The following is a 461,373-nucleotide window of genomic DNA, read 5'->3' as shown; positions in this document are numbered from 1 at the left end:
CATTGTAATTGTAAATCCTATAAGACTGACTATAAATGCAAGAATATATACAACCAGCATCATCCCCGTATAGCCGGATAAAATCCATACCGGTAAGTGCCAGAATGCCCACACAAGTCCTGTAAATATGCAGGATGTAAGAAGCGTATGTTTCTGACGATAGCCAACAAGCAAGAACCCCCTCCATCCGCTTTCTTCACCGGTCGCACCGGTGAACAGGCAGAAAAACGCCGTAGCAAGTATCCCTTCTGCGGGAATACCAAAGGCCTGCATCATTGAAGTATGTGTCTGCAAAGATACAATAAACGCACTTACTACACAAACGCCAACTTCTAATAAAAGAATCCTAAGAATAATTGTCCATTTAATCCGAATACTGAATTCTTTTTTATAAAATTCTTTTCTGGACATCGGGACATTAAGCCTTTTCCAGAAAATCAAAAGAACTATATTCGGCATCCAACAGTATATGACTGTCAGCAACGTCATATAAATACCGTCATCTTCAAGCAGAAATTTCATTCCTAATCCAAGAGCCAAAACTAATGCAAGCAGAAAAAGACTCCAGGAACATGCAAAATTTAATATCACATACTTCTTCGTATTATAATTCATTCGTTAATTCCTTCCATTCCCTTTCAAGTACGGTTTCATTCAGACCAAGTAATTTTGCTGCGGCCATAAATATACTTTGGAGCATGCGAAGCATATCACAATTTTCTTTTCCGATTACTTCTTCATCCATTAAAGTCTGTGCCGCAGATAAAATAATCATTATATTATCTTCCAGTACACCATTTTTCTGCTCATCATAATCATCTCTTAAAATATTCGCAAGTATCGGTGTAAGGATTTTCTGCAAAGCGATTCTGCTTTTATGATGCATAAGCGCATTTGCCGGTTTGTGCATATCCGACATGCCATTAGTTGCCCGGTTGTTCTTTTCCTCAATAAGCCCTGCTGCCTTATTCACTTGTAACAAAGTCATCAGAAATCTTTTTTCATTGCTAAACCCGGTTAGCATAGCTATTTTGCAGCATTCTCTTTCAATTTTTACAGACTTTCGGCTAATAATTTCGTTCAGCACATCTTCCTTTTCCGGAAAATAATAAAAAAAAGTTCCCTTTGCAATCCCTGCTTCCTTTACAATATCGCTGACAGAACAATTCTCGTACCCCTTTTCCATAAAAAAGCGCTCACTAATTTCTACTATCTGCGTTTTTCGCTCTTCGTGTTCTTTTACAATTCTCATATAATCACCATCTCGCGCCACTGACCATCGGTCAGTTAATGGTAATAATATACTAATATGTGAATCAAATGTCAATATTTTTCTTCAAAACAGCACATTATCATTCTTTAACCCCCAAGTCTACGACAGATATCGTAAGGCAATTCCATGTGCTGCCCCTTATTCTTTAGCTTAATGCCTGCGTTACTTCCTCTTCATATTGAAACAACGTACATCCGCCTTTATGGTTCACCGCTTCTGCTGCGCTTATTTCACGCACCCTTTCAAAGAATGGAGATTGAAGCACCGTCAAAAGTGACTGCTCCTTCAGGTTCATCTCCGAATAAGGGGAAAAAGGACAAGGCTCGGCTCCGCCCGTGGCGTTGATGTGAAAGAACCCTCGCCCTGCAGCCAGACACCCGCCCATTGCTTCCTCGTCACCGGGGAAAGACAGGAGAATCATCCCTTTGTTGTTCCCCTTCCCACGCAGTCCGTCAATACGGGCCGCAAGAATACGCAGGTTATCTTCATCCAAAATCAAATGATCCGTATTCTTTTCTACAGGGACATATTCCACATAAAAAACAAGCCCGCATCCGCTTTCCCGCAGGGATTGAACAAAAACCGGTTCCGTCACTCCATTTTGATTTTCGGTTGTTACCGTTATGGAAGCGCCGAACAAGATACCCCGCTCCTCGAGGCTCTTTATGGCCTGCTCGACCCTTTTTGACACACCATTCCCGCGCCGGGTATCCGTTTTTTCAGCATCGCCCTCGATACTGAGTACCGGAATCAGGTTGCGATGCTGATCAAACAAGTTCAGATAATCCTCATTTATCATAGTTCCGTTGGTAAAAACCGGAAAAATGATATTGTCAAACCCGGTTGCGGCTTCAATCACGTCACCGCGTAAAAGTGGTTCTCCGCCTGCGAGCAAAATAAAAGAGATACCAAGGTCCGACGCCTCCTGAAATATCCGCCGCCAATCGTCGGCGGTCAACTGCTCTTGCACCTGTCCATCGCTGCAACTGCCGTTTGCCCGTGCGTAACAGCCTGCACATCTTAAGTTACACTCTGTCGCAATACTGGCAATCAGAAAAGGCGGGATATGAGTTCCGTTCTGCTCTTGCTGTGCTCTTATCTTTGCGCTCCTACGCAAAGAGGATACCGTGTGCAGCATGAAGGACTGGCCCCGGCGATTACCGAGATAAAACCGTCCGGCAGTGTCGGAAATGTTTTTTATTCCATTGTTCATAAAATCATTTAAGTTTAACATGATATGTACTCCTCTTTATTTTCGTTAAATTGCCGTCTATGACTCAAACTACCCGCAAAACTTTCATTCAAATTTATCCTATGAGATTATGATATCATTATATTACAAGATAAGTTTTTTTCAATAACCTTGAAAACCAACTTAGCAGTAAGAAACACATTACTAAAATTCCGTTATTTTTACTTTCACACATGCGGCAGCTTGTCTGACATCACCATAGCGCTTGAGAAAAGATACCGTATTTGCTAAAACAAGCAATTAAAAAAATCCCTGATTTTTTCGCCGATCAAAAAAATAGAGATTTTCTATATAATGACTCAGGTGCACCTCTAAAGTCTCTCTTATCTAATTTCTCTGTTTACAAAACATTAACCGCATATATCTCTCTCGATTTTCCATTCATCCATTTCCTCGCTAATAGGAACAAACCCAAACTTTTCATACATTTTAACCGCTTTGCTATTGCACGCAGCAACCGTCAGAACAATCGGTGTACGGTTCGTTTGCTGAAGCTTCGCTACAATAAAATTCAATAACTTCGTTCCGTAACCTCTGCCCTGTGACTGCGGAGCGATCATCACTCTCTCGATTTCATAAACGTTTTCCTCTTCGTTATGATAAATCCGAATACTTCCGACAAGTTCATCGTTTTCGAACCAAAGATACGTTTCACGTTTCCGGACTTCATCAAGAGGAAAAAACTGACGTACGTTGCTATGCAATTTGTGCAGTAAATCAGCAAAAGTATCGTTTCCAACCTTTTGATATATATCGTAATATTTCTCTTCAAACAAAGTCAACTCAGGCTCTAAATCCGAAATAACAACCCCGCCTCTATACTCCATTTTGGTAAACCAGGCGTAAACCATGCCGTTTTCTTCGTCGATTTGATATGGATAATTCGCTTTCAAACCGTAATCCTCAGCAGTTCTAACGCACGTTTATAAAGCGGATCAAAGTCACAGCCACAGCTTCCGCACTCTTTGTCCGCTTGTTCAACTGCTTTCAACAATTCTGCCGCCGAATTCTCCGATCCATTATCTTCCAGCCATTTTTTCGAAGGCACATCAATCAGGTCCCATTCCGATTCTGCGAATTTTTTTACAATTTCTACCAATTCCGTATTCAACATTTTTCCTTCCTCCGTTTCTATAATGAATTCTAGCTGCCTAACCGTTTTATCAATGTATTAATCCTGTTTGTCTTCGTTTCTTCTTTCTTTGCAATCTCTATGTAATTTATCTGTTCGCGTTTCATATAATCCGGCTGCTTTTGAAACAATTCCAATACACCAGCATCCTTCAGAATATTTTCAATATAAGCCGGAATTACAAATTCCCGTTTTTTCGTGTCCTTTTCTAAAGTTACATGCACGCTGTCTCCAAGATCTTTTCCGACAGCCTGTTTGATAAATTCGTTGTATACTAAATAATGACCGTTTTTTGATGGCAGCAACATATGATCGAACTTATGGCCGTCCACCGTAATACAAACCGGTATATTACCTTTAGAACCAAAATGCTCCAACGTAGAATACGGGAAATAAAATACATTCCATTTAATCTTGCCTTCGAGCCGTTTTATTTCGCTCTCAAATTCAAATTGCATACAATAATTCTCCTATGCCAAAGATTTCAGATAAGCCGGGATAATACCGTTCTTATACAATATTATACTATATAGTACTATACTTCAAGTACGATTTTCAGGAGCAATACCAATAAATGCTACATCTCCGGCTCCATTTCATCCATCCTCTGTTGTTCCACATCTTTCGATGCCTTGTTAAGAGGAAAACGTTAATGTTTTGGTATAAAGCATTGAAACGGCGCATTCTGCCAAACCTGGTGGTCGGTGCGGCTTGCATTATTGACCATTGACAGGCTCTCATAAGTTTTGCCTAGTGGCCAATTTACCGGAATGCCTACATTTTTAAATTTCGAACAGCACGTCTAAAAAACTCCAATTCTTTCTCTCTATCCTGATCATTCATAAAATGATAAGAGACAGCCATTCCATCTTCCATGGTCGAAACGCCTATTATATGTTTTGCATAAGACACAACCGGTGGAATAAACAATCCATTCTTTAAACCATATATTCCATAAGTATTAGGAATATCAAGTTTCGTCAAATTCGTAATTCCAAGTTCTCTCGTTTTCCCTCCTGCATATCCCATGAGCCTCGCAAGTTTCTGCGTTGTTCTATTCTCATAAAGACCATAGGTATATAGTAAAACAGAATCAATCAGACTCGGAGTAAATAATGGTATAAATCGAAGAATAAAGTATTTCATAACCGGTTTCCTCAGTTTATAAAGCACTCTTTTATGAACAATCTGTGCATTTTCATCAAAGGTTATCTTATCAGAAAATAAATGATCCACGCTAATGCCGGTTGCTTGATTTGAAATGGATTTATTCTTATCCATCCTAATATTTACAGCCATCCCTATGGTTTCATTATTCCTGTCTGCTTCCAAAAATGCCGTTGCTATATAACTGTTAACAGAGACTCCTATCTTCTTTGCATAAGCATGAATCCTATTAATTTCCTCCGGTGAGAAACGCTCAAATACAATTTCCGAACTACGTTCCTTCCAATAAACTTCGTGTATCTTATAATAATCATCCCAATGAAAAGTATTACCGGTATATTTCCACTTTTTATTTAAAATATATACATATAGTTTTAAAAGTAAGGGTAATTCAGATTTCTCAGGCATGGATTTATTTGAAATAAGCTGCATGGGCTTATATCCCAACTGCCCACCGGAAAGGGCAGTCATTACATCCTCAATAAAATATGTAACCGCCTTACCGTCACCGGCCAAATGATGCGCCATAATGAGCAAGAAAATATCTTCTTCCGCAACATTCACAAATACTCTCATCAATTCGCCCTGGTCGATGGCAAAGGTCACTTTTTCATTTTCCCTGATAATATTTTTCCAATCGCCCTTAAGAATACTCACCTTACAGCCGCTTTCCGGCATCCGCTCATAATATGCATCACCGTTTTTATCATATACAATTCTGGACATGGTAGCTTCATTTGCAGAAAACACAGTTTTTATTGCAGATACCAATTCGTCCAAATCCGGATTCCCTGTGATTTGCACCAGAAACTGAATATAAATATTTGGCTCCAATAAATCTGTCCGTTCAGAATATATACAATGCTTCATTCTCTCCCACCTATCTAAATATATTCTTTTATTTTATGAACCCATGTATTCATAATCACCTTTTGAGGAAATAACTTTGCCAGCATATGCAAGTATTTCACATAAAGTGTACAAACGGACATATCTTTTCCCCGTTTGGCATCCTTCAGCGCTTTTATGGCAACCCTATCCGGCGCCACAATGCCGGGAAATTTAATATTTTTCCCATTAACTTCTGTCATCAGCAGCTCTGTATCAACCCAACTCGGGCAAACAGCAGTTGATGTAATCCCGGTTCCCCTCAGCTCCACATTTAATGACCTGGAAAAAGTTCTTTCAAAAACTTTTGTAGCTGCATATAGGTTAAGGTAAGGTAACGGCTGAAAAGAGGATGCGGACGAAATGTTCAGTATACGGCTTCCTTCTATCATATAAGGGATGCATACTGTACATAAAACAGCAAGCGCGCAGCAATTGATATTAATTGTATCCGTTATTTCTTCAACGGCAAAATCCTGATATGACCCCATCTTTGCAAGACCGGCATTATTAATCAAATACGCTATGACCGGTTTTTCATTTTCCAGCATTTTTCCTATAGAAAGTAGTTCTTCTGATTTGGATAAGTCCTTTGACACAATAATTATCTTATCCCCTAATTCATTCCTCAATGCTGTAAGCTTCTCTTGATTCCTGGCTATTGCCCAGATTTCATCCACTTCTTCCCGTAGCATCAGCTTCGTAAATTCTCTTCCTATCCCGCCGCTGGCTCCTGTTATAATTGCAATTCTTTTGCCCATACTCTTCCCCGCAATCTTATTGTTTCAATACAGTTCGTTCTAAATCTTCCGAATTAATTATTTCATACTTTGTTGTAAATAGCCTCTTCAAGGAGTAAAGATAAACAACACCCCAGTAGTAATCTGCCAGCTTTAAAGAATTTCCGGAAACAATACTGCCTTCCTTTTGCCCCTGTTCGATTATTTTAGTCATATATTTATATAGTTCCGACTGATAAGTCGTTCCATATGCAGAATTCCCCCCATTTTGTTCTAAAAGAATCTGTGTATTTAAAGCGATCATTCCGGCAAAAAGGTCATCTTCCTCCAACTGACGTAATACTTCTTTCGTCAGCTTGTGTATTTTCTGTTTGGCGGGTATCGGGAGATTCGCAAGAAGCTTTATCTGACTGATATCCTTTTCTCTATTGATCATCTGATGAATTTCTTGAAACAACTTATCCTTAGATTCAAAATAGACATATATCGTCCCTTGCCCAATTCCAATATACTTGGACAAGTCGCTGATTTTTGTTCCTGAAAATCCGTTCTTAGCAAAGTAAAGTATAGATTTGTGTAAGATTTTATTCCGCATGTCTGTTCTAATTTCTTCACAGCGTTCCGGCGATTTCGGCATGTCATCTCCTTTTATGAATGAATATTTGTTCATTGTTAGTTTATAGGAAAATACTGGTACCTGTCAAGTAAAACTTAGAAAAGTAAGTGTCGCTTTAATGCTATATATGTTTATAAATTGCTACCATACAAAAGGTAACAAACGATATGTATGCTTTTCGTAATCAATAAATTCTTCACCAAAATGTTCTATTAACGCTTTTTCTTCAACGTAGATTCTAGCGGAATAGCAAACTAAAGATAAAACAAGCACAATAAACAGCGCAATCACATTTCTTAAACAGATTACAGTACCCAATAAGCTGCATATACTACCCGTATACGCAGGATTTCTTACATTTCGATAGATTCCAGTGGTAATAAGGTGTTGTGTTGCCGCTGTCTGCACGGATAAGGTAAACGCTCTTTTTAATGTTAATACTGCCCATAAGCGAATCACTATTCCTGCCAATAATAATACAACTCCAAAATATGAAAATATAGCCGGTAATTTCAAATTGCGAAAACCGGCAGGAATATTATTTCCAACCATATAAAAGCTTATATAGATACATATATAAAAATTAAACATTAACATCCATTTGGTACCTTTATCTTTTTTATTAATTTTTTCTTTACCTGTACTTTTTTGGTATGTGTAAAGATTTATAAATAGTTCTGCCATTATCATCAGTAATAAAGCCGAATGAAATACATAAAATAAGCCTAAATCAGAAAACTTCGACGGATCACCCATTCTTATCTCTCCCTTCTTCCAGTAAACGGTTCATTTCTGCAACACTGCCTTTTTCTATACAATAGAAATAAAGATGAATTCCGACCATTACAGAAAAGTATGCAGCAGAACAGAATATTATATTGACAGCGCTCATCCCGATCCATCTGAACTTAATAGCAAAAAGCATAGTTATAGGATATATCAGAATGCTTTCTGTAATGAAATGACTAATATAGGTTTTAAAATTAATTCTTCCAATCAACTCATCCAGGATGCAGGTAAGAATTAAATATGCAACTACTTCAAAAGCAAACAAAGCAAAAATGTCTTGCTTTTCTTCTAAAATCCATTTTACAATTCCTGCCAATAGAATGATTACCGTAAAAGACATTGAAATTGCAGGAAGATATGTTTTTAATATCTTATGCACCATATTCTCTCCTAATCCTTTCTTTTAAGATTGCAATATATCTTCTCGATACAAGCAGATGTTCCCCATTTAGCAGTTCCACCTTAATCCTATGATTCGGATACGGTTTTAAACTTTTCAACATAGAGATATTTAATAATAACGATTTTCCAATTCTTATAATTGTCGTTCCTTCTAACGTGCTTTCAATGGTTTGAATAGTTTTCCGACTCTCATACACATCGTTACCCAAATATACAAATGTTTTTCTATCAGTTGTTTCAATATAATAAACTTGTTCTAAAGGGATCTTATATACTTTATCTTCTTTGAATCCTTCTATTACAAAATCATATTGCCTTATATATTGTATCATTTGCGTAATTCTTTCTGTCATCTCAGGATACTTTATTTCTATCTCTGTTTCCTGTAATTCCTTTTTATGTTGCAACATTAATTTCAAGGGGACACCTCCTTACATAATCAATATAAATCATTTCATTTTCCTGCTCAAGAGAATCTGCTTCAGATACCCTGAAAAATGTTCTAAATACCCATAGGTTACATAAGGTTCCCACTTGAATGTTACCTTTAACTCTCTCTCTACTTATATCGTCTCACATGATTCAGTGCTTGTCTTTACATTAAATAGATAATCTTTAAAATTTACAGCCAGATTTAACCTCAAATTTTTGATTTCATCTGCCTGCATATTCACCTTGTCAAATTGTGCAGCTTATTCTGCCTTATCAGGAATTTCAGCATTACTTTGAGCGCTGTGTCTATGAAATCTGCTTCTGAACCAATATTTTTGCTGAAATCAAAAGCAGTGCAGGCAAATTTTGCCCGCACTACTTTTCAAGTTCTTTTTTAAAATATTTCTTATATATTTTCCAATTGTACTCCTGTCGCGCTGAAATAATTCTGCCATTTTTTTGCGGGGAAGGAGCATAACTGTCTCAACCTCGAAGCCAGAAGGACCTTGGCGGCACTTATTTTCAACATAATATTAAACTTTATCAATACTATTAGATCCAACTTCTTTAACGATTTCCGAACCATCACTCCATTTCATTTGCTCAAGAAAATCTAAAATTGATTGCGAAAATACTTCCGTGGTATTCTTTTCAAATATGTCAATCTTCCCTAAGTCTATATCCGCAGGATTTCCGCAATAGCCTAATGGTGTTATTTTTTTAGCATATTCACCACCCTGAATCCATTGTCCAATATCTCTCGGGGTTGTATAAGATGGCTCTAATGTATGCGCTAGTGGAATATTTACTAATTCCTCAAAATTATGAATCATCCAGCTTGTCTCAAGTGCACCTGCATGGACATCAACGTATTTTGATTCCATAACATTTGTATCTGCTTTCATCATAACTTTTATAAGATAAGGCTGCTTTTCCATAAAGCCCAGTTGTGTAAAAAGATTTGTATCATTAACAAAATACACCCCTATGTTCTGTTCCGTATATGCTTTACCAACCGCCTCTATAATAGTTCTGATATGAATAAAATCCCCGTGAAAATTAAATAAAAATATCTTATTAAATCCCCACTTTTTTAAATTTCCTAATATCTCTAAAAGTAATGTGATCATTGTTTCCGGTTTGATTTCAAATGAACCGGTAAAGCCATTTGTTATGCTGTTTACCCCCCAATAGAATGGCGGTGCAATCACCGTTTCCACCCCCAGTTCTCTTAACTGCAAACTGATTTTTTCACAAATTGTCTGCGTGAGATAAATGTCTGTTCCCGTGCACAAATGAGGTCCGTGTTCTTCTACAACAGAAACAGGGAATAAAACACTTCCGTCTTTTGCAATTACTTTCTCAATTTCAGGGTAAGTCATATCCACCATTGTATGCTTAAAAATAGAATAGCTCATACCTATCACTCCTTAGTTTTTATTTTTATCATAAGGGGTGCCCTAAGGAGAGAGTCAATTCAAATTTAATTTTTTATTACCGGAAATTGTATTTCAGTTATAAAATTCTCGCTCTGGGGAGTAATAGCTTCGTTAATATAGTAATTTACTACACATGGTCCGGTTACTTTATATCCGCTTTTTTCAATATTGCTATATATCATTTCATATAAGTCATTCATTAGGCTCTCATAATTTCCTTCATGTATATAGCATGCGTACTCTCCTCCCGCAATATCCTCCTGGCAATATGTATTGGATATAAGGTCTGAATTTACCCCATACCCTATTTTCAATTCAATATTACTTGATGTTTTATCGGGCTTAAATATAGCCAGCGGCGACGAGTCTATACCTGAAATGCCAACGCCGTCCTGAATGAAATTATCTATGATTGATTTATAAAATTCTCTAAAAACATCCGGTTTATATTCGCCCCGGTATAATTTAAAAACAATCCGCCTCGTCTGTAATTTTTTTATGATTATTTGTGAATGTGCGTCAAATATTACTTTATCTTTTATACTTTCACATTGGCTTTGTAATAATTTTACTTTCTTAAGACTGCTTTGTAATTGTTGAATTTGTTCTTCAAGTTCATTTTCTTGCTCAGCGAGAATATTTTGCAAACTGTCAATTACATTTGCACTGCCGTCTTTTTGCAGAAAGCTTTTAATTTCTGTCAAAGAAACGCCTATCTCCTGTAATTGTTTTATAGTCATAATTCTTGTTATATGCCATTTTGAATAAAACCGGTAACCGTTGTCCTCATTTACCTTTGACGGCTTCAAAAGATCTAAATCATCATAATATCTCAACGTTTTATGCGAAATATTACATATTTTCGCTAACTGGCCAATACTTAATAGAATTCCATTGTCCATTTTCATATCATCTCTTCTCTACTGTTTTGACTCTATATTCCAAAGTAAGACCTGATGATACCTTGGAAGATATATCATTTTTTTAATCAATAGCATTCTTACTTTTAGTATCAACTGAATATTCACGCATGGCATTTGATGGTACCTCTGCAATTTGGACTACTGCTCTAATCCAACTTATTAAAAATCTAATGTCATCTGTTTTATCTCCTCAAAAGTTACTTTGCCGGCAGACCTTTAAAATCAATCAAAACTCTTATTTATCAATATTTATGTTCGTTCTAGCGGGCAAGCCGTTTCCACATGTGTCGGGTGTATGAAAAAGACCGCTCGCACTATTTTTTTGAGTACCGTGCCCTGCTTTTTTGCATGATAAGATTATAGCATAGGTTTGTGTTTTTGGCGATGCAATACATCCCCTTGGCGAAACGCCATGTCTTCTTTTGACGGGAATAATCGAAAGCAAACCGGCTGCCTCTTGAATGACATTCAGGCACTCTTTCGGAGCAGCTGCACAACAGCGTTTTCATCAAGGGAAATACTTTATTACGCTTTAATTTGTACACTTCTGCAATTAATTCATATCTTTCATTATATTTGTCGAAATATGTAACAAATTGGGCCTTTAAGAATATATTAAAGTGTAAATCGTTTTACAAATGAAATGGAAAGGGGAGCGGATAATGGCTACACAATTATTTAAGCTCGCAATCGATGCAACTACTACAACTGAAGTTGACGTTAAACCGGAAATAGATAGATATTTCTATCTGTTAAATGGTGATGATGTAACAGGCGGTGTTCTTACAATTGCGGCAACGAAATTTATAGACGATGCCGGCGATGTCATGACCGGTAATCTTACAACTGCTACTACAGACAATGGATATTATCTGCTATTTATAAATGGTGTATTACAGCAATCCAGCCTATACACCGTTAGCACTGATGGTTCCCAGGTTACTGTTAATGACGCAGCAACAATACCAGTTGGAGCTCCAATTACTCTAATTGTAACTAACTTTGTTCCAGAAGCTGATTCTGACACTACAGTAACCACTTGATTATTAAATTTGGGATGTGCTACCATTGCACATCCCTTTTCATCTATCACTTACTTTTTATACAATTAATCAGATAATAAAATATTTATTTACTTGAGGGTGGTCACTATGTTTGGAGATAACATGCTTTCTTTACATCGGGAAAAGAATCTATTAAATGCAGATGTATATCAATATAATACTTTGTCTGATGGAGTCAAAAGAATTTATACGAATGATGATGAATTAATTCAATATGGTGACAGAGGCATCCTCGATCCTAATGATGTCTCTTTTTTCGGCCTGTTTATTAATGGCGTATTGCAGCCAAAAGTTAATTATGAAATCCAAAAAGGCCTTCTCCTTCTTAAAACGGAGGATGTTCCTATAAAGAATTCTACCATTATTATCTCTTTTACTACTCTTGAAGATAAAAGTGCAAAAGCAACAAAGCTTAATTCTGCTCTGGTTGAAGGTATCCTTCCTTCAGGCGTAATCTCCAGCGGCCCTGCAACAGATATAGATATTTATGTACAGGATAACCTGAGCAACTGCCTTCATCTGGAAAGCACTCTTATGTGCGGCCCTGAATGTATTCCCTCAGGTTGTAACGGAACTTGGGAATTCACCTTAACAATAAGTAATATAAGCCATATACCCATCACAAATATTGTTATAGCAAATACGATTTTATTAGATTTAATCACTAATATTGAAAATACCTCTGTCTCCTGCGGAAGTATATTGATAAAAGATGGGGTAATTACCTGGGATATCGATACTCTGGACCTATGCGAATCCGCCACTGCTACTTTTAAAGCAGAGGGTTTCTTTCAAGTGGAGGGAATTCGTTGTATTGCCAGAAGCATGGCATATGGAAGTACCGTATCAGGTTCTGTAAACACTGATATTATTTGCATAAACCCTGTCAATGTCAGTCAAGGATTAGAACTCACTCAAGCCATTACCTCAGGTCCTGCAGAAATAACTGTTAATACAGCCAATACATGGAGGGTGGAAATAAAAATATCTAATCTTAGCGCTGATACTGTATCTGATATCCTAATAAGAGATATCTTGTTTGTTGATCATATCAAATGTGTAAAAGTCATCAGTATTTCTCATGGCACAGTAAATTTATCAGGCAATGAACTTCTTTGGAAAATTGATGTATTAAGAGAATTAGATACTTCAGTTCTTATAGTAGATATCGTGGGCTGCTTCTGCCTGAACGGGTCTAAAACTCTGGGTACCGCCTTAGGTGTAGGGCGTATGAATACCAGAAGGATTTTTTCTAACCTTTCTCAAGATTTTCAGATCGTAGTTTCTCCAAAGAGAAATATAGCAAAAAAGAAATTGTTATTACAAGCCCGTGTTTTTAATAAATCTATGAAGACATTCTTAGGCCATCCTAAAAAATGGACTTTCTCTCTCAATATTACTAACACAAACAATGAAATTATGAGAAATATCATTGTCATAGACTATATTCTTTTAGATGAATTTAAAAACATAACGATTAAATCTATAACATCGGGCAAAATATTGGTCTCTGATAACTCTATTATATGGAAGATCGAAAAACTTTTACCCTGTGAAACTTTGACTGCTATTATTGAAGTTGATGGTTTATTCAATACCATAGGATGCCGCTCACTAAGCAGAGCTATTGCCGGCGGCTCAGATTCAAATTCATGTATCATATCCAATATAACTTCGGGATGTCCCGTCAAAGTTTTTTCCCGATGCGAACATGCAGCGCCTTTTAGAATGAATCCCTGTTTTCCAGCGTATGCCTTTATGATTATCAGCGCCGTGAGCAGGGTTCAACAGCTCCTCTTTTGCTTGGACTATTTAGAAACTTTTGCCTGCAGCAATCCGGTTATCAACCCCGCATATGATATTTTCGAACTGAAAAAGTATCTCAATTTCCTGCTGCAGGAAGAATTATTATCTGTTCACGACAGGCCGGCCGGTATTCATAAGAATAATGATTGTCCTGATATCTTTGGTGATTTAACGATTGAGAAGTATATTGTATCAGGCCCCTTGGAAGTTAATGCAAATGAGATCAATACTTGGAGAGTTGAAATCAGGATATCCAATCATGGGTATGGTCCGGTTCACAATATTGTCATGACCGATACCTTACTATTAGATGATTTGACTTGTTTTAATCCCATAAGCTTTACCAAAGGTACTATATCTCAAGAAGGCAATATAATAACCTGGGATATCGGAACTTTAAATTCCAGGAATACAGTAGTATTACTGGCAGAAATCACCGGCTCTTTTCATAAGAAAAACAATAAAATTCTCAATGTTTCTGATTATCAATACAATACCGTTTCAGATGGCATTAAAAAAGAGTTTACGGATATCGATGAATTATTAATATATGGAGACTATGGTATCCCTGATCCAAAGGATGTATCCTTCTTTAACCTCTATATTAACGGAGTATTGCAGCCTGAAACTAATTATTCTGTCGAAGCCGGTCTTCTAACCCTGACCATAGCAGAACCACCGAAAAAAGATGTGCCCATTATTCTTGAATATTTAGTAATCAAAGATGATAACAATCAACTGCTCAAGGCGGAAACCTATCAGTATAATACCTTGTCAAACGGAGGAAAAACTTATACCGATGCAGACGAATTAACTGTTTATGGAGACCGGGGGATTCTGGATCCTAATCAAACTTCTTATAATAACCTTTTTGTGAATGGAGTCATTCAGCCAAGTATCAATTATACCATTGAGCGAGGAATCCTGACATTGACAGTCGCACATGCTCCTATGGAAGAATCTCCTATTCTGATAAGATTTGTTTCTCTATATCTATAAAAGATATTTATAAAAAAATTAAGTTATTATTTAGCCAAATATATACAGATAACATTTCTCAGAAAAATTCATATAATATAGAAGCAGTAAAGCTGCTTTCGATAAAAAGCGTTGTTTTTGCGCCGTCAATCTTGATTATAGGAACATGTTTCAGTTTTCTATAATATAGATTATATGGCCTTTAAAATATCTTGACAGGAGTTTATCCATGGGAAGTAATACAAAACTGATGAGTATCGTTTTTAATTTAGAAGATCCCATATTTACAAGAGAATATCCATCTGATATTGTCTTGTTTCGAACCTTTACCACACTTCAGACCAATACAACTATATGGACACCCGGTACCGGCAAAAGCATTTTCCTCACTGCATTGCAAGTTTCTGCTCCTGCCCCGCTGGTTGTCCAATTAAACAGAGGAAGTAATGCTGCCTTTATGTCAATAGCTCTTACCAGTACCCTTGCCACTTATGGTTTAAGCTTTCCTTCACCAATTGAATTTAATCCTAATGAGATAATCTCCATTACAACCAGCACGGCAGGAACAATCAATATTACTCTTTTAGGCTATGAGTTTTAATGCATTGACAGGAAATCCAAGGAGAGCTATATAATGAAACATAATATTCAAGTGAAGAACAGCATACAGGCATCAAACCAGCAAATACTATTAGCTATTAAAAAAAGTTCTGATATCATCAATTATTATAGCGTAGGTATACAGCCTTCAAAAACAATTCTTTGGACACCGGAACCACAAAAAAGTATTTATCTCACCTCTGTTCAAGTATCTGCTCCGTTAGCAGTATCAATTTTATTAAGTGATGATGATATCGATTTTTTATCTCTGAAAATAACACAACCTTTTAGTACTGTAAGCCAAGCCTTTCCTTCACCTTTCAAGCTTACAACCGGCAATTCTCTTATGTTGAGTACTTCTGACGAGGATATATCATGTAATATTAACGGTGCTGCAACCGCTACTCAAGTTGCCTACAATGGCAGAAGTGATTTCACTAATGTTAATAATGCAATAGGGCTTTCCAACGGGACACTGGCTTCTCTAAGCTCAGCCCTGCTCACTCAAGCCCGGGGGAGACTTGTCCTAGGATATAGTATATTACCAACACAATACCAGTATTTCGAGATTGAACAGGTTACAATAAAATATTATTGCCGCCTTAGTCTGACTCTTGCTGTAGGTGTCAGTTCCATGATTCTTTATTGGCGGCCAAATACCCAGGTGGATTGGACTCAATTGCAAGAAATAAGTCTGTCTATCATAGGATCTGTAAATTATTTGACCAACCCAATCCAATATGATATTACAGATACGGTACTGGGAGCCCCTGATCCTTGGGCGGTAATCAATAACTTACAAACATCTTTTGTAGGAACACATACCGGTCTTGGCATTGGAAATATTGTGCAGTTAGATGCCATAGAAATTCAAATCTGCATGTCAGGCAAGAATCAAATTACGGTTTTCGGATATGAAGCTTAGTTTTTCCTCAATACCTGATTATGATGCAAAATCAATCAGATTTTGATGTATCTAAGCCTTATTATTATCTTGAAACACCGATTTTCGGCATATAGCACTGCCATCTCCGCATGCCTTTTCACTGTAATTGTGATAGCCATAAAAATAAAAACTGCCAGCAATAAAATCCTCTTCATACAGAGTATTTTTACCTTAGCAGTTTTTTCAGCAGCGAAACTTCCTCCCTGCTTACATATATTAATATTATCTCAGATTCATCGCCAGAGTATTAGCTGCCAGCATACCGCTATATAAGGAGCCCTGCATCCAGCCATGCTTCACAGAAGTATGTTCACCGGCAAAAAAAACACGGTTATTATATTCCGGTTCAAGGATAGTATGAGCGAAATTTATTTTTTGACCGGGAAGGTCTACCGCAAATGCTCCCCGAAACCACTGCTGCTGGTTCCAATCTACCATTTTATTACATTTCACAATAGAATCCAGGAATTTTTCCGGCAGCCCATGTACCTCTTCCACATTTCTCTTAACCAGCGAGAACTTCCTGCTTTCGCTTTGATTCGCAACTCGTATGGAATCCTGGTTTACATTATAAGAGGAAACCAATACACCCGGTTCTAATGGTGAGCAGGAAGATGGCTCCGTACACTGGATATGATCGGAGGGATATATAATGGACTGAATCGGCAGATCAGTAAAAGAAATACCTCCATTCATCCTTCCATATGCCGTATTTTCTTCCCAAAAACGTCGATTACAGAAAAACGCCGCCTTAAAGGAATCGGAGTAAAATAATTCCCGGATAGCTTGCATTTTCTGATTTCTGAAAAATGGTTTTATATCTATTTCCCGTAAGGTGGAGAATGGGATGGCGCAGATAACATAATCAAATTCTTCATATATATTTGTCTTACAAGTGCTATTATACCTGAGAATAACTTTACTTCCAGAGGAATTCTGATAAATGCCGGTTATATTATGGCCGAAGTTGATATTAACATTCCCAAGCAAATCCGGTGCAATATCATATTCTCCCGGATCGCGGGAGATAAGCGAATTATAAAAGGCACAGGGAAGGTTAATCATACCTCCGGCTATCCGGTAAGTGTTCAGATAATCCATGGAATATAACTCCTGTAGGGGTTCACCGTAACTGGTATTAAGCAGTCCTCCGGTCAGAGAGTCCGTACTGGCTATTAAATTTATGGCATCCTGGCTTAAACCGAGCATCTCCAGTATCTCTCTTATACTGTTGTTTAAATAGAATGAATACTCCGGTGAATACGCCGGCAGAATCTGCAGCAATTCTCTCCGGATATCCGGAGTCAGACTTAGTAAAGCAGAATCAAAAGCATAGGCATTTAACTCTGACCATGGCAAAGACTTTTCATAATCAGTAAGATTAAATAAGGGATATAAATATTTTGTTATATTGTCTCCGTCCCGATCTCTCCGTATTCTGGTGTTATGAACGTATATAAAATTGTTGGGAAAAGGTGAAGTAATTGAAATGGTATTCAGATGCAGCAAATTTATATAATGCCAGGTTGTACCATGGGACAAGGGAATTCTCATAGGACCAAATTCTCCGTAATACCGCCTGTCCTGATCAAAATAGTAAGTGTACACCCTTCCGCCTATGCGGTCTTCCATGGCATCATACAGAGTAATCTCTGCTCCAATCTTTCTCAATTCAAAGGCCGCGGATAAACCTGCCAGACCTGCACCTATTATGCCAACTTTAAGGTTTTTATGTGATCCGGGAGCAGCATAGGAGGTAATATCAGGCGGGGGATTTAATAGTTCAACTACATTTTCAAAGTCTTCCGGCCGGCCGGCGTTTATAAAAGCATTTCTTAATATTTCATATCTTGTGGAATCGCTTGGATTCGTCAGATAATTCGCTGCTTGATCAGACATATAAGAATGCCTTTCATCAACTCTCTTGTTGTAAATGTATTATTTGAGCTTTGAAAATATACTTGTGGAAAACTAATTTAGTGGAAATTAACCTACTTAAACTTAAAAATAACTATAATCGTAATTTAAATTATATTTGATTAAAAATAAGTCATTAAACATTTGCATCTGTTGCAAAGGCCTCTGAACCCATTGGTGAAATTGTGACGTAAAGACGCAAGACATCTTCGCCAGTATTTATAACCTGCAGACTTTCCTGCCCATCAACCTGCATTAACTCGCCCACTTGCAACGAGGTTTCATTACCGTCCGTAACCACCTTGGCATTCCCTTCCATGACCTGCAGGAAAAGGGTTGATTCCAGATGTGTGTGTCCCGGCAGTATTTCCCCTTTTGCAATGTTTAGAACAAAAGCAATTACATTATCGCTTTTGAAAATCATCCGCTTGGCAATTTTCCCCTGAGGCTCATGAAAATAATCATTAAAAATAAACTTGTTCATAGATAAATACTCCTTTCATTTAATCTTACACTTTAATATGCCCCAATCGGGGCATATAATAACTAATTTCTTTTCTACAAAATGTTTAAATATTTTATAAGGAAATTATGTCATTGACATTTTCATTTTTTTGATAATTTCTTCTAATGTTTCCATCAAAACTTTTGCCTTTTCAAACTCATTCATTCGAAGCATATGTTGAATTCTGGTTTCTGTCTCTTTTTTCTCCTGCTCCAGCAGCAGATAATCTTTATCAAAATGATTAGCATAAATCATCTGTCGGAATTTACGGATGCTCATTCTGCGCACAGTATTATTTTCTACCCAAAGTACATAGTCCATGCAATTAGCCACCGTATAATAATCGTGAGACACCATAAGGATTGCTCCTTTATATTCTGAAACAGCCTGTTCCAATGCAATTTGCGCATAAATATCCAAATGCCCTGTCGGTTCATCCAACAGCAGGAAGTTAGCTTTTTCTAATGAGATTACAGCTAATTGAAACAAGTCTTTTTCTCCGCCAGATAATTCACTCACTTTCTGGCCAAGAGTCTCTCCTTCAAAACCATACTTTTTCAAATAGCCAGCTGCATCATTTTTCGTATCAAAACCTTTTTCCTGGAAAATTTCGAGCAAAGTTTTTGCATCATCATATAGTGAGCCTGTAATCTGGGAAAACATACTTATCTCTGCATCTTCGCTAATCTTAATAGTATCCTTCCTACTTTCAAAGATTTCACGAAGTAATGTTGTTTTCCCGGTTCCATTACTCCCAACAATCGCCACATGTTCTTTTGGCTTCATTTCAAAATCCACATGTTCTAAAAGTTGTTCCTCAAATGCGACACTATAGTCAGTCAATTCAAGAATATTGCCATTTTCTATTTCTCTTTCAAACTCAAATTGAATCTCCGGCTGCTTAATATCTACGAAAGGAACTTTTGTTTTTCTCGTTTTTAGTCGATCCAGCAAGGTCTGTCTTGCATGGACGGTTTTTCCAAGAGATGCGTTATCCATCGCTGTCGCTCTTGCCCTGGCTTTTTCCACGATCTTACTCTGACGTTCAATCTCTGCCTGGTCCGCTGCAGCCGCTTCTTCTAAATCGATTTTCATAGCAAGGAGTTCATAATTGTATTCTATATAGGTTCCTTCAAATTCCTGAACATCCATATTTTCCATGTGAAGTATCTTGTTAAAGCAGTGGTTTAACAAATACCGGTTATGCGTGATAATAAGAAGCGTTCCCTTATGGGCATTGATCAGATCTCTTAATGCATTCAGATGTTCAAAATCCAGGAACACATCAGGTTCGTCCATAATAAGAAATCTTGGACTCAGCATCATCTCTCTGATAACCTGAACCAGCTTAAATTCTCCACCGCTCAGGCTACTGATTTTCTGTTCTTCCAGCCTTTGCAAATTTGCTACCCTTAACTGCTTTTTAATGTTGCTTTCGTAATAATCTCCGTCAATCGCATTGAATTCATCTAATACTTTCTGATATTCCTCGAAGATTATTTCCAGCTCTGCCGCCGTCTCCATTTCCTTACAAAAATCAGCGATTTTCTGCTCAATCTTTACAAACTCCTCGCTGATATACTGAAAAACAGTCATATCTTTTTTTTGATCTGATTGCGAAAATTGGCTGACATAACCAATCCTGCCTGCGCCATCAATTTCTATTTTCCCATCATACAAATACTCTTCCGAATGCATCAGCAGCTCGATCAAAGTACTTTTCCCGGTACCGTTGGTGCCGATCAATGCACAATGCACATCCTCTTCTATTGTAAATGAAATATTTTTGTATAAATCCTTTTGCGGATACGAATAAGACAAGTTTTGAACCTTAATCACGATTATCTCCTATAACATTTCTGTTTTTATTTTTGTACAAGCTTTACCTTAAGTTATTATTATGGCGGAAAACCCTCATCTCAACCATTAAGTTCCAAACTGCATGTACTTTTATATTGTAGCATATTTGCTCACAAAATCGATATGTAAAAACAAAAAAATTCACGCCTATATTCCATATATATGGAATATAGACGTGGGATGTAAATTTTTGATATGGTTTTAATTTCCAGCAATTATTCGGCTGCTTTCAGGCTTACCTTTTTAATTGTTACAAGACCGAGCGGTGCTTCTACTCCATTGATATCATTTTTGCCCATTGAGATCACAAAGCTTGCCGCTTCATCCGTATCGTTATTCATGGTAAATGTACCATTAAGCGTTTGCTCTATTCCAGCCGTCAGAATGCCCCCGTCGCCTCCGTACCAGGTTCCGCCGCTCGATGAGCAGCCAAAGCCGACTTTTCTTTCTACTGTAGAATTAAACAGGATTTCTATATTATAGGTTTTGCCTTTCTCCAGCTTTAATCCGTCCTGTTTCAGCTGGACGTGCCACTCTTCTGTTCCTAAGCTTGTTACGTTTATCGCCGCCGTGTTTGCAGACCAATCTGCATCTGCTGCACCTGTGTCCGATAATGCCAGATACCAGGAAGCATTGCCTGCAGCAAAATCACTATTTTGAATCAGGTTGACTGCGGCTCCGGTTTCACTTCCGCCACCGATTTCACTTCCATCTCCGGTTCCAGTTCCGTCTCCGGTTCCAGTTCCAGTTCCGCTCCCATCAGCTACCTTTAAACTTACCTTTTTAACCGTTACCAGACCGAGCGGAGCTTCTACTCCACCGATATCATTTTTTCCCATTGAAATCACAAAGCTTGCCGCTTCATCCGTATCATGATTCATAGCAAGTGTGCCCTTAAGCGTTTTCTCTCCGCCGGCCGGCAAAACATCTCCGCCGCCTCCGTACCAGGTTCCGCTGCTTGACGAGCAACCAAAACCAACTTTTCTTTCTACTGTAGACTCAAACAGGATTTCTATATCATAGGTTTTTCCTTTTTCCAGTTTCAATCCGCTTTGCTTCAATTGAACATGCCACTCTTCTGTTCCCAAATTCGTTACGTTTATCGCCGCTGTTTTTGCAGACCAATCTACGGTTGCTGCTCCCGGTGCTGTTACTGCGAGATTCCAATTAAGTTCACCTGCGGAAAAATCACTATTTTGAATCAGATTGCCTGCGACCCCGGTTTCACTTCCGCCTCCGGTTTCCGTTCCTGTTGCTTCGGTTAGGCTTACACTCTTAATTATAACTTTTCCTGCCGGTGTACTATCTCCAATCTTGCCCATCGATATAACAAAAGACATCTCCGGATTTGTCGATTTGCTTACTGTAAAGCTCTTCTCGAATGTAAATTCTTCTCCGGCATTTAAATTAAATGCTTCTCCGCCATACCAATCGTATGATGCAGTAAGACAATCATATTTTATCGTACGGCTTACCGTAGATTCCGCCACAATCTTAACATTATATATTTTACCATTTTCAAGCTTGATGCCATTCTGTTTGAGCTGTACATTCCAGTCTTCCGTCCCCGGATTTTCTACATTTATTGCTGTCGCATTGGCATTCCAGCTTACGTCTGCTACGCCAGGAGTAGTAGACGCAAATATCCAATTACTATCGCCCTCTGCAAAATCAGCATTTTTGAGTAAATTGCCGGTTTCTTCATTTCCGCTTCCTGATGTACAGACTACACTTACATTTTTAATCGTAACCTTTCCTGTCGGTGTACTATCCCCTATTTTACCTAAAGATATCAGGAAGTCTATGGCTGAATCAGTTTCCTTTTCTACGGTAAAGCTATGCTCAACCAGAAGTTCTTCTCCTGCATTTAAGTCGAATGTTTTTCCGGCATACCAATCATACGATTTGGTAAGGAAATCGAATTTAACTGCACGGGCTACATCAGATTCCAGTAAAACCTTAACATCATATGTCTTACCTTTTTCAAGCTTTAAACCACTCTGCTTAAGCTGTACATTCCAGTCATTCGATCCTGCATTCGTTACATCAATTTCTGCCGCATTTTTCTGGAAGCTGTATGTCGCCTCCCCCGGTGCATTAACTGCTACTATCCAGTCTTCCGAGCCCTTCGCAAAGTCGCCGTTCTTAATCAGCTCCGCACCGTTATTTTCGCCCGTATTTTCGTCTGCCGGCTTTTCTACCTCTTCAATGTTAACTGCACCGATGAAGATATTATGTTCGCTGGCAATCTTTGCTCCGCCAATAGCACCCATAGAAAGAGTACATATTGTTTCCGGATCGGTGTCATTGGTCATCTCAAAGGTCTTGCTGAATGTCTGATACACATTTGTCAGCGTTTTAACATCTGTTGCATATCCGGTCCAGTCACCATTGTGGATATTTCCATCTCTCTGTAATGCAAACTGAAGAGCTCTATCCACATCCGCTCTCGCTTTAACGGAGAATTTGTACCATTTTCCTTTTTCTAATACGATATGACGCTGCATAAGCTGGATTTTCCACTCTGCGTCACCATTGTTCTGTATGTTTATCTTTGCTGCCGTTTCTCCATTATCGTCCACCGCAGAACTTTTCACTCCGGAAGCGATGGAAGAGTCAGCAAATGTTTCCCATCCGATCAGTCCGTTATCAAATTCACCATTTATGATCAGTCCCGCTTCTTTCAGCTCCACGTTGTCTATATAAGTAACCCCTGCCGCGCCGAGGAAGAGCTCCAGATCTTTTCCGTTCAATGGATTATTGGTATCAAACTTATAAGTATACGTCTTTGTTTCCGTCGTCAGATTCGCTTCAAAAACCTGTCCGTCAATCTTTGCCTGTATGGTCTTTGCCCGATCGCCGCGTGCATCAAAGGACAGCGCATATGTCTTACCCGGTAAAATTGCAAGCTTTGTCTGCCTAAGCACTAACCTGGAGAGATCTGCCCCTGACTCCGGCACGTTGACCTTAAGCTCACGAACAAGTTGTCCGGTTCCGTTCTGCTCATTGGTTACTTCAACCTTTGCTCCTGCAATCCCGTTGTCTATATTCCAGTAAGCAAGTCTTCCTTCGCCTATTTGGAATTCACCGTTGTATACATGATTTCCATCTGAAAGAATTGATTTTTCATTAGATATCTCAACGTCTCCTGTTTTTTCCAAACGCACATTTCTAATTTCTACTGCCGCAACGGAACCCTGTTTACCCAGGTTAAATTCAACTCGTCCGTTTGCGTCGCTTTCACTTACCACCGCGAAATCATAGGAATATGACTTCCAATCGGTTTCTAATGCAACCCTTGTATCTGCCAGATAACGGCTCCACCCTTTATCCGGCGCAGATATATCCGTTATCATATTACGAGGTTCATCTGCCTTTGCTTCAAACGAAAGCTTATAAGCTGTGCCCTTTTTCATCGGCAAACCCGCCTGTACCAGCTGTACAGAATACTCCTGCTCACCTTCGGATGTACTTTCTATTCTGATTTTTCCATCTTTAATGACCGCTGTTGCCATGCCGCCCAGTGCTGTCATGAACTTCCAGTCTTTTTCATCCCCAAGCGATTCCGCCGTTTTAAAGTCACCGTTGTTTATAAAGTTTCCGGTTTCATCTGCATCTCTAAGCACAACCTCTTCTTTTTCCGGTTTTGTTACATTCGTATCATAAGAATCGAGCTGGCTTATTTTTACCCAGTCAACCAATAACTCTATGTCGTCAAAATTCTGATCCGCGTTGGGACTTCCCGGCCAGTTTCCGCCTACTGCCAGATTAAGTATAACGCCGAACTCCTGATCAAAGGGCGCCGGATAGGTAAGCGGATCTTCTCCTTCCACTCTAGCCGTATACCAGTCATTTACCTTATGGAATACTTTTCCATCTACGCTGAATTCAAGACTGTCCGGTTTCCATTCTACCCCATAGATGTGGAAATCGTCCGTGTATTTTTCTCCGCCATCTAAATCCTTAAAGCCTTGGCTTTCTGCATGAGGCACACCATAATGAATCGTACTATATACTCTTCCCGGTTTATCCCCTACAACTTCCATAATATCGATTTCACCGCATCTGGGCCATTGTCCATAGAATTGTTCGTTGGTTGGCATCATCCAGAATGCGGGCAATAAGCCCTTTCCTTCCGGCGCTTTTATTCTCGCTTCTATTTTCCCATAAGTATATCCAACTTTGCCCAGCGTGCTTACCCTGCCCGATGTATAGTATGGTACTCCGTCCTTCATGGTTTTGATCGCCTTAAGAGCAAGACATTTGGTAGTTGTGCCGTCCTTTTCTTTCACTTCTTTTATGTAAACATTATCCGCTGAATTTACATATTCCTGAAGCTCAGCGTTTACCCAACCCGCCTGATGTTCTTCAATATTCCAAACACCGGCATCCAGAGTATCACCGGAAAAATCTTCCGTCCACTCTACTTTATATTCGTCCGGATTTTCATTGTTATTATTATTGTTGCCGTTATTATTGCTGTTATTGTTGTTATTATTGTTATTGCTGTTTTGGTTTCCGCCGCCGTTTCCATGGTTATTTCCATTTCCGCTGCCGCCTACACCATTACTTCCATTCTGATTCTGATTTTTATTTCCATTTTCCTGATTTACTTTTTTATTATTTTTATCAGCTTTATTGTCTTTGCCGGCATCGGCGCGGCCGCTTTTACCGACAGCGATTTTGCAGATTGCTTTCTTACCGCTTCCGTCTGCAGCCGTTGCTGTAATTACTGCATTTCCTGCTCCTTTTGCTGTTACAACACCCTTTGTCGAAACGGATGCTACTGCTGCATTAGAGGTTGTCCATACTACTTCTTTCACCTTCGCATTTGCGGGTTTTATCGATACAGTCAACGTAAAAGTTTCTCCTTTTGTCATTGCACGGCTGCTTTCGCTGATTATGACCTCGCTTACCGGAATATCAACATAAACCTGCAGCTTGGCACTTTTGCCGCTTCCGTCTTCCGCTTTTATCGTAATTGTTGCTTTTCCTTCTTTAACCGCTTTCACTTTTCCTTTTTCCGTAACCGTAACTATACTTTCATCGCTCGAAATATAAGATACGTTCTTATTGGAAGCATTTTTCGGAAGAACATCTGCCTTTAGGCTATATGTTTTTCCCTTTTTCAGCACCAATGTTTTGGTCGCCGGTTGAGTAAGGGTTATACTCTTTACCTTTGCGGACGACTTATCCGCCGTCTTACTCTTCGCAGACTTCTTGTCCACCGTTGTGTTCTTTTCCTTCTCCGACGTTTTGTCCGCCGCTGCACTCGCTGCCACTGTTGTCTTTTCTTTTGCCTGTACAACAATCAGATACACACCTGCGCCGGCAGCCACCAGCACCAGTGCAAGCAAGGATGCAATGAATCGCACTCTTACTTTTTCTATCTTCTTCATTTCGACTTCCTCCATCTTTTTTTATTTTACCTTGCGTAAACGGTTTTTATTACCAGCTTTCTAATGTCTTATTATAGTAAATATCCCTTACACTTATATCACTTTTCTTTGGATTGTATCATTTTTTTTAGGTGAATTGAAATTTTAAAGAAATAGAAAAAACAGACCTCTTGAGAGCTGTACAAAAATTAGTCAATTACGAACGTTTATGATAGAATAAGGGCAGATAAATTTGGGGGCAGAAGGAGGTTCTTATGAACACTGAGCGCAAGTTACTTCATACTGAATTTTTACAGCGTGAAAATGAACTTCATCACAAGCTTTACGGGACGGAAATAACTTTCTTTGAAGCGGTGAAAGCCGGGAATATAAAGCAGGTCCGCGAATGTATGTCGCCATTAGACGACAGGGAGCTTGGAGCGCTATCCGCAAATCCTCTGCGGAATATGCGCTATCATCTAATTATTACCATTGCTTTTATTACCCGTTTCTGCATAGAAGGCGACATGCCTACGGAAACAGCTTATAACCTGAGCGATTTATATATACAAAAAGCGGACCTCTGCGCCAGCAAGGCCGAGTTATCCGCTTTACATAAAAAAATGATTTTCGATTTTACAAAACGAATGAGCCGGCTGAAGAAAAAGAATGTTCATTCGCGTCCGATCAGCATGTGTCTGGACCAGATTCATGCGTCGCTTCATAATCCCATATCCATAGAATCCCTGGCTGCCGGTGTTAGCCTGAATCCTACCTATCTCTCAACTCTTTTCAAAAAAGAGATGGGGGTTACCATCAATGCCTATATCCGCAGCAAACGCATTGAAGTCGCCAAAAATATGTTGAGATTCTCTGAATATTCCTCAGTAGATATCGGCAATTATCTGGCGTTCAGCTCCCATAGTTATTTCATCCATGTATTCAAACGCGAAACCGGACTCACCCCGAAGGAATTCCGGGAGAAATCCTTTCGGAGCAGTTGGAACGATTAACTTTCGTCATAATATTCCCATCGGTGTCTTCGGTATGCCAATCAATATTCTTTGCATGCAATAACAAAAAGGTGTGCCCCAACGCTTTTATATCTTCCTCTGCTTCTCATATTCATTGATGCTGATTGACAACATCGACTATGTTAACATTGTTAACTGGGTTGATAATACTAACTATATTAACGATTCTATAAAAATTGACTGTAAAACTTCTAAGGGGATGGGCTGATTCAGATAAATCTGCAGCATTCCTTTAGGCGTAATTTTATATCGCTCTAACTGTGCTTTGTATTCAATAACCGCGGCAGCTTCAATGTTAATATGATCTTTAAAAGGAATAATCCTTACGAATTTATTTCCAACATAAAAGCTCGGCAACTTCGCCCACAATTTTTCTTCTACCTCGTCAGGGACACTCTTTATTATAAGTTCCCGTACTTCGGTAAAAAGAGCTTGCACTTCCTCACTATATTTTTCCATATAATCCTGAATCGCTTTATCCATATCCTGTTTCTCCAATCAAACTAAGTCCAGTTATTTTCTATATCTCCTTTTCGATTCTTACTCAAAATCAGAGAAATGATCCTCCGGTCAAATGCATGAAGCAGTATTGCCAATAAAATAGATAATACATATACCGCTATTATATAAATAAAATCATCCTTAATCCTAATCTGGTCTCTTAGATATATAATAAATACGTTTTGGATAATATAAAGTTCAAGTGTAATTTCTCCCAAGAAAGAAAGTATCTTGTTTTTAAATTGAAGTTTCATCGTAATTAAGAATAATGTAAGGACCATAACAATAATCATCGGAAGCTGGCAGGATAATGTCTGTATTTTTTCCAAATATCCGGGATGTCCGTCCCATTCTGCCCAATAACCTTTCGTTCTTAGCATATTCAATGTCAATGCATATAAAACTCCGCTTCCTATCAGGCCTGCAGGAAGACATATCCAATAAGCTTTTTTAATATTTGTAATCAGTACATCATAATACCTGGCAAATGTCATTCCGATAAAAAATACAAAAGTACTGTTATACCACCACTCGCCTCTTAACCATGCGCCGCCGCTTTTGGTCTGAACATCATGTCCGAGAAAGAAACTCAGCGTCATAAAAGCAATAATAAATACTCCCATAGAAATGTAAGCTGCCTTTTCATTTTTCAGAGTTTTAAACAAAACATAGAATACGATGTATAAAATGAAAATTTCCACAACAAACCAAAGCTGCGTATTTAATAAAACCCATCCCGTTAAAGCACTGATTAATTCTGTGCCTGTAAATGTCTCGCCAAATGACATAGCCGTCAGTATAAAAATTGTATTTCCCACATAGAAAGGCACTATAATTGTGGACATCCTTTTCCGAAGAAATCCCTTTAAATAATCCGGTTTTCTTTTCAGGCTCGTATACACTCCATAGCCCGAACAGAAGAAAAACATTCCGACAAAAAAGACGCCCACATCGCACATTATATTCAATATTCCCTTGTCAAATCTGCCATATTGGGTAATCGTCTGTGATAAATGATGCAGGATAATACCAACAGCGCAAAAGCCTTGCAGTCCTTTCATAACGGACAGCGAAAATGCGTCCTCATGAAATTCCCCTTTTCTTTTTCCTTTTACTCCGGCAAATAATACTGCCAAAAGCACAACTATAAATATTCCAAGCGGCACCTATATTTCCTCCTTCTGTTCTTTCGCAAATTCAGTATTGCGGATACGACCGGCAATAATAATTGCGATAACGAAAATAATAAATGTAAATGCAAACGACTGTCGGCAGTCTTGTTCTGTTATCTTCCAACTCATGCTCCGGCTGGGCATGAGGGACAAAAAATACTTTTAACGATGATTTTTCAATATTCTCTAATCCTTAGGTGACCTGCGTAACGGCTTTATTATGCTGATTTATATAAAGAACTGCGATTAATGCAAAAGCAAAAAGTTGCGCAATCAATGTTCTTGCAATCATCATCTCATCTATTCCCGAATCGGTTGAAATATGAAGCAGATTGATAACAGCATTGTTGAAGAAGTGATCGGCCAGGCCAATCCAAATAACGCCTGACATTTCAAACAGCATTCCCCACATCAGGGCGATGCTGCCGGAAAGAAAAATATAACCGACACTATATAGAATCATGGTTTGGAAAGTCATCGTTCCGTCAAGCCAGCTCCTTATTGGCATCACGATATGCCATATTCCAAAAAGTAAAGCTGCCGCTGTGTTACTAATGGCGAAACTATACTTCCTTTGGGCAAGCTTGATAAATAAACCGCGGAAAATACCTTCCTCCATAACCGCATTGATTAAGTTAAAAATACAAAACAGTATAATGCAATATGCCGGCAATGTTGTATTAACACCAGTAACCGAAAAGCTGCTAAGGAAAAAGGAGAAGGAAGGATTTGCGCCCTGAGCCGAAAGTATGGCGTACTCCACTCCATATCCGATTATAAAACGAACTGTACCCAACCCTAACCCCAATAAGATAGGTATGTAAAGTCTTTTAAAATCAAAGCCTATCTCTTTCCAGGTCAAATGAATTAACCGCAATACAATGGCCAAGGCTAGTATTCCGCTCAGTTTATGTACAAAATTTTCATTCAGAATGGTCTCATCAAACCGGAGCTGTAAAGCCTCAAAAAAGCGTATTACAAAGCAAAAAATAAAGGTTGCCATAATTATCACTTCAGGCTTGCGGTTCTTTTCCGTTTTCATATTTGTATTCATTCCTTCCCCTTCGTCCAAAGTACAAAGCATCATGAAAACCATTGATTATCTTGGACTCTTTTACAATTTTGTATAGAGAATCCGGTATACTGACCTCCATAATAAATTGTATATTATTATATCGATTATATCTTCGATGTTGCTCAAAAAAAGTTGCAGTAATATTTCATCCGTCACTTAAATGCAACTGGTCAAACCCTACTTTTCCTCTTTAGAAGCACAATACGTCATCATTATTATACACCCAACATGCCTTGAGAAGTCAATAAAGAGGCCACTTGAACCTGGTGGGGCTTGACGAAATGCCGCATTTAAGAAATCGTTGTCAGATCAGGCAACACTTTTCAATATCTATAATTTCAAATCAACCTTTTTCATTTACTTAATAAACTGCCTAACCCCAAAAAAATAATATATTATTATATAAAGTGTTCTCTGTTTTCTACAAGGCATCTGCTTAAGATAACTATAATATTGTAAAAAACATTATGCATTACAAACAATTGTTGTAAGCTGTATATAAAATTGTAACTAAATATACAACCTAAGGAAAGAATAAAAATACCATGGAGTATGCCGTTTTGCAAGTTACTTTAAAAGAAAAGTTTATTGGCACAGGTTCTGGTAATATTTGTTTGCAGAAATACTTAATTATCGAATCAAATAAGAGTTTTCCATATATTTACAAGACCTCTTTTCCATCAATCCACACTTTGCAGATATTCGAAATATCCTTTATATTTTTATCCGGACTGCCACTGATAAGAACAATATCTGCTCTTTGCCCCGGTAAAATCTTTCCGGTGTTTGGAATACGATATGCCCTTGCAGCCTGCACTGTGGCACTCTTAAGTACATCAAGCTGCGTCAGCCCCGCCTCACAGAGAAGTTCCATCTCTGTGTGCAAACCGGAGCCAAACTTTATCTTAGGCAAAAAGGGAACATTATTCGCATCTGTCCCCGCCGCAATCGGAACACCATGTTCATAAAGTCTTTTTACATTGTCCTTAGCATTGCTGTAATCCTGCCGTCTATAGCCATAAATAAGAGACCTTGAAAACCCCCGCATCATACCAAGTGTTGGAACAACATAAGCCCCTTTTTCGGCAATCTGTCCTATCAATCCTTGGGGTATTTTTTCTTTTAATGGTACATGGATGTGAATATCAACGCCTGCATCTGATGCCATCTGCAAAGTTGGTACTGTAACCGCATGGGCGGCTACCAATAATCCCATATCGTGTGCAGACTTTACAATCCGTTCCAGTGTCTTTTTACTCATAGCCTTCAGAGCCATCCTTGGTGTTTCTTCCAAAATCACCTTAATATAGTCCGCCCCGTTTTTCTTTTCCTTTGCAGCAAAATCTTCTGGGTACGGCACCTCTCCAACTGCCATCGTACAGCATGACCATGCCTTTACAGAATCAGCAAGCCGCAATGCTTTTACGGATTGATCTAAAGTACATGCAGTCGTAACACCATGTTCTACCAAAGCATTTACATTTGTCTTGGAATTTACATGTGCATGTGCATCAATAAGTCCCGAAATCAAAAAAGCACCCTTTCCATCAATGACAGTATCCGCTGATATTTTGTCGGAAATCAATCCATTTTCTATGACAACCCAGCTATTGTCATTCATTTTTTCACCATCAAAAATGCGTACATTTGTAATCGCCGTAGTCATTGAATTACCTCCTATATTCGAAATAATTTTTCAGCATTGATATGTGCTATTTTTTCTCTATCCTCACTGCTGATCGGGGCGTTTTCAATAAAAGGCCTAGCTTCTTCGTTGCCGATAAACGGGCAGTCAACAGAATGAATAATCCGGTCTGCGCCTAATACCTCCACACAAAACTTTAGTTGTAGATAATCAAATATTCCGCTTGGTGTTACATAAACATTCTGCCTGAAATACTCTGTAACCGTTTTCTGGAGTTTTGTAATTTGGGGCGGGATAGACTGGTCAAGCCGGGAAAGAAAAAACGGAACCATCTCACCCCAGTGTCCGGCAATCAATTGTTCATCACTTTGCTGTATTTCAGCACCACACCGAACTCCGAATGGCACTCCAGATAGTTACCCTGACAGATAATGGAGTCGCCCACCTTCACTGCTTCATAATCGGCATCAGCTTTGTTTGAATTGCTGCGGCAGACATCGGCTTCGACTCCGGACGGTTTTCAAACGCTTTTACATAAGGATATGCCATAACTCCCCCTCCTTTGTGAGTTACCTTTTAAAAATGATATTAAATACATATAAGCAAATAATTAAAAAATATCTTCATTAGCTCTTACCATATTCTTTCTATATTTTACCACAAAGTAAAATAATATGTCGCTACATCTATAATTGCCTTCAATCTAAAAAAACAGAGCCTCAGTGACTCCGCCTTTTGGTACTTTATAATCTGTTCCTATGTTCTACCGAGAATCACGATACGGTAGAGCCACTGCTAACTGTTATGGTTGTCAGTGCCCTATCTCTATCTATGTTCATTTTATCAGGGTTGTTTTGTGGACATAAAAGACGTCTCCCTTCGCATACTTTTCAATACAAAACGTTACAGGACGGATGTACATAAAGCTCTTTTCCGATGGCCTTTTTGCCGAATTGTATGGCTTTCGCAGGGCATCGATTCACGCAACCAAGGCAACCTACACAATCACTGCCCCCAACCCACTTTTCCGTAAAGGTGATATTCTTCAACGGACAAAACTTTGTGCATTTTCTACACTTTGTAGCCCTGCCCCATAGTTAACGGCATTCAGGCACCTGCTTTTTGATGCACACCCAAGTAAAATTGCAAGTAATAAAATCCTTTTTTAACCGTTCTATCTCTACCTCCTGCTTATCTACAGTCAGGTGTAATCTTTCCAATTCACTGAATTCTTTACAGAATTATTCATTTGCAGTTTAAATTCCCGGCTTCACTCATAGGTGAATTCAATTATCCAACTGCAGTTTTTTTGGTGCTGAGATAAACTACAAATATAGAAATCACGACCCTTACTACATGCTGGAGTATAACGATATTTCCTGTGTAGAAACTATTTAAAAAAGATGAAACGCATATCAATAATAACGCAAGGATTGTCAACAGTGTTCTGTTTTTGATTTTTCTTATATTAGTAAAAAGCAAAAGTATGCTGCCTAAAAACATTAATACTGTAATCCATACTGGATTTGAAGCATTAACAGACCAAATCACAGCGTCGTATATCGCAAAGGACGCACATACTATAGTCAAAATAGTGTAGAATCTTTTCATAATAACCCAGCACTCTTTTTCGAATCACGTGGTAGTTGGCTTTGCGAATGATACTTATCCATCGCTTCTTTTTGCAGTGTATCCCAAACTGGTCTTGCATATTGGGTCTGTGTTTTCATTTTATCAAACGCTTCATATAGACCGTTCATTTCGTCAAATGTTCCCTGCACAACCCTGCTCATTGGCAATTTGTGATAAATTTTCATTGCCAAATAATAGACACCCTTGTATTGCCGGAACAGCTTGGCTTGAGTAGCCGGAGTGATTGTATAACCCAATCCCTCCAGGATAGAGAAGCCTTCGTCCGTGGCCTCTATCATACGCTTCAGAGCATGTTTGTCTTTTGACACTTTTTTAAAATCATTGTTAAATAAATAGTAGATTGAGTTCATGGGTAAAATCATTATATAATGGGATTTTAACCAAGCATCTATATTCTTTTGATAAGTAACCTTATATTTTTCACCAAATGCTTTTTTAATGACAGGGAAGGTCTCCATAGTGCCTCCTAACTCACCGGCCAGAACATTACCGCCCCCATGGATAGAAATAACAGTTCCTGTATCTGTTCGCATACCGGCGCTTATTTGGAAACCAAAAGCAACCTTCTTCTTTATTGCACTGTTTTTGATTAGAAAGTCGCGCATTGATTCTGCGTCCGCATTGTTTCCAACAAGGGCAATGTTTTCACTGACATTAGCCGCTAACACGGGAAGAACAGATTGAAACTGATGATACTGCATGACAACAAATATGATGTCATAATAGTCAGATGCCTCTAAGGAGCGGACAACGTTTATTTTATCAATAGTTTTTTTCCTCTGAAAGTAGTGTTGAATCACCAGCCCGTCTTGAGCCAATTGCTCATAGCGTTCACCACGTGCTAGCATAAAAACCTCATTTCCCGCCTGCATTAATGTATGAGCGAGATAACTTCCCAAAACTCCAGCACCATATACCAATATTTTCATTTTACTTACGTCCTTTCGTTACACGGTTTTGAAATATTCAAATCAATATTACAAAACTTATTATATGGCAATAACTTCACCTTGTCAATAAGTTTTGAAATTCTTTATAATATATTTCAAAACTTTCAAAAATGTGCTATACTAAGAATATCTTATTTGATAGAGGTGACAGGATGAGTAAATATGAGATTCGCACACAAAAGAAAAAAGATGCAATTATAAAAGCGTCTTTAGAGCTGTTCCGCACAAAAGGATATACCAATACCAGCATCAATGAAATAGCGGCATGCGCCGAGGTATCTGCTGTTTCCATTTATAATTACTTTCAGAATAAAGAAAATCTGGTCAAAGAATGTGCATCTGCACTTCTAGGAGAAGTGCAAGAAATGGTATCCTCCTTATTGTATGAGGAAATGAGTTTTAAGGATAGATTGCTGCGTGCAGTAACCCTTTGTGCAGAGAAACCCCACGAACTTTTAGCTGAGAATTTTTCACAAGAAGCATTAGAAGATAAAGTTTTTGTTGAATTGCTGGGTAGAGAAATGAGTAAAATACGGCTGGATGTTATTTCTGTATTTATTGAATCTGGCAAATCAGAGGGTGTCATTAATCCTTCTATTGCCACGGATACCATTCTTCATTTTTTGCTTGCGGCTTCTCAAGTGCAGGCTGCATGGAAAACACAAGAGGAGTATAAAGCAAATTCCAGAGAATTGTATCACTTAATTTTGTATGGAATGATTGGTCAGTAAGACCATATTCTTGATTCTACCAAGGGAGTGTAAGCCGGAGTATGTGAGCCAAAACGAACCACACTTTCTCGCCTACACTCCCCATTTATCTTTACAAAGCCACTGTTTTTTAAATAAGCCATCAGAAGAATGCAGTATAATCAGCACAGCACAAACGGCAATATTGGAATGCATCTAACGGCATAACATTGAAAGAATTGGATAGTTATTAACCAGCCTTGCCGTTCCATTAATCCTCCAAAAGCTCCCAGTATCTAGGCCTTTCAGCCATCCTTCCTCGTCATCAACACGACACTCTCAACATGCACTGTCCCCCCAAACTGATCCACCGCTCTCCCCCTCACAATTTCATACCCACCATCACACAGCACCTTCAAGTCCCTGGCCAGTGTGGCGGAGTCGCAGCTCACATAGACAATGCGTTCCGGCTGCATCTTGAGCATCGTATCGAGGCAGGCCTGGTCACAGCCCTTCCTCGGAGGGTCAACGACGATGACATCCGCATGGATTCCTTCCTGTTCATACTTCTCGGGAAGTACCTCTTCCGCTTTGCCTGTAAAGAATTCCACATTTGTGATTTGGTTAAATTCGGCATTCTTTCTGGCATCTTCAATTGCCTGAGGCACTATTTCTACTCCGTAAACCCGCTTTGCCTTTCCTGCGAGAAACAGCGAAATCGTTCCAATGCCGCAGTATAAGTCCCACACAGTCTCCTGACCCGTAAGCCCCGCATATTCCAAGGCAAGGCTGTAAAGTTTCTCTGTCTGTACCGGATTTACCTGATAAAAAGATAACGGCGATATGTGAAAAGAAATCCCTTTATCCGTCAGAGAGAAATCCGAGGTATTCCTCACGTGGATCGTATCGGTTATCGTGTCCTCGCCCCATATGGTGCGCACTTCTTTTCCCATAATCACATTGGTACGTTCTGTGTTGATACTTACTGACACGCTTGTCATTCCCGGTATCTCTTGCAGAAGTCCAATCAGCTTTTCCTGAGCAGGAAGCGGTTTGGAAGTATTGATTACAAGGCACACCATGATCTCGCCGCTTGTAAATCCCTTGCGAATCAAAATGTGCCTTACGATTCCCTTTCCCGTCTTCTCATCATAAGCTGTTATACCGTTTTCCTTCATGTAGCGAAGAACTGTCTCCAAAATTTCCTTATTTTCCTTCACTCCGAGAGCGCAGTCGGTATTGGCAATAATATCATGGGTCCTTCCTGCATAGAATCCTGTGATCAAGTTTCCGTCTTTATCCGTTCCTACCGGAAACTGTGCCTTGTTTCGGTAATGATACGGATTCTCCATACCGACAACAGGCTCCATAATATGGTCTACAAATTCCTTGTCAAAACCGCCGATTCTTATAAGATTATTTCGCACCTTATTCTGCTTATATTTAAGCTGAGCTTCATAACTCATAGCTTGAAGCTGACAGCCGCCGCACTGCTTATGGTATTTGCAGACCGGCGCGGTACGAAGGGAGGAAGGCTCCATTACCTTTTCCAGCCGGGCATATGCATAGTTTTTCTTCGCTTTCATAATCTTACAGGTCACCACATCTCCGATAACCGCATCCTTAATAAAAAGGGTATAGCCGTCAACCTTACCTATACCCTCTCCATCGCTGCCCATATCTTCAATTGTCACCGTAAGAATGTCATTCTTTTTATATTCCATTCCGTTCTCCATATCTGGTTCTCGCTGTCCTTATTCCAGCCTGGTTCCTCTTAAATTAGATTCGAACAGCCGGTTATAACCTAGCCATCCTGTTTCGGCAGTACCATTCAGAATCTCCGTGAAGGTCTGTATTTTAGCGTCCGTATTGTCCGCGAAATTCAAGGCCACCGCCTCGATAATTGCAGGCTTCTTCGGGGAACCGAATTCATATTCGCCGTGATGAGCCAAAATACAGTGCTTTAGTTCTGCCGCCAAAAGTGCAGGGAATCCATCTATCTTTCTTATTTTTTCTCCGATCATCTCCGTTCCCATAACAATATGACCGAGAAATTGTCCGTCCTCTGTGTAATCATTTTCAGGAAAAAGAGATAACTCTTTCGTTTTTCCAATGTCATGGCAGATAGCTGCGCTGATAAGCAAGTCTTTCTTCAAAAGGGGATATGCCGTACAATAATAGTCACACAGTTTGGTCACTCCAAGCGTATGCTCGAGCAAGCCTCCTACAAAGCCGTGATGCACTGTTTTTGCCGCGGAAGACTGCTTGAAAGCCTTAATAAAGTCCGTATCATCCACGAAAAATGCTTCCATCAGTCTTTTTAAATGCTTATTTTCAATGGCATTTATGTACCCCAAAAGTTCTCTATACATTTCTTCAATGTTCTTACTGCTTACCGGAAGATAATCCGCGGGATCGTATTCACCCTCCTGGCACTTTCTGATGCGCTTCACATTGACCTGTAAAGCCCCCTGGAAGCTCGTTACGTCTCCGTATACCTCGATATAATCCAGCGTATCGAAGTCACCGATTCCCGGATTGTTAGGGTCCCATATTTTAGCATCCACCGTACCCGTTTTATCCTGTAAAATCACGTTATCATAGGACTTTCCGTTCTTCGTAACCGCCGACTGCCTGAATTTGCATAAATAAATGTCGAAGATTCTGTCGCCTTCATTATAATCTTTTAAATATTTCATATGAATTTCCTATTCCTTTATTTATTCTAATTTTCCTAATGTTACATCTACTTCCATCTGCATATATTCCTCCGGCCCCTGCCTCATCAAAGTAATAGCAGCGCTTTCATTCGGCTGCAATTCAATCATTGCTCCTACCAGGTCTCCATAGGTTTTAATTTCTTTTTCTCCTATTGCCGTTATAATATCACCGCTCTGTATCCCCGCTGCCATAGCCGGAGAATCTAGCTCTATTTCCGTAATATAAGCTCCGTATGGTACGCCCAGCCTTTCATTAGCGTCGATTGTCACGTCGGTTCCGTAAGTTCCGAGATATGCCTGCTCTTTCTCATTGCTCATTTTTTCTATTTTTCTGCGAAGCTCTGTAATGCCTATGGCCGACACGAGATTCTGCATATCCTCGCTGTTGTAGGTGTTGTCAATGATTCCTAACACCTGCCCGCTTAAGTTAACGAGCACGCCTGACGCCTCTCTGCTCCCGTAAATATCCGTTGTTATCACTTTATAACAAGAATCTATCATATTCAGAGTCGTATTATTAGAGGTAACAATTCCATAACAGACGGAATCACTAGTTCCCAGGGGACTTCCTACCGCAATCACCGGCCTTCCGACTATGGCGCTGTTACTGGAGCTCCCCGTCAGATCGGCAAGAACGATACCCTCCAGCGTCTCCTTATCCACATCGCTTTCCGCCACAGAAATGACCGCCAGCTTCGTATTGCTGTCCTTCAGCTTAAGCTGTGCCTGAACCTGCTCTCCGCTGCCGAAGGTCACCATGATCGTCTCCGCATCTTCCAGCTTCTCATAATTGACAAGGATGAATATTTCCTTTCCCTGATCCGCCACAATAATACCGGACGTCTGGTCCTTGCTCTCATAGGGGTCACCCCACCAGTCGAGATTTGAGACGGAGGCGGTAACGGTGACGACAGATTTCGCTGCCGACTTCGCTGCCGCTGCCAAATCGCTGTACATAGCAAGATAATCATCCACATCCAGGCTGATGTTGTCCAGAACCTGAGCAATCTGTTCATCCTGAAGCTTTACTTCCGCAGGCGACTCTTCCTGTACCATCTCGGAATCGTCTACAATCATATCCTCCGGGAGCATCTCCTCCGTTTCCGCCGGAAGCTCAATCGGTGCCGGCTCTTCCTCCGGATAGAGCCAATTGCTGAGTACCGGCTCCAGGATCAAGAAGGTAAGACAGGCTACCAGCGCAAATATCACCGCCATCGCCGCCGTTATCACTGTTCTGCGAAGAAGCTTTTTTTTATCGATCGGCCTCTGCTTTATCTTTTCCGTTATAAAATCGGAATCCGGCGTATTCACGCCATTTTCCTGCCTTGTCTCTTTGTTTTGTTCCATTTCAGTAATCATACCTTTTCATTTTCATGTGCAGGTTATCGTAACATCCATAAGTATATCTTGTTTTTAGGTTAAAGTAAAGTTACTGTTCACACAGCGGCTTAGCACTGTTACAGTTCAGCCCTCGGCTAAACTGCAACATATATGCACACAAAATGCGATAAAACTGCATTTTGGCGCTTACAGCCCTCGCAAAATTGCACAGAGATGCAATTTTGGCTTCGCGGTATTGGAGGCTGAACTGTTACTTAGCACTTGCTGCTAAGCTGCGTAAGAACGTGACACAAGAGATGATTTCTGCTTCGCGCAGCGAATTCAAATGCAGAAATCATGGTTGCTGTGAACGGAGTGAACAGTAACAATAAATCTTTGCCAAACTCCCCTCTTCGCCGATAGTAATTTTCTCTCTCCTATGATATACTAGATAAAAATCTCTTCTTCGGCTTTTTAACGCCGGACGCCGCCAAATACCGTGAAATAATCCAATAAAAATTATCAGTCAGGAAAAAGAAAAGGATCATATGAACGAGAAAGTATTACGAACATTAGAATATAACAAAATCATAGGCATGCTGGTGGAAAAGGCTTCCTCCGATTTGGGGCGCGGGCTGTGCCGTGATTTACAGCCTCTTACTGATTTAGATGCGATCAACGAAGCACAGAGGCAGACTTCGGACGCCCTGTCCCGCTTATTTAAGAAAGGCTCCACCTCCTTTGGAGGCAATAAGGATCTGGGATATACTCTGAAATCTCTCAGCATCGGAAGCTCCTTATCCACTGCCGAATTATTGAAAATTGCCGGCTTACTGGAAAATGTCAACCGAATTAAAGCCTACGGGCGAAGCGAACGGGATGGTGACTTTAAAGATTCTCTGGACGAGTTTTTTGAAGGCTTGGAGCCTTTGACTCCTCTTGCGAACGAAATCCGCCGCTGTATTCTTTCGGAAGAAGAAATCAGCGATGATGCCAGCTCCACCTTAAAGCACATTCGAAGAAGCATGATGCTTACCGGAGATAAAATCCATTCCCAGCTTAACGCTATGGTAAACGGTTCTTACCGTACTTACCTTCAGGACGCGGTAATTACGATGCGTAACAACCGTTATTGTATTCCCGTCAAAGTAGAACACAAGGGGCAGGTTCCCGGTATGATTCACGATCAGTCCTCTACCGGCTCCACTTTATTTATCGAGCCGGCCGCTATTGTAAGCCTGAATAACCAGCTAAAAGAGCTGGAGCTGAAGGAACAGGAAGAAATCGAAATTATTCTGGCAAATCTGAGCATTCAAGCTTCCGAGCATATTGAAGCGCTCTCTCAGAATCAGGAAATTATGACCTCACTCGATTTTATCTTTGCCAAGGCATCCCTCGCTATGGAACAGAATGCTACCGTCCCTATATTTAATAACAGCCGTTATATAAATATCCGCAAAGGCCGACATCCTCTTCTGAATAAGAAAAGGGTGGTTCCTATCGATATTTATCTAGGTAAGGATTTCGATTTGCTTATTATTACCGGACCGAACACCGGCGGCAAGACCGTTTCTCTAAAAACGGTCGGATTGTTTACCCTAATGGGACAGGCCGGGCTTCACATACCTGCCTTGGATCGCTCGGAGCTTTCTATTTTTACCGAGGTCTATGCGGATATCGGAGATGAGCAGAGCATCGAGCAGAACTTGAGTACCTTTTCCTCCCATATGACGAGTATCGTCTCTATACTGAAAAATGCGGATGAGAATTCCCTCTGCCTGTTCGACGAGCTCGGCGCGGGAACAGACCCTACGGAAGGCGCGGCCCTTGCCATCGCCATATTGGACAATCTTCATAAGAAGCAAATACGTACCATGGCTACCACTCATTACAGCGAAATAAAAGTATACGCACTTTCTACCCCGAACGTGGAAAATGCCTGCTGTGAATTCGATATCAATACGCTGCAGCCCACTTACCGTTTATTGATCGGCATCCCGGGCAAAAGCAACGCCTTCGCCATTTCCTCAAAGCTGGGGCTTCCCGATTATATTATCGACGCAGCCAGAGAACAGATCAGTCAGGAAAAGGAAAGCTTCGAGGATTTGATTTCCGGCTTGGAGAATAGCCGCATCACTATAGAGAAGGAGCAGCTTGAAATCGCCTCTTACAAGGAGGAGATCAAGAACCTCAAGGAGCAGCTAAAGTCCAAGCAGGAAAAAATAGATGAGACCAGAGAGCGAATTCTGCGCGAGGCGAATGAGAAGGCACGAGACATTTTGCAAGAGGCAAAGGATGTTGCCGACGAAACGATCCGTGTCTTCCAGAAAGCCGGACCGGGAGCTTCCATGAAGGATTTGGAGAAATCCCGGGAAAAGGTGCGGGACAAAATTTCCCAGAAAAATGATAAGCTCGCCTTAAAGTCCGCCCAACCTCAGAAAAAGCAGTTGACGCCGGATCAGCTTAAGCTGGGTGACGGTGTAAAGATTTTATCTATGGGCCTCAAAGGAACGGTAAGCTCTCTGCCTGATCATAAGGGGAACCTTTTCGTACAATGCGGTATCATACGTTCGGCAGTAAACATCAAGGATTTAGTTCTTTTTGATGACGAGGCGGTGTCTTCACCGGTCTTGCAGCGTTCCGGCGGCAGCAAGATAAAGATGTCTAAATCTTACCACATTTCTACGGAAATCAATTTATTGGGCAAGACAGTAGACGAAGCCTTGGCAGAACTGGACAAATATCTGGACGATGCCTATCTGGCCCATCTTCCCAGTGTGCGCATCGTACACGGAAAGGGCACCGGGGCATTGCGGAATGCCGTACAGAAACACTTGAAGAAGGCGAAATATGTAGAGTCTTATCGCTTGGGTGAATTTGGAGAAGGAGACGCAGGCGTTACCATTGCAACTTTTAAATCATAAGCTACGGCATTTTTCATATGCCGACCATCATTAAAATACCGGGAGGGTAATTACAATGGTTAATAAACAGAAAATTTTAATTGTAGATGACGACAACAACATAGCGGAGTTAATTGCCCTTTATCTTACAAAGGAATGCTTTGAGACAATGATTGTAAACGACGGGGAATCCGCACTTACGGCCGTAGATACCTTCAGTCCGAATCTGATTCTTTTGGATTTGATGCTTCCGGGTATCGATGGCTATCAGGTATGCCGGGAGGTACGTGCCAAATCTTCAATTCCGATTATTATGCTGTCGGCCAAGGGGGAAATTTTCGACAAGGTTCTCGGCTTGGAGCTGGGTGCTGACGACTACATGGAAAAGCCATTTGACTCCAAGGAATTGGTAGCAAGGGCTAAAGCGGTTCTTCGCCGCTACAAACCTATAACCTCAGTTTCCGAAGCCTCGGACGTAAAAAGTGTGGAATACCCCAATCTCATCATCAACCAAACCAATTATTCCGTTGTCTATATGGGAAATACAGTGGATATGCCTCCCAAAGAGTTGGAACTTTTGTATTTTCTCGCGGCTTCTCCTAACCACGTGTTCACCAGAGAGCAGTTGCTCGATCAAATCTGGGGGTACGAGTATATAGGAGATACGAGAACCGTAGACGTACATATCAAGCGACTTCGGGAAAAAATAAAAGACCATGATACGTGGCGCATTGCTACTATATGGGGCATCGGTTATAAATTCGAAGTAAAAATGTGAAAGGATAGCTGATAATTTTATGAGAAAGACTCTCTACTTGAAATTCGTCCTGGGATATATTATCTTCGGTTTTTTCGGCTTTATCGTAGTTGCTACCTTCGTCTCCAGTATGACATTGGAGCACATCAAGCGGGAAAAGGCGGATTCCCTCTATAAAGAAGCTACCTTGATTGCCAATACCTACGCTTCGGATTTATATAACAGTGAGACCTCGCTGGATACGGTAAAGAGTCAGTTGGACGCTCTGGACACTTATCTGTCCGCCACCATTTGGATCATCAATCCTTCCGGCCGTATGATTCTCGATTCCTCCGCTCCTGTGGACGTGGCAAATGAAGTAGTAATCAAGAACTTTGACGCTACTGTTACCGCCGCATCTTACTATACGGTAGGCACCTTCTTCGATACTTTCAATAACGAGACTTTGAGCGTATTCGCTCCGATTACCTCTAATTTTAAGGTAAAGGGATATGTAGTGATTCATATGCCCATGAGCTATATCCGTGCCTCCAGCGACAGCCTGCTGAATATTTCCTATATTATGCTGATTATCTTATTTTTGCTGTCCCTTATTATTTTGATATTCTTTACCGAGATGGTTTACCTGCCGCTTCGCAAAATCACAGAAGCCACCGAACAATATGCCAGCGGCAATATGCACTATGAGTTTCAAGTGGACAGCGAGGATGAAATCGGTTATCTCGCTGCCACACTTTCCTATATGGCCAGCGAAATTGCCCGTTCCGAGGATGACCAGAAAAAATTTGTGGCAAATGTATCCCACGACTTCCGTTCTCCTTTGACCTCTATCAAAGGATATTTGGAGGCGATGCTGGATGGGACGATTCCCCCTGAAATGCATGAAAAGTATTTAAATATTGTTTTAAATGAAACGGATAGGCTGCACAAGCTTACAAATGGGCTTTTGGCTCTAAATAACCTGAATACAAAGGGAATGTTACTCGACAGGACTAACTTCGAGCTGAACCGCATCATCCGCAATACGGCCGCTTCCTTTGAAGGGACCTGCCGCAGCAAGACAATCGCAATCGAGCTGGTGCTTACCGGCGATACCATGTATGTCAATGCTGATATGGGAAAGATTCAGCAGGTACTATACAATCTTTTGGATAACGCCATTAAATTCAGCCACCATGACTCTGTCATCAAGATTGAAACCAATATAAAAAATAATAAGGTATTTGTTTCCGTAAAGGACAGCGGTATCGGCATACCAAAAGAAGACTTGAAGTTAGTATGGGATCGTTTCTATAAATCGGATTCCTCCAGAGGAAAGGATAAAAAAGGCACCGGACTGGGGCTTTCCATAACAAAGGAAATTATTCATGCTCATGGCGAGCACATCAATGTTATAAGCACACAGGGCGTTGGCTCAGAATTTATCTTTTCGCTGGCGAAGACGAATGTTGATGACGAAGACTGACAGGCGAACTTTATTCCCGTGAGCGATGAGCCCAGCACAAGCTTGCTACGGGGTATTTGACTCTTTCCAGTTCAGCCTGTGAAGCTCTCCCGTCAGCTTCATGCTTTCAAAATCATTCTGCCTAAGCGCTTCATAGAGTACGACGGCCACGGAATTCGCCAGATTCAGCGAGCGGATTTTATCGAGCATCGGAATACGAATACAGGTTTCCTCATAATCTACCAGAATTTCCTCCGGAATGCCCGCACTTTCTTTCCCGAACATAATATAGTCATTTTCTTCAAATCGGACGTCTGTGTATACATGCTTCGCTTTGGTAGTCGCCATCCATATTCTGGCTCCCGGATTCTTTTCTATGAATTCCTCGAAGTTCATATATGTTCTTACATCCAGATGCTCCCAGTAATCCATCCCTGCGCGCCTGATTTCCTTTTCATTCAATTTAAAGCCTAAAGGCTCTATCAAATGCAGCGTAGCTCCCGTCGCCACACAGGTACGCCCTATATTCCCCGTATTCGCCGGAATCTCCGGCTGATGCAATACAATATTCATCTCTGATATCCTCCTGTTTCATTCTATCTTTAACAGCTTTATTTCTACTATTCTTTTAACATCCGCCTATTATATCATACTTTTCCTCCTACTTCCACGATGTTTATAAACCCTTAAGTTACTCTAATTTATAGATTTAACACAAGCAGATGCTCTTCCATCATAGGGTAGCACTCGGCCTCTATATTTCCACATCTCAAAGGTGAAAGGCAACAAGAAGAAATATATATACAACAAGCTGAAAGCTGCACAAAGGCTGAACGATTAGAAAATGCATGTCTCGAAGCTTTGGTTAATGGCTATTTAAAGTTAAAAATGAATATAATGTATTTATAAGGCAGCCGGTGGGCGGTTCATACCATCCGTTCCGAGTTCTGAGGAAAGGGGTGGTGATTATGTACGTGACATGGAGTGATTTAATTTCCTTTGTCGTTATGATTACTGGCATTATTGCTTTAACCATAAAGTTACATAAAAAATAGCCGTCCTGCCCTGACAAGCTAACGACTATTTTTTAGTATAAGTTTCGCCGGAGCGGATAGGTTTGCGCTATCGCATCGGCTGTTCTGTAAGTACATTATACCAAACTATGTATAATTGTCAAATATAGAAAATTGCTTCTGTATCATATCCCCATAGCTGCCACCGTACCTTCCCTTCTGAATAATACAGAATCTAACCCAATATGTATTGACAGGCTGATCAGTCACGCTGCAAAGATTATACTCATAATGATGCCGAAGAATTAAGACGGAACATATGCGTTTTTCTACATGCTTCCTTATCACAAATGGCACATTTATCGCATTTCTCTATCGTTAGATTTCCTGTAAACACACCATTCTTAATTTTCTTTTAAATAATGGCTTTATATCTGTTTTTTTACGAGAATTCAAGTATACTCTAGATAAGGTTCCTCCACATATACCAAACGATTTCTTAAGAAATACCCACGCAGGTATTTTCTCCTTCTATTATGAGAAAAACTTTACATACCATAAGGACAACAAAAATTTATTGGAAACATTGTGCTTGTTTGTTTCAGCTTGCAGGCCATGAGGAAAGGAATGATTATCTATATGAAAAGAAAAAGGATTATTGCAGCAGCGTTGTTTGCCGCCGGCACTTTGGGGCTGACCGCCTGCGGAAGCGCTTCAAGTGCTTCAAGTTCTGCCTCAGCAGCGCCCGCTCATGCTACTATGGAGGTTGTGGAAGAGGCTAACGCAGCTACTGCTGCTACTGTTCCGACCGCACCTGCTACCCCCTCGGTCAGTGTTGCTGCCTTCGGCTCGTCAGAAAATACCATTACCGTTAACAGTAATGAGAAAGTAACGGTCGTTCCCGATATTGCCCAAGTTGTGTATTCCGTTCAGACCCAGGCAAAGGATGCCGCAGGATGTCAGAGCAAAAATTCAGAGGATGTAAATAAGGTCATCGAACAACTGAAGGCTTTGGGCATTGCTGAAGCCTCTATTCAAACCTCGGATTACTACATGTATCCAATCTACGATTACAGCGGCAATACGCAAAAGATTACCGGTTATCAAGCTACAGCTACTTTAACAGTATCAGGTTTGCCGATTGATGATCTTGGTAACATCCTGACACAGTCCGTAAGCACGGGAATCAATAATATCCAGTCCATTACCTACCAGTCAAGCCGCTACGATTCTGCCTATCAGGAAGCCTTAAAGCTCGCCGTTGGCTCTGCAAAGACAAAAGCGTTGGCTCTTGCCGAAGCCGGAGAATGTACTATCGGCAGCGTTGCAAACATAGTGGAGAACAGCAATTACGGTGAAGCGCGCTACACGGATAATGCCCTCTCCTCTAAGATGAACGCTTCCGTCACTAAAGAAATGCTCGCCGATACCGGTGCAAATATTATGCCTGGCGAAATGGACGTTGAAGTAAATATAACTGTAGAATATTTTATTCAATAGATGCCCTTTTGCCTAAACGATAAATTTTATCCGAAGGAAGCTGCCGGAATATATTTTGCTCCTATCTACCGCTTTAGCGGGTTACGAATCAAGAAGGATGAAAGTGCACTTCTTTCAAACTTATATCCATATCCTCTCTGGTGGACAGGAAATCAATAGTTGAAAGTTTTTCTTTCAACCTTCATTCCTCTGCTCAGAAGAATATCAGCAACAAAGCATTATCTATAATACAAAAAAAGGGGGTTCCCAAGTCATGCAATGTCTTGAGGAATCCCTCTTTTTTATATTCATTCTTTTTTATACGCTGACTTTTTATACCCTATCTTTCTTTATACACTATCTCCCTTGCTCCTTACGCAACTTATCCACAAAATTCTTCAGTCTTCCGATAGCAACCTTCAAATTCTCCAATGAATACGCATACGAGATACGAAGGAAACCTTCCCCGCAATCGCCGAAGGCCGTTCCAGGCACTACTGCTACCTTTTCCTCCTGAAGAAAACGGTTGGCAAATTCCTCGCTTGTCATCCCAAATTCCTTAATACTGGGAAATACATAAAATGCGCCGAAGGGTTCGAAACATTCCACCCCCATTTCCTTAAAGCTATGCAGCAGGTAACGTCTCCTTTGATTGTATGCCTCTCTCATCTGAGCCACATCCGCATCCCCGTTCTTAAGTGCTTCCACGGCTGCATACTGGCTGGTGGTAGGGGCACACATAATGGCGAACTGATGGATTTTAATCATCTGCTCCATAATTTCTTTGGGTCCGCAGGCATAACCGAGCCTCCATCCCGTCATGGCATACGCTTTGGAAAAACCGTTGATCAATATAGTCCTTTCCTTCATTCCCGGAAGAGAAGCGATGGATATATGTTTTTCCTTATATGTAAGCTCTGCGTAAATTTCATCGGAAATAACGAAAAGATCTTTCTCGATTACAATCTTAGCAATTTTCTCCAAATCCTCCCTTTCCATAATCGCACCCGTCGGGTTATTGGGAAAAGGCAGAATCAGTATCTTCGTTTTCTCTGTAATGGCTTCCAGAAGCTCCTCAGGCATCAGGCGGAATTCATTTTCTGCTTTCAGCTCGATAATGACCGGAACTGCGTTTGCCAGTATCGTACATGGCTCATAGGATACATAGCTTGGCTGGGGAATCAGTACCTCCTCGCCGCCATCTATCATGGCGCGAAGCGCAATATCGATTGCCTCGGAGCCGCCTACCGTCACGATAACTTCGTTATTATAATGATAGTCGATGCCCTGACTCCTATTTAAATAGTTGCAAATTTCTATTTTTAAGTCTTTCAGCCCCGCATTCGAGGTGTAGAAGGTGCGTCCTTTTTCGAGGGAATAAATGCCCTCGTCCCGGATGTGCCAAGGCGTATCGAAATCGGGCTCTCCTACGCCGAGGGAAATCGCGTCTTGCATCTCGCTCACCACATCAAAAAACTTTCGGATGCCGGATGGCTTGATATTAACAACCTTGTCAGCTAGTGGATTTCTCATGGCGTAATTTTCTCCCTTTCATCTTCATATTTTTTGGTTAAAATTGTGCCATGGTCCTTGTACTTTTTAAGTATAAAGTGGGTCGCCGTACTAAGAACGGTATCTAAGGCGGAAAGCTTGTCGGATACAAAAGCAGACACTTCTTTCAAAGACTTTCCTTCCAGAGTAACGAGCAGGTCGAAACCACCAGAAATCAAATATACAGAATTTACCTCAGGGTACTTATAAATCCTCTCTGCAATATTATCAAAACCTTGACCTCGCTGAGGTGTAACACGAACCTCGATAAGGGCTGTTACCTTTTCGATGGATGTCTTTTCCCAATCGATCATCGTATGATAGCCGCATATAATGCCTTCTTTCTCCATAGCCGCCAGTTCGTTTACCACATCGATTTCTTCCGCCCCCAGTATGACTGCCAGCTCCTTCACATCTATACGGCTGTTCTTTTCTATTATCGATAAAATCTGCTCTCTCATACTTCCTCCATTCCGCCTCTATGAGGCAGCATCTTTTTACATTATACAATCATTATATGGCACATTTCACCTTTAAAGTACCCGAAACAGCTCATCCGATTTGGACGGCTCTAAGAATCTTCTCTCATCTCCATTTATGACAACTCTGTCATTACTGTCCGTGGTCTTCCCCACTACCGACGCAGGGATTCCCTCCTGTTCCAGCGCCTTTACCAAATCATGGCCGTTATCCGCCGCCATCAAGAGACATCCTCCCGATAGAAGCTCGTAAGGATTGATTTCAAAAAACTCACAGACCTCGATAGTCTCCTGCTTTACCGGCAGCTTTTTCAAATCAATTTCCAGTCCAACGCCTGCTCCTTCCGACATTTCCCAAAGGGCACCGAATATCCCGCCCTCCGTAACGCTGTGCATTGCACGAACGCCGGACTTAACGGCAGTAGCCGCCTCTGGAACAACCGACAGAAATCTATCCAATTCTTTCGCCTCTTCCACCAGACGGACCGGGTACCTCGTAAGGAGCGGTTCTTCCATTCTCCGCGCTATTACCGCGGTTCCTTCCAAGCCTATCCACTTGCTCACCACTACGTCCTGCCCGGGCTTTACATTCCTCACAGAGCTGTCATAAGCCTTCTTCGCTTTACCGATGCCGGACACGCTAAGAACAGGGCTTACTACTGCACCTGTTACTTCTACCGAGCTTTCCGCAATCTGCACCTTCAGCTTCCCGCATTCTTCTTCCATCCGAAGCATCATATTCTTAATATCGGACTCTTCCGCAGATTCAGGGAAAAAGCCGGATATCATTACTGCTACCGGCTCTGCTCCCGACGCCGCAAGCCGGTTCACGCACGAATATAGGGCAGACCGTTCACCTTCCGGACCATATCCCACCATTGGAGCGGAGGAAGCTACAGTAAGCTCCTCGCCTTTAAAAGAAAAAATGGCGCAGTCTTCCCCTATTCCTGCGCCAATCAATACTTCTTCTCTTTTCATTTTTATCTGTTTCAGGACCGAACGCTTATAGACGTTCTCCATTATCTTTCCTGCTTTCATCTATGGCTCCCGTCTGTGTGCTTTAGTACGCATATAAGCTTCTTATTCTGCCGGTTGTTCCGCTGGCTGCTCCGCCGGCTGTTCTGCCGCCTCTATCTGCTGTTGATCTACCGGAGCTGCATTGGGCGTAGCGAATTGTGCCAAAGAAGCTGCCACATTTTTCACATGGTCTATGCTATTCGTAGCCACTGCCGCCAGCATCTGATTATATGCGTTCACATCATTGGTAGACAAGCCTACGGTAGCCGTACGCGGCACCATCTTATAGCTGCTGCTGTTCACCTGTTCACGGCTCACTTCTACACCGTTCTCCGTTACCACCTTCCAAAGCTTCGCCTTATAACCGATATGCGCAGACTGCGTAATCACCTGACCGAGAGGTATTGCCGGATCTGTATAAATTACTTCCGTATCCGGATTGGTTACGGACAGCACTTCGCTCACATAGGAAACCTTGCGCTCCTGAGAGCGGGTTTCAACACCATATATCGTAAATGTGATAACTTTATTCGCAGTTTTCCCTTCTATATAAATAGGATATTCTGTATTGTTGATAAAGCGGAAATCCTTTCCTGACGACTCTGCAATCGCAGCATCTGCCGAAGGATCGACATAGCTGACTATCATAGAGTGATTGTGGCGCTCCGTCACCTCCAGCTCCGAAAGCAGCACTGCGTTATATAAGGTGGTAGACACCTGACAGATACCTCCGCCCAAACTATCCACTACCTGTCCGTTCAAATAAGAGCCTGCCATATAATAACCGTTGGCTTCCGTAAACGGGGATACCTCATTATACGTAGAAAATTCATCTCCCGGATACACCGTTGTTCCCGATATCAGATTACAACCATTCGTAACATTTTCGCTTCTGTCACGGCCAGAAGTAGAAAAACTGGTGCTGAAGGTTCCCAGCACATCCTTTACCTTGGCAAGTTCCTCCGCATTTCCTCTGGGCTCATCTACAATAACTGCCAGCGCAATACGTACCGGTTCAAAATTCCAATCGTTTAAAAAGTAATCGTATATCTGCTGTAAGGATGTTTCTTCATCCACCACATATCCGGTCTGACCCGGTATTACGGAAAATCCGCTGTCCGTCTTGGTAAGGACGGCATCTTGGGCTTCCACGTTATATTGTCCGCATTGTCCCTCGAGAAGGCTGCGAATCAACTCTTTATCCAAGTCATACTTTAACTCAAACACTTTATTTTCATGCAGCAAATCCTGTAACGCTTTATATCGCTGCACCACATTTCCCTTTTTGCCGAACGCGACAGCATCCTCAACAACTTCAGGATTCGCCCATGTAAGCCCCATCTCACCTGCGGTCACAATTATCTCATTGTTATTCACCGCCTGAAGCGTGACCGGAGTCTCCTTCAAGTTATTTATATATTCCTCAACCATTTGCTCAGCTTCCGCCGCCGTCTTCCCGGAAACATCTATCTGGCCCACATAAATGCCGCTTTCAATAGTATTCCCGGCCTTCGCCTGCACCGGATATCCCATCTGCATAAATGCAAATATGAAAAAAGCTGCTGCGATGGTCAGCTTCCTTCTCCATCTACTCATAACTTCTCCTCTTAATCTATCCTATCAACTGTATTTCCAGTTACTATTCAGCCTTCCATACCGCCAAGCCAAAATTGTGTCTCTATTCAATTTTGTGAAGGCTGCAAGCGCCAAAATGCAGTCTTATCGCATTTTTGTAATCTGCGCCGAAAATATTGTGCTAGGAAATAAAGTATGATAAAGTTGGTAATACCATAGCCAGCACTACTAATATAATAATGATGGATGAAATTATCTTCTTCGTCTTGTTACTGTTCATATTAAACATAGCAATTCCTCCTATCCACTGAAAGGATATTATATATGAAAATCCCTTTTTTTGCAAGTTTTATCATCTTCATCGTGTGGCTCGCCTACGAGCTTTCCAAGACACGCCGCCACTCCGAAAAAAATGAATCTTCCTTTTGGGAAAAAGAAGCACAAGCCAACCGGACAAGGCGCAAGCCCCTGGATAGCCTGAATTATATCACAATACCCTTCGATAGGCTTCCGATGGAACTTCTTACAGAAGATGAACGAATCTCCGAATGCCACCGAATCCTACAAGTTCTCAAGGATTCCCCTATCGTCAACTTCACGGGAATCAGCAATACCGAGTTAAAGCTGGAATACGGTGCTCCCAATCTCAACCTTCTCATGCGCTATGATGAAAATTATACCACACTGGCCGGCACTTTACAGAAGTGGGCCCTGCTGCTTTACGAAGCAGGTTATGCCGTGGAAGCAAAAAACATTCTGGAATTCGCCATTTCTACCGACACTGATGTCAGTGGAAGCTACCGTCTGTTATCCTCCATTTATACGGAAGAAGGACAGACCGAAAAAATTGCAGACCTTTTAAAACGGGCGGAAAATCTCAGGTCAGGTTCTAAGGACACTATCGTCCATATTTTGCAAGAATCTTATCGGTAATTCTGCTCGCCTCGTTTCTCGTAAGCTTGTCCACATCATAGTCAATATTAATTTTATGCTGGTCCAGCAATTTATATAACCGTTCTTTTTGAGGCTTCGTGATAGGAGTCTCTCTTTTCGCCTGATAAATCAGCTTTTGCGGTTTAAAGTCCTTTTCATTATAAAAAAGCTCCGATAATTTAAGGAACAAATCGGAAGCCGCCTGCGCATCTCCTAAGGCTCTATGGGCTTTATGCTCTATCTTGTAATAGCTGCATAAGTCTTCCAGCTTCCTGCTTTCCAAATCTGGCAAAAACTTTCTCGCCAGCTTCAGCGTATCGATTCCTTCCTTTTCAAATGTCATCTTTTGATTCACCGCAGTTCTCTTTAAGAAGGAATAATCGAATAAGATGCGGTGTCCCAGCAAAATATCTCCTCCGATGAATTCCAGAAGCTCAGGAAGAACACTTCCTATTTCCGGAGCGCTCTCAAGCATCTGCTCCGTAATACCTGTCAGAGTGCATACCGTTTCACTTAAGGCCCTTCCGGGGTTTACGAAGCGCTGGAAGGTATCTGTCACTTTTCCTTCCCTCACCCTTACCGCGCCAACTTCTATGATTCTGTCATGCTTCGTATTCAAGCCGGTAGTCTCCAGGTCCAGAGATACGTAATCATTTATCATTCTTCTTTTTCCTATCTTTATTCCGTTTCCGGTAATCGTCACACTGCTCCTGCAAAAAGCACTCCTCGCATTTTGGGGTAGGTGCCTTACATATTTCTCTTCCCAAGGTAATAATCTGAATATTCCAGAGAATCCAATGCTCTTTTGGCAGCGCCTTCATCAAATCCATTTCGACCTTCAGCGGGTCCTCTTCCTTTGTCAGTCCCAGCTTTTTGGAAATCCGTTTTACATGAGTATCCACCACGATGCTCGGCTCGTTGTAAATATTTCCTCTGATAACGTTCGCCGTCTTTCTCCCTACACCCGCAAGGGAAGTGAGGTTCTCCAGCGAGCGGGGTATTTCTCCGTCAAACCGTTCCATCAGCTCCTTGCAGCAGGCAATAATGTTCTTAGCCTTATTACGGTAGAATCCGGTGGAATGAATATCCTTTTCCAGCTCAGAAAGCTCCGCCTCCGCAAACGCTTCCACACCGGGATATTTACGGAACAAATCTGCCGTTACCACGTTCACTCTGGCATCTGTACACTGAGCGCTTAAAATCGTAGCAATCAGCAGCTGCCACGCATTTTCATGGTCCAGTGAACAACGATATTCTGTGCCGTATCTCTCATCCAATAGGTCTAGGATTTCTTTCGTTTTTTTCGTCATTTATCCTTCCTCCATAGGAACGAGCAGTATTCTCGCCTCGTTCGTAAGCGGACTCCTTTGTCTGTAATCGAATAGTACTGCCGTGGGCGACTTGGCTCTGCTCATACGTTTATCGAGATTGTCCTCCCATACGGCATAGGAAAATGCTTCTATATGTGTCATCTTTGCGATTTGCCTGGGCTGATATTCTGCATACAACGGAAGCTGTTCCCTCAATTTTTCTTCCTCTTTATAAAAATTCTGAAGCTGTTCTTTATAGACTGTCAGATCCTTGGAAAAACCGGGTCTGCTCTTCATATTCTCTCTCAAATATATATCGTAGGTCAGGAGCTCTTTGTAAAGCTCTTCTTTCTCCTTATCATAACGACAGGCGAATCGAAGGAGCACTTCATACCGGTACACTCTCGACGGACTGTTCAGGAAGTATCCGCTTTCCTCATAATATTCTGCAAGCCTTTCGTACATGGAGAATGCCCCCTCAAAAGCCCCTTCCAGCACCGGCAGCGTATGCGTGAACTGATTGCTGTTATAATACAGCTCTACCATTTCTTCTATCCGCTTTAAATCGCACAACTTATCATAGGGCATCCACTTGGAGTATAGCACTTCATAGGGAGGCTCGCTGGTGTAATTTATTCCATAGCTTCCAGCTTTTTCATGCATAGGCGATCCCTTTAACACTTTTAGGAAGCCCAGCTGCAACTGCTGGGGTCTCATGGCATACACTTCATTGAAGGATTGGCTGAAGCTATGGTAATCCTCATAAGGAAGGCCCGCTATCAAATCCAGATGTATATGCACGTTATTTCCGCTATGGATTCGTGTCACAATATACTTCAATTTATCCATATCCATGGAACGATTGATTTCTTTCAATGTCGTGGGGTTTGTGGACTGTACTCCTATTTCGAGCTGCACCAGTCCCGGGCGCATTTCGGATAAGATTTCGAGCTGTTCCTCACTTATTATTTCTGCGGCAATCTCGAAATGAAAGTTGGTCATTCCGTTGTCGTGCTCGTGAATGTATCGCCATATCTCCATGGCGTGCCGGTGACTGCAGTTGAAGGTCCTATCCACGAATTTTACTTGAGCCACGCGGTTATCCAGGAAAAATTGAAGTTCCTTTTTCACAATCTCCACGTCCCTCAGGCGTACCTTCTTATCGATGGAGGATAAGCAATAGCTGCAGCGATAGGGGCAGCCTCTGCTCGTTTCGTAGTATATGATCCTGTTTTGGAAGGGTTCAAGGTTCTCATACAAAAAGGGGAGCGTGCTGATATCGGTCAGTTCTTGCAATTTGGTCGTTATAATATTCTCTCCGGCACGAAATACAATGCCCGGAATTTCATTGAGAAATGATCCCTGTGAAAAGTCAGGAAAAGGCTTCGAGGAATCTTCATACAAGGAATCCTTTTCTAAGATCTGTAAGTAATATTGCAGTAAGCTGAGAAATGTCTTCTCACCTTCTCCTATCATTACTCCGGTAATCATAGGATATTCCTTCAATAGCTTTTCTGCATCGAAGGAAACCTCAGGGCCGCCCAGCCATATGGGGAGGGTTGGCATAATCTTATGAAGCTCTGTGATAATTTCACGTATCATGCGGAAATTCCAGATATAGCAGGAAAAGGCTATAACATCGGGACGGTGTTTGTAAATGTCGGACAATATGCTTTCTACCCTGTGATTGATCGTGTATTCAGCAATTGCAATATGAGGGACATACTCCTGTCCCGCGTAAGCACGAAGGCTGTACAACGCGGGATTGGAATGAATGTATTTTGCATTTAAAGCAGTCAGTAAGAATTTCACAGTTTCAGCTATATCCTTTCCTATTGAAAAGTGTTATGATGCAAATTATTTAATAAGAGAGTGTTTATAATTAACGTTTTCATTTATTTTTCCGATGGGAGTCCTCTTTGCAAATAAATGAAAGGCACAGGCCTTCCCCCTCCTGAAATCAAGAGGTTGCTTTTCTTATCTTCCCCATTTCCTTCCAAACATCATCCCCATAATTACTGACAATAACAGAAATTAAATTACTCTTAGGATTATACTCCGATATAAAGCTTACACCCGGATCGCATCCTTGGAAATATGCAATGTCGTCCGCTTCATCATTATCAATAATCCAAAAACCATATCCGTAATATCCTTCTTCACTATCCTGTCCGTCTCCGCTCTGCTTGCTCAGCATTTTAAGAGTCAGTTCTTTTGAAAGCAATTGATAGCTTATTATGCCCTTCCAGAAATTCACGATATCCGTTGCTGTTATATAGGCGCCGCCGGCGCCGGTTCCTTTGGCATCGACGCTGAATATATTCGTGCGATAGTTGTCTGTATCCTCGCAATATATGTAATTATTGGCGCATTTCGCAGGGAGTCTGTCCAACTCATAATACCCTGTCGATTTCATGCCGCATACATCAAATACATTGGTTTGTAAATACTTGTCAAACTCGATTCCTGTTACCTTCTCGATGATTAGCGCAAGCAATACATATCCTGTATTATTATATTGAAACTTCGCTCCCCGGGGATACATCATATCCTTATCGATAAATAAGGGCAGCAAGTCGGCGTTTCGCCTTATTTTATAGTTGGGGAAATCTTCCCACAGTTCTTCATATTCTTCCATAATACTTTCATCAAAATAATCCGGAACTCCCGAAGTATGTGTTAACAGCTGTTCGACTGTTACATCCGGATCTATATTATGCAAATCAATATCAAAAAGAGCGCCCAGGGTATCGCTAAAGTTCAATTCTTTACGCTCGATCAACTGTAAAATGCCCACAGCAACAAATGCTTTACCAGCAGACGCACTGGCAAATTTCGTATCTAAGGTATTGGAAACCTTATTGGGTAAGTCCGCATATCCGCTTTGGTGCTCGCAAATAATTTTATCATTTTTTATAGCAAGTGCGACACCTCTAAAATCGTTATCGATTAATTTTTTTACATCCATTTCAATTCCTCCACTATGAAAAAAACCGGTTTTATTGTTATCGTATTGCATCAATTTGCAAGCCCTCCCGTTTGCGTTCCTACCAGAAAATTATGCCATATATTCATGGTTAAGTCCACGTCATTTTGAAAACTTAAAATGCACCTTGAAAGTGATTTTCAAGGCGCATTCTATTTGTTAATATTTTTTATTAATTAATATATTGTGTTAATTAATATTTTCTATTTACTAATATTTCTGTTTATTAATACTTTCTGCCTATCAGCTCTTTTATAACGTACTGATAAATCTGTCAAATGCAAGCTTGCCTTCCGGCGTTCTCTTATAAACTCCGGCATCTTCAAGCACCTGCATAAATACATCGCCGATTTCTTTCTGCAATATTTCCATTAGTTTTTCTTTTGTGTCACGGCCGGCAGCTTCATATTTCGGAAGGAATTCTTCTACCCAGTCCGCATGTTTTTCCAGAACTTCGTCCTTACGAATATCTGCTTCCTCTAATATGGCCTTTGCCAGGTCGTCCATTTCATCCTTCAATCTGGCCGGCAGCACGGCGAGCCCCATAACCTCAATCAGGCCAATGTTTTCTTTCTTAATATGATGAAGCTTTGCATGGGGGTGATATACTCCCATAGGGTGTTCCCCGGTCGTAATATTGTTGCGAAGCACCAGATCCAGTTCGAAGTTATTTCCACGCTTCCTTGCGATTGGAGTAATGGTATTGTGGGGTTCTTCTCCTGTGTATGCATGGATAAAAGCCTGCTCATCGGTATAACCGCGCCATTTTTCCAAGATTATATCGGCAAGCGCAATAAGGCGGCCGCTGTCCTTAGAGGATATGCGAATAACGGACATGGGCCAATTCACGATGCCCGCCTCCACGTCTTCAAAGCCTTGCACTTGAAAGTTTCTCTCCACCGATGCTTTCGCCATGGCGAATTCATAATGACCGCCCTGAAAATGGTCATGGCTTAAAATGGAGCCTCCCACAATAGGCAGGTCGGCATTGGAGCCTACGAAATAGTGCGGGAACTGCTTTACGAAATCGAAAAGCTTGCAAAAAGCAGCATGGTCGATCTTCATCGGCACGTGGGCCGAGTTGAATACGATGCAATGCTCATTATAGTATACATATGGGGAGTATTGCAGTCCCCACTGGGAGCCGTTGATTTCCACAGGAATCACTCTGTGATTCTGTCTTGCCGGATGGCTTACGTGCCCTGCATAGCCTTCGTTCTCCCTGCAAAGCAGGCACTTCGGATAACCGTTTGGCTTGGCGTTTCTGGCTGCCGCTATAGCCTTGGGGTCTTTCTCCGGCTTGGAAAGGTTGATGGTAATATCCAAGTCGCCGTACTTTGTAGATGCCAGCCATTTCTTGTCCTTCTTAATGCGGTATCTTCTGATATAATCCGTATCCTGACTGAACTGATAATAAAAATCTGTCGCCTTCCCGGGACTTATCGCATATAACTCCTTGAATCTGCGAATCACCTCGCTTGGCCGGGGTACGAGCATTCCCATAATCTTTGTATCGAACAAGTCTCTGTATACAATTCCGTCCTCCGGCACAATGCCGGCTTCATAAGCATAATCCATCATTCTTTTCAGGATACTTTCCAAATCCTCTTCTGCCGATTCTTCTGCTTCTGCACTGCTGCCGCATTCTCCCGGGCTGTCGAGTTCAAATAGTTCAATCAATTTATTGATGGTATATATTTTGTCTTCTTCCTCAATCAGTCCCGTATGCAAGCCATACAGAACCAATTTCTCAATATCTTGCAGTATCATCTCATCGGCTCCTTCTTAATCACAAATTTCTGAAGGACCGTCTCCGATTTCTACCGCATAAAAATCAGCAGCATATCCGATTTTCTCTTTATATGCAGCGCCGACCTTTTCTATAAAAGTATCGATGGCCTCCGTCTTAACGATACTTACCGTACAGCCGCCGAAACCGGCGCCGGTCATTCGGGAACCGATGCAGCCGTCTATTTTCCAAGCTTCTTCTGCCAGAGTATCCAACTCTATGCCAGTGACTTCATAATCATCCCGAAGGGAGACATGAGATTCGTTCATAAGCTTTCCGAACAGCACTACATCGTTGTTCTTCAAGGCCTCTACTGCTTTTATCGTTCTCTGATTCTCATATACCGCATGTCTTGCACGCTGTATGCGAACCTCATCCTTAATCATAGATTTATAAAGCTCGAACTGCTCCTCGGTCAAATCTCCCAAACCATCGATTCCCACTGCCGCCTGAATCTCTGCAAGCGCCGTTTCACATTCGTTTCTTCTTTCGTTATATTTAGAATCGCCCAGACCACGTTTTTTATTGCTGCATGCGATGACGATCTTCGCGTTCTCCAGCTTAATAGGTGCGTATTCGAAGGAAAGGTCCGCGGTATCGAGGAAGATAGCATGTCCTTTTTTGCCCATGGCGATTGCGAATTGATCCATAATGCCGCAGTTAACCCCATTGAAGTTATTCTCGGAATACTGCCCTATCAGCGCCAAGTCCTGATTGCTCACATCGAAACCGTAGAATTCTCTCAGGATATAACCCGTAAGAACTTCCACCGATGCGGAAGAGGATAATCCTGAACCGTTAGGTATATTTCCATTTAAAAGCAAATCCATTCCGCAGGGAATCTCATATCCCTTCTTTTCGAAGGCCCACATAACGCCCTTCGGATAATTTGTCCAGTCAGCTTCCTTCTCCGGCTTCAAATCCTCCATATTAGATTCGATAATTCCCAGCGACTCGAAATTCATGGAATAAAAGCGAAGCTTCTTGTCCTCTCTTTTTATCGCTGCGCCATAGGTACCCATGGTAAGCGCGCAGGGAAAAACATGTCCTGCATTATAATCGGTATGCTCGCCTATCATGTTAACGCGTCCCGGCGCGAAGTAAACCTTCGCCTGAGCGCTGTTTCCAAACACTTCCTCAAACTTCTTCAACATCATTTCTTTCATATTCCCACCTATACCCGTCTCTTTCTGTTAAAATCATCCCTCGTATCACGTTCTTACGTAACTTAACAGCAAGTGTTAAGCTACTGAGTGAACAGTAACCATAATTTGCAGTAGTTATCTCTTTACTTAGAATTATAATAAACCGGCGTATAAATTCCATGATGCTTTGTTGCAATTACCTGTCAAAATGTTAACTGTTTAATTCTTTATCCGATTGATTTGATCAATAAATTCCTCCACCTGTTCCAGATGTTCTTTGTTTCTTCTCGTTTCTCCTTTTGCAATATCCTTCCGGTAAGCAGAGGGAGACATTTTTTTCATCTGTCTAAATGCTTTCGTGAATACAATCGGGTCCTGATAGCCGCAGGAAAGAGCGACGCTCTCCACAGAAAGTGTCGTAAGCTGCAAAAGCTCCGTCGCTTTGGCGATGCGGAAGGTCATCAGGAACTGCTGCGGCGATATTCCCAGTGAGTTTTGAAAAAGGGTGTATAAATAACTCCTATTAATACATACATAATCTGCTACATCCGTCACCTTTATGGGGTTGCAGTAATTTCCCTGAATGAACTCTACGGCCTTTCGCACATAAATATTCGCCCTGTCGCTTTCATTTTTGTCTGTAACCGGCACCCCCTCGGCGATGATGGAGAGAAAAATTCCAAGCTGTCCGTTCCTTCGAAGGTCATCGGCTATCCCGAAAGTATTGTGCTCCATCATATCCCTTACGATTTGATACAATTCATCGGAACGGTCCGATTTAAACACCGGATGCGTCACGGACAAACCGATGGACTTCACATATTCCTCCGCGCTTGTCCCGCTGAAGCCGACCCACACATAGGTCCATGGATTCTCTTCATCCGACTGATAAAAAGCCAATTCCTCCGGCGTAATCAAAAAGCCGTATCCTGCTTCCAGCGGATAAACCGTTTCTCCGATGGAAAGCTTACCCTTGCCGCTCAAAACATAATGAATCAAATAATGAGGCTTTAGGGCCGGCCCAAAGCTATGAAGCGGCTCGGTCTTCGAACAGCCGCAGCAATTCACATACAAGCTCCCCGTCTTCTCCCCCGCAAATTCCAACTTATAAGCCTTTTCCATCTTTTCAAGCTCCTCACGCCATTACATCTTTGCATTATTTCTTCCGTACGCTCTTCACTTTTTCCGCGGCCTCTGTGATTGCATCCACAACCGCATCGCACCACGCATCAAATTCAAGATCCTCTCTCTGGCATTCCGGGTGTGATAAAATATAGTCCACCGTCTGCCTGATTCCCTGATCGTATCTCACCTTTGCCGTGAAGCCCGGAACGAGACGCTTCAACTTCTGATTATCGAATACTACCGTATTCGCTTTATCTCCAATAAGTCCGCCCTTGAAATCATATTCATCGCTGCTCGCATCCAAAAATTCCGATGACACATGAATAGCTATCAAGGGTACGTCCAAAGCTCTGGCAATAGCTTCATATGCCTGATTCCATGTAAGACTTTCATCGCTGGTAATCTGCACTGCCTCGCCGATCGCATGGATATTATCCATAAGTCCTATAAATCCTCTGGCAAAATCGCTGTTGTGTGTCATCGTCCAAAGCGAAGTACCATCTCCGTGAATGATAACAGGTTTTCCTTCCATCATCCTCTTGATTACCTGATAGCTTCCCTTATCTCCATGCACGCCAAGAGGAACGGAACGTTCATCGTACGTATGGCTGGGCCTTACGATTGTAACGGGAAAACCCTCCTCCCTATACAGCTTCATAAGGTATTCTTCGCCTTCTATTTTGTTTCTGGAATATTCCCAATAGGGATTGGAAAGAGGAGTTCCCTCCGTAATGCGGTAATCTGACAACGGCTTCTGGTAGGCCGATGCCGAGCTGATGAATATGAACTGGGAACATCTTCCTTTGAACAGCCTATAGTCTCTTTCCAACTGCTTTTTTTGAAATGCGATGAAATCCGCTACCACATCGAATTTCATATCTCCAAGCAGCTCTTTTACCCTATCCTCATCCCCAATATCCGCAATGATGGAATGTACTCCTTCCGGCAGCGTTTCGCTGCGGTTTCCTCTGTTTATCAAATACAGCTCATGCCCTTCCTCCAGTAACTGCCTCGAGATAGCCGCACTGATCGTTCCGGTTCCTCCAATAAATAATGCTCGCATTTTTGTCCTTCCTCCTTTTTTATAATGGCTAAATCAAAAAAGCGCCCGATGCGAATTTTCTGATTATAATAAGGCCTCCGGTTCGCCAGCCTTCGCTAGTCTCAAAACCGGACGCCTTACTTCTTTTCATGATCCCAAAAACATTTATATATTTATCATTATTAATACGTCTTAAAAAACATATCCAGCTTGCTTTGCAAAGCCCTCTTCGCAATAGGCTTTACGATGTAATCCACCGGGCGGTAGGAAAGACACTCCCTGATCGTATCCTCATCCGTAACTCCCGTCAGAAAAATAACCGGAATATTCTTCGTCCTATCATGCTCCTTCATATACTGGAAGACCTCAGTCCCATTGCACTCCGGCATCAAATAATCCAGAAGCACCACATCAGGGATATAATCCGCCAAAAGCTCTATCGCCGCCTCGCCGGAATTAACTACAGACACATTATATTTATCCTGCAAATAAAAACGAAAGATTTTAAGCATCTCTAAATCATCATCAACAATTAATATATTCTCTCGTCCTAACCGCTCCTCCGCAACTTCGCAAAAGACAAATTCCTTCTCTCTCATGTACCTCGCCGCCTTTATCAATTTCTTTTGTATTACATGTGTTCCTGTGTGCATAAACATACATTCTTGTTATTGTTTTGACGATTTCATTATATCATCTTTCCTATGGATAAGCTATAACTTTGTACAGTGTTTTCAATATTTTAAATAGCTGCGGCTTTTCTTTTTGCAAAAGGAGCTGCGGCAATAAACAATAAGAGACTAACCCGGTATGGATTAGTCTCAATGCTGCTATTCAAAATAACAATGTTAAGTTGATTGAACCGCCGTTACCGGACAATACACACGGTAGTGTGGAGGCCGTTCTGTTTGATCGTTAATAATCAGGGGGACTTTCAGGATAAGGAATCCAGGTAATCTTTTACTTGTGCCAGATCCTTCTGTACCTGATTCTGTACTTGTTCAAGGTTATCAAACTTCTGTACGCCCCTGATAAATAAGTGAACCTCCAGAATCAGCTTCTTGCCGTATATATCCTTAGCGAAATCGAGCAGGAAGGTTTCTATGGTAATAATGGAAAGATCATCTACGGACGGCCTCGTGCCGATATTCGTAAGCCCCTGGTAACATTCGCCTTCTACCACGCTTCTTGTGGCATAGACACCATTTGGCGGTTTCAGCTTGGTATCTCCCACTCCCAGGTTGGCTGTAGGCATCCCCACCGTCCTTCCAAGCGCCTTGCCGTGTACGATTTCCCCAATCATAACGTAGGTATGTCCGCACATTTGCGTAACTTCTTCAAATCTACATTCCATAAAATATTTTCTGACAAGACTGCTGTTTATGATCTCGTCTTTATAAAGTACGGGCTCTATCGTACATACTTCGCATCCATATGGTTTAGCCGCTCTTTTTAATTCTTCCAGGCCGCTCTCGTGCTCCGCCGTCATAATGACTTTCGCTCCCAGCTTGCCTAGGATTACTTCTGTCAAAAACTTCTCCCGTAAAAGACCGTCTTCCTCCATGTTGCAGGAAATGAAGCAGTCGACTCCCGTATCCGCGATAAAATATTCTTTTTCCTCTTCTGTTGTAAGTACGCCCTCTTCCATGTCAGAAGGGGAATAGCAACTGACAACTACAGTCGTCTTTTGATCCTTCTTTCCTTTTTCGCTCAGTGCCTTTAACAGCGCAAGGTGCCCTTTATGAACTCCGTCAAAACTGCCAAACGCAACATACGTATCCCTCATAGCTTCTATATTCATTTGTTTCATGCTGTCACCTCATTCTGCCTTTTTATTTTTTCTGGAATAGTAGCTGTAAATGATAAACCCTAATAAATACCATGCAATGGTGTAAAGCCAAAGTACCCAGCCGCCGCCGATAATATCGGGGATGTAGCAGATAATAAGTATGATGAGGACAACAACAGGGAGTACGTTACCACCCGGTGCACGGAAGTTACCCGGCACATATGCATTTTTCTTTCTCGCTACAATCAGCGATACACAGTTGATACTGATGGTAATAGCAGCGAACAGTGCACCCAGACTGACGATTTCTGCCGTAAACTCAGGGAAGCACGATACGATGGCTCCGAGTGCAGCTACAAGTATTGTTGCGTAAATAGGTGTTCCTGTCTTGCCGTTTCTTCGTAATGCCTCCGGTAACAGGCCGCCTTCTGCCGTTGCTGCAATGGCTCTTGATGTAAGAGCGATAACAACAAGCATTGTGGTAAGCAGTGCCAATACCGCCGATATGGAAATGACCTTGGCGATCCATGGGTAAGCTGTCAATTTGGTGAAGCTTGCCGCATAAAGAGGAATAAACCGCATACCCGGATTTTCCGCCAAATAACCTGCTGTAATCAAACCGACCGTGGCCAGAATGATCAGCGAATACAAAGTAACTACAATGCCCATAGCAATGAGAATAGATTTAGGAACATTTTTGTTCGGATCCTTCACTTCGGAAACCATAAACGCAATGGCAACAATGGAGCCGTATCCGACCATCGCGGTAGGAACTACTGATAAAAAGCCTGTACTGCCTGACGCGCCCTGTGAGAAAAAGGGAACAAGCTGCGAAGAATCCCAGCTGCCTCCGAAAATTCCCACGCAGATGAAGATGAGCATTGTAAGAATCAAGATGCCTACGAGAATGTTATTAAGCCGTCCCGCCACGGCAAACTTCAGTGTATTTAAGATAAAGCAAAATGCGATAGCCCCTAAAGCGAGAGGAATCTGTAAATTGGCAAGAATCGGGAAACCGACTCCCAGATAAGTGCCCACATAGATAGCCGCAAATGCAATCGCCACGATATTAGCGTTAATGTACCCCCATGTGGATATCCAGCCCCAGAACTTTCCGGTTTTTTCGGTCTTTCCAAGTGCCTTGGACGGAAAAACAAATACGCCGCCCGATTTAGGAAAAATAGTGGATAATTCCGCTACGACAAGCCCGTAAATCAACATGATAGCAGCCGCTATAATCCATGAAAAAATAGCCGACGGCCCTGCAAGATAAACGGTAAGTCCTGAAAGTGAAAAGATAGCGCTTCCGATCATTCCCCCTGAGATCATGGTAACGCATGCTATTAACCCGAGTGATCCCCCTTGATTGTTTTGATTATTGTCTGACATATGCATATTATGGCGTAACAAAATAAACCCCCTTTGTTATACCTTCTCCTTTCCAATAAGCTTGTCATGGAGATAGCGTTGACAAAGGGGTCTCCGATATCCGTATCCGCCATGACTATGGTTTCTGTTTCAATATTTTTGCAGTTTCCAGATCCGTGACTAATACGTTGATATATCCGCCTTTCAGTGCTGCATAAATAGCATCTGCCTTTTCTGGTAATCCTGCAATTCCGATTCTGATCGGTATATTTAAATAGTCCTCCAGCGAAATTGCAATGATCCGGTTTCGGTAGGATGGTATGACAGGCCTTCCTTCGGCATCGAAAAAGTGTGTACCCACTTCTCCTACCGCCCGTTCCATTTTTTCTTTATCGTCTTCCGTCTCCTGTATGGCATTCAATGGTAAAAGATGCTCTGTCTGGCCGCTTGCGGTTCCGATACCAACAATCGCCACATTGCAATTCCTTACCGTATTATAAGCCTCCTGAAAAAACGGTTCTTTTATAATAGAATTCTGCAATTCACTGCTTTGAACAATAACTGGCGCATAAAGCATAACTGGTTTTGCCTGTAACTTTACTGCAAAGTTATGTACGATATCATCCACGGCAACGTGCTCTCTGTCATGATTCGCACTTCCCAGAAGTTGAGTTACCGTCAGGTTTTCCTTCCTCAGCAACGGCATATAATCTACCATGGCTGCGGTGGCGCGCCCTCTGGAAAAGCCTACTGTATCTCCTTCATTGATAAAATTACCGATATATCTTCCTGCTGCCATTCCCAAATCCACATAAATATTTTCCTTAATCAGATTGTTCATGACACAGGCGCCCTTTAAATTGAACTTCTTCTCCAGGCCTGCTTCTATATCCATATAGTTTTCATTTATATTGACTACATGTATCTGTACGATGCCAAGCGAGATGCATTCCGCCAGAATACGGTTTACCCGCTGTCTGGACATATTCATCTTATTTGCAATTTCTTCCTGAGTAAATCCTGCCTTATGATAGTAATACGCAATTTTCGTATACTCATTAATCATCGCTTCCGTTATATTACCCTTTTGCATAATTTATACCTACCTTGCATTGTATTTATACTTAGGTACATTTTACGCAATTTGACAAGATTTAGCAACTTCTTTGACTGCATTTTACTATAATACGGTATGTGGAAGGATCCACCGCTTTCTCAAACGCCTCTTCCATTCTGTCAAAAGGCACTTTGCCGGAAATCAGCTCCGTTACATCTATCATGCCGCCCGAAAGAAGCTTTGTCGCTATGAGGAAATCCTTGGTCTGCGGATTAACGGATCCTGTAATGATCTGCTCCGTGGAATGAATCTTATTCGGGCTGATTTCAATAGGGTTGTCCGGATGAAAAGAGGAATAAAATACAGTTTTCCCTACTTTTCCTGTCATCTGTACTGCCTGACTTCCGATTGCAGGAATCGCTACCGTACAGAATACCACGTCAGCACCTCTTCCCTCGGTAAGCTCTTTTACTCTGGCAACAACATCCTCTGCTTTCGAGTTAATCGTGACGTCCGCTCCCATTTTACGCGCTACCTCGAGCCTTGCCTCATCTACCTCACAAGCGATAACGCGTGCACCCTTTAATTTGGCGAGCTGGATATGAAGCGCCCCCATGATACCGACTCCGATTACCACAACATCATCCCCAAGCTGTATATCTCCATTTTGTATACTGTGCACGCAGCATGCAAGAGGCTCCGTCAATGCTGCATGTTCCAGATTGATGTCATCAGCCATCTTATAAACATTCTTAGCGTCTACCATCATGTACTCCGCCATTCCACCCGGCCCTGCGATTCCCTTATGAGTCTCCGCAATAAAGGAAATAACGCATTGGTTCTCATGACCGTTACGGCAATAATAGCATTCCCCGCAGGAAGTCAGCAGGCGGATACTTACTTTGTCTCCCTCCTTTACGTTCTTAACGCCCTCTCCCACTGCTTCGACAACACCGGCAACCTCATGTCCGCCGGCAAAAGGGTAGCGGTTCATGACTCCCGTATAAAATCTCTGCTCCAAGGTACAGATCGCACAGGAATCCACCTTTACCAATACCTGTTTTTTATCAGGTTCTCTCTTTTCCACATCCTTTACTTCTATTTTCTTCTTATCCGTCAAGATACCTAACTTATATGTGCTCACTTAAACTTCACTCCTTTATATTATTTTTAATGTATCCCCCTATATCGTTTTTGAATGTATCTCCTTTAATGCCGCATCCACGCTGCAGCCTTCATGTATCAGTTTTGCAATGGCTGATGCATATTTAGCGGGAGTCTCGTGTCCCCAAATATTTCTTCCCATTGCGATTCCTGCCGCTCCTGCATCGAGTGCATCCTTAATCTCCTGTAAAAGCTGTTCCTCCGGAACTTTCTTCGAACCGCCCAGAATGACTACCGGCGCATATACGCTTTCTACCAGCTCATGGAAGCTGTCCTGGTCTCCCGTATATTCCGTCTTAATAATATCTGCACCCAGCTCTACCCCCTGTCTGCATGCAAATGTGATATTTTCCGGCGTTCTCGAGTCATCCGCCTTTTCAAACCCTCTGGGCAATGTCTCCGCAGTTACCGGAATTCCCCACTTATGGCAGTCCAGTACAACCCTTGACAAATTGCTCAGCACCTCGTTTTCAAACCTGGAACCCGGAAATCCCATCGTAATAACAGAATCTGCCCCGAGCCTCAGCGCATCTTCCGCCGTAGCCACTATCTGCATCGGCTTGGAACGGTCTCCTAAATAGGAAACGCCTCCGTCAATCCTTAAAATAATTCCTTTTCCCAAAAAAGAATCCGCAAATTTATCTGCCATACCCACCGTAGATAAGAAAGCATCCGCTCCTGCTATTGCTACGTCACGTATTAAATTTTTCGGATCCTTCATCGCCGGAAGCACGTTAAAGTTCGCACCGTGATCCATTGCCATAATAAAAGTTTTTCCATCCGGTTGTAAAATATGATTCATTCTTTGTGTTACGTTTGCCATATCTATCTCCTTTTCAAACTTTGCCATTACATTTGTAACTTTATATTACTTTTGTAACTCCCCTGTCCATAGAATAGCACCACTGTGCAGTATAGTCAATTATATTTATTCAAACTCACCATCTTTGTTACTAATTCACAATAACCTTAAACTCTTTTTATTACATTTTCTCATATTGACGACATTTGTAACATTTGCTATGATGTTTTTATTTATATGATATTAGTATCCAGTGTACTGTCTCATTGACTTTCAGCAAAATAGCGCCGAATGAATTTTCAAACTGCAAGGTGGAGGAATGAGGCGCAGCGGTGGCTACGTCGATTGACGACAACGAGGCAGCCTAAAATTCAGGCAAGCTATTTTGCGAAATGTCAATGAGACAGTACACTAGTAACTGCGAAACACGTTAATCGGAACTATTTCATACACAATTCGTTAACCAGCAACACCTTTTTATGAAAGGAGACTTTACCATGTCCCACCCATATTCCATACTCTCAATGCCTCAATTTATTACCGGAAGAGGCTCCATTTCTTTTTTTGCCTCTCTCAGAAAAACAAAAATAGGCATTATACGAGGCGGCAAAAGCTACAATGCTTCTTTGAAGGATACGATAGAAAAGCTCGCAAAAGAATCAGGGGCAGAAATCCGCTATCTTGCACAGATCCGAAACGAACCCTATATAGAGGATATTTTTTCCTGCATGGAAGAAGTACGAAATTTTGAACCGGATATGATTCTCGCCATCGGCGGTGGCAGCGTACTGGATACAGCAAAAGCGATTCATCTTTTCTATGAAAATCCTGACATGACATTCGAAGATGCATTAATCCCCTTCACGCTTCCCGTGCTTGGCAAAAAGGCGGTGCACGTATCCGTTCCAACTACAAGCGGAACAGGCTCTGAAGCAACTTCCGTAGCTGTTTTCATAGACCCTGTGACGCAGGTAAAGCAATTGCTGTTGGACAATCACCTGATTCCCCACTATGCTGTGCTGGACGCAGACTTAACGGATTCCCTTCCAGATTCCATCCGTATCGCTACCGCTATGGACGCCCTTACACATGCCATTGAAGCGAGCACAGCCAAAAATGCTTCCGTCATGGCGCAGGCGATTGCTTTGGAGGCCGCTTTAGATATTTTGGAGTATCTAAAAGAGGCTCTGAACAGTTGTACCGATCAGGCAGCTCAAGCTTTGGCCCGGGAGAAGATACACATTGCATCCGCTATGGCCGGCACTGCTATCACCAATTCCTGCACCGGACTTGCGCATTCCTATGATCATCCGGGTCCTGCCTTCGGGAAGTCTCACGGCAGCGTATGCGGCCTGATGCTCCCTTACACTATGGCATTATGCGGCCCACATCCCAATTATGCCGCTTTGGCAAAGCGTCTGGGATACTCGGGAAATAAAAAAGAGCTGTCACAAGCTCTTGCAAATCATCTGCTTTTACTGAGGAAGGAGCTCTCTCTGGAAATCTCCTTTAAAGAAATGGGAATACCGGAAGCCGCATATTTTGAATGGGTGCCAAAATGGGCCGATTGTTCCCTCCCGGCTATGGCAACACAGATGTCCCCTGCAGTTATGGATTCAGAAAAGGGCTGCGCCTTATATAATGCCTGTTACTATGGAGAACCTCCGGTCCTTTGAGCCTCGGCCGCAGAAGGGTATTATCCTAGGCGCTTCTGCGGCATGTGGCGAAAAGGAGAATGGTTCGTGGAAGTGTACCGGATATGATATTGCAGATTATGTGGAAAATAATACCTGAAATTAAATTTGCAAACATAGAGAAGCCTGAAAAGTATATTGTGTATCATAGGCTAGAAGGTGTAATCTAATGTAATCAACTTTTGCATTGCGCTGTTTTTTGTTGCCTTTGCGCTATCCCATATAAATGCTTCGTTTGCGAGTTAGCTGTGATGGACTAAATTACTCAAATAAGGCGGATTATTCAGTAAACTTTGAGTTATGAAATAAAAACAGCCGCCTATTCTATAGCATATCAGTAATATAAAAGCCGGTAAGGAGTATTCCCTACCGGCTCTCTGGCGCTTTTACTTATTCTGTTTTAACCACTTTTGACTTTATTCACAATAGAACAACAATATATCGTATTCTATTCTGAGATTATTGTTTACATTTGGATTGACCGTTAAAATCCCGGTGCTGGCATTGTATGATAATGACGGAGAACATCTTGTTGTATCATTCTGTCCCTGCGGGCCTCCTTTTACTGCCGTTCCGCACGCAAATACAAAGTTTGCATTGCTTAATGTATTCCATTTTGCATACTTACTTTTGATATCAATCGTGCCACTATCTTGACCGGTTGTCCAAAGATTTCCTACACTGATTCTCTTTAGCGCTACAGAATCTCTACCTTCATTATATCTGTCGGTATTATCTGTACCCGTACCATCTATCTTCACTCCATTTACCCATGCAGTTTTGCCTGCACTTATATTGCCGGCTGCTGCCGTGGCAGGAGTCTGACTTGCTAATGAATTAGCAGAAATAGTTCCGGCTCCATTATGATATCCAATTGGAATAGTATAAGATTGCCCTGCGTTCAGCGAAGCGTTTACCGCTCCCTTGTTCGCCATTGCTCCGGATAGCCCCACGCCATTATTATTCGTAAAAGTATATCCGCTTAATACTTGGCTTGCCGTGGCCGTTCCGACTTTTGTGGCAGCTACGCCGTCATTGTATTTTTTATTTGCCACTATCTCAATATTTTGAGCGATGACATTGGGACCTGCATTACCGGCTGTAGCACATCCCAATTCCGTTACTTTGCCGGCAATTGTGTTACAGCCATTCTGAAAAGACGTTTTGAATCCTTCAAATTCAATATTCAAATCACTAATTTTATCATCAAGAGTCTTTCCCATCGTTGCGTCTAAAGCTTTACCGGCAACCGTTGTGGTTAAGTTTGCGGCCAATTCAGGCGTTTCACCTACCGGCCCCTGCAGACCAGCTTCTCCCTGCTCGCCCTTTTCACCCTTTGGTCCCTGAGGGCCTTCTGCTCCGGCATCACCTTTTAAGCCCTGAGGACCTTCCGGCCCAACGTCGCCCTGCTCACCTTTCGGTCCCTGAGGGCCAACCGGACCCATCTCGCCGTCTTTTCCATCAAATCCTTCTGCTTTTACGCCGGTATCGTCATTTCCAACATACCAATTTCCATTTTCTCCAATAACCGGTGTTGCAATAACGCCATCGCCACAACTATGAACGTACACCTTCTGAAATCCTTTTTGCATAATACTTTCCTTTCGTTTTAAATTTTGTCGGTTAATAGTTCTTCCACATGTGTTAATCATAATATAGAACATATGTTCGTATTTTTCAATAGTGAATATATACAAAATTATCCAGGGTAGAATGAAAACTTAATTTCTAGTTGGCAAGAGTAAATTCTACCCCTGTAGAAATTACCTCCGCACCACTTTTTCTGTATAATAAAGGAGCAGTTGATTGCCCTCCTGTGCAGAAAGAGAGGTCACCATGAACAACAGACCTACTGGCAATCATAAACACCTTACCTTATCCCAGCGTATATCTATAGAGCACGGTTTAGCTGAAGGAAAATCCTTCCGGGCAATCGCTGCATTAACCGGCAAAGATCCAAGTACCATCTCAAAAGAAATTCGCAAGCACACTCAAATAAAAGAACACAGCAAATCAAGAAGTTTTGCTAAAGTTCCCTGCAGCCACAACAGAGATGATACAAATCCCAGAGCCAATAAGTGCAAGATGCTACATGCTTGTGGTGATGAGGAATGTATAAAACTATGTCGGTCCTGTCACAAACACCAGTGTGAAAAAGTTTGCAAGGAATACAAGCCTAGGCAGTGTGCGAAACTTAATAAACCACCCTATGTATGCAATGGATGTCTGAAACGTGTGAATTGCTTACTGGAGCAGAAAATTTACTCTTCTAAATACGCCGACGATAATTATAGAGATGTTCTTATCTCAAGTCGGGAAGGGATTAATCAGACACCGGAGCGGATACAGGAAATGAATGATCTCCTGACTCCTTTGATTAAGAAAGGACAGTCTCTGGGGCATATTTATGCCACACATGCTCAGAAGTTAGGATGTTCCAGGCGTACTGCTTATACTTATATCGCAAGTGGTGTTTTTGATGTGAGAAACCTTGATCTAAGGCGTAAAGTCAAATATAAAAAGAGAAAGACATCCACCACTTGCAGTATGAATAACCGTACCTTCCGGATTGACCGGGCCTATAAAGATTTTCAAATGCTTTTAGCGAATGGTTTTACTGGCAGCATCGTAGAACTTGATACTGTGGAGGGGCGAGCAGGTACAAAGCCGTGCTTCATGACGATGCTATTTCGTAGCTGCAATCTGATGTTGATATTCCTTTTAAGAGAACAGACGCAGACAGAAATTAAGCGGATCTTTGATTCACTGACAGAAGCATTAGGCATAGAGGTGTTTCGGAAGCTGTTTGAAGTGATCCTTACTGACAACGGCCATGAGTTCCAAAATCCCGACGAATTGGAGACCTCCCTAACTGGAGAAAAACGAACTGCTGTATATTATTGCGATCCGTATCGCTCCAATCAAAAAGGAGCCTTAGAAAAGAATCATGAGTATATACGATATGTCAGACCAAAGGGGACTTCATTTGAAGATTTGGACGATCAGAGAGTCACCCTTCTTATGAATCATATCAATAGCGAAAAAAGAGACAGCCTAAACGGACATAGTCCATTTGAACTGTCTCAGCTGCTCCTGGATAATAGGCTCCATGACTGTTTGAACCTGAAAGAGATTAAACCAGATCATGTAAATCTGAAACCAGGATTACTAAAATAAATTAGAACTAGATAGCATAGGCGGATTCCACTGCATAGAACTTAGTCTTACATCACAGACATGTGGAATTTAGTCTCGCACACTAGTTCCAGATGTCCCATTCTCATGCAAAGAATCAACTGATTTCTGTGTTATTAGTTCTATTATAATAGAAAATCACCTCTTTGTTAAGGATAATCTGGAATTAAAGTCCGCATGAAATGCGGAGATATCAAAAGTAGAACTTAACTTTTCAATTAAGCCAAAATTATCCAGGGAATTTCTACATGCGTATTTTAATTACTATCCAGCCACTTTTCCGTTACTGCTTTCCACCGCTTAGGTACATCATCCATTGTAATCTCTTCATTCTTGATATGATCCCTATAAAATTCTTCCATAATCACGCTCCTTCCTAAGCTTCTTTCTGAGCCCCTGCCAGCGCGGATATGATAGCTCCCAAATCCTCAATAAAAAAAGTACGCATGCTTGTTTTCCTTTTTGCCAGCCACACTTATGAGCAGAATTAAACAATCAAAAATTGAGGTCAAGAAGAAATTGACATGAGCAGACGAGCAGATAGGCTTTTGGGGCTTGAGATGAGGTAAAAGAATCACATTATTAACTATGACACCGGGCTATGATAAATATAGTTATCTGTCCGATATGAAAACACCAGACCTGCCTCGGCCTACTGCTCTTAAAATTGTTATACAAAGCCATTGACAGTCATATTCTATGGAAAAAGAAATGCGACTGAAATACCCGAAATTTGCTGATAATAATTTTTTATTTGTTTCCGAGTTTGGATATTCCATCGCACCAGATGCATATTCCTATGCATTTAAAAGTTTCTCCGTCAATACAATGCCACACACAATATACCGCGGATACATTACACGAATACAAACATTCATTCGCCACCTATAATCTATTAAATGAAAATACATCCCCCAAATTGGTATCGTAAATTATCGGGAATAGCGTAAAACTATGCTTACAAATTACGGGAATGTTACACTTGTCATGTAACAAATAGTGGCGGATAACTATGCGGACAATATTGTTAACTACGGATAATAAAGACAAAATACAAGAACTTTAGAATAAAACCTTAGAAAAAACCATTTTAAACAAAAATAACGGCTCCCGAAAACCTCGGAAACCGCTAATATACTGCATTTACTAGAGAGCGCGAGACGGGACTCGAACCCGCGACCCCGACCTTGGCAAGGTCGTGCTCCACCAACTGAGCCACTCGCGCAAATGTAAAATAACCATGATGAACCATATTGCTGCACGCTTTCTTTCGGCGCGTCAACATTGATTATTTTACATATAACCGGTTGATTTGTCAACCACTAATTGTATTTTTTCTAATTATTTCTAAATTGTTTTATTTCTGATTATCAGCTTTGTTTTATTATTTTTATTTTATTAATTCTATTTTACTAACTTCATTTTATTAACTTCATTTTATTTCTATCTATTCGGTTATTCCGTCACCTTGCTGATGCTCACCGTTAAATTGCCATCCTCCACGATAGAATGGATACAAACCGGATAATCATAAGGATTTTTGAATTTCAGGTCTTTCGCGCCTTCTACGATTGCCGAATCGAGTCCCTGAGGTACATAATCCACCTCCAGGGAATGCGTGTAGCGCTCTGTCGCCGGAATGGAGGAAAGCAGCATCGCCACGTAGAGGGTTGAGGACACCTGACAGATTCCTCCGCCTATGCTCGTCACAACTCTCCCACTGGCAAAAGAAGGTGCCACCTTATAGCCGTTTTCCAAGGTTCTTGAGAGGATGGATTTGCTGAAAGAAAATGTCTCCTTCGGTTGGATCACCATACCGTCTATTCTTGCGGATGCAAGCTCTACATTTACCGCTCTGTCTTCGTCGATATTGTACTTTGTGGAATAGGAAGAAATCTCATTCACATCCGTCTGCGTGCCTGTTTGGGTAGCCACGCGCCCCTCCGCTTTGCCTGATTGGATATAATGATAATAATACGCGCTCAGATCCTTTATGCCCAAAACAGGAATTAAGTCGAGATTATTTCTCATATAAGCACGCACATCGAACTCTGCCTTGCCTATGCGCCCTTCCTTCATTCCAGAAGTTATGAAATGCATAAGGAGCTTATCCGCATCATGTTCCACCGCCTTCTGTACATCGGGATAGTTATTATAATAGTAATCCGCATCAAACACTGAAGTATAGTCGATTCCTCCTGTCGGAATCTCTCTCGCCTGCACCGCCATACCGGGCAATAAGCAAAGGCATAGCGTCAAAGCCACAAATTTTGTCCACTTATTCATTACGCTTTTATCTCCTTTTAAAAATCATGCTATTTAGCGATTAATACTCTCTAAATCGCTGACCTTTTTAAGCGTAACATAAATAACCTGCCTTTTCCAGCTTATAACTTCTTAAGATTATTTAATTTTTATTGATTAGAAATCAATAAAGTACTTTGTAATCTTTTGTAAAAGGTTATAGATTCTAAAGCAAATAATCTAAATCAAGTCTTTCACATATTCTCTTATTTTTCGCTATATTTTTTGTCAGCCATTGATTTCCATTTTCTGTAGATGCGACAATATACGGCGAGTGGATATTAGCTTTATCTTTTGTTATTTCTCAATAAATGCCTAACTATTCATTTTATTAGTTCTCTTCTTATCCTCAGCAAATACCATAACAGCAATTGCAACAACGAATAGGTCACCGACCAGTGACATGACTTCACTTAATTCTATTACGGATAGTCTGCTGATGTGTATCACTGCAGCAACCAGTAAAAATATAGCGCAGCTGAGAGCGGCTGCTTTCCTGTAACTATGCGAAAATATCGATATAATTCCCAAAACTCCGAATGAAAGATTGGCACCTCCCAGTTCTCGAATGATTATATAATTGTCCGTGCCTGTCTGTAAAAGCCATGCGGTATAAGCCGGATTCAATGTCTGCATAAGTCCTCCAGTTATCCCCCGTATACCAATCGCCCAGAACACAAACCATTTACAGAACAAAAAAAGAAGGTCCTCCTTTGGTTTTCTTGAATAATCAATAGCAACACATATTGCTGGAATAACGAGCATAACTCCAATAACATAAATCATATGCATTTTTTACCCCTCCTCTGTTTAGTTTCTAAACAGATAGTATCACAGCATTCTTTGAAGGTCAAGAAAAAATTCTTTTTTTCTTGACATAAAGGATGCCCTATGTTACACCATGTTTAAATACTAAACGGGGGAGGGAGTCATTTGAGAATAGAAGATGTAATCGAGTTGTTCTATAGCATAAATCATAAATTTACTGCCATAGAGAAAAAGTCTATGCATTTTACTTCCGGTATTTCACTCACTGTTCACGAAGTGCATACCATTGATCTCATTGGCAGAAACAATAATATTAATATTACAAAATTAGCAAAGTTACAAGGGATAACTAAGGGTGCCGTTTCACAAATGGTTACTAAATTGTGTGAGAAACAATTAGTCATCAAGAAACTTTCCCCGGAGACAGAAAATGAGGTTGTCTTACATTTATCTCCATTGGGACAATTACACTTTAAAGAGCACGATAATCATCATAAGGAGGAATATACCCTACTTTCAACTTATATGGAACAATTATCTCCAAAGGATACAGAAATTCTTATAAAAATGTTAAAAGCATTTGATAATTTTTTGGATAATAAATTGTAGAAACTTATGGGGAATTGCCAAAATAGGATTAAGATATTAATAATATAATTCGGCTTTTATATTTAGTCTGAGAAATGGGGACGCGGATTACAGATACGACAAGACAGAGCACTTACGCATTCCTGCACAGAATGCTGCACCATTCGAATATCATTTCCAATTTTAGGGCATCAAATAAGTAGAATAAAAGTGGGCTGCGCGCGCTCCCGCGGCCAAACTCTCCGACAGCACAGCTTTTATTCCGCGCGTATAGCTGCGCATTAATCCCCTCTGTAATAGGCATACTTTCCTATTACTTTTCTTTTACAAAGAAAGCTGAAAACTCGCAAAAATATCATTTTTATGTGAGTTTTCAGCTTTTTACTTATCGGTTTCCCGCTCAGAATTCTGCTGAACGAAAAAGGAAAAAATACTACTCTTTATAAATAGGCGTATAAAAACGAAGATGGAAATCGAACTTCATACAAAAAAGGGGCGTCTTTGCATTTCGCTTCGATTTGATATCTTCCTCTGGAATCTTGGCTCATCACCACGACTTGCTCGAGTTAATAAAGCTGCATAAAATAAAAACGAAAATATTTAGACAATATATTTACAAATTTATTATTTGTGTTATAATCTTATTTGACAATATGTTGTCTAATTATAGAGGAGGTGTTATTGATGGAATATACCCGCGAGATGTTCCTTTGGCAACAGACTTATGCGACCTTATTTTCAGTTTCAAATAAGCTACAGGTCAAAGGCGATAAAGCGTTGGAATCTCTGACTTCGCGACAGTTAATGGCGTTGATTGCAATTATTCATTTGCCGAAAGGGGAAGCGTCATTAAACAGCATTGCAAAGAAAATGGGAACTACAAAGCAGAATGTTAAACAGCTTGTAGACGCTATGGAGAAGAAAGGATTTGTTAAAATTATTCCGTCTGAAACGGATAAACGCGCTTACAACATTGAAATAAGCGAAGAAAGAAAAAATGATTTTATTGAATGTTATATGCGGGGTATGAATTTTTTCGCAGAAATATTTAAAGGATTTACTGAATCTGAGCTTGAAAGTTTTTGGGGTATGCTTAAAAAGCTCTATTGCTTTGACGGCGAAACACAGGACGGATTTGAAGAAACAGCCAACTTTGACATGAATTAAGGAGGAAGTTATTTTATTATGAATAGAAAAATTATAACACAATTTACCGCTCTGACCTTTGGTATAGCACTGATCTTATGGGGGATATGTATTCTTCTCGGGCAGTTCGGAATTACGATTGAAAATAATTATTGGATGTATATTCCGTATTTGCTCGGCGGCTTCTCGCCCACAATCGCGTCATATATAACGCTCAAGAAAAGCAATGAGATTACAGGCTTCAAAGAATGGATAAAAAATGTTTTTACTTTCAAAAGCCCTATACGCTTTTACTTGCTTGTTATCATATTGAACGCGGTGTACTTAATACCTCAAATTATCATAAACGGGACGGAAGGAATGAACCCTCTCTATCTGCTCATAATTTTACCTCCGCTTATGTTATTTGGCGGCGGAATGGAAGAAGCCGGTTGGAGATATATCTTACAGCCCGAATTGGATAAGAAATACGGCTATATTCTGTCCTCCTCCATCGTTGCGGTGATTTGGTCGGTATGGCACCTCCCTCTTTTCTTCATTCCGGGTACAGTCCAAAACAGATCGAATTTTTGGTTATTTGCGATTTGTGTCATAGGATTGGCATTTGCTCTCGGAGCAATCCGCAAAATATCGGACAACGTATTTTTATGTATTCTTTTTCATTGCCTAATCAACGCGGGCTCAGTTACATTCAATATTCCCGATACTTTATCCGGAAATCTTATAACAACCATATTATTGATAGTTTTTTCAGTAACAGCAGTTTCCATTCATGAAAAGAATAGAAGTTAAGAAAATCAGGGAAGCCTTTAAACAAAGGCTTCCCTTAATAATTCAAAAAGCGGGTGATGGGAATCGAACCCACGTATCTAGCTTGGAAGGCTAGTGTTCTACCATTGAACTACACCCGCATGTAATATCCGAAACCGGACTTATTTATTTTACCGACAGTTAGGATATTACCATATTTTGTTTCCATGCGCAAGACTTTTTATTAAAAACTTCTATTTACTTTCCTGCGCGTCCATCTCCAATATGCGATCGGTGATATATTCCTGCATCTGCTCCTTCGGTATCTCCAGCGAAACCGACAGCTCTGAATACAGATTATCTTCTGCCATCCTTAAATATTTTTCATCCATTACCGTTGTTTTCTTTCCTTGCGCAATTCTTCTCTGCTTGCGGACATACAACGTTTTTATGACCCTTATCCAGTCTCTGCACTCACCGCTGCGGATAGTTTCCTTATACTTCTCTTCCCTTTGCTTATCATCGCCCACCCAGAGCTCTTCAATGTCAGGAATATCATTAATTAACGCATCCGCTTCCGCCTTCGTCAGCACCGCTCTCATAACGGTTTTTTCGCTGTCCACCGGCGTAAATATCTTGCTTTCCCTTTGATGGCGGGGAATTAAAATATAGTATAGCCTGCTTCCCGACACATCTTTCATATCGAGTGTGGTAATATCCTCGATCCTGCACACTCCCGTGTTTCCATATACAACGTATTCTCCTTTCTCAAACATGTCATCCCTTCTTTTCTTCAATAAAATGTTTCATAGTGTCCTACTTATATTTTACCCGTAAATAAGGATTTTACTACCTTATTTTGCACTTTTCTTCCATCTTTGTCTTATTTGCCCTATTATGTCCCGTAGATTTTTGTGCATTTTTCTTGGATTTCTATTAAAAAGGCAATAAAAAAATGCCCAGAGCCGGAATCGAACCAGCGACACGAGGATTTTCAGTCCTCTGCTCTACCAACTGAGCTATCTGGGCATGTACGCCGAATATGTCCCTCGGCAACATTGGTATTTTATCGTGTATTATGTATGCTTGTCAAGAATATTTCGCTCCATTCGACAAGATTATGATTATTCTGTTACTGTTCACTCCGTTCTCAGTAACGCATGATTTCTGCATTTAAATTCGCTCCGCGAAGCAGAAATCACTCTTGAATCATATTCTTGCGCAGCTTAACAGCAAGTGTTAAGCTACTGTGTAAACAATAACATTATTCTGCCTTTGGCTTCATAGCAGCAATTAATACCCGGAAATACTGCTTAGCAGGATCTTGACATTTATTCCAGCTCTATCCAGCCTTCCATCGAATCAAAGCTGTATTCCATATTTATCGTTACCTCTTTATTCTGGTAACCGTCAAATCCTATATCCGCAGATTCTATAATTTTTCCGCCGGTATCAAGCGCTTCCAGATGCCATACCGTTTCTTCTCCTGTCATATAAATATTAACAATACTAAGAACGCCAAAGCCTCCCAGGCCACCGATATCCTCCGCCAGATTCACCTTCTCAGACTCTTCCGATGCCCTGTATAAATAGACCTCCTGCAAATCCACTCCCGTATTATTTCTAATCGTTACCGAAATACTTGACGCATTATCTGCCGGTTCTATTCCCCTCATCTGTCCGATAGATTCCAAAAGGCCGTCGTACATCGCTATATTCGCCTGCAGCTCTTCGATGGTGGCATCCAGTTCCTCCTCTGACATTTGTTCTACATCCTGCTGCCCGATAAGGTTGATTTTCTCCGCCATGCCGTCCAGCTCCCCGTCCAAAGAGTTGTCTTCCACATCAGCATATACCTCAATCACTTCATTATGCCTGTTTACCAGCTCCGAGTACACGCTTCTCGCCTTTTCTATTTTCTCCGCCGGTGGACCTCCACAGCCTGCCATCAGCAATACGGCAAGGCATATAGCCAATGTTTTTCCATACTTTATCATTTATTTATAGCTCCCTTTCATTCTTTCTGCCATATCATTTCGAATTCGGTACATCCGGCCAAATCCGACTTTATGTCGTCCGTTCGTGCTTCTGCATACCTCTTGTTTATCTGAAAACCTTCTCTCATATAAAAATTAACAGCCTTTTTGTTCTTACAATATACATGAAGGCTTATTTTAAAATACTTCGATTTGCATATGTCCATAAGGGCCTTTCCTACGCCCTTGGAACGCATCGAGCCTTTTACGAAAATACCTTCGAGGTAGCCCTTGTTTATTCCTGCAAAGCCCTGAATGCCCTCATGATCCTCATAAACGTAAGCTTCAGACTCGTATAGCTGATTTTTAACCGCTTCATAATTGCCGAGCCAATAGTCTTCAGAAATGAAGTCATGAGCTTCCATATTGGCCTCCAGCCATATCCGGGCAATCTCCTCCACATCCTGTTCCTTCATCCTTCGTACCATCAATATTTCTTTGGCATCTCCGGGAAGTTCATAGGTGCAGTCTAAAAACAGTCTGCTGTTATGCGCTTCTTTTTCATTATAGGCATATCCTAAACCACGTCCGACCTCCCGCGCCAGGGCATCAAAAAAGTCACACATTTCAAATAGCGACTGCCATACAGACTCCGGGTTCCCCGCCGGATATGTAAGCAGTATCCGCTCCATTTTATCCTGAGATAAAAACTTATAAAGATACTTTCCCGACTTTCCTATGCTGCTGGAAAAATAAGTATGTATGCCTACATACCAGGAAAGCATCTTAATGAATTCCGGCCTGACATAAAAATTCAGCATGTCCATGGCATAGGTTATCTCCCCGCGCCACAGGCCCTTTCCCATATTGTTGAGCAGCCACCAGAATTCGTTGCAGCTGCACAGATATTCCTCTTCCAAAGGCCTTTTCACCCAGTGGTCTTCATCGGTAGAAGGAGGAATCTGAGGGAATGCTTTATCCTTATCCAGAAGAACAATGCACAGCCTGTCCTGCTTCATATCCTTAACGCTGTATTCCAATGTCTGAAGGTGAAGGTCTAAACGGTTGCCATCGGCAAGCTGCATCAGATACCCGTAACAATTTTCGAAATCGCACTCATGTCCTAATATACCGTCCATTTTCTCAGGAAATTGCATGTACAGCCGCTCTCCGAAAACGTCGATCCAGCTTTCCTGTTCAATAAAAGATGCTGTCTCAGTTACCACATATACGATGTCATAATCCTGAAATATATCTTTTGGCGCATTCCTATTGGTCCTGGAACCGTTCATATAAACTCCCCGGATACGGTCTTCTCTTTCCGCTGTTCCGATGATAAGGTCCATCATTTCTCTTTCGCTTCTCATGAATATCTCCCCCCAATTCTTCGGCAATTGTGTTCTTGTCTTCCGAGATTACTTTATTCTTATTATAACAACAAATGCAGAATAAACAAACAGTATATTATCAAAAGAATAAAGGAAAAAGGACCCGGCAAAAAGCTGTGGGTCCTTTAATACATATGTAACTTTCTTTTTTTAATTCAGATTAATCCGTATTCTTATCTATCGTAAATATTCGAATTGCGGTTTTCAACTCCTTGGATACCTCTTGCAGATTTTCCGCACAATGAGACAGTTCTTCCACCTGCCTCTTCTGTTTGCCCACGTCTTGTCCCATGTGTACGGTGGCCGCTGCATTCTGCTCTATGATAGAGGAAATAGACTGCACCGCGCCCAGGGTGGTCTCCTTCTCCCGGTCTATGGCCTGCGTCTGCACCATGATTTCATCGATATTACCTGAAAGACGCTCCATATATGCGTCCATATCCTTAAAGGCTTCTACCGCCCGGTCCACCGCCTGCTCCTGCGACTTTAAGACATTTCCGGTCTGTCCCGCATGCTCGAGTATCTCGCCGCTTCGTTTCTGCACTTCTCCGATAATATCCTTTATTTGTTCCGCCGCCATTACCGACTGGGCCGCAAGGTTTTTTACCTCAGAAGCTACCACCGAAAATCCTTTTCCTGCTTCCCCGGCTCTGGCAGCTTCAATACTGGCATTTAAAGCCAGCAGGTTCGTCTGGTCTGCAACCTCCGTGATTACCTCGATAATCCGATTGATATTTGACACAGAATCACCCAGTTCCTCTAACTCCCCTACGATTTCCTGAAGGTTTCCCGTGGTCATCTCCGAAGTATTGTACAGCTTTTCCATGATACCGATACCGGAGCTGACCAAAGTCTTTCCGTCGTTGGAAATCTTTTGAATTTCTTTCGTATTGTTTTCTACGAGAGTGATTTTTTCCGCTAAATTGTCCATATTATTCAGGCAGTTTCTCGCACCTTCCTCTTGATACTCGGCACCGCTTTGAATCTGAGCTATGGAACAGGATAATCCTTCCGTAACCTCGTACACACCTGTGTTCATACCGCCGACTTTAGTTACCGCTTCATCCACTTGCAAAGCTCCTTCGGCAACTTTCGTAATCAGCTCCTTCATAGCGGCAATCATGTTGTTGACACTGGCGCACAGCACTGCGAACTCATCTTTGCGTTTCGTCTTAATCGCAATCGTCAAGTCGCCCTTCGCCGCTTCCTCAACCCCTGTTATGATATTCCTGATGTTCGTTCCAATACCTACGGCAATTAAGGAGGCGAGCAGAGACATAATAACAGAGAGAACAATCACTATCATAATGGTATTTAGCTTAATCCCGTTGGCCTGCTCCAGCATGGTGGCATTGGGTATCAAGCCCACTATGCTGTTACCGATATCGCCTATGTAATAGTAGCACATCCATGTTCCCTGACCCTTATAGGTAATATTGAAGGAACCCGATTTGTCCACGCTCTGCTGCATCTTTTCATATGCCTTCGTGGAAGTTATGAGCTTATCCTCCGGTGTTGCAGAATAGTTTTCCGGCGTTGTTATTTCAGTATTATCCTGTGCTGCTAAGAGAACCGTGCTGTTGTTGCCAAGGTTGATTTCTCCAAGAAGCTTTTCCATAACACTGTTTCTCACCTCTAGAATAAGAAAGCCAATGTCCTCTCCTGTGAGTACGTTATCCACACGAAATACTACCGTCATGCTTCGATTTTCATAAGCATTTTGAGGAACGGGCTTGTATCCTGACAGAAATCCGCTCTCCCCCAGCCAAACCTTCCTATTTCTTGACGTCACCTCCAAATAGTCCTTGGAAGCCATAAATTTGTCATAAGCATCCGAGCCAAAGGCGACCTCCGGGTTGGTGCTTATATGTTTTCCACCTTTTATTGCAATAAAATATCCATTTTCCACATACTCATCCGTACTCAGCAGCGATTTAAATTTTGTATCCACATAATCGAAATCCACTCCTTCCTCCGGCGTTCCGCTGAAATAAGAGACTAAATCTTTTTCCTGAGAAATAGAATATGCAGTGGCTTCCACCTTCAGCATGAGCACTTCCAGATAGTCCGCAGACTTCCCTAAGATTTGCATGGTGGACGTCTTATAGAGTTCCTGCAGAGAACTTGCAGTCTGCCTGTAAGAGATGATTCCAAGCAAAATAACAAAAACCACAGGAAGGGCAAAAGCCATTAGCAGCTTTGCCCTGATTCCCATGGTAAATCCTTTTTTACCGTGTTGATTTTTCTTCCCCGTATTCCCAATATATTTCTTCATTATATTCCGTATCTCCCTAATTACCTTTGAGCGATGCTATTCCTCATCTTCCTTTTGAACGGGTTCTTACGTCAAATGCAACTGCAATAATGAAAATAACGCCCTTTACAACGTATTGATAAGATATATCAACTCCCATTAAGTTCATACCGTTCGTCAATGACATAATAACGAGTGCACCGATAATCGTGTTGGTAACCTTTCCAATACCACCGCTTACCGCCGTACCTCCAATATAGGAAGATGCAATGGCATCGAGCTCAAAGCCAAGACCTGCGGTAGGGGTTGCGGACTGCAGTCTGGAAGTATATAAGATACCTGCAAGTGCCGCCAAAACACTCATGGAACAAAATGCGAATAATGTTACCTTCTTAACATCGATTCCGGAAAGCTCCGCCGCCTGATCGTTACCACCGATACCATAAATATAACGACCCAATCTCGTTTTATTCAGCATGTGGTTGTAAATGAGCAATACTATTGCTACGATAACCGCTGTCCAAGGCAGGCCACTATATTTTGCCAGTACCCATATAATAACCAAAATGATAGCCGATATGAAAATCAGTCCGCAGATAAATACCGGTGTAGAGGTTACCTTGAAATTATACTTCTGCCTGTTTTTCCTAGCCTTAATCTGAGTTGTTACTGTCAGTATGACCATGACAATTCCAATGAGCAAAGTAAGCAAATGAAAGCCTAAATCCAGTCCCGGAATATCCGGTATAAAGCCGTTAGAAAGTGCGTTAAATCCTTTGTTCGGCACGATGATGGTTCCCGTTTTCTGCAAGGTCAAGTTCAAAAGACCCCGGAACATAAACATGCCAGCCAGTGTGGTAACGAAAGCCGGAACCCCTACTCTGGTTACCAGAACTCCCTGATACAGACCAATTACCAATCCCAGTAGAAGTACAATAGGAATGGCAACCCATTCGTTTAAGCCTGCCTGTGTCATCAGAATCGCCGCCACAGCACCACAGAATCCCGCCACATAGCCTACGGAGAGGTCGATGTGCTTTAAGATAAGAATCAGCGTCATACCGATAGCCAACACCGCTACATATCCTGCCTGATTAATCAAGTTGGATATGTTTCTCGCCTGAATAAATCCACCGTTCGTCTTCCATGAAAAGAACACCATGATGATAATCAATGCTATGTACATCATGTAGTCCCTGATATTTGCTTTTACCAAACCGGTAAGCTCTTTTCCAAGACTTCTTTTTTCCGGTTCTTTTTTTATTGTCTTCTCCATTTTGCAACCTCCTATGATTTGATAGCCATTTCCATGACCTTGTTTTCATCCGCTTCCTCTGCAGACAGCTCGCCCGCTATGCTTCCTGCTGACATAACGTAAAGCCTGTCGCTCATGCCAAGTACTTCCGGAAGCTCCGATGATATCATAATAATGCTCATTCCCTCTTCTACCAGCTTATTCATAAGCGTGTAGATTTCGTATTTCGCTCCTACGTCGATACCTCTCGTAGGCTCATCCAGTATCAGTACCTTGGGCTTTACGAACAGCCATTTTGCAAGCTGTACCTTCTGTTGGTTACCTCCGCTCAAATTGCCGACCTTCTGCATAATCGAGGGTGTCTTAATATTGATGGAATTTTTGAATTCATTAGCTATGTTTATTTCTTCATTTTCATTAATTGAGATTCCCTCTTGTAATTCCTCGAGATTGGAAATCGTAATGTTATATTTTATATCTTGGATAAGAACGAGTCCGTTACCCTTTCTGTCCTCGGTAACGTACGCTACTCCGCTCTTAATCGCGTCCTTCGGCCTTTTAAAGACAACCTTCTCTCCCTCTAAAAAAGCCTCTCCATCAGTAATCTTATAACCCGCGGGATTACCGAACAGGCTAAGTGCGAATTCGGTTCTTCCTGCTCCCATCAGCCCCTGAAGTCCTACGATTTCTCCTTTTCGCACGTTCAGATTGATATTGTGGAGAATTTCTTTTCCTTTTACCGGATCTTCAACTGTCCAATTCTTTATTTCCAAACAAACATCCCCGATATTTTTCTTCTCACGCTTGGGATAAATGTTGTCAATTTCCCTTCCAACCATATGCTTAATGATTTCCGCCTCCGTTATCGCCTGCTTTGACGTGTCCATAGAGCAAATCGTAGAACCGTCGCGCAAAACGGTAATGGTATCCGCAATCGCTGTAATCTCTTTCAGCTTGTGGGAAATCATAATGCAGGTAACTCCCTGCTGTTTCAGTTCTTTTATGAGTTCCAATAAGTTTTTGCTATCATCTTCATTAAGCGCCGCCGTAGGCTCATCTAATATGAGCAGCTTTACGTCCTTGCTAAGTGCCTTCGCGATTTCTACGAGCTGCTGATTTCCTACGCCCAGGTTTTTTACCTTCATTGAAGGGTCTACGTCCAGACGTACCTTTTTCAACACCTCCGTCGCGCTTACAATCGTTTTATTCCAGTCAATATTTCTTCCGTTCATAATTTCATGTCCGAAATATATATTTTCATAAATACTAAGCTCAGGAACAAGTGCAAGTTCCTGATAAATGATTGCGATTCCTTTTCCTTCGCTATCGGCGATGGATTTAAACTGTTGTACTTCACCGTTATAAACAATATCTCCTGAATATGATCCGTGCTGGTGTACTCCGGACAATACTTTCATAAGGGTAGATTTCCCTGCTCCGTTTTCTCCTACCAGACAATGGATTTCCCCACGTTTTACTTCAAAATTTACATTGTCTAAGGCTTTTACTCCCGGGAACAGTTTTGTGATATTTCTCATTTCAAGTATATAATCACTCATGCCCTGCCTCCTTCCACATGCATAAAAGGGGTTTACACCCCATTCGTGTTTGAAAGGTCGGCTTTAAACTATTAATTATTTAAAGCCGACCCTTCTAAATTACTAATCGTTCATCTTTTATTAATTATTCTAATCCAGTGAATTCTGAAGCATCATAATATCCGGAATCGATAAGAGCTGCTTTTACGTTATCCTGAGATACTACTACGATAGCCGTCTGTTTAGCCGGAACGTCTTTTACTTCGTTGTTGTAAGTTGTATCTGTAGCAGGTGTTTCGCCGTTAAGTACGGAAACTGCCATTGCTACGGAGTCGGATGCCAATGTACGTGTATCCTTGAATACCGTCATGGACTGCTTGCCGTCGATTACGTACTGAACGGAAGCTTTCTCGGAGTCCTGACCAGTTACAACATAGCTTGTTACGTCTTTATCTGTTGCAAATACGTCTGCGATAGACCGAGCCGTACCATCGTTAGGAGCGAGTACAAGAACGTCACCCTTCATGTCTGCGCCTGCTGCTGTCAAATGTGCTTCTGCTTTGGATTTAGCAACGTTGAAATCCCAGTCAGTAGTAACCTGACCGATAATCTTGCCTTCTTCTTCACGGCTCAGCTCTGCTTTGTCCTGTAAAGCAACTGCTTCAGAAGAGTTAGCAATTACGAAAGTTCCGTCAGCAATCTTGGGCTGAAGAACACTCCAAGCGCCTTCGAAGAAGATAAATGCGTTGTTATCTGTTGCTGCGCCTGCATATAAGTAAAGCGGAACGCCCGTGCCTTCAGGTGCATTGTCAATCAGATATTGTCCCTGTGCTGCGCCTACTGCGAAGCTATCAAAGGTTACATAATAATCAACTGCATCTGTTCCGGTAATCAATCTGTCATATGCGATAACGGTGATTCCTGCATCTTTAGCCTCTTCTACTGCTGCCGCTGCTGCCGCACCATCCTGTGCACAGATGATAAGAACCTTGATACCCTGGGAAATCAGTGTTTCTACGTTAGTTTTTTCAGTTGCGGAAGAACCCTGGCTGAATAAAACCTGATTTGTGAATCCTGCGTCGCCTAAAATGGATTCAAACTGTGCCTGATCCTGTAACCATCTCGGCTCATCCTTCGTAGGAAGTACGATTCCGACCTGTACGCCGTCTGCTGCTTCTGTCTCTTCTGCAGGTGCCGCTTCTTCCTTTGTCTCTGCAGCTGGTGCCGTCTCTGTTGCTGCCGGTTCGCTTGTCGTTTTGCTGGTGCTTCCGCATCCTGCCAACAGGCTTGCTACCATAGTAGCTGCAAGAATAAGGCTAAGTAATTTTTTCTTCATTAAAATATCCTCCCTTAAATTGAATTATGACTACTTGTTACATTTATTACTCTAACATACATGTTGCTTCACATGTTTGTTATGTTCTTCATATTTTTATTCATTTCCATAAAAACTTAAGAAAGGCTAGCACATTTTTGCCTGTTTTTTTTAAATTAACAGAAAAATCCTATACCGCATGAAAAATACAGCCTAATGAAATGCAAAAGAAAACACCCGCTATAAAGCGGATGCTATTTTTTACATGATATTATGCAGCTCATATTTCTAATCCAGCAATTCAGGCCTGTTCAAATAAACATCTTCCTTTAAATGAAATCCGCTGTCTATAATAACTGCATTAATGTTGAGCGACGTCACTCCAATAGGTTCCATTTTAATGTAAAGTACCTCATTGCCGTCCTCTGTCGTATAAAAGTCACTTTTCAAGACCTCTCCGTTCACCAGTGAAACAGTTGCCTGCGCCGCTCTTACCGCCAGCTTTTCCACCTGCTTATAAACGGTCATATACTGTGTCCCTTCCACGATTCTCTGACAGGCGGACAAATCCGCATCCTGACCGGTCACATATATGTCTCCCGCAAGCCTTTGCTCCGCAAGTGCCACAACAGCTTGTCCGGCAAGGCTGTCGTTTCCGCACATAATTCCCTTTATCTGACTGATTAAATCACTGTGCTGCCTGACATAGGCGGAAGCATATTCCGGCTTCCACTCCTCCGCATAATAGGTATCCAAAATCTCTATATTCTTTTCCCGCATCACTTCCATAAAACCTTCGTTCACTTCTTCTACGTTATGGTCTGTTATCGGTCCGCTTATCATCAATACCTTATCCCCTACTCCCAGTCTGGCACTTAAGAGATTACCCATAATTGAGCCCACCATTTTATTATCAAAAGAAATATACAAATCCGGCTCTGCTCCCACAATTATTCTATCATAGCAAATGACTTTAATACCCGCATCCTGCGCCTTCTTAACAGAGCTTACTAGGGGTGCCGAATCAATAGGCACGATTACGATAGCATCCACCTTCTTCTTGATGAAATAATCCATCAGGTTCACCTGCTCCTCCACGCTGCTGTTGGCATTCTGGACATTGACCTCCGCTCCCAGCTCCTTCGCCGTGGAAACGAATACATCCCTATCTCTTTCCCAACGCTCCATAACGAAATTGTCGAAGATCATGCCTATCTGGATCAGTTCCTTTTCTTCCTCTTTCAAGTCCTGACGGGTATCAACCTTGCTTCCACAGCCTGAAAACATTGCAAGTATGATAGCCGTAAGGATTATTTTCCATAAAAAACGGTTTGATTTTATCAATTATTTCCCCTCCTTGTATTCGGTAGGAGTTACTCCAACATTCTTCTTAAAAGAACGGCTGAAATAATTGGGGTCGGAATAGCCTACTTCGCTGCATATTTCTTTCATACTCTTTTCAGTCCGCGCGAGCAGCTCCTTCGCCTTCTCCATGCGAATAGAGGTTACATATTCGATGAAATTCTCGCCCGTTTCTTCTTTGAACAGCTTACTGAAATAATAGGGACTGATATTTACCTCTCTGGATACGTCGTCTAAAGATATATCTTTAAAATAATGGCTCCTAATATATTCCTTCGCCTGCTCCACCAGACTGACAGAGGTCTTTTCTTTATTGTTCAACACATTGCCGGCAGCATCTCTGACTTTTGTTAAAAACCATGAACGGAGTTCTTCATAATTTTTAAATTCAAAAAGAGTAGGGAGATAATCATGCCTGGACTCAAACCGGTAAGTGCCTCCGCCGCTTTCATAGCATACCTTCTCAGCCCATAGCACGAATTCCATCGCTTTTAATTTAATATCCATAAAGGCATTGGCATATTGGCTTATCATCCAATCGAAAAAGCGGTTCGCCTCGGATACGGCACCCGGCACGTCTCCGCTCTGCACCTTTTCGAAGAGCTTTTTTTCCGTCTCGATCGGGTAATCTTCTTCATAGCTGCATTCCATCGGAAGGTCCTTAGCATGAGCCACGCTTCCCGTAGTATACCGGAAGGCATTCATTGCCTCCGTGTAGGAAGAACCCGCTTCATCCAACTTCTTAATGGAACCGATTCCTATTCTAAATTGGGCGTCGATGCTGTTTCTCAGCTTGCGCACCATTTTCCGCGCATTTTCTATTATTTTTACCCTTTCCTCATATTCGTTGTCGGCATCCTCATCCGTGCACGGCACAAATACAATGACCACATTTGCCATCATGGGGCCTACGATTCCGGCAAAGTATTCCTTCACAGTCTCCCGCAGTCTCATGTAGTTGGGATGAATCCTTACGCTGGCGCCTATGGCATTAGTCAAATGCACTCCATCCTGCGTATCACCGTATTCTATTACCATCATGTAACCGTAATCCTCTTCGATTCCAAGAAGGCGCTTGAAGTTCTCCGTTTCCTCCGCATAGTTTTCCTGAAAAAGGACGGAGTAAATCAGCCCACTTTCAATGATGGGTATGACCGTTTCCAGTTTCTCCTTCACGAGCAAATCGTTGCTTCGCTTTGTTCTGTCGTCATCAATCTTGAGCATGGCCTTCCGTAAAAGCGAAACGATGGTTTTCTGTTCTATGGGCTTGTTAATATAATCCATTACGCCCAAGCCTATGGCTTCCTTGGCATAGTCGAACTTATCATAAGCAGAAACCACAATAAAAATAATATTTTTATTGCTTTTCTGTATTTCCTTCATAGCCTCAATTCCGTTTATACCGGGCATCTGTATATCCATAAGCGCGATGTCCGGTCTGAAATTCTCCGCCAGTTCTATCACACTTCTTCCGGTCTTGGCCGAATCTATCACACATGAATCCCCGAAATTCCTCTCAATAATAAATTTTAAAGCGTCTATTACGATTCCTTCATCGTCAGCAATCATTATTTTATACATATTCTAAGCCTCCAAGGGAATATAAATCGCTATTTCCGTTCCCATATTTTCTCCCGCGCTGGTGATTTCCATAACGTCCTCTCTGTCATAGAAAAGGCGCAGTCTGCCTATAACGTTATCCAGTCCCACTCCGCTGGTGGCATCCTTCAGGTCAGCCGCGCTCAACTTACTGTGCATGATGCGCTCAATTTTCTCCGCGCTGATTCCCACCCCATTGTCTCGCACGCTAACACATATATTCCCACTCTCTCTGTATACGGACAGCTCGATGATATTTTCCCATTCGATTCCCCGCAGCCCGTGATTAATGCTGTTTTCCACCAAAGGCTGCAGAATCATGCTAGGCACCTGCACGTTAATTAGTTCCTTGTCAATGCTCTTTTTAAAATGGATTTCTCCCGAAAACCTTACATTAATAATATAAATATAATTATCAACCAGCTCAATTTCTTCCCTTATCGTAACCACATCGTTGTTCTTCTTCACATTATACCGGAAAAAGTCAGCAACACTTTGAACATATTGATAGGTTTTCTCCGCATCCTCCATCATGGCGAGCTGGGCGCCGGCATTTAACGTATTAAATAGGAAATGGGGATTAATTTGCGCTTGCAGATATTTGAGCTGGGCGTCCTTCAAATGGGTTTCCATCATCAATTGCTTTTCCTTCATGGCACTTTCCAGCTCCATGCTCTCCTTTAACTGTTCGATATGATTCTTTAAGCTTCCTACCATTTGATTGAATGCGTTCGTAACGATTCCCACCTCATCATGAGGACCCCCTTCCGAAAGCTCCACCTCCAGCGTTCCCTTTCCGACCTCGTCCGCCGCTTCCGCCAAAAGCTTCAAGGGGTTGATAATCTCTCTCGTCAGCAAAATGATCAGCGTTATGCTTAGAACGCTTGCCATACACAGAATAATCATATTGACTATCTCAGAGTATTTTAAGGAGGAAAACAAAATCTCGTATTTATTGGAATTATCTTCAAATTTCTGTTTATTTAAGCTGTAAATATATGAATTGATAAATCCGTAAAGCTCGCTGGCGTCTTCATAGTATTCCTTGTACTTAACCACATTGCGCCCGCGCTTGGCTTCAATCGCATTGTCGGTAATCTCCAGATAGCGCTTGGACATGTTGCGTATATTCTTCTCCACAATCATGCTCTCATCACCAAGAATATCCCCGTTCAGCTCTTCCAGTTTATTCTGATATTCCTGTCCGCCTCTTAAGTATCCTTCAATCGCATCGGTATCCTTCGTATCGAGAAAGCTTTCCATGTTGCGGTGAACCTGCGTGAGGTTGCTTTGCAGCTCATTCAGCAGGGCATTGCTTTCGTATACCTTGTCAATGTTCACGATGGTCTTGTTTATGTTAAAGTACATATATATATTGACACCGAAAATAATCATGGTAGTCATAAGAAATACCATCAATAATTTGGTCTGTATGCTTATATAGAAAGGTTCCTTTTTACTCATTATCCTCATTGGCCGCATTATGCAGGTACTCCTCTACGTTGTTGGACATGACCGTATTTACATCCATTGTTACAAAATCGCTCACGTGACCGGTTTCAATATATTCATCCAAGGCCTTCACGCTATGAACTCCCATCTGCTCGGTATCCACAGCAATCGTCGCCGAAATTACATTCCGGCTTATAGCGTTCAGAATCGTATCCGTAACATAGTAGCCCAAAATATCCACTTGTCCCACCAAGTTATAATCTATGACCGCTTGATATGCGCTGATTGTATTTTTCTCGCTCAAACATATGATGATATCCGGAAGCTCATCTTGATAGAGGAAAATATTTCGTATCGCTTCTTCTTCACTGTAGGGCGTGTCCTCGTTTACAGCCAGCGTATTCAACTGAAGGGTCAAATGATTTCCTTCATTTGCCAAAGTCTCCTTTATCCCATTAAATATGAGGTTCTGTCCGCTGTCCTCCGATACCGTATCCATCAGAATCAAAGCTTCCTTTGTCTCCTTTGTTGCAATTCGAACAATTTGCCTGCCGTATTCACGGCCAAGATTATAGCTTCCTATTCCTACGAAGCTCTGTCTCTTGCTATCATAGCTGTCCGTCAAAACCGTAACGACAGGAATTCCATCGGCCACCGCTTCGTCGATTAACAAGCGGATTTCCTTGCTTGCGTCACCCTCTAAAATAATTCCGTCCACCCTTGAAGCGATGGCTATTTTCAGCAATTCCTCCTTGGAATAATTGATGTCGAGCCCTTCCCCCATCCTCTCCAGATAAACGTCTTCACCTTCTCCGAATTCCTCGGCTCCGTCATATACTTCGCTCCAGAAATTGTCCTCCAAAGACTCCGTAATAAAGGCATAGTGCCTGATATACTCTTTATATTCCTCATCGCTTATCTGATTCGTCCTATCCACTTGCTTCCTTATATAAATTAAACTGATAATCATCATAATTACCAGAAGGAACACAATTACCGCCAAAACAATCAGTTGTTTGTTATTTATTTTCTGCCTCATATTCCATCCTATCCACTTTGCACACCATTTTATTATTCTTCTTTCAAATTAATCATTTATTTATCGTAATGTCAATATTTTTTAACTTTGCCGGAGCAAAAGTCCTCATTCCTCAACCCTCCATTTTACGACCTTTTCAACGTTAATAAATTAACGGGATTGACACTTTTTTATCAGTATGTTTTTTTTTAGATACTTTAGGAAAACTTACTTAAAAAGTGTTTCCAGAACAAAAAAAATCTGTTACATTCATAGTATAATTGGGGAACTGAGGTTATACAATACTATAATTTTACTTTATTCTACACAGGAGGTTTTATATATGAGGTATTTCTTTAACGGTAAGATTGAAAAGTTGGAGGATATTTATTGTATCCGCATTCCTTTTAATGTTTGGGAGGTGTGCCAGCAGAGAGGTTTTATCCATGCAGACATCACCTTGAACAATAAAGTGATAGAATGCGAACTTCTTCCCGAAGAAAAGGGCAGTTACAAGATTTACCTGAATGAGGAAGATGTATCTCATGTGGATATCGCCAAAGTTCATAAAATATTACTGCATATAAGCAACAGCTTAATTGAAATAGGCAAAGAAAGCCCTTATACTCTGGAGCATCCTATTCGCACGATAGACAGTATGAATATTCTTATCCAGCCGGATGACGGTCTCTGCGGACAGACCTGCGTAGCGATGTTAGCAGGCGTTACTATTCCTGAGGTTATAAGCAATATAGGTTTTCGCGAGTGGCAGGCTACCATAGGAAGAGTCATTCCCGCCCTTAACTATTACGGTCTCGGCCACACCGGCACTCTCATTTATCCGGGCGGCGGCGAAGAAGTTATCTTCCCCAAATGCTGTATCATCATCGAACGCATGGGAAGATTCGGCCACTATCTCGTGCACTATGACGGTAAGTTCTATGATCCCAGCCTGGGCATTATGGAATATTACGATACCAGTAAGTTGCTGGGGTATTTGGAAGTGAATTGCGCTTAACGGATTTGAAGTTACTGTTAAGCTACGTAAGAACGTGATGCAAAATCTTTAAATAGTTTGACACCGCCTTGAGAAAATATTATCATTAAGATATAAAATTACACATGGAAGAATGTCTCCCATGAGCCATTTTTCTTATATTAAGGAGGAAAAGGTATGGATATCAAGTTTTTAAGATGCAGTCATTGTGGAAATATCGTTTTATTTGTGGAAGACAAGGGAACAAACATAATGTGCTGCGGCGATAACATGAAAGAGCTGGTCGCAAATACTACTGATGCTGCACAGGAAAAACACGTTCCCGTATATTCCGTAGAAGGAACAGAGGTAACCGTTTCCGTTGGCTCCGTTCTCCATCCGATGCTGGCAGAGCATTACATTCAGTGGGTTGCCCTTCAGACAACACAGGGTTACCAGCTTAAATACTTAACCCCCGGCACAGAGCCGAAGGTAAGCTTCTCCATTACCGAAGACGATGAAGTGGAAGCTGTATATGAGTACTGCAACTTACATGGACTTTGGAAAGTATAAAAATATCACTATATAAGAAGAAACATGAGAGCCATTCTCTTTTCAGACTGCTGGAAGAGAATGGCTTTTTTCACCTCTCGCACCTCTCACATCAATCCCGCTGTCGGACCTCGATATCCCGACCGCACAGATAAGTGCCGATCCAGCGGCCACATTCACTGCAGCTTCCTGTAAAGTATCGAATCCCTCGTCCTTACCGCCTCTCCCTTTGCGGACAAAAACGCCCTGCCCGTCTTTCGCATAAGCATTGTGTATCAAATACTTATTATCTGTATCCTTCGTAATACAGACAGTATGAACAGCTTTCATTATATCCATTTTATCATTGTAGACAGTTGCAATAACTGTATCGCTGCTTTCTCCCAGTCTATTAACCACAGCCTCGTCTTTACTATATATTATTGCAGTGCCGTACCCCTTGTTTTCGAAATAATCGAATATGGCAGTGGGTGAGACGCCAAAGTCTCCATTCAATGCGGCACCATCCGCTTCGTAATGACTGATTAAGTTTACTATCGTCCGACCGGAAACTTTTTCTCCTAACGCCAGCAAGGCGTTGTATGTCGCAATGATTTCACAGCCGGAATATCGCATGTTATGTTTTTTCCAAGAACCAAACTTCACGTCATTCCATTCATGTTGATTCTCAATGTAACTGTCCGGCTTCAATATATGACATTCCTTACTGCATAGTGCGGTTCGATTGGCTTTTGCGTTGGCCCTGATTCTTTTGGGCGGAATAGAACTTTTGCTTCGTAAAAATTCATATATTTTTAACACTGTTTTATTTTTAATTCTCTGAGGAATAAATGCTCTCATAAATTCTGCAATGTTCTTGAACATATTTTTAAATTTTACTTTAAACTTCATTTCTGATTTCAGCTTAATCACCCGCTTAAAAACTCCTCTCATTCCTTCCCGTAAGAGTATGGTCTCACTGTTCTTCCAGCATCCACACTCTCATCTGGTTTTCTCCGCGATTCGCCCATGCATAATAAGGAATTGCCGTTAGTTCGGCATGCTTCTTTGCCGGACGTTCTTCTGAATACAGCTCATTATTTCCTTCCATGCAATATCCTTCCATCCTCAGACATACATTTCCTTTCAGGACACCCTCTTTCCACAGGAAAGGTTCTGCCTTCATCTCCTTGGGAATCCGAAGCGCCTGGATATTCTCTCCGTTATCCACACCTTCAAAGCAATATACGATGGGTCCTCTCATCAACGCGACGCAGCCTGCATTATCTCTCACACGTTGATTTGCAAATATCTTACGGCCAGGCATCGCAAATTGAATATCTACAATATCTCCGTCTTTCCATGTACGTGTTATATACAGATATCCGCTCTTTAGAGCTTTTCTGATTTCTACTGATCGTGCATTAACGGCGATTATTGTATTTTCATCTTCCGCATTTACAAATTCCGGAATATGGATTGCCAAAGTAAACTCGCTGTCTGACTTTGGTTTCACATGATAAGCAACTTTACCTTCCCACGGATAACTGCTCTCCACTTCCACGTTCGCTTTATGCATCTGAGCCTTCTGTCCGATAAACAAATGAGAATAAATAGTGGTATCGCTTTCACTCCATGCATACGCGCCGAGCGAAGCTATGAGCCTTACTAAATTGGTAGGACAGCAGGCACATTCATACCAGCCGGGACGTTCGGGAAGAGTATGTTTATAACCATAAATTTTGCCGGAAACTCCGGGATTTACTTCCAGTGGATTAACATAAAAATATTTCTTTCCATCCAGCTGTATCCCACTGATAATGCCGTTATAAAGCTCTCTCTCCATAATATCCGCAAATTTGCCATCGGGCTTTATCTCCAGCATTCGCTTTGCGAAAAATACCATGGCAATAGAAGCACAGGTCTCTGCATATGCCATATCATTGGGCAAATCATAATCTGCGGAAAATGCCTCTCCTTCCATAGTGGAGCCAATTCCTCCTGTTACATACATTCTCTGCTGCACAATGTTGTTCCAAAGTGTCAAACATGCATCGAAAAGCCTCTGATCTTTGTCCTCGCCGGCAAGATCAGCCATTGCCGTATACATATAAACTGCACGTACCGCATGGCCTACCGCTTCTTTCTGCTCATAAATAGTAGTATGCGCCTGATTGTAAGTACTATCCAACGGTTTCAGGCTGTATTGTCCCCAATGCTGCCACCCTCTTTTTATCTTTTCCTCATAAAAATAATTCGGATTTTTTCCCCGTTCTTCCAAAAAGAAACGTGCCATATCTTTATATTTTTTCTTTCCGGTTGCATGATACAGCTTCATCAAACCTATTTCGACTTCTTGATGGCCCGGTATTCCCCGTTCCTTATCTTCACCGAATCTGCCGATGATATGATCCGCCATACGCTCTGCAACATGAAGGAGCTTATCTTTTCCTGTCACCTGATAATAGGCGGCCGCCGCTTCCATCATATGTCCTGCACAGTAAAGCTCATGGCATTCCTGAAGGTTTTGCCAACGCTTCTCCGGTTCCTTGATAATAAAATAAGTATCAAGGTATCCGTCGGGCTGCTGTGCCTTCTCAATAATATCGATGATACCATCCGCTCTCTTTTCTAAATCCTCATCCGGTTTCACTGCCAGGGAATATGCCACTCCCTCCAACCATTTTGCCACATCGCTGTCCTGAAATACCATGCCATAGAATTCACCTTCACTGAGCCCGGCTGCAATGCGGAAGTTTTCGATTGCATGACTTTTAGCCACTCCAGGAATCTCATCATTTAGCACCTTTTCTTGAAACGGAATTACGATGTTGATAATACGCTCCTGTATGACAGACCAAAAATTATCCTTGATTTGTACTTGATTTACTTTAATTTCTTCTGCTGCCTTCATCTTAATAATCATACCTTTCTCATAGCCTGCAAACTTTGGACCATATCTTTTTCGCCGGAATCCTTACTATCACAAAAGAAAGCGGCGGCAGGGAATAGCTTCCCGTATTTAACTCCACTTGAGAGCTTACGGGCCGCACGTTTTCCTCTTCCAGGGAATTTACTGCCTCATTTCGATCTCCGCGAAGCACTATTTGCTCTGCAATCATCCCTTGCAGCTCCCAGTTTTCTTCCAGCTTCCACTTGATGTGTTTTTCTTCCTCATCCATATTGACAAGCTTCACAATCAACTGGCTGCTCTTTTCATCATAACTTACCTGACAGGGGATATCCTCCGTTTCATAAATTATATTATAATCCCCGGCATTTAAGGCGAACATCTGCTGTACATAATAGTTCGGAGTGGCATACACCGCCCTCCCGTCAAACCAGATTAAATCCGGATTCCACTGCGCATATCCGATACGGGCAAAAAGCGGTGCATAACTGGTCATCGCTACCACATCACTGTTTTTGGCTGCTCCCGTCAGGAATGCCGCCTCCGCCAGCGCAGCTTTCAGATTGTTCCCTTCGGGATGGTTCATAGGAAGCCAGCCCTGGGGATGGGCAGCATATTCTCCGAAAAATATCTTAATATCCCGAGGTACTTTATCAAAATAATCCGTATGGGTGCCGAACCATTCAGGCTCCTTATAATAGTGCTCGTCTACCGCATAAACAAAATTTTTATTCCCGGCATGTTCACGATAGAACTCCCAGGACTTTTCAAAGCGCACAGAGTCCAGCTCCGGGCCTGACGTTCCGACAAGCTTTATCTGGGGATATACCTTATGGATTTCTCGTTCGAACAGTATATATCGTTCGAAGAAACGGCTCTCGTCATCCTCCCATTGCTCGTTTCCTACTCCTATCATTTCCAATCCGAAGGGTTCTTCATGTCCCATCCCGATACGGAGTGACCCCCACTTCGTGTCCGCACCACCATTGGCAAATTCAATCAAGTCAAGGTAATCCTGTATATATTCCCAAATAGCTTCGCTATCCGGCTCCACCCTTTCATGAGACTGGAATTGACAGGCAAGTCCTACACCCAATATCGGCAGAGGGGCCGCTCCAATATACTCACAGAGCAGAAAATACTCATAGAAGCCAATCCCATAGGTCTGACCATAGTGCGAATATATGCTGTGATACTCGTTCTCCTCATTATTGCCATGCAGCGCCCAACGGTTCCAATTGTAACGTCGCTGCTCTTTCGCACCTAACGTGTCTTTAAATCTATAGCGATTGGAAAGTGTGGCACCCTCCACTACACATCCTCCCGGAAAACGCAGAAATCCAGGATTCATCCCTTTCAACATATCCGCCAGATCCCTGCGGAAGATACCATATACCGCATCCTCCGGTATCATAGAGAAGCAGTCAAATTCTATCGTTCCCGGATTTTCTAATACCACTGCAAACCGGGCTGCGCTGACCGCTTCCTCCACGGTCAGATCTGCCTTATATTTTTCCCACTTATGCCAACCGTGAGCATCCGCCCCGTGAATTTCTATATTCCGTTCTGCAACCGTCTTCTCATCTTTGATTACCGCTACTTTCACCATTCCGCTATATTGTGCAGCTCTGGCATAAAAAGATATATGATACGTCATTTTCTGTTTCATATGAAGCCCTTCATATGCCTTATTATAAAAACCACTGCCTCCTTCAGAAGCCATTACACGCAGATAATGCGGGTTATTTTCATGAACGGAGCTTCCTTGAACAATATCGAGCGAAAGTCCTGCCTCTTTATGTAATATACTCCATGCATACAATCCGTCTTGCTTTATAAAATAATCCCTGTCTTTACCTCCTCGTACATCCATGCTTTCGAAATTTCCATTCTCCAGCATCTCCGCATACAATCCACCGTCGATAGCATAATTGATATCTTCTATAAAAAGTCCTATAAATTCTCTCGGTATAGCCGGACCTTTTTTATTCGAAATCTTCAGTTCCATATGTTCTCTCCTTCATTGAAATAATCTTCTTTATCCGATAAAAGCCGACGTTCATCCTTTTCTCTCATCTGGCTATGATTGGCAGTATCTTCCCGTCTTCCCCGAACTCCAAAGGAGCGATGCACACCTCTCTGTGGTATCCCTTTCCTTCCGGATATTGAGCGAGGGGTGTTCCGAATCGATGATAGGCAATCAGGTAACTATCACTTTCCGGCATCTTGCATATACTGTGATGTCCTGTTCCCAATATACCGCGCCGCTCATCTTTTTTCAATATTATCTGTATGTTATTTACCGGGCCGTAGAGAGAACTTGCAACACCATATTTCACATGATAATCTTCGCTTCCGGTATCGTCGCAAGACCATGTAAAGTGATAAGTATCCCCTCTTTTTATTACAATTACAGATTCCCGGAAATCTATTAACCCATCTATATTCCTCAAAGTCTCCTTCTCAATGTAAAGCATATCCTCCGACAGTTTTGCCACTGCCGGTTCTCCGTTGCCGAACAGAAGATAATAATTATCTCCTTCCGCATATACGGCAGGGTCGATAGTCTGTGACATCCTGATATTGCACTCTCTCATCATATCCATAGTTACCATAGGCTCTTCCATTGCCCGAAAGGGCCCTGCAGGCGAATCTGCTACAGCCACACCGATGCAAGAACTTCCTCCTGTGTCCTTGGCACAGAAGTAGAAATAATATTGGCTTCCCTTTTTGGCAATACAGGGAGCCCACGCATGACCCGTTGCCCAAGGAACCTGTTCCGATGCCACATCCAGCAAATCAGCCGCTTTCTCAAAACATTTTCTGCCAACAGATGAAAATACGGAAAATATATGCCCCGACCAATGCGGGAATCCGTCTGTCGTAGGATAAATATAATAAATACCATCCTCATAGTACAAATCAGGATCCGCATAAAGCCCCTCTATCACAGGATTCTTCCCTTCATAATAGGCCATAAGCCGATCATATTCCTCATCCGTTACAGACAGGATACCTCCATGGCGCTTCTTTGCCTTCCCCATATCGAACTGGCCGGGTTCCGGAATCTGAAATCTGCCGGAAGATAAATCCTTGGTGAGCATCGGCAAATATCCTTCTCCTGCCGCAAACCGGTCAGCAATCAGACACCATGTCTTTCCGTCAGGAAGAAGATATCCCTCCGGCCCTTCCACGCCCTTCAGACTATCCAATGCAGCAGAAGGAATCTTTACGAATTCTCCCTGTAAGGTATCTGAGACCTCCAGAATCAATCTGCTTGCAGTTTCGTCCTTGGATATCCGGTAATAATGTCCCTCACTCTCTAAAATCGTGGTATCTATCACATGACTTTCCTTCTCCATATAACAGAAAGCATCTGAAAACCTTCGAAAGTCCGATGTATATGATGCATATATCCGGTGCTTTCCTTCTGCCTCCCCTTCTTTTCTGACCTTAGAGGCGAAAAACACAAGGAATTCCTGCCGCTCTCTATCAAATACGGCCTCCGGTGCCCATACACAACCGGCATCCGTGACTCCTACGGTACAAGCGCTCGGTCTGCTCCAGTGCACCAGATCTTCCGTCTCCCAGACAATCAAATCTCTGCTGCCTTCTTCCTGTGCCGCTTTCCAGCCATGTCCGGCTTCAATACGAAAATCCGTTGCTATCAAGTAGATTTTCCCATCTAACGGATTTCTCACCGGGAAAGGGTCCCTGACTCCGCAAGTTCCTATCTCAGAATAAAGTACAGGCCGCCCGCCATTTAAATCCTGCCAATGCAGCCCGTCCCTGCTCAGCGAAAAGTAAATCTGTTCTCCATCCTTTTCTTCACCGGTAAAATGTACAAATAGATATCCTGCCATCATTCTTCTCCTTAATAATCTTCTATACCTTCATCATCTTCCACTTTCCTGACCGGAATCTCCGGAAGAATAATAATCCCCGGAATATTTCATCCATCATAAATGCAATCCAACATCCTGCAAGTCCCAGTCCAAACCGGATACCCAGAATATAAGAAAATAAAATGCTGATCATCCAGCAGGAAATACTGGCAATCACCATAGGGAACATCACGTCTCCCGCTCCTCTTAAGGAATTATCCTCCACATGGTTAAAAGCTCTGCCTACTTCTACAAAAATGTCAATGAACAGTATGATTCCCGACATGGCGATAATCTCCGGATTATTGGTAAATAATCCTATCAGTGGTTTATGCAGCATAAACACTACCGTTGACAATATAAGGTTTGACGTAACCGATAGCTTCAGCACCTGTTGGTTCAGCCGGTATGCCTTGTCATATTCCTCAGCTCCTGCCATCCATCCCATCAGTATCGCTGTAGATAGTCCCAATGACATACCTATTACGTATACATAGAAAACGATAGAGGACACATATATTTTCGCCGACAACGCCACAGTACCGAGAATTGCCAATATAGAGGTAGAAATCACTTGGGAAAGAGAATAAGAAAGGGAACTGACCCCTCCCGGAACTCCTACCCTCAGTATGTTTTTAATGCAGCCCAGCGTCTTTAAGTTTTTCCGGTTAAACTGAAGATTCAATCCCGATCTCATCAACAGTATCATAATCAATATTAACCCTATAACATAGCTGACTACGTTAGAAATGGCAATTCCTTCCGCCCCATAGAAAGGCACTTCAAACGGACGATAAATTATAATAACATTAAATACAGCATTCAATCCATTCATAAACAGCGATACAGCTACTGCCGGCTTAGGCCTTCCATAACTCCTGAGTATAGCAGAAGCCGCCGCCTTGATTCCCTGTAAGAAAGAGGTGCCCATGCAGATACGAAAATATATCTCTGCCATATCGAGCACCTCTCCTTCTAAATTCATTGCTGCCATAATGGGCCTGCTCAAAGCTGCCAGCAGAAAGCTGAAAAAAAGACTGATGCCTCCCGCCGTAAAAAGAGAGGTAAATGCGGCATCACTAGCCTCCTTTTCCTGTCCTGCCCCCAGTCTGTGGCTTATTACGATAGAAGCACCGCCGCTCACTACAGCATAGAAGGTATACATCAACCCTATCACCTGACTGGCAGCGCCTACTGCCACCACCGCTTCGTCAGAATATTTTCCCATAATAATGGTATTTACCGTCCACATCATATTCATAAGAAGCTGTTCAATAAACATAGGTATAAATAAGTTCTTTAATGTTATTTTTCCTTCCGTTGTCTGTATTACAGTCACTTCAGGATCAATAAAATGCATGGTCTTGGCATATGATTTCATGCATGTTTTCCTCCGCATATCATTCATTTAATTTTAAGAAGACCGTTAAGAAATGTAAATGTACTATTTTTTCTATTTTAGTAATATTTTTTCCTCTGTTTTAGCATTTGAAATACTTTACTCCGCAGAAAGCAGGTGCTTTTAGCCAACATCGGGCTCATTTACCAGCGAAATTGTATTTCCTGTTATACCATCGGTTTCAAAAATCACAATCTCGTTCTTCCCCTTTTTTATAAGCGGCGCCGGTATGAAAAGCCTCTTTTGAGGTCCGATTTCCCAGAACCTTCCTAAATTAAATCCATTAATAAAGGCAGCCCCTTTCCCCCATCCCGCAAAATCAAGAAAAGTATCTCCCTCTTCTTCTGCCGAGAAGATAAAACGATAAAAGGCCGGAACACCCTCTTCATAGTCCTTGGAAAAATCTATTTTATCTATATGATCGAGCGGCAGACTATATTGCTTCCAATTATTATGTATATGTCCATTTATTTGTACGCACTGGCTAATTCCCTTCCGCTGCATCTCCATCCTTGGCCCGAAGTTCACACGCCCCATGTTCTCCACCAGAATATCCAGTGCCGCCCCTTTTTCGAAGGTCACTGAAACATCCTTTTCCTCCAGAAGCTCCCTATCATACAAAATGGTAACCAGCTTTTGATCCACTAAAATATTTGCCCGGTCATTTGCTCCCCAAAGCCTAATTTTTTCTATATTTTCTTCCGTATCCAATGTGGAATGATATAAGATATAGCCGTAATTTTGTCCAAGCTTTTCCATGCATTCCGTACACGGGCTGACTACGGGACTGCTCAAATCATCCAATGCCGAAAATAGGCTTACTTTATCTTGTACAGTAAGTGTACCGTAAGCTTTTCTCACAATTTTACTGCTGAGTGCAATCTTTGGAATCTCCCTATATTTAGAAATGACCTGCCGGTAAAGAAGATACTTTTCCGTAACCTGCCCGTCCTCAGTAAGCAAGGCATCGTAGTCATAGGAAGTAACATCAGGCGTCAGCCGGTCATAATAATTTGCCCCATTCATAAAACCAAAATTAGTGCCTCCTTCGAACATATAAATATTTACATGTCCAAGCTCCAGCATTTTATCAAGATCTTTGGCACTTTCTTCCGGCTCTCTCGTGATATGCCCTCCATTGCCCCAGTGATCGAACCAGCCTACCCAGAATTCTGTACACATTAACGGACCACCATCGGTATATCTTCGCAATACTTCAAATCGCTCTTCTGTCCTGGAACCAAAGTTCCCTGTGGGTAATATCCCTTCCATAGCCCCGGCGTTTAAATTCTCGGGAAAAGGTCCGTCAGAGGTTACCAAGGGCACCTTCACTCCGCCCTTTACCATGAGGTTCTTAATCGCTTCCATATATGCCTTATCATTTGCATAATAGCCATATTCATTCTCAATTTGCATAAGGATAACCGGACCGCCCTCCGTAATCTGCAGCGGAGTGATGAGCGGAAGGAGGACTTGGTAATACTCTTCCACATGCCGCAGAAAAGAGCCGCAGCTTGCCCGAAGTCTCATATCATCTTCTCTGATCAGCCATGCCGGAAGTCCGCCGAACTCCCACTCCGCGCATATATATGGCGATGGCCGGAGTATTACATACAGCTCCAGCTCTTCCGCTATTTTTACAAATTTTTGTATATCCCACATCCCTTCAAAATGGAATTCTCCTTTTTCGGGCTCATGGATATTCCATGGGATATAGGTTTCTACCGTATTACATCCCATAGCTTTCAGTTTTTCTAACCGGTCTCTCCAATACTCGGGAACAATTCGAAAATAGTGGATTGCTCCTGAAATAATCTGAAATGGCATACCGTCTAAATAGAAGTTTTCTCTGATTTCAAATTTTTTAAGTTTTTCAAATTGCCCCATTGCTGATATTCTCCTCTTTTTGTCTTTTTGGATTCATAGAACAAAAGTGTGCTGCGCATCTACTTTTATGTAATAGGAGTTCTTTCCTAATTATATAAAAATGCTGCTGCCTCTCAGGCAGCAGCACTCCTTTTACGCACTACAATCAATATATTATTTTTACTATTTATAAAGCTCATCAAACTGTCTTTGCAGTTCCGCCGTAACATCATTAATACCTGCCGCTTCTAAAGCTGCCTGATATTCAGCAACAATTTCCTCTGCTGTTCCTTTGTATTTGCCAAAAGAAATCTGCTTCATATAGTTCGTATGGATCTCATTGATATTATTAATCTGAGACTGAATCATATCTACATCCGCTACAAACTGTCCATATGGATATTCAATCTTTACCGAATCATAATGATCATATAATTTATCAATTTCACTCCAGTTTCTCGTAGCATCTCTGATTTCCAGATTGTCGTTGCGTCCCCACCAATAATTGGTCGTTCCGTTGATATTATCGGTATCCTGATTGTATCCTTCAGGGAGAATACGAAGTCCGCTTTCATCCATATCCCATGAAACACCCTGAATTCCGTAGCAGAGAAGCTTATAGCAATCAGGATCATTTCTCAGCAAATCATAGACCATAAGCGCTCTCTCAGGATTATTGCTGCCTGCGGAAACTGCCATAGCGCCATGGGTAATAGATAATGCCACTACATTATCGCGTTCCTCACCAAAGTAGAAGAAGCCTGATGCCGCATCCGGAGTATCCGCATAAATAGTATTTGCCGGAGTATGGCTTACCAAATCGGTCCAAGTCTGGGTATGATGCTGCTCTGCCGCAACACGTCCGATTCTGTAATCATCACGGTTAGTGGATGCGGTATTATTTAATACATCTGTCTTCCATACGCCAATCTGATCCCATTCTTTCATCATCTTCGCGTACTCAACCAATAAATCTGTCTCTGTCACATAAGGAGAGTATATGGTATAGAGGTCATCCTTTGTTCCTCCCCACATAGCACCGGAATTCAGTCCGTCAATCGACACATAATCCGTGTTGGACAGGATATAACCGCTTGCCAATTGTCCATATTGTGTACCGTCAGAGTCCCAGGGAATAATATCTGGATATGCCTGTTTTACATAACGGAAATATTCTGTCAAATCGGCCCAGCTATGTACGCCGTCTTCAAGTCCGGCTTCCTTTGCATAATCCAAACGATAAATAAATCCATGATTAACCCACTGAGCGTAATTATCTTCCGGCATTAAATAAATTTCGCCATTGTATTTGCATAAATCCCAGTTCGAAGCGGGTACGCTTTCCCAAGTCTGCGGAGCGTATGTTTTTAACATATCTTCCGATAATTCAAGAAACGCTCCGTTTTTGGCATTCGGCCATGCATCCAGCCAGTCGGAAGCCGTACCGACCAGGTCTACCGTGCCGTCCATAGATGCCAGCGTCAAGTTATAATTAGAAAGATAATCTGTCCATGGGATAAAGTATATCTGCAGTTCTGCATTTACCTTCTCTGTCAATATCTTATTGAGTTCCACCATCATCGCATCATATTTTTCCTTAGTACCGGTGGGAATCTCGCCTGTCGTCATGTAAGTAATTACCACATGCTCTGATGTGTCGATATCCGCAGCAGCCGTTTCTCCTTCTGTGCTTTCTTTCGTGTTTTCTTTCGTGCTTTCTTCTGCACTTTCTGAAGAACTGCTTGACGGATTTGAGGCTGTACTGCTGGAAGCAGAAGAGTTTCCACAACCCACAAGGCCGGTAACCATTGTAGCTGCAAGTAATAATGCAACAAGTTTCTTTTTCATGTTCTTTCCTCCTTTTTTTGGGAATGCAATCGCATCATCTATATTGTCTCTGGTCAACCAGAGCGACAATCTGTTAAGTACTATTCAGCCTCCGGCTCCCTGTCCATGTAACTCTATTCATAGTCTTTCATTCTCTAGCCCTTTACAGCTCCAACCGTAATACCGCTGATAAAGTACTTCTGAACAAAAGGGTATAATAATATGATCGGTCCGGTCGCCAGTACCGCATTGGCCATCTTAACACTTTCCTGCGGGATATCTGCCAGATTAATAAACTGTCCCGCTACTGAATTTTTCAGTGCATCTGTTTTGTTCACAATCTCATATAAAGTATACTGAAGCGGTTTCACTGCAACCTTCGAGCTGAGAAACAAAGAGGACTGATACCATTCATTCCAATACCCCAGTGCAAGGAACAATCCAATTGTCGCTAATGCAGGTTTTAACATAGGTAAAATCAATGCTGTGAAAATCTTAATATCTCCCGCACCGTCAATTTTTCCCGACTCCGTAATTTCATGCGGAATTGCTTTCACGAAGTTCTTCATTAAAATGATCAGCCAGGGACTCATCAAAAGCGGCAGTAAAACTGCCAGATAGCTGTCTTTTAATTTATAAGTCTGTGTCATCAGCAGATAATAAGGCGCAAGTCCTGCCGAAAACAAACTGGTAAAGTAGATATAAAAGGAGATTGCATTCCTGAATGGAAAATCCTTTCTTTGCAGTGCATAACCCGTCATCGAAATAATGAATAACCCGATTCCGGTACCAAATACCGTTATCAGAATGGTCAATATGTAAGATTTCCAAATACCGCCGCTTTTGGTAACCATAGCGTACGCTTCCAAGCTAATTGCCTTAGGAATAATCTGTACGCCTTCTGCACGAATCACTGCTTCGCTGGTGAAGGATGTACTTATAATAATGATGAATGGAATAATACAGCATAAAGCATAAAAGCTAATGAACACATACCCGAATCCTCTAATCGCCATGTCTGACTTACCAAGCTTCACCTTAGCGCCTGAGTCTATCAAATCTATATCTTGTTTTGCCATAATGTGCCTCCGTTTCCGCTTAGAACAAGGAATAATCCGGTTCTACCTTTCTTACAATCCAGTTGACTGTCACAACAATGATAAATCCAATGATAGACTGATATAATCCGACTGCAGAAGCCGTAGAGAAGTTGAAATCTGTCATAGTTGCACGATATACATAAGTTTCTATAATATCAGTAGTGCTATACAGCAATGGATTGGTACCTACCACGTTGTAGAATAGGCCGAAGTTACCTTTTACAATACCGCCAAGCGCAAACAGCAGCAAAATTACAATTGTTGGTTTTAGGTTTGGTAAGATAATATACCGGATTTTCTGAAAACCATTCGCTCCATCTACCTTCGCCGCTTCGATCATCTCCGAATCAATACCCATAATAGCCGCAAAATAAACGACTGAATTATATCCCGTCTGCTGCCATAAATAAATCAAGATCAATAGCGGAGGCCACGAGCCCGGCTCGGCATAAGGCTGCCACTTTTCTAATCCCATACTGCTAAGGATTCCATTTACAAAGCCGGTGTCATAATTCAATAAGTTAAATACTAAAATACCGATTAATACCTGCGAAATGAAATACGGAAGGAACATAATCGTCTGCGAAATCTTCTTAAACAATCTGCCCCTCATTTCGTTCAACAAAATTGCCACAAATACTGCCAGGGTATTACCCAGTAAAATAAATGCCAAATTATAAAGAACCGTATTCTTTGTCAGGTCAAACAGCTTCCCTGATGTAGCCAAAAATTCAAAATTCCGAAGTCCTATAAAAGCGCTTCCGAAAATACCGTCTCTGTAGTTGTACTTTACAAATGCTACCCATATGCCGGGCATCGGCATGTAACTAAAAAAGAAAAAGAATAATACTGCCGGCAAGCACATAAGAAGCAAGACCTTCGACTTCTTTACTTTTTTCCAGAAAGATATTTTAGGAGCGGGTATCTTGGTTACCGGCGCATCCTTTCCCGCATTTAATGCTTTATCCATTTTCTCCTCCCATACGACCATTTCAGTCCCATCTCACTGCGCACTTTTATTAGTCATTTTCACTATTCGAAATCGGTTTCATATTTTATTTATGTTCATATTTTACTATTATCTGCACAGTTCTGTCAATGCTTTTCTTGCAATCGGTTTCAATATGTCATTATCCATAAGTTTTAGGCTTGTATTTTGTTTATTTTTTATGCGAATATAAAAAAAGCAGTTATTTTTTTATCAAATAACTGCTTTTTATTGCTTTTTTTATTCTTTTTTAGGTTTTCTTATGAAACCGGAGTCAATCTTGTTATCCTATTATTTCCGGCACCTTTCCACTGCTCCCCCGAACAATCAGAGTCGGAGGTATGAGCTGAAGCTTAGGATTTTCCCCTCCTTCTATAGATGCAATAGCCGTTTCAATTAATTGTTCTCCAAAGCTCTCGTAATTATAATCGATTGTTGTAAGCTTCGGACTGACCAGTTCGGAAACATAAGTATTATCATAGCTTACCACGGAAATGTCCTGCGGAATACCTAAACCATGCTCCTGAATACTTCGGACAATACCCACTGCTGCAAAATCATTAATTGCTATTACCGCTGTCGGCCTTATGCCCTGATCGAGCATCTTGTTCATACGGGCATATCCGGTTTCATAATCATATCCACCATCCTCTACCGTCAGCGCTTCCTTAAAAGCTATTTTATACCTGCTTAGATTCTGCTTATATCTCTGAAACTTTTCAAAGGTAGAAAGAACATTCATCCGTCCTCCGATCAATGCTATCTCCCTATGTCCCAATTCTATCAAATGCTCCATTAAAAGATCTATACACTTCATGGCATCAATTCTAACCTGATAGCACTGAGTCCCATCCAGCTTCCCGGTTACTACCATAGGAATGTTATTCATTAGCTTATTAACCTTTTCTACATATGATGCGTCAGATACGAGGTCATCTACTCGTCCGCCCATCTGGATAACTACATCGACTCTCTGTTCCTGCAATTTCTCCAGCAGCTTTTCCTCTTGCATCCGCTCGCCCAGCGCATTGCAAAGCATAACCGTATACCCCGCCTTTTGTGCAGCCACCTCACAGGCTACAAACACATCCGCATAAAAAGGGTTCCTTATGTCCGCTGTAATAATTCCTATTACTTTACTTCTTGTATCGGAGAGTCCCCTTGCCATAGCATTCGGTTTGAAATCATACTTCTCAATTAATTCCAATACTCGCTGCTTTTTTTCATTGCGGACATGGGCATTGTTGGTCAGCACCCGAGATACCGTTGACGCGGATACTCCCGCTTCTTTTGCTATATCATAAATGGTAATTACCTTATTCTCACCACTTCTATATGCATCCATTCGTCTTTTCTCCTAGCAATTGTTTACTCTGTTTAAAAACTACTATTATTCTATCATATAGACTTCCTTGTCGTCCAATCCTTCAACAGTTACTTCAATTGTGATCTTGCCGGGTGCACCTCTTCTAATGTATGCCAGCAGTCTGCCATTTCTGGTAGCTCTCTCCGGCAATGCATATGAGGTATTATCACTCAGATCTCCATTCTCCATACCTGCCAGCGTTCCGGCCCCTTCTACCTGTATCCCTATCATCCGGTCGTCTGCCGTCACAAGCCTGCCTTCCTTATCCAGAAGACGAATCTCCATTTGATACAGGTAGCCCGAGCCTTTCGATACCTCTTCAAAGCTTTGCTCGCTCAGTATATCATCTTCTTTCCATAAGCTTGCCTGCACGCTTACCGTATTACCAACGGTACATAGAGACGCTGTTTTTACCTTTTGCCCTTCTTCGTTATAGCCTTCCGCCTCCAGCAATCCCATTTCAAAAGGAATGATAAACTGATATGCTCCATCGGGATTGTATTCTTTTGCACTGCCGACTTCTTTCCCATTAAGCAAAAGCCTGACCTCGCTCAGGTTAGAATAACACATTACCGATACATTCTGCCCATTCTTATAATTCCATCTCTGATTGTATGGAATCCACTCTGCATTACGGTCTGCCGCCTTATCTTCAATTCCGGTAGCAAGTTCTATGACCGCTTCCGTATCCCATAATGCCTTTCTGCGTAAAAATCGCGATTTCTCGAATCCAGCCATATCCAAAAGCCCGGCCGCAGACCCGTGGACAGGCCAGCCATGTGCTTCACCGAGATAATCGATTCCGGTCCAAAGGAATTGACCGCTGATATATGGTTTATCCGCTACAGCTCTCCATGCCTCATAGCTATGGCTATTTTCGCTCCCCAAAAAAGGCTTGTCGGGGAATTCCCTGTGGTCCTGCTCATAAAACTGTTCTTTATAATTGTAGCCGACCACATCCAAGGCTTCCAGAATCCCCAGCTTAGCTGAGAGCTCCGGAAATGCCAGAGCCATTGTCACCGGCCTTGTCGAATCTTCTTGTTTCACAATTTCCGCCAAATGCTTTGCCAAGGTTCCCAATCGTCTTGCATTAGGCTTGTAAGAATCATATATTCTCTCTGCGGCAGGTTTATCGGCATCATTATTTCCCGTCATAGTTTCAAACATCGGGTGGCAATAAGGATCGTTCGGATAATCTATTTCATTTCCAATGCTCCACAGAATAACACTGGGATGGTTCCTTGCCCTTCTTACCATGGCGCGCAGGTCTGCTTCGTGCCATTCATGGAAATCCTCAAAATATCCCTGATGCTTGGGAGGATATACATTGTGGCCGGTAGACCATTTATTCTTGGCATTTTCCCACTCATCAAAAGCTTCATCCATTACAAGAAATCCCATAGCATCACATAGCTCATACAGTTCCGGCATATGCGGATTATGGCTGCAACGGATTGCGTTACATCCACACTCTTTTAATTTGCTCAATCTTCTCTGCCAAACCTGTGCAGTCACTGCAGCTCCTAAGCAGCCTGCATCATGATGTACGCAGACCCCTTTGATCGTCACCGCATTTCCATTCAGGAAGAAACCCTTGTCAGGAGAAAAATGAATGCTCCTGATTCCTACCTTCTCTTCCCCTGCCAAATAGCGGTCCCCGGCATTTACCGTATAAAACGTTTTCATCTGATAAAGATTAGGACTATCTACCGACCAGAGCTTCGGATGATCGATAACTCCCTTCAATCGTATCTGAGAAGATTTCCCGGCTTCTACTTCGCAAGACTCTGTCAACTTTTGTATAAAGATTCCTTCCTCCGTACAAAAATCAACTTCTACAGCAACCCTTACACATACGTCCGTATCATTGTGGATTTCCTGATATACATCGATTTCAGCACTATCCTCATCGCATTTGCCCGTTTCAAATATAATACCATATTCCGAAGGATACACCAACTCTTCTACGACAAGTGTTACCTTTCTGGTAATTCCGCTCCCGGTAAACCATCTGGAATCCGCTAAATCTGTATGTGTAACTTTAACACAAATAACATTATCCGCACCATAATTAATAAAGTCAGTTAGTTTATGAGAAAAGGTAACATAGCCATTAGGGCGCTTCCCTAAATAATAGCTATTGCACCAAATTTGACTATTTTTATATATACCGTCAAAAACTACCCGGACATTTTTTCCTTCGTACTCCTCAGGCATATGAAAATGCAGCCGATACCAGCCGATTCCGCCTGACAGATAGCCCGTACCGCTGGAATAATCCTGTGAAAAGGGCTGCGTCACCGACCAGTCATGAGGAATAGAAATACTTTGCCATTCTTTATCATCAAAGCCTGCATACCAGGCATTCTCGCATTCTCCCAAATAAAACTTCCAATTCTCATTTAAGGTGATTTTTGTTGTATTCATTGACATATCCTCCCTTTGTATAAATATTTCCCCATCTATATTGTTTGCAATCGGTTTCAAATACATTATCCAAGATTTCTTTCAAAAAGTCAATCCTTACAAAATATAGAAAAATGGCAAAAGAAAAGGAAATCCTTATGATAATCATCATAAAAAGAAAGCTTATCCAAGATTCTCAATATAAGACGCCTGAACAAGCTCAAGATGATATTTTTAAATATATTAAATACTTTTACAATTGAAATGAACCCATGTTTTCTTCTAATACATCAGCAACAACTTTCAATTGCTGAGAATTGTCCTTAACTTCTTGTATTATATTTTTGAATTCACTGACAGATATTGATGTTTCCTCTGTATTCTTTTCATTTTTTCTGGCAATTGCTGTCAAGCTCCAAACGGCTTCCGTAATATATCCTCTCGCCTCATCAAGCTGTGATGAACTGGATGCAATTTGGTTGACTGCTGAAAATGAATGACCGATTCCATCGAGTATCTTTTCAAATGCTAATTCCGCTTTCGATACATTTTTATTTTGCCTCTCCATAACTTTATTCACTTCATTCATTGTAGAAACTGCTTTTTGAGAATTATTAATCAGAACTTTAATTATGTCTTCAATTTGATGAGCAGACGCATTGGATTGGTCCGCAAGTTTTTTTATCTGTGAAGCTACAACTGCGAAACCCCTGCCTGTTTCACCTGACCTTGCTGCCTCAATCGAGGCGTTTAATGATAATAGGTTTGTTTCTTCGGCGATAGCCGCAATTATTTTTGTTGCCTCCTGTATTTTTATTACAGAATCATTCGTTGTATTTGTCTGCTCATATATCACTCCAATAGAGCTGATTGCATGCCGGTTTATATCATTCAAATCATCCAAAGTTTTTGAAGCTTCATCTGCCGCTTCTTTCATCAAGTTCATTTTTTGTATTAACTGGCTTACTTCAGAATTGGTACCTTCAATTAACTTTCCAATATTAACGATATCCTCCGTTGCTTTTTCTGTTTTATCGGCCTGATTCGTTGTTTCCTGCACAATTTCATCTACCGCTTTTTCTACATTCTTTACTGAGGATACCGCAATATCCGCATTATGGTCCAAATTATAGGAGGCCTTGTATAGGATCATACTCTGCTGCTTAATCTGAGAAACAATATCGACCAGCCTTTCGCGAAGCTCATCAATTGTATTTGCAATTTGTCCCATTTCATCTTTACGGCTACTAATTTGCAAGCTATCTGCTTCTTCTGTAAAATCAAGCATAGCAAATCGTTTTATTACTAATATAAGCTTTAATAATGGCTGAATTATATGTGCTGATATGCCATAAGCAATAGTTCCGATAATGATAAAAGCAATAATCCCGCATAAAACAACGGAAGAAAAAATTTTATCCACCGAACTTAATATTTCTGACTTATCTGCAGTAATAACAAGCACAGCCGTAGCATTTCTAATTATGTAATAAGCTGCATACTTTTCTGCTCCCTCATCTTTTATCATAACCACACCATTTTCAGGAATATCATGATTTGCAATATCAGAAAGAAGGTTATCGGCCAAATCATTTTGTATTACTTTTCCGATTTTATCCGAATCAGGATGATACAGTATTGTTCCATCTGCCAAAAACACATAGGCATAACTGGAGTCCACAAGAAAGACCTTTTCTTGTGGTGTGTGATATTAACTCAGAAAAAGAGTGATTGCAAGTCATTTTTTGATTTTTAGAAACTGGAAGGAAAATTTGACAACTTTGGGGCAAAATTCACTTTATGCCAAAGGACAAAAACAGAGAAAAAACAAAAATATGCACAAAGAACAGTTTCCGTTACATAAATCGACTTTCTCTTACCCTCGTGTGAGCCTGTGTTACCCCTGTGTGCCATTTTCAGGGAAGAATCGAGGTAATTAACCATAACGAGAGTTTTTTACTTTGTTGGGGAAATGTGAAAGACATGATTTTCTTGGAATTCACAAGAATAGATAGGGTCGAAAATAGCGCAGGTTAAAGGAGTGGTGCCAAAAAGACGGCACCACTCTCGGAAACGCCCACCGGCAGAGCCGTTGGGCGATATGATTATGGCATAACTTTGCATACCCAAAGCAGACTTTTTATCTTTTTTGGTTCCTTTGTCTATTCTGCCTTATTTCTCCTGCTGATTTTTATTGGCTTCTGTGAATGGATGGATTCTAGTTTTTACGGTATCGTGTGTTGTCAGGAAGGAGGGCAATTTATGATGAATACAGATTTTTTCCAACTACTTTACGCTCATTTAGAAGAACGTTCTTTCAACAACATGTACGAACAGCTTAAACAAGAGGAAACAAGATGAGGAGTACCAAGAAGCTCTGCAAGCAGAAAATGTGCTTTTTGAACAGTATGAAGGCTTAGAATTATCGGAAGAACAACGCAAAGTCATTGAACAATGGACGGATGCTATCCATGCTAAAAACGCTACTTACTCCATGGTTATTTTCCGCATGGGAATGCAATGCTGTTTTTCCCTACTAATGGAACTGGCAGACCTGAGATAATAAACATAAAAATCGGAGATAATACCTGACTTAAGAAGTCACAGAATTATCTCCGATTTTGTATTTCTCTTAGTGTATAAAAGAGAATAATTTCCCCCTTATACCCCCTGGTTGCGCCATTGTAACATAGCCATTTTAGGATCGTCAAGGGAAAATATTATAAGTTTATTTTACTGGGTTATATAACTAAATTTTAAATTCTATCATTTAAATTTTTAATCATATATTCATAAATAGCATTCCCATCCTCCTGCTCTTGTAACTCCTTTGCTTCTCTTTCAGATAACTCCACTTTTTTTATTGTTGAAACCATTTCTCCACTATCATATTGCATAAAATACTTTTCATCTTGCTTCACAATAGTAATTCCAAAATTAGAATATATTTGTTCCATTTTGTTCTCCTTTAATTTTCCTTAAATATTGGTGTAGATATAAATTCCTTTGGCGATGGTGAATCAATTGTTGCTTCCGGTATTCCCCCGCCAGTACTTCCGCCTGGAATCCATTGTTCATTTGCTCCTAACTCATTTCCACTTGGCATCCTCAAATTATGTGGCTCTGGTATATCTAATCTAACTGGACTATTTCCCAACGTCCCTGGTTCTAAACTTAGTAATTGTTCCAATTTTGAAACATTACCGTTTGCTTCTTGGATAATTTCATCTGCTACAGATTTTGGCATTATAAATGTTCCACCAGGTGGTCCCGCCTGTCCAGTTGGTGTTGATACACTAATTTTTGTGACTCCATCAGAAAATAGGTCTAAATGAGCATCGATATACTCCTTGCTTAAATATGTTGCTGGGTCTGGGCGATATCCTTTATTGGTCAAAATAATGTCATTTATCTTTGATTGATCTAATCCAGCTTCTCTTAAATTTATCCACTTATTATATTTTGCGGCATCTTCCGGTGACATTAAATCAGCCCAATTTGCTGCACCTGAACCACCCTTAAATCTGACTCTTACTACTTATATTGAACCAGACCCTTTCACTTCTAGTGAAAAAGTGATGCGATTCTAAACAGTAATCTTTAGATTTTCAGATTTTACTGCTCTCATTTTACCATATCCAAATATTGAAAACTACTGATTTTCTCTATCTTGCCTGATTTCTTTCATTCGGTATTCCGTCTGGTTCTTTAGCATTCCATAAATGATATTTACCAATCTTCTTGAAATACAGATGAGTACTTGTTTCGGGTTCTTTCCCTCTGCAATCCTCTTCTCATAATACTCTCTGAAAACCGGATTTCTTGGTGTTCCCTTTGAAGATGTCTGAATCATCTGAATGGATAAGAAATACAAGGTCGCTTGTAAGCGACGGTTCCCCTGCTTGGATGCCTTATCTTTTCCTTTTCCTGCCGACGAGAGTCTAAGTGGTGCGATCCCTGCGAACTTTGCCAGCTTTGCCGCACTGCCAAAACGGTTGATGTCTCCGATTTCTGCCAGCAGCTTTACCGCGGTTGTCGTACTGACACCCGGAATTGTGGTGAGAGTACCGCCCAAGCTGTGATACATGTTTTCTAATTCTCTATCGATTTCTTTTAGCTGCCCCTTGTAATGCTGCAGGTCTTTTACAAGCCCTCTCGTGATTACATCCCTGCTGTCCTGATATTCTTTTTCTTCCGTCCGATCCATTTCCACTACCTCTAAAATCTTCTGACACCGGTTAGTGGAACACTGGTTATGACTGACAACAATCAGTTCCTCTTTCAAATCTTCTACGGTTCTTCCTCGCAAATATTTCTCTGAAGGATACTGATTCCAAAAATAAAGTGCGGTAGGGCTTCCAATGTCAGTGAAGAATTGTTTATAGCTTGGATAGGCAACACACACCTGCTCATGTAGTTGATTTCGTAGACGGATGATGTGACGCATGATATTATCCCTGCGGTTTACCAACTGCCCCAGTGACCAGTACGCATCATTTGGGCAGGCATCGGGTAATTCCTCCAACATATTTATGGTTGCAAGAGCGATTGCCTGTGCATCATCACTGTCACTTTTTTTATACATCGCTCTGCGTTTTGCCTGCCGATGTGACAAGGAAGTGTTAACATCCTTTACTATAAAATTTTTCTCTAACAGCCATACTGCAAGAGAACGACCGTAGCCATAAGCGTTTTCTAATCCATAAACAGCTTGTTTGTTCTCTGTACAATATTTCTTTACTTTTCTAATTAACTTTGGAAACTCAGCAGGAGTATTGGCAAACGTAATTTCTCCGAGCTTCGTGTTCCAACAGTCCAGAATGACTGCGGTGTGAGTTTCCTTATGCAGGTCGATTCCTACATAAATTAAATCTTCTTTCCTTACATTCATTCACTTTTCCTCCGTTTTCAAAACAGTGACAACCTCAACTGATAAGTCTCTCGCTTAGAATTACGTTCTTCACAACTAAGGGGACAAGGGTGGTTTAGTCTATCCATTTCTGGGAGCTTTCCGCTCCGTTCGTGGAGATTTCCCTGCAGAATTGCAGAGACACAAGAAAAGATATTTTTCTTGTGGTGAAACCCTCTTACGAGTGTCGTGATGTTAACTCTGGAAAGCATTGATTGCAAGTCATTTTTTCATTTTTAGAAATTAGGAAGAAAATTTGACCACGTTGGATCAAAGTTTGCTTTATGCCAAAAGGCAAAAACAGAGGAAAAAACAAAAATATGCACAAAGAACAGTTTCCGTTATATAAATCGACTTTCTTTTACCCTCATGTGAGCCTGTGTTACCCCTGTGTGCCATTTTCAGGGAAGAATCGAGGTAATTAACCATAACGAGAGTTTATTACTTTGTTGGGGAAATGTGAAAGACATGATTTTCTTAAAATCCCAGAAAATAGATAGGGTCGAAAATAGTGCGGGTTAAAGGGGTTATGCCAAAAAGACTGGCATAACCCCAAAGAACACCCACCGGCAGAGCCGTTGGGAAAACTTTCTATGGCATAACTTTTCCTATTTCCACCAGACTTCTTATGCCAAGCAATATGAAGATTTAGAATTATCGCAAGAACAGCACAAAATAATTGAACAATAGACAGATTGTATCTATACCAAAAATGCAGCGTACTCTATGGTTGTTTTTTTACATAAGGGATGCAATGTTGTTTTGCCTTACTGGGGCAACTAGCTGGTTTGAAATAATAAGTGCAAAATCGGAGATATTTCACAACTTGAAACAGCAAAATATCTCCGATATCGTAGTTTATATTTAGATACCCAGGGTCCCTTGTCCCCCCCTAGTTACGCCATTGTAATATAAAACTTTTTATGTATCTAAAGTGTATGGCTTCATTTCGCTTAACCCTTAGTCCACGGAAATTTAAATAATTTTTGAGGTTTATTATCATAAAATTCATCAGTTTTATAACTTTCCATCAGTTTGCAAAATAAATCAACATCCAATTCATTAGACCAGACATCCATATCGATATATATTGATTGTTTATATTCTATGTAAATATTATAGTCTTTGATTATAAATTTTCTGTTTTTACCATCTTTTATTAATTCAATATCTAAGGTTTTTTTAAGTGGATATTCTTGTCTATCGAAATAAATTATAGGTGAATTATTTTCCCAATATAATGCGAAAAAAAGTTCATTCTGTTTAAAATATAAACCATCTATTTTATTTGGTCTCTCATCTTTTTGATATTTTGCTGTTCCTTTAACTCTATCAAGCGTACAATATTCAAATATTTCTATATTGGAAAGATATAATATTTTATTTTTCATCTTATTTCTCCTTTAACCAATCTTCAAAACCAGATAACAACTTATCTACATCATTATTAGGTCGAGATGCTGACTCTATTATTTGCCCATAAGTTTTTGATTCATTTAATTTATCAAATGAAGGACCAAGAGGATCTTTATAACGACTTTGATTTATTTCGTAGATATACTCTCTTAATACTTCCGGTGTGGCATCCTTATATTTAATACCAAGATCACGTCTCATTTGATAAACTGTTCTTGCCACTTCTTCCGTCGATTTCCCTTGATCTAATAACTCTTTAGCCACGTTGGATAAATTTTTTACTTCCTGTTCATAAGCCTGTCTTAATGGATTACTCTTAATACTATCACCTTTAACTTCTTGAACTATTTTTTTAATTTCTATATCCGTATATTTTGCTACTTTAGAACCACCCTTTACAGCACCCTCAACCGCGTCCCCAGCTTCCTTTATCCCCTTATCTCCTCCTCCAGTAAAGAAGTTCTTGATTTTCTTGAAAGCATCCAGCTCCCCGATCTGTTTTACCTCTTTTCTTATTCCGTTCCAGGCTTCCCCTAAGTATTTTAATCCGCGCTTGCCTAATACAGCCAGTTCGTCCACATACTTGATTGCCCCCACTATCGGAACGAGACCTATAATGTCCACCAGCGTCCAGCCTGCATGACTCCAGCTGTTTTCCCATTTTACGAAATCCGCAGTGATATCACGGATATCCATGGGCAGGTCAAGGTCCGAAATACCAAGCAGGAGCTCTATGGTCGTTCCAAGAAGGGTGACCTCATCCGTGAATTTGCCATACGCTAACTGCCTGCTGACTCTATCCATATAGTTATCTCCGGTACATCCCCCTGCACTGACGGGCATCTGTCCCAGGTTTCCCTGCGCTGCAGCAGCATATGGTATTGAAGCAGAAGGCACCGCTTCTCCGGTCACATAGGGCGGCAGCACTGTCCGCACCGGGCTGAGTCCGTCCGGGTCGGTGTAGGTCAAAGGGTTGTTCCTCACGTACAGATACGGGTTCTGGCTTTGGCTCTCCCGAATGGTCCCGCCCAGCCTGTCCTTGCTGAGAAAACGGCCCAATCTCGGAACATAGTAGCGGCAACCTGCAAGAAAGGTTCCGTCCCCTTCCTCCTCATAGCCTCCATAGCCTATGGGCAGGCTGCTCCTCTCACTGCTCCTTCCGAACTCATCATAGGAGAAGCTCTCCTTCACCTCTCCTTTCTCCGTGAAAGAAAAGAGAGGGGTTCCGTTGGAATCGGTAATGTGGTGGAGGGTCTCTCCTTCCTCCTCCGTCCGCGTCAGGAATCCATCCGTTCCGTAGATGAGCCGCATCCGCTTCCCTTCCCGATGAACCTCCCGCAGCGAATGGATGCGCCGGGTAGGGTCATGACGGTAGTAGGTCACCCTGCTTTCGCCGTCCTGCGTGACGGACTTCTCTCTGCGCCGGTTCAGGGCATCATACCGGTAGCCGGTGATACACCCCTTCTCTTCCTTCCTTACCAGATTTCCCCTTCCGTCGTAGACGCAAGAGACTACCGTCTCCCCATCTTCTTTTACCCACAGCAAGCTGCCTCTCCTGTCGTATCCATAGGTACGGATTCCTTTACCGCTCCGCTCCTCGATAAGTCGGTCCAGACGGTCATAGGTATAAAAAGTTTCTTTTCCTCTGTCCCAGAAATATGTCCGGTTACCATAGGCATCGTAAGCATAGCGAGCCACCGTCTCTTCGTCAATCCGAGTCTCGGTAAGGCGGTCCAGGACATCGTAGGCATAGCTGGTGGTTCCGTTCTCTTCCGGCCTCAAGCGTCCCTCCCTCGTTACTGAGGTGCAGTTTCCTCTCCGGTCATAAGCATAGTGCCTGCGGTGGAGAAGTCCGTTTCCGTCCATGACGGTAAGGCGTTCTGTCATACCCTCCTCCGTATAGTCAATATGCCGGTGGATACCCCCGGGAAAACGGAGCACGGTGAGCCGTCCCTGCTCATCCCTTTCCTCCCGCGGCAGGGTTTCTTCTTCCCTGAGCCCCTGTTCCGGCAGGAGAATTCGCTCCCCGTCCTGCTCCACGCAAGACATCCGCCCGGAGCCGTCATAAGTATAATGGATTGGGGGAGTGCCTTCTTGGGAAGCTTTGATCAAACGGCCCAGAAGATCATAAGTATAACGGCTGGTATTTCCATCCTCATCGGTATGAACATCCAACAGTCCGTCCGCATCATAATGGTAGCTCCGCCGGTTCCCCTCCCCGTCGCATACCTCTGTCACCTGCCCCTTGGCGTTGTGCTTCACGCTCTGATGGACGCTTTCGCCCCGCAGTATCCGGTTTAGGTGTCCCATGGCATCATATTCATAGCGCAGGACGGTTCCCATAGCGTCCTCCACGCTCCTTATCTTTCCATTTGGATAGCGGGAGATGCAGGAGGAATCTTCCTCTTTTTTTTGTTTTTGCTGGTAGCGGCGTTCTTTCAGGAGGGCACCTGCCTCATCCCTCTCCTTTTCCCAGAGGAGCCGGCCGGCTTCATCATAACCGTAGGCAGTCTCCTTTCCTTCTTCTTTTTTCCGGATGCGCCAGCCCTCTTTATTATAGAAGTATTCCGTCTTTTTTCCAAATGTTTGCAGGGCGGATACCCGTCCGGAGGCATCATAGGTAAGCTCCATCACCGTCACATCCTCCTTGAGAATGCTTAAGAGGCGGCCGCAGGCATCATAGGTCAGGCCCATGGTCCTTCCGCCCGGGCTCTTTACCTCCACGGCGTTCCCGCCTGCATCATAGCGTATTCTGCTCCCGTCCGGTATTCTGGTCGGATGGAGTTCTCCTTTCTCATAGCTGTAGGCCAGTTCTTCTCCTTCCGGCAGCCGCACTCTGGTGATTCGACGTAGGCTGTCCTTGTCAAAGCATACCTCCCGGCCCATGGAATCTGTCTGCTTCAGGAGCTCTTCCATGGCACCATAGGTCCACAGGGTACTTCCATCTCTTGTGGTTTCTCTGGTCAGGGAGCCGCAGGCATTATAATCATAACTGCGTTCCTCCCCGTCCGGCAGGGTTACCCCGGTCAGACGATTCAGCTCGTCATAGGTCAGGCGGGTGCTCTTCCCTTCCTCATCCCATGTCTCCACCAACTGATTCAAGGCATCATAACGGTACCGGTACTCCACGCCATCCGGCAGCATTAGCTTTGTGATCCTTCCCCGATCATCATAGACAGCACTGCACTCCCCAAGGCCCGGATAACGCAGCGCGATGACACGGCCTTCTCCGTCATATGCGGCTTCCGTCTTTCGCCCCATGGGGCTGGTCACGCAGACCATCCTTCCCTCACCATCATAACCGTAGGTGGTCTCTCCTCCATCTTTATGGAGGAATGCGGATAGACTTCCGCTTTCGTCATAGACAGCCTGTTCCTCAGTACCGTCCCGGTCCTTCCGGTAGATCCACTCTCCTTCCTCCCGGTAGCGGTATTCCTCTTTCCCTCCTCTGGCATCGGTGTGGCAGTGAAGCTGCCCCTGAGGGGTATAGGAATATCCCTCCTCCTTCTCTCCCTGCCGCGCCTTCCGGTGACGCAGTTTGCTGTCATGTATATAGTCCGTAACAGTGCCGTCGCATTCGGTAAAGCGTACTTTGTTCTCTCTGTCCAGATAGAGGTAGCACTGCTCTCCCCCTCCCGGGTATTCCTGCCGGAGGATACGGCGGCGATTATCGTAATGATTCCTTACAATGACATTTCCTTCCTCGTTTTGGATGGTGCAAAGTTTTCCATTCTCTGCATAGGTATAGGCTTCCGTCCCTCCCATGGGATTGGTAATTCCCTTAAGCCGCCCGCTTCCATAGGAAAAACGGCTGCTCCTTCCGGTATGGTCGCTAACTATTTCCAGCGTCCCATCCCCGTGGTAGCGGAACGAAAGGCTGTTTCCCTGCTTGTCTTCCAGAAAGGACAGACGTTCCTCCTCATCCCAGCGCAGGTTCAGAATCCTCCCATTCCTTTCTTCCACACGAAGGAGGGTTCCCTCGCCGGAAAAGAGATAGTCCCTTTTCCCTTCTGCGTCCTTCCGGTGCAAACGGTATCCGTCCTCCTCCTTTACCAGTTCCATGGCTGCATACTGCTGGCACTGATACCGCTTTCCTTCCCGAAGCGTGAAACGGTATCTGGCTCCGTCCTCCCAGTCGATAACAGGCCCGCCCTTTTCTTCCCGCAGACGAATCTGCCAGCTATGGGTCCAGTTCCTTAACAGCGTCCCTTTCCTTCTGGAAATGGCATTATAATAGAGGGAAAGCTTCAGCGGGGGATCTCCTTCCACCCGAAGTGCTTCTTTTCCATAGTAGAGGTTCCCTGTTGCCAAATGTACGGGATCGCTGCTGTAGAGGGCGGCATAGGACTGCAGGCCGCCAAGGATGTCTTCCGCATACTTCATCTTCTCCTCGATATCCGGTACTGTTTCCTCCATCTCCCTCTTAAATTCTCCCAATGTCTCCTGAAAGTCCTCATAAGGAAGCTCCAAAAGCCCTGTCTCCAGCAAGCTGCCCAGTGTCTCGATCATTCCGCCTGCTCTGGCCGAGACATGTGTGGCTTCGGCCTGTGCTTCTGCAGCCTGTTTGTCGAAGGTGTAAACCGTGTCCCTGATGGTCCCCATTTCTTTTCGTATCCGTTCCCTTATGGTACTGTAGTCCTTCCCCGCAATCTCCCGCCCTGCCTGTGAAGCCAGTTCGGATAGGCCCGGTTCCCTTGCTTCTGATGGGACCGACTGGCACAGGCTCACGACGGTTCCCATATGGGAGGCCATTCGCACGCTGATATCCTCCGCTGACTGAAGCACGGAGTCGGCTCCCTGCTCAAACTCCTCCAGCGCTGACTGCTCAAATACTCTGTTTCTCTCTAATGTACTCATTCCCCATTCTCCCCTTTTTGTTAAATAAGTATTTTTTCGTTGTCTATCTTTTGGTGGCTGTGTGATACAAACTGTCCTGGAAACCTAAATTAAGATACGCTTAAAATCAAATACGTTTAAAAATAAGATGTATTCCATATAAATAGTTTTAAATATCATATTTTATAATTCATTTTCATTAGATGTCAAAGTCGCCTCCTTATTGGTGAAAATTTCTCCTCTTTCTCTTTGCTCACTCATTTGATATTAATAAAGTTTTATAACGAAAATGGAACCTGCTATCCGCAGGTCCCATCTTATCTTAACCCCTTTACATGAAAAAGACACTTGCCTATAAACTTACTATGCTTCTAAATCCTTGTTCATAAACTCTTTTTTAATACTATCGGGCATTTCTACTTCGTGGGCCAAAACCGGTATACTTTTTCCTACCGTATTTTTTACCGTATTGCATGCCAGGTCAACAACTTTTGATGCTATCATTTTTTCTGTTCTTTCTTTCATACTCATAGCCCCTTTCTCACACAATGAAGAATATGTTAACAACTATTGCTTATTATAATGAATTTTTACTTTTTTAGTTCATTTTCGCTACAAACGTTTGTTTTTTTGCATTTTACGTTAAAATATTCTTTTTTTTTATATATTTCATTTCAAGAAACATGAAATAATACAAGTATTTTATCTCGGATTTTTCATGTTGTTTAATTAATCTCCAAGCAATATACTTTATGTATCATCCTATCAAGGCAACATATACACAAGTTACTGTCAGCAAATACTTCATATTATTCTTTAACTGATTACGGTAAAATAAACATGGCAATTGCCTTGCATCACATTTTCCAGATATGATTTACTAGCACGAATAACTCCGTTTATTATTAGACTTTAGCATCTAATATATTTTGTATCCCCCCTTTTATCCATGTCGCCTGATTTATCCCGAATCCATTTTCTTGTCCGATGTCATATAGTCCGCTGCTGTCAAACCCGACAGCAATCGTCAAATCACACGCTTTATTCCATCCATTTTGAGCAAAATTTAAAAACCTTTTTGTATAAAGGTCTATCCCTTCTACATGCTTAGCATTCTTTTTATACAGCTCCAAAAGATCAGTTCCGTCTTCTGCTATGAAAGTACCATTTTGATACTTACTCTCTCGAATGTCATAACCAGTGGTTTGATAAAACTCATGCCAAAGTGATTGTTGCTCTGCTTTTCTATAGCTTCCCTGAGAATTTATAATCTCATTATCCCTATCATGCATGCATATCCATAGATGGTGCCAAAGATTCTTAGCATTATCTCCTTCATTCAATATTTGTTCTATCGCAGATAAAATATCCTTACTTGCATTGCCTGTCACTGTTAGCTTATAACTATATGGGTCTATCTGGAACTTCAGATTCATTTGATTTGTAACCTGAATCCCAGTCTTTGCAAGCAGACTATATATTTGCTGATTTATCACACTTCTAGCATACTGTTTTTCCCTGTCCGTATTCAAGCGAAATCCAGTGTTCTTCCCTCCGGTATAGATACCTTCATAATTTCTTAGGGAATAGTCATAGCTGGCATAACCACACATAGTCTTTCCGCCTGTTTCTATCATTGTTTTTTCGGTGCGGGCAGCAAAAACTCGTTGTTCCTCTGTCATGTATCCACAAAAATGTCTGGATGATTTGTCATAATATTTTTCGGTGATGTATGCCAGAGGATTGGAATGCTTTAAGTTCTCCTGATAAACCTTTTCATAATGTTCGCGCGTAACCTGAATTCCTATGCGCATTTCTTCCGTCATGTCTGTATACTGATAGCCTACAGAAGTATCAGAAGATGAATTCTTTGGCAATAAATTAATATCTCTATATTCTGGTATTTTATTATAATAATCAGTGTTTGATGTATACTGTATTCCCATAAATCACTCCTTAGAAACTTATTACTCTCTTATATCCCGTTTCACTTAAGTCATATTGGAACGTGATTCTCAAGGAAACACTTTTCATCGTGGACTTTGCTGTAGCCGGCGCATTATACCGGAAACTCCAAAGCTGTTTTACTGGTATGTTATTACTTATACTTATGGCATATGAACCGCTGGTTGCACTACTAACCGTTGATGTATACCATACATTATTGCTAGCCGGCATAATCATATGGCGCACATTTCCCTGATTGGGAGACTGTGTTCCAGAAGATTCAATTCTGGTCACTATAGCTCCATTTGGGAAACTGCTATTATTCGTAAGATTAACTGTAATAATAGAGGAATTACCACTACCAGGATTTGATGCAGTACCAGAAACAGAGCACTTACCTATTGCTGTTTCTATTCTGTTATATGCTGACACAGAAAAATAAATATCTGTGTCTGTAGGAACACTACCTCTATGTAAGATCAAATAATACGTTCTTGTTGATGTCGAATTATTATCGCAATTTAAAAATATATCCGGTGTCGCAGTACCTATATCATGGACATTCCCCGGCGTATATTGCGGTGCTCCAATAGTATTTCCAAGTCCATCCTGAATTTCATACCATTCACCTTCATACTCACTAGAATAAGAAGTTCTAATATATATATGTTCATTTGGATCTAAAGTAAACGCAAGCCAAGACTCTCTTTGATTTTTTTCCAAGATTACCGTGGCATAATTACTATTGATAGCTGACCAGCGGCCATAATTATATGCGGCTGTTCTTGAATTGTTTTTTGTTATAGTGTTTGCTGCATGAACTTTCATATCACCAATCCCTGTTATACAAAAACACAATGCAACTATTGATACTATACTAATTATTCTTTTAAAATTATGTTTCATCTCAGACCTCCACTCGTGAAAACTAATGTTTTTTTTATTTTAATACATGCAAAATTCATAGCTTTTGGTACCATTAATTATTCTTTTACTTCTTCTGTGTACATATCCCCCTTTTTACAATATAAAAAATATGTTAGCTAACTATTTTCTATTATAATTGACTTTTCTCTTTATAGGGCGATTTGGAAACAAATGTAGTGTTTCTTGTAATTTACGTCAAAATTATCCATGTTTTTCAAAATATCTTTACTCAATTATGTGAAAATGATATGATTACTATAATAAAATCTATTATATTTATTTTTTAGGGGAGACGTTACATGGGTGATAGTTTATCATTTATCTTAATTTCATTGGTCAATTCTTTACTATTTATGGCTGCAATGACCAATTTACTTTTATTTCCTCTTCGCCTGAACATAAAACTATTTATCTATTTATACATTTTATTATGCCAAATATTTTTTGCTCCTCAACTCGGACAATATATTATTTTCTTTACAATTGGGGGTGCAATTTTAATTATAGCTGCTTCCAACAAACATTACGTTATAAACTCGCTCTTTGCTCTAATGGGATATTTGATAGCTATATTTATTAATTATGTGTTGGTTACTTTTTTGAACTTGATAGGGATAACTGTTTTCGATGTTACGTCAAACAATAATTATTATTTTATCTTTGCTGTTGTTTATACTATTATAACATGTATTGTTTCTCAACTATTTGGCCGGTATTTAAGAGATTTATTTGCCCAACATAAACTTATATTTTCAAAAGAAATACTAACACTTTTTATATCCGAGATTATAGTTTGTACATCAATTTTTGCTTATAACATCATTCAAGGTGAACAAGAAGGTTATCCCACAGAAATTGTTTATTTTAATGCGATACTCTTTGGCACTTTCTTCATTATAACATTTATTATTTTCTTTTTTAGCCTTCGCATTATGTATAAGAACCAGGAGCTTGAATTTATCAAGCAGCAAAAACAATCTCTTGAGGAGTACGTAAAGAAAGTTGATGATTTATACCAAGACACCCGGATTTTCAAGCATGATTACATAAATATACTTTCCACCATGCAATATTATATCGATGACGATGATATCGATAATTTAAAAACATTTTTCAGAACGAAGATCCTTCCCAGCAGCGAAGCGCTGACGAACAAAGATTCCATTATCGGCAAGCTCAGTAACATTAAGGTTTTAGAGCTGAAAAGCATCCTATATGCCAAGCTGATTTCTGCCATGAATCAGAAGCTGAATATTACATTGGAAATTCAAGAAGAAATAAACTCCATATCCATGGATATGCTGGATTTATCTACTGTAATAGGTGCTTTCATGGATAATGCTATTGAGGCTGCGAAAGCATCCGAAGACAAGAAGCTGCTCATTCTTCTCATCTATAATAATGAATCCGTAACTATTGTCATTTCCAATTCTGCCCCAGTGATTGATATCAAGCTGGATGCCATTTATAATAAAGATGTCACATACAAAGAAGGGCATAGCGGACTCGGACTTTACAGCTCCAATAAAATTTTGGATAAGTACAGCAATGTCATCCACTCAACCAATTACAACTATAATATTTTTACGCAAACGCTGGAAATATGTACGCAGCACAATACTGAAGAGGTGTAATCAACTTGATTCCTATTTATTTATGTGAAGATGATAAATTCCAATTAGAGTTTTGGAAAAAAATAATAAATAATGCCATACTTATTAACGAATGGGATATGAAAATAAAGGCAGCAACTGATGCTCCCTCCGATTTAATAAGCCTGCTAAATAAGAGCAAACCGGAAAATGCCGTTTATTTTCTGGATATCGACTTAAAGAGCAGCATGAATGGAATTCAGTTGGCCGCTGAGATTAGAAAATATGATCCGAGAGGCTTTATCATCTTCATTACCACGCATGAAGAGATGGCGCTCAATACCTTTCAATACAAGGTAGAACCGCTGGGATATATTATAAAAGAAGCCCCTGATTTCAAGGATCAAATCAAGGACTGCCTTCAGAACGTTTATGAAAAGTATCTTGTACCCAACAATCCTGTAACAGATGTGTTGAACATCCGCATGGAATGTAAGCTGTTAATCATTCCTTACGATGAGATTTATTACATCGAGCCGTCCACCCAGTCACACCGGATACGGCTTCACAAGCACCATGAAATATTGGAATTCTCATCCTCTCTGACAGAGATTAAATCAAAGCTGGATAAACGGTTTATGATGTGCCACAAATCATTTATCGTAAACTGCAACCACATTGCCAGAGTAGACAAGAAAACATATACCGTTCACTTTAGGAACGGTCAGACATGTCCTTGTTCCGTCCGTTTGTGCAATCAATTGTGCGGTAAACTCGACGAGCTGACGAACTGAACTTCAGCTCTTTTTTATAAACTCCATACCGCACTTCGGGCAGCGAATCGCGATTTTTCCTTTGCCCTTGGGCACTCTGATTTTCTGCTTGCAACCGGGACATTTATAAATATGATGCGTCTTTCTCTGGCTCATCACATTTTTTTGTTTCGTAAAAAATCTCCGAATTCCCATCGTATATTTCAAAAATGCCTGGTTTTCCGCATAGCGCCGCGTATAATTTCTGGAAAGCATACGGAAATAAGAGTAAATCAGCGCGGCTAACGCTATTCCATATAGAATATTCCATTTTGTAAACAGCGACACTATCATTGCTACCAAGGCTCCGGTAAGTAAAAATCTGTTCAGGGAATCCGCACCATAGGAACCGTATCTACCCTGCATAAAACGCATTAATTTTTCTCTCACGATCGTTGCTCCAATCCATAATTTCCCGTTTTTTTGTAACCTTGATATTTATTCTAAAGATTATGCGCTAAAATGCAATAAAACGATTCACAAATTTTCATTAAAAAAAGCTAAACTTAAAACATCGCCACCTGACTTAGGCCAAGCGCACAGGCAATAAGGTACAGAATCAATATATGAACGGGATAAAAAGCGTAGAAGAGCCATTTAATATTCCAGCCTCTTTCTCCATTATATTTATGTATAGGAATCAATACTAAGAAAGCCGTAATCTCGGTAGGGGACATCACAGTAAGGGTAGTACATCCCAGACCTGCCGACAAAGTCTTCTTATTTCTAAAGAAGTACATAACCGCTACGGTAAGTACACCGAAGGCGCTGTAATCCGTCTGCATAGCTATTGCTGCACCCATTCCGGCAACAAGAACGAGCACGTTCGCGATGGCTTTAATAATCTTGTTCCATTCGGTTTTCTCTTCTATAAATCGCAATCCTATCATAACGAGAAGTCCAAACAGCAAGGTGAAGAATACATTCTGATATCCCCAATAGAAAAAGGCCCCTTTAAAGCCAAGGTCAAAGGGTATCTCGGAAATCAACGCGAACAGGAATAATCTGCTTGCATATTTTTTTACATTATGCGTATGCTCAAAGCCCTCTATCAGCAAGAAGCAGAAAATAGGAAATCCCAATCTGCCCACCAGCCGCAGTACGATATCAGAAATATAGAGAGCCATATTCTGCTGCATAAACATGGCGGCAGAGCTCACATCCATGATGGAGCCCATTCCCTCTTTTATCATCATTCTCTCCAATATAATGGCGCCTGTATGATCGATGAACATGACAATAATCGCAATCAGTTTGATCGTACTTCCTGTGACTCCCTTTTTCTTAGGCATAATCTCCGCCGCAGCTGCATTCTCCATAATAATCCTTCCTCTCCCTTAGTCCGTGTATTCACATATGATGCAGGACATTGCTATATATCAAATAATGATGTAAATAACAATATATAGCATATAAACATTCACTCGATTTGTCAATATTTTATCAAAGTTTCCGGGCTGTCTTCCGGTACTATACCCTTCCCTTTAAATATTGTCTGTCAAAAGGATATGAAAAACGTCGTAGTTGATTATATATCTGGTTTTATAGAAAAATTAAACGACTTTTTCAAGAAGAACCATAAATTTAATTTTACTGATATTACTTTAGGAGATAATCCAAACGCCTAATCATACAGATGACAGCATAACTCTAATTATTGATGGATATTGTGCATTTACAGGTGACCCTCAGGAACTTGATCTAATGGAAGCCTATAATGACCAAGTAATTAGAGATAGTTGGAAGTTAATAAAAGATTATAAAGTAACAAAAATTTATCCAGCCCATGGCAATTCATATACTATAATTTAATACACAATTTTCTTAAAATAAGACATAAGGGAACTTTTTAGGAGTTCCCTTAAAAAATAATATATTATTAACACTGTTCCTTAACATAGCATTAATTTATTATAACTATCCTTTGTCCCGCTACCTCCCTTTAGGATATTCGGTGCAAAGAAGCCTGTAAGGGGGCTCATCTTCTTCAATTGCGGGGAACCGTCCCATTTCTTCGTAAAAGCGGTTATCCGAGGTATCATCATTACACATGGAAACTTCTCCGATCAGTACATCTCCCGTTCCCTTTTTCACATCGAAATCATGATATTGATGGGGCCATAGAGTAATACTTTCTCCCGGGCGCAATTCAACTCCCGTTCCTGCCTTGACATAGTAAGACCTTCCGTCGGAGTTAACCAATACATCGCTGTCGTCAAAGGTTCCGTCTCCCTTGTCATTATATACATGTATAATCAGTGTTCCGCCGCCCCGGTTAATGATATCTTCACTTTTTGTCCAGTGGAAGTGCATGGGGGAATGCTGCCCCTCTTTCAGCATCAATAATTTTTCCGCATAGATCTTTTTATATTTTTTATTCTTTTGGTTCCCATTCCTTAAGGTAATGAGTGCAAATCCTACCTCTTCCCAGTTGCCCAATCCATAATCCGTAATATCCCATCCCAGCATATTATCTCTGATTTCATCGTACTGCTCCCCCTTATCCTCCCACTCCTCCGGTGTCCAGCCGCAAAAAGGAGGCAGTTCAAAGCCATGCTTCTTAATTAATTTTTCCATATATTTAATACTATTATTAATTTCAGACCGTTTCATTTTCTTTTTCCTCCATTGAATGGAAATATGATATGTTGTCAGAAAGCTGCTGGGAGAGCCCGAATATTTTCTTTGTCAGATCGACCATTTGATTTACCAAATTCTCCATATCGATAGACACCTTCAGCGTATGTTCCGAATATCCGGCATTTTTATCCGATTCCTGCAGTAAAAGGGTCATATCCCCGCCAAGACATTCTTTTTTACCATTTATCTCGTCTATATCCCTTACCAGCACCTTTGCATTTTGTTCCAATACCATGATATTCTTTTCCAGCTCTTCAAAAATAGCTTTGGTACTGTTTACACCTCTTACCTGATTCTCCATCGCACGGTTCACGTCTTCCATAACCTGAACCGAGGTCTGAGTCTCGTGAATCAAATTCATGACAATTTGCTCTATTTTTTTTGCAGAGACTGTGGACTGATCGGCTAAGGATTTAATTTGCGCCGCAACCACCGCGAAGCCCTTGCCCAATTCTCCCGCTCTCGCCGCTTCTATGCTGGCATTTAACGACAGCAGGTTTGTTTCTTCCGAAATATTTGCAATCAATGTCGTCGCTTCTTTAATTTCATGCGCGGATTGATTGGTAATATTCGTTTGGCTGGAAATAGTATTTATGGAGATCAAAGAGTCTTTTGTTATGGCTTCCAGTTGATTTAAGATAGCCCTCGTCTCTTTTCCCAGCTCGAAATTTTTTTCGGATAAAGTTCCGATAATCTCTATACTGCTCAGTGAACTGTCGATATGCCTGTTCATTTCACGCATACTTTCATCCGCATTCTGTATTGTATTTACCTGAGCGTCAGCCGACTTTTGTATATCCCGGCTGGAAGAGAGCATCTCGTTTGCCGTGCCTTTTGTGGCATCGGAGGCTTCCTGCATTTCGTCCGATACTTTATGCAGAATATTAGCTTTTTCCTTGATCGAGGAAATTACCCCCATCATTTTTTCCTGCAATTTTTGGGTATCCTTGGATAAATCACCGATTTCATCCTTTCGGTTTCTAATAAGTGTTGTTTTCAGCTCTAATTCTCCGTTGGACAAGCGATTGAGGCAATCTCTGGCTTTCGTCAAATCCTTCAGCGTAGACTTTACAAACACGATGGAAAGAAGACAGAAAAAGACGAGTATGGCAGCTATCATTCCCATGTTCGCATAGATTGCTGTCCGAACGAGAGCCTGCATGCGCTCCACACCGCGCACAGCAACCAATGCTCCTGCCACTTCTCCCGATTCCGGCTGCATGATCGGTATCGCGCAGGCATGATATTGCTTTCCTGCTATTTCCACTTTTTTTGCGAAGACTTCCTTCTCTCCCTCATATATGAGGCCGATCATCTGCTTTACATTCTCAAAATTATCCAGCCTGTTTCCCGCCTCGTCCTTCATGGACGTAACAATGGGGTCCTCACCAAAATAAAATATAATATCAATGCCCGTCCTATCCTTCAGGCTGTCTAGCAAAGCCGCAGAATCAGAGACGTTATAATTCATTCCCCTCCAGACATTTCCGTCCTCTTTCAAAGCATAGTCCCCATACCCCTGTGTGCTGTAAAGATTAGATGCAGAAACTGCAACCGTCCTCAGTCCCTCTTCGATTTCCTGATATAATCCTTTAGAAAATTGTATCTGGCTGATGAGCAATGAAAATATGCTCGTCACTACAATCGGCACTATAGATAATGTTAGAATTTTCCCTCTCATTTTCATTAGAAATCACCTTTTGTTTCTCTGATTGAAAATACGGGCTATCCCCATATGAGATAACCCGTATCCATTTCATTGCGCTTTTATATTGAAAAAATTACAGCCCCTCTTTTGTAATAACAGAAACTCCCGTATCCGTAACAGCTCCGCCGAAGCTCTCTCCGCCAAGAACTGCCACTGCTGCCTTCAAGCCTTCATATCCCATTACATCTGGATTCTGAGCCATAGTAGCCAGTAAGTAACCGTCTTTGATCAAGGATAAGATAGTATCGGATTTGTCGAAGCCTACACCGATTACATCGTCGCCCGCTTCCTGAATGGCATTGCCCACTCCGGTAGTGGAACCTTCATTTGCTCCGAAAATACCAACACATCCGCTTGTAATATAATTTGCCGCAATGTCTTTGGATTTGGCTGCATCACCTTCACTGTACTGGGTTTCGAGAATCTCGAAATCAGAGCCTTCAAAAGCGGAGCGGAATCCGGTTTCGCGAGCCACGCAGGATGCTGTAGCCGCATTTACATTAACAACGCCTATTTTACCGGAAGTGATCCCTTTATCCGTAAGCGCCTTTAACATTTCATCGCCTGCCGTCTTTCCTGCTGCCTGATTATCCGTTGCGAATGTCACTTCGCCTTCAAAATCAGCCGCTGAATCCACATAGATGATTTTTACTCCTGCTGCAACTGCTTCTTCCAAAGCTGCCGTAACCGCATCCGGTCCGTTCGCTGCCAAGAGAATCGCATCCGCATTGTCTGCTACTGCATTATTGATACACTCGATTTGTTTTGCGTCGTCCTTAACATCCGGAGCGAGCCACTTGTATTCAACGTTTCCAAGCTCTTCTGCCGCTTTCTTGCATCCTCCGTCTACATTCACCCAATGCTGGTCCATCTGATCCATCGTGATCAAATAAACTTTATAGCTTTCTGCTGCCGCTGTTTCCTCTGCCGCAGCCTCCTCAGCCGGTGCCTGGGCAGTTTCTTCAGCTGCCGGTGCCGTACTCGTCTCTGCCGCAGGGGCAGTTTCCTTGCTTCCGCAGCCAGCCAGCATGGATGCTGCAACAACAACGCTCAATAATACACTACATAATCTTCTCTTCATTTAATATCCTCCCTTATGAAATATTTGGTTTGTATGATAAAGCAAATGCTTTTATCCTTTTTTGGCTTTTCTTGGTTTACCCGTTCTTACCACTACATCGAGTAAGACGGAAACTACAACGATAATACCGATGACTATATTCCGAATGGCTACCGGCGCCCCCGCAAACTGCAGACCGTTTTGCAGAACTCCCCATATTGCCGCTCCGATAACGGTGCCTAACAATATTCCCTGTCCTCCTAAGGTACTTACACCACCGATAACGGAAGCTGCTACCGCATACATTTCATACATATTTCCTGCATCCATAGTGCCCATTCCTGACGTAGCACAAATGATAAGCCCTACTACACTGGCACAGAACGCACTGACAATATATGCTTTGGTCGTTGTTCCTACAATACCTACGCCGGACAGCTTAGCAGCCTCTACGTTACTGCCGATTGCATAGATATGTCTTCCTGTACGGGTCTTGCTGAGTAAAAAGTTGAAGATAAGCCACAGAATAATGGATATCCATATGGTATTGTACAGGCCTAACGTTTTCCCATAGTAGAAAAAGTCTCTGAAGCCTTTTGCCGCGTCGCCGATAGAATCCGTATTATAGTTATTATTCACGATTTGGGCGATGCCTCTCGCTATTGTCATGGTACCGAGTGTAGCGATAAAAGGCGGCAGCTTGCATTTTGCAACCAACTGACCATTCACTACGCCTACCAGCAGACAGCAGAAAATAGTCACTAAGACCGCTGCCCACGGATTCAGGCCTTTTGTCATGAGAGTTGCCGAAATCATACAGCTCATGCCGACTACCGAGCCGATAGAAAGGTCTATGTTTCCCGTTATCAGCACATAAGATTGACCGATACCGATTAATATGATCGGGGCGATCTGACGAAGCAGATTCCCTATATTTTTAGAGGAAGCAAAGGTCGGATTTAAGATACCGAATACGATACATAATACGATCAGACCTACCGTTACGGTCAATACCTGCCCCATTCCCCTTACCGCCATCATTCTTCTTAAAAAATTCTGTCTGTTTTCCATTTTAGCAGTTATGCTCCTTTCACATTATGCTTCTGCCGCAACCTTCTTTTCAAAACTGGTTGCATATTTCAAGATAGCGTCTTGGGTTGCTTCTTCTGTAATCATTTCTCCTGTCACCTTACCGTCGCACATTACGATAATTTTATCAGAAATCCCCATAACCTCAGGCATTTCCGAGGATACGAACAATACTCCGATTCCTTGCCTTTTCAATTCATTCATTAGATTGTAAATCTCAACCTTTGCAGCAACATCGATTCCTCTTGTAGGTTCATCGAAAATAACTACCCGGGAATTTCTGGCAAGCCATTTGCCTACTACTACCTTCTGCTGATTACCTCCAGAAAGGCTTCCCGCATTTATTTCCGTATTGGGAGTTTTTATTCTCAGGTCGCTTACCGCTTTTTGCGTCATGACTTTTTCTTTTTTGCGATTTACTATACCCAGCTTGTCGCATATAATATCGAGATTGGGAAGTGCGATATTTTCCCTTATGCTCAGCTTAGTGCATAATCCGTCTTTTTTTCTATCCTCCGGGGCCAGAACAATTCCCGCTCTGATCGCATCCATCGGCTTATTTATCGTGATAGGCTTACCATCTAAGATAATTTCTCCCGATTCTTTTGCGTCAACCCCGAAAATCGCTCTCGTGGTCTCCGTCCGTCCGGCTCCCATCAGACCCGCGATTCCTACAATTTCCCCTTCATACAGTTCAAAGCTTACATCCCTCACCATTTTTCCTGCATTAAGATTTTTTACCTCGAATATCTTTTTTCCTTTTTTGCATGATATTCTTGGGAATTTCTCTTTAATTTCGCGGCCTACCATATTGGCTATGATTTCTTCCAGATTTGTATCTCCAAAGTCCATACTCGTTATGTACTGACCATCCCTGAGAATCGTGACTCTGTCCACAATATGCTGCAGTTCCTCAAGTCTGTGGGAAATATATACGATTGCACAGCCCTCCGATTTCAATTGCCTTATGATACGGAACAGATCGTCTATTTCCTTAGACGTAAGGGCGCTTGTCGGTTCGTCCATGATCAATATCTTAGCGTTTGTAGAAAGTGCTTTCGCTATTTCCACCATCTGCTGCTTAGATACGGCCAGGTCTCCTACCACAGTATCAGGGGAGATATCCATATTCAGTTTATCCAATATTCCTTTTGCCTGCTTCTCCATCTCTTTGTCTGAGAGAATGCCCGATTTTGTTTTTTCCCTGCCCAGAAAAATATTTTCTGCCACTGTTAAGTGGGAGCACATATTTAACTCCTGATGTATGATTGCAACTCCCAGTTCCTGCGCCTTTTTAGGAGACATATCGTGCACTTCTTCGCCAAAAACTTTAATCGTTCCCGAATCCTTTTCATAGATGCCGCTTAAAATCTTCATAAGAGTAGATTTACCGGCCCCGTTCTCACCCAGCAGCGCAAGTACTTCGCCGGCCTTCAAGTTGAAGTTTACATTATCCAAAGCCAATACGCCCGGAAAGCCTTTACTTACTCCGCTTACTTCAACGATATATTCTCCCATTCCATTCACCTTCCATTTTAGCTATATCGTGTTGTTGTATTTCAGAACAAAAGTGTGCTTCGTCCACCTTCGTAACCAAATACTTCGGCAGCACAGCTTTTGTTCCGCGCGCGTAGCTGCGCATTGTTTGCCCAAAGGGCTTTTATGTAATAGAGCAATTTCCTATTACATAAAAAAGTATAACACCCGCTACAAATTGATTGTAGGGGTGTTTCTTTGGAATAAGGGGGGCATTCTTTTGGTCTTTATATGCTTATTTCAATACTGCCGAAAGCATCCGGAAGATATTCCTGCGTTACTGTTCCATCCTCCAGCAACAGCAGCTTGTCCGCTACAAACAGGGAATCCGAAATCGTAACCGCTAAGATGATAACGGCGATTCCCTTCCTCTTAAGAGTTCTTATGAGATGGATAATATGCCTTCGAACATACATATCCGCATTAGAAAACGGCTGAACGATAAAAACCACTTTGGGATTTAACAAATGTATCCGGTAATAAATGATATTGTAAAGAGATTTCTTATCCAGAGTCCTGATATCCGTCACATATACTTCTTCCCCCAATTCTTTGTAGTATTCTCTTTGAATACTTTTCTTAACATTCTCGGTTAATGTTATACGAGGAGTTTTAAAATCCAGCAGGAAGCTCAGATTGTCTATGTAACTCATATCGTAAAACAGCATAGTTTCGATAGCTTGTCCCCCAATAATGCCGAAATTGACCTTCCCCTTCTTTCTGAGGTTCTTTTTATCTATTACCTCTGCATTTATCTCTATGGAACCGGCCTCCAGTTCCTTTTCTCCGCTCAGACAGGAAATAATATCCTGCTGAGACTTTTTACTCTTGTCGTACAGCACCACACATTCTCCCGGGCGCATGCTAAAAGTCAGGTCATGCAAGTCTTGTGTAGTAATACCATGAAAATAAATCGCTCCGCTGCTTTCTTCCGGAATCTTCTTATCCTTGTCCTCGAAAGAAATGGTATATGGAATTACATTTTCATCCTTCATATCTTTCTTATCGAATACCTTTATGACCTTGCCGTCCTTCATAAATGCCGCTCTGTTACAAAATGGAAAAACCTCCTCATGGTGGCTTCCGAAGTACAGAATCGTATGGCCCTTATGAGCAGCCTTAACGAGCAGGTTTTTGAAGTTCTCCAAATCCTTCGTACTCAAAACATTGCTGATATCATCCACTATAATCAGCCTGGTTCCCTGAATGATCGCCTTCAGCACCTCGACGACGCACCTCTCATACTCCGTAAGTTCCATGCAAAATGCTCTCGGATCGATATTTACTTCCATATCCTGCAGCAAAAAAACCAATTGATTGGCAAGGACTCTTTTGTTGATGCAATATTTTTTGAATCCCTTCCTAAGCACAAAAATATTGTCTGTCACGGTGAGGTTATCCACCAGCCTGCTGCTTTGCCCTAATAAATATACTTTATTCTGGATTTCTTCCCTATGGTGATAGCTGTTGACCTGATGGCCGAAAAAATAAATCCTGCCAAATTTAATCGGGATATTTTTACATATCAACTGCACGAGCCTGTCCTTTCCGTGCTCGTTGATTCCTATGAGTCCAAAGATTTCTCCTTGAAAAATATGTAAATTGAAGTTATCCAGATTGGTCATATCATTTCCTTCGGTAATGACATTTTCCATTCGCAAAATTTCTTTTTTCACCGATATACATGCCCTTCTCTTGATTTGCGGTATAAAGACAAATACCTATCCCTGCTCCGTAATTACCGGCAGCGTAATTTCCACATCCGTTCCTACGTCCTTCGTACTGTAAATGTATACTCCGTATTCCTCCCCAAATAAAAGCTTGATCCGGTTATTTACATTGATAATCGCAATTCCGCCCCGCTTTTCCCGCTTAGGTTCCATGACGTCCTCCATGGAATTGGTAAGCAATTTGTTATTAAGCTCCTCCAAAAGTTCATCCGGCATCCCCATTCCATCATCCGATATGCGGATAATCAATCGGTCATACGTGCGGTCAACACGAATCTTCAGATTACCCTTTCCTATTTTGGGCTCTATTCCATGATAAATCGAATTCTCGACAATCGGCTGCAATACCAGCTTAGGCAGAAACAGGTTCAAAGCGGACAAATCGTCCACTTCTTCATCATATTCTATACTGAGGCTTAATTTATCCCCGAACCGGTACTGCTGGATAATGTAATAATTCTCTATATTCGACAGCTCATCCTCCAGGGTCACCAGCTTATCCACATTCGATATGGTATAGCGGAAAAAAGTAGCCAGGGCTTCGGTCATGGACGCAACCCCATCCATCCCGCTGCACAGAGCCTCGCTTCGTATGCTCTCCAGCGTATTATATAAAAAATGAGGATTGATTTGATTCTGAAGCGCCAGATACTGGGCCTGCTTCTTGGAAATATTTAAAATCTCCGTCCGGTTCAAACCTTCTCCGAGCATGCGCAGCGCTTTATTAACGTTTGGACTGACATTTATATTTTGTTCTAACAGATTATCGACCAGATAACCTTCTGTATAGAGCTTAATTATTCTATCGATTTGTCTGTACTTGCGGTACACCAATAAGTAACCTGCATACAAAATAAACGCTTCGGCAATCAGACCAAAGATGAATACTATCTTAAAGCCGTCCGCATGAAGCGCGGCAACCAGCAGTCCGCCCAGCAGAAATACCTGAAGCAGTAGCACCAGCAAAAGCCATAGCTTTACATTTCCAATAAGATACTTCTTATCTCTACTCATAATAGTACCCATGCCCTTTCCATACCTGCAAACATTAAGCCGGATGTACAGCACATCTTAGGCATAATACCTGCAAGCAAAATAAATCTCGCTGTGAAAATTTATGTTTTACACGGTCCTCCAGCGTTTACGAATATATTTTTCTATATTCATTGGGCTTTAAATTCGTATACTTGGCAAATCCTTTCGTAAAATGTTTATTGTCGCTGTATCCCACCTCGGTGCATATAGCGGCAACACTAAGATTGGTATCCTTCAAAAGCTCCTTTGCCTTTTCCATTCTTATCTCCGTTAAATATTCGGAGAATGTTTTACCCGTTTCCTTTTTGAACAGCGAGCTGAAGTAGGTTGCGTTAAATCCGACCAAATCGCTTACAATTTCCAGGGATACCGGTTCTTTAAAATGCTCCTTCATATATTGCTTGGCATCCCGGATCGGTTTATTGTCTTCCTGCTGCTTCTCTGCCACAGCCTTTCGAAAGGACATTACTATAGCCCTGGTCAGGTAGGAAAAAACCTCATCCGCAGTTCCTATGTTCTCGATATTCGTACTGAATTTTTCAAAGAAGCTTTCCGCTTCCTTCACTGCGAATTTGTTCTGCCTCATGGTGAACAAATATAGATTCATCGCTTCCTTTGACATTTGGATGATTTCGTGTCCAGTCGTATTCTCTTTATTCCTCAGAGCGGTCTGCAAATAGCGGAGCGCATTTATGAGAGAGGCCTCACTGAGCTTTTCCAGCGAATCCGTCATCTGTTTGTTAAAGTCGTAAAAGAGCTTGCTGTCGGCCACTTCATTCAACGATGTGTTCTCTCCCTCGATTACTTTGTTGATGCCCAGGATGAGTCTCTGCTCGATTGCCCATGACGCCGTCTTTAAGGAAATGATAAAGCCGGATATATCCTCTTCTACAATTCCCGCTCCAAGAGTAATCCTCAGATTTTCCAAAACATCCTTCTGCAAAAGCAGCTCGTCCAAAATCGATTTCAGTGTTTTACGGATGGAGCGCTTGCTTTCATTGCTGAAGTTAAGCACCGCATAACACATATTTCCGTCAAATACGCATTCCATTTCATAGCATTCCCCTGCAAGACGCTTGTTTACCGACTGCAGCACCTTGTCTTGAATATAAGTAATATTGCTTTGAAAAGAGCTGTCGATTCCATCTATTTTTATTAAGACAACTTGATAGCAGCCTCTCTTAAATTTATAATGATATTCTTCGTTAATAACCTCAATGGTTATTTCTTCTTTCCTTTTCTCTTTTCGGAATAATACCTCTGTAAAAAAGGCAGATCTAAGCTTATCCACACTGTTTTTGACCGTTATCCGGTTCTGCTCTTCGGCGGAAAGCCTTTCCTTCTTCTCCATATACTCCGCCCTTATTCTCGTAAGGGTATCCGTAAGCTCCGCCTTCTTGATCGGTTTGAGCAAATAGTCCTTCACACCGTAGCGTATGGCATTCTGGGCATATTCGAAATGACGGTATCCGCTGATAATGATAATATCCATATCTGTGCATGTTTCTTTGGCCCTTCTGATCATTTCAAGACCGTCATAGCCCGGCATACGGATGTCCGTTATCACTATATCAGGATGGTATTTCTGAATTGCTTCCAAGGCCTCTATTCCGTTATGAACAATAGCCTGCACCTGCATATCCAATTGCTCCCAGTCCACTAGTTTATAAATTAGCTGGCAGATTTTATCCTCGTCATCGGCAATAATAACCTTCATCATAACCCTCCTTTAACAGTAAATATTTATTATTATAGCAGTTAAGTTATTGGGTAACAACTTTTTATTACACTGCTATTTTTTTGATAATTTATACAATAGATATAAAAAGTTATCAATAATTACAAGCAAAGGATGTGTTTCATTGACAATATACAATAGGCTAAGCAATATATGTAATAAATCTGATAATAACGGGCTTAATAAAAAATTCAAAAAATGATAAAATAATATTGACTCTCACGTTACGTCATAGTGTAGATTATAGTTACGGCCGAGAAATGGAGGTGTTCCAACATTGAATTTAAAAATAAAAGAAATCGCAGACCTGACCGGGGTTACTGTGCGCACTCTTCACTATTATGATGAAATAGGCTTATTGAAGCCGGGCGTTGTGACTGAAACAGGGTATCGCCTTTATAATGAAGATAACCTCGAACTGCTGCAGCAAATATTGTTTTTCAGAGAGCTGGACTTTCCTCTAATCGAGATAAAGGAAATAGTGACCAGTCCCTTCTTCGACAAAGCAAAAGCTTTGCAAAAGCATCGGGAGCTGCTTCTTAAGAAACGGGAACGCCTGAACAATTTAATCAATTTAACAGAAAAAACATTAAAAGGAGAGTCTACCATGAGTTTTAAAGAATTTGATATGACAGAAATCGAAGAATCGATGAAAGAATACGCAGAGGAAGTGCAGGAACGCTGGGGCAATACGCAAGCTTATGCGCAGAGCAGGAAACGCACATCCTCCTACAACAAAGAGCAATGGGCACAAATCGACGCAGAGGTAAAGGGAATCTTCCGTACCTTCGCAGACCTTAGCAGCCAAGGGCTATCCCCCGGCAGCGAACAGGCGCAAGCTGCGGTAAAGAGCTGGCAGAATTGCATTTCCAACCACTTTTACACATGCGGCGATGAAATGCTTGCATCCCTCGGCATGATGTATACCGAGGATGAACGATTCCGTAAAAACCTCGATGAGTTCGGCGACGGTACTGCACAGTTCATGTCGAAGTCCATTGAAATCTACTGCACAGGCCGGTAAGCGAAAGCTTCCGGCCTGTGGGCTGTTGTTATATATGAAAATTTATTTGCAAATGGCATTCCACTCGCAGTCGCCGCAAACCGCTTCGCGCTTCCCGGCGACCAAGATATTCTCATTCAAAAGCTGCTCGAACAGCTTCCATTCTATTTCCGCTTTCTGGTCCAGGCTGCATAATCGCAGCACTTCTTTATCATACCGCTGCACCTTCTCCTCGCTTTCGCACGTCCCATTTTTATTGTGTGGGCAAACACTGCATATTTCATCCGTCCGGCTATGGAGTAGAACGGTGGGATTCTTGCTGACCTCCGCTTTTATCTCCGCCATATGCTTTACGAATTCGCTGCTGTATCCCTTTCCTCCAAAAAAAGAGAGGCACAGCCCATGATGGGGTCTTATTTCATATATTTTCATAATGCTTTTATTTCCTTTTTTCCAGCATCCTTTTCTTCCTGCTTACAGAGGTTTACAAAGCAGAAAGCATCTCTTGAATCACGTTCTTGCGTAGCCTAACCGTAACTACAAAGTTCCGATTACTCTGTTTAAACGCCTGCTAAGTATAAGCGCCAGCGCCAGCTTCACAATATCGGGAATAATAAACGGAATCACACACCAGCCAAGAACCGTTCCAAGGCCAACCGCTCCTGTATTTTTCGCGTACAGCATCATGAACCACAAGGTGCCAAAGGCATAGCAGACAATCAGACCTAATACCATGGAAACTATCATCACCCAATTCTTCCTGCCAAACAACCTCTCCGCGCCCCACATAATGAGTGCAATAAACAGGAATCCGATAATATATCCTCCTGTATTACCGAGCAAAACCCCCATACCGCCTGTACCTCCTGCCCATACCGGCAATCCGATGGCCCCAAGCAGTATATAAATTAAAATAGCGACAGTCCCCCTCTTGCCTCCTAAAACACCTACTGCCAAGAAGACCCCGAAGGTCTGCAAGGTAAACGGAACCATCGTAGGAATTGCTATCCAGGAACAAATCGCCATCAACACTGCAAAAATCGCTATGTATGCCATATCATATGTCTTACTTTTTCCTACCTTCACTGCGTCCATGTCATATCCTCCGTCTCAATCCAAAAATATTGATTACTTAATTTACTATTAAGTTTTATTGTTATTAAATTTTAGTGCTGTTTTGGTACTGTTTTATTTTGTTGTTATTTCTTAATTATGCTGTTGCTTTTCTTGAGCTCTGTGAAAGTATATCATTTCAGCTTACTATTGTCAACTTTTTTTCTACATTGGTTGACAATCTGTTTGTGAAGCTCACACCCTCTTTTATATTCATCATGTTCAATCCGGATTTCTCTATAAAAACTTTCTTCGGCATCACTATTTTTATTCTGCGTGCGTAGCTGCGCATCCTTTGCACGGAGAGCGACACGAGTGTTTTCCACTCGTGTTTATATCATGGTAAGGTAATACTTTCACACGTTAAAACAGCAAGGTATTTCCTGTGATATAAAAAAGCGGCTTGCATTTTCTCACTGAAACCCACCATCACTACATAAATGGTTTCATTTAGAAAACACAGCCGCTTACGCCTTCTCAATCTCTTATTCTTACTTTTATTCTTCTACCCTCGTAAACCTATCGGATCCCATTCCGCAAACGGGACATTTGAACTCCTCCGGTATTGGGTCTTCTCCTTCATAAACATATCCGCACACCTGGCAGACATATTTCACCTTGCTTCCGCTCTCTTTTGCCGGCTGGGGTTTTTCCTCAGGCAAATAAGTCGGAGCATTTTTAGGACTTTTTCCTTTTATCACATTATGGTAATAAGCATAGGTCATCGCTTGTGACGAAGGGTCATAAACCTGCGCATCCAGTACCTTTCCTAAAAATACCGTATGGCTGGCTGTCTCCATCTTGTTGATGACTTCGCAAACTACATAACCGCACGTAGATTTTACTACGGGTACTCCCTGAACTATTTCGTAATTTACATCCGTGAACTTGTCCACATCTTTTCCTGAGCAGAAGCCGAATTTACCGATCAAGCCGGAATCGGAATCCTCTGCGAGAATGGAAAAAGTAAAATTGCCATTGGCATCGATACAGCCGTTCGTGTAATTATCGTGATTAATGCTTATCGCTACGGTCGCCGGATCAGATGTAATCTGCATGATGCTGTTGGCAATGCAACCCGTTGGACGCTCCCCATCCATCGTCGAAACAATGTATACTCCGTAAGACATATCTCTGAAAATATTAGCATCCATAACCCTAACCTCCATATATTTTTATCTGCATAGATTATCATTTTACAGTTGTGAAATTAATAACAATTACTATTTTACTATAACATTTTTTTCTGCAAAGTCAAGCGCTCCGCATCCGGAACTGCTAAGCTTAAACTTATTTTTTTCGAAGGAAATAATGCCTTCTTTACGCAGCTTTCCAAGCTCTTTCGACATGGCGCTCCGATCTACGGAAAGGTAATCGGCCATCTGCTGTCTGTCAAAAGGAATTATGAATTCCGGGCTGTGAGCCTTTCTCGACTGCTCTGAGAGATAGGACAGCAGCTTTTCCCTTGTGCTCCTCTGCATGATATGTCCCATTTTCGCCGTCAGCATCAAATTTTTCCCCGCAAGCACATCTAAGAGGTTTCGAATCAGAATATTGTGAAATCTGCTTTCCACTCCGTCCGCACCGGTCACTTTGTAAATATCGAGAAAAAGAACTTCCGCCTTGTCAGCCGCAACCACATCCACTCCCAGTTCCTCAAAGCGAAGGCATGCATAGGTCTCTGCAAAAATCTGTCCGGGACCGATCTCCGTTAAAATATTCCTATTTCCCCAAAAATCCTCCCTCACGATATGGACATCCCCATGGAGTACCATACCGAGCAGATGTACGTGTTCTCCTGTTCTGAAAATAAATTCTTCTTTTTCATAGCTTTCGATATACGCTCCGAGAACACAGAACATTTTTTCTATTTCATTTTCTTCAATACCTGCAAAAAGCGGACTTCGTTTTATAATTTCAAAATATTCTTTCATAAAATCCTCCATTTCGCGCGCCTTCGGGCGCAGTACAAACAGCAATGAGAGTTCTGCTTTCTTTCACACCGGCAACCTGACACTTTCTAATAGTTACAAGTGTATAATTTTAAAAATTTTTTAATCATTTTATTTGCGTTGCAAAAACAACATACTTCTTTTTAATATTTTACTATACTCATCACATAAGAACAAGAAAGAAAATACGGAGTAACGAGTCTAAATCGGAAAGGATGATATTAAGATGAAAAGAACGATTATAAAAATTGATGCGGATAAATGTAATGGATGCGGTGCCTGCGCGGCTGCTTGTCACGAGGGTGCTATTGGAATGGTAGACGGCAAAGCCGTACTGCTTCGGGATGATTACTGCGACGGTCTGGGCAACTGCCTTCCTGTCTGCCCTACGGAAGCTATTAGCTTCGAAGAACGTGAAGCGGCTGCATATGATGAAGAAGCCGTAAAACAGAATCAATTGAAAAAGGAAAGGGACGCCGCTCCGGCATTTACCTGTCCCGGTTCCCGCTCACAGGCTCTCGAAAGAAAAGCTCCTCCTGCCGAAGAGAAGAGCCATGGCGTTGAAGAAATAAACAGCGAACTGATGCAGTGGCCTGTTCAGATTAAATTGGTTCCCGTTAATGCACCTTATTTCGACAATGCCAATCTGTTAATCGCCGCCGATTGTACTGCATATGCCTATGGTAATTTCCACCGCGATTTTATCAAGAACCATATTACCATTATCGGCTGCCCTAAGCTTGACATGGAGGATTACAGCGAGAAATTAACGGAAATCATAAGGAACAACAATATAAAGAGCGTAAAAATCGTAAGAATGGAAGTTCCCTGCTGCGGAGGAATCGAAGCTGCTGCCAAAACCGCCCTTCAGGCAAGCGGAAAATTCATACCTTGGCAAGTAATAACAATAGGTACTAATGGAGAAATCCTCGCGTAAAAACAGAAAATTTCCCTCAGAAAAGGGATTAGGCTTGTTTACCCATATTAGGTAAACAAGCCCTTTATTTATGATGAAATATATACATCAACTAATTAAACAATGGACAACTTTCAGATAGTCCTTGTAATCCGGTATGGAAAGAGTTATCTTCAGGCTGTTATGATTCTCCCTGAATCTTTCCTTTAACGCAGATTGTATACTCCATTCTTTATTAATATTACTCTTATATCCATTTTCCTGAACTATATTAACCGTGCCGCTGCAATCATTCACAGCCTTTAGAAAAGCCGGCATATCTAAAATATTAAACTTGAACATCTGCATCCTCCTTCAAACTATTTCTCAGGTTACATAAGGCTTGCTCGTTACGATATTAATATAACGCAGATATTCACATAAAAATATACTTTTAATGCCAATCTTTATCACTATCCTGCCATTTTTTTCGATATTCCATCGGAGTGCACCCCTTATTCTCCCGAAAAACTCTTCCAAAATAGCTGCTGCTTCCCAAACCGCAGACACTTCCTATCGAAGTAATCGGTTCCCTGGTGCTTACCAGCAAATTACATGCTAACTGCAATCTATAATCATTGAGATACTCTATCGGAGTCATCCTCATATTCTCCTTGAAGGACCGGAAGCATTCCCGTTCGCTGATAAATGCTGCATCCGCAATTTCCTTTACCGAAATCTTTTCATCATAATGCTCATGAATAAAACTGAGCATCATTTTAAGCTTTTCATTTGCCTTTTCATGCCGCGGACTTTTCCCTTGCTTTTCCTGCCATGTCTCTTCCAATGTTTCCAGAAGACGATACCATATTCCAGATAACAGTTCAATTAATTTTATTTCATAAGCAAATTCCTCTTTTTCAATTTCAAAGGATTTCCTTACTTTCTCCAGGATTTCCTTATGCTCCTCCTTTTGTGGATAAAACCCCAGAACTTCAATTGACGGAGATGTTATAAGCGGCCTGATATATTTTTGTTCCATCAGACTCCCCGGTCTTCCGCCGATAAGAGAGACGTCAAAAATATGAACTTTCTGAATCGTTTTCTCCTCTCCCTTCGGCTGCTTTGTCATATGAAGAATATTAGAATTAATAAGCCCCGCGCTTCCGGGCGGAAAAAAAGTTCTCCCTCCGGGCGTATGATATTCAAGGCTCCCTTGCTCAATGTAAAATAACTCCATCTCTTTATGCCAATGCCAGGGTATTTGACTGTGTGTCTCTTTATTAAATTCGACATAGGAAGCGAGATGAGGAAAACCGAACGGCATCTCCGGCAACGCTTCTTCTTTACTGCCTTTTATAAATTGAATATTCTCAACTACCTGCAAGCTGCCTCCTCCTTTTTTTAACCGTACATCGTCAAATTTAGTATAGCATGCCCCATTTTTCATTTAAACATTTTTTTCTTATCCACACGCCTTTTTTCCCTCTCTATGACAAAGCAGCATGTGGCAAAGGGGCCTTCAAGGCATATGATACTAATAAATGAAAAGGAGATATCTATATGAATTGTTTTCAAAAAGTACAATATACAATCCGCAGGGGTGACAATCTATATCAGCTTTCCCGCTATTTCCAGACTACGGTGCAAGATATTCTCGCTCTGAATCCCGGCCTCGACCCATACAATCTTCAAATAGGAAGCAATATTATCATTTGCCCCAGCGAACAATTTATTTCGCAAGCATTCCCTTCGGATCCTCCCGCCTGCCCCAACCCTTCCATGCAGTTCAACCTTCTTGGCGATATGCGTGAAGTGTGGATACAGCACGTATACTGGACACGCCTGCTTCTCATCAGCATTGCGAACCGGCTGGCGGATGAAGATGCTACCAAGGCCCGCCTCCTTGAAAATCCGGCGGATGCCGCGGCAATATTCGCAAACTTCTATTCTCCGGCTACCGCAGGGACCATCGAACAGCTCTTAACTGAACATCTAACAATCGGAGCCGACTTGATCACTGCCTTACGCGACGATAACACTGCGGAAGCAGAGGACCTTACCAGAAGATGGTATCAGAATGCAGATCAAATGGCGGAAGCATTCAGCAGCATTAATCCCTTTTACAACCTCGAAGACGTTCGGAAGATGCTTTACGACCATCTCAACCTGACCACACAGGAAGTAGAAGCCCAGCTCGCAAATGACTTTGAAGTCGGTATTGCAGCCTTCAACCGCGTAGAGCAGGAAGCTCTGGATATGGCTGATTATTTTTCTTCAGGAATCATGCGCCAGTTTCCCCAGCAATTTATGTAAGACAGAACGGAAACAGAAAATGCAAAAATTCCCGATACGATATTCTTGTACCGGGACAGGAACAAAAGTGTGCTTCATACATTCTCGCGACCAAGTACTTCGTCAGTACAGCCGTTGTTCCGTGCGCGCAGCTGCGCATCCATTTTTTTTAATAGAAACTCTTTCCTATTAATCTGAACCACCGGCTTATGAAGTGAACCCCTTTTGTTAGATAAAATAAAATCTAATGAAAGGGGCTTATTTTATGTCCGGAAAGAAAATTTACTTAAACGAATTGAAGCTTAAGATGGTAAAAAAATATTTAGAAGAAAAATATTCTTATCAAGATATTGCCGATCAATTTTATTGCAACAAATGCGATGTTATTAAATGGGTGGCCGCATATAACGAACTCTTAAAGGTGACTTACCCTCGTCATGTTATCATGTTATAATTAAATAGAGATGAATAATATGCAAATAAATCGTCTTTTTGAGATAGTATATTTATTGTTAAGTAAAGAGCGGACAACAGCCAGTGAATTGGCAGAGCATTTCGAGGTTGCTAAGAGAACTATTTTGCGAGATATTGATATACTTTCGCAAGCTGGTATCCCTATATACACGGTACAAGGCAAAGGCGGCGGACTATCAATACTTGAGAACTTTACCCTGAATAAAACGGCAATTTCAGAAGATGAACAAAAGCAAATATTACTTGCTTTACAATCAATAAGCGTCACAAGTGAAATAAATGTTGACGATCTTTTAGCAAAGTTGGAAAGTTTGTTTCAAAAATCATCTGAGACTTGGATTGACGTTGATTTTTCGCGTTGGGGCAAAAAGACCGCAAATGACAATGAAAAGTTTGAAAAGCTTAGACAGGCCATAATCAAATCTCAAGAAATAGAGATTGACTACATGGACGTGTCCGGCAAAAAAACGACGCGGACTATTTATCCATTAAAACTAATATACAAAGAAAAATCATGGTATTTGTATGGATATTGCCTCAACAAAAATGATTATAGACTATTCAAAATTAAGAGAATCAAACACATATTTATGAATGACCATTATTTTGACAGGAGTATATATTCTGCTCCGCCAATAGAGAATCCTGATATTACATATATTTCAATGATATTGAAAATAAATGCCACCAGTATTCATCGCGCTTATGATGATTTTGAAGAACAAGACATAGTATCTAATCTTGATGGTTCGTTTATTGTTAATGCTGAAATGCCTGATGATAATTCACTTTATGGTTACCTTTTATCATATGGCGCAGATCTGGAAGTGCTGGAGCCTTTGACATTAAGATTACGGTTGGCAGCAGGCATCCAGAAAATAACACAAAAATATGAGGAGGATTATAATGCTTGAAAAATTAGCTTGCGCGAATAATCGGAACGATGAAACCTTAAATATTGAGTTAGCCCGTCATTTGTGTGAAAGTGAGGATAAGGACGGAGTGAATGAGATTGTCTCCGGTCTAAAAAACAAGGATAAGAAAATAGCAAACGACTGTATTAAAGTGCTTTATGAAATTGGAGAGGCACAGCCGGACTTAATTGCCGACTATGTAAATGACTTTATTCGACTGCTTCACTCACCTAATAACCGCCTAATTTGGGGTGCAATGACTGCACTTTCTACGATAGTTGAATTAAAGCATCCTATTATATACGAAAATGTTGATTCGATTACTTACGCTATTCAACAAGGAAGTGTTATCACTGTGGATAACGGCGTTTCTGTATTGGCAAGGTTATGCGTTGAGCGCAATCAATATCGTCAACAAATATTACCTTTTTTGATGGAACATTTGAAGAAATGCAGACCAAAAGAAGTAGCGCAACATGCGGAGCGCATTTCTGTCTGCATAGATTGCACTAATGTAAAGCAGTTTTTGGATGTGCTTGATGGGCGAATTGACTATTTATCAAAGTCACAACAGGTACGCATAGTAAAACTAAAAAATAAACTTCAAAGTAAATATTTATAACATGAAATGATGTTGTCAACTTATGATTGTTATAATAAAGTCGTAACCAAACAATCATTAAGGAGGCTTTAAGATGAAAGAACAAATATGCCAGAGTTGTAGTCGCCCCATGAGTGAGGTGGATTTCGGAAGTAATGCGGATAAGACCAAAAATACGGACTATTGCAACAAGTGTTTTGAAAATGGGCAGTTTACCTATGGCTATACTATGGATGAAATGATTGAAGCTTGCATACCCCCCATGTTAGAAGTTTATTCTAACATGAGTGCTGCTGAAGCAAAAGGCCAAATGAAAGAATTGTTTCCCTCATTACTTCGTTGGAAATGATACCAACTTAGGGCCAAATTGACCCTAAGTCTATTACAATAAAATTTGGAAAAGATTAACCTGCGGACTATTACCCGTTTTATAACGCCATTTTTTTTATTAAAATTCCCGATGAAATTCAGGACGCTTTACTGGAATCCGAATGGCTGGAGCGAAACTATATCCGCCGCATATTCTGGAACAAAAGTGCCTTGGGCACTCTCGAATCCCTTGTCCCTCATTCATGAGGGATTTAGGAGGGGGCTTTGTGCTTCTTTATTGTAAAATTCTTTTATGAATATCTTACAGATCATTTTTACTGACTATTATGAACACATCATTTATGAACTTCATCCCAGACACTCTGTTGTCGAAAATATAGAGCGTATGCTTGACTGTGCGAATCCTTCCAAGGGCGGCGCTATGTTTGGCTTCCCTCTTTGTGGTGAACTCAAATTCGTCCTTTTTCGCTGCAAGAGCCGTTTCTGCACTTTATGTGGTTATAAATACAATCTCTTTCACTCTTTTCACATCTCCTATAAACTCATTTCTTGTGTTCACCATCATTGCGTTTTTACCATCCCCGAAGAGCTTAGTATTTATTTCTTAAATGACCGTTCTCTTCTAAACTGCATCTTTCATTCTGTCCGTGATGTTGTTTTTCGTATGTTTTTCAAGTTCAAAAAGCTTTTATTTTATTAACATCGTTTGAATACCGGCATATAGTCTATCGGTGCATCTGCCATAATATGCGCTCCGCCTGAATATACGGTTCCATTATCCATCGCTTCCCAGCGGCAGCCTTTAGGCAGGTATACCTCCTTCCGGCGCTGTCCGGCCAATAGGATGGGAGCCACAAGGTACCTTTCTCCGAACATGTACTCCTCTTCGTTAGCCCAACAGCTCATATCCTCCGGGAATTCATAGAACAGGGGTCTCATGACAGGGGTGCCTTTTTCGTGGGCCTGCACCATCAGTTCACGGATATAATCCCGCAGGTCTTCCCTGATCTCCATATATTTTTTACAAATATCATATACCTCATCCCCGTAGCTCCATACTTCATTAGCAGCTCCGGAGCAGCAGGCGCTTCCACCCGTTGTTCCCTGACGGGGCTGCCTTGGTTCTCTGTCTCCGTGCAGCCTCATGACAGGGCAAAAAGCTCCCCATTGAAACCACCTTATGAACAGCTCTCTAAAATCAGAATCTTCCGGGTTCCCTCCATGGAAGCCTCCGATATCGGTAGTCCACCAAGGAATACCGGCAATTCCCATATTCAACCCCGCGGCAAGCTGATTGCGCATACTGTCAAAGCTGGAGGCGATATCCCCGGACCATACAAGTGCTCCGTACTTCTGGCTTCCTGCCCACGCACAGCGGAGAAGGTTTACAATATTATTCTGCCCTTCCGCTTCCATTCCTTCGTAAAAGGTTCTGGCATATTCTTTCGGATATATATTTCCTATCTGTAAATTGCTTCCCATATGATACCGATAGTTATCGAAATCATATACACTATATTCAGGCTCTGCCTCATCCAGCCAGAATATCTTTATCCCATACTCATAATAATTCTTTTTCACTTTATCCCATAAATAATTCCTTGCGCCCGGATTAGTGGCATCATAGTGAATAGTCGCTCCCTGAAAATCAAGCCCTACCCGGAAACCTCTGTCTGTACGGATCAAATAGCCCTTCTCAAGCATTTCCTCATAGTTCTCGCTTTCTCTGTCTACCGTGGGCCATATGGAAACCATAAGCTCGATTCCCATTTCCTTCAATTCCGCTACCATCGACTCCGGGTCCGGCCAGAATACCGGATCCAATTTCCACTCCCCCTGCTTCGGCCAATGAAAGAAATCGATGACAATCACGTCGATGGGCAGATTTCTTCTCTTATACTCTCTGGCAACCTCAAGAAGCTCTTCCTGCGTCTGATAGCGCAGCTTGCACTGCCAGAAGCCGAGGCCGTATTCCGGCATCATCGGCACCTTTCCTGTAACATTCGCATAGGCTTCCTCTATCCGGGCCGGAGTATCTCCCGCCACTACCCAATAGTCCAGAACTTTCGTGGAATAGGACTCAAAGCTCATGATATTTTTACCGAGCACTGCCCTTCCCACTCCCGGATTGTTCCAGAGAAGTCCATAGCCTGAAGAAGAGAGCAGGAAAGGAACGCTGGCCTGGGAATTTCTATGGGCAAGCTCCAGATCCAGCCCCTTTAGGTCCAGATATGGCTGCTGATACTGTCCCATACCGTACAACTTTTCATTTTTATCCAGAGACTCAAAACGCTGTGTCAGATGATAATCCCCGCCGGGAATGGCCTTGAATTCCCTCGCCTCCACTTCCAGTGCACTGCATTTTTCTCCGCAGACATCCTTTCTGTTTCTGCTGTATTCTTCCAAAATCAATTGATCATTCCGGTTGTATACGCTTATTTTTCCAAACTTGGAAATTTCCGCCCTTATCCCTCCATTTGTAATCGCTCCGCCATTATCATATATCTCTATATGGTAATCCGTCTTTTGCGCCTTGCATAAGGCCCAGTCTGCTGCCGGCATGCTATCGTTCTTCGTTGCCCGGATTCGCAGCGCATCCGGTCCCCACGCCTCCAGCCATACCTCTTCGCCATCGAAGTAAAATACCAGTTTGCCATCTCTTTTTTCGATCATAGAATACCTCCATCCTCGTGTATCCACACTTTCATCTGATTTAAGCCTCTATTTCCCCATGCATAATAAGGAATCGCGGTCAACATTTCTTCTTTTCTTTCGAATTCCCCTTCGAAGTACAATTCTCCATTTGCGTAAATGCGGCTGCCCTGAGCCTTAATGGGTACGATTCCCCCTAGCAGATTCTCCTGATAATCTTCCGCTTTTAAGGCACCTTTTTTCAAAATATGAAGCTCCTGGAGTCTTTCTCCGTTGTCTGCCCCTTCCAAGCAATAGACAATAGGGCCTCTTTGCAGTGCGGCACAGCCGATATTCGACCTGACTGCTGTATTTGTATGTACCTTTCTTATCCTCATATCAAAGGTAAGGGAGAGCTTATCCGGCACATTCCACTCTCTGGATATGAAGCAATAGCCCTTGTGCACCCCGTATTGCGCTGTTATATCCCGTCCGTTTAATGACAGCTTATGGCCTTCGGCATAGGAGGGAATACGTATGGCAAGGGTAAATTCCTTCTTTCCTCCCTTAGGTACAATTTCATAAGAGACAGCTCCGTTCCATGGGAATTCTGACACAGTCCGTATCGTCGCATTTTCTAATTCTGCAGTTCCTCCTATGTGCAGATCAGAATAAATAATTCCCTCTTCTTCTCTCCATATGTAAGTTCCAAGGGACGCAATCAATCGCGCTACATTGGGAGGACAGCATGCACACTGATACCAACCGGGTCTCTGGGGCAGCACATGCTTATAGCCAAAGAGCTCTCCCGACACGCCGGGATTTACTTCCAGCGGATTGACATAGAAAAATCTTTTACCGTCCAACTGCATGCCGCTCAGTACTCCATTGTATAAAGCCCGTTCCATAATATCCGCATATTGTCCGTCTCCCGTTATCCCAAGCATCTTTTCCGCCCAGAAAATCAGCCCTACAGATGCACAGGTTTCCGCATAAACGGAATCATTGGGCAAGTCATAATCTATGGTAAAGGCCTCTCCCTCCGCATTCGAACCGATTCCTCCGGTAATGTACATCCTCTTATTTACACAGTTTTCCCAGATGGCCTCACACGCCTTGAGCAGCTCTTCATCTCCGGTCACACCGGCAATATCGGCCATGGCTGTAAACATATATACGGCTCTGACGCTATGCCCCTCCGCTGTTTTTTGATTTCTTACCGGCGCAAAGCTCTGGTTGTATTTCATGTTGTAGGGGTCCATGATTTCATGTTTCCATCCGCGCTTTTGCGTTTCTTCTATAAAAAATTGCGGGTTCTTTCCTCTTTCATCGATAAAATGCTGTGCCAGCTTCAAATACTTATTCTCACCTGTCACATGGTACATGCGCATCAGGCCGATTTCCACCTCCTGATGTCCGGGAATTCCTTCTCTTTTCTCCGCAAGAAAACGGTTCTCTATATGGTCCGCCATCCGTTCCATCACTCCCAGAAGCTTGTCCTTTCCGGTGGCTTCATAATAGGCTGCCGCTGCTTCCATCATATGCCCCGCGCAGTATAATTCATGGCATTCATGGAGATTGGTCCAGCGCTTCTCAGGCTCCTTTATGGTAAAATAGGTATTCAGATAACCGTCCGCCTGCTGCGCTTTTTCAATAATATCTATGATATTATCCGCCCTTTTTTCCAAATCCTCATCAGGCTTTATACATAGGGAATAGGCTGCTGCTTCCAGCCACTTGGCTACATCGCTGTCCTGAAACACCATTCCATAGAACTCCCCATCCTCCAGGCCCGCAGCTATACGGAAATTAGCAAACGCATGGCTTTTCTCCACTCCCTCCACCTTATCGTCCAGAATGGCTTCCTGGTAGGGAATCACTACATCTGTAATCAGACTTTGCCGCTTCACCCAAAAATTATCGTCTATACGAATATTTTTTAAATCAATCTTATTCATCTTCTTACTTTTCATTTTGAAAACTTTTCTCCTTTTCGTCAACCCTGAACTGATTCAGCGCCTTGCCCAGCTCCTCCATATTCGACTTCATCACTGAAACGATACCGGTCAGATTTCCGCTCAGTGCCTTTTGCTGCTTTACCTGCTCCATGACCTTGTCGGAATACAAAATATTCTCCTCGGAAACCTCCGATATTTCCCGGACCGCCTCCAGCGCTTCCTTCCTCTGTCTGTCCATTTCCGATACGCTTTCCGCGATATGCTCCAGACTGACCGTCAGGCCATCCACCTGCTCCCGCATTGCATAAAAAGTCCCGGTTGTCAGCTCCGCTTTCTCCTTCTGTATTTCTACCGCCTTCTTCGTTTCATGAACTGCACTTTCAGTCCTGACTACCTGCTGCTCTATTTCCTTTATAATTTTGCGGATCTCTTCAGCCGCCTGCGAAGAGCCGTCCGCAAGCTTATGAATTTCTCCTGCTACTACGGCAAAGCCTCTTCCCGCTTCTCCTACTCTTGCAGCCTCTATCGAAGCGTTCAGTGAAAGCAGATTCGTGCTGTCGGCCATTTCATTTATTATTTCCAAAAAGCTTTCGATATTTGCCGACTGTTCCTTTAGTTGCAGCATGTGCTTCACTGCGGTATCCGACACTGCTTCCACATCTTTGGCGTTTTCCTGAAGCTCTGTCATCGTTATTTCCATACCGGATATAAACTCGTCCGTCTTGTCCGCCGTCGCTTTTATTTTTCCTGTACTTTCGTTTACAAGCTCAATCTGCTCCGAAAGATACTCCATTTTCTCCCGGCACCTTTCAAGCTCTGTCGCCTGCCTGGAGATTCCCTGATTGATATCCTTTACCACATCCGTAATGGATGCCGCCGTCTCCTGCACATCTGCAGAAGATACCTTCAGATTCTCCATCGAGTCCTCTATGGCGCAGTCGCAGTTCTTGACCTGGATGAGCATTTTTTTCGTCTTCCCGATCATCCGGCTCACATGTCCTGATAAAACGTTTATTTCCTTCAGGTAAAAGCTTTTCTCCTTTACCAAAAGATTTCCTTCGGAAACCTCTCCCAATATTTGAGCCATTCCTTTCACCGCCTTCACCAACTGCTTCGAAATAAATGCAGCGGTCAGTATGGCAAGAAAACAGGAGAGTATTACGAAAAGAAAGACTACCATTTTAATAGATGACACTCTCGTCATAATTGTTTCTTCGGGAATCATGGCACATAAAAGTGCACCATTTTGTCCGCTTTGCATCTGAACGTACAAATACTCCTTATCTTCATAGGTTACATATTGGCTTAAGCTGCTAAAACCTTCTCCGTTAATTTCCTTGAAAAAGTCTTCCCCCATAAAGGCTATCCCATCGTCCCGGCCTGCTGCTATTTCCCGCCCGTCGGCAGTGATGAGTGAAATCCTGCTCCCTTCGCCGAAATCTAGTTCTTTTAGAAGCTGTACCAACTCAGCTTTTCCAATATCCACTACGACTACTGCATTATTCTCCATGCTTTTTTGCATATAAGACAGCGCATAGTCATCTTTAGCGATGTTAAGCCTCTCATCAATCAATGTATGTTTGCCGGTCCAACTGCTTTTTTCCGCAATGCCTTCTTCCAGCTCCTCGAAAAATCCAGTCTGAATAACGGAGGCCGATGTAACGGTCTGCAGCTTGCCGGAAGGAATCAGATGAATGCCGGAAATAAATTTATTCGCCTTTTCCTTGGCGAGCACATTGGTTTTTACCGCACTTAGCTGCTTGTTTTTTTCCATGATATCAAAGGACGATCCCTTTATGTAATTTACCGTATTGTCATCCACGAGAAGCTGAACACATTCCGACTGGACTCCGGCAAATACGTAATCCAGATATTGCAATGTCATTTTCATCGTATTTTTCATAGATTCTTCGCATACGGCTACGATTTCCTCCGAGGCCCTTTGATAAGAGAAGACTCCGACTATGATAACGCAGATGACCGGAATGGAAAAACCGGCAATCAAGAGCTTTTTTATACTGGTCGTTACTTTTCTCTTTTTATCCCCTTCGTGTTTTTCTTTTTTCATACTGATACCCCATAGCCGCTTTAGCGGACTTAAAATCAATCGTTGAAAGCGCTTTTCTTTTAATCCTCCACCTTCTAACTTCCTCTCCCTAGCCTTTGACCGCTCCGCTCGTCATGCCGCTGATAATATATTTCTGCATGAGAATGAATATAAGGGCTACCGGAATAATCGTTACTACAGCAAATGCCGTCAAATAGCTCCATTTCGTTCCATACTGGCCCATGAAATTAAAAATTCCTGCTGTAATCGGACGTTTCTCCTGGTCCAGAATAAAAGTCATGCCGTAAGCAAGATCGCCCCACGCATAAAGGAAGGAAAAAATGCCGCAAACTATCACGCCAGGCTTCGCAATCGGAATCAATACCCTGAGAAATGCCGTGAACTTGTTACATCCGTCGATATAAGCCGCCTCTTCCAATTCTTTTGGTATGGATGCGAAATAGTTCTTAAGGATCAATACCGAAAAAGGGATTCCTATCGTTGCATCCGCTAAAATAGTGGAAAAAAAGGTATTGTATAAATGCATATTCTTAAACATAATGAACAACGGCGTAAGAAGCACGGATACCGGAAGCATCTGCGTCACAAGAAATATGAGGATGATTCCCCTTTTTCCTGCAAAGGCATACCGGGCGATACCATAAGATGCGGGGACTGCCAGCACCACCGCTATCGACATCGCGGATAAGGAAATGATCATGCTGTTTCCAAAAGAATGAAACATATTAAAATCTCCGCTGTTAAACTGCACCATATAAGAATTCAGATTCAGCACCCCGGGCCAAAAGGTCGGGGGAATCTGAAAGATTTCCTTCTCCGTTTTCAAGGACGTAACCAATATCCAATACAGCGGAAATAAAAGAATGCATAAGACCAGTATAGAAACAATGCAATATATGGCATTTTTACTCTTCGATAATTTCACTTCTGCTCCCATTATGCTTCCTCCTCCGTATACACATATTTTAAGTACGCCAGACTTATAAGAAATAAAATAACAAACAGTATATTGGCTACCGCCGCTCCTTTGCTGTACTTAAACATTTCAAAGGACAGCTTGTAGGAATAGGTGGACAAGACCTGTGTAGAATTCACCGGCCCGCCGCTGGTCATAACATATATCAGGTCATAGACCTTAAAGGTGTAAATAAATCCGAGAATCAGCACGGATTCTATAGTAGGCTTTAACAGGGGAACTGTTATTCTCCAGAATGACTGAAGTTTGTTAGCGCCGTCGATAGAAGCACTTTCGTACAATTCCGTCGGGATAATCGTAAGCCCCGTAGCAATCAAAATCATATTAAAAGGAATACCGATCCAAATATTTGCAAAGATTACGGCAGGCATAGCCGTAGTCGTACTGGTCAGCCATTCCACATTTTCTCCGATCAGTCCTATGGTTTTTAGAAAATAATTGATGATTCCCACATCGGTTCCAAACATAAACTTGAAAATAAGGCCCGTAATCGTAATCGGTATCATCCACGGCATCATCAGAAGCCCTCTTACGGGTTTGGAAAAAGCGAACTTTTTGTTAAAAAATACTGCCAGAGCAAAACCAACGATAAATTGAAATACCAAACAGGAAACGGTGAATACAAGCGTATTCCACAGCGATGCAGTCAGCACATTGTCCTGCGTAAATAAGTCGATATAATTTTTGAACCCTATGAAATCTCTTATCCCGTTCTTGAGATTCCTGGCGGTCACATCCTGAAAGCTGAGAATAAAATTGTATATAATAGGGTAGCCCACAAAAGCGAGCATATATGCCAGCGCCGGAAGCACGAAAAAAATGCCTGCATTATCGTATTTAAAGAATTTTTTTATGTTTTTCATTACGTTTCCTCCATTTTTGGACAAAAAAAGGGCAGGGAATCACATTTTGCTGCTTTTCCTGCCCCTTTCAACCTTTTACTGGGCTAATATCCCATCAATGGTCGTCTGCGCTTTTGCCGCCGCATCCTCCGGCGTGCTCGCACCGGTCATGACTTCATTAAATGCCAGGGAAATCGCATCTGATATATCCGGCCACTCAGGCAGAGGTCCTCTGGCGTAAGCATACTGCATTTCCTCTACGAACGCTTCGTATACCTCATCTCCCTTGAATTGATTTGCCGCAATCTTAGAGTCGGAGGAAATATATCCCATCGCATTCATCATGTACAAGCAGTTTTCCTCGGTAGTTGCAAATCTCAGGAAATCAATAGCCGCATCTTCATTGCCCCCGGCGATAACTGCATAGTTCTCTCCGCCAAGCCCTGAAGCCTGCTGTGCATCCATCGGGATAGGAGCCACACCCCAGTTCAAATCGGGCACTTCTTCTCTCATGGTGGGAACCTGCCATGTTCCGTTGATCATCATAGCGAGGTTACCGGAAATAAATTGATTCATCGTATCGCCCTGCGTCCAGTTGATGGCTTCTTTTGTCATAGCACCTTCATCTACCATATTCTTAACAGCCGTCAGAGCCTTAATGCCGCCTTCAGAATTCATCTCATAAGAAGATGATCCCGTAGACCAGAGCCATGTAAGGAAATTGAAGGTTCCTTCTTCGTTCTGTAAACTGCAATGTGCGAAGCCGGATACATTATCCTTAGAACATGCCTTTGCCGTTTCCAGCAGCTCATCCCATGTAGCGGGAACCTCACGTCCTGCTGCCTCAAGCATATCTTTATTGTAGTAAAGAAGCAGGCAGTTGCTGCCGAAAGGAACTCCGTAAAGCCTTTCGTCCAGCGTACAGGAATTAACCGGACCTTCATAATAAGTGCTGACATCGAATTTATCCGTAATATCCGCAAAAATTCCCATCGAAGCATAAGAAGCATGGTCGGGATTATCCAAAATAACCAAGTCGGGAAGCACATCCGCCGACGCTCCTATCGACAACTGTTTCTTAAAGTCTGCGAAGGGAACGTACTTCGCTTCTACCGTTACCGCATTCTGGGAATTGTTGTATTCCTCAATTAAATGGTTCAATGCCTTCTGATGTCCCTCGGTTTCCCAATAATACCAAATCGTTACGTCTCCCGACGCGCTGCTCTGCTCCTGCGGACTTTCTGCTTCAGTTGTTTCTGCTGCCGCCTCGGATGCTGTTTCTGTAGTAGCTGCTGTCGTATCTTTACCGGTCTCCTGCGCAGGCGCCTGTCCGCAGCCTGTAAAAAGCGCTGCCGTCATGGCTGTTGCCATAATTGTTGCCAATACCCTCTTCATAATTTCACCTTTCCTCCTTCATTGTTTTAGCGAGCTTCCTCACTTGTTTCGGTATCTTCATTATAGTCAGTCTCTTTTGCCGCCGAAACTCAACAAAACTTTAAAAGGAGGACTTTCCTAAGATTATTTATGTGTTTTTCTATATTCTGCCGGAAGCTGCCCGGTACATTCCTTAAATACTCTGCTGAAATATTTCGCATCGGAATATCCGACCCTGTCCGCTACCTCACCAAGCTTCATCTGACTGCTAATAAGAATTGCCTTCGCTTTCGCAATGCGATAATCTCTGGCATAAGCGCTGAACTTAACTCCTTTTTCTTTGTGAAACAGCATCCCTAAATACTCCGGTGTCAGGTTCAATCTGGCGGCGATTTCCTCCAGTGTAATTCCCTGCTGATAATATTCCAAAAACATGCTTTCCGCCTTCTTCACATTCAGACCGACATTGCCGTCATCCTCCTGAATGCTCTCCCGAAGGAAAGAGAATATCTCCTCCGAAACCTTTTTCAGCTCCTCTTTGTTGACAGCGCTCATAATTTTCTCCAATATTTTTTGCTGCTCAAGCTTTTCATAGTCTAAAAGGCCGATTTCTTTCGAAACGTTCATCATCACCCATAAGAATCTCACGTAACTTTCCTTGATTTCTTTCGGCGCATAAATATAATCCGTTCCAAAATACGCATTGAACCGCTCAAGGCTTTTTCCGATTCTCCCCTTATCCAAGGCGCAGACGGCAGCCTTTAAACTGTTCTCTATCTCTATCGGATATATGCAGACCGCGGTCTGCACCTGCAATATCTTCGGATAAGAGATCATTACCTTATCGCCAAAGGAAATGTTCCATTCCATATATTGCTGTAATTTCTGGAAGCTCCCCCGCAGCTCTCCAGCACCCAGAGCGTTGATCCAGCCCAGCCCTATATCCATATTCCCCATGGCAAAAAGCAGCTCGATAATCTCATGGCGGAACCATCTCTCCAAAATATCCGGCTCTCTTATACCATAAAATACAACGAGCAGCAGCTTTTCCTTCGGCATCTCGAGGATACAGTATTTCATTTCTTTTCTGCTCAGGCAGTCTTCTAGAATACGGCGGATTCTTCCTGACTTGGCCTCAAACCGGCCTCCAAGGTATAAACACACCTCACTGAATCCGCAATCCGCTCCGATTTCATATTTCGTTTCCAGAAAAGAGGACAGCTCTTCGTTCAACCCCATACCTCCAAAAATGAGTCCGAACAAAACATGCTCCAAATTTCCCAATACCTCCGGACTTAATTTCTCCACTTCCTCAAGCTGAGATTCCACATTTTTTACCGCCTGAACAAAGTCCATGAAAACAAGCGGCTTGACCAGATATTCGCTCACACCGAACCGGATGGCCTGCTGAGCATAGCTGAATTCGGAATAAGCGCTCAATACGATGACTTTGCTCTTTACCTTGTTTTCATACATCCGGGCAACCATCTGCAAGCCATCCATCACCGGCATCTTCACGTCCGTCACGACTAACTCCGGCCTTTTATCAAGAATCATCTTAAGCCCTTCCTCGCCGTTTACCGCCATGCCCACCACCTGATACTCCGGGAACATTTTACCGAACAATTTGCAAATACCTTCCCTGATTCTTATTTCATCTTCTACTATTATCACTTTCATAGGTCAATCTCCATGGAATCAGAATTATAATTTCTGTTCCCTCTTCCAATACACTTTTTATCTGCACGTGAGCATCTTCCCCATAATACATGAATAATCTGGTAAAAGCATTGGCTATGCCGATATCACCATTTTCTTCCATCATATGGAAGGCTCTTTCATTCAGCCTTTCTACAAAGGAAGGTTCCATACCCCTGCCGTTATCGCTTATCATGATCTGCAGATATTCCCCTTCCTTAACCATTCGGATTGCTAACATGTTTTCTCCGCTTCTGCCTTCGAACCCGTGGATAATGGAATTTTCAATAAAGGGCTGCAATAAAAGCTTATGCACCCGGCACTCCATGACCTGTGCATCGATGTCCATGGCACACCGGAAGGTATTTTTTAACCTCGTTTGCTGCAAATAGATATAATTTTTCAGCCAGCTTACTTCTTCCCTTACTTCCACCGTAGCGTTGCTGTTTTTTATCGCATACCGCAATATAGAGGCAAGAGTATTTATGGCGTTGCTTATCTCGAATTCATCCTTGTCGATTGCCATCCAGTTAATGGTATCCAGCGTATTATAAAGAAAATGAGGATTAATCTGGGCTTCCAAGGCAGTAATTTCGGCCAGACGCTGCCGCTCTCCAGCTTCCTTTTCTTTTTTCAGAGCCATATCCAGCTTTTCCAGCATGTCGTTAAACTGAATCGCAATGAACTCCACCTCCAGGGGCATCTGCTTGTCCACTTCCACTCTTGTCCCGAGGTTGCCGGAGCTTACTGTCTCCATGGATCTCACGACCTTCTGCACCGACCCGGACAACTGCCTCGACAGCAGCAGCGTCAGGATTACTACCATTCCCAGACAGAGCAGGCAGGCTGCAATATTGATCCTCTGCTGGTTCGTTATCCCTATCATGGTCTCTTTCTGATTCACTACATTTACAACATCCCATCCCAGATCTTTATTCTCATACACATACAAAGAGGTATACTTATCCTCAAAAAGATTTTCACTATGTATAAACTTCAGATAATCTTCCTTCTTCTCCTGCGATGTGCGTCCTCCATCCGTAATCTCTCTCGCCAGTCTTGCACTGTCGGGATAAGAAATGATCCTTCCTTTTTTATCCGCTATAAAATTGAAATTATCGAAGCTTAGCTTGTCTTCTCCTTTCGTCAGGCAGACCTTCTTTAACAGTTCCTCATCTATGCTGACGATGATAACACCGTTTCGTTTGTTTAAATCTTTGTAATCGATGATTCTATGGGAAATATGGAACAGGTAATAATCCTCATTGGCGAAGCTCACCGCATATTCCGTAGGGAAAATATGCGTCTTGTTATCCGCCGATATACAATTATAAAGCTCCTCCTGTCCCAAGCTAAAATTCTTTATCCAAGAGTCTTCATTCGTATATGCGGTTAACTGATGGTAGGTAACGAGCTTATTCTCTGAAGTGATTATGGTAATGGCACGGATATAGTCTTTCGTATTGATGAGACCGTTCAGTATTCTTCTGAGCTGATTCCTGGTAACGGATTCATCCTCCCCGTTGTTAAGCTTATCGACCAGCTTCACCACATCGTCGTTGGTATAAATCTGATAAAGCAAATCTTCATAGGATTCCATCCATATTTCCAGGCTGTTACCAGTTTGTTCCAGATTATTGAGCGTCAGCTCCTCCATATTCTTTTTTAAGGTGTTGGAAGTATTGTAGTAAGAATAAACGCTTAGTACAAAAAGCGGAATGACAGACGTCACAAGAAACAAGCATATCAGTTTTGTCTGCAGGCTTGTCTTGTTACCGGTTGAATTTTTTTCTATTTTCATAAATCTGTCCTTTCATACTGTTTACCGAAACAAGAGAAAAGATGATTTTATCATATCAATATACGTAAATCGGGTCAAGGACATTTTGTTGCTAAGCGATATTATAAGGTCTGAAAACCACTTTTCTTGCGTTTTTTTCCCGCATAAGTTACAATAAAACCCTCCATTAAAACACCAGACTTTTTATAATGGTATTATAGTACAATAGAATGGGGTGATAAAATGAAATGAATACCTATAAAACATCTGAAATTGCGCGTTGTATCGGAGTACATCCTAACACGGTCCGGCTTTATGAAGAGCTTGCGCTGATTCCCGAACCGGAGCGAAAAGCAAATGGCTACCGGATTTTTACAGATTTCCATATGGAGCAGATGAAGCTTGCAAGAACGGCATTACAGGTAGAGGTTCTGCAAAACGGTCTAAGAAAACAATCGATTGCCATTATTAAGACCTCCGCTTCCGGTGATTTTGACAAAGCAATTGGTCTCACGAAACAGTACCTGCAGCAGATAGAAAACGAGCAGAAAAATGCCGAGGAGGCCATAATCATTGCTGAAAAGCTGTTGTCCGGCAATGGCCAAGAAATAGATAATACGGCCTTGACCAGAAAAGAAGCTGCCAGTTATCTGCAAATCACTATGGATGCTTTAAGAAATTGGGAAATGAACGGCCTGCTTACCGTAAAACGAAAACAAAATGGATATCGCATTTATAATCAGGAAGATGTTCGGCGGTTAAAAGTCATACGTTCCCTGCGATGTGCAAATTACTCTCTTTCAGCAATTTTACGAATGCTGAATACCTTATCTTATAATCCTGGCGCGAACATCCGGCAAGCCATTGATACTCCGAAAGAAAACGACGATATTATTTCCGTATGCGACAAGCTGCTCACTTCATTGCATTACGCAGAGAATAATGCGCAAGCTATGCTCTCACAGCTTAAAAAAATGAAAAAACAGTTTGGAACGAACCCTCCTTTTTAACACCAGCCTTTGTACTGGTGTTATTCTTTCTTTATGCCAAGAAAAAGGAGGAAATATATCGTATGAAAACAGCTATAGAAGTAAAGAAATTGTGCAAATCTTATTCCAATATCAAAGCGGCGCAAAATATTGATATCTCTATTTGCTTCGGAGAAGTATTTGGTTTATTAGGCGCAAATGGTGCTGGTAAAAGTACCACGGTCGAATGTATCTTAGGAACAAAAAAGCAGGACAGCGGAACGGTGTCCATTCTTGGAATGAATCCGCAGCAGGAACGGAAAAGGCTTTTTGAGAAAGTTGGCGTTCAATTTCAGGAAGCCAACTATCAAGACAAAATAAGAGTAGCAGAGCTTTGCAAGGTTACGGCTTCCCTTTACAGAAATGCTGCGGATTATATCGGTCTTCTCGAACAATTCGGACTCTCAGACAAGCTGAAAAGTCCGGTAAGCGAGCTTTCGGGAGGGCAGAAGCAGAGATTATTTATCGTTCTTTCATTAATTCCAAATCCCGAAATTGTATTCCTGGACGAATTGACTACCGGGCTCGACGCAAGAGCAAGACGGGATGTGTGGAGAAGTCTTCTAGATTTAAAGCAAAAAGGACTGACTATTCTACTGACCTCTCATTTCATGGATGAAGTCGAGGTTCTTTGCGACAAAATCATGATTCTAAAAAAAGGAGAAGCTATTTTTTACGGAACAATACAAGACGCAGTTGCAGCCAGTCCCTATGAAAAATTAGAAGAAGCATATCTTTGGTACACGGACGAGGAGGAAAAAGAATATGAAAGCATTTAAAACACTTTTAAAAACAGAAATCAGTCTATCGCTCCGGGGAATGGATATGTTTATTTTTGCTATCTGCATGCCTATTGTGGTTGTGGTCATCTTGGGTGCATTGTTTGGAAATAAGCCAGCTTTTGAGGGAGCAGAATATACCTTTTTGGAGCAGTCCTTCGGTGCGGTATCAACAATTGCCATTTGTGCAGGAGGCGTTATGGGTCTTCCTCTGGTTGTATCCGATTACCGGAGCAGAAAAATATTAAAGCGGTTTAAGGTGACTCCTATCAGCCCCGCCCTTATCTTAACGGTACAAGTTGTTATTTATACGCTTTACTCCATTGCTTCCCTTATTCTTGTTTATATGATAAGCGCACTGTTTTTCGATTATCAGCTACGCGGTTCATGGTCTCAATTCTTAGGGGCTTACCTACTTGTTATGCTGTCCATGTTCAGTATTGGACTGTTAGTGGGCGGACTCGCGCCTAATACAAAAATAGCCGGCGTTGCCGCCAGCCTGCTGTATTTTCCAATGCTTATTTTTTCGGGCGCCACTCTACCTTATGAGATTATGCCCGCCGGACTTCAAAAAGCGGCAAATATGCTGCCATTGACACAAGGAATCAAGCTACTCAAGGCTGCTTCACTCGGTCTGCCAATAGACAGCGTTTTCATTCCCGTTGTTGTGATGATTATAATTGCCGTAATATGCGTTACTATTTCCCTGCGCTTCTTTAAATGGGAATGATAAAAGAGCCGGCGAGAATGTTACAATTATAATACTGCTGATGTTAATCGGTTCCGCGACTTATAAATACTTAGCAATGATCTGGACCAAACGGGTTGGGAGCTGTTCCAAATTGGTAATATCTATAAATCGCTCCTGCCCATAAATATCGCAAATCGTTTCCTTGTCCTGTCCAATAGCAGCCGCCAGAAACAGCACACCTTTTCGGCTGTAGTCATGGATCACCCGCTTCATATCGTCCTTAGCATGAGCGCCGGTATAATCCGGCATCGCTTTGGGCTGGCCGTCACTCAGGCTGATCAACAGCTTGGTCGTCTGGGTTGCATTTGCCAGTTTCTCCGCTAAAATCCGAAGCGCCATCCCATCCCGGTTGTTACTTATGCTCTGAATTGCCATAAGCGAATATTTGTCGTTGAGCTTCGGCTCCTCCCAGTCAATGTAAGAATACATAGACATTTTCTCTTTTGGCGAGCGGTCAGCGGTATCTCCGTAAATCAGCACAGGGATACCGCAGCTTTCACAAAATTCATAGACTGCCACGGCAGCTCGCTTCGCTGCTGCCAGCCGTCCGAATGCGTTCATGGAAGCTGATTGATCAATACGCAGGGCAACGGCCAGCGAGGGCTCTTCTTCCGGCGGACGCTTTTTGGAAAAGTGACGAAAATCCGGGGATGCTACTTTTTCAGCGTGAAATTTTGTGCCAAAGACACGATTGCCTGAAAGCTCCACAGAAACTTCATGCTCCAAAAGCGGCTCTGTCTTCCTTGTCAATTCCCGGATGACCGGCATGAGTGCAGAAGCTATTTGACGGTATTCCTGTCGGTGGGCGGCTGTGGATTCCGGGCGATGGACGATCATGCCTATTTTCTCGTGAGCAGAACTTTTGACAGCCGCTCTTGCCTGTTGGTTTAAGCGCTTGCGAAAGGCACTCTTTTCCCGCTCCAGACCTTCTTGTTCCTCCGGCTGCAACTCATGGTACATAGGCACACCATCGTCACCGGTATCCGAACTCTGCGTTTGTGCACTATTTTCTGGCGAACTATTGGATTCTCCCTCGCTGTCTGCAGATCTTCGAAGAGCTACTGCAGGGGGAGAATCTTTGTCAAGCGCAGGAGACAGTGCCTCGAAATTTCCATCTGCCCGAAGCTCCAGAATCTCGCTGCCTGTTCTTCCGTGTTGGGAAACAACCGCTTCCAATGCTTCTATTGTTCCATGATTGGACATCGCCTGTTCTAATAAGGCGATTTCATCCGAATCGGTGGTGATTTTATAAATAACCTTGTGATAGAGGGATTTTACCGCATCGTTGCCTTGCAGAACCGCATCCACCCAATAGAAGTAAGAACGCATACCGGCGACTCCTTTAATTGCATTGGCCCTGGCTGTTCGGTCAAGCATAACGATAGCTTGGGCAAAAACGCGCAGCAACTCGACATCGCAACAGCCTGTTTTTGCCGCGGCCCGCTCTACCATGACCTCGATTGGCGGTAAATCCATTTTTTCTGCATGCTGCACCCGGTCACGCAGTGCCTCATTCAGCGGACGGCAGCCGTTGTATCCTCGATTTGTTGTAATAACTGCAATAAAATCCGGGTGACGATGAACGATACGACTTGGCAGATTGATACTGCCATCCGGCTCCAGTGCTGAATTGAGCGCCATCAATACCGCTGCATCTCGAATGACCGTAGGCTCCTGAATTTCCAGAATCCAGCCGTTTTCATAAGCCCTCACAATTTCAGACGGATAGTACTGATACTCTATGTTGTTATCTTCTCTATCCGACTTCAATACCGGCAAAATAGATCCGAGTATATCAGATTTATCCATATCTGCAAAGCAAGTGACTTTCGTGTAGGGCAAGCCAAAATCGGCAGACAGCGCCTTGGTCAGCTGGGTTTTGCCTGAACCGGCATCGCCCTCCAGCAAAATATTTGTGATTTTCATTTCTCCCATTTCCCAGTTGTGCTTAATTGACTCGCAAATGCGCCGCTCCGCATTGCTTTCAATATGAGAAGAGGTTTTCTTCCAGACAAGAGCCTGTTCTTCTTCCGTCAATTGTCTGCCGGGTGACAGGAGCCATTTGTTTTCCATTGCTAATAACACTCCAATTCTTCAATAATGCGGGTGAGCGTTCGAAGCCGCTCACCGGTTAGCTCTCCCAAATCGTTTAAGGCTTGGGAGAAGTTTTGTATGTCGCTGCCGATATTCGGATTTTCCGTACAAACCGTTACCGGAAGTACGCCGCCCTGTACCCCGAGACGTTCCACCATGGGGTTTTCAGGGTCATAGAGCAGGGGCATCCGATAGGCTTCTTTGAAGTATAACAAGGTGCGGCTTAAAAAGATCATCAGGTCAAATATCTGATGAACGGGAAGTTCAATGCTTACTTCCAACGTTCCTTCTGTATTTTCCTTCCAAATCTGTACCGCAATCTGCATCTTCTTGTTTTCTTCCATTGCAGGCGCTCCTATGGTCAGCCGTTTAATATTTGAGAGGTAAGCATTCCGTCCGTCGATGCGATCATAATCACCCGCAATCATTACAATATTTTCATTCATTTCCAAATCCTCCTCGCTTGCAGGCGTTTGCTGGTTTTTCCATTCATTCAAAAGTTCATGTTTTCTTTTTATATCCATAATAATCACGTATAATCCAATTATCTCAGATGGTAATTGGATTTTTCCTTTCTCCCAGATTCTCTGGGCATTTTAATCCATCTCTGATATATTTGATAAGGCACTGTGGATCTGTACCTATATATTTACAGCTTTGACTGTTCCGAGGTGACTCAGACCACAGCTTTTCGTCTATTACTGTTGATCAGTTTGTTAACGCCTGACGTTTCTATTTACGTGATTACACAGCCGGATTCTCTGTGGAAGACAACAGTGCCAAAATACATATCAGGAGGTATAACTCTATGTCGATGTACTTTATTGGAATTGATATTTCCAAGTACAAACATGATTGCTGTATTATTTCAGCAACGGATCAAAAGGTTGTTTCAAAGTTTTCTATTAAAAATGATAAGGCAGGCTTTGAACAGCTACTCACTATTTTTCATTCTCTCTCCAATCCTCAGGACATAAAGATAGGGTTTGAATCAACAGCCCACTATGCCCTCAATCTTGAACTCTTCCTTGAAAATGCCAACCACAGCTTCATGGAAATTAATCCAGTTCTCATCAAGGAATACAAGAAATCCACATCTCTAAGGCGAACCAAGACCGACTCTGTTGACTGCGAATCAATAGCCCGGTGGTTAATGACTGTCGAGTACAAACCCCACTCAAAAGGATTTTACCACGCTTATTCCTTAAAGTCATTAACTCGTTTGCGTGACAGACTAGTTCGACAGCGTTCTTTTTATCTTGTAAAGATTACCAATGTGCTGGATCACACCTTCCCCGAATTCAAGCCCTTCTTTCATGAGCGTTTCTCTAAGACCGCTCTGTATCTGCTTGAAAACTACGGTTCCGCCGAAAAGATGGCAAGAATGAATTCCGCATCCTATGAGAAGCTCCGCTCTTTATCAAGGGGTAATTTTTCTCCCCAACAGTTCCTTCGGTTAAAGGAGCTTGCCGCCAATACGGTCGGTGTAAACAACTCTATTTTTGATGTGGAACGGAACAGCCTGCTCACCCTGTACCAGTCTCTCGTAAAAGAGATTGACACGCTTGAAACAGAAATCAACAAGCTGATCGAGGAAGTACATCCTCACTATATGTCTGTTCCTGGCATCGGGACTATATCTGCCGCCGTTATCTATTCGGAATATGGAGATATATCGAACTTTTCAACACCAGCCCAGATGCTCGCATTTGCAGGGATCGAACCAGGTGTAAACGATTCCGGAACAGAATCACACGGAGGACGGATGGTAAAACATGGCTCACCGGGGCTCCGGTATGTCCTCATCAATTGCTGCCTTCCTTTAATCCGCTTTGATATGACATTCGCCGCCTACTATGCGAAAAAACGGGGAGAAGGCAAGCCCCACAGGGTTGCTATCACTCATGTGGCAAAGAAACTTGTTAGAGTCATCCATGCATTGGAGAGGCAAGGGGTAGACTTTAACGCTCAGAAGCTCCAATAGCAGCTGTATCATAAGAACATCATTATCCCATCTGAAATACGGTGTTTTCAGATGACTTGTTTGCTATATCCTTTTTTATCACTAAAGAATCTTTTTAAAAACCCCTTGACTATTTATAGTTTGTCACCTCGTGTTTCATTGTAAGGTAGTTAATCTACGAAAACAATCCACGCTCCGTAGACTAAACGGAGCGTGGATTAAAGAAGTTAAGCTTTTCAATTTTATACATACATATGCCCTGCCGAGAAGTTGGATTGGAAGTTGCAGGCTCCTGTTATGCTCCTTTACTGCACGTTAGGAGAGCAACTCGCATGAAACATTATCTGTAATGGCCAGTTAACTCCGCTTGCTGGAGTACGTGTCCATTCATTGCTTTCAACAAGTCACGTTTTTTTGATGCACTTGGCAAATCCAACATGCAATCAATTGTAAACACATTGAACTGGTATCTATGCGACCAGTTAAACGGCGGTTTAGGCCCCTTGTATCTATGTCTGCCATACCCGCGTCCCTGTACAGCGCCGGACAACGTTTCAACAGTTTTACCGTGCGGTATGTGTGCCGGTATTATTGACATAACAGGAATATTCCATATAACCCAATGATTATACGCCGGCACAGGATGCCCCATATCGTCCATTATTATGATGATAGACTTTGCGTGTTCGTCTATGCCGGTCAAATGCAATTCCGGTGATATATCATCACCATACCCTGTATACTCCTTAGGTATTAAGCCTTCATTTTCAAAGGCCGGGGTTTTTACAACTAACCCATTCATGTTTTTTACTCCTCCAATATCAATTCTTTTCAAGATAGGGCATATCGAATCTCTTCTCATAACAATTATTCGTTTTTAAAATCTTATTCCATCCTAAATAATTAGAGATAGGCACCGATGCATTCAGCATTCGCGTTTGAAACTTTGTAAGGCAGACAGGCTTTGCAAATTTGCTGATAAAAGATTCATCAAATCTACCGGTCTGTTCAAACAAGGCTCCAAACTCCGAAAAGTCATTTTGCAGCTTTTTAAACCGCTCCGGCACTATGGCAAGCCCCGCGCATTCACCTTTCGCAATGGCACCTAAAACAGTATATCCCAGACGCTTTGCAAATCTTTCCAAATAACGGCAGATGATTGCGCTCTCCGAGGATTCAGGATATCCCGCCTGAATAATAAAACCGATGGTCTGATTTCCTTTTGACGGAGGCAATGCGTATAGAAAATCCAGCGTTCCTGCCGGTATTGAATGAATATAATTTGGTGTAATTACAATAACGTTATCCGCATTACGAATAGCTTCCATCAGGCTTTCCCGATTTTCTTTTGCAATCGAAAACACCTCGCACGGTGTGCTCATTCCATTTGCAAAGGCTCTTGCCAGGATGTAACTTCCACAGTTTTCCACATTTCCCTTTGGAGATCCATTTAAGATTATTGTTTTCATTCCGTCTCCCCTTTTTCTGATTCTGAAATATGAAGTACTTTTATTTCAGGCGAATAAAATTGTTTGAACACTTTATATATATAGTCGGAAAATATTTTTAAATCTTCCTCATTCTTAAAGTCATAATCGTAATAGAATTCAATGTTAGGATATTGGGGATATCTTGGAGCATGAAAAGTGCCCCCGTCGCGAAAGGAAGTATACGGCAAAAAAAGTGGTATCATCCGGTCGAAGAGAGACTTCATCTTACTGCTTATAAATCCTTCCTGCAATTTTGCATAAAATATCGCTTTATCAGCACCGACATACCCTCTATAAAAATCTTCCAAATCATTATGTATACATATTCCCGGACTTTTCCACCAACAGGTCCAACAGCCTATGCAATTCTTAATATTAAGCTTCTCCATATCAAAACAGAGAGCATCCGTAGTCGTATAGTTACCAAATTCTCTTATAACGATTAATTTCATGATTTATCCCCCGCAAAATATAATCTTGTTTCATAATCCGCTTACATTATTATTTGCATAATTATACTATATTTTTAAATATAATTCCATACAATTCTGTAGACATGAAATGCGGGCAATTCTGCAAATACGGACGTGGATAGTCGTATCTGCCGAATTGCCCGCTGAATATGCCGCGGCGCATTACTGTCTGAACAGTTTTCCCTTTATACAAAAAGTCGCTGTTGTAACCAGTGCTGCTGCAATTAAAATATTGTATCTTGCCTTCCCCATTTCCCATAATTGTGAACCATTCATGGCTGAAAAATTGTGTAACAGACCAGAGGAACAGCCAGATAAGCAGAAAATATTTACCTGCTTTTTCTTTCAATATGTAAAGGAGAAACGCAATCAGAAAAATCATAAAGAAAATCCCATCTTCTTTCCAGGAACGAGTAACAAGATACCTGCCAGAAAAGTATATTCCTATCATATCTAAAGCAGTATCGCATTTGCCGCTATGCTATAGCGTTTATTGGGGGCATTGGAGGCATGCGGAGTATTTTCTTTCATCGTCTTCCTTTTCATAATATTCTCTCTTTAGACATTTCTTTATGGTTAGCTTAAACTATGCCTTATACAGTCTCATTTTACCTAAATCTGTTATTCTTCAAAAGCCTGATACCAACCATTAGAAGACCCATGCAGATTAATCCTATAAATATGATAATTCCGGGGGAATCAGCAAATTCACCCTCAATAGCAAGGGCTATCGTTCCAAAAACTCCGAATGCGAACAGGAAAAAACATAGTATAGCAGGAATCAAGCCCTTTTTGACACCTGCCGCAGCATTGTATATTCCATAAAACACAAGTACAATTGCGGCGATAAAGCCGATTAGCACCAGACCGGGTGCATCATCATTTTCGCCCATAATGAGTAAAACCGTACCTATTAATATCCCCACTGTGGCAGGCAGCCAAACGCGTGGTTTTAAAAGAGTCCTGAGGTCCATCGTGTATCCGCTCCTTTTTCGCATAATAATTACATCATATCAGTTGTTTCGTTCAGTTTTTATCTCTAAACTGAATCAAATTATACTACATCTATCCGTCCAAAACAATAAAAACCTTTCCGGCTTCACTTGCCCGGTAGTTATCGTAAGTTTTGCGGGGTTACACGCCTCGCGCTCTTCCAAAGAACAGATAGGAACGGAGCGTCCATAGTGGTCGGTGGTGACCGCCCCATGGTATGATTCCTTTATCTTCGGGTCAGTCAGGTTTTCAATATCATATCCGACCGTCAAAACAAGCTGGTCGGTCACAAGCCTTTTATCCACCAGATCAAGTACCAGCAGATCGGTCATTTCCCGCACGATCAGCTTCGCTTTGCCAAAAGTATAGGCGTGCTGTAGCACCTGCCCCGATCCGATACTGGTGGTGCTTGGCTTATATGCTTTAATATCAGCAACGGCGAGGCAGATGGTTTTTTCGGTACGAGCTGCATCAGCGACAACAAGGTTGGTGGTCAACGGATCAAGCTGCCGTTCTATGCATTCAACCGAAGCATAGAACGATTTCAGGTCGATTGCGATATAAGTTCTGTTCTTCATGTTCATTCTTCGGCCGCCTCCTTCAAAAACTATCTGCTCGGCAAATTGGCATTTAGCAGTTCTGAATTATGAAATCAGCCGCTTGCTCTGGAATGATTTTCGATACGTCTACTTTATTTGTATTCAGTTTTTCGTAGAGAGGTATGCGTTCTATGCTTGTACGAATCACATCTTCTGTCCGAATACCAGCATCGACATCATTTCTCAGACGAGTTTGCAATGCTTGTTCACTACATACTAAAGATATCAAATGAACCTTGCAGTTTGCTGTATCAAGACGTGAAACGATATCATCAATAATAGTCTGTTCGTGCATAACCCAGCAAAATACAATGTTTTCATAAACAGAGCACTTGATAAAGTTGTTCAAAAGGAAGCAGATATTCTCTACTGCCATTTGCTTTGTTTCCTCTGTTACATGAAATGGGTGCATATCCCAGCACCAATCTCCATCGAGAAAAACACTGTTGTTTAATTTATTTTTTATAATCTGGCAAGTAGCTGTTTTTCCTACTCCCATTGTTCCGCCAATCAAGAAAATGTTCTTCATACTCAACCCTTCAAATTCCAGTTTGTCGGAGACTTACAGGTGCCGTCAGTTCGATATGGTTACCTTCACTATCTCCAAATTCAGACACCCAATTTCCCCCGATTTGTGTCACGGGAAAAATAATACTTAAATCCTTTAATTTTTCTTGGAAAACTTCTAAGTTTTCAACTTCAACGCTTGTGTCAGCCGGCAACGGAAATTTTTCAAGTATTGTATCTTCACGGATTTTCAGTAGTGTCTTATTATTACAAACAGGGTATAACATCCATTTGATTTCTGCCATAGTGTCGCCCCTGTCATATAAAAATTTCTCTGATCACAATTTTCTGTCAAGATATGATTGCAAGGCATTTGCGAATTCTTCCGGACGTTCTTTTTGAGGCCAATGCTTACATCCTTCCATTAAATGCATCTCGCAATCGGGAATCCTTTTGCTGGAAAGGATGGCACCTTTTACAGGAACCGCTTTATCAAGCGTGCCATGTATAAGCAGTGTGGGTGAACCGATTTCTTCAAGCCTCCCAAACAAATCTGTAGTAAAGCCTGTAGGCGTAATTTCACTTCTTTGAAAGGACATGAAGGGCTTGTCTGCGCCAGGCTCCAGCATAGCTTTTAGTATTTCAGTGACTAAATCATCGCTCACCTTTGATTTATCACCAAACAAGCTGTATTTTAAGGAGAATCTGATGATGGATGGATATTTGTTCGTCCATGCGTATAAATTGTCGTTGAGCTTTGAACCAATAAACCAATGCGTCAGCCGATGCCACGATAATTTATCAAATAATCCCCATGCGTCAACCGGCACGAGAATCTTGATAAGCTCCGGGTATGTCAGCGCCATATTCAGGCATATACCGCCTCCCAAGGACAGTCCGGTCAGGATAACTGGTTTACCGCCAAACGCTTCGATTAAGCCCTTTACTATATCTGTGTAGAACGACAACGTGTATTCGCCGTCTATCCGGTCGCTTGCCCCGTATCCCGGCAAATCCGGCGCAATAACTTGATACCGGCTGGAAAGCAACGGAATCACCTCGGCCCAAGAAAGCATTGCTGAATCTACACCGGCGCCATGCAATAGTACGATGGTATCGTTGCCGCCTCCGGCACAATAGCATGTTATACTTACTCCATTTACACGGATATGCTTTTTCTCAATTTGGTTACTCATTCAGGCTGCCTCCACCATTGTCTCTAACAATCATCTTAATACATGTCGCAATAAACTTTCGCGGATCTATATTCACATCATCTCTGCACCAAAGTATGGCAGCTCCTGTAACAGCCGCCTGCAAGATGCGGCCCATTTCAGCGATATCTTGACATTGTATTTCACCACGCCGTATACTTTCTTCGAGAATCGCCTGCACTTCGGCATCAATGATACGATGTCGTTTTTCTGATATTTCGATAAACTCAGGTTCAATATCAAGTTTCAAGTAGAGCATCATAAAATTTGCACATTCCTGTGGTTTTTTTATAAAGTCGTGCCATTGGGTAAATATCTCTGTCAACGCTTCTACCAATGGCAGGGAACGCATTGATAGATCGGAAAAACCTTTTTGGGTAACTGTAACAAGAGATTCATAATATGCAAGAAGCATTCCCTTTTTTGATCCAAAACGTTTAGAGAGTATGGCTGGTGATAATTTCGCTTGTTCTGCAATGTTATGAAGTGTAAGTGCCTCATATCCTTGCTTTGCCAATACAATCGAAATGCTTTCGAAGATTTTATCGTCAGAGTACATTTGAGGCCGCATGTAATCAACTCCCATTAGTAAGTGTTCGTTCAATAACTTATATTTTATCTCTCTTAACGCTATATGTCAAGAGAGGACTTGAGACATTCACACGCTTATGTTTTATACTATAAAACTGCCCACCGTAACACGCACATTCAGAATCTTAAATACATTATGGCTTCTTCTTTCGTCAACGCTTTCACCTCCAAGGGGTTATCATCTGCCGCACGCCGCCGCATGCGGCTGTTGTTTTCCTGCCTACATGCTGATGTCCATCTCATCGCACAATTCGTACAGGGTTTCCGCTTCTTCCGCCGTGGCTACGGGGAATTCCTGCGGTTCCTTCCCACACGTCTGCATGGGGATGAGATGCTCCAGAATCTCAGGCAACAGTTTCTGATCCGGACAGCGGTCGATGAAGTGCCCGATGGTATTCAGGATTTTTCTGTCCAGCACATCCGTGAGGATGATTTCTCTGGCATCTTCATGCAGCATGATGAAGTTGGCGATGTTGGACGGCGAATGCTCGAACCAGTATTCGCGCCGGTACCCTTCATAGGGATAGACATAACCCCTGACCAGATTTTCTTTGCCCAACAATTCGCTCAATGCTTCGTTTGTCATACTCTTCTCCTTTCCTGACACATAGAAAAAACGGAGCCGTTCTGACTCCGCTGATGAGGTTGCTATTTTCTGCTATTCATGAATTTTATCGTCCCGCGTATGAAACCGTAACGGGCGATTTGTTGTTTCAGGCTTTGATCCTCAAGCTGCGACGTACTGCCGACACGCATGTAAACCGCCACCTTGGGGCTGGAATCCTGCGGCCGGTTTTTCTCGTCTGTTTTGGATTTAGGATGCTTCATCCATTTCATCTCCTTCATATCCGATGAGCGGCTGTTCCATCTGGATGCCGCCCTTAAAAATAATGAGCAGCTTATTTTCATTGACCACCTTGATGGTATCGATAAACTGCCGCACGACGCTGTCGCTGTATTCCGTTGATTCGAAGGGAGCGTTTTGAAGCGCACCGCAGATGTCGTCGATCTGCCGGGTCAGCTCATCCGAGCTGTACAGCTCCGTGCGGTATTGCTCCCGTTTTTTCCGCAGGGATGCCATCTCATCCGAAATCGCCTTTAATTGGGCTTCGTATAGATGGGTTGTTTTTTCCTTTGTAGTGATCGCAATCAGCTCGCTCAGAGTGCGATCCAGCTCATTGAGCCTGTTTTCGATGAGCAGGGGGTTGATGGATTCGCCGCGGTTTTCGGATAAGGTCGCCGCCAGATTGGTTTTGATGATGCCGATGAGCTTCTCCCGGTCGCTCATCATGGCGTTGATGGCGCGCAGCACCGCCGCGTGGAGGCGTTCTTCCTCGATGGTGGGCGAATGCTTGCAGTATTTGGTGCCGTAGTCCAGCCGGCTGATGCAGCGCCAGACCACTTTCTTTTTGCCCCGCTTTGCCCAGGTTACCCTTCGGAAAGCGGTGCCGCAGTCGCCGCATACCAGAAGCTCGGTCAGGGCGTAGCGGCTGCTGTACTTGGATTGCTGGGTCTTGCTGGTCTTGTCCGACACCTTGCGTTTTCTCGCTCTGCGGGCGATCTCCGCCTGTACCCGCTCGAAGAGATGGCGGTCAATGATCCCCGCATGGTGGTTCTGAACCAGGTATTTGGGAAGCTCCCCGTTGTTTTTCCTGGTTTTTTTGTTCATGCAGTTCTCCACGAAGGTTTTTTGCAGCATAGCGTCCCCGCAGTATTTTTCGTTGCGGAGCAGGTATTGGAGCGCACCCTCCGACCACTGAGGCTTGCCGCCTGCGGCAGGGATACCCTCGGCTTCCAGCATCTTTTTAATGCTTGCCACACTCATTCCGGCAAGGTAGCTTTCAAAAATCCGCTTGACCACTTCCGCCTGTTCGGGGATAATGTGAGGCTGGTCGTCCTCGCCGCGTGTGTAACCGTACATCCTCTTATACTGGAAGGTCACCTTGCCGCTTTTGAAGCTCTGGCGTTTGCCCCAGCGGATGCTTTGGCTCATGGACTCGCTCTGCGCCTGGGCGAAGCCCGCCAGCATGGTGATGAAAACCTCCGTGTCGGTCGTCAGGGTATTGATGTTCTCCGTTTCAAAAATGACCGCTATCCCCAGCTCCTTCAGCTCGCGGACAAATTCCAGGCAGTCCACCGTGTTTCGGGCGAAGCGGCTGATGGATTTGGTCAGGATCATGTCGATCTTACCTTTCCTGCACAGGCGGATCATTTTCAGGAATTCGGCGCGCTTTTTCACCGATGTGCCGGTGATGCCTTCGTCCGCGAAAATACCCGCCATGGTCCATTCGAGGTTGGTCATGATCTTTTCCGTGTAGTATGCCATCTGCGTTTCGTAGCTGGTGAGCTGCTCCTCCTGGTCGGTGGATACCCTGCAGTATGCCGCGACACGAAGCTGACGGGCGGTGATATTGTTCTGCGATGCCAGAGGATTGGCGGGTATGACGATGATCTGCATCTCTTGCGGTTGTATGACGCTTTGCGCTGTCAGCATGGCGGGGTACTCCTTTCCGGTCCGTTAAGGTGTTGTCCGTTTTTCAGCTTCAGGGAAACCGTTCCGTCCGGCTGGACGATGACCGCGTCCACGGCGTGTTTGAACAACTCCGTGTCAAATTCCGCCGAAGGTTTGCGGCTTTCAAACGCTTTCCGGAGCTCCCGCGCCTTTTTCGGCAGGAGACCGTCGGGGCAAATTCCGTATTGCGCCGCCGCGCGGGCCATGATGAGGATTTTGGCGTATTCCTCGTCGCAGTCCGTTTTGTCCAGCTCCCGGTTGATCTCATTGGTCAGCCTTGTGGCTTCGAGATCGTGGGGGCGTATCTCTATGGGCGGGATTTCGATGCTTGTGGGATTCTGTATGGCAAGATTCAGCAGGTCGGTGGCCTGTCCGATCAGCAGGGCGTCAGTAATCCGCGGACTGAAATCACAGCCGTCACTCTCGCAATACCATTTTTCTTTGTCCATCCGCAGTCCTGTGATGCCCTCGTCAGCGTAGATGTCGACGAGCTCCCATTCTTCGGTTCCTCCGATCAGCGCGGTGTAATAGCTCACCTGCGCCGCGAAGGAATTCTGTTGATCGTCGGAGTCGCTGCTGACACGGGCGTAAGCCGCGGTGCGCTGCTTATGGCTTCGTACCTGCACAACCGGGTCGATGACGATGATCTGCGGACCTGCCGGGTTCAGCGTTTTCGCGGATGTCCCGGCAACGTAATTTTGGCTTGTTATCACGGCTTTTCGCCTCCTTTCTTGGTTTGTCAACAACAGACATTACCACACAATCGTTTTAATAGCTATCCCAAAAAGCACTAAACAATCAAAATAGATACCCCAAGCTGTTGGGCAATGCGCGCAGCCGTTTTCCGGCTGTCCTCGGCGGTGATTTTGCCGATGGAAACCAGCCAGTTCAGGGCGTTAACGATGCCGATGTAGTCAGCATTGGCGGTGATTCTTTCAGCGGCTTCGTTCATATCGGCGTCCTCCTATTCCAGAATCATGGCGCAATATCCGTCATACAGCTCCTTGAATTGGGAAAAGCTGATCTCGCCCTCCAGCGGGGAGTAGACCTTGATGCCGAGCTGCTCCATTCCCATGAGAAACTCCATTGTCTTGGGCATGTCCCGTCCCAGGCGGTCAAGCCGCTTTATCAGCAGCACGTCAAATTCTCCGTCCGCGGCGGTCTTCATAACCTCCAGAAGTCCGGAACGCTCAAAATCAAGACCGCTGCCGAGATCCTCGGAAGATCCCGCCACTTCAAAACACATCTGCTCGGCATAATCGAATAATTCTTTTTTCTGCCCTTTCAGGCGGCCGTGGGCATCCTCCGGCGCGTCGATCCGGCTGTAAGTCCAGGCGCGTTTTTTCTGTTCCATATTCCAAACCTCCGTTTCTTATTTGTTTTAGGCGTTTGCGAAACTTATAAAGCCAGTAATATCAATGGTTTCACGAATGTTTCTTTACGCCTCTCCTCAGCTTTATTGGAATCAAAAAAAACGACTTTGTACTAATAGCAAAAGAAAACGCCTGATATTCCATCAATCGAATGAATATTATAACTTTACGAAGAACTACTTCTCAATAGTTTCGCAATCACCTATTATTTGTTTGATCTCACAAGGACGCAGCAGGGCACACTCGTCCTGCCGCGTAGTATCTGAAATCAAAAACGATCTGCTTGTTCTTCATTTCAAAAACAGTTGCCGTGCTTCTATTCGACACTACTTCCCGAAGCACAAAAGCCTTGCGGCTTGTCAGGGCGGCGGCATAAACGGTTTGCCGGTTAAGCAAACTCCATAGGAATTTCACCTCTCCCAGGATCTCTGCGAGTTGCCCCCCTTGCGTGATCCCGCTTTCAGGCGGGGCTGGGGCTGGACAAAAGTAGCGTTAGCACTGTCCGTTTCATTGCGATACGGTCCACCACAGACCGTTTTATGACCGGGCGTTCTCGCTCGTCACCTTCGATGCCATCGGTTCGACGGATGTCTGTCACCCATCCGCAGGCAGTCTTGGCGAGCCCGTCAACGTCGCTGCAGCTTTTCACACGGCCGGACATATCATGTATTTATGCTACCGGATATGGAATTTTCAAAGGGCAATGAAGGAAATAAAAAATCCCCCTCACTTCTTTAGGGAAAAAAGTGAGGGGGTGGACGGAATTATTTTTACTTTTCCATCATTTTTTTGAGTTTCCTGAGTATCTTGTCCCTGCGGTCATGGATTGTCATGCGTGGGACGCCGGTTTCCTTGGACAATTGACGCTCGCTTTTGCCCCGCAGATACAGCTCCGCGATGAGCGTTCTGTCCGGTTCGTCGAGCAATTTTACACATTGGAGCATTTTGGCAATCATGCCGTTTAAGATGATCGCATCCTCCATGGAGTCCTCCGCGGAGGCGATTATGTATTCCGCGGAGATGCCTTTCTCGGCGCAGGTTTCCAAGGAGATGTTGTTTTCCACCGCCAGCTTGTCCAGGTATTTTTCCCTGTCCCGGCAGCGGTAATAGGCTTTATAGACCTCCTGGGTCACGGGGATGCGCTTTTTCCCGACCAGCAGGGTATATTTCGTGTCATGGTTCTCCATGAGCTTGTCCTCCATTTCATGATTTTTGAAATCCGGAAATGAAGAACAAGGGGTGGAGAACGGCAGCCGACACAGTTTCCCTTTTTACGACAAAAAACGCTCATTTGGATGCAGTCCAAATAAGCGTTTAAGAATTTATATATCCTGTTTTTACGTTCTGGTGGTTCTACATGATGGCCGCAGTTGTCCCCTAACCAGAACAGGCTTTTTTTAACCGTTCAACGTTAACTGTGGCGCATAAAGTGATGTCGGCTTTATCACGCCCGGCCGCTATTCAATAGCGGCCGCTGAATTTTTGTGGCATACTGAATGAACATAAAATATCCTCCAGACTTGTGGGGTTTGGAGGGAAGAATATTCGGGCATGAAAAGACCCCCGCCAAACTCACGTTTTTTTGTTGGGCGGGTTGCGCCTTATCCTGTTTCAACTTCTATGTAAACCACGTAAACGCAGTTTTACGTTAATGCGTTCTGATGATTCCTGTTATATGGTTCTGTTGTATCGTTTCACCATCCAAATAGGAACTGTAAACTGTTATTGGAGGTGAACTAATGGAACTCAATAACTTTAACAGACTTGGTAGCATTCTGAAAGCTGCCCGAAAAGTCAGAGGTCTTACCCGTGAACAGTTAGCTGAAATCATAAACATAACGCCTCGCTATCTCATGTCACTTGAGAATGAAAACAAGAAACCGAGCTATGACGTCCTGTTCCGGCTTGTCCGGGAGTTAGGCATATCTGCGGATACAATCTTTTATCCCGAAGCTCAGCACGGCGATTCAGCGGTTGAGCCACTCATGCGATTATTATATCTGTGCGGCGACCGGGAACTGAAGATCGCAACCGCAACAATAAAGGCATTGGTAGACAATAAATAATAATTTATTCAGACATTTAGCAATCCTACTCCTCACGTTGAAAAATAGAAACCTGCCGCAAAAAATGGGCAGGTTTCGTACACGCAGTCAATGCGGCAACCAGGCTATCATTGTGCTGTTTTAGCACTTTAGACCCTATGGCTTTGCGTCCCCATCTTTAAATGGGTTTGCCCTTAACTCTATTTATTTGTGTGTGGTGTTACTGTCGATTGTGGTGTTGGCGGCAAGGGAGCTGTCCACATAGAACCACGACATACCTTTGGTAAACTTATTTAATCTTGTTGCTTTCCCCCAAATACAAGTTGCTCACTCAGGTTCCATAGGTGGTCAGCCGCTTCCGGGTCTACGGCATAAGGCATCACACCACCAACTATCATTGCAGCTCCAATGTCCCAATTTTCGGGATTCTCAGCCTCCAGCGGGGCGATGTCGCAGTTTTCACAGTAGACGCCCCCCATGCCGTCCAGTTGCGGACTTGTCGCGCACCAGACACTGGTTGCCGCCCCTTGCTCAACCGTTTTAAGATTTCTTGAAGGGTCACGGACAGCATTGCCCTGCTCGTCAACGGAACCGGAAGCAACGAGTTCCTCAAAGGGTACATGCTTTTCAAGACCTGTGCCGAAAATACTGCCCGGATGAAGGGCAAAAGCGCGTATGTTATTTTTCTTGCCGCGTTCGTCCAGTGCAACCGCGAACAGAACATTGGCCGTCTTTGATTGCCCGTAGCCCAGCCAGGGACCATACTCGCGGCGCTCAAAATTGGGGTCATCGAATACGACAGGTGAAAAATGGTGTCCCCAAGACGAAACGGAAACCACCCGCGCACCGTTTGCCCGGCGAAGTGCAGGCCAAAGCCGTGTCGTAAGCTGGAAGTGCCCCAAGTGATTTGTTGAAAACTGAGATTCGTACCCTCTGCTGTCACGCGCCAAAGGGCAGGCCATGATGCCCGCGCTGTTGACCAAAATATGCAGCGGACGGCCGGAGGCCAGAAACCATTCCGCGAATGCGTCAATAGATGCGGGGTTAAGCAAGTCCATTTCCTTAATTTCGACGCCCTCAATGCCCGCCAGTGCGTTTACTGCCCGGTTATAGTCTCGCGTTGGGACGATGACCGAAGCGCCCGCGGAGCGGAGTGTGCGCACAGTTTCCCGTCCCAGCCCGGAATAGCCTCCTGTCACGATGGCGGTTTTGCCTGTAAGGTCAATACCGGCGATCACGTCGGTTGTGGTAGAACCGGCCCAAAAGCCGAAGCCGATAGGTGTTTGTTTTGTTGTCATAGAAAAATCCTCCTAAATCCTATGGTTGTAATTTTACTGCTTCTTTCCAAATACAAGCTGCTCGCTGACATCCCACAGGCGGTCGGCAATCTGTGGGTCGATGGCGTGAGCCACCACGCCGACAGGCGTTTGCATTTTGCCTTCCATTACAGAAACGTCCCTTGTTTGCAGCTCGACCAAAGGTGATATGTTGTTCTTCTCACAATATACGCCGCCTATGCCGTCAAGCTGGGGACTGGTTGCGCACCAGACCATTGTCGATGCGCCCTACTCGACAGTCTTGCGTCCGCTTTCCGGTTCAATGGGGACACCGTTTTCGTCCTTGTTTCCCGCCATAACATGCATTTCGAGCGGTATCCACGGACTGAGGTTTGTTTCCACGATCAGCCCCGGGTGCAGGGAAAAGGCGCGTATCCCATCAGCTTTCCTTAATATCGCCTTCTATCCACTTCTGAACTATTCCAGCACAAGCGTTTTCAAGTGGTGACAAGCCACTTGAATTGCTTGCCGTTTACCATTTACCGTTTAGCGAACAAACCCAAAGGGCCTGATGGGATAAACGTTAGGGGCTTGACTTTTTCGGTATGAAATATTATAATGAGTTTATGCTCAATGAGTTAATTGACATTGAATTTTTAGTTGTTTGGAGGATACCATCATAGGTTATTATGATATGCCAAAGGAGGAACGGGAACAATATAAATTGCAGATTGAAAACACTGTACTTGTTTCAATGAAAAATAACGTTATTGTTGAAGTCTTACCATTTTTCAGTGACAGCGATACTTATGTTAGAAAGGTCGCATATCAGGCGGTGAGAATGCAGTATAAGCGAAACGGAGATATTCGCCTTGTCGCCATTCCGTGGCTTAAACTGCTTTATAAAAGCGAAAGTGCGCTGGTGCGGCAAACGGTTATATATGCCTGTGGGGAAATAGCTGCTTTTGACTTTCCATCTGTGGAAGAATTACTGACACAGGGAATGCATGACCCACATCATTCCGTCAGAAACGCCATGATTGGTTCACTCAAAATATCCGGTGACAAAAATTCTGAAATCCTCGCTTTCTGTGAGAAATACATTTTGTCTGACAGCCCGGAAGTGCGGCGGCTTATCTGCCACGGACTTGAACTCAAAGGCAGAACGCATCCGCAGGAAATTATAGCATTACTTAAAAAACTGCAATATGACAAACATCCTCGTGTTAAAGAAATGCTTGTTCATGTTTTGGGGCAAATCAGCTATAAAAAGGGGTGCTTTCACTTTGTCGAGGGAGAAGTTTTTTCATGGAATAATGCGGATATTTATAAATTATTCCAGAAAGAGGTAATAGAGGTACATGGGCGATATGAAAAATTCAGCGCCCTGCCGCAAAAAGAAGTAATTGCGTTTTTTGCTGCAAAAACGCGAAATGAGGATTGAAATGACAAAAGCACAGGGAAAGCGCCAGCTTCAAAAAGAAGCAACAAAAGAACACATTATTCAAACTGCAATGCTACTCTATGCCTTGCGGGGATTTTCTGTTTCAACCAATATTATCGCGCAAACAGCAGGTGTAGCGCACGGCTCTATTTTTGTACATTTCCCCACCCGTGACGAATTGTTGCTTTACACCCTAAATCGTTTTGCAGACGAACTTGGCGAGAAACTTCACAACCTATCTTTGGCGGGAGAGGATTTACAAAAATTACTCCGCGCCCATATTGGTATTTTGAAAGAGTATGAGGCTTTTTACACCCATTTAATTTCAGAGTTGCCGACGTTGCCTGCCGAAGCGAAAGAAACCCTTATTCCCATTCATTCTATTACTGCGCATCATTTTGGCGAGGTGATAAAAAAAGCGATGCAAGCTGGAACTGTGAAGGATATTCCGATTCATATGTTATTCAACACATGGATTGCCCTGCTGCATTATTATCTGGAAAACAAAGCGTTATTTGCGCCGGAAGGCTCCATTTTAACCCGTTATGAAGATGATTTGGTGAGCACATATCTCGCGCTCATCCGAACATAAAAAATCAAATTGAAAGGAGCAAAACACATGGACACGATTAAAACCTGCATTTCCTGTGGAATGCCAATGAAGACCCCCTCAGAGTTCGCCGGGGGCGATACGGAGAAAGACTATTGCGTGCATTGTGCCCATTCTGATGGTTCTATGAAATCTTTTGAGGAACAGAAAGCCAGTTTGACCCAGTTTATTATCAAAACGCAAGGGTTAGATAGGGCTGTTGCGGAAAATGCCGCCATCGCAATGATGAAAAAACTCCCCGCTTGGGCTGAATACCTCACATGAAAGGAGTTGGTTCTATGAGTGCATTATCTCATTTGCCCAATGTTGGTAAAGTGTTAGAAAGCAACTTATTGCAAGTGGGCATAAAAACTCCAGAGCAACTTCGGGATATGGGCGCAGAAGAAGCCTTTATTCGCATTCGCGCTTATGTTGACCAGGGCTCATGTCTGCATATGCTCTATGGTATACAAGGCGCAATAGAGGGAGTGCCGGACAAATTATTAGCAGACAGCACCAAACAAAGATTAAGGAAATTCTACAAAACACTATAAGGAGGGTTATTTATGAATGTCAGTAACGCATTTGGAATCTTTTCAAAAGAAGCACCCGAAGTCCATAAGGCTTGGATGGAAACTGTTCAGAAATTAGACTCGGCAAGCGCATTAGACCATAAGACAGAAGAACTTGCTTATATTGCCGTATTGGCGGCTGTGCGGCTTGAAAGCGGATTGCCTTTCCATGTGAAAATGGCAAAGTCAAGTGGCGCAACAAGAAATGAAATAATCAGCAGTATATTGGTGGGGCTACCTGCCGTTGGAAACGCTGTTATCCAGTCGTTACCCATAGCATTAGAAGCCTTTGACAGCGAATAACGAGGTGATTGCTTAACTTATGAATTAAACACATTTAGCAGCCCTAATGTTTTTACTTCGGGCCAGTTCGATGTGTTGACAAACCCCCTCAAATTTTTCCGAAATTGATCTACACGAGTTTGTTTTGATAAAATCCCGTTTCACTATTTTGTATTAGCTACAAAAGCTTGAATTTTTGCGTTTTTATGGAAATATAGCCCTAATTCGGATGGCTTTCGTAAGTACGAGACTTTGTCAACAGCTCGAAGTTGGCCCGAAGTGGCGTCGCTCCGATCCATGTTGTTGCGTCATTTCGCTATCGCTCCATTTTCTTGCTTTTTTCGCGCCCTGCGAGGCCGAGAAGATGGTCTATATTGGCCTTGACTGCCACGACCTCCCGCATATCCTTTTGTGCGGCGCGGTAGTCGGCCGGCATAATCGGATTTTTTGGCCGTTTTCAACTCCTGCCATTCGGCTTTCAGCGCGTCCATCTTCGGGAGCCGTTCACCGTTCAGCAGTTCCCGCATAGCCGTCTGTGCTGCCCGGTAAACCGATATATCGGCCTCATGCTCCGCGAGATAGGCGCGGCTGCACTTCCGGGCCTTGTACTCGTCAAAGATGGGGTGCGTTCGGGCATAGTAAACAATCACCGCTTTCAGATCGGCGTTGCGCGTCATAGCGGCCTCGGTCTGTTTCAGCTTGCCGGACGCGCTGTGAAAACGCTCCGTTGCCGCGTCCGCTTTCGCCGCCAAGTCCTCATACAAAAAGCAGGTTGTTTTCCTGTAAGTATTGGAGAGCCGACGCCATCTGCTTTAAGTTATACACCGTGGCCCACCGAGCGTAGGCCGCGCCCTTGTCTCTCTCATTATGTTTTTAATAATAAGCGATATATGATGTCCACAGATTTTTCAGGAAATATCTCAAGCATAGCAAGCAATTTCCCCGTACCGACACGATAGCTCAACTTCGGCTTTGGAGTTTCTAAGGCGCGCAATACAGCTTTTACGAGCTTTGCGGGATTATTATTCTGTTTTAGCTCCAATTCCATTAGCGGTTTCATCTTGGTCAGAACCTGTCGATAATACTTTGTTTCCGATAGCGCTTTTTCATATTTACCGTAAACACCTTGCGTCAAGTTGGTATTAAAAGACCCAGGCTGTATTTTTATCACAGGAATATCAAGGTACATCAGCTCACGCCGCAAACTATCATTATAGCCCTCTACGGCGCGTTTTGAGAAAAAATATGGTGCGGCAAACGGCTGTGGAGTCATCCATCCCGCTTCGGAAGAGCAGTTGATTATTCTGCCATGCCCTTTGTATATTAAATCAAAAAGCACATAATTTACCCTGACCATTCCCATTAAATTAACGGCAAGCAATTTTTCGGCAGTGTGGATACATTCTCCCTCTACCATTGATGTAAATGCGATCAATCCAGCAAAATTAACAATGGCATCCAACCTATCGGTATAAGTTAAAACTGTTTTGCGCGCGGCTTCAACATCACTTTGGTTTGTGACATCGGTTTTAATAGGAATAACATTACTAAACTCTTCAAACTTAATAAGTTCTTTCTCGTTCATATCAGCGGCGAATACAGTCCATTCCTCTTTTTTTGATATAGCTTTTATACAAAGCTCTCCAAGGCCTCCTGCGGCCCCTGTGAAAAATACATATTTCATAAGATACCACTCCTTAATCTTAAAACGATATTAGTTAGTCAACTTGCCATTGAAAAGCTATCTATCGATGACTTGAAATAAAAACAGTCAGTTTACGGATGCGCTCGATAGCTCAGTCTTTGGTTTTTATTCTCAATGGCTACTCCATCAGCTTTCTACTTAAATAACGCTAAGAATCTTTCCCAAATTCCCTCCGGTTCTTTTGGCAAGGTTTCTGATTCGGTGTATGTCTTGATTTTTATCTCCGGTGTTGTCATAACGAATTGCACCGAGTCAATATTTATGTTCTTCCCGGAAACAAAAGACACAGGCTCAAAGCTTTCAAAATTGTAATCGGCAAGTAAATCATCCATTGATTTTTGAATCTCTTTATCCATATCCTGGATTTCCGTATAAAAAGTCTGCGTTCCATCGGCCAATTCATCTGTACCAACATACAATTCATGGATTGCCCTGTTGAAACGATTGTCGCGCCATCCGCCTTGACATTATCACAAATTTCTGTATCCAATGTCATGGATAACTGCAACGAGAGCGATAAAGCGTTCCGGATGCAGGAGCGATATCGTATAGATCCCTCCGCAGATGAGCAGCAGCAGGGCAAGCACGATAACGCCGATTCGTTTTCCTTTTGATTTCATGGGTTTCCTTCCTTTCTGAATGGTTTTGACTATGAAAAAAACCGGAACCAGGCTTTAAGTCTGATTCCGGCTTCATGTCCCTGCGGGCCTCATAGCTTCATTTCCATGCCGCCGCTTTGCTCCCGGCGTTCCCCGCGTAATTGCTCCAGCACCTCCGGCGAAGGATGGATGAGCTGGCCCTCGACCATTTCGAACACGCAGAAGTCGTCGCTGTTGCAGACCATCACCCTGTGCTGGTAGTCCTTCTGCATCTCGATATAGTCCACAGCCTCCTGCTCATTGCACAGCAGGACGCCGGAGGTGTATCTTCCGTCCGGCAGGATGACGATGGCGCCGGGCCGAAGCCCCATATCGCGCAGGAGCGTCCGGGGGATGGCAAGCTCTCCGTTTTGATCCACGGAGCCTTGCAGTTCAATCAGTTTCATTTTGAATTTCCTCCTTGTTTGTGTTGAATGGGCCGATATCCAGGCCGTAATAATCGGCGGAGTCGAAGAGCCCCAACTGTGTCGGCCTGTCCCGCTCGCGCTCGCCGGTATCGTAGTTGGAAATCAGCACCTCGGCGTACTCGCAGCCGTTGTCATACCGCTGGGCGAGGTTGTTGATGCGGCTGACCGCTTCGATGTTGAAGTCCGCGTACAGCTCACGGATGAATTCGCAGTCGTTGTAGCTCACCAGCCACCTGCCGCGGCAGGTGGAGAGCGTATCCCGCAGGCGCGCGTGATCCTCTTTGCGGAATTCCACGGCATAATGGCCTTCCGTCTGGTAATAGGGCGGGTCGCAATAAATAAAGGCGTTGTCCCGGTCGTATTGCCGGATCAACGCCTCGAAGTCCTTATTTTCAATCATGACGTCCTTGAGCCTGCGGCTACCCTGCCAGATGAGGTGGAAGGTTTTGCGGATATCAAAGGGCTGGCAGCCGTAGCTGGTGCAGCCGCTTCCGTAGCTGTACCGGACGAGCTTGTAAAAGGCGGCGGCCCGTTGATAGGCGGGCGGCACGTTGTTGACCGCGTCGATGAAGTCGTTGTCCACATAAAACTTCCCAAGCTCCCGGTCGTTTTTGGCAGGTACCGCATGGGCGTCGTCAAGATTGTATGTCTGGTTGATCAGGTCGCGCATCCCCATGTTTCCTTTGCCCATCAGCGCGCAGCCTGTGAACGTGATTCGGTCGTGCCCGTCCATCTCGCTGACGCGCCGTGCGAGGAAGTTCAGCTCGGCCAGGGAGGGATCGTCGGGGATGATGCTCATTTCCTCGCCCTGGCTATTGAAGCACTCCATGATCTTATATGGCTGTCCGTCGCTGATCCGGGCGCGATCCAGCGCGTCCTTTATCTCATCCCGGCCTGCGGGGAGCTTCAGGTAAGCGCCGGCATAGCCGGCCGCGTCATACAGGTCCGACCGCATGAGGGTCACGACCATCACTTTTTCTTTTTCTGGCATTTGATCATCTCCATTCGGTTGAAATACAAAAAGCGCCCTTCAGCTTCAACAGAAACCAAAGGGCGCTACATATTTAATTGCATACCTTGGTCAGGGTACAGGATAGCGTATTGAGACGTTTGGACGCATGCGACGTCCTGGCTGCCTATGAGCTCCGGATGGTTTTTGATCCATTCCAGATCCTCGGCGGTAACATCTTCAGGTTCGCCCTCGCCCCAGCGGTAAGATTTCACGATGACCGTGATGTAATCGGAGCCGCCGCAGTCCTCCACCAGCTCCCTGTAGAGAGCGGAGTTCTGAATGTCCTCCACTTCGGGAATGCCGCTCATGATTCCGGCGTCGCGGATGCCGGTGTTGGTTTCCAAGCCAACCAGCGAAAATACCTTGCTCAAGCTACATCCCTCCCAGCACCGGACCGCCATATCCTTGATCGGGAGAGCCGTTTTTGAATTCCTGCTCGGGCTTGACGGAATAATTTTTGCCGCTGTCCCAGAAGCTGACGTAGATCTCACCATCCGGCGTTTTGATGGGACGCTGTTCCATCCCTTCTCCGTACCCATCTGCATTTTGCCCGACCACATAATCCAGCAGCTCGGCCGTTTCCTCTCCGGACAGGGGTTCAGTCAGTCCAGCGGTCATGACGCCCCACAGTTCTCCGTCGTGGACCTCCACCGATGGATACAGGCTGTGGACCTTTTGTTTGAGGGCCTCATCGTGAATGTACTCAGCAAGGCCGCGGTCGTTTTCAAAATGCCGGTTCTCCCTGGCGATGGCGGCGAGGATCGCGTCCTCATGTGCCACGGCTTCCGCGGGAGTGATTTCCTCCGCAAAGTCATCCGATCCGTATTCGGGATAGGTGACGATCTTCAGAGGGAAAAAGATACGCATCATCTCATTTGCCATTTTGTTTTCCTCCGATCTTTTTGTTTTCAATGTGAAATGAAGCTGAAAAAGGGCATAAAAAAAACGGGCGTATCTTCGTTTGAAAATACGCCCGCTCATTATGCCGGTTTTGTGTATTCGGTTGTTACGATGGTTCAAATCCCTCCAGTATGCCGAAAATGGCCGATGTCATCTGTAGAATTGAGAGGTCATATTTCGAGGGTGAAAACCCCCGAAAAGGCAGATGCCATGCGGCTTTGACCGCATGGCATCTATAATCACCTAAAATTTTGCTGCTGGTGGCCGGACTTGAACCGGCACGGGATTGCTCCCGAAGGATTTTAAGTCCTTTGCGTCTGCCTATTCCGCCACACCAGCAAGGTGTGTAGATATTAAATGGATGGAGGTGGATTCGAACCACCGAAGCAATTTGCAGCAGATTTACAGTCTGTCCCCTTTGGCCACTCGGGAATCCATCCACATTTCATGTAGTTACTATCAGTTATGAAATCATATCATGCCTGACAATATACATTTATATCATATAGTTATTTAAATTGCAAGAAATTTTTCGCCGCCTTCTTAGGCGATTTTAGAACAATAGCTGCCGTCGGGGGAAGTGTCACTTTTACCTTGCCGGAAATAATAGGATATTCTTTCTGCTCCGTATTGTAGCCTGTTTTGGACGTCAGAATCAAACGCTTCATCACACCCTCTTTGGGTGTGCCTAAGTACCATGCCGGCACTTCCTGCGTCACCTCATGGTCATTGTTGTTGATTAAGATCAGCGATTGTTCCTGTCTGTTGAAACGTCCGTAAATGAGAACGTTTCTCTCGGTTTCCGTATACCACTTCATAGAACCGGTCAGAAATTCCTTATTCTTCTTATGTATCTGAATCATCTCCTTATGGAAAGTGATTAGCTCATCATCCTCGTTACCCCATGGATAAGTTCTGCGGTTATCCGGATCGGTAAAGCCTGCCACCCCTGCTTCGTCACCGTAATATATAGTAGGCGCGCCGGGCCACGTCATCTGAATAACTACCGCCTCTCGCAGGACGGCTTTGTCCACGCCCTCATTGGCCGCCTCAGGTCCATGTGTGCTGGTCCTTCCTACTTTTTTATTCGTCCGGGTAAGGAATCTGGAATGGTCGTGATTGGACAATTCGTTCATCGCGATATACGCAGAAGGCATCGTCATATTAGCACCGTTGTAAACCATGGCTCCCCAAAAACTGTCTACGTCTCCAAGCATATCTTCTCTATAGTCATCGCTGTGCTTCTGCATCCCTGTCAAGAACCATGTAACAGGCTCCATAAAGGCATCGTAGTTCATAATGGTATCCCATTCGTCACCATGCAGCCATTCCTTCGGATTGCCGTAATGCTCAGCAAGCACTATCGCATTAGGATTCGCTTCCTTTACGACCTTATGGAATTGTTTCCAGAAATAATGGTTATATTCCTGCGAATGTCCCAAATCGGCAGCCACATCCAGACGCCAGCCATCCACATTGTATGGTGCGGAAACCCACTTTTTCGCAATGTGCATAACGTACTCGAACAATTCTCTGGAGCCTTCAAAGTTAAGCTTAGGAAGCGTATCATGCCCCCACCAGCCGTCATACGTACCGTTATATGGCCATGCGTTCTTATCCTGAAACGAGAAATAATTATGATACGGGCTTTCCTTATCCACATAAGCTCCCTTTTCATAGCCTATGGCATTCTCGTAAATCCTCTCTCTGTCCATCCACTTATTGAAGGAACCACAGTGGTTGAACACCCCGTCCAATATGACCTTCATCCCCCGGCGGTGCGCCTCCTCCACCACTCGGACAAACAGCTGGTTACTGGCCTCCAAATTGGCCTTGTTGGTTACCCTGTTAATATATCTGGAAGCAATCCGGTTCTCCTGCCCCGGCCCTATCAGGATTCCTTCATCCTCCACGATTTCTCCGAAATGGGGATCGATGTAGTCATAATCCTGAATATCGTATTTATGATTGGACGGAGATACGAACAACGGGTTGAAATATATGACATCCACTCCCAAGTCCTGCAAGTAGTCCATTTTATCCAAGACGCCCTGTAAATCTCCGCCGTAGAATTCTCTCATTCCCACCTTCGCCGGATACTTGTTCCAGTTCTCCACCCTTACCGAGTTCTCCCCAATATAACGGTACTCATTGGTCAGCACATCGTTAGAGGTATCACCGTTATAGAAACGATCCACATATATCTGATACATGACCGCACCCTTGGCCCAATCCGGGGTCTTATAGCCGGGTATTAAACGGAACTCCAAATGCTTATCCGTATTTTTCATGGCTCCGCCATAGTTATAATAGCAGATAAGCTTTCCTGCCTGAACCTCGAAATGATACGCTATCTCTCTGTCTTCCAACTGTACCGTATGAATGTAATAGTCAAAATAATCGTCGGTTTCCGCTTTAACCATCATATGCTTTTCATTGTCGCATACAAAAAAGACCTTATCCACATTATTTTTTTCCGTTCGGAATTTTACTGTGATTTCTCCATAGGCACTGGGTTCAGGAGGATATACATAATCCTCACTCATGTCACTGAATAAAGCTTTTCTATTGAAAACAGGACGCATTCTGGATATATAATGCTGATTATATTCGATTTTAGAAAATCCATTTAAGTCCATAATTGTTCTCCTACACTTATTAAAAACTATTTTATACTATATATTGTGGATATTCAAGCAATTCTATACTTGTAACTATTTCAGAACAAAAAGTGCTTCGTGTGCTTCGCACATTCTCGCAGTCAAATCTTCCGGCGGCACAGCTTTTGTTCCGCGCGCGTAGCTGCGCATCTATTTTCCTTTAATAGAAGCTTTTTTCTATTAAAGGACAGTAAAAAAGACAGCCTGTCGATCTGCTGCCTTTTTTAGAGAAGGTATTTCTTTCTTATGGGGTATAGCAAAAAACTATATAATGTATTGGGGGGGGTTACAAGTAGTATAATAGCATAGCCTACATTATGCGTAAATACCAAGGATTCACAAATATTACAAAAACAAAGTCGCATTTTTGTATATTTTACACAATGGCATTATTTCCTCACTCTTTTCCGCCCCATTTGATGCATCTCTACTATTCTGCAGCAAGATCCGCCGCCGGAGAAGTCTGTATATGAAATAACGCTTCGAACTCATCTCTGGAAATCTTTTCTTTTTCCAGAAGCAGCTCTGCGCATTTGTGGAGGATGCTTAAGTTCTCCACGATAATCGTCTTTGCTTTCTGATAGCAGCTACTGATAATTTCCTTTACCTCTTTATCGATTTCGCCCGAAACCAGCTCACTATGATTTTTTGCATGGGCTAGATCCCTTCCTATGAATACCTCGTCATCGTCGTCGTCATAATTTATCACGCCGATATTGTCCGACATACCGTACCTGGTCACCATCTTTCTCGCAACCTTGGTGGCTTTCTTAATATCGCTGGAAGCTCCCGTAGTAATATCATCGAAAATAATCTCTTCCGCGATCCGTCCGCCGAGGGATACCATAATATCCTGCATCATTCTTCCTTTGGTCAGGAACATCTCGTCCTTTTCCGGTAAAGGCATCGTATAGCCTGCCGCACCCAAACCGGTAGGGATGATGGATACGGTGTATACCGGTCCCACATCTGGAAGTACATGGAATAAAATAGCATGGCCCGCTTCGTGATATGCGGTAATCTTTTTCTCTTTATCCGAAATAACACGGCTTCGTTTCTCTGAGCCAATGCCCACTTTGATAAAGGATTTCTTAATGTCGTCCTGCTTTACAAAAGCACGGTTGTCCATCGCGGCATTGATAGCCGCCTCATTCATGAGATTTTCCAGATCCGCACCGGTAAAACCTGCTGTTGTCTGCGCAATCTGTTCCAGGTTGACATCCTCGGAAAGAGGCTTATTTCTGGAGTGTACCCTCAAAATCTCATTTCTTCCCCTCACATCGGGAGGACTTACCGTAATCTTTCTATCGAAACGCCCGGGCCTCAAAATAGCCGGATCGAGAATATCTACGCGGTTCGTGGCTGCCATGACGATAATTCCTTCATTGGCTCCGAAGCCGTCCATTTCCACCAAAAGCTGATTGAGTGTCTGCTCTCTCTCATCGTGACCGCCGCCCATACCGGTACCGCGCCGTCTTGCTACGGCATCGATTTCATCGATAAATACGATACACGGAGAATGTTTTTTCGCATCCGCGAACAAATCACGCACTCTGGAAGCACCTACGCCGACGAACATTTCCACAAAATCAGAACCCGAAATGCTGAAAAACGGCACGTTTGCTTCTCCTGCGATAGCCTTTGCCAGCAAAGTCTTACCGGTTCCCGGAGCACCCTCCAAAAGCACACCCTTGGGAATCCTTGCTCCTACTTTTGTGAATTTGCCCGGCTCCTTCAGGAAATTAATGATTTCCTCCAGCTCTTCTTTTTCCTCCTGAAGCCCGGCCACATCCTTAAGCGTGACCTTACTGTCCATGGAAAGTCTGGCGCGGCTCTTTCCGAAATTCATCATCTTGCCGCCGCTGCCGCTATTAGCGTTCTGCGCGTTCATCATGACGAAAAAGAAAACGCCTACTACAAGCACGAGCAACAGAGGGAACATACTCGTCATGAACCAATTTTCCCTCGGAATATCCTTCACCTCAGGGTCCAGTCCGTAGGAAACCAGTTCTTTTTCTATTTCATTTACATCCGTAGCGTACAGAGTCTTTTCCTCTCCGTTGTTAAGCGCTACTCTGACTACTCCGGTCGGAGTTTCTTTGTTCGGCTGAATCACCGCCTCAAGCACGGAGCCTGCTTCCAAATCCTTTGTCAGCTCTCCTCTCGTATAATCGGTCTCTTGTCCGTTCAAACTTCTGAACATCCATGCCGCGAGGAAGAGAAGACTTAAGATAACTAAAAAGTACGTATTTAAATTCTTCTTATTATTCAAAATCAACCTCCTGTCCGCATCGGTCCAGCCTATCCGGCATGCCCGTTTCCGTGCGAACATTTATAATACTATATGTTAATCCAGTTCCACAACGCCGATATAAGGAAGATTCCTATATCGCTGGTCATAGTCCAGACCATAGCCCACTACGAATTCATCAGGAATCTGGAAACACGTATAATCCACATGAACATCCACGACTCTTCGCTCCGGCTTGTCTAACAGAGTACAGAGCTTCAGGCTCTTAGGACCTCTGTCTCTGAGCATCTCAAGCAGATAGCTGAGCGTTCTTCCCGAATCAATAATATCCTCCACCACAAGTACATCCTTATCCTTCAAAGGCTCGTCCAAATCCTTTACAATTCTTACAACACCGCTGGATTTCGTCTCACTTCCATAGCTGGATACGGACATAAAGTCCAAAGATACCGGAACGGTGATTCTTTTTGCCAATTCACACATAAAAAAGCTTCCGCCTTTCAAAACACAAACGAGATGAACCTGCTTTCCTTCATAATCTCTGTTGATCTGCTCACCAATTTCCTGAATTCTTTTATCTACCGCTTCCTCGGATAGCATAACTCTTACTTTCTCTGACATTTAAAGTCCTCCTCTTAATAAATTGTATCTGCAATGCCACAGTGTGTGCCCGGTTGCTTTCAGGAAGCCGGAGGCTGAATCGTAACCTGCAAGATACGTTTTGTATATTCTGTCACCTTATAATATTGACTGATGCGATGACCCGGCACCCATAGAATATGATTGCCGTCCGCTAATACATAAAGTTCCCCTCTTTTGTTTTTCGGGATTTTTTCTCCTATCATATAATCTTTTAAGGTTTTTTTAGATAAGTCTTCATTAATGGTAAGATAATCTCCGGTTTCTCTCGTTCGGAACAGTAAAGACCTAGTTATTCTATCATAATCAAACCATTTCGTATATGACTTTTCCGGAATAATTTGAGTTTTTTCATGGGAAAATAAGGAAAATTCTACCATTCCAAGCCCCGGAACGGAAACGCATCCGGGAATGGAAACGGACAAGGGTTCCATCCCCTTTCGCTCTTTAAGCAGGCTCTTTTCAAAATCTCCATCGAATAAAATCAGACGGTCATATTCCTTCGCCGCCGTCAGTCCGTAAGGTAAAGATACTTGCTTGCTGCCTTGCTTATTTAACAGTTTTCTGATTTCCTCCACATGGACCGAGGTGATATCCTTTCTGCTTTCCGTAAGCTCCTCCAGGGCTTGTAACAGCACCCGCTTCTGCATAAATGGTTCCTGCGAAGCGAGTAAATCCGCCCGAAGCACAACTCCCAAAGGCTGCGTCCCGCAAATCTCATCCTGCTTAATACGGCATTCGTTGTATACCTTCTGACTCTGCTTTTTGATATACTCCTCTGCCTCAAGAAGCATATCGGCAGCTTCCCACATGTGTGTGACAGCTCCTTGGCATATTTCTTTCTCCGCCAAAGGAAGAATATGGTTGCGAATCCGATTCCTTGTATAAGTATCCTCCAAGTTCGTGTGGTCTATGCAAAAAGAAACCTGATTTCCGTTCAGGTATTCCTCAATTTCTTCCCTCTTTAAGCACAATAAAGGGCGTATAATATTCCCTCTCACCGGCTTTATCCCGCTGGCACCCGAAAGTCCTGTTCCACGAAATAGATGAAACAGCATCGTTTCTACTCTATCGCCGGCATTGTGCGCAACAGCAATCTTGCCATAAGCAGTTTCGCTGCCGCCAGTTTTACCATATGCAATTTCACCATCGGCAATCTTATCATTGACCTTCTCATCCTTGCTATTTTGTTCCAAAATATGCGCAAAAGCCCTATAACGCACAATGCGCCCGGCTTCTTCCTCCGAAAGCTTCTCTTCTTTCGCAAGCGCTTTCACATCCTCTTCAATAAGAAAAAACGGCAGCTTCCGCTCCTTGCATAGTCTTTCCACGTAGGCCGCGTCCTTTTTCCCCTCCTCGCGTATGCCGTGGTTGACGTGTACGACGATGAGCTTCAAGGGCATCTCCTTCGCCAGCTCGCAGAACATCAGCAAAAGGCACACAGAATCAGCGCCGCCCGATACCCCCAAAACAACGGTATCACCCGGCACTAGCATCTGATATTTTTCTATATATGCTTTTACCTTTGAAAAAATTCTTTCGTTCATTCGATTCCTTATGCGCAGCTATAAAATAGGACATTTTATGCACGAAAATTTTGCCTTTTAATCTTATTATCTATATTAGTCAATTTAACAGAAAAAAGCAATGTTTATCTTGTTACTGTTTACTTCGTTCTCAGCAACGTATGATTTCTGCAATGCAAAATTTTTGCATGTAAATTTACTCTGCGAAGCAGAAATCATCTCTTGAATCACGTTCTTACCTATGCAATTTTACAACTTTATTATAAATTCTCCCATATGCCCGTCACCATTACCGTCATATCATCCCGAATCCTGCCTTTGCTTTGATGCAGACAAAAATTCAATATGTAATTTGCCATTTCTCCCGGATTCTTTAATACTGCTTTTCCAATGACCTCGGGCAAAATGTCCTCGCCGATTCCCTGTGCCAGCGCATCCGTTATGCCGTCGGAGAGCATGACGATATAATCGCCGTCCACCAACCTGCGCCTCGTCGTCTCCATATCCATTTCATAGAAAACTCCCAACGGAAGATTTCTCGCCGATATTTGATCCACCAAATGTTCTCTTTTGATATAAGAAGGAGCAGAGCCTATTTTAATAAATTCACATACACCCGTATATAGGTCGATCTGACATAAATCCAGCGTGGACATGTTCTGAGTCTCGCCTCCCGCAATAAGGGAGCCATTGATCATCTGTACAGCAGTCTCCTTGCAAAATCCCGCCTCTAAAAATTTTTCGATTAAATCCACTACGAATTCGCTGTCCTTACACGCTTTTTCACCAGAGCCCATTCCGTCAGACAGAATCGCGGTCAGACTTCCTTCCTTTTCCTCCACAAAGGCGTAATTATCTCCGGATATGCTTTCCGTCTCCTTTACCGCCTTCGCCACCCCAGTGAGCACGTGAAACTTCGGCTCGTCCATATATTGATAACTGTCCCACTCCTTTCCAACGAAAATAGAACAGTTTCTCGCCGCCATAAGCCGGCAGTTTAACAACACCGACAGAAGGTTTCCCACCTCGTCTACACTGGGAGCGGTTCCCTTTAGAGCACGCATAACGATGTTCAGTTCCTTGCGCCCATCCGCCTTTTCCAGCATATAAATGTCCTTTAACAGCACATCCTCTTCCTTCAGGGCATGGGCCAATTGCTTGATTTTGCGTTCACTTATATATATTGGTTTATAAGCCTCTTCAGCCACCTGTGTCATAATCTGAGCCATTTCATTTAAATGATCCGCCATCAAGTCGCGATTTTCCACAAGCCTCCTTTTCCACAGAAACTCCTGTCTATCGTTTACCTGTGCCTGCTCGTCCTCTTCCTCTCTTTGCATATCGGTAAATGTATTCGCCAGATCCCGAAAGGAATCTGCATACATTAAAAGTTTCTTTTTTCCATATTCCGGCAATACGCTGTCAAAGGGCGCCTCCCCGTTTACAAGCTGTTTTCTCACTCCGCATCCCTCCACTATAATCTTCACCTGCCGCCTGTAAATCCGGGCAACAATACAAATTTACCGCGTGAATCATTCACACTACTCTTGTAAGGGAATATTATACAAGAAGTACTTTGCCGTATTTGTCAAAACCGGGACAAGAATCCGATTTTTATTGCGACAAAAAATGCAGATACCGCTGACTCCGGTTATCTGCATTCATTATAAGCACCTTATGCTCATTATGAGTGTCTTTCACTCATTATGATTGTCTTTTACTCATTATGAGTGTCTTTCACTCATTTATCATCCTTAAAAATAATCTCACCTTCATGTACAAGACCCAGCTTATCCTTTGCCACTTCTTCTATGTACTTTTTGGTTTGAGTATATTTCTCATATTCAGCAATTTCTTCAGCCCTCTTCTGCTCATCCGCAAGCTGCCCTGTAAGCACCTGCTCCCTCGCTTCGTATATGGCAATCTTCTGCTTCAGCTCAATGCTGTTTATGGCTACCACAACAAGCAACATAACGACTACCGTTGTCACCAGAAACATGCCAAACTTATTCTGATTTCTCTTACGGTATGCTGCCCGCCTCGCCATAATAGCCTCCCTGCCTTTCTTTACGTATTGCGTATAAGCTCCCTAATGTTTACATAATGTTATTTTAAGCATTTTTATGCAAACCGTCAACTTCTTTTTTGTATATTTTGCCAATTTTCGCTGTTTTTTTAGCAAATCAGTGCAAAATTTCTTTAATTTTTTTAATAGCCAGATTATCGGCTTGAATAGAAAACCTAATATTTTTCGGATCACATATATTTCTTTCTCTATACAGGTTGATATAATTTTTACAAAATGATTACCGATGACTCTTTTATATATAAGCATGCCCATAGCTGCTCCAAAAACCGCGAACCACCTGAGTATGCCGTCATTTTCCTCATAGAGCATATAAAATACAGCGATAGCGCAGGCTACCCAGAATACGAAGTCCTCCAAGGACACGAAAAAGGGACTGTGCCGAAGAAGCCTCCTCCAAATGAGCAAAAAATCGTATACAAAGGTAATAATAATTCCCATCAAAATAGAACTGAGCAGAAAGTACACTTCGTTTATAATGTCCTGACTCATGCCTCACCTATTTAAACAGCCTTGAAATAAGGGATTCACCCTTGCCGCCATACCCCGTTACTTCCGAATAGGTAAGACTGTCTATCTTGCCGTCGATATCCACCTCTCCCTTATCCAGTGTCAGCCGGCTGACATGCAGATCTCCGCCCTTGATCATCAGCATCCCCTGGTCGGTTTCCAGCAGCACCTCTTTGATATCGAAAGACAGCACGTCGCTTACGCCGCTGATAGTACATGTCCTCCTATTTGTAAGCATCAATTTATGTGTACGCTGCTTCGCAGTATTCAAATCCTCCATAAAAGAACCCCCTCTTATGTGAAATTTAGAAATTATCAGGCAGTGTACTTTACCGCCTTAGAACTTCTTCTCACATTTCTCTTATAGATTATATGAGGGGCCTTTTTTAAATATACCGAAACAATTCCTTCGCTTCATCTTTTTTCACGGTTTCCTGTACGTCCAGCACTTCCACCTTCACATCCTTGTTGCCGAACTGAATCGTAATGATATCACCCTGCTTCACATTGGAGGAGGCCTTTGCCGGCTTATCGTTGATAAGCACTCTTCCGGCATCGCACGCTTCGTTCGCTACCGTGCGCCTCTTGATAAGGCGCGAAACCTTTAAATATTTGTCCAGCCGCATCTCTTGTTCTCCTTTATTTATATATTAAAGAAAAAAAGAGAATCTGTCTCCAGATTCTCTTAACATTCAGCATTCGCTATTATGCGTTAACCATATCCTTCAAAGCTTTACCTGCTTTGAATTTAGGAGCCTTGGAAGCTGCAATTTTCATAACTTCGCCGCTCTGGGGATTTCTACCTTCTCTTGCCGCTCTCTTGGAAACTTCAAATGTACCGAATCCTACTAACTGCACTTTACCATCTTTCTTTAATTCGTCTGCTACTACATCCGTAAAAGCCTTTAAAGCCTTCTCTGCGTCTTTTTTGGATAATCCAGCCTGATCAGCCATAGCTGCAACCAATTCTGTTTTGTTCATGATGAACTCCTCCTGTTATAATGAGTTTTCGTATTATTCTTCTTAGCAATCCCCTCGTGGAAACGCCTATACATATTTATAGACGTTTTCCACCCATTTGTCAAGGGAAATCTAGCTTTTTTGCCCTATTTTTCAAGGTTTTTCCCGTGGTTCATATTTATCGATAATATCTTCTATCCTATCGGTCAGAATCTGTTCGCCTGACGCCTTGAACCGTCCGGCTATATCACATATATTTATGAGCATATCTCCTATTACTTTCTCCGCCTCATTATTTTCTTTCTCCGGTTGAAATTCTGCTATTTTTTTAACGGCATCCTCAAGCGCACTCACGTTTGAGGCGTAATCGTCTCCCGCTCCGTAGAGCTTGTCCGCCTTTTTTAACACCTTTGACGCTCTCGTAAGCGCAGGAAGTTCCATGGGAATCTCACGTAACGGAGATTCTATCCACGCCTTGCCCTCTTTTTCCTTCTTCTTTATCTCTTCCCAGCTGCTTCGGATACTCTCCTCATCCTTTGCCTCGCTTCGGACAAAGACGTGAGGATGTCTTCTTATCATTTTTCTGCTTATTTCATCAATGACATCCTCAAGCGTAAAGAGGCCTTCCTCTTTGGCTATCTGAGAGTGCATTACTACCTGCAGGAGAATATCTCCCAATTCCTCCCGCATATTTTCCGCGTCTCCGGTCTTGTCATAAATACGGATGGAGGCAACGAGCTCCGCCGCCTCCTCCATCATACAAGGCTTTAAGCTGGCATGAGTCTGCACTCTGTCCCAAGAGCAGCCCTCCTCACTTCTTAAAGTCTCCACTATTCGAATAAAATCTTCTATAGAATATTGTCTGTCCATATTTCTCCCGTTAATTGCCGCTTACGGAGTTACCGCTCACAGAATTACCGCTTACCGTACTGCTGCCGGAGGAGCTGTTGCTGCTCACTGTAGTGCCGTCCTCCTTCACTAAATCCGTAAAGGAATAGGTCACGTCCTTATCCTCATCGTCAATCTGAACCGTATAGCTCTTCGTTACATAGCCGGACTTTCTGAAAGTTATCGTATGAGTTCCCGCCTCTTTCTTGAAATTAACCGGCGACATTCCTATGTAAATACCGTCCACATATACCTCCACGTCGGAAGGCGAATCGATATATACTCTGTATGAACTGGTCAATTCGTTGGCGGATACGCTGGAGGAATTATCTTCCTCTTCCGTTTCTCCCTCCTCTAAGGCGACGCTGATGCTGGCCAATTCCTGACCTATCTTAATATATTGGGTAACCGTCTCGTAGCCGTCCGCCTTGGCAATCATCTGATGTACGCCATATTCCAGCTCCACCGGGCCGGTAATATCTACCTCGCCGCCATCGATGTAAACGGTGGCCTCACTTGGCGTTACGGCAAAAATAATCTTACCGGTCTTAGGAGCCTCCACTTTTACGTCACTGACATCTAAGGTAACCTCCTGGTTCCTGTAAACAGTAACTTTCTTTGTCTCATCAATACCTGCAGCTGTCAGATGCACATCATAGGTTCCCTCCGGCACTGCCAGAAGCATATCCTCTGCAATCTGACAGATAACGCTCTGGCCTACCTCAATCCAGCCGCCCTTCAGATATTCATCGTCGCTGAGGCTCAGATAACCGTGCCCCCGCTCTACCAATACGCTGTATACCGTATTGCCTACGCCGCTTATCGTTACGATATCACCTTTTACAATGTCCTCGAGCTGAGCTTCCTTGCCTTCAGAGGTAACCACTACGTCGTTTCTCAAACTGTAAACGCTGCCGCCGATTGCAGCGTTTCTATTTATGGTATCAAAATTATACTTCTCTACATTTTCAAAAACCCATGCTTTTGCTGACAAATTTATCTGTGCCAGCTTCTTCTTCGTTTTCAGGAAGGTTACATCTACGATGTCCCCGCTCTTCATCTGAGTCATCGCAAGCGCACTGCCGTACTTATCCATAATGACGGTCGTGCCGTCGTAGGTAAGCGTATAGTCCCTTCCCGTTTCTATATTCATAAAGGTAATGCTGCCGTTCTCTATATCCAGCTTCCTTATAACAGCCGTATCCACCGAGTCATAGCTTCCGGGCTTTGCGATAACGAATCCCGAATTGTAGCTTTCATCCGCAGCTTCATGCGCCATACCTATCTTACCTTCGATTGGAATACCGCCTGCCGCAACCATGCCCGCAGTCAATATCAAAAGCACCGCCGCCGTAAAAATAATCGGTCTGCCCTTTCCAGTCCTTTTCCCAGAATTACCGCGCATGAATACACCTCCTCATTTGTAGTGTTACTGTTCACTCCATTCACAGCAACCCATGATTTCTGCATTTCAATTCGCTTTGCGAAGCAGAGATCATCTCCTGAATCACGTTCTTACACATCTTAACAGCAAGTGTTAAGATGCTGTGTAAAAATTAACTTATATTTCCATTTGCTTATCGAAATCTTCCTTATATCCTTGTTATTATATACTAATATGCCTTAAAAGAAAAGCATCCGTAAGTACTTTTATAATTTTCCAGAAAGCTGATCTTAGCTTGCTCCTGCTCCAAAAGCTTCTCCAGCTTCTCCAGATTGCGCCCCGGAATCCACGCTTTTCCGGAATTATAGTAGAAATTCACAATTTTCCAGAACTTCTCAGGATATATGAAACGGTAATACAGATGGGTATAATCCGCAGGAGACATAGATTTCTCGCTGCTGTACGACTCCAGCAGAGTTATTCCAAGTTCCTTCGACCAGTCACTCTTTTCTAACAGCTTGCGCATAAAAAGATACAAGTCCCGCACCGGACTATCTTTGATACATTTCTCGAAGTTGATGACCGCAAAGCTCTGCCCGTCATTATTCCAGACAGCATTGGCGGAGGGAACGAGAATGTTGTGATACTGGTAATCACCGTGGCATATGACGCCGGAGCTCTTCTCCTGTCCGGGAGCCGTTTCCCTCAAATAAAAGCGAACCTCTTCCGTTACCTGAAGTGCAAGGTCGAAGAAATAGTCATAATGCTTTAATAGAAATATCTCGAAGTTCGTCTTCTGGCTCTTCTCCCTAAGAAACTTTCTTACCTTGCGCAGCTCTTTATTATGCTTCTCATATTCCTTATCAATTTTAAAGCCTGCGTCCTCGTAGCTTCCCTGAAAATCGGGCATATCAGAGGCATTATGAAGGAGGGCCAATGTTTTTACGGCTTGTATACATTCCTTGGTGTCGCGAACGTTACATTCCCTGCCGTCAAAGTAGGTTTTTAATATGTATGGCACCTTATCCTGATCATATACGACCAGCTCACCATCCTTAGCCTTCAAAATGGACTCCACCATATTAAACCCCTGCTTTTTTATGGAATTAAGCAGCGCATCCTGAAAAAATATCTTATCCCTGGGACCTGCATATTCCTTTAAAATCAGCAGACCCTTGTCAGAGTCGCACAGAATGGCTCCTCTTCCTTTCCACGTTCGAAGCACGTTTATATCATAATTTTCAAGAACGCCAACTGTCCTGTCATTCACGTGAATACCCCCCATATCGTAGTTCTATCCTATCTTATGAGGTGATATAGAAAAGTATTCATCTATTGTTTTTCACATAATTGGAATTCAATTTTGCGGCTTTATCTCTCTCGCGTACTTCAAAAGTTCTTCTTTATTGTTACGTTCAGGCTCCTCTAATACTATCTCCAGCAACCGGTTCAAGACCGCTCCCAGTTCCTTTCCCGGGGCCATCCCGTCAGCGATGAGGTCACTGCCCGTTACGGCCAGGGTCTTAAGAGAAACGCACTCCTTCGCTTCCAATACCTGCTCATAAATACGATGAAGCTGTGAAAGGGTGCTAAGCTTTTCCTCCCTCTCGTAATCGCTTTGGGCCATGGTATCCGCAAGTTTAACGGCAAAAAGATAAGGGAAAATATCTTCTCCTATTTTATATATGGCTCTTCGAACGCCTCTGGCGGATAAATGCACATCATAATCGTGATAGCGTATCAGTCTTGACACCTTATAGATTGTGTCGTTATCGAATTTCAACCGGCGCAGCACTGCCTTGGAAATATCCTCGCCTACCGTCCCGTGATTATAAAAATGGTCTGTACCCGTATCGTCCGTAGTTCTCGTCTCCGGCTTTCCTACATCGTGAAACAGCATCGTCAGACGCAGTACCTTATCCGCCTCTATTTCCTGCATGGAATGCAAAGTATGCTCTCCTACCGAATAGATATGATGCGGATTATTCTGGGAAGTCACCATACAACGGTCGAACTCCGGCAGGATAACTCTCGTGATTCCTGTCTCATAGCATACCTTAAGATAATCCGGATGAGGGGAAAGAATCAGCTTTACTAACTCCGTCTGAATCCGCTCCGCGCTTATATTTATCAAGTTCTTTGCCATCTCGGCGATGGCCTTCTTCGTATCCTCGTGAATGGTATATCCCAACTGCGCCGAGAAGCGAACCGCCCGCATCATGCGCAGGGCATCCTCAGAAAACCTTTCCCTGGGATTCCCTACACAGCGTATGACCTTTTCTCCGATATCCCGGATTCCGCCGAATACGTCGATCAGGCCGCGGCTGTCGTTATACGCCATGGCGTTAACAGTAAAATCCCGGCGCTTCAAATCTTCCACAATATCGGCGGTAAAAACGACTTCCTTAGGGTGCCTGCTGTCCTCATATTCCCCGTCTATCCGATACGTGGTTACCTCGAAGCCTTCTTTATCCATGAGGACGGTAACCGTGCCGTGCTTAATTCCGGTATCTACGGTTCTTCTAAAAAGCTCTTTGATTTTATCCGGCTTGGCCGAGGTGGTAATGTCCCAATCGTCCGGTTTACGTCCCAGAATAGAATCTCTCACACAGCCGCCCACCGCATAGGCCTCGTATCCTGCCTCCTCTATGACCGTTATAATTTCTCTTACCTTTTCCGGCAGTTCAATATACATAAAAATGACTATGCCCTTTCCATTACCTGCAAGCTCATTACCGCAGGCACAAATTTGCGTCAGTTACACGCCTTTGACCAGCCTTACCGTCTCCCGCGCTATTGCCAGTTCCTCGTCCGTAGGCACTACCATCGCAGCCACTCTGGCGCCCGCATCGGACAGGATTACTTCTTTTCCCCGAAGCTTATTTTTCTCCTCGTCGATATTGGTTCCGAGAAAACCGATGTACTGTCCAATCAGTTTGCGTACCTCCGCGTTATTTTCCCCCGCTCCCGCAGTAAAAGCGATGACATCCACGCCGTTCATCGCTGCCGCATAGGCACCGATATACTTTCCCACGCGGTAAGCATAGGTTTCCAGTGCTGTCCGGGCGCTTTCGTTTCCGTCCGCAGCAGCCTCCGCCAAATCCCTGAAATCGCTGGAAAAACCATCTGACAATCCAAGAACTCCTGATTTTTTATTGCATATATCGATTACCTCTTCCGCAGAGATATTTTCCTTTTTACTAATAAAAGTAATGATCGCAGGATCGATATCCCCGCTTCTCGTTCCCATGATCAAGCCTTCCAGAGGAGTCAGGCCCATGGAAGTATCCACGGACTGTCCGTTCTTGACTGCGGATACGCTGGCGCCGTTTCCTAAATGGCAAACGATGATTTTCAAATCTTTCCTGTCTTTCCCCAGAATTTCTGCCGCCCTTCTGGAAACAAAATCATGGCTCGTTCCATGAAAGCCGTAACGTCTCACCTTATAATTCTCATAGTATTCATAAGGAAGGCCGTACATATACGCCTTCTTCGGCATCGTCTGATGAAAAGCGGTATCGAATACACCTACCATAGGCACATCGGGCATTACCTCTTTGCAGGATCGAATACCGATTAAATTAGCCGGATTGTGAAGGGGTGCTAAATCATTGCATTCTTCCACCTGTCTTTGTACTTCTTCAGTAACGATAACGGAGGACGCGAATCTCTCCCCGCCATGAACAATACGGTGACCCACAGCATCTATTTCGCCAAGAGAATGGATGACTCCTATCTCCTTATCCGTCAAAGTTTCTATCACCAGCTTCACGGCTGCCGTGTGATCCTGCATGTCCACCTCTTTTTTCCACTTTTCTCTGTCCGCAGGCTGATGGGTTATGGAACTTGCATCTATTCCAATTCTTTCACAAAGCCCTTTTGCAAGAACTTTCTCATTTTCGCTGTCAATCAATTGATATTTAAGAGATGAACTTCCACAGTTTATAACCAATATATTCATGCTATTCTCCTTATTCTATGCCGGTAATGCAAGTACGTTTCCTGCTCCGTAATTTATGTTAAATATTTTACAATAATATGGGCTTTATTTCTACCCTAATTTGTTTTATAATTTGTATTATAAAAAGTACAAAAAGTGCAAAAAATCCTATAGTAATAGAAAATTTAGTATGATACTATTATAATTATAGTAATCATTACTATTAATTATTGTCTATCTCTAAAATTTCCTTATTTTAAAACTTTAAATAAAGGATGGGCACTTTCCCGGAAAATAGTTTTTTCCCGAGGATTCTAATAATAATGGCTACTTTTTAAACAAACAAAAGGAGGTTTCAACATGGCACGAAAAAAGAAAACAATGGATGGTAACCAAGCTGCTGCACACGTGTCCTATGCTTATAGCGATGTGGCTGCAATTTACCCAATTACCCCATCTTCCACTATGGCGGAAGTAACAGATGAATGGGCTACCGAAGGAAGAAAAAATATCTTTGGTCAGACTGTCAAAGTGACGGAAATGCAATCAGAAGCCGGTGCTGCCGGCGCTGTTCACGGTTCCTTAGCTGCCGGTGCACTGACTACTACTTTTACCGCATCTCAGGGCCTTTTGCTTATGATACCCAACTTATATAAAATTGCCGGCGAGCTTTTGCCCGGTGTCTTTAACGTTGCGGCAAGAACCATAGCTACCCATGCACTTTCTATTTTCGGAGATCACTCCGACATTTATTCCTGTCGTCAGACTGGCGTGGCAATGTTGGCCAGCGGCAGTGTTCAGGAGGTTATGGACCTGACACCCATCGCCCATCTCACCGCAATCAAGGGAAAGGTTCCTTTCATCAACTTCTTTGACGGCTTCCGTACATCTCATGAGATGCAGAAGATCGATGTATGGGATTATGAAGAATTAAAGAGCCTTTTGGATATGGATGCTGTTATGGAATTCAGAAAAAATGCTTTGAATCCTAACCATGCCAGAATGATGGGCTCTGCACAGAATCCGGATATCTATTTCCAGGCAAGGGAAGCAAGCAATAGCTATTATATCACGCTGCCTGAACTGGTAGAATCTTATATGAAGAAAGTCAATGACAAAATCGGAACGAATTACGGCCTGTTCAATTACTATGGAGCACAGGATGCAACCCACATTATCGTTGCCATGGGTTCCGTATGCGAGACAATCAAAGAGACGATCGATTATTTAAATAAGAGCGGCCAGAAGACCGGTCTGGTTGAAGTACATCTTTATCGTCCTTTCAGCGCAAAGCATCTGCTTAGCGTTATTCCCGATTCCGTAGGCCAGATAACCGTACTGGATCGTACAAAGGAACCCGGCGCCATAGGCGAACCTCTTTATTTGGATGTTATCGCTGCTCTGCGCGACACGAAGTTCCACAATGTTCCCGTTCTCTCCGGAAGATACGGACTTGGCTCCAAGAATACCACGCCCGACCAGATTAATGCTGTGTTCAAGAATAATCCGGAAAACGGCAAAAAAGTATTTACCATCGGTATCGTTGACGATTTGACTCACTTGTCTCTGAATATCGATGAGAAACTGCATACCGCTCCGGAAGGAACTATCGGATGCAAATTCTGGGGTCTGGGCGGCGACGGAACTGTCAGCGCCAACAAGAGCTCCATTAAGATTATCGGAAACCATACAAACAAATATGTTCAGGCATATTTCGATTATGACTCCAAGAAATCCAGGGGTATTACCGTATCCCACTTAAGATTCGGCGATGCACCTATCCGCTCCACCTATTTAATTAACCGGGCTGATTTCGTTGCCTGCCACAATCCGACCTATCTCCATAAATACAATATGGTTCAGGATGTGAAAGACGGTGGTACCTTCCTGCTCAACTGCTACTGGAAGGAAAAAGACCTGGAAGAGAACATTCCCGGACAAGTAAAGCGTTATATTGCGGAGCATAACATCAATTTCTATATTATCGACGCTATTGAAATCGGTAAAGAAATAGGCTTGAACGATAAAATAAGTACGATTTTGCAGGCAGCATTTTTCCGCCTTGCGAATATTATGCCAATCGAAGAGGTTAGTCAGCTCATGAAAGATGCTGCTGATGTCAGCTACCGCAAGAAGGGCGACAAGATCGTTCAGATGAACTTCGATGCTATCGACAGAGGTATCGAAGGATTAGTGAAGGTTAACGTCCCCAAAGAATGGCTGGACGCAGAGTACGAGCCTCTGGATGCGAAGCTGCTTCCTGATCGTGAAGAGGTTATCGATTTCGTAGAACATGTACAGAAAATAGTAAACGCGCAGGAAGGAAATACTCTTCCGGTATCTACTTTTGCTAAATATGTGGATGGCTCCACTCCTTCCGGCTCTGCCGCTCATGAGAGAAGATATGTAACGACAGAAGTACCGGAATGGATACCCGAAAACTGTATCCAGTGTAACCGTTGTGCTTTCGTCTGTCCTCACGCTGTTATCCGCCCTGCGGCTATGACTGAGGAAGAAATAGCAAATGCACCCGAAGGCATGATGTCCATCCCTATGCTCGGTATGCCCGGATATGTATTCTCCATCAACGTTTCCGAAGTAGATTGTACCGGCTGCGGCTCTTGTGCCGCGGTATGCCCGGGCAAGCAGGGGCAGAAGGCTCTCGCTATGTGCCCGATTAACGAGCACGAACAGAGACAGCAGTATTTCGATTATGCGAAATCTCTTCCTGTAAAGACGGAAGCTGTAGAAAAGTTTAAAGAAACTACCGTAAAGGGCAGCCAGTTCAAACGTCCGCTTCTGGAGTTCTCCGGCGCATGTGCGGGCTGTGGTGAAACCCCTTATGCCAGATTGGTAACTCAGTTGTTCGGAGACAGAATGTATATTGCAAATGCTACCGGATGTTCTTCTATCTGGGGCAACTCTTCTCCTTCCACTCCGTATACGGTGAACGAACTGGGTCAGGGACCGGCATGGTCTAACTCCCTCTTTGAGGATGCTGCTGAATTCGGCTACGGCATGACTCTCGCTCAGAAAGCGATTCGCGGACGTCTGAAAGAAGAAATCGAGACGTTAGCAGACAGCGCAGCAGGCGACTTGAAAGACGCCGCTGCCGGATGGCTTGATACCTTTGCCGATGGAGCGTTAAACGGCGCTGCTACCGACAAATTGATCAGCGCGCTGGAAGACAGCACTTCCCCCGAAGCAAAAGAACTGTTGGAAGAGAAGGATTTCTTCTCCAAGAAGTCGCAGTGGATCTTCGGCGGAGACGGATGGGCATACGATATCGGTTTCGGCGGTCTCGACCATGTAATTGCAAGCGGTCAGGATATCAATATCATGGTATTCGATACAGAGGTATATTCCAATACAGGCGGACAGTCCTCGAAGGCTACTCCTACCGGTTCTACTGCTAAGTTCGCTTCAGGCGGTAAGATAATGAAGAAGAAAGATCTGGCAAGCATCGCTATGAGTTATGGCTATGTATATGTAGCACAGATTGCCATGGGCGCTGACTACAGTCAGACAGTAAAGGTTATTGCGGAAGCAGAAAAATATGACGGTCCTTCCTTGATCATCGCTTATGCACCTTGTATCAGCCACGGAATCCGTTCCGGCATGGGAAGCTCACAGCACGAAGAGGCTAAGGCTGTGGAATCAGGATACTGGCATTTGTTCCGTTACAATCCTGCTCTGAAAGATGAAGGCAAGAATCCGTTTATTCTGGACAGCAAAGAGCCTACTCTCGCATACGAAGAGTTCCTTGCGGGAGAAAACAGATATGATGTACTAAGGAGATCAAACCCTGAAAAGGCTGCGGAACTATTCAGCGCAGCAGCGGAGAATGCGAAAGAACGGTTTGAATACTTGAGCAGGCTCGTCAAGCTGCACAGCTCCGAAGAATAAATGGCTGACTGATAATACCGGATAGCCTTATCATCAATACAGATAGGAAATTCAGAAATATTTCCTATTTATATAAAATATTAAAGAAAGGATAAATAAACTATGAAAAAGTATGTATGTACTGCATGTGGTTACATCTATGACCCTGAAATTGGAGATTCTGATGGAGATATCGCTCCTGGAACAGCTTTTGAAGACCTTCCTGACGACTGGACCTGTCCTCTCTGCGGTGTTGGAAAAGACTCCTTCGAAGAAGCATAAGTAGAAAAAAGCATAAGAAAAAAGAATGAAAACTGCCGGGGACGTGAATCGTCTCCGGCAGTTTATTTTACACACGGACAGCCGCCAAATGGACATGTAAGCATACCCGCCTGGCCCGTTGTCTCCGTGAATATTAATAAGCCCTTCCCCAGTAAACCATCTTCTTTGCAGGTTTTCCGCAATATACGCACGTATCGGACAAGCATTCCTGCTCGTAAGGCATACAGCGGCTGGTTACGCTCATATCTTCTTTAATCTTTTCCTCACATTCCCTTTCTCCGCACCACATCGCTTTCACGAAACCGGATTTTTCAGCGAAGGTCTTTACGAACTCCTCCTTCGTTCTCGCTTCGTAGATGTGAGATGCCAAATGTGCTTTCGCTTTGTTGTACATGCTTTCCTGAATATCCTGAAGAATATCGGCTACCTCTTTCTCCAAATCCGCCAGATTGACCTCTGTCTTTTCTCCGTTATCGCGGCGGCAGACTACACACTTGCCCGCTTCGATATCCTTAGGCCCGATTTCGATTCGGATGGGAATACCTCTCATCTCCTGCTCAGAGAACTTCCAGCCGGGGCTCTTGTCGGAATCGTCAACCTTCACACGAAAGTTTCCAAGCTTTTCTTTCAACTCGTAGGCTTTATCCAGCACTCCTTCTTTTTTCTGCTGAATAGGAACAATCATGACCTGAGTAGGCGCAACCCTGGGCGGCAGTACCAGACCGGAATTGTCGCCATGAACCATGATAATGGCACCGATAATTCTTGTGGACATGCCCCAAGAGGTCTGATGCACATATTTAAGCGTATTATCTTTATCTGTGAACTGGATACCGAAGGCTTTTGCGAAGCCGTCTCCGAAATTATGGCTGGTTCCTGATTGAAGAGCTTTACCGTCGTGCATAAGTGCCTCGATGGTATAGGTTGCCTCAGCTCCGGCGAATTTCTCCTTATCGGTCTTGCGTCCTTTTACTACAGGAATCGCCAGCACTTCCTCGCAGAACTGCGCATACACGTTAAGCATCTGTTCTGTTCTCTCCTGCGCCTCCTGTGCAGTGCTATGGGCGGTATGGCCCTCCTGCCATAAGAATTCTCTGGAGCGAAGGAAGGGTCTCGTCTCCTTCTCCCAGCGCACTACGCTGCACCACTGGTTATAAACTCTTGGTAAATCTCTGTAGGAGTGGATATCTCCTTTATAAAAATCACAGAAGAGAGTCTCAGAGGTAGGCCTTACGCACATTCTTTCCTGCAAAGGATTAAGCCCCCCGTGAGTTACCCACGCTACTTCAGGGGCAAAGCCTTCTACGTGATCCTTTTCCTTTTCCAGCAGGCTCTCAGGGATGAACATAGGCATATATACATTCTCCACTCCCGTCGCCTTGAACATATCATCAAGCTGTCTTTGTATCAATTCCCAAATCGCATAGCCTGCCGGCTTGAAAACCATGCAGCCCTTTACGTTGGAATAGTCAATCAGCTCTGCTTTTTTAACTACATCCGTATACCACTGTGCGAAGTCCTCATCCATGGACGTTATCGCTTCTACTAATTTCTTATCAGCCATTTTCTTTCTCCTCTCACTACTATATGTTTGGTCCTATGTCAAGATTTAGTACAAGTTAAAATGATAAAATAATCCTCCTCTAACCTACCAGCTGTAAACCATCCTCGAGTGCCTTTTCATAAAGCTTTTCGAATTCATTGGGCGATATATAATCGCAATGACTATGGATTCGCTTTGTGTTGTAGAATGCTTCAATGTATTCAAATACTAACCGGTACGCTTGCTCATAATTACCGATTTTGAAGCGATTCAGCCATTCTCTTTTGATTAAGGAATGGAAGGATTCAATACAGGCGTTGTCCCAGGGAAATGCCTTTTTCGAATAGCTCCGCTGCATATTTGCAGTTGCTTTCCGATATTCGTTTGACACATACTGGCTTCCGCGATCGCTGTGCAGAATAAGCGGTTGTTCCGTGTTACGTCTGGCTTTTGCTTTGTTAATGGTATCAATAACGCATGCTACACCCATTGAATCAGATAAAGTCCATGCGACTATTTTTCTTGAAAATAAGTCCATAATGCTTGTCAGATATGTGAAGCCTTCTGTCGTCCAGATATATGTAATGTCACTGCACCACACTGCATTTGGACGCTCTGGGTTGAATTGCTCATTTAATATATTTTGAAGTTCATTGCTGAAATAGGAATCTTTGGTGGTAATTGTCCATGGTTTTACCCATTGAGCCCTGATTCCTAGCTGGGACATGTATTTGCCTACCGTGCGTTCAGAAATAATTTCGCCTTCTTGTTGCAACTTTTTTGCAATTTTCGGAGCGCCGTAGTTCTGTTTGGAATCATCGTAAATGTCCATGATCTTTACTTTAACAGCCTCTCTACGTTGCTGTGTATTAGAAGGCATACGGTTTTGCCATGCACGATATCCAGACCGTGAAACGCCAAGGATTTTCAGCATCCCGGAGACAGAAACCTGGCGATTAGCTTTCATGGCAGCGTCTGTCTTTTCGGAGACTTCAAGGTAAATGGCTTCTGTCATTTTCCCAGAATGCTGATGGCTTTTTTTAGTACGTCAAGAGCATCCTGAGTATCACGTAGTTCACGCTTGAGATGAGCGATTTCCTTCGCTTCATCAGAAGAATAATTTCCGGATCCACGGCTTTTAATGTCACCGGTTTCACGTAGTTCTTTTTGCCATCTGGAAAGAGTCTGCTGACTGATTCCCATATTTGTAGCACAACCGACAAGACCTAGTTCCTTGTGATCCTGATAATACTGAACTGCATCCAGCTTAAACTGCTTGTCAAAATGTTTCGGCATAATGAAATCCTCCTTAAGTACGATACCTCTATTGTATCATATTTTTCTATATAGGATTTTCTCATTTTGACTTGTACTATTTAGATTCTAGCACCAGTTTGATTTTTTAACAAAAGTGGGTTTAACCAACTCTTTACACAAAAAAACGCCGGAGCCTCATCCCAATAGGGACCGAAAACTCGGCGTTACCACCCTTAATTAATGCTTCTGCGGCCTCCGTGCTTTCTATCTCCTTCGTGCCGCATTATAACTGCATTCTTCTTATCCTACCGTTAACGCCGGTGCTACGCCGTACTTGTCTTCATACAGAGCTCCAAGGCCGGTTCAGGATACACTCGTAAGAACCTCACACCAAACGGTTCTCTCTCTGATACGCTTGCTTATCCGTACTATTCCTCTTCTTCGCTGCTTATTATTCGTTATTAGAGATTTTAGGAGATAAATAGGAATTTGTCAACTATTTATATAATATTTACATTTTCCATATTTACATTTGAAGAGATAAAATCAAATTAGTTCATCTTCCTTTGTTCTTTGATATTCAAGAATATCTCCGGGCTGACAATCCAGAACCTCACATATTGCTTCCAGCGTCGAAAAGCGAATCGCACTGATTTTTCCCGTTTTTATTTTAGACAGATTCACATTGGAAACGCCTACCTTATCAGACAACTCATTTAAGGACATCTTGCGGTCTGCCATTACGCGATCTAATCTTAATATAATTGCCATCTATTTTTCTCCATATCTCATCATAATGTTTCATCTTCGCTTTGCTGAAGCTTCACACCCTTTTTAAAAATATCGCTTAATAGAATAATAAGCAAACCTACAAAAATCCATTCAAACTGTGTCGGATTATTAAAATATACCTTGTGGAAATTTACAAGACTTGGAAGTAACTGAATAATTAACTTCCCGAAAAATCCTACGAGTATGAATATGATACCGATTTTTCTAAAATACACTGGCATATCGGGATGAAAGGGGGTGTAAGAATTGGAGATAGTTCTTAAAATCTTTCTCCCGTAAATCATAATAGCTATGAACGGAAGATCGACTGCAAGAATACCCACCGCGATTACTGTCACAATAAAAATATGTTCATCCTGAATGGTATGAATAGGCGGCAGATTCTCAAAACTAATCTGTCCATATCCAAGCAGCATACCAAATCTATAAGAATATCCGGTATTTATCAGGGAAACTGAACCTGGAAAAATTAGATTTTGAATCATAGAAAACAAGCTTATAATGAACTTATAAATAGTGATGCAAAAAAACAAGTAAAATAGACCATGTATCCAAAACATAGTTTTTTTATTGTAGATTTTTTCCGCCATCATACGGTGTAGCCTTGAAATAATTATCATCTCCAGCACCTCTAAAGTGTTTCATCAAATTGTCTTTGCAATTCCGCCCCATACGCAAACACAACCGAAACAAAGAAAAAAACGAAAGCAAGTATAATAGATACTATATTCAAAGATGACTGCATTTGAACTTCAGGAACGAAAGAACTGTAAAAACCAGCTTTTGAAATTGGTTCAACTATGGAATAAACCAATAACACTTTCGCTATTTTTTTAAGATTCATTGCATTTTCCCGACTAAATGGCATAATATCTATACCTATTGAATGAAATATACGATTAGCTATAAGCAAAATATCGAGAACAAATACTCCAGACACAATAATTGTGAGCATTTCTGCAATAAGTTCTCCTGTTGATTTCACTAATTGCCCTGTTGAAGAGTAGAATCCCAGTTCGCGTAATGCAAAAAAGTTAGTGTCTGGTGCAACAGTATACCATACCAGAACAATAATAGGGACACATAATCCAATAATAAGTGAAATACATAATATTTTTGTAATGAATGCCATTGTCTTGCTGCTCTTTTGTATTTTATCTTTTAAGCTGTCCATGCAAATAACCTCTTTTCTTTAAATATGATGTTATTATACTGCATATTTATGTACATTTCAACTTAAATTTAATGTTTATCGTTAAATTATATATGTTATATATTTACTATGAGCAATAATAGACATTAATAACCTTAATAATAACCTTAATAATATTTAACTCAGTGAATTGTAAGGCGAGATGCCACTTTGTAATTCAAAACGCAGTTTTTGTATTTGAGAAGTAAAGTTTTGTAAACGAAAAGCCACTTTTGTAAGTGAAATATAGAGTTTTGTAATTGAGAAGCCATATTTGTAATCCAAATGCAGTTTGATTTTCAGCTTTTTCTGCTGTATTATGATAATTACAGGCATGCCAAAGGGAGGTCGACTCCCTCTCGATTTTTTTGTAATCGGAGAATCCACCCCTTCATTCCTTAGTCAGATGATTGGTTGGCGGCACGTTAATAATTATTTTTTGAGAAGTGCAGGTTTTAACATGATGTCTCCGGCTGCTACCGGTTTGCATCCAAGTTTTTCCAAAACCTCTTCTCCATGATAAAAGCTGAATGTTTCGTATGGGCTACGATTATTCAGCTTTTTTCTTTTGTAAGAATTAATGTGATTCATCATTAAATTCACTTCTTCCTGTGTAAGCTGATCAAAGCCTGTTCCTTTTGAAAGGACTCTTCTTATTAATTCATGGTTTACTTCGCAGGAACCTTTTTGATAGGGACTTCCAGCATCACAATAATATACTTTGGTTCGCCATAATGGTGTTGTTTCACGATACTCAATTGCCTTTGGATTAGAGAACTCACTTCCATTGTCTGTTAGGATTACTTGAAAAAGTTGACTGAATTCTTCTTTTCCTAAAAGTATATCCAAACCATTAAAAATATCAGTTACAGATTTGGAAGTATTAGCATCTCTAACAAATGCAAGCATTAAACTACATTCAACAAAATGAATCGTAAGAAGGCATTTACCACCTTTGCTACCAATAACAGAATCCATTTGTACAACAGGTGTATCTGGATTCTTCTCCATATACGCAGTAAAGGCTTCATAATTACGACCAATACGGCATCCTTTATCAACTTTGAACTCAGGCTTTTTATATCTTTCACGAAACTTAACTTTTCTTGGAAGATCAATATTTCTTACATCAAACATACATGCATCAATGTAGTTATAGATTGTTTTTTCACTACACATAAGCTCATCTTCATGATTGATGTAAACCTGATTTACAGACTGTCCATTCTGAATTAATGGTGAGATGATTTTATTCAACCTGCTGATTTCTTCCTCTGATACGCATAGCCCGCTTCGTGACTGGGTAATCGTTTCATGGGATTTAATATGAGCGTGTTCTGCATCATATATATTTTTTAGCAATGTACATTTTCTTATGGTGTCACAACCATTGCAGACATACGGAACTCTAAATCTGGCAGTACAGACTTCCTCAACATACTCATCACAATTCGGATTGCAGGACTGACATAGTTTACAATACTGTGCGGATTTACGAGTGCAGTCCTTACCACACAGGCCTTTCTTACGACAGTTAAATCTGTTTTTACACAAGTTGAATGGATAGCCGGGATAACCAGTGGCAATTTCAGAACTATACTTACGTACCTCACGTGATATGGTTGTTGGATTCTTATCCAATCTGCGGCTTATTTCTTTAAATGAAAGACTTTCCTTTAGAAACTTTTGCAGATCAAGTCTTTCTTCATATGTAAAAAATTTAGACATATATCCTCCAATCTGCCGCCAACTATCATAGGATATATGTAACAAAATAAAAGTGCAAACAAAAAGACTGGTTATTAGCCAATCTTTTGTAAGCCAGGATGCAACCTCCTGGTGTATAAATAATATTTTACTTAATTAATTCTTAGTTGAATTGAGATGGGTTGCATCTCGATTTACAATTGAGGATAATATTTAACTCAGCCATGAGGCTGACCTTTCCCTTCCCTCATCAGTCTCTCCCCCATTCCAATCAATAGAAATACAAAGGGCGTACTTAGAATCTGCTGAAAACTTACTATATTATGCGCGGTATAGGCAAATGCACTTGCCGCAAAAACATATAGAAGCAGCTGCTTATTATCATCCGTCAGCCTGGTCTTCAATTCCACGGTAACCTTCTCTGCCCGATAAATGAAACGAATCCACACGCTTAAAAATATTCCTGCATAGCCCATAAGGCCGAGTATCCCATTGTTTACCAGGACAGTAAGCCACTCGTTATGGGCGTTTGTCAGCCTTGATGTACCGAACTGATCCATAACTCTTTCCGTCACATCCGGCAGTATGTACAGATAAGAGGCGAAGCAATCCGGCCCGGCACCTACAAGCTTCCTCAACCCGGGTATTCCTTGAAATACTCCCACTCCGGCAGACCACGTTCCGCCCCTGGAGCTTCCCCAATATTCACTGAAAATAAGGATCTGCTGCCCACCCATGAAACGTATGCCTCCGTTTGCTCTCGTATTGAGTATCAGAAGCATCACGTAAACTCCCGCCGTTATGGTAAGAGCGAGAAGAATTATCTGTCTGAGCATCTTATATCTGCTGATATCCATATGTTTTTTCTTCTCCGCCAGAACCATCAATAAATAGAACACTGCTAAAGGAACCATAGCATATAAAGTAACACGGCTCACAGTAATCCAGTCACTTAAGCTTCCGTCGTAATAGTCAAAGCTTTCCGGAAAAAGCAGCCGCCAAATCCTTAGCGCCTGACAAGCCGCACAAAACAGAAATCCCAGCTCGAAAAGGCTTTTCATCCTTTTCAGGCTGCGGAAGGATAGACAAAAGAGTAAAAGGTATAAGGACGATATAGCAATGAATGCGCTATTACTGCCCTGTGAAACTCCCGTCGCTATTCCCAGCAGTACATAGAATGCACCTGCCGCCTTAAACCATTTTTTATCCGTAAGCCAATACCATACAAAGCCTATCGGAAAAAGAACGGCGAAATAGCCGCAATACCAGTTAATATTTCCCAAGGTTGATATGAATTCTCTGTTCACTCCTTCAATCGAAAGAGGGTATATGGAAAAACGGTTCAGCAATCCTAGCAGAAAAATACCCGCCGCTGCCGCCATAAAGGCAATCAGAAGCTTTTCCTCGTACTCCCAAAACCTAGAAACCAAAAAATAAGAGAGAATAAAGAGCAACTGAGTGGCAAGTCCCATATACCACCCTTTCTCACCCCAAAAGGCTCCCTGCTTAAACTCAGAAAAAAAATAGGAAACCACCAATGCCACACCATAAAACAAAAATGCGCAGTCGGTAATCGACAGCGATTTATAGCGCACAAAGAATTTCGTCTCCTTATACCGCAACAGCATACAGATAATAGCCAACGGAACAATCAAAGCGAAGCCTCCCAGCGTAATATCCTTATAAAATGAAAATTTAGCGTCGCCAATTTCCACATAACCATTCTGCATGTAAAAAGGATAGAAAGAAAAAATGATAAACAAATAAGCCATTATCAATAAAGAAACGGCTTCTTCACAAAATGATAAGAGATTAAATTTCTCTTCTGTTTCTTCCAACATCTTATATTCCCCATTCATGTATTTTATCATATGAGTGTCTTTTACTCATAAACGCTTTTTACTCATGTACGCTTTTTACTCATGTACACTTTTTACTCATGTACGCTTTTTACTCATGAGTGCCCTCCACTTATTTATCATAGTTTACCATTGCCCTTTCGTCAATCCCGCATCTTTTTTAACATCTGCCTTAAGCTCTGTACTTTCGGAGTTCTGTCCCTTACTCAAAGTTCCGTACCTTCTTGAGTATTCTGTATCTTTCTCAAAGTTCCGTACCTCCTTGGGTGTTCTATACCTTCTTCAAGGGTTTGTACCCCCCCCTCAGCGTTCCGAGCCCTCCTTCAGCGTTTCATGCCTTCTTTAATGTTCCCGCTTACTTTTGTTCCGGCTTTCTCCGTAAATACAGGTACACCTCATATATTGTAATGAGGGCCAGCGGCCCTTTAATAATGCCGAAGATTCCAAACAGCTTTACCCCCGCATAAACGGCAAACAGTATACAGACCGGCAGGATTCCTACCTGCTCTCCCACCAGCTTTGGCTCCAAAACTTCTCTTATGATCATACAAGAAATATAGAGAACAACACATATCACAGCCTTTCCATAATACCCATTTAGAATCTGCCAAAAAGCAAGTGGCATGAGGACCATGCCTGTACCGATAAATGGCAGCATGTCCATGAAGCCCGTTAACATGCCGAGCAATATACCCCCTTCTATTTTTGTAAAAAATAGAGTAACTGCACAAAGGAGGCTGATGATGAGTAATATGATGAGCTGTGTCTTCAAGAAGGCAGCTATATGCCCGAATACTCTTTTACCGATTTCCAGCACACCCTCTAATTCCTCATGACTGCGAAGCTTGTTCATGACCATTGCATAATCCTTTGCAAGAAGAATTGATGCAATAATCATGATTGCAAAAAAGCTTATGATGCCCGCCACATTTTTCACATATCCCAACGAATCGTTCATAATTTTAGGAACGACCTCCACCTGAAAATTCTCGATGAAAATATTTACCTTTTCCATAATGTATATTTCGATTCCGGCGCCGTCAAGACCAAACTTTTTTTCCATTCCGTCACAGCATCCGCTGACAAAAACACAAAACTTTTCTTCGAATAGGCCTATCTGACCGAACAGTTCTCCTACTCGCTGAAAAATAAATACCGCCAGCCCCCATAGCGCCCCTCCCGCAGTTATGAATAAAACAAGCAGTATTACGGCTATTATGAAGCCTTTTTTAATGTGAAGATTTTTCTGAATCCTTTCTAAGAGCGGATGAAGAATTTTCACGAATGCAAACGCAAAAAGAAAAGGAGTTATAAGCGGACTCAGGTACTTGAATCCGATATATACTCCTAATATAACTGCTGCCAGAATCGCATATTCTTTTGTCTTCATAACTGCTTTTTTATCCATGGCTTTTCCCCCTGAAACTTATTTACGAAAATTAGTACTCCTATATTATAGGATGGATAATTTTCAGTAAATTATAGCTTTTTCTTCTAGGGAGTAAATGGTAAAAAGAGACGGAAGGCTTCTCCTTTCGGCACAATCGAAAAACTCATACTCTTTCCAGTCTTTGGATGTAAAAAAGAGAGGCTGTATGCACATAACGCTACCTCCTTTATATCATCTTCAAGGCTTTTTCTCATGGAACCCTCACTTCCATATTTTACATCACCAAGTAAAGGCATTCCCGCATGAGCCATCTGCACCCTGATTTGATGATGTCTTCCCGTTTTCAAAAGTATTTCTGTAAGCATGCGCAGATTTCTGAAGTCCTTATCTTCCTCCGCCACCTTCAAGATACGATACTTAAGTTCCGCACGTTTCGCATCCTTATCATTTTTTTCTGTTATTCTCGACGTATTATCTACTCCGTTTTTTACCAGATAATCCACCAAAGTAAATTCTGTTTTAAGATAATCCTTATCTTTTGCCTTTACCACGGCGGAATCTGCAAAGACAACGGCATAATAAAGCTTTTCCATGCTTTGTGCACTTAATTTCGCGGCGGATTCTTTTGTCTTGCCAAATACAAGTATACCCTCTACCGGTTGATCAAGACGATGTATTACTCCGATATAAGAAGTCTTTAAATAATTTTTTATACTGCTTACCATATCCGGCTGCCCCAGCTTGGCAGTCTGTGTCGCAATGCCGGAGGGCTTATGACAAACGATTATTTGTTCGTCTTCATACATGATATTATCTGCTTTTACAATCATTTTTATAACTTTGCTCCTTTTCCCTCCGTAAGAACAAAAGTGTGCTTCGCACACCTTCGCGACCAAATACTTAGACCGCACAGCTTTTGTTCCGTGCGCGTAGCTGTGCCTCCTTAGCGGAGCGTTTTTGCTCTATAGAAATCATCGCTCTATCATAATCAATACCTTTCCTATAGAGCAAAAATATTCCTGCTAATTTTACACGAATCTGCATACACTGTCCATTCATAATCGGAACAATCTTAAGAAAATCTTCATGTTTGTAATATTGACCTTGTAAATTGTCAATGCTAAGATAATATATAGTTGAATTTTTGTACGTAAAGGTTTTATTTACAGCTTTGTATTCTAATAAGTATACGGGGTGAAAGCTTTTAGGGCGGCTGCAAGCTAAGACTAATCGATAGAAATAATCGATAATTTAGCTTGTCTCTGCTATGAAAAGAAATGTAAATCTGCAATTTTGTCCGTGAAGTTAAGGGATGCTTTTTAAAAGGCATTTTCTTTTCGTATCTTTTTTTCAAATTTTATTTAGAATTCCGGAGATGCCAATATATGAAATTTCAAAAATTGTTTATTATACCCTGGTATTATATGCTTGTTTTTCTTTTTATAGCAGGTGAAGCCGCCCTCTTTTTTATTCTGGGGGAAGATATTTATGTCAGCATGCACGATAACTTAGATTTACATGTTGCCGACTATCATATTTTGTCCTTTACAAACACTTTCTTTTCCCACAACGTACAATTACCTCTTTTAAATGGGATTGACCGGGATTACTTTGCATCGGAATATTCTCTTTACAGCCTGCTTTATATCCTATTCCCCACAGCTACTGCATATGTCGTCGGATATTTGTTAAAAACAGTAATTGCTGTGATATCCTGCGTCCTGCTGGCAAAAGATGTTTTAGCGGATAACTACAAGCAATATGCGCCGGTGGTGGTGTTATGCAGCTTCGCATACGGAATACTTCCGTTATACCCTACCTTTTCCTTTCCGTTCGTATCTCTGCCATTTGTAATTCTTCTGCTCAGAAGAATTTATAAAAAGCCCGGCGTTACCGCTTATTTTTTATTATTTTTATATCCGCTTCTATCCTACTTTACCTTCTTTGGATTTTTTATACTGGCATACTTATTTCTTGCCATCATCCTTCTTTGGATAAAAAATAAAAAGCTGTCTCTTTCCCTTACAGGCGCTTTTTGCGTTTTATTTGCCGGATTCGCTCTCTGGGAATACCGCCTGTTCGGCATTATGCTATTTGATACCACTCCTACCATACGTGAGACAATGGTGCAAGGTAACTATAATTATGCAGAAATATTATCTGCCATAAAAGAAGCTTTTACCATAGGTGTATTTCATGCGGAGGCAGTTCACACATGGTTTGTGCTGCCTATTTGTATAATATATTTTCTGCTCTTAAACTACCGTTATATAAAAGAAAGAGATTATAAGGGAATATGGACCGATATTTTTAATTGGATTATCGCTTTTCTTGTTTTTAACAGTATTATATACGGCCTGTATTATCAGGAATATTTCAGAAGCTTTATCGAAATGCTTATTCCTCCGCTAAAAGGCTTCCAATTTTCAAGGACAGTCTTTTTCAATCCTTTTCTTTGGTACCTTGCTCTTTTTATTATTCTAAAAAGGCTCTACGACAATCATAAGCAGAAAACTGTCCATGTCATTGTATTGATGAGCATTGCCGTTATTCTGCTCACCGGTTCCAAATATAATGATTTATATCATACCGCTTTCAATTATGCATACCGGATCATAAAGCAGCAGCCTTCCAATAGTCTGACTTACAAGGAATTTTATTCAGAAAACTTGTTTCACAGTATTTTGTCCGATATCGATTATTCCGGAGAGAAATCTGTTGCATACGGTATGCACCCTGCAGTACTTGAATACAACCGCATTTTTACTTTAGACGGGTGCTTGAGCTACTATCCGCAGGAGTACAAAGAACAATTCCGGGAAATAATATCTCCGGCTTTAGACAGGGTGGAAAGCTTCCGCATTTACTATGATCACTGGGGCGCAAGAGCTTATTTATTTGGCGGCGTGGATGAAAATGTTTACGAGCCAGTAAGAAATCTGGAAATATCAGATACTAATTTATATATCAATGCGGATGCCTTTAAAAAAATGGAAGGAAAATATATTTTTTCCCGCATTAAGATAACAAATGAGGACGAGCTTAAGCTTCATTTGCGCGGTACCTATACCGATGTTTCTTCCCCATACACAATCTATCTATATGAAGCAAATTGAAAGGATTTATATTTAACATGAAAAATTATATAAAAATAGCGCGCCCGGACCATTGGATCAAAAATCTGTTTATCATACCCGGTATTATAGTGGCACTTCTCATATTTGGCAGAGATATTCATAATTTTCTTGCTATACATTTTTTTCTGGGATTCATTGCTACCTGTCTTATTTCTTCTGCCAATTATGTGATTAATGAATGGCTGGATGCTGATTTCGACAAATATCATCCTGTAAAAAAGAACCGCCCGGTAGTAACGAGCAGCTTAAATTTTTCCTATGTTATGTTAGAATACGCCGTGCTTGTCTTGCTTGGATTAAGTTTCTCACTCTTTATTAATTTATATTTTGTACTGATAGAAATTTGGCTTCTAATCATGGGATTTTTATACAATGTAAAACCGTTTCGGACAAAAGATATCCCTTATGTGGACGTGCTTTCAGAATCAATAAACAACATTATCCGTCTTTTACTCGGCTGGTTTATTATTACAGACCATTATTTTCCGCCTATAAGCATTCTTATCGGTTACTGGATGTGCGGCGCTTTTCTTATGTCAGTAAAAAGATATGCGGAATATAAAATGATCAATAACCCTGAGACAGCGGGCTTATACCGAAAATCATTCCGATATTATACGGAAAAATCTCTTTTATGTTCCTCCCTTTTTTACAGCATGTGCGCTACCGTCTTTACCTCTATCTTTATTATTGAATACCGGATAGAATATGTTCTGGCACTTCCTATGCTTATCGGCTTATTTGTACTTTATTTTCACCTTTCATTCAAGGAAGATTCGGTTGTTCAAAAGCCGGAAAAGTTATACAAGGAAAAATCCTTATTGTTTTATCTTCTCGCTTTTATTATTATGTTGTTTATCTTGACCTTTGTTGATATTCCGGTTATGACTGAATATTTTAGAATCCATAAGTTATAGATTTGGTATAATATCTAGATGTTTTGACGCTAAAAATTGTCTGGTCCTGAGAGAAAGGCGGTAATTAAAAATATGAAAAATAAAAATGCTATTTTTATAAGTAAAAAATTAATGGAATATCACGCCGTCATTCTTGATGTGGACGGGACTCTATACAGCCAGCCCTCTTTACGCTTTTCTATGGCAATTGATTTAATTAAGCATTACATCTTTCATCCGCTTCGCATCAAAGAACTATTAATCATAAAAAAATACCGGCTTGTCAGGGAAAATTGGGAAAGCATTGTCTTGGAAGCTGTAAAAGTCCCTTTTTCCATAGAAGAAATGCAATATACATATGTGGCAGAACAGATGAATACCTCACCGGAACATGTACGGGAGCTTATTTTATATTGGCTGCATAAACATCCCCTTAAGTTGATTACGAAATATAAGGATTCCAAGCTGATAGACTATATGAAATATTTAAGGGAAAGCGGAACTATTATTATCGTTTACTCCGATTATCCGGCGGCAGAAAAGTTGGATGCTATGGGCATTTCTCCAGATTACGTTTTTTGCTCTTCCGATATGGAGATAAATTGTATGAAGCCTAATCCAAAAGCAATGTATGTCATATTGGAGAAGCTTCATGAAGTTCCGGGAAATGTTGTAATGATTGGAGACCGCTATTCGAAAGACGGCCTTGCGGCCAAAAATGCAGGAATGGATTTTATTATTCTGGCAAGATTCATATTTCGGCGTGCAAATCTATATCAACAGTTATTTATCAAATAGTTTACTTTCTGTAATGCAAAAAATAATCCCCGCAGCAGCCAGCAGTTAATTATGCTTCTTGTCCGCAGGGATTACTTTTCATATAGCTTATACATTATTTATATTTTCGCAATTATATATAAAGATATTACTTTACACCTTAAAGCGATAGCCTACTCCCCAGATCGTCTCTATATACTGAGGCTTTGCCGTATCGTATTCGATTTTCTCGCGGATCTTTTTGATATGAACCGTTACCGTAGCGATGTCGCCGATCGAATCCATATCCCATATTTCACGGAACAACTCTTCCTTTGTAAATACGTGGTTCGGATTCTCTGCCAGGAAAGTGAGCAAATCGAATTCCTTTGTCGTAAAGGTCTTCTCCTCATTGTCGATATAAACCCTTCTCGCTGTCTTATCAATACGGATTCCCCGGATTTCAACAATATCGTTTGTCTTTTGCATGGAACCGACAAGTCTGTCATATCTTGCCATATGTGCTTTTACTCTCGCTACCAGCTCACTGGGGCTGAAAGGCTTTGTCATATAGTCGTCTGCACCGAGGCCAAGCCCTCTTATCTTATCGATATCGTCTTTTTTGGCCGAAACCATAAGGATGGGGATGTTTTTTTCTTCCCTGATTTTCTTACATACCTCGAAGCCATCGATGCCGGGAAGCATCAGGTCGAGAATAATCAAATCAAAGTCTCCGTTCAAGGCTTTTTCCAGCCCCATATCTCCCGAATGTTCGATTTCTACTTCAAAATCACTCAGTTCTAAATAGTCTTTCTCTAAGTCAGCAATTGCTTCTTCATCTTCTACAATTAAAATTTTGCTCATATTCAACTACACCTTTCTATAAATTTTATTCTTTTCCTCTTTGGTTTTGTGTTATTCCTTTATTTCGCGGTACTTTCTGAATACAAAGTGCAGGCATGTGCCCTCGTTCTCCTTACTCGTTGCCCATATATATCCACCGTGGTCTTCCACGATTTTCTTTACAATTGATAAGCCGATTCCGCTTCCGCCCTTGGAGGAGTTTCTGGAAGCGTCTGTGCGGTAAAAACGCTCAAAAATGTTCGATAAGTCTTTGGTTGCAATACCTTTTCCGTTATCCTCTATCTCTACCCGGATGGAATCCACTTCATCCAGAATACGGATGTCGATGACTCCCTTTTCCTTATCCAGATATTTGACGCTGTTGCCGATGATATTGCTGATTACCCGCTTTAGCTGTTCCGGATCCGCAATGATTATCGTATCCGGGGAAACTAAGTTGAAATAATTGAGTTCGATATTTTTCGATTCCAGATCCAGGCCCACCTCTTCGATACAATCCCCGAAGTAGTCCGCCACATTGATGCGGTGGAAATGATAGGGCATCCTGTTGGAATCGATTCCCGAGTAAACGGTAAGCTCATTGATCAGCCGGTCCATATCGTTAGCCTTATTATAAATGGTCTTAATATACTTATCCACTTTCTCAGGGGTATCCGCAACGCCATCCATGATACCTTCCACATAGCCCTTTATCGCAGTGATGGGAGTCTTTAAATCATGGGAAATGTTGCTGATCAACTCTCTGTTCTGCTTCTCGTGTTCGAATTTTTCATCCGTGTTCTCCTTCAGACGCAGGCGCATGTCTTCATAATTCTTATACAGTTCCCCTATTTCGCCTTTGTTATCCGTATTCAGCATGTATTCCAGATTGCCGCGGGCAATGCTCTTCATCGCCATATTCAATTCGTTTACCGGCAGGAATACACCCATGTGAATCCAGCGGGTAAGCATTACGCTGGTAAACAGCAATATTAATATAATAGCGATAAACATGTCTACTAAAAGCTGCTTCGATATCAGTGTGTGTATCTTCGTAATAATGAAAAAGCTTCCCTCCGTACCGTCGGAAAAAGTGAAATCCAACTGTTTTACCAGCTTTTCCATGCTGTTATAATAATAACCCGCATCATGACTTTCGTTCGCGTATCCGTACGCAGGGAGAATATTGAATATCTTATCCGCAGCTACGGTATTTCCTGCATAATATAGCTGATCTCCTTTACGGACGAGAATATAGGAGGCTTTGTCTGCTATTCCTTTATTTATATCGTTGAGATAAGCAGTATCTTCCAGTCTCGCCTCATCCGTGGCTATCTGCTGCTTCACTTCTTTAAAAACCTTCTCCGAAATGAGTTCGAAGGTCTGTGCAGGGTCCGACATCATCGTGTAGTCGACATTCACCATTCCGAATTCCCGCTGTGCATTCATCAAATATCCTCCGATACTTATGAATGCCAGGGCCGTCAGCATCAGAGGCAGAAATACAATTGTAAGAAACGTAACTAACAATCTCGTCTTAAACTTCATAGATATTTCCCCTGCACTTTATTTATTATTACGATTATAGCACATGATAGTCCTTTATATTATAAAAAGAACGGTAGAAACTTATTAAATCTTTGTAAAATAATTCACTATTTATTATTTTTAAGTGTTATAATGTTAGTGCTATAATATTTATCAAATAGTCTTGACACAATAAATTTCTTTGCTATAATAAAAGTAGTAATCATTACTAATTTTGAAGGAGTAGTAAATGGCAGTTAAATACAGCAGGCAGCGGGAGGTCATTAAGGACTTCCTTTGCACGAGAAAAGATCACCCCACTGCGGACATGGTATATATGAATGTCCGGCAGCAATATCCTAATATAAGTCTGGGTACCGTATACCGCAATCTGACGCTTCTCACCGAACGGGGAGAAATCCAGAAGATTAGCGTAGGCGACGGCGTGGATCATTTTGACGCGGACACCTCTCCCCACAATCACTTTATTTGTATGGGATGCGGAAGCGTTATCGACCTGGAGATGGAGAGCATCGAACATATTTCCGAGTCTGCACGCCAGAACTTCAATGGTCGTATCGATGGCCATGTTACTTATTTTTATGGCTTATGCGGTGACTGCTGCAAGTCGAATCTTTCATAATCCTTAGGGGATAATTAGTTAAGTTACTCTATGGCAGTTATTTCAAACAAGCGAAATAGAAAAAATCGAAATGAATGGAAATGAAAAGGAGAATACGATTATGAAATTTGTATGTCAAGTATGTGGTTATGTTCATGAAGGAGATGCAGCACCGGAAAACTGTCCGATCTGTAATGCACCTGCTTCCAAATTTACTCAGCAGAGCGATAATATGACATGGGCTGCTGAACACGTAGTAGGCGTTGCTCAGGGCGTTAGCGAAGATATTTTGATGGACTTAAGAGACAACTTCAAGGGAGAATGCTCCGAAGTCGGCATGTATCTGGCTATGTCAAGAGTTGCACATAGAGAAGGTTATCCTGAAATTGGTCTGTATTGGGAAAAAGCAGCTTGGGAAGAAGCAGAGCACGCTGCAAAATTCGCTGAATTATTAGGCGAAGTTGTAACGGATTCCACAAAGAAGAACCTCGAGATGAGAGTAGAGGCTGAAAACGGAGCAACCGCAGGCAAGTTCGACCTTGCAAAGCGCGCGAAGGCTGCTAACCTCGATGCAATCCATGATACCGTTCATGAGATGGCTAGAGACGAGGCTAGACACGGCAAAGCATTTGAAGGACTTCTGAAGAGATACTTTGGCTAAATCAAAAAATAGTATGGGATTAAACCTTATAGAGGAATGAGTACAAATGTACTTGTTCCTCTTTTGTTTTGAATATGGATAATAAAGAAGTAAAACAGCCATTATTTTCTTTAGGAACGGATTTGTTCAGAACCAGTAGTTAAAAACCTTCCCTATACTTTGACCGTTATTGTCACAATGCCTGGTATTTTCTGCAAGTATACAAATTTTAATTCCTCTGTAATTTCTTTCTCTTTAAAAACTTTATATCCAAAACGTTCGTATAACGCTATATTCCTTTTGCTTCTGGTCCTCGTAAACAGTTCGTATCTTTGATTCGGATACTCTTTTTCTATTTCGAAAAGGAGCTTTGTCCCAATACCCTTTCCCTGCTTTTCAGGGTGAACGATCAATTTCCCAATATATGCAGTACCGTTCTCGCAATAAGCTCTTACGGAGCCTATCATTACGTTGTTTTCATCCAATGCTTTCAAAATAATACCTTTTTGATACTCACTCAATACCTCTGCTAACGTTTGTTTTAGCGGAGGTATATTAGAATCGTTAAAAAGTTTTGCTTCGCTCTGATAAGCAAGATATTGCAGCTCAAGTATCGCCTGTAAATCACTTTTTTCCGCTTTTTTTATATTCACCATGTCATGCTCCCATCATTTTTCTTTGCCGATCAATAACGAACTTTTTATCATAGCACAATGCGCAGATTCATTATATTTTCACTTTAGCATGTTTGTAAATAAAATAACAGCAGTTCTAAGACACCCTGATTCTGATATTGTTACTGTTCACTCCGTTCTCAGCAACTATTGTGATAAAGAAAATATAAAGTAAATTGACAAGCTAAGAATGATATTTTACACTGATAAATAATTGTTGACTTGTGTCAGGCAAATAAGGCATAAAACAGTTCTTTGGGGGTAGTACAAAATGGATAAAATAAAATTAATTTTTCCTGCAGTGGAACATAAAGGCGCAGCCGAAAGCTACAAAAAAGAGTTTTTTGATTGCAATGAAGCCGTAATTAACGGCAGTGCGTTATTAGACCAGATGGCATATGACGAATGGTTAGAGAACACGAAGCGCAACAGCAATCCTAAGACCGCCAGAGCTGATTGGGTGGCCGCAAGCACCTTCTTTGCCATACGGGAAAGTGATAGCCGGATTATCGGCATGATTGATATAAGGCACAACCTTAACAACGAATTTCTTGCCCAATATGGCGGGCATATCGGATATTCAGTCAGGCCAAGTGAACGAAGAAAAGGATATGCTGCGAAGATGCTGCAGCAAGCCTTAGATTACGCAAGAGGCCTTGGTTTATCCAGTGTTATGCTGGGATGCTATTCTGACAATCTTGCATCAAAAAAGACGATTGAAACGTGCGATGGCAGGTTAGCAGAAGTAAAGCCTTACCTTGACGGCAGAATGATGAACGTTTATTGGATCGACCTTACCATTATATACTCTTCTTCATTCTCATCAACAATTTGAAAGCCAACCTTTTTATACAGATTCCTTGCATAATTTGCTTTCTGTACCGCCAATGATACTTTTATGTGTCCTGCTTGCTTCAAATGTTTTAACATTTCCTGCATCAGTTCGGTGCCAATTCCATATCCACGAAAATCTTTATAAAGCGATATGGCAAACTCAGGAGTAACTTCATCAACCTTACCATACCCGTTAATATTTCTTACCCATACGGCGCCAACCACCTTATTATCAACTTCCGCACATAAACAAAAATCTTCTGTTTTCTCGCCAAAATGCTCAATATATATGTGAAGTTCCGGCTTATAAATAATTGATTTCGGCACTAAATCCGTTTCGTCCGGCTGGAAAATTGCTTCATATAAAAAATCTTCAAGCAGGTAATATTCTTCCTCTCTAAGCTCTCTAATCGTATAATTCATGATATCCCTCTACTTTCATTCGGCTATGGAACCGGAGTGACAAAGACCTTTTAACAAATAGAATCATCAATGAGATTCCCGCAATTATCTAACCGCCGACATATACCGGTTATACAAGTCAGAAATCCTGTCCATACATTCGATATATAAATCTTTTATTTTGTTATTTGTAGAAATCCTCAAATACGATTCTTCTTCCAACAACTCCTGAAGTGGTTTTACCCTGGAATCATAATACATGAAATCGATTTTAGATAAAATATCAATATAGCTTTCTAATACATTTGAGTATTGTGCTTCACATTCCCGAAGTTCACATTTATATTGAATATATGCTAAAAAGTTCTTTACATCATTTGCAAAAAATCTTCCGTTATCCTTTACTTGACCTTTTCCATAATAATGCCCGAAAGGAGTTTTCCATTCATGTCCATATTCCTTATCATGTATTAAAGTAACCTTATAATATTGCTTTAAGTCTTCGAATTCAATTCCTAATGGCTTTAATGCCTGAGATATATGTGATACAAACAAATAATTATCATTTGCTAAATGATTAAATATTACCTCATTTATTTTAACGCTTTCGATTGACGTTTTGGATATCCAATGGATATAATTATTATCTACAACACCAACAATTAAAACATTTCCTAGTGAATCAAAATATAGTTCAATCCATTTTTCTCTTTTGCTTAGGTCATAATTGGGAATTGCTTTTGTTGTTGCATTTATCTGATTATACTGTTCAATTTCTCCTGCATTCATATCTTTCCTCCCCAATATTATAAGTCATTTTTCTGCTTGAATTTCTATCTTTATTTATCAATAATTTAATAACATAAAATATTATTTTTGAAATTACCGTATTGCATCTTCCCAATTTTTGCATGCCATCCTGCGTTCTTGTTTGGAATGCCTAATAAGTATACTTTAAAACTACTTTTACTCTATTCACAAATATGCTAAAGTAAAATTATAGCATATACATAAATTAGAAGTACAGGGGGGAAGCATGCAAATCAAAAACATAGAAAAATTTATCGATAAGCAGAAGGTAAGCTTTATCTGTTCCATAGATAGCGGCTGCTTTCCAAACATAAAAGCAATGCTGATGCCAAGAAAAAGAAACGGTTTGAAAGAATTTTATTTTTCAACAAATACTTCTTCCATACGTGTCGAGCAATATAAAAACAATCCCAATGCCTGTATCTATTTCTATCACAAGGGATTGATAAAGTACACCGGTGTTATGTTGATTGGGAAGATGGAAATCTTAACGGACCAACAATCCAAAAACATGCTTTGGAAAAGGGGCGATACCCTTTTTTATAAAAAGGGCGTGACGGACCCTGATTATTGTGTCTTAAAATTTACCGCTCAAAGCGGCAGATATTATTGTGATTTAAAAACAGAAAGCTTTAAATTATAGAAAATGAAATCTACATTGGCGGTCGGTTTCAAGTCTTCACATTTATGGGGGTGTGAAAGTTTTTCTGTAAATAAGAATTGATTGTGAGGTCTTCTATGACGAAATAAATCATAGGAGGCCTTTTTATTATGGCAAGAGAAGAAACCCGTATACACTATTCTGTAAGGGATAATGGGGTTATTAAAAAGCTTGCTGCATATGTTATTTTAGGTATTAGTGTAGCCGGCAAGAAGGAAGTACTATCGATAAACGTAGGCGATAATGAGAGTGCCAAGTACTGGCTCTCTGTGCTTAATGAACTTAAAACCCGTGGTGTAAAAGACATTCTCCAAAGAAGCGTATTTCCGAGCGATACCGCCTTGCTCAAGGCTCTTTATCTGGCTACTTTTGAGGCCACAAAGAAGTGGACCCTGCCTATAAGAAACTGGGGACAGGTCTACGGTGAAATGAGTATCATGTACGAAGGTAGACTTCCAGAGTAGTTCTTTTTATCAAGCAGAAAAGAGGTGGTAGGCTTTTTATGCCTTCCACCTCTCGTTGTAGTTCCACCGTACACAAAATTGGTGTTATGCTTGATAGTTGACAAACTTTTTTCGACTGATGCATAGCAATATCACCCCTCCAATCAAAGTCATTTGTAAACAGAAGACTTGGCCACGCTCTGCTTTCAAATATAAACTTTTCTTGAAACGGTTGACTCAAGTATGAAATCATACTATAATATAAGTATGATTTCATACTTATGGGGGATTACTATGAAGTTTATACAACATCCGGTCTTACAGGAATTTGACCGATTAAATAATTTGATTGATGAATTTTATCATGAAATTTGTGTGAAGCAAGGGCTTTCCCATAGTGCTTATGCGATACTGCAAGCCGTCCTTGTTCTTGGTGATGGCTGTACCCAAACACAGATTTACAAGCACACTCTTCTTAACAAACAGACTGTGAGCTCATCAGTAAAGAAACTGCATCAAGATGGGTTGATAGATTTTCAGCCAGGCAATGGACGAGAACTAAAAATTCATCTGACTGTCAATGGAGAACAAATCGTAAAGGAAAGGATTTTGCCAATCGAGCATGCGGAAAGTGAAGTATTTGAAGAAATGACTCACGAAGAACACGAAGAAATTCTTCGCTTAGTCAAAAAATACTTTGAAACTTTTCGCAGCAAGGTTGAGCAACTGTAAATAACCATGTTACACAAAATCATCAGTACTATCGGTCTTGGTGTCCTCGGCGTTGACCCCATTACAGCCGTTTACCTTATGTCTATGGGACTTCGAAAAGAAAAGAAGTCACGCATAACTTTGTTCTTCCTCTCTTTTGCCGGATTCAGCATCTTTGGCGGTGCAGCTCTATCGGCAATTTTCGCTGCTACAGCGGTAAATTTTCTGAAAAATATTATGCCTGGTGACAACAGTTATTTTTGGGCAATCTTGAATTTTGGCATTTCTATTTTCATATTCGTATGGGTTATCAGAAAACTGTTTGCCAAAGGTAAGAAGAAAGAAGAAGAGAAAGAACCTATCGGCGGAGGCTGGTTCAAATACATTACCACAGGACTTGTGTTTGCCATTACTTCTTTCACTGATCCAACATTTTATGCCGTTATCCTCATGAGCGGAGAGTCCGGCGACTTCTTCAATGCAACACTACTTTTAACCATCTGGTTTATTGTCAGCCAGTTTATGGCTGTCATCATTTATATTGCAAACGAATTGAACATATTGGATAAGTTGACTGTGTTTGTAGAAAAATTTAAAGAGAAAAAATTGAAGACCATCTCTCATGTATTCTATTTTCTGCTTTTGTCTGTTGCCGTTGCACTTCTTGTCGATACGGTTTTCTACTTGTTCAATGGAAAATATCTATTCTAACACAAAATATCAGTTTCATATAGTTTCGTCAATCAGATTTCGCACAAAATATTGACTTTTCAAAGGTATCTTAGTAGGATATGAAAAGAGCAGACAACATACAAATGATGCCTGCTACTAATTTAAACGTCATAGATAATCTTACTGATCTTTATTTACAGAGATTTTTTCACATACTCACATTTATGAAAGGGCCAATGCTCTTCTCAAATTTATAATGCGCTCCGTACAATCGGCCTCTCTCGTTTCCCTTTTCCTCCAGTCATCGGAAAGGGGAAAATATACTTTATCATTCACAGCGCTTCCCATATCCCATTTCCCGTTCTGATTCTTATTAGCTTCCAGCCAATCCAAGACAAATTGCAGCTTTACTTTGCTTGTTTTATATTTTGCAAGCAGCTCCGCAGCCGCAAGGTAATGACTGGCCGTCTTGCTTTCGAATTCTTGTGGTGGTATAATGATTTTCCTATCATATATATAGTAAATTCCTTTTTCCCTATTCAGGATATGTTCGATAAAAGCTTTCTCTGTATTTTCATCCAGACAGTCAGCCAAAAGTGTAATCGGATAGAAGTTTGTAAAATCAATCAATCTTCCTCCCTTGGGCTTTAAACCCAGTACTTCGCAATAGGCATTTACATATTTATCATGCTCGTATTTGCCGTCTGTAAAAGCAGCAGAAATAATCTCCGCCCATTGTCCCGCCACCTTATTTGCCGCAGGATTGTCTTTTGTAAAGACTCTTATCCAAGCAGACAGTATAAGACTTGTGAATACATTCCAGTCATGCAGTTTTTCTCTTCTGTCGGGGATTTCATTTTTACCAGTCAGACAATCATTCATATAGGAAACTGCTTTTCTTATACATTCATCCTCTATTGTATAGCCCAGATACATCAGCCGCCGTAACGCCTGCTCGGTGGTTATCTGTGAGTCATAGAACTGAGAGAGAGAATGAAACCATCCCCACTTCCCATCCTCCTCCTGTAATGAAATTATTTGATTTGCCCATTTCGAATCCTTATGCAAGTTCAGTACCTCCCGAGTAAAATCTATATCATTATTTTCCGTTTTCACTATGACGGTTTTTTCTCTGTTTCCTCGACAAATAAGCAGATTTTATCACTCAATTATAAGTTTGTTTCCCAAATAGAGTTTTATTTACGTGCCAGAAATCTGTTTGCTATCGCTATAAATTCCTCTTCTACATCCATAAAATCTCTAAGCTCCAGATCGGGCACTGCATGTAAGCGAGAAACTTCTATCTCCTCTCCCCCTGCTATCAGCTCCGAAAGTTCACTTGCCAGCATTTGATCGTCGATTTCCTTTACCTGCCTTTTCTCCTCTTCGCTCAAATCTTGCAGTTCAAATTTCTCAAAAATTACATCCATGATTCCCTCTTCGATTTCCAGGTAATTCGTCAAATACTTTTTTACCGGACGGATAATATCCGAGATATACGCCTCACTGGCATCATGAAGCAGGCATGTCAGGATTACGCGCTTCGTCCATCCCCTTGCCTCTGCTTCCTTCGCACAATTGATGGAATGTTGGCCTACGGAATAAAAATATTTCAAATGCCCGCCTCCTCTGCAAAGCAAGCTGAGTGCGTGCCCTATATCCTCGATAAGAACATCCTTTCCTTCTATTTCCATAGGATTGAACTGCAATCCGCTGTATGTGCTCATTTTATCTTTCATAAAAACTCCTCCTGAACATTTCATAGTATCATCTTCCTATCAACACAACTTCGTTCAAAAATATTTTATCATACTTCGTTCCTCTTGTTCCAAATTTTATTTTATAGAGTTACTTTCAATTTTATTCCTCAATTTTGTCTTCCAATTTTATCTCTTGCTTTTATTTTCTTCTTTTGTTTCTTGCTTTTACCCCTTATTTTTTCCCTTACGTTTGTCTCTTACCTTTACTTCTTACTTTTGCCTCTTGCCTTTACCTCTTACTTTTCCCTCTTACTTTTTCCTCTTACTTTTCCCTCTTACCTTTACTTCTTGCTTTCGTCCCTTACTTTTATCATCCATTTCTGTCTTTCGCTTTTATCCCTTACTCTTGTCTTTCAACTCCGAATAACACACCTGTAGCTAATTAAAAAATCAGTGATAGATTATTGACAAATTCTTATCATATGTTATATTTATGATAGGAAATTTAAAATATTCTATCACGATAGATTCCATTAAGAAAGAAGGTATTTAATTATCAATGGATATCGATCATGTAGAATACTATTTAAATGATGTTAAGAAATCAATCCGTTCCGGGCGCTGCCGGATAGCCTTGAATATCCGTCGGCAGAAAAACAGGCACTTATTCAGCGATTATGTCATCGATGAAGCCAAAAGTAAAGAGATCCTGCTCAGTCTCACTGCTTATGATTTTTCTGAAGTAGTGAGAAACGAACACTCAGGATTTGAGCACGAATGGCTGTATATTTTCGGTAAGAATGTGAAACTGCTGCTGCGCTTTGGGTGCCTCGAAGAAAATGTTCCATTATATATAAAGCTCAATAATTTGGAGAATCAATTCATTATTGTTGTATCCTTCCATAGGCAAGAATATCCTTTAGATTATGCATTTAGATAATCAATTGATAAATATTATTAATTTGGGAAGAGAATGGAGGAATCTCATATGGCAGACGTAAAACGAATAGACTTTTGCATTGAATGCAGAAAAGATACCGAATACATTTTGAAAAAAGTTATGCAAAGAAGAACGGTGAAAGATAAAGAATATGAATACGAGACGTTGGCTGCGTATTGTTCTGAGTGCGGAGAAGAAATGAGCGTCCCCGGGCTGTTAAACTACGATTTAAAGTCGTTCGACGAACAATACCGCAGGCAGGAGGATATTATTTCCATAGATGACATTAAAAAACTAATGGAACTATACCATTTGGGAAAAGCTCCTCTATCATTAGCCTTAGGCTTCGGTGAAATCACAGTCACCCGCTATTTGGAAGGTCAGATGCCATCTAAGGCTTATTCCGATATTATGAAGGAGGCCTTATCCTCCCCAGGATATATGGAAGAACTGCTGACTGCAAACGCTGAAAAATTGGGTAATTCTGCCTATAAGAAATCAATGAAGGCCGTTTCCGACCTCAAAGCATTGTTCGATATCTCCAATGAAATGCGCATGACTATCTCTCATATTTTTAATGAAGTTCAGGAAATCACACCCCTGGCACTGCAGAAAATGCTTTATTTCATTCAGGGCATCCATCTGGCGCTGTTCGATAGGGAACTCTTCGAAGAGGATTGCCGTGCCTGGATACACGGACCTGCTTATGGGGAAATATACAATCTTTTTAAGGACTTCAAATATAACCCTATCGAGGATAACCGTTTCTCACTATTTACGGTGAGAAACAAAGCGCTTGGCTCTGATGAAGTGAAAGTAATCGGCCTTGTAGCAGGCAGCTTCGGAATTTACAGCGGAAAAGTTTTAGAATCGGTCACTCATAAAGAAAGGCCTTGGCTGGATGCCAGAATCGGGCTAAATGAAGCTGAGCCTTCCAGCAGAATCATTCCGAAGGCGGATATGAAATCCTATTTTAAAGATATTGCAATGCACTATGAAATAGCCACAGCAGAAGGCTTAAATGAATATATCAGAGATAAAGCAGAATTCACGGGGGTAAAATAAATAATGAATATAAAATTGTTTTGGGAAGAGGTATTAAAACAAAATGCGGGAGAAATCAGAAAATACTTTACGGCAGATGCCTATATCAACTGGCATTGCACCAATGAGCATTTTAACGTAGAGGAATACATTAAGGCAAACTGTGAATATCCCGGAGAATGGAGCGGTGTCGTCGAACGGATCGAGGAGCTCGGCAATCTGATGATTACCGCAGTAAATGTATATACGACCGAAAAAAGCTTATCCTTTCATGTGGTATCTTTTTTCAGAATTGAAAACGGTAAAATAGCATCTCTCGACGAATACTGGGGCGACGATGGTTCTGCTCCGCAGTGGCGCTTAGATAAGCATATCGGACTTCCAATTAAAAAGGCAGGCTCTGCTTGATGTTAACAAAATAAAAGCAGACTTTTTTACTTGCCATATGTTATAATCGGTGTAAGATAAGAACAAAACCTATAAGCAAAGGAGACAATATGGAAAAAATAGCCAGCTTCACCATCAATCACTTAAAATTACAGCCCGGTGTATATGTATCACGCAAAGACACCGTAGGAGATAATACGATTTCCACCTTCGACTTAAGAATGACCGCTCCCAATGAAGAGCCTGTTATGAACACTGCGGAGATGCACACTATCGAACATCTGGCCGCTACTTTTCTGCGCAATCATGCGGATTATAAGGATAAGACCATTTACTTCGGCCCCATGGGATGCCGCACCGGATTCTATCTCCTCTTAGCCGGAGACTATACTTCCAAGGATATCGTCCCTCTGGTAACGGAGATGTACGAGTTCGTCCGCGATTTCGAAGGCGATGTGCCGGGTGCCAGCGCAAAGGACTGCGGAAATTACTTGGACATGAACCTCAATATGGCAAAATACCTTGCGAGAAAATATCTCGACAACGTTCTCTGCGATATCGATGACAGCCGTTTGATCTATCCCCAATAAGCTGGTCGTGAATTCAAATACGAAAGGATAACTTTTTAGATAATGAATAAAGTCGGAATTATAGGTGCCATGGAACTGGAAGTGGAGACCTTAAAAGAAAAAATGACGGTAGCTAATATTGTGCAAAAAGCCTCCATGGATTTCTATGAGGGAAGCCTGAATGGTGTCAGCGTAGTGATTGTCCGCAGTGGTGTAGGTAAGGTAAATGCCGGTATCTGTGTTCAGATTCTGGCAGATTTGTTTCAGGTTACCCATATCATCAATACCGGTGTAGCGGGCTCCCTTAATGCCAAAATAGACATCGGTGATATTGTTATTTCCACCGATACCATGTATCATGATGTGGATGCCACCGTATTCGGCTATCAGCCCGGTGAGATTCCTCAGATGGGACAGCGTGAATTTATAGCAGATGCAATTCTGGTGGAATTGACTCAGACAGCCTGCGCAGAAGTGAATCCCGATATTCATGTATATCCGGGAAGGATTGTCAGCGGTGACCAGTTTGTCAGCGATAAATCCGTAAAAGAACGTCTGGTAAATGTATTTGGAGGCCTATGTACCGAAATGGAGGGAACGGCGATTGCTCAGGCTGCTACCTTGAACAGCATTCCCTTCGTCATTATACGCGCTATCTCCGATAAAGCCGATGAGAGTGCTGAGATAGATTATCCCGCCTTCGAACGGAAGGCTGCTGCCGACTGTGCTAAGCTCGTAGCTCACGTGATTACCGGCTTAACAGGTACAACGAATAATTAACAATTATTATAACTTGCCGATGTGTGCGGCTTTTCCAATCTGCTATGAATTTCCGGGAAAGCAGCAAGCGAAAATATTTGAAGGAGAAGAGTGATTGTTATTATTAAAACAGAAAGGCTTCAACTCGTAGAATTCGATACAAAGTATGCCTTAGATTTGCTTGAGTTGTGGAGTGATTTTGAAGTTATCAAATACACATACATGTCATTACTCAATTCAATTAATGAATGTAAGTGTAAGATAGAAATGTTCATAAATTATACAGATGAAAAGTTTCCTAATAATTTTGTAATACTGTTAGATAATAAAGCTATTGGAATAATTGGTTCTCCTATCATAAATATGGAGAATGAAAATTTTGGATTATATTATCAGCTTTCAAGAACATATTGGGGACAAGGTTATATTAGCGAAGCGGCTAAGGCATATATACAATATCTAAAAGATGTTTTTCCTAATGCAATAATTAATGCTGATGCAGTATCTATAAATTCTGCAAGTATAGCTATTTTAAAAAAACTTGGGTTAAAGCAGACGCATATAGAAAAGGAAGGGTTTACATTTAATAATCTCAAACTTGATTTAGTAAAGTTTACCAATGATGTATATGTTAAATAAGAATAAGTAAATGCGTTTAAAAAGGAGGGAATTACATTATTACAGGTAAAGAACTATACCAAAACTATATAATTTAACTACTAATACAGTCTTTATATTAAATGAAGGCTGCATTTTTTTATTGACCTACATTATTATAGGTAAAATATATACCATATACCAATTATGAAATACTATAAATAGAGGGTGAATAATGACACTCGTAAAGTTATTAACGAAAACATTCAGAGACAATACTGGTAGAAGCATCGAACTATACTCCATCCTTATTGAGCACAATGGAGAAACCGGTCTATTGTATCCGCTACATGAGTATCAGCTAAAAAATCATGTAATGAATAGGTCATACTTATATCAATTATCTTCACAATATTTTACAAAAGCGAAGTAACCCAGCTTCCCATTATGTTTAAAACCTATCACACTTAGCAATAAAGGCATATTAATCCAATGCCTAGAGGTAACTGTATCCGGCAAGGAAAACCATTTCCACCGAATTCGCGAACAAAGGCGGTGTAGACGGTCTTCAAATACAAATAGACGCAATAGCTTATAAAGGATAAATCAATGAATAATATAATCAATTGGCTTCTTAAAGATGACACCCCAGAGGTAAAATACCGTGCAATGACAGAGCTTCTCGGTATGTCAAAAGACGAGCTTGAGGTGAAAAAGGCTTATGAAAATCTATTAGACTCAAAAATACTTAGCTTAGTCATGGATAAATTCAAACTTAATAAAAAGTGGGAGGATATCAACGCTTTGTTGGCGCTCACAGAGTTTGGTTTAACACGCATTGATGTACCTATTGATGAATATATTGAACGTATCATCAAAAATATGAATTTGAGTATGAAGTGTGCAAAAATATTATTGTTGAGAAATTTGGTAGCCCTTGGATATTACGAGCATCCGTGGGTGCAAGAACAAATACCTTTGGTTTTTTCTACGATACGGCAAGACGGCACAGTTCGATGCCTGGATAAAACTAAAAAAACAAATGACTCTAAGTTGTTGGATATGGGTTGCTATAGACAAACTACTACATATCTTTTACTTGGGGCAGAGCTGAAAAAGATAGGCATTATTCTGCCACAATTTGAACCATTAATAAAATTTTATATGAACCACTATGTTGCATTCCACTCTGACGCTCCCGAAAAGGTAATTATCGAAGATATGGCCGGGACGTTTTATCCGATTGATCATGTACACATGGGTTTACAGATGATTATGTATGGGCTTTCGGTTCTTGGTGAGGCGAATCATCCTAATTGTGAAAAAGCATGGGCATTATTAGACAGCAAAAAAGATATCGAGAGTAAATATATTCTTAGCCAATCTTTCGCTGAGCCTTATTTCAATGTGGGTATGGTGGGTCAACCCAATAAATGGGTAACGCTATATGTTCTGCTCTCAGAAAAGTATCGAACAAAATAAGCATAACGAATCATTATCGTTTTCAATTGCGAATTTTAAAGGAGGGAGAATTACATCCCTCCTTTAATTATGTCCATATACCAATATTATTATCTGACAGTGCTGCTAACACCAGCGCGGCATCGATACTGTTAACGGATATCTCTCTATGGTTACCCCTGGATAAGTTATTAATTATTCATTGTACTCACAAACTATAAGTCAGAGATTTACAATATTTCTATCCTTCCCATTTAAGAAGGCTTCTATATTCTTGTACGTCTCTTCTACAACGCGATTTCTCGCTTCCGTGCTTGCCCATGCGAGATGGGGTGTAATGATCAGTTTATTGCTGTCCATGATTCCGCTTAGCGGATTCTCCTCCCGCATAGGCTCCGTGCCGGTTACATCCAGTCCGGCACCGGCAATCATGTCCTGCGTCAATGCCGTATGGAGGTCTGCATCGCTTACTACAGGGCCCCTCGCTACATTGATGAGAATGGCCGTCTTCTTCATCTTCTTAAGCGCCTCTAAGTCAATCAGGTTCCTCGTCTTGTCGCTTAACGGACAATGAAGCGAGAGAAAATCAGACTCACGAAGCAAATCATCGAAATCTACCCTTTCATAATCCTTGCAGGAGCTATTTCCTGATGAGGAATAGAAAATGACCTTACAGCCGAACGCCTCCGCTATCTTCGCCACCTTTTTCCCGATATTGCCCATACCGATAATTCCCCATGTCTTTCCCTCTAATTCCGTAAAGGGAAGGTCAAAATTGGAAAAACCACTCTGCCTTGCATATTCTCCTGACTTTACATATTCGTCATAATGGTGCAGCTTTTCCAATACGTAGAAGCAAAGGGCGAAGGTATGCTGTGCTACCGCTGCCGTAGAGTAATTCACTACATTAGCTACCTTGATTCCTCTCTCCTTGCAATAATCCAAATCTACGTTGTCATAGCCGGTAGCAAATTCACAAATCAGTTTTACACTCTTCGCATCCTTCAGCGTGCCTTTATTTAAAGGGGATTTATTCGCAATAATAATTTCCGCATCTTCTATTCTGGCAGCTACCTCTCCCGGCAAGGTATTAGGGTATATCGTCACTTCACCCAATCCATTCAGACAATCTACCGATACGTCCCTGCCTACCGTATTCCTCTCCAAAATTACGACTTTCATCTCAACAGCCACTCCCTTCTTTAAAGCCTGCGGCTGTGGGCCGCAGGCTTAAAGATTATTTATTATTTCTCTTTTCTTTCTTAATAATAGCATATACCGCTGCTGCTGTAATCACCAAAAGTACAATTAATATCAAAGCAGTGACCGCTATAGACAGATTCAAGTCACCATGAGCAACCTGATAGGTACCAATCAGACCGAATAAGATGAAGGCCCCTGCCGAAACCAGCTTAACGGTTCTCTCAGGTATTTTCTTACATAAGATGATACCGATGATGATACCGATGCCGTCAGCTATAAGCATACCGGTGGTCGTCCCTGCCAGTATCTCTAACGGTGCCGTAGGAAACTTGGTCGCAATCGCTATCGTTGCAAGCTGTGTCTTATCTCCCATTTCCGCAATGAAGAAAGCAATTGCCACGGTTACCACCGCTCCATACTTCGTGGTTCGGTTCTCCTCTCCCTCCAGCTTGTCTCCCCGAATCGTCCAAAGACCAAAAAAGATAAACGATAGAGAGGCAATAATCTGAATCCAAATCTGAATGGAATCAAAGCGGGTAATAAAGTTACCAACGGCAACTGCTAAGCCATGATTCAAAACTGTGGCGATCAATACGCCGAGCATTACTTTGCCGGCCTTGTATTTCGTAGCAAAAGCCATCGCCAGCAACTGTGTTTTGTCCCCCATTTCGGCCAGTACTACCGCCGCAACAGCAAACAAAAAGGGCATCATTTGTGTGTCCATTTCATTCTCTCCTTACTATAATTGCTATAAATCATCCTCCTTTGCCCTTATAAAAATTGCAGGCCGCATGCTTTTTTCGAAAAGCCTTACATTATTTATAGGACAAAAAAAACTTTTAACATATTTCTCAATAAAAAGAAATATGTTAAAAGTCTCATTACCTGAAAAAGGTTGCAAAACCAGACCGATTACCCGGTCAGCATGTTGATTTCGCACTAGAACTACTCCCTTTCAACCCTAAAACCATACCATAGCAGGTAGAGTTTGTCAAGGCAGTCGTCCCGTACTATTCCTGATTTCCAGCTTTGGTTTAAAAACAATGGAACCACTATCCTTTGTTTCATTTTTTATCAAATCCATCAGGCACTCTGTTGCCTTTCTGGCCATCTCTACCCTGGGTTGTTTTATTGAAGTAAGCGGAACATCCAAAATATTATTTATAAAACAGTCATCGTAGCTCACAATAGATATTTCCTGCCCAATCTTTATATTATTTTCACGTGCATATGTATATAGCCCGTATGTCATCATATCATTATAGCTAAAGATTGCCGATACATTTTTCTCAAGAAAATAGGGCATTGCCGAAATACCTGATTGAATCGTAAAATCTCCCTGATACAGCAGCTCTTCTTCAAACGGTACCTGCCACTTTGCAAGTGCTCTCTTATACCCCTTAAGCCTGTCCCTTACGCTGCATTGTCCCATAGGGCCTAACAGGCTCCCGATTCTTCTATGCCCAAGTTCAAGTAAATGTGAAGTTGCAACATATCCACCTTCTTCATTATCAGAAATACATCTGAAAATGTCTGCTGTTTCAATATCATTATCGAGCATTACAAATGGAATTCCGCTTTTTTGGATGGTTTCCGATATTTTCCTCTCTTCTGCTTTCGTTGTATCCGACGAATGCAAAAGCATGATACCATCTACATTCTTTGCCAGGAAACCCTGTATGTATTCAAGCTCTCTTTTCCCGCTGTCCCCTGTATTTCCAAAAATTACGGTATAATCGTATTTCTTTACTTCCTCTTCCACTATTTTAGCAATTTCCGCCAAAAATAGGTTGCTGATATCCGATAAAATAAGTCCTACGGTCCGGGTCTTTCCTTTTACCAGTCCTACTGCCACTTGATTCGGACTGTAATTCTGCCTCTTTGCCGTATCCATAATAAGCTTTCTTGATTCCTCCGAAATGCGATTAGGTTTTCCATTTAAAACAAGCGAAACGGATGTTATAGATAAATTGCATTCCTTGGCAATACTTTTAATTGTTGCTTTCATATTTTCAGCCCCATTTACATTTTTATATTTTAGAAAATTTTAAACTATTTCTGTATAATAGTCAATTAACGAATCATTAACAGTTCATTAAGCGGCTGTTAACGATTTATTGTAATCTGAGGAATTCTTTCTATAAATAGGGGCGGGGAAATTCCCGCCCCTATTATCGTTCTATTTTCCGGCACAATCGTCTTCTTATTTCTTGGGCAGGAAGTCTTCATAATTCTCTTGAAGAATAAGCTGATAAGGAATATCATACTCTTTTTCTACCGTCTCACCGTTAGCAAGAGCAATTGCTACATCAATAGCCTTTTCGCCGATTGTCTTGGAATCCTGAAGAATAGATGCTTTCATCTTTCCTTCTCCTACAGAGATTACGGCTGCTTCAATACCATCAATTCCAATAACCGGAACATCCGTGATGCCTGCTGCTTCTAATGCATCATATACACCGAGAGCCATTTCGTCGTTATGTGATACCACTGCATCAATGTCAGCTCCCAACTGAATCCAGTTTTCCATTAATCCCATAGCTTTATCACGATACCAATCAGCAGGTTGGCTATATAATACATTAATGTCAGGATAGTTTTCAAGCACCGAATGAATACCGTCATTTCTTAAAACCGCTCCCGTAACACCGGTAGGCCCTTCCACAACAACAATATTCCCTTTTCCCCCAAGAAGATCTGCGATATACTGCATTTCCATTGTTCCTGCATTAAAGTCGTTGGAACCTACATATGTTTCCACAACATTCATATCGGCGATCAAGCCTTTTGCCACAAAAACGGGAATACCTGCATCCACACATATCTGCGCTGCCGTTACGCATGCATCGAAATCATAAGGACTGATAATCACTGCATCCACACCCTGAGCCACGAAAGATTCACATTGTGCAATCTGTTTATCAGCAGTGCCTTCACCGTCATTAACAATTAATTCCACATTGTCAAACTGTTTTGCATATTCGATTGCCGCATTTGCACAAATCGCATTGGATTCATTCGATAAGTTGGCATCCGTCCAGCCGATTACTATTTTGTCTTTCTTTGCCGCTGTTTCATCGGACGGAGTTGCTGCCTCTTCTGCCGCCGGTTCTTGCTTTACTTCTTCTGCCGGTGCCGGTGTCTGCGATGCCGGTGCGGCATTTCCGCATCCGGTTAACATGGTGACCATCATTGCCGTACTTAAAATCACGCTCATAAGTTTCTTCTTCATCTTTTTCCTCCTTACTCAATACATTAATAGTTTCTCTGCTTAAACGGGTGCTGCCACCCCTTATCACATTCTCTTTTCTTGCTTTTATTTCTTCTTCGCTCTATCAGACAATACTGCAATTAATATAATTGCCCCTTTTATAACCTTCTGGTAATAAGATGAAACATTAAGTAAATCCAGCCCATTTGTCATAACACCGATAATCAGCATACCTACTACAGATCCGAGGACATTTCCGGAACCACCTGACAGGCTCGCTCCGCCTATCACAACTGCCGTAATGGCATCCAGCTCAAAGCCTTCTCCCGCTACCGGCTGACCGGTCTGGGTCCTGGCTGCCAGCACGATACCCGCAGTGGCACTCGTTATACCTGAAATAATATAACAGGTAAATTTGACTCTTGCCGCATTGATACCTGATACAATGGCTGCTTTTTCATTTCCTCCTACTGCCAGAACATGGCGTCCGAATTGTGTAAAATTCAGAAAGAATACGCCCAGCAGTACAATTACCGTGAAGATCAGAACAGGAATCGGTATAATGCCGACGGACCCGGTACCGATTATCTTATAATCGTCTCTAAAACCGGTAATTGGTCTTCCGTTCGTATATACATAGCAGAACCCTCTTGTAATAGTCATAGTGGCAAGCGTTGCAATAAATTCCGGGACCTGAAGTCTTGAGATAAAGAATCCGCTGAATGCCCCGCACATGATGCCCACCAGTAAACCGGCTAAAAGCGAGACCATTAACGGCGTTGTGGATTCACCTTTTACAAGGCTGGTACTAATAACCCCCGCCAATGCCATAATTGCTCCTACCGATAAATCAATTCCTCCCGTTGCAATAACAAAGGTCATGCCCACCGCCATAATACCAATTACTGATATCTGCCTTAAAATATTAATAACATTCGTGGATGTCAAAAACACCGGAGAAACGACCGACAGTACAATAATCAGTATCACAAAGGCAATATACATGGCATATTTGGCTAACATGCCTTTTATATACATTGTTTTAGTTTTCATTTACGTTTCCTCCCACAGAACAAGTCATTAATATTTCCTGATTGCATTCTTCTCTTGCAAGCTTTCCGGTAATTTTACCTTCATGCATGACAATCACTCTATCACTCATACCGAGAAGTTCCGGCATTTCGGATGATATCATAATGATCGATTTTCCCCGTTTCGCCAGCGTATCCATAATTTTATATATTTCCGCTTTGGCACCTACATCAATTCCTCTGGTAGGCTCATCCATGATAAAAATATCCGGCTCACCCATAAGCCACTTGGCAATAATGACCTTTTGCTGATTGCCCCCGCTTAAGTTGTTCACAATTGTTTCTCTTGAAGTAGCTTTCACTTTGAGCTGTTTCATCAGATCATCTACTATCTTTTTCTCTTTTCCTATGTTCACGACCAGTCTGCCTATCAGCAGCATTTTCAAATATGCCATGGATATGTTTGTTTTAATAGTGCCTTTTAAATTCAAACCATACAGCTTTCTGTCCTCAGAAACAAAAGCAAGTCCGTTGGCAATAGCCGTATAAGGATTTTTAATTTTTACCTCTTTACCCCTAATACATATACTTCCTTCGTCAGCTTTTCTCAGCCCGAAGATGGTTTCCATCACCTCTGTCCTTCCGGCTCCCATCAGTCCGGATACCCCAAGGATTTCTCCTTTTCTCAGTTCAAAACTAATGTCTTTAAACTGACCGTATTTGGTTAATCCTCTTACTTCCATCATGATTTCTTCCGGATTATATTCTTCGCTTTTTTCTCCGTCTTTTGTATATAAGTTGGACAGTTCACGGCCTACCATCAACCGTATTACATCCTCTCTGCTTAATTCAGATGCTTTTTTTGTAGCAATATGGCTGCCGTCTCTCATGACCGTTATCATATCGGCTATTTTAAAAATCTCATCCATTTTATGAGAAATATAGATAATAGCTTTATTCTGCTTTTTCAGCTTGTCTATCACCTCAAATAATTGAGCGACCTCCCTGTCCGTTATAGCGGACGTAGGCTCGTCCATGATGATAACCTCCGCATTGAATGCAATGGCCTTTACGATCGTAACCATCTGCATCTGAGCCACGCTCAGCGTTTTTATCTTAACGCACGGATTAATATTTATCTCTAAATCTTTAAAAAGTTCTTTTGTCTCGGAAATCATCGCTTTTCTGTCAATAATCCCAAGTATCCGCTTTTTTTCCTGACCGGAATAAATATTTTCCCATACCGTCATCTCTGGAATCAAATCCAGTTCCTGATGGATCATGGAAATACCTTTCTGCAGTACCTGCATCGGATTTTTGGGCTGGAAAGGCTCTCCCTCATACAATATTTCACCGCCATCTAACGGCAAGATACCTGCAAGTATTTTCATAATGGTCGATTTTCCTGCCCCGTTTTCTCCGATCAGAGCATGTACTTCGCCCCTCTTCAGGCATAAAGATACATCATTTACTGCAACCACCCCGGGAAAAACTTTTCTGCAGTTTTTCATTTCTACAATATATTCAGCATGCTTTTCCATTTTATACCCCATACCCGCTTTGGCGGGCTCAAAATCAATAGTTGAAAGCGTTTTTCTTTCAACCTTATAACCATATTCCTTTCAAAGTCAGAAACCCCCGCGCAGAAATAATTTTTTCTGCATTCTGCCTCTATTCCTTGTTCGGATGTATTACTACTTTAATAGAATCTCTATTATTTACATTTTCATCCAAGGCTTCGTAGAACTGATCCAAGGTATATTCATGTGTTACAAGCAAGTCACCTTTTACACGTCCGTCGTTCAGGGCTTCTACCGCTCTGCCGAAGTTATGTGACTGACAGAAGCTTGTCGTATATGTAAGTTCATTATTAAACATTAATCTTGGATCAAGGCTTACTTGCTCATCACTGTGAACCACCGCATACTGCACAAGACGTCCTCCTTTTTTAAGAAGTGTCATGCTATGCCGAATTATATCTACGCTCCCTGTTGCATCTACGATCAGATCTACTCCGAGAGGATATTTTTCTTTTAATTTGTCCGTATGCACTGAATAATCTTTTCTATCCATCAAGATGGTATTTTGAATTCCCATTTTCTGTGCCATATCCAATTTGCTCTGCGTGGAAGCTATCATGATCACTTCACTTGCATTTGAATGATTTAAAAGCTGTGCAAGAATGAGTCCCATAGGGCCTGCACCTATTACTGCAACTACATCTCCGTATTTCACTTCGCATCTATCCACTGCATGCAGGCAGCAGGCTACAGGTTCACCGAGAGCTGCCGCATTAAATGAGAGAGAATCCGGAATAGGAAACACCTTTTCTTTCTTTACACGGACAAATTCCGCAAATCCTCCGTCAATATTGTGTCCCAAAGAACCGAAGGTGGGACAATAATTGGATTCTTCTTTTCTGCAGTAGTAGCAGTCCCCGCAATATTCCGTATTATCCGCACATACCCTGTCTCCTTTTTGAAACTTGGTAACATTCTTTCCGATTTCTTCTATATAACCGGAAAACTCATGTCCCGGTGTTACCGGGTAAACCGCCAGGTCAGTCCCTACATTCTCCCTGTCATGGTCATGTTCCACCCCTTTACAAATACTCGCAGACATAACTTTAATAATCACATCATCATCTCCGCATATCGGATATGGAACTTCTCTTATACCGGAAAATTTACGCCCGGGCTTATCATACACTAATGCTTTCATCTTTTTTCCTCCTTAAAGTGTTTTAAATGATAAATCGCTTTATCTTTTTCTTAAATGACTTGTTTACATTTTTTGTAAAATGATGTATAATCTAGTTTGTAAAAGATAAAACGTTTTATCAAGTGAATTATATCATTCCCCTATGTTCTTGTCAACAATATTGTTGAAACATTTAACAATATTTGTTCCGCTATCACCGATAGGCAAAAAAAGCCCTCAGCAAAGAAAGGAGTTATAAAATGAGCAAAAAAATGAAAGTAGCAATTATGGAAGGAATCGGAAAAATGGGTTTTGCAGAAAGAGATATTCCAGTTCCCAAAGATGATGAGGTATTAGTCAAACTGGAATATGTAGGAATATGCGGTTCTGACCTTCACTATTATGAAGCAGGGCGCATCGGCTCCTGCATTGTAAATCCACCTTTTGTCCTTGGGCATGAACCGGCAGGAACCGTAGTGGAGGCAGGAAAAAATGTCACTCATCTAAAACCCGGCGACCGTGTTGCATTAGAACCGGGAAAAACCTGCGGTCATTGCGAATTCTGCAAGCAGGGTAAATACAATCTCTGTCCTGATGTTATCTTTTTTGCAACTCCCCCTGTGGACGGAGTATTTCAGGAATACGTAGCGCATGAAGCCGGACTGTGTTTCAAGCTCCCCGAAAATGTAGATACAATGGAAGGTGCTTTAATAGAACCACTTGCCGTAGGCTTCCACGCAGCAATCGAAAGCGGCATCCGTATCGGCCAGACAGCTGTCATTACCGGAGCCGGATGTATTGGTCTGGTAACCCTTCTTGCCTTAAAAGCAATGGGTATCACAAATATCATCGTAGTAGATATTATGGAAAAAAGATTGGATAAAGCCCTTGAACTGGGAGCCACTGCAGTAATCAACGGCAAGACACAAGATACTATTGAAGAAATAAGAAAACTTACAGGCGGAAAGGGATGTGATGTTTCCTTTGAAACAGCAGGCACGGATATTACCACAAAACAACTGATTCATGCTTCAAAAAAAGGCGGAACAATTGTTTTAGTCGGGTACAGCGCAGATGGAACTCTTACTATGCCAAGCGGTCTGGCGCTGGATAAAGAATTGACCTTCAAAACAATTTTCCGTTACCGCCATATTTATCCGATTGCTATCGATGCGGTTGCAGGCGGCAGTATTAATTTGAAAGGAATCGTTACTAATGTCTTTGACTTTGACGATATCCAGAATGCAATGGATGCGAGCGTAGCGGACAAAGCAAATATCGTAAAATCTGTCATCAAAATCTGTTGATGTATATCTACCATATCAACGGGAACCGGAAAATAATAATACAAAAAAGGGCAGCCTGCTTTTAGGTTGCCCTTTTTGTAACCTCTCTCATTAACCGAGTTCTTCAGTGAAGTCCATCTCCTGTTATCTTTGCACTCTTCCGGAAGCATCTCCACCCGCAAGTTTCTTCACCTCATCTACACTCACTTGGTTAAAGTCTCCTTCGATGCTGTGCTTTAAACAGCTTGCCGCCACTGCGAACTCTATGATCTCCTGCGCATTCATACCCACGAGACTGGCATAAATCAACCCTGCTCCGAAGGAATCTCCTCCTCCCACACGGTCTACGATATGCATCATATATTTCTTGCTGAAATAATATTCGCCTTCAGTATATAGCATTCCCGCCCAGTTGTTGTCATTGGCGGAAAGAGACTCTCTTAGAGTAATCGCCACCTTCTGAAATCCGAAGCGGTCTGCAAGGCGCTTTGCCACATCTTTATAACCTTCATGGTTTACTTTCCCTGTGGTTACATCGGTGTCTGGCGCTTTTATGCCGAATACGTCACCGGCATCCTCTTCGTTGGCGATGCATACGTCCACATATTTACACAGCTCGCCCATTACTTCACCGGCTTTCTCCTTGCTCCACAGCTTGTTTCTATAATTCAAGTCACAGCTTACGGTAATTCCCTTTTCCTTCGCCTTCTTGCAGGCTTCCAAGCATATTTTTGCAATATTGTCTCCCAGCGCAGGGGTAATTCCCGTGAAATGAAACCAGTCCGCACCTTCAAAAATCGCATCCCAGTCAAAATCCTCTTTTACCGCCTCGGCAATAGAAGAACCCGCTCTATCATAAATAACCTTGGAAGGCCTTTGGGAAGCTCCTTTTTCCAGGAAGTAAATTCCTACCCTCTTACCGCCCCGCACGATATCTTTCGTATCCACACCAAACTGCCTCAGGGAATTGATACCAGCCTGACCGATTTCATGTGCCGGGAGTTTTGTCACAAAAGAGGAATCCAAACCATAATTTGCAAGGGATACCGCTACATTGGCCTCTCCGCCTCCGTAAGTAGCTCCATAGCTCCCCGCCTGAACGAAACGGTAATAGCCATCCGGTGCCAGCCTTAACATAATTTCACCGAAAGTTACTGTCTTTTTACTCATAAATTCTTTATTCTCCCTTCTATTTCTGAATGAGGTGCACCGCGAAACCGCCGATTTCATCCTTTAAGTAAATGGCCTTCAGCTTGCCCTTATCGTCTCTCTTGGCAGTCGCTTCATCGAATATTACACCCTGCCTTTCCAGATGATAAATAGCTCTTTCTATATAATTCGTACCGATTGCGATATGTCCGTTTGCTCCAAGGTACGGGGTCTTCATCACTTCGATACCCGTTCCTGCAAAGATAGAGTTAGCCCCTGCCTTTTTCGTCATTCCAAAAATTGCTTCAAAAGTTCCTGCCGTATGATCGGCAGACTCCTCGTCCGTCTCGTTGATTCCCACATGCTTCAGCTCGAATCCCAGCATTTTCGTTACGGCTTCCCTGGTCAGAGCTTCAATCTTATCAAAGCTCCCCGCAGCTACCAAATCCTTTTTTACCATCCAGCTTCCGCCGCATGCAACAATTTTATCAAAGTCCAGATATTCTTTTAAGTTATCCGCCGTAATTCCTCCTGTGGGCATAAACTTCACCTTGCTGTACGGTGCGCTCATCGCCTTGATCATATCGATTCCGCCTGCCGCCTCTGCGGGAAAAAACTTTACCGTATCGAGTCCCAGCTCGATAGCGGCTTCCACATCACTTGGACTGGAGGTTCCCGGGAGCACCGGAATATTTTTCCCTACGCAATAGAAAACCACCCTGGGGTTCAGTCCGGGGCTTACGATGAACTTCGCTCCGGCCGAAACAGCGCGATCCACCTGCTCTATCGTAAGGACTGTCCCTGCTCCTACAAGCATGTCGGGAAATTCCCTCGCCATAATACGGATAGATTCCTCCGCCGCATCCGTTCGGAATGTCACTTCAGCGACGGGTAGTCCCCCTTTGAACAGCGCTTCCGCAAGAGGCTTCGCATCCTTCGCATCATCTAAAGCGATTACGGGCACAATACCTATCTTACCAATTTCTTCAATTATCGAATTCATGTCTGAATCTTCCTCCTTTTACACAATTGTTCCGTATACCTCTATCTGGCTCAATGCCGGAAACGGCGAGGGGTCATCCGACTTTATTAAATTGCCGAAGCGCACCCATGTGATCCGTTTTTTCCCGAATTCCAGAATATGAGGCAGACTGCTTTTTTCCAAGTCCCACTCTATGCTCGTTCCATCGGAAAACGTCAGCGTTACCTGTTTCCACCAGTTATCATGAGGAAAATCGGAACGGGTATACAAAACGATTTTGTCCGTCTCCACCTCATGCCCGAAATCCACGCTCATATACGCATCCTCCCGCCTATTGATTCCCCACGATTCATAGGGCCATTCTCCATGAGAACGGTTCTCACATACGCCGTCAATGGCGTTGCGGGCAGCAAAAACAGATTCTCCTCTCGTCTCCACATTAGCCTCCGCATGAGGATAACAATTTGTCTCTCCATGCTGATCACATACATTCAGCGCAAGGTTCCTATAACTCTTTATTTCATCTTCCCTTGCCATCCGCGCATATAAATAATGCCTGCTTCCGTAAAATACCTTGGGCGAGTAGCAAATCCGCTTTTCTCCGAAAGGAATCTGATACGACACATTATCTGTAATATATACAAAGGCCGGTCCCATAGCATCGTCCACCTGCAATATTACATGAATATTTTTCTCCGAGGTTTCCAGGACAATACGGTCACCCTCCGCATATTCCTTAGTACATACGAGACTAACATAATCTTCCCCGCTGCTTACACATACTGTCTTTCCGTTTTTATCGAGAACCTTAAGTGCCAGAACCGCCATATCTTCACCCCATTTAACCTTCCAAAATCTCTCTTACGCAGGCTGCTATCCCATCCTCCCTGCAATTTGCGAAGAAATATTCCTCGAACCGCTCCCCTGCCAAGGCTCCCTTCACCAACTCCCTATCCAGATTCTTCAAAATCGTTACCATATCCTGATGCGTTATCTTCTTTACCTCATCCAGAATCTTCTTATTCCTCTGTTCCGGTATAACCCTATCCTTCGGATAACCCTGCCCCCCTTCACAGGAAAACAACTTCTCAAAAATATATGCAAGATTCAGCTCCGCCCCCCAGCCAAAACCCTTCGCAAAAGGAAGCGCAATTGCATTTCCATCATTAATCTGCGCAAACATATATGCATCCGAAGGATCCACAATATGTCCGCACAACACTCCCGGAAAAGAATTACAAGCCAGCATAGCCCCTTCCCCCGTACCGCAACCCGTCACCACATAATCAGCCGCCCCCGCATTTAAAAGCACAGCCGCAAGAATACCATTCTGCACATAGGTAAGCACATTCACATCCTCCGCACTATACATACCATAGTTATATACCTCATGACCAAGAGGCTCCACCACCTTTTTCAAAGTATCACAAACCAACCCATTCTTAGCCGCCTGACTGTTTTCATTTATTAAAGCTATCTTCATTTTTCTTCCATACTCCTTTCCTTAACATCCACATGACAACACATCCCTCTCTATGTTGCCTTTTCCGTATTCCCTTCTCTATATTTCCTTCTCCGCATTACCCTATTTTCTTTCTTAAATCAGTTTTATTTTTAAATACCCATTAACCCTTCATCATTCTTTTTCTCTAACATAATGTATCAAAAACAATTACAAAACCCGTAACCTTCGCTAATTTTATGTACAATTTCACAGCCTTCCCGGGGCTTTCTTCGGTGTATTCGGTTTCAGTTCTTTAAGCCAACGGCTTGCATTTTCTTAAGGAAACCTTCAACACCCAGGGAAAATGCCGCATGGATGCGGCATTTAGGCAGCACAGTACATGGATGTACTTTGCTGCCGGCCCGTCCGTTACCGACACACTCCCGGTTTCCTTTAGAAAATACAGCCGTTCGCGCCGGAACAGAAACCGAATACACCGAAGAAAGCCCTCAGCACCCCTCAATTGTACATAAAATTCTCACAACCCCCCAACAACCTCAACCACCCATTGAAACATTACTGCGGCTGCTTCCCAATATAAGCAAGAATACCACCATCCACATAAAGCACATGCCCATTCACAAAATCCGAAGCATCCGATGCAAGGAACACTGCCGGTCCCTGCAAATCCTCCGCTTCTCCCCAACGCGCCGCCGGAGTCTTAGAGATAATGAACTGGTCAAAAGGATGCTTGGAGCCGTCAGCCTGAATCTCGCGAAGAGGTGCCGTCTGAGGCGTAGCGATATAGCCGGGCCCGATACCGTTGCACTGAATATTGAATTCACCGTATTCAGAAGCGATATTCTTAGTTAACATCTTCAGTCCGCCCTTGGCAGCCGCGTAAGCAGATACCGTCTCGCGTCCCAGCTCACTCATCATGGAGCAGATGTTTATAATCTTGCCATGTCCTTTTTTGATCATGCCGGGAATTACCGCCTTGGAGACGATAAAGGGCGCATTCAGATCCACATCGATTACCTGACGGAACTCCGCTGCCGTCATATCGCACATAGGAACACGCTTAATAATTCCTGCATTATTTACAAGAATATCGATTACTCCTACTTCCTTCTCAATAAGCGCTGTCATTTCCTGTACCTGCTCTTCGTTCGTCACGTCGCATACATAGCCGTGAGCTTTGATTCCTTTTTCCTCATATGCCGCAAGGCCTTTATCCACTAATTCCTGTTTAATATCGTTAAATACAATAGTCGCTCCCGCTTCCGCATAGGCAGCGGCAATCGAAAAGCCGATTCCGTAAGAAGCTCCTGTTATCAATGCTACTTTGCCTTCCAGTGAAAATTTGTTCATTAATCCGCTCATATTCATATCTCCTTTTCTTTTTGTTGTTCGTTACTCATCAGCCTTTGGCCCCACGGTAACAAATGATATACAGAAATTATGGATTCCCCATAATTTCGCGCTGTAACTTCCGGGTTTTCTCTAACCTTCGCTTAACTGCACAAAATCCTTACATCAAATCCTTCATATCTACAGTGTCCATATCATCGAACGCCTGATTCTCTCCCACCATTCCCCAGATAAAGGTATATGCTCTGGAACCACAGCCGGAATGGATGGACCAGCTCGGCGATATTATCGCTTCTTCGTTTCTCATTACGATATGCCTCGTTTCGCTGGGTTCTCCCATATAGTGCATAACGAAGGCATCCTGCTGCATTTCGAAATAAAGGTATACCTCCATGCGCCTGTCGTGAGTATGGCAAGGCATCGTATTCCATACGCTTCCCGGCTCAAGCTTTGTCATGCCCATAACGAGCTGGCAACTCTCTACCTGCCCCGGAAGAATATATTTGCAGATAACTCTATGGTTCGCATCCTCCAAGCAGCCTAGCTCCACCTTATTCTCATCCTTTACAATAACTACACCCGATTCGGGTTCTCCTTCGGGCTTTATCAATACGGTAGGATAAGGCTTATGGGCGGGTGCGCTGTTGATATAAAATTTAGCGGGGCAGGAAGCATCCTTACTTTCGAAGGAGATATCTTTTGCGCCCATACCAATGTACATTCCTTCTTTGAAGCCTACCTGATAGCTTTTTCCGTCAATGATAATCGTTCCTGCACCGCCGATATTGATTACGCCCATTTCCCTTCTCTGAAGAAAATATTCCGCCCGCAGCTCGTCCCCTGCCGTCAGCTTAAGCATTTTCGAAACAGGTGTCGCCGCTCCCGTAATAATACGGTCGATATGGCTGTATACAAGCTTAATTTCATCCTCTACAAATAAATCCCGAATCAGAAATTCTTCTCTCAATCTCTCTGTCGTATAGTGTTTCACATCTCTCGGCGAAACCGCTGTTCTAAGTTCCATACTTTTCCCATCCTTCCTGTTTTAATCTTCAACTTAAAAATGTCTTATAAAATCATCTGAACTCTTCTATCCGTTATGCCTTTATCCTATCATACTATTTATTCCAATTCTTGTTTTATGTTTTCATAAATATTGCAAATATTGAACACACCCCTTATAATGAAATTAAGAATCAGGAAAATTAGGAAAACCATGGAAAGGATTGAACTATTATGAAGGAATTTACATCGTGTAAAATGGCAACCCAGCATTGTATTACCAATAAGTATTTTGCTCTTGCGCATCTTTATAGCGATGAAAAGACGATGGACATGCACATTCATGACTGCTGCGAAATCTATTATTCCATATCCGGAGGAAAGCAGTTTTTAATAGACAACCGCTTTTATGATATCGAGCCCGGAGATATTTTCTTTATCAATCAATATGAAAGCCATTATTTGACGCAGGTAGATACCGGCGTACACGAGAGGATTGTTCTTTCTGTACATCCTGATTATTTGCAGGAGATTTCCTCTGATCAGACCGATTTAAGCTATTGCTTTACTCATAGATTCGACGTGCTCCCTCACAAGCTTCATTTGGACCCGGAAATGAGCAAACGCTTTATTTATTTGATACATAAAATAGCCGATAGCGAAGGCTTCGGCTGCGATTTAATGGAGCGCGCTGCGTTTTCCGACCTCATGGTCTTTCTCAACCGAACCTTTTATGAGTCCTGCCATAGGGAATATACGGAGACGCCTGTTACTAACCATGCGCAGGTGGATGATATTCTCAGCTACATTAACCGGCATATTTCTGAAGACATTACCTTAGAACGGCTTTCTGAATATTTCTATTTAAGCTCCTCTTATTTGTGCCGCATTTTCAAATCTACCACAGGCACTACTATCAACAAATATATTACCGCAAGAAGAATCACCATCGCCAAGGCTCTGCTGAACGAGGGAATTTCCGTTACGGAAGTTTGCGGTCAATGCGGCTTCAACGATTACAGCAACTTCTTAAAGGCTTTTACCAAGGCCGTAGGAATATCTCCTAAGAAATACGCGCAGTTCAATTCTTAGACTCGGCTCCGGAGACGCTGTCCCAGCCATATTTGGGGAAAATGATGTATTCCAGTATTTTAGAATGAATAAAAGAGATTCCGCCTGCACTGAAAAACAGTATCGGCCAGAAGACAAATATGCCCAGAGCGATGATGCAACCGGCGATAACCGCCATGAAAAACACCCAGGAGAGGTTTTTAAGCATCACCATGAAGGTCATGAAGAACAGATTCTTAAGATTCGTATCCAAGCGGGCTGCAAGCGGAAACACAAGCATGAGCATGCATAGATAAAGCACCGCAAATACGAGGTACAGCCAGAAAATAAAGGCTGCTCCCTCGAAGGTTGCACGGTGCCATATATATAAGCCGCCTGCGAAAAAGAAACCGAGACCAAGCATAATCAGCCATAAGGCGGTGGATTGCCTGAGGTTTTCTTTAAAGGCCTTCCAAAATGACTGAAAGATATAACTTTCCTCGTTTCGCGCCATTTTCAAGGATACGTAACAGAGCGCAGAGGAGGCGGCACCGATCGTCACCACAGGCAGACTTAGAAGTGTCCAAAGGACGGTCAGAAAGAAAATATCTGCCACCTTCCCCATAAATCTCCAAATGGGATTGTCATAATGAAATAAATTCGCCATACCTTCCTCCTCTTATTTTACCACTTTCTGTCGTACTGCGCTGTTACCTCCGTAACGATTTTATTTCTTCCTTTGCTTATGGAATAGCAGACCGCAGGGATTCTCGTCATTGGATGGAGCAAATTGGTGTTCGGGTCGGCTCCAATCACATTTCCTCTGCCTTCACCTCCCTTTGCCGTAACCTCACAAAAGCAGTAACAGTTCTCCACTCTTGCCATAGAACCGCTTTCGGTCAGCTTTTCTCCCTCCACATCGATTTCTACCGCAAATCCGCAGTCATAGGCTTCACATTCCACGTCGCTTTCTATCGTATGCTTCCTGATATGTCCGGCAGATGTGGGCGTAATTACTGTCTCCACCGATATTCCCGGATAAGGCGACCATCTGGAAATCACGCCCTCCTGAGACAAGCTAAAGTCCTGGCATCCTCTGCGTACATACACATACCCGTTGATATAAAAAGCCAGCATGCTGTCCGGTGCAGCCTCATGGATTTCACATGTGGATTTCGCCATGTTAACGGCAAACCGCGTATCATAGGCAAACTTCCCGTATTTGGCGGGAGTCTGTCCGTGACCGGAGGGACTGTATTTCCCCGGTACAAAAGCGGTAGTATGATTTTCATAACGGTATATCATCATATCGGCATAGGGAAGCTGTATCTGTGTCTCCAGTTCAGGCATAGGTTCCGCCTTTGCCGGCCAAAAAGGATGGTCGTCCGGCAGCATCAAAACCGCGAAGGTCTTCAGCGCCCAATAAGGAGAGCCTGGGCCGTTGTAACGCTCTCCCATAACAAGGTTGGGATATCCGTAGCCTATGGTCAGAACGCCGTCTCTGTCAAAAATCGGCTTTTTCATCCAGTCACATAAATGTCTTACTATCAAGCCTTTTATCACTCCTACCGGAAAAGGCGTCACATCTGCGATCAGGCATGCGCACCAGAAGCTGACCTGAGAAAAGCGGTAGGACAAAGACCGTCCGTAAGGCAGAGCCGCTCCGTTATCATCGAACCAGTAGATAAACTGCTTTGCGAAAAGTTCCGCCCGCTTTTTGTAAATCTGACTTCGCTCCTTATCCTCTTCCTCCATGACTCTGGCATAAAAGAGGGTATAAAAATGAATGGCAAAGGACACATAATAATCCTTCTGCCCGGAATCTCCGTCCTGATACCAGCCGTCCCCCAGATAAAAGGTATCTGCGCCGTTCAAATAATATTCCAGCTTCTTGGCATCATATTTTCTTCCCAGCTTTTTCAGCGCAACATTCACGAGAACTGCAAACAAAATCCAGTTGCAGATAGGAAGGTTATATTCATTGATTCCATAGAGCCAGTTCGCCAGATTATCCTTCTCTGTTTCACAAAGCGGATCCCACGTCTTTTCCGGTGACAAAATCAGTCCGTAGGAAATTGCCGCCATTTCTACAAACCGCTGATCGAAAGAACGAAAGCCTCCCCAGTATTCCGGGCTATCGGGGTTCGTACCTGCTGCCAGGCCCTTCCTGTATATTTCTTCAAATTCAGGTGCTTTTCCGCCGCCTGCCCAGAAAGGGACCAAGCCCCATAAGGGGCGTGAAAATGCTTCTAATTCAATTGTTCTTCTCCCATAAGTCGTTGCCGTCACACCTAAATTAAGCTCCGCTTTTTCCTCACTGTAATAGGGAATCAGAGGATTCACAATCTCCAATAGCAGCTCCCGGAACTCTTCCTTACTGCTTAGCTTTCCATCCCAGTCCGTCTTCATGCTCATACCTCCGTTTACCAATATAATATCCAGTCTCTGTCAAGTCTCATAAGAGCTTCCATATAAAAATAATCTCCCCACGAATTACATTCATCCACTCCGTAATGGTTGCACGTATTGTAAGGCGATTTATTGGAATAGGTACTGTGCAGCACCAGTCCGTTGGAAAACTTGGCATCCTTCACCGCATAATTGTCATACACAGACTTCATAAGCTGCATCGCCAGCTTCTTGTATACGTTCGCATCCTCTCCATCCATAGACTTAACCATTTCCAGCATACCACAGGCAGCAATAGAAGCCGAAGACGAATCTCTCGGCTGGTCATCCCCGTCTGTAAATTCCAAATCCCAGAAAGGGACCATGTCTTTCGGCAAATGCTCCAAAAAGTACTGTGTTACGTTCTTAAATATATCAATATACTCTTCCCTCTTCGTATACTTATAAGCCAGTGCACTTCCATAGATTCCCCATGCCTGTCCTCTCGCCCATGCAGACCCGTCCTTGTAGCCCTGACAAGTCGATCCATGGTCCGGCGCTCCTGTCTTCATGTCGAAAAAGAAGGTATGCCATGTGGAATAGTCCTCACGGATCACATTTCGAATCGCTGTATGTATATGCTTCTCAGCAATGTCTCTATATTTACCGTCCCCCGTTTCCTCCGAGGCCCAATATAGAAGGGGCAGATTCAACAGACAGTCTATGATAAGCCTATAGTTCTCCGGCGCATCCATAGGTCCCCACGCCTGGATAAATTCACCTATCGGATGAAATCTGGTGAGCAGCTGGTCCGCAGCTTTTATCGCTGCTTCCCTTCCCTTTTTGCTTCCAACCAGCTTATAACCGGCAACGCAGGAGGGTGAATACAGAAAACCCATGTCGTGGTGATCCACTTCTATTTTATTGTCGATTCTGTCCAAAAAGCTGTCTATCTGGATTTCTCCGGCTTTCTTCAGCCTCTCGTCTCTCGTGTACTCGTAGGCCAGCCATATTTCTCCCGTCCAGAAGCCCGTAGTCCAATAGTTATTCTCTATGGGCTTATAAAAATTGTTCTCACTGTAAGCGTTCTGAAATTTGTCGGTAAATTCGGGCAGATTGCGGATTACCTGCTCCGAGCCGAACTGAAGCGCCCGCTTTATTTCTTCCCCGGTAATTACCGGCATGTTGTCAAATAACATGTTCTTGCCTCCTTTTCAAATCAATCGGTCTTCTTCACTTATCCATAATTTTAACCTTTCAATCCGGTAGAAGCAACACCCTCCACAAAGTATTTCTGCAAGCAGAGAAATACCAAAATAACCGGAACCAGGGATACCACGGAACCCGCCATAATCAGCCCGTATTCTGCCGAATACTGTCCGATGAACATTTTCAATCCTAGCTGTATGGTCTTTTTCGTCTCTGTTTTTAAGTAAATCAACGGTCCCAAGTAGTCATTCCACGTGTTAACGAAAGTAAAAATAGTGAGCGTGGATAGCGCGGGCTTTGACAGCGGAAGCATAATCTTAAGATAAATCCGGTATTCGCTCATACCGTCGATTCTCGCTGCCTCGCATAAATCATTAGGAATTCCTTCGTAAAACTGCTTCATCAAGAATACGCCGAAGGCTGAGAACGCCTGCAGACAAATCATAGCTAACAGCTTATCGTTGAGTCCCATTCCCCTCATCATAATGAACTGGGGTACCATATATACCTGCCAAGGCATTGCAATTGTGGATATATATGCTAAAAATAGTATATTTTTATGTTTAAACTCCAACTTTGCAAAAGAATAAGCGGCAAAGCTCGATGTGAGCAATTGTAAAAAAGTAACTACAATCGTTAAAAATACCGTATTCTGAACGAATTGCAAAAGCGGAATTTTTGTCCATATCTTAATATAATTGTCCCATTTGGGAACTTCCGGTATCCAGACGAAAGGGTCCATCAGGAAAACCTCCCGGTTGGATTTAATGGATGCAGACAGCATCCACAAAAACGGAACGATCATAATAGCGGTAATTATGAGCAAAATAAGATAGACACCGACTTTTCCGGCAATCTTATTTCTTTCTTTCGATTTAAATTTTTTTGTTGAAACATTATTTCCCATTGCGGTTCCTCCTTTTTTTGTTTATTTTAACTCCTATCTGTGTGCCTTGGCACACGTATAAAGCAGGATGTTGAAAAAAGCTTTTATTTTTCAACCTATTCTCCCAGCTTTTTCTCATATCGGAACTGTATCAGCGTAACGATAAGCACCAATACGAACAATACCATCGCGATAGCGCTGGAATATCCCAGATCCCAATAATTGAATGCATTCTGATAAATGTAATAAACAAGAACCGTTGAAGAAATGCTCAGCTTTCCATCTCCGCCTCCGGCCAGCATGATCGCAATGTCATATACCTTGAAACAATTGATGGTCAGCATTACCACAACAAAGAATGTAGTGGCGCGAAGCTGCGGCCACGTAATGAACTTGAATTTCTGCCATGTACTGGCACCGTCCAAGCTGCCCGCTTCATATAATTCGGCAGAAATACCCTGTAGTCCTGCCAGATAGATTACCATATAGTAACCCATATATTTCCATACACTGAATAATATTAAGGTAAAGAGTACGAGCCCTCCGCCAAACCACTTGGGAAGATTAGCCTGCGGCACTCCAAATACGTTTAGCAGCAGATAATTGATCGGTCCCTTCGACGGATGAAAAATCATACTCCATACGGCTGTAATTGCCACTAAGGACGCTACATATGGGAAAAATGCCACCGTACGGAAGAAACCTCTCGCTCTGATTTTCTGATTCAGCACGATAGCCAAAGCTAACGAAGCTATCATCGTAAGAGGTACTGTCCCTATAACGTAAATAATCGTGTTTTTAAGCGCCGCCACAAAAAAAGTATCTCCGATCAGCCTTTTGAAATTATTCAGGGCTACGAATTCCATCGTGTTGTTTCCATCCCATTTCATGAAGGCGAGCAAAAAGGCGAATACGATAGGAACGAGAGTAAATACGGCAAATCCTATAAAGTTGGGCGCAATAAACGAGTAGGCTACCAAGTCTCTTTTCGCTTCTCTGCTTATTCTTCTGTTATTTCTGATTGCCGTGGCCTTACGCTGCACGCTCTCTCTTTTGGCAATCAGCTTCTGTTTTTTCTTCATATCCATTTCGATACGAATCTGCTTCATCAAATCCGCGGACTCTACTTCCAGCTTTTCCATCCGGGCTGCTTTTTTTGCGTCCATTCTAACATCCTCTCTCTGATAGTTCGGGGCCGGTATTTACCAGCCCCGGAATTGTCATATTTACTTAAGGATTATTGTCCTAAAACTTTTCCAACTTCATCATTCATTGCTGCAATACCTTCATCAACAGTCATTTCACGATTCATAATGGATTTATGATATGTATCGAGAATATCGTTAATTGCGGATACGTTTTCTGCATAAGGAACTTCCAGGTATAAGTTAGATACATTAAGAGCTTCCTTGCTGGTGTCATCCTGCGGGAATCCGTCGAGGCCGGAAATAATGCCTGCAACTTCGGCATTCATAAGAGCCGGGAAGTTACCCGTTTCAGCCATAACTTTCGCACCTTCCGCACTGGATACCCAGTTTACGAAATCAAATGCTGCCTGTTTTTGCTCGGATACGCTTGTTACTGCCAGACCTGTAATCGTACCGAGCGTGGAACCCGCCTCTACGCCGTCTGCGTGAGGATATTTTACCATACCCCAGTTTCCGCAAAGAGAAGCGTCATACTCTCCGCTGGCAATATTGGCCATTAAAGTAGATATAAACCATGAACCCATATTCATCATCGCTACATCGCCGCCTGAGAATGCTGCGGAATAATGTAAGCCTTCTGCGCTCAGATCAGCATAATTTCTGCAGATCTGGTCGTCTTCCTGCTTCAGGACCATTTCATAATACGGTTTGAAGAAATCATAATTTCCGTCTAAGATGGTATGCTTTCCGTCAAGTACGCCGAACAACTGAACAGCACTTCTCCATGTATGGTAATGTGTGCCGTAAACCTGAGCTCCGAAAGTAGGATCTGCTACCTGTCTTGCCAGGGCATCGTATTCGTCAAAGGTCATATCGTTGGTAGGATAATCAACACCCGCCGCATCAAAAATGTCCTTGTTGTAGAAAACTACCCAGAAATCATTTCTGAAAGGAAGCTCATAGAGGCTTCCGTTTACCGTAACCTGTTTGTCAACGCCGCCGTACTGGCTAAGGTCGATACCTGCTGAAGAAATGTAGCTGTCAAGAGGCTCCAGCGTATTCTTGGAAACCAAAGTTGCATAACCGGGAACGTCCTTGATCGTAACTACGTCGAAATCAGAACCGCTTCCGGATAATTCCGTCGCGAGTACTGTCATGTAATCTGTAGAACCTAAATCTGTCATTTCAACTGTAACGTTAGGGTTGGCTGCTTCGTATGCTTCCTTCAGCGCTTCCCAGTAAGGAGTAATGTCTTTATCCCATATTGCCCACTTAAGCGTAACAGGTTCCGCAGCATCTGCCTGCGCAGTATCCTCTGCCTCTGCCACTTCCTCAGCTGCCGGTTCCGTTGTCTCCGTTGCAGTGCTTTCCGTCGTAGCAGCCGGTGTCTCTGCTGCTGCAGAACCGCATCCGGCAAACAAGGTTGCCATCATTGTTGTTGCAAGAAAAATTCCTAAAAGCCTTTTTTTCATGAATAGATTCCTCCCTTTTCACGATAATTAATTAATAGTAGCAAACATACCCTTAAGGTAATTGACCCGGTGGGCTATTGTGGTTTAAGTATATAAATTATTTCTTTTATTTTACATGAAATATTTCTTTATTTCATTCATAATTCATTCTTATTCAGAAATATTCAGAAAAAAAGCTTCACTTTTTTTGATTAAGATGCACTATTTTTTTTACTTTGTCATTTTAATGGTTTTTCCTTTCCAACAAAACTTTCGTTGTGCTAGAATACATTCAAAGGCCTAGTTCATCGCACAAATCAGTATAGTGGTCTCTAAGACCCGGAAGGAGAAACAAGATGGTTCCTGCAAAAGGCAAACTGAACAAATACCTTCATACAATACGCGCGCGTATCCTGCTTAGTACTGTTATGTTAATCGTCATTATAAGCATTATCATAACCTCTATCAGCTATTTCGTAGTTTCCTCCAGCCTTCAGAAGAACTTAATCCAAACTTCAGAAACTAAGCTGGCCTTTTTGTGCTCATCTATAGATTCTAACATAGATAACGTTATTGGCTTCATCCGGTCCTGCCGGATCAGCAGTAAAATCAAAAACTTCGCCGGGGAAAAGGATACCGACAGTAACGGCATTAAGCGAGAGGCCCACGATTTCATTATAGATACCTATGCGGCTAACGCCGCACTTCCTTCCTCGCTCATCCGTCTCGTGGTCATCGGCAAGGAAAGAAGCGACATTGTACAAGTGGTGGAATCTCCTTATTCCACTATAGCAGTTTCCGCCGATGCCATTTTGTCCCTCCCTTATTTTAATACACTTCATTCCAATCCGGGAGAGGTATCCACAGGAATATTAATGGACCCTTTCTTTACCACAAAGCAGGTTCCCATGATCCCTTTCGTCCACACTATCGAACATCCTTATAAAGCTGAAGAGCTTGGATATATTTATACGGAAATGTCTCTCTCCGTTATTACCGGTCCCATTAAAAACTATTTGTCGGAGACGGACAGCCGTTTCTTCTTTCAGATCGGTGACTACCGCTATGAATATAGCGACCACATGCTGACTCCCTCCTCGGTTCAGTTCATATTGGAAGAGGATTTGTCGGATATCTCACTAAGCAGCGATACCATCATTCAAAAGGTCTATAATCCGGAAAGCAAAAGCCATTCGATTATGATAACGCGTCCTCTCGGCACCAAAGGCTGGTATGTGACCGAGTGCCTGGATCAAACGGTATTGTCCAAAAATATTTATCGTACCTTTTTCTTAATAGCATTGATCATTCTTACTTCTGCCAGCATTATCGGAATTCTTCTTTCCTGGTTCTTGTCCAAGACGGTAAATGTTCCGGTCCATAAGCTTCAGGAAAGAATGAAAAGGATTGCAGGCGGCGATTTCGAAAGGGATCCTTCTACGGAATGGGGGCATGAACTGGGTGACATCGGTAAGAATATCAACGATTTATCCGAGAATGTGCAATTGCTTATGGATCAAAGAATAGCAGATGAGAGACAGAAGAAAGATTATGAATATAAAATGCTGCAAAGCCAGATCAATCCTCACTTTATATACAATACACTTAATTCCATCAAATGGATGGCTACTATTCAAAATGCCTCCGGTATCGCGGAAATGACCACATCTCTTTCCCGGCTGCTGAAGGATATCGCTAAGGGAACGACCAATCTCGTTACTTTAGAGCATGAAATTTCTTTGATCAATGATTATTTCACGATACAGCAATACCGTTACGGCGGCACCATCACTCTCCATTATAATATTGAAGACGAAACCTTAAACTCTTGCAGGATATTGAAATTCACCTTACAGCCTATTGTGGAGAATTCCATTTTCCACGGTATCGAACCGAAAGGAAACGCAGGAAGCATCGAGATTCATATTTACCGGGATGAGACTGGCGACATACGTATTGATATTACCGATGACGGCGTAGGCATGACACCGGAGGTGGCCGCTCATTTGCTGGATACGGAGGCTCCGGCAGAATCCTCGTTTTTTAAGGAATTCGGTATCAGTAACGTTCACAAGCGTTTGCAATATGAATTCGGTGATAAATATGGACTATCCGTGAAAAGCAAGATCGGTGAGTTCACAACTATTTCGATATTGCTGCCGTTCCAATTAGAACCTTTCGATTCGAAGGATTCAGGCGCACAAACCGAGGGGGTATCTCATGATTAATTTACTTATAGCCGACGATGAACCATTGGTTCAGGCAGGTATCAAATCCATGCTCAATTGGGAGGATTACGATATAAATATTATAGGAACGGCAACCAACGGAGCTATTGCCTACCATATGATAAAGGAGAATTCTCCTGAAATCGTCATAACAGATATTAAGATGCCTCTTATGAGCGGGCTGGAACTGGCTAAAAAATGTTATGAAGAAGGAATGACTCTGCCTATATTCATCATCCTTACCAGTTACGAAGAATTTCAGTTCGTAAAGGAAGCCCTTACCTATCAGGTCGCCGATTACCTTGTGAAGCTGGAACTCACTCCTGAAATCCTTGGAGAATCCTTGAAGCGTGCTATCGGTAAGGTATCCGAGATGCAGAAAACAATAAGCGCCGCAAATACATCTATCGGGAGTATTTACTTATTAAAGGAGCAGTTTTATACGAGACTTATTTTGAACCTGTTCGAATCCGAGCATCAATTCGAAATTCAATATAATAACCTCAACATCGATTTTAATCATGAGGCCTTTGCCGCCTCTTACATCGAAATACAAAGTGAAAAGCTATCTTCCATGTCCTCAGAAAAGAAACTTAACCTATACACCAGCAGCCTGCAAATTGTACGGGAGCTGACGGCTAAGTACATTCCCTGCCACGTTCTGTCACTGGATACGAAGCATTTTGCCATTATCTTTTTTTTGGATAAGGACACGGAAGAATTCAAAGAAATTATCCGCAGCACCATAGCGCAGGTTTCCTCCATGCTTTACAACTATTACAGCGTCACCATACTGGCGAGTGTCGGAGCAGTAGTTAAAAAGCCAATACAAATCGCCTCCTCGTTTCAGGATTCCAAGCAGGTATTCTCGCAGTTGACGCCGGCGCAGCCTCTTCTTTTTGCAGAGGATGCTCCTTACGATAAGCCTCTCAAAAATGTCTTCAATATGTCTTTATTCAAAGAGGACATTCGAAAGGCCTATGCCGAATTCGATGGGAAGGCACTTTATGCCATTTTTACTTCTATTATGGAGCTGTTCCAGAATCAGCCCTCCCACTATGTACAGGCGCTGGATGCTGCCGGAAATATTTTATATCTATCCCTTTCCCTGTTGAGTAACGGCGAGCAGACAGTATCGGAAATATTTAAAAACAAAAGCAACGGATATCGTTCCCTCTACGAGCTTACCAATGTGGAACAGATATTGGAATGGCTGACCATATTCCGCGACGGGCTGTGCGAAAGCTTCGCCACGCACAACAAAGATTACAAGAACCATATCGTAATCAATGTGAAAAAATATATCAGTGAACACGTAGAGGAAAAGCTTACCTTAAATAAAGTAGCCGAGGTTTTTAATATAAGTCCAAACTACTTGAGCGTTCTTTTTTCCAAATATAACGATTTGGGATTTACTGATTACATCAATCAGAGCAAAGTCGATGCCGCAAAAAAAATGATGGCGGACGGAGATTTTAAGATATATGAAATATCCGATATCCTCGGTTTCGAAAGCGCATTTTATTTCAGCCGCGTGTTCAAAAAGGTAACCGGAGTCTCTCCCAGGGATTATATGAGCCAAATTATATAAATACTAAATAAAATAGTGAAGCTTATCGTAATATAATTCATTCTAATTATTAAAATATAAAATTATACTGGAACCAGAGAAGCATTTTACTTGCTTTTCTGGTTTTTGTTCCATTATGTTCAAGTACATGCCATCGTCCATCAAATAATTGAACTGAGTACGTCAGTACACCAGGAGTTCACAGGTCATAAAGAAAGGTATGGTTAACCGTATGTTTTTTGAATTAGCTAAAGAGTACCGGCATCCCCTTATTCCCTTTGCCCCCTTTGCCCCCATTACCGACAGAGGGGCTTGGGATTCCCTGGATGCGCAGTGGCGAAAGGAAGCGATCGGGTTGGGCGAAAAATATCTGGAGTTTTCCTTTCCTTATATCTCAGCCTCGGATTTCATGGATTTTTCGAAAACAGGGAACAGAGTCCGGTTCGAGTCCAAATCCTTCGCTAAGCGTCTGGCCCTAAGTGCGCTGGTACTGGCGGAATGCGCAGAAAACAAAGGGCGGTTTACTCAGGATATTATAAACGGTATCTTTTCTGTTTGCGAGGAAAGCGCATGGCAGCTTCCGGCGCACAACTCCTACATACGCGACTGCCCGCAGCTTCCCCTGCCCGATACGACAGCTCCCGTGTTAGATCTGTTTGCCTGCGAGACGGGCGCGGTTCTGGCTGCAGCTTATTATTTGATGAGGGACCCTCTCGATAAAATCAGCCCCTTTATAACGAAACGAATTCTCTCGGAGCTTAAGCACCGCATTTTTACCCCATATTTAAATGTCCATTTCTGGTGGATGGGCAACGGAAATGAGCCGATGAATAACTGGACGATCTGGTGTACGCAAAATGTCCTGCTATCCGCCTTCTTAACGGATGGAAATGAGGATATCCGGTACGACATTTTTCTGAAGGCTTGTAAAAGTACCGATTACTTTCTTGCCGAATACGGTGAGGACGGCTGCTGTGACGAAGGTGCTCAGTACTATCGCCATGCCGGTCTATGCCTGTTCAATACCATGGAGATACTAAACGCAATAACAAACGGCCGCTTCGCTTCCCTCTATGAAGATACGAAGATCCGGAATATTGCTTCTTACATACTGAACGTTCATATTGACGACAAATACTATGTGAACTTCGCAGATTGTTCCCCCGCCGCAGGGCGTGCGGGAGTACGGGAATATTTATTTGCCAGGCGGACCGGCAACAAGGCAATGGCGCAGTTTGCCGCTGACGATTTCAAAAAGGATCTGCCCGCTTCTCTCCTTTTATCCTCAGAAAATAATTTATACTATCGTTTGCAGAACGCATTTACTGCTGCCGGGATAAGGGGCTGTGATACCAGCCTTCCTCTTTCCCGCCGGGATATCTTTTATCCCAGTACGGGTCTCTTTATCGCAAGAGATGAACAGTTCTGCCTTGCCGTAAAGGCAGGGGGTAACGGGGACAGTCATAACCACAACGATACCGGAAGCTTTACCGTATACAAGAACGGCAAGCCTATGTTCATCGACATCGGAGTGGAAAGCTATACGAAGAAAACTTTCTCTTCCCGGCGTTACGAAATATGGACCATGCAGTCCGCCTACCACAACCTTCCTACCGTGGGCGGCTTTATGCAAAAGGACGGAGCCGAATATAAGGCAAAGGATGTCGTTTACCGGATGGAAAAGGAGGTATGCGATATCGAAATGGATATTTCCGGAGCTTATCCCCCCGAATGCGGCCTTCTTTTCTATAAACGGCATGCTGCCCTATACAAGGGAAAGTACATCACTATTGAGGACTCTTTTTCCGTTCCCCTTTCTCAGGTAGTCATCAGCCTTATGACCTATGAAAAGCCTGTGGCCAGTCACTTATCCGACAAGAACAGCCCCACGGTTTCCATAGGCTCTTTGGGAAAGATGCAGATAGAGGGCGGCAGCATTTATACAATAGAGGAAATTCCGGTTGCCGATCCTCGTCTAAAGGCTGTCTGGGAGCACGAAATCTACCGGATTCTGGTCCTGCCGGATAAAAACAGTTTGAAAATACTGATTTCATAGAACCGCATTGCAGTGTACAAAAGGAGGAAGCAATGAAAAAAACAAGGAAAGAGAAAAAAATCAAATTATCTAAGAAACACGGTATCATAAGACAAATCAGCGTTGCCTTTATCATTCCCATTCTCTGCGTTATACTCGTAGGCGTACTTGCCTACTCCCAGGCAGAAAAAGGTATAAGGGAAAAATATGAGGATTCCTCTCTGGCTGCCATAAAAATGATCGATCAGTATATTGATCTGGGTCTTCAACTGGGAGAAGCCGAAGCCTTGAAATATGCCAACGATCCTAACATGAATAAGTATTATCTGGGTCTGTACGAAGGGGATAACTCCAAGAAGATACAGACCATTGACAGCATGAAATCCGGCATGGAGTCCGCACGTACTACCAATAAGTTCATTCATGACATACATATCATCACTCAGCCCGGCGTTATTATGCAGACTACAAAGGATATGAAAAAGGGGAGCGGCACCGGCTTCTACGATGAGTTGGAGACGGAGATTCAGGAAACCTGCGGTTCCGGCATATTCTCTGCCTGGCTGGATTCCCACGCTATCATTGATGAGAGGCTGGGGACGAGTACGGAAGATTATCTTCTTTCCTACTACTGCGCTTCTAACAATTCAAAGGCGGGAGTTGTTGTTGATATAAGCAAAAACATGATCCTGGACATTCTGGATAAAACAGATATTGGCGCAGGCAGTACGGTGGGGCTTATAACAAGCGGCGGCAGAGAAGTGGTTACCGGCAGCGAGCTGGATTTTACCCTGACAGACGGTGATTTTTATAAGCAGTTTCAAAATTCCGGTGAAACACAAACTACCGGTTACATAAAAGAGGGAGGCATGAGCTATCTTCTCCTTGCCTCCAGGAACAATATCGCGGATATCGTCGTATATGCCTTAATACCAAAAGATATTGTGACTGAGAAAGCAAACAATATTAAAACCATTACCATTCTTCTCGTTATTTTATCCTGTGTCATCGCCAGCGTTCTCGCGGCTTTGATTTCTATAAAAATCAGCAGAAGAATGAAGCTTATTATGGCAGGTCTTGACAAGTCTTCTTCCGGAGACCTTACGGCTGAGATAAAAATCCGGGGAAATGATGAATTCAGCAGTATAGGGCAGAGCGTTACCCAAATGTTAGAGCATATGCGTGTTTTGGTTCACGACTTTAAGGAAAGTGTTTCCCGGGTATCCGAAACCTCCGGCGAAGTTAAAAATACTTCCGATACGGTAAACAGCCATTCCGGCGATATCAATCATGCTATCGAGGAAATCCGGCAGGGAATCGAAAACCAGAGAGAAAACGCCAACGAGTGCCAGCAGAAAATGGATTTGTTGTCCGGGGAAATAAAAACGGTATTGCAGGAAGTAGGAAAAATAGAGACCTTTGCTTCTTCCAGCCACGAAATGATCAAATCGGGAGTACTGCAGATGAATTCGCTGTCTCACAGCTCGGATTCCACCTCACAGGTTACGGCAAAGGTCATTGACAACATTTCCTATTTGTCTCAGAAAGCGAAGTCCATCGAAGCATTTATCGGCATTATCAACGATATTTCAGAGCAAACCACGCTCCTTTCCTTAAACGCTTCCATTGAAGCTGCCCGCGCAGGTGCCGCAGGCCGCAGTTTCTCAGTGGTCGCAGAGGAAATACGCAAGCTTGCGGACAATTCCCTGGAAGCGGCGGAACAAATTCAAAATACAGTAAATGACATCATGGCCCAAATGCAGGAGACTACGAGCAATGCACAGGAAGCGAAGGAAATCGTTGGCGAGCAGGAGAAAGGTGTTAAAGAAATGGCCGTCATTTTCGATAAGCTGAGTCTCGGAATGACGGAACTCATCATGAGCGTAGATGAAATAAGCCAGAACGTGGAAAGCGTAAACGCTGGACGCCATGCGACCAAGCTTGCCGTCGGAAGGATTACCGAGGTTACTGAATCCACCTCCGACTCCGCCGCCAAGGTAGGTATACTGGCAGATGAGCTTTTGATAAATGCGGAGAAAATGGATTCTATATCTCAGAACTTGATGGAGGATATGGATACGCTGGAGAAGAAGATGGAACATTTTGTGGTAGAATAAGATGAATTTTTCTACGGATTTTGTCTGCCAAAAACACCTCCCGGCATCGCAGAAGTCATGCGTTGCTGAGAACGGAGTGAACAGTAACGAATAGTAACCGGTGCTTAACAACATATCGTAAATAACATTTACAAAACAAACTTTGTAATGTATAATTACCAAAGTAATAAAGCACCGAATAAACCGAAGATCTGTTTTCAGATACTTCGCTTCATAGGTGTGTAACATGATGATAAGGGGTTTCCTATACTACGGTGTTTGTTTACAGGCACTTTTGTTGGGAAACTCTTTTAAAGTGACAGGAAAGCGGGCTAAGGAGAAACTAATTGAAATGAAAAAAACACTTGTTATTTTAGTAAAATACCTATCGAATCTTGGTCTTCGCAGAATTCTATGTATGTTCGCAGGGAATACTCTGCTTGGTATCGGAATTGCTTTTTACCGCCATGCGGCATTGGGCAATGATCCTTTTTCTGCAATGACATTATCTTTGTCCATGAGGACTCCTTTAAATTACGGAACTTTTCTTTTGTTATTTAATTTATTCCTTTTCAGCTTTCAGTTCTTTTTTGGAAAAAAATATATTGGAATCGGAACATTGGTTAATTGGACCCTGGTCGGCTATGTGGCAGATTTCTGTATGTATTTGGATACCCATTACATTACACTCTCTGATACTTATCCGGTTCGGCTGATCGTTCTGCTGTCTGCTATTCTTATATCGGCAATGGGCGTATCCCTTTATCAGACTTCAGCCTCAGGCATCTCCCCCTATGATTACCTTTCGCTCGGACTATCAGAACAAGCTCATTTGCCTTATCTTTTCTGTCGTATCGCTTGTGACGGAACCGCAGTAATTATAGCTTTAATTGTAGGCGGGTTAGTTGGCATCGGAACTTTTCTCACGGTTTTGATGCTTGGACCTTCGATACAGTTTTTTACAAGGAATGTTTCAAAGAAATTACTAAAGCAAGTTTAAATTAAGAAACTGCAAATAAAGAAATCGAATTGATGAAAATGTTGTAAATGCTAAACGTGCCCCTTATAATGGTAGATGAAGCGATAATAAGCTTAAGATTATAGTTAAAATAAAAGAAAAGGGAAAGGTGCAAAAAGTCATGAAAGAATTTACATCCAACATGGAAGCGATTCAGTATTGCATTACAAACAAGTATTTTTCTCTTGCGCATCTTTACAGCGATGAAAAGCCATTGGACATGCATATACACGACTGCTACGAGATTTATTATTCTATATCCGGAGGCAAGCAGTTCTTGATCGATAACCGGTTTTATACGATTGAGCCGGGAGATATTTTCTTTATTAACCAGTATGAAAGCCATCACCTGACACAGATAGATGCCCGCATTCACGAGAGAATTGTTCTCTCCATCCATCCCGATTATTTAAGTCGTATTTCTTCTAAAATAACCGACTTAAGCCACTGCTTTACTCACAGAAATGCTGATTATCCTCATAAATTTCATCTCGATTCCGATTTGGGTAAACGCTTTATTTATCTGATACATAAAATAGCGGAAGCCGAAGGCTTCGGCACAGATTTGACGGAGCGTTCGGCTCTTACGGAGCTCATGGTATTTTTAAATAAGTTTTTTGATGAATCCTGCCACCGCAAATATAAGGAAGCGGTCACAACAAATCATGCTCAGGTGGATGATATTCTTTCTTATATCAATCAACATATTTCTGAAGACTTGACGCTTGAGATGCTGTCGGAATACTTTTACTTAAGCGGTTCTTACTTGTGCCGTATCTTCAAGTCCACCACCGGAACTACAATTAACAAATACATTACCGCGAGAAGAATTACCATCGCAAAAGCTCTGCTAAATGAAGGGCATTCCGTGACGGAGACCTGTGAAAAATGCGGTTTTAACGACTATAGTAACTTTTTAAAATCCTTTACCAAAGCAGTGGGCATATCTCCGAAGAAATATGCCCGGTTTAATTCCTGAGCAAGAAAGGGCCATAGTATGAAACTAATACTTTTATTGTCAGCTCTTTTTTTCTGCTTGCAGGCTGTGGAAAAGAAGTCAAGGCGAAGCAGGCAGAATATATGCAAATCACTGCCGATGAGGCCAAGTCAATGATTGATGGTGAAGAGGAACTTATCGATAAGGACTCATCTGCCTTTCCATACCGTTCTTGTGGTCGCAGAACCACTATACGCTGCCGAGCTGTATTCATCTGCAGGGTCAGCGGTTCGGAAGGAATGTGCGCATTGCGCTGGGCATCAACGGCCTGATCATGCATTTGGAGGAGGAGCTTACGCTGGATGCAATTGCAAATAAATTTTTCGTAAGTAAGTATTATATTTCCCATATTTTCAAGTATAATATCAGCCAGGTGTATCAGTCTTTTGGCTTCAGGGATTATTCCAGTTTTTATAGAGCGTTTAAAAAGGAATTCGGAATTTCTCCAAAGGAATTTAAGGAGTTGAAATTTAAACCGGAAGGACGGTAATGGACATCCTTTGGATGTGTATAAGAAAGATAGTATTACATGAATACAATAGGTTATGTATGTTAAATTAAGGAGGAAACAGATGAAAGAAGAAGCAAACAATATTAATCAAATCGATCGCCGCAATGAACCGCCAAAAACAATAGATGAGTATATTGCCGGACAACCGGAGAGCGTTCAGCCGCTTTTGTATCTGGTAAGGGATACGATCCGGACTGCGATTCCGGACGCAGAGGAGCGTATATCATGGCAAATGCCCACTTATTGGAACAGACACAATATAATTCATTTCGCATCGTTTAAAAATCATATTGGAATATATCCCGGTGAGAAGGCTATGGCGCATTTCTTACCAAGACTTGGAGAATATAAAACGAGTAAAGGTGCATTGCAGCTTCCGCATAGCAGGCCGCTTCCTCTGGAGTTAATTGCAGAAATTGCAAAATGGGGCTATGAAATAGAGAAAAATTAGCTTTTACAAGTCATTAATAGGAGAAGTTGGGTTTCGATGTCAGCCTTATTTGCAATTTGAAAGGAATGGACTCCCTTCTTCATATGCTCCATCCCTATACGTTAATTACAGAAAGCGAGCAGCCCGAGTTGAGCAAAAGGCTGCAGTTTTATTTAGAGGAAATCAGCCGTGAATACAACACAAAATCTCCCTTTGCGGAAGCTTATGTTTATTCTCTTATGATACGCTTTTTTGTCACTCTGGGAAGTGTCAGTCTGAACGCTAACATCCGGTTCCCAGGCATTACTAACAGCAAACAGCATGAATATGTGGAGAAGTTCATGATGGTCTGCAACTATATTACCGATCATTGCACGGAAAATATAAGGTGGACGACCTCGCCGATTTGGCAGGGTTTTCCAAGTTTCATTTCGCCAGATTATTTAAGCAGTTTTCCAATATGTCGTGCTATGATTATTTAACGCAAAAGAGAATCGCACATGCAGAAAGACTTCTTATTAAGCCTGATATTTCTATTACCGAGGTTGCAATGCAGTCGGGTTTTAACAGTCTTTCCACCTTCAATCGAATATTTAAAGCGGCAAAGAATTGTACTCCATCAGAGTATAAGAATTTAAATTATAAGGCAAAAAAACAAAAGCGGGGTTAACGTTAACGGCAAATCAAATACAGGATAAAACAAGCAACAGGAGCCGTCAGTGGCTCCTGTTGCTTGTTTGGAGTACTATATTAATCACTTGCAGGTATATGACCGAAGAATAATCTGAGTTTTTTGCAGCCTTCAGAATTAAGGGGATAGTTCCCTATTACCTTTCCGTTTTCAAAATGCAATACATGGTTACAGCACTCCATGACAAGCTCCAAATCATGCGTAATTACAAAAACGGTTTTTCCTTGCATTTTCAGGCGTTCTATATTTAATGCGACCTCTTTCATATGATATATGTCAAGGCCGCTTGTAGGCTCATCAAAAATAATAATCTCCCGTTCGCTTCCAACGGCCCCGGCGATCGCTACTCTTTGCTTCTGCCCTCCGGAAAGCGACATAGGGTGTAATTCCTTCAAAGGAAGCAGATCGAGGCTGTCAAGAATATGCCCGGCCGATGCTTCCTGCTCATTTTTCATACTGAGCAGCACTTCATCCAGCACGCTCTCAGTAAAAAGTTGATGATTTACATCCTGCATTACCATATAAGATTTTTTCAGTAACTGTTTTGACCGCAGCGCTTGATTTTCTTCTTCCACCGTTCCGCCGAAATTTTTCTCCAACCCACACAGGCACCGGGCAAAGGTGGATTTCCCTGCTCCGTTTTTTCCTACTATAGCAATAATAGCATTTCGAGGAATCGAAAAATTCTTCATGTTAAGTGCCGCCCTTGTGGATGCGGCATGCTTGTAAGAATAGGAAAACCCTAAAAGAGTCATAGTCTCATTCGATTCAGGCATTGCAGCGTACTTTCTTACTATACCTGAAAGGGAAAGAGGGCGCAGTCCCATCTCCGTGAGCTTCTCCGGAGGGAGAGCCCTGAATGCGCGGGCGGTATATTCTCCTGCAATTACTCCATCTTTCATATATATCACACGGTCAATCAATTCCCTCAGATAATATAGCCGGTGTTCGGCAATGATAATAGTTTTTCCTTTTCTTTTCCATATTTCAATGATCCTGCGCAGTTCCTCCACCGCATCCGTGTCCATATTGGAAGATGGCTCGTCCAGCACAAGTATGGGAGGATCGCATGCAGCGACGGACGCACAGGCGATTTTCTGTTTCTCCCCACCGGAGAGCTTAAAGATGCTCCGATTCATTAAACTTTCAATTTTAAACTCTCGCACTGTTTGATCGATCCGCCGGAAAATCTCAGGAACGGGAAGAGCCATGTTTTCACAGCCAAAGGCAATTTCGCTGGTAGTGCTGACACTAAAAAATTGAGAACGAGGATTTTGAAAGACCGAACCCACCAGCCGGGATGTCTCGTGCAATGGCAGTTCATGGATTTTTTGTTCGCCGATCAGAACCTCTCCGCTCATCTGTCCCTCATAGTAATGGGGTATCAGTCCATTTATCAGCCGGGTCACCGTTGTTTTTCCACAGCCGGACTCACCGCACAGCAGTACCACTTCGCCTTTGCCAACCGACAGATTGATGTTTCTTATTCCGCGCTCCGATTCACTTCCTGCATAGAAAAAGGATACATCCTTCAAATTGATCACGTACATCCCTCCTTCTACAAAATAAAAAACAGTATTGCAGCCGTCGTCGCCCAGAGGCCAAACACAGCATCCAATACGCCAAATCCGATTTTATATATGTTGGTGCGCTCTCCTGTGATGCGCAGTCCTCTTGTGACTGCCGCCGCCGACAGCTCGTTGCCAATCCCTACAATCGACATCATCAGGGGAACAAGCCTGTATTCCAGCACCGCCAAAGGACTCCCGCGAAAACCGATACCGCGCATGCGCATGGCGTCATTGATCGCACAGGATTCTTCAGCAATAGTTGGAAAGAAGCGAAATAAAACTGCAAACGGGATAATAATTTTTCTCGAAACATGCATCCGTTCCATTGCAGCAATAAATGCGCTGACTTCCATTGTCCTGACCAAATAGTAGGCCATGATGACAATTGGAACGAACCTGCTTAGCATCTGTGTAGTAAAGCGCATCAGAAGGCCCCACGCTCCGGCAGCATATGCGGTAAGATAGATTTCTGCCAGTTGACCTGCCACATATAAGACAGCGTAGATAAAGCCCTGCCTCCACATCCCGGTGCTGCACAGCAGAGCAAAGGGTACTGCCGCCAGTGCCCCTTTTGCGATCAGTTGGCAGCCGCTGGGATTGGTAGAGAATATGACGATATTTATGAGTAGTAAAAGATATATCTTAGTCCGCGGGTCAAGCTGTATATCTTTTGCCGCTTTCATTAACTCAGGCTGCGGCATCATACGATTCCTGCCCTTATAAAATGTTTTTTTAGCACAGTTTTACCTAAATATGCTCCAATGACGGCTGCGACTGCCGTCAGAACGATAAGCAGCACCAGCATCCAGCCGGTGATCAGAGACTCCAGCGATCCGGCAAAAGCGATGCCCTGCATATCACGCACCATTTCAAAATAACTGTCTTTCATAATCCACATAGGAAGCATCGAGCCGATTATCCATTCGCTGAACACACAAAAGCACACAACCATATGCTTCCAGCTCTTATACTCTCCGGCCTTGCATATCAAGTCTGCAAGCAGGCCGCAGAGAAGGCCGGTGGCAATTGAATACCAACCCTGCCCAAAAGCAAAATTCAAAATTCCCAAAAGCACGCCCATAATGGTAATCATGCCAAAGGTCTTGGTCCTTGTCAAAAAGAGAACAAAGGGAATCCCGCAAAGAAGAGCAACCACAAGCGGAAACAGTACTGAAAAGATGGGAATATACCCCAAAAAGCCAGCAACAATCAATAAGATATAATAAATTGCGGTGAAGATTCCTACGTTGATCAAATCCTTTACATCCAGTTTTTTCTTTGTCATTCCGATATCCTCCATAAAATGATAAATTAGCGTTACGTGCCGGCAATTTTCCAGCCCACGGCTTTTTCACGAACATGAATAAAGTCCGCATAGAGTCCTTTTTGCGCAAACAGCTCATCATGTGTGCCTGTCTGCACGATTTTCCCCGCATCCAGCACGATGATCTGATCGGCATTTCGTACCGTTTTGAGACGGTGCGCAATCATAATCACAGTCTTGTCTCTTGTCAGTGACCTAATTGCCTTTTGCAGATCATTTTCGTTTTCCGGGTCTACATTTGCAGTCGCCTCATCCAATATGATAATGGGTGCATCCTTCAAAAGCGCACGGGCGATGGAAATGCGCTGCTTTTCTCCGCCGGAGAGCGTGGCGCCGCCCTCGCCGATGACCGTGTTATAGCCGTTCGGCAGCCGGCTTATAAAATCATGACAGCAGGCCTTTTGTGCAGCTTCTCTGATTTCTTCCATGGTCGCTTCCGGCTTTCCAAGCCGGATATTATTGGCGATTGTATCATTGAACAAATATACCTGCTGAAAAACCATGCTGATATTTCGCAGGAGACTGTCCAGCTTGTATTCCCGAATATCTATACCGCCCAAAATAATGCTGCCTTCGCCCACATCCCAAAAACGGGCGATCAAGTTGCACAGTGTGGTCTTTCCGCTGCCCGACGGCCCGACGATCGCTGTGGTCGTTTTCGCAGGTATCGCAAGGCTAACATGGTCGATAATAGTTTTTTCACCATAAGAGAAAGATACATCATTGAAAACAATGTCCATATTAGCAGGTTTTTGTTGTATCCCCTCGAGATCCATAACAGGGGTTTTCTGTATTTCATTCACCCGGTCAATGGAGGCGTCAATCAGACGCAGGAAGGCCGACATACTGCCGCCGCTCTCCAGCTCGCTGAATACAATAAAACCGGAAAGAAGCATCAGCAGACAGATTGAAAGATCCATAGCTCCGTAAAGATACAGTACTACCGACAGAGTAATCATAATTGTGCTGATAACGCGCAGGACAAGCTGCTGCATGGCCATAAAAGGGATGGTACTTTTTTCAAGACCAATGTTTCTTCGCTCGCTGTCGGCAATTGCCCGGTGGATTTTTTGTCCGGCTGCCGCCTCCATTCCGAAGGATTTTACAACACTCATTCCCTGTATGTATTCCAGCACCGCATCCACCAGCTCGGCTTGGGCCTCCTGCCTGATCTGTGATGCTTTGCGTGCGCGCTTGTGAAGCAAAATGTTAATAAGCAGAAACAATACCAACCCTGCCATAGCGATCAGCCCAATCTTCCACTCGAAGATAATCAGCGCAAGGGTTATGACAAAACCGTGAATAAGGCCGTTAAGATAGCTGACGATGATACGCGGCGCGGTATTTTCAATGTCCTCCATGGTAGAAGTCGCAGCAGCAGTGATGTTGCCCAGACTATGGCTGTTAAAATGCCCCATAGGCATCAGCTTCAGCCGGTCACCAATCTGTATACGCTTATCTCCGCTCATAATATAACATCCGAAGGACTGGCTGTTTTGAGCCAGATGCCGCATAACAATCGTGCCTATGATACTTACCAGCATGATTCCCAGTGCGGACAGTGCCGTCGTATGGGTCACGGAGTCCGTGGCAATCCCGCGCAGCACGATGGCGATGGCAAGAAGCTGAGTGGATGCAAAAACGGACTTGAACAAGGTAAAGACGATACTTTTCACCCATTTTGGCTTCTGGCTGTCCGCAAACCGGAAGAACTTTTTGAATATATCAAGCAAGGATATCCCTCCCCTCAATATCTGCTGCGTAAGCATCCCGCACTTCCATGTGTGCGGCAAACATACGGCGGTACAGTTTACAATCCTTCAGAAGTAACTCATGCGTTCCTTCTGCCAGAACCCTGCCATTTTCAATGACCACGATTTTATCCGAATCGGTAATGGTGGACAAGCGGTGCGCAATAACGATCAGCGTTTTGCCGTGGATGAGCTTGGATACCGCCGCTTGAATCACCGCCTCGTTTTCCGGATCGGTGTAGGCGGTTGCTTCGTCGAAAATAATAATGTCTGCATCCTTAAGCATGGCCCGGGCAATAGCAATACGCTGCCTTTCTCCACCGGAAAGGTGCCCTCCGGCTCCACCGGCGGCGGTCTCGTAACCGTGTTCCAGCTTCATAATAAAGTCATGGCAGCCCGAAGCCTTCGCAGCAGCTTCGACCTCCTCGTCCGTGGCACTTGGTTTTCCCATTCGGATATTGTTGCGGATGGTGTCGTTAAACAGATAGTTGTCCTGCGATACATAGGCAATCTCGTCCATAATCTGTTTAAGCGGTATATCACGGACATCTGCACCGCCCAGCATAATGCGCCCTGCGCTTACATCCCAGAAGGAGGCTATGAGCTTTGCAATGGTGGACTTTCCTCCTCCGGACGGTCCGACGAAGGCTGTAATCGAACCCTTCTCAATTTCTAAATTTACATCGGAGAGTACCTCCTCCTGCCCATAAGAAAAGCAAACATGTTCAAGCACAATATCCCGGTTTACCAGCTTTTTATTTTCCTTAGGACGGTTTAGTTCCGGCAAATCCAGCACTTGTCCCACTTCTCTCACAACAGCACCGATTTTCGCGATATCATCCGTATACATCATGGCGGATAAAATTGGAGCAGAAATGCCAAGGGACAGGATTGCAATCGTAATAAACTCTCCGCCCCCCAACGAACCATCCATGTAAAAAAGACATCCGACGGGCAATACGCCCACCAGCACAGCCGGCCAGACCCCCTGCGAAATGTCTGAATACACCTGTGTAGAGCGAATCCAGTCCAAAACTACGTTTACATTTTCCTTTACCGAATCGGTGAACTTCGCATAAGACTTTGCGGATTGATTGAAGGCTTTGATAACCTCAATACCGTTTATGTATTCTACCATGGTTGCGCTCATATGCTTACCTGCCTTCATAACACCGGCGTATTTTTCAGCATAATCCCGCATCATCATCATGTAGAAAATAAACCCAAGTGGAAGTGTGATAAGCGAAATAAGCGCCATACGCCAGTCCAGAATAAACATGTATATGATAATACCAAACGGAATCAGAAGGTTGGAGGTCATTTCCGGCAGCACATGCGCCAGCGGCGTCTCCAGACTGTCCGCCTTTTCCACAATGATGTTCTTGAACCCTCCGGATGGCGTTTCAAGTACATATCCCATGGGGATGCGGGCCAGCTTCCGGGCCAGTTTGGTGCGTACCTCCGCGATGACTGAAAATGTTGCCTCGTGAGACAGGGCAGTCGACCAGTTCATGCAAATGGTTTTGAGGATAAGCCCGGCCCCCGAAATGCCGCACCACATCAGATAAAATCTCATATCGCTCCTTGCCCCGGTCAGCAAGTGAATGATAATCTGAGAAACTCCCACATAAGGAATCAGTCCCCCGGCAACACCGACGGCCGCAAGAATCATGGAGGCAATATATTTTCCCTTATGATGCGATGCGAACCTCATAAGCCTTCTGAGCGGGCTTTGCTCTTTTTCTTTTTTCAAGTGTATTCACCCCGTTTTTTTGCGAACGATTTCAGTTAGTGTTAACTAACCCATAAAATGAAAAATTCGGGGACGAATCCCCGGCATTTCATTTTATTAGTTCCATTATTAAACCATGCCCTCCATACCGAAGGCCTTTATCCAACCAGGATATAAAAATTCCATCAGTGTTTTTGCCTGTGCAATAGCCTTTTCCCGCGGATAGTCGTGAATGACTACTTCAAAAACAGAAGCAACATAGCCGCTTACGAGCATGTGAAGCTCATCCTGCGAAATATCCTTTACCGAAAAACCTCTGCTTCGCAGCTCGTCCATCAGTTTCGTCATTTCCCTGACTTCCATTTCCGAGATATCATGCATAAAGCTCTGGTACTTTGTACCATCCGAACAAGTTAGCAGGAGTTTGAATTCCTCAAAATGGTCATAAATAAAGTTTATATATTGCAGGCCCTCCTCTTCGGAGACTTCCCAGAACTTTTTGATTTCTTCCGTATCCAGAAGCTCATAGCTGCGCTGCATGGATTCTTCATAGTTGCGAAGATATATATCCACGAGGGGGGCCACCAGTGCATCGAACATAGCTTCCTTACTTTCAAAATGACGGTATAATCCTGCCGCGGACATATTCGCATCAGCGGCAATCTTGCGCAGGGAAGCTCGTTCGAAACCCTTATCTAAAAATTCCCTTTTCGCGCACGGAATTATTTTTTCCAGTGTTCCGCTCTTATCCTTTGGCATTTCATCACTCCCATTTAGCGAACACAGTTAGCTAACGTCGTTTATGTTAGCATATGAATTTATGTTTGTCAATAGAACTGAAAATATCCATGCTGAGAATTTTTATCTTATTAGGGAAAAATACATTCCCCTAAGGAAATCTTGACTTTCCTGCCCGGCAGGTCGTAGCCCCATATATGTACCTCGGTCTTTTGTTGAAGTATCATGCCGTCACTGAAAAGCTTCGGAAGTCTTATGTCATTCATTTTATCTAATGCCCTTTCTGTATTGTGTTGTTTAAGCAGGTAAAGAATTGCTAAATTCATTATCTCTGTTTAGTATAAGGGCTGTTAAATTTTTTCTCTTCTCATTTTGAGTTAAGAGACATGCAAATATTGCTTTTCTAAATCTAAACTCCTTTATGCTACAGGAACACACTCCTATTACATAAACAAAAAGCGAAAGCACTGCAGTACTTTCACCCTCTTGGTTTTTCCCTGTCACCAAAACTGAAACGGAACAATACTATTTAAGACAAATGCAATAACAGCACCCATGCCTGCCATAATAATCGTTTCTTTTACCGTTCGGCGCAATATAATAATTGCAAGCACAAATACGGTCAATTCTAATGGCGATTTCACATCAAAATATCCAAAACCATATGCAAAGGCTGTATTAAATAATACAGCAATAATTCCTGCAGAAATAATGAATGGAACCTTTCCGCTGCCTTTGGCGTACCAGCAGATAAATGCTAACAGCGGTGAAATGATTGTAAATCCTATCCAAATCAATGCATAACTACTGGGGAAAAATCCTGCAATATACTTGGAATACAAATAATAGCTTCCAACCATTCCCACAAAGAAAACAAACACATTGACAGTAGCTCTTACAGATGTGTTACTGTAAATCGAAATACATACCGCAAGGAATATCCATATTGCAAATCGTCCGAAAAAGTTTCTGAAATCTAACTTTTCAATCCAATAAGGCAATTCATTAGAAGGAGTACAGTCTAAATATTTTGAAGCTGCTCCTAAAATAATGCCAAGGCTCAAAATTCCAATCGTATAGATTACCTGTTTCCATATAGAAAGCTTGTGTTCTGCAATTCTCATATTATTCAAAAAGGTTACCATATTTTCTCCATGACCTCTCCTATGATAGTTACAAATCAGATTTTATTCTATCATATATTTGTGGATATCAATATAGCTTTACGGCCATTATGAAAAATATAAAAACCGGTAATCCAATATAATTTAAGGTTATATCAAGCTGCCGGTATGCTTTTTTAATGATTCCATATAGGCTTTTCCATATCTGCTCAACGGCATATTTTTCTGAGTGATCGTTCCGATTATCATGTACTCGTCAACCTGAAGGGGTTTGGCAATAATCTGTTCTCCGTTCAGCTCATTACTGATCACTCCGGAGCTGACAGTATATCCGTTCAAGCCTATTACCAGATTGAATAATGTCGCTCTGTCTCTGACCTTAATATTCCGGCCTCTGTCTAAAGTGCTTAGAATTTCTTCAGAAAAATAGAAGGAATTATAATCTCCCTGCTCAAAGGAAAGATATGGATATTCCTCCAAATCTTCCAGGGTCAGAATTTCTTTTTCCGCAAGCGGATGCCTGGAAGAAATAAAGACGTGGGGGGCCGCCGTAAATAATTCTTCGAACTTCAAACCGTATTGTTTTATAAGCTTATCGATGATTTCTTCATTCTTGGAAGATTTATATAATATTCCGATCTCACTTTTCAATCGGCTTATATCTTCGATAATTTCGTATGTCTGTGTTTCCCGCAGGGTAAAGTCATATTTTTCTCCGCCGAATTCACGGATAACATCTACAAAAGCGTTGACTGCAAAGGAATAATGCTGGCATGATACTGAGAACCGGGGGCTTTGTTCCTTCACATGCAGAAATTTTTCTTCCAAAAGGCTTGCCTGCTCCAGAACTTGCCTGGCGTAAGCCAGAAACACGTCTCCTTCATTTGAGACAGCAACGCCTTTGTTGGTTCTGTTGAATATGGTTACCTGCATTTCCTTCTCTAACTCATGAATTGCATTGGTCAGACTGGGCTGGGAAATGAAAAGCTGCTTTGCAGCTTCCGTAATGTTTCCCGTTTCTGCTACGGTTACTATGTATTTTAATTGCTGCAGAGTCATGGTATCACCTTTACTGTTTTACCTTTCATCAAGATTTAAGCATCCATAGTTTCTGTAATAGGAGCATTTTCCTATTACATGAAAAAGAGATTGCGGTCAAGCAATCCCTTTTCAGCTTTATATTGCCATTTTCATTTCTTCTCCGCAGGTGCAGAATTCTATCTTCTCGAGAAGCTCCGACCAAGCCTCCGGCTCCTCTGTATGAGCCCGAAGTTCCAACACCTTTCTGAGTCCAAATCCCAGAATGCCGAGCGCAGATTTTCCGTCGATGATACGGCTTCCGCACTGTAAGTCTATATTAAAGGGGAAACTTTCCACAGCTCTAATATACTTCTGACATTCCTCCATTGAATTAAAGACAACTTTTACCGATTTCACTTTTTCTCCTACCTTCCATAATGTAAACCACACCCAATGTATTATGCCTTCTACGGCCAATTTTATTTATTCTATCATATTTGGATATAAAAAGAATGAACAATTTTTGTCAGAATAATTAAAATTTTATTACTTTTTACCATTTATTGACTTTTTTAAGGAAAACCGTCCTTTTTCTTCGCCAAAATCATCACAGCATACATCGGTTTGCCGATCAGCAGCATAATAATAAAATTGCAGATTCCATGCCACACATCCCAAGTCAATCCGCTGAGCCAGTAAGCCAGCGCATAAGAAGGGTCCACCGGAAGATAAGCTATAGCAAACAAGGAGCCGAATATCAGGCCGAAGAGCCCCGAAACAATAGCCCACAGCACGAATTCCTCCTGTAATAGTTCCTTTAACAGAAGTGTCACCAGACAAAGCAGGGGCCATATATAGAGATAAGATACCCACCATACGCCAAACCCCCACTGTATCAGTTCGAACATATTGAAGACCGTAACAATGAGGAAGGCCTCCGCTCCAAACACCAGCGTATATATAATGGTCAGAAACGACACAAGCTCCACATTCGGCAAAAATTCTAACGTCACCTTCGCAACATAAAGAACCGCGCTTAAAAGCGCAATTCTTGTCATTTTTCTAATCGGCATCCGCTCCCGCCTTCCCGCAACCGGGCTTACCAGCCCTGCATCAAAACAAAGCTGTAGATTTCACCGTCCTTCAAAGGTATCTCATCAGCCCCAATCGTCGCGGATTCACCGTTTACCATTACACACCACCAATATTGATTGTCTATATCTTCTTCCATTCCGTCAAAGCCGGTAATATAAATACCATAATCGGAATCCTGCCATTCGCAGCCCTCGAAGGTGCGCATGAAATTCCCCAGATATTCCTCCTCCGCTTTACATTCTGTCGTCTCAGAATATCCGTCCCGCTCGGAGGTCACTACTACCTGGAAATGCTTTACGCCTTCCTGTGTGACGCGATAATTCACCACTCCTGCAACGATGCCTACTGCTGCCACTATAATGGCAAAAACCGCCACCAGCATAATTTTTTGTTTTTTAGTCCATTGTTTCATTTTTATATCAATACTCCTTTCATACGCCATTCCTTATTTACTAAAGTCGGATAGCCTCCCGTTTTTATTTACTTTTAAGCATAACATATGCTTCCATTTTCATAAACTAATTTTTACTACACTACTAAGAGCTTCTATCTGAAACGATAGAAGCTCTTTCCATTGTATTATTGCTTACTCTTATAAAACTTCTTTCCTGCTTTTTTCACTTCTGCTAATCCATATTTGTCTCTGCTTGCCGTTCTTATTCCGATGCGCAGTTCAAAATATCTCTGAATAATAATTATAATCTTTTCAGCAACTCTTCTCTCTGCGCTTCATATCCGGGTTTACCAAGAAGTGCGAACATATTCTTCTTATAGCTTTCCACGCCCGGCTGATCGAAAGGATTTACACCCAAAAGATATCCGCTGACGCCACAGGCAAACTCAAAGAAATAGAGCAACTCACCGAGATTGAATTCATTTACTTCAGGCACATGTATGATCAGATTCGGAACATTACCGTCAGTATGGGCAAGGATCGTTCCGTTCATCGCGCTCTTATTTACAAAATCTACCGTCTTGCCTGCAAGATAGTTAAGGCCGTCCAAATCCACAGCCTCGGTACCGAGTATGATTTCTTCTCTGCTCGTCTCGATATCGATTACCGTCTCAAAAAGAGTTCTTGCTCCGTCTTGTATGAACTGTCCCATGGAATGTAAATCTGCGGTAAGGTCTACGCTTGCAGGGAATATACCCTTCTGGTCCTTTCCTTCGCTCTCACCATACAGCTGTTTCCACCATTCAGAAACATAATGTACGCCGGGTTCATAGTTAGCGAGAACCTCTATTGTCTTGCCTTTTCGCAGTAAAATATTGCGAAGTGCAGCATACTTCAATGCATCGTTGTCCTCAAAAGAAGCTTCCATCGCGCGCTTTCTTCCGCTGGCTGCACCTTCCATCAGACGATCGATATCCGCTCCGCTGACTGCTATCGGAAGCAAACCTACTGCGGTGAGAACAGAGAATCGTCCTCCCACGTCATCGGGAACAACGAAGGATTCATAGCCTTCCTCGGTAGCCAGATTTTTAAGAGAACCTCTCGCCTTATCAGTCGTAGCATAAATTCTTCCCGCTGCTTCCTTTTTACCATATTTGTTCTCCATCATTTCCTTAAACACACGGAATGCGATGGCAGGCTCTGTAGTCGTACCCGATTTGCTTATCATATTAATGGAGAAATCTCTGTCTCCGATTACCTCTATAAGATGCTTAATGTATGTGGAACTGAGGGAATTGCCTACGAAATAAATTTCAGGCGTTTTTCTCACAGACTTGTCCACAGAGTTGTAGAAACTGTGTCTTAAAAATTCGATTGCCGCCCTCGCACCGAGGTAAGAACCCCCGATCCCGATAACGAGAAGCACCTCTGAATCGGACTGAATCTTAGCCGCCGCCTTTTTAATTCTGGAAAACTCTTCTTTATCATAGTCTACCGGCAAATCAATCCATCCAAGAAAATCATTACCAGCGCCGGTCTTGGAAACTAAAACTTCCTTTGCATCCAAGGTCAGCTTCTTCATAAGCTCCACTTCATGACCGCTTATAAACTGTGAAGCCTTGGAATAATCAAATGTAACTTTATTGCTCATTTGTCTCGCTCCTTTTATCTGCCCGGATTGATATTTCCCGGGTTTATATTCGTATTATAAATGAGTAAAAAACGCTCATTGAGTAAAAAATACCCATTAAGTTAAAGACACTCATTAAGTAATCACGTTAAGTTTAGCAAAGTTGTATTTCTTTTTCAAGAGAAACATTAGATTACTCAGTATCCCCTATACAAAAAATTCCCTAAGCAGCTCCTCCAGCTCTTGTTTTTCCTGATGGGAAAATATCGTCTTCTTATAATCCTTACGAAACGGCTCAGGCTTGTCCTCCTCCATTTTACTCCTCCGTTCGGCCTCCTGTTCCTTGCGTCTCGGCGCCAAACCAATTTCCTCCCGCATCGCCTCGATGTCCCTCTTCGGCTCCAAACTGTTTTTTGTTTCCGCACTGCTTTTTATTTCCGTACTATTTTTTATTTCTATGCTGTTCTTTTCCGGCTTGTCCGCTTTCTCTGCTTTCTTAACGAGCCCGGCATTATCTATTTTTTCTCCCCCTGTGATTTCCGCCCAATCAATGGCCGACTGGCGCAGTTTATTCGCCATATGATTTTCCAGATAATCTACCAGATTCACTTTTAATCTTTCCCGTTTACCCTGTATATCCACCAACCCGGAAATAGAAAAAAATACATATAATCCTAAAAAACTGATAATATAATAAGGAAGCACCTTTCCTACCGTTTCCCCGCTCACAATCTCTCTGCAGGCTCCGGCTCCCGCAGCTACGATAGACAAGAGCATAAGCTGTCCGGACAGATGTTTAAATCCTGTCAGAGATATCCCCATAAAGGATACTCTGGAGATAAACTTATCCACAAATATGGGTATATTGGACACTCCTTCGTTCAACTGATAACAGTGAGCAAACTTCAACTTGCATTGTTTCAAAAACTTATTGTTGGTAGAAGACATATTATCCGTCTCTTTTATCATTTTTTGGTATATTGCTCCTATCATAATCTGGCATATTATGCTCAATAATAAGAGTATTAGAAAAGCTCCGCAAAGAAGCTTGTGTTCCAGAAAGACCTCAAGCATAGCAAACCTCCTTTTCCCGATTTAGATATTATAAACAAAAGTACTGCGCATCTCAATAGACGGCAGGCTGTAATCCATTGCAATTTTCGACAAGATGAAGGAATACCACTGGAAAAATATAATTCTTTCTGTTATAATTATTGCAATACATGTACATATGTTTAAGAGAGGAACGCTGATGCGTTCTTTTGGTTTGCATATTTTTTGATAATTTGTTTTAGAAAGGCGTGATTATTCATATGAAATATCAGACGAAGGGCGTATGTTCAACATCGATCGATATTAAATTGAATGATGGGATTATCGAGTTCGTTTCCTTTACCGGAGGATGCAACGGCAATTTACAAGGGATATCTAAGCTGGTAAAAGGAATGAAGGCGGAGGAAGCCATCGAAAAATTAAGAGGAACCACATGCGGCTTTAGATCCACCTCTTGTCCTGATCAACTTGCAAATGCGCTTGCAGCTATGATAGGTGAATAACGAATAATTAAGTCTGGAGGCATTTAATTAAATGACAAAAAGAATCGTACTTACCGGCGGCGGAACGGCCGGTCATGTAACTCCAAATATTGCGTTAATTCCAAGACTTCGGGAATTGGATTATGAAATATACTATATAGGTTCTTATGAAGGTATTGAGAAAAAATTAATCGAAGACTTCGATATACCCTATTACGGAATCGCCACCGGCAAGTTCCGCCGGTATTTTGACCCGAAGAATTTTACAGACCCATTCCGCGTCATGAAAGGCTACTCGGAAGCAAGAAAATATTTAAAGGATCTTGAGCCCGATATCGTCTTTTCAAAGGGCGGATTCGTCAGCGTTCCTGTGGTTCGTGCCGCTTCCTCCTTGAATATCCCATGCATTATCCATGAATCGGATATGACTCCGGGATTGGCCAATAAGCTTTGTATTCCCGTAGCTTCCAAGGTGTGCTGTAACTTCCCCGAGACCATTCAGATGCTTCCCGAAGGAAAGGCCGTACTGACCGGTTCCCCGATTCGCGAGGAGTTAGCCAGGGGCAACAAGATAGCCGCCTACGACATATGCAAATTCACTTCCAACAAGCCGGTAGTTATGGTTATCGGAGGAAGTCTGGGAGCAGAAGCCATTAATAAGACGGTACGTGACGCTTTACCCAAGTTATTGCAGGACTTTCAGGTAGTTCATATTTGCGGAAAAGATAAAGTGGATAACCTGATGTTAAATATTGCGGGTTATAAACAATTCGAATATGTGAAGACAGAGCTAAAGGACATATTCGCTATGGCCGACGTGGTAGTTTCCAGAGCCGGTGCTAACTCTATCTGCGAGCTTCTGGCGCTTAAGAAGCCCAACCTTCTTATTCCGCTTTCTGCCCACAGCAGCCGCGGCGACCAGCTTTCAAACGCCAAGTCCTTCGAATCGCAGGGCTTCAGCCTTTTGATCGATGAGGATTATCTTACAGAAAACTTACTGGTGGAAAAGGTCCATGAGCTTTATTTCACCAGACAGACATATATAGACGCGATGAGCAAGAGCAATCAGCTTAATTCTATCCGCACGATTACCGATCTCATCGAAGATACCACAAACGGCCGCTGATTCCGCCGGAATCAAGGTCATACAAAAGAGAAGAAAGCAGTGATTATTTATGTTTATTGCCCGACAGCCTATATTTAATAAGGCGATGAAGATTTATGGGTACGAGCTCCTGTTCCGCTCTGATTCCAGTGCGGTGAGCTTTGGGAACGCTTCCTCTGTCTCCGCTACGGCGACAGTCATCGGAGGCTTGTTTGAGCAAGGCATCGATCAGATAGTCGGAAAGGCGAAAGCTTTCGTCAACTTCGACTACGATTTTATCATGTCCAATAACATTGAGCTGATCGAACCGGATACCCTCATTATCGAGGTACTTGAGACCGTAGAGGTGGATGCTGCCTTGATTGATAGAATTAAGTACTTGAAGCGCGAGGGCTATCAGATCGCACTGGACGACTTTGAAGAGAGCTACGTCTCTTATCCCATCGTGCCTCTGGCCGATATTATTAAATACGACATTATGGTTACACCCTTAGATACTATTACCTCCGATGTAAAACAAGCACTTTCCCAGAAAAAGCTTCTTCTGGCGGAAAAAATTGAGACGGAGGAGGAATTCCAAAAGGCGATTAGCATGGGCTTCCACCTATTCCAAGGATACTTTTTCTGCAAGCCTAAAATAGTAGGCAGTTCCAGTCCGAAAAGATCCTCAAAGGTGCAGTATTCCATGATTCTAAACGAGCTGAAAAAAGAGGAACCCTCCTATGACACTATTACCGAAATCATCGAATCGGACGTCAACCTCGCATACCGGATGATGCGGGTAATCAGCCATAAAAAAGGAGAATCGGCCTTTAATTCCATTAAATACGCCTTAGTCCGTATGGGCCTTATCGATTTAGAGCGGTGGATCAACATCCTGATGCTTCAGGATATTTCCCAGAATAAGCCGTTAGAAATTATGCGGCTGTCTTTAGTTCGTTCCCGGTTCAGCGAATATGTGGCAGAAAACAGCATATATAAAGAACGCAAGGAAGAAGTCTCCATGATGTGTCTGTTCAGTACACTGGATGTTCTCTTAGATCAACCGATGGAAGAGGCTTTGAAAGGAATGTTGATTTCTAATGATATATTTAATGCTCTCGTCCACGGAAAGGGAAAATTAAAACCCTTTTGCAGACTTATGCTTTCCTACGAACAAGGTGACTGGACAGCGGTGCAGAAATATGCCCAGATTATCGAGATAGATACTGAAATATTATATAAAGGGTATTTGGAATCTATTCAATGGTCTTCAAAAATACTCACCTTTTTCCAGTAATTCTATCATTAAACAGTTACTGTGGCATTTTCATGCCGCATTATTTTATAAGTTAAAATCAGTAATGATAACTGTTGTTGCTACAGTTATAAAGCACAGGAGGCCATATGAAAAAAAGCGTCATTAGAACCTATTTTTGTTTATGTATTATCTCGGGAATAATCATGGGCATTATTTTTCCCATATTCGCAGGACTTTTTATGACAGCGAAGTCGTCTGCAAGTGAATTATACTTTACCGTGGGCTGCGTATTTGCCGGTATTATGGTAGGTGGTATATCCTTCGGTATTGGAAAAGCTACTATCTTGAAAACCATCGGAAAATTGAACCAATGCTTTCAATCTATCAGCCAGGGCAATTTTACCTATGAATGTAATATAAACAGCCACGATGCCATCGGTAATCTGCTGCAAAGCCTGAACGGAATGAAAGCCTCTCTGGAACAGCTTATAGGCACTGTAGCAAACAAATCCATGGTCATAGACGGCATCGTACAGGAAAATTCCAACGGCTTATCCGGACTTCATCACCGCATTGAGGATATCAACGGATTTGCGGCAGAGGTTTCCGAAGACATGCAAAAGGTCTCCGGTATCTCCGGTGACCTTCATTCCATATCGACGGAAATTGAATCTGCGGTTAAGTCCATAGCGGACAGCGCAATGGAGGGTACCGGCGTCTCGGAAGCCGTATTGAAAAAGGCGACGGAGGCCAAAAGTGATATATCCGAATCCATCCGGACAGCTGAAGCACTTCTATCCGAAACCAGCCGGAAGTTAGAGGTTACCATTAAAAATGCCCTGATTGTGGATGAAATCAATATATTGCTGGAAGCTATCATTAGGATTTCTTCCCAGACGAACCTGCTCGCGCTCAACGCCTCTATCGAATCCAACCGTTCAGGAAGCAACGGGAGGGGCTTCGAGGTAATCGCTAAGGAAATACGGGCATTATCCGAAAGCTCCAAAGAAAATACGGAAAAAATAAGAACAGTAATCGACGAGGTAGTTTTCGCGGTAAAAGAATTAGTCACTGATTCCCGCAGCCTTTTGGAATTCATCTCCAATAATGTGAACCGGGATTATCACAGCTTTCTGAATATCGTGGACGAATACAGCAACGATTCCCACTATATTAACGATATCATTACTGATTTCAGCGGTACTTCTCAAGAACTGTTCGCTTCTTTGCAAACCGTCTTCGACAGAATAGAGCACATCGCTCGGGCCGCCGACAACAGCTCACAAAAGGTAAATCAGATTTTTGAAGAAGTTCAGGCGCTGAATGATGAATCCTCTCTGCTTGTGAAGGAGACGGATTTATTGAATGAAAGTTCCTCACACATGAAGGAGTCTATTTCTAAGTTTGTATTTACCGGGAACTAAGCCTCAGCCTTCAAATAATATTTAAAAATGCGCCTTGAAACAGGTTTTAACCCAATCAAGGCGCATTTTTTACGCATTTTATTCTTTTCTTTATTTCGTTACTTCTTTTTCACTTATATCTCTATCAATTCATAATCCGAACTGCCGATTCCTATTTTTACCGCATGCTCTATCGAGGATTTCCAATTGGTAGCCGGAGCGGAGTCTATAAAATGGTCGTGATGCACGTGAGGCATATGATCCAACTGGCTTCCCGCGATGACCGGCTGCTTATTTACGGCCTCCGCGCAGGCAAGATCCAAAGCTACCGGATCGAAGGATGCGAACATTCCTACATCGGGCACGATAGGAATATCGTTTTCCGCGTGGCAGTCGCAGTTAGGAGAAATATCGATAACAAGGCTGATATGAAAATGAGGCTTTCCCGAAATTACCGCCTTGCTGTATTCCGCAATCTTTCTATTAAGAATATCGTTGGATTCGTCTCCTGCCGCCTCGATGGCATCCGTGGGACAAATTCCGATGCAGCGTCCGCAGCCTACACATTTGTCCTGATCGATGCTCGCTTTTCTATTGGTAATTGACGGTGCATCGTGAGCACATATCTTAATACAACGCCCGCAGCCTATACAGACCTCTTGATTCACAGAGGGTTTGCCCGCGCTGTGCATCTCCATTTTACCGGCCCGTGAACCACAGCCCATACCTATATTCTTCAGAGCACCGCCAAATCCCGTGGCTTCATGTCCCTTGAAATGGTTTAAGGAAATAAATACGTCGGCATCCATAATCGCCCTGCCGATTTTCGCTTCCTTCACATATTCACCGTCCTCCACAGGTACAAGCTCTTCATCCGTTCCTTTCAGCCCGTCGGCAATAATCACATGACAGCCCGTAGAAAACGGTGAAAAACCATTCTGATATGCTGCGTCCATATGGTCCAGCGCATTTTTACGCCCGCCTACGTACAGCGTATTACAATCGGTAAGGAACGGCTTTCCGCCCAATTCCTTGATGACCTTTACTACGACGGCCGCATAATTCGGCCTGAGAAAAGCCAGATTCCCCGGCTCTCCGAAATGAATCTTAATCGCCGCATATTTTCTGTCGAAATCGATCTCTCCAATTCCTGCCGTCTTTATCAACCGTTCAAGCTTCTGCGGAAGGTTTTCGTTGAACGACGTCTTCATACTCGTGTAATACACTTTTGATTTTGACATACTTTCCTCCATCCTGTCCTATCGGGCATATATTTTTATTATTTTATTGCAGATATTTATCCTTAAGGGTTATGAGCCCGTCCCCGTTAAGCCCCATTTCTTCCTGCAAATAGCGCCAAACACTGCCATAACCTTCTTCCATTATTTTGAACAACGTATTGATATAGCCCTCCTGAACGGTAAACAGGGTGTGGATATGCTCTGCCAACCGTTTATCCCCGGTTCTTTGAAAGACCTTATTCATCATCTTATCAATGCCTTCCGCTGCAAACTCGTTGACCTTCATATAATCTGCCACAATCTGCTCCCTTGGGATTCCAAGGGCACTCAAAAGAAGTACTGCTCCTGTACCGGCTCGGTCCTTGCCTGCCGTACAGTGCCAGAGTACCGCTCCTTTCTCCTGATTTAACAATATGTCGAAAAAGGAAGCGTACTGCTTCTTGCAATAAGAATCGGTAAGTAAACTGCTGTATATGTTCTTCATGTATTCCGCTCCGGCAGCTTCATTGCCGCCAAGCTGCTTAAGCACCCTGCCCACCGCGTCCTCGTCCGTCTTCTTTTCACGGGTAATGCCCAGAACCTTCTCATGCAAAATAGGATTGACGATATAATTCACCCCGTCAAGCTTAGGATCGGGCCTCTCATATCTCTCCGCCTCTGTACGGAAGTCTACCACCGTAGCAAGTCCGTAGTCCCTTGTCAGCACTTCCTTATCTTCCTTCGTAAGGTCGAATAGCTCCCCGCTTCGAATCAGACAGCAATGCTTAATCCTGCTGCCATCCGCTGCCGTGTATCCGCCTAAATCTCTGGTATTATGTACTCCCTTTAAAGGGATGCGTTTCACTTCCTGCATCATAGCTCCTGCCGTTTTCTAACAATCTTTTAAGTAATCGATTACATCTAAAAGGGAATAGAACTTCCCATAAAGCATGGATTCAATCTCGGGCGTCGGTTCGATCAGATCCGGCACCATAATCGGCTTCATTCCTGCACGGTACGCCGAACGGATTCCGTTGGGTGAATCTTCGATGGCAATGGCATTCATCGGAGTCACTCCCAATTCTTCGCATGCCTTCAAATAAATATCCGGCATGGGCTTGCTATGCTCCACCATATCCCCCGCAATGATCTTGCGGAAATAATGAGTGATGCCCGCTTCGTCCAAATGTGCCAGAACGCTCTTTAAACTCGTTGAAGAAGCCAGTCCTATGATATAGTTCTCCTGCGTCAGATAATCCAGTATCTCCAGGACGCCCTCCTTCAAGGGAAGCCCTTCCTCCAGGATCCTTCGCTTCATGAGAGCATGTACCGTACCGCGGAATTCTTCAAAAGGAAATTCTTCTCCGTAAAAGCTCTTCATAAGAATCTCGGCGTCATTTTTATTTAAGCCGACACAGCCCTTTACTCCCTTGCTTAAATCACCAAGCCCCATTTCCTGTCCCACTTCATCCCAACATTCACAGCTAATTCTCTCTGTATCAAACAGTATGCCGTCCATATCGAATATAATAGTATTGGTCATACTAACAACCCTGCCTTTCACTCCATTTATGTTGCAGCTCTGCTTTCGCATAAACTGCAGCAAATCATGCATAGAAATTACGTATTCTGCATGATACTATGCCTTCATCCTCTGATATTTTGTGATTACCACTCATAACAAAATAAGCGCATGAAAATTTGCGAAACGTTTAAGTTTCGCAATTATTTTAATATATTCATTATACCCTATAAACCAGAAGCTATCAATAGCAGAGGACAAACATCACTCATCAAGGAAGACAAATATCACTCATCGAACAGCGTTTTTTCTATAATATCCACCACGCTCTCATTATCCTGCTGGCAAACGGAAATCACTTCCTCATCACCTATTTGTGCGGCCGCCTCAGTATCCGCGCCAAGCTGTACGAAGCTGACATAGCTGTCCACTGTCTCTATTCTGGAGGCTTCTACCTTCCCAAGCTCCTGTGGACGATCCCTATATTTTGTCATTAAGCTCTCTCTATACTCATTTAGTATAGTTTCCACTTCTCCAACATACTTCTCTTTCGCCTTAATGATAATTATCATATCAATATCCGTCTCGACACTTTGCTTCTCTGCCAAATAATCCTCATACATATCCGCCGAAATACCCGTCTCCGTTTCCAGCTCTTCCTTTGTAAGCTTCTTATCCGGCCAGTAATTATCCCCAAGAATACTCACTATCGCATCCCTTATCTCACTCATAGACGCAAAAGCCTTATTATCCCCGGGATCTTCCGCTGCCTCCACGACATCCATATCAGCCGTGTCATCCCTCTTAACATTTTCCACACTATTCGTATTAGAATCCGACACCAGCCCATCACCGCATCCACTCATAATAGGCGCCGCCAGCAGCCATATTGTCAATACCATTGCCAAAGTTGTAACTAACGAACGCATTTTCATAATCTCCTCCATCTTAATCTATTGAAATAATTTACAATAATTCCACTGATTACACAGTTATCATTATTTCCCTGTAAACTGAATTTATCCCTTTTTGGCAAAAAATTTCATTTGGATTTTTATTTGAAGAAATTATTTTAATCGATGTAAAGTGAGAAAATATTTATTTTTTTTATGGAAAGAATTATGTTATAATGTGCGGATAGGGCAGAGTCAAACAGAAAAATAAACAAATACCCGTGCTCGCACGAGTATTTGCTTATTTTTCTATTTAACGAGCGAAGCGAACGAAAAAACGCAGTTTTTTCGTCTCTGCCCGTGGCCTGCCAATACTCCCCAGAAAGGTACCTACACCCACAATGCTTTTTAATTCCTATATATTCATTTTCCTATTCCTCCCCCTAGTCCTTCTAGGCTGGTACGGACTGAACAAGCTAAAGAAATATGAGCTGGCGAAGGTATTCCTCATTGGAATGTCTCTATGGTTTTACGGTTACTTCAACACCTACTATCTCCTTATCATCGCAATAAGCATCCTCGCCAACTACACACTAAGCTATCTCATGACATTTTCAAGGACCAGGCTTACGAGCCGGATTGGTCTTTTAACAGGCATAGGCATCAATCTCGGCCTTTTATTCTATTTTAAATACTATGATTTCTTCATCGATAATATCAACTACATTTTCCATAACGACTATGCGCTGAGGCACATACTCCTGCCCCTGGGTATCAGTTTTTTTACTTTCCAGCAGATTTCCTTCACCGTAGACCGCTATGAGAGTAAGCTAGGCCACCCCTCCCTTATCAATTACGCTGCCTTTGTAACCTTTTTCCCCCAGCTGATCGCCGGTCCCATCGTTTTTTACAAAGAAATGATGCCTCAATTCGAGGACTTAGGCAAAAGGCGCTTCGACTCCGGTAACTTTGCAAAAGGTATCTCTTTGTTCGTGCTGGGCCTTGCAAAAAAGGTTCTTTTAGCCGATATGCTGGCATTAGCTACCAATTTCGGTTTCAAGCAGACCTATTTTCTTGACACGCCATCCACATTGTTAGTCATTCTCGCATACACTTTCCAGATTTATTTCGATTTCAGCGGATACAGCGATATGGCAATCGGACTCGGCTATATGTTCAACATTTCCCTTCCCATTAACTTTAACTCGCCTTATAAAGCCTGTTCCGTTAAGGAATTATGGCAGCGCTGGCATATGACCTTGTCCCGCTTCTTCGTGAACTACGTATATATTCCTCTGGGAGGAAGCAAAAAGGGAAGGACCCGAACGATTCTCAACACCATGATCATCTTCTGCTTAAGCGGGCTGTGGCACGGTGCTAACTGGACCTACGTCGCATGGGGAACTATGCAGGGTCTCTTAGTCGTGTGGGATAATTTAGGGATAATAGGGATAAAGGGCAATAAAGAAAAGGTTCCTTCCAAAATTCATATTCCCAGATGGCTGGGATGGTTTTTCACCTTTTCCTTCTTCAATCTGTCCTTGATTTTCTTTCGGAGCGAAAGTATGGCCTATGCGTTCCAAATGTTCAAGAACATATTCGCCTTTAAGAATACCGGCTATCTATACAAGCTGGCCGCTAATATGGATATCCCTGAATTCTATATTATCAAACAGGCCATTAATCTTCTGGCTCCGAATATGCTCAGCACAGCTTATATCGTATTCTTCTTCATCGCACTGGCTGTCAGCGCTTTTGTTCTGACGAGAAAAAATTCTCTTCAGATAGTGGAGGGGACAAATTACGATTCCAAGTTCTGCTGGTACATTACTATCGTATTCCTATGGTCGCTGATTTCATTTTCACAAGTCAGCACATTTATCTATTTCAATTTCTAGCGGCAGCTTCACCCGTTATACCGCAACAAAAAGGCAGAAAGGTATTACGCAATTGGAAAGAAAATTTATTATATCCTTTTTTAAAAGAATATTGGTAATCATGGCTGTTATCGCCGGATTTGTCATCATACTGGACCCCTTTTTCCATTATCACAAGCCATGGTTCGGGTTAAAGGCAGTGCTGACCGATAAGGAATATCAGTGCATCGGCACCCTGCGAACCTTTGATTACGATAGCCTGATCCTGGGCTCCTCTGTAGCGGAAAACTATAACAACGGCTGGTTTGACCAGGGCTTTGGCTGTACCGCTATCAAGGCGGTTCGTTCCTACGGCGCTACTGCGGACTTATGCTATCTTCTGGATGCCGCATACGAAAGCCATGACTTGAAATATGTTTTCTACAGCATGGACACCTCTTCGCTTGCCGCAGACCCGGTACCTACCTATGAACTGACCGGCTGTCCCATGTATTTATACAACAAGAATTACTTCGACGACATACAATATATATACAACAAAGGCGTTCTGATGGAAAAAACTCCTTACCTGATCGCCAATTCTCTTATCGGAGATTACAGTGAAAACGACTCCTATAACTGGGCGCAATGGAAGCAATTCAATCAGGACATGGCATTAAATGTCTACATTCGAACACCCCGGATTTCTCCCATGAAGGAAAAGGATTACTATCAGGATGTACTAAACGCAAACATCGGGCTGGTGGAGGAGCAGATTATCGCCCATCCTGAAACACAGTTCAAGATTTTCTTTCCTGCCTATTCCATGCTTTGGTGGGATAACATTTATCGTACAGGCGATTTGGAAGCTTACCTTTACAACATGGAACAGACCGTCGGCCGCCTGCTCACCTATGACAACGTGCAGATGTTTTATTTTCAGGATGAGACCGAGATTATAACCAATCTCAATAACTATATGGATACCCTCCATTTTTCTCCTGAAATAAACCAGTACATGACCGACCAGATTATCGCAGGAAACAGCCGGCTCACTCCGGAAAACTATGAGCAGACCTTCTCCGACATGCGCGACTTCGCATATAAGATTGTAAACGAATTGATCCTCCCCTATGAGGACTCCATAAAGGTTGACTATACACAAAGCTGACCCGCGCGTTGCTGCATATCGTTTGCCCGAAAGACAACACTCTTCGCGAATTTCTTTTTTCTAATAATAAAAAGGCTGCTTACCGTCCATTCAGGATAGTAAACAGCCTTTGGCTTAATTATTTACTGTACAATCGCCCAGTTTATAATTAGTTAGCGTCTGTTGCTGCTGCATCAGTGGTTGCTGCTTCATCTGTAGCTGCTGCATCATCTGTTGCTGCTGCATCTGTTGCTTCTGCGTCTGCATCTTCAACTACTTCTGCATCTTCAGCTACTTCTGCATCTTCAACTACTTCTTCAGTTGTTGCTTCTGCATCTTCAGCTACTTCTTCCGTTACTTCTGCTTCGGGAGCTACTTCTTCAGTAGTCGCTTCAGTTTCTACTGCTGTTTCTTCCGTTGCTACGTCTGTGTTTCCACAAGCCATCATCAATGTTGCGCATGTTGCTACTGCTGTTAATAATAAAACTACTTTCTTTTTCATAATTTTTCTCCTCCTAGATATATGAAATGTTTTTTGTTGATGCAAACCTATGTATGTGGTTCCTGTATCAACTTTTAACATAATATGTCATAAATGTGTCCAAAGTGTGAACGATTTCTTGATTTTTTATTAATCTCCCTGAATTTCCCCTCTCCGTCTCCCTTCAACTCCAGTTAAACAGCGGCTTCACGAATTTATTTTACAAATTCACTTTTTTTCATTAAACTATACTCATAACTCTTAACCACCCGCGAAGCTAACGACTTCCCATTTATGAAAGGAATCAAATATTATGAAATTAATTTCTTGGAACGTAAACGGTCTCCGCGCCTGCGTCGGCAAAGGATTTCTGGACTTCCTGAGCTTGGAGGCCCCCGATATTATCTGCTTGCAGGAAACTAAGCTCCAAGCCGGTCAAATTGACCTGGACCTCCCCGGCTACTTCCAATATTGGAACTACGCCGAGAAAAAAGGCTATTCCGGCACTGCTATCTTCACCAAAGAAGAACCTCTTTCCGTCTCCTACGGAATAGGAATAGAAGAACACGATCATGAAGGCCGCGTCATCACGTTGGAATTTCCTGAATTCTATGTGATAACCGTATATACCCCTAATTCTCAGGACGAGCTGGCAAGGCTTTCCTATCGTATGAAATGGGAGGACAACTTTCTTTCCTATCTAAAGGCGCTGGAAAAGGAGAAGCCCGTCATTTTCTGCGGTGATTTAAACGTGGCTCATAAGGAAATTGACCTAAAGAACCCGAAAACCAACCGCAAAAACGCGGGCTTTACAGATGAAGAGAGAGAAAAATTCACTGTTCTAACCGAATCCGGTTTTATTGACACCTTCCGCTACTTCTATCCTGATAAGGAAGGCATCTATTCATGGTGGTCCTACCGCTTCAGTGCCAGGGCTAAAAACGCCGGTTGGCGTATCGACTACTTTCTCGTGTCGGACAGCCTGAAGGACCGTTTGCAGGATGCCGTCATTTATAACGATGTGCTCGGCTCCGATCATTGCCCTGTGGGCTTACTCATCTGATTGTACCAAATATCCCGGGTCGGCTAACGTCTGCTGCACCTCCATCGATCCATCGTAATAGTGGAGCAGCAGACCTACTACTCTTGTGTAGCTTAAGATTCCGTCTCCCACACCGTTAAGGACCATGGAAGTCTCCGATAATTTGTCGGAGACTTTATCTACCACCTCTGTATCCAGAAGTGCCCTTGCTTCTACCCTTTTCCAAGCGGCCTCTTTTAAGAATACATTCTCTTTCTTTACCTGATCGGATATTTGTACATGGGAAGCATATATTTCGCTATTTCTGCCTATCGCCTCATAATATTCGTTGTTTATATAATTCAATATACTCAGATAACCGCTGTACTGGAACGTCACATCCGAGGAATTGGCACAAGCCAGAAATCCGATGAGATTCGCCTCGTCTTCGAACATAAATCCCTTCAAATGAGCGTATTCGTGACAAATGGTCGCAGGACGGTTGATTTCCAGCATCAGGCTGTTATAATTGGCTTCCATAGAAAACGGAAAAAAGTATCCCTTCATCTTCTGCTGGCTGAAAAATCCTGAGAAATGAAATTGCTTCGCTATTGGATAATAGCCACCTAGCTGCTCACAATATTCGCTTAGGTTTCTCATGGACTCTATGGCGATTTCCTCCATATTATCGGGATAAATAATATTCCCCTCTTCGTCCCGGTTTACCTGTTTCGCCAGCTCATTCGTTCTTATGACCACGTAATCTCTAAGATTTTCCAACTCCTCAAGCGTATATTCCCTCCGTAGTAAATCCGGAAGAAGCGGATCTTGTGCCGACATTCTGTCAAGCATCCCGTACCTCTGCGTCAAAGCAGAGCTGTGATAAGGAATAAAGCAGTTCAAGGTCATCACTGTGCAAAATCCTGCGAATATCCACGCATAAGCGATAAAATATGTTCTACAAAACCCCATGACCCTGGAATAAATCAAGGAGCGTTTAAATGCCAATAAAAAAATGACCGCAACAAATCCCAGTACAACAGCCATCACTGTTATTACCAGACCTACTGCTATCATTATTTCTCCGACGGAAAAAGGGAACATCCCTGTAAACCGTCCATAAGTATTTACCCAAAGAGGAAAAATATTTCGCACATAAAAGTTACAGAACGCCTCGCTTCCCCATGCAATGGCATTCGCAACTGCAATCAACGCGAAAATCCCCAACAATGCCAAGAACCCTCTCCGTCTCATCCCATACCTCCTATGAAGCTACACCCCTGCTGCTTATAATTGAATGATACCATATAGATATGAAGTAGGAATGATAATTTGTAAATAATTTATGAATAATCTATAAAATATTTTCAATTATTCCTTTTTATTTGGTAATATTATACAATTTTATTGTTTTCCTCTACTCTTTTTTATTGTGGAAACGCAGAAAAATGATATGGTATTGCTTTTTAAAGATTAAAATAAGAAATGGGAATTATATTACAATTTTTTAAAAAATTAAGTAAATCTTCAATATTTTTCTATACTCTTTAATATATTATAATATTAGGTTTAATATCATAGTTAATATTCAGCCTATCGATTCATAGGTTACTATTCAGCCTTCCATATCGCGAAGCCGGAATTGCGTTTCTATGCAATTTTGCGAAGGCTGATAGCGACAATCGATGCACACTTGCTTAAAGAAAGGCATTTTATGAGACGGACAAACCTTCGGGTATTTCGAGCGATCTTGCTCATCATTACATTTACTTTTCCTTTTTCTGCATGCGGAAGTTCTGCCTCCATCAAGAAAGAGGATATAACCACTTATCAAATCCGCATACCGGGAGCAGAGGACAGCTATGAATTTTTATATCTGACGGACACTCATATGATCGTTCCGGACGATAACGAAAGTCCGGAAATATCCGACTATGAAAAACAGCGCCTTCCTGTTTTCGCTGTGGAGGACGTTCCGTCCTCCGCCGAACAATTTCCGCAGTGGATTCACTACGCGAATGAACAGGATTTTGACGGCCTGCTGCTTGGCGGGGACATTATCGACTCTCCTTCCGCCTCCAATCTGGAGTACCTGAATACCTCTTTGGATGATTTAAAAATACCGTATATATATAATATAGGCAATCACGACTGGACCTATCCTTGGGAATACATGACCGAGAAGGGAAAAAGTGAATATCTTCCACTTTTTAATTCGTATATGCAAAATAACACATCTATCCATACGAAAGAATATGAGGACTTCACCATCGTAGCCGTAGATAACAGCAGCAATCAGATAACCCCGAATGCACTCGAGGAATACAAGGAAATCCTCTCCAAAAAGAAGCCGGTCATTCTCATGCTGCACGTACCACTTTACACTAAGGCTGTTCTGGAAAAAGCTGCTGCTGTCTGGAAAGGAGGCGTAGTACTGGGGGGAGGAATTCATGGGGGTATCTATCCCGACAACGTATCCACGGAGTTCATCACCCTTACTACGGCGAAGGACAGCCCGGTAGAGCTGGTACTGGCCGGTCACGTTCATTTTGCGTTAAAAAGCGATATTCAGGGGGAGAAGAGCATACCTCAGATTATAGGCGATGCCGGATATAAAGGAAAAGCGACTGTCATTCAAATTTCTGGTTGAGCCTTTTCTTAAGGTACCCCTTTCGACATATTTTCATATTATATAACAAGTCGATGATTATGGATTCTGTTATGTACGTATTTTTTGGAACCTTTCTCTTAGTCCTCCTTTTTTTCTGTTTCATCAGCCGCAGGCGCCGGGAAAAAACTTTGAAAAAAGTGTGCGCCCTGAATAACGATGAAAAATGTAATATTATAAATGAGCTGCTGGAACCCTTCGGGTTTTCTTATTTGGCGTCTCAGGATATTCTTGTTTCCCGCATCGGTTCAGATAAGAGTAGGTTCGGCTGCCGGTTCTATCTGGTTCTCTACCGCCTCCCCATTTATTTTGATTACAAGGATAAGACGTGGTTGGTGGAGTTTCGCAGAGGACAGTATGGAATTAATACCGGCGGGGAAATAGATATTTATTATGCCGACCGCATACTGAATCAAAAAGAAATTAAAAGCACTCCTTTTTACAGCGTATCCGACAGCGAAATGCCTCAGCTTTCCTTCTGCTTATTTAGAAAAGGAGTCCGCATTGCGGATGTCCTCTCGAGACATTGGTGGCTGTCGGCTTTTTCCATGGGGCGCTTTTCCGAGCCCGCCGATTTGTTCATGCAGGCGAGTATCGCTTTTCCCGGTCAGGAAATGGTCTGGGCCTTCGTAAAGAGCCTTAAGGCTGCCGGTTACACGAAAGAAGACTTCAATGTGACTCTTAATACCGTAACCTTTTATTTTGCCGGCTCCTCTATACGCCCCCGCAGGCTGCATCTCTTAAAAGATACCATCGCCCAGCTTATCAATCACTTTTGGTACAGCGCATACCTCTTTATCACGAGGCCGTTTTGCCTGTCTCTCGACCGGCTTTTATATTTATATTATTATCTTCCTCATATATTCTTCAAAATGCTGCATATCAATAAGTATAATAAGTTGAATCAGCAAAGAAGGCATCGTTCATGAGCTATTATTCCCGTCTTAACAAATCCTTCGAGGGAGCGCTGAGACTCCCTCTGACGGACCGTTCCAAATACGTTCTGATCAGCGACTGCCACCGGGGCACGGGCACCTCCTACGACAATTTCCTAAAAAATCAAAATTTATATTTTGCGGCGCTTCAGCATTATTATCAGTATGGTTATACCTATATCGAGCTGGGCGACGGGGATGAACTGTGGGAAAACCGCAGCATGGAACAGATTATTCAGACACACAGCAACGTGTTCTGGCTGCTCTCCCTCTTTCGTCAGGAAGGCAGGCTGTATATGCTGTACGGAAATCACGATATGATAAAAAAGAATAACCGATACACGCAAAAAAACTGCAGTACCTACCACTGCAGCTGTGAGGAAATATCTTTTTGGGAAAAACAGCCCCTCTTTCCTAATATGACCTTTCACTCCGGCATCATACTGGAAAATGTTCCATCTCCTCCTATGAATAATGAGGCTCACCTCTGTCCTCCCGGAGAGGATATGTGCGGTCCTCACGACGTATATCTGACCCATGGTCATCAAAGCGATCTGTTCAATTCTACCCTCTGGAGATTCACCCGTTTTCTTGTTCGTTATTTCTGGAGGCCTCTGGAGCGGTTCGGTGTTCTGGACCCTACCAGCGCTGCCAAGAACTATACGAGGAAGCGCAGGGCGGAACAACGCCTGCAGCATTGGGCAACGAAGGAAAAGCATATATTGATTACCGGCCATACCCACCGCCCTTCCTTGACGGAGGAGGATAAGTATTATTACAACAGCGGAAGCTGCGTACACCCCCGCTGTATTACGTGCCTGGAAATCGAATATAAGCGCATCCGCCTTGTAAAATGGACTCTCTCCACCAGGCCCGACATGACCCTGTATGTATCGAGGGACGTCCTGGCCGGCCCGGTTTATCTGGATCGTTAATCTAATAACTTTGCCAAAGCCTACAAGAAAATCGCAATGCATTTTTCAAACGGCTGCTATATCATGTTTGATTACCATGGATTGACAAGGTCTTATCCGACCGTGTGACCTTGTCAATCAGTGGTATCTAAAGCTGTACTATTTTCGCTTTTATTTTATCGACGAAGGCCTTATCGTGCTCTACCATAAGAAGGGTAAGGCTATATTTCATGATTAGATCCTCAATCTGCATTCTGGAAAATACGTCGATAAAGTTAAGGGGCTCATCCCAAATATAAAGGTGAGCCTGCTCGCAGAGACTTCTGGCGATGAGCACCTTTTTCTTCTGCCCTCCGCTGTATTCCTCCATGTTCTTCTCGAACTGGATTCTGGAAAAATCCAATTTCCGGAGCAGCGACTTAAAAAGAGTCTCGTCAATATCATACTTCCCGGCATAATCCGAAATACTTCCAAAGAGGTGAGAAGTGTCCTGAGGCACATAAGAAATGATCAGACCTCCCGCCGGTTCGATCCGCCCGCTTACTTTTCCGGTATATTCTCTTTCCATGTCATAGCTTTGGCGCACAGATTCTGAAACAGTAGCTAATACAGCCTTTATGATACTGGACTTCCCGCAGCCGTTTCTTCCTTGAAGCACTATTTTTTCGCCGTTTTTGATTGCCAAATTGAAACCGTCAATTATCTGCTTTTCATTGCTGTTCCCATCTCCACTCTTGGACAGATAAGAAATTCCCACGCTTTCCAGGCGTACTAACACGTCCTTGTGATGCCTTAGCGGGAACAGTTTAAGGTCATCTGCGGTCTCGATATTTTTAAGCAAAGACGACTTTTCTTCTATCACCCTCTCCTGCCTCCTTTCTGTATTTTTACGGCGCATCTGCATACGGCGGGACTTTTCCCCTACATAGGCTCTGGTGTCAATATTCTTTTCATATTTTTCCGATTTTTTTCCTATTTTGGTAGATTCCACATTATCAGCCCATTCCCTAGACTGCCTGGCTGATTCTTTCAGGCGATGGATATCCTTCCTCAGCCTCTCATTTTCGGCTTTTTCATATTCGTCCTGTCTCATCTTATTCTCCCACCAACTGGAAAAATTGCCCTGTTGTACTTCGATATTCGTCTTATTGATGGTCAGCACGTGGTCGATACACTCATCCAGAAACATTCTGTCATGAGATACAATGATATAGCCTTTCTTCTTATTCAGATAGTCACTGACCAGCTCTCTCGTCTGCATATCCAGATGGTTGGTAGGCTCGTCGATCAAAAGAAAACTGTTTTCCTTGGAAAAAAGAACCGCCAGCATTACTTTTGTCTGCTCTCCGTTGCTCAAGGTGTCAAAGGGTCTGTAGAAAACCTCCGTATCCACTTGAAGCAGTGTCAGTTCCCTGCATACCTTCCAGAACTCGTAATCCGGATAAATTTCCTCCAGTATGGTCAACGTATCCTTGGTACGGTCGGATATTACAAAAGGAAAATAATCGAATTCCACGCAGGACGTTATCGTCCCCTTATATTCATATTTTCCCTGAAGCAGATTTAAAAAGGTAGTCTTTCCCCTGCCGTTTCTTGCAATAAATCCCAGTTTCCAATCCGTATCTATCTGGAATGAGACGTCCTCAAATATATTGTCATAGCTTCCGTCATAATAAAAAGTTAAATGGTTTACACTTATTTGTGACATTTATATACCTCCGTTTTATAGGCTCCGCCCTATGCATTTGAAGTGCCGAAGCCTTCACTTTTGCTTGACGCGCACAACTGCGCACTCCGTCCGGCAGAGCTTTTTCCGTAATAGAATGTCATTTCCTATCACAGAAAAAAGGTGCAGAAATAATTATCTGCACCTGACAAATCACACCGTTACGATTCCGCCTATTGGCTTCATGGTAATAAATGATGCACAGAGATTATGCATCCTGCATAATTCCGCGCTTACAATATCAAAAGATGTCCGATTTCAATTATTCCTGCCCGCACGATAATAAAACCCCGGCCTGCCATGTTATATCACTCTAACGGCCGAATTACCATGCACATCATTCAGTTACTGATCAGCAAGAATAAATAATCATCCACACATCTCCTATTCTTTGAATTTTCTCCATCAATATATCATTTGATTCGATAAATGTCAACTGTGTTTTATCATTAACCTCCGTATCTTTATCCACAAAACCAACTTTATACCCGAATAATATTTTTTACAAATAACATATTTTCAATTTTTTTTCAAATTTCTCTTGCTGTAAGAAAATCTGTATGCTATAATGGCCTCTAGACAAAGAAGTCCAGTGAGTCTGTCGCTCACGGACTTCTTTTTTTTACGCGTAGAAGGTCTGACTAATTAAATAAAAGAGGAGGATTTGAAAATGAATTCTGGCGACACTAGTTTTATGTTAATTTGTACCGCATTTGTGTTTCTTATGACACCCGGTCTCGCTTTCTTCTATGGAGGACTCGTGCGTCGTAAAAATGTAGTTAATACTATGATGGCTTGTGTTTCTGTAATGGGTCTCTCAGTTGTTATGTGGTGTTTATTCGGTTATTCGCTGGCTTTTGGCGGCAATCACTTAGGAATAATCGGAGATTTTCGTTATTTTGCTTTGAACGGTGTGGGAATGGAGCCCGGCCCTTATGCCGATTCGATTCCGCACTATGTATTTACGGCCTTCCAGATGATGTTTGCAATGATTACCCCTGCACTGATCACGGGTGCTGTCGTTGGACGTATGCGCTTTAAAGCTTTGTTCCTATTCATCGCGCTTTGGTCCGTAGTGGTATATTATCCCTTAGCTCATATGGTATGGGGACAGGGCGGATTCTTAGCTTCTATCGGTTCTGTGGATTTTGCGGGCGGTAATGTCGTGCATATCAGTTCAGGTGTCAGCGCACTGCTGTTAGCTTACCTTATCGGCAACAGAAAAGGCTTTATAAATGTTTCTTACCGCATCCACAACATTCCTTTCGTCGCTCTGGGCGCATCCCTGCTTTGGTTCGGCTGGTTCGGTTTCAATGCCGGAAGCGCTTTAAAGGCTGATGGTCTGGCGGCACACGCATTTATGACGACTGCAATTTCTGCTGCTTCGGCATTGCTTTCCTGGATGCTCATTGATATTATAAAAGAAGGAAAACCTACTTTGGTAGGCGCTTCTACCGGTCTTGTAATCGGGCTTGTAGCGATTACGCCCGGCGCAGGCTTTGTACCGATTTGGTCCTCCTTTATCATCGGCGCCCTCGTAAGCCCTATCTGCTATTTTGGAATCACTTTTATTAAGAGTAAACTGAAAATCGACGATTCCCTCGACGCTTTCGGCTGCCATGGAATCGGAGGTATTTGGGGCGGCATCGCTACCGGTTTGTTCGCTCAAAGCTCCATCAACGGCGTGGCTCAGTGGGACGGTCTCGTATTCGGTGAGACGAAGCTGTTTTTAGCACAGTTAGCCGGTATTGCAGTTTCTATTGCCCTTGCAGTTGCGGGCACCCTTATCTGTGCAGGTATCGTCAAGTTATTTACACCTCTGCGGGTAGAAGACAAAGAAGAAAAACTCGGTCTTGATATTTGTCAGCATGGTGAAAATGCTTATCCATCCTTCAACGGTTGGGATTAAAAAGGAGGTTGACTATGATTATAAAAGTAGAAGCTATCGTACGTGAAGAAAAAATGGAGGACGTAAAGGACGCGTTAAACGCTATCGAAGTAAACGGAATTACTGTCTCACAGGTTATCGGCTGCGGCATACAGCGGGGCTATAATGAAGTTGTCCGCGGTACGGAAATCGACATTCTCATGCAGCCTAAGGTCAAATTTGAGATTGTTGTCTCCTCCGAAGAATGGGAGATGAAGGTAATCGATGCGATTCAAAAATCCGCTTATACCGGAGAAGTGGGCGACGGTAAAATTTTTACCTACGAAATACGTAACGCTCTGAAAATTCGGACAAAGGAAAAAGGATATGAGGCTGTTCAAGGTGTTGTTTAATAATATAAGCAAGGGAGCATGCGTTTTACCGCAATGCTCCCTTTTATTTTTTAAAATTTAAAGCCTTTGCTCATTTCAAGGTCTTTGTCTTATACTCATAATCTTTCAGCATCGATACCTTAGAACTCGTAAAGTTTGCAATCGCAGTCTCAACCTCATGGAACTTATAATGCAATTTTGATACTGGAATCGAGGCTTCTTCATTCTTAGCACTTTTCACATGTCTTTCACGCCTTGCGAACCCGGCACTGCCTGTATTCTTTCCCTCTCCTGCAAGCTCAATATTATTCGTATTCTTTCCAGCTTCTGCAAACTCCGGGCTGCCTATATTCCCCCCGCCTTTGACAATTTCTATTCCGGTATTTTCTGCGTTCTCTATATTTTCAGGAATATCCTTGATATCCTCGCCGGACTGCTCAAAAATTTCTTCTTCCGAAGGAAGCTCTTGATATTCAGCAGATTCTACGAAAGCCATATGTGCTGTCTGAACTCCCATAACCCTTTTCTGAAGCTTCTCTATAAGCTCCAGCTTCTTATCCTCGGGAATACTGCCATTACTCATAATTCCCTTCACTTCCGCCATGAATCTTCCCATCTTATTTATCTTGAGGCGCTCTGCTTCTTCCTTCGTTTTACAGGCCTTGAGCTGTCTTTCGTAGGCCTCCTTTTCGTTTCTTACTTCAAGATACTCGCGATACAGCTCAGGACTGTTCTTCTGTAAATATTTAACTTCTTCAGATGTCAATCCAGCTCCCGCTTTCAGTTTGGCACTGATGGATGCCATCTGATTATTCTCCCGCATTCTTTGTAAATCCTCTTGAAACTGCCGTATCTGAGGATCCGCTGCCTGGGCAGGATCCTTCCCCGCATTCTTCTTGCGCTGCTGCCACTTGTTGTCCAGCTCTGCCAGTTTCACCGCATTACGGATTGTTCCCGCTATGGGTATCATCATATTTTGCACTAACCTCCTTGTTCTGTTCATACAAATCCATTTGTATGTAAATCCATTTGTTAACTTGTTATAAATTATATCGGCATAATTTTATATATTGAATAGAATACGATGCTTTTTCGCCGTTTTTTAATATTTTCCGCATAAAAAAGCAAGCTTTTGAATAATATATAATAGACCGAATTAGACACAATACAAAATAGCTGTTATCCGAATATAAGGCGTAAAGGGATCATAGGAAAACTTTATAAGAGGTATGGAATGTCTGAAAATAATAAAACGAAGAAACAAACATTGAAGGAAAGGCTGGCACACGAAAGGCAGCAGGGTCTCTTGTCGATTGAAAAGAGCCTGCAATATTTGAACGAGCCCACCTATTATTTTACCGTAGGACAAGAGGTAGTGTACGGAAGCTTAAAAAACTGCATTATCAAGGAAGTATTATATAACGGAAAGGTATATGGTCTTACCGGAAAAGCGATCAGCAACAATTACGGACATCCATATACATACCAAATATACAGGGTTGCGGCATGGATGGATGTAAGGCCGGTTTCACATGAAAATACAAGCTTCGCCAGTAATCAGATTTCTAAGCTGAATTTCCAGAATTCTACTTTGGAAAGCCTCCTTCATCTATATTATTATTTTGGGATCGATATGAAATCGGATTACCAGAGGGAGGACGTTTGGGAGCAAAAGGATAAGGAACTTCTTATCGACAGTATTTTCCACAATATCGATTTGGGTAAAATCGCTTTAAACCACCTTTCCAAAGAGGAACGCCTTAAGAGAAATGCGGATTATGAAATTATCGACGGCAAGCAGCGCCTTAATGCGCTCATCGATTACTATGAAAATAAATTTGAATATAAGGGAAAATCTTTTAATAATCTAAGCTGGATGGATAAGAGGATATTTAAGAATCATCCCATTCGTATGGCTATCGCCGAGGAAGCGAAAACAAAGGACATATTAAAGTACTTCCTTATGCTCAATCGCGCCGGGAAGGAACTAGAAGACCTTCATCTCGAAAAGGTCAAAAGGATGCTGGAGGAAGCAGAAGCCGTTCTTTTATAAGCGCTTGTACTCTCATCGGAATCTATATTTTTATTAGTAACTGAAAAAATCCTGCGGGAGCGTTTAAGCTCCTGCAGGATTTTCTGTTTAAATATAAAATAATTTATAAAACATATTACCCGTTGTCTTATTCTGCCGTATCCGCCCCCGTAGTATCTTCAGCAGCAGTGGTATCTTCGCCGGCTGCTGTATCTTCAGCCGTACCTGCATTCAAATCTACGGTAAGATATTTCAAATTGCCTTTGTTATCCGTCACGGTGTAGCCTTCCTCAAGCCCGACTATATACTGGGCTACTCTCTCTGCTGCAATCGTATCGGAAATGGTTGCATCCGTAGCACTATCGTAATATCTGTTAATGAATTCCACAACATAATACTGATGGTCCGTGGTATCCTCCAAAACGGTAATGTCGCCTTCTGCTCTTCCTTCTTCAAAAAGCCAGCCGGATATGGTACTCACTATGCCATTGTAAACCCTGCCCTCGTTAAGAGTTGCATCGGTCTCCGTATCCTGATAAGTTTCCTTATCCTCCTCGGCAGCATTTTCCAAAGCCAGCTCCTTAAAGTCATCTCCTGCCTGACGGGCTTCCATCATCGCATTCGCTTTTTTCTCCGCTTCTGCCATCGCTTTCTCTATATCCTCATCCGTTGCACCCTCTGCGATATCGGCCTTAACGATAAAGCTCCTGTAATCTACCTTATCGTACTCTTGCGTATTCTCTGCGTAATAATCCTTTATTTCCTGCTCGGTAGGAACATTCTGGCTCAGCAGCTCATTATAATATGCTTCTGCCAAAAGGTTATCCTTGATATAAGGCTCCAGCCTTTTTTCCGTAGCGTAAGGCCCGTAGCTGGTCTCATAGTAGTCGCTGAGTGATAAATTCTCGGATTCTGCACTGGAGCTAAAAGAGCTTAATACATTAGCGTATCCTTCCGTCGTATCATAGGTAAACCCATGAGCTGCAGCATCATCCAGCAATGCCTTTGTCTGTTTAATCTGTTCCACCGCCATCTGATCGAACAAATCTTTCCATGTCATATTCTCCGAATATTGCTGTTTATCAAAATCTACAGAGGTATCTAAGCCAATATAAGAAAGGATGGGTGAATAAGTAGAAACATAATTGTTGACCGTAGCACTGTAATAATAATTGTATTCAGGCTCGGTGATTTCATAACTGCCTATCGTCACATAAGGGGCGTTGACCGCGTTATGCTTATTCACTGCGGAAACAACGATAGAGCCTGCGATTGCCGCAACGATACCGACACCGATAACGATTGCTCCTGCCTGCAGAATCCTCACCTTGCGCTTGTCCTTTATTTCCTGCTTTCTTCTTTCTTCCATTTTACGGTCGTATTTCGTCTTTGCCTTCTGTTCAATATCCGTCTGCGGCTCCTTATTCTTCGCCATTTGAGAGTTCCTCCTCATTTTTACATTATTTGCAAAAAAAAGCTAATATCACTGCACATTGCTTACCCGAAGAGCTTATATATCATACTTTCATGCCTTACCTTTGCAAGGTATTTGCCATGATATCAAAAAAATACCATCACACTGCACGGTACTTCTGACAATTATACGGCATAATTGTGATATTACTGTGATTTCCATGCCCTATATTTTAAAATCATAATTACTTGGAAAGCTCACAATTGAACTTGCCACGAGTGCTCTTCACTCGTTAGTAATAATTTATGCCATTCGGCAGCAGGAGCATTTCCCACTCATGTGGGTGTAAAATCTAATGAATATTCTATCACAAAATACCTTTTTTGTACAAACCTATTTCTAACTTATAAAAAGCCGGTAGTTTGACCGGCTTTTCTCTACAAATACATAATCGATTGTTACATGTCAGCCTCTTGGAAGGTTATCCTTGAAAATCCTTACCGGCATTAGTAATTACATCCTTCTCACGTAATAATTCCGGTAGTAATAGAAAAACTCTCCGCTATAAAAGAAGCTGTTTCTTTTTCCACTCTCACCGTTACAGGAAGGGCCTGCTGCGTCTTATTGAAAACAATGAATACTAGCCTGCCATCGGAATTTTTAAAAGCTGTCGCCTCCAGCTCCTCCGTGTATCTGGAAAAAGCGATGCGGGTGGATCCCGGTGTTAAATAGCGGCTGAAATGCTCGATGGCCGACTTGGTGAAACGTTCGGTCAGCTCTCCTTCCTTTGTCCTAAAAAGGTAAGGCGCGTCGCAGAAATTTTCTGCATGATTCGGGCCTCCTTGTTCATCCAACAGGATATTCCAATCATAAAAGCCCGTCATTCCCGCATTGAGATTCCCGATAATGTCATGGGCATATTTTTTCACATTTTCAAGCTCTCCTTCCGCTCCGTACTTGCTGTATTCGATACAAGCCTCGGAGAGAATCAGCTTTTTATCGGGGAATCTCTTATGCACCAATTCCACCGCCTCGAAGTGGTCTCCGCTGTACCAATGAAATGCCATCCCCGCTACCATATGATCGGTGGTTTCATCAATCATAGCACAAGCCCTTTCATATACTCTCTCCTTGTTGTGATCCCAGACAAAGATTTCTATTTCTTCCAGTCCGCTTTTTACCAGAGCCGGATATAGATAATCCCTTAAAAATACCTTTTCCTCCTCCGCAGTATAGTTGCAGGAGTCCCAAGTCTGCACTGCCTTAGGCTCGTTCTGAATGCTCAGCCTCTTGACAAGAAAGCCTTCCTTTTGAAGCTCTTTGATATAATGGCAGAGGTACCGCGCGTACAGCTCCCGATATTCCGGTTTAAGTCTGCCTCCCTTTACTCTTTTTTTATTTGTTTTCATAAAGGCCGGAGGTGACCATGGGGAAAGCATTACCTCGATGTCCTTTCCATACACTCTCTGTATGTCCTGCCAGAGAGGATAAATATACTTTTTCTCCCTTTCAAGAGAAAAAGTAACAAACTCCTCATCTCCCTCCGCAATTGCCTGATATTGCTCTATAGAAAAATCACAGCTATCGATAGGAACACGCACCGTACAATAGCCCATTCCCTCTTTCCCAAAATATGCTTCCAGCAGCTTCTCTTTATCTGTTTCCTTCATCTGAGAATAGATATAGCCCGCAGAATCCGTCAGTGCTCCGCCGAAGCCATCAAATTGCTGGTAGGTGACCTCCGGGTATAAATTGAGAAGTTGGTTTTCCGTCTCTTTATCCGTTTGAAAGATAATCTCCCCGGCACTTTTTTTTATTCCGCTCTTCCTATAACTCGTGGTATCCAGCTGTAATTTCATAGTTGCTCCTCCTTGTGTTAAAAACGTTTTTATTTTATGGTAAAAATTTTTCCTGCCCTGAGTCATTCTCTGGGGCAGGTAGATTCTCTCGGTATAATTCTTCCCTGCAAAATGTTAATGTTACCTTCATTTTGCCCTTTTATCAGACCCACAAGTTGCTCTACAGCGAGGGTTCCCTGCTTTTCAAAAGAAGTCCTGATTGTAGTAAGGGCAGGTTTTACCAGCCGTGCTGTCTCGATATCATCACAGCCGATGACGCTGACCTGCTCCGGTACACGAACACCCTCTTCTAAAAGTGCTTCCAGTGTACCGATTGCACTTTCGTCGTTAGCTGCAAAAATAGCCTCAGGAAGCTTCTTCCCCGATTCAAGAAAATCCTTCATGGAATTGTAAGAGGTCTCCCGCTCAAAGGCTCCCGCCAGAATATAATCCTCCTCTAAGGTTATTCCTGCCTGCTTCAACACGTTGGTAAAGCCTCTTTCTCTCCCTGTATTATCGTAGTTATTCTCCGCACCCCGCATATAAGCGACACTTTTATGTCCTAATTCCAGCAAAAACTTTGCGGCGAGCTCACCTTCGTGATAGGAGTCAAACACCACGCTGGATAAAAACTTTCCTTTCATCTCTCTATCTATGAACACGGTAGGGATATCATTATCCACCAGCATTTTTATATGTTCTTCCTTGATCCATTCGTTCAAGACGATGGCACCGTCCACTCGTTTGCCCAGAATATTTGCCATCATATTGTTGGACCTGTCACTGATAAAAATATTCAACTCATATCCGTGCTTTTTGCATGCCCAAAAGATGGAGTCCGCCAATACTCCATAGTAAGGTCCCTTTATGCAGCTGATGAACAGCCCGATTACATTGGTCGCCTGTGCCTTTAAATTTCTTCCGTTCAAATTCGGCATATAATGCAATTTTTCCGCTACCTTTAAAATATGCTGCTTTGTATCGGGATGCAGAACATCTACACCGTTTAAAGCATTGGATACCGTAGATATGGATACTCCGGCTTCCTTTGCCACATCCTTAATCGTCACCTTTTTCGATGCCACTTTTTACTCCTCCGCGGTCAAAAAGAAATTATCTTTTTTATATTAGCATAATTTACTTTTTTAGACAATGTAAGTTCTTGTTTCAAAGTATTTATTTGTTACAATTCAGTCCTCCATACTGCGAAGCCAAAATTGCAATTCAGTCTTTCGTTACCACGAGGCATTTTTTGTGGACAAAGTTTATAGAAGGCACGAGTTCTACAAGTGCGGAATGATACGATGCAGTATTTCTGTGCATAAATTGTTGTTATGAAGCAACCAGCGGAATAATAGCATTTATTTCGTTACGATTTTCTCCACCTCTATTTTTCCTTTTTCTACACATATTCTAATTACGGATTTTTCGGCTGCCTTTAACATGAAATTCTCTGTAGCCTGACGCTCCGCTCCTGCCTCCAGCTTCGCCCTTCCAAGAAGGCTCTCTCCCTGATAAAAAGCCACCTGAGCATCCTCACCGACAAAAAGTTCACAATGAACAACACTGCCTTCCCCGATATCAAAGAGTGAATAATCCGCAAATTCTCCCTCGCCCATGGCCAGAACAAATCTTTCCCATCTGCAATCAAAGCCAAATTTCTGAATAGTGTCAGGGAATTTATTGCGAATTTCCATTCCTGTTCCCATCCGGTAACAATAGATGTTCTCCTCCGGAAAAACACCTGAACAAGACTTCCCTCTGCCCGGGAACTCATCAAAGTCCGTGCCTCTGACTGTACAGCCCGGTTGTCTGAATATTGCCTGCGTTACCTCGGGATGAAGAACGCAGTTTTCTATCTTCATGTTTTCCAGATATTCGTCCAGAATATTCTGCGCCTTTTCATATCCCGGATGCTTTCCCTTTTTTGCATATCCGGTAATCAATGCAAAGTCCTGCGGTTTCTTTATGCTGCAGGGAGAATTGGTGCAGTTCATCTTCTTCCACGGCCATAGGTTATAGCCGATGCCAAGCTCCGCCGCCAGCGGGTACATGGCCGTGTACCATTCAGATATATTTTCCCCTGTCTCCCCGAGCCATAAGGGTGCATCCAGCTTTTCGGACAGAGCGAGGAACTCGTTATAACAGGCCATATCAGGCTGGCAGCCGTATCTGTGGAAATGAATGACCATCTTCTCGTCGTACTTTTTATGGAAAACGTCCGTAGCGGAAGCCCAGTGATGCCCCTCCAGCGTAAATAAATGTCTATCGTCTATCTCACGCACCGCAGCAATCGCTTCTTCGTAAAATTCCTGAAGGCGAGGCAACAGATAATCCACATCGGGGTCTGTTTCGAAGCGCTTGGGCCTGATGGGCTCGTTGAGCAAATCGTATCCGCCGACAATCCATTCATCCTTATACCGTTTGGCCAGCTCTCTCCAAAGAGCAATTCCCTTGTCGAAGCAATCCTGATCTAAGAACAGCCTGGGTATATCATCAATACAGTCGTCGATATTCGCGCCTGTCTGTCCTCCCGGCGCACCGTGCAGATCGAGGAAAACATACAGGCCGTATTTTTTGCACCACTCGATACATTTATCCAGCAGAAGAAATCCTTCTTCCAGAAACTGCGGCTCTCCCGGCTCTTCCTTCAAAAGAAGCCTGGCGTTCATGGGAATTCTTACGGAGTTGTAACCAAGCTCCGCCATAAGGCGGATGTCCTCCTCTCTGATATAATTTTCCCTGAACTGCTTCCAAAAGCGGGCTGCGTAAGTTTCTCCGGTGAGCTCCTCTACAACTGTCTCAATGCGCCTCGGCCTGTCAAATCTTTCGTAACCGTTAGCAAGCCACATATAGCCCTCGCATAAAAGCCAATTGCCCAGCCCCCAGCCCGTCAGAAGAATTTTCTCTCCTTCTCCGTTTATGATGCTCTTCCCCCTTACATCCAGAAATCCTTTTACTCTCGTTTTCAGCATCTCTTGTTTCATGTTGACGACCACGCCTTTCCTTCTTTTTACTGCTCTACTTTGAAGCTGCTCACTGTATTTGTAAGCTGCTCTGTATTTTCCTTTAATTCATTGATCCGTTTTTCTACAGCTTCTACCTGGCCGGCCTGCTCGGTTACCATCTCCTTCACGTAGGTGGATGAAGCCAAAGTCTGCTGCAATACGCCGGAAATACTTTCCACAGCGCCGAGAGTTTCTTCTCTTTCCTCCATCATCTCCTGCATAGCCCGGTCCATTTTTTCTACATTATCTTGTATGGCCTCCATACATTCATAGATTTCCTTGAAAATAACATCCGTCCCGATGACGATCTTGTCCTGCTCCTCTACAATTTCCCTAGCCTTAGCGGAAGAATCTCTGGTGGTCTCCATGAGAGAGCCGATTTCATTCACTACTCGCTCGATTTCCTTAGAGGATTTTAACGAATCATCCGCCAGCTTCTTTATCTGCTCGGCCACAACCGCGAATCCCCTTCCCTGCTCGCCCGCTCTGGCAGCTTCGATGGAAGCGTTCAGAGAAAGAAGGGTCGTTTCGTCCGCAATATCACTGATTGTTCCTACAAAGGCCTCGATTTCCCTGGATTTGCCCAAAAGCTCATCCACCCAGCCGGCAACCTGACCGGTTATCCTGCTGGTTTCCTTCTCCTTCGTCTGGAGCTGGGTCATCTGCTCTCTTCCGCTAAGAACTTTGTCTCCGGTAAAGGCAACCCTCTCCTGCATCTTAGATACCCGCTCCTTCGTATGGATAATCAGGCCGGAGAGATTGTCCATCTTCGTAAGACAATGCTCCGCATCCTGCGCCTGCTGCCCTGCTCCCAGATTAATTTCCTCAAGAGCCGTCTCTATTCCGTCCGTGGACCTTTTCAACCTTTCGGATGCCCGGGAAACCTCTTCCACGGATTCCGTTACATTCCTGACAATACCGATTGCCTGCACGATGAGATTCTTCGTGTTGCTCACCATTTCCTTAATATATTTGGCCAGAACACCGAATTCGGACTTGGTGCGGATATTCATATCCACTGTCAAATCCCCTTCCGCTACATAGGAAAGGCGCTTGGTCAGACGGCTCATATTACGGCTTATGCTTAAGAGAATAAATAAGCCGATAATGAATACGGTCACGCAGGAGAAAAGGATGAGAAGCAGGCTGGTGTTTTTCATCTCCTCCGCCTCCTTCATTAAGGAAGCCTTAGGAACCAGAGCGCATATCACTGCTTCATTGGCAGAACATTTGCTGTACATGAACAAATATTCTCCGTCCTTTGTCTCGACATATTCCGAGCCCTTCTTCTCGCCGCTCCCCGATGCTCTCCGGAAGAAATCCTGACCGAGGAAGGAATATTCCTCCTGCCCTGCAGTCATCTCTCTTCCATCGGCGGTGATGAAGGCTACCACACTGTTTTCCCCTAACTCCATGCTGCTTAGTATTTCTTCTATTTTGTCGGCGCTGACGTCTATTACTACGGCGGCGTTTCCCGTAGAAAGGATTCTGTACTGAGAACAGATGTAGTTGCTGCCGCTAAGGGCAAAATGCTCATCCAGGACCGCATGGGTTCCCGCCCATTTTTCCGTCCCCACCTTGCTGATAAGCGCGTCCTGCTTTTCCTCTAAAAGCTCGGGATAAAAGCCGTCCGTACTTCCCTCTCTCCCAACTGCCGCGGTAGTAAGGCAACTGACCTTTTCTGCGGTAATGATATGGATGCTTTCAATGAAATGGTTGGAAACAGCTTTTACATTTATCAGGTTCTTTGAATAGTTCAGCACCCTTTTTGCTTCTACGGGTTCGTTTTTATACAGATTCAGAATATAGTTTGTCAGATTCTCATCACCGTACATCTGCAAGGAATCCGCTTCTATTCCTTCGAACCCGAAATCCAAATATTGGGTCGTCATATCGATGGCCTGCATCGTGGAATTTTCATAGTTTTTCAACATCCCGGCAGAGGCCTTCTCATATGCATATATGCCTACCAGCGCCACAAAGCATACCGGAATTAAAAAACCTATAGAAAGCTTTGTTTTCAAACTATGTATGAAGTACTGCCTTTCTTTTTTCCTTTGTTTTTCCCTTTTCTTTTTCATCCTATCACCCACAGATTTTGACTATACCTTTCCCTTTTAAAAAACAGCCGGCATCTTTTGCCGGCTGCCTTTAGAAACTTATTTATATCCGTATTCGTTGCAATATGCTTCCCACTGTTCCTTGAAACCATCGCGGCAAACCTCTATGCCTGCGTCTGTCATCTTCTGACGGAATTCTTCTACCGCTGCATCCACATCATCTACCAGTCCTGCCTGCAATGGAGCGAGGTACTGCTTCATAACGTTAGATACCGCTGTTCTCTCTGCCTGATAAGCATCATAATTTTCGTTGAAACCGTTATAGATATTCACATTGGGGAATTTCGTCTTGCTTCCCAATTCTTCATATTTATCGAACATTTGATTTAAAATAACATCTGTTTCCTGAGGAAGCTTATAATCCCCGTTTCTTAATGACCATGTATTGAAGCCTTCATAAGGGAATTCTTCCGGAATGGAGGTGCTCAGATTGTGATAGATACCGTTTGCATCCAACTCATAATTGGTTCCTTCAATACCGCACTGTACCAACCTATTGATGCTTTCGTCCGTCATGAGAAGCTCCAATACCTTCAACGCTCTCTCCGGATTCTTACTGCCGCGTACGATTGCTGTTCCGTTCTGTGTTGCATGTCCGGGATAAATAGTATTCGTTATTTCGCCGTATGCGATGTATTCGGATTTCCAATCAGGTTGCTCTTTTTCGAATTCCTTGATAGCGGCAATCTGTTTATTCGGATTCTGTCCTGCAATTTCAGCTACGCAAAGACCGCTCTTGTATGCTTCACTATCGTTGGTATCGGACAGTGCACTTTTAGACCAGAAGCCCAAGTCCGCCCACTTTTTCATGAGCTTCATATCGTCTGTGAAGTCATCGGAATACCAGTAATCATATACGTCGGAAGGCGTATCATAATTGGATGCCAGACCATAAGGAAGTCCGTTCGCGTTAACCCAAGGATATTTCAGATTAAGGATCCAGGCTGCGTCGAAGGCTGTTAACAGTCCCTGGCTTTCCTCCGTAGTTACGGTCAAAAGTCCCTGACCAGGTGCATTCTCTTTGATTCCCAGCATGTATGCTTCGAAATTTTCCAGGCTGTCAGGTACCGGAAGGTTATATTTTTCTCTTAAGTCTTCGCGGTATTTAACGCCGTTGCATGTATATTCCGCCCAAGAGCAAGGAACGGCATAAACTTTTCCGTCTACTCGGCACATATTCAAGTTGCTTTCACCAACGGTATCCTTCAATGCGGGAGCAACCGTATTCAACAAATCATCCAGCTCCTCAAAAGCTCCGCTTGTAGCTAACTGTCCGTAATTTAACCAGTTGGCTACATAAATCAAATCCGCCTGACCTGCTGTCAGCTCCAGACTGTATTTCTGCTGGAAATCCGTCCATGTGGAGAACTGGAAGTCGATCGTAGCATTTACCTTTTCCAGCAATATCTCATTCAAAGCATCTTCTACCGCAATCTCGTCTACAGGTGCATCACCCATTACATAAAATACGAGATCTACTCTTTCAGAGGTATCCAGTGCTGCTGCCTCTGTAGTCTCTTCTGCTGCCGCGGGAGCCTCTGCTGCCGTACTATTATCAGTAGTTTCTGCGGGAGCCGCTTCGTTCAGACTTTCCACTGCGGACTTACTTCCGCAGCCTGCCATTGTAAGTACCATGGTAAGTGCCAGAACGATACTCACTAATCTTCTTTTCTTCTTCATTTTTACCCTCCTAAAATAATTATTAGTTTCTTATATCAAAGCGTTTCCGATAAGCGTCCGCGCTTTCATATCTGTTCTTATCCCTTTACCGCTCCAACTGTAATACCGGAAACGAAGAATTTCTGCACAAAGGGATAGAATAAGATTACAGGACCGGTAGCCACTACCGCCATCGCCAGCTTTACGGACTGGGTCGGGAGTTCTGCGGTGGAGATACTGGTGCTTTGGGCCATTTGCTTTAATGCCGTAGTAGCGTTTAACAAATCGTATAAATAAAACTGCAATTCCCATGTTTTAGAGCTGGTGCTGAACATCGAAGAGCGGTACCAGTCATTCCAGTAGCCAAGTGCCAGAAACAGCCCTACGGTAGCCAGTCCCGGCTTTAACACCGGCATTACTATCTTGAAAAATATGGTCAGGTGTCCTGCGCCGTCTATCTTTGCTGATTCCGTAATCGCCTCGGGAACGGAGCCTACGATGAAGGTTCTCATCAGGATGATCAAAAACGGGCTCATCAGTGCCGGAAACCAGATTGCGAAGGTGGAACCTTTCATGTTCAATACGTTGGCATACATCAAATACCACGGAATCATACCTCCTCCGAATATGCTGGTGAAGTAGATCAGGAAGGATACTGTATTGCGGTACTTGAATTCTCTTCTGGAAATAACATATCCCGTCAGCGTTATCATCATAAGGCCGATTGCCGTACCTACGATAGTATAATAGAAGGTCATCTTATAGGCCTGCAAAATATCCTTAGGCGCATTGAAAATCGTCCGGTAAGCGGATAAGGTAATATCTCTTGGCAGCACGCTGTAGCCCTGAGTAAGAATCGTGGTATTGTTCGTCAGGGAGCCGGAAACAATAATGATAAACGGAAATACGCAGACAATAGCTCCAAAAGTCAGCATGACATAAGTAATGATGTTAAAAATCATAGTAGAGGTATTCTTTTTAATTTTCATTTTATTCACCTTTCTTTAGAATAACGCGTATTCCGGATTTTTACGTTTTACTAAGAAGTTGGTAAGGATAACGATAGCAAAACCGAATACCGACTGGTATAAGCCTGCTGCCGTACCGAGTCCGATGCTTAGCGGCTGAGTCATAGTAATTCTATATACATAAGTATCAAAGATATCCGTTACGTTATATAAGGTGCCGTTATTGCCGATCATCTGGTAGAACAATTCGAACTGTCCCTTCATAATGCTTCCCAGCGCGTATAAGAGAAGGATGATGAAGGTGGGCTTTACGAGAGGAAGAGTGATATACCATATCTGTTGGAAAATATTAGCCCCGTCCACCTTGGCGGCTTCATAATATTCGCTGTCAATTCCCATGATCGTGGCCAGATATACGACCATTCCATAGCCGATGTTCTTCCATAGGTAGAACAGAGTAATCAATACCGGCCAATAAGAGGGCGTATTGTAAAAGTCTATTTTACCTCCGCCCGCAGAGGTAATGATATTGTTGATCAGACCGTACTGATATTCAAAAATGTTATATACCAGAACCTTCAAGATAACGAAGGAAACGAAGTAAGGCATGAACATCAAGGTCTGCGAAGCTTTCTTGAACCACTTTACCGTCACCTGACTGACAAAGATAGCGAATACAATCTGTAGAGCATTCCCAAGTCCGATAAATACTACGTTATAGAGAATGGTGTTTTTGGTCAGCCTGAACAAATCGGCCTTAACCAGAAAATCGAAATTCTTGAACCCGATAAAGGGACTCGCCCATAATCCGTCTCTGAAATTAAAGGAAGTGAAGGCGTAATATACACCGAGCATCGGAAGATAGTTGTTGATCATAAAGTAAATGAAGGTGGGCACCAGCATTAAGAACAATACCCAATTTTTCTGTATTTCCCTAAATAGTCCATGTTCCTTGTAAAGCGCTCTTTCTTCTGCTTCCAGCAGCTTAATCGCTGCAAAAGACAGAAGGGAAAGGAGAAAAAGTATGTATACCACAGGCGATGCCTGCATACCGGTCATCCCAAACTTGTAATTCGCGAAGATTACAAAGCCTGCTGTCGCTGCCGTCGCTATCATTTCGAACAACATAGCAGTCTGTCCCGTCGCGTACAACCCTAAGTTTCCTTTGTTCCCCTTAAGGTTAAAAGCTATCTTCAAGGCATAGGCTACATTGAAATAGAGGGCGGCTGCCATGAGTATCAACAGAATCATCGCATACAGTCCGAGGCTTCCCTGCTTCGATTCCTGTACGAAGGACAATAGATTGAACAAGCTGTAACCTTGAAATAAATTCTCAGCCATTTCCCTCGTTATGCTCAGCTTGGAGAAAAGAGCTGGAATATTTACAATACTTATCCATGAAAAAAAGGGGAGAGACAAAATGATAGCAACGACACTCACCGCTGCCGTAAGAAAGACCCCCGTCTTTCTGTTTGCGAGCTCTTTATTTAAAAACTGATTGCCCCGGGATAACCCTTTTATTTTCTCCTTCATACAATCCTCCTTGAAATCCCATACGTTTTTGATTCTTAAAATATCCCGTTCCATAGATATAAAAACGTTTTTATTTTATGTCATAATACTACTATGATTTGTCTTAATATTCAATATATAAAATAATTTTTGGCACAATCTTACAATAAAAAACCCCTTTAAATCGAAAATAAAGGGGTCAAATAAAAACGTTTTTATTCATTTTTAACAAAACTGGAAAAATTTAGATTAAAGTGCAGATATCAATCCATTCCTTGGCATGCGAAGCCCTTTCCAGCTCATCAGGAGTCAGCACAACACAACTGCTGGCGCTCCCCGCCGCCGGAAGAACCGTTTCAAAACGCTTCATGGAAACATCCAGATAAACCTCAACGCTTTCATCCGGAATATCAAAAGGGCACACGCCTCCTACCGCATGTCCCGTATAGGTAATGACCTCCTCCGGCGTCAGCATCTTCGCCTTCTTGCCGAATATCGCTTTATATTTCTTATTATCCACTTTGGCATCTCCCGACGTAACGATCAATATAGCACTTTCACCCGTTTTAAAGGAGAGTGTCTTAGCAATCCTCGCCGGAATAACGCCTGCGGCCGCAGCCGCAAGCTCCACCGTCGCGCTGGATACTTGGAATTCCTTCACTTTGTCATCCAGCCCGAAGGGCTTTAAATATTCTTTCACATTTTCTACAGACATTTCTTATCTTACTTCCTTTGTTTACTTTGCTTCTTTCGTTCTTGCTTACAGCTTCAGTTTCTTGAACAAATCTCCAAGGGATGTACCAATTTCCTCGTTAGAGCTATATTCCGCGGCTTCTTTCCCTTCCATTTCATCCGGTCTGGAATCCTCTTCCACAGCCTTTATACTCAAACTGATCTTATGATCATTTGTGTTGAGCACTTTAACCTTAACCTTATCTCCTACCGTCAGCACCTCTGAAGGCTTTTTAATCCTTTTAACAGAAATCTGAGAAATATGCACCAAGCCGTTTAACCCTTCTGCAAGAGCGATAAACGCGCCGTAAGGCATCAAAGATTCCACCGTTCCTTCAAGCACCGTACCCGGCACCAGCATAGAAATCCTATGATTAATCTCCGTCTCCGCCTTCTGCTTCTCCACCGCCTTCGCCGACAGAACCAGCTTCTTTTTTTCTTCATCCACCGTAATGACCTTCACCGTAAGCTGCTTATCCTTCCACGGCTCCAAATCCTCCACATAAGTAAGGGATAACTGAGAAGCAGGAATAAATCCCCGAATTCCTTCTGCATAAGCGATAACTCCGCCGTTTACCACCTCGCTTACCTTCACCGCAATTTCCTTCTCCTCATCCAGATACTGCTTCAAAATATCCCACGATAAAATATCCTTCGCCTCCTTACAAGAAAGCTGGATATTTCCTGCCCCATCGTCCGTCCTAACTACAGTAGCCTCAATCACCGAACCGATCTTCACTTCCTCCAGAATATTGAACTTCGGATCATTGCTCATATCCTCCGCCTTAATAACGCCTTGAGCAAAATAATTCAAATCCAGAATTACTTCCTCCTCATCCACAGAAATTACCGTACCGGATATGATCTCCCCTTCCCCGATCTTCCTGAAAGAAGCCTCCAGCTCCCTGCTGTAATCTTCCATCGTCTCCTGAGTGCCGACTTCATTTTCTGCAGCCGGCTCCGCAGGGGTTTCGATGTCTTTGCCCTGCATGTCTTTTTCCAGTAAATCTTTTTCCATAATCTTTCTCCTTTTATTTTATTTTTAACCAGGTAATTGCCTATACCACAGGTGGTATGTATATGTTTAAAAATACCCACACAGAAAGGTTGAGAACATCTACAAGCGAGTGGGCAATAATACAATGACGAAGCGTTTTTGTCTTCAGGTATACGCTTCCCCATAATATTCCCATAATCAGTAAGGGCATAACCATGACCTTACTTCTGATCGTAACAGAAAAAATACCCCACATAAGAGGGTGGCTCAGCGAGAATAAAATAGTGCTGTATATAATTTTTACCCAATTTTTCCACTTCAGCTGTTCCAACAGATATTGCCGCCAGAAAAGTTCCTCCATTACAGGATTCACAATAACAAAAATCACAGAAAGTATAATATATAGTGGATTAAACGTTATAAATTGAAGTCCCCACACAAAAGCAACGATACAAAATATGCAAGGAATATATGCTAAAATATTAAAGCAGCGATGCTGCCCGGATTTTACAAAGGCCCCTTTCAGGCTTATTTTATCCACCTTAGCAAAGATACCAAGAGCTACCCAGTATACAAGAGCCAATGGTATAAATGCCCACGCGCCGATATAGTAATTAAATAGTAACGCAGTGAGTAAGCCAATCAATATAATGAAAAGTGGAGTAATTGCAATTTTTACCTGTTCCTTCATCCTTCCCCTCACCGTATAATAAGTTTATAGTTACATATTCAATAAATACTATTCTGTCAATCTGACTGAACCGATATGCCGGTCAATTAATTCTCTTCTTACATTCATGTCTTTGTTTAATACTTCCTGCATGAAAACACGGGGCACTGAAAATAATTAGTATCATATCAATCTGCTTTTATATATTTTTCTGCTTTTCTCTCGGCACCAATCTTCCATTCGCTGTCTAAATCCAGATCATTGGCAGCGGCAATCTCAAATAGAAGATACATCATATCATATAGTTGATGTTGTACTTTAGGCATATCCGAGCCTTCAACAGCGTATTGCAGTTGCGTGAATTCTTCTCTTAACCACTCGATTTTTTGTTGATTGTTTTCGTTATCTGAACTTATCTTACGCAGAAAGTCGCGAACTTCCTCCGTATAGCTATTTAATGACATAATCTTCTTCCTTCCATTTTTTTGATGCACGAGCCAGATAACTGATAACTAAGGTATTAATTATCTCCACCATTCTTTCCCAGTAGTAAAAAATATCTAAGATATCAAAACTACTGTAATATTAAATTTCTACATCTAAAAGTGAAATCTCTTCACAGCTATTCCCTCCATAGCAAAACCCTTCCACTCTTTCTCCACCACCCACCATTTATTACTTGCGAAATCTTACAACGTTACCGTTTCCCATTCTTCGCAGAACTTGGCAAGGAAGGAAGCGTATGGAATGTGTTTCCGGCGATTAGTGCTACGAAGGCGAGACATAGGAATTCTTTCAGCCACTGCTGAAAAAATTCCTGCTCTGGCTCACCGTAGTGTTAAGCATTTCAGAGCAGGAAACACATTCCATACGCTTCCTTCCCTCACAACCCCCTCTACGAAACCTCATTTCACAATAATAATTCACTCCCCCACTTCTTTCGCCACAAACACACATACCGAACGAGGCATCATCCGTATCCTTCCACAAGTTATCTCCTGCATATCCTCCTCCGACTGAGGAATACCATCCGCAAGATATTTCAATCCTGTATCCGCAGCCACAAACCACCCCATATCAGCCGTTAAGCCCGGCAGCCAGAATTCCTGCTCTTCCCAGAATACATTGATTGCCAGACAGACAATATCATCTTTTTCATTTATACTGCCTTGAGCACTTCTCCCTGCATAAACAATACGCAGTACCTTAAGATTCTCTTCCGGCTCCATCACTTGAATCTCCGGAAAATTTAAGGAACAACGCCCGGAAAACTTCCGAATAACAGCATGTTTCTTTCTGAACTGAATCATATACTTAAAAAATTCATAGATATCCCTATTCTTCTCCAACATATCCCAGTTGAGCCATGAAGTCTCATTATCTTGGCAATAAGCATTATTATTCCCATACTGAGTATTCCCGAATTCGTCTCCTGCCAGGAACATCGGTGTTCCGCGGCTTAGCATAAGAACTGCTGCCGCATTTTTTATCATCTTCCTTCGAAGTGCGAGAATCTCGTGATCCTCTGTCTCACCTTCCGCTCCGCAGTTCCAGCTTCTGTTATCGTCGCTTCCATCCGTATTATTCCAGCCGTTAGCTTCATTATGTTTCATATTATAGGAATACAAATCCCATAGCGTAAAGCCGTCGTGACAAGTCAGAAAGTTTACCGATGCATTGGTTCCTCTGAATTCCGGAAGGTACAAGTCTTTAGACCCGGCGATTCGCTGCGCCGCCATATCCGCCATGCTGTAATCACCTTTTAAGAAATTGCGCATGTCATCCCGATATCTGCCATTCCACTCCGCCCAGCGGTTCCATGCGGGGAAGCTGCCTACCTGATAAAGACCTCCCGCATCCCACGCCTCCGCGATAAGCTTCACATTTCCGAGAATAGGATCAAAAGCGAGACTTTGCAGCAGAGGCGGCTTACTCATCGGAGAGCCGTCCTCGTTACGCCCTAATATGCTGGCCAAATCGAAACGAAATCCGTCGATATGATATGCCGTTACCCAATACCGCAGGCATTCCAGTATCATCTGCTGCACGATGGGATGGTTGCAATTCAGCGTATTTCCGCACCCGCTGAAATTATAGTAATATCCCTCCGGGGTAAGCATATAATAAATATTATTATCGAATCCCTTGAAAGAAAAAAACGGTCCCTGCTCATTACCCTCTGCCGTATGGTTGAAAACCACATCGAGAAAGCATTCGATGCCGTTGTCGTTCAATTCCTTTATAAGCTCCTTAAGCTCCGTACCCTCTCTGTTATACTCAATATTTCCCGTATAACTCGTATTCGGAGCAAAAAAGCTGACAGTATTATATCCCCAGTAATTAACTAACGGCTTTCCATCTACTTCCCGGTAATCGGACATTTCGTCGAATTCAAAGATAGGCATTAGCTCAACGGCGTTTATTCCAAGCTCCTTTAAGTAAGGTATCTTTTCTCTTAAACCCTCAAAGGTTCCCGGATATTTTACGCCTGAAGATTTGTGATAGGTAAATCCCCGGATGTGCATTTCATATATGATTAAATCCGCCATAGGTATTAAAGGACGCCTGTTGTTTCTCCAGTCAAAATCATCCTTTACTACGCGGGCCTTGTAACAGACCGTCTCTTTTTTCTCCATTCCCCATACGCTCTGGCCGGTAACCGCCTTTGCATAGATGTCTAGCAAGCATTTATTTTTATCGAACAGCAATCCTTTTCGAGAATCATATGTGCCGTCCAGGCGATAAGCATACTCAAATTCCTCAATCTTCAGCCCGAATACAATCATCGAGTATACTTTTCCTATCTTATAATTTTCGGGAAATCTCAACACCGCATAGGGCTTCTCTTCCATCCTCTTAAACAAAAGCAACTCACAAGAGGTGGCGCCGAAGGAATGTACTGTGAAATTAACGCCGCAGGGAATCGCCATTGCCCCGTTAACTTCGTACATTCCGGGTCTCACTTGAAAACCGTCTATTACGTCCATCGGAACCATATGAATGCTGCTCAGCGGAGAAATAATTTTATTTTCTTCCATTCTTGTCCTCCAAGCCTGATTATCCGGTGAGCAACACTTAATAGGTTCTGATAAATTCTTCTACCTCATTCTTTGCAGGCATTACGCGCAGAGCGCCCTTCCTCGTCGTAACGATAGATGCGGCAGCGTTTGCGAAGGTGAGCATCTCATCCAGCTTCTCTTCATCCAGATTATCAATACCATATTTCAATATATGGTGCAAACAACAACCGCCGAAGGTATCTCCTGCGCCCGTGGTCTCTATTGTCTTTTCCTGAACAAAAGCGGGCTTATCCACCTTGATATCCTTATAATAAACTCTGCTTCCGTCTTTTCCCATAGACAGCACAATCAAAGGAATGTCGTATTCCTTTCTCAGCTTCTCTATGCCCTTATCATAATCTTCTTCTCCGGTAAACCACTGAATCTCGTTGTCGGATATTTTCAAAATATCGCACTTCCCAAGTCCATACGCCACCTGATCCTTGGCTTCATCCAAAGACTCCCAAAGAGGCGGGCGCAGATTGGGATCGAAGGAAATCAGCGCGCCGTGCTCCTTCGCCATCTTGATTGCCTTTTTCGTCGCCTTACGAACCCCTTTATGTGTCATGGACAAGGTTCCGAAATGGAAAATTTCACTATGCTTGATCAGCTTTTCATCTATCTCGTCCTCGGTCAGCAGCATATCTGCGCCGGGATTACGGTAAAAAGAAAAATCTCTGTCTCCGTCTTCAAAAGTCTGGACAAATGCAAGAGTGGTCCTTGCATCTTTATCTACGATCAAACCGGTAGTATCGATTCCTACTTCTTCCAGAACTCCCTTTAATTTCGTTCCGAATATATCTTCTCCGACCTTTCCGATAAACGCAGTGCGATCGCCCAATTTCTGAAGCATAGCCAGCACATTGCACGGAGCTCCGCCCGGGTTGGCTTCGAATATTGTATTTCCCTGCTCGCTTACTCCGTTATCCGTAAAGTCAATCAGCAATTCCCCCAATGCAACTACATCAAATTCCTTTTTCATTTCGCTTTCTCCTTTTGCAGCATTACATTTTTAATAACTTTTGAAATCTCCAAAGCCTCCCTGACAGTCCGCTTCCACTAAATTCCTTCTTCCTCCGAACGAACCTTACACCCGTTGTCATAAGAACCGATTTCACAGGGATCTGCTTTACCTCTGTCTGTGCAGAATGTACACGACGGACAGGGCTTGTACTCTCCCATGAACTCTCTCGGAACCCCTTCGTTCACCGCATTGTGTCTGCAGTCGGAGCACCAGCACATTTCACATTCTTCGAAATATCGCTTGCCGTCTTTTTTTACTTCCTCTGATTTTTGTGGTTTCTCCGATTCCTCAGAAGTAAAAATATCGAAGAGATTTATCTGTCCCTCTAGCTGCTTTTTCATTTTCCGTTCTTTCTTATGTTTTATGACAAACGTGTATTATAATAAATGGTTCCGCCTGACAGGCTTCAAATAAATTCCAAATATACTTCATATATTTTTATTATATATCGACTTAGAAAATATTGAAATCCTTTTTAATATATTATTCTATTAATATTCCGTGAAAATATTATATTTTAATACCATTTCCCACATTACATATAACTTTAAGCATCTATTTTCTTTAATAGAAGCGCTTTCCTATTAAAGAACAAAAGTGTGCTTTATAGACTCTCGCAGCCAAGTACCTCAGCAGCACAGCTTTTGTTCTGCGCGCATAGCTGCGCATTCATTATTTGTGTAATAGGGCCTTATCCCTATTACACAAAAGTGTGCTTTATAGACTCTCGCAGCCAAGTACCTCAGCAGCACAGCTTTTGTTCCGCGCGCATAGCTGCGCATTCATTATTTGTGTAATAGGGCTTTATCCCTATTACACAAAAGTGTGCTTTATAGACTCTCGCAGCCAAGTACCTCAGCAGCACAGCTTTTGTTCCGCGCGCATAGCTGCGCATTCATTATTTGTGTAATAGGGCTTTATCCCTATTACACAAAAGTGTGCTTTATAGACTCTCGCAGCCAAGTACCTCAGCAGCACAGCTTTTGTTCCGCGCGCATAGCTGCGCATTATTTATCCGATACAAAAAAGCAGCTAACCTTTCCGGTATATCAGGAAGGCTAACTGCTTTTCCAATTAATTTTCTAATCAAAATTCTATGTGTAATTCCAATTCTACCGGCTTTATTCCCGTCAGCTCCACGCTTCTTGCATCCGGCTGGCTCATACCTGCATATAAAATATAGTTGCTGCCGTCATAAAAACGTTCTCCTTCATCGTTAACAACGGTTAAGCTCTTTCTATCGATGGTCAGCTCCTGTTTCAACGTTTCTCCCGCCTTTATATGCACCCTTTTAAAAGCACATAAGGCCGGATTTCTAACTGCAAATTTTGAATCTCTGTTTTTTGCATAAATCTGAATTACATCGTCCGTATCCGCAGTTCCCTGATTTATTATCGTAACCTCGACGCATATATCGTTTTTATCAGCTTTCTTTCGCTCGATTCCCACAACCTGCACCTTTCCATAGGTCAGCCCGAAACCAAACGGAAATTGTGCTTTTTTCTCCATATAACGGTATGTTCTTCCCTTCATGCCATAATCTGTGAATTCAGGAAGCTCCTCAACGCTTTCATAGAAAGTTACGGGAAGCTTGCCGGAAGGAGATGTCTCTCCAAATATAATATCGGCAGTACTTTTTCCTCCGCGGGCGCCGGGATACCATAATTGCAATATCGCATTAAAATGACTGGAAGGAAAACTTAAATCGATAGCGCTTCCTGACATCAGGCAGAACACTACCGGTTTCCCTGTTTTTTCCACAGCTTCCATCAAGTCCCTCTGCGGCTTTGGCAGCCTTAGATCCTCTTTATCCCCGGAAGCATAGCTGTTTCCGGTATCTCCTTCTTCCCCCTCTAACGTTTCGTCCAAGCCAAGGCATAGAATAACGACATCACTATGCTCTGCCACAGTCACTGCCTCAGCCAGCCGATCCCTGGCAAAGGCCAGCTTTTCCGTCCTGTCCTCCGATAGCTGACAGCCTTCCGAATATAGAATACGGACTTTATCCTTCACATAATCCTGAATGCCCTCCAATACCGTGATATATCTCGAGGAAGTTCCATGATAATTGCCAATCAACGCTTTTCTGCTGTTTGCATTGGGACCGATTACTCCGATGGTCTTCAACTTATCCACAGCCAAGGGTAAAATTCCACCATTTTTCAACATAACGATACTTTCCCCCGCTATTTTGTCCGCAAGCGCCAGATGTTCATCGCATTCCACTTTTTCGAACGGTATTTCATCGTATTCGGTTTTTTCGAATAATCCGAGGAGATAACGGGTAGTAAACAATCGAACGGCGGCCCTGGTAATCGCTTCTTCCGTCACAAGCCCGTCTTGAAAAGCTTTTAATATATGCAGATATACATTTCCACAATTGAGATCGCAGCCCGTATTCAGTGCCATTGCCGCAGATTCCTTCGCCGACGATGTAACCATATGATGTTCATGAAAATCTTTAAGTGCCCAGCAGTCTGAGACAAAATGTCCTTCGAATCCCCATTTGCCGCGTAAAATATCCTGCATCAGCATCTTGTTCGCGCAGCAAGGCTCTCCGTTTACACGGTTATAAGCTCCCATTACCGCTTCCACGCCCGCTTCCCTTACCAGCGCTTCAAAAGCGGGGAGATAGGTCTCTTCCAAATCCTTAGGTGCAGCCAGAGCATTGAATTCATGCCTCAGCGCTTCAGGACCGGAATGAACCGCATAATGTTTCGCACAAGCCGCCGCTTTCATTACCTCCCCCTCTCCCTGCAACCCCTTAACGAAAGCCACTCCCAGCCTTGAAGTCAAATACGGATCTTCTCCGTAAGTCTCATGTCCTCTTCCCCATCTGGGGTCTCGAAAAATATTCACATTAGGTGACCAAAAGGTAAGTCCTTTATAAATATCTCTGTCGCCGTGAGCAGAATATTCATTATATTTTGCCCTGCCTTCTGTTGCCGTACAATCAGCAATTTGGTATATCAGCTCTTCATCAAAGGCCGCAGCCATACCGATCGCCTGTGGGAAAACTGTCGCCGTACCGGCGCGTGCCACTCCATGCAGTGCCTCGCCCCACCAGTTATAGGCAGGTATATTTAACCTCGGAATCGCTGGTGCATTATATCTTAATTGTCCGGCACGCTCTTCTATCGTCATTTCTGCAACCAGCTTCTTTGCCTTCTCCTTCGCTTCTTCCCTCGTCATCGTTTTCCTTACCTTTCCAACCTTTTTCTTTTTTAATTACCCCTTTACCGCGCCTGCCGTTAATCCATCTACGATTTGATTGCTGAACATACAGTACACTAAAATCGTAGGCGCTATTGCAATAATGACCGCCGCAAACATCTGAACATAATTCGTCGAATATGGACCTACAAAATAGGTTAAAGTCACCGGCAAAGTTTTTTTGGTCGTATCGGATATAAATACCATTGCCAGCAAAAGCTCGTTCCAATTTCCTACAAAGGTCATAAGTGCCGCTACACTCATACCTGTCTTGGAAAGAGGTATCGCTATCCGAAAATAACATTGATAAATATTACATCCGTCGATACATGCCGCTTCAAACATTTCTCTCGGCATTCCTTTAAAAAATCCTACCATTAAAAATATGGTCATCGGAAGAGAAAATGTAATATAAGGCAAAATCAGTCCCGCCAGCGAATTGGTCAGCCCCAGATTGGAAAACCGTACGAACAGGGGAATCAATACGCAGTGTACCGGCACCATCATTCCTATCATAAAATAGGTCATTGCAAGACCGGACAGCTTCCATTTCATCCTCGCGATGGCAAAAGAAGCCATAGACCCTAAAAACATGCTGACAATCAATGCAATTACACATACGATCAGCGAATTGAACATAGCTCTTCCCAGATAGCCCTTCGTCCATGCGAAGATGTAATTTCCAAGCTGTAATACTTCCGGCATTCCAAAGGGAGAAGAAAATACTTCTGCATTTGTTTTTAACGAAACGTTTACCATCCATAAAAGAGGCGTCAAATATACTGCGACCAACAACAGTAATACAATATATATAATGATTGAAATCGGGCTGACCGGTCTTTTACTTTTATTCATCATACCTTCATCCCCCTAACTTTCGTAAGTTTCTGCTTTAATAAATTTGTTAATAAGGAAAGACACAATCAGACAGAGAATCAGCAATACGACAGATATGGAACTGGCATAGCCGTATTTGAAGTATTGGAAGCCCTGCATGTATAAGTGCGTTGCGAGTACATCCGTACTATGATTGGGACCGCCTTGCGTCATATTATAAACTAAATCAAAAAATTTCAGAGAACCGATACAATTCAGCGATAAGGATATGGTCATCATCGGTTTTACAAGCGGAAGCGTCAGATAACGGAAAGTCTGTGCCTTGGACGCCCCGTCAATATACGAAGCTTCGTACAACTCCTTTGATATTCCGCTGATTTGCGCGATATAGAGCATCATCGTCGTTCCTACATATTGCCAGAGCGCAACGCAGGCGATGACCCACATAGGCAGAACGATAAATCCCTTTGTTGAAGAAAGCCACATCGGTCCTTCTATACCGAAGTAGGCCAGCATCTGATTGATTCCCATCTTAGGATTAAACATGAACGCCCAAAGCAAACCTAAAGCTGCTGAAGAAAGAACACAGGGAAGGTAATAAATATTCTTAAAGAAGTTTCTTCCATGCTTTATGTTCGTTAAGAGAACTGCTAACAACAACCCGGTAATCTGTTGTGAAACAGCCGAAAATATCATAAAAAATAATGAATTCTTAAGAGCCGTCCTCATCGTTTCATCGTCCGTAAATAAATTAATATAATTTTTAAGGCCGACGAATTCCGGTTTCGTCAGCGCGTTATAGTCGCACAAGGAATAATAAAATACCTGTATAATCGGGATAAATAAAACAAACGTAAATAAAATAAATGCGGGTGCAATAAAAATAACAATTGCTTTTTTATCTTTTAAAATCTTTTCCATTAGGGAATCCACCTCCCGGGACTTTTTCTAAAAGAATACGGGACTAAATTTCAAGCCCCGTATATCTTCTTAATATTTGTTACTTTTTATTTCCAAACATTCTTCTCGTAGAAAGACTGTACCTTCTGGAATGCTTCATCAGAAGTAGTATTTCCGAGGAAAATATCTACCATGGCATTATCGAAAACATCTCCTGCTTCCACACTCGCCAGGGACTCATTGTAAAATCCAAAAGTACCTGTCATATTAGCAAGAATGTCCTGAACATAGGATAACTGTGCCGGTGCCTTAGTGTAATCGATTTCCACATTGTTTACAACCGGAATCTTGCCGCCTATTTCCGCCGTATATTTCTGTGCTGTTTCATCCGTAAAATATTTCATCAATGCAATTACCGCATCCGGATTCTCTGTTGTAGAACTCATAACGAGGTTATCTGTCTTAACGATCATACGGTTCGGGTCCGCTCCGCCAGTAACTGCCGGGAATTGGAACACTCCGCATTTAGGCTCAAAATCAGGATTATTTCCGTTAACCTGACCAATAACCCAAGAACCTTGGATAAGCATTGCCGCTTCACCGTTATAGAAGGCTGCCGTTGCCTGATCGTTGGAATCACCTGCAGCTGTTGCTTGGAAATACTGGGACAATTCTTTCAGCTTATTGCCTGCGTCGATAAAGGTAGGATCCGTCCACTCCATCTGGTGGTCTGCAATTTTTTGAAGATTGTCAGGGCCGCCGACACGATCACAAAGATAACCCGCTACCATGGACAGACACCATGCAGTTCCTGCAGAACAGGAAATAGGAGTATATCCTGCCTCTTTGATCTTCTGGCATGCGGACAGCAATTCCTCATAGGTGGAAGGAGCCTTTACACCTGCTGCTTCGAATATCTCTGTATTATAGAATACACAAGCCGCTGCAAAATTCGTCGGAACAGCCATTATCTTGCCGTCATATGTAATTCTTTCGAAGATTCCTCCGCTAAAGCTGTTATACCAATCCTTCTCCTGATTTGTAAGAATATCCGTCAAATCCGCCGCAACTCCCGCATCTACGTACTGTGTCAGATTAGGTCCCGGGTTACAGATGAACAAATCCGGTGTATCCTTTGCTGCAATGAGAGCATTTAACTTTGTATCATACTCTTCCAGATTCGTAGTAATAACGTTAACATGATACGTGCCTGCATAATCATTGTTAAATCTGTCGATAACTTCCTTATAGCCTTTCGTAATCAAATCTTCCGTAGCCTCGAGGTCATCCCAGAACATCCATGTGATCTGCACTTCTTTTCCGGTCGAAGCGGTTTCCGTTTTCGTCTCCGTCTCAGCCGTCTCACCCGTCTCAGCCGCCGCCGTACTGCTGCTTTCCGTCTGCGCCGCACTTCCTGTATTCGTAGACACACCGCATCCTGACAAAAGACTTGTGATCATTCCAACCGACAGTAACAATGACAATAATTTTTTCTTCATTTACTTTACCTCCCTATTTATACTGTTTAGCAGCTTCATAACTTTATAAATTTAAAATAACATACTGCTTTTACTCTTTCTTTCGAATAATTGCCTTATAATTATTAATTATTGCTATTTTAGTTATATTAAAATTATAATTATTGTCAAAACATACTATAATAATGATCAATTTTACAACATATTTAACAAATAAAGTTAATTATGAATTTAATATATTTACTTTTTTGTCTTGTATTGCTACTATTTTATTAAATCATTAGGTGTTTTTTATTTATAATTTGGCAATAATTAACTCATAATAATTGTTATATACATTATTATTTACTTTTTACTTTATTAGTAAGGGAAGTGACCGATATGATCGAGAATTTAAAAGGTATCTTTGAAACTGTAAATTTTAAAGAAAATACGAATTTGAGGCTTTATGATAACGATAAATATGAAGATTATCCGCCTCACTGGCATACGCCTCTGGAGATTATTATGCCTACAGAAAGCGAATATACGGTCGTATGCTGCGAGCATACCTTCTTACTGCGGGAAAATGATATTATTCTCATCTGTCCCTGCTGCCTGCATACTTTATATGCACCCAAAAAGGGCAGAAGAATTATTTTTCAGCCGGACATATCAGTCCTTCGTGAAATAAGAGAATTGGAAACTGTTCTATCCATATTGTCCCCCGTCATTATCATAACCCCGGAAGAGTATCCTCAGATTCATCCTCAAATTCAGGCTTTGTTATTGGAAATCAGAGATGAATATCTGAAGAACACTCCTCTTTCAGAGGCCGCTATTTACGGCAAACTGCTTTCCATTCTCATTTTGATCGGACGCAGCTACACGGAAAATAGAAAAACATTTGATGTTACGAACAATAAGCAACAGGAATATACCGAAAAATTTATGTATATATGTGATTACATAAGCACCCACTGCACGGAAAACCTAACTCTGGACGATGCGGCCAGCCTTGCCGGTTTCTCTAAATTTCACTTCACAAGGCTGTTTAAACAATTTACCAACGTGTCCTTCTATAAATATCTGAACCAGAAAAGAATCGCTACGGCAGAAAAGCTTCTTGCAAATCCTGAATATACAATAACAGACGTTGCTTTGAACTCAGGATTCTCAAGCCTCTCTTCCTTTATCAGAATGTTCAAAATCATTAAGAACTGTACGCCTACGGAGTTCAGAAGCATGTATACTATTTCATAAAGCCAAATGTCTCGCAGCAAGCTGCAGGATATTTGGCCCACAGATAGTCTTCCAATAGACATGCAGCATTCATACCCGGCTCGCTGTCTACGTGAGAATTAATTTTGTAAAGCGGGCATAACCGCCATTATGAACATCGTGATTGGACGTCGCATAAACGCCCATAGTACAGCCCACAAAACCTCCGGCAACTTCCGAAGTAAGACCGCGGATATCAGTGCTTTGCAATATTCTTCCCTCCGCCATACAAGCCAGCGAAAGTCCCTTTACGTGCATTTTCAGTCTATAGCAATCTGCAGCTGCCTCCTCCTCGAATAAGACGGTTTCTTTTTCTCTTTCCGTCTTTATGATTCTTATCTTACTTCCATTAACAGCGGTATCCGAAGCAGTTACAGTAAAACGTACATAGTTCTTTTCATCGTATAAGTAGACCAACCCCGCTTCTTGCATGCTGTAAGGAGTAAATTCCATCGTCGTTTCTATGGAAAAGTCTTTAGAAATAACCCTTACTCCGATATAAGCAGGTGACAGTTCATCATATATATTTTGAGAAAGGATCTTAAGAGCAAGTTTTCCACCCTCTTCTATTCGATACATGTCCTTCTCCGGGAAACGAAAAAAGACGCATCTATGATCTAGAGAATCTCCCCATTCGATATTTCCTCTATTGCCAAGAGCGTTTACTTCACTTTCCCAAGCAGAAGGAACCTCTTGAATCTCCTTCAGCTTACCTTCCCCCGGATTAACGATTGGCCAATCGTTCTCCCATACGAGTTCGGCTAAAAAGGTTTCCCTGCCAAGGGGTGCATATCCTTCTTCCGGCCTGGTTCCCAGCATAACAATATACCAAAGCCCCTCCGGCGTCTCAACGATATCCCCATGACCTACATTCTGCACTTTGACATTATGTCCGAGATGCCTATGGGTAAGTATGGGATTGTAAGGGCAGGCCTTATAAGGACCAAATATATTCTTACTCCTTGCGAAGCAAATACTATGCTCATAACTGGTTCCGCCTTCGGCTATAAGCACATAATAATAATCCCCTTTTTTATACAAATGAGGACCTTCGGCCCAAATAGCATTTTTTATGGCTCCATCCCACACTACATGGACTTCTCCTGTCAGTTCCCCCTTGCTCAGATCCAGTTTCTGTATCCATATTTCACAATCGCCGTAATATTTGGAATCCGTTTTACCACGCTGCCCGATATAATAGCAATCCTCTCCTTCAAAATACAAGCTGGGGTCGATTCCCGGCGCATCCTTCAAATAAACAGGGTCGGACCAAGGCCCTTCTGGATTCTTGGCCGTCACATAAAAATTTCCCCCTCCCGACACGTTTGTTGTAATCATATAAAATATACCCTTATGATACCTGATACACGGCGCATAAATTCCCTGGGACATTCCCGCCCCTTTTAAGGGAAGCTGTTCTTCACGCACCAGCACGTGTCCGATCTGCTCCCAATGCACCAAATCCTTACTATGAAAAACAGGAACTCCCGGCGCATAAGAAAACGTAGAATTTACAATATAGTAATCTTCCCCGGATCTGCAAATCGACGGATCCGGATAAAATCCCTCCAATAACGGATTACGAACACTTCCCATATCTGCCTCCAATCCAACATTTTATTATTTTTTATTTTTGCCAAACACTATTTCATTTACGAATCTTTATCATGTTTTTCTTAAAATCATTATAATTTATCAATTGTTGCTTTACTATGTAATTCTTGCTTTGCTTCTCTCAATTATTGTTTTTTTAAAGAAGGATTTGTCTTTTTATTGAAAAGATTATGGAGAATCGGAAAAAAGATTTCTATAGAAAAATCAGAGTAAAAAATATTAGAATTACACTTTTGAAAATTTCACGAATTATGCAGGAAATTTTATTTTCCTGCTGTATGCCTGGAATTAAGCATATAGATAAAGGGAAATCAATGATGTTCAAGCAGATATTTAGATAATTTATTTTCTTTCCACAGGAAGAATATGTAGGATAAATATCCCCAACGAAAGTTGCTTTTAAAACCTTTTCCATACTCTGCAGTTTTATTGCAGACTCTTTCCGGACAAAAGGCTGATTGCTTTTCTGATTATAATACTATATATGCTGAACAAACCCAGTCCACCAAGGAAACCGGTTATCAATCTCCTTCCGTTGGTGGACTCTTCCAGCCCTACTTCTTGTATACACCAATCTGCGCCCATAATTCCCATTAGGATACAGCACTTCCTAAAGGAAATTTGCTTTTTCATAAAAAATAATACAACAGCAAGAGAATGGCCAATAAATACACCTGTGCATCTGGCACAAACCGGAAACTGCTTATCCTTATAAAAAAAGCTCCTTTCCGGCATCTGGTGACATCCGCTTTCATTTCCAAGCGTCCTGATGATTTCTAAAAACGATTGCCGCAGTCTTGACATACATTTACTACCTTCGATTTTGTTCTCGTCGTTCTCTTTCCTTTTCCCATCCCGCACAGTCCGCAAAGGATTCCCCATACGTTAAAGATTAAAAAGCCGATACATGCCTTTATACATCCGAACCCCTTCGTCTTCTCCGTCACTTCCGTATCCGTTACCGTCTGTGTGTTCACATGATTGCTTCCGCATTTTGGACAAACCATAATTTACCTTCTCCTCTTCTTTTTCCTTTGAATCAATTTTACCATCTACTTTTTTCATGGATGCTCTTCTTAAGCATTTCGCTTCCCCACTCATACATTCCTTTGTTATCGTACATCCTGTAGTCACATTCCAGACAGGCAATTAAGAACAAATAGATATCGTACCACTTTGCCCTTTTTAACTGTTTATCACTTAACTCTTCGATTCCATATCCCTTAAAAAAGGCTTTTTCCAACCCATAGGTTCTAAATCCCACCTCCATAAGTTCATCGGCCCATAAGCACCTTTCGAAATCGATGATCCCAGTTACCGTTTTATTTTCTACGAATACGTTTCCAGCCCATATATCCCAGTGGACAAACTTCGCTTTCTTCACTTCTTCAAATATTTCTTTGTCTGCCTTTAGCATGGATAATATTTGTTCCTCGGAAACGGGTATGGAAATATTCTTGCGTTTTGCATCGGAATAGGTGTCCATCACCATGGAGCGGAATACTTCATACCAATTAGAGCCTTGTTTTTCTTTTTGCCCGAAATAGCCGAAGATATCATTTTCAATACTGTTAATCGCTTTCGTGTATTTTCCCATTTGAAAGAAAACCTTATCCTTTTCCTCCTGCGCTATCTTGTCGGCAATGTTTGAAAAGCTGCTGCCTTCCAGCTTCTCCATAAAGAAATAGTCGCTTTTACATATTTCACGCCCTCTATCATAAAATAATACCCGTGGAACGGGAACAATGGATTGCTCCTCTATCATTTTCATCGCGCGCACTTCACTTTGCATAATATCTTTTTCATGCGTCATTACAATCGCATCCGGAGGAGGTGCAATCTTCAATATGACGTCCCTTTTCTCCAAGCTGACCTGAAATGCGACATTGAAAAAGCCTTCCGTCAATTCTATAATATTCTTTATCTTTTCCTGCGGAAAGGCTTTACAAACCATCTGCTCAATGCACTGCTCGCTTACTTTGTTTTTCGTTATACTAACCGGCATCTTTATCTCCTATAACGGTATGATTATACTTAGAAACTATATCAGTTTATGTAAAATTTATTTTAGAGTTATTTTATCATATCATCTGTAGCTTTCATACCTTATCTTTTATTCTGGTGTCCGATACCGCAAAAAAATAACTGATTTGATCCCTCGTAAAAGTTCAAATCAGCTATTTCTAATTCAATTAATTACAGTTCAGATTTCGGCTAAACTTCAACATATATACAAATATAATACGATAAAATTGTATTTTGGCACCTTCAGCCCTCGCTAGATTGCATAGATACGCAATTTTGACTTCACGTTATATCACGATATAGAAGGCGGAATAGTAACTTCAATTACTTCATCCATTTTTTAACTTAATTTCTTAACCTAATTTCTTAATTTTGCTTAGCTATTACGAGAAATCTTCCGTCTGTTATTTGATAAGAGCAGGTGGAGAGGGTAAGAAGTCCATCGCCGTACTGCACGTCTACTTCGGTCCGGTAAAAGGATTTCTTCTTTACTGCTTCGATATAACTGTCAAATTCCTTCTCCCCGGAGAAATTCACGGAAAAATATTTCTCTACTTGTGAAGCATCGGCGGCATCTATAAGAAAAGCCGCCAGTATTTCATATTCCTGCACCTCTTCGGATGTATAAAAGAGGATTTTTTTATGCGCTCTCCAATACGTTTCATCCTGATAGGATAGAAGGCCTGAAAACATGGAGCCGTTTTTCATATTATGGCCATAAACGATTACGTTGTCGGAGCGTGGGGTGACGGAACAGGCTGCGTCTATAAAAGGCACCCCTGACAACGAATATTTCTGCATAAAATTTCTATGCAAATAATATTCTCCGTCTTTCGGCGTATACATTACCGGATAGTCTATCATTGTGTCCTGAATTGTAATCCAACCCACAATATCGCTGTTTTCCTGCTGCAACGCCGTTAAATCAATAAAACGTTCACTTTCTGCCGCGGCAGGAGGCATATCCCCGGATAAATCCGCGAAAGCCGTATTCCTGTCTTCGGCTGTTTCAATCAATCTATGAAATTCTCCGGCGTCATAGGAGAGAGAGTAGAAATAAATTCCAACACTCAAACATCCTGCAACGACAATTGTACAGAGAATTCCGATACATAGGTCAATCGCTTTTTCTTTTGTACTTTTTTTACATCTTTTGTACTTATGAATCATAGTAATAGCCAAAAATTTTTCTTTTGTATAAAAAGAGCACTACCGCTCCGACAACCGCAATTAGCGTAACAACAATAATTGGAATCAAAGGCATATTGTCCCCTGTCTTAGCAATGGAAGACGCTGACAATGCCACGCCGTTTTCATCCACATAGGAATAAGTACCATCGGCATTTTGCACCCTTGTGTAGGTCCCAAGTACATTACCGTCCTTATCCACCAGAATGATCTTAACAGGAGCATCCTTTCCGTTAGGATTGGGTACCTCTCCCATCCTATATTTAGGAACCAGAGTGGACTTATAGGAAGCCGTATCATCCGGATCCTTACTGCTGCTATAAGGCTCATCCACTTCATAAGTATTTATAAAATGTGCCACACTGGCAGTATCCTTGGAAATCGTTCCGGTTTCACCAACAGATCTCTTCACATACCCTTGGGAAGAATAATCTTTTTCCTCTACGGTATATGTAGTACCTTCCAAAATTCCGGTGATTTCTATGGATTGGCCGTTAGCAAGTTCAATTACATCACCATTCGTTATTGTTCCATCATCCACACCTGTACCTGTATAGGAATAGGTATTATTTGTATTGAAAGTAACCGTAAATTCAAATTTCTTATTCTTGTCGCCTCTGTTTCCTTCCACTGATTTACTTATCGCCAGATTGCCGTTATTTTTCGTATTGGTAAACTGTGCTATGCTGGCAGTATCCTTGGAAATCGTTCCGGTCTCGCCGGTAGATTTTGTTACATATCCTTCAGAAGAATAGTCTTCTTCTTTTACCGTATAAGTGGTGTCTTCCAGGATTCCGGTAATTTCTATGGATTGTCCATCAGCAAGCTTGATTACATCGCCGCTTTTTATCGTTCCATCACTTACGCCGGTTCCCTTATAGGAATAGGTTTTGTTGTCGCTGAAGGTAACAGTAAATTCAAACTCTTTGCTCTTATCTCCTGCGTTTCCTTCCACTGTTTTGCTTATGGAGAGACTTCCTACATTTTTCGTGTTGGTAAATTGTGCTGCACTAACGGTATTTTTAGAAATCGTTCCCGTTTCTCCAGTGGATTTCATCGTATATCCTTCAGAAGAATAATCTGTTTCCTTTACAATATATGTGGTACCCTCCAGGATTCCGGTAATCTCTATGGATTGTCCATCAGCAAGCTTAATTTTGTCACCGCTTTTTATTGTTCCATCACTTACGCCAGTTCCCATATAGGAATAGGTTTTATTGTCGCTGAAAGTAACAGTAAATTCAAACTCCTTACTCTTATTTCCCCCGTTTCCATCTACTGTTTTGCTTATGGAGAGACTTCCTACATTTTTCGTATTGACAAAAGATACAGAAACGCCTTCATCTGTTGGTATTTGACCTGTATCGCTTAATTCAACAACTGAGGTTTTTCCATTTTTATCATCCGAGTATTCTGTGATATAACCTTGGGCAGAATAATCTGCTTCAGTTACAGTATACGTTGTTGTATTAGGTAAATCAGCAATAGTAACACTTTCTCTATCTTTAAGAGAAATTGTCTTTTCTCCTTTAATTTTTCCGCTCGGTCCTCCATTAACTCCAGTAAAGGTATATTCATTATTCTTATCGCTTAACACAATGGTAAAATCAAATGCTTTTCCTGTTTCTCCTCCATTTCCCATTACTGTCTTGCTGATAACTAAGCTTCCCGGCTTATATTTTGTATTAGTAAATATAACGTCTTGACTTTCTTGTTCTTTAATCGTACCAGTCGCAACTCTGCCTATCCCTTTATTATTATGAGTAGAATATGATTCTGAGGAATAATCTGTTTCTGTTATAGTATAATTTGTATCTTTTAGCAAATTAGGAATAAATAAAATATCCCCATGTTTGAGCAAAATCGTACTTCCTATACTATCTCCAGTAATTTTATCACTGGCGACAACGCCATTTATAGTATATGAGAAAGACTTACCGTCTAAAGATGTGTTAGGATTATCAAGTACTATCTTAAATTCGAAATCCTTATCCACTTCATTTGCATTGCCTGCAATTGTTTTCGTTAAAGTTAAATCTCCAACTTCATTTAATGGATAATTTTGAACTTCTAATACTCCTGTTTTTCCATCAATGGTAGTAGTTACCGCTAAACCTTCTGTCTTAACTGTAACCTTATGGATGATTCCTTCTAACGCGTAAGTCGCAGTACTTCCATCAGGGGCTTTCGTAGGGGCTATTGTTTCCCTTAAAAAATAATTTCCGTCAGGAATCACTTTTAATCTTATCTTACCGTTTGAATCACTTACACCTTTACGTATAACTGTTATATTATCTTCTGCAAAAAGAGTAAACTCTGCTCCAGCCAATGGGCTGGAACCATCTCTCTTTAAAATATCTATGTAGCCACTGCGTTGAGCAGTAGCGATACCATCCAAGCTATTAATCGTATACGACACTGCATTTAAATTAAGCTTTGGAGCGCTATCGTACAAGCTTACTAGATTTTCAACTTCCTTACCACTATCTCCTGTTAAATCGGTCAGATAAGTAAGTCTATATGCCTTTGTTTTATCTGGAATAATAAAAGTTAATTGACGGCTTGTATTATTATATGAAATATTACCGCCAATTCCAGTTGTAAGTGTAACTATACTTCCATCTGAATATTTACCGTCAGCATTCAGTATTAATTCAATAGCTTTTATATTGTCATTATTATCACTATCTTTCAGTAATAACTCTCCTTTTGAATTCGTACGTAAATCAATACCTTCAGAAAGCGTATCTACAATTTTTGTTCCAGCTGCTAAGCCATAAGGCTTATATTCTACCGTCCAACGTAATATTCCATTTTCTGGAACATCCTTTTCTTTATATAAAATTTTGCTTTCAACAGATAATTTTATAGATGTAAATACTCCAGGGGTCCAAGAGACCGCTTTGAAATTTACTTTATTTTCAATATTTTCTGTCTTCTTATTCGAACTAAAATATTCATGAATAGTATCATCAGAAGGCTTTGCTTTTACTAAAATAACATAAGCCTTATCTAATGAACTAAAAGTGAAAGCTGCAGTATCACCTGCTATACTCGGACTCAATCCACTTACAGAATCAAGAACTGTACCTATTGCATTTCCGTTATTATCTGCTTCAAAAATTAAAAAATCTTTTCCATTTTCAAACTTAGTAAAACTCCAGTTTACCGGCAAAGTATCCGTAACTGTAACATCACCTAATGCAGTTAAGCTTCCATCAGTAGCACTTGGCCAATTTATTCCATCCGCATTGACAACAAGACGATAGATTACTGACTTATCTATATAATTGAAACCTTCTGCTGCATTTGTAGTTTTACTATTAGCCTTTGCAATATCGAGAGGATCTGTAATTACAGTTGTATTTCCACTTTTGATCATCTCTTTCCTTAAAATATTACTAGTATAAGAAAGATCATCCCCGCTTTCATCAATATATGTAGTACCATTAAATAAATCTGCCGTATTATATACTTTGGTTTCACCAGTACCACCAATACCATTATTGGCATAAATATCCGGATTTAATATGAGAGTCTCGAAACTAAATTTATTACTGTCTTCTGAGATACCATCTAAAAAATTATCAAATACAAGTAAATCAGCAACAGTTTCTCCATTTTTTATTATTGGAACAGGTGTTAAGGCAACTCCTGTATGGTTTAAATCATTAAATACTCCGTTATATTTTTGATTATACTGGATACTAATTTTATCTCTATCAACACCAGAAGGAAATCCTGAAAGAGAAGAATCATTTATATTAAATCCACTTCCACTATCAGCATAAACTAAGAGATCATATACAACTAAATTATCAAGGGAACTTTGACCTCTTGATTCTACTTTAATTTCCCATTCAGCTATTCGTGTCTTAGTATCAATTTTCTTTCCTGTCTTTGTAATGGCATCATATCCAACATCAATTGAAACATTACTCGTTTTTAATCCTACAGCACTACTTGTATTGGTAGGATATGCCGGATAAGAAGGACTGGCAGAATTATCCCATTTAATACTTGCGCTATTTGTGAACTTTTTTGTCTCTGTTACAATAGTTTCACCAGTATTTACTTCACTAACAATGGTTAATCGTACTTTTGTATCTATTTTTCCCATAGAATAAACAGAATTACTATCCGTTGGATTAATAACACCTTGAGAAACATATGAACTTGTATCTTTATCCCATTTTTCTAAAGTTGCCGATATAAAATCTAAACCAGCCGGTAAAGAATCAATAATTTGAAAATTATTAAGTGATGCTCCTATTTCATTAGCTTCAATAGTCCATGTAATTTGACGATTGTTTGGATTTTGAGTAGTACTACCTGTAGTACTTCCATTTGTCTGTAAACCTGATTTACTGACCCATTTTGGAGTAGTAAACTTTACAGGACTCGCATTATTATTCGCGGTAACTATAGGTGTTGTATCAATTTCTTTTTCATATAACTTTGCTGTATTTGTAATATTTTTTTCTCCAGGTGCACCATAATATAGACTTTCTGGAATATCTGTTGAAAAAGTAATTGTTTGTGGAGCTATTGCACTATCTGAAAATACATAACTTATTTTGTTATCATTTCCAGTTAAAGTTCCTAATAAATTATTACCTACATCTAAATCATTATCTACATCAAATGTACCAGATATATATTTACCAAGATTTGTCGAACTATTATTAACTTCATCTTCAAATTTAAATCCACCTAAACTAATACTAGTACTTCCCATTTGTTGAGCATCAACTATTACTGTCCAATTGACCTTTTTTTCTGCTAAATTTAATACTCCACTTTTTGCAACAGAATATGTTATAGGGGGAGCCGGCGTATATACATCAACACTTTTTTGAAGAATAGATGCACTTTCTACGATACCATCGTTATCTGCTATATTTCCGGTGTACTTCAATTGTGCATCAAATGAACAATTAATATTATTAAGAGTAGAATTAATATCATCAAACACATCGCCATTAAACTCTATATGTGCTTTAACTTTATAAGTTTTTCCTCCATTATTTTCAATTTCATTTTCTGTAAATGTAAGAACTCCAACTTTAATATTGGTATCTTTAACCTTTAATGTTATTGGAGTATTTAATACTAATCCAAAACCAGAACTTACTTCAAAATCTGCCCAATCACCTCTAATAACATAATCCGTAGGGGTTGGAAAATCATTTATTACTGGCAAATTAAAAGAAACTTTTATATACAAATCACGTTCCGAATCTATAGGATCAATACTTGTACCTTCAATATCTTTATAAACATCATCAAATTTTTGCTGAATTGCTGCACTAAAAGTTAAAAAATCTACTTCCTGCGGTGTAACTCTGCCTTCTAAATCTCCCAACAGCATTGCATCAGCTCCAAAAGTCCCTAAAACTGCCTCACTGTCAGTTTCATTAATCCCAGTACTTTCTTCAATGCTCTCACCAGTAATACCCTCACCACTGTCAGCTCCTCCATCGATAATACCAGCATCAGTCACGCCATCCAAAGTGTTCTCTGTACTTTCTCCGGTTAGAGAATCCTGACTTTCCCCAGTTATCTCAGCTATAGCAGAATTAGCAGAAACTTCCTGCGCATATGCCGTCAAAGAATTAGTTCCAAATACAGTATTAGTGCTTATTAATACCAAAAAAAGTGTCCAAGAAATCCCCCTTAAAAACTTTTTTTTCATTCTCATTTTGAATAGATCCATTTCTTTTTCCTCACTCTAACGTTTTGTAATTTTTTAGTAAAATATTATGTAAATCTTTTACAAGACAAAAGATAATATTTAGATGATGATCTATAAGTGATAATTATTATCAATAATATCAATTATAATGATAGTAATTATTATCATTTTCTTTTACTTTAAAGTATATAGAATAACTCAGAAATAAACTTGAAAATAATTCAAAAAAATAGTCGAATTATGTTACCTAACAGAAAAATATTCTAAATATTTTTTAAATCGATGGTAAATTAATATGTTTTTGTGTTAAAATGAAATAAAAATGCAGGATAAAACAAAAGTGTGCTTTTCATACACATGAAGGGAAAGTGTGGTATTACTTATGAAAATCAGTTTTCTATTAAAAGAACTTATTGTCATTGCCAAAAAACAAAAGACAGATTTCGCACTTCACATGAATATGACTCCAAGTGGTCTTAGTAAGATTCTTACAGAAAAAGGTATTCCTACCATTAAGGATAGAAAAATTTTTACCAAGCTGGCTTCCGAATATTTTGCACAAAATATTTATTCTCCCGGTTGCTATTGGAAATTTGAAAATATCTTCCCGGTAATTTATGATTTTGAATCTCAGGATGACTTGCAGTCTTTCTTATCCTATGCTATTGAATATGCGTTAGACGGGGCCTTCACGGAAGAAATTAACATCAATTTAGATTGTTCTGAGAGAGGACAGTATTATATTGGCAAAAGGCCGGTTTTAGGTCTTCTCTGCATCCTTTTATCGGATTATGTTACAAGCAATTCCAATAATCCATTAGAAATTTATTTCTCCATTCCCTTACTAGACTCCTCATATACAAAGATATTCCAGAAAATGGTACTCATAGGGAAAGATGGATTTAAAAATATCATATTTAATTTCTTTTACAATAAAAATTTTTTAAACGAACTCGAACAAAAGAATCCCGGCACTATAAGCTTTGACAGTATTCTTTCACTGATTGTTAAATACCAGAAGCATTTTCAGATTAACCTTTGGGAGACATCTCAGGACATTTCTCCTTTCTTACTTTTAAAGGGTAATATTTTGATGTTCTTTAATGCTCAGATAGATGGAACTCCGATTTTAACTGCCGTTTATAATAAGAGTTATATTGCAGTTTTCTATAATATTCTTATGAAGAGGGACGCGAGAAAAATCAGTTATGAAAAAGAAGAAATTATTACATTTTTAGAAGATAATCCTGATTTTTTTGATAAATTAGCGGATAAGAAGCTTAAAAGTGTTTATAACTTTACTTCTTTCGGATATATGTTAACAAATGAAGAGTTAGATACTTTAAATGGAGATAAAACCCTTAAAAATAATCTTAAGAAATTGTTTGATGATGCTATGTCTAACAATACTAATTACTCAGTATCCAGTACTTCTATGGATAAATTTATATCTATGGGAAAAGTGATCGTTCCCTTTATAGGCACTTTTTATTTCCCGCCCAATAAGAGAATACCATATTTGCAGCGATTCGATTCCTATTTAAAAGAAGGAAGCTATAATAAAATGAAAATCATTAACAGCGATTTATCGAATATGGTTATATTTTGCTTTGAAGAGTTCAGTCTGGCATATGTAATAAGCGATACATATGAAAGGGAGATAATGCATTTTTTCGGAACAAATAAAATTAATGATATCTTATATGATGAAATGATTAAAAGTAGTGAATTATCCATGGATTTCTCCACAGAACTATGGAATGCTTATCAGCAAGAACTAATAGATCATATTCACTAATTGATATATAAACAATATCTATAGGTATTTCATTAATCACTCTTGCATTCAATAAAAAAGGATAAATCCAATTTCTTACGTTTTAATGAAATGGATTTATCCTTTTTAAATTTTAATTTATTCTTCCGTTTCCTCAGTAGGAAGAGTTACTTCTTCTTCCTCTTCGATTATTACAGGATGTTTCTCATCTTCAGGTATATCCTCAAGAGCATCTTCGAGATTTTCGAATTCCTGATTGCCATTTGAGACCTTTTCTCTTACTTTAGCTATCTTAGCTACCTTCACTCCTTCATCGAGATTAATCAATCTAACGCCGGAGGTAATTCTTCCTAAAGTGGAGATATCCTCCATACGAAGCTGGATAACGGTTCCCAGAGTGGTTATCATCATAATTTCATGGTCATCATTTACTGCCTTTACTCCTACCACATATCCTGTCTTTTCTGTGACTTTATAGCACTTTACTCCCTTACCGCCTCGTTTTTGTACAGTGAACTCCTCAAGATAGGTACGTTTGCCCATACCGTTCTCGGATACGATGAGGAGAGAATCCCCTTGGTGATCAAGCTGCATTCCAACGATTTCATCTCTATCGCTTAAATTCATGCCAATTACACCCATAGAAGCTCTTCCCGTTGCCCTCACATCAGTTTCCTTGAATCGGATACACATACCGTGCTTAGTAACAAGGAATATTTCCGTATTGACATCGGTAATTTTTACTTCGATCAGCTCATCATCTTCTCTAAGATTGATAGCGGCCAGACCGTTCTTTCTCACGTTGCTATATTCCATAATATAAGTTTTCTTTACAATACCCTTTTTCGTAACCATGAAAAGGTTCTTATCATCTTCATAGTCTTTTACAGGTATGATAGCAGAAATCTTTTCTCCCGGATTGAGCTGCAATAAATTGATGATTGCAGTTCCCCTGGCTGTTCTTCCTGCTTCAGGTATCTCATAAGCCTTCAGTCTATAGACCCGCCCGAAATTGGTAAAGAACATAATATAATGATGGGTCGTAGTCATAAGGAGGTCCTCGATATAGTCCTCTTCTATGGTATGCATTCCCTTGATACCCTTACCGCCGCGATTCTGGCTCTTGAAATTATCAATAGTCATACGCTTAATATAACCGAGGCTGGTCATTGCAATTATCGTATTATCCTTAGGAATAAGATCCTCCATATTGATGTCATAGACATCGAAGCCTATCACGCTCCTTCTATCATCTCCATATTTCTCAGCAATAATCGAAATTTCTTCCCTGATTACTCCAAGCAGCAGTTTTCTATCGGCAAGAATAGCCTTTAACTCAGCAATTTTTTCAAGCAATTCCTTATGCTCATTCTCTATCTTATCTCTTTCCAAGCCTGTGAGAGTACGAAGTCTCATATCTACGATAGCCTGGGACTGAGCATCAGAGAGGCCGAAACGTTCTATCAATCTTTGTTTTGCAGTCTGAACGTTATCGCTGCTTCTTATAATGTTAATTACTTCATCGATATTATCGAGAGCGATCAACAGACCTTGTAAAATATGATCTCTTTCTTCGGCTTTATTTAAATCATATTTCGTCCTTCTGGTTACGACTTCTTCCTGATGAGACAAATAATTTGTAAGCATATCGAGGATATTCATAACCTTCGGTTCGTTGTTTACAAGCGCTATCATTATAATACCGAAGGTATCCTGCATCTGGGTATGCTTGTAAAGCTGATTCATAATTACATTGGCATTCGCATCCCTTCGAAGCTCGATAACAATGCGCATACCTTCTCTGTCAGACTCGTCACGAAGATCGGTAATCCCATCTATTTTCTTTAATTTCACGAGTTCTGCGATTTTCAGAATTAAATTTGCCTTATTTACCATGTAAGGAAGCTCAGTTACTATTATCCTGCTCTTACCGTTAGGAAGAGTTTCTATATCGGTAACTGCACGCACTCTTACCTTACCTCGGCCGGTACGGTAAGCTTCTTCGCTTCCCCTCGTTCCGAGAATAATTCCGCCGGTAGGGAAATCAGGAGCTTTAATAATAGAAAGTATTTCTTCTATATCTGTATCTCTGTCACCATCAATTCTATTATCAATGATTTTTAATACAGCATTTATTACCTCGCGTAAATTATGAGGAGGTATATTAGTAGCCATACCTACTGCGATACCCGTAGTACCATTTACCAAAAGATTTGGATAACGGCTGGGAAGTACGGAAGGCTCTCTTTCCGTCTCATCGAAGTTGGGTAAGAAATCTACCGTATCTTTATTGATATCCGCAAGAAGTTCCATGGAAATCTTGGAAAGTCTGGCTTCCGTATAACGCATAGCTGCCGCGCCGTCTCCATCCACAGAACCGAAGTTACCGTGCCCGTCTACCAAAGGATAGCGGGTAGACCATGGCTGCGCCATATTTACCAGCGCTCCGTATATGGAACTATCGCCGTGAGGATGGTACTTACCCATGGTATCGCCGACAATACGCGCGCTTTTTCTATGCGGCTTATCAGGACCATTATTCAATTCTATCATGGAATAAAGCACTCTTCGCTGTACCGGCTTCAAACCATCCCTTACGTCAGGCAATGCACGGGAAGCGATAACGCTCATAGCATAATCGATATAAGAGGTTTCCATAGTCTTCTTCAAATCCACGTCATGAACTTTATCAAAGACTGTGTCTTGAATATTTTCTTCCATTTTTCATTATCTCCATTTCGTAATCGCAGTGCTGATTAAATATCAAGGTTCTTTACAAATTTTGCATTTTCCTCAATGAATTCGCGCCGCGGTTCTACTTTATCACCCATAAGTGTAGTAAATGTCAAGTCGATTTCCGATTCGGCCTCTCCATCCATAGTTACTCGGAGAAGAATGCGCCTTTCAGGATCCATGGTAGTTTCCCAGAGCTGTTCCGGGTCCATTTCTCCAAGTCCTTTATAACGCTGAATCTTATTATTCTGATCTCTTCCTACCTCTTGAAGAATGTTGTCCAGTTCTTCGTCATTGTAGGCGTACCACACCTTTTTATTTTTCTCAAGCTTATAAAGAGGAGGCTGTGCCAAATATACGTAGCCTTCTTTGATAAGATTAGGCATAAAACGGTAAAGAAAGGTCAGCAGCAAAGTAGAAATATGCGCTCCATCAACATCGGCATCTGTCATAATAATAATTTTGTGATAACGCAGCCTGTTGATATCGAAATCATCGTGAATTCCTGTACCAAAGGCAGTAATCATTGCTTTTATTTCCGCATTAGCATATATTTTATCAAGTCTGGCTTTTTCTACATTAAGTATCTTGCCTCGAAGGGGAAGAATAGCCTGAGTCGCACGGCTTCTGGCAGTTTTCGCACTGCCGCCGGCAGAATCTCCCTCAACAATATAAATTTCACAATTGGCAGGATCTTTATCTGAACAATCTGCAAGCTTTCCTGGAAGGCTCATTCCTTCCAAAGCTGTCTTTCTTCTTGTTAAATCCCTCGCTTTTCTTGCAGCATCCCTGGCACGCTGAGCAAGAATGGATTTCTCACATATAACTTTGGCTATGGAAGGATTCTGCTCTAAAAAGTAAGTGAGCTGTTCGCTGACGATACTGTCTACGGCTCCTCTGGCTTCAGAATTTCCAAGCTTTTGCTTAGTTTGTCCTTCGAACTGAGGATCCTCTATCTTAACGCTGACAATTGCTGTTAAGCCTTCTCTTATGTCCTCACCCATAAGGTTAGTTTCATTTTCCTTTAATAACTTATTGTTTCTTGCATAATCGTTAAAGGTCTTGGTAAGAGCATTTCTAAAACCTATTAAGTGAGTTCCGCCCTCGGGGGTATTTATATTATTAACAAAGCTATAAGAGCTTTCGGTATAAGACTCATTATGCTGCATAGCAACCTCAACATAAACATTATTCTTCATACCTTCAAAATACATTATATTATCATAAATCGCCGTCTTACTCTTATTCAGATAAGATACGAATTCTTTAATTCCGCCTTCATAATGGAATTCTCTTACAATAGGTTGTTTGTCTTCTTCTACCCTCATATCCTTAAGAATAATTTTCAGATTCTTCGTAAGGAAAGCCATTTCCCTAAGACGCTGCTTCAAAATATCGAATTCAAAAACAGTGGTTTCCTGAAAGATGGTGGCATCAGGCTTAAAAGTAACCTTCGTTCCTGTCTGTCCCTCCGGACATTCTCCTATCACTTTCAAGGAATAGCAGACATGTCCTTTTTCATATCTTTGTTTGTGTATCTTTGAGTCCTGATATATCTCAACCTCCAGCCAGTCGGAAAGAGCATTTACAACGGAAGCTCCTACACCATGAAGGCCGCCGGACACCTTATATCCTCCTCCTCCGAATTTACCGCCGGCATGAAGAATAGTAAACGCTACCTCCACGGCAGCAATACCGGCTTTATGGTTAATTCCTACAGGAATACCGCGCCCGTTGTCTATAACTGTTACAGAATTATCTTCATTGATAGTAACTTCAATTTTATCACAATATCCTGCAAGTGCTTCATCTACGGCATTATCTACAATTTCATAAACCAGATGGTGGAGGCCCCTGGAAGATGTAGTTCCAATATACATACCAGGCCTCTTCCTTACAGCTTCAAGACCTTCCAATATTTGTATTTGATCCGCTCCGTATACATTTTCATTACTCATTTTTATAGCTATGCTCCTTTCAAGCGCGAAATACTGCTGCGCAATACTTCTGCGTATTAATTGTTTCATATCAGTAAGCCGCAGAATGAATAGTGACCTATTCCTGGACAGTTCCTTCTACTATCTTAAAAACCTTATCTATTTCAAATCTATTATTCACAAATTCATCCAAGCCTGTACAAGTGATAATTGTCTGTATATCTCCTATACTGCTAAGAAGATAATTCTGTCTGCTACTGTCCAACTCCGAAAGAACATCGTCCAAAAGCAAAACAGGAATATCCTTGGTAATTTTCTTCACCAGCTCTATTTCGGATAATTTGAGAGAAAGGGCTGCCGTTCTCTGTTGTCCCTGAGAACCAAATCTTCGAATATCGATATTCCCTACCATAAAACAAAAATCATCTCTATGAGGCCCTATCGAAGTCTGCTTTAACCTGATATCCTTTTCCTGGCTGTTTTTCATCAACTTAGCAAAATCGTCGATTTCCACATCAGGTTCATATTTTATAGACAATTCCTCTTTATCTCCGGACAACCTCTTATGTATGTCATAAATAATCTCATTGAGCTGCTCCACAAAGATACGACGCCTTTCAATGATCTTGCTTCCAAAGGACACCAGCTGAGAATCCCATATATTCAAAGTTTCTTTTAACTCAGGTTTAAAATACATATCCTTTAAAAGCTTATTTCTCTGATTTACTATTTTATTATAATGATTTAGATTATATAGATAAAAATTATCCAATTGACAAAGTTCCATATCCACAAACCTTCTTCTTTCTGCAGGTCCGTTTTTAATAATGCTTAAGTCCTCGGGAGAAAAAAAGACAACGTTCAATAAGCCCAAGAGGTCTGCCGCTTTTTTAATCTTCTGTCCGTCAATCGCAATCCCCTTTGATTTATTTTTACGAAGATGTACGTCTACCTTGTATTGAATTTCCTGCTTTTCAAGATAAGTCCTTATATGAGCTTCTTCTGAATCGAATTTAACAATATCTCTGTCCTTGCTTCCTTTATGTGATTTTGTGGTTGCGGATAGATAAATAGCTTCTAACACGTTGGTTTTCCCTTGTGCGTTATCGCCGTACAGAATATTTGTTCCTTCACTGAACTTCAGATCCAGAAATTCATAATTCCTGAAATTCATCAGTTCCAACGATTTAATAATCATGCTTACACCTTATTTTCCAAATACAAAAATGCAGATAACCATTATTTTTGTATTAAAATCTTTTTTCCGCTAAATTCCACAATATCATTATCATAAAGCTTCTTTCCTCTTTGAAATTCCGGCGCACCGTTCACTTTCACTTCTCCGTTCATGATGACATCCTTCGCTTCTACTCCGGAATCCACAAAACCTACAGCCTTTAGGGCCTGACCGAGTTTAATATACTCGTCTCTTAATTTTATTATTTCCATAATTTTCCTTAAATTTCAAATTTATAGTTTATAATCGTGAAATTCATTATATAAATAAACATTATAGTTTAATATTTCATACTTCAAATCTAAAATTGGATTTCTATGCAATTTTGCGAAAACTGCAAATGACAAAATAAAGTTTTATCACATCTTTTATCCATATATTGCAGCTTAGCAAAAAAATGAACTTCAATATATAAACTAATTCACAGTAGTGAAATTTACCGGAAGAATCAAGTAAGTATACTTCTCCTCAACATCCCTGATAAAGCAGGGAGCCTTTGGATTCACCAGATAAATATCGATTTCTTCATCATCGATTACTCGAAGGGCGTCGATTAAAAATTTCGGATTAAAGCCAATCATAATATCTTTTCCCTTTTTATCGATGTCAATTTCTTCATTCATGCTTCCTACGGTGGAATTAATCTTAAGTTCCATCATTCCGTCAATTATATTAATAATAATTGGCTTTTTATCCCCTTCTTTTACGAGAAGAGTAGCTCTGTCAATACAATTCAAGAATTCCTTTTTATTTATTCTTACCTTTGTCTCATAATCGCTGGAAAGCATCTGATCTATTTTGAAATATTCCCCTTCTATCAAACGGGAAACTACGGTAGTGCTTTCAAATTCAAATACGATATGTTTGTCCGTAAAGAAGATATGTACATCCTCCTCCATCCCACCGGACAATATCTTGCTTATCTCACTTAAAGTCTTGCCGGGAACTACTACTTTTTTAGACATGTAAAAATTCTTCAGTCCTATTTTTCTTATGGATATCCTGTGTCCATCCAGAGAAACTACCTTCAAAATATCCTCGTTGATTTCAAATAATTCACCCGTCATCAGTTTATTACTGTCGTTATCAGAAATAGAAAATATAGTCTGCCTGATCACTTCTTTCAAGGTAAACTGAGAAACAATAATGGAATCTATCTTCTCGATAGAAGGAAGATAGGAAAAATCATCTCCAGACTTTCCTATAATGTTAAATTTAGCCTTTTCACAAGTAATGGTAGTCTTATAAGAGGAATCCGTTACAATAGTTATATCGTTGTCGGGAAGCTTTCTTACTATTTCCAGAAAAATCTTGGCATCCAAAGCAATCAAGCCTTTTTCCACTATATTTCCTTCAATCAAGGTCTCTATACCAAGCTCCATATCATTGGCTATCAGTTTGATGTTCCCTCCCCTTGCATCGATGAGAATACATTCGAGAATAGACATTGTCGTTTTATTGGGAACAGCCTTCGATACGATTTGTACTCCGTTAAGCAGATTTGATTTTGAACAAACTAATTTCATTTGTGTATAACTCCCTTCCTGAAAAGATGAAAAATTTGATTTGCCGAAAACCGGTTAATATATAATGAATTTAATAATATAATTAGTAATAGTTGTTGATATGTGTATAACCTTATCTATTATACTATTTTTCAGTGAAAAAAGAAATCATAATATGTGTGAAAAACTAAATATAACTTTTGGATAACATGTGAATTATTCACATCCCTTTTCATAAGACCTTAAATCAAGCTTGATTATTTTTAATAAAATTGAAGACTTATGAAAATATCAACAGTCTAACCACATAATAATAAACATTAAATTGTGGAAAGCTATTATGAAATCTAAGATGGATTAATTTTTTTTCTGATGATTTCTATTTTATTTTTAAGTTCTTCATTGTTCTTAAGTTCTTCTGTAATTTTATTTACACCGTGGATAATGGTGGTATGATCCTTTTTACCAAGAATCTTACCTATATTTTGATAAGAAGTATCTGTCATGCTGCGGCAAAGGTACATAACGACCTGCCTTGGTTCCACGAACTCAGAGTTACGTTTTTTGGAAGTAATATCTTCCGGATTTACTCCAAACTGCTCCGAAACTACATTAATAATGAAGGAAGGGCTTATTTCTTTCGGTTTATCAGGATAAATAATATCCTTTAGCGCTTCCTCTGCGATATCAAGAGTTATATCTACATTATTTAATTTGGAAAAGGCTATGATTTTGTTAAAAGCGCCTTCTAATTCTCTTATATTTGATTTAATATTGGTAGCGATATATTTGAAAATTTCATTATCCACTTCTTTGCTGTAGCTTTCCGCATTTTTCTTAAGGATAGCCATTCGGGTTTCGTAATCAGGAGGCTGTATATCCGAGATAAGTCCCCATTCGAATCTGGAACGGAACCTTTCTTCCAAAGTTTCCATTTCCTTGGGAGGCTTATCTGAGGAGAGAATAATCTGCTTTCCGGAAGAGTGGAGTACATTAAAGGTATGGAAGAATTCCTCCTGCGTGCTTTCCTTACCTATAATAAACTGTACGTCATCGATGAGTAACACATCTACCGTCCTATATTTTTCCCTTAACTTCGTCATAGCCGCAGCGTTACCGCTTCTTATAGATTCAATTACTTCATTGGTAAATTGTTCTGAGGTAACGTAGAGCACCTTCATGTTCGGATTCTGATTTAAGACAAAATGTCCGATGGAGTGCATGAGGTGAGTCTTGCCCAGTCCCGCTCCTCCGTATAAATAAAGGGGATTGTAAGCTTCCCCGGGAGATTCAGCGACTGCGAGGGAAGCAGAATGAGCAAATTTATTATTGCTTCCTACTACGAAGGTATCGAATCTGTACTTCGGGTTCAGGTTGGCTTTCTCATAATTGATATTGTATTGAGGCTTCAAAGCCATGGAATTATCATTCTCATCCACATCTTTTTCCAATATAAAAGATATGTCATATTCATGGTCCATCATCTCCGTGATAGTCACCTGAAAATAACTCTTATATTTGTTCGTTATGTAACTGAGCGCATGAGCTTGGTCGGACGGGATTAAAATAGTGACCACATCTTTTTCCACGCTGTAAAAATTGAGATTAGCTACCCATGTATTATAAGAAATATTGGATAAATCATATTCTTTTTTTATCGTTTGTTTAATTAATTCCCAGTTCTCTTTAATAGAATCCATGAAATGCCTCCGGTTATTGGTATCACTTAAGCGAAAATACCTCATTTATATCTTAATATAAATAATATAAAATTTCAAATGGTTAATTTTATGAACGGATTTATGCACGTATTGTGGATAATTTAGGGGAATAAAATGTGATTTTGAAATGAAAGTTAACATAGTATTTTTTATATCCTGAAGCTATGTGTATAACTATAAAAATAATTATTAACATAAGGGAAGGTTTATTATTAAAGGATTTTTTTATTTAATTCACTTTATTTTCACATGCTATAAAGGAGTTATCCACATCTTATACACAATATGTGGATAGATTTATGTAAATTAAAAATTAATTTGCCTTTATGTGAATAACTTTTTTGTTGGTCTACATTTAGTGGTTAGCTTGTCTTTGAAATAACAATATGTAGTTTTAGTTAAAATCACGATTTTTTCGGCCTTTTTTGGGTATTTTTAATTTATTAAATTTATGGTTATTTACTTGACGGGAACTTTTTTATCTTATATAATCGTAATGATATTTTTCCAACACAATATTAATAAAAAACTATTCGTTTACCTTATTATAGAAATTTATAGAGGGTTTTCAAAAAGGAGGTGCACCAATTATGAAAATGACATTTCAGCCTAAAAACAGACAGAGAAAGAAAGTTCACGGTTTCAGATCCAGAATGAGTACTCCGGGCGGAAGAAAAGTATTAGCTGCCAGAAGAGCAAAAGGAAGAAAGAGATTGTCAGCATAGGCCGCAGTTTTGTGGCCTTTTTTCTCTTGTGGCGAAAAATATGAGATTTTCAGAATCATTGAAGAAAAACAACGATTTCAGAACTGTTTATAAAAGTGGCAGATCCTATGCTAATAAATATCTTGTAATGTATGTGTTGGAAAATAACAGAGATATGAACAGAATCGGAATATCGGTAAGTAAAAAAGTTGGAAACAGTGTCGTGCGCCACAGAGTGACGAGATTGTTGAGAGAAAGTTACAGACTGCATGAAAATATATTTAATGGTGGATTAGATATAGTAGTCGTTGCAAGAAACAGTGCGGCTTCGGCTTCATATGCCGATATAGAAAGCGCATTATTACATCTGGGAAAACTTCATCATATATTAAAGATATATTTTTATAATGATTAATAGTATATTATTATTTATTATTATGAGTTTATTATAATAGATATTTTACTATAAGTATACTATTATGGTTATTATGAATAGAGACGCAATTTTGATTTTGCGGTATGGAAAGCTGAATAGTAATTTTATCGTATAAATTGTTTTTATCTTAAATTAATTTGGATGTTTTTAATGTATGTATGAAAGTTTGATTTGATAATTATTATGAAAAAATTATTGATTTACATGATTAAGTTCTATAGAAAATATATTTCTCCTATGAAGAGAACAAAATGCCCTTATTTTCCTACTTGTTCAGAGTATGGTCTGGAAGCGGTCAGCAAATACGGCGCTTTAAAAGGCGGGCTTTTGTCGTTATGGAGAATTTTACGGTGTAATCCTTTTTCTAAGGGAGGCTATGATCCGGTTCCATAGAATAAATACTAATTAAAATTTATGTTACGTTTCATTAAGGAGGAGAAAAATTGTCAGGTATTATATTAACCCAGAATCAAACTTTTATTATAGGGCCGGTCGCTAAGCTTCTCGGATATATAATGGAAGGAATTTTCTTCTGTTTGGATAAAATAGGTATTCCCAATATTGGTTTGGCTATTATTTTATTTACTATTGTTATTTATCTTATAATGATGCCTCTCACTATTAAGCAGCAGAAGTTCTCTAAGCTTTCAGCTAAGATGAACCCTGAACTTCAGGAGATTCAAGCGAAGTACAAGAATAAGAAAGACAATGACAATGCTATGAAGATGAATGAGGAGACGCAGGCTGTGTATGCGAAATATGGCGTTTCTCCTACAGGAAGCTGTCTTCAGCTCATTATTCAGATGCCTATATTGTTTGCACTCTACCGTGTAATTTATTCTATGCCTGCTTATGTAGGTAAGATTAAGGAAGCATTTTTCCCCTTGGTGGACAAGTTGATTGCTTCCCCGGGAAGTACGGAGTTCATAAGAGCTTTTAAAGAATCTAACATGTATAGTAAGCAGTTTGAGTCAGATGCTTTTACCAGCGGCACTGTTGACTATGTGCAGAATACTTTTATCGATGTTCTGAACAAGGCTTCTACCTCCGAATGGCTTTCTATTTCGGATAAGTTTCCCAATTTATCTGCGGATGTAACGAATACTCTTCAGACTCTGGATAAATATAATAACTTCCTCGGTTTGAATATAGGAAATTCTCCTTCTTTTATTATGAAAGAAGCAATTGCCAGCGGAACTTATCTTATGATAGTAGCGGCTCTTGCAGTTCCTGTATTGTCGGCAGTTACCCAGTGGGTTAATACGAAGTTGATGCCTCAGCCGGATACAAGCAATAACAAGGATAATCCGATGGCTTCTTCCATGAAGACAATGAATACGATGATGCCTATTATGTCAGCATTTTTCTGTTATACTCTTCCCGCAGGTATGGGCCTTTACTGGATTGCCGGTTCGGTAGTGAGAAGTGTTCAGCAGATAGTGATTAATAAGCATATCGACAAGATGGATCTGGATGAACTTATTAAGAAGAACGTAGAGAAGAGAAATAAGAAACTGGAGAAATCAAAAGGAATTAATTTAAAGTCAATTAATGATTATGCTAACATGAGTACGAAAAATGTGGCAGCTAAGCAGGCAGAACAGAAGGCTTCTGAGATTTCCTCAATGACGCAGCAGGAGAAGGATGAAGCAGTAAAGAAATCGACAGAGTATTATAGCAAGAGTGCAAAGCCTGGAAGTATTGCTTCCAAGGCTAATATGGTAAAACAATTTAATGAAAAGAATAATAAGTAGGAGGGTATGGTCATGGAATTTATTGAGATTTCAGCAAAAACTGTAAATGATGCGATTACGGAAGCTTGTAGAAAACTTGTTGTTACGAGCGATAAATTGGATTATGAAGTTGTGGAAGAAGGTTCCTCCGGATTTCTTGGGATTGGCTCGAAGCCTGCAGTTATTAAGGCCAGAGTGAAATCCTCTATCGATGATAAGGCGAAGATTTTCCTTGCGGATGTTTTCGAAGCAATGAATCTTACTGTGGTAGTCAATACGAAATATAATGAAGCGGACAGCTCGCTGGATATCGATTTGAGCGGTGATGAAATGGGAGTTCTTATCGGAAAGAGAGGTCAGACTCTCGATTCTCTTCAATATCTTGTATCTTTGGTAATTAATAAGGATGCAGAAAACTATATCCGTGTGAAAGTAGATACTGAGAATTACAGACAGAGAAGAAAAGATACCCTTGAAAATCTTGCGAAAAATATGGCTTATAAGGTTAAGAGAACAAAGCGTTCTCTGTCACTTGAACCTATGAATCCTTATGAAAGAAGAATTATACATTCTGCTTTGCAGGGAGATAAGTACGTTACTACTCATAGTGAAGGAGAAGAACCTTTCCGCCGCGTAGTTGTTACTTTAAAAAAATAAAGATGTGTGATATAATAAACCCTTGAATCTACATGGATTCAAGGGTTTTGTTATAATTAGGAAAGTACTCTTATTATAGAACCAATGAATATGCAGCTATGCTCACAGAATAAGAGGTTTATTATGAAGACAGATACTATTGCAGCCATTGCTACTGCGATGGCAGATTCCGGAATTGGAATTATCAGAATTAGCGGTGAAGAAGCAATTGAAATTGCAGATAGAATGTTTCGAACGAGATCAGGAAGAAGGATCCTTCGTGAAGTCACTTCTCATACTATAAATTATGGATATATTGTGGATAACTTTGGTGAAGAAAAAATTGTTGTGGATGAAGTTGGTCTTAACGCAAATAGAGTTGTAGATGAGGTCATGGTCAGCGTTATGAAGTCTCCCTGCAGCTATACTACGGAAGATACGGTTGAGATTAATTGCCATGGCGGTGTTCTTATGATGAATCGTATCTTAGAGCTGGCCGTTAAGAATGGGGCCAGGATTGCAGAACCGGGGGAATTTACGAAGAGAGCTTTTTTAAATGGAAGGATAGATTTGTCTAGAGCAGAAGCGGTTATTGATATCATTCATTCGAAGAATCAATTCGCTTTAGAAAGTTCTGTGAGCCAGTTAAAGGGTTCGGTATCTGAAGCAGTTCAAAAGCTCCGGCAGGAGCTTATTTATGAAATTGCTTTTATAGAATCTGCACTGGATGACCCGGAGCATATTAGTCTGGAGGGTTATGGAGAAAAGCTTTCTGAAAAGACGGAGAATATTATTTCGAGATTAAAAAAATTGCTTGATTCTTCTGATAACGGTAAGATGCTTAAGGAAGGGATCAGTACAGTAATTGTAGGAAAGCCTAACGCAGGTAAGTCTTCTCTTTTAAATATTCTGGTTGGCGAGGAGAAGGCGATTGTTACCGATATTGCAGGGACTACTAGAGATGTTTTAGAGGAATCTATAAGGCTTCATGGTATTAGCCTGAATATTATAGATACTGCAGGTATCCGATATACCGAGGATGTGGTAGAAAAAATTGGTGTGGAGAGGGCGAGGAAATATGCTTCTTTAGCAGATTTGATCGTTTTTGTAGTGGACGCTTCCCTGCCTTTGGATGAGAGTGATTATGATATTATTCGTATGATTTCCGGTAAAAAAGTGATAGTTCTTTTGAATAAAACGGATTTAGATGAGGTGGTCACAGAAAGTATTTTAACTGATGAAATGAATGCTATGGATGCCTCTCATATACGGGTTATTAAGACTTCCACAAAGGAAAATGTAGGAATCGATTTATTGGAGCAAGCTATTAAGGATATGTTTTTTCAAGGGGAAATATCTTTTAATGATGAAGTATTCATTACGAATATGAGACATAAGGAAGCGATTATGAATGCTTATGAAAGTATGCTTCAGGTAAGGAGCAGTTTAGAGAATGATATGCCTGAGGATTTTTATTCTATCGATTTGATGAGTTCATATTCTTCTTTAGGTACTATAATAGGGGAGGAAGTTGGGGAAGATCTGGTAAATGAGATTTTTTCAAAGTTTTGTATGGGAAAATGATACTGTGGACAATTAGCAAGGTTATGTTAATTTGATTTTGATTCGTTGTCTTTATAGGAATAACGAAAGAAGGAAATAAAATGTTTGGAACTAATATAAAAGAAGAAGTGGATGTTTGTGTAGTCGGAGCCGGACATGCCGGATGTGAGGCTGCTTTGGCTTGTGCGAGGCTTGGACTTAATACCGTTATTTTTACTGTCAGCGTAGACAGTATCGCGCTTATGCCATGCAATCCTAATATAGGAGGCTCCTCCAAGGGACATCTGGTAAGGGAAATAGATGCTCTCGGCGGAGAAATGGGAAAAAATATAGATAAGACCTTCATTCAGTCTAAAATGCTCAACGTCTCTAAGGGTCCGGCAGTTCATTCGCTTAGAGCCCAGGCAGATAAGGCAGAGTATTCCAGACTTATGAGGAAGGTGTTGGAAAATCAGGATCATCTGACGATTAAGCAGGCAGAGGTATGTGAGCTGCTTACAGAGGATAACCATATTGTTGGCGTAAAAACTTTTACCGGTACGATTTATGAATGTAAGGCAGTAATCCTTTGTACCGGCACTTATTTAAAGGCCAGATGTCTTTGCGGGGAAAGTATTACTTATACGGGGCCTAATGGGCTGCAGTCGGCGAATCATTTGACGGATTCCTTGAAAAAGCTTGGAATAGAGATGAGAAGGTTCAAGACGGGAACTCCTGCCAGAATGGATAAAAGAAGCTTGGATTTTTCAAAAATGGAGGAGCAGTTCGGTGATGAAAGAGTGGTTCCTTTTTCTTTTTCCACCGATCCGGAGGATGTACAGATAGATCAGGCTTCCTGTTGGCTGACTTATACGAATGAGAACACCCATGAAATTATACGAGGGAATTTGGATCGCTCTCCTATTTATGCCGGAATTATAGAGGGAACGGGACCGAGGTATTGTCCCTCTATTGAGGATAAGGTAGTAAAGTTCGCGGATAAGGAACGGCACCAGGTATTTATTGAGCCGGAAGGGCTTCATACCAATGAGATGTATGTGGCAGGGATGTCTTCTTCTCTTCCGGAGGATGTGCAGCTTGCCATGTATCGTACAGTGCCGGGAATGGAAAATTGTAAGATAGTAAGAAATGCTTATGCAATTGAATATGATTGTATTAATCCGAGACAGTTATTTCCTACTTTGGAATTCAAAAATATAAGAGGGCTTTTCAGCGCCGGACAATTTAATGGAAGCAGTGGATATGAAGAGGCAGCAGCTCAGGGATTGATTGCCGGAATTAACGCTGCCCTTTCCATTCAGAATAAAGAACCGTTTGTGATAGATCGTTCAGAAGCTTATGTAGGTGTATTGATTGATGATTTAGTGACCAAGGAAAGCTTTGAGCCTTACCGTATGATGACTTCGAGGGCTGAGTATAGGTTGATCCTGCGTCAGGATAATGCGGATTTGCGCCTTCGGGAGAAGGGATATAAAGCAGGACTTGTTTCCGAGGAAGTTTATAAATCTGTCCTCGATAAAAGAGAAATGATAGATAAAGAGGTTTATCGCCTTAAGAATACGTCTATCGGGGCCTCGAAAAATATTCAGGAGTTTTTATCTTTAAAAGGAAGCTCTATTTTAAAAACCGGAACGAATTTATCGGAGTTAATTTGCAGGCCGGAGCTTTCTTATGAGATTTTATCTGAAATCGATGTAAACAGACAACTTTTGCCTGCAGATGTCATAGAGCAGGTGGAGATAGAAATCAAATATGAGGGTTATATTTCCCGCCAGATGCGGCAGGTGGAGCAGTTTAAGAAGATGGAAAAGAAGAAGATTCCTTCTGATCTGGATTATAATGATATAAAAAGTCTTCGTTTGGAAGCGCGGCAGAAGTTGATTTCTTATAAGCCGGTATCGGTAGGTCAGGCTTCCAGAATTTCCGGGGTTTCTCCTGCGGATATTTCTGTTCTGCTCGTTTATTTGGAACAGTTTAATAAAAATAATAAGTGTTAAGTTTAAAAAGGAAAGGTTTAATATGTTTGAAAATGATTTGAAGGAATTTGGAATTCAATTGAGCGACTTACAGAAATTTCAGTTCATGCAGTATTATGAGCTTTTAGTCGAATGGAATTCTTTTATGAATTTAACAGCGATTACAGATTTTGATGAGGTTATGAAAAAGCATTTTATCGATAGCCTTTCAATTGTTAAGGCTTTTGACTATATGAATGAAAATTTTGACGGAAAATCGGTTTTTTCTTTGAACGATGCAAAATGTAAAGTGATAGATATCGGAACGGGTGCAGGTTTTCCTGGTATTCCTTTAAAGATCGCTTTTCCTGATATTAAGGTTACTCTGTTAGATTCTCTTCAGAAACGAGTTAAATTTTTAGATGAGGTAATAGGTAAACTGGGACTTTCAGGTATTGATACTCTTCATGGACGTGCTGAGGATTATGCTAAGCCGGATAAGCTGAATGAGGATAAGACGCTCCGGGAAAAATATGATTTATGTGTATCCAGAGCGGTGGCCAATCTGTCTACTCTTTCGGAGCTATGCCTTCCTTTCGTGAAAAAAGATGGATTATTTATTTCTTATAAATCAGAAAAATTGACGGATGAGTTAAAAGAGGCAGGGAAGGCAGTATCGATGCTTGGCGGAAAGATAGAGGGTCAGGTTTATTTCGAACTGCCTGATTCAGACATTAATAGAAATCTTCTTATTATAAGGAAAGTAAAAAGTACACCGGCGAAGTTTCCCAGAAAGGCAGGACTTCCGGCTAAGGAACCTATAAAATAAGGGGTAGTTTTTAACATAATTATATTCTTCAGTCTGCATGGGTATAAGGATAGGAAACTGGAAAATTGTTTGCTTCAATCACCTATTTTGGATATGGAATATCTCATTCATCAAATGTTTATTTGGTTCGATGTCTCTGAATCAATTCTTGAGGAGAAAAGAGAGGTTGAGACACCCGTCGATATCTTGTCATGAGATTATTATACTTTTGTAAAAGAGAATGCTATTGTGAAATAGAATGTTCCGATACATATTTTATATGGATCGAAGGATAATTTGCAGAGCTTGGGGGTTATTAAAGATTTTGTAAAGGAATTTCATTGTAATATTACTGTCTCTGAAAACAGTGAGCGCCCTTTTATGGATGAAAGTGATGCATTGGTCATAGAGAATTGATTGATGACCAATATATAAAGAAATCCAAATGAAGCCATAGTTTAAATATAAAAGGTTTCATTTGGATTTTATTATATGATAGAAAATGTCTTATTGCAGTAAGGTGAGAGAATATTGTTTTTATGAATGTGCAATGCGACTATATGCGCAACAAAAGCTGTGCTGATAAAATACGTGGCGGCGCAACTGCGTACGGAACAAAAGATATGCTGCCAAAGTATTTGGCTGCGAGAGTATGCAAAATACATTTTTGTTTTATTGGAGAGTTAGAAATACGTCAATGTATCCGTAAGTTTTTTCGGGTGCTTCCAAGTGAGGAAGGTGCTTTGTATAAGGAATGTATGAAGCTTCGATTGCACTGTTATAATAAATATAATTCTCTAAGGATGTATGGATGTTTTCCTTTCCGTTGCCACCTATGAGATATATACTGTTGTTGATTTCTTTCAAGGCATGGATAATATTGGTATTAATATATTTTCCAATATAGCTGGAAAAAGCATATTTCGAAGTGTGGTCTGGAAGATGAGCTGCTTCCAGATAGGCAGAAATATCTTTTTCCTCTATATTTAATGTACTGTAAAAATATTCTTCCCTGAAAGTCTTTTCGATAGATGTCTTATTTGTAAGAAAGTTATATACAAAAGTTCCGATAACGGGTATGTCCAGCAATAATTTAAAAGCCTTCGTCTGTTTGGACGGAATCTGGTTGGATTCATACAGGTTTTGGGGATTGATGAAAATCATTTTGTCGATTACTTCCGGATCATTATGGCAAGCCATTACTGTGATAGGCGCTGAATCTCCTGTAGCTATTATGTCTGTTTTTTTACCTATAATGTTTTTAATAAAATCTATGATAAGCTGCACATATAGATAATTTGTGTAAGTCATATTCGGTTTATCCGATAGTCCATAGCCCAATAAGTCAATAGAATATACTTCGTGATTTTTTGCCAGCATGTCCGTAATCTTGCTGAATTCATAAATAGAGCTTCCTACTCTTAGGTCGTGGATGAGCAATAAAGGGGAGCCTTCTCCTTTTTTGGTATAACGTATCTTGCCAAATCTCCATTCATAATAGTTATTTTTTGGATAACGAAGGCGATTCTTGGCGGTATATATGGAATAATAAACTCTGTTTATGATATGAATTGCGATGGTACTAAGTCCTGACAAAATCATGAGTTGTTTTAATTTCTGTTTCATATGATCAACCATGTCCTCCCATAGCCTGAATTTTTTGATTTACTACTTCATTGTATTATATTTGTAAAGTGATTACAAATAAAATTGTTAAAATGTCTTTTCATAGCATTTATTTTATTATATTATATCAATAGTAATTTTTTGAATCAATCATTTTACAAAATATAATGAAAATGTGATATAATATAACTTAATAAATTTTTGGTATTGTATGGGGACTCTGGATGCTGGATAAATTATATGTAAATTTAAAAGAAATGTATAATGGTTTTTTTAAAGAACAACAAGAATTACAGGATATGCTAGAGAACAATAAAAACCGAATTGTACAGATTGATAATTATTTGCATGAGAATGATGCAGACTTTTGGAGAGCTGAAAAACTAAATATTGAGAATGATAATCAATATTATTATGAGAAAATTAATATCTTAAATGATAGAATAAAGATTTTGGGTAATGAATTAAACCTTTTGAATAGAAGTTCTATTTCTGAGAGAGATAAGTTAGGTGTTGATTCGTACAAGCGTGTCAGATGCAATCAGCAGAATATTGGTGAGCAGCGTCAAATACTGGATATTCAGGAAAAAGAACGCCAGCGTATCGCACGGGATTTGCATGATACTTCTCTCCAGAATCTTGCTTTATTAGTACATAAGATAGAATTGACGTCTATGTATATGGATCAGGATATTATAAAAGCTAAGCTTGAGCTGGCTTCTGTAAATAAGAGCCTTAAATCTGTTATTCAAGATATAAGGAATACGATTTTTGATTTGAGGCCGATGATTTTTGATGATTTGGGATTAAAGAATGCCTTCGAAAAATTGATTTATAAATTCAAAGAGTCTTCAAATTATGATATTAAATTTGAAGTGGATGAAATTGAGTGCGGTAATTCCTTGGTGCTGATGACGATATATAGAATTGTTGAGGAATGTGTCAATAATGCTTTGAAGCATTCAGAAGGCAATAAGGTCATTTTTACTTTGAAAAATGAAAAGGGAGGCTGCTCGATTGAAGTTAAGGATAATGGACAGAGCTTCGATTGCAGTGAAGTTCTTTCTCCAGAGGAAAGGCATTTTGGGCTATATATTTTAAGAGAAAGAGTTGAGCTCCTATCAGGGAGTATAGATATTGATTCTAAGCCGGGTGTTGGAACTGCTATACATATATTTATTCCGTTATTGGAAATGTGAGAGTATTTTATGTATAACTATTTGTTGGAGGGTAATACTTCGAGGGACTTTCTTTGGTATCTTTAGTTTTGATTTCGGCATAGTTGTTTAGTATTTTTAACGGAATCGAGATGAAATTACTAAAGGGAGTCTCATTCAAAGTTATAGATTCTCATGTAAGTTGTTTGTAGATATTATTGAAAAATTTTGTATAAAACTTATGGTTTTTTTGGAATGACATTATTATAGGATTATACATTATTATATATGAAATTTTGGGATTTAGTATTTCATAGTTGAAAGAGTAATCCTGGATTGAAAGGAGTAATAATATAAGATGTCAATTAAAGTGATGTTGGTGGATGACCATATTTTGATGAGGGAGGGGATAAAGAATCTTTTGGAGTTTGATGGAAGTATTGAAGTAATTTCTGAGGCATCGGATGGGGTTGAGTGTTTGGATAATTTGAAGCATATAATTCCTGATATTATTTTATTGGATATAAATATGCCTAACAAAAATGGTATTGAGGTGTTGACTGAAATTAAGAAGAAAGGTATGTCTGTAAAGATTCTAATGCTGACGGTACATAATGAAGTTGAATATTTATTGAAGGCGATAGATATTGGAGCTGACGGATATATATTAAAGGATACTGAATCGGCAGAATTAAAACGAGCTATTAGTTATATTATACAGGGTGAAAATTATATACAGCCCAGTTTGATTCCTGCATTGAATTCAAGGTTAGTCAATAGAGATGTGGATAAAGAAAAAATAGATTCCTTGACCAGAAGAGAATTGGAAGTTTTGATTCAAGTATCGAATGGTATGTTCAATAAGGAGATCGCAAACAGCTTAGATATTAGTGAGAGAACTGTTAAGAATCATATATCCAATATTTTTAAGAAGATAGAGGTTAACGATAGGACTCAAGCTGCTGTTTTTGCAATTAAAAATAACTTGATACAGCTTTATTAGGTTTTAAATACTGGAAAAAGAAGAGTATTTAATGTTTCACGTGAAACATATAGTGCTCTTTTTTAATTATTCCACTACATAATGTTTCACGTGAAACATAGAAGCGCTAGATGTTGTAAAACATGTCCGTGAAACATTTTAATTAGCGTGAAACATGAGATAAACTCAAAATTATGTAGATTCTACATATAATTAATGATATAATCGAACAAGACGATAAAATAATATAATTAGAAAATCGTTTGAAAAACGAAAGGCGAGTATAAAAAATGGGAAGAACGATTGCAATTGCAAATCAAAAAGGTGGAGTCGGTAAGACGACAACATCGATTAACTTATCTGCTTCACTTGCAGAGAAAGGAAAAAAAGTATTAGTCATAGATACGGACCCTCAGGGAAATACGACTAGTGGATTCGGCATTAATAAAAATGAACTGGACAATACGGTTTATGAATTGATACTGGGAGAATGTTCTATCCAAGAAAGTATTATAAAAAATATTGTTCCGGGCGTATCTATTATTCCTTCTAATGTGAATCTTGCGGCGACCGAAATTGAATTAATAGGAGTGGATAAAAAAGAATTTATCCTGAGAAATGAAGTCGATTGGATTAAGGATCAGTACGATTATATTATTATCGATTGTCCCCCTTCTCTCAATATGCTAACAATCAATGCGATGACGACGGCTGATTCAGTATTAGTTCCTATTCAGTGTGAATATTATGCATTGGAAGGATTGAGCCAGTTGATACATACGGTGAATTTGGTAAAAGAGAGATTGAATCCAGACTTGGATATAGAGGGAGTTGTCTTTACAATGTATGATTCAAGAACAAATCTATCTATGCAGGTAGTCGAAAATGTTAAGAGTCATTTGAATCAAAATATATATAAGACTGTTATCCCAAGAAATATTCGTTTGGCGGAGGCTCCCAGCTATGGGATGCCAATAAATATGTACGATGCAAAATCGGCAGGCGCCGAGGCTTATTTGTTACTTGCGGATGAAGTTATTAATAGAAAGGGTGTATAAGTTATGGCGGCGAGAGGATTGGGTAAGGGACTTGATGCTTTAATACCGAGTGGATTGGATACCAAGGCAAGTAATGCCTCACAAAAAAGAGAGGTATCCAAGAATGAGAACGGGTGGAATGAAAACAGCTCGGAAACATTAGTGAAGATTACTAAGGTTGAACCGAATAGGGAGCAGCCGAGAAAGAATTTCGATGAGGATTCATTATTGGAATTGGCAGAATCTATCAAGCAGTTTGGTTTGCTCCAGCCTATTCTTGTTCAGGATAGGAAGACTTATTATGAAATAATAGCAGGTGAGAGAAGATGGCGTGCTGCGAAGATGGCCGGATTGAAGGAAGTGCCGGTTATCATAAGGAATCTGACTGAGCAGGAAATAGTTGAAATTTCTTTAATTGAAAATATTCAGAGAGAAGATTTAAATCCTATTGAAGAAGCGTTAGCTTATAAGAGATTGTTGAACGAATTTAATTTAAAGCAGGATGAAGTGGCGGAAAGGGTATCTAAGAGCAGAACCGCTGTAACAAACTCCATGCGTTTATTGAAGCTTTGCGATGAAGTACAGCAAATGATTATCAACGATATGATTTCCACTGGACATGCAAGAGCACTTATTCCAATAGAGGATGAAGAACAGCAGTATACTTTGGCTCAGAAAATTTTTGATGAGAAGCTGAGTGTACGCGATGTGGAGAAGATGATAAAGGATTTAAATAAGCCAATCAAACCGAAAAAGGTTGTATTGACTGATAAAAACCTGGAAGTGATTTATCAGGATTTAGAAGAAAAACTAAAGCAAGCTCTTAGTACGAAAGTATGCATATCCTCCAAAGGCGAAGGTACCGGAAAAATAGAAATCGAATTTTACAATCATGACGATTTGGAAAAAATTACAGATAAACTAACGCACTAAATAATGATAAACTGAATTGATACCTTTGGCAAAATACGAATGGAGGAAATGAAAATTGTGAATAGTGAAATATTGAGTTATATTGGATTGGGTAACCTGGATATAGGTTATCTAATGATAGGGATGGTAATCCTTATTATCATACTAGCAGTGTTAGTTATTATCCAAATGGTCAGCACGTCAAAACTGAAGAAAAAGTATTCTAAGTTTATGCAGGGTAAGGACGCAAAGAATTTAGAGAAGGACATTATCGGATTATATGAAGATAATAAATTTGTAAAAGCAGCGGCTGAGAAAAATAAAAGAGATATAAGAGATCTATACAAGAAACTGGAATCTACCTTCCAAAAAATAGGAGTAGTAAAATACGATGCGTTCAAGCAAATGGGAGGCCAACTCAGTTTTAGTTTGGCTTTGCTTGATGAAAACAATAATGGCTTTGTATTGAATTCCGTTCATAGCACAGAGGGTTGCTATTCTTACACGAAAGAAATAAAAAATGGGCAGTGTGCAATTTTATTGGGGGAGGAAGAAAAACAAGCGCTCGATATGGCCATGGATATAGAGGGCTAACATAGAAGAGGAGTAATATTGATGAAGGTATGTGATATCGGTAATTTGTCTGGTGGAGAAGTTCTATCCAGGCCAATTATGTCGCTGGACTATCAAGAATTGTTAGCGGAAGGAACAATTTTACGGAAAGAATATATTGAGAAATTAAGCGAGCTGGGAATTAGAGAAGTATACATAAGAGAAGAAATCAATACGGAAGAAGTAGTATTGTTAAAAGATGAAATAGAAAATAACTTTAAAGAAAAAGTTAGAACGGTTATCGAAAAACATACTTATACTCATAGCAAAGAATTAGTAGAATTGAGTAAAACGGCAGATAATATTATTAAAAACCTTTTGGAAGAAGAAGAGGTAATTGAAAAGATATACGATATTAAGGAAAGAATTGCCGATATTTACGAACATTCAATTACTATTTGTTCTTTAGCGATATTGACCTCTTTAAAAATGAAAATTCCTCAAGAGAGAATACATGACATAGGTGTAGCGTGTCTTCTGCACGATTTGGGCTTGAGATATTTAACAATCAACTATATGAATAAAAAGCTCGAGCAGTTGTCTGAGCTTGAGCTGTCAGAATATAAAAAACATCCCGTATACGGATATTCGGCTTTGAAGAACGAGCCATGGATTTCTGAGCTGGGTAAGAATATTATCTTGTACCATCATGAGAGATTGGATGGCTCCGGCTATCCGCTGAAGGCTACCGATATTCCGGTGGAAGCGAGAATAGTTAATGTTTGCGATGCTTTCGATGAAATGATATGCGGTATCGGCTGTGAGAGGATAAAGGTCCACGAGGCTATCGATCATCTAAGAAAAAATAAAGATATTCTGTATGATGGTAAAATTATAGATATATTCCTCGAATTTACTGCGGTCTATCCGGCAGGTTCCTACGTTCTTACCACAGAAGGAGAAATAGCCATTGTTCTGAGGCAGAATAAAAATTTGCCGGACAAGCCGTTCATCAAGATAATATACGATAATAAAGGTGAAACGGTTCTACAAGATATAGTTAAGGACTTATCGGTATATGATAATATATATATTGAGAGAGTAATGGAAAATATTAAATAGAAAAGAGGAGTAAGGCAATGATTGACATTAAATTCTTGAGGGAGAACCCGGAAGAAGTAAAAGAAAATATTAAAAAGAAGTTTCAGGATAATAAAATTGCTCTGGTGGATGAAGTAATCGCGCTGGATTTGGAGAGCAGAAAGACACAGCAGGAGGCGGATGACTTAAGGGCAAACCGCAATAAGATTTCCAAAGAAATAGGAACATTGATGTCCCAGGGAAAAAAGGAAGAGGCGGAAGAAAAGAAAGCGGAGGTCGCTGCCGGCGCGAAACGTCTTGCAGAGCTTGAAGAAATTGAAAAGGGACTCGAAGAAAAGATAACGAAAATAATGATGACAATCCCTAATATCATAGACTCCAGCGTACCTATCGGCAAGGACGATTCGGAAAACGTAGAGATCAAAAAATACGGTGAGCCTGTAATTCCCGATTTTGAAATACCTTATCATACGGAAATTATGGAGAAACTGAATGGTATTGACTTGGACAGCGCCAGAAAGGTTGCCGGAAATGGTTTCTATTATTTGATGGGTGATATTGCAAGACTTCATTCTGCAGTTATCTCCTATGCGAGAGACTTTATGATTGACAGGGGATTTACTTACTGCATTCCTCCTTTTATGATTCGGAGCAATGTAGTGACGGGAGTTATGAGTTTTGCTGAAATGGAAGCGATGATGTACAAGATTGAAGGTGAGGATCTGTATTTGATCGGAACTTCCGAGCATTCCATGATAGGCAAGTTTATTGACACTATCGTTTCTGAGGAAGAACTTCCTAAGACACTCACCAGCTACTCTCCTTGTTTTAGAAAGGAAAAAGGTGCTCATGGGTTGGAGGAACGCGGTGTATACAGAATCCATCAGTTTGAGAAGCAGGAGATGGTGGTAGTATGTAAGCCTGAAGAATCTCCCATGTGGTTTGAGAAGTTATGGCAAAACACGGTAGATTTATTTCGCTCTATGGATATTCCGGTAAGGACGATCGAGTGCTGCTCCGGCGATCTGGCAGACCTTAAGGTAAAGTCTTACGATGTGGAAGCATGGTCTCCGAGGCAGGAGAAATATTTTGAAGTAGGAAGCTGCTCCAATTTAGGAGATGCACAGGCAAGAAGATTAAAAATTCGTGTAAACGGAGAAAATGGAAAGTACTTCGCGCATACATTAAATAATACGGTAGTCGCTCCGCCGAGAATGCTGATCGCATTTCTGGAGAACAATCTTCAAGCGGACGGTTCCATAAGAATTCCTGAAGTGCTGCAGCCTTATATGGGCGGTAAGAAAGTAATTAAATAATGTACAAAAATAATTTTTATGTCCTTGCCCCAATGCAATTTGTAATTTTGAAAAGAGGTGAAATCTTTGCATAAATATTTAAGGGCAATCGGTTTTAGTAAATTGAAGGATAGAAAAGAACTGCAAAATCTTTTAACCGATATTATTGTAAATACAAATGAGCGTGCTTATACATCTAATGGTGAAGATACGATCATAGCAGAATTCCGCAAAGATTTTGCTGAAAATATGGGAATCGCAGTCTGCGGTGAATTTGATAGGGAAGAGAGATACTCATACGATTATTATTATCCGTATTTGAGAGGAACCGGTATTACTTCGGAGGAAGATGTATCCGTGGAACGCCATGCCGGTACGGAATCTTATGCAGGGGTATGCGACGATATTAAAATCGGGGTTTCGCTTATTTTCTATTTGCAGAATATGATTCCATACGTGAAGGCACAAAATAACAACAGCCTTCCGATAAGGGGAACGACACTTACTCTGTCGGGCCTTTCCCTTCAAGGAAAAGTTATGATGCCGATTATAAAAAATGAAAAAGACAAAAAAATCATTCAAAAGGCATCCAATAATCGTAATTCTTTGATTGCTGCTGCAAGAAAGGGAGATGAGGACGCTATTGAAAGCCTGACGTTAGAGGATATGGATACCTACACTACTATCTCCAAGAGAATTCAAAAAGAGGACGTTTTCAGCCTCGTAGACACTTATTTTATGCCCTACGGCGTGGAATGCGACCAGTACTCGATTCTGGGAGAGATAATAGAATGTCATAAGGTGACCAATAAAATGACCGGCGAGGAAATCCATCAGATGACTGTGAGCTGTAACGATTTGCAGTTCGACATCTGCATCAATACCGAGGATTTGTACGGTGATCCTCAGGTAGGGAGAAGGTTCAAAGGAAATATATGGATGCAGGGATTTATTAATTTTCCTGAATAGTAATAATTTAAGAGAAAAATTTAGAAAAGGGAAGGTTGCCAGAGTTGGATTCTTGTGGTAGAATAATTCGGTAACAGTCCCTTTTCCATAAAATGTTCTCGTAGCTCAGGGGATAGAGCACTCGCCTCCTAAGCGAGGGGTCGGACGTTCAAATCGTCTCGGGAACGCTGGGAAGTATTGAAAGCAATGAGCTTTTCAATACTTCTCTTTTTAATTGTATAATCAAGACATTTGATTTAAGGGGGGATATCAATGTGGCTTTTGTATGCTTTCGGCTCGGCATTGTTTGCGGGCATGACGTCTGTTTTGGCGAAAATTGGTGTTAAAAATACTGATTCTAATTTGGCAACTGCTTTACGGACAGTTATTGTTCTTTTGTTTTCGTGGATGATGGTTTTTGTTGTGGGTTCACAGTATACCATTGATACTATTTCTACTTATAGTCTTATATTCTTAATTCTATCAGGTGCAGCTACCGGGGCATCATGGCTGTGCTATTTCAAAGCATTACAGCTTGGAACTGTCAATAAAGTGACGCCCGTTGATAAGAGCAGTACGATATTGACCATCTTTCTTGCTTTCATAATTTTAGGGGAAGTACCGACCGTTTGGATGTGGTGCGGTATTATATTACTTGCTGCCGGGACTTATCTCATGATACAACGGAAAGAATCTGATACTACCGGCACCGAGAACAGATCATGGCTGTTCTATGCCGTTCTGTCAGCTATTTTTGCTGCATTGACCTCTATTCTTGGGAAAATTGGGATACAGGGAATCGAATCAAATCTAGGAACAGCGATACGCACAATTGTCGTATTGGTTATCGCTTGGGGAATCGTTTTGTTTCAAAAAAAGCATGTTCTCATAAAGAATATCGATAAGAAAAGCTGGATATTTATTGCACTTTCCGGTCTTGCAACCGGCCTCTCCTGGCTTTGCTATTATCGTGCTCTTCAGGAAGGAAAGACCAGTGTGGTTGTACCCATTGATAAACTGAGTATTGTGGTTACAATTGCATTTTCCTATTTATTTCTTAAAGAAAAACTCTCGAGAAAAGCCTTTGCCGGTTTGTTATTCGTTATATCCGGAACAATTATGTTATTATTTTAGTCTGTAGGCTATCTTTTAATCACTGGAGCAAGCGCAGGCTAGGCAGAACAGCCGGGAGATAAGATAGAGAACCAAGATAAAAAGTCTAATAATGCTGCCATACATATGGATGAACCTAAAAACAGCGGTTTCAATAAAGCCAAAACCGCTGTTCGGGGTATTTTTTAAGGGTGAAATCAGCCCGCATATTGTTTCACGATCTCAAGAGGAAACATGGTGCGCTCGGCAACTTCCTCAACCGACATACCCTGTCCAATGAAGCGCTTGATAACCACATCCATATCCTCCGCAATTTCTACAATATGCTTGTCCGGGTCATAAATCCGAATGGCACACTGTCCCCACGGATATTCCGTTATCTCATGTACCCATAACAAACCAGGTATCTGTTTTAGTTCAGTGTACACTGTATTCAAATCCTCTACTTGAAAATAGACTTGAAAATTATGTGATTGTTCCCGGACGCTGTCTGCCGGAATGCCAATCAACTCGGCATACCCCTGCTGTAGAGAAAATCCCTCAAAGGTGACGTGTAGACCAATGTCCATAAGAATCTTCTGGTGAAGCACCTTTTCATAAAAATTTTTTGATGCGGTCATATCCTTAACCGCTAATAAACAACCTTGATATTTCATATGCTATCCCTCCTTAATGATAGCATAGGGGATACTTCTGAAGCATCATAGTAGAAATCCGACATAGTTTTCAAATAATTCTGAGGAGTAACACCACTAATCGCTTTGAAATCCTTGTCAAAATGGGGTTGATCAAAATATCCGGCTTGTTGTGATAATTCCGAGAAGAAGTAAGGCGATTTTTGTATATTACTTAACACATAGTTAAAACGAACAAGGCGGGTATAGCTTTTGACATTCATACCTATTTGCATCAGGAATAAGCGATTCAATTGCCGCTCACTATAGCCAACCTTTTTGGCAAGTTCAGAGACAAGTATTTGACCCTGGTTATCCGAAATTTTTCTTGTTGCAGAGAGTAGGGCTTCAGAAACAATGCAATGCTCCATGCGGCTATATAAAATCTTATCGCACATACTGAATAGTCCCGATATATTGTCGGCAGTCTCAAAAGCTTGGCAAAGAGAAGTGAAAAGCCTCTTATCAACATTTTCCAGCAATAAACGTTTATCTGCTAATTCGCCCTGATGACAATGCGTTATTTGGTACAGGCCATAGGGTGAAAGCTGTATTAGCAGCATAACATGATATTTGTTAGGCTCGGTTCCAAGCAAGGTAGGAGTTACAGAAGCCCCCCATAATTCGGCCTGAATATTTCTTCCATTAAAAGTGAGAGATAATGTACCGCAAGCGTCCGGCATAAGAGTATAATTCGCTACGAACATACCTGGGGTTGGGAAAACTACATTATAGAAAAAGACATACTCATTGAGCAGTATGTGTGGCGGGCTTATATTAAAGGCGTTATCACTATGAATAAGCACGGTACACTCTCCTTTCTTGTTTGATAAAGTCATAGATGTCTCAGTAAGTCGGTATTCGTTTTTACATAGTTAGATGTGGATATTTCCAAATATATTATACTTTTTATATTTGTTGTTTACAAGTAAGCTATTTTAACCATTTCCTATTTTTAAAAAAGGAATTTTAAACCCGATATTATCTGATAGAACTTGTACCTGCCAAGGATTTCAGGTATGATTAAATAATAAGAAAAACGGAAAGTATAAAAAGGAAAGAAAAAAGGAGGTATTTTATGGGAAAGAAATTAACCGATAAAGTTAGCTGGGTAGGAAAAACGGACTGGGAGCTTGTGAAGTTTCATGGGGATGAGTATTCCACCCACAGAGGCTCTTCCTACAATTCTTATTTAATCAGAGATCAAAAAACAGTGCTGATCGACACGGTATGGCAGCCCTATGACAAAGAGTTCGTAACCAGGCTAAAGCAGGAAATCGATTTAAAGAAAATCGACTATATTATTATGAACCACAATGAAATCGATCATAGCGGCGCATTGCCCGAATTGATGAGAGAGATTCCGGATACTCCCATTTATTGTACGGCGAACGGTGTGAAAATAATAAAGGGTCATTATCATCAGGAATGGAATTTTGTTACTGTTAAGACCGGAGATTCCCTGGATATTGGTGAAAGCAAGCTGGTTTTCGTGGAGGCTCCCATGCTTCATTGGCCGGACAGCATGATGACCTATATGACAGGGGAGAATATCCTTTTCAGCAACGATGCCTTTGGACAGCATTATGCAACAGAGTCTCTCTATAACGATGCTGTGGATGAAGCGGAGCTTTTTGCGGAGGCATTGAAATATTATGCGAATATCCTTACGCCCTTCAGTCCTCTCGTTATGAAGAAAATCAAAGAGGTTCTGGCTCTTAACCTTCCGGTAGATATGATCTGCACCAGCCATGGAGTAATCTGGAAGGATAACCCGGCTCAGATCATAGAGAGCTATTTAAAGTGGGCGGATAACTATCAGGAAAATCAGGTTACATTAGTTTATGATACTATGTGGAATTCCACCCGTAAAATGGCGGAAGCCATAGCGGAGGGAATCCGTCACGCCGATTCCTCGATAACGGTCAAGCTGATGAATGCTGCGAAGGAGGACAAGAACGATATTATTACAGAGGTATTTCGCTCCAAAGCCATTCTTGCAGGCTCCTCTACTATTAACAACGGATTGCTCTTTTCTATGGGCGGCATTCTCGAGATGATGAAGGGCCTTAAATTAAAAAACAAAAAAGCCGCAGCTTTTGGAAGCTACGGCTGGAGCGGCGAGTCGGTGAAGCAATTGACGAAGGCCCTCGGTGAAGGAGGCTTTGAAGTCGTCAATGACGGCCTGCGTCTGCTTTGGGTTCCGGATGAGGAGGGCCTTGCCTCTTGTGTGGAATTCGGCAAACAATTTGCCGGGGCGCTTTAATTTATTCCAGTAAATTACTCATGCTCCTTACGCTCACGGCCAGCGTGGAGGTGTTGTGCAGCAGCGCAGAGGTTGCGGGCTGCAGGACGCCTCCGGCTCCCAGAGCGATCAATCCGGAGTTAAAGCCGACAATGAAGCGATAGTTCTTGCTGATGCGTTTCATCAGGCTGTCACTAAGCAGCTTCAAGGTAACCACTCCGAAGAGGTTGTCTTCGCCAATAATGATATCTGCGATTTCTCTGGCAATTTCAGCTCCGTCGCTGATAGCTATTCCTACGTCGGCGGCAGATAGGGCGGGAGAATCGTTAATGCCGTCCCCTACCATAATCACCTTTTTTCCCTCAGCTTTTTCTTTTTCAATATATTTCGCCTTGTCTTCGGGAAGTACCTCTGAATAGTATTCATCTACACCCACCATCTTTGCGATAGAGGCAGCAGTGCGTTCGTTATCGCCAGTCATCATGACTATCTTGTTTATTCCGGCTTTTTTCAAGGAGTTGATGATTCCCTCGGCTTCTTCTCTGAGAGGATCTTCTATGCAGATGACTCCTGCCAGCTTGTTGTCTATGGCAAGGTATAGGTGAGATTGTTCTTCGGGCAAATTACGGAACTTCTCCTCCGTACCCTGAGGAAGTTCGCAGCTCTCATCCTCGAACACGAAGTGGTGGCTGCCGATAATCGCCTTTTTATCGCCTATAAAAGTAGAAATACCGTGTGCGACAATATAATCTACCTTAGAGTGCATTTCTTCATGCTCCAGATTCCTTTCCCTGGCAGCGTTTACTACGGCTTTAGCCATGGAATGAGGAAAGTGCTCTTCCATGCAGGCAGCCATCCGAAGCAGCTCGTCGGGAGAATCTCCATTAAAAGAAACCACATTGATAACAGTGGGCTGGGCCTTGGTAAGGGTACCGGTCTTATCGAAGACGATGGTATCTGCATCCGCTATAGCCTCCAGATATTTACCGCCTTTTACGGTGATATTGTAAAGGCTGGCCTCACGGATGGCTGACAGAACGGATATCGGCATACAAAGCTTTAGGGCACAGGAAAAGTCTACCATTAATATTGCCAGCGCTTTCGTCACATTTCTTGTCAAAAGATAGGTAAGGGCAGTTCCTCCAAGAGTATAAGGTACCAGCTTATCCGCCAGATGGGCAGCTTTGCTTTCCAAAGCAGATTTTAATTTTTCCGATTCTTCAATCATTGTTACAATTTTCTGGAACTTGGTAGTGTTCTTCGTCTCTTTTACCGTAATGGTAAGCCCGCCTTCTTCTATCACGGTACCCGCATATACATAGCTGTCTTTGCATTTCCTTACCGGTACGGATTCTCCGGTAAGGGAAGCCTGATTTACCATCGCTTCTCCCGCAAACACCTCTCCGTCAAAAGGAACCACATTTCCCATATGGACCAGAACCTTATCCTCCGCTTCGATTTCTGTGGATGGAACCAATATTTCCTGGCTATTTCTAACGAGCCAGACCTTATCGATATTAAGTGCCATACTTCTGGCGAGGTCCCCTACCGATTTTTTGTGAGTCCATTCTTCTAAAAGCTCGCCGATACCCAAGAGAAACATAATCGAACCAGCGGTTTCTATGTCGCTGCGCAAGACAGATACTCCGATAGCTGTAGCATCCAGAACGGATACCTCGACTTTTCCTTTGGAAAGAGATTTTATGCCCTCATATATGTATTTTATAGATTTTATTCCGGTATAGCACACCCTGAGAGGATAGGGAAGAAACAGTTTTCTTCCATAATGGAAGAGTACTTTATTTATCAGTTTTTCTTGATATTTGGTATTCAACTCTCTTCCTGAATTTTCCAAAACGCTTGGAGGAACCACCACCTTTTCATAATGGAAATCCTTAAGTGCCCTTATCATATCATCTCTGGAGCCTACATAGGAAATAGCCGCGCCGCCGGTTCTGTCATATACCTTGGCATAAATGACATTTTTTAAATTATGCAGATAATATAGCAGGGTATCTGCCTGTTCATATGTCATTTTATTGCTGCCGGCATGGATGCGCATACGGCCTTTTATCTCATGTTCAATTATAAACCTCAATGTGTTCTCCTTTCAAAAAACACCTACAGAAGTTCTGTAGGCGTTTTCTGTTACTATTCACATTGTTACGGTTTATAGCAACACTGTAAATAGTAACCGTTTATCTGCTTTTGTAATTCCGTCGCAGCCCTTAGGTTTATTCTTCGCCGTCGGCAATTTCTTCCCCGGACGTTCTGTCTTCATTTATCTGTTTTGCTTCAGCTAAAATATCTTCAGCATTCTCCTGAACAGTAGTGACTGTCTGCATCACGCATTCCTTTGCCCGCAAAACTGCAGCCGTACAGTTTGTATATACTTTCTTCGCATCCTTGCTTGAGAGTATTTTAATTCCGGCGGTTCCGAATAAAACTCCCGCCGCAAAAAGTCCCGTTTTTTTCGCATCAATTTTTTTTAAACATTCGAGCATTTTTAAATACCTCCTCTTTCGTAATTATTTGTGTTTATGTCCGGTGTATATTGTCATTATGAGGCAGAATACCATCGCCCACGCCCAATATTTATGGTGCTTCATTTCTCTTCCTCCTTAGTATAATAACAAATGATCGGTGTCATTATATTATAACTGGGCCGATTGTCGATTGCTAATAATTTCCTATTATTGATAAATTTTATCAATAAACTTATAACTTATTTATTTCATTATTATTTTCTTACTATATAATTATTATAATAAAGTATTCTCATATTTTAAACAATCGAAAGATTTCCCCTTTTCTTTCATTTTATCGCTTTATGTGGTAATATTTAAAAGTAATAAAAGTTTAATGAACTTTTAACGTAATAGGGGAGAATTAATACAATGGATATAAAGTTAAAAAATATCATGAAAGAAGTGTTTGGAAAAGCTACTTTTCATTATAAAAAGCATCCGATACTTTTATGCATGGTTCTTAGTTTTGCTATTCTGGCTGTCCCGGCAGTCGTTGTGTTCATTTCAGAACTATTGAATCATAGGCTAGAGCGGGATAGCTTAACCATATATTTTATAGTTTTTGCCCTTATTTGGATATTTGTTGGAATACCCTTGTTACTGACCGCAATAAATATGGTCGCTTTATTTTTAAAAAACCCCTCTCCTGAGCTTTCGATCAGCAGCAGGAAAATAGAGGCGCTTACTATTATTCTTGGAATTACTTATTCCATTATTTACGCAGGTTCTGGTTTTTCTAATATAACTATCAACGATTGGTGGATGGAAGCCCGTAATTTCGAGAAGCATTCGCCTGTTCTTACGGAGACTCTGCCTACCATAATAACTATTGCCGGGGTTTCTCTGTTGGGATATGTCATCGCCCGCTATGGCAGACTGGAAAAGCTGCCGCCCTTAGTTCTTACCTTCTGCATTGCCGCCATGTATCTGGGAGCAGCGCAGTGTATTCTCTGGGTCGTGCAAATATGGGAAATGGAATATGATAGCCTGTTCTTTAGCTTGTTTCCATTTAATTACATACTTATCGTAATGAAGACGGTAAAGGAGCTTGTATTTAGATGGCGGGAGCTTCAGGTTTCAGATGTGAGCCAGACGAAGGAATCTCTTTCTTTTATCCGGTCATGGCTGATGAATTCATCCAGGTGGCCTATCGTGGGACTGGTACTTACCATTCCGCTTTTGGGAATTTTAATCGTGATCCTGATACTGTTCGGGCAGGCGCCTGACAGCTTTATAAAGGCTTGGACGGAGACGGCGGATTGGAGCTTGTCCAGGAGGGTAGCACCACAAAATGTTATGTTCGACGAACACTATTTATGCACGGTAGCAGCAGGCGGGCATAAGAGAGTGGTGAAGCCTTTAAGGCTTGGGGTGAGGCACGGACATGAAGTCATCGTTAACAGACAGCTTTGCGTTGCCAATGCATTTGAGCAGGTTCTTGAGGAAAAGACTCCTCGTCTGCACGGAATAGTAAGGGGCGCTTACGATAAATATGGTTATCCGATTGCGAAGAATGTAAAATCGCCGTTTATGGCAGATTTGATTTATTATATTATGAAGCCGGCGGAATGGTTTTTTCTGATGGTCATTTATCTTTGTGACAGCAAGCCGGAGAATAGAATCGCACTGCAGTACATCCCCAAGCCTCATATGAGGATCAGGGAAATAAATTAATAATAGTAAAGAAGGGAAGACGTATGAAAAAGTTATTAATGTTACCTATAAGTTTGGTTCTGTGTCTGACGCTGATAACCGGCTGCGGCAGCCAAGCGGGAAGTTCTGCACAGAGCCAGTCGGAGGAGACCTTAGGGGCTGAGAGTCAGGCTTCTGGTGAAGAAGTTCAGGTGGAAGACTCTTCCAAGGCACAGGAAGAGCCTGCTCCCGAAGAAATTGCGGATGCAACAGATACCGCAGATACAACAGTTCGGGTTATGGCATTGAAGGGGCCTACGGCTATGGGCCTGGTCGAGCTTATGAATGAAAGTGAAACCGGTGTTGTGAATGGAAACGATTATGAGTTTACCATCGCAGCTTCCGCGGATGAGGTAACACCCAAACTGGTTCAGGGAGAGACGGATATCGCGGCGGTTCCTGCCAATCTCGCTTCGGTGCTCTATAACAATACCGATGGACAGATACGGGTGCTTGCTATCAATACCTTGGGTGTAATCTATATCGTGGATACGGGCGATACAGTACATTCGGCAGCGGATCTGAAGGGAAAAACCATATATGCCAGCGGAAAAGGTGCGACCCCGGAATATGCCTTAAACTATATACTTATAAAAAATGGAATCGACCCGGAAAAGGATGTAACGATTGAATGGAAATCCGAGCATGCGGAATGTGTAGCGGCGCTTGCGGCCTCTGAAGATGAAGGAATCGCGCTGCTTCCCCAGCCCTTCGTTACGACAGCGCAGATAAAAAATGACAGAATACGTATTGCGCTCGATCTGACTCAGGAGTGGGACAAGCTGCAGAAGGATGAGGAGACGCCCAGCGCCCTTCTTACCGGAGTCATTGTGGCGAGAGCTGATTTCATAGAAGAGCATCCTGAGGCGGTAAGTGCCTTTATGGATTCCTATAAGAAATCCGTAGACTATGTGAACGGAAATGTGGAGGAGGCGGCGAAGCTTATCGAGAAATTTGATATCGTTCCTGCCGCTGTAGCGCAAAAGGCGCTGCCGTACTGCAATATTACATTTATCGAAGGCGCAGAAATGAAAGATAAACTATCGGGATATTTGAGCGTATTGTTGGAACAGAATGAGAAGTCCGTGGGAGGAGAGATTCCGGCTGATGACTTTTACTATGAAAGACAAGGGAAATAGATCAAAAATAAAAATATGGGCTGTTTTGCTTTGGCTGCTCATGTGGGAGATAGCGGCGCGCTCTATTGGGCAGGAGATACTTTTGGTATCTCCTGCTGTCGTATTGTTTAAATTCCTGCAATTGATGCTCACCCTTTCGTTCTGGCAGTCCATTGCCTTTTCCCTCCTTCGCATTATAGGAGGGTTCTTGTTGGCTTTGTGTGCCGGGGTGATATTGGCAGGAATCAGTTCTATGAATACTTTTATCAAGGAGCTGATGAGGCCTCTTATCGCGGTAATAAAGGCGGTACCCGTAGCGTCCTTTATCATCCTCGTATTGATATGGGTGCCCTCCCGTAACTTATCGGTGGTTATTTCTTTTCTCATGGTACTGCCGGTAGTCTATCAGAACATTCTGGAGGGTATAGAGAGGATGGACGGACAGCTCCTGGAAATGGCTCAGGTCTTTCAGGTACCTTATGGAAAACGCCTCAGATATATATACCTTTCCCAGATTATGCCCTTTTTCAAAACGGCGGCCTCTCTGTCTCTGGGATTGTGCTGGAAGGCGGGGGTGGCGGCGGAGGTGATAGGGATTCCGAGGGGCTCTATCGGAGAGAAGCTGTATGAAGCGAAGATTTATCTGCAGACGCCGGATTTATTTGCATGGACATTTACTATTGTTCTTTTGAGTGTAGGTTTTGAGAAGATATTTCTTCTTTTTGTGGATAAGTTGGTCAAAAAAGTGGAGAGAGGTTGAAAACCCGGGGAAAAATCCAAGGAGAGCTGTAAGAAATGGATATTGATATCATTAATTTGTCAAAAAAATACGGGGAAAAAGAGGTACTTCGTAACTTCTCCATCAGAATAAGTGAGGGGGCAGTTACTTCTGTTATGGCGCCTTCCGGCGCAGGGAAGACTACGCTTCTTAAGATTCTTGCGGGGCTTGAGAAAGCGGATGAAGGAAGCGTTACAGGGATGGAAGGCAGCAGGATTGGAATGGTATTTCAAGAGGACAGGCTTTGCGAGAATCTGAACGCGATTGCCAATATCCGCCTCGTATGCGACAGCAGGGTAACCGTGCCGCAGATCGAGAAGGAGCTGCGAAGAGTAGGCCTTGAGGGAAGTGAAAGGCAGCCCGTCAGGGAGTTGTCCGGCGGCATGCGCAGAAGAACCGCTTTGGTGCGGGCTTTGCTATCTCCTTATGATATTCTGATTCTGGACGAGCCTTTTAAAGGGCTGGATGAGCATAAAAAAAACGAGGTCATGAGTTACACCCTGAAGAAAAGTATGGGCAAAACGGTCATATTGGTGACCCACGATGAAAAGGAAGCGAAATTTATGGGCGGGAAAATCATATATATGAATGATAATAATTATAGGACAAATTAGTATTATTTGGAAGCGCTTATTTCATAACGAAGAGAAGAAAAGTACATATAATAAAATAACTTTATTATTAAGGATATCGTTATGTTCTATATTACTTCCTCAGATAATGTAAAAATAGCAGTGTATAATTATGATTGCGGCGGTACCCATACGGTTTTTCTTATTCACGGCTGGCCGCTCTCTCATAAAATCTATGAATATCAGGTTGAAAAGTTAATTGCCTGCGGTTATCGGGTAGTGGCGCTCGATTTAAGAGGATTCGGCAGCTCAGATGCACCAGCCTGCGGTTATTCTTATGACCGGATGGCAGCGGATATTTATGGAATTATTACGACGCTGCGCCTTACGGATATTGTTTTGGTGGGATTCTCCATGGGTGGGGCGATTGCACTCCGGTACATGAACATATATCAGGGATACGGAGTAAAGCAGTTGATTTTGTTAGCGGCAGCGGCACCTTCCTGGACGCAGCGCACCGGTTATCCCTATGGACTTACGAGAAGTTATGTGGATGGATTAATTGAGCAGGTACGTACCGACAGGCCGAAGCTCGCTTATGAATTTGCGCATAACCAGTTATTTGCGTCTCCTCAAAGTGAAGCAGCTAAAAATTGGTTTGAAGATATTGCACTTTCTGCATCGGGGATCGGTACTTTGAAAGCAATCATTTCCCTTCGGGATGAGGACGGAAGAAAAGATCTGGCGACGGTATGTGTGCCTACGGCAATTATACATGGCGCCAAAGATGTTGTTGTATCTAACGATCTTGCGAGAATTCAGCATAGAGGTATTCGTGGTTCCAGGTTGTACACTCTTGAAAACAGCGGTCACGGAATTATGTATGATGAATTGGATAAATTTAACCGGATATTTATTAGTATAATTGATGAAGTATGGAAATAGATTTAAAAAACCGACAAAAGCGTCCCGCCAGCTTTCGCTTACTTAATTTCCTGTAAACGGAAGACGGCGGGACTGTCAATGGTGGCCTGTAATATCGGATATCGGGACTGTTAATGGTGGCCTGTAATATCGGATATCGGAACTGTTAATGATGGCCTGCTATATAGAATTTCGGGTCTATCAAAGGGAAGAAATCACAGTCATGCATGCTTATAAAATTTTTTGGCAATTTAATTAATAAAAGGGTATATTTCTTGACATTTATATGAAAAGTATTCAAAATGAAAGAAATAGATATACTGGGATAGGACTGTTTTGCAAAGGAAAAGGTATTTTACATGAATTATATAGTGTTTGATTTAGAATGGAATCAAAGCAATACCGGAAAAGATGAAGAAGTAAAAACTGTCCCTTTTGAAATTATAGAAATCGGTGCTTTGAAGCTGAATAACGATTTTGAAATTACCGGGGAGTTCAACCGGTTGATAAAGCCTCAGATTTACCATGAAATGCACCATATCACGAAGAAATTGATACATTTACGGATGGAAGAGCTGGATAACGAGCGCTTCTTTAACGAAGTAGTACAAGATTTTCTTACGTGGTGCGGAACAGATTACATGTTCTGTACGTGGGGGCCTTTGGATTTAACGGAGCTTCAGAGGAACATGCGTCATTATCATATGCCGCTGCTTTCGGACAGGCCGCTGAAATTTTACGATGTGCAGAAGCTGTTCAGCATCTGCTTTGAGGACAAGAAGTCCAGAAGAACCTTGGAGTATGCGATTGACTTTCTGAATATAAGAAAGGATATTCCCTTTCACAGAGCCTTCAGCGATGCATATTATACTGCCAAAATACTGGCCCATATCGACAAGGAACTGCTGGGCAATGTTTCCTTTGACGTTTTTGTGGCACCGAGAAATAAAAAAGAAGAAGTATATGCAGTGTTCGATAATTATACGAAGTACATTTCCAGAGAATTCGACAGCAAACAGGACGTGCTGGATGACCGGGAAATCATGAGTACGAAGTGTTATCTTTGCAGGAAGAATATCAAGCGTAAAATTAAATGGTTTACTCCTAACGGAAAACATTATTACAGCGTGGGCTATTGCAATAACCACGGTTTCATGAAGGCTAAGGTGCGCATCAAGAAATCGGAGAACGATAAAGTATATGCCATAAAGACAACGAAATTCATATCGGAAGAGGATGTGCTCGAAATCAGGGAGAGGCAGGGACGGGCGAGGCAGCAGAAAAAAGAAAGAAATAAGTACGGCAGGTAAAAAATAAGAGGGCGTCCCAAAAGTCGCAAAATGGTGAAACACCTTTATGGCTTTTAGGACGCCCTTATTTTATCGCCCGATTCAATCTAAAGATCAAAATCCTTGTACTGGGAACGCATTCTGTCTTTTCGCCTGTTTTTTCTCCGCAGGCGGTTTCTGCGCCTTTTGGCGAAGCTGTAATTCTGTATGACGGACTTCACTACAAACAGGAAAATAAGTATGCCCGCTACGATAAGAATAAAGGAAAGGACCCTTTTCACATTGACGAATATGATATTCTCCTGAGGTTCCTCGTTCTGTGCTTCCGGCGCGTCGTAAGCGGTGCCTTCTATGGAGGTGTCGAAATCGTAGGAGGATTCGGTATTGAGAGCGATATCTACAGTTGCGCTTCCCACGTATACGCCGTTATAGGTATAATCGATCTTGGCAATCTGGCTGTCATCATCCACATTATAGGAGATAGAGGATTGCGTATCCTGGAAAACTGCAGTCTTCGGGAGCACGAGGTAGCTGCCCTTGTTCAGGGACAGAACCGGCTTGGAACTGCCGAAGATGTCGTTATCTGTCTGGAAAAAGTCGGCATTATCTATGTTATAGTTTTTCTCGTTTTCCGATACGTTGACGATTTCAAAATTGTTGAAGCCGTACTGAAACAAATCCACCGTGTCCGTAAACTGATGAGGGGATTCTTCCTTCATAATGACGCAGATGAGCTTCATACCGTTTCGCTCCGCACAGCTTACCAGTGTCTGTCTGGCGTTGTCCGTGTAGCCGGTCTTGCCGCCGATGATGCCTTCGCAGGGATATTCATTATTCACGATCTTGTGGTGCGTGCGAAGAATGAAATCGTCCGGCTGTGTGGCGGTAGGCTCGAAATGATAGGAAGGCATACCTGATATTTTTGCCAGGAGTTCATTCTTATAAAAAGCCCGGGCGATGGTGGCGAGGTCATAGGCAGAGGTATAATGGTTGTCGTCATGCAGGCCGTTGGCATTAGCGAAATGGGAATCGGTACAGCCCAACTCTTTGGCTTTTTCATTCATCATTTCTGCAAAGCCCTCGATGCTTCCTCCCACATGCTCTGCTGCCGCATTAGCTACCTCATTGGCGGAACCGATAAGGATTCCGTATAAGCATTCCTCCATAGAAATAGACTGTCCCTCATCCATACCCATATTCGAGCTTCCCCTGGGAATGGAGAAAACGGCATTGTGAGAGAAGGTGACCATTTCGTCCAGGGAGGAATTCTCCGCTGCGATCAAGCAGGTAAGAATCTTGGTGGTACTGGCGGGATATAGCTGCTCATGAATATTCTTGCTGTATAAAATTGCTCCTGTATTGGCTTCCATGACAATGGCTGATTCGGCACCGATTTGGGGACCTGTGGGCCAGTTCTCTATTTCGTTGGATTGGATGGGGAGAGTTTTTCTATTCTCCACAGCTTCTGTAAGCGCGTCCAGGCTGACGGCTTGTACATATGCGATATCCGTTGCAAAGGCGGAAGAAAGTATGATAGCTGACAGAGTAAAAAGACAGAGGTTTTTCTTTAATTTATGAAAACGAAAGGGCTCCTTTTTCAGCCCGGTGTGATTAAAAGACATAAACTGACACTCCTATTCAAAATTTAAACGTTACTTTTAATAATACACTATTTTAATTAAAAACCAAAGATAATTGCAAAAAAAATATTATTTAATAAATAAAATCATCGCGTTCGGTTGGGGCTTTTCATTTATCGCTTTGTGGTGTAAAATGAAGCATAAGAAAATTAAGGAGCGGCTTTATGCGTTTACGGAACATATCAGGCTCGAGGGAAATCATCGGCGAAAGCGAATTTGCCGTTAGGGAGCCGGAGAAGCAAAAGGGAAACTGGCAGAATGTTTTTTGTAACAGCCAGCCCATACACATCGAAATAGGAATGGGAAAAGGCCGTTTTATTATGGATATGGCGAAGGCTCATCCGGATATTAATTATATCGGGATTGAAAAATATTCCAGTGTTTTGCTGCGGGCTATACAGAAGATGGGGCAGCAGGAAGCTCTGCCCAATGTCCGTTTTGTACGGATGGATGCCGAGACCATTACGGAGGTCTTCGCAGAAGAAGAGGTAGAGAGGATTTTTCTCAATTTTTCCGATCCGTGGCCCAAGGACAGACATGCCAAGCGGCGTCTGCCGTCCCGGGAATTCCTTGCCCGCTACGATAAGATACTGACAAAAGAAGGACAGCTGGAATTCAAGACGGATAATAAGGATTTGTTCCTCTTTGCTTTGGATGAGTTAGAAGATGCCGGCTGGAGAGCTGAGAAGGTGACCCGTGACCTGCATCGGGACGAGGAGATGATGCAGGGAAATATAATGACTGAATATGAAGATAAATTTTCTTCTTTAGGTAATCCTATTTACAAATATATTATTGTGAGGTAGAAAGAGAGGTTTCAATATGGAATACAAATTTACAACGGCAAATTTCGAGGAAGAGGTCCTGAAATCGGATATTCCGGTATTGGTAGATTTTTTTGCAGACTGGTGCGGACCGTGTAAGATGATGGCGCCCGTGGTAGAGGAGCTTGCCGGAGAGCTGGAAGGAAAGGTAAAGGTAGGTAAGTGTAATATAGATGAGGAGATGGAGATAGCGCAGAAATATCGCGTGATGTCCATACCTACGTTTATCGTATTTAAAGGGGGAGAAGCGGTGAGCGTAACCGTTGGAGGAGTATCTAAGGCGGATTTGGAGAATAAACTGCAAGAGGCGCTGACGAAGTAATTGAAGTTTTAGAAGGTTAAGAACACTCGCTCAGCGGGTGTTTCTTTATACTTCGGTCAACAGGAAAGGCATGGACATTTTAATGAGCGAGTATAGGAAAAAACGTGTGAGGTACAACAAGAAGCATGTAGCGGTGGTGGCCGGAGCCGGAGCCGGGATCCTGCTTGTGCTGATACTTGTTGTCATTTTGGTAAGGTCTGTATTTTTCGGAGAAGAGAAGGATACGGAGGTAGCCGCCGTTCAGGTACTTGAGGAGACTCAGAAACCGGAGGAAGGGGAGCCTTTAGAGGATGCGGACTCGGAAACCCCGGCGGAGACAGAAGATTTTCATGTAGCCGCCGATGTAGCGGAGATGGACGATGAAGAGGATCCGCAGGAAGCGGAGAGTATGAATGAAGACGGGGCAGGAGCAGCGTCGGATATAAGTGCGGTGATCAAAGGGGCCAATGAAACAGGAGAGGTTTCCTATGGAATCGACGTGGCTAAGTGGCAGGGCACCATAGACTGGCAGCAGGCAGCAGATTCCGGCGTGGAATTTGCTATTATCCGCGTGGGTTACCGTACCCAGAAGACGGGAATCATTATGGAGGACCCGTTAGCGAAGTACAATATGCAGCAGGCGAAAGAAGCAGGACTCCAGTTGGGTGTTTATTTCTTTTCCACTGCAGTGACGGAGGAAGAAGCGAAAGAGGAGGCGGCATGGGTAACGGGATTCATCGCTCAATACCCGATCACTTATCCGGTGGTTTATAACTGTGAAGGCTTTCAATCTTCGGAAAGCAGGCAGTATGGATTGGATAAAAGCGCGCGGAGCGATTGTGCGATTGCCTTTTTGGATTATGTGCAGAGCAAAGGTTATACTCCTATGTTCTATGCTGCAAAAAATGAAATGCAAGGAAATACGTTATGGGATACGGACAGGCTTACCAGCCGATATAAAATATGGGTATCCCAATACCCGGATGTTCCTTATCCTCAGACGGTATCCTCCAGCTATAGCGGCACGCACGCCATGTGGCAGTATACAAGCCAGGGCACGGTGCCCGGTGTTCCCAAAGGCGTGGATATGAATGTGGCTTATTTCAGTTACAGCCAGGCGGCGGAAGCGGTGGATGATACTCCCTATGAAGCGGTAGAAGCAGATCCTGAAGCACTGCTTAATATGACGGAAGTAAATGAGCAGGTAACGGCAAAAATAGAGATAAATCTTCGTTCGGTACCGAGTACAGCCAGCGGAGACACGATTGTAGGAAAATTAAAAAATAAAGAAACGGCAACGAGAACAGGAATATCTTCAAGCGGCTGGTCGAGACTCGAGTATAACGGACAGAAGGTATATGCGGTAAGCAACTACCTTACTACTGAACTGGACTATGAGGCTCCGGCTTCGGCTGTACAGCCGGCCTCCATTTATCAGCCGGTAAACGAGGCGGTAACGGCGAAGAAAGTTACCAACTTAAGGAGTGCGGCAAGCTCGTCGAGCGATGATACGATAGTGGCGGTGCTTCATAATGGTGAGACTGTGACGCGTACCGGAGTCGGAAGCAATGGCTGGTCACAGGTGGACTATAACGGACAGACCTTATATGCCATCAGCAGTTATCTCACCACCGACCTCGGATATGTGCAAACGTCTCCCGATACTTCGGTTTATACGGATGTTAATGAGCAGGTGACACCAAAAATCGAATGTAATCTCCGCACGGAACCGAGTACGGCGAATGAAGGTACGGTAGTGGCGACGATAAGAAATGGAGATGTGGTGACCAGAACGGGAATTAATGGGAATACGGGATGGTCGAGACTCGATTATAACGGACAGACAGTATATGCGGTGAGCAGTTATCTGACACCGGTACAATAGCCTTAACGGGTCGTTGGAAAGTAGGTGGCAACCTATGGAACAGCGGCCTGTTTTTTTGTTCAATTTTCTGAAATATGATATATGACCCATTTTATGCATGTTATTTTTGCATAGTAAAAACCCATATTTGCAATGTTATATAGTAATTTACCACAATATAATGGTAGATTTGATAAACACCGGCAGCATTGCAAAGTAAATTACTTTCAAATATAATTCATTTAGGCATTGAATTAATTTTTTATAAAATGCTGATAAATTTCAGATTAAAATTATGGCTGATGAGATAGGAAAGCAATATTAAAAGAGTATCGGAAAATTGTTATGGAATAAATGCAATTAGTTAACAAAATCGCGAGGGTTGCATTAAGCTGTTTTTTCCGATAAGCGCATCATGGCCTTATAATTTTTATGGATTTTATTGGCGTAAAATTTATACGGGAGGTATAGCTATATCGCATTATTTTTTATATATGCGGTAGACACATAGAAAGGAGCAAATGAATGAAAAATAAACTTAATTTAAGAGGAAAGCTCCAAACATTTTCAGGGGCGATGATGGTACCAGTAATCCTTTTGGTTATCGTTGGTTTTTACGTCGGTATAGGAAGTGCATTTACCAATTATATCATTCCAAAAGGCAATATAATATACACTATTTTTGATATGTTTTCCGGTATTGGTTTTATGATTATGAGGTATCTTCCATTATGGTTTGCGGTCGGTATTGCATTTACCCTTTCCAAGAAAGAAAAGGGATGGGGTGCGTTAGCAGGTTTGTTCCTGCTGTTCGCTTTCAATAAATGCATATCTGTTTATGCAGGTTCCATGGGCTGGGATGAAACGACAACAACAGTAGATAATCTTTTAGCTTTGGGATATACGCAAACGGCTGCTTTAAACTTTAATTCCATGTGGGCCTCGGTTGCAGGCATATTTACCTTTGATATGGGTATTTTCAGCGGTTTGATTTGCGGGTTAGTGGCGGCATGGGCAAATAACAAGTGGAATGAAAAAGAACTTCCTATGATGTTTTCTTTCTTTTCAGGAACCAAGTTCGTTATCTTGATGCTGTCATTGATATCTGTTCCGATGGCTATCATTGCATATTATGTATGGCCTGTGGTTGCCGACGGATTACACTTTTTAACGAACTTCATTACCTCTTCCGGATTAACCGGAACTTTTGTATTCGGAACACTCGATAAATTACTCCTGCCTTTCGGTATCCATCACTTAATTGCATTTCCGATTGAGTATACCCGTGTGGGGGGTACGATGACGATTGACGGAACTCTTTTCGAAGGAGTAAAAAATATTATTGTCGGGCAGTCCGGTTCGGCTGACGCAACGGGATATATAGTAAGAAACTTTACGTCGGGCCGCGTTTTATTCCAGCTTGCCGGCCTTCCTGCAGTCGGCTGTGCAATTTATGCTACAGCCAGAAAAGAAAACAAAAAGAAAGTACTTTCTATTGTTTTGCCGGCGGTAGTAACAATGATGATGGTCGGTATCTCCGAACCGATTGAATATACATTCTTATTTGTTGCGCCGGTTCTTTACTTTGCTGTTTATGCACCTATTTGCGGGCTGACCTATGTCTTAACGGAAATAACGCAGGTATCTATTAATGGAAATGCTTTATTATTCATGATACCTAATCTCCTGCAGCCTCAAAAGGTTCATGCGATGTCTCTCCTTTATTTGTTGCCGCTGACATTTGCTGTTTATTTCTTCTTATTTAGGTTCTTAATTGTAAAATTTAATTTAAAGACACCGGGACGCGAAGCAGCAGAGCAGGAAATTAAGTTTATGAGCAAAAAAGAATATAATGAGATAAAGAATACAAACAAAGCAGTTGAGGATAAAGAACCAAACGATAGTAAAAGCCTTCCGGAGAGAATAGTAGACGCATTTGGAGGCGCACAAAATATTGTGGAAGTATCCTGCTGCGCGACACGGCTGCGTGTCACCGTGAAAGATCAGGAATCTGTTGCGGATGATAAAACCTGGAAAAACGATTTGGAAGCATTGGGCGTTGTAAAAAATAATAAGTATTATCAGATTATTTACGGGACACACGTTACAACATTAACGACTAAGGTAAAGGATGTCCTTGAAAAAAATTAATGCCATCATGATTTCATTGATCCATGAAAATCAGTGAATGGAAATAAACCCCCTTGTTGAGTGGCAGATTCTTCTGCCACTTAATACATTGTGGAAAGAAAAGGGAAAAGTATCTTCCATAGGAGAAAATATGCCATGAAAACAACAAAAGACTATTTAAAAAACGGACTGGATGATTATAAGGAGCAAATTCTGTATGATATCGGACGGCTGGTAGCTGTTCCTTCTGTATATGATAATGCCACAGCAGCTTCCGGCAGACCTTTTGGAGCAGAAATAAGAAAGGCTTTCGACTTAATCATTGAGATGGCAGAAAAATTTTCCCTGAAATGGCAGGATTTTGACGGATATGCATTGCATATAGATTATGGCGAAAACAGTGAAGTATTAGGTATATTAACCCATACTGATGTAGTACCATGCAAGGATTCCTCCCAGTGGCTATCGGAGCCGTTTACCTTAAGCGTAAGAGACGGCTTTATGTATGGCAGAGGAGTTAATGATGATAAATCTGCCATAATAGGCATATTGTACATTATGCGGCTATTAAAGGAAGCAGCTTATCAGCCTTCTAAAAAAATAAGGCTGATAATAGGAGGAGCAGAGGAAACGACTTGGGAATGTATGGATTATTATTTAAAAAGAAATGCACCTCCTCAGATGTCTTTTTCTCCCGATTGCGATTTCCCGGTAGTGAACTGTGAGAAAGGAGTGCTTCGGGGCGAATTCAAAAAAGTCTATGATAAATCTGATAGGGTGCAGAAAAGAAACGCCGAGGTTCATCAACTAATACGGATGGAATCGAATATAAGCCATAATTATACTCTTCACAGGCTGAAAGTGACAATCCGCACAGCAGATATATCTGCCGTAGAAAATTGTGCTGTCCATGCGGTAAAAGTAACCTCCGACGCAGATATCATAACCTTGACCTATCTTTCACCAAGAAATCTTTCCAGGAATCCCCAACGGGCAGTCCATGCGGCGCATGAATTTGCCAGGGATTTTATTGCATGTACCGGTATAGATTATAATTTCTACAGCATATTGGAGCGGGTTATGCAATGGTTTCAGAAGGAACCTTATGGGGCGGGTTTTGGGATAAAGCACCATCATTCTGAAACAGGTGACCTTACGATGGCGCTTTGTTATCTTTCTTATACGGATACGGAAAAGGAGCTTCTTATGGGCTTTGATATACGCTATCCGATGGGTATCGAGGAAGACTGCATTTTGGCGCATCTCAATGAAGAAGCAGCAAAGGAAGGCTTTCAAACAATAGTAATTCAAAAGAAGAAAAGGCTCTATGTTTCTCCTGACGATAATCTCGTTCATATTTTATTGGATTCCTATGAATCGGTAACAGGGGAAAGACCGCTGCCGGTAACAAAAGGGGGAATCAGTTATTCCAGAGCTGTTCCGAATTGCGTGGGATTTGGACCGAGTTTTCCCCGGGAGACACCCAATTCACATGGAGAAAATGAATGCATGAAAATTGAAAGTTATTTTAAGGCACTGGATATATACGCTGAAGCAATTATAAGATTGAATGAGGATCAGACTGACGCAGCATCTCTATATTAGGTTCCGGGAAGGGATATTGTATAATATTTACTATAATAAAGCGAAAATATTAAGGTGCTTGTAATATCAAGGTAAATTGATAAATTAAACATATTGTTCATAAATTACCACTGAAAAAAGGTAATTTTTGAGCATACCGGCTGCGTTGACGCAGGATATGGTTTTGTGTAATATAAATATATAAAAGTTAATTCAATCCTTGCCGGGATAAATATCCTTGTTGATATTTAAAGAAATATAGAACTGATAAAAAATAAAAATCAAAAGATGGAGGATCTATTATGAAACATATTAAAATTGCAGCAGGTCTGGCACATGTTAATTATGGGAATATTGCAGGAGTGGTTAAGGAGGCAATGGATGCAGGAGCGGATTATGTTCACTCTGATGCAGCCGATATGTATAATCTTAGAAATCTGCAGCTTATGGGAGGGCATCAAATTATTGACGGTATCAGGCCAATAACGGATAAAATGATAGAATGCCATATATATACGGTAGAATGTGACAGGTTATTCATAGAAAAATTAGCGAGGGTAGGATGCAATATGCTGATACTTCCCGCAGAACAATTCCTCGGGGCTCCCTTGGCTTATATCATTAATTACTGCAGAGAATTCGGAATGAAGATAGGTCTGGCGGTGGGCTGCTACACACCATTATGCTTTGTGGATGAAGCGATTTATGATATTGACCGTTTGCATATCGTTACTCATGGAGTTGATGAGACAGATGGACAGGATAACTGGGGCTGGAGAAAAAGCTCATTGGATATGGTAAAAAGAGCAAGAAAAATGATCGATGAAAAAAATCCGGGCTGTGAACTGGCGATCGATGGAGGACTGCGTCATGATAATATGGAAAAATTGATCGAGTGCAATCCGGATGTTATCGTTCTTTCTTCCGCTATTTTTAAGGATGAGGAAGGAATTGCCGCAGGGGTTAAGAAATGCAGAAAAGCGATCGATGAAGCGGCAGAGAAATTTGGTTTGGAATAAATATGATAAAAGAAAGGTTGATTGATTATATACTGATTACTCTGTCCAGTGTGCTTATGGCCTGTGCTGTAAATTTCTTTTTTGCGGAGCATACATTGGCACCGGGCGGAATAACCGGCATATCTATTATCATAGCTGAAGTTACAAAAATACCGATGTCCTATGCTTCTCTTGCCATTTCCGGCCCCTTGTTAATTTTGGGAGTAGTATTTTTGGGAAAGAGCTTTGGAATCAAAACGTTATATATTACCTTTGCCACTCCGGTTTTTTTGAAAATAATACCAGAAATTCATGTAACGAACAGCCTGCCGGCAGCGGCAATTGCCGGAGGCTTGCTGGTAGGAGCCGGAATCGGACTTGCCTTGATAAGAGGCTGTGCCACCGGGGGAACCGACTTGATGGCATTGCTGCTGAATAAAATAATCAGGTTCTTAAAACTGCCGGTGATTCTGTTTCTGTTAGATGGCACGGTTGTTATACTTTCCGGTATTATAAGCCGGGATTATACGGTGGCAATCTTTTCGCTCGTTTCCTTGTTCGTTATCATACAAACGATTAACGTTATAACATCAAAATTCGGTTTGAAGCAGCAGCCTGCATCTGCATAAGAAAAATAAAACATAACAAAAGCTTTGCCTTTTATTTATTGATTGTCAGTGAATTTTTCCTGGAATAAATCATTTTAATAATAGATTTTAACCGTACGATATCCTGCTTGTTCAATAGAGAGGAAATGTTGATAACATCGATCTCAGTATTTATTTTAAGCGGGACCGTAGTAATGATCAAGTCGATGTCTTTCAAGTCATTACTGCTGATATAGGTAGAAGATTTTGTATAAACGATATCAAGCTCATTCATTTCATGACTGAGCTTGTTTTTTAAAAGCTTTGCTTCTCCGGTACTGCCGTGGCAGATTACCACCGTTTTTAATTTTTTCTTTGACCGTTCAATGGCGGAGGCCAAATGGAGTGTAATATATCCAATCTCATCATCACTGATTTTGTGGCATAAATAATCTTCCAAAATAAAAATAGAATCCTTAACTACGCGGAAAGTATAAGGATAATATTTTAGGATTTCATCTAAGATCGGATTTTTGGCAGTTAATCCGTACCGAACACCATTTATTACAGGCTTCAGATGCATACTGAGGGAATGAAATAATTCGTTATCCTGGGTTAAGGGTAACCTTAAAGTATTGCTCCAATAAGAAGCCAGCTTCCGGGAGAGATTTTCCGCTTCCATAAATTCTTCAGAATTAAAATTCTCCACATCCGGGTGGAGGCCGGGAGAACAGTCGGTTTTTGAACATAGGATATGAAGTGCCAGATTATATATTTCATCTGGAGGAAAGGTAATGCTGAATACTTCCTCAATGCTGTGACCTATCCTCTTTGCAATAAGAAATTCCTCGGTATGGTCAATCTTCTGTTTGGTATCAGAGGACAAGCGGATATATTTTCCTATGGACATTCTGGTAGTTGCAACAGAGATATCCACGATAAACGTAAGAAGCGCTTCATCCGTAAGGTGGTAGGAAATCAGTTCCGGTATACCGAAAACTGTGTTTTTAAGTTTCAGAATATCGAAGTTAGTTAATTTTCGGAATAATTTTAAAGTATCGGAGGCAGGTGACGTCTCTTCATTCAGGATTGCCTGAAGCTCTAAATATTGCTTGTGGGAACAGATTAAATAGGACATCGCATTCCTAATATCATTTTCATTGCCATTGATTTCAATACCATAATTTGTCTTCCTGATCAACTTTATATTGTAATTGCAAAGCCATTCATCCGCAGCGAGTAAATCCTTGTGTATGGTAGCTCTGCTTACGTAAAGGTGGCTTGCCAGTTCCTTAATGCGAAGCCTTGAATTGCGAGAAAATAATTGGGATAGAATATAGTTCATCCTGTCTTCGGGAGAATATTCCTGGATATTGTGGGTCTTTGCGGCAAGGTCGTTCAGAACCTTTAATTTGATTTCTTCGTCACCACGGATAGCGATGCCGACACCAATTTTTTTATCTAGAGAGAGATTCAAGTCTTTAATCCAAGGCTCCAGTATTATCAAGTCATTTCTTACGGTCTTATTACTGCAGCTTAAGGTAGTGGCTATATCGCTAACTGTAATATAAGCATTTTTACTCAAAAGCAGCTCTGCTTCCTGTAATAATCTTTTATTCATTTTATAGCCATGCTCCTTTCAAAATACGGAATTAAAATAAAATTACCACATTAATGTGAGGAATAAACAAAAAATATATCTTCTATAATTCCCTTAATAATCGGTGTTATTCTCAATTATAGCATAATTGTTTACATATTGCCACATAATTTGGTTAAATTTAGTTACCGGCTGTGAGGTTGAAAGGAGATACAGGGACGGATATAATTATTTCATAAGATAAATAAGCAAAAAGATGCTTTAAAGAACAGGAGAAGTTTTTGAACTTGCCATGCGCGGCGTTCACACGCAGAAAGAGAGGAAATTATGTTTCAATATTATCAGCCTTCAAAAATTATATTCGGACAGGGTGAGCTGGAAAAGCTGCCCGAGGTTGTTTCCGGATACGGGAGCAGGTGCCTGTTGGTTACAACACCCCATGCAGAACCTCTGGACAAGCTTTTTAACAGAGTAAAGGAGTTATTGTCTTCAGCAGATATTGAGGTAATTCATTTTGATAAAGTATTGCCCAATCCCACCGTAGAGATTGTAAATGAGGGACATGAGGCGGCCAGAGCGGGAAAAGTTGATTTTGTACTGGCGGTAGGAGGAGGTTCGAGCATTGATACGGCAAAAGTCATCGCGTTAACGAATGGATTGAGTTCTATTGACTGGGATGATTTGCTGACAAATTACTCCAATCCTTTTGCACATTATGAGGCACTCAGCGATAAAAAGCTGCCTTTAATTGCTGTTCCGACAACTTCAGGAACAGGAAGCCAGGTAACGCAAGCAGCAGTTATTACAAGAGGAAAAGAAAAAATTACAATATTCCATCAGGATAATTTTTCAAAACAGTGTATTATAGATCCTGAGCTGATGGCGACACTTCCGTGGAAAGTGACAGCGGCCACCGGATTTGATGCTTTTACACATGCTTTTGAGAGCTATATTAATAAAAAAGCATCCGCATTTACAGAAATACAGAGTTTAAAGGCTATGGAGCTGGTTATTCGTTTCCTGCCCAAGGCATTGGAGGAGGGAAAAAATATAGAATACAGAAAGCAGCTCGCAATTGCGGATACATTAGCCGGATGCAGTTTAGCAAATTCAGGAGCTTCTGCGCCTCATCCGCTTAGTGAAATAATCGGGGGTGTAACGAATATAGCTCATGGCGAAGCGCTGGCAGTTGTTTTTCCGGCCTTCCTTAAAAAGGCATGGAGGGATTATACTTCAAAGTTTGCCCGGGTGGCCCGTCTGTTTAACCAGGAATTGGAAGAGGCAGAAGAGGAAACGGCGGCTGAAGCGCTGCATGTTGAAGTGGCTTCCTTTCTAAAAAAAGTTGGGTTATGCAAGAGCTTAAAGGAATTCGATGTAACAGAAGAACAACTGAGTATAATCTTAGAAAACCCGGTTTTAGGGTTCCTGCCGTTTGGGAATAAAGAATGGCTTCAGGATATTATAAGAGATTCGTTCGAAGAAAAATAGGAGATAAAAGATGATAAAACTAATCTGCATTGATATGGACGGTACTTTGCTGGGTGATGAGTTTTCGATACCCGGACAGAATCTGGAAGTACTTAAGCACGCTGTGGAGGCAGGAGTTGAAATTGCGTTGGTTTCCGGAAGACCATTTAATATCGCAAGATATTTTGCGGATTTGATTCATCCCAAAGTGCACGTTATAGCGACAAATGGCACTTATTTCAGATACAATCAAGCAGTATATGAAAAGAGTCTGAACGCGGAACAAATGGAACGGATTTATACGGTTGCGGCAAAGCATCATCTGGTAATACATTTTAAGGGCCGCAATAAAGTCATCAGCAATGAATGGATAGAAGAAAGTCACCCTTACAAACGGACAAATCCAAAGCTTAAGGAAGAAGATAAAATGGAATTTATTGAAAATGCCGATTTAAATAAGGTGTTGGAAGGGCAAAGCAATGACATTTATAAAGCGCTGATCTTTCGGGCCGATAAAGTGCTGGAGGAAAATTTAATACAGGCCAAGCTGGAATTAAAGCAATATGAGGATCTGGAAGTCGTAAGCTCCCATCCATGTAATTTTGAAGTTATGAGAGGCGGCACTTCCAAAGGAGAAGCGGTGAGGGAGTTAAGTGCTTATCTTGGAATTAAACGAGACGAAATTATGTGTATCGGCGATAATGAAAATGATATTTCAATGATTCGGTACGGTGCTCTGGGCATCGCCATGGGGAATGGGACAGAGGAAATTAAGGCAGCAGCAGATTACATTACGGATACGAATATAAATGCCGGCGTGGCAAAGGCGGTCCAAAAATTTGTGCTGCAGAAGGATGTAATGGAAATGGAATAGCTGCAGAGAACGGATAGGTTAATGAGAAGAAGGAGAAATGTATGAAATATATTATTGATTCGGCAGAGCCGGAGCAGATAGAACATGCGCTGCAAATAGGAGCCTGCGGGATTACGGCAAATCCGACCATGTACAAAAATAAGCATATAAATTTCTATCGGTTTTTAAAAAAATATTCTATTTATGATCTTGAATTCCTAAGCGGAGAAGTGATGGGAGATACTTTTGAAGAAATGAGTAAAGAGGCCGAAGAGATTATCAGCATAAACAAAAATATCGTTATCAAGATTAACTTTTCGCAAGAAGGGCTAAGGCTATGCGGATATCTTAGCAGCTTGGGAATAAAGTCTGCAATGACTTTAATTTTTAGTATCTCACAGGCTGTTGCAGCTTCTAATGCCGGAGCTTCCTACGTTTTTCCCTTTGTTGGAAGAAATGAAGAGAATGGGTATGACGGATTGAAGATTGCAGAGCAAATTCAGCAGATGCTTCATCGGAGGGACTCAGGAACAAAGGTTGTAGCGGCATCAATAAAAAATGTACGTCAATTGGAGCAGCTAGCCTTGGCGGATATCGATTACGCAGCCATACCATATGATTTGTTCATGAGATCGCTGGAACATTCATTGACTGAGAGCGGAACGAAAATATTTAAAGAGGATTGGGATAGAGTAGATAAGGAATACGCCTAGACTTGTTAACATTTTTACACATAAAGTTAAGCAGACTTTATGAATCTTCCTGCTATTTAAAAATTTCATTTGAGCTTGTTCAGGTGTTTTAGATTCAGCATCCTGAATAAGCTCTCTTTTTATTGTGCAATAGAAGGACTTTATCAGAATAAACTAAAATTACCCAGTTTGAAGACTCTTATAATGTAAGCGCATGGAAAGATAAGCTTATTAACAGAGTAAGCCCTCTGTAGCGACAATCCATGAACAAGGCATTGTAATATTGACCAAAATTATTATAATTAAGCCATAAGTTTTGCGCAAGATTTCAAGAAAGAGAATGGGAGGTTAAGAGGATATGGGACGTACAAGGATATGGACAGGTCTTACGTCACTGTTTTCATTTTTTTTGGTTGTAGTAATCATTGGAATGAATTGCATGATGAGTTATTCGGGTACAATCAATAGTGCACTGGGCATCGCAACCAGTAAAGTTGTTAACGGGAAGGACGCTGATGCAGGGGATACAGAGTACTTTAAAAGTGAATATGGTGAGTTGAATGCTGAAAATCTGCAAAAGTTGATTGCGGATACTTACAAACAGAGTGTTACGGAGGAAGAAGAGGGAGCTGTTCTGTTGAAAAATGACAACAATGCTTTGCCGTTGACGGCAGACGAAACCAGCGTGACATTATTTGGACATGCGGTGGCCCAACCGCTTTATAAAGCGGCATCTGCCGGTTCAAAAGGATATAAAGGCGAACATAATATCGATTTATATTCTGCGTTTGCCAATGCCGGATTTCAAATCAATGATGCATTATATGATGCATATGCGGGCAGCGCTACGACAAGGGGAACGGGAGCGTATGATTTTGTAAGCGGAACAAGCAGCATATGGTCCATGGGAGAAGAGGATATTTCTTTTTATACCGAGGACCTGCGGGCATCTTGGAGCGATAATTACAATGATGTGGCAATTGTGATGCTGGCAAGAGAAGGGGGCGAGGGAATGGAGTTGGCTCAGCAGACCCCCGACGAAGGAATCAGCCAGTTGGCACTCACTCAAAAGGAGAAGGATTTACTCCAGATGATCAAGGATTCCAAAAAGTTTGATAAGACTATCGTGTTATTAAACAGCGGATGGGCGATGGAAATGGAATGGCTGGATAAGTATGATATCGATGCCTGCTTATGGATCGGTGCACCGGGACAGCGGGGATTCGAAGGCGTAGCGAATATTCTTAAGGGAGAAGCGAATCCTTCCGGCAGACTTACCGACACTTATGCTGTTAATTCCATGTCTGCTCCGGCATTAGTAAACGGAAGCTTTAATAATCAGGCATGGACTAATCTGGATGAAGTTCTGGCAGCATCGACTGTAGAGGAAGGAGATTTATCTTACTATAATGTTCAGGCAGAAGGGATTTATATCGGTTATAAATATTATGAGACCAGATATGAGGATGTAGTTTTAGGTCAGGGCAATGCTGCCTCCAAGCCGGGTTCTTCCACCGGGCAGGTGTGGAACTATGCAGATGAAGTCAGATATCCGTTCGGTTATGGATTATCGTATACCACGTTCGAGCAAACGCTGGATTCGGTTGAGGTAGGCGAAGATACGATTACTGTGACGGCCACGGTGACCAATACCGGAAATAAAGCGGGGAAATCAGTAGTTGAAGTTTATGCTCAGACTCCTTATGGAGCGTATGAAAAAGAAAATCTTGTGGAAAAGTCATCGATTCAATTGCTTGATTTCGGCAAGACAGGAATGCTGGAGCCGGGAGCTTCGGAAACTTTGACCTTCGAATGTGATAAATATCTGCTTGCCAGCTATGATTATGTAAAAGAAAAAGGTTATATTTTAAGCGAAGGCGATTACTATATTTCCATCGGGGAACATGCGCATGATGCCCTTAACCATATACTGGCAGCCAAAGGAGCTGTTGGAATGACCGATATTGACGGAACGGCAGCAGACGGCGATGCCGGCAAAGCTTATCGTTTTCATGAATCGTTCGATAATACAAAATATAAACTGTCTGCCTATACAGGAATAGAAGTAACAAATCAATTTGATGATTGTGATATTAACTATTGGGTGGATGGCGCGGTAACTTATCTGTCAAGGAATGACTGGGAAGCGACTTATCCGACACCTGTTCAGGTGGCGGCAAACGCTGAGATGATCGAACTCCTCAATGGCTTTTATTATGAAAAACCGGAGGATGCACCGTCGATTGATGCGTATATACAAGGGGATAATCAGCAGATTCCTCTGGTCGCTATGTATGGGCTGGATTATGACGATCCCCAGTGGGAGACATATTTGAATCAATATACGATTGAAGAGCTTGCTTCTCTGACGGCAGATAACTTCGGTACCGCAGAAGTGGCATCAACAGGAAAGCCGGCGGTAATTGCCGGTGACGGACCCGATGGCCCGGGAGGTACCTTCAATAAGGATAAGTATGGAGATGACAGAAATGACACCTGCTTCCCGTGTGAATTGATTTTGGCTTCTACCTTCAACAAAGACTTAATGCTCCGCCGGGGAGAATTGATGGGTGAAGAGGCTATGTATCTGGGAATGGCACAGGTTTGGATGCCGGGGGCAAATCTTCACAGAACACCGTTTAGCGGACGTAACTTTGAGTATTATTCAGAAGATGCGATTATGACTTACTTATGTACGATTCCGGAAGTTGTGGGAATTGAATCGAAAGGAGTTCATGCCGGTCCGAAACATCTGGTAGGAAATGATCAGGAAAACAACAGGGAAGGCATCAGCTGCTTTTTCACAGAGCAGGCTTTCCGTGAAGGTGCACTGCGCGGATTTGAGGGAGCTTTGGCAAAAGCCGGCGCGCAGACTGTAATGCAGGGCTTTAACCGTTTGGGTCTGGTATGGTGTTCGGTAAGTGAGGCACTTACTACTGATATTACAGTAAATGAATGGGGATTCGTAGGGCAGCAGGAAACCGATGCTGTAGCCAAAGGAACCGGATATAAAGCAGATTATCTGACGGCCTTGTCGATAGGAACGGATACCTTCTGTCTGGATTTTGCAGGAGCCAGTTCAAGAGCTATCGCCGGTGCGATCAAAGAACAGAATGACGGATATTTGCTTGGCAAACTTCGTGAGGCGACCCATGATTATCTCTATACGGTAGCAAACAGTTCAGTAATGAATGGTTACAGTACCGATTCTAAAGTAGTATCTGTCACACCTTGGTGGCAGCCGGCAATGTATACGGCGATAGGAGTGTTTGCAATACTTAGCTTACTTAGTCTGTTTATGCTGATACAAACGGAACGTAAAAATATCATAAAGACGGAAAAGGAGGACTAGAAAATGAAAGAACTTTTAGCAAAAAAAACAATCGGATACTATATCGTAATTCTGGCAGGTATTCTGGGACTGGTTTCTGTCATAAGGTTTTTACTTTGGGCGCCGAATCACGGCGGAATGGATGGTATTATCGTCGTAGGCCTTGTCTTGGGACTGGGAATTGATATTTTATTAATTTTTAAGGACAATAACTATTTCGTGATTTTAGCGACTATTTGCTACAGCGTCGCAGTAATGCAGCTGCTGACAAATTCGGTAGGCTCCTTTGTCGATGTTCTTCAGGGAATCAATATGTTCGGCGATGCATCACAGGTGGGCAGCATTGTGTCAATAAGTGTTGTAATATTGGTTTGCGTATTATTGTCTGTACTTGCAGGATTTTTCAAGAGAATAAAAGAATAGAAAAAGAGGTACAAAAGTCTTTCGGTGTTGCGGTAAAATGCCGCAGCACCGATTGCTTTATTCTATAGGAAATTGCTCCTATAGAATAAAATGAAATGCGCAGCTGAGCAGAGCACACTTTTGTTCTAAAAGAGTGATCGGGGAATTAAGGCAAAGGAGGATAGATATATGGAAAAGGTGTCCTTTAACGAACAGTGGACTTGTTATCCTAAGGGAAAGAATGAGCAGGAGGTGGCGGTCGATGTCCCCCATGATGCCATGCTTTTAGATAGACGAACAGATACCAGCCCGTCCGGAATAAATGCAGGGTGGTATGATGTACATGATTATGTTTACAGTAAAACATTTTTTGTGCCGGACTCATACCGGGAAAAAGAAGTGATCTTTGAATTTGAAGGCGTTTATCAGAAAGCGACGGTATTTATTAACGACAGACAAGTAGCTTATCATGATTATGGATATACCGGTTTTTTTGTGGAAGCAAAAAATGCTCTTAAATATGGAGAAGAAAATACGATCAGAGTGGAAGTAATCAACAGCGATCAACCAAATTGCCGGTGGTATTCCGGTACCGGAATCTATCGTCCGGTCTGGCTATATCTTTTACCGGAAAAGCATATTAGTTTGCAGGGAATCAAGATAACTACAATAGATTATAGGCAGCCCCGGATAAGGGTTGAAGCCTTAATAAAAGGAAAAGGGACTGTTAAGGTCGAGATATTAGACCGTGATACAGTATTACATATGGCAGAAGGAAAAGCAGACGGACAGTTTGCCGGAGATATTTCATTGCCCCAGGCACAGCTTTGGTCGCCGGAAACGCCATATCTCTACACCTGCAAGGTCAGTTACGGAGAAGATGTTCAGGAAGAAACCTTCGGTATCCGAATGGTGGAAGCAAGCGGTGAAAATGGTTTCTGTATCAATGGGAAAAGGATTATTTTAAAAGGAGCATGTGTTCATCATGACAATGGGATCTTGGGCGCTTGCGCTTACGATTATGCGGAAGCAAGAAAGATTCGGATATTAAAAGAGAATGGATATAACGCGATTCGCTCTGCCCATAATCCTTGTTCGAAAGCGATGCTAAAGGCATGTGATGAACAGGGAATGCTCGTGATGGATGAATACACGGACGTGTGGTATATTCATAAGACGAAATACGATTATGCTTCAAGAGTAGAAAATAATTACCGGGATGATCTGAAGTGGATGGTAGATAAGGATTACAATCATCCTTCTGTTATCATGTACTCCACAGGAAATGAAGTTTCGGAGACTGCGCAGAAAAAGGGAATCCAGCTGACGGAAAAGATGACGCGATATCTGCACGAACTAGACCCGGGCAGGCCGGTAACCTGCGGGATTAATATTTTCTTTAATTTCTTAAGTTCTATGGGCTTTGGTGTGTATAGCGATAAGAAGGCGGAAAAGGCAGCAGAAGTAAAAAAGAAGACATCGGTGGGAAGTGAATTTTATAATAATCTGGCAGGTCTGCTCGGCTCCGACTTCATGAAGTGGGGAGCTACCCTTTATCCGTGTGATGTGAAGACAAGAGATGCGTTTGCGCGAATGGATATCGCCGGTTATAATTATGGTATCCGCCGTTACAGGAAAGATTTACGGAATTATCCTGAAAGATTGATTCTGGGAACGGAAACATTCTGTTCGGATGCCTACGCTTTCTGGGAAATAGCCAAAGAAAATAAGAAGATCATAGGAGACTTTGTATGGGCCGGGATGGATTACCTCGGTGAAGTAGGAATCGGAGCAAGAGAATACCGGGATTATGCCCCTGATTTTACCCATGGAAAAGGTTGGGTATCGGCAGGTTCCGGACGAATCGATCTGACCGGGAAACCGTTGACTGAAATGGCATATACACAGGTGGCATTTGAACAGAGGAAAATCGGAATCGGTGTGATTCCGGTATATCAGGGAAAAGGTCCTCATTCCCCCTCAGCCTGGAAAATGACCAATGCTATCAAAAGCTGGTCCTGGCACGGATGTGACGGAAGGAAAGCAAAGGTGGAAGTATATGCGAGGGCACATCATATATCCTTGTATGTGAATGGGGAATGTGTAGGGACAAAGAAACCGGGCGGTAATTGTCTGGTCACCTTCCATACGGCTTATCGGGATGGAGAAGTACGTGCGGTATCCTATAACGAGGAAAATGACAAGATAGCAGAAGCGGTATTGAAAACTGCAGGAAAGGAAACCATTCTGGCAGTGGAGCCGGAGCAGGATATGATAAAGCGGGAAACGGACTTATGTTATGTACGTTTCAGGTTTACCGATAAGGACGGAATCCTCAAACCGATGGTCAGGGAAAAGCTTAAGATTTCTGTAGAAGGAGGAAAACTATTGGCCTTCGGCAGTGCCTGCCCTTTTTATCCGGACAGTTATTTAACAGATGTTTCCGACACATATTATGGAGAAGCTTTGGCTGTGATTAAACCCGGAATCGGGGATAAGATCGTGATAAAAGCAAGTGGTAAGACAATAACAGGCATGGCTGAAGTAGAGGTGCAATAGTGTGAGAGCTCTTATGAATAAAAAGTGGAAAGCATTTGAAGAAAAGCATCCGAAGCTGGCCAAGTGGCTGTATCAGTTATTTTATTTTTATATTTTCAGTATAAGTGTAACAATTTTTCAGTATCTTGTTTTTACCTTTATGCCTTATCTTTTAGGGGAAAGGCTTGCGGCGGCCGAATTTATGTGGCCGCAGCTTCCGATCAGTATTGCCGGATTCAAATATTCATGGAATGTTCTGGGATATGAGGTGGCGAGGAATGCGGCGGGAGAAGTGATAATTGGCGGAGGACTGGGGTATTTTATCAGTTATGAAGCAGGGGCGTTTCTGGCGCAGTGCATTAACTTCCCTTTGCAGAGGAACATTACCTTTAAGAGCAAGGGCAAAATATCGTGGCAGATTATGTGGTATTTTATTGCCTGGGTTCTGATTTCTTTATTCTGCAATGCGATCAATGGGCTTTGGCTGCCGATTGCCCAATACTATTTTCAGCCTGCAGTATATAATTTACTTGTTACATTTATTACAGGCGGTGTATCTATGGTTATTTATTTTTTTGTCTTTAAAATAATATTTCCTGGAAGAGAGTCCGCCAGAGAGACCTAGAGGGATATATGATTAAAATTGCGGTTGTTGATGACGAGCAAATGGAAAGAGATACATTAAAACGATACTATCTGGATTTGCAGCAGGAAATTTGTGAGGAGCTGGAGGTCTTGTTATATTCGTCAGGCGAAGACCTTTTGGATAATTATGATTATTCTTTTGATATGATATGCCTTGATATCGACCTGCCGGGAAAAGACGGGATCAGTATGGCAAAGGAACTGCGCAAGACAGATGAGCAGGTTATCTTATTATTCGTTACCAATATGGCGCAAATGGCAGTCAAAGGATATGAGGTACAGGCTTTGGACTTTATTGTAAAACCGGTCAATTATTATTCCTTTGCCATGAAGATGAAAAATGCAATCAATATAATCAACAATAAAAAGCATAAGAATATTATAATCAGCACGCCGAGGGGATTCCAGAAAGTATCTACCAGCGAGTTGTATTATGTGGAAGTAAGAGGCCATTATCTGTATTATCATACATTGAACGGTGTATTCCGTCAGAAGGCTTCGCTGAAAGAACTGGAAGGTAATCTGACAGGGCTATCTTTCAAGAGGTGCAATAATTGCTATCTGGTCAATCTTAGATACATTGATCTGGTAGATAAGGACGAGTTGCAGATCGCAGGGGAATGGCTGAAAATCAGCAGGCCCCGCAAGAAGGAATTTTTACAGTCGTTAGCAAATTATTTGGGAGGAATCAGATTATGATATTTGATACATGGCTGAAGATTTCCTATATGGTGCAGCTGATAGGTGCCTGTTTTATCTTTATGCCGCCGGTAAGAAAGAGAAATTATTTTGGATGGAAAGCCGGTATTGCAGCCCCGATTTTGATTATTTTTTCTTATTATTTGAACAGTATGTATACGGAACAAACCTTTGGGCTCATATTCTTTCTGTATTGGGGATATTATATCGCGGTTTGCATCGGGTTTGTCTGGCTCTGTCTGGACTGCACGCTGTTGGAATCCACATATTGCGCTATCTGCGCCTGTGCGATGCAGCACGTTGCTTTTGACAGCTACCTGATCGTAAATATGCTCATAGGAGATATCACAGTCACGTCAGTTATAATCTATGCCGGCGTATATGTATTTTTCTATTTCCTGTTTGCCCGTAAGCTTCCTCAGGGCGGCAGGCTGTCTGTAAGCAAAACATCAATGTTTCCGATGGTAACGATTATCTTGCTCGTATGGGTATTGAGCGTTTTGGATGTATCGGGCATGGCAGGCTTTGAGGCGGCCAGAAATCAAAAGATTATTTATCGGATCATCGACGGCCTTTGCTGCTTTTATGTCCTTTGGGTACAGGTGAACCAAAAGGTAAATATGAGCCTGCAGCGGGAATTGGATGGAATCAATTATGCCTGGAGGCAGCAGATCAATCAGTATCAAATAACGCAGGATACGATCAACAGCATCAATTTAAAATGTCATGACCTAAAGCATCAGATCCGGGCACTTCGCCATATGACGGACGAAGCGCAGAAGGAAGCCTTTTTCGATGAAATTGTCAATGATATTATGATTTATGATACCGCCGTTAAAACAGGAAACAAGGCTTTGGACACAGTCTTAATGGAAAAAGGCCTGATTTGTAAAAACCGTAACATACAGTGGTCCTGCATGGCGGATGGTTCCAAGCTGGATTTCATGAAGCTGGAAGATATTTACGCGATGTTCGGCAACGCTCTGGATAATGCCATAGCTGCCGTATTAGAGCTGTCGGATCCGAAAAAGCGAGTAATCGGTGTGAAAATTGTGAATCAGAAGAAGCTGATTATGATACAGATTCAGAATTATTATGAAAAGGAGCTTAGGTTTGAGGGAGGCTTGCCTGTTACAACAAAAGGAAGCCGGAGACATCACGGATACGGTATGAAGAGTATCCGGTATACGGCAGAAAAATATAATGGAATTATTACGGTACAGGCACAAGAGAATATCTTCATGCTGCAGATCTTACTGCCGGTGCCGGAGTGATATGATATAAGCTGTCCTTTATTCACAGTAGAGGACAGCTTATTGTTTATTCTGGATAATATTTCGGACTGTCATCAAATTCGAATTTGTTCAGGTCTCCCCGATAATGAGCAAAGGCATAATCCACGATGATACCCTCTGCCGTGGTAGATATGTTGTGGAAGTAAAGCATGGGAGCGTTTACTTTCACGTTCAGCAGTTCAATATCTTCCGAGGTAGCATTCATCGCAGACACAATGGTCTTTGTATTGGCAATCTGTGTTTCAGGATTGGTCATTAATAGTTCATATAAAGAATAAGACTTAAAGTCATAGCTCAGAATAAAAGAACACAGATCATACGGTATATAATTTTGAAAAGTTACCATGGGGATATCATCGGCAAAGCGCCTTCTGAACATAGAAATGACTTTTTGGTCCGGTGTTAGATTCAGTTTTTCGGCAATCTCCGGCGTGGGAGTGACAACACTTAAATCGATCAATTCCGTCCGGGGCGTTTTCCCGAGCCTTGAAATCTGCTGATAGAAGGGTTCAAAAGAACGAATGTAGCTGGATTTCTGCTCCGGCTTCGTTACAAAGGTTCCCTTGCTTGCCTTCCTTATAAGCCATCCTTCCTGAACGAGCTCCGATATGGCCTGTCTCACTGTAGAACGGCTGATATGATAAAATTCTACCAATTCGCTTTCCGTAGGAATCGTATCCCCCACGGCAAAGCAATTATCCTTAATATCATTTAACAGAATTGTTTTCAATTGAAAGTACAGCGGAATCGGTGTACTTTTATCTAACTTCTTTTGGAATAGTTGCATGATCTTCCCCCTTAGTAATTATTTGTTACTTATTTACCTGTCGATATGCCAATCATAGAATGAGAGTCTGTATAAAAATATAGTTATGTTCGGATAATAAAACAATTAGCATATAAGTAATAAATATTATAGTAATCATATGATATAAAAATAAAAATTGCAAGTAAAAAAGATGCAATTCAGAAATTTCATACAAATTGATGCGATAAAAAAACGAGTAAAATTAGATACTTTATATAAAAATCAAAAAACATATTGACTTTTTTTATAACATATGCAATTATAATAACATACCAATGTACGTACAATACAATAATAAATTTAAATAGTCTTGAACCGAGAAAAGGATGACAACAGATCATGAAGATACTTTGTATAGGAATGATGGTATGCGACACATTGCTTTCTCCTGTGCCTTCCAATATTTTAGAACTGGATAGTGTAAGCATCCATAAACCGTCCGTATGCTGCGGAGGAGACGCTTTAAACGTAGCAATCGGCCTTGCCAAATTAGATAATTCCGTATCAATAATAGGAAGAATTTCAGATGATACGAACGGTAAGTTCATTTTGGATGAATGTAAAAACCATAAGATTGATGTTTCCGGCGTAATTTATGATGAGGAGTGCGCGACTGCGGCTTCTTACGCGCTGATCGACGAAAAAGGGGAAAGGCATTTCCTTTCGGAAAAATCCATCTTCGGAAGACTGCAAGGTAAGGATATTCCGGATAAAGCAATTGAGGACGCGGATATCATTTATATCGGTTCGGCCATGGCTCTTCGTAAAATGGACGAGGAAGGCATATACAGCATATTCTCCAGAGCACATGAACAAGGGAAAATAACCGTTATGGATGCGGCTATCAACAGAGAGGATCCGGACAGGGATTGGCTTAAATATTTGGCCCCGGCCTTTATGGAGACCGATGTGTTTTTTCCCAGCATTGATGAAGCGACCAAGATAACCGGGGAAACGGATCCGGAAAAAATAGCAGAATATTTCAGGCCGTTTTCTATCAAAATATTTGGAATTAAATTAGGAGCATCCGGTTGTTTTGTTACGGATTTTAAACATAAAAGATATATTAAATGCCCGGAGAATATGCCGGTAGTGGATACGACCGGCGCAGGGGACTCCTTTATGGCAGGTCTGGTAAGCGGCCTGGCAAGAGGCTTTGATATTTTCTCCAGCACACAGTTTGCCGTAAGCGTTGCTACTAAAAATGTGGGCGCCATGGGAGGAACGGCAGGAATCCCCAATTTTCAAGAGGCTTTCCTTTTTTATCAAAAGATTTATCAGTAAAGAAGCCTTATGATTCAGTTATTATCAGGCCTGATAAAATAAGCCTGAAAAATAAATACTCACTAACATATTTACGGATTCATACACATTATATAAGGTCCGTAGGAAGAAAGGATGAAAGTTATGAAATTTGCACCAATGAAAGAAATTCTTAAATTAGCGGAGGAACAAAAGGTAGCATACGGTGCGTTTGTTACAGTTTCCTATGAAACCGCGCTGGCAGCAATTGAAGCAGGGTCCGAGCTTAATTGCCCGGTAATATTTATTACAGGAACTGATTGCTGCGACCTGATGGGAGGATTCGAAGGAACGGTAGAGACCGTAAAGAGAGCTGCAGCGAATGCGCAGGTGCCCATTGCACTTCATCTAGATCATTGCCGTACATATGAAGAATGTGTACAGGCTATTCATGCGGGATATTCTTCTGTTATGATCGATGGCTCGTCTCTTCCATTTGAAGAGAATATAGCTCTCACCAAGAAAGTGGTGGATTATGCACACACATTGGGAATCACGGTAGAGGGAGAACTCGGAAAGCTTGTAGGCGAAGAAGGAAATTTAGTGGTAAAAGGTCCGGAAGGAGCACAGACAGATCCGCAGGAAGCAAAGGAATTCGTGGAGAGGACAGGCGTTGATTGTCTGGCAGTCAGCATCGGAACGCAGCATGGACATTACATAGCAGCGCCCCAGTTGAACATAGAAAGGCTGAAAGCAATCCAGGAAGTAGTTGAAGTACCCCTTGTATTGCATGGAGGTTCCGGAACACCGATCGATCAGGTACAGGAATCCATACGTCACGGTATCCGAAAAATCAATGTGGCTACGGATGTTCTTACAGCAGTAGCAGATTCTTTTGAAGAATTAAAAAAACAACCTGGATTTAAATATAATACAGCAATGTTCGTAAATTCAAAGAATGCGGCAAAAGAGCTTATTAAAGGAAAGATGAAGGATTTCAGATTCGAAAAGTAATCCAAATGATATTATACCTTGAAAAGGGTATTATATAAAACTATAATTGCTAGTTAATTTAAAATGGAGGACAGGTTATATGAAAAAGAGAATGGTAAGTGTATTATTGGCAGCAGTTATGACATTATCTTTAATGGGTTGCGGTGCAAAGGAAGCAGCAAAAGAAGCACCCGCGGCAGAGACACCCGTAGAGGAAGCAGCAGCGGGTGAGGCAGAAGCAGAAGCACCTGCGCCAGAAACAGCTTCTGATGTAAAGGCAACTGTTATTTGGAGAGCGTTTGATGACCAGTTCCAAAGCGGCTTCAGAATCATCATGCAGAATGAAGAAAAGAAAGCAGGCGGAATCTCTCTTGATATGCAGGATGCGGCAAATGATGTATCCACAGCGATCAGCAAGCTTGAAGCAGCTCTGACAAAAGGTACTGATGTTGTTGCTATTTGTGCACCTGACCGTGAAAGCACGGAGACCATGGCACAGAAGACGAGTGAAGAAGGGGTGCCTGCAGTATTCTTTAATATGGAACCTATGGAAACAACTATGCAGACTTATGACAACATTTATTATGTAGGCGCTCAGGCCAAGGAGTCAGGTGAAATGTGTGCGCAGGCATTAATAAATTACTGGAACAGCAACAAAGAGATTGCAGATAAGAATGACGACGGAGTTCTTCAGCTCGTTATTTTGCAGGGAGAAATCGGTCAGCAGGACGTTGTACTTCGTACGCAGGCTTATGAAGAAACTTTAAAAGCACAAGGTATTGATTATGAAGTTTTGGCAATGGATACAGCCAACTGGGATCAGGCACAGGCGCTCGACAAGATGAATGCATGGATTACAGCTTATGGAATCGACGGAATAGAAGGTGTTCTTTGCAATAATGATAATATGGCAATGGGTGCGATGCAGGCATGTATTAATAATGGATATAATAGCGGTGATGCGGAGAAATTTGTTCCTATCGTAGGAATCGATGCAAATATCGATGCGTTGGAAGCGATGAAAGCAGGCTCTTTATTAGGAACAGTACTTAATGACAGATTAAGTCAGTCTAATGCAATTATCAACGTGATCAAAGCTGCAAAAGAAGGCAAAGAGGTTACGGAAGAAGTAGTGGGAGTTGATTGTACGGTTGACGGAAAATATGTATGGGTTCCTTACGTAATTGTAGATTCAAGCAATTTGGATGCCACATTAGAACTTATGAGTTCTATTTCACAGTAATATGTGCCGGAAGTCATAGAGCTAGAGATATGGCAAAGCTAAATATTTGTCCGATCTAACAATTTAGATTATAGATTTGTTTGAAAGGGTGCCGGGTAGTCATAAGGCTTCCGGTCACCCTTTTCATAATTCTGCAAGGGAGGATTATTACTTTGGAAGGATATAGATTGAAGGTAAGTAATATGTCGAAATCTTTTCCGGGCGTAAAGGCACTGAATAATGTACAGCTGGAAATAAGACCAGGTTCGGTGCATGCATTAATTGGAGAAAACGGTGCCGGTAAATCAACATTGATGAAATGTCTATTCGGATTGTATCATCCGGAAGAAGGAACGATAGAGCTGGATGGAGAAAAAGTGAATATTACGGACCCGAATACCGCTTTGAAATCAGGCATTTCCATGATACATCAGGAGTTGAATCCGATTCCTTACCGCAATGTAATAGACAATATGTGGGTAGGAAGATTTGAGAAAAAGGGGCCTATTGTTGATGAAGAAAAGATGAAAGCAAAGACGGAAGAGCTGCTTCGGGATTTGGAGTTTGACATACCGGCACAGACGCTGGCAAAAAATTTATCTGTTTCTCAGCTGCAGGCAATAGAAATAGCCAAAGCGGTATCTTATGATGCCAGAATCATTATAATGGATGAACCTACTTCCTCTTTGACGGTTGCGGAAACAAAGCATCTTTTCCACATTATAAACCGTCTGAAGGCAGAAGGGCGTTCTATCATATATATATCCCATAAGCTGGAAGAAATATTTGAAATTGCGGATGAAATAACAGTAATGCGTGACGGGCAATATGTAGGAAGATGGGATATCGAGGATATTACTATTGATGAACTGATCCATCAGATGGTAGGGCGCAATATGGAAGAAAGGTTTCCTCCCGGCGAGGATACTATACAGGATAAGGTGCTTCTCAAAGTTGACGATTTAACAAGCGCAGAGAAACATTCCTTTGAACATATCAGCTTCCAGCTTCATAAAGGAGAAATCTTGGGAATCGGCGGTTTGGTAGGTGCTCAGAGAACGGAACTGGTGGAAGCAATTTTCGGACTCAGAAAAATTAGTTCCGGAACGCTTACCATGAACGGTAAGATAATTCAGAACAATACACCTCAAGATGCCATTAAAAACAGATTTGCATTGCTGACTGAAGAAAGGCGTTCGACAGGAATTATTCCCATGCTTTCCGTATGGGATAATACTTTGGTGGTTGCATATAGAAAGCTGGCAAATAATATTGTCGGATATATTAATAAGAGAAAAATAGAAAAAGATGTTGACAGAGTATGTAAAGATTTGGATGTCAGAATGACAAGCACGGAAACGTTGATTAAAAATTTATCCGGGGGAAATCAGCAAAAGGTCCTGGTCGGAAGGTGGCTGCTATCAGACTGTGATATTCTTATTCTGGACGAACCTACAAGAGGTGTGGATGTAGGTGCTAAATATGAAATTTACAGAATTATGAGAGATCTTGTAAAAGAAGGAAAAGCTATTATCATGGTATCTTCCGAAATGCCGGAGCTTTTGGGAATGTCGGATAATATCATGATTATGTGTGAAGGAAAACTGTCAGGAGTATTAAAGCAAAGCGAGGCAACTCAAATAGAAGTAATGAAATATGCAACAAAGTTTTCGAATAAGGCAAAAGAGGAGGCTTCTGAATGAAAACTATAAACATCAAAAAAATCTTGGTCGATAAGGCACTTGTCATTGTGCTGTTATTTATGATTATTGGAATTATTATTATAGAACCTTCTTTTTTGCAGTGGCGTGTGTTTACTGATATTATTACGCAATCGGCAGTAAAGATGATTTGTGCACTTGGTCTTATGTTTCCGCTTTTGATCGGAGGGACAGATTTGGCGGGAGGCAGGCAGGTAGGACTTGCAGCAGTGCTGGTTGCATCCATGTCACAGATGAGTACCTATTCCAACAGGTTTTGGCCTAATCTTCCGGAACTTCCCATTATTATTCCAATGCTTGTGGCAATTGCGGCAGTAGCAGTCATCGGTGCGGTAAACGGGTTTATGGTTTCCAGATTAAAGATGGCACCTTTTATTGCAACGTTTGGTATGTCTACTATTGTATATGGTATTAACTGTCTTTATTTTGCCAAAAAACCTAATAATTCCCAGCCGATAGGCGGAATTCGTGAAGAGTTAAGATTTTTAAGCAGCTATAAAGTATTTGATCAGGTGAGCTTGCTCGTTGTTATTGCGATTATAGCTGTAGTTATCGTATGGTTTGTTCTGAATAAAACAGTATTTGGAAAAAATATTTATATTGTAGGCGGTAATGCCGATGCAGCCAAGGTATCAGGTGTAAATGTAGGAAAAGTAATCATGGCGGTTTTTATTATTGAAAGCTGCCTTGTAGGACTTGCAGGTATCATGGAGGTAGCAAGAACCGGTGGTGCAAACAGTTCTTATGGTATGGCGTATGAATTTGATGCAATTTCATCCTGTGTAGTAGGAGGAGTATCATTAAGCGGCGGAATAGGAAAAGTATCCGGGGCGGCTATCGGTGTAATTATTTTTACATTTATCAGTTATGGTCTGGCATTTATTGGGGTGAACTCTAACTGGCAGCTGATTATCAAGGGTATTATTATATGCAGTGCTGTTGCCTTGGATATGAGAAAAAATGCTTAATATAATCAAAAACATAGGTATGTTATAAAAAACGGAAAAAATCTTATGATTCCGGCAAGACAAGAAAGGAACTAATATAAATGAAAATAGTAAAATTATCGGATAAGCTGTCTCTTTCCCCGATTGTACAAGGATTCTGGAGACTGGAAAATTGGAATATGACGGCAAAGGAATTGACAGATTACATGAATACATGCATTGAAAGGGGAGTAACCACTTTTGATACAGCGGAAATTTATTCGAGTACCTTGTGTGAAAAATCAATGGGGGAAGCTTTTGCAGAGGATAAAACGATCAGAGACAAGATACAGCTTGTTTCCAAAACAGGTATATTCCAGCAGGAAATTAATGGGAGCACCTTTGGATATTATAATACCACTTATGACAGAATCATCCGTTCCTGCAAAGAAAGCCTCCAGCGTCTTAAAACGGATTATCTCGATTTGTACTTAATTCACAGAGAAGATCCCTGTTTTGATCCGTGGGAAACGGCAAGGGCATTAAAAGACTTAAAAAGAGAAGGAATGGTAAAAGAAGTTGGCGTATCCAATTTTGATCCCTTCAAATTTGATGCCCTGAACAAAGCGATGGACGGTGAACTTGTGACCAATCAAATAGAATGGAACCCTGTATGCTTTGAACATTTTGAGAGCGGTATGATGGATTATTTGGCGTTACATAAGATTCATCCTATGATTTGGTCACCGCTTGCAGGCGGAAGGCTTTTTACAGGGGGAGACGAGCATTGCAAGAAAGCAATGGAAAAAATAAGAGAAATTGCGGCAAGGCATGGAGAAGAACCGGATACCATTATCTATTCATGGCTGATGTATCATCCGGTTGGAGCGATACCGCTTTTGGGAAGTAATAGGCTGGATAGACTTGAGCTTGCAATAAAAGCACTGAGTGTGAAGCTTGAACGTTATGAATGGTATGAAATATATGCAGCAAGCGGCCAGCAAGTTTTAAGATAATTTTGAAGTGAGGTGAGAATTCCGTAAAGGGATTCTCATTTTATTTTATAATAAAAGGTGTTCTTAGTAAATTTTCATTTTACAAATAATGGCATATGTAAAAGATAGCTAAATATTCAAAAAAATAAAACAACGCGAAAATTATATGATAAAATAAGAGGGTAAAAATAGATGAATTATTTTTTATGAGGAGGACAAAAGATGAAATCGATTAAGACGAAGATGCTGATTACTATTTTACCGATTATTATTTTATCAATGATTTTTCTTACTTTTAACAGTGCGAATACGAGTAAAAAAAGTATTTTAGAACAAACAGGGAATTTGATGTCATCCGAATTAAATGGAGAAATCACGAATATTTCCAGAGAAATAGGGGAAATAGAAATGATGGCGAATATGATTTCTTCAACGGTATCCAATACATACGGAACTACGACTCTGAAAGAATATGAAAAGGTTTTGGGGGAGATCATCTATACCAATGACCTGGCAATGGGAGGCGGGATCTGGTTCGAGCCGTACCAATTTGATAAAGCGGAAAAGTATGTAGGCCCTTATATTTACAAGGATGGAGAACAGCCGGCGGTAACTTATGATTACAGCAATGCAGAGTATGATTATTTCAGTTATGAGTGGTACCAGAACGCGTTGAAATCCGAGGGGAAACCGGTGTTTACGGAACCCTATTATGATGAAACATTGGGAGTGACCTTGTCTTCCTGTACCGTACCGGTAATAAACCAGGGCGGCAGCTTTATCGGAGCTGTTACGGTAGATATTGAACTCACGACAATTCAAAACCTGGTAAACAGCATTCAGGTAGGAGAAGGCGGAAAAGCCCTTTTGCTCGGGGCGGATGGCAGCTATCTTTCCTGCCTTGACAGTGAGAAGATAATGAAGCAAAAAATTCAAGAGGAAGAAAATACGTCTCTTGCGGAACTCGGCAGTCAGATTTTGCAGAAGAAGGAAGGAAGCGGTTCTTATACCGATGGTAATGAAACATATCGGGTATATTTTAAGACGTTACCCGAATTGAATTGGATACTGGTCATTGAGATTCCTGAGAGTGAGCTGAATGCTCCGGTTCAGGCGCTGACGGTACGGATGGCAGGGATCAGTATAGGAGCTATCGTTCTATGTTTTGCCGTTGTTTTATATATGGTTGGAAGCCTTAGCTCTAACTTAAAGAAGGTAAATCATTTTACAGGAGTTTTATCAGAAGGTGATCTTCGTTCGAAGGAACTGAAATTAAAGGGAAAAGATGAACTGAAGCAAATGAGCGACTCCTTAAATAATATGTTTGTAAATAACAGATCGATTATTAAGCATATTGCGGAGAACTCCGAAACGCTCAATGAGTCCAGCGGAAACTTGACACAGGCAGCCGGAGAGCTCACGGTGCAATTTAACAATATAGCCGATATTATGAATAAGGTTAATGAAGATATGATGTCATCCAGTGCAGCCACACAAGAAGTGAATGCATCGGTAGAGGAAGTAAATTCTTCTGCAAATGTGCTGCTTGAGGAGACGGGAAGAAGTAATGAGCTGGCCGCTGAAATTGGTAAACGTGCGGCCAAGGTCAAAGTGAACAGCAGGAATTCATATGAAAAAGCGGCGGATCTGACAAAAGCTTACGAAAGCGAGCTTGCACAAAGCATGGACAATGCGAAGATCGTAGAATCTGTAAGCTTACTTGCCGATGTAATTTCGGAAATTGCTGATCAGATTAACTTATTATCCCTTAATGCGTCCATAGAAGCGGCGCGGGCAGGAGAACAGGGAAGAGGATTCGCGGTTGTGGCAGGAGAAATAGGAAAGCTGGCGGGGCAGACTGCTTCTGCGGTCAATGAGATTAAGGAAACCACCGAAAAAATTGAGGATGCATTTGAGTTATTGATACAAACGGCGAAGGAACTCCTTGGATTCATTACGCAAACGGTATCTCCGGACTATAAGGCCTTCGTCCATACGGCAACACAATATGAATCGGATGCGGAGACGATCAAGGATTTCTCAGAAAAAATATCGGAGATGTCCAGGGGAATAGAACATATTATAAACGAAGTGAGCCAGGCGGTGCAAAGCATAGCTTACTCCACACAAAACACCTCTGATAACAGCAGCAGGATTATAGAATCCATCCTTGTCATGGAAAAGACAGTGAATGAGGTAGGGGATATGTCCAAGGAACAGAGCGAGATGTCGAAGCAGTTATATGATGTGGTAAATAAGTTTAAATTGTAGAGAATAGAAAAAGAGGGGCGGCGAAATGGCAGCCCCTCTTTTTTGCTGAACAATATTTTATTTTTGGACTTTTATTATTCCATACTCTTCAACGCTTCTACCATATTGATCCGATTGAGAGCACGGTTAGTCATCAGATTCACGGCCAAGGCAAAGCACAATGTGATGGCAGAGGATATCAGATAGCTCGTTAACTCTACGTGTACGGCAAAGTATACCGAGGGCAGTTGCAGTACGCTGGTAAGAAGTCCGCTCAGAAACCTGCCTAACGGCAAGCCGGCCAAAATTCCTATGAAAGTCAGTATCAAAGTTTCTTTATGCACATACTGGTGCACCTCATTGTCATAAAATCCCAATACTTTAATAGTAGCAAGCTCTCTCACACGTTCGGAAATGTTAGTATTAGACAAAGTAAATAATACGACAAAGGCAAGGCCGCCTGCCATGACAATGAGCAGCAGTACTACCGCGTTGATCAGATCGAAGCCAAAATCCTCTTTTAGGCCGGCGGTGCTTGCCGCGGTAAGTACTTCATCGTTGCTTTTAAGAGACCGGGCATATTCCTCATGGTCAGTGCACGCCTCGGAAAGGTGGACGAGCACACCGTTAGGCGTATACTCTTCGAAGAGTGTCTCATAATAGGATTGGGTCATATAAATGTTGTTGCCTAAGTAATTCTTTACCGTACCGGCGACAACAGCTTCCTTTTCTTCTAATTCAAGATTCTGTAGAGAAACGGTATCTCCTTTACTTAGGTTTAAAATCTGTGCAGCATTCTGAGTAACATATATACCGTCGCCGTCTATGGAAACAGGAGAACCGCCGGGGCTTTGCACGTGAATGTAATTTTCGATGGAGGCTCCTTCAGGGATTACCATTAATTGGACCTTTTCCGATTCCTTTTCCGAATTGAGCAACTTAATACTGTCGATTTGCAGGTTCAGGTAATCGGTGGTATTCCCATCTTCCGACAGTTTTTGCATGAGGAAATCGTTATCTTCAGAATTAACTACCGCCATCAAATCGTAGCAATAAATTTCTTCATACTGCTCCGGCGCCAGATTCACGATGGTATCCTTAAGCGCGAAGCCGCAAAGAACGAGAGCAGTGCAGCCCATAATTCCTCCTACCGTCATAAACAAGCGCTTTTTAAAACGGAACAGGTTGCGGACAGTTACTTTATTCAGGAACTTGAAACGGTTCCAGATAAAGGGCAGCCGCTCCAGAAAAACGCGGGAGCCTGCTCTTGGAGCCTTAGGTCTCATAAGCGTTGCTGGTGTCTGGTTAAGTTCACTATGGCAGGCGAGCACAGTCGCTATGGCAATTCCGATTAAAAATAAAAGCACGCCGCCTATGCCGTAAAGCATGTCGAAACGCAGATAATATTCGGGAAGGTTATAAAGCGTCTCCAAAATAAATAATAAAAACTTCGGAAACAGAATAAAGCCGGCCAAATCTCCTAAAATTCCGCCGAACAAGCAGGCGAGCAGGGCGAAAAGGAGATATTTCCAATAAACAGCGGCGTTCTTAAAGCCCAGTGCCTGATAGGTTCCAACCAGCCCCCGCTCTTCCTCCACCATGCGCGTCATGGTAGTAAGGCTCATGAGAGCGGCAACAACTAAAAAGATAATCGGGAATACGTTTCCGACAGCTTCGATGGAGGACATATCATTATGAAGACTGGAATAACTGTCAAGAGAGATACGGTCCTGAACATACCACTGGGTCATATCGATATCGTCAAGCTCGGCATATGCATCGGCGATTTTTCCGCTGGCTTCCTCTTTTTTGTCGGTATATTCCTGTTCTTTTTCAAGAAGCTTCGTTTCACCCTCGGCAAGATCCTGTTTTCCTTCTTCCAGCTCTTCCTTGGCATCTGCAATCTTCTTTTTCGCATCAGCCACTTCTGTATTCAGCGTTGTCTCACCGTCGACCAATTCCGCCTTTGCAGATTCTATTTTATCCCTGCCGTCCTGAAGTTCTGCTTTTTTCTCTTCGATGGTCTTACGACCTTCTGCTATCTGAGCTTCTGCTCCGGCCAATTGGGCTGCAATTCCGTTCAAATGTTGTCTGGTGCTTTCCAGCGCCTGCTCGAAGGCGGCTTTTTGAGTGTCCAAGACCTGCTGTCCGCCGTTAATTTTGGCCATACCGAAAGCAGCCTGAACTCCGGAAGCGGGCAGTGCATTTAACTGCTGCGCCTGCGCTTGTATCTGCCCGATTGCGGCAATAAGCTGCTGCGCCTCGGCTGCTTTCTGATCTCTTTCGGCTGTTAAGTCAGCAATAGTCTGTTCGTCCAGGTTTTGACCCGCGGCATCTGCAATCCTCTGGTTTAAGTTTTCAACATATACGTTGATACCGTTTACCGATTCCTGCATCTGTGCAATCTGTGCGCTCAGCCCCGCAGTAATGGCGCCCGTCTGGAATTGCAGCGCACTGGAAAGAGCGGCACTTTCGGCAGCAGTGTTCTGTACAATGTCAGCATCCTGTGCGCCGCCGGCAGCTAAGGCAGCCGCGGCATTGACAAGGGCATTCCATTCGTTTTCAGGCCAGGCAGCTCCGAAGGGAGCTTTTATTTGTTCCAGACCGGCTTCCAATTGTGTACGGGATTCGTCCAATTGATTTTGTGCACTGCTAAGCTGCTCGTTTGCTTCTGCGAATTTATCCTCTGCCTGTCTTCGCCCGTCGGCCAGTTCCTGCAGTCCGTCTTCGATTTGTCTGGCGTTGGCATTTAGCTGTGCTTCGCCCTGAGCTAACTGTGTCTCGCCGTCCAGAAGCTCTGCTTCAGAATCAGCCAGTTTCTGCTTTCCATCTGAAAGCTCTGCTCTTGCCTCTGCAATTTTCTTTAGAGCATCCGCTTCTTCCCGGGAAAGAGTGTCTTCCCCGTCAGCCAGCTCTTGCTTTCCATCATCGATATCGCTCCAGGCATCTGAGAATTGCTCATCTGCCTCTGCAAATTTTTCATTCATCGTATCTTCGGCATCCTCGATTTTGCCGCGGGCTTCCGATATAACGGAATAGTAGCGTGCCCGCTCGCGATGTTCCTTGATGCGGTTTTCAATATCGTCGATAACCGACCGGACAGCACTTTCATATTCGTCAGAATTACCGTCCATCCCGATCGTTCCGGAGAGGGTAAGATAAACAACAGTGAAAATATCGCTGTCTGCATCTGCCGGAATTATGAAAAAGGTATAGTCTGCGGACATAGCAGAACGGTACACGGTTCCAAAACCCTCACTCTGGATATTCATAGGGTCTATGACTATACCGGTGATTGTATAGGTGGTATGGGCGAAGACAGGTGTGTCTTCCTCTTCTTCTAAATTCATATCCATGTCTTCATCCATATCGAGATCGATGTCAGAAATGGAATCTGCGTTTGCAGAATCGCTGCTATCATCAGAAGCCTTGCTATTTTCAGAGATTTTATCGCTATCTTTCTTGAGGGATTCTTCCTCGATAGTAATGGTATCCCCAACAGACTTCCCGGAGGCATCTATATATTTCTGCGTAACGGCGATTTCACCGGGATTCATGGGAAGCTTTCCTTCCAGCAAATAGGGAATATTCATTCCGTTTTCGCTAAGAACGGTCATCTCGCCACTTCTCGATATCCCGTCCACATAAGTGTTGACGGTTTTGCTGTATCCGCCTTCGGCAAGCTCAACGCCCTCTACCTTCTCCAGTGCATCTATGTCTTCCTGAGAAAGTCCCAGAGTGGATACGATGCGGATATCGAACAGGTTTTGTCTGTCAAAAAATTTATCTGCAGAATAATACATATCCTGACAGGCCGCATAAATACCTGTCAGCATTGTTACTCCCAGCATGGTAATAATAAGGATAGATAAAAAGCGTTTCCAATTCTTTTTCATGGAACGCCAAGTGTCTTTTTTGTAAGAACGATTCATGATTTCACCACTCAATCTGCTCGATGGGCGTAGGATACTCATTTTGCAACGTGTTTACCACCGTACCATTTTTAAAGTGGATTACCCGGTCTGCCATAGGGGCTAGAGAAGAATTGTGCGTAATAAGAAGAACTGTGATTTTTTCTTTCCGGCAGGTATCCTGAAGCAGTTGTAAAATTTGCTTTCCGGTATTGTAATCCAACGCGCCCGTAGGTTCGTCGCATAAAAGCAGCTTTGGGTTTTTGGCAATTGCACGAGCGATGGATACACGCTGCTGTTCACCGCCCGAAAGCTGCGCGGGAAAATTGTTCTTACGATCCGTAAGACCTACCTTATCCAGGGTCTCAGAGGCGTCCAGGGAATTCGGGCAAATCTGTGAGGCCAGCTCCACGTTTTCCAGTGCCGTCAGGTTCGGCATCAGGTTATAAAATTGAAATACAAAGCCGATGTCCGTGCGCCTATAGCCCACCAATTGCTTTTTAGTATAGGCGGCAACATTTTCTCCATCCACGATAACGTCACCGGAGGAGGTGGTATCCATACCTCCCAAGATATTAAGAGCCGTCGTTTTCCCGGCGCCAGAAGCACCTAAAATGACGGCCAATTCCCCTTTATTCACAGAAAAGCTCGCGTCGTTCAATGCGCGTATCTTTACGCCGTCAGCCGCGTACTCTTTCATAACATGATTAAATTCTATATATGCCATGTGTCCTCCATTTCTATTTTTGCGTATCTGCTGTATTGTATCATAGCTATAGTTCGGCCTTCCATACCGCGAAGCCAAAAATGCGTCTCTATGCAATTTTTCGAGAGTGGTAAAGACTGCCGAAAGTAGCCCTTGCTTTTTCCCCTGAGATTATTTATGATAGAGATATTATATAAACACAGTGTTGATTTTACAACCGACAGTTGGTTTCGAGACGATGATTTTGCAACAAAAATATACACAAATGTTGGTTTCAGGACATATGGCGTAAATATTATATTTGAATGAGTGTGAAATTGTAGGTTGTAAAAGAGTTTTTGATATCTATGGAATTGGATATAGGGAAGGGATGTACTTATGAAAGATATGAAACAAGGCAGGAAGACGCGTTATACACAAATGGTTTTACAGGATAGCCTGGTGGAGCTTATGAAGCAAAAGCCAATTGCCAAGATAACGATAAAAGAGCTTTGTGAAAATGCGGATATCAACCGTACTACCTTTTATGCGCATTATACCGACCAGTATGACCTTCTTCAAAAAATGGAGGAAGAATGCCTTTCTTATGCAAAGGGGGCTATTTCTAATCTTATCGGGGAAGAAGACCAACATGAGATGATGAAACTTCTGGAAGAGATTTTTCAATATATTATCGATAACAGGAATCATATCCAAATACTTATGAGCGAACAGGGTGATATCAATTTTCAAAAGCAACTATTTGCGATGATATACGAGTCATGCGGTATATCGCTTTTCCCCGATAAAAATGCCGATATAGGAACGAAAGAATATTATTTTATCTATGCGGTGTCGGGAAGCGTTGGACTGCTCCAGCACTGGCTGAAGGATGATGTGATGAAATCAGCCAAGGAAATGGCTGAAACCATTTACCGTATGGCTTACCTGAACAGGTAATCTGGTCCACAAATAACAAGCATACAGAACAACGATTACCGATTTGACGGTAACGATAAAATAAGAATAACGGATACTGTTATCGGGACTTTGGACTGCTTACCCAATCAAGGTCTTAGGATAAAATAAAAGCAGCGGGCATACGATCGTAACAAAATAGAGCATTCTGCGCAGATGATAAACGTTCTGTGCATATGATATATGAAAAGGTAAAACTATAGGAAAAGCGGCAGTTCTTCGATGTATAGGGGAAGTCTGCCGCTTACGTTATTCTCTATTCTATCTGTTTATTTCTTTTATTCTGTAATAACAGACTGTCGGTACCTAGGATTTTTCGGAACATGGATTATAATAATAATCCCTTTCACAATCGGTGCTTTTTTCAATCGAAGTTATAGATATCAATCAAGATATTTCGCTTCAAGCTCTTGCAAGGTTTTTAAATATATTTCTTGCACCTGATTCTGATCTGCTTCTGCCTCAAATACTTTTACCCGCTGGTCTACCGACTCTAAAATGTCCGGTGGCAAATTTTTTTCTGCATAGGTATAGACAACCTGATCTTCTTTATCGATATGCCGCCGAAGCAAATTTACATACCCCATGGCCTCAGTCAGAATGCCGAGTTTGAATGCGGTCTGCGGATCGTCCTTATACTGATCGAGGGCTTTTTCCAGTTCTGAAATATGCAGTCGCCCCAGATCATGCTCTACCAGCATACCTTGCTGAATTAACTTAATCCCGATTTGCCCCAAGCGATCGGTCATTTCCTGAAACAGAATTTGCTCTTCTTTGCCGTGGTGATGCTTGTCGGCATAATTGCGGGCAAATTCGATTACCTTGCGAAAATCACCATCGTCTACCTCCTGCCCGTTCAGAATGCCGCAGCAGGCTTTTTGTATAACCGTGAGAAGTTTCAAAATATTCTTGTGTTCCTCTACCATTAATTCTACGCTGTACATAGTAATTACTCCTTTCTGCTTATTTCATATTTATTGTTCTCTAAGATGTGAAAATCGAGACCACTGTGGGAAAGCATTCCCGCGATAATTTCTCCTCGAAGAGCATTGTATACTGATATATTGCCTCCTGCCCGGTCCCAATATTCGTGATGCACGCATTGCGTTTTTTGCCAGATAACTTTGTCCGCGTCACGTTCTGCTACACTGTTAACGTGGTCACATGGCATACCATCTAACAAGGTATCTTCCAAGGTCTTAAAAGCATCGTCCGCACCTATTCCGTCTTGAAGGGCATGCTTTTCTCCGAACCGGAATGCAGTTTGTTTCAAGGCAGAAAGTCTGGAAGCATCTACATTCAACAAACCGGTAACCAGAAACGCCAGCCGGGTTTCGCTGATTCCTATTTTCTGCTGGAGCCAGCCATGGATATTGCTACCGTCGATAATTTCTTCCAGCGGGGCCAGCTCCAGTTTACCGCATACCGTATCCAGCTTTTGTTCAGATATGTCCTCCCATCCCTCTTGTACGGAGATTTCTAAAATATTGTGAATCCACTCTTCCTGAAGTTTGATTTTATTGTATAACCAGTAGTGAATCGGCCCTAAAAAAGCACTCATAGTCTAATCCTTTCTGTCGAAGAGGCTATGAAAGTAAAAGGTTCGCTTATAGTCTCTGAATTGTTTGATTTATTTTCTTTGTCACTGTGTGTTTATCATAACAAGGTAAAATAAAAAAATCCGTAACATTTGTTACGAATTTCTCTAAAAATAACAGTATTTTTATAAGAACTATGGAAAAAATTTTCTAATATAGCAGATGATTACCCATAGCTTACCTCAGAAAGCCGAGATTATAGAGCCCTTTATTTAAGCGATTTAATAAGTAACATCATTGGGCGGCGCATTTCATCTGACATGCCGGGAAGACTCATCATGTCGGCACTGGGTACCGCTTCTTCAACAACTTGGAGATTTAATCCGGCATTTATAAGGCCCGTCAGAATCTGAGTCAGAGTGTGATGCTGTTTCGTAACATTCTGCCCGAGAAAATGCGTAATCCGTTCTCCGGAATAAAAGTAATTATCCACAGGCCAATATTGCGGTTCGCCATCCGGATTATATATCCAATCCTGCTGCACGCCTGCGGTAAAGACGGGATGTTCCATGTTGAGAAGAAAAATGCCACCTGTTTTTAATGTTCGAAATATCTTTTTGAAAATAGTGTCAATGTCTGCAATATAATGCAGCACCAGATTGGAAATTACACAATCATATGAATCGGCAGGATAATCATAATCATCCAGACCCCAGACCCGATAGATAATTTTGGAATCAGCATTCTTTTCGTTTGCTTCATGTATCATCTTTTCGCTCAGGTCTATGCCCAATACCTGTTTTGCTCCGCGTTCTACTGCGTATTTGCAGTGCCAGCCGTAGCCGCATCCGAGGTCAAGTACGGTTTTGTCTTTCAAATCGGGAAACAAAGCCTTAAACTGATGCCATTCACCGGCGCCGGATAAACCATGCTGACTTCGGGACATCTTTGCATATTGGTCAAAAAAGTATTTATCATCGTAAATGTTGTTCATATATTCACCTATTCGCCTAATCACCGTCGGAAGTTCTTGTTTGTCTTAACAATACAATAAAATTTGAATCCATCATACCATGATTTGTTATAGAATAATAGTGTCTTCGTCCACTGTTGCAGACAAATGTTTCAGCAGCAAATTTTTATTATAATAGAATTCATATAATTTTGCCTATTATACTCCTAAGTTTATTGAATAAAATTGAGGGAACTAATTGACATATAAATTTATTCTTACTATAATCAAAAAAAGTGTTGAAAAGAGATAGTAAATATTCTGAAGATTACAGAGAGAGGTTGGTTGGTGTAAAACTTTATTGAAGGAATATTGAACCGGTCTTGGAGCTGTGTACCGAAGGGAATCCCTAAGGCTACACCGTGTGCGCTCGTTAAAGCGCTAGAGTATAGATTTACTATGTACTCGATGAGGCTTGTATTGTGAAATACAAGTAAATTAAGGTGGTATCACGAAACGTTTAGCGTTCTCGTCCTTAAAGTTATAAGGGAGGAGGGCGCTTTTTTAGTACTATTTTTTGAAAAGAATTTTTATTTTTTGGAAGGAGCATATCAATGAGAGATTATGTTGTAGAAAGTTATGAAAATTATCATGAAGAAAACAGATTAACAACAAATAAAGCTAGAAAAATCGAGTTCATTACAACAAGCAGAATAATGAATGAATTATTAGATGGTGGCAAAAAGAAAATTCTCGATTGTGCTGCCGGAACAGGAATATATGCTTTCTATTTACAAAATGCAGGCCATGAGATTGTAGCAACAGATATTACGCCTCGCCATGTTGAGATCATGAAAAGTCAAGCTGCAAAAGAAGGATATCAAATGAGAATAGAAGTAATGGACGCAACTGATATGAGTCGTTTTGCAGATGAGAGTTTTGATATTGTATTGAACATGGGCCCTTTTTACCATCTTGTTGATAAAGAAAGGCGGCTACAGTGTTTAAAAGAATCTTTGAGGGTGCTAAGGAAGGGTGGAATATTAATGACAGCATATATTCCAAGATTTTATGTTTTTCAATATGTTGCGATGCAAGACACTAATTTTCTTGATACTAAATTAGCAAAACAATTAATCCAAACAGGAGAATTACATCATAATGATGATAAATGCTTTTGGACTGATACATATTATTCCACAGCAGATGAAATGGAAAAGTTATATGAAGACTCCGGATTAATTATCGTTGATCATTTTGCACAGGACGGATTGACACCACAGTTTGCCAGTAAAGCAGATGCCTGGACGCAAGACCAATTTAATATTTGGTGCGAATATCACTATAGTATTTGCAGAGAAAAATCTGTACTTGGGGCAAGCAATCATGTTATAGTCGCTGGAAAGAAGTAGAGAATATTGTGACTACTACATTATACGAGCATACACAAAAGCAGCGGGGAGATGATAATTTAATCTCTCCCCATTGTTACTATTATTCCTGCATTAATCCTTTAAAAAAAATTTAAGAGATAAAGGAAAAGTCATGACTCCGGAATAGCTCCTAAAAGAATAAAAAGACAAAAAAAGAAATAATTAGATACAATATATAGAGAGAAAGAAAAAAAGACACCATACATAGTATGATGTCTCAGACTGTAGACAAAGTCCCACGCACTTGCGTGGGCTTTTTCTGTAAAAAGAGTCAAAAGTTCAGTGTACATGCAGACTTTTGGGCTCTTTTTTGGTACAATGGGAGTAACAAAATAAGGCGGTGCGCATACTTATGATGACTCAGAATGCAGATAAAAAAAGAGAACAGATTCAATTCCTATGTATGGATGACATGGTCCCAAAGGATCACCTTTTGCGGATCATTGACCAAGCCATTGACTGGAACTTTATCTATGGACTGGTGGAGGAATCCTACTCTCCGGACAACGGCCGTCCCAGTATGGATCCGGTCATGTTGATCAAGCTTCCGTTTATCCAGTATCTCTATGGAATTAAAAGCATGCGCCAGACCTGTAAGGAGATTCAGGTAAATGTAGCTTACCGCTGGTTCCTTGGACTGGATATGATCGATCCCGTTCCCCACTTTTCTACTTTTGGAAAGAATTATACCAGACGGTTCAAGGATACGGATCTTTTTGAACAGATCTTTGCAAGGATTCTGGCCGAGTGTTACCGTTACCGGCTGGTGGACCCTACAGAAGTCTTCGTGGATGCCACCCATGTGAAAGCAAGGGCAAACAATAAAAGGGTACAAAAGCGGATCGCTCATGAGGAAGCTTTGTTTTACGAAGAGCTGCTAAAGAAAGAAATCAATCAGGACCGGGAGGCCCATGGAAAGAATCCGCTGAAGGAGAACAGCGAAAAGGACAAGGATGACGATCCCAGTCCCCCTTCCGGTGGAAGCTCTTCCGAGGAAGGTCAAAAGACTTCTTTCGTGGATACCAAGACCATAAAGTGCAGCACCTCAGACCCGGAAAGCGGATGGTTCCGCAAAGGGGAACATAAGCATGTATTTGCCTATGCCGTGGAAACCGCCTGTGATAAAAACGGATGGATCCTTGGATATACCATTCATCCGGGCAATGAACATGACAGCAGGACCTTTCCGCAGTTGTACGATAAGATAAAAAACATAGGAATAAAAACACTAGTGGCGGATGCCGGATACAAAACGCCAGCAATTGCAAAACTTCTGATGGATGACGGGATCCGTCCGCTTCTGCCTTACAAGGCTCCCATGACCAAAGAAGGATTCTTTAAGAAGTACGAGTATGTTTACGATGAGTATTATGACTGCTATCTGTGTCCCGGTGATAAAATCCTGACCTATAAGACCACAAACCGGAATGGGTATCGGGAATATAAGAGCTGCGGGGAGACCTGTGGTAGCTGTCCTTCCCTTTCCCGGTGTACCGGTAGCAAAGATCATGTAAAAACGGTAACACGGCATATTTGGGAACCGTACTTGGAGCGATGCGAAGAAATCCGTCACACTTATGGAATGAAAGAACTCTATGCAAAGAGAAAAGAAACCATAGAAAGATTATTTGGAACTGCGAAGGAGAATCATGGTTTTCGCTATACACAGATGTTTGGAAAAGCCCGGATGGAAATGAAGGTCGGGCTTACCTTTGCCTGTATGAATTTAAAGAAGTTGGCAAAAATGAAGGAAAGAAAAGGACTCGTAAACGATACTGATTCAGGTTTCTGGTCACAAATATATAAAATCCCTCAATGGATAAGAAAAATAGAGTTAGGATTTGCATCCTAACTCCGCTTTGTCTACAGTCTGAGACACCATACATAGTATGATGTCTTTTCTAGTCGAAGCGACAGGATTCGAACCTGCGACCTCTGCTGATGTAAAAGTAACCGCGACATCACAGCTTGCATATATGTACATTAGTAAACAAAACATATTTACAGAAAAAAGAATTTTCCCATATATGTCGTTAAATGATTTAAGGATTGATTTATTACCACGTATCCGAAAAATGGCTACAAATAATATTGAAGGTATACATGGATGGGAATCAATGACTGATGAGGGACTTTTAAGAAATGCAGGGCTTTACGGAACAGACCGGGCTACCGGAGAAAAGGGATATAATCTTGCGCGAGAAAGCATTTGCCAGATAAATTTTTCTTGGAAGGTACAGAACGTAAAAATCTACGGAATGATTACTCCTGAAAATATAGAGCCAAATCCAAAGAATCCAATTATTGCTTCCTTCTTTAGAAGTATTGGCTGGTTAGATCGACTAGGATCAGGAGTTAGAAATTTGTTTAAGTATTCGAAGTATTATTCGGGACAAGAACCGGAGTTTATTGAAGGAGATGTTTTTAGAATAATTGTTCCTTTGAATGAGAAATATTCATATGATTTGCTAAATGAAAAAATGAATGGTTCGAATAGTCAATATAAGTCAGACCAATCAGACCAATCAAACCAAATTGTAGAGAATCTTGAAGAAAGATTAATAAAATTGTTAGCAGAAAAGCCTGATATTAAAACAAAAGAGATTACAGAGTTATTGGGATGGTCATCTAGTCAGGTTAAATATTATATGAAGAAGCTGAAAGATGATAATAAAGTTACACGGCATGGAACTAATAGAAATGGATACTGGGAAATATTATGAATTTGAATTTATTATAGGAAATAAAATTTATAACCGGTTCCTAAAAGACTGATTGATGAAGGGTATGTGGGGAAAATTAAGTTTGGTTATTACCAATGGCAGGATGAACGTGCTTTTGATGAAGCAACCGTTATAGCACAGCTTTTTCCAGATATAGTGATTTGTATGGAAAATGCACTGCAATACTATCTAAATATTTAAAATGTTAAGAATGAGAAGTGAAAAGGCTGTTAGGGTGATTTGTCCCTCAACGGCCTACATGTGGAATGCTTGACACTGCTCCAACGACTATGATACAAATCAATAGCACGAAAGACCACTTGTATTCAACCTTTTAGGAAGAAAATGAGTGGTCTTTTTATTGTCTGTGGTTTGCCGCATTGAACATAGGCAGGAAACAGAAGTTTTATATATTAAGAACAAATTACAACATTAAGATTTAAAGTTATACATAATCATAGTCTAGAAATTCCTCTATACTTTTAGGCATAGGTAGTTTATCAAAATCATAATTATCCAGATTATCATAGGTTATGACAAAAACATAATTATCTATTTTATAATAGTCAGCCCCTTCAAGTTCTGGAATTATTGTTGATTCAAATGGATGTTGTTCTATTTTTTTGTAGTATAATTCAAATTCCACTTCATAAGTTTGAAAATCGATGATTTTCTCTTTCAATGCCGAAAGAAAAATCACCTTAGGGTCTTCTATATAGTCTTTTTTAAGTTCCAACATTGCTTTCATATGATATATAATAGGGGATATGTTCTTAGAAATAGTATCAATCAGAAGTACTTCCTCGTCTTGAAGACCTTCATTCGTTTCTACAACAACTAAAAATCCCATTGGATATGACTCCGATCCTAAGCTGGATTTGACCATATGAATAGGTGCTATTACGATACAATTAGTTTCTCCAAGCCATTCAACAACCTGATCATTAAAAAAGAGTTGTGGACTACTAGCTTGAAAATCATAGATACAATCACCCATTAAAGCATCCTTCCAGCAATTATTTATAATGATATCATGGTCAAAAGAACCCAAACCAATAGAGTTCTGTACCTCATAGTTAGCATCTTTTTTTAATATGATAAAGGATTTTTTAACAAAAAAGGATAATCTAAGGGTATGTAAAGTTAAGTGACATAATTCATCTAATGTTTCGCATCCGTTAATATTCTTAACAAGTTTATTTAAATTAGATAATGTTATAAACTTTTTCTCTACCAGCTCTTTTTGCTCGTTAAGTTTTTGAAATAAGATAGCATTAGACAAGGCGATATAGGTAAAATTTGTTAACGTTTCTAATAATTCAAATACAGAACAGTTATATGCATCTGGTAAAACCGAGTCACTTAAAGTAATCATACCTAATAACTCATCTTTAATAATTAAGACAACATATTTAGTATCCAACATTTTAAATTCTTCATAATTTACAAAGATTTCCTTAAGGATTTCTTGGTCTTCTTCTACATTAAATACAATTTTATTTTGACAGCATTTTCTTGAATACAGTTGGAACTCTGTATAATATGTAATATAGGTAGAAATATTTCTGTAACCTTGTATTTTAATACAATGTGATTTTTCATCATAAATACCAATGGAAGTAACACGGCTACCAGTCATTTCGCTAAATATATCTATAGACATAGTATATAAGGATTGTAAATCAATTTGAGATAACAATATTCTTACACTCTGGTTAATGGCAAACAGATTAAATATTTTTTCATCAAGTACTTTGTTCTTACTTTTTAAATCTGCAAAGATCTTACTATTTTCTAAAGAGTTATTGAATAAGCTCATAAGTGACTGGGCTATAGTAATATCTGAACTATTGATGCTCCCGATGGACTTCCCATCTGATATAATAAATCCAAACAAATAGTCATCAATAATCAATGGTATGACTAATTCTATATTAAAAGCATTAATATCCTCATTATTAAAGAAATTATGGCAATCTGAAGTGATGACATTACCATGTAAGGATGCTATGTCATGAATATTCAAGTTTCCATTGATGGTATAATCATCATATGTATAGTAACGCTTCTTTTTTAAAATATAATCATTACCTTCTCTAAGAAATAAAGCCGAAGAGTTTAGGGTTAAAATCTCATTGGTAAACTCAAATGCAAATTCACTTAAATAGTCTAAATTAAACCTTTGAGTAAAAAAATCAATAGCTTGTAATAAAGCCTCATACCTATAAATTGTACTTGTAATATCTTTTTCATTAATCAAGATTTTTTCCTTCTAACTTAAATGTAGTTTGTTGTTTTGGCTGTAGAATGTGCCGCAAGTAGCTTCTTCTATAACTTTTTGAATTTTTTTAATCTCAATAAAGGTTTTGGGATAGGCTTTTTTAAAAACAGCTACTTCACCTTCACCTCTTGACTCTAATATTTTCATTAACTCTAATCGTCGCTCCTCTAATGCACCTATTTTTGCAAGTATTTCTTCATTTGCATCAACATACTGCATATAATCTTTTGTATTTGTCAAATCTATACGGTCCTTTAAGCAATTTTCAAAGACGACCATAGTTCTATGATTTTTATCTAAGATTTCTAAATACTCTTTATACTTTAATAATAAGCCATCCAGTTCTATTTTTATAGTTTTCCGATCAAAGCCTTCAACATTGACAAATGTTTTTTTCTCCATCGCATTACCTATAGTATAGGAGGATATTTTCGCCTTCGCACTTAATGTGCCACCAATAATACGTCCTCTGACTGAATCCACTATAATGTTATTAGCTTTTATATTACTATTTATACAATAATAACCAATATGTATATCTCTATCACAAATTACGGTACATTCGTTGGCATATTTTATATAAACACCATTTTTAGCTTCAATAATTGCTTTCCCTTTACCCGAAACACCACCTTTAACATAAATTTTTCCGTTTGTGGAGTGAATCTTTTCGACAGCTCCAATTCCCATTTCATCTAATATGGAAATATCCTTATCTGCAACTACTTTAAAGCCATCCTGAACAGTACCTTTAACGGTAACATTACCACTGAATTCAATGTTCCCTGTACTATAGTCCACATCTCCTGGAATAACTAAATGATCTAAAACACATATTTTCCCATCTTTAAAAGTGACCGCACCATCTTTTTTTGCACGGAGAATTATTTTGTTCCCCTCTGCTACCGCTTCAACAGAACGGGAATCATATCTTAAAAGCTTGTCCTTCCCATGTTTGCTACCAAGAGTAACTCCTTTTACATTAGTACCAGGACTCCCTTCCATAGCAACAACCTTTTCGCCTAACCAGTCTCCTTGTTTAACCTCTTTAATAAAATCCATATCATAGTGATCAGCAGATCCATTATCATTTATTTTAGGTTGAAATTTTGGTAAGTCTATATATCGTATTACTGCATCAATACCGTGTTGGGGCAATTCGGCCTCACAGATAAGAATTTTCTTTTTTGGCTCTAATTGCGTATTTAAAACCTCTGTTTTGATCCCATGAGTTATGCCTTTATCTTTTAATTCTAATATAATTTTTGATAAGATATTATTCTTGTCATTTTCAATCTCTTCTTTGGTTATATTTAATGTTATATAAACTTTCAAATCATCAGAAGAAGTCCAAACTTCAATTAGTGGCATAAAAACGCCTACTTGTACTGGTTCTCTGGTACCGAAATCCAAAGCATTTTTTAAATCTAAGAAATTGGTAATTGTAATTTGACTTTGCCTTGCAAAAATATCATTAAAGGATTTAATATCAAAGCCTAATTTTTTCACTTTTATATAGATACACTTTTTTGATTCATATAATATAAAATAATCATTATTTTCCAGTTCCATGTTTATCCTCCAACATTGATACTATTATTAATTGAATTTGTATTATGTGTATAGATACCGTCATTTTATATGATATTAATCTTAAATATACTTATGTTTTATTATACCACGAATTATAAAAATTATATAAAAATTTACACCTTAAGCTGTAAAATAGTTTCTATTCAGCCCTAATGGACAAAGATGGTTCGTGTCAAAGCGCTCCCGAAAGATTACTGTGAACTTCCTAAAATTTACCTACTCAATTTAAAGAATATAAAAAATCCATGATATCAGTATACATACTGACTTTCATGGATTTTCATAATAGTCGAAGCGACGGGATTCGAACCCACGACCTCTGCGTCCCGAACGCAGCGCTCTACCAAGCTGAGCCACGCTTCGATAAAAATTTTCAATGCAACACATAAAATAATACAATATTTTATACCCGTTTGTCAATGATTGTGCTATACATTTTTAAATATTTTTAAATCAGCTTTTTATTCCAATTTATGACATTTGAAGGGCAAAGGCTGTCGTTTAACATTGAAAGCCGATAAGGACTATGTTAGACTATATTATAAATGAGTAGAAAACACTCAGCAGGAAAAAAGAAATGGAAGGCATCGGTATGGAAAGTAAATTTTTGTTGTTAGAATCGGCATTTAACATGGTTTTAAATATTAATTTGGGAAAAGACTTTCGGAAGAAGGAACTGAAAAAAGTAGAAGAATATGCCAAAGGCCTCGTTTATCTGCCGGATAATCAGAAGAAACAACTTATAGCAGTGATAGAAGCCTTTTATTATGAATTGGAAAGAGATACAATCAATGAGGAATGCATCAGCGGTTATCATAAGCTTTTGAAGGACATATTGAGCATTAACCATAGCCTGAAAGGCCCCAAATGTGTCGTTTACGGAGACAACTGGCTGACCGGAGAAGTGAAGGATAAGATGCGCAGGAGCAACTATTGCGTTTTCGACTGGCGTTCGCTGAATCCGGCCTATATTGATGAATATGATTTGTACATACTTTGCGACGAACCCTTAAAGATTTATGACCTTCCAGATATAGAACATAAGGAAAAAATCCTGAAGATATGGGATTACCTCAAATATAAGTACGTAGTGTTTCCATCATTTTACGAAGTCTATATGAAGTACAAGAGAAAATGCGATCCTAAAGTAAAATGTATTGTGACCGGGGGAGCCAACGTGAAGAGCGCCGTCCAAAGCAAACTGTTGCATACGAGAGCAGTTTCTTTGACAAATACCGGTCAGGATATTTTCTATGATTTTAGAATGTTTTGTCATGCCCACGAATCCATGCCCGGCATAAAATATGCGATTATCGGATTAGCCCCGTATTCCTTGCGATACGATGCCTCCAAGTCCAGGGTGGAGTGGAGACGCTGTCTGGCTTATTATCCCATTGTGAAGACAATGCACAACTGCGAGGATGCCGAACTTTTTGCGAATCTTTATGAATCCGAGGATAAGAAGATAAGACAATATTTCGATGAAGCGGATATGGACATGTGGTATGAGGTTTTCGAGAAGAGTATGAAGAACGAGACGGAAGACGTTATGGATGTCTTCGATGAAAATGCGTGCTCCAAGGAAACTGTGGAGTTGAACCGGAGAGAGATCAGCGAGCTATACAACAGGCCCTTTATGGATATTTTATTGGAAAACAAGGTGTTGTTAGAAGGCTATGCCCGGTTCTGCAAGGGAAAGGAAATCCAGGCGATTTTCTTCCTCCCTCCTTATACCAAGTGGTACATGGAGCACATGCAGAGGTCTTATTATGAAGAGCTGGCGGCTTTTGTGAGAGAGCTTTGCCAAAAGTATGGGGCAGAGTTTGTTGATATGATGGATGTCGTTCTTCCCGACTGCTGCTTCAGCGATTATGCCAATGTGAACAATGTAGGAGCCGTGAAGGCGGCAAGCTATATTAATGAAATCATAGACCGCTGATGGGGAATGTTTATTGTGGGGATGAATGTAAGATTAGAAGAAATAAGAAAAGAAATATATGGTCTGTCAGATGAAAAATATCGGGAGTTCCAAATCCGGCTTTTGCCCGGAACAGAGAATTTTGTGGGAGTGCGTCTCCCCAAGCTTCGGGAAATGGCAAAGAGGATAGTAAAGTGTGAAGGTGAAGAATATGTAAGCTTTGCTCTTTGCAGAAATACGGAAGAGGAACTGTTCGAGGAAATTATGCTGCAGGGAATGATTATCGGATATATGAAGTCAGATATATCCGATATTTTTTCTTATGCGGAAAGGTTTATTCCGAAGATAGATAATTGGTCGGTCTGTGACAGCTTTTGCGGTGGACTTAAACTTACAGCGCAGTACCCCTTGCAGACGTGGGAATGGCTGCAAAAATATTTGCATTCGGACGAGGAATTTGCCATACGCTTCGGCGTGGTCATGCTTTTAAACTATTACATATGTGACAATTATATCAATGATTTATTCCTCATATTCGATGAGATTCATCATGAAGGGTATTACGTGAAGATGGCGGTGGCATGGGCCATTTCTCTCTGTTATGGGAAACATCCCAAGGAGACGATGGAATATCTGAAAAATAACCGCCTGGATGATTTCACTTATCATAAAGCGCTGCAAAAGATAACAGAGCTTCGAAGCGTTGGAAAAGAAGAAAAGGAAATGATGAAAAGAATGAAACGGTGAGAAGAACAAGTCTGTGAAAAGGGTGATTCTGTGAAAAGGATAGGACTACGAAAAAAGTGATTCTGTGAAAGCAATAAGTCTGCGAAAAGGCCGATTTTGTGAAAGGATAAGCCTGTGAAAAGAGTGATTCTGTAAAAAGAATAAATTCGCGAAAAAAGAGATTCTGTAAAAAGAATGATTCCACGGAAAGAATGAACAATATAGAAATAAGATATCAAAAAAATGGAAAGGATAAGACCTTTATTATGATAACAAGAAAATACGGACAAGGAAGTTTTAAGAGTTTTAAAGCGGGCATAGAGAGGGAATGGGTGATTACTAACGGAATCGGAGGGTATGCGGGAAGCTCCCTCATAGGTGCTAATACTCGTAAGCACCATGGACTTTTGATAGCCAGTCTTCATGCGCCGATAGAGCGGCATCTGGTATTATCCCGCATAAATGAAACCGTTCGCATAGAGGATAAGGAATATTCTCTGGCGGCTGTACAGAGAAAGGGAAATGTCCTGGAGGAGGGGCAAAAATACTTGCAGCGTTTCGTCTTGGATACGGTTCCTTCCTACACCTATCGGGTGCAGGATGTATTTCTTACGAAGACAATAGCCATGGAGCATGGAAAAAATAAGATAGCTATCCTATATGAAGTAGAAAATGGCAGCAGGCATTCAGAAATCTGTTTAACCCCGTTGTTCAATTTCAGAGATCACGGCGGCTTTTCCCTTCCGGAACAGCTTTGTTTTGAAACCAGCTATGATGGACAGATTATTACTTTGATTCCGGAAGGCCCTGACAGTGTTGCTCATGAGAATTATAAAATTAAGTTCAGCGTATCGGAAGGAGATATTTCAGAGAGAAACGAGAGGTATGATACCGATATGGAGCTGCAAACGGAGATCGATACGGGAATGAGCTCCATTGACAATAATTTTACGCCCTATGATATACGGATATCGCTGAAACCCTATGAGAAAAAGAGCGTGTCTATTATATGCTATTTGCAGAAAGAGGATGAAGAGGAGGAAATACAGTCCGCAGATTCCATTATTGGAGCTGGCAAGAAACGCATGGAGGCTTTAATACATAAGGCGGGTTATAAGGATGAATTCGCGGATGCGCTTGTTCAGGCGGCGGACGCTTTTATCGTGGACAGAGTATCTACCGGTAGTAAGACCGTTCTGGCAGGCATGCCATGGTTTACTGATTGGGGCAGGGATACGATGATAGCTCTTCAAGGACTGACGCTTGCGACGAAGAGGTATGAAGATGCCAGAGGGATTCTGCGTACCTTCGCAAAGTATGTAAAGGACGGGCTGGTGCCGAATATGTTTCCCGACCAAGGGATGGCGCCTTTTTACAATACGGTGGATGCATCCCTATGGTATTTTTATTCAGTATATATGTACTTGAAATACACGGGAGGGGAAGAGGATTATCTCTTTGTGAAAGAGGAAATCTATCCGAAATTGAAAGAAATCATATCTTATTATAAGAAAGGAACGCTGTTTCACATTTACATGGATAAGGACAGCTTGATTCATGCAGGCGGCGATTTGGACCAAGTGACGTGGATGGATGTCCGCGTGGATGATTGGGTAGTCACACCAAGACACGGCAAGCCTGTAGAAATCAATGCGCTCTGGTATAATTCGCTAAAAGTAATGGAGCTTTTGGCGGAGCGTTATCTGGAGGATGCGAAAGAATACAGGGAGCTTGCGAATGTTGTAAAGGAATCTTTCTGTCAGAAGTTTTGGAACGAGGAAAAGCAGTGCTTATACGATGTAGTTGAGGAAGAAAGAAATGAGGAGATCCGGAATAACGGGCAAATCAGACCCAATCAAATATGGGCGGTATCTCTTCCGTTCACTATGCTTTCGCCGGAGAAGGAGAGAAGGGTAGTGGAAACTGTCTGGTCCCATCTTTATGCGGGCTGTGGACTTCGTTCTCTATCCCCTGAGGACGAAGAATATAAAGGTATTTACTTTGGGAAGTTGCATGACAGAGACGCGGCATATCATCAGGGAACTGCTTGGGCGTTTCCGCTGGGAGGTTTTATCAGCGCGTATGTGAAGGTAAACGGGTACAGTAAAGAGAGCAAGCTGTTTGCAAGAAAGCTGTTAGAGCCGGCAGAAGATCATATGTGGGATGGGTGCATCGGTTCCATTGCAGAGATTTTCGATGGGGACTCCCCCCATATTTCCAGAGGATGCTACGCACAAGCATGGAGTGTAGGCGAGATACTGAGAGCGTATACGGAGGACATTCTTAGAGAGGAATACCGATGACCGTATCCCAGAGAAAATCCCAAATTGCGTTGGATATAAAGGGTGTCAGCAAGAAGGTAATGAGCCAGGGGGTAAAGAGGTAAATATAGACCTCAAATCTGGAAAGGTTCTTAAGAGAGGTATCTTCGGAATCCAGACACATCCGGCCCATAAAACGCATATCCTTCACCTGAAGGAAGATGAAATAACCGGACAAGGTTCCGAGGGTATTCATAATGACGTCGGTGATATCCGTGGTCGCGGTAGTAGCAAGACAATATATCTGTGATATTTCTATTAATAAGGAAAACAAAATGCCGGAGATGAGCGTTTCCTTTGCAGGCTGAAACTGCTTCCATAAGGTCGGGAGCAGCAAACCGAAGGGTAAAAATATCAAAAAGCATTGAATGTAATGCTCTAAATTGTCCCCAAAGCCGTAAAAGGGTATGAAATTAAAGGTCGGATAGAAATCCACCTGATATAAGGAAGGGGTATCCGAGGCCATTAAAATGGTGCAGATAGCTAAGGAATAAATATAAAGCCCGAACTGATGGCGCTTCGGGAGCTTATACTTCCAGAAAAATATTTGCAATATAATAAGAAAGGGAATAACCCCTATATATGCAGAAAAAGTATTAACAACTAAAACCGTAAAATCCGACATAAATCTCCTCCTGACCGTAGCGTCAAAGAATAGTATAATACATAAGTGTAAATTTTTCATTAAAAATTTTACTGTTTTTTAAAAGTTACGATGCTTGCTACCATTATACGCTTTTTTTCGCAAAGCACAATTTGTATATTTCAAATAATATTTAATAATTTATAAATTTTAATAAGGAGCCTGATTCATGGATAAAATGAAAAAAATACCATCAATACACTGCTATGAAGATTTTGTTTCGGCCCTGCGCCTGGCAGGAATGAGTATGGGCGGAGAAAACGACGAAGGAATTTTTTCCCTATGCAGTCTGTTCGGAGAGGAAATCGAGTGGCATACGGAAAAGCCGGATACCGACCCATGGGAATGGAGAATCCGGGTATTGGATGAATTCGACGATATTGCATATGGAAAACTGTTTTTTAAAAAGAGCGGATACATTACGAAGGAATGGTACCCTTACTTCTATGCAGCGAGAAGGAAGGGAAGGAGCTTTGAGGAAATCTACGAGGAAGGAAAGATAAGCACCTATGCAAAAAAGATATATAAAATCGTTTCCGACAAGGGGGCGATTCCTCTTCATGCAATCAAAAAAATAGGCGAAGTGAAAAAAGAGGACAAGTCCAAGTTTGACCGCGCTATTACGGAGCTGCAAATGGGAATGTTCATCACGGTATGCGGCAGAGCGAGGAAAATATCGTTCGAAGGACAGGAATATGGATGGTCATCTACCGTGTTTTGTACTACTGAGGAATATTTTGACGGGGAAATCACGGGAAACACGGCTCGGCTTACCCCGGGAAACGCTTATAGAGAAATAGAAAGCCACTTATACACGCTGAATCCTAATATTGAAGAAAAGAAGATAGAAAAATTTATTTATGGCATATAAATTATATATTTGTCTAATCAGATATTTATTTTAGGGTACGTTTATCAACCAGATAGTGCTCCAATCAAATACTTATCCGATTTAATAATACGTAAAACATCAGGAGGCAGGGGCTATGAAAGCAACAGTTTTATTATATAATTTTCAGGATAAACTTTATAGGGAACAGGTAAAAAGAATATTGCTCGTGCAGCACCTCTCGATAAAGGAAATTCCGAAGGAGGAATATCTGAATCCTATCGGTTATTATGCGGGAGACGAGGAAGTGAAAGCCTTGGAAGAGAGGTACGAGGGAAATGAACTGGACAGTGAGATGATGGTATTTGCAGGGCTGTCGGGAGAGCAGATTGACAATGTGTTAGCCGGTTTTCGCAAAAACAAGGTGCAGAGGGTAAACTGCAAAGCGGTGCTTACTCCAACAAACCGTTTCTGGAACGCCTTGCAACTTTTTGAAGAGCTGAAAAGAGAGCATGAAGCCATGCAGAAAAAATAAAATTTCCGAAAAATAGCATCCATGGAAAAAAGAGGATGGTTGATAAAGCCTTTGTTTTCAAATACTAACCATGAGTGTTTTTTACTCATTATGAACGGACGGTTCATGGAAAAAAGCATCAGAAAGTATTTGAAAGGGGCGAAATTATGGATAATCAACAGCTTCCCATAGGCTTCGGACTATCTCTTGCCATGAATCAGAGTGCAATGGACAGATTTGCTAAAATGACCGAGGCAGAAAAGGAACAGGCAATTGCAAAAAGCAGGAAGGTAAAATCGAAAAGAGAAATGGATCGTATCGTCAATTCCCTTGCGGAAGATGATGATGCAGCGCTTAGGAATCTTTTTGACGGACCGGGCATCTTATAAGAAATGGAAAGGTTCTGGCAGGTTGACAAACGTGTTGGAACCTTTTTCATTCGTTCGTATGCCTGTCTGCTTTAGTGTTGGCGAGAATGGCAGTCAGTTAAATAATACCGATAACTTGACATATATTTTACATAAAAAGGATAGATATAAATATAAATATGAGTGAAACTGAAAGAGTAGTCTGAAAATTGAAAACTAAAAAAGGAGAGTTGCTTATATGACAAAAACTTATCTTATCGATACAAATGTTTTAATTCAGGCACCTTATGCCCTGGAATGTTTTGAAGACAATCATTTGGTGATTCCTCTCGTTGTATTGGAAGAATTGGATGGTCTTAAAAAGGCTGAGGGAGAAAAGGGAGCTAATGCAAGAGAAGCTATACGATATTTAGAGAGACTTTGTATCGAAGGAGATTTGTTAAAAGGAGTAAATTTAAAAAGCGGCGGAACGCTGCGTGTTGAAACCAACTGTGTAGATGTATCACTTCCTGAAGCTTTACCGGAGAATAAGATGGATAATCGTATTCTAAAAGTATGCAAGGGATTGCAAGAGCGCTCGGAACAAGTTATTTTGGTAACCAAAGATATTTTACTTCGGATGAAGGCACAAATAATCGGTATAAAAGCAGAAGATTTTACTACAGAGCAGGTACCCGGTGAAGAAGCAACATATCTTGGACGCAGGGAAGTATTTGTACCGGAAGAAGTATTTAAAGATTTTAAGAAGAAGGGAATTCCCTCATCAGAAATATATCAGACAGACGAAAAAGGAAACAAACAATCTGTCAAGTTGATTGTAAATGAATTCGTAACGTTACGTGCAGACCAATCGAATAATAAAACACAGCTTGGAAGATATGACGGAGAAAAAATCATCCCCCTTGCCTATAGGAAATGTAAACCCTACGGCATAACCCCCAGAAATGCCGGACAATATTTTTTGCAAGAGGCATTAATGGAAGATGCGGATAAAATTCCGCTTGTTATAGTAAAAGGAATGGCAGGGACATCAAAGACCTTTTATTCTTTGGCGGTAGGACTAGAAAAACTTATGAATTCTTCACAGATTGACTATCGAAAAATCCTGGTGACTAGACCTAATGCTCAATTTGATGCAGATATAGGCTTTTTGCCAGGCAGCGAACAAGAAAAGATATCTCCTCTTATGAGGCCAATTATAGACAACTTGGAACAATTGCTTGATTCAAATGAGGAAGAACGATATAAGAATGAAAAAGAACTGAAAGGAAAAACCGAGGAAATTTTTGACAGGGGCATTATTACGGCAGAAGCCATGAATTTCATAAGAGGAAGATCCTTTGTAGATACATATCTAATTATAGATGAGGCTCAAAACATGACACCTAAACAGATAACGGGTATTATAACCAGGGCCGGAAAGGGAACAAAAGTAATTTTGCTGGGAGATCCAAACCAAATCGATACCGCGTTTTTGGATGAGAGAACAAATGGGTTAAGCTATGCTGCCGAGAAAATGAAGGGCAGTAAACTTTGTTATCAGATTACCCTTTTACCTAGTGAGTGTGAAAGATCAGAGCTGGCTTTTGAGGCGATAAAAAGAATGTAAGTGATGCTGTGCACCGCTGGCAATCAGTCAAACGGCACTGCTTATTTTGCTGTCTGTTTCGTCAGCTTCACTCCTCTATATCGCTTTGCAAAGTAGCAAAGCGATATAGAGGAGCGGGCAGAAGCCTCGGAAGTTTCCGAACTGAATTAAATTTTTTCAGTATCTTTTTGCATGAGCTTAAGCCCGGCAGCCAGTACAATGGATGAGCCGCACAAGATGGCAAAGGACATTCCGAGACCAGGTTCCAAGTCGGGGAGTAAAAGTCCTGAAATAATCGTACCGCAGAGGTTGACCAAAGCATGGAGTAAAATGGAAGCGTACAAAGATTGATATTTCTCCCGAACATAACCGAATACCAATCCCATGAGCATGGCATAAATCCCCTGAACGATATTCGCGTGAAAGATGCCGAAGCACATTGCCTGAAGAAGATTGGCAACCCAGAACCGGGAGGAGATTTTTTTTGCCCAGTGCAGAGTCAGCCCGCGAAAGAGAAGCTCTTCTCCTATGGGTGCAAAGAACAGAGTAGCGATTAATGTAAACGGTGTTAAACTTTCCAGTCCGCTGGCTTCCAAAAGCTGCATATATCCGGTAAGCAGATCAGGCGAGAGATGAGAGATTATCATAAGTATGCCGGAGCAGGTATATTGCAGCCCTATCATACAAAGCAGCATGACGGGAATAGTAAGGAAAGAAAAGCCCTTTATAGGATTTCCGGGCAGTCTTCTGCCCGATACGAAATAGAACCAAAGGGCAGCCATAAAAATGGTGATTATGTGGGAAATTAAAATCAAAGAAGGAGTTACTTCCATATAGCGGGCTACAGCCTCCGCCTGAATCTCCGGTCCGGAAGCTCCGGGCATCTGGGCGGTTATCTGTACCGTTAGCAATATGCTGTAAATGATTCCAGTCAAAAGCTGCACTGCGAGGCCTGCGATAAGGGGCAGCAGACATTTAAAGTACTGTAAAAATTTTTTCATTCTTTATTTTCCTTTCGGAAGCTGAAAGCTCTGTTTGTTTCAGCTTGATTATTATATTTTATTGCTGTAATATTTCCTGAAAATGATATAAGAGAAACAATAAACGATAACGACCCACCAGAAACAATAGAAGATGGTGCGGCTGAAAAATCCTGCGATAAGCAGTGCTGCGTAGGAAAGGATAAAAAGGACGATGGTAGCTGACTGCATTGCCCTTGTCGCTATTATTTGATTGCGCTCATCCTGTACCTTCAGGCGCTCTTCCTTTAAAAGCATATCGTTTTTGAGCACTTTCTTGTATTTTATTATCTTTATTATACTCACGCAGATCATGCCGGAGCCAACGCCGGTATATACACCGTCGAGCCATGAATTTTCACCGAGATACCAAAAGAGCTCATTGCATACCGCAACGGCTGCAGTGATGATGCCGACGGCGATGACCCAATAGAAAATATGGATCCTCTTTTGCAGGATTTTCGCATATTCTTCATTTGTTTTTACATTTTTTTCAAAAGCATTAAATAGACACATCATAAGTTTTCGTCCTCCTTGTCAAAAATAAACATTTCTTCAATAGATACATTAAAATATTGTGCAATTTTATGGGCAAGAACCAAAGATGCATTGTATTTGCCGCTTTCCAGTGAAATAATAGTCTGTCTCGTCACGTCTACAGCATCTGCCAATTCATTTTGTGTGACCTTCTGGCGTTTTCTTAGTTCTTGAATTCTGTTCTGCAAAAAATCACTCCTTTCTTTTGGTATAGTGAGCTTTACATTTTTAGTATAGTGTGCTTTACATATGATGTCAAGTGGATTTTACATTTTTTTATGGTTACCGTTCACGGAGCGAATTTAAATGCAGAAATTATGTGTTACTGAGAATGCAGAGAACAGTAACTTTTCATGTTAGAAAGGTAATTTGTTATCAGACATTTTAAAATTTATATCTGACAACTTAGTCATAGATTTTGACAACATAGAAAAATATAATTGAAATACCTTTATAAAATTCATATAGTATTGATAGAAACAAGTATCGATACTCAAATAGCAGGAGGTACTCATTGAAAATACGGGTAAATGAAGTGTCCGGGCAAGAGGACACGGAGGTCATTATCAACTGTAAAAAGATGGATGAGGAAATTATGAAAATAGTAACCTTGCTGCACGTATATGACAAGAAACTGACCGGAATAAAGGGAGGACAGAGGTATATACTGGAGGCGGCTAAGATTCTCTATATTGATACGGTGGATAAGAAGACCTTTTTGTATACAGATAATGAAGTATATGAGACGCCGCTGAAATTATATGAACTGGAGGAACAATTGGAAGCCGCGGGATTTTTTCGTGCGGGCAAGTCTGTATTGATCAATTTTAATGAGATAAAGGCTCTTAAATCGGATTTCAACGGCCGGATACTGGTAACGATGAATAACGAAGAGAAGCTGATGGTATCCAGACAATATGCGGTAACAATAAAGAAAAAGCTGGATATTGTCGGTTAAGAGCGATGAGAAAGGAGCAGAAAGGAATGGAAGAAAGAAATATTATAAACAGACTGGGGTTCGTATCGCAGACCTTTATTATATTTGGAGTAACTATTTTGGTGACTACAGGGATAGGTCTATTAGTGGGGGAAAAGGAAACAGGGTTTTCCACGCTGTTTCGGCTTGGGAATCAGGGGATTGCCTATCGGACGCTGCTTGAATTCCTATTATCCTCTGTTTGCATTTCCGCAATAGAGAAAATTTTTTATAAGGAAAGCCTTTTTGGAAAGCTGTCTTATTTGATGAGAACTGTTTTTATGCTAATTTGTATTACGGCGTTGATGGTCGTTTTCATCATTTATTTCGGATGGTTCCCGGCATACTCCTGGCAGGGATGGATTGGGTTTGTGTTGTCCTTTGGAATATGTTTCGGGGCCAGTACGGCGGTGATGGTAGTGAAGACGAGGTGCGAAAGTAAGGTATATGAAGAGAGGCTGGAAGAGTATAAAAGGAGGAACAAGAGTTAGCTTAGAAGCGTATATAAGGTTAGATTTATAGGTAGTGGTGATTAATAGAGGAAGGATGTGGATCGGATGAAAGCGGTCAGGTTAGTGAATGTGGGGAAGAGCTTTGGGGAAAAAGAAGTTTTGAGGAATGTTGGATTTGAGATAGAGGAAGGTGAGATATTCGGACTGCTGGGCCCTTCAGGGGCGGGGAAGACAACGCTTATTAGAATTTTGACGGGACAGCTTGCAGGCTTTGGAGAAGCGTTTGTGTTTGGGGAAAGCTGTGACAGGCTGAAAGAGAATAATTATAGAGAGATTGGAATGGTGATGGATAACAGCGGTATTTATGAGCGGTTGGATTGCTATGATAACCTAAAGCTGTTCGTAAATATATATAAGATCGATAAAAAGATAATAGAAGAGGTTCTCGGCATGGTGGGACTTTCGGCGGAGAAAAAAACTCCGGCGGGAAAGCTGTCAAAGGGTATGAAACAGAGATTGATACTGGCTAGAGCTATTCTGCACAGGCCGAAGCTTTTATTTCTGGATGAGCCTACAAGTGGTCTGGACCCTGCGACTACGAAGTCGATACATGAGCTTTTGTTAAGGCTTAGAAGTGAAGGTACAACGATATTTCTGACTACCCATAATATGGAAGAAGCAACAAAGCTTTGCGATAATGTCGCTCTCTTGCATGAAGGAAAAATAATAGAATATGGAAGGCCCGGACAGTTGTGCCGGAAGTATAATCAAGAAAATAAGATAAGTATACTTATAAAAAATGAACAGTTGATAATGCTGGCAAATCTGCCTGAGAACGCGGCAAGGATCGAGGAGCTTTTTAAGCAGGGAGAAGTTGTTTCTATTCATTCCTCCGAGCCGGATTTAGAGCAGGTATTTCTCACATTGACGGGAAGGGGGCTTGAGGAATGAAGACGGATATTTCTCATATAAGTGCTGTTTTTGTAAAGCAGTGTAAGGATATTTTAAAAAATACACAGGTATTGGTATTGTTCTTCGTATATCCATTGGTCGCAGCGGTCATGACTACATCGGTGGGCGACCAGCTCGGTCAGACAGATTTTTTTATTTCGATATTTGCCACCATGCATGCTGTTTTTACTCCTGTGGTGGTAACCGCATCCATCATATCTGAGGAAAAGGAGAAGAATACGCTCAGGGTGCTCATTCTGTCAGGAATACGTCCGGTTGAATATTTGTCAGGTATCGGAGGATTTGTGTTCTTCTGCACGATGCTGACGGGCAGCAGTTATCTCGCCATGGGCAGCTACGATGTGAGAAGTGGTGCAGCGTTTATGCTATGTATGGCCATCGGCTGTATTTGTTCCATTGTACTGGGCCTGGCCATAGGAGGCTTTGCCAATAATTCCATAGGTGCTAATGCGCTGGCAGTTCCTATCAGTATGGTGATTTCTTTTCTTCCCATGATTGCTTATTTTAATGAGACAATCGGCAAGGTGTCAAAATATATTTACGGGCAGCAGATAGGAAATTTCATGCTCAGTCCTTCGGACTATCACTTGACCGGCGAGACAATTTCGGTGGTTATCATTAACTTTTTACTATGCCTGGTTGCATTTATCCTCGTTTTCCGTCATAATCGGATTGACAATTAATTTCCACGAAAGGATAAAAAATGAAACTGAGTTCATTGTGTATCAGATGCTTGATCGACAGGCAGGAGGAGCGTATTCGAAGCATAGAGGATGAGAATAAAAAGGCAGCCTATATGAAAGAGGTGGCAGGTATTATCGGTTCCGCAGAATCGGAAGCATCGGCCCCTTTCCTCGTGTACAAAATCAATTGTGTATACAAGCGGTACTTCGGTGAGTTTCCCGATTATGAAAGGGAAAAGGAGGAATTTAATTCCCTGATGCTGTCCATGGAGGAGGAGCTGGAAGAGGGAATCCGTATGGGAGGCAGCAAAGAAGAAATACTTTCAAATGCTCTGAATTATGCCAGAACAGCAAACTATATAGACTATGGTGCAATGAATCAGGTGAGCCGGGATAAGCTCTTGCAGCTGCTTAATAAGGCGAGGGAAGAGAAGCTGGAAGAAGGAACCTTCCGTATGTTTCAAAATGATCTGCTTTCCTGCAGAAAATTAGTTTATCTCACCGATAACTGCGGAGAGATCGTTGCGGATAAGTTGTTGATTAAAATTTTGAAGGAACAGTATCCCGATCTGCATATAAAAGTAATCGTACGGGGAATGGCGGTACTAAATGACGCTACTATCGAGGAGGCTAAGGCGGTGGGGCTTACGGAAATCGTGGAGGTAATCGGTAACGGCAACGGAATCGCCGGAACGCAGATAAGTCATTTATCCGATGAAGCGAGACAGGCGATTGGCGAAGCGGATGTTATAATTTCCAAGGGACAGGGAAATTTCGAAACGATTCATGGCTGCGGCTTAAATATTTATTATCTGTTTTTATGCAAATGCGAATGGTTTACCAGGCAATTCGATATGGAAAGGCTGAAAGGTGTCTTTATCAACGAAAAAAATGTTGCTGCGCGCCCTTCGGTTTCATAGCAGCGATTAAAAAGACTATCACTATTCATAGCACAAAACACTTATAATTCAGAAAGCTTCTCTTGACAAACGGCTCTATTGTGTTTATTATAATTGCGAATGAGTTGCAATTGCAATTATGATTTCAATAATAAACATAACGGAAATTACAATGTTACTTTTCACACAGTGGCTTAACAATTGCTGTTAAGTTGCGTATGAACGTGATTGAACAGTAACATTACAGTTTGTTAAGGGAGGCTTTTTATGTTAGATGTAATAATAGATACGCTGATAGATTCAGTGAAACTTTTTCCTTTTTTATTCCTCACTTATCTGGCAATGGAATATATGGAACATAAGATGGGGGAGAAGACGAAGGCTGCAATAGAAAAATCCGGTCGTTTCGGCGCCATTCCCGGAAGTATATTAGGAGCCTTTCCCCAATGCGGCTTTTCAGCGGCGGCATCCAATTTATATGCAGGGAGAATCATAACCCTTGGTACATTAATGGCAATATTTTTATCTACTTCCGATGAAATGCTGCCTATTTTGATTTCCGAGCAGGTGCACATATCCGTGATTCTAAAGCTTGTGGGGATGAAGGTGGCAATCGGTATGGCGGCCGGCTTTATTATTGATTTGCTGATCAAGAAGAAAAGCATACATGTACACAGTCACGAAGAAAGCGGGCATATGGATATCGGCCACGTCTGCAAAAATGAAAACTGTCACTGTGAGGAAGGAATATTTAGGTCGGCGGCGCGGCATACCTTTAATATTTTCTTTTTTATCGTTGCGATTTCTTTTGCTCTGAATACAGTAATTTATCTTGTGGGAGAGGACTTCCTCTCGAATTTGGTCTTGAACAGACCTATTCTGGGGCAGATGGTAGCGGCCTTAGTGGGATTGATACCTAACTGTGCTTCTTCCATTGCGATTACGCAGCTTTATCTGAAAGGCATGATGGGGCTGGGTTCTATGATGGCCGGTCTGCTCGCCGGAACGGGTGTGGGGCTTCTTATTTTGTTTCGAGTGAACGACGACTTGAAAGAAAATATAAAGATTACGGTTCTGCTTTATGCGATTGGAGTAATTGCGGGAATTGTAATTGATCTTGCAGGAATTGCGGTTTGAAAATTATCCGTAGAAAGGTAAAACCTCAGGAAGAAAAGAATAGTATGGAGGAAGGTGCTTGGTATATATGAAAAATTGTGAGGATTTGGCTTTTCCTCAGGAGATAAAGAAGACGAAGCAAAGGGAAGAAATTTTTCGGATTTTATCTGAGGAAACGGAGCCGGTCAGTGCGGTGGATATCTATAACCGTCTGGCACAGACGTGCGGGAATTCTAATTTTGCGATTTCGACAGTGTACAGGGCGCTGGGTATTTTTGAAGAAAAGGGTTATGTGTCGAAATCTACGCTGATGGGTGGAGATATGGCGTATTATGAGTGGAATTACGGCACTCATAAGCATTATGCGATATGTCTGAAATGCCATAAGCTGATAGCGCTTAAGAAATGTCCATTTGAGCATATGAAGATAGAGACAGAAAACGATAATTTCATGATTACGGGCCATAAATTGGAGCTTTATGGTTATTGTAAGGAGTGCAGGATAGAAGATGAGGATATATAATAGCCGGTAAGCGATTATATATCCTCATTTAAGTGATAAGTCCCCCGTTTGCCATTCTTGGATAGATAAAGATTTTTATCTGCACTTCGATATAGATGGCTGAAGCTGCTGCTTATATTATTGATGAGGGAAATTCCGATAGAACAGCTTAGCTGTAGTTCATTGCCGTATTTACAGGAGAGAGAAGAGAATTCATTAATAATGTTTTTCGCTTTTTGCTGAATCAGGGACCTATCCGATAGTTCAGTTTCAAAGACAGCAAATTCATCTCCGCCCAGCCGGCCCAGATACGCATTGCTGCTAAAAACAACGGAAAGCAGGTCCGCGAAATCTTTGATTACTTTATCGCCCTGCTCGTGCCCATACATGTCATTTATTTGTTTGAAATCGTCAATGTCTATCATATAAAAAACACCTACGGGATTATTTTTTATATGCTTATTAATGTAGTGCTCAAAGGTACTATGGTTAAGCAGTCCTGTCATGGAATCCTGCTCTGCTTTTTTCTTGAACTTAGCAATCATGGAATTAGCTTTTTCGGCTATTGCCTTCGGATAATGTTCGTCACATCCCTGCTCTTTATTCGGTATAGAATGATGGATATGGAGTATTTTATAAGAATTGTCCTTCACTTCATAGATAATGCTGAGGCGGGTATCCATTTCTATAAGAATTTCTTTTCGTTTGTTTTCTTTTTCTTTCATCCACAAGCAGCCGTAAACCAAATAAAGGTCTTCAGAAAGCTGGCGGCATTCGTACCATTCACTTAAAATATCGAAAGCTATGTCAACATCGTAATTGTTCCAAGCAGACTGAAAGGCGGCAAGAGAAGTAAATATTTCATGTTTCCCTGTACCTATAAGTATTAAGTCGTCATCAAAATAATTTTTGACACTGTTTTTGCTCTTTATCGGATTTAAAAGATAAGTTTCACATAATTCTCGTGTAATTTCACATAACGTGTAATTCATTAGCCAATTCCCCTGATTATTGGAACTCCTCTGTCGTATATCGGAATAATTTGTAAATTATTACTATTCTACTCCTTTATTACTATTTTTTCAATATAAAAATTCACAATATGTGAATATAATTTTACCAAAACGAAATTAATAGAAGATACACTATATGTGAAAGAAGGGGCGAAAGAAGGGGTGACTATTGATAAAATTTGGTATAAGGTTAAGGGCATTGAGAAAGGAAAGAAAATTGACGCAGAAGGTATTGGCAGACCGATTGGGTCTTGCGACAAGCGCTATCTGCTCCTATGAGGCGGGTACAAGATATCCTTCTTACGAAGTATTGATAAAGGTCGCAGGTATTTTTCGGGTCAGTACCGACTACCTACTGGGCATAGAAAAAAATAGATACATCGATGTGACTGGGCTCTTGGAAGAGGATATCGAGATACTGACGATGCTTGCAGATTCACTGCGCAAAAAGAAAAAATAACAGTAACTGAGAAGGTATAGAGCAGTTACAAATAACGGTTTAATACGCCCTATTTATGTGAATACTTATTATGCATGGTGTACAAAAACAGGAAAGAAGGCATAATCATGGATTCCATATGGACAATGACGGCAGATATTTCAAGAAGGGAACCGTTATTAGAAGATATAACGACAGACACGGTGGTAATCGGCGGCGGGATGGCAGGTATATTGATTGCCTATTTTCTGGAAAAGAAAGGAATTCCAACGGTGGTTTTGGAAGCGTCGCGAATAGGGAGCGGGCAGACGAAGAATACCACGGCCAAAATTACTTTACAGCATGGTCCCATTTACCATAAGCTTATAGGGGAAATAGGAGAGAAAAATGCGAAGCTTTATGCGGAGGCAAACCGTCTCGCCATTGCCCAGTTTAGGAGTCTGGTAGAGGAGAAACGGATCGATTGTGAATTCAGGGAGTGCTCTGCCTACCTTTATTCCTGTGAGCACACGGATACGCTCAAGAAGGAGGAAGAGGCCGCGGTGAGTCTTGGAATATGTGCCGAGCTTACTGACAAAACGGAGCTGCCTTTCCCGGTAAAGAGCGCCCTTAAGTTTTACGATCAGGCGGTATTCCATCCTCTTTTATTTTTGGAAAGAATATCTGAAAATATTACCGTTTATGAGGATACAAAGGTGCTCCAGGTGGAACGGGCGGAGGAAGAGAATAAAATAATTACAAACCGGGCCACGGTCAGGGCAAAGCGAGTGGTGTTCGCAGCTCATTATCCCTTTATTAATGTTCCCGG

The 461,373-nt window shown here is 41.7% G+C and carries 406 protein-coding genes, 7 tRNA genes, 4 pseudogenes, 1 riboswitch and 1 other annotated feature (2 of these 419 cut by a window edge); of the genes and pseudogenes, 151 read left to right on the top strand and 266 right to left on the bottom strand.

Annotation, left to right across the window (positions count from 1 at the left end; all coding sequences use genetic code 11):
• The 14 genes from CC90_RS0117650 to CC90_RS0117580 form a co-directional block, all read right to left on the bottom strand.
• A protein-coding gene (locus CC90_RS0117650; RefSeq protein WP_031392041.1) for a CPBP family intramembrane glutamic endopeptidase crosses the window boundary here: on the bottom strand, nt 1-615 show its 5' portion. The gene continues 180 nt to the left of window position 1, outside the view; the window shows 615 of its 795 coding nt (coding positions 1-615); its start codon is at nt 613-615; its stop codon lies off the left edge, out of view.
• Nucleotides 605-1,252: a TetR/AcrR family transcriptional regulator gene (locus CC90_RS0117645; protein ID WP_031392040.1), complete on the bottom strand. Its 648-nt coding sequence runs from the start codon at nt 1,250-1,252 to the stop codon at nt 605-607. Before CC90_RS0117645 ends, CC90_RS0117650 begins: the two co-directional genes overlap by 11 nt.
• 166 nt (nt 1,253-1,418) lie before the next feature.
• Nucleotides 1,419-2,507, bottom strand: a complete 1,089-nt coding sequence (locus CC90_RS0117640) for a radical SAM protein (RefSeq protein ID WP_031392039.1) — start codon at nt 2,505-2,507, stop codon at nt 1,419-1,421.
• A 368-nt stretch (nt 2,508-2,875) separates the two neighbouring features.
• Entirely contained in the window at nt 2,876-3,418 is a 543-nt protein-coding gene (locus CC90_RS23330; protein WP_031392038.1) for a GNAT family N-acetyltransferase, read from the bottom strand.
• A complete protein-coding gene (locus tag CC90_RS0117630; protein WP_031392037.1) occupies nt 3,415-3,639 on the bottom strand; it encodes a hypothetical protein in 225 nt (74 codons plus the stop codon). The genes CC90_RS23330 and CC90_RS0117630 overlap by 4 nt, the downstream gene beginning before the upstream one ends.
• A gap of 29 nt (nt 3,640-3,668) precedes the next feature.
• Nucleotides 3,669-4,115, bottom strand: a complete 447-nt coding sequence (locus CC90_RS0117625; protein ID WP_031392036.1) for a YdeI/OmpD-associated family protein — start codon at nt 4,113-4,115, stop codon at nt 3,669-3,671.
• Nucleotides 4,116-4,431: 316 nt separating this feature from the next.
• Nucleotides 4,432-5,694, bottom strand: coding sequence for a hypothetical protein (locus CC90_RS0117620; RefSeq protein WP_031392035.1), 1,263 nt, complete (start codon nt 5,692-5,694; stop codon nt 4,432-4,434).
• Between the two features lie 14 nt (nt 5,695-5,708).
• Nucleotides 5,709-6,473, bottom strand: coding sequence for an SDR family NAD(P)-dependent oxidoreductase (locus CC90_RS0117615; protein ID WP_031392034.1), 765 nt, complete (start codon nt 6,471-6,473; stop codon nt 5,709-5,711).
• Nucleotides 6,474-6,489: 16 nt separating this feature from the next.
• Nucleotides 6,490-7,089 (bottom strand): TetR/AcrR family transcriptional regulator, encoded by a 600-nt coding sequence (locus CC90_RS0117610; protein ID WP_031392033.1) that lies wholly within the window; start codon nt 7,087-7,089, stop codon nt 6,490-6,492.
• A 120-nt stretch (nt 7,090-7,209) separates the two neighbouring features.
• The gene (locus CC90_RS22590; RefSeq protein WP_035315820.1) at nt 7,210-7,824 is read right to left on the bottom strand and encodes a methyltransferase family protein; all 615 of its coding nucleotides are present in this window, start codon (nt 7,822-7,824) and stop codon (nt 7,210-7,212) included.
• Nucleotides 7,817-8,239 carry a hypothetical protein gene (locus CC90_RS0117600; RefSeq protein ID WP_031392031.1) on the bottom strand — a complete coding sequence of 141 codons (423 nt, stop codon included), beginning with the start codon at nt 8,237-8,239 and terminating at the stop codon, nt 7,817-7,819. Before CC90_RS0117600 ends, CC90_RS22590 begins: the two co-directional genes overlap by 8 nt.
• Complete coding sequence (locus tag CC90_RS0117595; RefSeq protein ID WP_051869754.1) at nt 8,229-8,669, bottom strand: LytTR family DNA-binding domain-containing protein; 441 nt, start codon at nt 8,667-8,669, stop codon at nt 8,229-8,231. Before CC90_RS0117595 ends, CC90_RS0117600 begins: the two co-directional genes overlap by 11 nt.
• A gap of 555 nt (nt 8,670-9,224) precedes the next feature.
• Nucleotides 9,225-10,109, bottom strand: a complete 885-nt coding sequence (locus CC90_RS0117585) for a creatininase family protein (RefSeq protein WP_081906042.1) — start codon at nt 10,107-10,109, stop codon at nt 9,225-9,227.
• Nucleotides 10,110-10,174: 65 nt separating this feature from the next.
• Nucleotides 10,175-11,038 (bottom strand): MerR family transcriptional regulator, encoded by an 864-nt coding sequence (locus CC90_RS0117580; protein WP_031392028.1) that lies wholly within the window; start codon nt 11,036-11,038, stop codon nt 10,175-10,177.
• A gap of 677 nt (nt 11,039-11,715) precedes the next feature.
• Here CC90_RS0117580 and CC90_RS0117575 point away from each other — a divergent pair.
• From CC90_RS0117575 to CC90_RS0117560, 4 genes are all read left to right on the top strand, one after another.
• Nucleotides 11,716-12,096 (top strand): DUF4183 domain-containing protein, encoded by a 381-nt coding sequence (locus tag CC90_RS0117575; protein ID WP_031392027.1) that lies wholly within the window; start codon nt 11,716-11,718, stop codon nt 12,094-12,096.
• A 108-nt stretch (nt 12,097-12,204) separates the two neighbouring features.
• Nucleotides 12,205-14,922, top strand: a complete 2,718-nt coding sequence (locus CC90_RS0117570; RefSeq protein ID WP_031392026.1) for a DUF4183 domain-containing protein — start codon at nt 12,205-12,207, stop codon at nt 14,920-14,922.
• A 208-nt stretch (nt 14,923-15,130) separates the two neighbouring features.
• Nucleotides 15,131-15,502 (top strand): hypothetical protein, encoded by a 372-nt coding sequence (locus tag CC90_RS0117565; protein ID WP_031392025.1) that lies wholly within the window; start codon nt 15,131-15,133, stop codon nt 15,500-15,502.
• A gap of 33 nt (nt 15,503-15,535) precedes the next feature.
• Nucleotides 15,536-16,426, top strand: a complete 891-nt coding sequence (locus tag CC90_RS0117560) for a hypothetical protein (RefSeq protein WP_051869750.1) — start codon at nt 15,536-15,538, stop codon at nt 16,424-16,426.
• A gap of 243 nt (nt 16,427-16,669) precedes the next feature.
• On the opposite strand, the gene CC90_RS0117550 is transcribed toward CC90_RS0117560, so the two are convergent.
• The 4 genes from CC90_RS0117550 to CC90_RS23325 all read right to left on the bottom strand — a co-directional run bounded on the left by CC90_RS0117550 (nt 16,670) and on the right by CC90_RS23325 (nt 26,128).
• Nucleotides 16,670-18,346 carry a flavin monoamine oxidase family protein gene (locus CC90_RS0117550; protein ID WP_031392023.1) on the bottom strand — a complete coding sequence of 559 codons (1,677 nt, stop codon included), beginning with the start codon at nt 18,344-18,346 and terminating at the stop codon, nt 16,670-16,672.
• Between the two features lie 154 nt (nt 18,347-18,500).
• Nucleotides 18,501-18,848 (bottom strand): cupin domain-containing protein, encoded by a 348-nt coding sequence (locus tag CC90_RS0117545; RefSeq protein ID WP_031392022.1) that lies wholly within the window; start codon nt 18,846-18,848, stop codon nt 18,501-18,503.
• 105 nt (nt 18,849-18,953) lie between these two features.
• Entirely contained in the window at nt 18,954-20,708 is a 1,755-nt protein-coding gene (locus tag CC90_RS0117540) for an ATP-binding cassette domain-containing protein (protein ID WP_031392021.1), read from the bottom strand.
• Nucleotides 20,709-20,944: 236 nt separating this feature from the next.
• Nucleotides 20,945-26,128: a carbohydrate binding domain-containing protein gene (locus CC90_RS23325; protein WP_051869749.1), complete on the bottom strand. Its 5,184-nt coding sequence runs from the start codon at nt 26,126-26,128 to the stop codon at nt 20,945-20,947.
• Nucleotides 26,129-26,382: 254 nt separating this feature from the next.
• On the opposite strand from CC90_RS23325, the gene CC90_RS0117525 reads away from it, so the two are divergent.
• Complete coding sequence (locus CC90_RS0117525) at nt 26,383-27,120, top strand: helix-turn-helix transcriptional regulator (protein WP_031392020.1); 738 nt, start codon at nt 26,383-26,385, stop codon at nt 27,118-27,120.
• Between the two features lie 174 nt (nt 27,121-27,294).
• Here the strand turns inward: CC90_RS0117525 and CC90_RS0117520 are convergent, their stop codons facing one another.
• The 7 genes from CC90_RS0117520 to CC90_RS0117485 form a co-directional block, all read right to left on the bottom strand.
• Nucleotides 27,295-27,624, bottom strand: a complete 330-nt coding sequence (locus CC90_RS0117520; RefSeq protein WP_031392019.1) for a DUF1801 domain-containing protein — start codon at nt 27,622-27,624, stop codon at nt 27,295-27,297.
• A gap of 20 nt (nt 27,625-27,644) precedes the next feature.
• Nucleotides 27,645-28,808: an acyltransferase family protein gene (locus CC90_RS0117515; RefSeq protein WP_051869748.1), complete on the bottom strand. Its 1,164-nt coding sequence runs from the start codon at nt 28,806-28,808 to the stop codon at nt 27,645-27,647.
• Nucleotides 28,809-28,943 carry a hypothetical protein gene (locus CC90_RS24870; RefSeq protein WP_278245485.1) on the bottom strand — a complete coding sequence of 45 codons (135 nt, stop codon included), beginning with the start codon at nt 28,941-28,943 and terminating at the stop codon, nt 28,809-28,811.
• A 64-nt stretch (nt 28,944-29,007) separates the two neighbouring features.
• The gene (locus CC90_RS0117505; RefSeq protein ID WP_157837562.1) at nt 29,008-29,868 is read right to left on the bottom strand and encodes a CPBP family intramembrane glutamic endopeptidase; all 861 of its coding nucleotides are present in this window, start codon (nt 29,866-29,868) and stop codon (nt 29,008-29,010) included.
• Between the two features lie 682 nt (nt 29,869-30,550).
• Complete coding sequence (locus CC90_RS0117500; protein ID WP_031392016.1) at nt 30,551-31,555, bottom strand: amidohydrolase family protein; 1,005 nt, start codon at nt 31,553-31,555, stop codon at nt 30,551-30,553.
• Nucleotides 31,556-31,566: 11 nt separating this feature from the next.
• Nucleotides 31,567-31,941 carry an amidohydrolase family protein gene (locus tag CC90_RS0117495; protein ID WP_242843328.1) on the bottom strand — a complete coding sequence of 125 codons (375 nt, stop codon included), beginning with the start codon at nt 31,939-31,941 and terminating at the stop codon, nt 31,567-31,569.
• Between the two features lie 1,200 nt (nt 31,942-33,141).
• Nucleotides 33,142-34,116 (bottom strand): ketopantoate reductase family protein, encoded by a 975-nt coding sequence (locus tag CC90_RS0117485; protein ID WP_051869746.1) that lies wholly within the window; start codon nt 34,114-34,116, stop codon nt 33,142-33,144.
• A 173-nt stretch (nt 34,117-34,289) separates the two neighbouring features.
• On the opposite strand from CC90_RS0117485, the gene CC90_RS0117480 reads away from it, so the two are divergent.
• Nucleotides 34,290-34,868 (top strand): TetR/AcrR family transcriptional regulator, encoded by a 579-nt coding sequence (locus CC90_RS0117480; RefSeq protein WP_031392013.1) that lies wholly within the window; start codon nt 34,290-34,292, stop codon nt 34,866-34,868.
• Between the two features lie 263 nt (nt 34,869-35,131).
• On the opposite strand, the gene rlmD is transcribed toward CC90_RS0117480, so the two are convergent.
• The 3 genes from rlmD to CC90_RS0117465 are packed head-to-tail and all read right to left on the bottom strand — an operon-like array spanning nt 35,132 to nt 38,893.
• Entirely contained in the window at nt 35,132-36,550 is a 1,419-nt protein-coding gene (gene rlmD / locus CC90_RS0117475; protein ID WP_031392012.1) for a 23S rRNA (uracil(1939)-C(5))-methyltransferase RlmD, read from the bottom strand.
• Nucleotides 36,551-36,580: 30 nt separating this feature from the next.
• The gene (locus CC90_RS0117470; protein WP_031392011.1) at nt 36,581-37,525 is read right to left on the bottom strand and encodes a 3'-5' exoribonuclease YhaM family protein; all 945 of its coding nucleotides are present in this window, start codon (nt 37,523-37,525) and stop codon (nt 36,581-36,583) included.
• Between the two features lie 21 nt (nt 37,526-37,546).
• On the bottom strand, nt 37,547-38,893 hold the full coding sequence (locus tag CC90_RS0117465) for a S1C family serine protease (RefSeq protein ID WP_242843327.1): 1,347 nt from the start codon (nt 38,891-38,893) through the stop codon (nt 37,547-37,549).
• Between the two features lie 521 nt (nt 38,894-39,414).
• On the opposite strand from CC90_RS0117465, the gene CC90_RS0117460 reads away from it, so the two are divergent.
• The 3 genes from CC90_RS0117460 to CC90_RS0117450 are packed head-to-tail and all read left to right on the top strand — an operon-like array spanning nt 39,415 to nt 43,991.
• On the top strand, nt 39,415-41,790 hold the full coding sequence (locus CC90_RS0117460; RefSeq protein ID WP_031392009.1) for an endonuclease MutS2: 2,376 nt from the start codon (nt 39,415-39,417) through the stop codon (nt 41,788-41,790).
• Between the two features lie 55 nt (nt 41,791-41,845).
• On the top strand, nt 41,846-42,547 hold the full coding sequence (locus CC90_RS0117455) for a response regulator transcription factor (protein ID WP_031392008.1): 702 nt from the start codon (nt 41,846-41,848) through the stop codon (nt 42,545-42,547).
• 19 nt (nt 42,548-42,566) lie between these two features.
• A complete protein-coding gene (locus tag CC90_RS0117450; RefSeq protein ID WP_031392007.1) occupies nt 42,567-43,991 on the top strand; it encodes a sensor histidine kinase in 1,425 nt (474 codons plus the stop codon).
• A 45-nt stretch (nt 43,992-44,036) separates the two neighbouring features.
• On the opposite strand, the gene trmL is transcribed toward CC90_RS0117450, so the two are convergent.
• The gene (gene trmL, locus CC90_RS0117445) at nt 44,037-44,543 is read right to left on the bottom strand and encodes a tRNA (uridine(34)/cytosine(34)/5-carboxymethylaminomethyluridine(34)-2'-O)-methyltransferase TrmL (protein ID WP_031392006.1); all 507 of its coding nucleotides are present in this window, start codon (nt 44,541-44,543) and stop codon (nt 44,037-44,039) included.
• Between the two features lie 1,079 nt (nt 44,544-45,622).
• Here trmL and CC90_RS0117440 point away from each other — a divergent pair.
• Nucleotides 45,623-46,483 (top strand): SIMPL domain-containing protein, encoded by an 861-nt coding sequence (locus CC90_RS0117440; protein ID WP_031392005.1) that lies wholly within the window; start codon nt 45,623-45,625, stop codon nt 46,481-46,483.
• Nucleotides 46,484-46,819: 336 nt separating this feature from the next.
• Here CC90_RS0117440 and CC90_RS0117435 read toward each other — a convergent pair whose 3' ends face one another.
• The 4 genes from CC90_RS0117435 to CC90_RS0117420 all read right to left on the bottom strand — a co-directional run bounded on the left by CC90_RS0117435 (nt 46,820) and on the right by CC90_RS0117420 (nt 51,105).
• Nucleotides 46,820-47,995 carry an aminotransferase class I/II-fold pyridoxal phosphate-dependent enzyme gene (locus tag CC90_RS0117435; RefSeq protein WP_031392004.1) on the bottom strand — a complete coding sequence of 392 codons (1,176 nt, stop codon included), beginning with the start codon at nt 47,993-47,995 and terminating at the stop codon, nt 46,820-46,822.
• Nucleotides 47,992-48,474, bottom strand: coding sequence for an Lrp/AsnC family transcriptional regulator (locus CC90_RS0117430; RefSeq protein ID WP_031392003.1), 483 nt, complete (start codon nt 48,472-48,474; stop codon nt 47,992-47,994). Before CC90_RS0117430 ends, CC90_RS0117435 begins: the two co-directional genes overlap by 4 nt.
• A 72-nt stretch (nt 48,475-48,546) precedes the next feature.
• Entirely contained in the window at nt 48,547-49,530 is a 984-nt protein-coding gene (locus CC90_RS0117425; protein ID WP_031392002.1) for an AIR synthase-related protein, read from the bottom strand.
• A gap of 42 nt (nt 49,531-49,572) precedes the next feature.
• Nucleotides 49,573-51,105: a VanW family protein gene (locus CC90_RS0117420; protein ID WP_031392001.1), complete on the bottom strand. Its 1,533-nt coding sequence runs from the start codon at nt 51,103-51,105 to the stop codon at nt 49,573-49,575.
• A gap of 303 nt (nt 51,106-51,408) precedes the next feature.
• On the opposite strand from CC90_RS0117420, the gene CC90_RS0117410 reads away from it, so the two are divergent.
• Complete coding sequence (locus tag CC90_RS0117410; protein ID WP_051869743.1) at nt 51,409-52,017, top strand: hypothetical protein; 609 nt, start codon at nt 51,409-51,411, stop codon at nt 52,015-52,017.
• Here the strand turns inward: CC90_RS0117410 and CC90_RS0117405 are convergent.
• The 14 genes from CC90_RS0117405 to CC90_RS0117340 all read right to left on the bottom strand — a co-directional run bounded on the left by CC90_RS0117405 (nt 51,983) and on the right by CC90_RS0117340 (nt 67,615).
• Entirely contained in the window at nt 51,983-52,678 is a 696-nt protein-coding gene (locus CC90_RS0117405; protein ID WP_031391999.1) for a 3'-5' exonuclease, read from the bottom strand. The genes CC90_RS0117410 and CC90_RS0117405 overlap by 35 nt on opposite strands.
• Complete coding sequence (nth, locus tag CC90_RS0117400; protein WP_031391998.1) at nt 52,668-53,327, bottom strand: endonuclease III; 660 nt, start codon at nt 53,325-53,327, stop codon at nt 52,668-52,670. Before nth ends, CC90_RS0117405 begins: the two co-directional genes overlap by 11 nt.
• Nucleotides 53,328-55,139, bottom strand: a complete 1,812-nt coding sequence (locus tag CC90_RS0117395) for a B12-binding domain-containing radical SAM protein (protein WP_031391997.1) — start codon at nt 55,137-55,139, stop codon at nt 53,328-53,330.
• Nucleotides 55,140-55,287: 148 nt separating this feature from the next.
• Nucleotides 55,288-56,295 (bottom strand): serine hydrolase domain-containing protein, encoded by a 1,008-nt coding sequence (locus CC90_RS0117390; RefSeq protein ID WP_031391996.1) that lies wholly within the window; start codon nt 56,293-56,295, stop codon nt 55,288-55,290.
• A gap of 270 nt (nt 56,296-56,565) precedes the next feature.
• Nucleotides 56,566-58,083 (bottom strand): UDP-glucose--hexose-1-phosphate uridylyltransferase, encoded by a 1,518-nt coding sequence (galT, locus tag CC90_RS0117385; protein WP_031391995.1) that lies wholly within the window; start codon nt 58,081-58,083, stop codon nt 56,566-56,568.
• A 15-nt stretch (nt 58,084-58,098) separates the two neighbouring features.
• Nucleotides 58,099-59,268 carry a galactokinase gene (locus CC90_RS0117380; protein ID WP_031391994.1) on the bottom strand — a complete coding sequence of 390 codons (1,170 nt, stop codon included), beginning with the start codon at nt 59,266-59,268 and terminating at the stop codon, nt 58,099-58,101.
• Nucleotides 59,269-59,466: 198 nt separating this feature from the next.
• Nucleotides 59,467-60,369, bottom strand: coding sequence for an AraC family transcriptional regulator (locus tag CC90_RS0117375; RefSeq protein ID WP_031391993.1), 903 nt, complete (start codon nt 60,367-60,369; stop codon nt 59,467-59,469).
• A gap of 34 nt (nt 60,370-60,403) precedes the next feature.
• Nucleotides 60,404-61,435, bottom strand: a complete 1,032-nt coding sequence (locus tag CC90_RS0117370; RefSeq protein ID WP_031391992.1) for an SDR family oxidoreductase — start codon at nt 61,433-61,435, stop codon at nt 60,404-60,406.
• Nucleotides 61,436-61,596: 161 nt separating this feature from the next.
• Nucleotides 61,597-62,013, bottom strand: a complete 417-nt coding sequence (locus CC90_RS0117365; RefSeq protein WP_051869741.1) for a response regulator — start codon at nt 62,011-62,013, stop codon at nt 61,597-61,599.
• Between the two features lie 335 nt (nt 62,014-62,348).
• Nucleotides 62,349-63,224, bottom strand: a complete 876-nt coding sequence (locus CC90_RS0117360) for a riboflavin kinase (protein WP_031391990.1) — start codon at nt 63,222-63,224, stop codon at nt 62,349-62,351.
• A gap of 9 nt (nt 63,225-63,233) precedes the next feature.
• Complete coding sequence (locus CC90_RS0117355) at nt 63,234-64,592, bottom strand: APC family permease (protein ID WP_108702666.1); 1,359 nt, start codon at nt 64,590-64,592, stop codon at nt 63,234-63,236.
• Between the two features lie 115 nt (nt 64,593-64,707).
• Nucleotides 64,708-65,664, bottom strand: coding sequence for a sugar-binding transcriptional regulator (locus tag CC90_RS0117350; protein WP_031391988.1), 957 nt, complete (start codon nt 65,662-65,664; stop codon nt 64,708-64,710).
• A gap of 61 nt (nt 65,665-65,725) precedes the next feature.
• On the bottom strand, nt 65,726-66,772 hold the full coding sequence (locus CC90_RS0117345) for a zinc-dependent alcohol dehydrogenase (RefSeq protein WP_031391987.1): 1,047 nt from the start codon (nt 66,770-66,772) through the stop codon (nt 65,726-65,728).
• A 39-nt stretch (nt 66,773-66,811) separates the two neighbouring features.
• Complete coding sequence (locus tag CC90_RS0117340; protein WP_031391986.1) at nt 66,812-67,615, bottom strand: class I fructose-bisphosphate aldolase; 804 nt, start codon at nt 67,613-67,615, stop codon at nt 66,812-66,814.
• Nucleotides 67,616-68,091: 476 nt separating this feature from the next.
• Between CC90_RS0117340 and CC90_RS0117335 the strand changes: the two genes are divergently transcribed.
• Nucleotides 68,092-69,270, top strand: a complete 1,179-nt coding sequence (locus CC90_RS0117335) for an iron-containing alcohol dehydrogenase (protein ID WP_031391985.1) — start codon at nt 68,092-68,094, stop codon at nt 69,268-69,270.
• Nucleotides 69,271-69,704: 434 nt separating this feature from the next.
• Here the strand turns inward: CC90_RS0117335 and CC90_RS24865 are convergent, their stop codons facing one another.
• Nucleotides 69,705-70,880, bottom strand: coding sequence for a collagen-like protein (locus tag CC90_RS24865; protein ID WP_031391984.1), 1,176 nt, complete (start codon nt 70,878-70,880; stop codon nt 69,705-69,707).
• A 244-nt stretch (nt 70,881-71,124) separates the two neighbouring features.
• On the opposite strand from CC90_RS24865, the gene CC90_RS0117320 reads away from it, so the two are divergent.
• A complete protein-coding gene (locus tag CC90_RS0117320; protein WP_031391983.1) occupies nt 71,125-72,465 on the top strand; it encodes an IS30 family transposase in 1,341 nt (446 codons plus the stop codon).
• Nucleotides 72,466-73,635: 1,170 nt separating this feature from the next.
• Here CC90_RS0117320 and CC90_RS0117310 read toward each other — a convergent pair.
• The 3 genes from CC90_RS0117310 to CC90_RS0117300 all read right to left on the bottom strand — a co-directional run bounded on the left by CC90_RS0117310 (nt 73,636) and on the right by CC90_RS0117300 (nt 75,573).
• Nucleotides 73,636-73,708, bottom strand: a tRNA-Gly gene (locus CC90_RS0117310).
• A 230-nt stretch (nt 73,709-73,938) separates the two neighbouring features.
• Complete coding sequence (locus CC90_RS0117305; protein ID WP_035315814.1) at nt 73,939-74,769, bottom strand: VanW family protein; 831 nt, start codon at nt 74,767-74,769, stop codon at nt 73,939-73,941.
• A gap of 333 nt (nt 74,770-75,102) precedes the next feature.
• Nucleotides 75,103-75,573, bottom strand: a complete 471-nt coding sequence (locus tag CC90_RS0117300) for a DUF6790 family protein (RefSeq protein WP_165919331.1) — start codon at nt 75,571-75,573, stop codon at nt 75,103-75,105.
• A 147-nt stretch (nt 75,574-75,720) separates the two neighbouring features.
• Between CC90_RS0117300 and CC90_RS0117295 the strand changes: the two genes are divergently transcribed.
• From CC90_RS0117295 to CC90_RS0117280, 3 genes are all read left to right on the top strand, one after another.
• On the top strand, nt 75,721-76,164 hold the full coding sequence (locus tag CC90_RS0117295) for a MarR family winged helix-turn-helix transcriptional regulator (protein WP_051869739.1): 444 nt from the start codon (nt 75,721-75,723) through the stop codon (nt 76,162-76,164).
• A gap of 663 nt (nt 76,165-76,827) precedes the next feature.
• Nucleotides 76,828-77,310 (top strand): MarR family winged helix-turn-helix transcriptional regulator, encoded by a 483-nt coding sequence (locus CC90_RS0117285; RefSeq protein WP_031391979.1) that lies wholly within the window; start codon nt 76,828-76,830, stop codon nt 77,308-77,310.
• An 18-nt stretch (nt 77,311-77,328) separates the two neighbouring features.
• Nucleotides 77,329-78,081 carry a CPBP family intramembrane glutamic endopeptidase gene (locus tag CC90_RS0117280; protein ID WP_051869737.1) on the top strand — a complete coding sequence of 251 codons (753 nt, stop codon included), beginning with the start codon at nt 77,329-77,331 and terminating at the stop codon, nt 78,079-78,081.
• A 48-nt stretch (nt 78,082-78,129) separates the two neighbouring features.
• On the opposite strand, the gene CC90_RS0117275 is transcribed toward CC90_RS0117280, so the two are convergent.
• From CC90_RS0117275 to CC90_RS0117215, 13 genes are all read right to left on the bottom strand, one after another.
• Nucleotides 78,130-78,200, bottom strand: a tRNA-Gly gene (locus CC90_RS0117275).
• A 93-nt stretch (nt 78,201-78,293) separates the two neighbouring features.
• On the bottom strand, nt 78,294-78,815 hold the full coding sequence (locus CC90_RS0117270) for a CarD family transcriptional regulator (protein WP_031391977.1): 522 nt from the start codon (nt 78,813-78,815) through the stop codon (nt 78,294-78,296).
• 180 nt (nt 78,816-78,995) lie between these two features.
• Nucleotides 78,996-79,068: transfer RNA gene (locus CC90_RS0117265), tRNA-Phe, on the bottom strand.
• A 302-nt stretch (nt 79,069-79,370) separates the two neighbouring features.
• Complete coding sequence (locus CC90_RS0117260) at nt 79,371-80,036, bottom strand: hypothetical protein (protein WP_031391976.1); 666 nt, start codon at nt 80,034-80,036, stop codon at nt 79,371-79,373.
• Between the two features lie 17 nt (nt 80,037-80,053).
• Complete coding sequence (locus tag CC90_RS0117255; protein ID WP_081906038.1) at nt 80,054-81,382, bottom strand: GNAT family N-acetyltransferase; 1,329 nt, start codon at nt 81,380-81,382, stop codon at nt 80,054-80,056.
• 181 nt (nt 81,383-81,563) lie between these two features.
• Nucleotides 81,564-83,678, bottom strand: coding sequence for a methyl-accepting chemotaxis protein (locus CC90_RS0117250; RefSeq protein WP_031391974.1), 2,115 nt, complete (start codon nt 83,676-83,678; stop codon nt 81,564-81,566).
• A gap of 43 nt (nt 83,679-83,721) precedes the next feature.
• Nucleotides 83,722-84,933 carry a sugar ABC transporter permease gene (locus CC90_RS0117245; protein ID WP_051869735.1) on the bottom strand — a complete coding sequence of 404 codons (1,212 nt, stop codon included), beginning with the start codon at nt 84,931-84,933 and terminating at the stop codon, nt 83,722-83,724.
• Nucleotides 84,934-84,944: 11 nt separating this feature from the next.
• A complete protein-coding gene (locus CC90_RS0117240; protein WP_031391972.1) occupies nt 84,945-86,471 on the bottom strand; it encodes an ATP-binding cassette domain-containing protein in 1,527 nt (508 codons plus the stop codon).
• A gap of 124 nt (nt 86,472-86,595) precedes the next feature.
• Nucleotides 86,596-87,786 (bottom strand): sugar ABC transporter substrate-binding protein, encoded by a 1,191-nt coding sequence (locus tag CC90_RS0117235; protein WP_031391971.1) that lies wholly within the window; start codon nt 87,784-87,786, stop codon nt 86,596-86,598.
• Between the two features lie 267 nt (nt 87,787-88,053).
• A complete protein-coding gene (locus tag CC90_RS0117230; protein WP_242843325.1) occupies nt 88,054-89,109 on the bottom strand; it encodes a sugar ABC transporter substrate-binding protein in 1,056 nt (351 codons plus the stop codon).
• Entirely contained in the window at nt 89,110-90,708 is a 1,599-nt protein-coding gene (locus tag CC90_RS0117225) for a response regulator transcription factor (RefSeq protein ID WP_031391969.1), read from the bottom strand. It abuts the gene before it with no gap.
• 3 nt (nt 90,709-90,711) lie between these two features.
• Nucleotides 90,712-92,190: a histidine kinase gene (locus CC90_RS0117220; protein WP_031391968.1), complete on the bottom strand. Its 1,479-nt coding sequence runs from the start codon at nt 92,188-92,190 to the stop codon at nt 90,712-90,714.
• On the bottom strand, nt 92,183-93,217 hold the full coding sequence (locus tag CC90_RS0117215; RefSeq protein ID WP_031391967.1) for a substrate-binding domain-containing protein: 1,035 nt from the start codon (nt 93,215-93,217) through the stop codon (nt 92,183-92,185). The genes CC90_RS0117220 and CC90_RS0117215 overlap by 8 nt, the downstream gene beginning before the upstream one ends.
• Nucleotides 93,218-93,539: 322 nt before the next feature.
• Here CC90_RS0117215 and CC90_RS0117210 point away from each other — a divergent pair, with 322 nt between their 5' ends.
• Entirely contained in the window at nt 93,540-94,214 is a 675-nt protein-coding gene (locus CC90_RS0117210; protein ID WP_031391966.1) for a DUF1905 domain-containing protein, read from the top strand.
• 162 nt (nt 94,215-94,376) lie between these two features.
• Complete coding sequence (locus CC90_RS0117205; RefSeq protein WP_035315951.1) at nt 94,377-94,745, top strand: desulfoferrodoxin family protein; 369 nt, start codon at nt 94,377-94,379, stop codon at nt 94,743-94,745.
• A gap of 42 nt (nt 94,746-94,787) precedes the next feature.
• Here the strand turns inward: CC90_RS0117205 and CC90_RS0117200 are convergent, their stop codons facing one another.
• From CC90_RS0117200 to CC90_RS0117090, 20 genes are all read right to left on the bottom strand, one after another.
• Entirely contained in the window at nt 94,788-95,636 is an 849-nt protein-coding gene (locus CC90_RS0117200; protein WP_132038564.1) for a hypothetical protein, read from the bottom strand.
• 43 nt (nt 95,637-95,679) lie between these two features.
• A complete protein-coding gene (locus CC90_RS0117195) occupies nt 95,680-97,629 on the bottom strand; it encodes a glycoside hydrolase family 127 protein (protein ID WP_031391963.1) in 1,950 nt (649 codons plus the stop codon).
• A 7-nt stretch (nt 97,630-97,636) separates the two neighbouring features.
• The gene (locus CC90_RS0117190; RefSeq protein WP_031391962.1) at nt 97,637-99,622 is read right to left on the bottom strand and encodes an alpha-L-arabinofuranosidase C-terminal domain-containing protein; all 1,986 of its coding nucleotides are present in this window, start codon (nt 99,620-99,622) and stop codon (nt 97,637-97,639) included.
• 64 nt (nt 99,623-99,686) lie between these two features.
• The gene (locus tag CC90_RS0117185) at nt 99,687-101,477 is read right to left on the bottom strand and encodes a family 43 glycosylhydrolase (RefSeq protein ID WP_031391961.1); all 1,791 of its coding nucleotides are present in this window, start codon (nt 101,475-101,477) and stop codon (nt 99,687-99,689) included.
• 22 nt (nt 101,478-101,499) lie between these two features.
• Nucleotides 101,500-102,879, bottom strand: coding sequence for an MATE family efflux transporter (locus CC90_RS0117180; RefSeq protein WP_108702651.1), 1,380 nt, complete (start codon nt 102,877-102,879; stop codon nt 101,500-101,502).
• A gap of 141 nt (nt 102,880-103,020) precedes the next feature.
• On the bottom strand, nt 103,021-104,784 hold the full coding sequence (locus CC90_RS0117175) for a glycoside hydrolase family 35 protein (protein WP_031391959.1): 1,764 nt from the start codon (nt 104,782-104,784) through the stop codon (nt 103,021-103,023).
• A gap of 162 nt (nt 104,785-104,946) precedes the next feature.
• Nucleotides 104,947-106,611, bottom strand: coding sequence for a DUF3502 domain-containing protein (locus CC90_RS0117170; protein WP_031391958.1), 1,665 nt, complete (start codon nt 106,609-106,611; stop codon nt 104,947-104,949).
• A gap of 134 nt (nt 106,612-106,745) precedes the next feature.
• The gene (locus CC90_RS0117165) at nt 106,746-107,669 is read right to left on the bottom strand and encodes a carbohydrate ABC transporter permease (RefSeq protein WP_031391957.1); all 924 of its coding nucleotides are present in this window, start codon (nt 107,667-107,669) and stop codon (nt 106,746-106,748) included.
• 19 nt (nt 107,670-107,688) lie between these two features.
• Nucleotides 107,689-108,660 (bottom strand): ABC transporter permease, encoded by a 972-nt coding sequence (locus CC90_RS0117160; protein WP_031391956.1) that lies wholly within the window; start codon nt 108,658-108,660, stop codon nt 107,689-107,691.
• Nucleotides 108,661-108,961: 301 nt separating this feature from the next.
• The gene (locus CC90_RS0117155; RefSeq protein WP_031391955.1) at nt 108,962-110,023 is read right to left on the bottom strand and encodes a LacI family DNA-binding transcriptional regulator; all 1,062 of its coding nucleotides are present in this window, start codon (nt 110,021-110,023) and stop codon (nt 108,962-108,964) included.
• Nucleotides 110,024-110,068: 45 nt separating this feature from the next.
• Nucleotides 110,069-112,471 carry a glycoside hydrolase family 2 gene (locus tag CC90_RS0117150; protein WP_031391954.1) on the bottom strand — a complete coding sequence of 801 codons (2,403 nt, stop codon included), beginning with the start codon at nt 112,469-112,471 and terminating at the stop codon, nt 110,069-110,071.
• A 232-nt stretch (nt 112,472-112,703) separates the two neighbouring features.
• Nucleotides 112,704-114,131 carry a methyl-accepting chemotaxis protein gene (locus CC90_RS0117140; protein ID WP_051869733.1) on the bottom strand — a complete coding sequence of 476 codons (1,428 nt, stop codon included), beginning with the start codon at nt 114,129-114,131 and terminating at the stop codon, nt 112,704-112,706.
• A 1,075-nt stretch (nt 114,132-115,206) separates the two neighbouring features.
• Nucleotides 115,207-115,407, bottom strand: coding sequence for a hypothetical protein (locus CC90_RS0117125; protein ID WP_031391951.1), 201 nt, complete (start codon nt 115,405-115,407; stop codon nt 115,207-115,209).
• A gap of 11 nt (nt 115,408-115,418) precedes the next feature.
• Nucleotides 115,419-115,934 carry a hypothetical protein gene (locus CC90_RS22575; RefSeq protein WP_051869731.1) on the bottom strand — a complete coding sequence of 172 codons (516 nt, stop codon included), beginning with the start codon at nt 115,932-115,934 and terminating at the stop codon, nt 115,419-115,421.
• Nucleotides 115,935-116,102: 168 nt separating this feature from the next.
• Nucleotides 116,103-117,341 carry an IS110 family RNA-guided transposase gene (locus CC90_RS0117115; RefSeq protein WP_031391949.1) on the bottom strand — a complete coding sequence of 413 codons (1,239 nt, stop codon included), beginning with the start codon at nt 117,339-117,341 and terminating at the stop codon, nt 116,103-116,105.
• Nucleotides 117,342-118,312: 971 nt separating this feature from the next.
• Entirely contained in the window at nt 118,313-118,750 is a 438-nt protein-coding gene (locus CC90_RS0117110; RefSeq protein WP_031391948.1) for a hypothetical protein, read from the bottom strand.
• Nucleotide 118,751: 1 nt separating this feature from the next.
• Nucleotides 118,752-123,632 carry an RHS repeat-associated core domain-containing protein gene (locus tag CC90_RS22570; RefSeq protein ID WP_035315810.1) on the bottom strand — a complete coding sequence of 1,627 codons (4,881 nt, stop codon included), beginning with the start codon at nt 123,630-123,632 and terminating at the stop codon, nt 118,752-118,754.
• Between the two features lie 342 nt (nt 123,633-123,974).
• The gene (locus tag CC90_RS24255; protein ID WP_157837561.1) at nt 123,975-124,136 is read right to left on the bottom strand and encodes a hypothetical protein; all 162 of its coding nucleotides are present in this window, start codon (nt 124,134-124,136) and stop codon (nt 123,975-123,977) included.
• A 380-nt stretch (nt 124,137-124,516) separates the two neighbouring features.
• Complete coding sequence (locus tag CC90_RS0117095; protein WP_031391947.1) at nt 124,517-125,557, bottom strand: DUF4885 family protein; 1,041 nt, start codon at nt 125,555-125,557, stop codon at nt 124,517-124,519.
• Between the two features lie 10 nt (nt 125,558-125,567).
• Nucleotides 125,568-126,464, bottom strand: coding sequence for a hypothetical protein (locus CC90_RS0117090; RefSeq protein ID WP_035315809.1), 897 nt, complete (start codon nt 126,462-126,464; stop codon nt 125,568-125,570).
• Nucleotides 126,465-126,784: 320 nt separating this feature from the next.
• Between CC90_RS0117090 and CC90_RS0117085 the strand changes: the two genes are divergently transcribed.
• Nucleotides 126,785-128,119: a GHKL domain-containing protein gene (locus tag CC90_RS0117085; RefSeq protein ID WP_031391945.1), complete on the top strand. Its 1,335-nt coding sequence runs from the start codon at nt 126,785-126,787 to the stop codon at nt 128,117-128,119.
• A 5-nt stretch (nt 128,120-128,124) separates the two neighbouring features.
• Entirely contained in the window at nt 128,125-128,871 is a 747-nt protein-coding gene (locus CC90_RS0117080; RefSeq protein WP_031391944.1) for a LytR/AlgR family response regulator transcription factor, read from the top strand.
• Between the two features lie 3 nt (nt 128,872-128,874).
• On the opposite strand, the gene CC90_RS0117075 is transcribed toward CC90_RS0117080, so the two are convergent.
• The 10 genes from CC90_RS0117075 to CC90_RS0117030 form a co-directional block, all read right to left on the bottom strand.
• On the bottom strand, nt 128,875-129,279 hold the full coding sequence (locus CC90_RS0117075; protein ID WP_031391943.1) for a hypothetical protein: 405 nt from the start codon (nt 129,277-129,279) through the stop codon (nt 128,875-128,877).
• Between the two features lie 116 nt (nt 129,280-129,395).
• Entirely contained in the window at nt 129,396-130,208 is an 813-nt protein-coding gene (locus CC90_RS0117070; RefSeq protein ID WP_051869728.1) for a TraX family protein, read from the bottom strand.
• A 613-nt stretch (nt 130,209-130,821) separates the two neighbouring features.
• Nucleotides 130,822-131,502: a D-lyxose/D-mannose family sugar isomerase gene (locus CC90_RS0117065; protein WP_031391941.1), complete on the bottom strand. Its 681-nt coding sequence runs from the start codon at nt 131,500-131,502 to the stop codon at nt 130,822-130,824.
• Nucleotides 131,489-133,210 carry a methyl-accepting chemotaxis protein gene (locus tag CC90_RS0117060; protein ID WP_165919330.1) on the bottom strand — a complete coding sequence of 574 codons (1,722 nt, stop codon included), beginning with the start codon at nt 133,208-133,210 and terminating at the stop codon, nt 131,489-131,491. The genes CC90_RS0117065 and CC90_RS0117060 overlap by 14 nt, the downstream gene beginning before the upstream one ends.
• Before the next feature lie 100 nt (nt 133,211-133,310).
• Nucleotides 133,311-134,318: an ABC transporter substrate-binding protein gene (locus tag CC90_RS0117055; protein WP_031391939.1), complete on the bottom strand. Its 1,008-nt coding sequence runs from the start codon at nt 134,316-134,318 to the stop codon at nt 133,311-133,313.
• A gap of 51 nt (nt 134,319-134,369) precedes the next feature.
• On the bottom strand, nt 134,370-135,368 hold the full coding sequence (locus CC90_RS0117050; protein ID WP_031391938.1) for an ABC transporter permease: 999 nt from the start codon (nt 135,366-135,368) through the stop codon (nt 134,370-134,372).
• Between the two features lie 24 nt (nt 135,369-135,392).
• A complete protein-coding gene (locus CC90_RS0117045) occupies nt 135,393-136,904 on the bottom strand; it encodes a sugar ABC transporter ATP-binding protein (RefSeq protein WP_031391937.1) in 1,512 nt (503 codons plus the stop codon).
• 245 nt (nt 136,905-137,149) lie between these two features.
• Nucleotides 137,150-138,598, bottom strand: coding sequence for an ATP-binding cassette domain-containing protein (locus tag CC90_RS0117040; RefSeq protein WP_031391936.1), 1,449 nt, complete (start codon nt 138,596-138,598; stop codon nt 137,150-137,152).
• 45 nt (nt 138,599-138,643) lie between these two features.
• Nucleotides 138,644-139,666: a sensor histidine kinase gene (locus CC90_RS0117035; protein WP_031391935.1), complete on the bottom strand. Its 1,023-nt coding sequence runs from the start codon at nt 139,664-139,666 to the stop codon at nt 138,644-138,646.
• 127 nt (nt 139,667-139,793) lie between these two features.
• On the bottom strand, nt 139,794-141,407 hold the full coding sequence (locus CC90_RS0117030; RefSeq protein ID WP_031391934.1) for a response regulator: 1,614 nt from the start codon (nt 141,405-141,407) through the stop codon (nt 139,794-139,796).
• 295 nt (nt 141,408-141,702) lie between these two features.
• Between CC90_RS0117030 and CC90_RS0117025 the strand changes: the two genes are divergently transcribed.
• Nucleotides 141,703-142,449 carry a MerR family transcriptional regulator gene (locus CC90_RS0117025; RefSeq protein WP_031391933.1) on the top strand — a complete coding sequence of 249 codons (747 nt, stop codon included), beginning with the start codon at nt 141,703-141,705 and terminating at the stop codon, nt 142,447-142,449.
• A 42-nt stretch (nt 142,450-142,491) separates the two neighbouring features.
• Here the strand turns inward: CC90_RS0117025 and CC90_RS0117020 are convergent, their stop codons facing one another.
• The 4 genes from CC90_RS0117020 to CC90_RS0117000 form a co-directional block, all read right to left on the bottom strand.
• A complete protein-coding gene (locus CC90_RS0117020) occupies nt 142,492-142,860 on the bottom strand; it encodes a DUF1284 domain-containing protein (protein ID WP_031391932.1) in 369 nt (122 codons plus the stop codon).
• Nucleotides 142,861-142,965: 105 nt separating this feature from the next.
• Nucleotides 142,966-143,523, bottom strand: a complete 558-nt coding sequence (locus CC90_RS0117015; RefSeq protein WP_031391931.1) for a biotin transporter BioY — start codon at nt 143,521-143,523, stop codon at nt 142,966-142,968.
• A 515-nt stretch (nt 143,524-144,038) separates the two neighbouring features.
• Nucleotides 144,039-144,695: a flavin reductase gene (locus tag CC90_RS0117005; protein ID WP_031391930.1), complete on the bottom strand. Its 657-nt coding sequence runs from the start codon at nt 144,693-144,695 to the stop codon at nt 144,039-144,041.
• A 69-nt stretch (nt 144,696-144,764) separates the two neighbouring features.
• Complete coding sequence (locus tag CC90_RS0117000; RefSeq protein ID WP_051869847.1) at nt 144,765-145,475, bottom strand: Crp/Fnr family transcriptional regulator; 711 nt, start codon at nt 145,473-145,475, stop codon at nt 144,765-144,767.
• A gap of 244 nt (nt 145,476-145,719) precedes the next feature.
• Between CC90_RS0117000 and CC90_RS0116995 the strand changes: the two genes are divergently transcribed.
• A complete protein-coding gene (locus CC90_RS0116995; protein ID WP_031391928.1) occupies nt 145,720-146,430 on the top strand; it encodes an ATP-binding protein in 711 nt (236 codons plus the stop codon).
• Nucleotides 146,431-146,517: 87 nt separating this feature from the next.
• Here the strand turns inward: CC90_RS0116995 and CC90_RS0116990 are convergent, their stop codons facing one another.
• Nucleotides 146,518-146,751: a hypothetical protein gene (locus tag CC90_RS0116990; RefSeq protein WP_031391927.1), complete on the bottom strand. Its 234-nt coding sequence runs from the start codon at nt 146,749-146,751 to the stop codon at nt 146,518-146,520.
• 91 nt (nt 146,752-146,842) lie between these two features.
• A complete protein-coding gene (locus tag CC90_RS0116985; RefSeq protein WP_031391926.1) occupies nt 146,843-147,775 on the bottom strand; it encodes an AraC family transcriptional regulator in 933 nt (310 codons plus the stop codon).
• 176 nt (nt 147,776-147,951) lie between these two features.
• Between CC90_RS0116985 and CC90_RS0116980 the strand changes: the two genes are divergently transcribed.
• The 5 genes and pseudogenes from CC90_RS0116980 to CC90_RS25190 form a co-directional block, all read left to right on the top strand.
• Complete coding sequence (locus tag CC90_RS0116980) at nt 147,952-148,704, top strand: LysM peptidoglycan-binding domain-containing protein (RefSeq protein WP_051869721.1); 753 nt, start codon at nt 147,952-147,954, stop codon at nt 148,702-148,704.
• 452 nt (nt 148,705-149,156) lie between these two features.
• Nucleotides 149,157-150,071, top strand: a complete 915-nt coding sequence (locus CC90_RS0116970) for a helix-turn-helix transcriptional regulator (RefSeq protein WP_031391923.1) — start codon at nt 149,157-149,159, stop codon at nt 150,069-150,071.
• Nucleotides 150,064-150,693, top strand: a complete 630-nt coding sequence (locus CC90_RS0116965; protein ID WP_031391922.1) for a hypothetical protein — start codon at nt 150,064-150,066, stop codon at nt 150,691-150,693. The genes CC90_RS0116970 and CC90_RS0116965 overlap by 8 nt, the downstream gene beginning before the upstream one ends.
• Before the next feature lie 73 nt (nt 150,694-150,766).
• Nucleotides 150,767-151,021 carry a zinc ribbon domain-containing protein gene (locus tag CC90_RS0116960; protein WP_031391921.1) on the top strand — a complete coding sequence of 85 codons (255 nt, stop codon included), beginning with the start codon at nt 150,767-150,769 and terminating at the stop codon, nt 151,019-151,021.
• Between the two features lie 273 nt (nt 151,022-151,294).
• A pseudogene (locus tag CC90_RS25190) lies at nt 151,295-151,687 on the top strand (transposase zinc-binding domain-containing protein); the annotation flags it as partial.
• A gap of 11 nt (nt 151,688-151,698) precedes the next feature.
• On the opposite strand, the gene CC90_RS0116950 reads toward CC90_RS25190, so the two are convergent.
• The 8 genes from CC90_RS0116950 to CC90_RS0116915 form a co-directional block, all read right to left on the bottom strand.
• Complete coding sequence (locus CC90_RS0116950; protein ID WP_031391919.1) at nt 151,699-153,675, bottom strand: glycoside hydrolase family 31 protein; 1,977 nt, start codon at nt 153,673-153,675, stop codon at nt 151,699-151,701.
• Nucleotides 153,672-155,606: a glycoside hydrolase family 127 protein gene (locus tag CC90_RS0116945; protein ID WP_031391918.1), complete on the bottom strand. Its 1,935-nt coding sequence runs from the start codon at nt 155,604-155,606 to the stop codon at nt 153,672-153,674. Before CC90_RS0116945 ends, CC90_RS0116950 begins: the two co-directional genes overlap by 4 nt.
• The gene (locus CC90_RS0116940) at nt 155,596-157,659 is read right to left on the bottom strand and encodes a methyl-accepting chemotaxis protein (RefSeq protein WP_031391917.1); all 2,064 of its coding nucleotides are present in this window, start codon (nt 157,657-157,659) and stop codon (nt 155,596-155,598) included. Before CC90_RS0116940 ends, CC90_RS0116945 begins: the two co-directional genes overlap by 11 nt.
• A gap of 88 nt (nt 157,660-157,747) precedes the next feature.
• Nucleotides 157,748-158,596: a carbohydrate ABC transporter permease gene (locus CC90_RS0116935; protein WP_031391916.1), complete on the bottom strand. Its 849-nt coding sequence runs from the start codon at nt 158,594-158,596 to the stop codon at nt 157,748-157,750.
• A complete protein-coding gene (locus CC90_RS0116930; protein ID WP_031391915.1) occupies nt 158,596-159,498 on the bottom strand; it encodes a carbohydrate ABC transporter permease in 903 nt (300 codons plus the stop codon). The genes CC90_RS0116935 and CC90_RS0116930 overlap by 1 nt, the downstream gene beginning before the upstream one ends.
• Nucleotides 159,499-159,573: 75 nt before the next feature.
• A complete protein-coding gene (locus tag CC90_RS0116925; RefSeq protein ID WP_031391914.1) occupies nt 159,574-160,872 on the bottom strand; it encodes a sugar ABC transporter substrate-binding protein in 1,299 nt (432 codons plus the stop codon).
• Between the two features lie 123 nt (nt 160,873-160,995).
• Entirely contained in the window at nt 160,996-162,531 is a 1,536-nt protein-coding gene (locus tag CC90_RS0116920) for a response regulator transcription factor (RefSeq protein ID WP_031391913.1), read from the bottom strand.
• Nucleotides 162,506-164,350: a sensor histidine kinase gene (locus CC90_RS0116915; RefSeq protein WP_051869717.1), complete on the bottom strand. Its 1,845-nt coding sequence runs from the start codon at nt 164,348-164,350 to the stop codon at nt 162,506-162,508. The genes CC90_RS0116920 and CC90_RS0116915 overlap by 26 nt, the downstream gene beginning before the upstream one ends.
• A gap of 227 nt (nt 164,351-164,577) precedes the next feature.
• Here CC90_RS0116915 and CC90_RS0116910 point away from each other — a divergent pair, with 227 nt between their 5' ends.
• From CC90_RS0116910 to CC90_RS0116900, 3 genes are all read left to right on the top strand, one after another.
• Entirely contained in the window at nt 164,578-165,339 is a 762-nt protein-coding gene (locus tag CC90_RS0116910; protein WP_031391911.1) for a MerR family transcriptional regulator, read from the top strand.
• 62 nt (nt 165,340-165,401) lie between these two features.
• Nucleotides 165,402-166,136 carry an ABC transporter ATP-binding protein gene (locus CC90_RS0116905; protein ID WP_031391910.1) on the top strand — a complete coding sequence of 245 codons (735 nt, stop codon included), beginning with the start codon at nt 165,402-165,404 and terminating at the stop codon, nt 166,134-166,136.
• Nucleotides 166,123-166,866, top strand: coding sequence for an ABC transporter permease (locus CC90_RS0116900; protein ID WP_031391909.1), 744 nt, complete (start codon nt 166,123-166,125; stop codon nt 166,864-166,866). The genes CC90_RS0116905 and CC90_RS0116900 overlap by 14 nt, the downstream gene beginning before the upstream one ends.
• A gap of 60 nt (nt 166,867-166,926) precedes the next feature.
• Here the strand turns inward: CC90_RS0116900 and CC90_RS0116895 are convergent, their stop codons facing one another.
• Nucleotides 166,927-168,813: an AAA family ATPase gene (locus tag CC90_RS0116895; RefSeq protein WP_330373263.1), complete on the bottom strand. Its 1,887-nt coding sequence runs from the start codon at nt 168,811-168,813 to the stop codon at nt 166,927-166,929.
• Nucleotides 168,814-168,962: 149 nt separating this feature from the next.
• A complete protein-coding gene (locus CC90_RS0116890) occupies nt 168,963-169,427 on the bottom strand; it encodes a DUF6530 family protein (protein WP_031391907.1) in 465 nt (154 codons plus the stop codon).
• Between the two features lie 362 nt (nt 169,428-169,789).
• Between CC90_RS0116890 and CC90_RS0116885 the strand changes: the two genes are divergently transcribed.
• Nucleotides 169,790-170,965 carry an IS110 family RNA-guided transposase gene (locus tag CC90_RS0116885; protein WP_031391054.1) on the top strand — a complete coding sequence of 392 codons (1,176 nt, stop codon included), beginning with the start codon at nt 169,790-169,792 and terminating at the stop codon, nt 170,963-170,965.
• A gap of 319 nt (nt 170,966-171,284) precedes the next feature.
• On the opposite strand, the gene CC90_RS0116880 is transcribed toward CC90_RS0116885, so the two are convergent.
• From CC90_RS0116880 to CC90_RS0116785, 18 genes and pseudogenes are all read right to left on the bottom strand, one after another.
• On the bottom strand, nt 171,285-171,746 hold the full coding sequence (locus CC90_RS0116880) for a YbhB/YbcL family Raf kinase inhibitor-like protein (protein WP_031391906.1): 462 nt from the start codon (nt 171,744-171,746) through the stop codon (nt 171,285-171,287).
• Between the two features lie 19 nt (nt 171,747-171,765).
• Nucleotides 171,766-172,413, bottom strand: coding sequence for an NADPH-dependent FMN reductase family protein (locus tag CC90_RS0116875; RefSeq protein WP_031391905.1), 648 nt, complete (start codon nt 172,411-172,413; stop codon nt 171,766-171,768).
• A complete protein-coding gene (locus CC90_RS0116870; RefSeq protein ID WP_031391904.1) occupies nt 172,410-172,886 on the bottom strand; it encodes a hypothetical protein in 477 nt (158 codons plus the stop codon). The genes CC90_RS0116875 and CC90_RS0116870 overlap by 4 nt, the downstream gene beginning before the upstream one ends.
• Nucleotides 172,887-172,947: 61 nt before the next feature.
• On the bottom strand, nt 172,948-173,289 hold the full coding sequence (locus CC90_RS23315; protein WP_132038570.1) for a hypothetical protein: 342 nt from the start codon (nt 173,287-173,289) through the stop codon (nt 172,948-172,950).
• A 226-nt stretch (nt 173,290-173,515) separates the two neighbouring features.
• The gene (locus CC90_RS0116860) at nt 173,516-173,881 is read right to left on the bottom strand and encodes a hypothetical protein (RefSeq protein WP_031391903.1); all 366 of its coding nucleotides are present in this window, start codon (nt 173,879-173,881) and stop codon (nt 173,516-173,518) included.
• A gap of 192 nt (nt 173,882-174,073) precedes the next feature.
• Nucleotides 174,074-174,337: pseudogene (locus CC90_RS25185) on the bottom strand (DNA methylase); the annotation flags it as partial.
• Between the two features lie 193 nt (nt 174,338-174,530).
• The gene (locus CC90_RS0116850; protein WP_031391901.1) at nt 174,531-175,028 is read right to left on the bottom strand and encodes an AAA family ATPase; all 498 of its coding nucleotides are present in this window, start codon (nt 175,026-175,028) and stop codon (nt 174,531-174,533) included.
• 10 nt (nt 175,029-175,038) lie between these two features.
• Nucleotides 175,039-175,311, bottom strand: coding sequence for a cysteine-rich KTR domain-containing protein (locus CC90_RS25025; protein ID WP_051869713.1), 273 nt, complete (start codon nt 175,309-175,311; stop codon nt 175,039-175,041).
• A 33-nt stretch (nt 175,312-175,344) separates the two neighbouring features.
• Complete coding sequence (locus tag CC90_RS0116835; RefSeq protein WP_031391899.1) at nt 175,345-176,202, bottom strand: alpha/beta fold hydrolase; 858 nt, start codon at nt 176,200-176,202, stop codon at nt 175,345-175,347.
• A complete protein-coding gene (locus CC90_RS23310; RefSeq protein ID WP_031391898.1) occupies nt 176,195-176,791 on the bottom strand; it encodes a TetR/AcrR family transcriptional regulator in 597 nt (198 codons plus the stop codon). The genes CC90_RS0116835 and CC90_RS23310 overlap by 8 nt, the downstream gene beginning before the upstream one ends.
• 240 nt (nt 176,792-177,031) lie before the next feature.
• Nucleotides 177,032-177,397, bottom strand: a complete 366-nt coding sequence (locus CC90_RS0116820) for a hypothetical protein (protein ID WP_035315806.1) — start codon at nt 177,395-177,397, stop codon at nt 177,032-177,034.
• 62 nt (nt 177,398-177,459) lie between these two features.
• A complete protein-coding gene (locus tag CC90_RS0116815; RefSeq protein ID WP_031391896.1) occupies nt 177,460-177,639 on the bottom strand; it encodes a hypothetical protein in 180 nt (59 codons plus the stop codon).
• Nucleotides 177,626-179,305, bottom strand: coding sequence for a recombinase family protein (locus CC90_RS0116810; RefSeq protein ID WP_031391895.1), 1,680 nt, complete (start codon nt 179,303-179,305; stop codon nt 177,626-177,628). The genes CC90_RS0116815 and CC90_RS0116810 overlap by 14 nt, the downstream gene beginning before the upstream one ends.
• Complete coding sequence (locus CC90_RS25020; protein ID WP_108702649.1) at nt 179,299-180,036, bottom strand: recombinase family protein; 738 nt, start codon at nt 180,034-180,036, stop codon at nt 179,299-179,301. Before CC90_RS25020 ends, CC90_RS0116810 begins: the two co-directional genes overlap by 7 nt.
• A 77-nt stretch (nt 180,037-180,113) precedes the next feature.
• Nucleotides 180,114-180,275: a hypothetical protein gene (locus CC90_RS24435; RefSeq protein ID WP_165919334.1), complete on the bottom strand. Its 162-nt coding sequence runs from the start codon at nt 180,273-180,275 to the stop codon at nt 180,114-180,116.
• 12 nt (nt 180,276-180,287) lie between these two features.
• Nucleotides 180,288-180,677 carry a recombinase family protein gene (locus CC90_RS0116790; protein ID WP_031391893.1) on the bottom strand — a complete coding sequence of 130 codons (390 nt, stop codon included), beginning with the start codon at nt 180,675-180,677 and terminating at the stop codon, nt 180,288-180,290.
• A gap of 238 nt (nt 180,678-180,915) precedes the next feature.
• Nucleotides 180,916-181,110, bottom strand: a complete 195-nt coding sequence (locus CC90_RS24250; protein ID WP_132038571.1) for a hypothetical protein — start codon at nt 181,108-181,110, stop codon at nt 180,916-180,918.
• 356 nt (nt 181,111-181,466) lie between these two features.
• On the bottom strand, nt 181,467-181,883 hold the full coding sequence (locus tag CC90_RS0116785) for a sigma-70 RNA polymerase sigma factor region 4 domain-containing protein (RefSeq protein WP_031391892.1): 417 nt from the start codon (nt 181,881-181,883) through the stop codon (nt 181,467-181,469).
• Between the two features lie 552 nt (nt 181,884-182,435).
• On the opposite strand from CC90_RS0116785, the gene CC90_RS0116780 reads away from it, so the two are divergent.
• Nucleotides 182,436-182,762 (top strand): helix-turn-helix transcriptional regulator, encoded by a 327-nt coding sequence (locus tag CC90_RS0116780; protein WP_031391891.1) that lies wholly within the window; start codon nt 182,436-182,438, stop codon nt 182,760-182,762.
• Between the two features lie 91 nt (nt 182,763-182,853).
• A riboswitch (cyclic di-GMP riboswitch) is annotated at nt 182,854-182,944 on the bottom strand.
• Between the two features lie 90 nt (nt 182,945-183,034).
• Here the strand turns inward: CC90_RS0116780 and CC90_RS0116775 are convergent.
• Together CC90_RS0116775 and CC90_RS23305 are read right to left on the bottom strand one after the other, a co-directional pair.
• Entirely contained in the window at nt 183,035-184,039 is a 1,005-nt protein-coding gene (locus tag CC90_RS0116775; RefSeq protein ID WP_031391890.1) for an oxidoreductase, read from the bottom strand.
• Nucleotides 184,040-184,072: 33 nt separating this feature from the next.
• Nucleotides 184,073-184,294, bottom strand: coding sequence for a hypothetical protein (locus tag CC90_RS23305; protein ID WP_031391889.1), 222 nt, complete (start codon nt 184,292-184,294; stop codon nt 184,073-184,075).
• A 418-nt stretch (nt 184,295-184,712) separates the two neighbouring features.
• On the opposite strand from CC90_RS23305, the gene CC90_RS0116765 reads away from it, so the two are divergent.
• The 5 genes from CC90_RS0116765 to CC90_RS0116745 are packed head-to-tail and all read left to right on the top strand — an operon-like array spanning nt 184,713 to nt 186,926.
• Nucleotides 184,713-185,462 carry a HEAT repeat domain-containing protein gene (locus tag CC90_RS0116765; protein WP_051869711.1) on the top strand — a complete coding sequence of 250 codons (750 nt, stop codon included), beginning with the start codon at nt 184,713-184,715 and terminating at the stop codon, nt 185,460-185,462.
• A 1-nt stretch (nt 185,463) separates the two neighbouring features.
• On the top strand, nt 185,464-186,054 hold the full coding sequence (locus CC90_RS0116760) for a TetR/AcrR family transcriptional regulator (protein WP_051869708.1): 591 nt from the start codon (nt 185,464-185,466) through the stop codon (nt 186,052-186,054).
• Nucleotides 186,055-186,081: 27 nt separating this feature from the next.
• On the top strand, nt 186,082-186,336 hold the full coding sequence (locus tag CC90_RS0116755; RefSeq protein WP_330373246.1) for a zinc ribbon domain-containing protein: 255 nt from the start codon (nt 186,082-186,084) through the stop codon (nt 186,334-186,336).
• 14 nt (nt 186,337-186,350) lie between these two features.
• Nucleotides 186,351-186,605: a TfoX/Sxy family protein gene (locus CC90_RS0116750; RefSeq protein WP_031391885.1), complete on the top strand. Its 255-nt coding sequence runs from the start codon at nt 186,351-186,353 to the stop codon at nt 186,603-186,605.
• Nucleotides 186,606-186,617: 12 nt separating this feature from the next.
• Nucleotides 186,618-186,926 (top strand): carboxymuconolactone decarboxylase family protein, encoded by a 309-nt coding sequence (locus CC90_RS0116745; protein ID WP_031391884.1) that lies wholly within the window; start codon nt 186,618-186,620, stop codon nt 186,924-186,926.
• A 287-nt stretch (nt 186,927-187,213) separates the two neighbouring features.
• Here CC90_RS0116745 and CC90_RS24675 read toward each other — a convergent pair whose 3' ends face one another.
• From CC90_RS24675 to CC90_RS0116615, 25 genes are all read right to left on the bottom strand, one after another.
• Nucleotides 187,214-187,657: a hypothetical protein gene (locus CC90_RS24675; protein ID WP_242843324.1), complete on the bottom strand. Its 444-nt coding sequence runs from the start codon at nt 187,655-187,657 to the stop codon at nt 187,214-187,216.
• 113 nt (nt 187,658-187,770) lie between these two features.
• Nucleotides 187,771-188,589, bottom strand: coding sequence for an SDR family NAD(P)-dependent oxidoreductase (locus CC90_RS0116735; protein WP_051869707.1), 819 nt, complete (start codon nt 188,587-188,589; stop codon nt 187,771-187,773).
• A 155-nt stretch (nt 188,590-188,744) separates the two neighbouring features.
• Nucleotides 188,745-188,966 (bottom strand): hypothetical protein, encoded by a 222-nt coding sequence (locus CC90_RS0116730; protein ID WP_132038572.1) that lies wholly within the window; start codon nt 188,964-188,966, stop codon nt 188,745-188,747.
• A 114-nt stretch (nt 188,967-189,080) separates the two neighbouring features.
• The gene (locus tag CC90_RS24245) at nt 189,081-189,230 is read right to left on the bottom strand and encodes a hypothetical protein (RefSeq protein WP_157837560.1); all 150 of its coding nucleotides are present in this window, start codon (nt 189,228-189,230) and stop codon (nt 189,081-189,083) included.
• A gap of 89 nt (nt 189,231-189,319) precedes the next feature.
• Nucleotides 189,320-189,655, bottom strand: a complete 336-nt coding sequence (locus tag CC90_RS22545) for a hypothetical protein (RefSeq protein ID WP_031391880.1) — start codon at nt 189,653-189,655, stop codon at nt 189,320-189,322.
• Nucleotides 189,642-190,667: a DNA adenine methylase gene (locus CC90_RS24670; RefSeq protein WP_242843323.1), complete on the bottom strand. Its 1,026-nt coding sequence runs from the start codon at nt 190,665-190,667 to the stop codon at nt 189,642-189,644. Before CC90_RS24670 ends, CC90_RS22545 begins: the two co-directional genes overlap by 14 nt.
• A gap of 65 nt (nt 190,668-190,732) precedes the next feature.
• Nucleotides 190,733-191,059 (bottom strand): hypothetical protein, encoded by a 327-nt coding sequence (locus CC90_RS0116710; protein ID WP_031391878.1) that lies wholly within the window; start codon nt 191,057-191,059, stop codon nt 190,733-190,735.
• A 1-nt stretch (nt 191,060) separates the two neighbouring features.
• The gene (locus tag CC90_RS0116705) at nt 191,061-191,570 is read right to left on the bottom strand and encodes a hypothetical protein (protein WP_031391877.1); all 510 of its coding nucleotides are present in this window, start codon (nt 191,568-191,570) and stop codon (nt 191,061-191,063) included.
• Nucleotides 191,571-191,843: 273 nt separating this feature from the next.
• A tRNA-Leu gene (locus tag CC90_RS0116700) sits at nt 191,844-191,927 on the bottom strand.
• 19 nt (nt 191,928-191,946) lie between these two features.
• Nucleotides 191,947-192,028, bottom strand: a tRNA-Tyr gene (locus CC90_RS0116695).
• A 69-nt stretch (nt 192,029-192,097) separates the two neighbouring features.
• Nucleotides 192,098-194,227 (bottom strand): glycoside hydrolase family 13 protein, encoded by a 2,130-nt coding sequence (locus CC90_RS0116690; RefSeq protein WP_051869705.1) that lies wholly within the window; start codon nt 194,225-194,227, stop codon nt 192,098-192,100.
• Between the two features lie 451 nt (nt 194,228-194,678).
• Nucleotides 194,679-196,520 (bottom strand): ATP-dependent zinc metalloprotease FtsH, encoded by a 1,842-nt coding sequence (gene ftsH / locus CC90_RS0116680; protein ID WP_031391875.1) that lies wholly within the window; start codon nt 196,518-196,520, stop codon nt 194,679-194,681.
• Nucleotides 196,521-196,595: 75 nt separating this feature from the next.
• The gene (gene hpt / locus CC90_RS0116675) at nt 196,596-197,120 is read right to left on the bottom strand and encodes a hypoxanthine phosphoribosyltransferase (protein ID WP_031391874.1); all 525 of its coding nucleotides are present in this window, start codon (nt 197,118-197,120) and stop codon (nt 196,596-196,598) included.
• 59 nt (nt 197,121-197,179) lie between these two features.
• Nucleotides 197,180-198,685, bottom strand: coding sequence for a tRNA lysidine(34) synthetase TilS (tilS, locus tag CC90_RS0116670; protein WP_031391873.1), 1,506 nt, complete (start codon nt 198,683-198,685; stop codon nt 197,180-197,182).
• A gap of 239 nt (nt 198,686-198,924) precedes the next feature.
• On the bottom strand, nt 198,925-200,124 hold the full coding sequence (locus CC90_RS0116665) for a SpoIIE family protein phosphatase (protein WP_132038573.1): 1,200 nt from the start codon (nt 200,122-200,124) through the stop codon (nt 198,925-198,927).
• Nucleotides 200,125-200,405: 281 nt separating this feature from the next.
• Entirely contained in the window at nt 200,406-200,711 is a 306-nt protein-coding gene (locus CC90_RS0116660) for a septum formation initiator family protein (RefSeq protein WP_031391871.1), read from the bottom strand.
• A gap of 42 nt (nt 200,712-200,753) precedes the next feature.
• Nucleotides 200,754-201,242, bottom strand: a complete 489-nt coding sequence (gene yabQ / locus CC90_RS25315; protein ID WP_051869703.1) for a spore cortex biosynthesis protein YabQ — start codon at nt 201,240-201,242, stop codon at nt 200,754-200,756.
• 7 nt (nt 201,243-201,249) lie between these two features.
• Nucleotides 201,250-201,540, bottom strand: coding sequence for a sporulation protein YabP (yabP, locus tag CC90_RS0116650; protein WP_031391869.1), 291 nt, complete (start codon nt 201,538-201,540; stop codon nt 201,250-201,252).
• A gap of 106 nt (nt 201,541-201,646) precedes the next feature.
• The gene (locus CC90_RS0116645; protein WP_031391868.1) at nt 201,647-201,886 is read right to left on the bottom strand and encodes an RNA-binding S4 domain-containing protein; all 240 of its coding nucleotides are present in this window, start codon (nt 201,884-201,886) and stop codon (nt 201,647-201,649) included.
• A 79-nt stretch (nt 201,887-201,965) separates the two neighbouring features.
• A complete protein-coding gene (locus tag CC90_RS0116640) occupies nt 201,966-202,241 on the bottom strand; it encodes an HU family DNA-binding protein (RefSeq protein ID WP_031391867.1) in 276 nt (91 codons plus the stop codon).
• A gap of 132 nt (nt 202,242-202,373) precedes the next feature.
• On the bottom strand, nt 202,374-203,090 hold the full coding sequence (locus CC90_RS0116635; protein WP_081906036.1) for a MazG family protein: 717 nt from the start codon (nt 203,088-203,090) through the stop codon (nt 202,374-202,376).
• A 10-nt stretch (nt 203,091-203,100) separates the two neighbouring features.
• Entirely contained in the window at nt 203,101-204,513 is a 1,413-nt protein-coding gene (locus tag CC90_RS0116630) for a PEGA domain-containing protein (protein ID WP_031391865.1), read from the bottom strand.
• 208 nt (nt 204,514-204,721) lie between these two features.
• A complete protein-coding gene (locus tag CC90_RS0116625) occupies nt 204,722-205,762 on the bottom strand; it encodes a CotS family spore coat protein (RefSeq protein WP_031391864.1) in 1,041 nt (346 codons plus the stop codon).
• Nucleotides 205,763-205,849: 87 nt separating this feature from the next.
• Nucleotides 205,850-207,187, bottom strand: coding sequence for a CCA tRNA nucleotidyltransferase (locus CC90_RS0116620; protein WP_031391863.1), 1,338 nt, complete (start codon nt 207,185-207,187; stop codon nt 205,850-205,852).
• A 63-nt stretch (nt 207,188-207,250) separates the two neighbouring features.
• Nucleotides 207,251-208,453, bottom strand: a complete 1,203-nt coding sequence (locus CC90_RS0116615) for an acetate/propionate family kinase (protein WP_031391862.1) — start codon at nt 208,451-208,453, stop codon at nt 207,251-207,253.
• A 339-nt stretch (nt 208,454-208,792) separates the two neighbouring features.
• Between CC90_RS0116615 and nifJ the strand changes: the two genes are divergently transcribed.
• On the top strand, nt 208,793-212,338 hold the full coding sequence (gene nifJ / locus CC90_RS0116610) for a pyruvate:ferredoxin (flavodoxin) oxidoreductase (RefSeq protein WP_031391861.1): 3,546 nt from the start codon (nt 208,793-208,795) through the stop codon (nt 212,336-212,338).
• 102 nt (nt 212,339-212,440) lie between these two features.
• Nucleotides 212,441-212,599: a rubredoxin gene (gene rd / locus CC90_RS23795; protein WP_081906035.1), complete on the top strand. Its 159-nt coding sequence runs from the start codon at nt 212,441-212,443 to the stop codon at nt 212,597-212,599.
• Nucleotides 212,600-212,732: 133 nt separating this feature from the next.
• On the opposite strand, the gene proS is transcribed toward rd, so the two are convergent.
• From proS to CC90_RS0116555, 10 genes are all read right to left on the bottom strand, one after another.
• Nucleotides 212,733-214,163, bottom strand: a complete 1,431-nt coding sequence (proS, locus tag CC90_RS0116600) for a proline--tRNA ligase (protein ID WP_031391860.1) — start codon at nt 214,161-214,163, stop codon at nt 212,733-212,735.
• 79 nt (nt 214,164-214,242) lie between these two features.
• A complete protein-coding gene (locus CC90_RS0116595) occupies nt 214,243-215,157 on the bottom strand; it encodes an IS3 family transposase (RefSeq protein ID WP_031389188.1) in 915 nt (304 codons plus the stop codon).
• Complete coding sequence (locus tag CC90_RS0116590) at nt 215,154-215,438, bottom strand: transposase (RefSeq protein ID WP_031389189.1); 285 nt, start codon at nt 215,436-215,438, stop codon at nt 215,154-215,156. Before CC90_RS0116590 ends, CC90_RS0116595 begins: the two co-directional genes overlap by 4 nt.
• A gap of 507 nt (nt 215,439-215,945) precedes the next feature.
• The gene (locus CC90_RS0116585; RefSeq protein ID WP_031391859.1) at nt 215,946-216,170 is read right to left on the bottom strand and encodes a helix-turn-helix domain-containing protein; all 225 of its coding nucleotides are present in this window, start codon (nt 216,168-216,170) and stop codon (nt 215,946-215,948) included.
• Nucleotides 216,171-216,190: 20 nt separating this feature from the next.
• The gene (locus tag CC90_RS0116580) at nt 216,191-216,676 is read right to left on the bottom strand and encodes a DUF2975 domain-containing protein (RefSeq protein WP_132038580.1); all 486 of its coding nucleotides are present in this window, start codon (nt 216,674-216,676) and stop codon (nt 216,191-216,193) included.
• Nucleotides 216,677-216,822: 146 nt separating this feature from the next.
• Nucleotides 216,823-217,365, bottom strand: a complete 543-nt coding sequence (locus CC90_RS0116575; RefSeq protein WP_031391857.1) for a DUF2975 domain-containing protein — start codon at nt 217,363-217,365, stop codon at nt 216,823-216,825.
• Nucleotides 217,366-217,815: 450 nt separating this feature from the next.
• Complete coding sequence (locus CC90_RS0116570; protein ID WP_031389499.1) at nt 217,816-219,111, bottom strand: IS30 family transposase; 1,296 nt, start codon at nt 219,109-219,111, stop codon at nt 217,816-217,818.
• Between the two features lie 197 nt (nt 219,112-219,308).
• Nucleotides 219,309-220,961: a hypothetical protein gene (locus CC90_RS0116565; RefSeq protein ID WP_031391856.1), complete on the bottom strand. Its 1,653-nt coding sequence runs from the start codon at nt 220,959-220,961 to the stop codon at nt 219,309-219,311.
• A 343-nt stretch (nt 220,962-221,304) separates the two neighbouring features.
• Entirely contained in the window at nt 221,305-222,357 is a 1,053-nt protein-coding gene (locus CC90_RS0116560; protein ID WP_031391855.1) for an AI-2E family transporter, read from the bottom strand.
• Nucleotides 222,358-222,443: 86 nt separating this feature from the next.
• The gene (locus CC90_RS0116555) at nt 222,444-223,169 is read right to left on the bottom strand and encodes an RluA family pseudouridine synthase (protein WP_031391854.1); all 726 of its coding nucleotides are present in this window, start codon (nt 223,167-223,169) and stop codon (nt 222,444-222,446) included.
• Nucleotides 223,170-223,724: 555 nt separating this feature from the next.
• Between CC90_RS0116555 and CC90_RS0116550 the strand changes: the two genes are divergently transcribed.
• From CC90_RS0116550 to CC90_RS0116540, 3 genes are all read left to right on the top strand, one after another.
• Nucleotides 223,725-225,455, top strand: coding sequence for a DUF6044 family protein (locus CC90_RS0116550; RefSeq protein WP_031391853.1), 1,731 nt, complete (start codon nt 223,725-223,727; stop codon nt 225,453-225,455).
• 17 nt (nt 225,456-225,472) lie between these two features.
• The gene (locus tag CC90_RS0116545) at nt 225,473-226,393 is read left to right on the top strand and encodes a UbiA prenyltransferase family protein (RefSeq protein WP_031391852.1); all 921 of its coding nucleotides are present in this window, start codon (nt 225,473-225,475) and stop codon (nt 226,391-226,393) included.
• Between the two features lie 72 nt (nt 226,394-226,465).
• Nucleotides 226,466-227,170, top strand: coding sequence for an HAD family hydrolase (locus tag CC90_RS0116540; protein WP_031391851.1), 705 nt, complete (start codon nt 226,466-226,468; stop codon nt 227,168-227,170).
• A gap of 132 nt (nt 227,171-227,302) precedes the next feature.
• Here CC90_RS0116540 and CC90_RS0116535 read toward each other — a convergent pair whose 3' ends face one another.
• Nucleotides 227,303-227,992, bottom strand: a complete 690-nt coding sequence (locus CC90_RS0116535; RefSeq protein ID WP_031391850.1) for a response regulator transcription factor — start codon at nt 227,990-227,992, stop codon at nt 227,303-227,305.
• Nucleotides 227,993-228,043: 51 nt separating this feature from the next.
• Nucleotides 228,044-229,519 carry a sensor histidine kinase gene (locus CC90_RS0116530; RefSeq protein ID WP_031391849.1) on the bottom strand — a complete coding sequence of 492 codons (1,476 nt, stop codon included), beginning with the start codon at nt 229,517-229,519 and terminating at the stop codon, nt 228,044-228,046.
• Nucleotides 229,520-229,748: 229 nt separating this feature from the next.
• On the opposite strand from CC90_RS0116530, the gene CC90_RS0116525 reads away from it, so the two are divergent.
• Together CC90_RS0116525 and CC90_RS0116520 are read left to right on the top strand one after the other, a co-directional pair.
• Entirely contained in the window at nt 229,749-230,141 is a 393-nt protein-coding gene (locus CC90_RS0116525) for a Fur family transcriptional regulator (RefSeq protein WP_031391848.1), read from the top strand.
• A gap of 97 nt (nt 230,142-230,238) precedes the next feature.
• Entirely contained in the window at nt 230,239-230,781 is a 543-nt protein-coding gene (locus CC90_RS0116520) for an NADH peroxidase (RefSeq protein ID WP_031391847.1), read from the top strand.
• A 152-nt stretch (nt 230,782-230,933) separates the two neighbouring features.
• Here CC90_RS0116520 and CC90_RS0116515 read toward each other — a convergent pair whose 3' ends face one another.
• The gene (locus CC90_RS0116515; protein ID WP_031391846.1) at nt 230,934-231,416 is read right to left on the bottom strand and encodes a GNAT family N-acetyltransferase; all 483 of its coding nucleotides are present in this window, start codon (nt 231,414-231,416) and stop codon (nt 230,934-230,936) included.
• Nucleotides 231,417-231,705: 289 nt separating this feature from the next.
• Between CC90_RS0116515 and CC90_RS0116510 the strand changes: the two genes are divergently transcribed.
• Nucleotides 231,706-232,269, top strand: coding sequence for a GNAT family N-acetyltransferase (locus tag CC90_RS0116510; protein ID WP_051869702.1), 564 nt, complete (start codon nt 231,706-231,708; stop codon nt 232,267-232,269).
• Here the strand turns inward: CC90_RS0116510 and CC90_RS0116505 are convergent.
• Nucleotides 232,215-232,691: a GNAT family N-acetyltransferase gene (locus CC90_RS0116505; RefSeq protein ID WP_031391844.1), complete on the bottom strand. Its 477-nt coding sequence runs from the start codon at nt 232,689-232,691 to the stop codon at nt 232,215-232,217. The genes CC90_RS0116510 and CC90_RS0116505 overlap by 55 nt on opposite strands.
• 84 nt (nt 232,692-232,775) lie before the next feature.
• Nucleotides 232,776-233,459, bottom strand: a complete 684-nt coding sequence (locus CC90_RS0116500; protein ID WP_031391843.1) for a gluzincin family metallopeptidase — start codon at nt 233,457-233,459, stop codon at nt 232,776-232,778.
• Nucleotides 233,460-233,706: 247 nt separating this feature from the next.
• On the opposite strand from CC90_RS0116500, the gene CC90_RS0116490 reads away from it, so the two are divergent.
• From CC90_RS0116490 to CC90_RS0116475, 4 genes and pseudogenes are all read left to right on the top strand, one after another.
• A complete protein-coding gene (locus CC90_RS0116490) occupies nt 233,707-234,123 on the top strand; it encodes a pyridoxamine 5'-phosphate oxidase family protein (protein WP_031391842.1) in 417 nt (138 codons plus the stop codon).
• 149 nt (nt 234,124-234,272) lie between these two features.
• Nucleotides 234,273-234,605, top strand: a pseudogene (locus CC90_RS22540) (transposase); the annotation flags it as partial.
• Between the two features lie 273 nt (nt 234,606-234,878).
• On the top strand, nt 234,879-235,316 hold the full coding sequence (locus CC90_RS0116480; protein WP_031391841.1) for a MarR family winged helix-turn-helix transcriptional regulator: 438 nt from the start codon (nt 234,879-234,881) through the stop codon (nt 235,314-235,316).
• A gap of 6 nt (nt 235,317-235,322) precedes the next feature.
• A complete protein-coding gene (locus CC90_RS0116475) occupies nt 235,323-236,006 on the top strand; it encodes a hypothetical protein (RefSeq protein WP_031391840.1) in 684 nt (227 codons plus the stop codon).
• Between the two features lie 183 nt (nt 236,007-236,189).
• Here CC90_RS0116475 and CC90_RS0116470 read toward each other — a convergent pair whose 3' ends face one another.
• Complete coding sequence (locus CC90_RS0116470) at nt 236,190-237,035, bottom strand: hypothetical protein (protein WP_132038538.1); 846 nt, start codon at nt 237,033-237,035, stop codon at nt 236,190-236,192.
• A 128-nt stretch (nt 237,036-237,163) separates the two neighbouring features.
• Nucleotides 237,164-237,706 carry a phosphohydrolase gene (locus CC90_RS0116465; protein ID WP_031391838.1) on the bottom strand — a complete coding sequence of 181 codons (543 nt, stop codon included), beginning with the start codon at nt 237,704-237,706 and terminating at the stop codon, nt 237,164-237,166.
• 520 nt (nt 237,707-238,226) lie between these two features.
• On the opposite strand from CC90_RS0116465, the gene CC90_RS0116460 reads away from it, so the two are divergent.
• From CC90_RS0116460 to CC90_RS0116430, 7 genes are all read left to right on the top strand, one after another.
• Nucleotides 238,227-238,607 carry a hypothetical protein gene (locus CC90_RS0116460; protein WP_031391837.1) on the top strand — a complete coding sequence of 127 codons (381 nt, stop codon included), beginning with the start codon at nt 238,227-238,229 and terminating at the stop codon, nt 238,605-238,607.
• A 48-nt stretch (nt 238,608-238,655) separates the two neighbouring features.
• Nucleotides 238,656-239,672 carry a type II toxin-antitoxin system antitoxin SocA domain-containing protein gene (locus tag CC90_RS0116455; protein ID WP_031391836.1) on the top strand — a complete coding sequence of 339 codons (1,017 nt, stop codon included), beginning with the start codon at nt 238,656-238,658 and terminating at the stop codon, nt 239,670-239,672.
• Nucleotides 239,673-239,675: 3 nt separating this feature from the next.
• Complete coding sequence (locus tag CC90_RS0116450) at nt 239,676-240,059, top strand: nuclear transport factor 2 family protein (protein WP_031391835.1); 384 nt, start codon at nt 239,676-239,678, stop codon at nt 240,057-240,059.
• Between the two features lie 89 nt (nt 240,060-240,148).
• The gene (locus tag CC90_RS0116445) at nt 240,149-240,628 is read left to right on the top strand and encodes an S-ribosylhomocysteine lyase (RefSeq protein WP_031391834.1); all 480 of its coding nucleotides are present in this window, start codon (nt 240,149-240,151) and stop codon (nt 240,626-240,628) included.
• A 42-nt stretch (nt 240,629-240,670) separates the two neighbouring features.
• On the top strand, nt 240,671-241,387 hold the full coding sequence (locus CC90_RS0116440) for a 5'-methylthioadenosine/adenosylhomocysteine nucleosidase (RefSeq protein ID WP_031391833.1): 717 nt from the start codon (nt 240,671-240,673) through the stop codon (nt 241,385-241,387).
• A gap of 90 nt (nt 241,388-241,477) precedes the next feature.
• Entirely contained in the window at nt 241,478-242,005 is a 528-nt protein-coding gene (locus tag CC90_RS0116435; RefSeq protein WP_031391832.1) for a GNAT family N-acetyltransferase, read from the top strand.
• A gap of 567 nt (nt 242,006-242,572) precedes the next feature.
• Complete coding sequence (locus tag CC90_RS0116430; protein ID WP_031391831.1) at nt 242,573-243,445, top strand: hypothetical protein; 873 nt, start codon at nt 242,573-242,575, stop codon at nt 243,443-243,445.
• Between the two features lie 201 nt (nt 243,446-243,646).
• On the opposite strand, the gene CC90_RS0116425 is transcribed toward CC90_RS0116430, so the two are convergent.
• The 7 genes from CC90_RS0116425 to CC90_RS0116390 all read right to left on the bottom strand — a co-directional run bounded on the left by CC90_RS0116425 (nt 243,647) and on the right by CC90_RS0116390 (nt 251,590).
• Nucleotides 243,647-244,606 (bottom strand): D-2-hydroxyacid dehydrogenase, encoded by a 960-nt coding sequence (locus CC90_RS0116425; protein WP_031391830.1) that lies wholly within the window; start codon nt 244,604-244,606, stop codon nt 243,647-243,649.
• 55 nt (nt 244,607-244,661) lie between these two features.
• A complete protein-coding gene (locus CC90_RS0116420) occupies nt 244,662-245,351 on the bottom strand; it encodes a TMEM165/GDT1 family protein (RefSeq protein ID WP_031391829.1) in 690 nt (229 codons plus the stop codon).
• 267 nt (nt 245,352-245,618) lie between these two features.
• Nucleotides 245,619-246,635: a LacI family DNA-binding transcriptional regulator gene (locus CC90_RS0116410; RefSeq protein ID WP_031391827.1), complete on the bottom strand. Its 1,017-nt coding sequence runs from the start codon at nt 246,633-246,635 to the stop codon at nt 245,619-245,621.
• Between the two features lie 195 nt (nt 246,636-246,830).
• Nucleotides 246,831-247,859, bottom strand: a complete 1,029-nt coding sequence (locus CC90_RS0116405; RefSeq protein WP_031391826.1) for a substrate-binding domain-containing protein — start codon at nt 247,857-247,859, stop codon at nt 246,831-246,833.
• Nucleotides 247,860-247,943: 84 nt separating this feature from the next.
• Nucleotides 247,944-248,891: an ABC transporter permease gene (locus CC90_RS0116400; RefSeq protein ID WP_031391825.1), complete on the bottom strand. Its 948-nt coding sequence runs from the start codon at nt 248,889-248,891 to the stop codon at nt 247,944-247,946.
• Nucleotides 248,881-250,410, bottom strand: coding sequence for a sugar ABC transporter ATP-binding protein (locus CC90_RS0116395; protein WP_031391824.1), 1,530 nt, complete (start codon nt 250,408-250,410; stop codon nt 248,881-248,883). The genes CC90_RS0116400 and CC90_RS0116395 overlap by 11 nt, the downstream gene beginning before the upstream one ends.
• Nucleotides 250,411-250,540: 130 nt before the next feature.
• Nucleotides 250,541-251,590 (bottom strand): zinc-dependent alcohol dehydrogenase family protein, encoded by a 1,050-nt coding sequence (locus CC90_RS0116390; protein ID WP_031391823.1) that lies wholly within the window; start codon nt 251,588-251,590, stop codon nt 250,541-250,543.
• 239 nt (nt 251,591-251,829) lie between these two features.
• Here CC90_RS0116390 and CC90_RS0116385 point away from each other — a divergent pair, with 239 nt between their 5' ends.
• A complete protein-coding gene (locus CC90_RS0116385) occupies nt 251,830-252,876 on the top strand; it encodes an NAD(P)-dependent alcohol dehydrogenase (RefSeq protein WP_031391822.1) in 1,047 nt (348 codons plus the stop codon).
• A gap of 123 nt (nt 252,877-252,999) precedes the next feature.
• On the opposite strand, the gene CC90_RS0116380 is transcribed toward CC90_RS0116385, so the two are convergent.
• From CC90_RS0116380 to kduI, 6 genes are all read right to left on the bottom strand, one after another.
• Entirely contained in the window at nt 253,000-254,025 is a 1,026-nt protein-coding gene (locus CC90_RS0116380; RefSeq protein ID WP_031391821.1) for a sugar kinase, read from the bottom strand.
• Between the two features lie 19 nt (nt 254,026-254,044).
• Nucleotides 254,045-255,007, bottom strand: coding sequence for a bifunctional 4-hydroxy-2-oxoglutarate aldolase/2-dehydro-3-deoxy-phosphogluconate aldolase (locus tag CC90_RS0116375; RefSeq protein ID WP_031391820.1), 963 nt, complete (start codon nt 255,005-255,007; stop codon nt 254,045-254,047).
• Between the two features lie 18 nt (nt 255,008-255,025).
• On the bottom strand, nt 255,026-255,814 hold the full coding sequence (locus CC90_RS0116370) for a DUF7402 domain-containing protein (protein ID WP_031391819.1): 789 nt from the start codon (nt 255,812-255,814) through the stop codon (nt 255,026-255,028).
• Between the two features lie 13 nt (nt 255,815-255,827).
• Complete coding sequence (locus CC90_RS0116365; protein ID WP_031391818.1) at nt 255,828-256,469, bottom strand: RpiB/LacA/LacB family sugar-phosphate isomerase; 642 nt, start codon at nt 256,467-256,469, stop codon at nt 255,828-255,830.
• 537 nt (nt 256,470-257,006) lie between these two features.
• Nucleotides 257,007-257,801, bottom strand: a complete 795-nt coding sequence (locus tag CC90_RS0116355; protein ID WP_031391816.1) for a gluconate 5-dehydrogenase — start codon at nt 257,799-257,801, stop codon at nt 257,007-257,009.
• A 160-nt stretch (nt 257,802-257,961) separates the two neighbouring features.
• Nucleotides 257,962-258,825: a 5-dehydro-4-deoxy-D-glucuronate isomerase gene (gene kduI / locus CC90_RS0116350; protein WP_031391815.1), complete on the bottom strand. Its 864-nt coding sequence runs from the start codon at nt 258,823-258,825 to the stop codon at nt 257,962-257,964.
• 212 nt (nt 258,826-259,037) lie between these two features.
• Here kduI and CC90_RS0116345 point away from each other — a divergent pair, with 212 nt between their 5' ends.
• A complete protein-coding gene (locus tag CC90_RS0116345; protein WP_031391814.1) occupies nt 259,038-259,895 on the top strand; it encodes a helix-turn-helix transcriptional regulator in 858 nt (285 codons plus the stop codon).
• Here the strand turns inward: CC90_RS0116345 and CC90_RS0116340 are convergent.
• The 6 genes from CC90_RS0116340 to CC90_RS0116315 form a co-directional block, all read right to left on the bottom strand.
• Nucleotides 259,885-260,520, bottom strand: coding sequence for a YesL family protein (locus CC90_RS0116340; RefSeq protein ID WP_031391813.1), 636 nt, complete (start codon nt 260,518-260,520; stop codon nt 259,885-259,887). The two genes, CC90_RS0116345 and CC90_RS0116340, sit on opposite strands and share 11 nt — an antisense overlap.
• A gap of 17 nt (nt 260,521-260,537) precedes the next feature.
• Complete coding sequence (locus tag CC90_RS0116335) at nt 260,538-262,262, bottom strand: DUF2264 domain-containing protein (RefSeq protein WP_035315793.1); 1,725 nt, start codon at nt 262,260-262,262, stop codon at nt 260,538-260,540.
• Between the two features lie 14 nt (nt 262,263-262,276).
• Complete coding sequence (locus tag CC90_RS0116330) at nt 262,277-263,440, bottom strand: glycoside hydrolase family 88 protein (RefSeq protein ID WP_031391811.1); 1,164 nt, start codon at nt 263,438-263,440, stop codon at nt 262,277-262,279.
• Nucleotides 263,441-263,490: 50 nt separating this feature from the next.
• Entirely contained in the window at nt 263,491-264,357 is an 867-nt protein-coding gene (locus CC90_RS0116325) for a carbohydrate ABC transporter permease (protein ID WP_051869701.1), read from the bottom strand.
• Nucleotides 264,358-264,452: 95 nt separating this feature from the next.
• On the bottom strand, nt 264,453-265,502 hold the full coding sequence (locus CC90_RS0116320) for a carbohydrate ABC transporter permease (protein WP_330373244.1): 1,050 nt from the start codon (nt 265,500-265,502) through the stop codon (nt 264,453-264,455).
• Nucleotides 265,503-265,573: 71 nt separating this feature from the next.
• The gene (locus CC90_RS0116315; protein ID WP_031391808.1) at nt 265,574-266,956 is read right to left on the bottom strand and encodes an ABC transporter substrate-binding protein; all 1,383 of its coding nucleotides are present in this window, start codon (nt 266,954-266,956) and stop codon (nt 265,574-265,576) included.
• 335 nt (nt 266,957-267,291) lie between these two features.
• Between CC90_RS0116315 and CC90_RS22535 the strand changes: the two genes are divergently transcribed.
• From CC90_RS22535 to CC90_RS25310, 9 genes and pseudogenes are all read left to right on the top strand, one after another.
• Nucleotides 267,292-269,163 (top strand): sensor histidine kinase, encoded by a 1,872-nt coding sequence (locus CC90_RS22535; RefSeq protein ID WP_051869699.1) that lies wholly within the window; start codon nt 267,292-267,294, stop codon nt 269,161-269,163.
• Nucleotides 269,156-270,754 (top strand): response regulator transcription factor, encoded by a 1,599-nt coding sequence (locus tag CC90_RS0116305; protein ID WP_031391806.1) that lies wholly within the window; start codon nt 269,156-269,158, stop codon nt 270,752-270,754. The genes CC90_RS22535 and CC90_RS0116305 overlap by 8 nt, the downstream gene beginning before the upstream one ends.
• Nucleotides 270,755-270,965: 211 nt before the next feature.
• The gene (locus CC90_RS0116300) at nt 270,966-272,789 is read left to right on the top strand and encodes a heparinase II/III domain-containing protein (RefSeq protein ID WP_031391805.1); all 1,824 of its coding nucleotides are present in this window, start codon (nt 270,966-270,968) and stop codon (nt 272,787-272,789) included.
• 32 nt (nt 272,790-272,821) lie between these two features.
• Nucleotides 272,822-274,885, top strand: a complete 2,064-nt coding sequence (locus tag CC90_RS0116295) for a methyl-accepting chemotaxis protein (RefSeq protein ID WP_031391804.1) — start codon at nt 272,822-272,824, stop codon at nt 274,883-274,885.
• 331 nt (nt 274,886-275,216) lie between these two features.
• Nucleotides 275,217-275,864, top strand: coding sequence for a YczE/YyaS/YitT family protein (locus CC90_RS0116290; RefSeq protein ID WP_051869698.1), 648 nt, complete (start codon nt 275,217-275,219; stop codon nt 275,862-275,864).
• Between the two features lie 139 nt (nt 275,865-276,003).
• The gene (locus CC90_RS0116285) at nt 276,004-276,861 is read left to right on the top strand and encodes a helix-turn-helix transcriptional regulator (protein ID WP_031391802.1); all 858 of its coding nucleotides are present in this window, start codon (nt 276,004-276,006) and stop codon (nt 276,859-276,861) included.
• A 259-nt stretch (nt 276,862-277,120) separates the two neighbouring features.
• Entirely contained in the window at nt 277,121-277,369 is a 249-nt protein-coding gene (locus CC90_RS0116280; RefSeq protein ID WP_031391801.1) for a helix-turn-helix domain-containing protein, read from the top strand.
• 82 nt (nt 277,370-277,451) lie between these two features.
• Entirely contained in the window at nt 277,452-277,841 is a 390-nt protein-coding gene (locus CC90_RS0116275; protein ID WP_031391800.1) for an iron chaperone, read from the top strand.
• 436 nt (nt 277,842-278,277) lie between these two features.
• A pseudogene (locus CC90_RS25310) lies at nt 278,278-278,490 on the top strand (helix-turn-helix domain-containing protein); the annotation flags it as partial.
• A gap of 80 nt (nt 278,491-278,570) precedes the next feature.
• On the opposite strand, the gene CC90_RS0116265 reads toward CC90_RS25310, so the two are convergent.
• The 14 genes from CC90_RS0116265 to CC90_RS0116200 form a co-directional block, all read right to left on the bottom strand.
• The gene (locus CC90_RS0116265; RefSeq protein ID WP_031391799.1) at nt 278,571-280,055 is read right to left on the bottom strand and encodes an ABC transporter ATP-binding protein; all 1,485 of its coding nucleotides are present in this window, start codon (nt 280,053-280,055) and stop codon (nt 278,571-278,573) included.
• Between the two features lie 14 nt (nt 280,056-280,069).
• Nucleotides 280,070-280,786: an energy-coupling factor transporter transmembrane component T gene (locus CC90_RS0116260; RefSeq protein ID WP_081906032.1), complete on the bottom strand. Its 717-nt coding sequence runs from the start codon at nt 280,784-280,786 to the stop codon at nt 280,070-280,072.
• Nucleotides 280,783-281,367, bottom strand: coding sequence for an MptD family putative ECF transporter S component (locus CC90_RS0116255; protein WP_031391797.1), 585 nt, complete (start codon nt 281,365-281,367; stop codon nt 280,783-280,785). The genes CC90_RS0116260 and CC90_RS0116255 overlap by 4 nt, the downstream gene beginning before the upstream one ends.
• A 32-nt stretch (nt 281,368-281,399) precedes the next feature.
• The gene (locus CC90_RS0116250) at nt 281,400-283,139 is read right to left on the bottom strand and encodes an ABC transporter ATP-binding protein (RefSeq protein ID WP_031391796.1); all 1,740 of its coding nucleotides are present in this window, start codon (nt 283,137-283,139) and stop codon (nt 281,400-281,402) included.
• Nucleotides 283,132-284,910 carry an ABC transporter ATP-binding protein gene (locus CC90_RS0116245; protein ID WP_051869690.1) on the bottom strand — a complete coding sequence of 593 codons (1,779 nt, stop codon included), beginning with the start codon at nt 284,908-284,910 and terminating at the stop codon, nt 283,132-283,134. The genes CC90_RS0116250 and CC90_RS0116245 overlap by 8 nt, the downstream gene beginning before the upstream one ends.
• A gap of 108 nt (nt 284,911-285,018) precedes the next feature.
• The gene (locus tag CC90_RS0116240; RefSeq protein WP_031391794.1) at nt 285,019-285,648 is read right to left on the bottom strand and encodes a TetR/AcrR family transcriptional regulator; all 630 of its coding nucleotides are present in this window, start codon (nt 285,646-285,648) and stop codon (nt 285,019-285,021) included.
• 110 nt (nt 285,649-285,758) lie between these two features.
• Nucleotides 285,759-285,893 (bottom strand): hypothetical protein, encoded by a 135-nt coding sequence (locus CC90_RS24855; protein WP_278245482.1) that lies wholly within the window; start codon nt 285,891-285,893, stop codon nt 285,759-285,761.
• A 234-nt stretch (nt 285,894-286,127) separates the two neighbouring features.
• The gene (locus CC90_RS0116230) at nt 286,128-286,772 is read right to left on the bottom strand and encodes a hypothetical protein (protein WP_031391792.1); all 645 of its coding nucleotides are present in this window, start codon (nt 286,770-286,772) and stop codon (nt 286,128-286,130) included.
• Between the two features lie 129 nt (nt 286,773-286,901).
• Nucleotides 286,902-287,810 (bottom strand): LysR family transcriptional regulator, encoded by a 909-nt coding sequence (locus CC90_RS0116225; protein WP_031391791.1) that lies wholly within the window; start codon nt 287,808-287,810, stop codon nt 286,902-286,904.
• Nucleotides 287,811-287,927: 117 nt separating this feature from the next.
• Nucleotides 287,928-288,188 (bottom strand): HPr family phosphocarrier protein, encoded by a 261-nt coding sequence (locus CC90_RS0116220; protein ID WP_108702648.1) that lies wholly within the window; start codon nt 288,186-288,188, stop codon nt 287,928-287,930.
• Between the two features lie 155 nt (nt 288,189-288,343).
• A complete protein-coding gene (locus CC90_RS0116215; protein ID WP_031391789.1) occupies nt 288,344-288,844 on the bottom strand; it encodes a hypothetical protein in 501 nt (166 codons plus the stop codon).
• A gap of 26 nt (nt 288,845-288,870) precedes the next feature.
• A complete protein-coding gene (locus CC90_RS0116210; protein WP_157837558.1) occupies nt 288,871-289,278 on the bottom strand; it encodes a DUF4430 domain-containing protein in 408 nt (135 codons plus the stop codon).
• Nucleotides 289,279-289,561: 283 nt separating this feature from the next.
• Nucleotides 289,562-290,911, bottom strand: a complete 1,350-nt coding sequence (locus CC90_RS0116205; protein ID WP_031391787.1) for a glucose-6-phosphate isomerase — start codon at nt 290,909-290,911, stop codon at nt 289,562-289,564.
• 186 nt (nt 290,912-291,097) lie between these two features.
• Nucleotides 291,098-291,964 (bottom strand): hypothetical protein, encoded by an 867-nt coding sequence (locus tag CC90_RS0116200; protein WP_031391786.1) that lies wholly within the window; start codon nt 291,962-291,964, stop codon nt 291,098-291,100.
• A 239-nt stretch (nt 291,965-292,203) separates the two neighbouring features.
• Here CC90_RS0116200 and CC90_RS0116195 point away from each other — a divergent pair, with 239 nt between their 5' ends.
• The 4 genes from CC90_RS0116195 (at nt 292,204) to CC90_RS0116180 (ending at nt 296,194) form a co-directional block, all read left to right on the top strand.
• Nucleotides 292,204-292,446 (top strand): TIGR03905 family TSCPD domain-containing protein, encoded by a 243-nt coding sequence (locus tag CC90_RS0116195; RefSeq protein WP_031391785.1) that lies wholly within the window; start codon nt 292,204-292,206, stop codon nt 292,444-292,446.
• Nucleotides 292,447-292,477: 31 nt separating this feature from the next.
• Nucleotides 292,478-293,551, top strand: a complete 1,074-nt coding sequence (locus CC90_RS0116190; protein ID WP_031391784.1) for an undecaprenyldiphospho-muramoylpentapeptide beta-N-acetylglucosaminyltransferase — start codon at nt 292,478-292,480, stop codon at nt 293,549-293,551.
• 49 nt (nt 293,552-293,600) lie between these two features.
• Nucleotides 293,601-294,809, top strand: a complete 1,209-nt coding sequence (locus CC90_RS0116185) for an EAL and HDOD domain-containing protein (protein ID WP_031391783.1) — start codon at nt 293,601-293,603, stop codon at nt 294,807-294,809.
• Nucleotides 294,810-294,916: 107 nt separating this feature from the next.
• Nucleotides 294,917-296,194, top strand: coding sequence for a methyl-accepting chemotaxis protein (locus CC90_RS0116180; protein WP_031391782.1), 1,278 nt, complete (start codon nt 294,917-294,919; stop codon nt 296,192-296,194).
• Between the two features lie 113 nt (nt 296,195-296,307).
• Here the strand turns inward: CC90_RS0116180 and CC90_RS0116175 are convergent, their stop codons facing one another.
• The 4 genes from CC90_RS0116175 to CC90_RS0116160 all read right to left on the bottom strand — a co-directional run bounded on the left by CC90_RS0116175 (nt 296,308) and on the right by CC90_RS0116160 (nt 299,850).
• Complete coding sequence (locus CC90_RS0116175; protein ID WP_031391781.1) at nt 296,308-297,414, bottom strand: DUF362 domain-containing protein; 1,107 nt, start codon at nt 297,412-297,414, stop codon at nt 296,308-296,310.
• 43 nt (nt 297,415-297,457) lie between these two features.
• Nucleotides 297,458-298,270, bottom strand: coding sequence for a tyrosine-protein phosphatase (locus tag CC90_RS0116170; protein WP_081906031.1), 813 nt, complete (start codon nt 298,268-298,270; stop codon nt 297,458-297,460).
• Nucleotides 298,271-298,285: 15 nt separating this feature from the next.
• Nucleotides 298,286-298,936: an HAD family hydrolase gene (locus CC90_RS0116165; protein ID WP_031391779.1), complete on the bottom strand. Its 651-nt coding sequence runs from the start codon at nt 298,934-298,936 to the stop codon at nt 298,286-298,288.
• Between the two features lie 266 nt (nt 298,937-299,202).
• Nucleotides 299,203-299,850 (bottom strand): DUF4358 domain-containing protein, encoded by a 648-nt coding sequence (locus CC90_RS0116160; protein WP_157837557.1) that lies wholly within the window; start codon nt 299,848-299,850, stop codon nt 299,203-299,205.
• A gap of 473 nt (nt 299,851-300,323) precedes the next feature.
• Between CC90_RS0116160 and CC90_RS0116155 the strand changes: the two genes are divergently transcribed.
• Both CC90_RS0116155 and CC90_RS0116150 read left to right on the top strand, forming a co-directional pair.
• Nucleotides 300,324-301,706 carry an MBOAT family O-acyltransferase gene (locus tag CC90_RS0116155; RefSeq protein ID WP_242843321.1) on the top strand — a complete coding sequence of 461 codons (1,383 nt, stop codon included), beginning with the start codon at nt 300,324-300,326 and terminating at the stop codon, nt 301,704-301,706.
• 52 nt (nt 301,707-301,758) lie between these two features.
• A complete protein-coding gene (locus CC90_RS0116150) occupies nt 301,759-302,835 on the top strand; it encodes a hypothetical protein (protein ID WP_031391776.1) in 1,077 nt (358 codons plus the stop codon).
• 148 nt (nt 302,836-302,983) lie between these two features.
• On the opposite strand, the gene CC90_RS23290 is transcribed toward CC90_RS0116150, so the two are convergent.
• Nucleotides 302,984-303,316, bottom strand: coding sequence for a hypothetical protein (locus CC90_RS23290; protein WP_051869685.1), 333 nt, complete (start codon nt 303,314-303,316; stop codon nt 302,984-302,986).
• A 289-nt stretch (nt 303,317-303,605) separates the two neighbouring features.
• Here CC90_RS23290 and CC90_RS0116140 point away from each other — a divergent pair, with 289 nt between their 5' ends.
• Entirely contained in the window at nt 303,606-304,358 is a 753-nt protein-coding gene (locus CC90_RS0116140) for an exodeoxyribonuclease III (RefSeq protein ID WP_031391774.1), read from the top strand.
• On the opposite strand, the gene CC90_RS0116135 is transcribed toward CC90_RS0116140, so the two are convergent.
• The gene (locus CC90_RS0116135; RefSeq protein ID WP_051869684.1) at nt 304,347-305,570 is read right to left on the bottom strand and encodes a DUF3810 domain-containing protein; all 1,224 of its coding nucleotides are present in this window, start codon (nt 305,568-305,570) and stop codon (nt 304,347-304,349) included. The genes CC90_RS0116140 and CC90_RS0116135 overlap by 12 nt on opposite strands.
• Before the next feature lie 460 nt (nt 305,571-306,030).
• On the opposite strand from CC90_RS0116135, the gene CC90_RS0116130 reads away from it, so the two are divergent.
• The 3 genes from CC90_RS0116130 (at nt 306,031) to CC90_RS0116120 (ending at nt 308,854) form a co-directional block, all read left to right on the top strand.
• A complete protein-coding gene (locus tag CC90_RS0116130; protein WP_031391772.1) occupies nt 306,031-306,966 on the top strand; it encodes a metallophosphoesterase family protein in 936 nt (311 codons plus the stop codon).
• 158 nt (nt 306,967-307,124) lie between these two features.
• Nucleotides 307,125-307,913, top strand: coding sequence for a DUF4474 domain-containing protein (locus tag CC90_RS0116125; RefSeq protein WP_242843353.1), 789 nt, complete (start codon nt 307,125-307,127; stop codon nt 307,911-307,913).
• Nucleotides 307,910-308,854 (top strand): metallophosphoesterase, encoded by a 945-nt coding sequence (locus CC90_RS0116120; protein ID WP_031391770.1) that lies wholly within the window; start codon nt 307,910-307,912, stop codon nt 308,852-308,854. The genes CC90_RS0116125 and CC90_RS0116120 overlap by 4 nt, the downstream gene beginning before the upstream one ends.
• Nucleotides 308,855-308,981: 127 nt before the next feature.
• On the opposite strand, the gene abc-f is transcribed toward CC90_RS0116120, so the two are convergent.
• Nucleotides 308,982-310,541, bottom strand: coding sequence for a ribosomal protection-like ABC-F family protein (gene abc-f / locus CC90_RS0116115; protein ID WP_031391769.1), 1,560 nt, complete (start codon nt 310,539-310,541; stop codon nt 308,982-308,984).
• A 688-nt stretch (nt 310,542-311,229) separates the two neighbouring features.
• On the opposite strand from abc-f, the gene CC90_RS0116110 reads away from it, so the two are divergent.
• Nucleotides 311,230-312,468, top strand: coding sequence for an ammonium transporter (locus CC90_RS0116110; RefSeq protein WP_031391768.1), 1,239 nt, complete (start codon nt 311,230-311,232; stop codon nt 312,466-312,468).
• A 14-nt stretch (nt 312,469-312,482) separates the two neighbouring features.
• Nucleotides 312,483-312,839, top strand: a complete 357-nt coding sequence (locus CC90_RS0116105; protein WP_081906029.1) for a P-II family nitrogen regulator — start codon at nt 312,483-312,485, stop codon at nt 312,837-312,839.
• Between the two features lie 70 nt (nt 312,840-312,909).
• Here CC90_RS0116105 and CC90_RS0116100 read toward each other — a convergent pair whose 3' ends face one another.
• Nucleotides 312,910-313,791 (bottom strand): hypothetical protein, encoded by an 882-nt coding sequence (locus CC90_RS0116100; RefSeq protein ID WP_031391766.1) that lies wholly within the window; start codon nt 313,789-313,791, stop codon nt 312,910-312,912.
• A 261-nt stretch (nt 313,792-314,052) separates the two neighbouring features.
• Here CC90_RS0116100 and CC90_RS0116095 point away from each other — a divergent pair, with 261 nt between their 5' ends.
• A complete protein-coding gene (locus CC90_RS0116095) occupies nt 314,053-314,871 on the top strand; it encodes a DUF262 domain-containing protein (RefSeq protein ID WP_031391765.1) in 819 nt (272 codons plus the stop codon).
• Nucleotides 314,872-314,998: 127 nt separating this feature from the next.
• On the opposite strand, the gene CC90_RS0116090 is transcribed toward CC90_RS0116095, so the two are convergent.
• From CC90_RS0116090 to CC90_RS0116000, 19 genes are all read right to left on the bottom strand, one after another.
• Nucleotides 314,999-316,285 (bottom strand): peptidylprolyl isomerase, encoded by a 1,287-nt coding sequence (locus CC90_RS0116090; protein WP_031391764.1) that lies wholly within the window; start codon nt 316,283-316,285, stop codon nt 314,999-315,001.
• A 503-nt stretch (nt 316,286-316,788) separates the two neighbouring features.
• Nucleotides 316,789-318,123 carry a glycoside hydrolase family 30 protein gene (locus CC90_RS0116085; RefSeq protein WP_031391763.1) on the bottom strand — a complete coding sequence of 445 codons (1,335 nt, stop codon included), beginning with the start codon at nt 318,121-318,123 and terminating at the stop codon, nt 316,789-316,791.
• A 62-nt stretch (nt 318,124-318,185) separates the two neighbouring features.
• A complete protein-coding gene (locus CC90_RS0116080) occupies nt 318,186-319,187 on the bottom strand; it encodes a LacI family DNA-binding transcriptional regulator (protein ID WP_031391762.1) in 1,002 nt (333 codons plus the stop codon).
• A 276-nt stretch (nt 319,188-319,463) separates the two neighbouring features.
• Complete coding sequence (locus CC90_RS0116075; RefSeq protein WP_031391761.1) at nt 319,464-321,089, bottom strand: glycoside hydrolase family 5 protein; 1,626 nt, start codon at nt 321,087-321,089, stop codon at nt 319,464-319,466.
• A 26-nt stretch (nt 321,090-321,115) separates the two neighbouring features.
• Nucleotides 321,116-323,191 (bottom strand): methyl-accepting chemotaxis protein, encoded by a 2,076-nt coding sequence (locus tag CC90_RS0116070; RefSeq protein ID WP_031391760.1) that lies wholly within the window; start codon nt 323,189-323,191, stop codon nt 321,116-321,118.
• Nucleotides 323,192-323,269: 78 nt separating this feature from the next.
• A complete protein-coding gene (locus CC90_RS0116065; RefSeq protein WP_051869683.1) occupies nt 323,270-324,910 on the bottom strand; it encodes an extracellular solute-binding protein in 1,641 nt (546 codons plus the stop codon).
• Nucleotides 324,911-324,987: 77 nt separating this feature from the next.
• A complete protein-coding gene (locus CC90_RS0116060; RefSeq protein ID WP_031391758.1) occupies nt 324,988-325,878 on the bottom strand; it encodes a carbohydrate ABC transporter permease in 891 nt (296 codons plus the stop codon).
• Between the two features lie 15 nt (nt 325,879-325,893).
• Nucleotides 325,894-327,390 (bottom strand): ABC transporter permease, encoded by a 1,497-nt coding sequence (locus tag CC90_RS24665; protein ID WP_242843320.1) that lies wholly within the window; start codon nt 327,388-327,390, stop codon nt 325,894-325,896.
• A gap of 223 nt (nt 327,391-327,613) precedes the next feature.
• Entirely contained in the window at nt 327,614-328,084 is a 471-nt protein-coding gene (locus CC90_RS0116050) for a YbaK/EbsC family protein (protein ID WP_031391756.1), read from the bottom strand.
• 45 nt (nt 328,085-328,129) lie between these two features.
• A complete protein-coding gene (locus CC90_RS0116045; RefSeq protein WP_031391755.1) occupies nt 328,130-329,023 on the bottom strand; it encodes a S1 RNA-binding domain-containing protein in 894 nt (297 codons plus the stop codon).
• Nucleotides 329,024-329,159: 136 nt separating this feature from the next.
• Nucleotides 329,160-329,789, bottom strand: a complete 630-nt coding sequence (locus CC90_RS0116040; protein ID WP_031391754.1) for a CPBP family intramembrane glutamic endopeptidase — start codon at nt 329,787-329,789, stop codon at nt 329,160-329,162.
• Between the two features lie 167 nt (nt 329,790-329,956).
• Entirely contained in the window at nt 329,957-330,232 is a 276-nt protein-coding gene (locus CC90_RS0116035) for a nucleoside triphosphate pyrophosphohydrolase family protein (protein ID WP_031391753.1), read from the bottom strand.
• A gap of 459 nt (nt 330,233-330,691) precedes the next feature.
• Entirely contained in the window at nt 330,692-332,806 is a 2,115-nt protein-coding gene (gene glgX, locus CC90_RS0116030; protein ID WP_031391752.1) for a glycogen debranching protein GlgX, read from the bottom strand.
• A gap of 37 nt (nt 332,807-332,843) precedes the next feature.
• Nucleotides 332,844-333,809: a carbohydrate kinase family protein gene (locus CC90_RS0116025; RefSeq protein ID WP_031391751.1), complete on the bottom strand. Its 966-nt coding sequence runs from the start codon at nt 333,807-333,809 to the stop codon at nt 332,844-332,846.
• 77 nt (nt 333,810-333,886) lie between these two features.
• Nucleotides 333,887-334,192: a hypothetical protein gene (locus tag CC90_RS0116020; protein ID WP_031391750.1), complete on the bottom strand. Its 306-nt coding sequence runs from the start codon at nt 334,190-334,192 to the stop codon at nt 333,887-333,889.
• Between the two features lie 745 nt (nt 334,193-334,937).
• On the bottom strand, nt 334,938-337,043 hold the full coding sequence (locus tag CC90_RS0116015) for a glycoside hydrolase family 3 C-terminal domain-containing protein (protein ID WP_031391749.1): 2,106 nt from the start codon (nt 337,041-337,043) through the stop codon (nt 334,938-334,940).
• A 36-nt stretch (nt 337,044-337,079) separates the two neighbouring features.
• Nucleotides 337,080-337,922 carry a carbohydrate ABC transporter permease gene (locus CC90_RS0116010; RefSeq protein WP_035315782.1) on the bottom strand — a complete coding sequence of 281 codons (843 nt, stop codon included), beginning with the start codon at nt 337,920-337,922 and terminating at the stop codon, nt 337,080-337,082.
• Between the two features lie 12 nt (nt 337,923-337,934).
• Nucleotides 337,935-338,822, bottom strand: a complete 888-nt coding sequence (locus tag CC90_RS0116005; protein ID WP_031391747.1) for a carbohydrate ABC transporter permease — start codon at nt 338,820-338,822, stop codon at nt 337,935-337,937.
• Between the two features lie 86 nt (nt 338,823-338,908).
• Complete coding sequence (locus tag CC90_RS0116000) at nt 338,909-340,300, bottom strand: ABC transporter substrate-binding protein (protein ID WP_031391746.1); 1,392 nt, start codon at nt 340,298-340,300, stop codon at nt 338,909-338,911.
• A 360-nt stretch (nt 340,301-340,660) separates the two neighbouring features.
• On the opposite strand from CC90_RS0116000, the gene CC90_RS0115995 reads away from it, so the two are divergent.
• Entirely contained in the window at nt 340,661-341,521 is an 861-nt protein-coding gene (locus CC90_RS0115995) for a helix-turn-helix domain-containing protein (protein WP_031391745.1), read from the top strand.
• A gap of 87 nt (nt 341,522-341,608) precedes the next feature.
• On the opposite strand, the gene CC90_RS0115990 is transcribed toward CC90_RS0115995, so the two are convergent.
• The 6 genes from CC90_RS0115990 to CC90_RS0115960 all read right to left on the bottom strand — a co-directional run bounded on the left by CC90_RS0115990 (nt 341,609) and on the right by CC90_RS0115960 (nt 352,082).
• Complete coding sequence (locus CC90_RS0115990) at nt 341,609-343,135, bottom strand: glycoside hydrolase family 43 protein (RefSeq protein ID WP_031391744.1); 1,527 nt, start codon at nt 343,133-343,135, stop codon at nt 341,609-341,611.
• Nucleotides 343,136-343,579: 444 nt separating this feature from the next.
• Nucleotides 343,580-343,957 carry a DUF2085 domain-containing protein gene (locus tag CC90_RS0115980; RefSeq protein ID WP_031391742.1) on the bottom strand — a complete coding sequence of 126 codons (378 nt, stop codon included), beginning with the start codon at nt 343,955-343,957 and terminating at the stop codon, nt 343,580-343,582.
• Nucleotides 343,930-344,160: a hypothetical protein gene (locus CC90_RS0115975; protein ID WP_031391741.1), complete on the bottom strand. Its 231-nt coding sequence runs from the start codon at nt 344,158-344,160 to the stop codon at nt 343,930-343,932. The genes CC90_RS0115980 and CC90_RS0115975 overlap by 28 nt, the downstream gene beginning before the upstream one ends.
• Nucleotides 344,161-344,198: 38 nt before the next feature.
• Nucleotides 344,199-345,158: a phosphotransferase family protein gene (locus CC90_RS0115970; RefSeq protein ID WP_031391740.1), complete on the bottom strand. Its 960-nt coding sequence runs from the start codon at nt 345,156-345,158 to the stop codon at nt 344,199-344,201.
• A 386-nt stretch (nt 345,159-345,544) separates the two neighbouring features.
• Nucleotides 345,545-346,360 carry a class B sortase gene (srtB, locus tag CC90_RS0115965; protein ID WP_132038539.1) on the bottom strand — a complete coding sequence of 272 codons (816 nt, stop codon included), beginning with the start codon at nt 346,358-346,360 and terminating at the stop codon, nt 345,545-345,547.
• Nucleotides 346,338-352,082: a DUF7601 domain-containing protein gene (locus tag CC90_RS0115960; protein WP_031391738.1), complete on the bottom strand. Its 5,745-nt coding sequence runs from the start codon at nt 352,080-352,082 to the stop codon at nt 346,338-346,340. The genes srtB and CC90_RS0115960 overlap by 23 nt, the downstream gene beginning before the upstream one ends.
• Before the next feature lie 361 nt (nt 352,083-352,443).
• On the opposite strand from CC90_RS0115960, the gene CC90_RS0115955 reads away from it, so the two are divergent.
• Nucleotides 352,444-353,859 carry a hypothetical protein gene (locus CC90_RS0115955; protein ID WP_031391737.1) on the top strand — a complete coding sequence of 472 codons (1,416 nt, stop codon included), beginning with the start codon at nt 352,444-352,446 and terminating at the stop codon, nt 353,857-353,859.
• A gap of 117 nt (nt 353,860-353,976) precedes the next feature.
• Here the strand turns inward: CC90_RS0115955 and gyrA are convergent, their stop codons facing one another.
• From gyrA to dnaA, 6 genes are all read right to left on the bottom strand, one after another.
• A complete protein-coding gene (gyrA, locus tag CC90_RS0115950; protein ID WP_031391736.1) occupies nt 353,977-356,547 on the bottom strand; it encodes a DNA gyrase subunit A in 2,571 nt (856 codons plus the stop codon).
• 47 nt (nt 356,548-356,594) lie between these two features.
• Entirely contained in the window at nt 356,595-358,529 is a 1,935-nt protein-coding gene (gene gyrB, locus CC90_RS0115945) for a DNA topoisomerase (ATP-hydrolyzing) subunit B (RefSeq protein ID WP_031391735.1), read from the bottom strand.
• A 97-nt stretch (nt 358,530-358,626) separates the two neighbouring features.
• Complete coding sequence (gene recF / locus CC90_RS0115940; protein WP_031391734.1) at nt 358,627-359,706, bottom strand: DNA replication/repair protein RecF; 1,080 nt, start codon at nt 359,704-359,706, stop codon at nt 358,627-358,629.
• Nucleotides 359,707-359,747: 41 nt separating this feature from the next.
• Nucleotides 359,748-359,957, bottom strand: coding sequence for an RNA-binding S4 domain-containing protein (locus CC90_RS0115935; protein ID WP_031391733.1), 210 nt, complete (start codon nt 359,955-359,957; stop codon nt 359,748-359,750).
• Between the two features lie 204 nt (nt 359,958-360,161).
• Nucleotides 360,162-361,271 (bottom strand): DNA polymerase III subunit beta, encoded by a 1,110-nt coding sequence (dnaN, locus tag CC90_RS0115930; RefSeq protein ID WP_031391732.1) that lies wholly within the window; start codon nt 361,269-361,271, stop codon nt 360,162-360,164.
• A 326-nt stretch (nt 361,272-361,597) separates the two neighbouring features.
• On the bottom strand, nt 361,598-362,950 hold the full coding sequence (gene dnaA / locus CC90_RS0115925; RefSeq protein WP_031391731.1) for a chromosomal replication initiator protein DnaA: 1,353 nt from the start codon (nt 362,948-362,950) through the stop codon (nt 361,598-361,600).
• Nucleotides 362,951-363,561: 611 nt separating this feature from the next.
• Here dnaA and rpmH point away from each other — a divergent pair.
• The 8 genes from rpmH to rsmG all read left to right on the top strand — a co-directional run bounded on the left by rpmH (nt 363,562) and on the right by rsmG (nt 370,827).
• Nucleotides 363,562-363,696 carry a 50S ribosomal protein L34 gene (gene rpmH, locus CC90_RS0115920; RefSeq protein ID WP_031391730.1) on the top strand — a complete coding sequence of 45 codons (135 nt, stop codon included), beginning with the start codon at nt 363,562-363,564 and terminating at the stop codon, nt 363,694-363,696.
• A 40-nt stretch (nt 363,697-363,736) separates the two neighbouring features.
• Nucleotides 363,737-364,090: a ribonuclease P protein component gene (gene rnpA, locus CC90_RS0115915; protein ID WP_031391729.1), complete on the top strand. Its 354-nt coding sequence runs from the start codon at nt 363,737-363,739 to the stop codon at nt 364,088-364,090.
• 204 nt (nt 364,091-364,294) lie between these two features.
• Nucleotides 364,295-364,504, top strand: coding sequence for a membrane protein insertion efficiency factor YidD (yidD, locus tag CC90_RS0115910; RefSeq protein WP_031391728.1), 210 nt, complete (start codon nt 364,295-364,297; stop codon nt 364,502-364,504).
• A gap of 50 nt (nt 364,505-364,554) precedes the next feature.
• Nucleotides 364,555-365,865 (top strand): YidC/Oxa1 family membrane protein insertase, encoded by a 1,311-nt coding sequence (locus CC90_RS0115905; RefSeq protein ID WP_031391727.1) that lies wholly within the window; start codon nt 364,555-364,557, stop codon nt 365,863-365,865.
• 12 nt (nt 365,866-365,877) lie between these two features.
• Nucleotides 365,878-366,501 carry an RNA-binding cell elongation regulator Jag/EloR gene (gene jag, locus CC90_RS0115900; protein ID WP_031391726.1) on the top strand — a complete coding sequence of 208 codons (624 nt, stop codon included), beginning with the start codon at nt 365,878-365,880 and terminating at the stop codon, nt 366,499-366,501.
• A gap of 123 nt (nt 366,502-366,624) precedes the next feature.
• Nucleotides 366,625-368,064, top strand: coding sequence for a tRNA uridine-5-carboxymethylaminomethyl(34) synthesis GTPase MnmE (gene mnmE / locus CC90_RS0115895; protein ID WP_031391725.1), 1,440 nt, complete (start codon nt 366,625-366,627; stop codon nt 368,062-368,064).
• An 80-nt stretch (nt 368,065-368,144) separates the two neighbouring features.
• A complete protein-coding gene (mnmG, locus tag CC90_RS0115890) occupies nt 368,145-370,040 on the top strand; it encodes a tRNA uridine-5-carboxymethylaminomethyl(34) synthesis enzyme MnmG (RefSeq protein WP_031391724.1) in 1,896 nt (631 codons plus the stop codon).
• Between the two features lie 22 nt (nt 370,041-370,062).
• Complete coding sequence (gene rsmG / locus CC90_RS0115885; RefSeq protein WP_031391723.1) at nt 370,063-370,827, top strand: 16S rRNA (guanine(527)-N(7))-methyltransferase RsmG; 765 nt, start codon at nt 370,063-370,065, stop codon at nt 370,825-370,827.
• A gap of 651 nt (nt 370,828-371,478) precedes the next feature.
• On the opposite strand, the gene CC90_RS0115880 is transcribed toward rsmG, so the two are convergent.
• Complete coding sequence (locus CC90_RS0115880) at nt 371,479-372,432, bottom strand: alpha/beta fold hydrolase (RefSeq protein WP_031391722.1); 954 nt, start codon at nt 372,430-372,432, stop codon at nt 371,479-371,481.
• A gap of 224 nt (nt 372,433-372,656) precedes the next feature.
• Here CC90_RS0115880 and CC90_RS0115875 point away from each other — a divergent pair, with 224 nt between their 5' ends.
• The 10 genes from CC90_RS0115875 to CC90_RS0115830 all read left to right on the top strand — a co-directional run bounded on the left by CC90_RS0115875 (nt 372,657) and on the right by CC90_RS0115830 (nt 381,550).
• Nucleotides 372,657-373,631 (top strand): sensor histidine kinase, encoded by a 975-nt coding sequence (locus CC90_RS0115875; RefSeq protein WP_051869677.1) that lies wholly within the window; start codon nt 372,657-372,659, stop codon nt 373,629-373,631.
• A gap of 316 nt (nt 373,632-373,947) precedes the next feature.
• Nucleotides 373,948-374,592, top strand: a complete 645-nt coding sequence (locus CC90_RS0115870; protein ID WP_031391720.1) for a response regulator — start codon at nt 373,948-373,950, stop codon at nt 374,590-374,592.
• 269 nt (nt 374,593-374,861) lie between these two features.
• Nucleotides 374,862-375,629, top strand: coding sequence for a ParA family protein (locus tag CC90_RS0115865; RefSeq protein ID WP_031391719.1), 768 nt, complete (start codon nt 374,862-374,864; stop codon nt 375,627-375,629).
• Nucleotides 375,630-375,632: 3 nt separating this feature from the next.
• Nucleotides 375,633-376,541, top strand: coding sequence for a ParB/RepB/Spo0J family partition protein (locus CC90_RS0115860; RefSeq protein ID WP_031391718.1), 909 nt, complete (start codon nt 375,633-375,635; stop codon nt 376,539-376,541).
• A gap of 48 nt (nt 376,542-376,589) precedes the next feature.
• Entirely contained in the window at nt 376,590-377,114 is a 525-nt protein-coding gene (locus CC90_RS0115855) for a DUF4446 family protein (RefSeq protein WP_330373242.1), read from the top strand.
• 21 nt (nt 377,115-377,135) lie between these two features.
• Nucleotides 377,136-378,194 (top strand): HD-GYP domain-containing protein, encoded by a 1,059-nt coding sequence (locus CC90_RS0115850; protein ID WP_051869673.1) that lies wholly within the window; start codon nt 377,136-377,138, stop codon nt 378,192-378,194.
• 17 nt (nt 378,195-378,211) lie between these two features.
• On the top strand, nt 378,212-379,489 hold the full coding sequence (gene serS, locus CC90_RS0115845) for a serine--tRNA ligase (RefSeq protein WP_031391715.1): 1,278 nt from the start codon (nt 378,212-378,214) through the stop codon (nt 379,487-379,489).
• Between the two features lie 57 nt (nt 379,490-379,546).
• Nucleotides 379,547-380,437, top strand: a complete 891-nt coding sequence (locus CC90_RS0115840; protein ID WP_334291787.1) for a DUF3881 family protein — start codon at nt 379,547-379,549, stop codon at nt 380,435-380,437.
• Nucleotides 380,438-380,531: 94 nt separating this feature from the next.
• Nucleotides 380,532-380,604: transfer RNA gene (locus CC90_RS0115835), tRNA-Arg, on the top strand.
• A gap of 85 nt (nt 380,605-380,689) precedes the next feature.
• Nucleotides 380,690-381,550 carry an EamA family transporter gene (locus CC90_RS0115830; RefSeq protein ID WP_031391713.1) on the top strand — a complete coding sequence of 287 codons (861 nt, stop codon included), beginning with the start codon at nt 380,690-380,692 and terminating at the stop codon, nt 381,548-381,550.
• A 176-nt stretch (nt 381,551-381,726) separates the two neighbouring features.
• Here the strand turns inward: CC90_RS0115830 and CC90_RS0115825 are convergent, their stop codons facing one another.
• Together CC90_RS0115825 and CC90_RS0115820 are read right to left on the bottom strand one after the other, a co-directional pair.
• The gene (locus CC90_RS0115825; protein WP_031391712.1) at nt 381,727-382,185 is read right to left on the bottom strand and encodes a VOC family protein; all 459 of its coding nucleotides are present in this window, start codon (nt 382,183-382,185) and stop codon (nt 381,727-381,729) included.
• Nucleotides 382,182-383,009: a helix-turn-helix transcriptional regulator gene (locus CC90_RS0115820; RefSeq protein WP_031391711.1), complete on the bottom strand. Its 828-nt coding sequence runs from the start codon at nt 383,007-383,009 to the stop codon at nt 382,182-382,184. Before CC90_RS0115820 ends, CC90_RS0115825 begins: the two co-directional genes overlap by 4 nt.
• A gap of 272 nt (nt 383,010-383,281) precedes the next feature.
• Between CC90_RS0115820 and CC90_RS0115815 the strand changes: the two genes are divergently transcribed.
• Entirely contained in the window at nt 383,282-384,469 is a 1,188-nt protein-coding gene (locus CC90_RS0115815) for an anaerobic nitric oxide reductase flavorubredoxin (RefSeq protein WP_031391710.1), read from the top strand.
• Nucleotide 384,470: 1 nt separating this feature from the next.
• Here CC90_RS0115815 and CC90_RS0115810 read toward each other — a convergent pair whose 3' ends face one another.
• The 3 genes from CC90_RS0115810 to CC90_RS25305 form a co-directional block, all read right to left on the bottom strand.
• Nucleotides 384,471-386,546 (bottom strand): heavy metal translocating P-type ATPase, encoded by a 2,076-nt coding sequence (locus CC90_RS0115810; protein WP_031391709.1) that lies wholly within the window; start codon nt 386,544-386,546, stop codon nt 384,471-384,473.
• Nucleotides 386,547-386,682: 136 nt separating this feature from the next.
• On the bottom strand, nt 386,683-386,952 hold the full coding sequence (locus CC90_RS0115805; protein WP_051869672.1) for a DUF6110 family protein: 270 nt from the start codon (nt 386,950-386,952) through the stop codon (nt 386,683-386,685).
• A gap of 24 nt (nt 386,953-386,976) precedes the next feature.
• Nucleotides 386,977-387,057, bottom strand: a complete 81-nt coding sequence (locus CC90_RS25305) for a DUF6219 family protein (RefSeq protein ID WP_408606123.1) — start codon at nt 387,055-387,057, stop codon at nt 386,977-386,979.
• 288 nt (nt 387,058-387,345) lie between these two features.
• Between CC90_RS25305 and CC90_RS0115795 the strand changes: the two genes are divergently transcribed.
• From CC90_RS0115795 to CC90_RS0115770, 6 genes are all read left to right on the top strand, one after another.
• Nucleotides 387,346-388,650: a DUF6688 domain-containing protein gene (locus CC90_RS0115795; RefSeq protein ID WP_051869668.1), complete on the top strand. Its 1,305-nt coding sequence runs from the start codon at nt 387,346-387,348 to the stop codon at nt 388,648-388,650.
• A 23-nt stretch (nt 388,651-388,673) separates the two neighbouring features.
• Entirely contained in the window at nt 388,674-389,807 is a 1,134-nt protein-coding gene (locus tag CC90_RS0115790; RefSeq protein WP_031391706.1) for an ABC transporter substrate-binding protein, read from the top strand.
• Nucleotides 389,776-390,546 (top strand): ABC transporter permease, encoded by a 771-nt coding sequence (locus CC90_RS0115785; protein ID WP_035315778.1) that lies wholly within the window; start codon nt 389,776-389,778, stop codon nt 390,544-390,546. The genes CC90_RS0115790 and CC90_RS0115785 overlap by 32 nt, the downstream gene beginning before the upstream one ends.
• Before the next feature lie 35 nt (nt 390,547-390,581).
• Nucleotides 390,582-391,178 carry an ATP-binding cassette domain-containing protein gene (locus CC90_RS0115780; protein ID WP_031391704.1) on the top strand — a complete coding sequence of 199 codons (597 nt, stop codon included), beginning with the start codon at nt 390,582-390,584 and terminating at the stop codon, nt 391,176-391,178.
• An 81-nt stretch (nt 391,179-391,259) separates the two neighbouring features.
• Nucleotides 391,260-392,081: an alpha/beta fold hydrolase gene (locus CC90_RS0115775; protein ID WP_031391703.1), complete on the top strand. Its 822-nt coding sequence runs from the start codon at nt 391,260-391,262 to the stop codon at nt 392,079-392,081.
• 338 nt (nt 392,082-392,419) lie between these two features.
• Nucleotides 392,420-393,370: a 3'-5' exonuclease gene (locus tag CC90_RS0115770; protein ID WP_031391702.1), complete on the top strand. Its 951-nt coding sequence runs from the start codon at nt 392,420-392,422 to the stop codon at nt 393,368-393,370.
• 86 nt (nt 393,371-393,456) lie between these two features.
• On the opposite strand, the gene CC90_RS0115765 is transcribed toward CC90_RS0115770, so the two are convergent.
• Nucleotides 393,457-394,971, bottom strand: coding sequence for a D-alanyl-D-alanine carboxypeptidase family protein (locus CC90_RS0115765; RefSeq protein WP_035315776.1), 1,515 nt, complete (start codon nt 394,969-394,971; stop codon nt 393,457-393,459).
• A gap of 182 nt (nt 394,972-395,153) precedes the next feature.
• Between CC90_RS0115765 and trmB the strand changes: the two genes are divergently transcribed.
• The 7 genes from trmB to CC90_RS0115725 all read left to right on the top strand — a co-directional run bounded on the left by trmB (nt 395,154) and on the right by CC90_RS0115725 (nt 403,319).
• Nucleotides 395,154-395,795 carry a tRNA (guanosine(46)-N7)-methyltransferase TrmB gene (gene trmB, locus CC90_RS0115760; RefSeq protein ID WP_031391700.1) on the top strand — a complete coding sequence of 214 codons (642 nt, stop codon included), beginning with the start codon at nt 395,154-395,156 and terminating at the stop codon, nt 395,793-395,795.
• A 16-nt stretch (nt 395,796-395,811) separates the two neighbouring features.
• Nucleotides 395,812-396,135 carry a thioredoxin gene (gene trxA, locus CC90_RS0115755; protein WP_031391699.1) on the top strand — a complete coding sequence of 108 codons (324 nt, stop codon included), beginning with the start codon at nt 395,812-395,814 and terminating at the stop codon, nt 396,133-396,135.
• 106 nt (nt 396,136-396,241) lie between these two features.
• Nucleotides 396,242-397,999, top strand: coding sequence for a GH25 family lysozyme (locus CC90_RS22525; RefSeq protein WP_132038540.1), 1,758 nt, complete (start codon nt 396,242-396,244; stop codon nt 397,997-397,999).
• 504 nt (nt 398,000-398,503) lie between these two features.
• Nucleotides 398,504-400,129, top strand: coding sequence for a PTS transporter subunit EIIC (locus CC90_RS0115745; protein ID WP_031391697.1), 1,626 nt, complete (start codon nt 398,504-398,506; stop codon nt 400,127-400,129).
• 135 nt (nt 400,130-400,264) lie between these two features.
• Complete coding sequence (locus tag CC90_RS0115735; RefSeq protein ID WP_031391696.1) at nt 400,265-401,713, top strand: Sapep family Mn(2+)-dependent dipeptidase; 1,449 nt, start codon at nt 400,265-400,267, stop codon at nt 401,711-401,713.
• A gap of 281 nt (nt 401,714-401,994) precedes the next feature.
• Entirely contained in the window at nt 401,995-402,711 is a 717-nt protein-coding gene (locus CC90_RS0115730; RefSeq protein WP_031391695.1) for a ribulose-phosphate 3-epimerase, read from the top strand.
• A 2-nt stretch (nt 402,712-402,713) separates the two neighbouring features.
• The gene (locus CC90_RS0115725) at nt 402,714-403,319 is read left to right on the top strand and encodes a YitT family protein (RefSeq protein WP_031391694.1); all 606 of its coding nucleotides are present in this window, start codon (nt 402,714-402,716) and stop codon (nt 403,317-403,319) included.
• Nucleotides 403,320-403,350: 31 nt separating this feature from the next.
• Here the strand turns inward: CC90_RS0115725 and CC90_RS0115720 are convergent, their stop codons facing one another.
• The gene (locus tag CC90_RS0115720; RefSeq protein WP_031391693.1) at nt 403,351-404,898 is read right to left on the bottom strand and encodes a BglG family transcription antiterminator; all 1,548 of its coding nucleotides are present in this window, start codon (nt 404,896-404,898) and stop codon (nt 403,351-403,353) included.
• Between the two features lie 306 nt (nt 404,899-405,204).
• Between CC90_RS0115720 and CC90_RS0115715 the strand changes: the two genes are divergently transcribed.
• The 9 genes from CC90_RS0115715 (at nt 405,205) to CC90_RS0115675 (ending at nt 416,778) form a co-directional block, all read left to right on the top strand.
• A complete protein-coding gene (locus tag CC90_RS0115715; protein ID WP_031391692.1) occupies nt 405,205-406,365 on the top strand; it encodes an iron-containing alcohol dehydrogenase in 1,161 nt (386 codons plus the stop codon).
• 10 nt (nt 406,366-406,375) lie between these two features.
• Nucleotides 406,376-407,218, top strand: coding sequence for a Cof-type HAD-IIB family hydrolase (locus tag CC90_RS0115710; protein ID WP_031391691.1), 843 nt, complete (start codon nt 406,376-406,378; stop codon nt 407,216-407,218).
• A 41-nt stretch (nt 407,219-407,259) separates the two neighbouring features.
• On the top strand, nt 407,260-407,910 hold the full coding sequence (locus CC90_RS0115705; protein ID WP_031391690.1) for a transaldolase family protein: 651 nt from the start codon (nt 407,260-407,262) through the stop codon (nt 407,908-407,910).
• Nucleotides 407,911-408,247: 337 nt separating this feature from the next.
• Nucleotides 408,248-411,241 carry a glycoside hydrolase family 3 C-terminal domain-containing protein gene (locus CC90_RS0115700; RefSeq protein WP_031391689.1) on the top strand — a complete coding sequence of 998 codons (2,994 nt, stop codon included), beginning with the start codon at nt 408,248-408,250 and terminating at the stop codon, nt 411,239-411,241.
• A 3-nt stretch (nt 411,242-411,244) separates the two neighbouring features.
• Nucleotides 411,245-411,643 carry a hypothetical protein gene (locus CC90_RS0115695; RefSeq protein WP_031391688.1) on the top strand — a complete coding sequence of 133 codons (399 nt, stop codon included), beginning with the start codon at nt 411,245-411,247 and terminating at the stop codon, nt 411,641-411,643.
• A 168-nt stretch (nt 411,644-411,811) separates the two neighbouring features.
• A complete protein-coding gene (locus tag CC90_RS0115690) occupies nt 411,812-414,181 on the top strand; it encodes a glycoside hydrolase family 2 protein (protein WP_031391687.1) in 2,370 nt (789 codons plus the stop codon).
• 13 nt (nt 414,182-414,194) lie between these two features.
• Entirely contained in the window at nt 414,195-414,785 is a 591-nt protein-coding gene (locus tag CC90_RS0115685) for a GtrA domain-containing protein (RefSeq protein ID WP_031391686.1), read from the top strand.
• 8 nt (nt 414,786-414,793) lie between these two features.
• On the top strand, nt 414,794-415,504 hold the full coding sequence (locus tag CC90_RS0115680) for a LytR/AlgR family response regulator transcription factor (protein ID WP_031391685.1): 711 nt from the start codon (nt 414,794-414,796) through the stop codon (nt 415,502-415,504).
• Nucleotides 415,501-416,778 carry an ATP-binding protein gene (locus tag CC90_RS0115675; RefSeq protein WP_031391684.1) on the top strand — a complete coding sequence of 426 codons (1,278 nt, stop codon included), beginning with the start codon at nt 415,501-415,503 and terminating at the stop codon, nt 416,776-416,778. Before CC90_RS0115680 ends, CC90_RS0115675 begins: the two co-directional genes overlap by 4 nt.
• A 46-nt stretch (nt 416,779-416,824) precedes the next feature.
• On the opposite strand, the gene CC90_RS0115670 is transcribed toward CC90_RS0115675, so the two are convergent.
• Nucleotides 416,825-417,586 (bottom strand): GntR family transcriptional regulator, encoded by a 762-nt coding sequence (locus tag CC90_RS0115670; RefSeq protein ID WP_031391683.1) that lies wholly within the window; start codon nt 417,584-417,586, stop codon nt 416,825-416,827.
• A gap of 360 nt (nt 417,587-417,946) precedes the next feature.
• Between CC90_RS0115670 and CC90_RS0115665 the strand changes: the two genes are divergently transcribed.
• From CC90_RS0115665 to CC90_RS0115635, 7 genes are all read left to right on the top strand, one after another.
• A complete protein-coding gene (locus tag CC90_RS0115665; RefSeq protein WP_031391682.1) occupies nt 417,947-418,891 on the top strand; it encodes a carbohydrate kinase family protein in 945 nt (314 codons plus the stop codon).
• Between the two features lie 123 nt (nt 418,892-419,014).
• Complete coding sequence (locus tag CC90_RS0115660; protein ID WP_031391681.1) at nt 419,015-419,863, top strand: class II fructose-bisphosphate aldolase; 849 nt, start codon at nt 419,015-419,017, stop codon at nt 419,861-419,863.
• Between the two features lie 79 nt (nt 419,864-419,942).
• Nucleotides 419,943-421,085, top strand: a complete 1,143-nt coding sequence (locus CC90_RS0115655; RefSeq protein ID WP_031391680.1) for a galactose ABC transporter substrate-binding protein — start codon at nt 419,943-419,945, stop codon at nt 421,083-421,085.
• A 152-nt stretch (nt 421,086-421,237) separates the two neighbouring features.
• Complete coding sequence (locus tag CC90_RS0115650) at nt 421,238-422,767, top strand: sugar ABC transporter ATP-binding protein (RefSeq protein ID WP_031391679.1); 1,530 nt, start codon at nt 421,238-421,240, stop codon at nt 422,765-422,767.
• A complete protein-coding gene (locus CC90_RS0115645) occupies nt 422,764-423,753 on the top strand; it encodes an ABC transporter permease subunit (RefSeq protein WP_051869664.1) in 990 nt (329 codons plus the stop codon). The genes CC90_RS0115650 and CC90_RS0115645 overlap by 4 nt, the downstream gene beginning before the upstream one ends.
• 80 nt (nt 423,754-423,833) lie before the next feature.
• The gene (locus CC90_RS0115640) at nt 423,834-424,727 is read left to right on the top strand and encodes an aldo/keto reductase (RefSeq protein WP_031391677.1); all 894 of its coding nucleotides are present in this window, start codon (nt 423,834-423,836) and stop codon (nt 424,725-424,727) included.
• A 201-nt stretch (nt 424,728-424,928) separates the two neighbouring features.
• Nucleotides 424,929-426,977: a methyl-accepting chemotaxis protein gene (locus tag CC90_RS0115635; RefSeq protein ID WP_031391676.1), complete on the top strand. Its 2,049-nt coding sequence runs from the start codon at nt 424,929-424,931 to the stop codon at nt 426,975-426,977.
• Nucleotides 426,978-427,051: 74 nt separating this feature from the next.
• On the opposite strand, the gene CC90_RS22520 is transcribed toward CC90_RS0115635, so the two are convergent.
• Both CC90_RS22520 and CC90_RS0115625 read right to left on the bottom strand, forming a co-directional pair.
• On the bottom strand, nt 427,052-430,888 hold the full coding sequence (locus CC90_RS22520) for an FtsX-like permease family protein (RefSeq protein ID WP_035315773.1): 3,837 nt from the start codon (nt 430,886-430,888) through the stop codon (nt 427,052-427,054).
• 4 nt (nt 430,889-430,892) lie between these two features.
• On the bottom strand, nt 430,893-431,594 hold the full coding sequence (locus CC90_RS0115625) for an ABC transporter ATP-binding protein (protein WP_031391674.1): 702 nt from the start codon (nt 431,592-431,594) through the stop codon (nt 430,893-430,895).
• A 357-nt stretch (nt 431,595-431,951) separates the two neighbouring features.
• Here CC90_RS0115625 and CC90_RS0115620 point away from each other — a divergent pair, with 357 nt between their 5' ends.
• Entirely contained in the window at nt 431,952-432,512 is a 561-nt protein-coding gene (locus tag CC90_RS0115620; RefSeq protein WP_031391673.1) for a TetR/AcrR family transcriptional regulator, read from the top strand.
• Nucleotides 432,513-432,913: 401 nt separating this feature from the next.
• Here the strand turns inward: CC90_RS0115620 and CC90_RS0115615 are convergent, their stop codons facing one another.
• From CC90_RS0115615 to CC90_RS0115605, 3 genes are all read right to left on the bottom strand, one after another.
• Nucleotides 432,914-433,474: a hemerythrin domain-containing protein gene (locus CC90_RS0115615; RefSeq protein WP_031391672.1), complete on the bottom strand. Its 561-nt coding sequence runs from the start codon at nt 433,472-433,474 to the stop codon at nt 432,914-432,916.
• A gap of 5 nt (nt 433,475-433,479) precedes the next feature.
• On the bottom strand, nt 433,480-434,091 hold the full coding sequence (locus CC90_RS0115610) for a hypothetical protein (protein WP_031391671.1): 612 nt from the start codon (nt 434,089-434,091) through the stop codon (nt 433,480-433,482).
• Between the two features lie 245 nt (nt 434,092-434,336).
• The gene (locus CC90_RS0115605; RefSeq protein WP_031391670.1) at nt 434,337-435,062 is read right to left on the bottom strand and encodes a class I SAM-dependent methyltransferase; all 726 of its coding nucleotides are present in this window, start codon (nt 435,060-435,062) and stop codon (nt 434,337-434,339) included.
• A 248-nt stretch (nt 435,063-435,310) separates the two neighbouring features.
• Nucleotides 435,311-435,560: a binding site (T-box leader), on the top strand.
• A gap of 74 nt (nt 435,561-435,634) precedes the next feature.
• On the opposite strand from CC90_RS0115605, the gene CC90_RS23780 reads away from it, so the two are divergent.
• From CC90_RS23780 to CC90_RS24850, 4 genes are all read left to right on the top strand, one after another.
• On the top strand, nt 435,635-436,432 hold the full coding sequence (locus CC90_RS23780) for a class I SAM-dependent methyltransferase (protein ID WP_035315771.1): 798 nt from the start codon (nt 435,635-435,637) through the stop codon (nt 436,430-436,432).
• Between the two features lie 373 nt (nt 436,433-436,805).
• The gene (locus CC90_RS22510; protein ID WP_242843214.1) at nt 436,806-438,305 is read left to right on the top strand and encodes an IS1182 family transposase; all 1,500 of its coding nucleotides are present in this window, start codon (nt 436,806-436,808) and stop codon (nt 438,303-438,305) included.
• Nucleotides 438,306-438,342: 37 nt separating this feature from the next.
• Nucleotides 438,343-439,176 (top strand): winged helix-turn-helix transcriptional regulator, encoded by an 834-nt coding sequence (locus CC90_RS22505; RefSeq protein ID WP_051869661.1) that lies wholly within the window; start codon nt 438,343-438,345, stop codon nt 439,174-439,176.
• Nucleotides 439,177-439,242: 66 nt separating this feature from the next.
• Nucleotides 439,243-439,377: a hypothetical protein gene (locus CC90_RS24850; protein ID WP_278245481.1), complete on the top strand. Its 135-nt coding sequence runs from the start codon at nt 439,243-439,245 to the stop codon at nt 439,375-439,377.
• A 244-nt stretch (nt 439,378-439,621) separates the two neighbouring features.
• Here CC90_RS24850 and CC90_RS0115585 read toward each other — a convergent pair whose 3' ends face one another.
• From CC90_RS0115585 to CC90_RS0115575, 3 genes are all read right to left on the bottom strand, one after another.
• On the bottom strand, nt 439,622-441,436 hold the full coding sequence (locus tag CC90_RS0115585) for a GAF domain-containing protein (RefSeq protein ID WP_031391668.1): 1,815 nt from the start codon (nt 441,434-441,436) through the stop codon (nt 439,622-439,624).
• 12 nt (nt 441,437-441,448) lie between these two features.
• Entirely contained in the window at nt 441,449-443,029 is a 1,581-nt protein-coding gene (locus tag CC90_RS0115580) for a DUF342 domain-containing protein (protein WP_031391667.1), read from the bottom strand.
• 310 nt (nt 443,030-443,339) lie between these two features.
• Nucleotides 443,340-443,413: transfer RNA gene (locus tag CC90_RS0115575), tRNA-Pro, on the bottom strand.
• A 229-nt stretch (nt 443,414-443,642) separates the two neighbouring features.
• On the opposite strand from CC90_RS0115575, the gene CC90_RS0115570 reads away from it, so the two are divergent.
• From CC90_RS0115570 to CC90_RS0115560, 3 genes are all read left to right on the top strand, one after another.
• The gene (locus CC90_RS0115570) at nt 443,643-444,989 is read left to right on the top strand and encodes a hypothetical protein (RefSeq protein ID WP_132038568.1); all 1,347 of its coding nucleotides are present in this window, start codon (nt 443,643-443,645) and stop codon (nt 444,987-444,989) included.
• A gap of 21 nt (nt 444,990-445,010) precedes the next feature.
• Nucleotides 445,011-445,715 (top strand): DNA alkylation repair protein, encoded by a 705-nt coding sequence (locus tag CC90_RS0115565; protein ID WP_031391665.1) that lies wholly within the window; start codon nt 445,011-445,013, stop codon nt 445,713-445,715.
• A 245-nt stretch (nt 445,716-445,960) separates the two neighbouring features.
• Entirely contained in the window at nt 445,961-447,997 is a 2,037-nt protein-coding gene (locus tag CC90_RS0115560) for an amylo-alpha-1,6-glucosidase (RefSeq protein ID WP_031391664.1), read from the top strand.
• Here CC90_RS0115560 and CC90_RS23280 read toward each other — a convergent pair.
• Nucleotides 447,978-448,640: a VanZ family protein gene (locus CC90_RS23280; protein ID WP_031391663.1), complete on the bottom strand. Its 663-nt coding sequence runs from the start codon at nt 448,638-448,640 to the stop codon at nt 447,978-447,980. The two genes, CC90_RS0115560 and CC90_RS23280, sit on opposite strands and share 20 nt — an antisense overlap.
• 187 nt (nt 448,641-448,827) lie before the next feature.
• On the opposite strand from CC90_RS23280, the gene CC90_RS0115550 reads away from it, so the two are divergent.
• From CC90_RS0115550 to CC90_RS0115535, 4 genes are all read left to right on the top strand, one after another.
• Nucleotides 448,828-449,529, top strand: coding sequence for an AlkZ-related protein (locus CC90_RS0115550; protein ID WP_051869657.1), 702 nt, complete (start codon nt 448,828-448,830; stop codon nt 449,527-449,529).
• A gap of 115 nt (nt 449,530-449,644) precedes the next feature.
• On the top strand, nt 449,645-450,022 hold the full coding sequence (locus CC90_RS0115545) for a DUF3783 domain-containing protein (RefSeq protein ID WP_031391661.1): 378 nt from the start codon (nt 449,645-449,647) through the stop codon (nt 450,020-450,022).
• 146 nt (nt 450,023-450,168) lie between these two features.
• Nucleotides 450,169-450,390: a hypothetical protein gene (locus CC90_RS0115540; RefSeq protein WP_031391660.1), complete on the top strand. Its 222-nt coding sequence runs from the start codon at nt 450,169-450,171 to the stop codon at nt 450,388-450,390.
• A gap of 217 nt (nt 450,391-450,607) precedes the next feature.
• Nucleotides 450,608-451,978, top strand: a complete 1,371-nt coding sequence (locus CC90_RS0115535) for a PhoH family protein (protein WP_031391659.1) — start codon at nt 450,608-450,610, stop codon at nt 451,976-451,978.
• A 146-nt stretch (nt 451,979-452,124) separates the two neighbouring features.
• Here the strand turns inward: CC90_RS0115535 and CC90_RS23275 are convergent, their stop codons facing one another.
• From CC90_RS23275 to CC90_RS0115520, 3 genes are read right to left on the bottom strand one after another with little or no spacing between them, the layout of a single operon-like run.
• Nucleotides 452,125-452,958, bottom strand: a complete 834-nt coding sequence (locus CC90_RS23275; RefSeq protein WP_051869655.1) for a CPBP family intramembrane glutamic endopeptidase — start codon at nt 452,956-452,958, stop codon at nt 452,125-452,127.
• 51 nt (nt 452,959-453,009) lie between these two features.
• Nucleotides 453,010-453,495 (bottom strand): hypothetical protein, encoded by a 486-nt coding sequence (locus tag CC90_RS0115525; RefSeq protein ID WP_051869652.1) that lies wholly within the window; start codon nt 453,493-453,495, stop codon nt 453,010-453,012.
• Nucleotides 453,492-453,701, bottom strand: a complete 210-nt coding sequence (locus CC90_RS0115520) for a helix-turn-helix transcriptional regulator (RefSeq protein ID WP_031391656.1) — start codon at nt 453,699-453,701, stop codon at nt 453,492-453,494. The genes CC90_RS0115525 and CC90_RS0115520 overlap by 4 nt, the downstream gene beginning before the upstream one ends.
• A gap of 326 nt (nt 453,702-454,027) precedes the next feature.
• Between CC90_RS0115520 and CC90_RS0115515 the strand changes: the two genes are divergently transcribed.
• From CC90_RS0115515 to CC90_RS0115485, 7 genes are all read left to right on the top strand, one after another.
• A complete protein-coding gene (locus tag CC90_RS0115515; protein WP_031391655.1) occupies nt 454,028-454,471 on the top strand; it encodes a LytTR family DNA-binding domain-containing protein in 444 nt (147 codons plus the stop codon).
• Nucleotides 454,472-454,497: 26 nt separating this feature from the next.
• The gene (locus tag CC90_RS0115510) at nt 454,498-454,980 is read left to right on the top strand and encodes a hypothetical protein (protein ID WP_031391654.1); all 483 of its coding nucleotides are present in this window, start codon (nt 454,498-454,500) and stop codon (nt 454,978-454,980) included.
• Between the two features lie 66 nt (nt 454,981-455,046).
• On the top strand, nt 455,047-455,892 hold the full coding sequence (locus CC90_RS0115505; RefSeq protein ID WP_031391653.1) for an ABC transporter ATP-binding protein: 846 nt from the start codon (nt 455,047-455,049) through the stop codon (nt 455,890-455,892).
• A complete protein-coding gene (locus CC90_RS0115500; protein ID WP_031391652.1) occupies nt 455,889-456,596 on the top strand; it encodes an ABC transporter permease in 708 nt (235 codons plus the stop codon). Before CC90_RS0115505 ends, CC90_RS0115500 begins: the two co-directional genes overlap by 4 nt.
• Nucleotides 456,597-456,616: 20 nt before the next feature.
• Nucleotides 456,617-457,516: a damage-control phosphatase ARMT1 family protein gene (locus CC90_RS0115495; protein WP_031391651.1), complete on the top strand. Its 900-nt coding sequence runs from the start codon at nt 456,617-456,619 to the stop codon at nt 457,514-457,516.
• Nucleotides 457,517-457,762: 246 nt separating this feature from the next.
• Nucleotides 457,763-458,632 (top strand): putative manganese transporter, encoded by an 870-nt coding sequence (locus CC90_RS0115490; protein ID WP_031391650.1) that lies wholly within the window; start codon nt 457,763-457,765, stop codon nt 458,630-458,632.
• Nucleotides 458,633-458,699: 67 nt separating this feature from the next.
• Nucleotides 458,700-459,134: a Fur family transcriptional regulator gene (locus CC90_RS0115485; protein ID WP_031391649.1), complete on the top strand. Its 435-nt coding sequence runs from the start codon at nt 458,700-458,702 to the stop codon at nt 459,132-459,134.
• Nucleotides 459,135-459,148: 14 nt separating this feature from the next.
• Here the strand turns inward: CC90_RS0115485 and CC90_RS0115480 are convergent, their stop codons facing one another.
• Complete coding sequence (locus tag CC90_RS0115480) at nt 459,149-460,105, bottom strand: diguanylate cyclase domain-containing protein (protein WP_031391648.1); 957 nt, start codon at nt 460,103-460,105, stop codon at nt 459,149-459,151.
• A gap of 190 nt (nt 460,106-460,295) precedes the next feature.
• Here CC90_RS0115480 and CC90_RS0115475 point away from each other — a divergent pair, with 190 nt between their 5' ends.
• Together CC90_RS0115475 and CC90_RS0115470 are read left to right on the top strand one after the other, a co-directional pair.
• A complete protein-coding gene (locus CC90_RS0115475; RefSeq protein ID WP_031391647.1) occupies nt 460,296-460,586 on the top strand; it encodes a helix-turn-helix domain-containing protein in 291 nt (96 codons plus the stop codon).
• 107 nt (nt 460,587-460,693) lie between these two features.
• Nucleotides 460,694-461,373: the 5' portion of an FAD-dependent oxidoreductase gene (locus CC90_RS0115470; protein WP_031391646.1), read on the top strand. 664 nt of this gene lie beyond the right edge of the window; the window shows 680 of its 1,344 coding nt (coding positions 1-680); its start codon is at nt 460,694-460,696; its stop codon lies beyond the right edge, outside the window.

The organism is Kineothrix alysoides, assembly GCF_000732725.1.
Lineage (GTDB): Bacteria > Bacillota > Clostridia > Lachnospirales > Lachnospiraceae > Kineothrix > Kineothrix alysoides.
Note: the sequence above shows the minus strand (reverse complement) of the source record. Positions and strands in the feature narration are given on the sequence as shown.

Bases quoted from the DNA above. Each gene is read 5' to 3' on its own strand.
- CC90_RS0117645 (WP_031392040.1), bottom strand. From the start codon at position 1,252: ATGAGAATTGTAAAAGAACACGAAGAGCGAAAAACGCAGATAGTAGAA.
- CC90_RS0117640 (WP_031392039.1), bottom strand. From the start codon at position 2,507: ATGTTAAACTTAAATGATTTTATGAACAATGGAATAAAAAACATTTCC.
- CC90_RS0117630 (WP_031392037.1), bottom strand. From the start codon at position 3,639: ATGTTGAATACGGAATTGGTAGAAATTGTAAAAAAATTCGCAGAATCG.
- CC90_RS0117625 (WP_031392036.1), bottom strand. From the start codon at position 4,115: ATGCAATTTGAATTTGAGAGCGAAATAAAACGGCTCGAAGGCAAGATT.
- CC90_RS0117620 (WP_031392035.1), bottom strand. From the start codon at position 5,694: ATGAAGCATTGTATATATTCTGAACGGACAGATTTATTGGAGCCAAAT.
- CC90_RS0117615 (WP_031392034.1), bottom strand. From the start codon at position 6,473: ATGGGCAAAAGAATTGCAATTATAACAGGAGCCAGCGGCGGGATAGGA.
- CC90_RS0117610 (WP_031392033.1), bottom strand. From the start codon at position 7,089: ATGCCGAAATCGCCGGAACGCTGTGAAGAAATTAGAACAGACATGCGG.
- CC90_RS22590 (WP_035315820.1), bottom strand. From the start codon at position 7,824: ATGGGTGATCCGTCGAAGTTTTCTGATTTAGGCTTATTTTATGTATTT.
- CC90_RS0117600 (WP_031392031.1), bottom strand. From the start codon at position 8,239: ATGGTGCATAAGATATTAAAAACATATCTTCCTGCAATTTCAATGTCT.
- CC90_RS0117595 (WP_051869754.1), bottom strand. From the start codon at position 8,669: ATGTTGCAACATAAAAAGGAATTACAGGAAACAGAGATAGAAATAAAG.
- CC90_RS0117585 (WP_081906042.1), bottom strand. From the start codon at position 10,109: ATGAGCTATTCTATTTTTAAGCATACAATGGTGGATATGACTTACCCT.
- CC90_RS0117580 (WP_031392028.1), bottom strand. From the start codon at position 11,038: ATGAAAATGGACAATGGAATTCTATTAAGTATTGGCCAGTTAGCGAAA.
- CC90_RS0117575 (WP_031392027.1), top strand. From the start codon at position 11,716: ATGGCTACACAATTATTTAAGCTCGCAATCGATGCAACTACTACAACT.
- CC90_RS0117570 (WP_031392026.1), top strand. From the start codon at position 12,205: ATGTTTGGAGATAACATGCTTTCTTTACATCGGGAAAAGAATCTATTA.
- CC90_RS0117565 (WP_031392025.1), top strand. From the start codon at position 15,131: ATGGGAAGTAATACAAAACTGATGAGTATCGTTTTTAATTTAGAAGAT.
- CC90_RS0117560 (WP_051869750.1), top strand. From the start codon at position 15,536: ATGAAACATAATATTCAAGTGAAGAACAGCATACAGGCATCAAACCAG.
- CC90_RS0117550 (WP_031392023.1), bottom strand. From the start codon at position 18,346: ATGTCTGATCAAGCAGCGAATTATCTGACGAATCCAAGCGATTCCACA.
- CC90_RS0117545 (WP_031392022.1), bottom strand. From the start codon at position 18,848: ATGAACAAGTTTATTTTTAATGATTATTTTCATGAGCCTCAGGGGAAA.
- CC90_RS23325 (WP_051869749.1), bottom strand. From the start codon at position 26,128: ATGAAGAAGATAGAAAAAGTAAGAGTGCGATTCATTGCATCCTTGCTT.
- CC90_RS0117525 (WP_031392020.1), top strand. From the start codon at position 26,383: ATGAACACTGAGCGCAAGTTACTTCATACTGAATTTTTACAGCGTGAA.
- CC90_RS0117520 (WP_031392019.1), bottom strand. From the start codon at position 27,624: ATGGATAAAGCGATTCAGGATTATATGGAAAAATATAGTGAGGAAGTG.
- CC90_RS24870 (WP_278245485.1), bottom strand. From the start codon at position 28,943: ATGAGTTGGAAGATAACAGAACAAGACTGCCGACAGTCGTTTGCATTT.
- CC90_RS0117505 (WP_157837562.1), bottom strand. From the start codon at position 29,868: ATGAATACAAATATGAAAACGGAAAAGAACCGCAAGCCTGAAGTGATA.
- CC90_RS0117500 (WP_031392016.1), bottom strand. From the start codon at position 31,555: ATGACTACGGCGATTACAAATGTACGCATTTTTGATGGTGAAAAAATG.
- CC90_RS0117485 (WP_051869746.1), bottom strand. From the start codon at position 34,116: ATGAAAATATTGGTATATGGTGCTGGAGTTTTGGGAAGTTATCTCGCT.
- CC90_RS0117480 (WP_031392013.1), top strand. From the start codon at position 34,290: ATGAGTAAATATGAGATTCGCACACAAAAGAAAAAAGATGCAATTATA.
- rlmD (WP_031392012.1), bottom strand. From the start codon at position 36,550: ATGGAATATAAAAAGAATGACATTCTTACGGTGACAATTGAAGATATG.
- CC90_RS0117470 (WP_031392011.1), bottom strand. From the start codon at position 37,525: ATGAAATATTTAAAAGATTATAATGAAGGCGACAGAATCTTCGACATT.
- CC90_RS0117465 (WP_242843327.1), bottom strand. From the start codon at position 38,893: ATGGAACAAAACAAAGAGACAAGGCAGGAAAATGGCGTGAATACGCCG.
- CC90_RS0117460 (WP_031392009.1), top strand. From the start codon at position 39,415: ATGAACGAGAAAGTATTACGAACATTAGAATATAACAAAATCATAGGC.
- CC90_RS0117455 (WP_031392008.1), top strand. From the start codon at position 41,846: ATGGTTAATAAACAGAAAATTTTAATTGTAGATGACGACAACAACATA.
- CC90_RS0117450 (WP_031392007.1), top strand. From the start codon at position 42,567: ATGAGAAAGACTCTCTACTTGAAATTCGTCCTGGGATATATTATCTTC.
- trmL (WP_031392006.1), bottom strand. From the start codon at position 44,543: ATGAATATTGTATTGCATCAGCCGGAGATTCCGGCGAATACGGGGAAT.
- CC90_RS0117440 (WP_031392005.1), top strand. From the start codon at position 45,623: ATGAAAAGAAAAAGGATTATTGCAGCAGCGTTGTTTGCCGCCGGCACT.
- CC90_RS0117435 (WP_031392004.1), bottom strand. From the start codon at position 47,995: ATGAGAAATCCACTAGCTGACAAGGTTGTTAATATCAAGCCATCCGGC.
- CC90_RS0117430 (WP_031392003.1), bottom strand. From the start codon at position 48,474: ATGAGAGAGCAGATTTTATCGATAATAGAAAAGAACAGCCGTATAGAT.
- CC90_RS0117425 (WP_031392002.1), bottom strand. From the start codon at position 49,530: ATGAAAGCAGGAAAGATAATGGAGAACGTCTATAAGCGTTCGGTCCTG.
- CC90_RS0117420 (WP_031392001.1), bottom strand. From the start codon at position 51,105: ATGAGTAGATGGAGAAGGAAGCTGACCATCGCAGCAGCTTTTTTCATA.
- CC90_RS0117410 (WP_051869743.1), top strand. From the start codon at position 51,409: ATGAAAATCCCTTTTTTTGCAAGTTTTATCATCTTCATCGTGTGGCTC.
- CC90_RS0117405 (WP_031391999.1), bottom strand. From the start codon at position 52,678: ATGATAAATGATTACGTATCTCTGGACCTGGAGACTACCGGCTTGAAT.
- nth (WP_031391998.1), bottom strand. From the start codon at position 53,327: ATGACGAAAAAAACGAAAGAAATCCTAGACCTATTGGATGAGAGATAC.
- CC90_RS0117390 (WP_031391996.1), bottom strand. From the start codon at position 56,295: ATGGATGTAAAAAAATTAATCGATAACGATTTTAGAGGTGTCGCACTT.
- galT (WP_031391995.1), bottom strand. From the start codon at position 58,083: ATGATACTGCAAGATATTGAGAAATTGGTTCTGTATGGCTTGCATACG.
- CC90_RS0117380 (WP_031391994.1), bottom strand. From the start codon at position 59,268: ATGAAAGAAATGATGTTGAAGAAGTTTGAGGAAGTGTTTGGAAACAGC.
- CC90_RS0117375 (WP_031391993.1), bottom strand. From the start codon at position 60,369: ATGGAAAAGGCTTATAAGTTGGAATTTGCGGGGGAGAAGACGGGGAGC.
- CC90_RS0117370 (WP_031391992.1), bottom strand. From the start codon at position 61,435: ATGCGAGCATTATTTATTGGAGGAACCGGAACGATCAGTGCGGCTATC.
- CC90_RS0117365 (WP_051869741.1), bottom strand. From the start codon at position 62,013: ATGAGAGAGAAGGAATTTGTCTTTTGCGAAGTTGCGGAGGAGCGGTTA.
- CC90_RS0117360 (WP_031391990.1), bottom strand. From the start codon at position 63,224: ATGAAACAAATGAATATAGAAGCTATGAGGGATACGTATGTTGCGTTT.
- CC90_RS0117355 (WP_108702666.1), bottom strand. From the start codon at position 64,592: ATGTCAGACAATAATCAAAACAATCAAGGGGGATCACTCGGGTTAATA.
- CC90_RS0117350 (WP_031391988.1), bottom strand. From the start codon at position 65,664: ATGCAAAAGGGTAATATAACGGAAGCGATGATTAATGAGTATACGAAA.
- CC90_RS0117340 (WP_031391986.1), bottom strand. From the start codon at position 67,615: ATGGCAAACGTAACACAAAGAATGAATCATATTTTACAACCGGATGGA.
- CC90_RS0117335 (WP_031391985.1), top strand. From the start codon at position 68,092: ATGTCCCACCCATATTCCATACTCTCAATGCCTCAATTTATTACCGGA.
- CC90_RS24865 (WP_031391984.1), bottom strand. From the start codon at position 70,880: ATGCAAAAAGGATTTCAGAAGGTGTACGTTCATAGTTGTGGCGATGGC.
- CC90_RS0117320 (WP_031391983.1), top strand. From the start codon at position 71,125: ATGAACAACAGACCTACTGGCAATCATAAACACCTTACCTTATCCCAG.
- CC90_RS0117305 (WP_035315814.1), bottom strand. From the start codon at position 74,769: ATGAATAAGTGGACAAAATTTGTGGCTTTGACGCTATGCCTTTGCTTA.
- CC90_RS0117300 (WP_165919331.1), bottom strand. From the start codon at position 75,573: ATGATTTATGTTATTGGAGTTATGCTCGTTATTCCAGCAATATGTGTT.
- CC90_RS0117285 (WP_031391979.1), top strand. From the start codon at position 76,828: ATGGAATATACCCGCGAGATGTTCCTTTGGCAACAGACTTATGCGACC.
- CC90_RS0117280 (WP_051869737.1), top strand. From the start codon at position 77,329: ATGAATAGAAAAATTATAACACAATTTACCGCTCTGACCTTTGGTATA.
- CC90_RS0117270 (WP_031391977.1), bottom strand. From the start codon at position 78,815: ATGTTTGAGAAAGGAGAATACGTTGTATATGGAAACACGGGAGTGTGC.
- CC90_RS0117260 (WP_031391976.1), bottom strand. From the start codon at position 80,036: ATGATAAAGTATGGAAAAACATTGGCTATATGCCTTGCCGTATTGCTG.
- CC90_RS0117255 (WP_081906038.1), bottom strand. From the start codon at position 81,382: ATGAGAAGCGAAAGAGAAATGATGGACCTTATCATCGGAACAGCGGAA.
- CC90_RS0117250 (WP_031391974.1), bottom strand. From the start codon at position 83,678: ATGAAGAAATATATTGGGAATACGGGGAAGAAAAATCAACACGGTAAA.
- CC90_RS0117245 (WP_051869735.1), bottom strand. From the start codon at position 84,933: ATGGAGAAGACAATAAAAAAAGAACCGGAAAAAAGAAGTCTTGGAAAA.
- CC90_RS0117240 (WP_031391972.1), bottom strand. From the start codon at position 86,471: ATGAGTGATTATATACTTGAAATGAGAAATATCACAAAACTGTTCCCG.
- CC90_RS0117235 (WP_031391971.1), bottom strand. From the start codon at position 87,786: ATGAAGAAAAAATTACTTAGCCTTATTCTTGCAGCTACTATGGTAGCA.
- CC90_RS0117225 (WP_031391969.1), bottom strand. From the start codon at position 90,708: ATGTATAAAATAATGATTGCTGACGATGAAGGAATCGTAATAGACGCT.
- CC90_RS0117220 (WP_031391968.1), bottom strand. From the start codon at position 92,190: ATGAGTAAAAAGGAACCTTTCTATATAAGCATACAGACCAAATTATTG.
- CC90_RS0117215 (WP_031391967.1), bottom strand. From the start codon at position 93,217: ATGAGGCAGAAAATAAATAACAAACAACTGATTGTTTTGGCGGTAATT.
- CC90_RS0117210 (WP_031391966.1), top strand. From the start codon at position 93,540: ATGAGGTATTTCTTTAACGGTAAGATTGAAAAGTTGGAGGATATTTAT.
- CC90_RS0117195 (WP_031391963.1), bottom strand. From the start codon at position 97,629: ATGATTATTAAGATGAAGGCAGCAGAAGAAATTAAAGTAAATCAAGTA.
- CC90_RS0117190 (WP_031391962.1), bottom strand. From the start codon at position 99,622: ATGGAACTGAAGATTTCGAATAAAAAAGGTCCGGCTATACCGAGAGAA.
- CC90_RS0117185 (WP_031391961.1), bottom strand. From the start codon at position 101,477: ATGGCAGGATATCTATTTGTACATTTTACCGGTGAAGAAAAGGATGGA.
- CC90_RS0117180 (WP_108702651.1), bottom strand. From the start codon at position 102,879: ATGAAATCATATGCCAAGACCATGCATTTTATTGATCCTGAAGTGACT.
- CC90_RS0117175 (WP_031391959.1), bottom strand. From the start codon at position 104,784: ATGGGGCAATTTGAAAAACTTAAAAAATTTGAAATCAGAGAAAACTTC.
- CC90_RS0117170 (WP_031391958.1), bottom strand. From the start codon at position 106,611: ATGAAAAAGAAACTTGTTGCATTATTACTTGCAGCTACAATGGTTACC.
- CC90_RS0117165 (WP_031391957.1), bottom strand. From the start codon at position 107,669: ATGGCAAAACAAGATATAGATTTGATAGACTCAGGCGCTAAGGTGAAG.
- CC90_RS0117160 (WP_031391956.1), bottom strand. From the start codon at position 108,660: ATGGATAAAGCATTAAATGCGGGAAAGGATGCGCCGGTAACCAAGATA.
- CC90_RS0117155 (WP_031391955.1), bottom strand. From the start codon at position 110,023: ATGGATGCATATAGAAGTGGTGAGAATAAGGTAATTACCATTTATGAT.
- CC90_RS0117150 (WP_031391954.1), bottom strand. From the start codon at position 112,471: ATGAATACAACAAAAATCACCTTAAATGAGAATTGGAAGTTTTATTTG.
- CC90_RS0117125 (WP_031391951.1), bottom strand. From the start codon at position 115,407: ATGGAACAAATATATTCTAATTTTGGAATTACTATTGTGAAGCAAGAT.
- CC90_RS22575 (WP_051869731.1), bottom strand. From the start codon at position 115,934: ATGTCACCGGAAGATGCCGCAAAATATAATAAGTGGATAAATTTAAGA.
- CC90_RS0117115 (WP_031391949.1), bottom strand. From the start codon at position 117,341: ATGAATGTAAGGAAAGAAGATTTAATTTATGTAGGAATCGACCTGCAT.
- CC90_RS0117110 (WP_031391948.1), bottom strand. From the start codon at position 118,750: ATGAAAAATAAAATATTATATCTTTCCAATATAGAAATATTTGAATAT.
- CC90_RS22570 (WP_035315810.1), bottom strand. From the start codon at position 123,632: ATGAGTACATTAGAGAGAAACAGAGTATTTGAGCAGTCAGCGCTGGAG.
- CC90_RS24255 (WP_157837561.1), bottom strand. From the start codon at position 124,136: ATGAAAGAAAGAACAGAAAAAATGATAGCATCAAAAGTTGTTGACCTG.
- CC90_RS0117095 (WP_031391947.1), bottom strand. From the start codon at position 125,557: ATGGGAATACAGTATACATCAAACACTGATTATTATAATAAAATACCA.
- CC90_RS0117090 (WP_035315809.1), bottom strand. From the start codon at position 126,464: ATGAAACATAATTTTAAAAGAATAATTAGTATAGTATCAATAGTTGCA.
- CC90_RS0117085 (WP_031391945.1), top strand. From the start codon at position 126,785: ATGGGTGATAGTTTATCATTTATCTTAATTTCATTGGTCAATTCTTTA.
- CC90_RS0117070 (WP_051869728.1), bottom strand. From the start codon at position 130,208: ATGGAGAATGCAGCTGCGGCGGAGATTATGCCTAAGAAAAAGGGAGTC.
- CC90_RS0117065 (WP_031391941.1), bottom strand. From the start codon at position 131,502: ATGAAACGGTCTGAAATTAATAATAGTATTAAATATATGGAAAAATTA.
- CC90_RS0117060 (WP_165919330.1), bottom strand. From the start codon at position 133,210: ATGAGAGGGAAAATTCTAACATTATCTATAGTGCCGATTGTAGTGACG.
- CC90_RS0117055 (WP_031391939.1), bottom strand. From the start codon at position 134,318: ATGAAGAGAAGATTATGTAGTGTATTATTGAGCGTTGTTGTTGCAGCA.
- CC90_RS0117050 (WP_031391938.1), bottom strand. From the start codon at position 135,368: ATGGAAAACAGACAGAATTTTTTAAGAAGAATGATGGCGGTAAGGGGA.
- CC90_RS0117045 (WP_031391937.1), bottom strand. From the start codon at position 136,904: ATGGGAGAATATATCGTTGAAGTAAGCGGAGTAAGTAAAGGCTTTCCG.
- CC90_RS0117035 (WP_031391935.1), bottom strand. From the start codon at position 139,666: ATGAGTAGAGATAAGAAGTATCTTATTGGAAATGTAAAGCTATGGCTT.
- CC90_RS0117030 (WP_031391934.1), bottom strand. From the start codon at position 141,407: ATGATGAAGGTTATTATTGCCGATGACGAGGATAAAATCTGCCAGCTA.
- CC90_RS0117020 (WP_031391932.1), bottom strand. From the start codon at position 142,860: ATGAAAATATATGAAATAAGACCCCATCATGGGCTGTGCCTCTCTTTT.
- CC90_RS0117015 (WP_031391931.1), bottom strand. From the start codon at position 143,523: ATGGACGCAGTGAAGGTAGGAAAAAGTAAGACATATGATATGGCATAC.
- CC90_RS0117005 (WP_031391930.1), bottom strand. From the start codon at position 144,695: ATGGATGCTAATATTTTCAGAGATATGTCTTACGGAGTATACATTGTT.
- CC90_RS0117000 (WP_051869847.1), bottom strand. From the start codon at position 145,475: ATGAAAGAATATTTTGAAATTATAAAACGAAGTCCGCTTTTTGCAGGT.
- CC90_RS0116995 (WP_031391928.1), top strand. From the start codon at position 145,720: ATGAAAAGAACGATTATAAAAATTGATGCGGATAAATGTAATGGATGC.
- CC90_RS0116990 (WP_031391927.1), bottom strand. From the start codon at position 146,751: ATGTTCAAGTTTAATATTTTAGATATGCCGGCTTTTCTAAAGGCTGTG.
- CC90_RS0116980 (WP_051869721.1), top strand. From the start codon at position 147,952: ATGAATTGTTTTCAAAAAGTACAATATACAATCCGCAGGGGTGACAAT.
- CC90_RS0116970 (WP_031391923.1), top strand. From the start codon at position 149,157: ATGCAAATAAATCGTCTTTTTGAGATAGTATATTTATTGTTAAGTAAA.
- CC90_RS0116965 (WP_031391922.1), top strand. From the start codon at position 150,064: ATGCTTGAAAAATTAGCTTGCGCGAATAATCGGAACGATGAAACCTTA.
- CC90_RS0116960 (WP_031391921.1), top strand. From the start codon at position 150,767: ATGAAAGAACAAATATGCCAGAGTTGTAGTCGCCCCATGAGTGAGGTG.
- CC90_RS0116950 (WP_031391919.1), bottom strand. From the start codon at position 153,675: ATGATCGAAAAAAGAGATGGCAAACTGGTATTTTACTTCGATGGCGAA.
- CC90_RS0116945 (WP_031391918.1), bottom strand. From the start codon at position 155,606: ATGAAAAGTAAGAAGATGAATAAGATTGATTTAAAAAATATTCGTATA.
- CC90_RS0116940 (WP_031391917.1), bottom strand. From the start codon at position 157,659: ATGAAAAAAGAAAAACACGAAGGGGATAAAAAGAGAAAAGTAACGACC.
- CC90_RS0116935 (WP_031391916.1), bottom strand. From the start codon at position 158,596: ATGGGAGCAGAAGTGAAATTATCGAAGAGTAAAAATGCCATATATTGC.
- CC90_RS0116930 (WP_031391915.1), bottom strand. From the start codon at position 159,498: ATGAAAAACATAAAAAAATTCTTTAAATACGATAATGCAGGCATTTTT.
- CC90_RS0116925 (WP_031391914.1), bottom strand. From the start codon at position 160,872: ATGAAGAGGGTATTGGCAACAATTATGGCAACAGCCATGACGGCAGCG.
- CC90_RS0116920 (WP_031391913.1), bottom strand. From the start codon at position 162,531: ATGAAAGTGATAATAGTAGAAGATGAAATAAGAATCAGGGAAGGTATT.
- CC90_RS0116915 (WP_051869717.1), bottom strand. From the start codon at position 164,350: ATGAAAATAGAAAAAAATTCAACCGGTAACAAGACAAGCCTGCAGACA.
- CC90_RS0116910 (WP_031391911.1), top strand. From the start codon at position 164,578: ATGAATACCTATAAAACATCTGAAATTGCGCGTTGTATCGGAGTACAT.
- CC90_RS0116905 (WP_031391910.1), top strand. From the start codon at position 165,402: ATGAAAACAGCTATAGAAGTAAAGAAATTGTGCAAATCTTATTCCAAT.
- CC90_RS0116900 (WP_031391909.1), top strand. From the start codon at position 166,123: ATGAAAGCATTTAAAACACTTTTAAAAACAGAAATCAGTCTATCGCTC.
- CC90_RS0116895 (WP_330373263.1), bottom strand. From the start codon at position 168,813: ATGAAAATCACAAATATTTTGCTGGAGGGCGATGCCGGTTCAGGCAAA.
- CC90_RS0116890 (WP_031391907.1), bottom strand. From the start codon at position 169,427: ATGAATGAAAATATTGTAATGATTGCGGGTGATTATGATCGCATCGAC.
- CC90_RS0116885 (WP_031391054.1), top strand. From the start codon at position 169,790: ATGTCGATGTACTTTATTGGAATTGATATTTCCAAGTACAAACATGAT.
- CC90_RS0116880 (WP_031391906.1), bottom strand. From the start codon at position 171,746: ATGAATGGGTTAGTTGTAAAAACCCCGGCCTTTGAAAATGAAGGCTTA.
- CC90_RS0116875 (WP_031391905.1), bottom strand. From the start codon at position 172,413: ATGAAAACAATAATCTTAAATGGATCTCCAAAGGGAAATGTGGAAAAC.
- CC90_RS0116870 (WP_031391904.1), bottom strand. From the start codon at position 172,886: ATGAAATTAATCGTTATAAGAGAATTTGGTAACTATACGACTACGGAT.
- CC90_RS23315 (WP_132038570.1), bottom strand. From the start codon at position 173,289: ATGATTTTTCTGATTGCGTTTCTCCTTTACATATTGAAAGAAAAAGCA.
- CC90_RS0116860 (WP_031391903.1), bottom strand. From the start codon at position 173,881: ATGGACCTCAGGACTCTTTTAAAACCACGCGTTTGGCTGCCTGCCACA.
- CC90_RS0116850 (WP_031391901.1), bottom strand. From the start codon at position 175,028: ATGAAGAACATTTTCTTGATTGGCGGAACAATGGGAGTAGGAAAAACA.
- CC90_RS25025 (WP_051869713.1), bottom strand. From the start codon at position 175,311: ATGGCAGAAATCAAATGGATGTTATACCCTGTTTGTAATAATAAGACA.
- CC90_RS0116835 (WP_031391899.1), bottom strand. From the start codon at position 176,202: ATGAGTAACCAAATTGAGAAAAAGCATATCCGTGTAAATGGAGTAAGT.
- CC90_RS23310 (WP_031391898.1), bottom strand. From the start codon at position 176,791: ATGCGGCCTCAAATGTACTCTGACGATAAAATCTTCGAAAGCATTTCG.
- CC90_RS0116820 (WP_035315806.1), bottom strand. From the start codon at position 177,397: ATGACAAACGAAGCATTGAGCGAATTGTTGGGCAAAGAAAATCTGGTC.
- CC90_RS0116815 (WP_031391896.1), bottom strand. From the start codon at position 177,639: ATGAAGCATCCTAAATCCAAAACAGACGAGAAAAACCGGCCGCAGGAT.
- CC90_RS0116810 (WP_031391895.1), bottom strand. From the start codon at position 179,305: ATGCTGACAGCGCAAAGCGTCATACAACCGCAAGAGATGCAGATCATC.
- CC90_RS24435 (WP_165919334.1), bottom strand. From the start codon at position 180,275: ATGAACGAAGCCGCTGAAAGAATCACCGCCAATGCTGACTACATCGGC.
- CC90_RS0116790 (WP_031391893.1), bottom strand. From the start codon at position 180,677: ATGGAACAGAAAAAACGCGCCTGGACTTACAGCCGGATCGACGCGCCG.
- CC90_RS0116785 (WP_031391892.1), bottom strand. From the start codon at position 181,883: ATGGAGAACCATGACACGAAATATACCCTGCTGGTCGGGAAAAAGCGC.
- CC90_RS0116780 (WP_031391891.1), top strand. From the start codon at position 182,436: ATGGAACTCAATAACTTTAACAGACTTGGTAGCATTCTGAAAGCTGCC.
- CC90_RS0116775 (WP_031391890.1), bottom strand. From the start codon at position 184,039: ATGACAACAAAACAAACACCTATCGGCTTCGGCTTTTGGGCCGGTTCT.
- CC90_RS23305 (WP_031391889.1), bottom strand. From the start codon at position 184,294: ATGGTCTGGTGCGCAACCAGTCCCCAGCTTGACGGCATAGGCGGCGTA.
- CC90_RS0116765 (WP_051869711.1), top strand. From the start codon at position 184,713: ATGCCAAAGGAGGAACGGGAACAATATAAATTGCAGATTGAAAACACT.
- CC90_RS0116760 (WP_051869708.1), top strand. From the start codon at position 185,464: ATGACAAAAGCACAGGGAAAGCGCCAGCTTCAAAAAGAAGCAACAAAA.
- CC90_RS0116755 (WP_330373246.1), top strand. From the start codon at position 186,082: ATGGACACGATTAAAACCTGCATTTCCTGTGGAATGCCAATGAAGACC.
- CC90_RS0116750 (WP_031391885.1), top strand. From the start codon at position 186,351: ATGAGTGCATTATCTCATTTGCCCAATGTTGGTAAAGTGTTAGAAAGC.
- CC90_RS0116745 (WP_031391884.1), top strand. From the start codon at position 186,618: ATGAATGTCAGTAACGCATTTGGAATCTTTTCAAAAGAAGCACCCGAA.
- CC90_RS0116735 (WP_051869707.1), bottom strand. From the start codon at position 188,589: ATGAAATATGTATTTTTCACAGGGGCCGCAGGAGGCCTTGGAGAGCTT.
- CC90_RS0116730 (WP_132038572.1), bottom strand. From the start codon at position 188,966: ATGGATAAAGAGATTCAAAAATCAATGGATGATTTACTTGCCGATTAC.
- CC90_RS24245 (WP_157837560.1), bottom strand. From the start codon at position 189,230: ATGAAATCAAAAGGAAAACGAATCGGCGTTATCGTGCTTGCCCTGCTG.
- CC90_RS22545 (WP_031391880.1), bottom strand. From the start codon at position 189,655: ATGAAACTGATTGAACTGCAAGGCTCCGTGGATCAAAACGGAGAGCTT.
- CC90_RS24670 (WP_242843323.1), bottom strand. From the start codon at position 190,667: ATGCCAGAAAAAGAAAAAGTGATGGTCGTGACCCTCATGCGGTCGGAC.
- CC90_RS0116705 (WP_031391877.1), bottom strand. From the start codon at position 191,570: ATGGCAAATGAGATGATGCGTATCTTTTTCCCTCTGAAGATCGTCACC.
- CC90_RS0116690 (WP_051869705.1), bottom strand. From the start codon at position 194,227: ATGGACTTAAATGGATTTTCTAAAATCGAATATAATCAGCATTATATA.
- hpt (WP_031391874.1), bottom strand. From the start codon at position 197,120: ATGTCAGAGAAAGTAAGAGTTATGCTATCCGAGGAAGCGGTAGATAAA.
- tilS (WP_031391873.1), bottom strand. From the start codon at position 198,685: ATGAACGAAAGAATTTTTTCAAAGGTAAAAGCATATATAGAAAAATAT.
- CC90_RS0116660 (WP_031391871.1), bottom strand. From the start codon at position 200,711: ATGGCGAGGCGGGCAGCATACCGTAAGAGAAATCAGAATAAGTTTGGC.
- yabQ (WP_051869703.1), bottom strand. From the start codon at position 201,242: ATGAGTCAGGACATTATAAACGAAGTGTACTTTCTGCTCAGTTCTATT.
- yabP (WP_031391869.1), bottom strand. From the start codon at position 201,540: ATGGAGGATTTGAATACTGCGAAGCAGCGTACACATAAATTGATGCTT.
- CC90_RS0116645 (WP_031391868.1), bottom strand. From the start codon at position 201,886: ATGCGGCTGGACAAATATTTAAAGGTTTCGCGCCTTATCAAGAGGCGC.
- CC90_RS0116640 (WP_031391867.1), bottom strand. From the start codon at position 202,241: ATGAACAAAACAGAATTGGTTGCAGCTATGGCTGATCAGGCTGGATTA.
- CC90_RS0116635 (WP_081906036.1), bottom strand. From the start codon at position 203,090: ATGGACAGACAATATTCTATAGAAGATTTTATTCGAATAGTGGAGACT.
- CC90_RS0116630 (WP_031391865.1), bottom strand. From the start codon at position 204,513: ATGCGCGGTAATTCTGGGAAAAGGACTGGAAAGGGCAGACCGATTATT.
- CC90_RS0116620 (WP_031391863.1), bottom strand. From the start codon at position 207,187: ATGTATATTGAACTGCCGGAAAAGGTAAGAGAAATTATAACGGTCATA.
- CC90_RS0116615 (WP_031391862.1), bottom strand. From the start codon at position 208,453: ATGAATATATTGGTTATAAACTGTGGAAGTTCATCTCTTAAATATCAA.
- nifJ (WP_031391861.1), top strand. From the start codon at position 208,793: ATGGCACGAAAAAAGAAAACAATGGATGGTAACCAAGCTGCTGCACAC.
- rd (WP_081906035.1), top strand. From the start codon at position 212,441: ATGAAAAAGTATGTATGTACTGCATGTGGTTACATCTATGACCCTGAA.
- proS (WP_031391860.1), bottom strand. From the start codon at position 214,163: ATGGCTGATAAGAAATTAGTAGAAGCGATAACGTCCATGGATGAGGAC.
- CC90_RS0116595 (WP_031389188.1), bottom strand. From the start codon at position 215,157: ATGACAGAAGCCATTTACCTTGAAGTCTCCGAAAAGACAGACGCTGCC.
- CC90_RS0116590 (WP_031389189.1), bottom strand. From the start codon at position 215,438: ATGCCGAAACATTTTGACAAGCAGTTTAAGCTGGATGCAGTTCAGTAT.
- CC90_RS0116585 (WP_031391859.1), bottom strand. From the start codon at position 216,170: ATGGCAATTATATTAAGATTAGATCGCGTAATGGCAGACCGCAAGATG.
- CC90_RS0116580 (WP_132038580.1), bottom strand. From the start codon at position 216,676: ATGATTCAAAATCTAATTTTTCCAGGTTCAGTTTCCCTGATAAATACC.
- CC90_RS0116575 (WP_031391857.1), bottom strand. From the start codon at position 217,365: ATGGACAGCTTAAAAGATAAAATACAAAAGAGCAGCAAGACAATGGCA.
- CC90_RS0116570 (WP_031389499.1), bottom strand. From the start codon at position 219,111: ATGTCTAAATTTTTTACATATGAAGAAAGACTTGATCTGCAAAAGTTT.
- CC90_RS0116565 (WP_031391856.1), bottom strand. From the start codon at position 220,961: ATGATAAAATACATGAATGGGGAATATAAGATGTTGGAAGAAACAGAA.
- CC90_RS0116560 (WP_031391855.1), bottom strand. From the start codon at position 222,357: ATGGATAAAAAAGCAGTTATGAAGACAAAAGAATATGCGATTCTGGCA.
- CC90_RS0116555 (WP_031391854.1), bottom strand. From the start codon at position 223,169: ATGATTGTAAAAGCAGATAATATCATGTATGAAGACGAACAAATAATC.
- CC90_RS0116550 (WP_031391853.1), top strand. From the start codon at position 223,725: ATGAAATTTCAAAAATTGTTTATTATACCCTGGTATTATATGCTTGTT.
- CC90_RS0116545 (WP_031391852.1), top strand. From the start codon at position 225,473: ATGAAAAATTATATAAAAATAGCGCGCCCGGACCATTGGATCAAAAAT.
- CC90_RS0116540 (WP_031391851.1), top strand. From the start codon at position 226,466: ATGAAAAATAAAAATGCTATTTTTATAAGTAAAAAATTAATGGAATAT.
- CC90_RS0116535 (WP_031391850.1), bottom strand. From the start codon at position 227,992: ATGAGCAAAATTTTAATTGTAGAAGATGAAGAAGCAATTGCTGACTTA.
- CC90_RS0116530 (WP_031391849.1), bottom strand. From the start codon at position 229,519: ATGAAGTTTAAGACGAGATTGTTAGTTACGTTTCTTACAATTGTATTT.
- CC90_RS0116525 (WP_031391848.1), top strand. From the start codon at position 229,749: ATGGCAGTTAAATACAGCAGGCAGCGGGAGGTCATTAAGGACTTCCTT.
- CC90_RS0116515 (WP_031391846.1), bottom strand. From the start codon at position 231,416: ATGGTGAATATAAAAAAAGCGGAAAAAAGTGATTTACAGGCGATACTT.
- CC90_RS0116510 (WP_051869702.1), top strand. From the start codon at position 231,706: ATGGATAAAATAAAATTAATTTTTCCTGCAGTGGAACATAAAGGCGCA.
- CC90_RS0116505 (WP_031391844.1), bottom strand. From the start codon at position 232,691: ATGAATTATACGATTAGAGAGCTTAGAGAGGAAGAATATTACCTGCTT.
- CC90_RS0116500 (WP_031391843.1), bottom strand. From the start codon at position 233,459: ATGAATGCAGGAGAAATTGAACAGTATAATCAGATAAATGCAACAACA.
- CC90_RS0116490 (WP_031391842.1), top strand. From the start codon at position 233,707: ATGCAAATCAAAAACATAGAAAAATTTATCGATAAGCAGAAGGTAAGC.
- CC90_RS0116480 (WP_031391841.1), top strand. From the start codon at position 234,879: ATGAAGTTTATACAACATCCGGTCTTACAGGAATTTGACCGATTAAAT.
- CC90_RS0116475 (WP_031391840.1), top strand. From the start codon at position 235,323: ATGTTACACAAAATCATCAGTACTATCGGTCTTGGTGTCCTCGGCGTT.
- CC90_RS0116465 (WP_031391838.1), bottom strand. From the start codon at position 237,706: ATGAAAGATAAAATGAGCACATACAGCGGATTGCAGTTCAATCCTATG.
- CC90_RS0116460 (WP_031391837.1), top strand. From the start codon at position 238,227: ATGGATATCGATCATGTAGAATACTATTTAAATGATGTTAAGAAATCA.
- CC90_RS0116455 (WP_031391836.1), top strand. From the start codon at position 238,656: ATGGCAGACGTAAAACGAATAGACTTTTGCATTGAATGCAGAAAAGAT.
- CC90_RS0116450 (WP_031391835.1), top strand. From the start codon at position 239,676: ATGAATATAAAATTGTTTTGGGAAGAGGTATTAAAACAAAATGCGGGA.
- CC90_RS0116445 (WP_031391834.1), top strand. From the start codon at position 240,149: ATGGAAAAAATAGCCAGCTTCACCATCAATCACTTAAAATTACAGCCC.
- CC90_RS0116440 (WP_031391833.1), top strand. From the start codon at position 240,671: ATGAATAAAGTCGGAATTATAGGTGCCATGGAACTGGAAGTGGAGACC.
- CC90_RS0116430 (WP_031391831.1), top strand. From the start codon at position 242,573: ATGAATAATATAATCAATTGGCTTCTTAAAGATGACACCCCAGAGGTA.
- CC90_RS0116425 (WP_031391830.1), bottom strand. From the start codon at position 244,606: ATGAAAGTCGTAATTTTGGAGAGGAATACGGTAGGCAGGGACGTATCG.
- CC90_RS0116420 (WP_031391829.1), bottom strand. From the start codon at position 245,351: ATGGACACACAAATGATGCCCTTTTTGTTTGCTGTTGCGGCGGTAGTA.
- CC90_RS0116410 (WP_031391827.1), bottom strand. From the start codon at position 246,635: ATGAAAGCAACAATTAAAAGTATTGCCAAGGAATGCAATTTATCTATA.
- CC90_RS0116405 (WP_031391826.1), bottom strand. From the start codon at position 247,859: ATGAAGAAGAAACTTATGAGCGTGATTTTAAGTACGGCAATGATGGTC.
- CC90_RS0116400 (WP_031391825.1), bottom strand. From the start codon at position 248,891: ATGAAAACTAAAACAATGTATATAAAAGGCATGTTAGCCAAATATGCC.
- CC90_RS0116395 (WP_031391824.1), bottom strand. From the start codon at position 250,410: ATGGAAAAGCATGCTGAATATATTGTAGAAATGAAAAACTGCAGAAAA.
- CC90_RS0116390 (WP_031391823.1), bottom strand. From the start codon at position 251,590: ATGAAAGCATTAGTGTATGATAAGCCCGGGCGTAAATTTTCCGGTATA.
- CC90_RS0116385 (WP_031391822.1), top strand. From the start codon at position 251,830: ATGAGCAAAAAAATGAAAGTAGCAATTATGGAAGGAATCGGAAAAATG.
- CC90_RS0116380 (WP_031391821.1), bottom strand. From the start codon at position 254,025: ATGAGTAAAAAGACAGTAACTTTCGGTGAAATTATGTTAAGGCTGGCA.
- CC90_RS0116375 (WP_031391820.1), bottom strand. From the start codon at position 255,007: ATGAATTCGATAATTGAAGAAATTGGTAAGATAGGTATTGTGCCCGTA.
- CC90_RS0116370 (WP_031391819.1), bottom strand. From the start codon at position 255,814: ATGGCGGTTCTGGCACTTAAGGTTCTCGATAAAAACGGAAAGACAGTA.
- CC90_RS0116365 (WP_031391818.1), bottom strand. From the start codon at position 256,469: ATGAAGATAGCTTTAATAAATGAAAACAGTCAGGCGGCTAAGAATGGG.
- CC90_RS0116355 (WP_031391816.1), bottom strand. From the start codon at position 257,801: ATGAACAAATTTTCACTGGAAGGCAAAGTAGCATTGATAACAGGAGCT.
- kduI (WP_031391815.1), bottom strand. From the start codon at position 258,825: ATGGAACTTAGAACAGCGGTTTCGCCGAGAGATGTGAAACACTATACG.
- CC90_RS0116345 (WP_031391814.1), top strand. From the start codon at position 259,038: ATGAAGGAATTTACATCGTGTAAAATGGCAACCCAGCATTGTATTACC.
- CC90_RS0116340 (WP_031391813.1), bottom strand. From the start codon at position 260,520: ATGGCGAATTTATTTCATTATGACAATCCCATTTGGAGATTTATGGGG.
- CC90_RS0116335 (WP_035315793.1), bottom strand. From the start codon at position 262,262: ATGAAGACGGACTGGGATGGAAAGCTAAGCAGTAAGGAAGAGTTCCGG.
- CC90_RS0116330 (WP_031391811.1), bottom strand. From the start codon at position 263,440: ATGTTATTTGACAACATGCCGGTAATTACCGGGGAAGAAATAAAGCGG.
- CC90_RS0116325 (WP_051869701.1), bottom strand. From the start codon at position 264,357: ATGGGAAATAATGTTTCAACAAAAAAATTTAAATCGAAAGAAAGAAAT.
- CC90_RS0116320 (WP_330373244.1), bottom strand. From the start codon at position 265,502: ATGGACGCAAAAAAAGCAGCCCGGATGGAAAAGCTGGAAGTAGAGTCC.
- CC90_RS0116315 (WP_031391808.1), bottom strand. From the start codon at position 266,956: ATGAAAAAAAGGCTTTTAGGAATTTTTCTTGCAACAACAATGATGGCA.
- CC90_RS22535 (WP_051869699.1), top strand. From the start codon at position 267,292: ATGGTTCCTGCAAAAGGCAAACTGAACAAATACCTTCATACAATACGC.
- CC90_RS0116305 (WP_031391806.1), top strand. From the start codon at position 269,156: ATGATTAATTTACTTATAGCCGACGATGAACCATTGGTTCAGGCAGGT.
- CC90_RS0116300 (WP_031391805.1), top strand. From the start codon at position 270,966: ATGTTTTTTGAATTAGCTAAAGAGTACCGGCATCCCCTTATTCCCTTT.
- CC90_RS0116295 (WP_031391804.1), top strand. From the start codon at position 272,822: ATGAAAAAAACAAGGAAAGAGAAAAAAATCAAATTATCTAAGAAACAC.
- CC90_RS0116290 (WP_051869698.1), top strand. From the start codon at position 275,217: ATGAAAAAAACACTTGTTATTTTAGTAAAATACCTATCGAATCTTGGT.
- CC90_RS0116285 (WP_031391802.1), top strand. From the start codon at position 276,004: ATGAAAGAATTTACATCCAACATGGAAGCGATTCAGTATTGCATTACA.
- CC90_RS0116275 (WP_031391800.1), top strand. From the start codon at position 277,452: ATGAAAGAAGAAGCAAACAATATTAATCAAATCGATCGCCGCAATGAA.
- CC90_RS0116260 (WP_081906032.1), bottom strand. From the start codon at position 280,786: ATGATGCCGCAGCCTGAGTTAATGAAAGCGGCAAAAGATATACAGCTT.
- CC90_RS0116255 (WP_031391797.1), bottom strand. From the start codon at position 281,367: ATGACAAAGAAAAAACTGGATGTAAAGGATTTGATCAACGTAGGAATC.
- CC90_RS0116240 (WP_031391794.1), bottom strand. From the start codon at position 285,648: ATGCCAAAGGATAAGAGCGGAACACTGGAAAAAATAATTCCGTGCGCG.
- CC90_RS24855 (WP_278245482.1), bottom strand. From the start codon at position 285,893: ATGAATGACATAAGACTTCCGAAGCTTTTCAGTGACGGCATGATACTT.
- CC90_RS0116230 (WP_031391792.1), bottom strand. From the start codon at position 286,772: ATGGTAACCTTTTTGAATAATATGAGAATTGCAGAACACAAGCTTTCT.
- CC90_RS0116225 (WP_031391791.1), bottom strand. From the start codon at position 287,810: ATGACTCTGCAGCAATTAAAATACATAGTAACCGTAGCAGAAACGGGA.
- CC90_RS0116215 (WP_031391789.1), bottom strand. From the start codon at position 288,844: ATGCCGATTAGAAAAATGACAAGAATTGCGCTTTTAAGCGCGGTTCTT.
- CC90_RS0116210 (WP_157837558.1), bottom strand. From the start codon at position 289,278: ATGAAACAATGGACTAAAAAACAAAAAATTATGCTGGTGGCGGTTTTT.
- CC90_RS0116205 (WP_031391787.1), bottom strand. From the start codon at position 290,911: ATGAGCAATAAAGTTACATTTGATTATTCCAAGGCTTCACAGTTTATA.
- CC90_RS0116200 (WP_031391786.1), bottom strand. From the start codon at position 291,964: ATGCTTGAGGTCTTTCTGGAACACAAGCTTCTTTGCGGAGCTTTTCTA.
- CC90_RS0116195 (WP_031391785.1), top strand. From the start codon at position 292,204: ATGAAATATCAGACGAAGGGCGTATGTTCAACATCGATCGATATTAAA.
- CC90_RS0116190 (WP_031391784.1), top strand. From the start codon at position 292,478: ATGACAAAAAGAATCGTACTTACCGGCGGCGGAACGGCCGGTCATGTA.
- CC90_RS0116185 (WP_031391783.1), top strand. From the start codon at position 293,601: ATGTTTATTGCCCGACAGCCTATATTTAATAAGGCGATGAAGATTTAT.
- CC90_RS0116180 (WP_031391782.1), top strand. From the start codon at position 294,917: ATGAAAAAAAGCGTCATTAGAACCTATTTTTGTTTATGTATTATCTCG.
- CC90_RS0116175 (WP_031391781.1), bottom strand. From the start codon at position 297,414: ATGTCAAAATCAAAAGTGTATTACACGAGTATGAAGACGTCGTTCAAC.
- CC90_RS0116170 (WP_081906031.1), bottom strand. From the start codon at position 298,270: ATGATGCAGGAAGTGAAACGCATCCCTTTAAAGGGAGTACATAATACC.
- CC90_RS0116165 (WP_031391779.1), bottom strand. From the start codon at position 298,936: ATGACCAATACTATTATATTCGATATGGACGGCATACTGTTTGATACA.
- CC90_RS0116160 (WP_157837557.1), bottom strand. From the start codon at position 299,850: ATGAAAATGCGTTCGTTAGTTACAACTTTGGCAATGGTATTGACAATA.
- CC90_RS0116155 (WP_242843321.1), top strand. From the start codon at position 300,324: ATGTCTCTATGGTTTTACGGTTACTTCAACACCTACTATCTCCTTATC.
- CC90_RS23290 (WP_051869685.1), bottom strand. From the start codon at position 303,316: ATGAAAAAGAAAGTAGTTTTATTATTAACAGCAGTAGCAACATGCGCA.
- CC90_RS0116135 (WP_051869684.1), bottom strand. From the start codon at position 305,570: ATGAGACGGAGAGGGTTCTTGGCATTGTTGGGGATTTTCGCGTTGATT.
- CC90_RS0116130 (WP_031391772.1), top strand. From the start codon at position 306,031: ATGAGACGGACAAACCTTCGGGTATTTCGAGCGATCTTGCTCATCATT.
- CC90_RS0116120 (WP_031391770.1), top strand. From the start codon at position 307,910: ATGAGCTATTATTCCCGTCTTAACAAATCCTTCGAGGGAGCGCTGAGA.
- abc-f (WP_031391769.1), bottom strand. From the start codon at position 310,541: ATGTCACAAATAAGTGTAAACCATTTAACTTTTTATTATGACGGAAGC.
- CC90_RS0116110 (WP_031391768.1), top strand. From the start codon at position 311,230: ATGAATTCTGGCGACACTAGTTTTATGTTAATTTGTACCGCATTTGTG.
- CC90_RS0116105 (WP_081906029.1), top strand. From the start codon at position 312,483: ATGATTATAAAAGTAGAAGCTATCGTACGTGAAGAAAAAATGGAGGAC.
- CC90_RS0116100 (WP_031391766.1), bottom strand. From the start codon at position 313,791: ATGATGATACCCATAGCGGGAACAATCCGTAATGCGGTGAAACTGGCA.
- CC90_RS0116095 (WP_031391765.1), top strand. From the start codon at position 314,053: ATGTCTGAAAATAATAAAACGAAGAAACAAACATTGAAGGAAAGGCTG.
- CC90_RS0116090 (WP_031391764.1), bottom strand. From the start codon at position 316,285: ATGGCGAAGAATAAGGAGCCGCAGACGGATATTGAACAGAAGGCAAAG.
- CC90_RS0116085 (WP_031391763.1), bottom strand. From the start codon at position 318,123: ATGAAATTACAGCTGGATACCACGAGTTATAGGAAGAGCGGAATAAAA.
- CC90_RS0116075 (WP_031391761.1), bottom strand. From the start codon at position 321,089: ATGAAACAAGAGATGCTGAAAACGAGAGTAAAAGGATTTCTGGATGTA.
- CC90_RS0116070 (WP_031391760.1), bottom strand. From the start codon at position 323,191: ATGAAAAAGAAAAGGGAAAAACAAAGGAAAAAAGAAAGGCAGTACTTC.
- CC90_RS0116065 (WP_051869683.1), bottom strand. From the start codon at position 324,910: ATGAAGAAGAAAAGAAGATTAGTGAGTATCGTTCTGGCACTTACCATG.
- CC90_RS0116060 (WP_031391758.1), bottom strand. From the start codon at position 325,878: ATGAAAATTAAAAAGAATACCTCTACTATGATTTTTAACATCATTACT.
- CC90_RS24665 (WP_242843320.1), bottom strand. From the start codon at position 327,390: ATGAAGGAGAAAATAAAAGGGTTATCCCGGGGCAATCAGTTTTTAAAT.
- CC90_RS0116050 (WP_031391756.1), bottom strand. From the start codon at position 328,084: ATGTCTGTAGAAAATGTGAAAGAATATTTAAAGCCCTTCGGGCTGGAT.
- CC90_RS0116045 (WP_031391755.1), bottom strand. From the start codon at position 329,023: ATGGAAGATTACAGCAGGGAGCTGGAGGCTTCTTTCAGGAAGATCGGG.
- CC90_RS0116040 (WP_031391754.1), bottom strand. From the start codon at position 329,789: ATGAAGGAACAGGTAAAAATTGCAATTACTCCACTTTTCATTATATTG.
- CC90_RS0116035 (WP_031391753.1), bottom strand. From the start codon at position 330,232: ATGTCATTAAATAGCTATACGGAGGAAGTTCGCGACTTTCTGCGTAAG.
- glgX (WP_031391752.1), bottom strand. From the start codon at position 332,806: ATGGAAGAAAATAAAATTATTTCTCCGCTGAGCAGCATTCATATGGTT.
- CC90_RS0116025 (WP_031391751.1), bottom strand. From the start codon at position 333,809: ATGAAAAAGGAATTTGATGTAGTTGCATTGGGGGAATTGCTGATTGAC.
- CC90_RS0116020 (WP_031391750.1), bottom strand. From the start codon at position 334,192: ATGAAAAAGCAGCTAGAGGGACAGATAAATCTCTTCGATATTTTTACT.
- CC90_RS0116015 (WP_031391749.1), bottom strand. From the start codon at position 337,043: ATGACGAGGGAAGAAGCGAAGGAGAAGGCAAAGAAGCTGGTTGCAGAA.
- CC90_RS0116010 (WP_035315782.1), bottom strand. From the start codon at position 337,922: ATGATGAATAAAAGTAAAAGACCGGTCAGCCCGATTTCAATCATTATA.
- CC90_RS0116005 (WP_031391747.1), bottom strand. From the start codon at position 338,822: ATGGAAAAGATTTTAAAAGATAAAAAAGCAATTGTTATTTTTATTGCA.
- CC90_RS0116000 (WP_031391746.1), bottom strand. From the start codon at position 340,300: ATGAAGAAAAAATTATTGTCATTGTTACTGTCGGTTGGAATGATCACA.
- CC90_RS0115995 (WP_031391745.1), top strand. From the start codon at position 340,661: ATGATCGAGAATTTAAAAGGTATCTTTGAAACTGTAAATTTTAAAGAA.
- CC90_RS0115990 (WP_031391744.1), bottom strand. From the start codon at position 343,135: ATGGGAAGTGTTCGTAATCCGTTATTGGAGGGATTTTATCCGGATCCG.
- CC90_RS0115980 (WP_031391742.1), bottom strand. From the start codon at position 343,957: ATGTCAAGACTGCGGCAATCGTTTTTAGAAATCATCAGGACGCTTGGA.
- CC90_RS0115975 (WP_031391741.1), bottom strand. From the start codon at position 344,160: ATGGTTTGTCCAAAATGCGGAAGCAATCATGTGAACACACAGACGGTA.
- CC90_RS0115970 (WP_031391740.1), bottom strand. From the start codon at position 345,158: ATGCCGGTTAGTATAACGAAAAACAAAGTAAGCGAGCAGTGCATTGAG.
- CC90_RS0115960 (WP_031391738.1), bottom strand. From the start codon at position 352,082: ATGGATCTATTCAAAATGAGAATGAAAAAAAAGTTTTTAAGGGGGATT.
- CC90_RS0115955 (WP_031391737.1), top strand. From the start codon at position 352,444: ATGAAAATCAGTTTTCTATTAAAAGAACTTATTGTCATTGCCAAAAAA.
- gyrB (WP_031391735.1), bottom strand. From the start codon at position 358,529: ATGAGTAATGAAAATGTATACGGAGCGGATCAAATACAAATATTGGAA.
- recF (WP_031391734.1), bottom strand. From the start codon at position 359,706: ATGATTATTAAATCGTTGGAACTGATGAATTTCAGGAATTATGAATTT.
- CC90_RS0115935 (WP_031391733.1), bottom strand. From the start codon at position 359,957: ATGGAAATAATAAAATTAAGAGACGAGTATATTAAACTCGGTCAGGCC.
- dnaN (WP_031391732.1), bottom strand. From the start codon at position 361,271: ATGAAATTAGTTTGTTCAAAATCAAATCTGCTTAACGGAGTACAAATC.
- dnaA (WP_031391731.1), bottom strand. From the start codon at position 362,950: ATGGATTCTATTAAAGAGAACTGGGAATTAATTAAACAAACGATAAAA.
- rpmH (WP_031391730.1), top strand. From the start codon at position 363,562: ATGAAAATGACATTTCAGCCTAAAAACAGACAGAGAAAGAAAGTTCAC.
- rnpA (WP_031391729.1), top strand. From the start codon at position 363,737: ATGAGATTTTCAGAATCATTGAAGAAAAACAACGATTTCAGAACTGTT.
- yidD (WP_031391728.1), top strand. From the start codon at position 364,295: ATGAAAAAATTATTGATTTACATGATTAAGTTCTATAGAAAATATATT.
- jag (WP_031391726.1), top strand. From the start codon at position 365,878: ATGGAATTTATTGAGATTTCAGCAAAAACTGTAAATGATGCGATTACG.
- mnmE (WP_031391725.1), top strand. From the start codon at position 366,625: ATGAAGACAGATACTATTGCAGCCATTGCTACTGCGATGGCAGATTCC.
- mnmG (WP_031391724.1), top strand. From the start codon at position 368,145: ATGTTTGGAACTAATATAAAAGAAGAAGTGGATGTTTGTGTAGTCGGA.
- rsmG (WP_031391723.1), top strand. From the start codon at position 370,063: ATGTTTGAAAATGATTTGAAGGAATTTGGAATTCAATTGAGCGACTTA.
- CC90_RS0115880 (WP_031391722.1), bottom strand. From the start codon at position 372,432: ATGAAACAGAAATTAAAACAACTCATGATTTTGTCAGGACTTAGTACC.
- CC90_RS0115875 (WP_051869677.1), top strand. From the start codon at position 372,657: ATGCTGGATAAATTATATGTAAATTTAAAAGAAATGTATAATGGTTTT.
- CC90_RS0115870 (WP_031391720.1), top strand. From the start codon at position 373,948: ATGTCAATTAAAGTGATGTTGGTGGATGACCATATTTTGATGAGGGAG.
- CC90_RS0115865 (WP_031391719.1), top strand. From the start codon at position 374,862: ATGGGAAGAACGATTGCAATTGCAAATCAAAAAGGTGGAGTCGGTAAG.
- CC90_RS0115860 (WP_031391718.1), top strand. From the start codon at position 375,633: ATGGCGGCGAGAGGATTGGGTAAGGGACTTGATGCTTTAATACCGAGT.
- CC90_RS0115855 (WP_330373242.1), top strand. From the start codon at position 376,590: ATGAAAATTGTGAATAGTGAAATATTGAGTTATATTGGATTGGGTAAC.
- CC90_RS0115850 (WP_051869673.1), top strand. From the start codon at position 377,136: ATGAAGGTATGTGATATCGGTAATTTGTCTGGTGGAGAAGTTCTATCC.
- serS (WP_031391715.1), top strand. From the start codon at position 378,212: ATGATTGACATTAAATTCTTGAGGGAGAACCCGGAAGAAGTAAAAGAA.
- CC90_RS0115830 (WP_031391713.1), top strand. From the start codon at position 380,690: ATGTGGCTTTTGTATGCTTTCGGCTCGGCATTGTTTGCGGGCATGACG.
- CC90_RS0115825 (WP_031391712.1), bottom strand. From the start codon at position 382,185: ATGAAATATCAAGGTTGTTTATTAGCGGTTAAGGATATGACCGCATCA.
- CC90_RS0115815 (WP_031391710.1), top strand. From the start codon at position 383,282: ATGGGAAAGAAATTAACCGATAAAGTTAGCTGGGTAGGAAAAACGGAC.
- CC90_RS0115805 (WP_051869672.1), bottom strand. From the start codon at position 386,952: ATGCTCGAATGTTTAAAAAAAATTGATGCGAAAAAAACGGGACTTTTT.
- CC90_RS25305 (WP_408606123.1), bottom strand. From the start codon at position 387,057: ATGAAGCACCATAAATATTGGGCGTGGGCGATGGTATTCTGCCTCATA.
- CC90_RS0115795 (WP_051869668.1), top strand. From the start codon at position 387,346: ATGGATATAAAGTTAAAAAATATCATGAAAGAAGTGTTTGGAAAAGCT.
- CC90_RS0115790 (WP_031391706.1), top strand. From the start codon at position 388,674: ATGAAAAAGTTATTAATGTTACCTATAAGTTTGGTTCTGTGTCTGACG.
- CC90_RS0115785 (WP_035315778.1), top strand. From the start codon at position 389,776: ATGACTTTTACTATGAAAGACAAGGGAAATAGATCAAAAATAAAAATA.
- CC90_RS0115780 (WP_031391704.1), top strand. From the start codon at position 390,582: ATGGATATTGATATCATTAATTTGTCAAAAAAATACGGGGAAAAAGAG.
- CC90_RS0115775 (WP_031391703.1), top strand. From the start codon at position 391,260: ATGTTCTATATTACTTCCTCAGATAATGTAAAAATAGCAGTGTATAAT.
- CC90_RS0115770 (WP_031391702.1), top strand. From the start codon at position 392,420: ATGAATTATATAGTGTTTGATTTAGAATGGAATCAAAGCAATACCGGA.
- CC90_RS0115765 (WP_035315776.1), bottom strand. From the start codon at position 394,971: ATGTCTTTTAATCACACCGGGCTGAAAAAGGAGCCCTTTCGTTTTCAT.
- trmB (WP_031391700.1), top strand. From the start codon at position 395,154: ATGCGTTTACGGAACATATCAGGCTCGAGGGAAATCATCGGCGAAAGC.
- trxA (WP_031391699.1), top strand. From the start codon at position 395,812: ATGGAATACAAATTTACAACGGCAAATTTCGAGGAAGAGGTCCTGAAA.
- CC90_RS0115745 (WP_031391697.1), top strand. From the start codon at position 398,504: ATGAAAAATAAACTTAATTTAAGAGGAAAGCTCCAAACATTTTCAGGG.
- CC90_RS0115735 (WP_031391696.1), top strand. From the start codon at position 400,265: ATGAAAACAACAAAAGACTATTTAAAAAACGGACTGGATGATTATAAG.
- CC90_RS0115730 (WP_031391695.1), top strand. From the start codon at position 401,995: ATGAAACATATTAAAATTGCAGCAGGTCTGGCACATGTTAATTATGGG.
- CC90_RS0115725 (WP_031391694.1), top strand. From the start codon at position 402,714: ATGATAAAAGAAAGGTTGATTGATTATATACTGATTACTCTGTCCAGT.
- CC90_RS0115720 (WP_031391693.1), bottom strand. From the start codon at position 404,898: ATGAATAAAAGATTATTACAGGAAGCAGAGCTGCTTTTGAGTAAAAAT.
- CC90_RS0115715 (WP_031391692.1), top strand. From the start codon at position 405,205: ATGTTTCAATATTATCAGCCTTCAAAAATTATATTCGGACAGGGTGAG.
- CC90_RS0115710 (WP_031391691.1), top strand. From the start codon at position 406,376: ATGATAAAACTAATCTGCATTGATATGGACGGTACTTTGCTGGGTGAT.
- CC90_RS0115705 (WP_031391690.1), top strand. From the start codon at position 407,260: ATGAAATATATTATTGATTCGGCAGAGCCGGAGCAGATAGAACATGCG.
- CC90_RS0115700 (WP_031391689.1), top strand. From the start codon at position 408,248: ATGGGACGTACAAGGATATGGACAGGTCTTACGTCACTGTTTTCATTT.
- CC90_RS0115695 (WP_031391688.1), top strand. From the start codon at position 411,245: ATGAAAGAACTTTTAGCAAAAAAAACAATCGGATACTATATCGTAATT.
- CC90_RS0115690 (WP_031391687.1), top strand. From the start codon at position 411,812: ATGGAAAAGGTGTCCTTTAACGAACAGTGGACTTGTTATCCTAAGGGA.
- CC90_RS0115685 (WP_031391686.1), top strand. From the start codon at position 414,195: ATGAATAAAAAGTGGAAAGCATTTGAAGAAAAGCATCCGAAGCTGGCC.
- CC90_RS0115680 (WP_031391685.1), top strand. From the start codon at position 414,794: ATGATTAAAATTGCGGTTGTTGATGACGAGCAAATGGAAAGAGATACA.
- CC90_RS0115675 (WP_031391684.1), top strand. From the start codon at position 415,501: ATGATATTTGATACATGGCTGAAGATTTCCTATATGGTGCAGCTGATA.
- CC90_RS0115670 (WP_031391683.1), bottom strand. From the start codon at position 417,586: ATGCAACTATTCCAAAAGAAGTTAGATAAAAGTACACCGATTCCGCTG.
- CC90_RS0115665 (WP_031391682.1), top strand. From the start codon at position 417,947: ATGAAGATACTTTGTATAGGAATGATGGTATGCGACACATTGCTTTCT.
- CC90_RS0115660 (WP_031391681.1), top strand. From the start codon at position 419,015: ATGAAATTTGCACCAATGAAAGAAATTCTTAAATTAGCGGAGGAACAA.
- CC90_RS0115655 (WP_031391680.1), top strand. From the start codon at position 419,943: ATGAAAAAGAGAATGGTAAGTGTATTATTGGCAGCAGTTATGACATTA.
- CC90_RS0115645 (WP_051869664.1), top strand. From the start codon at position 422,764: ATGAAAACTATAAACATCAAAAAAATCTTGGTCGATAAGGCACTTGTC.
- CC90_RS0115640 (WP_031391677.1), top strand. From the start codon at position 423,834: ATGAAAATAGTAAAATTATCGGATAAGCTGTCTCTTTCCCCGATTGTA.
- CC90_RS0115635 (WP_031391676.1), top strand. From the start codon at position 424,929: ATGAAATCGATTAAGACGAAGATGCTGATTACTATTTTACCGATTATT.
- CC90_RS22520 (WP_035315773.1), bottom strand. From the start codon at position 430,888: ATGAATCGTTCTTACAAAAAAGACACTTGGCGTTCCATGAAAAAGAAT.
- CC90_RS0115625 (WP_031391674.1), bottom strand. From the start codon at position 431,594: ATGGCATATATAGAATTTAATCATGTTATGAAAGAGTACGCGGCTGAC.
- CC90_RS0115620 (WP_031391673.1), top strand. From the start codon at position 431,952: ATGAAAGATATGAAACAAGGCAGGAAGACGCGTTATACACAAATGGTT.
- CC90_RS0115615 (WP_031391672.1), bottom strand. From the start codon at position 433,474: ATGTACAGCGTAGAATTAATGGTAGAGGAACACAAGAATATTTTGAAA.
- CC90_RS0115610 (WP_031391671.1), bottom strand. From the start codon at position 434,091: ATGAGTGCTTTTTTAGGGCCGATTCACTACTGGTTATACAATAAAATC.
- CC90_RS0115605 (WP_031391670.1), bottom strand. From the start codon at position 435,062: ATGAACAACATTTACGATGATAAATACTTTTTTGACCAATATGCAAAG.
- CC90_RS23780 (WP_035315771.1), top strand. From the start codon at position 435,635: ATGAGAGATTATGTTGTAGAAAGTTATGAAAATTATCATGAAGAAAAC.
- CC90_RS22510 (WP_242843214.1), top strand. From the start codon at position 436,806: ATGATGACTCAGAATGCAGATAAAAAAAGAGAACAGATTCAATTCCTA.
- CC90_RS22505 (WP_051869661.1), top strand. From the start codon at position 438,343: ATGATGTCTTTTCTAGTCGAAGCGACAGGATTCGAACCTGCGACCTCT.
- CC90_RS0115580 (WP_031391667.1), bottom strand. From the start codon at position 443,029: ATGGAACTGGAAAATAATGATTATTTTATATTATATGAATCAAAAAAG.
- CC90_RS0115570 (WP_132038568.1), top strand. From the start codon at position 443,643: ATGGAAAGTAAATTTTTGTTGTTAGAATCGGCATTTAACATGGTTTTA.
- CC90_RS0115565 (WP_031391665.1), top strand. From the start codon at position 445,011: ATGAATGTAAGATTAGAAGAAATAAGAAAAGAAATATATGGTCTGTCA.
- CC90_RS0115560 (WP_031391664.1), top strand. From the start codon at position 445,961: ATGATAACAAGAAAATACGGACAAGGAAGTTTTAAGAGTTTTAAAGCG.
- CC90_RS23280 (WP_031391663.1), bottom strand. From the start codon at position 448,640: ATGTCGGATTTTACGGTTTTAGTTGTTAATACTTTTTCTGCATATATA.
- CC90_RS0115550 (WP_051869657.1), top strand. From the start codon at position 448,828: ATGGATAAAATGAAAAAAATACCATCAATACACTGCTATGAAGATTTT.
- CC90_RS0115545 (WP_031391661.1), top strand. From the start codon at position 449,645: ATGAAAGCAACAGTTTTATTATATAATTTTCAGGATAAACTTTATAGG.
- CC90_RS0115540 (WP_031391660.1), top strand. From the start codon at position 450,169: ATGGATAATCAACAGCTTCCCATAGGCTTCGGACTATCTCTTGCCATG.
- CC90_RS0115535 (WP_031391659.1), top strand. From the start codon at position 450,608: ATGACAAAAACTTATCTTATCGATACAAATGTTTTAATTCAGGCACCT.
- CC90_RS23275 (WP_051869655.1), bottom strand. From the start codon at position 452,958: ATGAAAAAATTTTTACAGTACTTTAAATGTCTGCTGCCCCTTATCGCA.
- CC90_RS0115525 (WP_051869652.1), bottom strand. From the start codon at position 453,495: ATGATGTGTCTATTTAATGCTTTTGAAAAAAATGTAAAAACAAATGAA.
- CC90_RS0115510 (WP_031391654.1), top strand. From the start codon at position 454,498: ATGGAAGAAAGAAATATTATAAACAGACTGGGGTTCGTATCGCAGACC.
- CC90_RS0115505 (WP_031391653.1), top strand. From the start codon at position 455,047: ATGAAAGCGGTCAGGTTAGTGAATGTGGGGAAGAGCTTTGGGGAAAAA.
- CC90_RS0115500 (WP_031391652.1), top strand. From the start codon at position 455,889: ATGAAGACGGATATTTCTCATATAAGTGCTGTTTTTGTAAAGCAGTGT.
- CC90_RS0115495 (WP_031391651.1), top strand. From the start codon at position 456,617: ATGAAACTGAGTTCATTGTGTATCAGATGCTTGATCGACAGGCAGGAG.
- CC90_RS0115490 (WP_031391650.1), top strand. From the start codon at position 457,763: ATGTTAGATGTAATAATAGATACGCTGATAGATTCAGTGAAACTTTTT.
- CC90_RS0115485 (WP_031391649.1), top strand. From the start codon at position 458,700: ATGAAAAATTGTGAGGATTTGGCTTTTCCTCAGGAGATAAAGAAGACG.
- CC90_RS0115480 (WP_031391648.1), bottom strand. From the start codon at position 460,105: ATGAATTACACGTTATGTGAAATTACACGAGAATTATGTGAAACTTAT.